Annotated in this window: 384 protein-coding genes, 1 tRNA gene and 1 riboswitch (2 of these 386 only partly in view); of the genes, 204 read left to right on the top strand and 181 right to left on the bottom strand. The window is 64.3% G+C overall.

Going from position 1 to position 461,373, the window contains the following annotated elements; genetic code table 11:
- From H6718_04390 to H6718_04400, 3 genes are all read left to right on the top strand, one after another.
- Positions 1-622, top strand: partial view of a hypothetical protein gene (locus H6718_04390; protein MCB9584608.1) — the final stretch only. Its footprint begins 821 nt before the window's first position; 622 of the gene's 1,443 nt are visible here — the last part of the coding sequence; its start codon lies off the left edge, out of view; it ends in the stop codon at positions 620-622.
- Positions 622-2,124 (top strand): hypothetical protein, encoded by a 1,503-nt coding sequence (locus H6718_04395; protein MCB9584609.1) that lies wholly within the window; start codon positions 622-624, stop codon positions 2,122-2,124. Before H6718_04390 ends, H6718_04395 begins: the two co-directional genes overlap by 1 nt.
- 166 nt (positions 2,125-2,290) lie before the next feature.
- A complete protein-coding gene (locus tag H6718_04400) occupies positions 2,291-2,743 on the top strand; it encodes a hypothetical protein (protein ID MCB9584610.1) in 453 nt (150 codons plus the stop codon).
- 9 nt (positions 2,744-2,752) lie between these two features.
- Here the strand turns inward: H6718_04400 and H6718_04405 are convergent, their stop codons facing one another.
- On the bottom strand, positions 2,753-4,279 hold the full coding sequence (locus H6718_04405) for a L,D-transpeptidase (GenBank protein MCB9584611.1): 1,527 nt from the start codon (positions 4,277-4,279) through the stop codon (positions 2,753-2,755).
- Positions 4,280-4,550: 271 nt separating this feature from the next.
- On the opposite strand from H6718_04405, the gene H6718_04410 reads away from it, so the two are divergent.
- The 3 genes from H6718_04410 (at position 4,551) to H6718_04420 (ending at position 7,318) form a co-directional block, all read left to right on the top strand.
- Positions 4,551-5,480 carry a hypothetical protein gene (locus tag H6718_04410; GenBank protein MCB9584612.1) on the top strand — a complete coding sequence of 310 codons (930 nt, stop codon included), beginning with the start codon at positions 4,551-4,553 and terminating at the stop codon, positions 5,478-5,480.
- A 19-nt stretch (positions 5,481-5,499) separates the two neighbouring features.
- A complete protein-coding gene (gene ruvB / locus H6718_04415; GenBank protein MCB9584613.1) occupies positions 5,500-6,567 on the top strand; it encodes a Holliday junction branch migration DNA helicase RuvB in 1,068 nt (355 codons plus the stop codon).
- A gap of 112 nt (positions 6,568-6,679) precedes the next feature.
- Positions 6,680-7,318: a class II aldolase/adducin family protein gene (locus H6718_04420; protein MCB9584614.1), complete on the top strand. Its 639-nt coding sequence runs from the start codon at positions 6,680-6,682 to the stop codon at positions 7,316-7,318.
- A gap of 59 nt (positions 7,319-7,377) precedes the next feature.
- Here the strand turns inward: H6718_04420 and H6718_04425 are convergent, their stop codons facing one another.
- A complete protein-coding gene (locus tag H6718_04425; GenBank protein MCB9584615.1) occupies positions 7,378-8,286 on the bottom strand; it encodes a radical SAM protein in 909 nt (302 codons plus the stop codon).
- 140 nt (positions 8,287-8,426) lie between these two features.
- Here H6718_04425 and H6718_04430 point away from each other — a divergent pair, with 140 nt between their 5' ends.
- Positions 8,427-9,155: a helix-turn-helix transcriptional regulator gene (locus H6718_04430; GenBank protein MCB9584616.1), complete on the top strand. Its 729-nt coding sequence runs from the start codon at positions 8,427-8,429 to the stop codon at positions 9,153-9,155.
- A 46-nt stretch (positions 9,156-9,201) separates the two neighbouring features.
- Entirely contained in the window at positions 9,202-9,828 is a 627-nt protein-coding gene (locus H6718_04435; protein MCB9584617.1) for a sterol desaturase family protein, read from the top strand.
- 6 nt (positions 9,829-9,834) lie between these two features.
- Here H6718_04435 and H6718_04440 read toward each other — a convergent pair whose 3' ends face one another.
- Entirely contained in the window at positions 9,835-11,502 is a 1,668-nt protein-coding gene (locus tag H6718_04440) for a thioredoxin domain-containing protein (protein MCB9584618.1), read from the bottom strand.
- 57 nt (positions 11,503-11,559) lie between these two features.
- Between H6718_04440 and H6718_04445 the strand changes: the two genes are divergently transcribed.
- Both H6718_04445 and H6718_04450 read left to right on the top strand, forming a co-directional pair.
- Positions 11,560-13,086, top strand: a complete 1,527-nt coding sequence (locus tag H6718_04445; GenBank protein ID MCB9584619.1) for a DNA-3-methyladenine glycosylase 2 family protein — start codon at positions 11,560-11,562, stop codon at positions 13,084-13,086.
- A 13-nt stretch (positions 13,087-13,099) separates the two neighbouring features.
- Complete coding sequence (locus H6718_04450) at positions 13,100-13,567, top strand: methylated-DNA--[protein]-cysteine S-methyltransferase (GenBank protein ID MCB9584620.1); 468 nt, start codon at positions 13,100-13,102, stop codon at positions 13,565-13,567.
- A gap of 1 nt (position 13,568) precedes the next feature.
- Here the strand turns inward: H6718_04450 and H6718_04455 are convergent, their stop codons facing one another.
- Both H6718_04455 and amt read right to left on the bottom strand, forming a co-directional pair.
- Positions 13,569-14,078, bottom strand: coding sequence for a GNAT family N-acetyltransferase (locus tag H6718_04455; protein MCB9584621.1), 510 nt, complete (start codon positions 14,076-14,078; stop codon positions 13,569-13,571).
- Between the two features lie 97 nt (positions 14,079-14,175).
- Complete coding sequence (gene amt / locus H6718_04460) at positions 14,176-15,528, bottom strand: ammonium transporter (GenBank protein MCB9584622.1); 1,353 nt, start codon at positions 15,526-15,528, stop codon at positions 14,176-14,178.
- Between the two features lie 410 nt (positions 15,529-15,938).
- On the opposite strand from amt, the gene H6718_04465 reads away from it, so the two are divergent.
- Positions 15,939-17,681, top strand: coding sequence for a hypothetical protein (locus tag H6718_04465; protein ID MCB9584623.1), 1,743 nt, complete (start codon positions 15,939-15,941; stop codon positions 17,679-17,681).
- Between the two features lies 1 nt (position 17,682).
- Here H6718_04465 and H6718_04470 read toward each other — a convergent pair whose 3' ends face one another.
- The gene (locus tag H6718_04470) at positions 17,683-18,882 is read right to left on the bottom strand and encodes a hypothetical protein (GenBank protein ID MCB9584624.1); all 1,200 of its coding nucleotides are present in this window, start codon (positions 18,880-18,882) and stop codon (positions 17,683-17,685) included.
- Positions 18,883-19,197: 315 nt separating this feature from the next.
- Here H6718_04470 and H6718_04475 point away from each other — a divergent pair, with 315 nt between their 5' ends.
- Genes H6718_04475 through H6718_04485 form a run of 3 tightly spaced genes read left to right on the top strand, consistent with a single transcriptional unit; the run spans position 19,198 to position 24,193 of the window.
- On the top strand, positions 19,198-21,333 hold the full coding sequence (locus H6718_04475; protein MCB9584625.1) for a hypothetical protein: 2,136 nt from the start codon (positions 19,198-19,200) through the stop codon (positions 21,331-21,333).
- Positions 21,334-21,362: 29 nt separating this feature from the next.
- Complete coding sequence (locus tag H6718_04480) at positions 21,363-23,171, top strand: HEAT repeat domain-containing protein (GenBank protein ID MCB9584626.1); 1,809 nt, start codon at positions 21,363-21,365, stop codon at positions 23,169-23,171.
- Positions 23,168-24,193 (top strand): hypothetical protein, encoded by a 1,026-nt coding sequence (locus H6718_04485; GenBank protein ID MCB9584627.1) that lies wholly within the window; start codon positions 23,168-23,170, stop codon positions 24,191-24,193. Before H6718_04480 ends, H6718_04485 begins: the two co-directional genes overlap by 4 nt.
- Before the next feature lie 98 nt (positions 24,194-24,291).
- Here H6718_04485 and H6718_04490 read toward each other — a convergent pair whose 3' ends face one another.
- The gene (locus tag H6718_04490; GenBank protein MCB9584628.1) at positions 24,292-25,989 is read right to left on the bottom strand and encodes a L,D-transpeptidase; all 1,698 of its coding nucleotides are present in this window, start codon (positions 25,987-25,989) and stop codon (positions 24,292-24,294) included.
- A gap of 79 nt (positions 25,990-26,068) precedes the next feature.
- Here H6718_04490 and H6718_04495 point away from each other — a divergent pair, with 79 nt between their 5' ends.
- From H6718_04495 to H6718_04510, 4 genes are all read left to right on the top strand, one after another.
- Positions 26,069-26,536 (top strand): NUDIX hydrolase, encoded by a 468-nt coding sequence (locus H6718_04495; GenBank protein ID MCB9584629.1) that lies wholly within the window; start codon positions 26,069-26,071, stop codon positions 26,534-26,536.
- 2 nt (positions 26,537-26,538) lie between these two features.
- On the top strand, positions 26,539-27,708 hold the full coding sequence (locus H6718_04500; protein ID MCB9584630.1) for a VWA domain-containing protein: 1,170 nt from the start codon (positions 26,539-26,541) through the stop codon (positions 27,706-27,708).
- 3 nt (positions 27,709-27,711) lie between these two features.
- Positions 27,712-28,089, top strand: coding sequence for a hypothetical protein (locus H6718_04505; GenBank protein MCB9584631.1), 378 nt, complete (start codon positions 27,712-27,714; stop codon positions 28,087-28,089).
- A 123-nt stretch (positions 28,090-28,212) separates the two neighbouring features.
- On the top strand, positions 28,213-29,826 hold the full coding sequence (locus tag H6718_04510; GenBank protein ID MCB9584632.1) for a hypothetical protein: 1,614 nt from the start codon (positions 28,213-28,215) through the stop codon (positions 29,824-29,826).
- Between the two features lie 7 nt (positions 29,827-29,833).
- Here H6718_04510 and H6718_04515 read toward each other — a convergent pair whose 3' ends face one another.
- The 3 genes from H6718_04515 to H6718_04525 are packed head-to-tail and all read right to left on the bottom strand — an operon-like array spanning position 29,834 to position 32,591.
- Positions 29,834-30,793 (bottom strand): iron ABC transporter permease, encoded by a 960-nt coding sequence (locus H6718_04515; protein ID MCB9584633.1) that lies wholly within the window; start codon positions 30,791-30,793, stop codon positions 29,834-29,836.
- The gene (locus tag H6718_04520; GenBank protein ID MCB9584634.1) at positions 30,790-31,578 is read right to left on the bottom strand and encodes an ABC transporter ATP-binding protein; all 789 of its coding nucleotides are present in this window, start codon (positions 31,576-31,578) and stop codon (positions 30,790-30,792) included. Before H6718_04520 ends, H6718_04515 begins: the two co-directional genes overlap by 4 nt.
- Positions 31,575-32,591, bottom strand: a complete 1,017-nt coding sequence (locus H6718_04525) for an ABC transporter substrate-binding protein (protein ID MCB9584635.1) — start codon at positions 32,589-32,591, stop codon at positions 31,575-31,577. The genes H6718_04520 and H6718_04525 overlap by 4 nt, the downstream gene beginning before the upstream one ends.
- A 3,176-nt stretch (positions 32,592-35,767) precedes the next feature.
- Here H6718_04525 and H6718_04530 point away from each other — a divergent pair.
- From H6718_04530 to H6718_04540, 3 genes are all read left to right on the top strand, one after another.
- Positions 35,768-36,994: an EAL domain-containing protein gene (locus H6718_04530; GenBank protein MCB9584636.1), complete on the top strand. Its 1,227-nt coding sequence runs from the start codon at positions 35,768-35,770 to the stop codon at positions 36,992-36,994.
- Positions 36,991-37,986, top strand: a complete 996-nt coding sequence (locus H6718_04535) for a GGDEF domain-containing protein (GenBank protein ID MCB9584637.1) — start codon at positions 36,991-36,993, stop codon at positions 37,984-37,986. The genes H6718_04530 and H6718_04535 overlap by 4 nt, the downstream gene beginning before the upstream one ends.
- 76 nt (positions 37,987-38,062) lie before the next feature.
- Positions 38,063-38,269 carry a hypothetical protein gene (locus H6718_04540; GenBank protein ID MCB9584638.1) on the top strand — a complete coding sequence of 69 codons (207 nt, stop codon included), beginning with the start codon at positions 38,063-38,065 and terminating at the stop codon, positions 38,267-38,269.
- Between the two features lie 3 nt (positions 38,270-38,272).
- On the opposite strand, the gene H6718_04545 is transcribed toward H6718_04540, so the two are convergent.
- The 3 genes from H6718_04545 to H6718_04555 form a co-directional block, all read right to left on the bottom strand.
- The gene (locus tag H6718_04545) at positions 38,273-39,334 is read right to left on the bottom strand and encodes a bifunctional oligoribonuclease/PAP phosphatase NrnA (protein MCB9584639.1); all 1,062 of its coding nucleotides are present in this window, start codon (positions 39,332-39,334) and stop codon (positions 38,273-38,275) included.
- Between the two features lie 97 nt (positions 39,335-39,431).
- Positions 39,432-41,126, bottom strand: coding sequence for a mechanosensitive ion channel family protein (locus H6718_04550; protein ID MCB9584640.1), 1,695 nt, complete (start codon positions 41,124-41,126; stop codon positions 39,432-39,434).
- 49 nt (positions 41,127-41,175) lie between these two features.
- Positions 41,176-41,595 (bottom strand): EVE domain-containing protein, encoded by a 420-nt coding sequence (locus H6718_04555; GenBank protein ID MCB9584641.1) that lies wholly within the window; start codon positions 41,593-41,595, stop codon positions 41,176-41,178.
- Positions 41,596-41,783: 188 nt separating this feature from the next.
- Between H6718_04555 and H6718_04560 the strand changes: the two genes are divergently transcribed.
- Positions 41,784-42,905, top strand: a complete 1,122-nt coding sequence (locus tag H6718_04560; GenBank protein MCB9584642.1) for a M20/M25/M40 family metallo-hydrolase — start codon at positions 41,784-41,786, stop codon at positions 42,903-42,905.
- A 12-nt stretch (positions 42,906-42,917) separates the two neighbouring features.
- Here the strand turns inward: H6718_04560 and H6718_04565 are convergent, their stop codons facing one another.
- Positions 42,918-44,237, bottom strand: a complete 1,320-nt coding sequence (locus tag H6718_04565) for a hypothetical protein (GenBank protein ID MCB9584643.1) — start codon at positions 44,235-44,237, stop codon at positions 42,918-42,920.
- A 245-nt stretch (positions 44,238-44,482) separates the two neighbouring features.
- On the opposite strand from H6718_04565, the gene H6718_04570 reads away from it, so the two are divergent.
- From H6718_04570 to H6718_04585, 4 genes are all read left to right on the top strand, one after another.
- Positions 44,483-45,466, top strand: a complete 984-nt coding sequence (locus H6718_04570; GenBank protein MCB9584644.1) for a DUF368 domain-containing protein — start codon at positions 44,483-44,485, stop codon at positions 45,464-45,466.
- A gap of 76 nt (positions 45,467-45,542) precedes the next feature.
- On the top strand, positions 45,543-46,406 hold the full coding sequence (locus H6718_04575; protein ID MCB9584645.1) for an RNA polymerase subunit sigma: 864 nt from the start codon (positions 45,543-45,545) through the stop codon (positions 46,404-46,406).
- Entirely contained in the window at positions 46,403-47,413 is a 1,011-nt protein-coding gene (locus H6718_04580; GenBank protein MCB9584646.1) for an alpha/beta hydrolase, read from the top strand. Before H6718_04575 ends, H6718_04580 begins: the two co-directional genes overlap by 4 nt.
- The gene (locus H6718_04585; protein MCB9584647.1) at positions 47,406-49,523 is read left to right on the top strand and encodes an enoyl-CoA hydratase/isomerase family protein; all 2,118 of its coding nucleotides are present in this window, start codon (positions 47,406-47,408) and stop codon (positions 49,521-49,523) included. The genes H6718_04580 and H6718_04585 overlap by 8 nt, the downstream gene beginning before the upstream one ends.
- Before the next feature lie 12 nt (positions 49,524-49,535).
- Here the strand turns inward: H6718_04585 and H6718_04590 are convergent, their stop codons facing one another.
- Complete coding sequence (locus tag H6718_04590; GenBank protein ID MCB9584648.1) at positions 49,536-50,720, bottom strand: hypothetical protein; 1,185 nt, start codon at positions 50,718-50,720, stop codon at positions 49,536-49,538.
- Between the two features lie 68 nt (positions 50,721-50,788).
- Entirely contained in the window at positions 50,789-51,862 is a 1,074-nt protein-coding gene (locus H6718_04595) for a diguanylate cyclase (protein MCB9584649.1), read from the bottom strand.
- 188 nt (positions 51,863-52,050) lie between these two features.
- Between H6718_04595 and H6718_04600 the strand changes: the two genes are divergently transcribed.
- Both H6718_04600 and H6718_04605 read left to right on the top strand, forming a co-directional pair.
- Positions 52,051-53,265, top strand: a complete 1,215-nt coding sequence (locus tag H6718_04600) for a hypothetical protein (protein MCB9584650.1) — start codon at positions 52,051-52,053, stop codon at positions 53,263-53,265.
- Between the two features lie 162 nt (positions 53,266-53,427).
- Positions 53,428-54,816, top strand: a complete 1,389-nt coding sequence (locus H6718_04605) for a sulfatase (protein ID MCB9584651.1) — start codon at positions 53,428-53,430, stop codon at positions 54,814-54,816.
- A 104-nt stretch (positions 54,817-54,920) separates the two neighbouring features.
- Here H6718_04605 and H6718_04610 read toward each other — a convergent pair whose 3' ends face one another.
- Genes H6718_04610 through H6718_04625 form a run of 4 tightly spaced genes read right to left on the bottom strand, consistent with a single transcriptional unit; the run spans position 54,921 to position 59,963 of the window.
- Positions 54,921-56,294 carry a hypothetical protein gene (locus H6718_04610; protein ID MCB9584652.1) on the bottom strand — a complete coding sequence of 458 codons (1,374 nt, stop codon included), beginning with the start codon at positions 56,292-56,294 and terminating at the stop codon, positions 54,921-54,923.
- Entirely contained in the window at positions 56,294-57,505 is a 1,212-nt protein-coding gene (locus H6718_04615; protein MCB9584653.1) for a collagen-like protein, read from the bottom strand. The genes H6718_04610 and H6718_04615 overlap by 1 nt, the downstream gene beginning before the upstream one ends.
- Positions 57,506-57,545: 40 nt before the next feature.
- On the bottom strand, positions 57,546-58,007 hold the full coding sequence (locus H6718_04620; protein ID MCB9584654.1) for a universal stress protein: 462 nt from the start codon (positions 58,005-58,007) through the stop codon (positions 57,546-57,548).
- A 36-nt stretch (positions 58,008-58,043) separates the two neighbouring features.
- A complete protein-coding gene (locus tag H6718_04625; GenBank protein MCB9584655.1) occupies positions 58,044-59,963 on the bottom strand; it encodes an ATP-dependent metallopeptidase FtsH/Yme1/Tma family protein in 1,920 nt (639 codons plus the stop codon).
- A gap of 392 nt (positions 59,964-60,355) precedes the next feature.
- On the opposite strand from H6718_04625, the gene H6718_04630 reads away from it, so the two are divergent.
- Genes H6718_04630 through H6718_04640 form a run of 3 tightly spaced genes read left to right on the top strand, consistent with a single transcriptional unit; the run spans position 60,356 to position 65,456 of the window.
- Positions 60,356-63,553 (top strand): hypothetical protein, encoded by a 3,198-nt coding sequence (locus H6718_04630; GenBank protein MCB9584656.1) that lies wholly within the window; start codon positions 60,356-60,358, stop codon positions 63,551-63,553.
- 22 nt (positions 63,554-63,575) lie between these two features.
- Positions 63,576-64,370 (top strand): hypothetical protein, encoded by a 795-nt coding sequence (locus H6718_04635; GenBank protein MCB9584657.1) that lies wholly within the window; start codon positions 63,576-63,578, stop codon positions 64,368-64,370.
- A gap of 42 nt (positions 64,371-64,412) precedes the next feature.
- Positions 64,413-65,456 (top strand): hypothetical protein, encoded by a 1,044-nt coding sequence (locus H6718_04640; GenBank protein MCB9584658.1) that lies wholly within the window; start codon positions 64,413-64,415, stop codon positions 65,454-65,456.
- Between the two features lies 1 nt (position 65,457).
- Here H6718_04640 and H6718_04645 read toward each other — a convergent pair whose 3' ends face one another.
- On the bottom strand, positions 65,458-69,735 hold the full coding sequence (locus H6718_04645) for a hypothetical protein (GenBank protein MCB9584659.1): 4,278 nt from the start codon (positions 69,733-69,735) through the stop codon (positions 65,458-65,460).
- Between the two features lie 64 nt (positions 69,736-69,799).
- The gene (gene argS / locus H6718_04650) at positions 69,800-71,554 is read right to left on the bottom strand and encodes an arginine--tRNA ligase (protein MCB9584660.1); all 1,755 of its coding nucleotides are present in this window, start codon (positions 71,552-71,554) and stop codon (positions 69,800-69,802) included.
- 104 nt (positions 71,555-71,658) lie between these two features.
- Between argS and H6718_04655 the strand changes: the two genes are divergently transcribed.
- Positions 71,659-73,161, top strand: a complete 1,503-nt coding sequence (locus H6718_04655) for a deoxyribodipyrimidine photolyase (GenBank protein MCB9584661.1) — start codon at positions 71,659-71,661, stop codon at positions 73,159-73,161.
- A 131-nt stretch (positions 73,162-73,292) separates the two neighbouring features.
- Positions 73,293-75,056 carry a thiamine pyrophosphate-binding protein gene (locus H6718_04660; GenBank protein ID MCB9584662.1) on the top strand — a complete coding sequence of 588 codons (1,764 nt, stop codon included), beginning with the start codon at positions 73,293-73,295 and terminating at the stop codon, positions 75,054-75,056.
- 111 nt (positions 75,057-75,167) lie between these two features.
- Here H6718_04660 and H6718_04665 read toward each other — a convergent pair whose 3' ends face one another.
- The 3 genes from H6718_04665 to H6718_04675 all read right to left on the bottom strand — a co-directional run bounded on the left by H6718_04665 (position 75,168) and on the right by H6718_04675 (position 77,238).
- Positions 75,168-75,350 carry a hypothetical protein gene (locus H6718_04665; GenBank protein ID MCB9584663.1) on the bottom strand — a complete coding sequence of 61 codons (183 nt, stop codon included), beginning with the start codon at positions 75,348-75,350 and terminating at the stop codon, positions 75,168-75,170.
- Positions 75,351-75,535: 185 nt separating this feature from the next.
- Positions 75,536-75,889 (bottom strand): hypothetical protein, encoded by a 354-nt coding sequence (locus H6718_04670; protein MCB9584664.1) that lies wholly within the window; start codon positions 75,887-75,889, stop codon positions 75,536-75,538.
- 164 nt (positions 75,890-76,053) lie between these two features.
- Complete coding sequence (locus H6718_04675; GenBank protein MCB9584665.1) at positions 76,054-77,238, bottom strand: alpha/beta fold hydrolase; 1,185 nt, start codon at positions 77,236-77,238, stop codon at positions 76,054-76,056.
- A 44-nt stretch (positions 77,239-77,282) separates the two neighbouring features.
- Here H6718_04675 and H6718_04680 point away from each other — a divergent pair, with 44 nt between their 5' ends.
- From H6718_04680 to H6718_04695, 4 genes are read left to right on the top strand one after another with little or no spacing between them, the layout of a single operon-like run.
- Positions 77,283-78,227: an ABC transporter ATP-binding protein gene (locus tag H6718_04680; GenBank protein ID MCB9584666.1), complete on the top strand. Its 945-nt coding sequence runs from the start codon at positions 77,283-77,285 to the stop codon at positions 78,225-78,227.
- A complete protein-coding gene (locus H6718_04685) occupies positions 78,224-79,009 on the top strand; it encodes an ABC transporter permease subunit (GenBank protein ID MCB9584667.1) in 786 nt (261 codons plus the stop codon). Before H6718_04680 ends, H6718_04685 begins: the two co-directional genes overlap by 4 nt.
- The gene (locus H6718_04690) at positions 79,006-79,947 is read left to right on the top strand and encodes an ABC transporter ATP-binding protein (GenBank protein ID MCB9584668.1); all 942 of its coding nucleotides are present in this window, start codon (positions 79,006-79,008) and stop codon (positions 79,945-79,947) included. Before H6718_04685 ends, H6718_04690 begins: the two co-directional genes overlap by 4 nt.
- Complete coding sequence (locus tag H6718_04695; GenBank protein ID MCB9584669.1) at positions 79,944-80,714, top strand: ABC transporter permease; 771 nt, start codon at positions 79,944-79,946, stop codon at positions 80,712-80,714. Before H6718_04690 ends, H6718_04695 begins: the two co-directional genes overlap by 4 nt.
- Before the next feature lie 6 nt (positions 80,715-80,720).
- Here H6718_04695 and H6718_04700 read toward each other — a convergent pair whose 3' ends face one another.
- Positions 80,721-81,743 (bottom strand): hypothetical protein, encoded by a 1,023-nt coding sequence (locus tag H6718_04700; protein MCB9584670.1) that lies wholly within the window; start codon positions 81,741-81,743, stop codon positions 80,721-80,723.
- A 676-nt stretch (positions 81,744-82,419) separates the two neighbouring features.
- Here H6718_04700 and H6718_04705 point away from each other — a divergent pair.
- The 6 genes from H6718_04705 (at position 82,420) to H6718_04730 (ending at position 88,344) form a co-directional block, all read left to right on the top strand.
- Complete coding sequence (locus H6718_04705; GenBank protein ID MCB9584671.1) at positions 82,420-82,992, top strand: GNAT family N-acetyltransferase; 573 nt, start codon at positions 82,420-82,422, stop codon at positions 82,990-82,992.
- Positions 82,989-83,810, top strand: coding sequence for a 1-acyl-sn-glycerol-3-phosphate acyltransferase (locus H6718_04710; protein MCB9584672.1), 822 nt, complete (start codon positions 82,989-82,991; stop codon positions 83,808-83,810). Before H6718_04705 ends, H6718_04710 begins: the two co-directional genes overlap by 4 nt.
- A 35-nt stretch (positions 83,811-83,845) precedes the next feature.
- Entirely contained in the window at positions 83,846-84,796 is a 951-nt protein-coding gene (speB, locus tag H6718_04715) for an agmatinase (GenBank protein MCB9584673.1), read from the top strand.
- Positions 84,797-85,220: 424 nt separating this feature from the next.
- Positions 85,221-86,273 carry a flippase-like domain-containing protein gene (locus H6718_04720; GenBank protein MCB9584674.1) on the top strand — a complete coding sequence of 351 codons (1,053 nt, stop codon included), beginning with the start codon at positions 85,221-85,223 and terminating at the stop codon, positions 86,271-86,273.
- Between the two features lie 251 nt (positions 86,274-86,524).
- Positions 86,525-87,631 carry a thaumatin family protein gene (locus H6718_04725; GenBank protein ID MCB9584675.1) on the top strand — a complete coding sequence of 369 codons (1,107 nt, stop codon included), beginning with the start codon at positions 86,525-86,527 and terminating at the stop codon, positions 87,629-87,631.
- Positions 87,632-87,741: 110 nt separating this feature from the next.
- A complete protein-coding gene (locus H6718_04730; protein ID MCB9584676.1) occupies positions 87,742-88,344 on the top strand; it encodes a lysophospholipid acyltransferase family protein in 603 nt (200 codons plus the stop codon).
- 33 nt (positions 88,345-88,377) lie between these two features.
- On the opposite strand, the gene H6718_04735 is transcribed toward H6718_04730, so the two are convergent.
- Positions 88,378-89,613 (bottom strand): SGNH/GDSL hydrolase family protein, encoded by a 1,236-nt coding sequence (locus H6718_04735; GenBank protein ID MCB9584677.1) that lies wholly within the window; start codon positions 89,611-89,613, stop codon positions 88,378-88,380.
- Between the two features lie 86 nt (positions 89,614-89,699).
- On the opposite strand from H6718_04735, the gene H6718_04740 reads away from it, so the two are divergent.
- Positions 89,700-90,335, top strand: a complete 636-nt coding sequence (locus H6718_04740; GenBank protein MCB9584678.1) for a hypothetical protein — start codon at positions 89,700-89,702, stop codon at positions 90,333-90,335.
- A gap of 24 nt (positions 90,336-90,359) precedes the next feature.
- Here the strand turns inward: H6718_04740 and H6718_04745 are convergent, their stop codons facing one another.
- Complete coding sequence (locus H6718_04745; protein MCB9584679.1) at positions 90,360-92,207, bottom strand: hypothetical protein; 1,848 nt, start codon at positions 92,205-92,207, stop codon at positions 90,360-90,362.
- Positions 92,208-92,448: 241 nt separating this feature from the next.
- Here H6718_04745 and H6718_04750 point away from each other — a divergent pair, with 241 nt between their 5' ends.
- The 5 genes from H6718_04750 to H6718_04770 all read left to right on the top strand — a co-directional run bounded on the left by H6718_04750 (position 92,449) and on the right by H6718_04770 (position 97,222).
- Positions 92,449-93,333 carry an HDOD domain-containing protein gene (locus tag H6718_04750; protein ID MCB9584680.1) on the top strand — a complete coding sequence of 295 codons (885 nt, stop codon included), beginning with the start codon at positions 92,449-92,451 and terminating at the stop codon, positions 93,331-93,333.
- Complete coding sequence (gene sthA, locus H6718_04755) at positions 93,330-94,772, top strand: Si-specific NAD(P)(+) transhydrogenase (protein MCB9584681.1); 1,443 nt, start codon at positions 93,330-93,332, stop codon at positions 94,770-94,772. The genes H6718_04750 and sthA overlap by 4 nt, the downstream gene beginning before the upstream one ends.
- Positions 94,759-95,271, top strand: a complete 513-nt coding sequence (locus H6718_04760; GenBank protein ID MCB9584682.1) for a DUF1993 domain-containing protein — start codon at positions 94,759-94,761, stop codon at positions 95,269-95,271. Before sthA ends, H6718_04760 begins: the two co-directional genes overlap by 14 nt.
- 75 nt (positions 95,272-95,346) lie before the next feature.
- Positions 95,347-96,039, top strand: coding sequence for a hypothetical protein (locus H6718_04765; protein MCB9584683.1), 693 nt, complete (start codon positions 95,347-95,349; stop codon positions 96,037-96,039).
- A 127-nt stretch (positions 96,040-96,166) separates the two neighbouring features.
- On the top strand, positions 96,167-97,222 hold the full coding sequence (locus H6718_04770; protein MCB9584684.1) for a discoidin domain-containing protein: 1,056 nt from the start codon (positions 96,167-96,169) through the stop codon (positions 97,220-97,222).
- 42 nt (positions 97,223-97,264) lie between these two features.
- On the opposite strand, the gene H6718_04775 is transcribed toward H6718_04770, so the two are convergent.
- From H6718_04775 to H6718_04785, 3 genes are read right to left on the bottom strand one after another with little or no spacing between them, the layout of a single operon-like run.
- Entirely contained in the window at positions 97,265-98,959 is a 1,695-nt protein-coding gene (locus H6718_04775) for a hypothetical protein (protein MCB9584685.1), read from the bottom strand.
- A 3-nt stretch (positions 98,960-98,962) separates the two neighbouring features.
- Entirely contained in the window at positions 98,963-101,413 is a 2,451-nt protein-coding gene (locus tag H6718_04780; protein MCB9584686.1) for a hypothetical protein, read from the bottom strand.
- A 29-nt stretch (positions 101,414-101,442) separates the two neighbouring features.
- Complete coding sequence (locus H6718_04785) at positions 101,443-102,420, bottom strand: NAD-dependent epimerase/dehydratase family protein (GenBank protein MCB9584687.1); 978 nt, start codon at positions 102,418-102,420, stop codon at positions 101,443-101,445.
- 240 nt (positions 102,421-102,660) lie between these two features.
- Between H6718_04785 and H6718_04790 the strand changes: the two genes are divergently transcribed.
- On the top strand, positions 102,661-104,868 hold the full coding sequence (locus H6718_04790; protein ID MCB9584688.1) for a glycosyltransferase: 2,208 nt from the start codon (positions 102,661-102,663) through the stop codon (positions 104,866-104,868).
- Between the two features lie 91 nt (positions 104,869-104,959).
- Here the strand turns inward: H6718_04790 and H6718_04795 are convergent, their stop codons facing one another.
- Positions 104,960-105,697, bottom strand: coding sequence for a class I SAM-dependent methyltransferase (locus H6718_04795; protein ID MCB9584689.1), 738 nt, complete (start codon positions 105,695-105,697; stop codon positions 104,960-104,962).
- 105 nt (positions 105,698-105,802) lie between these two features.
- On the opposite strand from H6718_04795, the gene H6718_04800 reads away from it, so the two are divergent.
- Positions 105,803-106,855 (top strand): aldo/keto reductase, encoded by a 1,053-nt coding sequence (locus H6718_04800; GenBank protein ID MCB9584690.1) that lies wholly within the window; start codon positions 105,803-105,805, stop codon positions 106,853-106,855.
- Between the two features lie 21 nt (positions 106,856-106,876).
- On the opposite strand, the gene H6718_04805 is transcribed toward H6718_04800, so the two are convergent.
- The gene (locus tag H6718_04805) at positions 106,877-107,611 is read right to left on the bottom strand and encodes an alpha/beta hydrolase (protein ID MCB9584691.1); all 735 of its coding nucleotides are present in this window, start codon (positions 107,609-107,611) and stop codon (positions 106,877-106,879) included.
- A gap of 177 nt (positions 107,612-107,788) precedes the next feature.
- Between H6718_04805 and H6718_04810 the strand changes: the two genes are divergently transcribed.
- Positions 107,789-108,553 carry a hypothetical protein gene (locus H6718_04810; GenBank protein ID MCB9584692.1) on the top strand — a complete coding sequence of 255 codons (765 nt, stop codon included), beginning with the start codon at positions 107,789-107,791 and terminating at the stop codon, positions 108,551-108,553.
- On the opposite strand, the gene H6718_04815 is transcribed toward H6718_04810, so the two are convergent.
- Positions 108,550-109,485: a hypothetical protein gene (locus tag H6718_04815; protein ID MCB9584693.1), complete on the bottom strand. Its 936-nt coding sequence runs from the start codon at positions 109,483-109,485 to the stop codon at positions 108,550-108,552. The two genes, H6718_04810 and H6718_04815, sit on opposite strands and share 4 nt — an antisense overlap.
- 147 nt (positions 109,486-109,632) lie before the next feature.
- Here H6718_04815 and H6718_04820 point away from each other — a divergent pair, with 147 nt between their 5' ends.
- The 6 genes from H6718_04820 to H6718_04845 all read left to right on the top strand — a co-directional run bounded on the left by H6718_04820 (position 109,633) and on the right by H6718_04845 (position 116,781).
- A complete protein-coding gene (locus H6718_04820) occupies positions 109,633-111,261 on the top strand; it encodes an FMN-binding glutamate synthase family protein (GenBank protein ID MCB9584694.1) in 1,629 nt (542 codons plus the stop codon).
- A gap of 198 nt (positions 111,262-111,459) precedes the next feature.
- Positions 111,460-112,287, top strand: coding sequence for a hypothetical protein (locus H6718_04825; protein ID MCB9584695.1), 828 nt, complete (start codon positions 111,460-111,462; stop codon positions 112,285-112,287).
- Positions 112,288-112,302: 15 nt separating this feature from the next.
- Complete coding sequence (locus H6718_04830; GenBank protein ID MCB9584696.1) at positions 112,303-112,944, top strand: RNA polymerase sigma factor; 642 nt, start codon at positions 112,303-112,305, stop codon at positions 112,942-112,944.
- Entirely contained in the window at positions 112,941-113,204 is a 264-nt protein-coding gene (locus H6718_04835) for a hypothetical protein (protein ID MCB9584697.1), read from the top strand. The genes H6718_04830 and H6718_04835 overlap by 4 nt, the downstream gene beginning before the upstream one ends.
- A 73-nt stretch (positions 113,205-113,277) precedes the next feature.
- Complete coding sequence (locus H6718_04840) at positions 113,278-114,114, top strand: 2-oxo acid dehydrogenase subunit E2 (GenBank protein ID MCB9584698.1); 837 nt, start codon at positions 113,278-113,280, stop codon at positions 114,112-114,114.
- A 6-nt stretch (positions 114,115-114,120) separates the two neighbouring features.
- Complete coding sequence (locus H6718_04845; protein ID MCB9584699.1) at positions 114,121-116,781, top strand: DUF1566 domain-containing protein; 2,661 nt, start codon at positions 114,121-114,123, stop codon at positions 116,779-116,781.
- A gap of 35 nt (positions 116,782-116,816) precedes the next feature.
- On the opposite strand, the gene H6718_04850 is transcribed toward H6718_04845, so the two are convergent.
- A complete protein-coding gene (locus H6718_04850) occupies positions 116,817-117,431 on the bottom strand; it encodes a hypothetical protein (GenBank protein ID MCB9584700.1) in 615 nt (204 codons plus the stop codon).
- Between the two features lie 90 nt (positions 117,432-117,521).
- On the opposite strand from H6718_04850, the gene H6718_04855 reads away from it, so the two are divergent.
- Complete coding sequence (locus tag H6718_04855) at positions 117,522-118,979, top strand: sigma-54-dependent Fis family transcriptional regulator (protein ID MCB9584701.1); 1,458 nt, start codon at positions 117,522-117,524, stop codon at positions 118,977-118,979.
- On the opposite strand, the gene H6718_04860 is transcribed toward H6718_04855, so the two are convergent.
- Entirely contained in the window at positions 118,921-122,616 is a 3,696-nt protein-coding gene (locus H6718_04860) for a protein kinase (GenBank protein ID MCB9584702.1), read from the bottom strand. The two genes, H6718_04855 and H6718_04860, sit on opposite strands and share 59 nt — an antisense overlap.
- Positions 122,617-122,654: 38 nt before the next feature.
- Positions 122,655-123,710: a hypothetical protein gene (locus H6718_04865; protein MCB9584703.1), complete on the bottom strand. Its 1,056-nt coding sequence runs from the start codon at positions 123,708-123,710 to the stop codon at positions 122,655-122,657.
- 251 nt (positions 123,711-123,961) lie between these two features.
- Between H6718_04865 and H6718_04870 the strand changes: the two genes are divergently transcribed.
- The 3 genes from H6718_04870 to H6718_04880 are packed head-to-tail and all read left to right on the top strand — an operon-like array spanning position 123,962 to position 125,960.
- The gene (locus H6718_04870; protein MCB9584704.1) at positions 123,962-124,723 is read left to right on the top strand and encodes a hypothetical protein; all 762 of its coding nucleotides are present in this window, start codon (positions 123,962-123,964) and stop codon (positions 124,721-124,723) included.
- A complete protein-coding gene (locus tag H6718_04875) occupies positions 124,723-125,370 on the top strand; it encodes a hypothetical protein (protein ID MCB9584705.1) in 648 nt (215 codons plus the stop codon). Before H6718_04870 ends, H6718_04875 begins: the two co-directional genes overlap by 1 nt.
- Positions 125,367-125,960 carry a hypothetical protein gene (locus tag H6718_04880; GenBank protein MCB9584706.1) on the top strand — a complete coding sequence of 198 codons (594 nt, stop codon included), beginning with the start codon at positions 125,367-125,369 and terminating at the stop codon, positions 125,958-125,960. Before H6718_04875 ends, H6718_04880 begins: the two co-directional genes overlap by 4 nt.
- Positions 125,961-126,039: 79 nt before the next feature.
- Here the strand turns inward: H6718_04880 and H6718_04885 are convergent, their stop codons facing one another.
- Positions 126,040-127,269, bottom strand: coding sequence for an aspartate aminotransferase family protein (locus H6718_04885; protein ID MCB9584707.1), 1,230 nt, complete (start codon positions 127,267-127,269; stop codon positions 126,040-126,042).
- A 1,382-nt stretch (positions 127,270-128,651) separates the two neighbouring features.
- Between H6718_04885 and H6718_04890 the strand changes: the two genes are divergently transcribed.
- A complete protein-coding gene (locus tag H6718_04890; protein MCB9584708.1) occupies positions 128,652-128,822 on the top strand; it encodes a hypothetical protein in 171 nt (56 codons plus the stop codon).
- A 15-nt stretch (positions 128,823-128,837) separates the two neighbouring features.
- Here the strand turns inward: H6718_04890 and H6718_04895 are convergent, their stop codons facing one another.
- The 3 genes from H6718_04895 to H6718_04905 all read right to left on the bottom strand — a co-directional run bounded on the left by H6718_04895 (position 128,838) and on the right by H6718_04905 (position 130,575).
- Positions 128,838-129,695 (bottom strand): nucleotidyl transferase AbiEii/AbiGii toxin family protein, encoded by an 858-nt coding sequence (locus H6718_04895; protein ID MCB9584709.1) that lies wholly within the window; start codon positions 129,693-129,695, stop codon positions 128,838-128,840.
- A gap of 28 nt (positions 129,696-129,723) precedes the next feature.
- On the bottom strand, positions 129,724-130,296 hold the full coding sequence (locus H6718_04900; protein ID MCB9584710.1) for a type IV toxin-antitoxin system AbiEi family antitoxin domain-containing protein: 573 nt from the start codon (positions 130,294-130,296) through the stop codon (positions 129,724-129,726).
- A gap of 206 nt (positions 130,297-130,502) precedes the next feature.
- A tRNA-Arg gene (locus H6718_04905) sits at positions 130,503-130,575 on the bottom strand.
- Positions 130,576-130,757: 182 nt separating this feature from the next.
- Here H6718_04905 and H6718_04910 point away from each other — a divergent pair.
- Together H6718_04910 and H6718_04915 are read left to right on the top strand one after the other, a co-directional pair.
- Complete coding sequence (locus tag H6718_04910) at positions 130,758-131,315, top strand: pyridoxamine 5'-phosphate oxidase family protein (protein MCB9584711.1); 558 nt, start codon at positions 130,758-130,760, stop codon at positions 131,313-131,315.
- 3 nt (positions 131,316-131,318) lie between these two features.
- Positions 131,319-131,768, top strand: a complete 450-nt coding sequence (locus H6718_04915) for a GNAT family N-acetyltransferase (GenBank protein MCB9584712.1) — start codon at positions 131,319-131,321, stop codon at positions 131,766-131,768.
- Here H6718_04915 and H6718_04920 read toward each other — a convergent pair.
- The 3 genes from H6718_04920 to H6718_04930 form a co-directional block, all read right to left on the bottom strand.
- The gene (locus tag H6718_04920; protein ID MCB9584713.1) at positions 131,765-132,988 is read right to left on the bottom strand and encodes a hypothetical protein; all 1,224 of its coding nucleotides are present in this window, start codon (positions 132,986-132,988) and stop codon (positions 131,765-131,767) included. The two genes, H6718_04915 and H6718_04920, sit on opposite strands and share 4 nt — an antisense overlap.
- Before the next feature lie 19 nt (positions 132,989-133,007).
- On the bottom strand, positions 133,008-133,394 hold the full coding sequence (locus H6718_04925) for a nuclear transport factor 2 family protein (GenBank protein MCB9584714.1): 387 nt from the start codon (positions 133,392-133,394) through the stop codon (positions 133,008-133,010).
- A gap of 242 nt (positions 133,395-133,636) precedes the next feature.
- A complete protein-coding gene (locus H6718_04930; GenBank protein ID MCB9584715.1) occupies positions 133,637-134,722 on the bottom strand; it encodes a slipin family protein in 1,086 nt (361 codons plus the stop codon).
- A 1,087-nt stretch (positions 134,723-135,809) separates the two neighbouring features.
- On the opposite strand from H6718_04930, the gene H6718_04935 reads away from it, so the two are divergent.
- From H6718_04935 to H6718_04945, 3 genes are all read left to right on the top strand, one after another.
- Entirely contained in the window at positions 135,810-136,796 is a 987-nt protein-coding gene (locus H6718_04935) for a hypothetical protein (protein ID MCB9584716.1), read from the top strand.
- Positions 136,797-136,903: 107 nt separating this feature from the next.
- Complete coding sequence (locus H6718_04940) at positions 136,904-137,866, top strand: class I SAM-dependent methyltransferase (protein MCB9584717.1); 963 nt, start codon at positions 136,904-136,906, stop codon at positions 137,864-137,866.
- Complete coding sequence (locus H6718_04945) at positions 137,863-138,408, top strand: hypothetical protein (GenBank protein ID MCB9584718.1); 546 nt, start codon at positions 137,863-137,865, stop codon at positions 138,406-138,408. Before H6718_04940 ends, H6718_04945 begins: the two co-directional genes overlap by 4 nt.
- Before the next feature lie 110 nt (positions 138,409-138,518).
- Here the strand turns inward: H6718_04945 and H6718_04950 are convergent, their stop codons facing one another.
- The 4 genes from H6718_04950 to H6718_04965 all read right to left on the bottom strand — a co-directional run bounded on the left by H6718_04950 (position 138,519) and on the right by H6718_04965 (position 143,420).
- Positions 138,519-139,481 (bottom strand): flippase-like domain-containing protein, encoded by a 963-nt coding sequence (locus H6718_04950; GenBank protein MCB9584719.1) that lies wholly within the window; start codon positions 139,479-139,481, stop codon positions 138,519-138,521.
- A gap of 64 nt (positions 139,482-139,545) precedes the next feature.
- Positions 139,546-141,756, bottom strand: a complete 2,211-nt coding sequence (locus H6718_04955; GenBank protein ID MCB9584720.1) for a DUF2079 domain-containing protein — start codon at positions 141,754-141,756, stop codon at positions 139,546-139,548.
- A 13-nt stretch (positions 141,757-141,769) separates the two neighbouring features.
- Entirely contained in the window at positions 141,770-142,378 is a 609-nt protein-coding gene (locus tag H6718_04960) for a class I SAM-dependent methyltransferase (GenBank protein MCB9584721.1), read from the bottom strand.
- Complete coding sequence (locus H6718_04965; GenBank protein MCB9584722.1) at positions 142,353-143,420, bottom strand: glycosyltransferase family 2 protein; 1,068 nt, start codon at positions 143,418-143,420, stop codon at positions 142,353-142,355. Before H6718_04965 ends, H6718_04960 begins: the two co-directional genes overlap by 26 nt.
- Before the next feature lie 214 nt (positions 143,421-143,634).
- On the opposite strand from H6718_04965, the gene H6718_04970 reads away from it, so the two are divergent.
- Positions 143,635-144,429, top strand: coding sequence for a class I SAM-dependent methyltransferase (locus H6718_04970; protein ID MCB9584723.1), 795 nt, complete (start codon positions 143,635-143,637; stop codon positions 144,427-144,429).
- A 7-nt stretch (positions 144,430-144,436) separates the two neighbouring features.
- Here H6718_04970 and H6718_04975 read toward each other — a convergent pair whose 3' ends face one another.
- Entirely contained in the window at positions 144,437-145,411 is a 975-nt protein-coding gene (locus tag H6718_04975; protein ID MCB9584724.1) for a GDP-mannose 4,6-dehydratase, read from the bottom strand.
- Between the two features lie 141 nt (positions 145,412-145,552).
- Here H6718_04975 and H6718_04980 point away from each other — a divergent pair, with 141 nt between their 5' ends.
- Positions 145,553-146,656, top strand: coding sequence for a hypothetical protein (locus tag H6718_04980; protein ID MCB9584725.1), 1,104 nt, complete (start codon positions 145,553-145,555; stop codon positions 146,654-146,656).
- 9 nt (positions 146,657-146,665) lie between these two features.
- Here H6718_04980 and H6718_04985 read toward each other — a convergent pair whose 3' ends face one another.
- The gene (locus tag H6718_04985; GenBank protein MCB9584726.1) at positions 146,666-147,079 is read right to left on the bottom strand and encodes a hypothetical protein; all 414 of its coding nucleotides are present in this window, start codon (positions 147,077-147,079) and stop codon (positions 146,666-146,668) included.
- Positions 147,080-147,191: 112 nt separating this feature from the next.
- Here H6718_04985 and H6718_04990 point away from each other — a divergent pair, with 112 nt between their 5' ends.
- A complete protein-coding gene (locus tag H6718_04990; protein ID MCB9584727.1) occupies positions 147,192-148,103 on the top strand; it encodes a class I SAM-dependent methyltransferase in 912 nt (303 codons plus the stop codon).
- A gap of 2 nt (positions 148,104-148,105) precedes the next feature.
- Here the strand turns inward: H6718_04990 and H6718_04995 are convergent, their stop codons facing one another.
- Entirely contained in the window at positions 148,106-150,058 is a 1,953-nt protein-coding gene (locus H6718_04995) for a serine/threonine protein kinase (protein MCB9584728.1), read from the bottom strand.
- A gap of 309 nt (positions 150,059-150,367) precedes the next feature.
- Between H6718_04995 and H6718_05000 the strand changes: the two genes are divergently transcribed.
- Positions 150,368-152,710, top strand: coding sequence for a PAS domain S-box protein (locus H6718_05000; GenBank protein ID MCB9584729.1), 2,343 nt, complete (start codon positions 150,368-150,370; stop codon positions 152,708-152,710).
- Positions 152,711-152,730: 20 nt separating this feature from the next.
- Here the strand turns inward: H6718_05000 and H6718_05005 are convergent, their stop codons facing one another.
- From H6718_05005 to H6718_05015, 3 genes are read right to left on the bottom strand one after another with little or no spacing between them, the layout of a single operon-like run.
- Positions 152,731-153,540, bottom strand: a complete 810-nt coding sequence (locus H6718_05005) for a queuosine precursor transporter (protein MCB9584730.1) — start codon at positions 153,538-153,540, stop codon at positions 152,731-152,733.
- Between the two features lie 56 nt (positions 153,541-153,596).
- Positions 153,597-155,666, bottom strand: a complete 2,070-nt coding sequence (locus H6718_05010) for a hypothetical protein (protein ID MCB9584731.1) — start codon at positions 155,664-155,666, stop codon at positions 153,597-153,599.
- Between the two features lie 14 nt (positions 155,667-155,680).
- Entirely contained in the window at positions 155,681-156,784 is a 1,104-nt protein-coding gene (locus H6718_05015) for a COX15/CtaA family protein (GenBank protein MCB9584732.1), read from the bottom strand.
- Positions 156,785-157,023: 239 nt separating this feature from the next.
- Between H6718_05015 and H6718_05020 the strand changes: the two genes are divergently transcribed.
- Positions 157,024-158,253 carry a hypothetical protein gene (locus H6718_05020; protein ID MCB9584733.1) on the top strand — a complete coding sequence of 410 codons (1,230 nt, stop codon included), beginning with the start codon at positions 157,024-157,026 and terminating at the stop codon, positions 158,251-158,253.
- 4 nt (positions 158,254-158,257) lie between these two features.
- Here the strand turns inward: H6718_05020 and H6718_05025 are convergent, their stop codons facing one another.
- The 3 genes from H6718_05025 to H6718_05035 all read right to left on the bottom strand — a co-directional run bounded on the left by H6718_05025 (position 158,258) and on the right by H6718_05035 (position 164,191).
- Positions 158,258-159,136 carry a hypothetical protein gene (locus H6718_05025; GenBank protein ID MCB9584734.1) on the bottom strand — a complete coding sequence of 293 codons (879 nt, stop codon included), beginning with the start codon at positions 159,134-159,136 and terminating at the stop codon, positions 158,258-158,260.
- A gap of 14 nt (positions 159,137-159,150) precedes the next feature.
- Entirely contained in the window at positions 159,151-160,926 is a 1,776-nt protein-coding gene (locus H6718_05030) for a serine/threonine protein kinase (protein MCB9584735.1), read from the bottom strand.
- Positions 160,927-161,662: 736 nt separating this feature from the next.
- A complete protein-coding gene (locus H6718_05035; GenBank protein MCB9584736.1) occupies positions 161,663-164,191 on the bottom strand; it encodes a glycoside hydrolase family 31 protein in 2,529 nt (842 codons plus the stop codon).
- Between the two features lie 263 nt (positions 164,192-164,454).
- On the opposite strand from H6718_05035, the gene H6718_05040 reads away from it, so the two are divergent.
- The gene (locus H6718_05040) at positions 164,455-165,738 is read left to right on the top strand and encodes a DUF1552 domain-containing protein (protein ID MCB9584737.1); all 1,284 of its coding nucleotides are present in this window, start codon (positions 164,455-164,457) and stop codon (positions 165,736-165,738) included.
- A complete protein-coding gene (locus H6718_05045; protein ID MCB9584738.1) occupies positions 165,738-168,167 on the top strand; it encodes a DUF1592 domain-containing protein in 2,430 nt (809 codons plus the stop codon). The genes H6718_05040 and H6718_05045 overlap by 1 nt, the downstream gene beginning before the upstream one ends.
- A gap of 73 nt (positions 168,168-168,240) precedes the next feature.
- Here the strand turns inward: H6718_05045 and H6718_05050 are convergent, their stop codons facing one another.
- Together H6718_05050 and H6718_05055 are read right to left on the bottom strand one after the other, a co-directional pair.
- A complete protein-coding gene (locus tag H6718_05050) occupies positions 168,241-169,104 on the bottom strand; it encodes a hypothetical protein (protein MCB9584739.1) in 864 nt (287 codons plus the stop codon).
- A gap of 334 nt (positions 169,105-169,438) precedes the next feature.
- Positions 169,439-169,804 (bottom strand): hypothetical protein, encoded by a 366-nt coding sequence (locus H6718_05055; protein ID MCB9584740.1) that lies wholly within the window; start codon positions 169,802-169,804, stop codon positions 169,439-169,441.
- Positions 169,805-170,061: 257 nt separating this feature from the next.
- On the opposite strand from H6718_05055, the gene H6718_05060 reads away from it, so the two are divergent.
- Complete coding sequence (locus H6718_05060) at positions 170,062-171,111, top strand: CoA ester lyase (protein ID MCB9584741.1); 1,050 nt, start codon at positions 170,062-170,064, stop codon at positions 171,109-171,111.
- Positions 171,112-171,126: 15 nt separating this feature from the next.
- Here the strand turns inward: H6718_05060 and H6718_05065 are convergent, their stop codons facing one another.
- Complete coding sequence (locus H6718_05065; GenBank protein MCB9584742.1) at positions 171,127-171,627, bottom strand: hypothetical protein; 501 nt, start codon at positions 171,625-171,627, stop codon at positions 171,127-171,129.
- A gap of 205 nt (positions 171,628-171,832) precedes the next feature.
- Here H6718_05065 and H6718_05070 point away from each other — a divergent pair, with 205 nt between their 5' ends.
- Both H6718_05070 and H6718_05075 read left to right on the top strand, forming a co-directional pair.
- A complete protein-coding gene (locus tag H6718_05070; protein MCB9584743.1) occupies positions 171,833-173,731 on the top strand; it encodes a protein kinase in 1,899 nt (632 codons plus the stop codon).
- A gap of 157 nt (positions 173,732-173,888) precedes the next feature.
- Positions 173,889-176,216 (top strand): hypothetical protein, encoded by a 2,328-nt coding sequence (locus H6718_05075; GenBank protein MCB9584744.1) that lies wholly within the window; start codon positions 173,889-173,891, stop codon positions 176,214-176,216.
- Here the strand turns inward: H6718_05075 and H6718_05080 are convergent.
- From H6718_05080 to H6718_05090, 3 genes are all read right to left on the bottom strand, one after another.
- Complete coding sequence (locus tag H6718_05080; protein MCB9584745.1) at positions 176,210-177,607, bottom strand: HEAT repeat domain-containing protein; 1,398 nt, start codon at positions 177,605-177,607, stop codon at positions 176,210-176,212. The genes H6718_05075 and H6718_05080 overlap by 7 nt on opposite strands.
- 84 nt (positions 177,608-177,691) lie before the next feature.
- Positions 177,692-177,952, bottom strand: coding sequence for a hypothetical protein (locus H6718_05085; protein ID MCB9584746.1), 261 nt, complete (start codon positions 177,950-177,952; stop codon positions 177,692-177,694).
- Between the two features lie 231 nt (positions 177,953-178,183).
- Entirely contained in the window at positions 178,184-178,360 is a 177-nt protein-coding gene (locus H6718_05090) for a hypothetical protein (GenBank protein ID MCB9584747.1), read from the bottom strand.
- 193 nt (positions 178,361-178,553) lie between these two features.
- Between H6718_05090 and H6718_05095 the strand changes: the two genes are divergently transcribed.
- Positions 178,554-178,985 carry an SRPBCC domain-containing protein gene (locus tag H6718_05095; GenBank protein MCB9584748.1) on the top strand — a complete coding sequence of 144 codons (432 nt, stop codon included), beginning with the start codon at positions 178,554-178,556 and terminating at the stop codon, positions 178,983-178,985.
- A 13-nt stretch (positions 178,986-178,998) separates the two neighbouring features.
- On the opposite strand, the gene H6718_05100 is transcribed toward H6718_05095, so the two are convergent.
- Entirely contained in the window at positions 178,999-181,086 is a 2,088-nt protein-coding gene (locus tag H6718_05100; protein MCB9584749.1) for a sulfatase, read from the bottom strand.
- Positions 181,087-181,548: 462 nt separating this feature from the next.
- On the opposite strand from H6718_05100, the gene H6718_05105 reads away from it, so the two are divergent.
- The 13 genes from H6718_05105 to H6718_05165 all read left to right on the top strand — a co-directional run bounded on the left by H6718_05105 (position 181,549) and on the right by H6718_05165 (position 195,085).
- Positions 181,549-182,553 carry a retinol dehydrogenase gene (locus tag H6718_05105; protein MCB9584750.1) on the top strand — a complete coding sequence of 335 codons (1,005 nt, stop codon included), beginning with the start codon at positions 181,549-181,551 and terminating at the stop codon, positions 182,551-182,553.
- Positions 182,554-182,620: 67 nt separating this feature from the next.
- A complete protein-coding gene (locus tag H6718_05110; GenBank protein ID MCB9584751.1) occupies positions 182,621-183,847 on the top strand; it encodes a 4Fe-4S dicluster domain-containing protein in 1,227 nt (408 codons plus the stop codon).
- Entirely contained in the window at positions 183,848-184,321 is a 474-nt protein-coding gene (locus tag H6718_05115) for a cyclic nucleotide-binding domain-containing protein (GenBank protein MCB9584752.1), read from the top strand.
- Positions 184,318-185,202: an FAD/NAD(P)-binding protein gene (locus H6718_05120; protein ID MCB9584753.1), complete on the top strand. Its 885-nt coding sequence runs from the start codon at positions 184,318-184,320 to the stop codon at positions 185,200-185,202. Before H6718_05115 ends, H6718_05120 begins: the two co-directional genes overlap by 4 nt.
- A gap of 38 nt (positions 185,203-185,240) precedes the next feature.
- Positions 185,241-186,062: an oxidoreductase gene (locus H6718_05125; GenBank protein MCB9584754.1), complete on the top strand. Its 822-nt coding sequence runs from the start codon at positions 185,241-185,243 to the stop codon at positions 186,060-186,062.
- Complete coding sequence (locus H6718_05130; protein ID MCB9584755.1) at positions 186,055-187,365, top strand: nickel-dependent hydrogenase large subunit; 1,311 nt, start codon at positions 186,055-186,057, stop codon at positions 187,363-187,365. The genes H6718_05125 and H6718_05130 overlap by 8 nt, the downstream gene beginning before the upstream one ends.
- A complete protein-coding gene (locus tag H6718_05135) occupies positions 187,362-187,841 on the top strand; it encodes a hydrogenase maturation protease (protein ID MCB9584756.1) in 480 nt (159 codons plus the stop codon). Before H6718_05130 ends, H6718_05135 begins: the two co-directional genes overlap by 4 nt.
- On the top strand, positions 187,834-188,214 hold the full coding sequence (locus tag H6718_05140; GenBank protein ID MCB9584757.1) for a hydrogenase maturation nickel metallochaperone HypA: 381 nt from the start codon (positions 187,834-187,836) through the stop codon (positions 188,212-188,214). Before H6718_05135 ends, H6718_05140 begins: the two co-directional genes overlap by 8 nt.
- Before the next feature lie 4 nt (positions 188,215-188,218).
- Positions 188,219-190,648, top strand: a complete 2,430-nt coding sequence (gene hypF, locus H6718_05145) for a carbamoyltransferase HypF (protein MCB9584758.1) — start codon at positions 188,219-188,221, stop codon at positions 190,646-190,648.
- Positions 190,639-190,884, top strand: a complete 246-nt coding sequence (locus H6718_05150) for a HypC/HybG/HupF family hydrogenase formation chaperone (protein MCB9584759.1) — start codon at positions 190,639-190,641, stop codon at positions 190,882-190,884. The genes hypF and H6718_05150 overlap by 10 nt, the downstream gene beginning before the upstream one ends.
- Positions 190,881-192,017, top strand: a complete 1,137-nt coding sequence (gene hypD, locus H6718_05155; protein MCB9584760.1) for a hydrogenase formation protein HypD — start codon at positions 190,881-190,883, stop codon at positions 192,015-192,017. The genes H6718_05150 and hypD overlap by 4 nt, the downstream gene beginning before the upstream one ends.
- Positions 192,014-193,075: a hydrogenase expression/formation protein HypE gene (gene hypE / locus H6718_05160; GenBank protein MCB9584761.1), complete on the top strand. Its 1,062-nt coding sequence runs from the start codon at positions 192,014-192,016 to the stop codon at positions 193,073-193,075. The genes hypD and hypE overlap by 4 nt, the downstream gene beginning before the upstream one ends.
- A 30-nt stretch (positions 193,076-193,105) precedes the next feature.
- Positions 193,106-195,085, top strand: a complete 1,980-nt coding sequence (locus tag H6718_05165; GenBank protein ID MCB9584762.1) for a serine/threonine protein kinase — start codon at positions 193,106-193,108, stop codon at positions 195,083-195,085.
- Positions 195,086-195,107: 22 nt separating this feature from the next.
- Here the strand turns inward: H6718_05165 and H6718_05170 are convergent, their stop codons facing one another.
- Positions 195,108-196,610, bottom strand: coding sequence for a GMC family oxidoreductase (locus H6718_05170; protein MCB9584763.1), 1,503 nt, complete (start codon positions 196,608-196,610; stop codon positions 195,108-195,110).
- A gap of 341 nt (positions 196,611-196,951) precedes the next feature.
- On the opposite strand from H6718_05170, the gene H6718_05175 reads away from it, so the two are divergent.
- Positions 196,952-198,772, top strand: coding sequence for a long-chain-acyl-CoA synthetase (locus tag H6718_05175; GenBank protein MCB9584764.1), 1,821 nt, complete (start codon positions 196,952-196,954; stop codon positions 198,770-198,772).
- 46 nt (positions 198,773-198,818) lie between these two features.
- Here H6718_05175 and H6718_05180 read toward each other — a convergent pair whose 3' ends face one another.
- Genes H6718_05180 through H6718_05190 form a run of 3 tightly spaced genes read right to left on the bottom strand, consistent with a single transcriptional unit; the run spans position 198,819 to position 200,814 of the window.
- Positions 198,819-199,262: an acyl-CoA thioesterase gene (locus H6718_05180; protein ID MCB9584765.1), complete on the bottom strand. Its 444-nt coding sequence runs from the start codon at positions 199,260-199,262 to the stop codon at positions 198,819-198,821.
- A 51-nt stretch (positions 199,263-199,313) separates the two neighbouring features.
- On the bottom strand, positions 199,314-199,700 hold the full coding sequence (gene crcB / locus H6718_05185; protein ID MCB9584766.1) for a fluoride efflux transporter CrcB: 387 nt from the start codon (positions 199,698-199,700) through the stop codon (positions 199,314-199,316).
- A 25-nt stretch (positions 199,701-199,725) separates the two neighbouring features.
- Positions 199,726-200,814 carry a formamidopyrimidine-DNA glycosylase gene (locus H6718_05190; GenBank protein ID MCB9584767.1) on the bottom strand — a complete coding sequence of 363 codons (1,089 nt, stop codon included), beginning with the start codon at positions 200,812-200,814 and terminating at the stop codon, positions 199,726-199,728.
- A 280-nt stretch (positions 200,815-201,094) separates the two neighbouring features.
- Between H6718_05190 and H6718_05195 the strand changes: the two genes are divergently transcribed.
- From H6718_05195 to H6718_05250, 12 genes are all read left to right on the top strand, one after another.
- A complete protein-coding gene (locus H6718_05195; GenBank protein MCB9584768.1) occupies positions 201,095-201,667 on the top strand; it encodes a sigma-70 family RNA polymerase sigma factor in 573 nt (190 codons plus the stop codon).
- A 7-nt stretch (positions 201,668-201,674) separates the two neighbouring features.
- On the top strand, positions 201,675-206,312 hold the full coding sequence (locus tag H6718_05200) for a FecR domain-containing protein (GenBank protein ID MCB9584769.1): 4,638 nt from the start codon (positions 201,675-201,677) through the stop codon (positions 206,310-206,312).
- Positions 206,313-206,507: 195 nt separating this feature from the next.
- Positions 206,508-207,905 carry a hypothetical protein gene (locus H6718_05205; GenBank protein MCB9584770.1) on the top strand — a complete coding sequence of 466 codons (1,398 nt, stop codon included), beginning with the start codon at positions 206,508-206,510 and terminating at the stop codon, positions 207,903-207,905.
- A gap of 117 nt (positions 207,906-208,022) precedes the next feature.
- Positions 208,023-209,297: a poly-gamma-glutamate synthase PgsB gene (gene pgsB, locus H6718_05210; GenBank protein MCB9584771.1), complete on the top strand. Its 1,275-nt coding sequence runs from the start codon at positions 208,023-208,025 to the stop codon at positions 209,295-209,297.
- A gap of 51 nt (positions 209,298-209,348) precedes the next feature.
- Positions 209,349-209,798, top strand: a complete 450-nt coding sequence (gene pgsC, locus H6718_05215; protein MCB9584772.1) for a poly-gamma-glutamate biosynthesis protein PgsC — start codon at positions 209,349-209,351, stop codon at positions 209,796-209,798.
- Entirely contained in the window at positions 209,795-210,937 is a 1,143-nt protein-coding gene (gene pgsW, locus H6718_05220; protein MCB9584773.1) for a poly-gamma-glutamate system protein, read from the top strand. The genes pgsC and pgsW overlap by 4 nt, the downstream gene beginning before the upstream one ends.
- A 120-nt stretch (positions 210,938-211,057) precedes the next feature.
- The gene (locus tag H6718_05225) at positions 211,058-212,425 is read left to right on the top strand and encodes an FAD-dependent oxidoreductase (GenBank protein MCB9584774.1); all 1,368 of its coding nucleotides are present in this window, start codon (positions 211,058-211,060) and stop codon (positions 212,423-212,425) included.
- Positions 212,416-213,360 carry a sigma-70 family RNA polymerase sigma factor gene (locus H6718_05230; protein ID MCB9584775.1) on the top strand — a complete coding sequence of 315 codons (945 nt, stop codon included), beginning with the start codon at positions 212,416-212,418 and terminating at the stop codon, positions 213,358-213,360. Before H6718_05225 ends, H6718_05230 begins: the two co-directional genes overlap by 10 nt.
- 188 nt (positions 213,361-213,548) lie before the next feature.
- On the top strand, positions 213,549-214,466 hold the full coding sequence (locus tag H6718_05235; GenBank protein ID MCB9584776.1) for a TerC family protein: 918 nt from the start codon (positions 213,549-213,551) through the stop codon (positions 214,464-214,466).
- A 111-nt stretch (positions 214,467-214,577) separates the two neighbouring features.
- The gene (gene malQ / locus H6718_05240) at positions 214,578-216,086 is read left to right on the top strand and encodes a 4-alpha-glucanotransferase (GenBank protein MCB9584777.1); all 1,509 of its coding nucleotides are present in this window, start codon (positions 214,578-214,580) and stop codon (positions 216,084-216,086) included.
- Positions 216,083-217,999, top strand: a complete 1,917-nt coding sequence (locus tag H6718_05245) for a malto-oligosyltrehalose trehalohydrolase (GenBank protein MCB9584778.1) — start codon at positions 216,083-216,085, stop codon at positions 217,997-217,999. The genes malQ and H6718_05245 overlap by 4 nt, the downstream gene beginning before the upstream one ends.
- 365 nt (positions 218,000-218,364) lie before the next feature.
- On the top strand, positions 218,365-218,778 hold the full coding sequence (locus H6718_05250; GenBank protein ID MCB9584779.1) for a hypothetical protein: 414 nt from the start codon (positions 218,365-218,367) through the stop codon (positions 218,776-218,778).
- A 143-nt stretch (positions 218,779-218,921) separates the two neighbouring features.
- On the opposite strand, the gene H6718_05255 is transcribed toward H6718_05250, so the two are convergent.
- Together H6718_05255 and H6718_05260 are read right to left on the bottom strand one after the other, a co-directional pair.
- On the bottom strand, positions 218,922-220,019 hold the full coding sequence (locus H6718_05255) for a serine/threonine protein kinase (GenBank protein ID MCB9584780.1): 1,098 nt from the start codon (positions 220,017-220,019) through the stop codon (positions 218,922-218,924).
- Positions 220,019-220,834, bottom strand: a complete 816-nt coding sequence (locus H6718_05260; GenBank protein MCB9584781.1) for an SDR family NAD(P)-dependent oxidoreductase — start codon at positions 220,832-220,834, stop codon at positions 220,019-220,021. The genes H6718_05255 and H6718_05260 overlap by 1 nt, the downstream gene beginning before the upstream one ends.
- Positions 220,835-221,070: 236 nt before the next feature.
- Between H6718_05260 and H6718_05265 the strand changes: the two genes are divergently transcribed.
- The 4 genes from H6718_05265 (at position 221,071) to H6718_05280 (ending at position 226,280) form a co-directional block, all read left to right on the top strand.
- On the top strand, positions 221,071-223,035 hold the full coding sequence (locus tag H6718_05265; protein ID MCB9584782.1) for a hypothetical protein: 1,965 nt from the start codon (positions 221,071-221,073) through the stop codon (positions 223,033-223,035).
- A gap of 181 nt (positions 223,036-223,216) precedes the next feature.
- On the top strand, positions 223,217-224,914 hold the full coding sequence (locus H6718_05270) for a BamA/TamA family outer membrane protein (protein ID MCB9584783.1): 1,698 nt from the start codon (positions 223,217-223,219) through the stop codon (positions 224,912-224,914).
- 77 nt (positions 224,915-224,991) lie between these two features.
- A complete protein-coding gene (locus H6718_05275; protein MCB9584784.1) occupies positions 224,992-225,663 on the top strand; it encodes a DUF4390 domain-containing protein in 672 nt (223 codons plus the stop codon).
- Positions 225,660-226,280 carry a hypothetical protein gene (locus H6718_05280; GenBank protein MCB9584785.1) on the top strand — a complete coding sequence of 207 codons (621 nt, stop codon included), beginning with the start codon at positions 225,660-225,662 and terminating at the stop codon, positions 226,278-226,280. Before H6718_05275 ends, H6718_05280 begins: the two co-directional genes overlap by 4 nt.
- Here H6718_05280 and H6718_05285 read toward each other — a convergent pair.
- Positions 226,235-226,909: a hypothetical protein gene (locus H6718_05285; GenBank protein MCB9584786.1), complete on the bottom strand. Its 675-nt coding sequence runs from the start codon at positions 226,907-226,909 to the stop codon at positions 226,235-226,237. The genes H6718_05280 and H6718_05285 overlap by 46 nt on opposite strands.
- Before the next feature lie 151 nt (positions 226,910-227,060).
- Positions 227,061-228,752 carry a protein kinase gene (locus H6718_05290; protein ID MCB9584787.1) on the bottom strand — a complete coding sequence of 564 codons (1,692 nt, stop codon included), beginning with the start codon at positions 228,750-228,752 and terminating at the stop codon, positions 227,061-227,063.
- 480 nt (positions 228,753-229,232) lie between these two features.
- Positions 229,233-229,424: riboswitch (cobalamin riboswitch) on the top strand.
- Between the two features lie 196 nt (positions 229,425-229,620).
- Here H6718_05290 and H6718_05295 point away from each other — a divergent pair.
- The gene (locus tag H6718_05295) at positions 229,621-231,015 is read left to right on the top strand and encodes a hypothetical protein (protein ID MCB9584788.1); all 1,395 of its coding nucleotides are present in this window, start codon (positions 229,621-229,623) and stop codon (positions 231,013-231,015) included.
- 144 nt (positions 231,016-231,159) lie between these two features.
- On the opposite strand, the gene sppA is transcribed toward H6718_05295, so the two are convergent.
- From sppA to H6718_05310, 3 genes are all read right to left on the bottom strand, one after another.
- The gene (gene sppA, locus H6718_05300) at positions 231,160-232,929 is read right to left on the bottom strand and encodes a signal peptide peptidase SppA (protein MCB9584789.1); all 1,770 of its coding nucleotides are present in this window, start codon (positions 232,927-232,929) and stop codon (positions 231,160-231,162) included.
- A gap of 78 nt (positions 232,930-233,007) precedes the next feature.
- Positions 233,008-234,045 carry an NAD-binding protein gene (locus H6718_05305; protein ID MCB9584790.1) on the bottom strand — a complete coding sequence of 346 codons (1,038 nt, stop codon included), beginning with the start codon at positions 234,043-234,045 and terminating at the stop codon, positions 233,008-233,010.
- Positions 234,042-234,617: a thermonuclease family protein gene (locus H6718_05310; protein ID MCB9584791.1), complete on the bottom strand. Its 576-nt coding sequence runs from the start codon at positions 234,615-234,617 to the stop codon at positions 234,042-234,044. Before H6718_05310 ends, H6718_05305 begins: the two co-directional genes overlap by 4 nt.
- Before the next feature lie 1,068 nt (positions 234,618-235,685).
- Here H6718_05310 and H6718_05315 point away from each other — a divergent pair.
- The 4 genes from H6718_05315 (at position 235,686) to H6718_05330 (ending at position 240,681) form a co-directional block, all read left to right on the top strand.
- Positions 235,686-235,919: a hypothetical protein gene (locus H6718_05315; protein MCB9584792.1), complete on the top strand. Its 234-nt coding sequence runs from the start codon at positions 235,686-235,688 to the stop codon at positions 235,917-235,919.
- Between the two features lie 253 nt (positions 235,920-236,172).
- Entirely contained in the window at positions 236,173-237,921 is a 1,749-nt protein-coding gene (locus H6718_05320; GenBank protein ID MCB9584793.1) for a protein kinase, read from the top strand.
- A gap of 220 nt (positions 237,922-238,141) precedes the next feature.
- Positions 238,142-239,146, top strand: coding sequence for a hypothetical protein (locus tag H6718_05325; protein MCB9584794.1), 1,005 nt, complete (start codon positions 238,142-238,144; stop codon positions 239,144-239,146).
- A complete protein-coding gene (locus H6718_05330; GenBank protein ID MCB9584795.1) occupies positions 239,146-240,681 on the top strand; it encodes a hypothetical protein in 1,536 nt (511 codons plus the stop codon). Before H6718_05325 ends, H6718_05330 begins: the two co-directional genes overlap by 1 nt.
- A 94-nt stretch (positions 240,682-240,775) precedes the next feature.
- On the opposite strand, the gene H6718_05335 is transcribed toward H6718_05330, so the two are convergent.
- Both H6718_05335 and H6718_05340 read right to left on the bottom strand, forming a co-directional pair.
- On the bottom strand, positions 240,776-241,870 hold the full coding sequence (locus tag H6718_05335) for a hypothetical protein (GenBank protein ID MCB9584796.1): 1,095 nt from the start codon (positions 241,868-241,870) through the stop codon (positions 240,776-240,778).
- Positions 241,870-244,689, bottom strand: coding sequence for a TonB-dependent receptor (locus tag H6718_05340; protein ID MCB9584797.1), 2,820 nt, complete (start codon positions 244,687-244,689; stop codon positions 241,870-241,872). Before H6718_05340 ends, H6718_05335 begins: the two co-directional genes overlap by 1 nt.
- Before the next feature lie 462 nt (positions 244,690-245,151).
- Between H6718_05340 and xth the strand changes: the two genes are divergently transcribed.
- Positions 245,152-245,931: an exodeoxyribonuclease III gene (gene xth, locus H6718_05345; protein MCB9584798.1), complete on the top strand. Its 780-nt coding sequence runs from the start codon at positions 245,152-245,154 to the stop codon at positions 245,929-245,931.
- Positions 245,932-245,935: 4 nt separating this feature from the next.
- On the opposite strand, the gene H6718_05350 is transcribed toward xth, so the two are convergent.
- Together H6718_05350 and H6718_05355 are read right to left on the bottom strand one after the other, a co-directional pair.
- Positions 245,936-247,081: a DUF1704 domain-containing protein gene (locus H6718_05350; protein MCB9584799.1), complete on the bottom strand. Its 1,146-nt coding sequence runs from the start codon at positions 247,079-247,081 to the stop codon at positions 245,936-245,938.
- Positions 247,078-248,397, bottom strand: coding sequence for a PhoH family protein (locus H6718_05355; GenBank protein MCB9584800.1), 1,320 nt, complete (start codon positions 248,395-248,397; stop codon positions 247,078-247,080). The genes H6718_05350 and H6718_05355 overlap by 4 nt, the downstream gene beginning before the upstream one ends.
- 402 nt (positions 248,398-248,799) lie before the next feature.
- Here H6718_05355 and H6718_05360 point away from each other — a divergent pair, with 402 nt between their 5' ends.
- The 5 genes from H6718_05360 to H6718_05380 all read left to right on the top strand — a co-directional run bounded on the left by H6718_05360 (position 248,800) and on the right by H6718_05380 (position 258,274).
- On the top strand, positions 248,800-250,008 hold the full coding sequence (locus H6718_05360; protein MCB9584801.1) for a cupin domain-containing protein: 1,209 nt from the start codon (positions 248,800-248,802) through the stop codon (positions 250,006-250,008).
- A gap of 69 nt (positions 250,009-250,077) precedes the next feature.
- Positions 250,078-252,483 carry a hypothetical protein gene (locus H6718_05365; GenBank protein ID MCB9584802.1) on the top strand — a complete coding sequence of 802 codons (2,406 nt, stop codon included), beginning with the start codon at positions 250,078-250,080 and terminating at the stop codon, positions 252,481-252,483.
- Positions 252,484-252,528: 45 nt separating this feature from the next.
- A complete protein-coding gene (locus tag H6718_05370) occupies positions 252,529-252,957 on the top strand; it encodes a hypothetical protein (protein MCB9584803.1) in 429 nt (142 codons plus the stop codon).
- A 122-nt stretch (positions 252,958-253,079) separates the two neighbouring features.
- Positions 253,080-254,243, top strand: coding sequence for a hypothetical protein (locus H6718_05375; GenBank protein MCB9584804.1), 1,164 nt, complete (start codon positions 253,080-253,082; stop codon positions 254,241-254,243).
- Between the two features lie 158 nt (positions 254,244-254,401).
- Positions 254,402-258,274 carry a protein kinase gene (locus tag H6718_05380; GenBank protein MCB9584805.1) on the top strand — a complete coding sequence of 1,291 codons (3,873 nt, stop codon included), beginning with the start codon at positions 254,402-254,404 and terminating at the stop codon, positions 258,272-258,274.
- Between the two features lie 25 nt (positions 258,275-258,299).
- Here the strand turns inward: H6718_05380 and H6718_05385 are convergent, their stop codons facing one another.
- Together H6718_05385 and H6718_05390 are read right to left on the bottom strand one after the other, a co-directional pair.
- Positions 258,300-259,322 carry a chromosome partitioning protein ParB gene (locus H6718_05385; GenBank protein ID MCB9584806.1) on the bottom strand — a complete coding sequence of 341 codons (1,023 nt, stop codon included), beginning with the start codon at positions 259,320-259,322 and terminating at the stop codon, positions 258,300-258,302.
- Positions 259,323-259,553: 231 nt separating this feature from the next.
- Entirely contained in the window at positions 259,554-260,777 is a 1,224-nt protein-coding gene (locus H6718_05390; GenBank protein ID MCB9584807.1) for an aminotransferase class I/II-fold pyridoxal phosphate-dependent enzyme, read from the bottom strand.
- Positions 260,778-260,964: 187 nt separating this feature from the next.
- Here H6718_05390 and H6718_05395 point away from each other — a divergent pair, with 187 nt between their 5' ends.
- Positions 260,965-261,711 (top strand): hypothetical protein, encoded by a 747-nt coding sequence (locus H6718_05395; protein ID MCB9584808.1) that lies wholly within the window; start codon positions 260,965-260,967, stop codon positions 261,709-261,711.
- Positions 261,712-261,826: 115 nt separating this feature from the next.
- On the opposite strand, the gene H6718_05400 is transcribed toward H6718_05395, so the two are convergent.
- Positions 261,827-262,675: a MoxR family ATPase gene (locus tag H6718_05400; GenBank protein MCB9584809.1), complete on the bottom strand. Its 849-nt coding sequence runs from the start codon at positions 262,673-262,675 to the stop codon at positions 261,827-261,829.
- A gap of 248 nt (positions 262,676-262,923) precedes the next feature.
- On the opposite strand from H6718_05400, the gene H6718_05405 reads away from it, so the two are divergent.
- Positions 262,924-263,964, top strand: a complete 1,041-nt coding sequence (locus tag H6718_05405; GenBank protein ID MCB9584810.1) for an arginine N-succinyltransferase — start codon at positions 262,924-262,926, stop codon at positions 263,962-263,964.
- 310 nt (positions 263,965-264,274) lie between these two features.
- Entirely contained in the window at positions 264,275-265,705 is a 1,431-nt protein-coding gene (locus H6718_05410) for a hypothetical protein (GenBank protein MCB9584811.1), read from the top strand.
- A gap of 24 nt (positions 265,706-265,729) precedes the next feature.
- Here the strand turns inward: H6718_05410 and H6718_05415 are convergent, their stop codons facing one another.
- From H6718_05415 to H6718_05460, 10 genes are all read right to left on the bottom strand, one after another.
- Positions 265,730-266,644, bottom strand: a complete 915-nt coding sequence (locus tag H6718_05415) for a glycoside hydrolase family 5 protein (GenBank protein MCB9584812.1) — start codon at positions 266,642-266,644, stop codon at positions 265,730-265,732.
- A gap of 411 nt (positions 266,645-267,055) precedes the next feature.
- A complete protein-coding gene (locus tag H6718_05420; GenBank protein ID MCB9584813.1) occupies positions 267,056-267,829 on the bottom strand; it encodes an ABC transporter ATP-binding protein in 774 nt (257 codons plus the stop codon).
- Positions 267,830-267,902: 73 nt separating this feature from the next.
- Complete coding sequence (locus tag H6718_05425) at positions 267,903-269,456, bottom strand: ABC transporter permease (GenBank protein MCB9584814.1); 1,554 nt, start codon at positions 269,454-269,456, stop codon at positions 267,903-267,905.
- A 263-nt stretch (positions 269,457-269,719) separates the two neighbouring features.
- Entirely contained in the window at positions 269,720-271,450 is a 1,731-nt protein-coding gene (locus tag H6718_05430; protein MCB9584815.1) for a lysine--tRNA ligase, read from the bottom strand.
- A protein-coding gene (gene prfB / locus H6718_05435) for a peptide chain release factor 2 (GenBank protein ID MCB9584816.1) occupies positions 271,447-272,566 on the bottom strand; the annotation gives its coding sequence in 2 pieces (ribosomal slippage) (positions 271,447-272,496 and positions 272,498-272,566; 1,119 coding nt in all). The genes H6718_05430 and prfB overlap by 4 nt, the downstream gene beginning before the upstream one ends.
- Positions 272,567-272,673: 107 nt before the next feature.
- Positions 272,674-273,513 (bottom strand): hypothetical protein, encoded by an 840-nt coding sequence (locus H6718_05440; GenBank protein MCB9584817.1) that lies wholly within the window; start codon positions 273,511-273,513, stop codon positions 272,674-272,676.
- 93 nt (positions 273,514-273,606) lie between these two features.
- Positions 273,607-274,047 (bottom strand): hypothetical protein, encoded by a 441-nt coding sequence (locus H6718_05445; protein MCB9584818.1) that lies wholly within the window; start codon positions 274,045-274,047, stop codon positions 273,607-273,609.
- 151 nt (positions 274,048-274,198) lie between these two features.
- A complete protein-coding gene (locus H6718_05450) occupies positions 274,199-275,590 on the bottom strand; it encodes a hypothetical protein (GenBank protein ID MCB9584819.1) in 1,392 nt (463 codons plus the stop codon).
- 60 nt (positions 275,591-275,650) lie between these two features.
- On the bottom strand, positions 275,651-276,601 hold the full coding sequence (locus tag H6718_05455) for a bifunctional riboflavin kinase/FAD synthetase (GenBank protein MCB9584820.1): 951 nt from the start codon (positions 276,599-276,601) through the stop codon (positions 275,651-275,653).
- A 156-nt stretch (positions 276,602-276,757) separates the two neighbouring features.
- Positions 276,758-277,540, bottom strand: coding sequence for an acyl-CoA desaturase (locus H6718_05460; GenBank protein MCB9584821.1), 783 nt, complete (start codon positions 277,538-277,540; stop codon positions 276,758-276,760).
- A gap of 122 nt (positions 277,541-277,662) precedes the next feature.
- On the opposite strand from H6718_05460, the gene H6718_05465 reads away from it, so the two are divergent.
- The 3 genes from H6718_05465 (at position 277,663) to ribA (ending at position 280,362) form a co-directional block, all read left to right on the top strand.
- Entirely contained in the window at positions 277,663-278,268 is a 606-nt protein-coding gene (locus tag H6718_05465) for a TetR/AcrR family transcriptional regulator (GenBank protein MCB9584822.1), read from the top strand.
- Positions 278,269-278,291: 23 nt separating this feature from the next.
- Positions 278,292-279,320: a DNA polymerase III subunit delta gene (holA, locus tag H6718_05470; GenBank protein MCB9584823.1), complete on the top strand. Its 1,029-nt coding sequence runs from the start codon at positions 278,292-278,294 to the stop codon at positions 279,318-279,320.
- Positions 279,321-279,669: 349 nt separating this feature from the next.
- Positions 279,670-280,362 (top strand): GTP cyclohydrolase II, encoded by a 693-nt coding sequence (gene ribA / locus H6718_05475; protein MCB9584824.1) that lies wholly within the window; start codon positions 279,670-279,672, stop codon positions 280,360-280,362.
- 181 nt (positions 280,363-280,543) lie between these two features.
- Here the strand turns inward: ribA and H6718_05480 are convergent, their stop codons facing one another.
- A complete protein-coding gene (locus tag H6718_05480) occupies positions 280,544-281,164 on the bottom strand; it encodes a DUF4230 domain-containing protein (protein ID MCB9584825.1) in 621 nt (206 codons plus the stop codon).
- Positions 281,165-281,299: 135 nt separating this feature from the next.
- Entirely contained in the window at positions 281,300-281,626 is a 327-nt protein-coding gene (locus H6718_05485; protein ID MCB9584826.1) for a hypothetical protein, read from the bottom strand.
- A gap of 377 nt (positions 281,627-282,003) precedes the next feature.
- On the opposite strand from H6718_05485, the gene H6718_05490 reads away from it, so the two are divergent.
- From H6718_05490 to H6718_05510, 5 genes are all read left to right on the top strand, one after another.
- The gene (locus H6718_05490; protein ID MCB9584827.1) at positions 282,004-282,366 is read left to right on the top strand and encodes a DUF4398 domain-containing protein; all 363 of its coding nucleotides are present in this window, start codon (positions 282,004-282,006) and stop codon (positions 282,364-282,366) included.
- On the top strand, positions 282,366-283,334 hold the full coding sequence (locus tag H6718_05495) for an OmpA family protein (protein ID MCB9584828.1): 969 nt from the start codon (positions 282,366-282,368) through the stop codon (positions 283,332-283,334). Before H6718_05490 ends, H6718_05495 begins: the two co-directional genes overlap by 1 nt.
- A 50-nt stretch (positions 283,335-283,384) precedes the next feature.
- Positions 283,385-283,597, top strand: a complete 213-nt coding sequence (locus tag H6718_05500; GenBank protein ID MCB9584829.1) for a YtxH domain-containing protein — start codon at positions 283,385-283,387, stop codon at positions 283,595-283,597.
- 189 nt (positions 283,598-283,786) lie between these two features.
- Entirely contained in the window at positions 283,787-286,429 is a 2,643-nt protein-coding gene (locus tag H6718_05505) for a hypothetical protein (protein ID MCB9584830.1), read from the top strand.
- Positions 286,416-287,264: a Crp/Fnr family transcriptional regulator gene (locus H6718_05510; GenBank protein ID MCB9584831.1), complete on the top strand. Its 849-nt coding sequence runs from the start codon at positions 286,416-286,418 to the stop codon at positions 287,262-287,264. Before H6718_05505 ends, H6718_05510 begins: the two co-directional genes overlap by 14 nt.
- A gap of 70 nt (positions 287,265-287,334) precedes the next feature.
- On the opposite strand, the gene H6718_05515 is transcribed toward H6718_05510, so the two are convergent.
- From H6718_05515 to H6718_05530, 4 genes are all read right to left on the bottom strand, one after another.
- Positions 287,335-288,192, bottom strand: a complete 858-nt coding sequence (locus H6718_05515) for a mechanosensitive ion channel family protein (protein ID MCB9584832.1) — start codon at positions 288,190-288,192, stop codon at positions 287,335-287,337.
- On the bottom strand, positions 288,189-288,839 hold the full coding sequence (locus H6718_05520) for a universal stress protein (protein ID MCB9584833.1): 651 nt from the start codon (positions 288,837-288,839) through the stop codon (positions 288,189-288,191). The genes H6718_05515 and H6718_05520 overlap by 4 nt, the downstream gene beginning before the upstream one ends.
- A gap of 140 nt (positions 288,840-288,979) precedes the next feature.
- Positions 288,980-289,489, bottom strand: coding sequence for a universal stress protein (locus H6718_05525; protein ID MCB9584834.1), 510 nt, complete (start codon positions 289,487-289,489; stop codon positions 288,980-288,982).
- A 167-nt stretch (positions 289,490-289,656) separates the two neighbouring features.
- The gene (locus tag H6718_05530) at positions 289,657-289,935 is read right to left on the bottom strand and encodes a hypothetical protein (GenBank protein MCB9584835.1); all 279 of its coding nucleotides are present in this window, start codon (positions 289,933-289,935) and stop codon (positions 289,657-289,659) included.
- Positions 289,936-290,023: 88 nt separating this feature from the next.
- Here H6718_05530 and H6718_05535 point away from each other — a divergent pair, with 88 nt between their 5' ends.
- A complete protein-coding gene (locus H6718_05535) occupies positions 290,024-290,191 on the top strand; it encodes a hypothetical protein (protein ID MCB9584836.1) in 168 nt (55 codons plus the stop codon).
- Positions 290,192-290,349: 158 nt separating this feature from the next.
- Here H6718_05535 and H6718_05540 read toward each other — a convergent pair whose 3' ends face one another.
- Positions 290,350-290,730 (bottom strand): response regulator, encoded by a 381-nt coding sequence (locus H6718_05540; GenBank protein ID MCB9584837.1) that lies wholly within the window; start codon positions 290,728-290,730, stop codon positions 290,350-290,352.
- A gap of 9 nt (positions 290,731-290,739) precedes the next feature.
- A complete protein-coding gene (locus H6718_05545) occupies positions 290,740-292,287 on the bottom strand; it encodes a sigma-54-dependent Fis family transcriptional regulator (protein ID MCB9584838.1) in 1,548 nt (515 codons plus the stop codon).
- Positions 292,288-292,608: 321 nt separating this feature from the next.
- Between H6718_05545 and H6718_05550 the strand changes: the two genes are divergently transcribed.
- From H6718_05550 to H6718_05580, 7 genes are all read left to right on the top strand, one after another.
- Complete coding sequence (locus H6718_05550; protein ID MCB9584839.1) at positions 292,609-293,118, top strand: hypothetical protein; 510 nt, start codon at positions 292,609-292,611, stop codon at positions 293,116-293,118.
- Between the two features lie 36 nt (positions 293,119-293,154).
- Positions 293,155-293,544: a ferritin gene (locus tag H6718_05555; GenBank protein MCB9584840.1), complete on the top strand. Its 390-nt coding sequence runs from the start codon at positions 293,155-293,157 to the stop codon at positions 293,542-293,544.
- 515 nt (positions 293,545-294,059) lie between these two features.
- The gene (locus tag H6718_05560; protein ID MCB9584841.1) at positions 294,060-295,313 is read left to right on the top strand and encodes a hypothetical protein; all 1,254 of its coding nucleotides are present in this window, start codon (positions 294,060-294,062) and stop codon (positions 295,311-295,313) included.
- Between the two features lie 138 nt (positions 295,314-295,451).
- Positions 295,452-296,006, top strand: a complete 555-nt coding sequence (locus H6718_05565; protein MCB9584842.1) for an OmpA family protein — start codon at positions 295,452-295,454, stop codon at positions 296,004-296,006.
- Positions 296,007-296,050: 44 nt separating this feature from the next.
- Positions 296,051-296,491, top strand: coding sequence for a response regulator (locus tag H6718_05570; GenBank protein MCB9584843.1), 441 nt, complete (start codon positions 296,051-296,053; stop codon positions 296,489-296,491).
- A gap of 72 nt (positions 296,492-296,563) precedes the next feature.
- Positions 296,564-296,761 (top strand): CsbD family protein, encoded by a 198-nt coding sequence (locus H6718_05575; GenBank protein ID MCB9584844.1) that lies wholly within the window; start codon positions 296,564-296,566, stop codon positions 296,759-296,761.
- A gap of 175 nt (positions 296,762-296,936) precedes the next feature.
- Entirely contained in the window at positions 296,937-297,656 is a 720-nt protein-coding gene (locus H6718_05580) for a hypothetical protein (GenBank protein ID MCB9584845.1), read from the top strand.
- A gap of 32 nt (positions 297,657-297,688) precedes the next feature.
- On the opposite strand, the gene H6718_05585 is transcribed toward H6718_05580, so the two are convergent.
- Together H6718_05585 and H6718_05590 are read right to left on the bottom strand one after the other, a co-directional pair.
- Positions 297,689-298,093 (bottom strand): response regulator, encoded by a 405-nt coding sequence (locus tag H6718_05585; protein MCB9584846.1) that lies wholly within the window; start codon positions 298,091-298,093, stop codon positions 297,689-297,691.
- Between the two features lie 83 nt (positions 298,094-298,176).
- Positions 298,177-299,700 carry a CHASE3 domain-containing protein gene (locus tag H6718_05590; protein ID MCB9584847.1) on the bottom strand — a complete coding sequence of 508 codons (1,524 nt, stop codon included), beginning with the start codon at positions 299,698-299,700 and terminating at the stop codon, positions 298,177-298,179.
- Positions 299,701-300,017: 317 nt separating this feature from the next.
- On the opposite strand from H6718_05590, the gene H6718_05595 reads away from it, so the two are divergent.
- Positions 300,018-300,449 carry a response regulator gene (locus tag H6718_05595; protein ID MCB9584848.1) on the top strand — a complete coding sequence of 144 codons (432 nt, stop codon included), beginning with the start codon at positions 300,018-300,020 and terminating at the stop codon, positions 300,447-300,449.
- Positions 300,450-300,501: 52 nt separating this feature from the next.
- Here H6718_05595 and H6718_05600 read toward each other — a convergent pair whose 3' ends face one another.
- The 6 genes from H6718_05600 to glmU form a co-directional block, all read right to left on the bottom strand.
- Complete coding sequence (locus tag H6718_05600; GenBank protein ID MCB9584849.1) at positions 300,502-302,490, bottom strand: response regulator; 1,989 nt, start codon at positions 302,488-302,490, stop codon at positions 300,502-300,504.
- A gap of 217 nt (positions 302,491-302,707) precedes the next feature.
- Entirely contained in the window at positions 302,708-303,169 is a 462-nt protein-coding gene (locus tag H6718_05605) for a BON domain-containing protein (GenBank protein MCB9584850.1), read from the bottom strand.
- Positions 303,156-303,674 (bottom strand): universal stress protein, encoded by a 519-nt coding sequence (locus tag H6718_05610; GenBank protein ID MCB9584851.1) that lies wholly within the window; start codon positions 303,672-303,674, stop codon positions 303,156-303,158. Before H6718_05610 ends, H6718_05605 begins: the two co-directional genes overlap by 14 nt.
- 9 nt (positions 303,675-303,683) lie before the next feature.
- A complete protein-coding gene (locus H6718_05615) occupies positions 303,684-304,475 on the bottom strand; it encodes a bacteriocin family protein (GenBank protein ID MCB9584852.1) in 792 nt (263 codons plus the stop codon).
- A 32-nt stretch (positions 304,476-304,507) separates the two neighbouring features.
- Positions 304,508-305,107 carry an OmpA family protein gene (locus H6718_05620; GenBank protein MCB9584853.1) on the bottom strand — a complete coding sequence of 200 codons (600 nt, stop codon included), beginning with the start codon at positions 305,105-305,107 and terminating at the stop codon, positions 304,508-304,510.
- Between the two features lie 198 nt (positions 305,108-305,305).
- A complete protein-coding gene (gene glmU, locus H6718_05625; GenBank protein MCB9584854.1) occupies positions 305,306-306,742 on the bottom strand; it encodes a bifunctional UDP-N-acetylglucosamine diphosphorylase/glucosamine-1-phosphate N-acetyltransferase GlmU in 1,437 nt (478 codons plus the stop codon).
- Between the two features lie 629 nt (positions 306,743-307,371).
- On the opposite strand from glmU, the gene H6718_05630 reads away from it, so the two are divergent.
- Together H6718_05630 and H6718_05635 are read left to right on the top strand one after the other, a co-directional pair.
- Positions 307,372-311,184, top strand: coding sequence for a hypothetical protein (locus tag H6718_05630; protein ID MCB9584855.1), 3,813 nt, complete (start codon positions 307,372-307,374; stop codon positions 311,182-311,184).
- 106 nt (positions 311,185-311,290) lie between these two features.
- Positions 311,291-312,949 (top strand): outer membrane protein transport protein, encoded by a 1,659-nt coding sequence (locus tag H6718_05635; protein MCB9584856.1) that lies wholly within the window; start codon positions 311,291-311,293, stop codon positions 312,947-312,949.
- Positions 312,950-313,006: 57 nt separating this feature from the next.
- On the opposite strand, the gene H6718_05640 is transcribed toward H6718_05635, so the two are convergent.
- The gene (locus H6718_05640) at positions 313,007-315,292 is read right to left on the bottom strand and encodes a transglycosylase SLT domain-containing protein (GenBank protein ID MCB9584857.1); all 2,286 of its coding nucleotides are present in this window, start codon (positions 315,290-315,292) and stop codon (positions 313,007-313,009) included.
- Between the two features lie 261 nt (positions 315,293-315,553).
- On the opposite strand from H6718_05640, the gene fumC reads away from it, so the two are divergent.
- Positions 315,554-316,945, top strand: a complete 1,392-nt coding sequence (gene fumC / locus H6718_05645; protein ID MCB9584858.1) for a class II fumarate hydratase — start codon at positions 315,554-315,556, stop codon at positions 316,943-316,945.
- Positions 316,946-317,011: 66 nt separating this feature from the next.
- On the opposite strand, the gene H6718_05650 is transcribed toward fumC, so the two are convergent.
- The 14 genes from H6718_05650 to H6718_05715 all read right to left on the bottom strand — a co-directional run bounded on the left by H6718_05650 (position 317,012) and on the right by H6718_05715 (position 332,273).
- Positions 317,012-318,577, bottom strand: a complete 1,566-nt coding sequence (locus H6718_05650) for a DegQ family serine endoprotease (protein ID MCB9584859.1) — start codon at positions 318,575-318,577, stop codon at positions 317,012-317,014.
- A 169-nt stretch (positions 318,578-318,746) separates the two neighbouring features.
- Positions 318,747-319,808, bottom strand: a complete 1,062-nt coding sequence (cheB, locus tag H6718_05655; GenBank protein ID MCB9584860.1) for a chemotaxis-specific protein-glutamate methyltransferase CheB — start codon at positions 319,806-319,808, stop codon at positions 318,747-318,749.
- Positions 319,808-320,665, bottom strand: a complete 858-nt coding sequence (locus H6718_05660; protein MCB9584861.1) for a protein-glutamate O-methyltransferase CheR — start codon at positions 320,663-320,665, stop codon at positions 319,808-319,810. The genes cheB and H6718_05660 overlap by 1 nt, the downstream gene beginning before the upstream one ends.
- Before the next feature lie 35 nt (positions 320,666-320,700).
- Entirely contained in the window at positions 320,701-322,854 is a 2,154-nt protein-coding gene (locus H6718_05665) for a HEAT repeat domain-containing protein (GenBank protein ID MCB9584862.1), read from the bottom strand.
- Positions 322,851-323,315 (bottom strand): chemotaxis protein CheW, encoded by a 465-nt coding sequence (locus tag H6718_05670; GenBank protein MCB9584863.1) that lies wholly within the window; start codon positions 323,313-323,315, stop codon positions 322,851-322,853. The genes H6718_05665 and H6718_05670 overlap by 4 nt, the downstream gene beginning before the upstream one ends.
- A 96-nt stretch (positions 323,316-323,411) precedes the next feature.
- On the bottom strand, positions 323,412-323,915 hold the full coding sequence (locus tag H6718_05675) for a purine-binding chemotaxis protein CheW (GenBank protein MCB9584864.1): 504 nt from the start codon (positions 323,913-323,915) through the stop codon (positions 323,412-323,414).
- The gene (locus tag H6718_05680; protein ID MCB9584865.1) at positions 323,908-326,013 is read right to left on the bottom strand and encodes a chemotaxis protein CheA; all 2,106 of its coding nucleotides are present in this window, start codon (positions 326,011-326,013) and stop codon (positions 323,908-323,910) included. Before H6718_05680 ends, H6718_05675 begins: the two co-directional genes overlap by 8 nt.
- Entirely contained in the window at positions 326,006-326,413 is a 408-nt protein-coding gene (locus tag H6718_05685) for a response regulator (GenBank protein MCB9584866.1), read from the bottom strand. The genes H6718_05680 and H6718_05685 overlap by 8 nt, the downstream gene beginning before the upstream one ends.
- Entirely contained in the window at positions 326,410-327,339 is a 930-nt protein-coding gene (locus H6718_05690; GenBank protein ID MCB9584867.1) for an alpha/beta fold hydrolase, read from the bottom strand. Before H6718_05690 ends, H6718_05685 begins: the two co-directional genes overlap by 4 nt.
- Before the next feature lie 12 nt (positions 327,340-327,351).
- Positions 327,352-328,701 carry a HAMP domain-containing histidine kinase gene (locus tag H6718_05695; GenBank protein MCB9584868.1) on the bottom strand — a complete coding sequence of 450 codons (1,350 nt, stop codon included), beginning with the start codon at positions 328,699-328,701 and terminating at the stop codon, positions 327,352-327,354.
- A 90-nt stretch (positions 328,702-328,791) separates the two neighbouring features.
- Positions 328,792-329,472: a response regulator transcription factor gene (locus H6718_05700; GenBank protein MCB9584869.1), complete on the bottom strand. Its 681-nt coding sequence runs from the start codon at positions 329,470-329,472 to the stop codon at positions 328,792-328,794.
- Between the two features lie 138 nt (positions 329,473-329,610).
- Positions 329,611-329,919, bottom strand: coding sequence for a hypothetical protein (locus H6718_05705; GenBank protein ID MCB9584870.1), 309 nt, complete (start codon positions 329,917-329,919; stop codon positions 329,611-329,613).
- Complete coding sequence (locus H6718_05710; GenBank protein MCB9584871.1) at positions 329,919-330,452, bottom strand: periplasmic heavy metal sensor; 534 nt, start codon at positions 330,450-330,452, stop codon at positions 329,919-329,921. The genes H6718_05705 and H6718_05710 overlap by 1 nt, the downstream gene beginning before the upstream one ends.
- A gap of 336 nt (positions 330,453-330,788) precedes the next feature.
- Positions 330,789-332,273, bottom strand: coding sequence for a serine/threonine protein kinase (locus H6718_05715; protein ID MCB9584872.1), 1,485 nt, complete (start codon positions 332,271-332,273; stop codon positions 330,789-330,791).
- A gap of 892 nt (positions 332,274-333,165) precedes the next feature.
- Here H6718_05715 and H6718_05720 point away from each other — a divergent pair.
- A complete protein-coding gene (locus H6718_05720; protein ID MCB9584873.1) occupies positions 333,166-335,430 on the top strand; it encodes a hypothetical protein in 2,265 nt (754 codons plus the stop codon).
- Positions 335,431-335,434: 4 nt separating this feature from the next.
- Here H6718_05720 and H6718_05725 read toward each other — a convergent pair whose 3' ends face one another.
- A complete protein-coding gene (locus H6718_05725) occupies positions 335,435-337,261 on the bottom strand; it encodes a hypothetical protein (GenBank protein ID MCB9584874.1) in 1,827 nt (608 codons plus the stop codon).
- 242 nt (positions 337,262-337,503) lie between these two features.
- Here H6718_05725 and H6718_05730 point away from each other — a divergent pair, with 242 nt between their 5' ends.
- The 9 genes from H6718_05730 (at position 337,504) to H6718_05770 (ending at position 348,590) form a co-directional block, all read left to right on the top strand.
- Positions 337,504-339,570: a protein kinase gene (locus tag H6718_05730; protein ID MCB9584875.1), complete on the top strand. Its 2,067-nt coding sequence runs from the start codon at positions 337,504-337,506 to the stop codon at positions 339,568-339,570.
- 79 nt (positions 339,571-339,649) lie between these two features.
- Positions 339,650-340,720, top strand: a complete 1,071-nt coding sequence (locus H6718_05735; protein MCB9584876.1) for an alpha/beta hydrolase — start codon at positions 339,650-339,652, stop codon at positions 340,718-340,720.
- Between the two features lie 245 nt (positions 340,721-340,965).
- The gene (locus tag H6718_05740; GenBank protein MCB9584877.1) at positions 340,966-342,588 is read left to right on the top strand and encodes a hypothetical protein; all 1,623 of its coding nucleotides are present in this window, start codon (positions 340,966-340,968) and stop codon (positions 342,586-342,588) included.
- A 176-nt stretch (positions 342,589-342,764) separates the two neighbouring features.
- Positions 342,765-343,583: a hypothetical protein gene (locus tag H6718_05745; GenBank protein MCB9584878.1), complete on the top strand. Its 819-nt coding sequence runs from the start codon at positions 342,765-342,767 to the stop codon at positions 343,581-343,583.
- A 9-nt stretch (positions 343,584-343,592) separates the two neighbouring features.
- Positions 343,593-344,021: a hypothetical protein gene (locus H6718_05750; protein ID MCB9584879.1), complete on the top strand. Its 429-nt coding sequence runs from the start codon at positions 343,593-343,595 to the stop codon at positions 344,019-344,021.
- Between the two features lies 1 nt (position 344,022).
- The gene (locus tag H6718_05755) at positions 344,023-344,688 is read left to right on the top strand and encodes a redoxin domain-containing protein (protein ID MCB9584880.1); all 666 of its coding nucleotides are present in this window, start codon (positions 344,023-344,025) and stop codon (positions 344,686-344,688) included.
- 43 nt (positions 344,689-344,731) lie between these two features.
- A complete protein-coding gene (locus tag H6718_05760; GenBank protein ID MCB9584881.1) occupies positions 344,732-346,450 on the top strand; it encodes a peptidase M14 in 1,719 nt (572 codons plus the stop codon).
- Positions 346,451-346,538: 88 nt separating this feature from the next.
- Positions 346,539-347,717: a tRNA dihydrouridine synthase DusB gene (gene dusB, locus H6718_05765; protein MCB9584882.1), complete on the top strand. Its 1,179-nt coding sequence runs from the start codon at positions 346,539-346,541 to the stop codon at positions 347,715-347,717.
- Positions 347,718-347,966: 249 nt separating this feature from the next.
- Positions 347,967-348,590, top strand: a complete 624-nt coding sequence (locus tag H6718_05770; GenBank protein MCB9584883.1) for a hypothetical protein — start codon at positions 347,967-347,969, stop codon at positions 348,588-348,590.
- A gap of 90 nt (positions 348,591-348,680) precedes the next feature.
- Here the strand turns inward: H6718_05770 and H6718_05775 are convergent, their stop codons facing one another.
- From H6718_05775 to H6718_05810, 8 genes are all read right to left on the bottom strand, one after another.
- Complete coding sequence (locus tag H6718_05775) at positions 348,681-349,229, bottom strand: hypothetical protein (protein MCB9584884.1); 549 nt, start codon at positions 349,227-349,229, stop codon at positions 348,681-348,683.
- Complete coding sequence (locus H6718_05780; protein MCB9584885.1) at positions 349,230-349,988, bottom strand: FprA family A-type flavoprotein; 759 nt, start codon at positions 349,986-349,988, stop codon at positions 349,230-349,232.
- 12 nt (positions 349,989-350,000) lie between these two features.
- On the bottom strand, positions 350,001-350,540 hold the full coding sequence (locus H6718_05785) for a hypothetical protein (protein ID MCB9584886.1): 540 nt from the start codon (positions 350,538-350,540) through the stop codon (positions 350,001-350,003).
- Positions 350,509-351,324 carry an AAA family ATPase gene (locus H6718_05790; protein ID MCB9584887.1) on the bottom strand — a complete coding sequence of 272 codons (816 nt, stop codon included), beginning with the start codon at positions 351,322-351,324 and terminating at the stop codon, positions 350,509-350,511. The genes H6718_05785 and H6718_05790 overlap by 32 nt, the downstream gene beginning before the upstream one ends.
- Before the next feature lie 111 nt (positions 351,325-351,435).
- Entirely contained in the window at positions 351,436-352,410 is a 975-nt protein-coding gene (locus H6718_05795; protein ID MCB9584888.1) for a response regulator, read from the bottom strand.
- A 56-nt stretch (positions 352,411-352,466) separates the two neighbouring features.
- The gene (locus H6718_05800) at positions 352,467-352,832 is read right to left on the bottom strand and encodes a roadblock/LC7 domain-containing protein (protein MCB9584889.1); all 366 of its coding nucleotides are present in this window, start codon (positions 352,830-352,832) and stop codon (positions 352,467-352,469) included.
- Between the two features lie 124 nt (positions 352,833-352,956).
- Positions 352,957-354,060, bottom strand: coding sequence for a PAS domain-containing protein (locus H6718_05805; protein MCB9584890.1), 1,104 nt, complete (start codon positions 354,058-354,060; stop codon positions 352,957-352,959).
- A gap of 391 nt (positions 354,061-354,451) precedes the next feature.
- Entirely contained in the window at positions 354,452-354,826 is a 375-nt protein-coding gene (locus H6718_05810; GenBank protein MCB9584891.1) for an RNA-binding S4 domain-containing protein, read from the bottom strand.
- Positions 354,827-355,016: 190 nt separating this feature from the next.
- Here H6718_05810 and H6718_05815 point away from each other — a divergent pair, with 190 nt between their 5' ends.
- Positions 355,017-356,660 carry an acyl-CoA carboxylase subunit beta gene (locus tag H6718_05815; GenBank protein MCB9584892.1) on the top strand — a complete coding sequence of 548 codons (1,644 nt, stop codon included), beginning with the start codon at positions 355,017-355,019 and terminating at the stop codon, positions 356,658-356,660.
- On the opposite strand, the gene H6718_05820 is transcribed toward H6718_05815, so the two are convergent.
- Positions 356,661-357,116, bottom strand: a complete 456-nt coding sequence (locus tag H6718_05820; protein MCB9584893.1) for a hypothetical protein — start codon at positions 357,114-357,116, stop codon at positions 356,661-356,663.
- A gap of 122 nt (positions 357,117-357,238) precedes the next feature.
- On the opposite strand from H6718_05820, the gene H6718_05825 reads away from it, so the two are divergent.
- Positions 357,239-357,676, top strand: a complete 438-nt coding sequence (locus tag H6718_05825) for a DoxX family protein (GenBank protein MCB9584894.1) — start codon at positions 357,239-357,241, stop codon at positions 357,674-357,676.
- A gap of 55 nt (positions 357,677-357,731) precedes the next feature.
- On the opposite strand, the gene H6718_05830 is transcribed toward H6718_05825, so the two are convergent.
- Together H6718_05830 and H6718_05835 are read right to left on the bottom strand one after the other, a co-directional pair.
- On the bottom strand, positions 357,732-358,991 hold the full coding sequence (locus tag H6718_05830) for a hypothetical protein (GenBank protein MCB9584895.1): 1,260 nt from the start codon (positions 358,989-358,991) through the stop codon (positions 357,732-357,734).
- Positions 358,992-359,266: 275 nt separating this feature from the next.
- Entirely contained in the window at positions 359,267-360,574 is a 1,308-nt protein-coding gene (locus H6718_05835; protein MCB9584896.1) for a hypothetical protein, read from the bottom strand.
- 105 nt (positions 360,575-360,679) lie between these two features.
- Between H6718_05835 and H6718_05840 the strand changes: the two genes are divergently transcribed.
- From H6718_05840 to H6718_05870, 7 genes are all read left to right on the top strand, one after another.
- Complete coding sequence (locus tag H6718_05840; GenBank protein MCB9584897.1) at positions 360,680-361,513, top strand: glycerophosphodiester phosphodiesterase; 834 nt, start codon at positions 360,680-360,682, stop codon at positions 361,511-361,513.
- A 39-nt stretch (positions 361,514-361,552) separates the two neighbouring features.
- Positions 361,553-362,242: a hypothetical protein gene (locus H6718_05845; protein MCB9584898.1), complete on the top strand. Its 690-nt coding sequence runs from the start codon at positions 361,553-361,555 to the stop codon at positions 362,240-362,242.
- A 104-nt stretch (positions 362,243-362,346) separates the two neighbouring features.
- Positions 362,347-364,344 carry an acetyl-CoA carboxylase biotin carboxylase subunit gene (locus H6718_05850; protein ID MCB9584899.1) on the top strand — a complete coding sequence of 666 codons (1,998 nt, stop codon included), beginning with the start codon at positions 362,347-362,349 and terminating at the stop codon, positions 364,342-364,344.
- Between the two features lie 10 nt (positions 364,345-364,354).
- Positions 364,355-366,139: a hypothetical protein gene (locus H6718_05855; protein MCB9584900.1), complete on the top strand. Its 1,785-nt coding sequence runs from the start codon at positions 364,355-364,357 to the stop codon at positions 366,137-366,139.
- A 73-nt stretch (positions 366,140-366,212) separates the two neighbouring features.
- The gene (locus tag H6718_05860; GenBank protein ID MCB9584901.1) at positions 366,213-367,163 is read left to right on the top strand and encodes a hypothetical protein; all 951 of its coding nucleotides are present in this window, start codon (positions 366,213-366,215) and stop codon (positions 367,161-367,163) included.
- Between the two features lie 122 nt (positions 367,164-367,285).
- Positions 367,286-367,918, top strand: coding sequence for a thioredoxin domain-containing protein (locus H6718_05865; protein ID MCB9584902.1), 633 nt, complete (start codon positions 367,286-367,288; stop codon positions 367,916-367,918).
- 74 nt (positions 367,919-367,992) lie between these two features.
- The gene (locus H6718_05870) at positions 367,993-368,655 is read left to right on the top strand and encodes a Fe2+-dependent dioxygenase (protein MCB9584903.1); all 663 of its coding nucleotides are present in this window, start codon (positions 367,993-367,995) and stop codon (positions 368,653-368,655) included.
- On the opposite strand, the gene H6718_05875 is transcribed toward H6718_05870, so the two are convergent.
- The 4 genes from H6718_05875 to H6718_05890 all read right to left on the bottom strand — a co-directional run bounded on the left by H6718_05875 (position 368,656) and on the right by H6718_05890 (position 374,063).
- Positions 368,656-370,653 (bottom strand): hypothetical protein, encoded by a 1,998-nt coding sequence (locus tag H6718_05875; protein ID MCB9584904.1) that lies wholly within the window; start codon positions 370,651-370,653, stop codon positions 368,656-368,658.
- 106 nt (positions 370,654-370,759) lie between these two features.
- On the bottom strand, positions 370,760-371,653 hold the full coding sequence (gene mutM, locus H6718_05880; protein ID MCB9584905.1) for a bifunctional DNA-formamidopyrimidine glycosylase/DNA-(apurinic or apyrimidinic site) lyase: 894 nt from the start codon (positions 371,651-371,653) through the stop codon (positions 370,760-370,762).
- Between the two features lies 1 nt (position 371,654).
- Entirely contained in the window at positions 371,655-373,349 is a 1,695-nt protein-coding gene (locus H6718_05885) for an alkaline phosphatase D family protein (GenBank protein ID MCB9584906.1), read from the bottom strand.
- 54 nt (positions 373,350-373,403) lie between these two features.
- Positions 373,404-374,063 carry a hypothetical protein gene (locus H6718_05890; GenBank protein ID MCB9584907.1) on the bottom strand — a complete coding sequence of 220 codons (660 nt, stop codon included), beginning with the start codon at positions 374,061-374,063 and terminating at the stop codon, positions 373,404-373,406.
- 449 nt (positions 374,064-374,512) lie between these two features.
- On the opposite strand from H6718_05890, the gene H6718_05895 reads away from it, so the two are divergent.
- Positions 374,513-376,639, top strand: coding sequence for a hypothetical protein (locus H6718_05895; GenBank protein MCB9584908.1), 2,127 nt, complete (start codon positions 374,513-374,515; stop codon positions 376,637-376,639).
- A 221-nt stretch (positions 376,640-376,860) separates the two neighbouring features.
- Positions 376,861-377,736, top strand: coding sequence for a serine/threonine protein kinase (locus tag H6718_05900; GenBank protein MCB9584909.1), 876 nt, complete (start codon positions 376,861-376,863; stop codon positions 377,734-377,736).
- On the opposite strand, the gene H6718_05905 is transcribed toward H6718_05900, so the two are convergent.
- Positions 377,680-378,831, bottom strand: a complete 1,152-nt coding sequence (locus H6718_05905) for a hypothetical protein (protein MCB9584910.1) — start codon at positions 378,829-378,831, stop codon at positions 377,680-377,682. The two genes, H6718_05900 and H6718_05905, sit on opposite strands and share 57 nt — an antisense overlap.
- Here H6718_05905 and H6718_05910 point away from each other — a divergent pair.
- Positions 378,830-379,744, top strand: a complete 915-nt coding sequence (locus tag H6718_05910) for an FHA domain-containing protein (GenBank protein MCB9584911.1) — start codon at positions 378,830-378,832, stop codon at positions 379,742-379,744. The two genes, H6718_05905 and H6718_05910, sit on opposite strands and share 2 nt — an antisense overlap.
- Before the next feature lie 46 nt (positions 379,745-379,790).
- The gene (locus H6718_05915; protein MCB9584912.1) at positions 379,791-380,153 is read left to right on the top strand and encodes a hypothetical protein; all 363 of its coding nucleotides are present in this window, start codon (positions 379,791-379,793) and stop codon (positions 380,151-380,153) included.
- Positions 380,154-380,259: 106 nt separating this feature from the next.
- Here the strand turns inward: H6718_05915 and H6718_05920 are convergent, their stop codons facing one another.
- Positions 380,260-381,309 (bottom strand): hypothetical protein, encoded by a 1,050-nt coding sequence (locus H6718_05920; GenBank protein ID MCB9584913.1) that lies wholly within the window; start codon positions 381,307-381,309, stop codon positions 380,260-380,262.
- Between the two features lie 178 nt (positions 381,310-381,487).
- Here H6718_05920 and H6718_05925 point away from each other — a divergent pair, with 178 nt between their 5' ends.
- The 6 genes from H6718_05925 (at position 381,488) to H6718_05950 (ending at position 387,823) form a co-directional block, all read left to right on the top strand.
- Positions 381,488-382,132: a hypothetical protein gene (locus H6718_05925; GenBank protein MCB9584914.1), complete on the top strand. Its 645-nt coding sequence runs from the start codon at positions 381,488-381,490 to the stop codon at positions 382,130-382,132.
- Positions 382,133-382,203: 71 nt separating this feature from the next.
- Entirely contained in the window at positions 382,204-383,301 is a 1,098-nt protein-coding gene (locus H6718_05930) for a tryptophan 2,3-dioxygenase (protein ID MCB9584915.1), read from the top strand.
- Between the two features lie 593 nt (positions 383,302-383,894).
- Entirely contained in the window at positions 383,895-384,671 is a 777-nt protein-coding gene (locus tag H6718_05935; protein ID MCB9584916.1) for a FadR family transcriptional regulator, read from the top strand.
- Entirely contained in the window at positions 384,668-385,234 is a 567-nt protein-coding gene (locus H6718_05940; GenBank protein ID MCB9584917.1) for a hypothetical protein, read from the top strand. The genes H6718_05935 and H6718_05940 overlap by 4 nt, the downstream gene beginning before the upstream one ends.
- Before the next feature lie 11 nt (positions 385,235-385,245).
- Entirely contained in the window at positions 385,246-386,763 is a 1,518-nt protein-coding gene (locus tag H6718_05945; GenBank protein MCB9584918.1) for a GMC family oxidoreductase N-terminal domain-containing protein, read from the top strand.
- A 178-nt stretch (positions 386,764-386,941) separates the two neighbouring features.
- On the top strand, positions 386,942-387,823 hold the full coding sequence (locus H6718_05950; GenBank protein ID MCB9584919.1) for an NAD-dependent epimerase/dehydratase family protein: 882 nt from the start codon (positions 386,942-386,944) through the stop codon (positions 387,821-387,823).
- Between the two features lie 72 nt (positions 387,824-387,895).
- Here the strand turns inward: H6718_05950 and H6718_05955 are convergent, their stop codons facing one another.
- On the bottom strand, positions 387,896-388,573 hold the full coding sequence (locus tag H6718_05955) for a hypothetical protein (protein ID MCB9584920.1): 678 nt from the start codon (positions 388,571-388,573) through the stop codon (positions 387,896-387,898).
- A 529-nt stretch (positions 388,574-389,102) separates the two neighbouring features.
- Between H6718_05955 and H6718_05960 the strand changes: the two genes are divergently transcribed.
- Positions 389,103-390,821: an ATP-dependent DNA helicase RecQ gene (locus H6718_05960; GenBank protein ID MCB9584921.1), complete on the top strand. Its 1,719-nt coding sequence runs from the start codon at positions 389,103-389,105 to the stop codon at positions 390,819-390,821.
- A 74-nt stretch (positions 390,822-390,895) separates the two neighbouring features.
- Here H6718_05960 and H6718_05965 read toward each other — a convergent pair whose 3' ends face one another.
- Complete coding sequence (locus H6718_05965; protein ID MCB9584922.1) at positions 390,896-391,873, bottom strand: DUF2236 domain-containing protein; 978 nt, start codon at positions 391,871-391,873, stop codon at positions 390,896-390,898.
- Between the two features lie 345 nt (positions 391,874-392,218).
- Positions 392,219-393,250 carry an isocitrate/isopropylmalate dehydrogenase family protein gene (locus H6718_05970; protein MCB9584923.1) on the bottom strand — a complete coding sequence of 344 codons (1,032 nt, stop codon included), beginning with the start codon at positions 393,248-393,250 and terminating at the stop codon, positions 392,219-392,221.
- A gap of 298 nt (positions 393,251-393,548) precedes the next feature.
- Here H6718_05970 and H6718_05975 point away from each other — a divergent pair, with 298 nt between their 5' ends.
- Positions 393,549-394,688: an MFS transporter gene (locus H6718_05975; protein MCB9584924.1), complete on the top strand. Its 1,140-nt coding sequence runs from the start codon at positions 393,549-393,551 to the stop codon at positions 394,686-394,688.
- Here the strand turns inward: H6718_05975 and H6718_05980 are convergent.
- Positions 394,685-395,386, bottom strand: a complete 702-nt coding sequence (locus tag H6718_05980; protein ID MCB9584925.1) for a hypothetical protein — start codon at positions 395,384-395,386, stop codon at positions 394,685-394,687. The genes H6718_05975 and H6718_05980 overlap by 4 nt on opposite strands.
- A gap of 403 nt (positions 395,387-395,789) precedes the next feature.
- On the opposite strand from H6718_05980, the gene H6718_05985 reads away from it, so the two are divergent.
- From H6718_05985 to H6718_06010, 6 genes are all read left to right on the top strand, one after another.
- Complete coding sequence (locus tag H6718_05985; protein ID MCB9584926.1) at positions 395,790-397,352, top strand: GNAT family N-acetyltransferase; 1,563 nt, start codon at positions 395,790-395,792, stop codon at positions 397,350-397,352.
- 2 nt (positions 397,353-397,354) lie between these two features.
- Positions 397,355-397,900, top strand: coding sequence for an SET domain-containing protein (locus H6718_05990; protein ID MCB9584927.1), 546 nt, complete (start codon positions 397,355-397,357; stop codon positions 397,898-397,900).
- Between the two features lie 120 nt (positions 397,901-398,020).
- Positions 398,021-398,683 (top strand): RNA polymerase sigma factor, encoded by a 663-nt coding sequence (locus tag H6718_05995; GenBank protein MCB9584928.1) that lies wholly within the window; start codon positions 398,021-398,023, stop codon positions 398,681-398,683.
- Entirely contained in the window at positions 398,680-399,420 is a 741-nt protein-coding gene (locus tag H6718_06000) for a hypothetical protein (GenBank protein ID MCB9584929.1), read from the top strand. Before H6718_05995 ends, H6718_06000 begins: the two co-directional genes overlap by 4 nt.
- Positions 399,417-400,037: a hypothetical protein gene (locus H6718_06005; protein MCB9584930.1), complete on the top strand. Its 621-nt coding sequence runs from the start codon at positions 399,417-399,419 to the stop codon at positions 400,035-400,037. The genes H6718_06000 and H6718_06005 overlap by 4 nt, the downstream gene beginning before the upstream one ends.
- Positions 400,038-400,170: 133 nt before the next feature.
- Positions 400,171-401,049, top strand: a complete 879-nt coding sequence (locus H6718_06010) for a hypothetical protein (protein MCB9584931.1) — start codon at positions 400,171-400,173, stop codon at positions 401,047-401,049.
- Here the strand turns inward: H6718_06010 and H6718_06015 are convergent, their stop codons facing one another.
- Positions 401,050-402,180, bottom strand: a complete 1,131-nt coding sequence (locus H6718_06015; protein MCB9584932.1) for a hypothetical protein — start codon at positions 402,178-402,180, stop codon at positions 401,050-401,052.
- Between the two features lie 135 nt (positions 402,181-402,315).
- Here H6718_06015 and H6718_06020 point away from each other — a divergent pair, with 135 nt between their 5' ends.
- The 3 genes from H6718_06020 (at position 402,316) to H6718_06030 (ending at position 405,563) form a co-directional block, all read left to right on the top strand.
- Positions 402,316-403,707, top strand: a complete 1,392-nt coding sequence (locus tag H6718_06020; GenBank protein MCB9584933.1) for a hypothetical protein — start codon at positions 402,316-402,318, stop codon at positions 403,705-403,707.
- A gap of 89 nt (positions 403,708-403,796) precedes the next feature.
- Positions 403,797-404,282 (top strand): NADAR family protein, encoded by a 486-nt coding sequence (locus tag H6718_06025; GenBank protein MCB9584934.1) that lies wholly within the window; start codon positions 403,797-403,799, stop codon positions 404,280-404,282.
- 15 nt (positions 404,283-404,297) lie between these two features.
- A complete protein-coding gene (locus H6718_06030) occupies positions 404,298-405,563 on the top strand; it encodes a DUF1444 family protein (GenBank protein MCB9584935.1) in 1,266 nt (421 codons plus the stop codon).
- A gap of 26 nt (positions 405,564-405,589) precedes the next feature.
- Here the strand turns inward: H6718_06030 and H6718_06035 are convergent, their stop codons facing one another.
- Both H6718_06035 and H6718_06040 read right to left on the bottom strand, forming a co-directional pair.
- A complete protein-coding gene (locus H6718_06035; protein ID MCB9584936.1) occupies positions 405,590-406,543 on the bottom strand; it encodes a Ricin and poly(3-hydroxybutyrate) depolymerase fusion in 954 nt (317 codons plus the stop codon).
- Between the two features lie 104 nt (positions 406,544-406,647).
- Positions 406,648-407,526, bottom strand: coding sequence for a GTPase domain-containing protein (locus tag H6718_06040; GenBank protein ID MCB9584937.1), 879 nt, complete (start codon positions 407,524-407,526; stop codon positions 406,648-406,650).
- 188 nt (positions 407,527-407,714) lie between these two features.
- Here H6718_06040 and H6718_06045 point away from each other — a divergent pair, with 188 nt between their 5' ends.
- The gene (locus tag H6718_06045) at positions 407,715-408,791 is read left to right on the top strand and encodes an RluA family pseudouridine synthase (GenBank protein ID MCB9584938.1); all 1,077 of its coding nucleotides are present in this window, start codon (positions 407,715-407,717) and stop codon (positions 408,789-408,791) included.
- Here the strand turns inward: H6718_06045 and H6718_06050 are convergent.
- From H6718_06050 to H6718_06110, 13 genes are all read right to left on the bottom strand, one after another.
- The gene (locus tag H6718_06050; protein ID MCB9584939.1) at positions 408,769-409,215 is read right to left on the bottom strand and encodes an arsenate reductase ArsC; all 447 of its coding nucleotides are present in this window, start codon (positions 409,213-409,215) and stop codon (positions 408,769-408,771) included. The genes H6718_06045 and H6718_06050 overlap by 23 nt on opposite strands.
- Positions 409,212-410,309, bottom strand: coding sequence for an ACR3 family arsenite efflux transporter (gene arsB, locus H6718_06055; GenBank protein ID MCB9584940.1), 1,098 nt, complete (start codon positions 410,307-410,309; stop codon positions 409,212-409,214). Before arsB ends, H6718_06050 begins: the two co-directional genes overlap by 4 nt.
- Positions 410,310-410,406: 97 nt before the next feature.
- Positions 410,407-410,691 carry a helix-turn-helix transcriptional regulator gene (locus H6718_06060; protein ID MCB9584941.1) on the bottom strand — a complete coding sequence of 95 codons (285 nt, stop codon included), beginning with the start codon at positions 410,689-410,691 and terminating at the stop codon, positions 410,407-410,409.
- A 90-nt stretch (positions 410,692-410,781) separates the two neighbouring features.
- Positions 410,782-411,441 carry a response regulator transcription factor gene (locus tag H6718_06065; protein ID MCB9584942.1) on the bottom strand — a complete coding sequence of 220 codons (660 nt, stop codon included), beginning with the start codon at positions 411,439-411,441 and terminating at the stop codon, positions 410,782-410,784.
- On the bottom strand, positions 411,434-413,323 hold the full coding sequence (locus H6718_06070; GenBank protein ID MCB9584943.1) for a response regulator: 1,890 nt from the start codon (positions 413,321-413,323) through the stop codon (positions 411,434-411,436). The genes H6718_06065 and H6718_06070 overlap by 8 nt, the downstream gene beginning before the upstream one ends.
- A 41-nt stretch (positions 413,324-413,364) precedes the next feature.
- Positions 413,365-414,336, bottom strand: coding sequence for a general secretion pathway protein GspC (locus tag H6718_06075; protein MCB9584944.1), 972 nt, complete (start codon positions 414,334-414,336; stop codon positions 413,365-413,367).
- 229 nt (positions 414,337-414,565) lie between these two features.
- Positions 414,566-414,913 (bottom strand): hypothetical protein, encoded by a 348-nt coding sequence (locus H6718_06080; protein ID MCB9584945.1) that lies wholly within the window; start codon positions 414,911-414,913, stop codon positions 414,566-414,568.
- A gap of 199 nt (positions 414,914-415,112) precedes the next feature.
- Positions 415,113-415,394 (bottom strand): hypothetical protein, encoded by a 282-nt coding sequence (locus H6718_06085; protein MCB9584946.1) that lies wholly within the window; start codon positions 415,392-415,394, stop codon positions 415,113-415,115.
- Between the two features lie 24 nt (positions 415,395-415,418).
- Positions 415,419-415,808, bottom strand: coding sequence for a hypothetical protein (locus H6718_06090; GenBank protein MCB9584947.1), 390 nt, complete (start codon positions 415,806-415,808; stop codon positions 415,419-415,421).
- Positions 415,805-416,317: a DUF2247 family protein gene (locus H6718_06095; protein ID MCB9584948.1), complete on the bottom strand. Its 513-nt coding sequence runs from the start codon at positions 416,315-416,317 to the stop codon at positions 415,805-415,807. The genes H6718_06090 and H6718_06095 overlap by 4 nt, the downstream gene beginning before the upstream one ends.
- Positions 416,314-416,721 carry a hypothetical protein gene (locus H6718_06100; GenBank protein ID MCB9584949.1) on the bottom strand — a complete coding sequence of 136 codons (408 nt, stop codon included), beginning with the start codon at positions 416,719-416,721 and terminating at the stop codon, positions 416,314-416,316. The genes H6718_06095 and H6718_06100 overlap by 4 nt, the downstream gene beginning before the upstream one ends.
- Complete coding sequence (locus tag H6718_06105) at positions 416,718-417,494, bottom strand: hypothetical protein (protein MCB9584950.1); 777 nt, start codon at positions 417,492-417,494, stop codon at positions 416,718-416,720. Before H6718_06105 ends, H6718_06100 begins: the two co-directional genes overlap by 4 nt.
- Positions 417,482-418,288 carry a hypothetical protein gene (locus H6718_06110; GenBank protein MCB9584951.1) on the bottom strand — a complete coding sequence of 269 codons (807 nt, stop codon included), beginning with the start codon at positions 418,286-418,288 and terminating at the stop codon, positions 417,482-417,484. The genes H6718_06105 and H6718_06110 overlap by 13 nt, the downstream gene beginning before the upstream one ends.
- Positions 418,289-418,436: 148 nt before the next feature.
- Between H6718_06110 and H6718_06115 the strand changes: the two genes are divergently transcribed.
- On the top strand, positions 418,437-419,084 hold the full coding sequence (locus H6718_06115; protein ID MCB9584952.1) for a protein phosphatase 2C family protein: 648 nt from the start codon (positions 418,437-418,439) through the stop codon (positions 419,082-419,084).
- Between the two features lie 4 nt (positions 419,085-419,088).
- Here H6718_06115 and H6718_06120 read toward each other — a convergent pair whose 3' ends face one another.
- From H6718_06120 to H6718_06140, 5 genes are all read right to left on the bottom strand, one after another.
- Positions 419,089-419,643: a hypothetical protein gene (locus tag H6718_06120; protein ID MCB9584953.1), complete on the bottom strand. Its 555-nt coding sequence runs from the start codon at positions 419,641-419,643 to the stop codon at positions 419,089-419,091.
- A gap of 107 nt (positions 419,644-419,750) precedes the next feature.
- Complete coding sequence (locus tag H6718_06125) at positions 419,751-420,629, bottom strand: hypothetical protein (GenBank protein MCB9584954.1); 879 nt, start codon at positions 420,627-420,629, stop codon at positions 419,751-419,753.
- A 57-nt stretch (positions 420,630-420,686) separates the two neighbouring features.
- Positions 420,687-421,313 carry a response regulator transcription factor gene (locus H6718_06130; GenBank protein MCB9584955.1) on the bottom strand — a complete coding sequence of 209 codons (627 nt, stop codon included), beginning with the start codon at positions 421,311-421,313 and terminating at the stop codon, positions 420,687-420,689.
- Positions 421,314-421,324: 11 nt separating this feature from the next.
- Positions 421,325-423,103, bottom strand: a complete 1,779-nt coding sequence (locus H6718_06135; protein ID MCB9584956.1) for a hypothetical protein — start codon at positions 423,101-423,103, stop codon at positions 421,325-421,327.
- A gap of 167 nt (positions 423,104-423,270) precedes the next feature.
- Positions 423,271-423,942 carry a glutathione S-transferase N-terminal domain-containing protein gene (locus tag H6718_06140; GenBank protein ID MCB9584957.1) on the bottom strand — a complete coding sequence of 224 codons (672 nt, stop codon included), beginning with the start codon at positions 423,940-423,942 and terminating at the stop codon, positions 423,271-423,273.
- A 151-nt stretch (positions 423,943-424,093) separates the two neighbouring features.
- On the opposite strand from H6718_06140, the gene H6718_06145 reads away from it, so the two are divergent.
- The 4 genes from H6718_06145 to H6718_06160 all read left to right on the top strand — a co-directional run bounded on the left by H6718_06145 (position 424,094) and on the right by H6718_06160 (position 429,911).
- Complete coding sequence (locus tag H6718_06145; GenBank protein MCB9584958.1) at positions 424,094-425,044, top strand: LysR family transcriptional regulator; 951 nt, start codon at positions 424,094-424,096, stop codon at positions 425,042-425,044.
- Positions 425,045-425,325: 281 nt separating this feature from the next.
- A complete protein-coding gene (locus tag H6718_06150; protein MCB9584959.1) occupies positions 425,326-427,389 on the top strand; it encodes a glycogen debranching enzyme family protein in 2,064 nt (687 codons plus the stop codon).
- Between the two features lie 9 nt (positions 427,390-427,398).
- A complete protein-coding gene (locus H6718_06155) occupies positions 427,399-428,682 on the top strand; it encodes a glycosyltransferase family 4 protein (protein MCB9584960.1) in 1,284 nt (427 codons plus the stop codon).
- A complete protein-coding gene (locus H6718_06160) occupies positions 428,679-429,911 on the top strand; it encodes a polysaccharide deacetylase family protein (GenBank protein ID MCB9584961.1) in 1,233 nt (410 codons plus the stop codon). The genes H6718_06155 and H6718_06160 overlap by 4 nt, the downstream gene beginning before the upstream one ends.
- A gap of 19 nt (positions 429,912-429,930) precedes the next feature.
- On the opposite strand, the gene H6718_06165 is transcribed toward H6718_06160, so the two are convergent.
- From H6718_06165 to H6718_06185, 5 genes are all read right to left on the bottom strand, one after another.
- Positions 429,931-431,538, bottom strand: coding sequence for a hypothetical protein (locus tag H6718_06165; GenBank protein MCB9584962.1), 1,608 nt, complete (start codon positions 431,536-431,538; stop codon positions 429,931-429,933).
- Between the two features lie 6 nt (positions 431,539-431,544).
- On the bottom strand, positions 431,545-434,109 hold the full coding sequence (gene glgP / locus H6718_06170; GenBank protein MCB9584963.1) for an alpha-glucan family phosphorylase: 2,565 nt from the start codon (positions 434,107-434,109) through the stop codon (positions 431,545-431,547).
- A 306-nt stretch (positions 434,110-434,415) separates the two neighbouring features.
- The gene (locus H6718_06175) at positions 434,416-436,407 is read right to left on the bottom strand and encodes a CDGSH iron-sulfur domain-containing protein (GenBank protein MCB9584964.1); all 1,992 of its coding nucleotides are present in this window, start codon (positions 436,405-436,407) and stop codon (positions 434,416-434,418) included.
- Between the two features lie 21 nt (positions 436,408-436,428).
- Positions 436,429-436,593: a hypothetical protein gene (locus H6718_06180; protein ID MCB9584965.1), complete on the bottom strand. Its 165-nt coding sequence runs from the start codon at positions 436,591-436,593 to the stop codon at positions 436,429-436,431.
- Positions 436,590-437,030 (bottom strand): hypothetical protein, encoded by a 441-nt coding sequence (locus H6718_06185; GenBank protein ID MCB9584966.1) that lies wholly within the window; start codon positions 437,028-437,030, stop codon positions 436,590-436,592. The genes H6718_06180 and H6718_06185 overlap by 4 nt, the downstream gene beginning before the upstream one ends.
- Between H6718_06185 and H6718_06190 the strand changes: the two genes are divergently transcribed.
- The 4 genes from H6718_06190 (at position 437,016) to H6718_06205 (ending at position 441,893) form a co-directional block, all read left to right on the top strand.
- On the top strand, positions 437,016-437,930 hold the full coding sequence (locus H6718_06190) for a hypothetical protein (protein MCB9584967.1): 915 nt from the start codon (positions 437,016-437,018) through the stop codon (positions 437,928-437,930). The genes H6718_06185 and H6718_06190 overlap by 15 nt on opposite strands.
- A gap of 55 nt (positions 437,931-437,985) precedes the next feature.
- Positions 437,986-439,533, top strand: a complete 1,548-nt coding sequence (locus H6718_06195; GenBank protein ID MCB9584968.1) for a hypothetical protein — start codon at positions 437,986-437,988, stop codon at positions 439,531-439,533.
- Positions 439,530-441,146 carry a hypothetical protein gene (locus tag H6718_06200; GenBank protein MCB9584969.1) on the top strand — a complete coding sequence of 539 codons (1,617 nt, stop codon included), beginning with the start codon at positions 439,530-439,532 and terminating at the stop codon, positions 441,144-441,146. Before H6718_06195 ends, H6718_06200 begins: the two co-directional genes overlap by 4 nt.
- Positions 441,147-441,344: 198 nt before the next feature.
- Complete coding sequence (locus H6718_06205) at positions 441,345-441,893, top strand: hypothetical protein (GenBank protein ID MCB9584970.1); 549 nt, start codon at positions 441,345-441,347, stop codon at positions 441,891-441,893.
- A gap of 18 nt (positions 441,894-441,911) precedes the next feature.
- Here the strand turns inward: H6718_06205 and H6718_06210 are convergent, their stop codons facing one another.
- Genes H6718_06210 through H6718_06220 form a run of 3 tightly spaced genes read right to left on the bottom strand, consistent with a single transcriptional unit; the run spans position 441,912 to position 444,043 of the window.
- Positions 441,912-442,916 carry an AraC family transcriptional regulator gene (locus tag H6718_06210; protein MCB9584971.1) on the bottom strand — a complete coding sequence of 335 codons (1,005 nt, stop codon included), beginning with the start codon at positions 442,914-442,916 and terminating at the stop codon, positions 441,912-441,914.
- Positions 442,917-442,931: 15 nt separating this feature from the next.
- Complete coding sequence (locus H6718_06215) at positions 442,932-443,447, bottom strand: SRPBCC family protein (GenBank protein ID MCB9584972.1); 516 nt, start codon at positions 443,445-443,447, stop codon at positions 442,932-442,934.
- A gap of 2 nt (positions 443,448-443,449) precedes the next feature.
- Positions 443,450-444,043 (bottom strand): TetR/AcrR family transcriptional regulator, encoded by a 594-nt coding sequence (locus tag H6718_06220; GenBank protein MCB9584973.1) that lies wholly within the window; start codon positions 444,041-444,043, stop codon positions 443,450-443,452.
- Positions 444,044-444,181: 138 nt separating this feature from the next.
- Between H6718_06220 and H6718_06225 the strand changes: the two genes are divergently transcribed.
- Positions 444,182-445,210: an aldo/keto reductase gene (locus H6718_06225; protein MCB9584974.1), complete on the top strand. Its 1,029-nt coding sequence runs from the start codon at positions 444,182-444,184 to the stop codon at positions 445,208-445,210.
- 95 nt (positions 445,211-445,305) lie between these two features.
- A complete protein-coding gene (locus tag H6718_06230; GenBank protein ID MCB9584975.1) occupies positions 445,306-446,199 on the top strand; it encodes a LysR family transcriptional regulator in 894 nt (297 codons plus the stop codon).
- Here H6718_06230 and H6718_06235 read toward each other — a convergent pair.
- Entirely contained in the window at positions 446,173-447,015 is an 843-nt protein-coding gene (locus H6718_06235) for a class I SAM-dependent methyltransferase (protein MCB9584976.1), read from the bottom strand. The genes H6718_06230 and H6718_06235 overlap by 27 nt on opposite strands.
- A 99-nt stretch (positions 447,016-447,114) precedes the next feature.
- Here H6718_06235 and H6718_06240 point away from each other — a divergent pair, with 99 nt between their 5' ends.
- Positions 447,115-448,389, top strand: coding sequence for an MFS transporter (locus H6718_06240; protein ID MCB9584977.1), 1,275 nt, complete (start codon positions 447,115-447,117; stop codon positions 448,387-448,389).
- Here H6718_06240 and recA read toward each other — a convergent pair.
- The 3 genes from recA to H6718_06255 all read right to left on the bottom strand — a co-directional run bounded on the left by recA (position 448,367) and on the right by H6718_06255 (position 452,345).
- The gene (gene recA, locus H6718_06245; protein MCB9584978.1) at positions 448,367-449,335 is read right to left on the bottom strand and encodes a recombinase RecA; all 969 of its coding nucleotides are present in this window, start codon (positions 449,333-449,335) and stop codon (positions 448,367-448,369) included. The two genes, H6718_06240 and recA, sit on opposite strands and share 23 nt — an antisense overlap.
- Positions 449,336-449,641: 306 nt before the next feature.
- Positions 449,642-451,222 carry a YifB family Mg chelatase-like AAA ATPase gene (locus H6718_06250; GenBank protein MCB9584979.1) on the bottom strand — a complete coding sequence of 527 codons (1,581 nt, stop codon included), beginning with the start codon at positions 451,220-451,222 and terminating at the stop codon, positions 449,642-449,644.
- Positions 451,223-451,436: 214 nt separating this feature from the next.
- The gene (locus H6718_06255; protein MCB9584980.1) at positions 451,437-452,345 is read right to left on the bottom strand and encodes a nuclear transport factor 2 family protein; all 909 of its coding nucleotides are present in this window, start codon (positions 452,343-452,345) and stop codon (positions 451,437-451,439) included.
- Between the two features lie 121 nt (positions 452,346-452,466).
- On the opposite strand from H6718_06255, the gene H6718_06260 reads away from it, so the two are divergent.
- The 6 genes from H6718_06260 to H6718_06285 all read left to right on the top strand — a co-directional run bounded on the left by H6718_06260 (position 452,467) and on the right by H6718_06285 (position 457,829).
- Positions 452,467-453,114 (top strand): TetR/AcrR family transcriptional regulator, encoded by a 648-nt coding sequence (locus H6718_06260; GenBank protein ID MCB9584981.1) that lies wholly within the window; start codon positions 452,467-452,469, stop codon positions 453,112-453,114.
- A 110-nt stretch (positions 453,115-453,224) separates the two neighbouring features.
- Positions 453,225-454,859, top strand: a complete 1,635-nt coding sequence (locus tag H6718_06265) for a Rieske 2Fe-2S domain-containing protein (GenBank protein MCB9584982.1) — start codon at positions 453,225-453,227, stop codon at positions 454,857-454,859.
- 238 nt (positions 454,860-455,097) lie between these two features.
- Positions 455,098-455,817 (top strand): hypothetical protein, encoded by a 720-nt coding sequence (locus H6718_06270; GenBank protein MCB9584983.1) that lies wholly within the window; start codon positions 455,098-455,100, stop codon positions 455,815-455,817.
- 131 nt (positions 455,818-455,948) lie between these two features.
- Positions 455,949-457,139: an alpha/beta hydrolase gene (locus H6718_06275; GenBank protein ID MCB9584984.1), complete on the top strand. Its 1,191-nt coding sequence runs from the start codon at positions 455,949-455,951 to the stop codon at positions 457,137-457,139.
- Between the two features lie 91 nt (positions 457,140-457,230).
- A complete protein-coding gene (locus tag H6718_06280; GenBank protein ID MCB9584985.1) occupies positions 457,231-457,590 on the top strand; it encodes a hypothetical protein in 360 nt (119 codons plus the stop codon).
- Entirely contained in the window at positions 457,569-457,829 is a 261-nt protein-coding gene (locus tag H6718_06285) for a hypothetical protein (protein ID MCB9584986.1), read from the top strand. The genes H6718_06280 and H6718_06285 overlap by 22 nt, the downstream gene beginning before the upstream one ends.
- Positions 457,830-457,832: 3 nt before the next feature.
- Here H6718_06285 and H6718_06290 read toward each other — a convergent pair whose 3' ends face one another.
- Positions 457,833-458,192 (bottom strand): GFA family protein, encoded by a 360-nt coding sequence (locus tag H6718_06290; GenBank protein MCB9584987.1) that lies wholly within the window; start codon positions 458,190-458,192, stop codon positions 457,833-457,835.
- Between the two features lie 159 nt (positions 458,193-458,351).
- On the opposite strand from H6718_06290, the gene H6718_06295 reads away from it, so the two are divergent.
- Positions 458,352-458,753: a DoxX family protein gene (locus H6718_06295; GenBank protein MCB9584988.1), complete on the top strand. Its 402-nt coding sequence runs from the start codon at positions 458,352-458,354 to the stop codon at positions 458,751-458,753.
- Here the strand turns inward: H6718_06295 and H6718_06300 are convergent.
- Positions 458,740-459,687: a hypothetical protein gene (locus tag H6718_06300; GenBank protein MCB9584989.1), complete on the bottom strand. Its 948-nt coding sequence runs from the start codon at positions 459,685-459,687 to the stop codon at positions 458,740-458,742. The two genes, H6718_06295 and H6718_06300, sit on opposite strands and share 14 nt — an antisense overlap.
- Positions 459,688-459,942: 255 nt before the next feature.
- On the opposite strand from H6718_06300, the gene H6718_06305 reads away from it, so the two are divergent.
- Positions 459,943-461,286 carry a hypothetical protein gene (locus H6718_06305; GenBank protein MCB9584990.1) on the top strand — a complete coding sequence of 448 codons (1,344 nt, stop codon included), beginning with the start codon at positions 459,943-459,945 and terminating at the stop codon, positions 461,284-461,286.
- Between the two features lie 83 nt (positions 461,287-461,369).
- Here H6718_06305 and H6718_06310 read toward each other — a convergent pair whose 3' ends face one another.
- A protein-coding gene (locus tag H6718_06310; protein MCB9584991.1) for a cellulose binding domain-containing protein crosses the window boundary here: on the bottom strand, positions 461,370-461,373 show its final stretch. Its footprint extends 1,508 nt past the window's final position; only the last 4 of its 1,512 coding nucleotides appear in the window; the start codon falls outside the window, past its right edge; it ends in the stop codon at positions 461,370-461,372.

Raw genomic sequence — 461,373 nt, forward strand, 5'->3', positions numbered from 1 at the left:
CCGCGTGTCGCGGGTCTTCGATTTGGACAGCCTCCCCGGCGGCCTCGGTGTGCGCCGCATCACCTACAATGAGGCCGGCCTGCGATTGGATACACGCAAGGGTCGCAACGGGGCCTTTCCTGGGATTCAGGTCGAGACTTATGTCGGACACGCGCTGGGGATCCCGCCAACGGACACCAGCTTCCTGCGCACCGGAGGCCGCGTAGCGACCTTCTTCGAGGTCTACAAGCGTTCGAACATCCTCTCACCGAGGCTGGTGCTCGATACGATGCGCCCGCTGGATAATGCTACTATACCCTTCAATGAGCTCACGCGGCAGCCTGACTTCCGTGGTTTCGACTCCAGGCGAGATTTCAGCTCACTCGTCGCCTCCCTCGACTATCGGTGGACCGTAATGCGTTACCTCGCGGCAAGGCTCTTCGCAGACGCCGCGGTGGTCGCGCCGGACCTGCCGAGTCTGAGGCACCAAACACCGCGCTTCGCCGCAGGCAGCGGACTCGACTTCTTCACGCGCTCCGGCAGCCTCGGCTCCGTCACCACCGTGTTCAGCCCCGAAGGCTTCAAGCTGACGCTCAGCTTCGGCGTCGCGGGCGGCTTCGGAGATAGGCAGCACCGCGATTGATGCGCGCTGCGCTGCTTTGCTGTGTGCTGGCGCTGAGCAGCGGTTGTTCGCTGTACCTGCCCACGCGTTTTGCTGACCGCCCCCCCGCAACCAGCGTGGCGGACGACGCTCCGATCCCGCTCCCAAGGCACCGAGAGCTGCTCGAGACGGTACGCTGGTCCGACATCTACCTCCGACGCCCGTTGGTTCGCGCCCTCGACCCTGAGCGTCCCCCGCGCGCCGGAGACGTCAACTCCGTCGACGAGGTGCCGAAGTCGAGCTGGTTCGAACCGCTCGACGGCGAAGCGCTCTCGGACGCCTGGTGGGGGGAGGGTCCGCCGGAGCCACCCGTAGAGCCCATTGGGGGCAAGCCGGATGTCGTCTCTGGCGCGATCCGCGTCAAGGACAGCCGCGGGATCATCTACGAACTCGAGGGCGACCCCTCAGCCGCTCCAGATACTCGCACCGCGGCAGGACCGATCACCGCGCGGTTGATTCGCGCAATTGGTTACCGTACGGCACCGGCCCACCGCATCGCGATCTCTCGCGACGAAATCATTGGCGGTGATCCGAAGAACAAACTCTTGCCCGCAGGCGTGGACCGACGGGTCATGATGGCAACCCAGTGGCCGCTCGGGACAGACATCGGCGTGACGCCGCCTCGCGGGCTGCGCGAAGACGACGCCAACGACTACGTGCCCCACGAGCATCGACGGACGCTCCGCGCGCTACTCCCAATCGCGAGCTGGCTGGACATCAGCGGGATCAGCGCACACTGCCTACGGGATGTGTACGTCGGCGCGCCTGGGGACGGCTACGTGCAGCACTTCTACGTGCGCTCCAGTCCTGGTCTCGGATCCGGTCGCCTGACCCAGGGCCAACCGTTCCAGTCAGCGGCGGGCGTGGTTGCGGGAACTCCACTCTTGAACCTGTTCACCCTCGGCCTCAGCTCCCGCGGCATCAACAGCAAGCCACCGAGCGACCTTCGACTGCTCGCCGCGTCCCCAGCTGTTGAAGAGTTCATCGCGAGCACACCCTATGAACCGTTCGATGAATTGCGACCGGATGACCTGTATTGGGCGCTGAAGCGCGTCGCAAGCATCAGCGATGAATCCCTGGTGCGTGCGATTCAGGCCGGCGGCCAGCCGATGGCCGAGCAGCAGCGCATCAACGCCACACTCAAGCAACGGGTGCTCGACCTGGTGGCGATGGCGCTCACCCTGGTCACCCCGATCGAGTTCGAGGGGATCGATCAGGATCGCTTGATCCTCCAGGATTTCGCCGCCTATCGCTTCGGTAACCAGCCTGCGCCTCATGACGTGTGGCTCTACGACGCGCGCGGCCACTTGTTGTCGCGCTCACTCCTGCCGCCTGGTCCACGTGCCGCGCTGGCAATCCCGAGAGTGATCGGCCTCGACTACTTGGTCGTGCGTGTACGGGCGCGGCGCACTCCCATGCCACGCGCCGCGGAGCTCCATGTGCGCCTACACCCAAGCCCGCATTTGGTTGGGATCCTCCACTGAACACCCGACGTCACGCGGCGGCTGCTGGCGGGTAGGTTGGAACTGAGCCAACCTAGAGTCTCGAAAGCTCGACTCGAGTTCTGAGTTCGGGCTAGAACGTCGAACGCTTAGCGTGTCCTCCCCCACTCCGATGCCCGTCTCTTCGCCTCGAGCGTCCCGCGCGCCCGTGAGTGAAGCCTTTCCCCGACGTGAAACGAAGGGGCGCGCCAGGCTCTGGAGTTGGTTCTTGAGCGTCGGTGCGGGTGGTGTGCTCACGCTGACCATTGCAACGATCGCCATCGTGGTCTTGGCTCGCTATCCGCAGGGCAGCGACTCCATGCCCCAGTGGGTGCCTGTGTACCCCGGTGTTTCAGTCCAGGACACCAAGCTGAACAAAGACGGCGTCTCGGGACACTATCGTTTCCTCGCGGGAACGGACACAGACTCCATCCTCAACTGGTATCGCGAGCAACTCGAGACCCGCGGGTTCACCAGCGAGGACTACTCTGGCCAGGGCCAGAGTGAGGGTGATGGTCAAGCGCTTCGCTTCATCTCCGAACGCGATCAGCTCGAGGTCGTGGTGACGCTACGGGCGGACCCGAAGGGCGAGCAGGCAGATGTCGTCTTCGGCCGGCTATAAGCCCTGAGGTCAGCGTTCAATCACCACGAACGTGCCCTTGCCGTTCGCTCCCCCCGCCGCCGCGCCGTTCCAGTCCGCTGGCACCGCGGGCTCTGTAAAGCCGAACAGGCGCTTCCCATCACGGGGCGACAGGTTCACACAGCCGGCGCTCATGCCCTTACCGAACGTGTCGTGCCAGTAAGCGACATGCAGCGCGAAGGGAGCGTTGAAGTACTGAGTGTAGGGTACGTCAGCAATCCAGAAGCTTCGATCTTCACCCTGCTCCGGACTCATCGTCGCAGCTCGATGCTTGTAGGTGATGCGGTAGATCCCCATGGGAGTCGTTGAGTATTTGACCGGATCTCGCCCCTTCACGGGCACGCCCCCAACGCCTGGGCTCACCAGCGTCGAGAAGACCGGTCGCTCCCCCTCGTAGGCAACCAGGGTGCCTCGGGAGATGCTCATCCACAGCCACTTGTCCTGATCCGTGATTCCCCACGGTAACTTTTCACGCGCGTCGACGCGGACCACGTCGGCTTCCCTCACCCACAACCTGCCCTGCTTACCCGTAGACAGCGTCGGCAAGAAGTTCTCGCCACCTTGAGACACCGGCTGGGCGCTGGGGTCGACACCCACGTGGTCCAGGCGCTGCCACGCGCCGTCGGTCTTGACCAGCTTGTCGCCGTCCAGCCGATACTGGGGAGCGGGGCCTTCGCGAAACCAACCCAGCGGGAGCTGCACTTTGCCTGCGAGTTCCACGCCTTCGAAGCTCGACTCCTTGAACGGGCGAGTGCGGTCTGCGGGCACCACGGTGCCGTCCGCGCTGACCAGCCAACGCCGTCCCTCGTGCTCGAACACCCGCACATAGGCCAACATCGAACCTAGAGGGATTTGCCTGCGGACGAGCCCCATTGGTTTCGAGCTGCCAGCGGATCCACCGTTTGCAAAGAACCAGGGGAGCTCTCCGTCCACCTCGGGCAAGCTGTCCAGCGCCAGCACCTCGTGCCCTTTGTTCCCCCAGCTCAACGGCGCATGGGTTCCCGGAGCCCCAAGGAAACGCTCCTCCTTCAGCCACTCATCTCGGGTGGGGAGACGCCGATACATCGGTGTGCCGTTGGAAAGCGCGAAGTGATAGGGCGAGGCGTCTGTCGACGGCACTAGCCCACTCATCGCGCTGGTGTAGCGCCCGGTCGGGTCGAGCGTCGCGCTGCGATCGAGGCACACGTATCCGCGCGGTTCCACTGCGTAGAACCCTCCGGCGCACCCCGGTCCGACCTCAGGCTTGCTGCCCGCCCGGATCCGCACGTGGTGCCCCACCCGGATGTATCCGATCTGGGTCGTGCTCTTGGAGGGCTTTGGGTAGACGAAGGTCGCGTACCCCTTGGAGTAGATGTGTGTGGCCGCGAGACCGCTCTGACCCTGGGCGAGCAAGCGAGACTCCAGCGGCGACACCTTGGGCTCCTCGGCCGCTGCAACGGCGGTCCAGCACCCCAGGGCCAACACGGCGTACAAGCCACGCCGAAGGCTCCGTTTGGAAGGCGCGCAGAGCGGAATCATCTGCTCTCAGTACCCGCGTCTCGACGCCGCGCCAATCCCACCGCGTGCAGGTTCCGCATCCTGGTGAAATCACGCTACTTGCAAGTGGCAGCCAGAACCGCGAGCGCCCGCCCGTCGGCGCTCACGGATTGCGCCGCGCCGCTTTCTTCCACCGCTTGGTTGGACGCTTTGAGACGACTCACGGCGAAGCCACCGCTCGGTAAGAAAACCGCGCCCCAACGCGCACCCTCAGTGTTGACGCTCCAGAACCTGACCCGCAATCATGCGGGCCATGGCTTCCCCGCGCTTCTTTCGCCTAACGGCGCCTCACCATCACCCTTCAGCACTCGCCGTCTCGCTACTCGCCTTAGCGCTAGTGGCGGGCTGCGGCAGCGCCAAGGACATCACATTCGACGAGGGCAGCGCAGGGTCGAATCCTGGCGGAAATGGTGGCAATCAAAACGGCGGCTCCACTGCTTCGGGCGGAACAGACTCAGTCGGTGGCAGCAGCTCGGTTGGGGGCAGCAACTCCGTCGGAGGCAGCGGCGCTGGCGGCTCAGGTACGAGTGGCGGTAGCGCTGGCTCCCCGGCGGGTGGGGCCGGAGCAGACGGCGGCACCGGTGCGGGCGGCTCAGGTGCGAACGGTGGCACGGCCGGCGCAGGCGCTGACGGCGGCAGCAGCTCGGTTGGTGGCAGCAGTACAGGCGGCGCGGGCGCTCAGGGCGGGAGTTCCTCCGTTGGTGGCAGCGCCGGGGCAGGGACAGGCGGTTCCGCGGGGAATGGAGGGAGCGGCGGCGGCCCAGTCACCGTAGACTGCCTCTCCGCGACCTGTACCCTGGACGGCAATCCCACAACCGCGTGCTGCTTCCAAAAAGCGACGGACGGCCAATCCGCCAAGAGCGCTTGCGTCTCCGGTCCGCCGGAGAACGATGGCTGCATCACCTCGGACACGGGCCAGCAGACGCGCATCGAGTGCCAAACGAACGCGGACTGCCCCGGTCAGGTCTGCTGTGGGTACCGCCGCGAGGTAAACCAGACGGCTTTCTACACGGACCTCGCTTGCGCGGACTCCTGCCAGAACTACGGCCCGGAGATCCCGATCTGCGATCCTGCACACGGAAACAGCGAGTGCCCGATGCTCAACACGCAGAATGGCCCGGTGCAGCTGAATTGCGTGCAAAGCCAGCTGTTGCCCAGCGGCTATTTCGTTTGCGGCCAGTGAGCGCTACATCAAGGGCCTGATGGCCGCAAAGCGCAAGAAGACCGATCCCAGCGACGAGGAGCAGCGCCTCATCGAAAGCGAGAGCATGCCCGAAGACGATCGCTTCGATCGGCTGTTCCGCCCCCAGAGCCTGGACGACTTCGTCGGCCAGAGCCGCCACAAGGAGAACCTGCGCGTCTACGTCAAGGCGGCCAAGCAGCGCGGCGAGCCTCTCGATCACATCCTGCTCTGCGGGCCGCCTGGCCTCGGCAAGACCACCCTCGCAAACATCCTCGCGAACGAGATGGGCGTGCAGCTGTTCACGACCAGCGGGCCAGCCGTCGAGCACAAGGGCGTGCTCACCGGGCTCGTCACTCGCCTGGGGCGAGGCGATGTGCTGTTCATCGATGAAATCCACCGCCTCAGCGCGCCAGTGGAAGAGGCGCTCTACCCCGCCATCGAAGATTTCCGCATAGATATCATGACGGGTGACGGTCCTTACGCCGAGAGCATCGCAGTGGACGTCAAACCCTTCACGCTGATCGGGGCCACGACGCGTACCGGCTTGCTCACCAAGCCCCTGCAAGAGCGCTTTGGTGTCACCCTACGCCTCGACTTCTACCCCGTCGCAGATCTGCAGCAGATCGTGCTGCGCTCCGCGCGCCTGCTCGGCGTCCCGTGTGATCAAGCCGGCGCCCTCGAGCTAGCACGTCGCTCGCGGGGCACACCTCGCGTCGCGAACCGCCTGCTCCGCCGGGTGCGCGACTTCGCCGAGGTCGAAGGCGACGGCAGCATCGACCAAGCCATCGTCAAGCAAACCTGCGAGCGCCTGGAGATCGATCGCGGCGGCCTCGACGAGATGGATCGTCGCCTGCTCACCATCATCATCGATCACTACGACGGCGGCCCCGTCGGCGTGGAGACCATCGCCGCAGCGATGGCTGAACCGCGAGACACCATCGAGGACGTCTACGAGCCCTACTTGCTCCAACAAGGCTTCCTCGGTCGCACCCCGCGGGGACGTATCGCCACGAAAAAGGCCTACGACCACCTCGGGGTGCCCTTCGGCGAGACCACCGCAGGCGCCAAGCAGGGCAAGCTGTTCTAGGCATCCACGTTTCAGCTGCAACGCAGCCTGCAACGCCTGAAACCTCTCGACCCCCAGTCAGGCACGTTTCCGTGCATAAACGGCTGGCACGATCGGTGCTAGCTAGCCGCCCATGCTCACAGCAATCGGCGACGTCATGCGTCGGCTCTACGAACGCGGTTGGATCACGACGCGGGACGGTAACTGCAGCCTGCGCCGCACGAACTCGCGCATGCTCTACGTGACGCCTTCCGGCTGGCGCAAAACCATCCTGCATCCCGAACACCTGGTGAAGCTCGCCTTCGGCGCGAACCAAGAGCTCGTGGTGCCTGAAGGCGCGAACCCATCGGGTGAGCTTCACATGCACTGGCTACTGCAGAAGGACGCGACCAGCGTGCGCGCGGTGGTGCACGCCCATCCAACCCACGTCGTTGCGGCGATCTATCGCGGCTTCAAGCTGCCCGACGTCGCCGCCGAGTTCCCGGAAATCTTCCGCTACACCCGCGTCGGCCCCTCCGTCACGGCGATCCCCGCCATCACCCGCGACCTCGGAGACGCCACCGCTGTCGCCTTCGGCCTGAAGGACGGCCAGCTCGACTTCGACATCGTTGGGCAAGCCAACCACGGTGTGTGCGCCGTCGCCGGCGATCCGTGGAGCGCCTACGAACACATCGAGCGCCTCAACCACGTTTGCGAAATCGTGCTCGCCAGCGGCGTCCGCCCCGAAGACATCCCCGAAGGCTCAATACGCATGAAGTCGCACGGCGCATGAATCACACAGCGCATGGGTTTTCTTTGGGGGGGAGGTGCAGGGCACAGCGCCGCGAGCCCCTAGACACTCAACTGCACAGGCAGGCCCATCGCTTCAATCCGCGCGGCAATGTCTTGCATCCGTTCCGCCGAGAGCGCGATCAGCCGCGCGGCTTCGGGCTGCTCCGAAGGCCGTGCCAGGCCATACAGCAACACACCATTCAGCTTTAGGGGGAGGCGCAGCTTTTGCTGCGCGAGCTCGCTGAACACATCCAGTAGCGCGCTGAGCTCGGCGTCGCTTGGACCGCGCTCGTTGGTGGCAGCGAGCTCGGGCGCGCCCGCTGCTTCAAGTGACTGCTGCCCAAACACGCACGTCTGGATCCACGTCGGGCAAATCGCACTCACCGCAGTGAGTCGCTCCACCTGGCGCGCCCCCTCCCCCGCCACGGAGTTGACTGCCTGCATGCCTTCACGGGTCACCCGATCGAGCTTGAACCACACCACGCCGCCGCACGTCGCGAAGCGCTCCAGCGCCTGAAGCACGTGAGGCTTGTTCGCCATCGAGCCGTTGGTGATCAGCGTGCACGGCAGCTCACCGCGCAAGCCGCGCTCCGTCAGCACGCGCTCGAGGAGCGCGATGACTTCGGCAAACTGCGGGCTCGTGGTGGGCTCGCCGTTGCCACTCAGGGCGATGTCCTTGAGTACGCGCGCGCCCTCGGGCACCCGGCGCTGCATGAAGTCGCCGTGCTGGATGTCGTCCAAGAGGCCGTTCAGCTCGCCCTCTAGCTGTTCGAGATCGAGCTGCGGACCATTTCCGCGCGTCAAATTCGGCACCTGGCAGTACACGCAGCGCCAGTTGCAGGCGTTGTTCGGGTTCAGGTTGATCCCGACGGACACGCCCCCGGCGCGTCGAGACACCACGGGATAGACGTAGGTCAGCCCGGCCGCGTCGCGGTCATGGTTCACCACACTGAGCTGCCGCTCGGACATTGCGCTGGGGACGCTAGCACCGCCGAGGCGCCAGACCTAACCCCCTGAAATTTAGGCACTTTTAGCCACACCAAAAGAATGACCGAGGCAGTCGCAAAATTTCCCTTGCGCGTTTCGTGAATAGCATTCATTTTTTGAACGTGGTTCACGAAACGGGAACGACGAGTCGCGCGTCGCGCAAGCGGGAGGCGAAGCAGGCGCAGATCCTCGAGATCGCCGAGCGGCTGATCGCCGAGCAAGGCATCGAGGCGTTCAGCCTGCACGCGGTGGCCCGGGAGCTGGATGTCGTCACCGGCACGCTCTATCGCTACTTCCCCAACAAGGACGCGCTGGTGGCCGCGCTGCATCGCCGCGCCATCGCCGACTTGCACGAGCGCTTCGGCGCTCATGCCGCCCGCCTGAGCGCCGCCCTCGAGCGCGTCGAGCTGCGTCCCAAAGAGCGCGTCCTCACCGAGCTGTGCGCCGCGTCGCGCTTCTACCTCGAGCTGCCTGAGCAGCTGCCGAATCGCTTCCGCTTCGTGTGGTTGATGCTCGGTGATCCGCGCTCGCTGATCCGTCCGGAAGACGTACCGAAGTCCGCGGTGCCGCTGTTGGCCTTCTTGGGCGACGTGCGGGCGCTGTTCGAGCGCGCCACCCAGCTCGGAGCGCTTTCCGACGGAAACGCGTTGGACCGTACATTGGTGTTCTGGTCCGCCCAGCAAGGCGTGGTGCAGCTGCAGAAGCTCCAGCGCTACGAAGCCAAGCTCTTCGACTATCGCCGACTTGGCGCACAGCTCGCCCGTCCGCTGCTGGTTGGCTGGGGCGCGTCTCAAACCGCGCTCGAGCGCGCCGAGCAAGTGCTCGATCAAATCAACCTGACCAGCTCCTGATTGTTCGCGCGTCAACGAACGCGCTGTAAGCCACGAGGGAAATCATATGTTGTTCTTTTCGCCTACCGCATTCGCTGCCGGCGCCGCCGGCTGGACCTTCGCTGAGTATGCCCTCCACCGCTGGCTCGGCCACGCGAAGCAGCCCAAGAAGACTTCCTCGGGGAAAGGCTCACTGCTGAGCGGGGACTTCGGCCCCGAGCACCGCACGCACCACGCGGACACGACGTACTTCGCACCCACCTCGCGCAAGCTCAAAGCTGCCGCGATGCTGGTGCCAGCGCTCGGAGCTGGCGCGAGCTTGCTCGTCGGTCCGCGCCGCGGGCTCTCCTTCGCGCTCGGCTTCGCGAGTTGCTACGCGGGCTACGAGGTCGTGCACCGACGCATCCATACCCACGCCCCGCGTGGACCGTACAGCCGCTGGACGAGGCGCCATCACCTGTCCCATCACTTCAACGCAAAGATCAATCACGGCGTTACCACCCCCATCTGGGACGTGGTGTTCAACACCTATCAACCGCCAGGCAAAGTGCGCGTGCCCTCTCGCATCGTGCAACACTGGATGATCGACAGCGAAGGCAAGCTGAAGCCAGAGTTCGCTGACGACTACGAGCTGGTGGGCAAGGCGCGCCCCGAGCCGAACAGTCCTGTCGAGACGGCGAGCGCGCCCGCCTAAGCGCACTCAGTCACGCTTCAAGTAGCCGGCCTCGTCGAGCGCCATCAGATAGCCACCTAGCCAGCGGCCCTGCTCGTCCAGCGCTGCTGGGGTGGAGATCGCAGCCAGCACCGCGCGTCCCCGCGCGGCCCAGTCCCGCTCTGCGTCAGCGCCGAGCCGCAACAAGAACCGCGCGGTGAGCACGTTCGCGCCGAAGGGATGCCGCCGCTTCGCGAACACGCCCGCCGCGTCCTTGTCGGGGCTGACCGCCCAGTAGGCGTTGAGCTGTTCGTCCCACAGCGCGTCGAGCGCCGTCGCGATGCGCAACGCGGCGCTGTTCAGTTCACTGGCTGCCGCGGCGTCTGTGTCGCGCAGCGCCGCGGCCAAGCGCACATAGGCAAAGCCGAGGCTCGCGGCGTCCGCCAAGTGATAGCGACCGCTGCCCTTCGCCGCGTGCTTCACCCGGCCGTCTGGCAGCACGTGGCTCTTCATGAGGTTCCGCGCGGTAGGCAACGCTCGCTCCAGAGCAGAGCGCTCGCCAGCCTGTCCTAGCGCCGCGAGGGCACTAAGCCAGAGGCCGCTCTCTTCGGCGTACACGTGGGTGTCGACGCGAGGTACACCGAGCTTCAGTCGCTCGGCCTCGGACTTCGCGTAGTAGATCTTCCCGTCGACGAAGCGACTCCCGCGATCATGCGCGCCGACATCGGCGTCTTGGCTGACGTAGTAGCCGGCGCTGTTCGGTGCTGCCAGAAAGCGGTCGACGTAGCGCGCGATCGCCGCAGCCCATTTCAAGAAGCGTGGGTCACGGGTCAACCTGTAGGCTTCGGCGTACGCCGCCAGGTTCGCCGCTTGAAACGTCATCAATTTCTCGTAGTGGGGTGCTTTCCACGTGCTGCCGTCGGAGTACTGGTAGATGCCGCCCCACACCGGGTCGATCAGCGCCGCTTGCTGACGGAGGCTGAACAGCGCTCGTTGCCGCGCGGCATTGTCTCTCGCGCCGCGCAACACCTCGAACTCCGCATTCTCTCCGAGTGGCGCCTTCTGGCGCATGCCCCAGCCGCCCTGCTCAGCATCGTAGTAGGAGTCGAAGTCTCTGAGCGCACGCTGTGCGACCCAAGGCATCGCGTCCAGCGTGGCGGAGGCGACGCCAGGCTCCAGTGACTCCTCATCCGGGCGGGTGGCGCTGTTCGCACGCTGCAGGATCTCCAGGAGCTCGTCCGGCTCGAGGTAGCCGCGGTACTTCCCAAGCTCCTCGGCGTCGGGGCTCAGCAGAATCGTGGCAGGCCAGCCCCACTCGGAGTAGCGCTCTTCGATGTCGGGGCGCGAGTCGACATCCACGCGGATCACGACGAAGCGATCCCGCAGTAGCTTGCCAACCCGCGGGTCGCGATACGTCGTCTCTTCCATCACGTGGCACCAGTGGCACCACACTGCAGCCCCGTGGAGCAGGATGAAGCGGCGCTCCTTGCGCGCCCGCTCGAACGTCGCGCTCGACCAAGATGCGAACGCGAAGGCTTGTTCGCCGCCGCGCTCCCGCGCGAGCGCGATGTTCACCCTATCGGGCGTGCCCTCACGCACCAGGTGCGGTGCTGCCGCGGGCTCGCCACGGCTCGCGCATCCCGCAAGTGCCAGTAAAACCAGCGCGCTCAGCGCGCCGTGCCGCCGGGGAGCCCAACGCCGTGTACTCGCGGCCATGCAGCGAGTTACGCCTCAGCAGGGCCGCCGGATCGGATCGGCTGCGAAGTTCTAGTGATGTCCGAAAATGGCCAGTTTGGGTCCGGCCCCGGGTGTACCACTATTGACGTGACCAACGACGACCAACGCTATCGGGCCCTGGGCGCTAGGGACCATCGCTTCGATGGGGTGTTCTTCGTGGCGGTCAGCAGCACGGGGATCTACTGCCGCCCCATCTGTCCGGCGCGCCTGCCGGTGCGGAAGAACTGCACGTTCTATGACACCGCCGCCGAGGCGGAACGCGCTGGTTACCGCGCGTGCTTTCGCTGCCGCCCAGAGCTCTCCCCCGGGTCGGCTCCGACGGATCGCAAGCGTGTGCTCGCGGATCGCGCCTACCAGCGTATCCGCGCGGGAGCGCTCAACGATGGCAACGCGGTGGAGCTAGCCCAGGAGTTGGGGGTGAGCGAACGGCACCTGCGACGCGCCGTGCAGGAGCGCTTCGGGATCTCCCCGGTGGAGCTCGCGCAAACGGCGCGACTCGGCCTCGCGAAGCAGCTACTCCACGATACCCAGCTGCCGCTCAGCCAGATCTGTCACGCGAGCGGCTTCGGCAGCGTGCGTCGCTTCAACGCGCTGTTCAAGGCGCGCATGGGTCGCTCGCCGTCGGAGCTACGCAAGGGGCTCGACGTGGAGAATCCGGGAGCACAACTCACGCTGCGCCTCGACTACCGCCCGCCGCTCGCGTTTTCTGAGCTGCTCGCCTTCCTCAGGCAGCGCGCCATCCCTGGAGTCGAGCAGGTGGATGATGTCTCCTACGCTCGGCTGGCCCGCATCGACGGACACACGGGATGGCTTGAGGTGCGCGCCGATGGGAGGCGCGAAGCCCTGCGGCTGAGCCTCTCGCACACGTTGGTCCCCTGCTTGATGCAGGTGCTGAGCGCGACGCGCCAGCTGTTCGACCTCGACGCGCACCCCGAAGCGATGTCGAAGAGCCTTGGCGCCGACCCGTTGCTCGGGCGCGCCGCCAAACAGAACCCAGGACTACGCGTGCCAGGCGCATTCGACGGCTTCGAGGTCGCGGTGAGGGCGCTGCTTGGGCAGCAAGTAACGGTCAAGGCCGCAACAACGCTCGCGGGTCGCCTGGTGGAACGCTTCGGAGAAACGCTGCCGGAAGACACCCGCCTGGGAGGGCCAAGTACGCTGTCGCGACTATTCCCCACGGCAAAAGCTTTGAGCGACGCGGGCGCAGATGCGATCGCAAAGGTCGGACTCCCCGGGCGGCGCGCCGAGTCGATTCGTGCGCTTGCCGGCGCGGTGGCGCGCGGCGAGCTGAGGCTGACCCCAGGTGCGGATCCCGAAGCAGTCGAGGCCGCGCTCGTCGCGCTGCCCGGCGTGGGTCCCTGGACCGCCGGATACATCGCCATGCGCGCGCTACACGACCCAGATGCGTTGCCCCACGGAGACTTGGTCCTGCGCCAGGCGCTGGGTTCGAAAGCGGCGCCGGTCAGCAACCGAGCCCTGGAAGCGCACGCCGAAGCGTGGAGTCCCTGGCGTGCCTACGCCACGCTCCTGCTCTGGCAGAGCTCCTCACCCCCACCCCCTTGAGAAAGGTATGAAAATGAAGACGGAAGAACGCGTGTCACTCGACACGCCCGTGGGACGCCTGCAAATCGTGCTCGAGTCGGGCGCGCTGACTCGCATCCTGTGGGCGAACGAGCCACAAGGGACGGATACCCTCGGGCCAAGCCGAGCGGCGAAGCGGGCCCAGAAGCAGCTGAGCGAGTACTTCGCTGGCAGGCGCCAGAAGTTCGAGCTCGAGCTCGATCCCCGAGGAACCGAGTTTCAATGTCGCGTATGGCACGAGCTCGGCCAGATCCCGTTCGGAGAAACCCGAAGCTATGGAGACGTCGCGAAGACCTTGGGCAAACCCACGGCCTCGCGAGCAGTGGGAGCAGCGAACGGCAAGAACCCCATCCCGATCATCTTGGCCTGCCACCGCGTGATCGGCGCCTCGGGGGCGCTGACCGGCTTTGCAGGTGGCCTCGACACGAAGCGCTGGCTCTTGGACCACGAATCGGCTTCCTGACTCAGAGCACGCGGTCGAGCCAGATCCGATCGCGCAACGGGATGCCTTCCTCCAGCAACCCGTCGGCGTAGCCTCTTTCCGCACAGAACCAATCCCGCTCGATGCGCAGGAAGCGAAAGCCCAGGCGCTGGTAGAAGCGCAGCTGGCGGGTCCCTGCTGTCGCGGTGGCCAAGTACACCTGTCGCACCTGCTGAATCGCCAACGCCTCCAGCACTTGGTTGAGCATCCAGCCGCCCAAGCCTCGAGCGCGCAGCTCCGGCACGACGGCGATGTTCTTGATCTCGAGCGCACTAGCCGAAGCCCAAGCCTCCTCGATGGGAGTGCACAAGGTGACTCCGAGCGGCTGCTCTTCCTTGAGCAGCACGAAGGCTTGCCCGAGAGAGTGATAGGCGGCGATGGCAGGCTCGGAGTCGTCCGCCAAGCGCAAGAGCGGTAGCAACCCGCTGCGCTCACCGATCACTCGCGCGAGCCCATGGCCCTCAGGGTGTCGAGCGATGGGCTCCGTGTGCATGCAGAGACTCTAGCCGACAAGCGCCAAAACGGCGCCCGTGGGGCGCCGTTTTCGCTGAGCTCCAGTTAGAAGCTCACTGCCGGCTTGGGTCGGCTTCTCACTCTGCCGGCATGGGCTCGGCCTCGTGCACCGGCGCGTGGTGACGTGCGCTGATGCCCGTGCCCATGTCGTAGGCGTGCATGTCGTGCTCGCCAGCGTCGAGGCCCTCGAGCTCTTCTTCCTCGCTGACGCGCAAGCCCATCGTGACCTTCAAGAGGCCGAACAGGAGCGCGCTCACGACCAGGGTGAAGCCGGCGTACACACCGATACCGTAGAGCTGTGCGACGACGCTCTTGCCCTCACCGAAGATCCCCGCGGCAAGGGTGCCCCAGACGCCGCACACGAGGTGCACGCTGGTCGCGCCGACCGGGTCATCGATCTTGATCTTGTCGAAGAAGATCACCGCTCCAACCACCAGTCCGCCGGAGATGGCGCCGATGATGATGGCTTCGATTGGCGTCACGACGTCCGCGCCGGCAGTGACACCCACCAGGCCCGCGAGGATACCGTTGAGGGCCATCGAGAGGTCTGGCTTTCGCGAGACGAAGTTGTAGGCGAAGATCGCTCCGACGCCACCTGCCGCTGCCGCGAGGCAAGTGGTGACGAGCACCAGGGACGTCGCCTCGGGGTTCGCGCTCAAGACCGAGCCGCCGTTGAAGCCGAACCAGCCGAGCCACAGCAGGAAGACGCCGATGGTCGCCAGGGGCATGTTGCTGCCGGGGATCGGCGTGACGCTGCCGTCCTTGCCGTACTTCCCACGGCGTGGCCCGAGGAACAGGATCCCAACGAGCGCTGCCCAACCACCGACGGAGTGCACCAGCGTCGACCCGGCGAAGTCGTAGAAGCCAGCTTGCTTCAGGAAACCGCCGCCCCAGTGCCAGGCGCCCGCGATCGGGTACGCCAGGGCGACGAACAGCGTGGCGAAGACCATGAAGCTATTCAGCTTGATCCGCTCGGCAACGGCGCCCGAGACGATCGTGGCGCAAGTCGCGGCGAACATGCCCTGGAACAGGAAGTCCGTGTAGTAGGTGTAGCCGCCGCTGGCGTAGGCCGTCGTCATGCCTTCAGGCGTCGGGTGCAAACCCCACCCCGCAAAGCCGATGTAGCCGTTGAACGTGCCCGGGTACATCAGGCCGAAGCCGATCACGTAGTAAGTCAGCAGGCCGATGCACACGATGAACGTGTTCTTGAACAGGATGTTGACCGTGTTCTTCGCCCGCGTGAGGCCGGTCTCCAGCGTGGCGAACCCGAGGTGCATGATGAACACCAAGCCGGTGCACACCATCATCCAGGTGTTGTTCGCGACGAACTCCCCTTTGGAGACGACGGGCGCGGCTTCGTCTGCCAACGCGATGCTGGGAGCGAGCAGCGCGGCTCCCAGGGCAAGCAACCCAAACAGCTTTTTGGACATAGAAACTCCTTGAGCCCTCGATCACGGAAACGCTTTGGGGGAAGGCTCGGGCTAGGTCCGAGTCGTGGCTGACGCGGACAGCGTGAGTTCGCACTCGCGGCCCCGGTGGTTCGAGGTGGAGCACGGCCGGCGCTTTGGGTGGTGGTCGCCCTCGGCGCGGGGTGGTTGCTTGCAGGTGTAAAAGGCGCGGGTTTCGTACGCGTTTCCTAGAGTTTCCGGGTCATGACACGATGCAAAAATTGCGTTATTTCAGCGGGTTAGGCGCGCTCGGAACAGTCACAAAAGACGAAAAGAGCGAAACATAGCGAAGCGTTCGAGGCAAAACGGCGCGCTCCGCGCGCGGCCTGAACGTGGGCACAGCGGCCGCTAGATTCGCCCACGCACGACTCACGGAGTAGGCTCGCCCGCCCATGAAACTGCGTGCAATTGCCCGAGCCACGGATCGCAGCAACGCGATCGGCGCCGTCGAGCTTTTGTGCGCGCCCCAGGGCTTGCTGCTCACCTACCTGGGCACCGCGAGCTGGGGTGAAGGCTACGCGCCGGGTGCGTTGACTCACGGTACGTTGATCACCGTCCCCTACATGGCGCTGCTCGATGCGCGCATCGACGGCGATCAAGTCTATCTTTCGATCGACCCGGAGCTCACACCCCTGAACCGCCTGGTGCTCACGGATTTTTCCGCAGGGAACTCGGTTCACCCTCGGGAGAAGCTCAAGCGCGATCGCATGATCTGGATCGCGAGCCTGGTGGGCGCCGTGGTGATCTCCATCCTTGGCGCCCTCACCTTGCCCAAGCTCGCGCCCCGAGTCAGTGCAGGTGCGACGGTACTCGCCGCTTGTTTGGGGGGGGGAGTGGTGCTCCTCCTCGGCTTCATCACGAGCCGTCTCTTCGATCGCAGCCCCAGCTCCGAGTTCTTGCGGGACGCCTTCGCCAGTGAGCTGTCGCGCTACGTCCCCAAGCTGCAAAAGACAGACACCGTGCCCGCACCGAAGCCGAAGCCAGAGCTGATCCCAAGCTTTGGTGTGCTCATCCCGCGCACCACGGCAGGCATCGTGATCACGCTCTCCGCCTGTGCCCTGGGCGCGGTACTCACTGGAAGCTACGTGCTGAAGAGCGAGCGCAACGCCAATGCGCTGCCTCCGGTCGCCGCAGCGCCGACGCCGCCACCCAGGGAGACGCTGGCGGAGTCACAGATCGTCGACGACTCGGTGCCGGTGGAGCCCGCCGCTTCCGCTCCGCCGCCTCCAGAGCCAGCGGAGCCCAGCGCCGAGGAAGCCAAGCAAGCCGCCGTTGGCAGCCTGCGCAGCGGCTCGAGCTGCAGCTGCGCACGCAGCGACTCACTGCTGTGGAGCGAGGCCATCCCGAAGCTCAGCCTGATCGCGTTCAATCGCCGCACGGTAACGCGGGGCAATCGCGACCTCACCCAGCTCGACGTCGCTGCAATCAACAACTCCGACGAAGAGCTGAAGGAGCTGAGCCTCAATCTGCAGTTCTACAAGCTCAGCAGCGACGGAAAAAAGAGCCTCGGCGACCACCGCGCGGTCTACTACCAAGGGCCCCTCGGCCCTGGAGAGGCGATCAAGTGGGCGATCGAAGCCGAAGGCACGGTGTTCGAGCTCTTGAATCCCGTCGAGGGCAGTGTCTCCCCGAATGGTGAAGGCGCGGCGCCAGCAAACGCCGTCGCCGAGCTCCTGAAGGCCAACAACCGCCCCGTGCGCCTGCACGGCGCGATGCTCCTCGCGTACCTCGGCGACTCCCGCGCTCACAAGGCCGCCAGCGACCTCCGAGAGGCGCTACGCGAAGACGAAGCGCCGTACTTGGATCGCCTGTTGAAGGCGACCTCGGAGCTGCGCGTGTGTCAGCTCCAGGTGGTAGGCGGCGGCTCACCCCGTGAGGTGCAAGCGTGCGTGTACAACGCCTCCAGGGAGCTGAAGGAAAATGTCGGCGTGAAGCTCCGCGCCCTGAGCGCCAGCGTCCACCCGGAGAACCCCGTGGCGCCGCCACCGCTCATTGACACCGAGCGTGTATACGGCGTCGACAAGAGTCTCCCCCCGGAAACGGGCGTCGTGCTACGCGGCTCGATGCCTGTAGAGGACGCCTCGAAGCCCCTCGCCTTCGAGGCTTGGGCCGATCGCATCGATCTGTTGCGCTGAGTTACTTGACCAGGGAATCAAGCCACTTCTGAACGTCCTGCTTGTCAGGCGCCCATACCAAGATGGTGGTCTTCCCCGCGGAACCGGATAGGTACTGAGGACAGCGCGTCTTCTTTGGCTTCTCGAAGCTCTTGGAAGCGACCTCTTTCCCGCTGTGGTCGTAGACCTTGACGTCGAAGCCCATCACGAACCCGGTGTTGCGCACGCCGCCCACTCCGGAGATCGTCCTGTACCCGGTGCACGCACCTCGTTTCGTGACGTCGCTTGGGGTCGCTACGGCGAACCAATCGAGCTCATTGGCCTTGTGATCTTCACCTGCGACGAGAACTCGAGAGAAGGAGGACGCGCGGACTGTCTGCTCCTTTCCGTCGACCTTCACAGGATGAGCCTTTGCGGCGAAGACCACGCCGCGCGGCTTGCCGTCGTGTGCTGAGCGAGGCCAGCTCGCGGCCTTGCCGGCGTCCAGCTCGAGCACCGCCTGGAACAGCGACTTGCGGATGGCCTCCAACTTCAGCTCGACCTCCAGCGGGAAGTCGACGCTACCGCCCCCCCGCGCGCTCGTCGCTTGCAGCTTGAGCGGGAACTCGCCGGAGACGCTGGAGTCTCCGACGCCGCGCAAGCTGAGCTTCTCGAGCACGCTGGTGAGCGGGACGGAGCCCGTCCCCTTGCCGTCGGCGCCGATCGTCGCCGTCGCACCACCCAAGGTCACTTCCGCGTCGGAGTTGGCCTCGAGCCTCAGCTCGAGAGCGCCTGCAGACGTGACGCTGCAGCGCTTCTCCGCACCCGCGAAGTTCGCTTTGCTCGTGAGCTTGGCGGAGCCGTGCTCCATGTCGATCGTGCAGCCCATGATGCGTAGGAACGGCGCCACCGCGGAAGCTGGGACGTCGACGCTCAGCTTCTTGGTCTTGTGCTTGTCGCCGCGGATGAGCTCGACGCTCAGCTCGTGCTTCCCCTGGCCAACCTTGTCGGCGGGGATCTCGATCGTCGCGTAGCCAGAGGCGCTGACCGTCGCTGTCGCTCCTTCGATGCCTTGAACGCTGACTTGGTCTCCTGCCTTCGCGCGTTTCACGAACACGCTCACCTTCGAGTCGCGGACGTCACTGCTCACATCAAAGCGAGGTCCGCATGCAGAAAGCGCCAGCAGAGCGGCCAAACAAGCAGCTGTGCGCGCGGATCCCTGGGCCGTGCGAGGAGAACTCATGGGGCCTTGTACGGGAACGAGCACGAGATCTACCCACACGGACGGCAGAACGGTCACTCACCCCACCGCCCACGGGGGCCGTTTAATATCCCCATGGCAATTAGATAACCAGACCCGATTCGGAGCTGGCGACGCGGCGCGGTCTTGCGTGGTCGCGGATCTTTGCGCTGACGCGGCGCGGTTGGACGGCGTCCCCCGTCGCCAGCGGCGACTGACCGCGGGCGTTTTACCCCGATTTACTCGCCGATTTCGAGGTCGAGCCCAAAGATGGGTTGGCTTGAAAGGCATGAACCCTCCCCCCAAAAAGGAGTCCGCGTGAGTCACTTTCCCTTCTCTCGATCCCTCGTATCCTGGCTGTCCGTTCCACTCCTGTCCGTCCTGGTAGGTTGCTCCAGTGACGCAACGGAGGACAAGAGCCCGTGCAGCGGAGATGCGTGTGGTCAAACGACCTCCGAGCTCCGCAACGTCCACCTGAGCCATCTCGGCGTAAAATACGACCTCTCGCAGCCAGTCTTCATCAACAACCGCATCCCAGTGAGCTTCGGCGTCACCGCGGACAGCGTCGACCCCGCGTCGCCAGCAACGCAGATCGTGGCGGTGAGCTTTCTGTTCGTCGAGGCGAACCCGGCGGACCCCGCGAACCCGCGTAGCTGCGGTTCCAGCGCCGCGGTCGTCGAGCTAACCGGAGACGGTAAGGAGCAGCTCGTCGACGGCTTCATTTGGCCCAGCAACGACTGTGAAGAGCTGGCTGGCGCGCAGGTGAACCTCGGCGTGATGTTCGACGCAGGCGCTGACGGCGAAGAAATCTACGACGGCGTGGACGCGCCCACCGTGATCTTCTCCGCGGAGAACGCCAAAGCGGACGCGAATCAAGCGTGCCGCTCGGCTCTGGAGAGCGATGCGGCGGACCCCGGCCGCGGCTGCGTGTACCAGCTGGACCTTCAACCCACCCCGACGGACGCGAACGGCGCCTTGATCGACGTGCGCTACCTGCTGTCCAGCAAGTCGTCGGTCGCGCTGGTTCCCTTCACCCAGACGGAAAACATCGGTCCCAATGGACCGCCCGATCTGGAACCCAGCCTGGTGGTGGAGTCGAGCTTCGTAGTGAACGGACGCGACCCGTACATCTCACCACTCACCGAGGGCGAGGTGATCCCTGCGGATCTGATCGCGGCGGAGCCCGGCATTCAAGAAGATCTGAAGTTCGGCTTGAGCGAAGCGGCGCTCGCGGCCCTCGGGCAACTGCCGGGCAGCGCGACGGTGCACTACACCTTGCGTACCGCCGCTGACGAAAACACCACGCTACCGCTCACCGTCAATGATCCTGAGAGCACCGGCGCAGGCACTCGGGTGGCTGAAGTCAGCGTAAAGAAGGTCGTTCCGGGGACCGCACGCACGGTGGTCCACGAGCTGTTCATCGAAGGCGAAACCCTCGCGGCGGTATCCGCTGGTGGGGTTTGGGAGAACGAAACGGACTTCGTCGTCACCGGTTGCTTCGATGGCGACTTCCCGCAACAGGGAAACCAAGGCGACGCAGGGCTCGCGGACTGCAAGGACATCCCGATTCAGCTGGTGCGGGAAACCTCGCCGGCGTCCGCCGCGAGCGCGATCACCTTCGCCAAGGGCTTCGGGCAGAAGCTCGGCAGCGACCGCATCGGGATCGAAGCGTCGATGTCGACCGACAGCAAGCTCGACCGCACGGGAGCATCGAGCAACAACGAAGGCAGCGTCGTGCTCAAGGGCAAGCTCGGAAAGAGCTTCGAGCTGGTGATCGCCCACGCAGAAGCCAACGCAAAGCTCGACGTCGACCCCACGAAGAACTTCTACGATGTCAGCGTCGACGCCTTCGGACAGAACCTCTACAGCGACTCGCACTCCTCCGAGCCGACGATCGTTCTGACGGATGACTTCAGCGCGGCCAAGTCCACCAACATCGGCGGTCTCGGCTTCGGCTTCGGGCCAGTGAAAGTTGGCTTTCAAATCAGCGCTGGTGGCGAAATTGGACTCGACCTCGAAGACACACTGCAAGGCCTCACTGGCGAAGAGGCTTGTGGAGAGCTGCTCAATACAGAGGATTCGGTTCCGGTGTGCGGGAGCATGTCCCGTACCGCGACGCCTCACTTCGCGCTGACTGGAAAGCTGTTCGGCGGGATCAACCTGCGCCTCGTCAAAGCCGGCGTGGAAGCCGACTTGAAGTTCGTCAACACGAGCTTCCCACTCACCGCTGGGCTCGGCTTCGGTGTTACCGACGGTGGTCAGTTCCTGGTGCGAGGCGACGCGAGCTGGGACATGGAGATCAAGCTGATCGAGGGCGACGTGGCCATCGTTGGTTCCGTAGGGATTCGTCGCTGGCGCAAGCGCCTGAAGGTGAACCTGTTCAGCTTCAGTTCGCCAACTCGCAGCATGAATCTGATGAGCCAATCGATGGCCAATTTCGAGACTCTGGACTGACCTAGGCGAACGAAGCAGCGGAGGCACCGATGAACATCAGCAAGACCAGCATGGTATCGAGCGCGGCTGTATTGCCCCTGATCGTACTCGCGTACGGCGTGTTCGGTGGGAATGGAGCCGCCGCCACGGCCGCTCCCCAGAGCGGCCCAGCAATCAGCGATGAAGCACAGCTCGGGTGTCACTTCGAGCCAGGTCAGCACGGCGCGTTCCGCCTCGAGTCATCGGTGCACGACACCCGAGACCCCGCCACTCAGGACGCCTTCAAAGGCGTCCTGAGCTGGGAGGTGGCGGAGTCGGTCTCCGCCACCAGCTGGCGGCTTCGCGCCGCTTTGAGCCACGTCGAACACGGCCAGTCGCTGACGCTGCCTGAAGAACGCGTGTCTGGCCCTCTGGATGCGCCCTTCTTCATCGACGTCGACGCATCTTGCCGCTTCGTCGGGTTCGGCTTCGACAAGAGCTGGACGCCGCGCAAGCGCCAGCTGGTCCAGACGACGATGACCACCTGGGAGCACGTGCTCCCAGGTGACGCCGGCGCGAAGCACTGGCGAGTCGAGCAGACCGACGGCGTGGGCTCTTACGAAGCGACCTATCTGCGCCTGCCTGGCCAAGGCGTGGGCGTGCGGCGCGACAAGGCGGCGTACAAGGACAAGGACACCGCGCGCTCGCTTGGCCTGACACTGCAGTTGCTCGGCTCGACCTCCACAGCGCGTTTCGAAGCAGGGTGGCTCCTGCGAGCCGCCGGTCGTGAGCGCCTTCGCATCGAGACGTCCGGAACGCTTCAGGCGGACCTCGTGCAAAAATTCTCCGTCGTAAAGGACGACGATCGCTTCTCACCGGTACCTTCGCTGAAGGTCGCCGACGCTGACTTCAGCGATGCCTTCGCGCTGGCCGTCGACCACACTCAAGCAGTCGATCCGGGCCTCGTGAAGGTGCCCTTCGACAGGGCATTGGCGGACTTCCTCGGGATGTTCAAGCAACCCGACGCGAGCTTCGCTGCCGCACGGCAATTGGCGGCGTGGCTACGCGCAAACCCTGAGAAGGCGAAGCTCTTGCTGAGCGCGCTGCGCGCGCAGCGCGTCCCGGAGAAGGCACGCCCCGCCCTCTTCCTGGCGTTGGAGCTGTCAGGCCAAGCCGAGAGCCGCGCCGTGCTCTCCAGCGTGCTCGATGACAGCGCATTCAGTCCGCTGGATCGCGCTCGCGCGGCGTCCGCGCTGTCGGACATCGGCGAGCCTACCCAGGCCTCGGCGGAGCAGCTCCGCGCAAGGAGCAGCGATGAAGGCATGGTCGGCAACGTCAGCCTGCTCGGACTCGGCAACCTGGGTAGCCGCTCGCAGGACTCGGAGTTGCGGGATTACGTCCAGAGCGAGCTCTCGGCGGAGCTCGACTCCGCCGGCCCGGGGCACAAGAACGTGGTGCTCGACGCCATCGGCAACAGCCGCGACTCACGCTTCGCGGATCGCGTGAGCGAGGAGCTCGACTCCGATGACGCGGTGACTCGCCGCCACGCCGCCAAGGCACTAGGCCGCCTGGATCCCGCCGCCTCCTCGCCCACCCTCTTGGCTCGACTGGAGGAGGAGCAAGATCCAGACACCCGGGTGGCTATCGTCAACGCGCTCAAGAGCGCCAAGGCGACGCCTGAAACGATCGCCAAGCTCAGCTCTCAGCTCGCGGAGAGCGGGTCGACCAAGGAACGCCGAGCGCTGATTGAGTGGCTAGGCGCCGCCGCTCGGACCATGCCCGCCGCCCGCGACGCCCTGGCCGCTCAATTTCGCACGGAAACAGATGCGCGGCTCAAGCAGCTCATCGGCAACTACCTGCCCGCCTCGGCGCTGCGATGAGAAGCGCCCTCGGTCTCCTCCTGCTTGGCTGCCTGAGCGCTTGCTCCGGGCAGGCACCTTCGGAGACTTCGCTCAGCAACCGGCAGCACTCCAACTGGCAACCCCTGGCTCAAGTCCGCTTCGAGTCCGACGGCGAGACACCTTGGGTGAGACTGCCAACATCGACCGAGGGCGTGGCGCTGCGGGTCACCGCCGAACCGGGCGTGTGCTTCGAACTCAGCGGAGCGGAGAGCCAAGCCGGCGAGGTGCTCGCTCAGCGCTTCGCCGGTCAGGAGTGTTCAGACTGCGCGGCGCGCACGTCGGTCGCCGCAGAAGCTGGCGTCTTCATCCTGCCCGAGGCAGCTCAGGTGCGCTTCGGTGTGGTGGACTGTGAGACGCTGAACCCACGTGGGATTGCCGCAGGTGGGCTCGACGTCGACATGCAGCCGCTCGCGGAGCCAGCAAGCCGCGAGTTGCCGCTTCGACTCTACCTGGCGTCGGACTCCGAGCTGACCAGCGACACCGACCGCGAGCGCATGCTCGCTGCCGTTGACGCCGAGCTCGTCGGCAGCGGGCTGACGTCGCGGGTCACCGGAGTCGAGCGCTTGACTGCGCCTGGGGCGCCGCTCCGCTTTCATGCAGGTGATGCGTCGGAGCTGGCTCTACTGCTGGCAGAAGCACCCCAGCACGAGCGCGAGATCCGCGTCGTGATCGCTGGCTGCCTCGAGTACGCAGACCCCCTGTTTGGTCCCCCGGTCGCACTAGATGGCTACACCCCGCGGGTGCTCGGCGGCGCGGGCGCCGCTGACGGGGTGTTCTTGCCGGACGTCGACTGCACCAGCTCACGACCGCTGTCGCTCACGCCGGAGGCGCGGGGCCGAGTGCTCGCCCATGAGCTTGGACACTACTTGGGTCTATTCCACACGGATCCAGCATCGGACGACGCCGACAACCTCATGCACCCGAAGCCGGCCCTCGCGACCGCCCATGGGCTCACGCCGACTCAGGTGGAGGTGTTGCTTCGGCATCCGGTCTTGCGCTAGCAGGGTGTTTGAAAAACACACTGCCAATCAAAAACGACCGTGCGGCGCACGCACGACGCCGGTCGGTGCTCCCTCACCCCCAAACCCGTCGAAGAACCTCAGGGGTGGATATACACCACGGTGCCGCGGTCCATGTTGAGCACACCGTGCCAGCCCTTGGGCACCGGCGGATCGGTCCACTCGAAGAGCCACGCCGAGTCGATTGGAGACAGGTTCACGCAACCGTGGCTGCGTACCTTGCCGAACTCGTCGTGCCAGTAGGTGCCGTGAAGCGCGTAACCTTTGTGAAAATACTGCACGAAGGGTACGTCACGCAGGTTGAAGCTGTCGCTCTTGTCCTCGTCGCCATCCATCGTCGTGGTGACGTGCTTGGCGTGGACCATGAAGGTGCCGCGCACCGTAGCGAAGACCTTCTCCGGGTCGCCGAGTCCACCGCGCCCAGTGCTCACTAGCGTCGCGTACACGGGGTGGCGCCCTTCGTAGGCCACCAGCGTCTGGTACTTGATGCTGATGTCGATCCATTTGCGCCCGCCCTTGGCGAAGCTCGGGAACTCGGTTCTGCGCGGAATCAAACGTGCGCCATCGCTGGGCATCCAACCGCCGTCGCTCGTCTCGTAGAAGGCCAGGCCCCCTGCGCCTTCTTGTTTGCCGGTGAGCTTGATGGCGTCACGGAAGTTGAAGTTGCCGTCCGTGACCATGGGGCCGGACTCAGGCTTCTTGTAGCGCTGGACGTAGTGACGCTCGATGAACGCGGCCGGCAAATCGTCCTTCGGGCCCAGCTCGACGCCGTGAAACACACTGGGCTTGACCAGCTTCAGTCGATCGAGGGCGATGATGTCGAGCTCCGTGGTCAGGCCGAATGCGCGGCCCTCGTGCTCGAAGGTGCGTGCGATAGCGAACCCGCTATCCGGCGTCGCCTTACCCGCATGCACGGAGTAGTGAAGCGGCATCGTCACGCCGTAGGGCTTCGTGAGCTCGATGCCGTTGAGCCACGAGGGCGGCGCCGACAGCGGCCCAACCAGCGCTGCGTTGCCGTTGACTTGGGCCATCTGGGTCCATGCCAGTGCGCGACCCTTCACGCCGTCGCCTTCAACGTTCTCCATCTGCGCGAGTGTCGGCAGCTTGAAGTAGAGCAGCGGCGGGATCTCGCCGCTCATGGCGTAGAGGTACGGAAAGCCCTGTCCGCGCACCGGGCGCGTCTCGCTCGCGACCACCACTGGATCTTTCTCGACGTCCAGCGTGGCGCCCTTACCCACGCAGACGAATCCGCGCGGATTGATGCGATACCACCCACCATCGCAGCCTTCGTTGGGGCCGATACCAGGCTCGCGCGCGTCAACCACGGCGCCCGCGCGCAAGTAGCCAAAGCGCGTGCGCTTCGGACCGGTGTCCGTGTACACCCACGTGCGCCACGCAATGCTCGCGATGCGTTTGCCCGTCGGCTCGAAGGGGAGGTTGTCTTCGATGGTCCCACGCACTTTTTCGGAGACCGGGCCGTGAGTCGTTCCGTCAGAGTCAACGCGCGCGCTCGCCGCTGTCTCCACCAATACCGGGCGCGCGCTGGGCGTGGGTTCCGCGCCTGGCGGCTCCGCCTGGGAACACCCGCTCAAAAGGCCAAGCAGCGTCCATCCAGCCAAGGCTAGCCGGGCTGGTGTTCGACGGAGTGAGCTTGGCTCGCTGAGTGCTGCGTGACGACGCATCGGCGGTCCCGCGTAGCACAAAACGGCCGCATCGGGGCAAGCCAGCGAGCGCTGGGTGAGTCCCCCTGGTCCGAGCGCCGAGGTCAGGGCTTGCATCGACTGAGGCTCGGGGCATGCTGCGCCGCCACCACGCGGAGCGCCAAGCTCCAGCGCGGTGTCGCTGAAAGGATCCTTGATGTTGCGAGTCCCGCTGGGAGTTTGGGGAGTGGTGAAAGAAGCGGCGCGCCACATTCTGCGGCGACCGGTGGTGGGCATCGCTGCGGCCGCTCGCACCGCCGACGGGCGCTGGGTCCTGGTACGACGTACCGATACCGGAGAGTGGGCCTTACCGGGCGGCACACTGGAGTGGGGCGAAGAGCTGCGTGTGGCGATTGGCCGCGAACTCGAGGAGGAAGCGGGCGTCCACGTCCAAGAGCTCGGAGGGGTTGCGGGTGTGTACTCTCGACCCAATCGAGATCTGCGCTTTCACGCCGTGACCGTGGTGGTCCACGCGCGTGTCAGCGAGCCACAACATCCTCCCGTGAATCCGGCGGAAATCGCCGAGGTGAAACTGTTCCGCACCTCCGAGCTTCCTTCTCACCTGGCCCACGGAATGACGGATATGCTCGCCAATGCGCGTGGCGCGGAGGTCGTATGGGAATGAGCGTGCAGAAGTTGAACGAGCTTGGACGACGAGCGCTGTGGTGCCTGGGCTGGCTGGCTTTCGTCTGTGTGTTGCCGGGCTGCGCCTTCTTCAATCGCCTCGAGGTAGAGAGCGTCGCCACCGGCCAAGCGCCACCAAGTCAGGTCGCTGCATACTTCACCGTTGACCAGGGGGGTGAAGCGGTCCAGGGCCTGAGCGAGAAGAACTTCCGCGTGTTCGAGGACGATCAGGACGTCACGGGGAGCTCGAACCTGACGCTGATCGAGCGCTCGAAGGTCGCGTACCACTACACCGTGGTGTTAGTGGACGTCGGGAGCTCCGCCGAGAACGTGCAGATGAGCGGCCCGCTGAGCGAGCTTGTAAGCCGTCTACGACAGACCCGTGATGTCGCCCTGTTTGGCTTCGACGGCGCAGAGGACCTCATTCCCCTGGGTCAGTTCCGCATGGAAAGCACCACGGAGATCAAGCTCGACAAGATGAACCGCCTCGAGCCGCGAGATCCATCGCGCAACCTCAACGGTGCGCTGGTCAAGGGTATCGAGCAGCTCGAGTCCAAGCTCATGCAGGTTCAGCGCCCTGTGCGCCGCGGCAGCCTGCTGGTCATCACGCGCGGGCCAGATTTGGCGCGCCGGGTCACGGAAGATCGCCTCGCGGAAACGCTCGACGGCACCCAGCACAACACGTTCGCGGTGGTGCTAGGCAAGCAAGAGAATTTGCATGCCGACGACTTGGGGCGCACGGACGCCGTAGAAACCGAGACCACGAGCGAGCTTCCGACCGCGCTGAGTCGCGTGGCGCGCCTGATGGAGTCACGGGTTCAGGCCGAATACGTGGTCAGCTATTGCTCCCCCGCGCGCGCGGGTAAGCGCTTCGTGCGCATCGAGACCACGACGCTCAAGGACGAGACGGAGTTCAAGGGCAGCGTCGAGTTCGAGATCGACGCGAGTGGGTTCGCGGCAGGCTGCGACTCGAAGCGCACTCCAAGCTTCCTCAGCGTGACCGCAACGACGAGCACCGCACCAGCGCCCGCAGAGCCAGCTCCACCCGTGGACGACGGCAAAGCAGCCCCTCCCGCCGGTACTCCGCCGCCGCAGGCGCCACCCGCGGGCACGAGCGATCCTGACGGCATCGTGCCGCCGCCGGATTCTCCGACGTACGAGCCTACCGAGTAGTCCGTGACCACACCCGCTACTCCTTCTCTCGAGTGGGTCGAAGTCAGCCAATTCGAAGCGATCACCGCGCGCGGGACTCGAGAGGTGACTTGGTTCTGGCGCGCGGCCAAGGGAGATGGCTGGGTCAACGTGGCGGAGCTGCCGGGAGCGGAACGTGAACGTCTCGAGCCGGGGCGTGGCATGGTGTGGGAGACGCGGATCCGTGCGCAAATGGCCTACGGCTCTTGGCTGATGCGGGTCGAGTCACGCCCGGGGCGCCCCGAGCGCCTGGATGCCCTGGAGTACCTGAAGCGAGACCGACGTCAGGTAGCCCGTCAGGTGCTACGGCAACATTTCCGCGTGGGTCGACGCGGCGGGTTGGTGCGCGTCCAGGACACCTAGCTTCAGTGGTCAAAGCCTAAAGCAAACGCCCGTTTCGTAGTTGACCCGAGCGCGCCCCGTCTGGTTTCCTGCTGCGGGAAAGGCTGCTGACGGATGCGCAAATCGAGGGGAAGTCTGCTGGCGATGGCGAGCCTTTTGGGCGCGCTGCTTGGTTTGGAGGGGGTGAGTTACGCCTCCACGGCGATTGAGTACCCCGACAACGGCGTTGCTCAGTTCAGTCGCGGCGGCGCGTGGCTCGCGACGGCAACGGACCCGCTGGCGGCGTTCTACAACCCCGCTGCGCTCGCCACTCAACCCACTTCCCTGGGGATCGGCTTCAACCTGCCGATGCAGAAGATCTGCTACCAGCGCAAAGGCCCCGGCGGCACGGACGCCTACGCAGACGACTCCCTCGAACCCGATCAAACGAACGCCGACCCTTACGACGAGGTCTGCAACGAGCACAGCAACTTCCCGCGCTTCATCCCGAACCTCGCCTTCAACTGGCGGGTGAGTGAGAGCTTGGCGATCGGCATCGCCGTCAACCCGCCAGCGTCCTACGGCACCCTGGAGTGGCCGCTGTTTGGCAAGACGACCAGCCGCAGGCCAGTGACCGCCGAGCGAGACGTCCCCTCCTCACAGCGCTACCTCTCGACCAAGGTCGAAGGCACCATCCTCATGCCGACGTTGAGCTTTGGCTACGCGCTGACGGACAGCCTACGCATCGGCGCTGGCTTCATCAGCGGTATCGCCATCCTCGACCTCAACGCCGTATCCTTGAGCACCGTCGCGGAGTCTCGTCCCTACGACGAGTTCAACTTCGACAACCTGAGCGAACTCCACGTCAAGGACCTGTTCATCCCCGGCTTCGTCGTCTCGACTCACTACTCGGCGACGGACAATTTCGAGCTGGCGGGGTGGTTCAAGTGGCTCGATCGCATCAAGGCGAAGGGCGACGCGGATATCACGGCGGTGCTCAACCGCAACGGCGCCCCGACTCGCATCTGCAGTCAGCAGGAGGTCGACGCGGCAGTTGCGGCCGCAGAGGCCGCCGGTGAAGAGGTGCCCAGGCTCAGCTGCTCCGTCACAACGCACAGCCAAGACGTCGTTAGCAAAGACAGCGTCCACGTGAACATCACGGTGCCCATGGAGGCGCGACTCGGCCTGCGCTACCACGAACCCGCGCCACCACCGACCGCACTCGAACAGGAGCATTTCCGCAAGGATGATGTCAGCGTTCGCGACCCGCTACGCGATGACGTGTACGACATCGAGCTCGACCTGACGTGGGCGAACAACTCCGCTGCAGACGCGATCGAAGTGCGCTTCACGGAACAGTTCCAGCCGGTCGGGGTGCCAGGCCTCACCCCGGCGAACGCCGACCGCCCCACGGGCTGGAGAGACACCTTTGGCGCCCGCCTAGGCGGCCAGTACAACGTCTTGCGCAATCGCCTGGGGCTACGGGCTGGTACCTGGGTCGAAACGTCAGCCGTCGACGCGGAGTACTTGAACGTGACCGGCGTGCCCGCGCTCCGCGGTGGCTTCGGAGGCGGCTTCGTCGCGCGCTTTGGACACATCGACGTCGAGGCGGGGTACCAGCACATCTGGAACGCAGGACTCGACAACGGAGGCGACGGGAAGATCCCTGCCATCGCAGGCTCGGGTAGCACCGACAACCGAAGCTTCCACGCGGTCAACGGCGGCAGCATCACCCAACACGCCAACGTGTTCAGCATTGGTGGCGTCGCGCGCTTTTGAGCGCGCGCTAGGCGCGGCGCTTCCGTGCGACAACGACAATCAGCGCCGGCGCGCCGAGCGCCGCGGTGACCACGCCAACGGGCAGCTCACCGCGTGGCCACACCAGGCGCGCTAGCAAGTCGCACCAAACGAGCAGGGTCGCCCCGTAGATCCACGAGAGCGGCAGCAAGCGCCGGTAGCTCACCACGCCCAAACCGCGAACCAAGTGCGGCACAAGGAGACCCACAAAGGCGATCGGGCCGCACCACGCGACGCAAGCCGCGACACCGAGCGCTCCTCCACCCAGCGCGAGGGCACGCACGCGCGCGACGTTTACGCCCTGGGTGGCCGCTACCTCCTCGCCTGACACTAGCGACTGCAGGGGGCGCGCGAGCACCAACAGCACCAGGGACGAACACCCGCAGAATGGCACCAACCAGAGCACCGCTCGGTACCCAACCTGAGGCAGGCTACCGAGCGACCACTGGGCGGCCGCGAACAACGCGCGGCTGTCAGCGGTGTACTGTAACCCCGTGGACAACGCACTCGCGGCCAGCGTGACAGCGATCCCCGCGAGCAACACGTCACCCATCGACGCCCGTTGCCGAGCGGCAACGAGCAACACCAGGCCGCTCAGCCCGAGCCCACCGACGAAAGCCGCCAGCGCCACCGCCGGTAGCCCAAGCGCGCTGCCGCCACCAAGCACGAGCACCGCGAGCGCGCCAAGGGTCGCTCCGGCGAGCGTCCCGACAGTGCTCGGCGTGGCGAGCCCGTTACGAAACAGCGCCTGATAGACCGCACCGCTCAGGCCGAGCGTGCCCCCGACGATCGCCCCGACCAGCAACCGCGGAACCCGCAGCTGCCACAAGATGAAGTCGCCGCTCGGGACGTTCAGGCTGGGCCCGATGAACGGCACGACGCCCAGCAGCGCGAGGCACACCAGCGCGTGCAACAGCAAGGCAGAGCCCCTCGGTAGGCCGAGGCTCATCCCTCCCCCCCCGCTCGAACGTAAAAGTGCCGTACGGAATCATCGCGAAACTCAGCGTAGCGCGCACCGTAAAGCTCGCTGAGGCCGCTCGCGAGTCCGACATCGGCGTAGTTCGTCTCGAGCTCCAAGCGGCCCTCACGCAAGCCCACCACACGGATGTTCTCGGGCTCACCAACATGGGCCAGGAGGTTGATGTCGTGAGTCACGCAGAGCACGCCGGCGCCACCACGCCAAAGCTCACCCAGCAAGCGATAAGTCGCGATTTGATGCTGCGGATCCAGGTGGTTCGCGGGTTCATCGAAGAACAGCAACGGAGCTTCTTGAGCGACCACACAGCCGAGCAGCACCCGCTGCAGCTCCCCCCCGGAGAGCTCGTCAATCGCGCGTTCAGCGAGTTCCTCGGCGCCAACGCGACCCAAGGCGGCAGTCGCTGCGCGGGCAGCGACGGCGAACGGCTCACTCAGGCGATAGCGAGCTGCGGCAACGACCTCGAGCACCGGCAGTGGCTCGCTCGGCTCCCAGCGCTGAGGCAGCCACGCGAGGCTCGCGGCGCGCTGTTTGGGCGGCACCTGAGCCAGACTTTGCTCACCAAGCAGCACCCGTCCATTTCCCGGCGGATTAATTCCCAAACACAGCTTGATTAGGCTGGTCTTGCCGGAACCGTTGGGGCCGACCAGAGCGATGAAATCGCCTTGCGCAAAGCTGAGATCGACGTCCGAGAGGATCTGCCGGCCATTCAACTGGAGGGCGACGGCCTCAAGGCGCAGCTTGGCGGGGGCGCTCACTTGCCTCCGCTTGGCGTGGTGCTTGGAGGCGTGTTCGAGGCGGAAGGCGCACTCGGCTTCAACAGGCGGAGCTCGCGCGCGAGCTTCTGACGCAGCTCGAGGATGCTTGGTCCGTTGCCAAAGGCCTCAGGCGCCTCGAGCACGGCGACGCGCCCGTCCTTGACGGCTTTCAAGGGCTCAAGTTTTTTCCACACGGCAAGAATCGCCGGTTCCTCGCTGCGCTTCGCCTGCACCAAGACGATGATCACGTCGGGGTCGAGCTCAAGTAGCTGCGGAACGGTGAGCCTGGGCAAGCCCTCAACGTCTCGGTCGACCACGTTGCGGCCGCCAGCCGACGCGAGCGCCGCGCCGTGCAAGCTGTTCCGACGAATGAACCACACCTCGTCGATGTTCGGCTTCGCAGCGTACCCCAGCACCAGCAGCACCCTGGGTGCGTCCACCGGGGGCGGCTTGCTGAGTTCGTCCGTCATGCGCTGGGCGATCTCATTGGCCTTCGGAGAGTGACCCGTCGCCTCACCTAGCTTGCGAATGCTGCCAGTGATCTCCGGGAGCGTGAGCCAAGGCAGCTCCAAGGTTTGCCCGAGCTGCTTGAGCTGATCGCCCTTCGCGCTCTTGTTAGTTTCCGTAAGGATTAGTGTTGGTTGGAGCCGAGCGATCGCCTCGTAGTTGGGGGTGAGGGCGGTCCCCACGCGCGGCAATCGCCTGGCTTCGGGGGGACGCTCGCAATACTGACTGACCGCGACGACCTGTTCTCCGGCTCCAATCGCAAACAACGTCTCGGTGATGGCGGGAGCAAGCGAGACGAAGCGCGGGTCCTTCGACTTCGGCTCTGCCTGACGTTCGCAACCGGCCCCGGTAAGAACAGCGCCCAACAGCAATACTGGGAGCAGCAGCAACGCCGCCAAGGTCCCGAGCGGGTGTCGTCCGGCCTCCCCGCGCGAATGGGCGGTACCATCTGACACCCGGCTGGCCTTCGCAGCCCGGCGCAGGCAAGTTTCAGGGCTGCGCTGCATCGGCGGGCGAGCGAAGCACACGAACTCTGGCCTCGCAATGCCGAGTCTTGTCAGGAGGCGAAAGCGGGCGTGACGCCGCGTACCTCACGGCTTTCCGTGCTGAGGGCACAGCCCTACGGGCGTCGGGAGGCGGCCAGCTGTCCCAAGGAGAACGAAGCAAGCACGGCAAGTTGCTAGAGACAAAAAAACGAAAGGCAACCAGGTCACCCTGGTTGCCTCCGGGAAGCGTCGCTTGCCGATGGTGAGCACTTAAGCCCCCGCGCCGCGCTTGGCGGCTCATCAGCCCCACGCACACGCTTGCGGCGTGACGTGACATCTTCGACTCAATACAGGTTCTCTCGTCAGGCCCGCGCAGTTCGCGCCGGCAGGGCCTGAGTTGGGTGAGCAAGGAATTATCTTACTCAGCTTTGGCGGAGGCTTGTGTGATGCGCCCAGCGAGGCTGGTAGCTGAACTTCCGAACCGGCTATTGCCGCGCTTCCCTCACCCTACCCCATCCACCGGAGCACGAGTCTCCGTTGGGTGGAACAGTCCACCTCGAAGGTGGAGGCGAAGCAAACGGCCGGCTAATCCCTCGCGGGAGAAACCGACGAACCTCGGACGCTGGCTTTCCGCGCAGCCGCGCGTCCGCTGATCCATCGAGAGTGACGAACACGTCTCGATCGACCGAAGCGAAACCACGTAACCGCGAGCGACTGACCCTTCGCGTTCTGTCCTGAATGACGCCTTGGACGTTTCACTCGTTCGAGTGAACGATCCGACGCTTCATCTCGCTTGTTAGGCGAGCGAACCTTGCTCGATGATCGCAACGTCTGACATCGCTGCCGTGCGAAGCAATCGCGCCCATTGGGCGCGCACAGAAACTGTGCACCGTGGTTCGTGGCGAGAACTGGGAGAGCCGTGATCACGAAACCCCTTCCGCTGATGTACTCTGTCGCGCCTCGGACACCCGTCCTTCCTGCGTCTAGACAGGAGGAACCGGCTGACCTGCTGGGTGCGAGCCGATACTGACATCGCTGCCAATATCTCGGCACGGGCTCAAGAGCCCATGCAACCTCGTCACTGTTCGTTGGCTTTCGCCCCCGCCCAAGAACAACCTCAAAATCGCCTGTTTCCGCAAAGAAACCAGCGAATCTCAGCCGCTCCACCAACGAGGCTTCACCCGAGGAGCCAGGAGCAAGGCACCACTACTCCGGTTTAGAGAGTTGGACGCCCATGCTCCAGTACATCTAGTACCGTATCGAAATCCTAGGAACTCCCATTCCAAGGCCGACGCTAAAGCGCACTGTTCTGTGAACCTCAGCTTCGCACACCCGTTTGGCTTTCTCTTAGCTCGCGGTTCCTTACGTTCAACGGGAAGCGCGATCCTCGCTCAAGCCTAGACATGCCGTTGATCGCCCCCTGACCGTGCCCGAGAGCACGCGAGACAACGACCGACACCAGCACACCAGAGATGTGTCCGACCGATACTTGCAACCTGCATTTCAAAGACGAGCACCCAAGTTCGCCTCCAAGTCGCCGCAGACGGCACCAACGACGAGTCGCTGGATGAGCCTGTCGGCTGAGGCTCCGTTCACGCGGAACCCCTGCTTCCACACTGGCTACCCACCCCGCGAGTCCCCTTTTCGGAGACTCAGCGCCGTGCGGTAACGAGTGCTTGCTGACGCCTACTGTCACTGTGGACGAAGCCGACCAACGCTTTTCCGTCAGTCGTCCTCCCTCCCCCACAACCAAAACCGCGAGCGGCTCTAGCGAAGGAGCGGACCCCTCGATTGAAGAGAGGAACCACAGCCAAGGAACAGCGCGATCTACAGGTAACGTGAACCTGAAGACGCTGAACCTCGGCGTCTTGCAGTGAAGAACTCCGACGCCACCTTTTGAGTCCGTCGGCAGATTTCCTCAGCCAACACCGCCAAAGCGACGTTGACCGATGAGCTGGCCCCGGCAACACCCGAAGCGTCGAAACGACACTCCAACTCGCCTCCGGCTCTCTCTTACGGGAGAGCAGAAGCGTGAAAGGACACGCTCATCACTGCGTTTGCGACTTTTCAAATCCGAACTCGGGCACGACCTGGGACGTTCGACCACCGCCTAGGAGGAACTCTCGCGCCTCCCGTTGGCCAAACCTCAACGCGTTTGGTTGAAGCTCAGCGCTGCGGCCTTCTTGGGCAATCTCGCTCTCCAGAAGAAAGCCAGTCGAGCGACTCCGAAGAGTCTCTCCCGCCCTCGAAGGTCGGTGGAACCGAGTTAGCATTTTCCCTGCGAGAAAATGCGCCAACTCCGACTCCACTCGGAGATCCGTCTGTCGCTGGTCACCTGGGCTCGACGCTAGAAGACGCCGAACCCAAGCAGCTAGCCAAGGCCTCGCTTTGACCGACCCCTCGCGAAAGGAATCGACGCCCACACCGAGGTGTAAGCAGACAAATGACACGAAGCCGGGACCCCTTCGATCACCAGGGAACCGGTTCTCACCAGCCCGAGCCATGCCTGACGCGGCAGCCATGGCCTCGACGCCTTTTCGACCGACATTCGAGTGTGGTGTTGAACGCACCAGTCACCCTCCAGTCGGCTCGGACTCATCCGTGGATGACTCCGTAGCGCCCCTCGTAACCTCTACGATCGATACGTCCGCGGTGTTGATGTGCCGCGAACTTCCAGAACCGTTTATGCCGGAACGGTGCAATCAAATCAACAAGAAAACGGCGAGCAAAGACACTTTCCTAGTCCACAGGGTTGTCCACAGCTTATGTGCACCTTGTACATCCGGCGTCCCCAGCTCACGCACATCGCCACTCCTGGTCACACCTTTCCTAGTGAGAAAGCTCCTCCCACGATCTCCCATCGCCAGCGCCGAAGGCTGACCTTGCTCCCTCGAGATGCTCAAGAATTTTCGGCAATTTTCGATATTTCGCGGGCTTGGCGGAGCGGCAACGGTGCGACTTCGAGGCGGGTTGAGTTGGGCACCTAGCCGCGCAACGTCGGATTCCCGTGGGTGAATACGAGCGTGAATCGTGGCGAGCGGGAGAAACACCATTTGATTTATTCAATTGATTATATCCATTGAAGGTTCAAAAATTCCTCAACTGAGAGGCAGCCCTAAATTGCGATTGTTTGGGCGCCCACGCCGTGGCTCAGAAAGCGGCTAAGGGAATGCAGCAGGCATCCGTTCCTGAGCGTCATGAGCGTTCCCCTTGCCGCAGTGCGGTGCCCCTCCCTGGATACTCCAGTCCCCGAACGTGGCTCGGAGGCCAGCGGCGTTTGGTCCGCCGCAACCAAGGGACGGATCTTGGTAGTCGACGACGAGCCCGCGCTGGTGCGGGCGTTTCGCAGGAGCCTGGCCTTGCGGGGTTTCCTTGTGGATACCGCCCCTGGAGGGGAGCAAGCCATCGCTCAACTGAACCAGCACGAGTACGACGCGATCCTCAGCGACATCGCGATGCCCGGGATGGACGGCATTCAGCTACTGAGAGAAGTCCGCGAACACGACCTGGATGTGCCGGTCATCCTCGTCACGGGCGAGCCGGCGGTTAGCACCGCGGTCAAGGCCTTGGAGTATGGGGCCTTTCACTACCTCACCAAACCAGTCACCAACGACAACCTGGAGGAGGTCCTGGACAAGGCCGTGCGCCTGCATCGCATGGCCCGGGTGCGCCGGGAGGCGGCGGAGCTCGTCGGTGGAACCGCTGGTGCGGGAGACCGCGCCGGACTCGAGGCGAGTTTCGCGGGGGCGCTCGCGACCCTGTGGATGGCTTACCAGCCCATCGTGCGCACGAACGGCAAGCCGTACGGATACGAGGCACTGTTGCGTTGCAAGGAGCCAAGCCTGCCTCACCCTGGCGCCGTCATCGAAGCCGCGCTCAAGCTGGGTCGGGTGGATGAACTCAGTCGCACGATCCGCGCGCGCGCCGTTTCCGCCATGACGCCCGACTCGGGCCTCCTGTTCGTGAACCTACACACGACGGATCTGTTGGACTCCGAGCTCTATGAGCCCGATGCCCCGCTCTCGCGCATCGCGGATCGAGTCGTATTGGAGATCACCGAGCGATCGAGCCTGGACGAAGTGAAAGACGTCAAGCGTCGGGTCGCGGTGCTGCGCGAGATGGGCTTTCGCATCGCAGTAGACGATCTCGGAGCCGGCTACGCGGGTCTCACGAGCTTCGCCTTGCTGGAGCCGGACATCGTGAAGCTCGATATGTCGTTGATTCGCGACGTTCACCAGACGCCCACCAAGCAGAAGCTGATTCGCTCGATCGCTCAGCTGTGCGCGGACATGGGCATGCTGGTCGTCGGCGAGGGGGTGGAGACGCGGGAAGAGCGAGACGCGCTGGTCGACTTGGGCTGCGATCTGCTTCAGGGCTACTTCATAGCGAAGCCTGGCCCAGCCTTCCCGGAGCTGAACTGGTGACCCCGCCAGCTCGGCCCATCGACTCGGACCTCGCTCCTCGAACCGCAGGCGCGTCGAAGGAGACAATCCTCGAGCCGTTCTCCGACCTTCACCGGTACTGGGAAGAAGAGGACGAGACAACCAGCATCTCCTTCGTCAAAACCAGCGTGCAGTGCGCTGGGGAGCGCGACCGTGGTGTCCTGGTACGCCTCGACGCCGCGGCCGCTGGGCGTCCGCTAGCCGTCACGCAGGCAGCGTGCAAGCTTGGGCGCCACGCGAACGCGGACTACCGCGTCGACGACGATGGCATCAGTCGTTTCCACGCGAAACTATTCTCCGCTCACGGAGCCAACTGGATCGAAGATCTGGGCTCTCGCAATGGCACGTACGTGAACGGCGAACGCGTGAAGCTCAGGGCACTGGTGGATGGCGACACCATCCAGCTCGGCGCCCGCATCGCGTTTCGCTACTCGCAGGTCGATGCCGCCCAAGAGCGCGCGATGCACCAGCTCTACGAGTCGAGCATTCGCGATCCGCTGACCGGGGCCTACAACAAGAGCTACTTCGAAGAGCGTCTGGCGTCGGAGTTCTCATACGCGCGACGCCACCGTACCCACCTCTCACTCGTGTTGCTCGACGTGGATCATTTCAAGGTGGTCAACGATCGCTTTGGTCACCAAGTGGGTGACTTGGTGCTTCTGCGCCTGAGCGAGACCGTGCAGCGCATGCTCCGCTCCGAGGACGTCTTCTCGAGGTTTGGGGGGGAGGAGTTCCTGGTGCTGCTGCGAGGCATCGACCACCAGAACGCGGTCCAGGTTGCAGAACGCATTCGCGACGTGCTCGCGCAGCCGCCTGAGGACGGCGGAACGACCCCGAGTATCACCGTGAGCGCCGGCGTCGCGTCGCTGACGTGCGTGGACTCGGCGAGCGCGGGCGCGCTGATCGGCGCCGCGGACCGTCGGCTCTACCTCGCAAAGCGTCGCGGCAGAAACCAGGTCGTCGCCCGAGACTGAGCTCTCGCAGCCGAACAGCACGCGAATCACGCGCGGCTTTACTCGAGGCAGGACGGTTGGTATCTGCTGACTCGGTATGGAAGAGAAACGCCTGACCATCAGCGTCGAAACCCTCAAGGCCGAGCGTGACGAGCTCAAGGACTCGCTGAAGGAGATCGAAGCCGAGCAGCGGAAGCTGGAGACTCAGCTCAAGGCGTTGCGCCAGAAGGAGATCCGGGCCAAGCGCCAGGTCGAGGCGCTCAACACCCTGCTCGAGATCAACGACGAACCTGTCGAGGGCTGAACGTCAGCTCCGACCGTTCGTATCACCGAGCAACTCGGGGATGACGGTGCCAATGCGGCGACGCACGGTCTGCCGCACCAGACGCCAGAGAGAGTCGTCGTCATCCGCCTCACACAGGATCCCCAAGGGGATCTGGAAGCCCCCCTTGTCGGCTCGACCACCGCCGTAGGGTTGGCCGTTTGCGTCTTTGCCAAACGCTTCCTCGAGGAAGTGGGTGGGGTCGACGCTTGGGCTGTTGGTGCGCATGGACCCATCGATGCGGTTGCCCACCAAGCCGTAGACGATCACCGTATCGAGATCCTCTCGGCGCACGATGAAGTCCGCAGCGGTGGCAATCGCATCGCGGTTGCTCGGGGAGACACGCCCCACTCCAACCAGAGCAAAGTCTCGCACCACGTCCATATCGCCGAGCCCCCGGGCGAGCGCTTCCATGCTCTCCGCAGCGATCACCTTCTGCCCAATGCGTTGTAGAAGCTGCAGATCACAGTAGGGCTTGAGATAGGCGGCGGCGTGAAAATCTGCCGGCTCCGCCCGCGCGAAGTCGTCCGTATCCGTCCGGATACCGAAAAGCAGAGCGGTCGCCATATGGACCTGTTCGCGCTCACTACCTGTGAGCGGAGCGAGCCCAGCCTTGAGGTATTCGGCGTAGATGCTGCAAGTGGCACCGAAGCCGGTTCGCACGTCGACGAACTCGGCCTCCACGGGCTTGGTGGAGCGGTGGTGGTCCACCACGGTGAGCACCTTGAGCTCGTCGGGCAGTTTGATGCTGGACTCAGGGCTGGAGGTGTCCACTAGAGACAGATGCTTGTACGGCTCCAAATCCTTGGTGGTCGCCACCTGGATCATGTTCACGTTCAGGAGCTTCACCAGCGCTCGGTTCTCCGGGCGGCTCACTGGCATGACGTGGGCGATGGTCGCCGGGATCTCCAAGGCCTCGCAAATGTGCTGATGCGCGAGCGCACTCCCGATCGCATCAGGGTCCGGGTGCCCGCTGATCAGAATCAGCAATGGCTCTCCCCGGGCGGTCTCCAGCGTGCGCTGAAAGTCCAGGTGTTTCGCAGTCATGCACTGGGCAGCCTACACCCGTTTGGACGTCGGTTGGATTGCCAATCAGCGGCGTGGCGTGGCCAATCAGGACACAAAAGCGCAAACGTTGGGCCGGTCAGCCCTCGTCCGTCGCCCCACGACTGCGAAATGAGGGGTCAGCCACCGCGAGGTAGCCGTCGGTGAGCCTGGGTCCCGCCGGCCGCGCGCGTGCTCCGTCGGGACCGAAAGCGTGAATCACCTCGGCCAGCTGCTCCGAGCTTCGCGCCTCCGGGAGCGCGCGCGGCGCACCAGGCGCGCTGACGTATTCGAGGTGCAAGCTCTGAGTCGGGAAGGCAAAGCTCAGGTCCAGATCGTGCGCCAGACGCATGATCTCGAGGTAGACGTTGTGACGCTCGCGGAGCTCCGCTGTCCAAGTATCCACTCGGAAAAAGAAGTACACCATCACATCCAGGCTGCTCGCGCCAAACGCCGACATGTGGACTTCGTAGGTGTCCTTGCGGGTGTACTCGTTGGCCTGGATGATGGCGCGGATCCCCTCGACGAACGCCTGCATCTGTTCAGGACTGGTGTCGTAGGTGATCCCAAGCGTGAAGAAGCAGCGACGGTATTCGCGCATCCCCATGTTGTCGATCTTGGCTTCGGTGAACTTGGCGTTTGGGACCGTGATCACCGAGTTGTAGAAGGTGCGGATCCGGGTCGAGCGGAAGCCCACCTCCTCGACCGTTCCCTCCGCACCGTCGACGCGAATCCAGTCTCCGATTTGGAACGGGCGATCGATGAAGATCATCAAGCTACCGAAGAAGTTCGCGACGGTGTCCTTCGCAGCCAACGCGATCGCGACACCACCAACGCCGAGGGTCGCCAGCAGCGCGCCCACGTTGACGTTGAGGTTTTGCAGGATGACCAGCACCCCGGCGATCACCGTGAACACCTTGAGAGACTTACGGATCAGCGGGACGAGCTGATCGTCGAGCTTGGTGTCCGTGGCTTCTGCCTTCGCCGCCATGCGCTCCGAGAGCACATCGACCAGGCGATAGGCCGCCCAGACCACGGAGAAGATCATCAGCACCTGAACCGCAAGGCCCAGGAACGCCCCGAACCATAGCGGCAGGCTGAGCCACGGGTAGGTGACGCCAAGTAGCAACGCTGAGACGAACGTCGCCCCGGGGGACGCAAACACGCCGATCAGGTTCGACGCCCACTTCTGCCCCATGCGATCGACTAGCTGTCGAACACGGTTCTGCACCATGAACTCGATCAGCTTACGCACCACGAGGCCCACTACGAGCACCAGCAGCAACGCGAGGATTTGCCAGACTTTCAGGTCACCGACGCCAGCTTTCATCCAGTCGGGCAGCTGCGAGACCCAGGGGCCAGCCATGTTCTGGCGATAGATCTCCTCTAGGTTTTCGAGGCTGGTCGCGGTCCACACCCAGCGACCATCAGGTTGCCTCGCGACCTGTACCTTGGGGAAACGCGGACTGACGACCACCGGCGAGCTTGCGTCTGGATCGGTGGGTAAGGCGTCGAGATCGATGGTTGCCCGCCCACTGAAAACAGCGCGAATGCGTTCGACCAGCTCGACCTGAAGCGCATACGCGCGGCCACCCCCAAGGCAGCGCACTTGGTCCGCCTGCTCCGGAGCAAATACAGACTCCACCGCCAGGCGAGGCGTCTTGCACTTGTCCACCGCGATCTCGCGGGCCGCTTGAGCCTTCTCGCTGTCGTCCGCCCAAACCGGGCGCACGAAGGCAAAGAGCAGAAAGGCGGCGAGCAACGCTAGGAGTACTCGCGAGGTCGTTTGTGTCATGCCACACCTCGTGGAGTTGGGGACTTGGCGCCACAGCGCCAGCGGTCGGTCAGAGCTTGGTCTTGCCGAGCTTCAATATCGCGCGGAAATGCTCAGCGCTGACGGGGACGACGCTGAGCCTCGAGCGACGGATCAAGAGCAGGTCCGCGAAATTTGGGTCAGCCTTCAATGTGGTCAGGTTGACTGGCGCGGTGAACGGCTTCACCGGCTCGACATCGACCATGGACCAATCTCCGCCTTCAGCGGTGTGATCCGGATAAGCCTCTTTGACGATCTTCATCACACCCACCACGTCGCGCTCTTTTACCGAGTGGTAAAACAGGGCTAGATCTCCGACCTTCATGGCGCGCATGTTGTTGCGCGCCTCGAAGTTCCGCACACCATCCCAACTCCCGCGCTTTTCTCGCACGAGATCTGCGTAGGAGTAGGTCTCCGGTTCGCTCTTCATCAGCCAGTACTGCTTCGCCATCCGCGCTCCTCGGATCTCTGGGCGCGCAGCCGCTCACAGTCGAACGAGCACCGCGCCGAGACGCAACAGAGCGATACACGATTCGAGTTCTGCGCGTAACCCGGGAGGGCGCGGCGCTTCCCTCCCCCCCAAACGCACAGCGACAAACACCGGTGGCCGGCGGGGAGAAAGAGTGGTTCGATGAGCCGATGGACGCGCTCGAACTACTGCGGGACTACATCGCCATCCCGAGTGTGAACTCCATGGGGCGGGATGATCTCCCTGAGTCGATCACTGGGGAAGCGCGTTATGCCCAGCGCGTCGCTCAGGATTTTTCGCGGCTTGGGCTGGACCATCAGCTGATCGGAAGCGAGGGGCGCCTCAGCGTGTTCGCCGAAGCACGCTGCGCCGAGGCGACGGACACCGTGCTCATCGCATCCCATCTGGACACTGTGCCGGTCGACACCATGACCATCGACCCGTTCGATCCAGAAGTGAAAGCGGGCGTGGTGTATGGGCGCGGAGCCACCGACACCAAGGGTGGACTCGCCGCTGCGGTGGCTGCGCTCGCACAGGTCCTCTCGCGCGGGAAGCTGAAGCGCAACGTGATCTTGGCGGGTCAGGCCGACGAAGAAAGTGGGAGCATCGGGGCGTACGACATCATTCGGGCCCTGAGCGACAAGCGTCCACTGTGGGGTATCGCCACCGAGCCGACTGAGCTGCGAGTCGTGAACCAACACAAGGGCGTTGCGCGAGTCACCGTGACCGCTCAGGGTGTAGCAGCTCACAGCTCCGACCCGAGTCAGGGCGACAACGCCATCATTCACCTGTGTCACGGGCTGCTCAAGCTTCAGGCACTCGGAGGGAGCCTCGCAGAGCGCCGAGATCCAGTGCTGGGCCCGCCGACCCTCAGCGTAGGCGTGGTGCGTGGTGGTCACGCTCCGAACATCGTACCTGACCGGGCTACGGCGCTCGTCGATCGCCGGATGATCCCGGGGGAAACGCACGAGAGCTTGACCGCCGAGTTCGCGCAGGCGCTCGCAGGCTCACCCCTCACCTTCGACTGCCACGTCGAGAAACCGCCCCTCGGCGTTCCCCAGGATTCACCAGCCGTGGTGGCTTGCGGCGAGGCGCTGAGGGCGCTGGGGCTCGAGAGCGCCCCCACGCCCGTTGCCTTTGGCACGGACGCAGGGCTCTTCGATGAAGCGGGCATGCCATGCATCGTGTGGGGACCGGGATCCATCCTGCAGGCTCACACTAAGGACGAATACCTGAAGCTCGAACAGCTGGAGGCGGCGACGCGCTTCTTTGTCAGGCTGTTCGGCGGCTAAATAGCCACGACTTCAGAGCGCGCTGGGCGTGCCGCCCATGGGGCACTCCATGAGCGCTGACACATCCACCGCGGGCCCGGGAGTGGCCTGCCGCGCTGTAAACGCGATACCGACGCTCATCGAGTCGCAGTCCGCGTTTGGATTCACCTCACCCGTCGACATCACGTCCATGTTGACGCGCAAGTAGTCGATCAGCAGGTTCGCGTCGGCCGCTGCGACCTTACCCGTTCCGTCGGGCAAGTCGCCTCCTTCGCAGAAGCCGATCTGGTTGAACGCAGTGAGCATGTCTCCCTGACGCACGCGACCTGCGAGCAAACCGTCGTACGCGGTCCACAGCCCGTCGTTGCCCAGCTCGGGCCGCGCCACGAAGATCCCCTTGTAGAACTTGAGGGGGAAACCAGCGGCGTTGGCGTTGTCGCCGATGAAGCGCATCTCAGCGCCATCCGGCAAATCGCCCACCAAGTAGCCGTCCCGCACGTAGGCGTCGGGATCGGCCAAGGTGGAGTTCGGCAAGTCGCTACCCGTGGCGGTGCCTTGAAGCATCGCCTTGTCCACCTTCCACGGAAAGCTTGCAAGCCAGGGCGCACGCTGGTCCCAGCCCTGCTCCGGACACTCCCAGCTCTGATCGCGATCCACGCCCGGCGACATGTAAAAATCCAGGCGGATATTATCGTCGTTGGGTTGACCGTTGTAGCCCGTGACTTTGATCAGGATGGTGAAGCTGCCCCGGTGGAGCTCACAGTTGAAGGAGTCCTCGCTGATCCCGAACGGCTCGCCGAGCGTGGGCTGATCCGCCGCGACCGGCTCGAGGCGGGCAAACATATTGTCGCGACAGCCGATGCCGTCCGGGGGAACGCCAATTCCCGCGCGGCAGCTCACGACGTTCTTCTCCCCGGCGGGACAATCGGGCGAGTTCGTGCAGACCCCGTCGAGGTCGAGACCGAAATACTGCCAAGGCTCGGCCCCGCTCGGATAGTCCCCTGGCGCGGTCTGCCCGAGCCAGAGGTGATCGATGGCTAAGTAGAACGTTGGCAAGTCGTTCCCCCCGCTGCTGGCGGGTCGGTCATTCACACTGGGCGCCCGATGGTCCGCGCAGCCTTCTGCTGTCTCCGTTGACCACCAGCACTTGCCGGCAACGCAGTCCGAACCGCCAGAGGTGCCTCCAACGCCACCGCTACCGGCGTTGCCACCACTCCCACCCGACGCCGCAATGCCGCCGTCATAGCGAGGATCCGGGTCGAGCAACTTCTCGTTGTAAATGTTGCACGCGCCGGACGACGCGAGTCCCAGCCCGACGAGTAAGAAGAAGCCAACTGACCACCGAGTAGCCACGAACGCGGAGTGTAGTCGCGGTCGCACGTCCGACTCCACTGACGGCGCCGACTGCGCGACACAGTTCCGAAACCAGGATGACAATTCCACTGTGACTGAAAAAGCGCGCCCGGGGGGCGGCAGAAGCGCCTGGTGGGCTGGAGGTGAGCGGCGACTCTCGACAACTGAAGGCGAGTTCCAGCGGCGCCCTCAGAGGGGCTGATGCGCCTCGCAAAGACCAGGGGATGTACTAGGCTCCGCCGCCCATGACCGCAGGACAGGACGCGAACACCGCCGAAGAGAGCCCTCCGAAGGACGCCGCTCTGGCGGACGACTTGGGTGACATCAACTGGAGTGACGCGCCTTACATCATTGGTAGCGGCATGTGCATGGGCACCGCGGACGTGGTGCCTGGTGTTTCCGGCGGCACCATGGCTGTTGCCCTGGGGATCTATCAGAGGCTGCTGGCAGCGATCACTTCGGTCAACGTCGACGCGGTGAAGGCGCTGCTCAAGTTTGACATCAAGCGCGTGATGTCCCTGCTGCACTGGCGCTTCATGGCCTGCCTTGGCATGGGTATCGCGCTGGCGTTCGCGATCATGATCAAGATCGTGAAGCTGCCGCACCTGCTCGAGACGCACCCGAAGCAGGTCTACGCCATCTTCTTCGGCCTGGTGCTCGCCAGCGCGATGATCCTTGGCAAACGCCTGCCTCACTGGTCCGCGCCACGTATCGTCTCGTTCGTGGTCGGGATGGGCGTTGGCTGGGGGGTGGTGAACCTGGTCCCGGTCGAGACTCCAGAGAACCCCGCGTTCATCTTTCTGTGCGGATTCGTTGCGATCAGCGCGATGTTGCTGCCCGGCATCAGCGGCTCGTTCATCCTGCTGATCTTGGGCAAGTACGCCTACATCTTCGGCAACCTGACGAAGCCGGGAGTGGTGCTGCCCTTCGCGCTCGGCTGCGGCGCCGGCCTGGTTGTCTTCTCCCGCTTCCTCAAGTGGTTGCTCCACCGCTGGCACGACACCGTAGTGGCGGGCCTGGTGGGGCTCTTGATCGGCAGCTTGTGGCGCATCTGGCCCTACCAGCACGAGAAGACGATCATTGTGCGCGAGAAGCCGCGGGTGATCGAGTCGCACCCCTACCTCCCCGACCACCTCGAGGTCGGAGTGATCGCGCTCTTCGTGGTGGGCCTGATCCTCGTGTTCGCGGTGGAGTACCTGGCGTCGCGGCGCGAAGCCCGCAAAGCCTGACGTTCACGAGCAGCGGCACCTCAGTTGTCTTCGCTAGCGCGTGCAAAGCACGCGCGGCGCTCGCTATGCTGCCCCCATGGTTGCGACCCAGGAGGGACTCAGCAAGCTACTCGAGCGCGCCGCGACGTTCTCGGGTCCGGTCGTCTTCCTCACCGGCGCCGGGATTTCTCAGGAGAGCGGCATTCCTACCTTCCGGGGTGCCGAGGGTTACTGGCGTGTCGGCTCCAAGAACTACCACCCGATGGAGCTCGCGACCTTCGCCGCGTACTCAGAGCTGAGAGAGGAGATCTGGGGCTGGTACTTGTATCGACGCGCGGTGTGCGCTCACGCCGAGCCGAACCTCGCACACCGTGCGATCGCGGCGCTCGAGCAGCATCTAGGCGACGGCTTATTACTGATCACCCAAAACGTCGATGGGCTCCACCTACGCGCTGGGAGCAGTCGGGCGCGGACCTTCGAGATCCACGGCGACATCAACCGCATGCGCTGCGAGGCCGCGTGCAGCGACGAGACCTTCGAGATCTCATCCCGGCTGATTCGAGATCCGGCGCTGGAGAAGCAGGCCGAGAGCTACGCACCGAGCGGCGAGGAGCTCCAGCTGCTGCGCTGCCCACGCTGCGGCGGTAACGCGCGCCCGCACGTGTTGTGGTTCGACGAGTACTACAACGAGGAGCACTTTCGCTTCGAGTCATCGATGCGCGCCGCCGCAAGCGCGCGCCTGCTGGTTGTGATTGGCACTACCGGTGCGACCAACCTGCCCATTCAGATCGGCCGGCTGGTGGCGGCACGGGGCGCTCCGCTCTTGGTGTTGAACCCGGAGCCCAACCCTTTTAGCGACTTCGCCGAACAGTGCGAGGGCGTGTTTCTCCAGGGCACCGCCGGTGCTTTGGTTCCTGATGTGTGCACGGCAATCGCCGAGTCTCTGGGAGGACGAAGATGAACCCCATGCGAGCAGCTCTGGTCGGTATCTATCGCGGGATCGTGCTCAAGCGCAAACTGCGCGGACCCGCCTTCCCCAGCTGGAGCCCTGAGTTCGAGACGCTGGCGACTCTGATGCACAACTACAGCAAAGTGAGCACCTTGCTTCCACTCGCGGTGCAGCGTCAGGCGGCGACCAGTCTGCTTCGGCCGACCAAGGCTACCTCGGCGACCCAATACGAGCCGGAGCGGGTCGGTAGCATTCGTTGTGAATGGTTCCGCAAGGCAACATCTTCCAGAGACCGCGTGTTCCTGTACCTGCACGGGGGCGGCTACAGCATCGGGTCCATCGACACCCACCGGGACCTGGTCGCGCGTATCGTCGCGGCGAGCGGGATGCAGGCGTTCGTCCCCGACTACCGGCTCGCCCCCGAGCACCGCTTCCCAGCCCAGCTCGAGGACGCCCTCGAGTGCTACCGTTGGCTGCTGAAGCAAGGCTTCATGGGCTCGCAAATCGTGGTGGGCGGAGACTCTGCCGGCGGCGGCCTGACGCTGTCATTGCTCCTGGCGCTGCGCGACGCCGGCGACCCCCTCCCCGCAGCAGCCGTGGTGCTGTCACCGTGGGCCGATCTCGAGGCAACTGGAGGCAGCATGCGGAGCAACGCACCGTACGACTACGTGGGCCGCGCGACACTGCTCACCTACGCGAGTCGCTTCGTCACGGCCAAGGATCGCAAGAACCCCCTCGCCGCCCCACTCTACGGTGACTACCGCGGCCTGCCGCCGATTCTGATTCAGGTAGGCGCCGTGGAGACACTGCTAGATGACGCGATCCGCGTCACCAGCCGCGCGCGACGCGCCGGCGTCGACGTGCGCTTGGAGATCGAACCCGAGATGATCCATGTCTGGCAGGCGTTCGGGAACCTGAGCAGCAACGCCGAGCACGCCGTGGCCCGCATTGGCGAGTACGCACGACAAGCCGTTGGCCTAGGCCCAGCCGAGACGAAAGCTGCGGCGACATATGGCTGAAGTTCATTTCCGCATGGATGGAAGAACAGCCATCCTCACGCTCGACAACGCACCCCTGAACCCTCTCGCGGAGGAGCTCGTCAGTCAGCTCTGGGCTGCGGTCGATCGTGTGGCGGCCGAGCCGGAAGTAACGAGCGCGGTATTGATCGGCGCTCGCGACACCTTCGTAGCTGGAGCGGATATTCGCCGGCTGCAGCGCTTGGCAAAGGGTGAGCCTGTGCAAGGCGACGAGGCCCGCTCCCTCAGCGCGCTGATCTCCCGCCTCGAGAGCAGCGAAAAGCCGTTCGTCGCAGCCATCGATGGCTTCGCCCTCGGGGGTGGACTCGAGCTCGCCATGGGGTGCCATGGGCGCATCGCCAGCGAAGGCGCGAAGCTCGGCCTGCCCGAGCTGAACCTCGGCTTGATCCCTGGAGCCGGAGGCACGCAGCGGTTACCCCGCCTGATCGGGCTCTCTCAAGCGCTCGACTGCATGCTCAGCTCGAAGCAACTCTCCGCCGTAGAAGCCTTGGAGCTAGGACTGGTCTCTGAGGTTGTCCCACGCTCGGCGCTGCTCGAGCGAGCGCTCGCCCTAGCGACTGCGCTCACCGGCTCCCCCCTCCAGAGGAGCAGCGAGCGGGAAGACAAACTGCCAAAACTGGATGAAGCGCTAAGGACTCTGGAATCCGCGAGGCAACAACACTCCAAGCGCTTCCGCAACGTTGAGTATCCGGAACTGTGCCTGGAAGCCGTAATGCGCGGGCTCGAGGAGGGCGCGCCAGCTGGCCTGCTTCACGAACGTGAGTGCTTCCGCCAGTGTCTGGAGCGAGAGGCTGCCCAGAGTTTGATCCATTTGTTCTTCGCCGAACGCAGCGCGAGCAAAGTCGCTGGGATCACCGACCAAGGCTTTGCGCGCCGAGAGTTCAGGCGCCTTGGGGTGATCGGTGGCGGGACGATGGGCTCCGGCATCGCCACGGCTGCACTCCAGCGCGGCTTGACGGTGGTGCTGACGGAGCAGAACGAGGCTGCAGCGGATGCGGCGAAAGCGCGGGTAGCGGGCTTTCTCGAGCACGCGAAGAAGCGCGGGCGACTCAGCGAAACCGGCTTCGCTCAGGCCATGGCGCGGCTCTCGTGCAGCGCGGAGCTCGCCGGAGTCAGCGACTGCGACGTGGTGATCGAAGCGGCCACGGAGGACCTGGAGCTGAAGCGGGGCCTATTCGCCCGGCTCCTCGATCTTTGCCCCGCGGATACGATCCTGGCGACCAACACCTCCACGTTGCCTCTGGAGCGAATCGCCCAGAACCTCGAACAAGGCCATCGCATCCTCGGGGCGCACTTCTTCAGTCCGGCACACGTGATGCGGCTGGTAGAGGTGGTGCGCACTCCCGCGTCAGAACCTGAACAGGTCAACGCGTTGATCGGACTGGTGAAGCTCCTCAAGAAGACACCCGTGGTGGTGGGCAGCTCCGTTGGCTTCCTGGTCAATCGAGTGATGATGCCCTACGGACAGGCAGCAGGACTGCTCATCGACCGCGGGGTCGACCCGTATCGCCTGGACCGAGTGATGACCGACTTCGGCATGCCCATGGGCCCTTGCCGAGTGAGCGACCTCGCCGGAGTGGACGTAGGGGTCTACGCAGGCTCGATCCTGGATGCTGCCTATCCGGATCGGGCCTATCGCTCCCCGTTGCGCAAGCGCTTGGTAGAGGCGGGACGCCTCGGCGAGAAGCGGGGGCTTGGACACTACCGCTACGTTGCAGGTCAGGCCGAGGAGGATCCCGAGCTGATACGCTTCGTCGAGCGTTGCCGCGAGGAACTAGGATCTCCGTCAGCGCTGGAGTTCACTGACTCGGACATCGTCGAGTGCTTGCTGTTCTTGGTCGTGAACGAGGCGTGTCGGGTGCTCGAAGAGGGCCACGCGGAGCGCCCGAGCGACGTGGATCTGGCGCTGCAGCTCGGGATGGGATTTCCAGGGTATCGCGGGGGACCCATGGCTTGGGCCGATCGCCGAGGGAGCGACTACGTCGCCGAGCGCCTCGCGGAGTGGCACTCTCAGACCGGCCTTGGAATCTTCAAACCCAGCGCACGGCTCGCACGTTTGGCAAGTGCCCGCGCGTCTCTGCTTGCAGACTAGCCAGCACGACGTTCATTCGAAGACGATCACCGCCTCGAAGCGCAGCCCGCTCTCCAGCTCGAAGTAGCCGGACCCCACGCGCTTGCCGTTGCGAGGAGGCGGCTCGAATCCGAGGCTGCGCGTGGCGGTCGGTTCGTCAGTGTCGGGTGTTGGCTCGGTTTGCTTCAGCTCGACGCGCACCCTGACTTTTTGGGTGCCGCTCAGGTCCTGGCCCGGGTCATCTTTCAGCGCAAACTGGCCCTTGCTGAGGAAGCGCAACGTGCGCTCGATCAACGCCTTGAGCCGGGCGTCAGGACTCTCGGCATACTCTACTCGCTCAATCTTCCCCGCGGAATCCAGATGCAAGGTGAAGCGGATCTCGCCCAGCTCACCCACGGCGTGCTTCAAGATCTTCGCATCACCAACCGCCGCTCGCGGCAAGACCCGGGTGAATGCCATTGGCAGAGGGCGCACCCCCACGGGTAGCCCGGCGGCGCCCATGCTCCCCGTGCCGCTCTTGTCGTTACCCTCGCCACCACGCTCTCCCTCAGCGCCCTCGGCGCGGCGCTCTCCTTCACTGCGTTCTCTGTCAGTACTGCGTTCTCCGTCCGTGCTGCGTTCTCCCTCTGAACGGCGCTCTCCGTCGCTAGCGTGCTCCGCCTCGGGTTTCGGCTTCAAGGGCTTGAGGGTTCTCTCAGCGGGTTGCTTCGGACGCTCCGCATGTTTCCTCATGGATTTGCGGTGTGCCCGACGGCGACGCTGTTCGCGCTTGCGCTGGGCCTCCGTTTTCGCTCGCGCAGTCTTGGCGCGCTCCGCCTCGGCTTTCGCGGCGGCTTCTTCGGTGGTGATCGAGGGGCTCTCCCCGGCTTCCGCTGGCGCGGCTTCGGCGGCTAGCAAGCCGGAAGCCTCCGTCGCTTGTGTTGCCTCTTGGGGCTGCGCTGGTGCGCCCTCACCCCCACCCGCGGCAGCGTTGGCCAAGGGCTCTCCGGCCATCGCGACTTCGAAGGTCTCGCCCGACCAGGCGTCGTAGGGAGCCTTTGCTTCCGCGCGGGGCAAGAACGAGATCAACACGAGTGGCACTGCCAGCAGCCCGTGCACCAGCAAGGAACCGGCGAGGGGCACGATCGACTTCAGCCAGCCAGGCGTGCTGTCTTGGGAAGCAATCGAGCGCGGCACGGGGAACTGGGACAGCCAGTCACCGCCGTTAGTTCCCCGCATCTCGAGACCCATAGCACTTGCAGCTCGAATGCGCTCAATCGCCGCGGCTTTCCCCGGCGAGAGGCGGCTCAGGCGGCGCGAACCCGACCGCTGGCGAGGCGATTTCCCCCAGCCTGCTTGGCCACGTAGGCGAGCTCGTCGGCGCGCGCGATCAGCTCTCGAGGCGTGTCCGCTGACTTCGCCACCCCGACGCCCACGCTGGCGGTCACCGGCTCGTCCAAGCGAGCCGCACCACCCACCGCAGCGATCGCATCGACCACGCGATCGGCGACGGCGGTTGCGGCCTTCTCCTCCGTGTCTGGCAAGAGGACGACAAACTCGTCACCACCGTAACGCACGACCAAGTCGACGGAACGCACACTGGAGATCACCGCCGCTGCGATGTTCTGCAAGAGCTCGTCTCCCGCCAGGTGGCCCCGCGTGTCATTCACCTTCTTGAAGCCATCCAAGTCGAGCATCAAGAGCGCCAGCGGATGTCCACGCTCGACGCGAGAGAGCTCGCGCTCGAGGACCTCGTACAGGGTTCGGCGGTTGAAGAGTCCGGTCAGCGGATCACGCTGGCTCTGCTCGTTCAACGCCCGATTCGCGGCGATCAGCTGCTCCTCACGCTCCCCCAATTTGTCCGCGACGCGAGCGACGATCCAAGTCGTGGTGCCCATGATCACTGTGAAGTAAAGACCGGTAGTCATTACCGCACGGATAGCTGGTTCTGCCCCGGGCGCCCACTCAGGCGCCTCCGGGCCGTAAGGCAAGATACGCAAATGCTCCAACGCGAGCAGGCCATCGTAGAACAACACCGCGACCACCCCGAGGCCTCGCGCGACCCGACCGCCAGCGACGATCGCTTCCAGAATACCGACGACCAAGTACAGGCACACCAGCACGCTGGTCATGCTGCCCGTGAGGTGCACGAGGTAAGTGACGATGCCGAGGTCGACGACGCCTCCCCAAAACGCGCGCTGACGACCGCCGATCTTTCGCCCGATCAGCAGCTGGAGCACCAACGCGATGACGATGTAGCCGCCAAGGACGGGCCAATAGGCGTTGAGATTGGGCAACAACCAGGGCGTGAGCAAGCTGGCGAACGCGGCCAATATGACCCGCGCCCAGCCCGCCACTGGGTTCTGCTCGATCCGCTCCATCCCCCGAAGGGCTAGGCTATCACCAGGAGCGGCGCGAGGCAGCGCTCCGGCCGCAGAATATTTGGCGTGGAAAGTCGACGCGCGGCGGCAAACACGGATGTGTCGAAGGTCGGTACCACTTCCGGGAGCGCGGAATGTAACTCGCCAACGCGACGTTTTTTCACTGCTTCCCACAGCAACCAAAGCCTATGTCCAGCATCTCCCACCGCTTGTCGCTTTTCCTGTGCGGCGCCCTGCTCCCGAGCGTCGCCCTGCTCGCGTCTGCTTGCAGTCGCACCCACGAGTCGCCCCCCGCGAGCATCGCGGATGCCTCGACCGTCAGCTCGGCGCACGACCCCGCGCCCCCCGCGCCGGTTGCCCCGACCGAGGCCGAAGACGGCCGGGCCGAGGCGCTCGCTCCGCCGAGCCCAAGGCAATTCACCGAGCAATTCAGCACGTTTTCCGAAGGAGATCGCTACTTCTTCAGCGACAACTACATCTCCAATGAGACCTCCTATCTGCAAATCGCCGACGATCTCGAGCCCCGCGGTGGCGCGTACATCGGCGTAGGTCCGGAACAGAACTTCACCTACATCGCGCGCACCCGACCCGAGGTCGCCTACATCGTCGATATCCGGCGCGGAAATGCCTTGCTGCACCTGATGTACAAGGCGGTGTTCCACCAGGCTCGCAACCGCAGCGAATTCGTGGCTCGCTTGATTGGACGCGAAGCCGCCATCGAGGAGCCCAAAGGGGCCTCGCTAGGCCAGGTACTCCAATCCGGGGCAGGCGCGAAGCCGAGCCCGGAAGAGTTCGAGCGAGTTCACGCCGCGCTCCTGAAATATATCCAGGGGGATTTGGGGGTGAGCCTCTCCTCCAAGGACCTCGAGACGCTGCGCGACACGCACGGCGCGTTCGCAAAGCAAGGCCTCGATCTGCGCTTCGAGCTCCACCAAAAGAACGGGCGGCACTATCCCAGCCTGCGCGAGCTCCTGGAGGCGAAATCCGAGGGCGGTACTGGGAGCTTCCTCGGCAGCGCCGATGAGTTCGCCTTCTTGCGCGACATGCAGGAGCAGCACCGCATCGTGCCCATCGTGGGCGACTTCGCCGGAGACCAAGCGCTCGCCAAGATCGCCGAGGAGCTCGAGCGTCGCAAGCTCACGGTGAGCGTCTTCTACACCTCGAACGTCGAGCAGTACTTGATGGAGCCCGAGACCTGGAAGCGCTGGGTCCGCAACATCCAAGCACTGCCGAGCAGCGACCACAGTCAGTTCATTCGTTGCTACCTGGACCAGGGACGTCACCACCCAAAGCAACTCAAGGGACACCGCACGGCAACGGTGCTGCAGCCGTTCTCACGCTTCAAGGCGGAGCAGAGTAAGCACGGGTACAAGAGCTTCTGGCAGCTTGTAACCGATGGCTGAGTGCGGCGTAAGTTGGCGTTGAGCCGCGACTGCTGCGCCGCGGTGCTTTCCGGACGGACGGGGAGCCTGGAGCTGGGACCAGTCCGCCACAAAGTGACCGAGGAGCGACCAAGCGGAGCGCTGTTCTCTCGAGCGGTGAGCGGTTTGTGCTATGGCCAGCCCGTGTTTTCCGCCCTCAAACACCGCCTCAGTAGAGCTCGTTCTGGCCGCGGCGCCGCTGCCATGTTCGTCGGCGCTGCTTGCTCGCTGACCTTTGGCTGTTCCGAGCAGTCGTCGACTGGCTCGGGGGCTGCGCCAAGCGCGAGCGTCGCGGTGACGCCGCCCAGCGTGTCCGCTGAACCGCCGCCGCCGCCCAAGCCCGAACCCAAGCGGCCGTACAATGTGCTGTTCCTGATGATCGACAGCTTGCGAGCGGACATGCCGTGGGCAGGCTACGAGCGCGACATCGCTCCGTGGCTGACGAAGTTCGCCAAGCGCTCGACGTTGTACCCGCGCAGCTACTCCATCTCGAGCTACACCGCGAAGTCCGTCGCCCCGACCTTGACCGGCAAGTACGGCACCGAGATGGCTCGCGACGGCTACTTCTTTACGAAGTGGCTACCATCGAATCTGTTCATCAGCGAGCGCGCCCAAGCCGAAGGGCATCGCACCCTCGCCGGCAATGCCCATGGATATTTCCTCCCGGTAATGGGCCTCAATCAGGGCTTCGATGACTACCGGCTCGTGCCAGGAACCATCCTGGATACGACCGGCGTCAACAACATCACCAGCGAGGCGCTCAACAAGCTCGCCAAGGAGATGCTGAGCGGGGACAACATCAAGCAGGAGAATGGCAAGCGCTTCTTCGCCTATTTCCATTTCCTGGACCCCCACTACACCTACTTCAAGCACGACGGGCACCCCGACTACGGCAACAAGCGCCGTGACCTCTACGACAATGAAGTGCACTACTCGGACCAGTGGGTCGGTGACTTGATCGACTGGGTCTACAAGCAGCCCTGGGGCAAGGACACGGCGGTGATCATCACCGCAGACCACGGTGAGGGCTTTGGAGAGCACGGTCACTACCGCCACGCCTATGAGATCTGGGAAGGGCTCGTGCGGGTGCCGCTCTTCATCCACGTGCCCGGCGCGGATCCGCGGCGCATCGAAGAGCCGCGCGGCGCCATCGATTTGGCCCCCACCATGGCCGACCTGATGGGCCTCAAGAACGACCCGCCGTTTCGAGGCAAGAGCCTGTTGCCTGAGGTCTTCGGCGCCAAGGTGGAGCCTCGCCCAGTCCTCGTCGACCTGCCGCGCTGTGACCTGATGGACAAGCGCCGGGCGCTGATCCTCGACAACTACAAGCTGATCAGCTTTGGCGACGATCAGAGCTTCATGCTCTACGATGTGGTGAAGGACCCCAAAGAAGAGCACGAGCTCAAGACGGAGATGCCCGAGGTCTTCGAGCGCATGAAGAAGGCGTATCTGGAAGAGTGGGCAAAGGTGCCCAACGTTCCAGTGGTCGGCGGCGTCCCCTTGAAGGGTGATCGCCTGCAGCAGCGCTACTAGCGACGCGCGGCGGCGGCGCTGGAGGCGTTGGCGTCGCTGGGTCGCGCGGACCACCGAAATTTCCCTGCGGCAATTTTCAACTGAGAGCGCGAGTGAACAATGAATCACTCCGGCGCGGGTGCCACGGGTACCTCTGGGGGTGGCCCGCGTAGCGCATCCAGGGACTCGAGCTGCTGCTGAGCCTCGTCGAGCTCGGTCTGATCGCGCAAGTATACGAGCTGCCGGTCGAGGCGCTCACGGGCGTACTGGCTACCGGTGTTCAGCAGCATCCCGCCCACGTCGAGCTCTCCCCGAGCCAGCCTCTCCCTTACGTCGCGCACGTCGCCGACCATCCGCACGGCCTTGCGGTACGTCTCGCGGTACTCTTGAGTGCGCTCGACGGCCGTCTTGACCACCTGCATCGCCTGGGAGCCCCCCGGCAGCAGCGAAACCGCAGACGCCAGGTAGTCGAGGTAGTCGGCGTCCCCGCGCCACAGGCGCATCACCTGGCGGTAGATCGCGGAGGTTGGCAGGCCCGTGACGGTATCGAGGATAACCAGCAAACGTCCGAGCTGATCTTCCGCCTCTCGCTGAGCGGCAAGCCAGAGCTTGAACTCTTCGCCGTCCTGGATCTCCCGAACCAGCGCCTTACCGGCTTGGAGATCTGCAGCAAGTGCTTCTCCCTGGGGATATACGCCACTACGGCGATCCATGGCCTCGGCGTCTCGAGTCACGGCGAGCAGCGCGAGGGTCAGGTTCTGCGCGAGACTACCGCTACCAGCGTCCGTCGCACGCGCCGTAAGCCCAACGGTGACCATTGAAGCCTCGAGGGCGGCGGTCCGTTGCCGGTCTTGCTCGAGGCGGAGAACCAGCAGCTCGAGCACTTGGATGTAGTCTGCCTTGGTGACCTGATAAGGCAGCTCGAACGGCAGCTCGCCACCCTGGCTGAGCTCCAGGTGCTGGCGGCAGATGCGGTACTGCTCAATGCGCCCTTCGTCTCCAGCGATACGCAGCGCTTGCACCTGGGACAGTAGGTTGCCGAGAGCGAAGTCCAGGTGGCGGACCTCGATGTAGTCCTGGTGGATATGATCCCGTGCGAGCTTCCAGTGCTCCGTGGCGCGGTCGCGCTCGGCCTGGCTCATCCCCGCGCGAAAGGTCAGCCGCTCCGGGACGTCTCTTTCCACGCGAAAACTTTGCTCATCCTGAGCCACGCGGATGTGAAAGGGAACCTCGCGAGCCTGGAGGTTCGTGAGCGAAGTCACACCGCGCTGGGAAAGCAGCTTGTAGGAGTCCGTGCTGTGTTGGCGCGCACGGCCTTCGACCTCGATGTACACGTCGGCATAGTGCTGATAGGCGCCGTGCACCCAGTCTTTGCCGTAGAGGTGCGCCAGAGGTGTCTCTGGCTCGCGCGTGCCGCAGCCCCCGAGCAGCGACAGGCCGCCCAGGGGCGTGACGGTGCTGATGAGTGCGCCGAGCTGCAGGAACGCCCGTCGCTGCATTACAAAACGCTCACGCCGTTCAGGCCGCTGAACTGGGCACCCAATGGCTCGAGGCGTACGTCGAAGTTCCCGGCGGGCCCCGCGTTGCCAGGCGAGCCAGCCGAGCCTTGAGGCCCCTGGGCGCCGCGCGCGCCTTCGGTTCCCTGGGGCGTGGTGCCGTCTGGACCGCTGCTAACGCGAACGGAGCCAGCATCTCCCCCCTCACCGCCGCTGCCGGCGCCTCCGCCAGGGCCCCCCGCGCCGCCGGACACATCCACACGGAAATGATTGCGGAGCTCAGGGAAGCGCTCGTCCAGATGGAGCACCACGACGCCACCAGCTCCGCCGTTACCACCAACTCCACCGCGTCCGCCGGGGCCGCCTCTCCCCCCAGAGCCGGACGGATTACCGTCGCCGCCGCGACCGCCACGGCCGCCCATGCCTCCGATCCCACCGGGCCCGCCGGAGCCCCCTGCCGCGAACACCGTGAACTGGTTCTCCGGGTGGAAAAGCAAGACGTCGCTTGATCCGCCCTCGACCACCACCGCGACGAGCTTCTCGTAGAACGCAGTCTTCACGTAAGTGGCGTAGGCTTCGACGCGCGGCCCGTCCCCTCCGTTGCCACCGGGCCCGGCGTCACCTCCCGCTTGACCGTCTCCGCCGTCGCCGCCCGGTGCGTCACTGTTGGACTGCCCGGATTCTCCCTGGTTGCCGCCGTTGCCGGAAACTCCCGCAGAGCCGAACTGACCATCTGCCCCGGCGCTGCTGATGCACGAGTAGTCGGGCTTGTACGTCGTGTCGAAACTGAACTGATCCGGGCGCTTGCGATACACCGTCTTGAGCTGGAACTCCTGGCTCGCGGTCAGCGTCAAGTCGGGGTTGGGGGTGAACCAACCCTCGGCGTCGAAAGAGCCTTGTTCACTGTGGAAGGCGAACCAGTTGAACTCGAGCTTGTGGTTGCGCCCCTCGTTCCCCTTGAAGGTCTCGAACTGCGCGACCTGATCTTCACCCTCGAGCTTTGCTTCGACGAACACGGCCATCTGCACACGTTCCCGTGGGCAAATCGTTTTCTGCGTCTTGCGGATGTCGACCGACATCGAACGCACATCCGCCTGCTCGAGATCGACGACGTTGCGGCCGACCAGGTTCTTCAGGAAGCCGCAGCCGGTGCCGAGGCCCAGCACCGAGGCGATCAATAGGAGCTGCGCGCGGCGCTCGTACGCTGTCTTCATCTTTCCCGCCCCTAATACGCACCCCGACTCGCGCGCCTTCCTAGGCGTTCGAGTCGTCTTTCCAGTGCTTTTCCCGCACAACCAGCACCGAGCAGCGTGCGATCTTCAAGATCTCGGCGGCGACGCTCCCTAGCATCAAGCGCTCCACGCCTTTCCTGCCGTGAGTGCCAACCACGATCACGTCCGCATCGTGATGTGAAGCGACCCGCGCGATCTCCTTGGCTGGCGGCCCAGCTAGCACGTGGGGGACCAGGGTGGGCAATCCCGGACGGCTCGTGCTGAGCGCTGTGAGGCGGGCGTCGAGCTCTGCACGCTCCTTGCTCAGATCCAGGGCTCCACGATCCGCTGCGTACTCCAGGCGGCCCATGGGGTCGTAGCCGTCCACGACGCTGACCACGTGAATCGTCGCCGAAGAGTGTTGCTCACACAGCTGAGCGCCCTGCTCCAACGCCAGCTCACTGAGCCGCGAGCCATCCATCCCCACGACCACGACAAAACTCATGGGGCAAGCCTACTCCGTTTTCAGTCGAACGTGGATTCAGTGCACGGCAGCTGGGATCTCTTCGGGTTCCCCCGACCGACCCGGGCCGAGCAACTCGATGATCTCGGCGCGCTCCACGGTTTCGTGCTCGAGCAGCGACTGCACCAGCGCGTCGAAGCCAGCACGATTCTCCTCGATCAACGATTCCGCCTGGGACTGAGCCGCGCTGACGAGGGTACGGATCTCCTGTTCGATCACGTGCACCGTTGCGTCGCTGGTGCCGCTCTCCGTGGCGATGCGCTGGCCCAGGAACGGATGGTCCGACTTGTGGTCGTGATACACCGGGCCGAGCCGGTCGCTCATGCCGTAGTTCGCGACCATCTTGTAGGCCGTATCCGTCGCGCGCTGCAGATCGTTCGATGCACCGCTAGACACTTCCCCCAGCACGACGTGCTCCGCTGCGTACCCGCCAAGCAGCATGCGCAGTTGCGTCTCGAGCTCCGAACGCAGCACGAGATGCTTGTCGGGCTGGGGCGTGCTCTGGGTCACTCCAAGCGCCATTCCGCGCGGAATAATTGTAACGCGATGCAGCGGGTCGGAACCCTCGCTGAAGTGCGCCACCACCGCGTGGCCAGCTTCGTGAATGGCCACTCGGCGCTTTTCTTGAGGCCGGAGCACCGTCTCTCGAGGCGCACCGAGCATGATCTTGTCCTGCGCCTCCAGGAAGTCTTCCATGTTGATCTCGTTGGCCCCTCGCCGTGCGGCCGCGAGCGCGGCCTCGTTGCACAGGTTGGCCAGATCAGCGCCGGAGAAGCCGGGCGTGTTCTTCGCGATCAGCGAAAGGTCGACGTCCTTACCGAGGGGCTTGTTCTTCGTGTGCACGCCGAGAATGGCGACGCGCGCGCGAAGCTCCGGTCGATCCACCACCACCCGCCGGTCGAAACGCCCAGGGCGCAGCAGCGCCGGATCCAAGACATCGGGTCGGTTGGTGGCGGCGATCACGATCGTGAGGTCGTTGCGCGAGAACCCATCCATCTCGCTGAGCAACTGGTTCAACGTCTGCTCACGCTCGTCGTGACCACCCCCAAGACCGGCCCCTCGAGCGCGTCCCACCGCATCGATCTCGTCAATGAAGATGATCGCGGGAGAGACCTTCTTGGACTCCTCGAATAGCTCGCGCACTCGCGCAGCACCGACGCCCACGAACATCTCGATGAACTCCGAGCCGTTGATCGAGAAGAAAGGCACACCGGCCTCACCCGCCACGGCTCGTGCGATGAGCGTCTTGCCTGTGCCAGGCGGGCCAACCAGCAAAACACCGCGCGGCACCTTGCCGCCGAGGCGCTGAAAGCGCGTGGGGTCCTTCAGGAACTCGACCACCTCTTGCAGGTCCTGCTTGGCTGCGCTCGAGCCCGCCACGTCGGAGAAGGTGATCTTGACGTCGGTCTCTTGATTGAAGCGCTTGCTGCGTCCCTTGATCAGGCCACCAAACGGTCCGCCTTGGGACATCATCTTGGAGGTGCGCCGTCCCATCCAGATGAAGATGCCGATGAGCAACGCGAACGGCAGCAGCTGGCTGATCCACACCATCGCCCCGGCCTCCGGGGACACCACCTCGACCGTAACCTTGTTGTTGCGCAGCGTCGGCAGCAGGTCTTTGTCGTCCTGGAGCGGAAGCACCGTGGTGAAGCGCTTACCCTTCTCTCCCTCGGAGCCGGGCTTGTACTTTCCCGTGACTTGATCCCCACGGATTTCGACCTGCTCGATCTTGCCTTCCCCAACCTGCTGGTAGAACTCGGTGTAGGGAATGCTGGTCGCGTGCCCGCCCATCGACGACAAGTTCTGGTAGCCCCAGAACGCTGCGAACAAGAGCGCCATCAAGACCATCAGGCCCCACGGCTGGGGGCGCTGAGATTCGGGGCTCGGCGGCGGCCCGCCGGGCAGGCTTGGGCGCGGAGGTGGATTGGTTTGCGGCATGGGAATCGATGGACGTCGCTTCAGCTGGGTTTGGGGGTGAGGGGGGCGCGGTGAGAGGTGCTGGAGAGGGAAATGCGCTCAAAGTGAGAGCGCGGCGGGTGGCGGTAGGGTTCAGGCATCTACCAACGAGAGCGTTTGGAATACGTCAGACTCTGCAACATGCGAACCCATTGAGTAATTGCAAGGCAAGGCGGCCTCCGCCGGGGCGCTGGAACCAGTGTACGAGTGAACGTTGAGGCGCTGTGCTGTGATGAGGTGACTAGCGTAAGCAGAATCACCTCGACTGTGACCAAAGGCCGCGCTCGCCCACGATGCCTGTGTGAGGAAGAGATGCGAGCCAGACGCCGCGCAATTGCTCCGCTACTGATTCAACTTTCCGGTATCATAAAACGATGCGGGTGTTGCGTCAGGGGCTAACGAGCGGGCTGGTTGGAGTCATTGGGATCGGAATGCTGGTGGCGTGTGGAGACGCCGAGGTCGCCACTCCACCGAACAACTTGAACAACGGAGGCTCGGCCGGAACCGAAAATACCGGAGGCACGCTGAACGGCGGCACCGGAGGCATCATCGACACCGACGGCGGTGGAGCCGGCGGCACCGCGGGGGACGCTGGCACCGATCCCTGTGTGGGCGTCGACTGCGGCTCCGAGCAGCACTGCGTGGCGAATGGCACGACATCGACCTGCGAACCGAATACCTGCGAGCAGCTCGCCTGCTCGGGCAACACGGTGTGCATCGAGACGACAGAGGGCGCGCACTGCGAAGAGAAGTGCAGTGACCACGTCCAGTGTCTGCCCGCAGAGTATTGCGATTTTTCCACAGGAAAATGCGAGCTCGACAACTGCACCCCCGGGGAGTCGCGCTGTCAGGGCAACGCGCTCGTAGAGTGCACGCAGATCGGCGACGAAGAGGTCACCAAGTATTCCTGCGATAGTCCGAACCCCTACTACACCAGCACCTGTACCGACGACGGCGCAGGGCAAGCGAAGTGTCCGTGTGAAGACGACTGGGACTGCCCAGCAAACACCGTTTGCGAGGTGGACGGCTGTACCGGCACGGGAGTCGCACCGACTTGTACGCTCCCACCCGTTGCCTTCAGCAGTGTGCCGCCTGTGAACGAGATCCAGTGGGGCGGCGTAGGGATCGGGAACACGAGTGCTGTCGGCTCACCCTTCGCGACGTCTGCGCAGGTGGTCCTCACCCCCTTGGTCGCGAACCTCGATGACGACAATGCCGACGGCAAGATCGATGAACGGGACTTCCCTGAAATCATCTTCATGACCTTCCCGAACTCGACGTACACGTCGAACGGCACGCTGCGAGCCATTCACGGTGGCGGTGTGAACAAGGGCAAGGACTACTTCGCCAACTGCGGCAGCACGACTTGGCTCGAAGGCGACGCCATCGGCGTGGCGTGCGGCTCGGCAACGATGCTCGACCCGACCAGCGTGCCTGCGGTGGGCGACCTGGACTACGACGGCGTGCCCGAGATCGTCGCGCTCACCCAGAGCGACGGCATCCGCATCTTCGACAACCAGGGTCGGACGCTCTCCACCAGCGCGAACCAGAACTTCAATGGCGCGAACCCTGGCGTGACGATCGCCAACCTAGACAACGAGGGCTTCGCCGAGCTGATCATCGGTCGCGACGTCTACACGTTGGAGCACGACGGCAGCGGCGTGCTTCAGGTGCTCGATCACTTTGAAGGCAGCGGGGATGTGGGCACGAACGGCCAGGGTCCGGTGTCTTGCGTCGCGAACATCGCCGGCGACAGCTACCAGGAGATCGTCGCTGGAACCACCGCCTATCGTTTCCCCAAGAAACCGGCCGGCGCCACCAAGCGCGCTGACTGCAGCGGCTCGGAGACGGATCCCGACGAAGTCGCGTGGTGCGCTGGGCAACTGCCAACGCTGTGGGATGCGACCGGAAGTAACGGCTTCTGCGCCATCGCCGACGTGTGGGGCGCCTCCGGGCTCGCATCCGAGCCGCCTTCTCCAGCCTTCCCACTGGATGGCAAGCCGGAGGTCGTGCTCATTCGCTCGGGCAACGTGGACGTGATCGACGGCGCTACGGGAACGCGCATCATCAGCCAATCCTTCGGCTCCGGAAGCGCCGGCGGCCCCCCCAACATCGACGACTTCGACGGTGACGGTTTCCCCGAAGTGGGCACTGCGGGTTCCACCGCCTACGTGCTCACGGATTTCCAGCCGGCAACCGCTGCCTGCCCCGCGTGGGGCAGCACCAACAGCCCCAGCGCGAGCGAGACGCGGACGCCTCCGAGTTCATCCTGTATGCAGGACAGCGACTGCGGCGATACCGCTCAGTTCGGCTGCAACACGACCACGAACGAGTGCGTGTGTCTACACAACGGCTGGCGCCGAGCGACCCAAGACGACTCGAGCCAGGTCACCGGGTCTAGCGTGTTCGACTTCAACGGCGACGGTGCTGCCGAGGTCGTCTACAACGATGAGTGCTACTTCCGCGTCTACGATGGCCTCAACGGTTCGGAGCTCGCCAAGTTCGCCTCGGAGAGCCGCACCCGCATCGAGTACCCCATCGTTGCGGACGCTGACAACGACGGCAACGCGGAGATCATCTTTGGCACCAGCAACGAATCGGGCTTCTGCAACGGCGCCGACCGCATGGCGTCGGAGTACAACAACGGTCTCGAGATGTGGGGTGACTCGAACGACCTCTGGGTTTCCGCGCGGCGCATCTGGAACCAGCACGCCTACCACGTCACGAACGTGACCGAGGGGGGTAGCATCCCGCGCTTCGAGCCAGAGTCGTGGAAGCCCTACAACGGCCGTCTCTACAACACCTACCGCAGCAACCCGCGTTCGTTTGGCGTGGCACCAAACCTCGTCGTGCAGGCGATCCAGATCACCTCCCCCGGCGCTGCCTGCGGCCAGCTAAACGACCAAATCGAAATCACGGTGCAGATCTCCAACATCGGTGACCTGCGCGTCGGACCCGGTGTGACCGTGGCGTTCTACGGTGACTGGGGCGGCGGCACGACGCCGCCGCTGTCGGATGGCGCAGGTCAACCGTTGACGACCACCATCACCGGCAGCCTCGAGCCCGGCGACGTGATCTTCCTCACGGTGTCTTACAACGCCGCCAACGACACTCCCGGCGTGCTGCCGAACGACGTGCTCGTGCGCGTCGACGACCTCGACGTCGAACGCGAGTGCCACGAGGACGACAACGAGCTGACTCAGCCCGTCAACGCCGGCTCACAGCTCGCGGACCTGCGGATCCAGCTGGATGTCCCAGCGAAGAACTGCCCGATGGTCGACGTCCCCACCACGGTCTTCAACGACGGGTCTCTCGCCGCGAGCAACGTCGTGGTTCGCTACTACGCAGGCGATCCAAGCGCTGGTGGAACGGTGATCCATGAGCTCACGCGTTCAGGGCCGATCCCGGCTGGCGGCAGCGATAGCTTCACGGCGACCATCCCGAACTTTCCCAAGAACGCCAACATCTTGATCTACGGCGTCGTCGATCCCGACAATGTGATCCAAGAGTGCAATGACGGGAACAACCGGGATGACGCGGACGAGCGAGTCCGCTGCGGTTCGATCAACTGAGCCCAGATCAACTGGGCCGCAGATGGAGCGAGCGCTGCGTAGTCGGGTCTGCGCGGCGCTTGCAGGCGCGTGCTTGCTCATCGCCGCGTCACAAAGCGCCTGCGCAAGCTCGGAGACCCTCAACAAGGGACCCTATCGGCCCGATGCCGGCGGTGCCAGCGGATCGAATCCCGGAGGAAACGGCGGCTCGGCGGCTGGAGGGAGCACCTCGTTCGGGGGCGCAGGCGGAGACCCAGGCGTCGGCGGAAGTTCCGGTAACGGGTCGGGCGGTTCCGCAGGCTCCTCACAGGCAGGCAGCGCCGGAAGCTCGGGCGCTGGAGGCGGAGGCAGCGGCGGTGGAGGCGGCAGCAACGGCGGCAGTGCTGGTGCGAGTAGTGGCGGGAGTACGGCGAGTGGGGGAAGCGCTGGCACCGGCGGCTGCGCAAGCGTGAGCGCCACCAACGCTGCCAACAGTTGCAACGGTCAAGCACTGCCAAGCGGCTACAGCTGCTGGAACGTGAGCGGCGTGAATGGGGCGACGGGCAACGACTCGAACCCAGCGTGTGGCGGTGGCGGGCTCTCTGGACAGGACCTGGTCTTCAGCTTCGTCGCGCCCCAGTCTGGGCAAGTCCAGCTGTCACTGAGCGGCCCCTTCGAGAAGGCGATCTACGTGATGCTCGGCAGCTGCACGAACCAACCCATCCAGTGCGTGCGGCGCACGGACTTTTCGACAGCAAGCACCAGCTTCACGGCAACCAGCGGCGACACCTTCTACGTCTTCGTAGATTCAACCAGCGACGGCGAGTGGGGCGCCTTCGATCTGAGTATCAGCTACTGACGGAGCTTGGTGGGTCGAAGCGCCTGACGTTACCCTGAGTTCATGCGTCTGCTTCTCCACGCAGCTCCCGTCGGCCTCTTGTTCTGTGCGTTCCTCGCTGCCGCCTGCAGCCCGGAAAAGGACCTGATGGCGGACGCCAAGCGCCAGCAAGACCAAGGCGAGACCGACGGCGCCATCGCCACCCTCGAAGTGCTGAAGACGAAGCACCCGGACAGCGAAGCCGCGAAGCAAGTCCCGACCCTCGCAGAGACCTGGCTCCTGGAGGCAGCAGACGCGAGCCGTGACCCGAACGTCAAGCGCCCGCGCCTGCAAGCCGCCCTCAAGTGGAACCCGGAGAGCGGCAAGGCGCAGCTCAGGCTGTGTCAGCTGCTCGTGGACGAAAAGAAAATAGAGGAAGCCAAGAGCTGCCTCGACAAGGACCTGCAAGGCAAGGCGCCAGAGCCCGAGCTGGAGAAGCGTATCCGCACGGCACTAGCCGAGGTAGAAAACGCTGCGACTCTCGGGGAGCGCGAGCGCCTGGCAAAGAGCAACCGCCCGCAGCACTGGAAGGCGCTGATCGAGCGCTTTCCGCAGAGCGATCAAGCTAAAGAGGCAAAAGCAAAGCTCAAGCGCCTGGAGTCGCTGTGCGACGACCTACCGCGTTTCGGAGATGAGGCACGAGCTGAGTTCAAGCGCCAGCAAACCGACTTCAAGAAAGACATCGACAAGGCCCTTGCTGAGAAAGTCGAAGGCCTGCGCGTCGACCTCTTGGAAGGGCTCGGTCGCGCAGCAGCCCGACGTGCCTCCGAGCTGAAGGAGCTCGCGGGGCAGGTCGCCGACCATCGGCTGAAGCCAGGCGAAGAGAAGGCGCAGCAAATCCTGCGCAAGGCGCTGCTGCTCCAGAGCGACTCCTTGGCGGATCTCGCAGACGCCCTCGAGCGCGACGCGATTGAAAACCTCGACTCCTACCAGCGGGGCGCAGAGGGTGTGCTCAAGCGCTGGCTCGGAGGCATCGAGCGGGAAACCAAGAGCGTGGAGAAGCTGCTCGAGGACAGCAAGACCGCGTGTGCTCCCGAGGATAGCTCCCCGACGGACGCGAAACCGTAGCTCACTCGCCGAGGCTACCCCAGCACCAGGCTTGGCCACTCTGGTCGACCGCACAGGTGGCGCCACGCGTCGCGATGATCTTGGAGATCTTCGGCAGGCCTTTCACGACCGCTCCAAACGACCGGCTCAAGCGACCTCGACCAAGCTCGCCTTCTGCGTTCGAACCCCAACAGCTCACCTCGCCGCTCTGGAGCAACGCGCAGCCGTGTTGTGAACTCAGGCTCAACGTCTTCACGCCGGTTAGGGACTCGGGCGCTGGATCGAAACTCTCAGCGTAGCGCGCCACACGGCACTGCACCTTGCCCCCGCTCAGCACGGCGCAAACTTCGTTGTCGGCCGCGACGAGATCCACGGCGTCGGTCACCCAGGTGCTTGGAGCAGCTGGCTTGCGCTCGTCGTCGTCTAACTCCAAAGCACCCCAGCACACGACCTCTTGCTGCTGGGTCAGAGCACACAGCTCATGATCACCACCTGCTGCGACCTGCGTAGCACCGCTGATCCCCTGCACGACCGTGACCTTGTGTGAGTCCTTCTCATCATGGATGCGGTCCCAGCAAGCCACGCGCCCATCTTCCAACGCCGCGCACGACTCCTGGTACCCCACGGCAACGCTAACCGCGTGCTCGACCCCGGGCACGCGCCGCCACTTTATGGGATAACCAACTTCGCACGTCACGTGGCCGCTCGCTTCAACCAGGCACTTGCCGCTGCTCGAGGCGTCTCCGGTCTTGAAGGTCTTCGGCTCGGCGCCTCGATGCTGCAGAGACCCGCTGAACAGCGTCTCGAAGTCGGTGTCGTAGCCTTGACAGCGCACCTCCCCCCCGATCCCTGAGGAAACAGCACCAGGCACTGGAACCAATGCACAGACTCCGCTGAAGGTGGTGAAGAAGGAGCTCGCTCCGTCGAACAACGGCTGCCTTGTGGGCGCTGGAGGCGGAAGCAAGGAGTTGCCCCAAATTTCGCTGACTTTTGGGGGCGCCGGAGGCTTGTAGCCTCCACCACCGTAGCCGCCACTCAAGCCGAGTCCCATCAGGGGCTTGGGCTCTTCGTCCCAGACCCATTTCCGCGCGATAAGTCCCCAGCAGCTCAGGGTTCCGTCCGCCACTGCACAGGTGCGGTCGCCTTGCGTTGCAACTTGAGTCACGCCGCTGAGTCCGGACACGAGCACCGGCTGGGCGCTGGACTTTCCGCTGCCGTCACCGAGCTGGCCCTTTTCACCATCGCCCCAGCACGCGAGTCGACCATCAGCGAAGCGCGCGCAGCTGCGATCCCCACCCGCGTAGATCGCCTTCACCGCCTTGGCTTTGCTCAGGCGACGCAGGTCCACCGCTTGCGGCCTCGCGCTGTCTTCCTTCTTGCCGCTGCCGAGCTGGCCATGTTTGCCCTCGCCCCAGCACTGCACGCGGCCCTTGGAGAGCGCGCACACGTGGTCGTCTCCGGCGGCGATCGAATCCGCACGGGAGATCCCAGCGACCTCGATGGGGACACTGCTAGACTCCGCCCCCACGCCACGCCCCCAACAGCTCACTTCACCGTTGCCCACGATGGCGCAGGTGCCGTTGCCAGTGAGCGCCATGTCCTCGACGTCCTTGAGGCCGCAGACAGCGACTGGGGTATCGCTGTTTTGGTGCTTCGCGTTGCCGAGCTGGCCCCCGCTTCCCTCACCCCAGCACCACACACTACCGTCTTCTAAGGCCGCGCAGGCGTGGCTGGGCCCCGCTGCGAGCAGCTTGGCTTTGCCTGGCAGGGGCATCTTTATTGATTCCGCACGGATAAGTTCGCCGCTGAGATCCCGGCGATCGTCTCCTCCCCAGCACCGGACCTCGCCGTTCTCGACCCTCGCGCAGGCAAAGCGCTCTCCAGCCACTAGCTGCTTTGCGCCACCGACGCCCAGCACCGCGAGATCGTTCGGTCCCCAGTGCTGCTTGTCCTTACCGTTACCGCCGCCAAAGCCATCACTGCACAGCACCAGGCCGCCCTTGGTGAGCCCACAACGGAAGCTTTCTCCTAGAGCTAGCCCCTCCCAAGAAACCTTGCGCACTTTCCTCGGGGATAATGGTTGGTCGTTTTCGTAGTGCCCTTTGCCCCCACCATAGCCACCCAAACCGCCGAGCCCGATGCCGCCACTCCCAAAGCCGCCGCTCCACTGGCTGGAACCGAGCGCACCTAGAATCCCCGCACTGCTGCCATACAGCCCGCCGCCCTTGGCGGGACTCTTCTTCGCCTCCCGGAGCGCCTCCAGCCGTGCATACTCCCGCTCACAAGCCTGGTCCGCATCCTTCACCGCCTTCTGTGGGGGTGAGGGTTCGTCTACAGGCTCCGGAACGCGCTGCACGACCAGGGTGCGGTCCTCTGCAGCGCTCAACAGGCGGGCGCTATCGTGGGTGAAGGCGACGCTCGTGAGGTTGCCGCCGCGTTCCTCCGCCAGCAACGCGAGCCCCGTCGCTAGGTCCCAGACTCGCAGCTCGTCGCGCGAGGCAGTCGCCAGATAGCGACCGTTGGGCGAAACGACGAACTCCGTCAGGTCTACGTAGTGCGCGCCAAACGAGCGCAACAGCTCACCGCTCTCCCGCTGCCACATGCGCACGCTGCCGTCGGCCGAAGCCAGCACCCAGCCGAGCTTCGACGCCGCCACGCGCTGCACGTCGCGCGTCACGAAGTCCGCCGCAAAAGTTCGCGCGCCTCCACCGAGCGGTAGAATCAGCGCGCTCCCCCCCGACATACTCAGCACCGAGAACGCATCAACGAAACCTTCGGGGTCGTGAATACTGTCCGCTTTGCGTGAGAGCGTCGGCAAACTGAAGATGCCGACCCCCGGTACCCCAACCAGCGTAGCATCGGCGCTCACACTGAGACGTTGGCCCTTGGCGGCCGCTCTGGGCAGTTTGATCTGCTCGAGCGCCTTGGGCCGGTTCAAGTCGGAGGTCGCTAGCCGCGACAGCTGGCTGCCTTGGAGTACCACGATGGACTCCCCACCGGGCGGCACGACGAAGTCGTCCACGTCCGCGTCGAGACGCCAGCTGCCCTTGGCCGCTCCATCCTTCGCGTCCCAGAACTGGACCAACTTGCCGCTTGCGGAGACGATCAGCCCCTTCTCTGGTAGCGTCCCGAGCGCCTTCACGGGAGATTCGAAGGCCAGTTTCCGCGCGGGTTCGAGGCTCCCGGAGGCGGCATCCACACGTAGTAGCTGCCCGCCTCCCAAAGTGAACAATGTCATGCCGTCGCTCGAGTAGGCCACTGGGCGCTCATCAGCTGATTCCGGAAGCGTCACCTCATGCTGCACCTCGAGCTTGTCAGCGCTGAGCAGCTTGACCTGCTTCTCGCTACCGAGGGCGACCTGCTTGGCGTCCGGCGAGAGCGCTACGGCGTCCGCGCTGAGCTTTGCTTCGCGCAGCTTCTTCAGGCTGCGGGCGTCATACAGCTCGAGTTGCCCCTTGTTGAGCATCGCGATCGTCTTGCCCTGAGCGTCGGCGGCGATCGAGTACTGCGGGACGCTGGGAGACTTCGCCGTGGCGACTCGCTTCCCGCTCTTGAGATCCCACACGTGGCTCCCACGAGCATCGATGGTGAGTAGGCGACTAGTCCCGACAAATGCGCTGCAGGCGTCTAACGATACGCTGCGCTGAGGTTTCAATGGGCGGTAGGCGAGGCCCCCGATGCTGCCAATCGCTCCACCTCCGCCTCCACCGTAGCCTCGACCCGTTCCGAGCCCCCCAAGGCCATAGCCCGTACCGCCACCTCCACCTTTGCTGCGGCCCGCGCTGCGCCTCGGCTTTGGACGTGGCTTGGGCTTCGGCGGCGGTGGGCGGGGTGACTCGAAGCTGCCCAGGAGCCGCCCCGTGGTGGTCTCGTAAACGCGCGTGGGTAAACAACCGATTGCGATGCGCGAGCCGTTCGCGTCCCAGGCGGGCGAACGGTTTCCGCGCGACAACGCCATGACCCGGGCACCCTGGGTGAGGTCCCAGATCTCGAGGCGCTTCTGCTCGGTGTCCTGAGGTGCCAGCAAGAGCAGCGGGCGCCCTGCGTGGGCGAGCCAGGTGTCTCCTGGCGCTGGCACGCGCTCGACGAAGTCGCCAATCACGAGCTGAGTGTTTGGTCCCGGAGGCAGCGTCGGGAACTTTGGTGCCTCTGGTTGAGGCTCCACGCTCGGCACGGTGGAAGCCACTGGTTTTGCCGCTCCAGGCTTGGGCGCAGTGGGAGGCTTCCCAGCGCACGCACTCAAGAGTCCCAGCGCGCTCAGCGCGCTACCCCACGTCAGCCCCGTCGTTCGTCGTCCCATGCGTCACTCTCGCGCCGCATGCGCGGCGCCCCCCTCATACGTCTGGGGGCGCCGGAGTGTACCCTCACATCTGCTGAACGGTCTGAATGCCAAGCAATCCGAGGCCTTGGCGCAGCACTCGAGCGGTGAGCTCGCACAAGACGAGACGGCTCGCGCGCACTTCGGGTGCGACGTCGCCCTTGATCACGGGACACTTTTCGAAGAACGGGTGGAACGCGGAGGCAACGTCGTAGAGATATCCGCACAAGCGGTGGGGCTCGAGGCTCGCTGCGACAGACTCCACCGCGGCGGCGTAGCGCACCAGCTGCAAGAGCAGTGCGCGCTCTGCCTCCTCTTTCACGTCAAGCGCCGAGAGGTCGAGTGACGCTGGGTCAATATTAGCCTTGCGGAAAATTGACTGGGTACGCACGTAGGCATTGATCAGGTATGGCGCGGTGTTGCCGTTGAACGCCAGCATGCGGTCCCAGTCGAAGACATAGTCCTTCACGCGGTCGCTCGAGAGATCCGCGTACTTCAACGCTCCGATACCGATGGCACGCGCGATCTCCTGAGTGCGCTCCGCGTCCAGATCCGGGTTCTTTTCCTTGACCGCCGCCGCAGCCTTCTCCTCCGCCTCATCCAGGAGGTCCTTGAGCTTGACGGTGCCGGAGCCGCCCGAACGCGTGCGCAGGAGCTTGCCATCGGTACCGAGCACCGAGCCAAAGCCAACGTACTGCATGGTCACGTCGGAGCTGATCCAGCCGTAGTCGGTCACGACCTTCTTGAGCATGTCGACGTGCTGGAACTGCGGCAGGCCGATCACGTAGATCAACCAGGTGGCCCCGAGGGTCTGGGTGCGGTGGAGCACCGCCGCCAGGTCGGTGGTGGCGTAGAGGTAGCCGCCGTCGCTCTTCTGCACGATCATCGGCAGCGGCTCACCCTGCTTGTTCTTGAATCCTTCGGGAAACACGCACTGGGCGCCGTCGTTCTCCACCAGGTGGCCTTCGGCCTTGAGGCGCTCCACCACGCCGGGGAGCATGGAGTTGTAGAAGCTCTCCCCGCAAACGTCGCTCGGCTCGAGCAAGACGCCCATGCGCTTGTACTCGCCGTCGAGGTACTGCACCGTCTGCTCCACCAGCTGACGCCACACCGCCAGGGTCTCTTCATCGCCGCCTTGGAGCTTCACCACCCGCTGCTTGGCGCGCTCCTGGAACTCCGGCTCGGCGTCGAAGCGCTTCTTTGCCGCTTGGTAGATGGCCGTCAGCTCACGCACGCTTCCAAGATCCGTCTGCTGCTCGAGCAGGTTCTCGATCAGCATGCCGAACTGGGTGCCCCAGTCGCCCAAATGATTCTGACGGATCACGGTGTGACCCTTGGCGCTCAAGACGCGCCCCACGGCGTCACCGATGATGGTGGAGCGCAGGTGCCCGACGTGCATCTCCTTCGCCACGTTGGGGCTCGAGTAGTCGACCACCACCTTCTGGGGTTTTTCCGCACGGCTTACCAGCAAGCGCTCGTCGCCGAGCATCGCCTTGCCGGTCTCGTTCAACGCGTCGAGGGTCAGCGTGAGGTTGATGAAGCCGGGACCGGCGATTTCCACCTTCTCGAACAAGTCGCCGCCGGGCACGGTGGGCAACGCATCCGCGATTTTTTGGGCGAGGTCCCGCGGCTTCTGCCCGAGCTGCTTCGCCAGGCCCATGGCCAAGTTGGCCTGGTAGTCCCCAAAGCGCGCGTTCTGAGCCGGACGCAGCATCGGATCGGCCTCGCGCTGCGCCTCGCCCAGGGCGGCGACGACGGCTTCTTTCAGGGCTTGCTCAATCCGATTTTCTAGCTGGGACATGACTCATTTCCGAGGTTTGGAAGTTCGAGTCAGCCGGATTAGCAACATTCGGCCGGGGCTGCCACTGGCGGTCTGGATGCCTTTGGTCTTACGGCCCTCTGGAGATGGCAGTTCCTGAGCTTCGCATCACCCCCGTGCCTCGCGGCGACGGGCAAGGCCCCGCCCCGGAGCGCCCCGAGCGCGACTTCGTCCTCTACTGGATGATCGCCAACCGGCGCGCGCACTACAACTTCGCCCTGGACCGCGCCATCGACCATGCGCGCCGGCTCAAGCAGCCGCTGGTGGTGCTCGAAGCGCTGCGCGTCGGCTACCGCTGGGCAAGCGATCGCCTCCACGCGTTCGTGATCCAGGGCATGGGGGACAACCAGCGGAGCTTCGCGGGCTCGGCGGCTACGTATCTGCCGTACGTGGAGCCCGAGACCGGCGCTGGCAGCGGGCTCTTGCAGGCGCTTGCCGCGCGAGCCTCGATCGTGGTGACCGATGAGTTCCCCTGCTTTTTCCTCCCGGATATGGTGAAGGCTGCGGCAAACAAGCTCGACGTTCGCCTCGAGATGGTGGACAGCAACGGGGTCTTGCCGATGCGGGCGAGTAACAAAGCCTTCGAGCGCGCGTTCGACTTTCGGCGGCACTTGCAGAAGGAGCTGTTGCCTCACCTCGAACACTTCCCGCGGCGCGAGCCCTTGAAGGGCCTCGAGCTACCCCCGGCAAAGCTGCCGAAGGACTTGCTCGGCCGCTGGCCGGCGCCTCCCAAGGCCTGGCTCGAAGAGGGCGCTGAGCTCGACCTCGCGAGCTTGCCCATCGACCATGAGGTGTCTCAGGTCAGCTACCAGGGTGGCAGCCGTGCGGCGCGCAAGGGGCTGCGGGGGTTTGTGGAGGATCGACTCGCCTATTACGCCGAGAAGCGCAGTGACGCCGTGGACGACAACTCGAGCGGCCTCTCGCCGTATCTGCATTTCGGGCACCTGTCGGCCCATGAGGTGTTCCGTGCGGTGGTCGGCAAGGACTTTGACCCCCTCACCCCCCAATCCCGATCCGCCCGGGGACAGAAAGAAGGCTGGTGGGGCCTTGAACCGTGCGTGGAGAGCTTCCTCGACGAGGTCGTGACGTGGCGCGAAGTGGGCTACAACAACTGTCTTTTCCGCAAGGATTATGACAAGTACCGCTCGCTCCCCGACTGGGCCAAGCAGAGCCTCGCCGAGCACGCGAAGGATCCTCGGGATTACACCTACGACTTGCGCACCCTGGAAGCGGGCATGACCCACGATGAGCTGTGGAACGCCGCGCAGTGGCAGCTCAAGCAGGACGGGCGGATCCACAACTACCTGCGCATGCTCTGGGGCAAGAAGGTGCTCGAGTGGAGCAAGACCCCTCAGCAGGCCCTCGAGACGTTGATCGAGCTGAACAACAAGTACGCCGTGGACGGTCGCAACCCGAACTCTTACAGCGGGATCTTCTGGTGCTTTGGCCGCTTCGACCGCGCCTGGGGCCCTGAGCGGCCGATTTACGGGAAGATCCGCTACATGAGTAGCGACAACACGCGGCGCAAGATGAAGGTCGACGCCTACCTCGAGCGTTGGCTGCCGAGCCAAGGCCGCCGGCTGTTCTGACCGCGCCAAGCTCTCGACCTCGCAAGGCGGTTGACGCGGCGAGCAATATCGCCGACTTGCAACGGGCAAGGCTGCTCGATCCCGTCGCGAGCTTTCGGGGCGAGAACAGCCGGAGAGCTACGGAGAGCGGCATGACTGAGACGAACGGCGGCGCGATCATTGGTGAGGTCCTGGCTTCCCGCGGGGTCGAGTACCTCTTCACCCTGTGCGGTGGGCACATCTCGCCCATCCTGGTCGGAGCCAAGCAAAAGGGGATCCGCGTCGTTGACGTGCGCGACGAGAAGAACGCCGTGTTTGCGGCCGACGCCGTGGCGCGCATGACGGGTGTGCCCGGAGTCGCAGCAGTCACCGCCGGCCCCGGCGTCACCAACACCGTCACGGCGGTGAAGAACGCACAGATGGCCCAGACCCCGCTCATCATCTTTGGCGGCGCCACGGCGACGCTGCTCAAGGGCCGCGGCTCGCTGCAAGACATCGACCAGCTGAGCTTGATGAAGCCCATCACCAAGTGGGCGACCACCTGCAAGACCGTTTCCGCGTTGAAACCGACGGTGGAGAAGGCGTTCGAGATCGCCACGAGCGGCGTGCCGGGCCCGGTGTTCGTCGAAGTGCCCGTCGACTTGCTCTACCCAGAGTCGATGGTGCGCGAGATCTTCATGAAGGAAGCCGGCCTCAAGGGCGCCAAGAATATCGGTGCCAAGGCCCTCGAGCTGGTGATCAAGGGCTACCTGTTCCGCCAGTTCCACCAGCCGCACGTGAGCCTCGAGTTGCCGTTCAGCGGCGATGCGACGCCTCCCTTGAGCGGCGACCAGCTGAACCAAGTCGCTGAGCTCGTGGAGCAAGCCGAGCGCCCCGTGCTGGTGATCGGTAGCCAGACGATGGTCAGTGTGCGCGACGCCGACAAGCTCGCCCGCGCGGTGAAGCAGCTCGGGATCCCGACCTACCTCGGCGGCATGTCGCGCGGGCTCTTGGGTCGCAAGAGCGACATCCAGTTCCGCCACAAGCGCGGCAACGCGCTCAAAGAGGCGGACCTGGTGCTGGTCGCAGGCTTCCCCTTCGACTTCCGCTTGAGCTACGGCCGCGCCATCGGCGGCAAGGCGACGGTGGTTGCAATCAACTTGAGCCCCACGGAGCTCAAGAAGAATCGGCGCCCGGAAGTCGCCATTCAGACTCACGCCGGGCAGTTCCTCGAGGCACTGGCGGAGCGCGTCGGCGGCCCGAAGGATCGCTGGAACGACTGGTTCAGCACGCTGCGAGCACGTGAAGACGCGCGAGACGCGCAGATCCAGGACCAAGGGATCCCGTTCGACCCGAGCGGGCCGAACGCCGGCTACGTGAACCCGTTGCACTTCTTCTTGCGACTCGAAGAGAAGATGAGCGACGAGGCAGTGCTGGTCGTCGACGGTGGCGACTTCGTCGCGACTGCGAGCTACATCGTGCGCCCGCGGTCACCCCTTTCGTGGCTCGACCCCGGCGCGTTCGGCACCTTGGGCGTTGGCGGTGGCTTCGCGGTGGGCGCGTCGCTGGTGCGCCCCAAGGGTGAGGTGTGGCTGATCTACGGCGACGGCTCGTCCGCGTACTCGCTGGCAGAGTTCGACACCTGCGTGCGGCATGGCCTGGCGCCCATCGCACTCATCGGCACGGACGCCGTGTGGGCGCAGATCGCCCGCGAGCAAGGAGAGATGCTGGGAGACGACGTCGGCACCGTGTTGCGGCGCACGGACTACCACGGCGTCGCTCAGGGCTACGGCGGCGTGGGCCTCTTGCTGGATGATCCGGCGAAGATCGACGAGACGTTGGACGAGGCCAAGCGGCTAAGCGCCAGCGGCAAGCCGGTGTGTGTCAACGTTCAGATCGCCGCCACGGACTTCCGCAAGGGCAGCATCTCGATGTGAGCAGCGCCTACTAGGCGTTGAGAGCGCGCCTAGCTGGGCACTGAAACGAGCAGGGGCGCCGACTTCGCGATCGGCGCCCCGCTCAGGCTTTCCTTGAGGAAAGAGCAGAAGTCAGGACTTCTTCTTCTTCTTTTCCTCGTCGTCTTCATCACCGCAGCTGGGTCCGGAGTCGTCCTGGGACTGGTAGCTAGAGGTGTGGCTGGTCGGGATGGGCTTGGCCGCGGCCAGTGAGCTCAGCGCGAGCGCGCCGAGACCGATTCCCACCGCCAGGGTGTGGATCATAGGGTTCTTCATCGGGTTCCTCCTCTCCCGCCTAGAAAGGCGGGTGTGCTCGCACCACGAGGGTGCTGACGGTCACGTAACGATCGTATGGGACCGACAGCGCAAGTCGCCAGGCCGTTAGCGCGCTGAACCGAGTGTTCCGCGACGCTTACCAATCAGCTTGCCATTCGCGCCGACCGGCACGATTTCCCCGGCATTCAATCTTCCCAACCGTCTTCGAGCTCCTCTAGCTCGTCGAGATCGCTCACCACGGGCAACCGTGGGGGCTTGGGGAACTGGGGGGAGGTCAGCTGACGTACGGAGAGCGCCACCGACTCTCCTGGCTTGAGGTCGCGCGCCACGCTGTCCGGGCCCAGGGTCTGGGCTCCCTTGAATCCAGGCAACGGCACCGCGGTGCTCGCGGGGCTTGGCTGCGAGGCCCCCTCCGGCGCTGGGCGGGTGGTGCGGTTCGAGTCCGGAGGGCTCGTCGCCGTTCGGTGGCGAGCGGACTCGTTGCGCTCCGCCTTTGCGGGCACCAGGGGTGTCGGCAAATCGCTGTCTGGCTGTTCCAACGTCGCAATGCGGTAGCATGGACGCCACACGGCATAAACTGGGTAGCGGGCTCGTCACCGGAAACAGCCCTTACATTGTACGGAAACGCGCCGAGCTACATCTCGCAGGGTGTGTGCTTGGTGTTTCCCGAAGCACACCTCCAGCCACCGCGTTGGCCGCCTAGCTAAGGTCCAAGCTTGACCGAGCTGAAGAAAGCTCGCATCGCCTCGAGCACCTGCGAATCGAATACGGGCCGGTTTGTAGGTGCATCGTGGTCGTTCAGCAGATGACCCGTGCCCCGGATCAGGTGCACTTCGGCGTCCCTTGAGGCGAGCCGTTGCGCGAGCTCATTGGCGACACGGGGGTGTACGTTGCGATCCAACGTACCCTGCAGGACGAGCCCGGGGCACGAGAGCTGCGTCCAGGTTTCCACGGTCGTATCCGCGAGGATTTTCTCTTCGGCCAAGGCTTGCAGCGTCACCCCTCCCCCCATGCACTGGTCGCCCGGATCGTGAGGACCCGACAGGCGGGAAAAACAGTCTCGGTAGCGGCTTGCTTGGAGGTCGAGCGTCCAAGCCCCATACAAGTCGAACTGATGACGCCGGATGGCGGCCATTCCGTGCAGCTGCTCCACGAGGCCATCCATCAGGTTGCGCGTGGGGCCAGCAAGAGACACCACCGCGGCAACCCGCGAGTCGCCTTGGGCCACGTGGGGCGCCAGCATTCCACCTTGACTGTGCCCGATCACGACCAGGCGCTGCGCGTCGACTTCAGGCCGAGACGCGAGGTAGTCGAGCGCATCCCGCGCGTCGTCGGTGAAGTCACTGAAACGGAACTGCGTGAAGTCCGCGTGACGCTGCTTGAACGCTGCCTTGTAACAGCTGACGCAGCTGCGCTTGTCGTAGCGCAACACGACGAAGCCTTGTTCCCCAAGGAACTGGGCTAGCTGCTTGAACACGGGGAACGGCGCATCGAGAACCGGTCTCGTGATCTCTCCGGACGCGACTTCATCACGCGTCTGCGGCCCACTGCCATGAATCAGCACGACCGCCGGGCGGCGCCCAGGAATGCCGACAGGCAGCGTGAGCGTGCCCTGGAGCTTTGACAGATACTTCTGCTTCAGCCGCGATTCGAAGCTCACCTCCTCCTCCGCGGTGGTCGTATGTATCGACTCGCAGCCGTTGGTGATCGCGCGCTGATTGAGTCCGCAGCCACTCCGAGACTTGCGGCCGTCGCGCATCACGAACGGGCTGGGAGACGGCTCGAGCGAGCTCTGTCGCGTGGGTAGCTCCGCCAGGACCGCAAGGCCGAGCGCCGCTGCGGTGAACAAACCGTAGCTGAGCAGACTGAGCTTGAGCCAACGCGGCACGCTTCAGGGTCGCACGTCTGCTCAGATCCTGAAACACTCGCGGCTTGATTCGCGCTCGGGGGCTTGGTCGACGTTTCGGCGATCGCGTTGCGGTCGAAGACCTCGATTTGCGCGTGGAACGTGGCGAAGTCCTCGCGCTGTTGGGCCCCAACGGTGCAGGCAAGACGACCACCGTGCGCCTGTTGTCCGCGTTGATCGCTCCGAGCGCGGGCTCCGCGCATGTCAACGGCCACTCCGTGGTCGACGAAGCCGAGGCGGTGCGCCGCTCCACCGGCATCCTCACGGAAACTCCAGGCCTCTACGACAAACACACCGCGGTGGAGAACCTGCGGCTCTTTGCCCGGCTGTATGGCGTGGAGCAGCGCGACGGGGCGATCCAACGGGAACTCGAGCGGGTTGGGTTGTGGGAGCGTCGCTCAGAGCCCGTCGGGCAATACTCCAAGGGGATGAAACAGCGCCTGGCGTTCGCGCGTGCGTTGCTCCCGGCGCCTCCGGTACTCTTTCTGGACGAGCCGACCTCCGGCTTGGACCCCGAGAACGCGCGCAACGTCCGACGCATCATCGGTGAGCTCCGGGCAAGCGGCACCACCATCATCCTCTGCACACACAACCTGGACGAAGCCGAGCGCCTCGCGACGCGCATCGCGATCCTCGAGCGCACGCTGGTCACTTCGGGCACCGCAAGAGAGCTGCGCGCATCCGGGCGCGAGAACGTCGTGCAACTCCAGCTGGCGACGATCCCGGAGGGTCTCTCCCAGGAGCTACAGACCCAAGCGTACGTTTCGGGAGTCGAGTGCGTCGATGACCGACACATCAACGTGCAGCTCACGGATCCTGGAAACGACAAGCCAGCGCTCGTGCGTCACCTCGTGGGTTTGGGGGTGAGAGTGCAGCTGATGCGCGATTTCCAGCCCTCGCTTGAAGACGTCTACTTGCGCGTCGTCGAAGGCGCGCCCTCCCCCCAAACCAACGCGCAGGCCGAGCCGTGAACTACGAACGGGTCGCGGCCATCGCCGCACACGAGTGGATTGGCCTGAAGCGCAATCGTCAGGTGCTGTGGGGGCTCGCCGTGCTGCCGATCCTACTCACGTTGTTCGTGATCGGCTTCAGCGTGTTGGGCAGCAACGCCAACCCGGGTTCGATGAATGGCGGCAGCGCCCCCAGCGTGCTGACGGGGGCACCGGCCAGCGTGCAGCTGGTGATCCAGCTCAACGAGATGTTCGAGTTCTTCTTCTTGGTGATGCCTGCGAGCTATCCGTTGATCATCGCAGCGACGAGCATCGTTCAAGAGAAGAAGGCGAAGAGTCTCGAGCCGCTTTTGGCGAGCCCGATCACCACCACAGAGCTCTTGGTTGGCAAGAGCGTCGCCGCCGTGTTGCCGAGCTTGTTCATGTGTTGGAGCGGCGTCGCCGTGTGCGCGGTCGGGCTCTACTTTCTGGCACCCCCGCTAGTTCTTGCCTTCTTCATTCGACCCACGTGGGTGGTCGCGATGTGCTTGCTCACTCCGCTCCTGGCGAGCCTTGCGGGGCTGCTTGGTGTGAGCGTCTCGAGCCGGGCCGCGGATGAAAAGGCGGCGGGCCTGTGGGCGACGCTGCTGATGACGCTGGTGTTCTTGTTGCCGTGCGGATTGTTGATCAGCGGAAAGCTATTGAGCTTGTGGGCGCTGCTCGCCGGTTCCCTCAGCGTGGCGGTCCTGAACGCTATCGTGCTGCGCGTCGCGGTGCGCGTCTTCCAGCGGGAAGAGATCCTCACCCGGGGGGCGAACACGTGATCGAAGCCCGGGGGCTTGGGCGGAAGTTCGGGGATCAGGTCGCGGTGGAAGATCTGAACCTGCGCATCGAAGCCGGGGAGGTGTTCGGCTTGCTGGGACCGAACGGCGCCGGAAAGAGCACCAGTGTTCGTTTGCTGTGCGGGCTGATCGCTCCAACCTCGGGCACAGCCGAACTCGCGGGGGTTGACGTCGTACGCGCCCCCGAGCAAGTGCGCTCCAAGATCGGGATCCTGACGGAAACGCCAGGTCTCTACGAGAAGCTGAACGCCGTCGAGAATCTGCGCTTCTTTGCTGAGCTGTACGAAATTCCTAGCGCGAGCATCCAGGCCCGGGTGCAACAGGTGCTCGAGCTCGTTCAGCTGTGGGAGCGCCGGGCGGAACCCGTAGGCGGTTTCTCCAAGGGCATGCGTCAGCGGGTCGCGATCGCCAGAGCGCTCTTGCCGTCCCCGCCAGTGCTCTTCCTCGATGAGCCAACGTCCGGGCTAGATCCAGTGACGGCTCGCTTGGTGCGGGCACTGATCGCAGACCTGAAGAGCGAGGGGCGCACGATCGTGCTCTGCACCCACAACCTCGATGAAGCAGAACGCCTATGCGACCGCGTTGGGGTGCTGAACCGCCGGCTGCTGCGCGTGGATACACCCGAGCGACTGAGACGGGAACTCTATGCGCAAGTCACGCGAGTGGAACTCGCGGAACTCACGCCACAACTCCTGGAGCGGGTACGCGGGCTACCGTTCGTCGACAGCGCACGCGCAGAAGGCAATCAGCTCTTCGCGATGATCGCCGACTACGAGCTCCACAACCCCGATCTGGTGCAGGAGCTGGTCCAAGCAGGCGCGTCGATCCTCAGCATCGAGCGGGAGCCGCAATCCCTGGAGCAGGTGTATTTCGATCTGCTAGCGAAGGACCAAGCGGCCCCCGTCGGAGGCGATTCGTGAATCGTCGCCACGTGCGGGCGGTGTTGAGGCGCGAGTGGCTCGAGCTGTCGAAGAGCCGGGCCGCCAAGATCACGGCGTGGCTCTTGCCCCTTGGAGTAGTCGCCGCGGTCGCTGGGACGCAGCGCTGGTTCGTGGGGCTCGCTCCACAAACGCTCGCTGAAGCAGCCAAAGAGCTCGGAGGCAGCTCGGGTGACGCGCCGGTGGTCGCCTTGCTCGACTTCGTCAACCTGCAGTGGCTCGCGCTGATGTTGGCGTTGCCGGCGGTGCTCCCCCAGATGATCAGCGTCTATAGCATCGTCACCGAGAAAGAATCGAAGAGCCTCGAAGCGGTGCTCGCGACACCTATTTCCACACTGGATTTGCTACTGGGAAAGACGTTGGTTGCCGTGCTGCCAGCGATAGGATTGACGTGGGCCTGCTACGTCGGGAGCGCCCTGGCGGCCGCAGTGATCGCTCCGGCGCCTGTGGGAGCGCACTTCTTTCGGGCGCACTACGCCCTGGGGTTCTCCGTGTTGGTCCCCTTGGTGGCTTTTCTGGCTGGAATTTCTGGCGTGATCGTCTCAGCCTACGCCAGGGACGTGCGGGGTGCGCAGTCGCTCTCTGGCTTCGTGGTGCTACCGCTGATGGGCGTGGCGCTGGTGCCGCTCGTAGATAGCCTCTGGTTGCTCGCCGCGACCTGCTGCTTGCTTGCGTTGCTCGGCTTTTGGTTGAGCCGACTCGCCGCCCGGCTCTTTCAGCGTGGTGAAATCCTGACGCGCTGGCGCTGACCGGCGCTACTCCGCGGCTTCAGCGAGGGCGTGCGGCTGCAGCGGTAGGTCGATCAGCGTGCCGAGCCGACGCTCCTCGATGAGGGCCTGTGCCATGCCTAGAACACCGGGCACTACCTCAGAAACTGCGTGCTCGACCTGGAGCGGGTTCATCCACCAAAACGGATTCAAGCCAAGCTTCGGACGCAACAGCCGCGCGCTGAGATCACTCACCTCGACGGTGTAGGCCAGCGTGCCCAGCTCATGGTCCAGCCAGTCGTCTAGATCGCCATGAGTGGGGTAGAAACCAAAGGCCTGCTTGGCCTGAAAGGGACGCGGCTGGGCCGCGACGAAGCGCGCCGCCAGGTCACGGTACTCGACGTCTCGCGGGTGGAGCGCCCTGGTATGTCCCCACGGATACAGGAGCAAGCGCCCAAAGCTGTGAAACCCCAGCGCGAGCTCTGGGCGCTGAGCGCGCGCCAGATCCGCGAGCCAACGGCTCTCCGCCTCACTGAAGGGCTCAGGGCCCGAGTAGTGGGGCGCCCAGCGCTGCTTGGAGCCGCTGAAGGGGTGCAGATGCGGATCGCTTCCCACCACACCGAAGTTGCGGTTCAGATCCACTCCCCGGGCATTGCAGCGCCGCCACGCGAGGTGACCGCGGGCCAGCCGCTCGGTGTTGTGAGCCAGGGCGTCCGGGTTGACCACCGGAGCAATCAACAGATCGAGCTCACGGTGCAACCCGGAGTCGACCAACGCCTCCACCGCCGCGAGGAGCGCAAGGCTGCCGATCAGCTCGACTCCATGCACCAACCCAGTCAGCAGCACGCGCGGCGTCCCGGGAGTACCGATCCGGTAGCTTACCAGCGGACGTCCCTCGGAGCTGATTCCCCGTGGCAATTCCCTCGCCCCCAGCTCCGACATGCGACTGGCCCACAGCTGGTCCACCCCACCCGCATCCAAATAGCGTCGGCGCGCGCTCGCCAATCCCTGGCCTTCAGCCAGGAAGCGTTGAGCCGCGTCGAGCACGGATCGAGGGAGTGACGCAGCCATGAACGTCTCAACGTAGTGAAGTCCGTGTGACATTCAAGTGGCAGGACGAGCGACCTGGAGGGACGGGGCTCACACCGCACGAAAAGCGCTCTTCGAGCGGCGCTCGTTTCTCGCCTGACACGCGGTGCGCTCAGCAAGCGCCCTCGCTCCGCGCGGAGGCGCACCGGGCCGCCAAGTGACACGCGTCACAGAGTAGCGTTTGACACACGTTGGGGCGACCCGCGTCAACGGAACGCCGCGCGCGCCTCGCGAGCCATTGTTTAAATCCATACGGATTCAATCGAGCCAGCGCTTCCCCCCTTGGGGCGGAGCCCTATGCGCACTCGCGCTCAGTGTTCAATGCCACGCGGATACCCCGTTCTCGCCATCTGGCCGCCACGAGGTTCACGCCGCGGACACGCTGCCCGTCTAACGCCGCCCCCCTGAGCGCATGACAACTGCACAGATGTCGCGTCAAGTTTTCCAAGGCGAAAAGAGCCTGCCACAGCAGCCCTCGAGTGTAGCGACCAAGTAACGCTCAACAATACCGCACGGATTCGTGCCGGGAGGCGCGAACAGAACTCAGCGCGCCCCGACAGGCGCGAGCAAGCAACCAACGCGCGCGCTGTTCTCCCCACGCTGCGCCCAGTAAAGACGCAAGCAGCGGAAGACGCGAAGCAAGAAGGAGGGATGACCGATGGCCAGCTACGAGATCCGACCGCTACAGAGTGATGACTTTGAAGACATCATGCGACTGGAAGAGGAGATCTTCGGAGGCGATGGCGAGCCCCTCCTCGGTCCGTACTACGTGCGTCTCTGCTGTGACTTCATGCAACACACCTGCTTCATCGCGCGCGTCGATGGGCGCGCCGCGGGCTACCTGTTGTCCTTCGTGCGAGATCGCGAGGCCTACTGCACCACGCTCGCGGTGGTGAAGGAGTTCCAAGGCACCCGCGTCGTGCACAAGCTGGTGCAAGCCTTCATGCGGGCAATCGTGGACGAGGTCGACGCCTGTTGGTTCACCGTCAAGGAGGACAACTTGCCGGCGCGAGCAATCCACGCCTGGCTGGGCGCTGAGAACGTCGACGTGCGCCACGACTTTTACGGTCCCGGCGACGAGCGAATCGTCTCCCGCATCAACCGCGATGTGTTGGCGCGCTTCAAGCAGCGCTACCAGCGCATGGGCTTGCTGAGCGAAGGTGACCGCGCCCTGCCGCCGCCCCCGAGCGCCTTCGGACGTCGCGTCCAGACCAGTGGAGCCAGCGCATGAACCTGCGCCATTTCGCGCACCAACCGGAGTTCGCCGTCGCCGCCTATCCGAGGCACATGGACTACTCCCCCGCGCCGAACGCGGGCACCCTGGAACATGCGCGGACCGCTGGCCGCACCTTGCGCCGCGGAGCTGACCTATTGCGCGTCGTGCGCGACACCAGTCAGAGCCTGCCTCCCCACGGCGCGGCGTTCAACGAGCGAGCCTACGCGCTCCACTACACCGCGCGTCAGGTCGCGAAGTCGCAGGGGATCCGCATCGAAGCCCACGGGCAGATGGTGCCCGAGCGCTGCGTGTTGGTCGCCAATCACCTGAGCTACGTGGACCCCCTCGCCATCACGCGGCTCTTTCCAGCGCTGGCGATCGCCAAGGCTGAGGTCGCAGAGTGGCCCGTGATCGGTGGGGTAATGGGGCGCCTCGGCGTGCTCTTCGTTCAGCGTCAGTGCGCACACAGCGGCGCGCGGGTGTTGAAGGCCGCCTTGAGGGCTCTACGGAGTGGCACTCGCGTACTCACGTTTCCGAAGGGCACTACCTCGGACGGCAGCAAGCTCTTGCCGTTCAAGCTCGGCGCCTTTGCGCTGGCTCGGCTCGCCGGTGTGCCTGTGGTGCCCATCGCGGTGCGCCTACCCAAGCCGGTGTGCTGGCACGGGGACGCCGCGTTTCTTCCCCACTACCTGCGCAGCATCGCGCGTCACGACGTCCCGGTCGAACTGGAGGTGGGTCGTGCGCTGCATCCCGCTCCTGGTCTGAGCGACGAAGAACTCGCAGCGCTCATCCGCGCGGATCTCAGCGCGATGCTCAAGCGCGACGACCAGTGAAACTCCAAAAGTAACCAAAGAAACAGGACCTCAACATGAGTCAGCAATCCGCTCTCGAATATATTCGGCACGGCCAGACGCCGTTCTTTCGCCTACCGATGGTGAAGCCAGGCATCGGCAGCGCTGACGTGTACCGCGGCTACCACGCGGCGGTGCTCGGCGTACCGACCGACGCAGGCACGACGTACCAACCTGGTGCTCGGATGGCGCCGTATCATTTGCGTCGCACCAGCGCTCTGCTCGGTCCCTTCCACCCGACGCATCGCATCGACGTCTTCGAGCGCTTGAACGCCGTCGACGGTGGAAACGTAGCCGCCCCACCCTTCAGCCTGGAGTCGATCCGACAGCTGACCCAGCTCGAGGTGGGCGCGGTCGTGGAAGCCGGTGCCACGCCTTTCTTGGTGGGGGGAGATCACTCCATTGCGCTGCCGGCGCTGCGCGCCGTGGCACAGAAGCACGGAGAGCTCGCCGTGGTGCACGTGGACGCGCACTTCGACACCAGCGGCCCTGAGACGTGGGGTGAAGCGTTCCACCACGGAACGTGTATGAAGCACGCGCTGGAGGAGGGGCTCATCGCCCGCGGACAGCTACACCAAGTTGGGATCCGCGTGACCTGGAAGGGCGATGACGAACGCGATGTCTCGGACGCCCACGACGCCAAGATCTACGACATGCAGCTGATCGAAAGCGAAGGCATTCGCCGCGTCGCGAGTCAGATCCGCGAGCAAGTGGGAGACCGACCGACCTACATCAGCTTTGATATCGACGGTGTGGACCCGGCTTATGCGCCGGGAACCGGCACGCCTGTTCCAGGCGGAATGACCTCCCGCGAAGCCATCTTGCTGCTGCGCATGCTGAGCGGCGTTCGCCTGGTTGGGATGGATCTGGTGGAGATCGCCCCGGCCCTCGATCACGCTGACATCACTTGCCACCTGGGAGCTCAGCTTCTGTACGAAGGGCTGGCGCTGCGGGCTCTACTTCAGTAGCCGCAGCTGCTTCAATAGGCGCGGCGGCACCTTCCCCAGCGGCTGGCGGCTCTGAACGCCGCCAGCCAAAGGCGTAGAGGTGCTGCCCCCACCAAGACATGGGATAGCTCGGGTCGCCGAGTCCGTATCCGCGCGGCTTAGACTTCGGACGAAAGCGTTCGAGTTTCCTTTGCTTGGCGTTTCCGTGGACCCTCAGCGACGGCTGAGTGAAACACCTCCCAGCGGCGCACCGCTTCAGAGTGCAGAAGGCACCGGCTTCGCCTCCCCCCGCAACTCGCCAATGCGAACGTTGGTCACCACAGCTTCACGCAAGTGTGGCGCAGCGTGGCCGTATGGATTGGTACACGTCACCTCGGACACGGGAAAACACCCCAACAGGGGTTGCATCGACCCATCGCCGGTCCGACGTATCGTGGACGATCCAATGCAGCAGGTCTTGAGCAGCTCGGCGGCGCCAGAGGCGCTGCTTCCGCCGACGCGCCGCGCAGGACGCTGGTTCGAGCGCGCTTGGGCGCGGGTGCTCTTCAGCGCCCTGGGGCTCGGTTTCGTCGCTTTCCTACTGAGCCGTGTCGACTTGCGTCTGGTGTGGGGCGAGCTCACACGGCTCCTGCCGTTTGTGCCGCTGATGATCCTGCTGGAGTCCGGCAGAATCGCCGGAGAGTATTTTTCCACGAGACAATTGAGCGGTGCTTCGTCGGAAGAATTGCCGCGGCGCACGATGCTCCAGGCGCACCTGATGTCCTACGCGCTGAGCATTGGGCTACCCATCGGGCGCCTGTTCGCGGAGGGTGCCAAGGCCACGCTCCTCGCGCGGCACATCGGGGGGCCGCGGGCCGCTGCGGTGGCGACCTCCAGCCACGTGCTGTGCCTGATCAGCGATGCGACGTTTCTGGTGACGTTGAGCGCGCTGGTGTGGTTTCTCTCCGGGGAGTCTCTGCTTACCTACGCGGTCGTCGCTCAAGCAGCGCTCAGCTGTTTGCTCGCCGCGGCGCTGTGGGTGCTGCGGCGCGCAAGCTGGCCCGCAAAGGCGCTCAGGCGCGTGCCGAAGGCCGCAGCCTGGGCGACGCAAATGCGCGCGGCTCAGCTTCCGCTTGGACGCGAGGTCGGTCGCGCCATGCTGGGACTCTTGTTTGGCCGCACCTGTCAGGTCGCCTGCTTCTTGGTCGCCCTGGCAGTCACCCGAGACGGCCAGGGCAACGTCGCTTCGTTGATCAGCGCCAGCGCGGGGGCACAGGCATTGAACCAACTCGCGGGCGCGGTGGGCGACTTGATGCCCGCGCAGCTCGGAGTGACCGACGCTTTGTTCAAGGGTAGCGCGCCGCTCTTGGGAGTCAGCGTGGAGACAGCGTTGGCTGTCGCGGTCGCCTTCCACCTGGTGCAGTTGTTCTGGATCGGTGTCGGGCTGGCTTCGCCGTATTGGTTCCGCGTGGCATCAACATCGAGAAAGGTCACCGACCTCGAGAGTGTGATCCGCTGAGGCGCGGCCAGAGGTACAAAACACCTCGAATAGCTGGCTAAAAACCCACGGTGTGACCTTCTGCGCTCGCGTAGGTCTCGGTGGCTTTTTGTGTCACGGCTGCGCAGAGCGACGGCAACTGAAGCGTGACAGCCCAGCGCGCTCTCGCGATCTTTGTATCGGCTTGGCGCGCGTTCTCTAGCTCAAGAGGCAAAACGATGCGCAGTTCCCACGTCCCCTTGCGTTCTCATACTCAAAAGGCGCACCCCCGCATGAGCACGGTCGCCCAGTCGGCGATCCTCTCCCCCAAAAATCCCCAATCGAATGGCGGATTCAACAACACCCCGAGCTGGCTCGCCGCGTTGCTCTGCGTTGGGCTGCTCTCCGGTTGCGATTCCGGCACGGACAGCGGTGGAGACCCAAGTGGCGGCGCTGGTGGAACGGCTCAGGGTGGATCCGCAGGGATAGGCGGATCTCAGGCAGGCGGAAGCTCGAGTTTTGGGGGTGAGGGCGGCACCGCAGCAGGCGGCTTCGGCGGCGATGGCGGCACTGGAGCGAGCGCTGGCGCAGGAAGTGGTGGCACAGCAAGTGGCGGCGCAGCAAGCGGTGGCGCTTCGACTGGCGGTGCAGCGAGCGGCGGGGCGTCGAGCGGAGGCAGCGGCGGTACATCAAGCCCAGACGGAGTGCGACAGATCCGCTTCGTGAATCAGTGCAGTCAGACGATCTGGGTTGGCGCTCTGAATGCCGCCCCGGAGTACGAGTTGCCTGAAGGGGGCGGCTTCGAGTTGTCAGCCGGCAGCGATCACAGCCTTGTGTTGCCCGAGCACTGGGGCGGACGCTTCTGGGGTCGCACGGGCTGTCAGTTCGATGCCAGCGGGAACGGTCACTGCGACAGCGGCGATTGTGGAAACCGCATGGCATGCAGCGGCGCAGGGGGCCAAACCCCGGCGACCCTCGCAGAGTTCACCTTCGCCGGACACGCGGGGCTCGACTTCTACGACATCAGTCTGGTGGACGGTTACAACCTGCCCCTCACCATCCGACCGGTGGCCGGCACCTTCAACCCACGCGGCGAGGGCGACCCTTACGACTGTGGTTCCCCTGGCTGCACCAGCGACCTGAATCAGACCTGCCCAGCGGAACTGCAGAAGAAGAACGCCCAAGGCGGTGTGGTGGGCTGCGCAAGCGCCTGCGAGATCTTCCAGACCGACGAATACTGCTGTCGTGGCGCCCACAACACGCCACAGACCTGCCCGCCATTCAGCTATTCGGAGCTGTTCAAGTCGGCCTGTCCCACGGCGTACAGCTACGCCTACGACGATCAAACCAGCACCTACACCTGCTTTGGTGAAGACTACGACATCGTCTTTTGCCCGTAGAAAAGCCCGCGTCAGCACGCGACTTCGGGTTGGTCATAATCTCGTCAGCAGTCCCGCGGGGCGTTGACGGATACCGCCGGTTCGGTTGAGCTGACGCGGTGGATAACCCCCTGCAAGCGCTTCCACCGCAGAGTGCCCCGTGGACCCATAGTGCCGCTTCGAGCTACCTGAAGCTCGTTGGCTGGAAGACCACGGGAACACTCCCGGACAGCCCGAAAGGCGTGCTGATTGCCGCGCCGCACTCGAGCAACTGGGACCTGCCCTTCATGCTCGCGGTCGCGGGCGTGTTCCGGCTGAAAATCAACTGGCTCGGAAAGCACACGCTGTTCGAGGGGCCGATGGGTCCGATGATGCGTGCGCTCGGCGGTATCCCCGTGGATAGACGCGCCCGTCACGGCTTGGTGGAGCAAGTGGTGCAGCGCTTCAACGAGTCGGAGTCGATGTACCTCGCGGTAGCGCCCTCTGGCACGCGCTCAGGGAACACCCACTGGAAGAGCGGCTTCTATCACATCGCCCGTGCTGCAAACGTGCCCATCGTGTGTGCCTTCCTCGACTACAAACGCAAGCTCGGGGGTGTGGGACCGGCGATCGTGCCGAGCGGCGACATCAAGGCCGACATGGACCGCATCCGCGAGTTCTACGCCGACATCGTCGGGTTCGACGGGAGGAAGACGGTCGGTGTGCAGCTATCCGAAGAGCTGCCCAAAGAGTGAGCTTCAGCGGGCGACAGTAGCTCGCACGCCAGCCTACCAGCCGAGTTCAGCTCTGAGCAGCGTGACGAGGCGCTCGCTCATCGCCTGATGGGTTGCGAGGCTGGGGTGCCAATCACAGCCGAAGCCGGTGGAGGTCGTCGAGATATCCACCTGTTTCACCCGGGAATCGCCCGCGGTGTTGCGCTGAGCGACCGCGCTTGCGATGTACGTCTCTGCTTGAACCTGATCGTTGCCGAAGAGCTTAGGCGCCACGGTGCACAAGATGAGCGTATTCGGGTAGTCGCTACGCAAGGCCTCGAGGAGCTTGACGTACTCACCGACAAACAGGCTCTCGCTCGGGTCGCCGTCGGTGCTGAAGTCGTTGGTGCCGAGGTTGATGAGGACTACGTCTGGTTGCCAGGTTGCGAAGTCCCAAACACTGCTCGCTTGAGTTGGCAGTGCGCGACGGTGGATCTCTGGCAGAGGCTGATCGGTGTTAGTGCCGTAGTTGTAGACGACACCTTTACCCGACCAGGCGATGGTCGATAGTTCCGCGCCGAGCTCGCGCGCAGCGATTGCTTCGTAGGTGAGGTAGTGGTTCTCAGTATCCGCAGAGAAATTGCAGTACTGGTCGGGTCCCTCGTTACCGTAGCCACAGGTGATCGAATCTCCGAGCACCTCGATGCGGCGGCTCACCGGTGGAGGCGCGAGCAGCTCACCGTCGATCTCCACGCCCATGAAGTGCGTGGACCCGTAGGAACCTTCAGTCCGCCGATACAGCTCGACGACGTGCTCCGTATCTGGCAGTCCCTCGGCCAACGTGTACTGCTGAGCGCCTGACGACGTCGCAAGCCGGGGACCGACTTGCCCATCCACGACCACGGTGTAGTAGTGCGCGGGATCATCCAAGGTGACACGGATAGCCGTCCCCTTGAAGCGGGCCACCAGTCCGCTCCCGGACCAACCGAAGCGCACGCTGTCGTCCGTTTCCACGACATGACGACCCACGAAATGCAAGCTCGGCTCTGCCACGCCCCCGCTTCCACCGACGCCGCCGGTAGGGCTACCCGCGGTGCCACCTGACGCAGCACCACCGCTGCCGCCGAAACCTGCGTCCCCGCCAGAAGCACCAGCGCCAGAGCTGCCGCCTGCACCCGCCGTTCCCCCGGATGCTACCCCACCAGACCCGGCGCCGCCTGACCCCGCGCTGCCGCCTCCCGAATCACTCGAGCTACAGCCCGCCAGAACCAGAAAGCCCGCGATCCCAACGCCTACCAGAGACCAACGCATGCGCACCCCTTCGAAGCGCCGAGCTTAGCACTGGATATCCACGAGTGATATCGGCCCGCAGCCAAAATGAGCTAGCTTCAAAGGCAATGACCCGTGGATCCCTCTCGCGCCGACGACATGCCCTCGAGACCAGCGGGCTGATTTTGGCTCTGGTGGCGAGCCTGCTCGCTTGCAAAGACAAGAAAGATGGCAGCTGTAGCGAGAACTCCGATTGCCCGGCAAACTCCTTTTGCAATAACGGCACCTGCCAGGTGCCGGCCCAGGCGCCCCAAGGCCTCCCGCCGAATCCGGGAGGAAATGGCGTAGCGCCGGGTGTCGCGACCGACCCTCCTGCCGCGGCGGCGCCGGCACCGGCCCCAGCCGGGCAAACCGTCACCGCCGGTGGCCTCGAGGTAGGCAAGCACGGCTGCACGATGCTCGACGGCACAGGCTCGTACAACCGGGTCTGCACGGTGAGCACCCTCGCCGATGGCTCCCTGTCGGTGAAAGCACCCGGCACCTCATTGAACCCAACCATCGGCTTCGAGTTCACTGGGACGGGCGGGCCCGACAGCTATGCCATCCAAGGCAAGATGACCGCGTTCGACGCGTGCTCGAGCAACTTCAGCTCGACCGCCAAGGTGGAAAACCTGGGTGGCACCCCGTGGTTCATCGCGAAGTTCGCACCAGGCGGCTCGGGAAGCGAACGCTGCAAGATCATGATCCGCAAAAACAAGCTCTGAAGCGCGAGCATCACTCAACGCGCCTCACCGGCGCCGCGCAGCGTGGCGCGCTCGGCGACGACGCCAAGCGAGCCACACCAGCCCGAAGATCGACCACGTTGGCGTTGGCGTTCTCGGTACCGTACGGCAACCACAGCCAGCGTCGTCCGAGCCCGCGTCCCCAGCCGTCGCGCCGCCTGAACCGACTGCGCCGCCTGAACCGACTGCGCCGCTGCCAGCGCTCGCGCCGCTACCGCCGCTATTCGAGGCTCCTCCAACGCCAAGGCTACCTGCGCTACCGCCCTCAGCTCCAGCGCCACCCGCAGCCGCCGTTCCTCCAACACCTGCGGTGCCCCCGACTCCCGTCGGCCCTAGGCGCTTTTCGCGCTGAGCGAGCCAGAGATTGGGTGGGTCGAGGTCCTCGGGCGCCATGCCTTCGAACCACCAGTCGTAGGGTGAGGTCACTTCGGTCGCAGCCGTGCGGAAGCCGACGAAGTTCATGCGCGGCCCGTAGTCGTCTGGTGGAAGGTCCATGTCAGCGTCGGCCGTGAGGTTCCACAACGTGTCGTAGGCGGCCGTGTGGGGCCCACGGTTCGCGGAACCACCGCTGGTGAACGGCCGCTTGCCTTGCCCCGTATCGATTTCCGTCCAGAGGGTCGCGTAAGGCGCCGCGCGGTGGTGATCCATCGCCAAGTCCAGACCGCGCCCTTGTGTGAACACCACACCGGTCGCGTACCACTCGTTGGTTAGGTCGTGGACGAAGCGCTTGTTCACGTCGAAGCCGATGAACAGGTTGTCTCCGCCGTGGCCGTTGTTCAGACCGTGGTGGCCGACGCTGGTACCGCGGTCAGCCGTGGTGTCGAGCACGACGTCTTGCACCGTGGTGAAGAAGCAGCTCGTGATGTTGACGCCATAGTCGGCGTTGTAGATCGCTACGTCTCGCACCCAGCTGTGGGCGAGCCCCGAGAAGTGCACGGCGTTGTACCCGAGCTCGAGGAAGTGCCCCGGATACGTGGTCTCAGGGAAGCGGATATTCAGGTGTTCAAGGCCCACTTCGCTGGTGCGTGGCTGAAACTCAAGGACTTGGGGTGTCCAGCGCGTCTCCACGTCGAGAGGCAAATCGCGTTCGAGGGTGATACTCCCTGCATCGACCGCTGAGACCCGAGAGTGAAACTCCATACCCCGGTCGCCAACGTTGTCGTCCCCCGCGGTCATCAGGTCAGCGTGCAGACGGTTCATGAGACTGCGGTCGCCATCGGTCTGAATCACTCGCACCCATTGCCCCACGGATATATTTGACGTGTCGCTGAGCGACAGCGTCCGCGTCCCCCGCAAGGCGTCGTTGGTTACGTCTCCAAGGAGCTTGCCCGCGTCGCTGCCTTTAGCCTCGATGAATGCGCCGCCGAAGGACCACTTGCGGTCCCCGGCGCCGTAGACATCGCTGAGGTTGACGGGGATCTCGAGCTGAGTCCTGTCTCGACCAGCCCCTTGAAGCACGACACCGGACGTCAAGGTCACCCGTGCACGAATCACGAAGCGGCCCTCCGGCACGCTCACCACACCCCCGGCGCTCAGGCTCTGGATGGCCTGATTGAATGCATCGGTGTCGTCCGTGTCGTCGTCAGGTAGCGCACCAAAGTCCGTGACGCTGACGTTAGGAGGCAGCTCGGGCAACGGGCTCTCACCCGCGCGATAGCCGGCGTAGGACCAGTCCATGATGCGTCCGTCGGGCACGAAGAGTTCGCCGGACTCCCCCCAGAGATCCGAAGTCACGCTGGGCAGCGCTTGGGCGCTGGTGCCGACGTACTCGCTGCTGGCGGAGCTGCAGCCAGCGAGGATGGAGACGCTCCCCACACCCAGGGCGGATACAAGACGATGGGCCGAACCGATCATGCACTCAGTGTACGCCAGCAATCGCGAACCCTTGCGGCCTGGCTTCGCTCCCGCGCGCTCCCACGCGGCATTTCCAAGCGAAAACCTCCCTCAGATCGGAGAGTGAAAGCGGGCTCATGGCTTCAACCCACCCGCTCCATGTTCAGTTCCTATCCGCCCCGCCGATCGGTGCGCCGCTCGGGGTTCCGCGGCTCAGACTTTAGGTTTGCATGATGCGGCCGTAGTCGAAGGGGAGATGCTCTTGGCCGCAACCGATAAAGCCGCGCCCTCGCTCTCGGCGGACTCAATCGAGGCGCAGATGGGGCGCGAGCTCGAGCGGGAACTGCTCGAGGGCAGGCTCGAGCTCCCCGTGCTGCCGTTGGCGGCCCAGGAGGTCGTACGCGCCGCCGGCGACCCCCGGGTGGACGCGGAGCAACTCGCCGAGCTGATCGAGGAAGACCCGAGCCTCAGCGCCCACTTGCTCCGCCTCGCAAATTCATCGTGGTTTCGTGCGCGCTCGGAGATCGGCAGCCTCGGACAGGCGGTGGTGCGCATGGGCAGCGCAAGAGTTCGCGAGGCAGCCCTGGTGATCGGCTGTCAAACGGCCGTGTTCGCGGCACCAGGCTTCGAGAGTGAGGTGCGGCGCATCTTCCGTCGCTCGTTCGCGTGCGCCTTGTTCAGTCAGGAAATCGCTCGGCATCGTCGAGACAACGTGGATGACGCGTTCACCGCGGGCTTGTTGCTAGACGTCGGCTACCCCGCCTTGCTGAGCGCGGGGCGTCTGATTGCCCAGCGACTCAAGTGCCGCAACCGCCCCGCGCTGATTCGAAGCGCCGAACAACTCCACCCAAAGGCCGCGGCGACGATCTTTCGAGCTTGGAACTTCCCAGAACGCCTCGCGCTCGTTGCAGAGTTCCATCACGCAGACTCACCACCCGAGGACGTCGCGACGCTGGTTCACCAAGCGCACTTGGCGTGCTGCCTCACGGAAATAGTCCTCGCTCGACAGTCCAGCGCTGAGCGTCGAGACTGGAGCGCCGCGTTCGAGCACGCTAGCCTGCTCCCTCTCGAGCTGTACCCAGACGACGTCGAGGAAATCATCAAGCAAGCACCGCGCGTCTTGGACAGCCTCGGAGGAGTCGTTTGAAGTTCGACCTGCTGGTGATTGGCGCCGGCCCCGGGGGACAAAAGGCGGCGATCCAGGCTGCAAAGAGCGGCGCGCGAGTCGCACTGATCGACCCCGCAGCGCGAGGCGGCGGTGCGTGTGTGCGCCACGGCACCATCCCGAGCAAGACGCTACGCGAGACCGCACTCGTCATGGCGCGCGCCCGTGAAAAGAGCGGCGGCTTAGCCGATTTGCGGATCCCTTCGGAACTGCAACTGCAGAGTTGCATGCTGCGCAAGCGCGAGGTGATCGACGCCCACGAAACGTTCATCGACGCACAGCTCGACCGCAATGGGGTGGAGCGCCTGCAAGGCAAAGCGCGCTTCGTTTCTCCAAGCGAGCTCGAAGTGATGCGCATCGGCCAGCCGCCGATCCACGTATTCGGTAGCAAGGTGATCATCGCCACCGGGTCGCGGCCTGCATCGCCAGCGCACATCCCCGTCGACCACGAGCACATCTTCGATAGCGACTCGATCCTGAGCATGGGCTACCTGCCGCGCTCCTTGCTGGTTCTTGGCGGCGGCGTGATCGCGACGGAGTACGCCTCGGTGTTTGCCCAGCTCGGCGTGCGCGTGACGCTGGTGCACGGCTATCGCGCACCCCTGGGCTTCCTCGACCCCGAGCTAGTGGATCACTTCGTGGGTCAGTTCGAGCTCAGCGGCGGGACCCATCTACCTCTCGCAAAGGTCGCGCACTGCGCTCGGATGGGTCTGGACGGCGTGTCTACCCAGCTCGTGGACGGCGCGAGCGTCGTGAGCGAGAAAGTGCTCGTCGCGTCGGGTCGGGTCGCCAACGTCGATCGCATCGGGCTCGAGCGCCTGGGCATTGAGCTGAGCAAGCGAGGCCACATCCCCGTGAACGGCGAGTTTGAGACGAGCTGCAGAGGGGTATACGCGGTCGGCGATGCGATCGGCCCACCTGCGCTGGCGTCGGCCTCCATGGAGCAAGGTCGCAGGGCGGCATGCCATGCGCTCAGCCTGCCATTTCCGCACGAAACCGACCACATCCCGATTGGAGTCTTCACCCTACCGGAGCTGGCGTCCGTCGGAGAAACGCAGCAGAGCGCCCAGGAGAAAGGCACGGCTTGCGTGGTCGGCAGAGCGCAGTTCGCCGAAGTCGCTCGGGGACACATCGCCGCGTCGCCTTCTGGGTTCTTGAAGCTCGTCGTCGGGTACGATGGTCGGGTGCTCGGTGTGCAGATCGCCGGCGAAGGCGCGGCGGAGCTGCTCAGCGTGGGCCAGCTAGCGGTCCGCTACGGAGCCCAAGCCTGCGACTTGGTGGACAGCGTCTTCAACTTTCCTACCCTGGCAGAGGCCTATCGCATTGCCGGACTGAGCGCCGTCGCAGCGCTGGAATCTGCACGAGAGACCGTTGACGCTCCTGCCTCGGAGCGCCATGCACCGCCGCATGCCGCTGTATGACGCTACGGTCCCTCAAACCCTGAAGATGCTGAAGAACCTGAGCCAGTGGCTCGACAAGGCGGCGACGCACGCGGAAGCCAAGAGCTTCGACGTCAGCGTGCTGCTGAGCGCGCGCCTCGCCCCGGATCAGTATCCGCTGCTCAAACAAATTCAGGGCGCCTGCGACGCGGCGAAGTTCGCTGCAGCTCGTATCGCGGGCAAGGAGCCGCCCAAGCACCCCGACACGGAGCAGACCTGGGAGGAGATCCGGGGACGCATCAACAACGTCATTGGCTACCTCGAAGGCTTTCAGCCGGAAGACTTCGCTGGCGCTGACGAGCGCATCGTCCCCATCACTTTTCTGCCCGGAAAAGGCGCAAAGGCTGGCGTGTACCTCAACGGGATGGCGCTTCCGAACTTCTATTTTCACATTGTGACGGCGTACGCGATCTTGCGTCACAACGGCGTCGATATCGGCAAGCGCGACTTCATCGGCGGCTTCGAGCTCGTCGACCTGTAGCGTCGATCCAGCACAAAAAGCGCATCGCAACAGTCAGCCTTTCGACTGAGACTGCTTTGGGTCTAAACTACCCCGATGTCGCGGGTTTGGGGGTTAGGGTGCGCCGCAGCGCTCACGGGGGCGCTGCTCTGCTGGGGCTGCGCCGAGTCTGAGACACTGAAGCACTACGATGCTCCTCAGGGGGGCGCCTCCGGCAGCGCTGGCGCCGCAGGGAGCAGTCAGCAGGGCGGTAGCTCCGGAAACGGCGGTTCCAGCAGCGGTGGCGGTGCAAACGGTGGCAGCTCCGGAGCGGCTCAAGGTGGAAGCGCCGGTCAGGGCGCCGCCAGCAACGGCGGCAGCGCGAACGGCGGCTCCAGCGGTAGCGCAAACGGGGGGTCTGCGAACGGCGGGTCTGCGAACGGCGGCTCGGCCAACGGCGGCTCGGCCAACGGCGGCTCCGCAGGCCAACCGAGCGGAATGGATCCGGCTCTCGGGCTTCCCGACGGAAACGGTGACCCGTGTTCGAACGTCGGCGGCTCGTGCACCGCGGCCGACGGCCCAGGCGTGTGTCGGATCTACAGCCAGACCGAGGGTCGCTGCGAGAGCTGCACGACCTGCAACAACCTCAATCAGTTCTGCACCCAGAGCTCTGACTGCGACATCCTGTTCCAGTGCTACCAGGGCCAGTGTCTCAACCTCTGCGATTTGAGCATTGGGTGCAGCGGCGTCACTGACTGGTGTGTCAACGTCGGGAACAGCCAGTACGGCGTCTGCGTGTATCCAAACTGAGGTGCTCGCTTTCGCTTGAATAGTGGCCGATTTCGCCGCAAGCGCGGCCCGGAGCGATCCACGACCAAGACTATCGAGGCGTTGGAGCCTGGCTCGATCTCGCCACGCGTGTTACCCGAAGTCCAGGATGAGCGAAGCCGTCGAGACATCTGCGCAAGCTAGCCAGGAACACGACTCGGTAGAGTCGACCGAATTGGCAGCCCCGGCACCAGAGGTTCAATCCGAGGCAAAACCCAGCCCAAAAGTCCAAAAGCGACCACTACGCAGGTTCGTACAGTGGTTCACCCGCAGCGATGCCCTCGCCCAGGCTCAGGTGACGCTCAGGGAGGAAGGGCCCGCCAGGGAATACAAGCGCCGCGCCGCCGCTGCGCTCGAAGTCGGTGAGCGCATTCTGCGTCCGATCGAGCCGCTCCAAGGAGGAGCCGAGCTGTTGGCGTTGGAGGCGTTCTCGCAGGCTGTCTTCTGGTCGGTTTCCGCCATCCACCGCAGTGCACCGGCTTCCCGCGCGGAAGCATGGGCGTTGCTACCCGAGACAGCCCGCGCAGCGTTGAAAGCGCCTGATGCCGTTGGGGAAGTCTTCGCCGCGGATGACACCGCTCGCGGCGAGCTTAGCGACGCAGCAGTACGGGAACATCTGGGCCAGTTCGCCACGCTCGCACGCGAGCTCGTGTCTCGAGTGCATGGCCCCGATCAGCACCTAGAGGCACTGCGTGCGCAGCGCGCCCTGCGGAGCGGCGTGATCGCCGTGATGGTCACCGTGGCCGGTGCCTATGGAATCTACGTCGCGAGCCGCGGCCCCAATCTGGCGACCACGGCGAGCTGGAAGGCGAGCTCAACCCTGGACAACTGCACCCCGGAACAGCACAAGTGCAGAGGCAAAGCCTTCAAGCCCTTCTTCCACACCCAGGAAGAAGCCTCGCCGTGGCTCGAGTACGACTTCGGCGCCCGCCGAAGGGTCTCCAAGGTCGTGGTTGAGAACCGAAAGGACTGCTGCAAAGGCAGGGCGGCGCCGCTGCTTGTTGAGATCAGCGACGACCGCAAGACATGGACCAAGGTGGCGGAGCACCGGGATACTTTCGACGACGTCACGCTGACATTTGCACCGACGTCGGGCCGCTATCTGCGCCTTCGGGTGCCGAAGAAGACTGCGCTCCACTTCGAGTCGGTGAAAATCTACCGCTGACCCCCGAGCTAGTGCCGCACGAAAACGGCTCCGGGGACGCGGCTAGGGAATCGCGATCTCGTACAGCAGTTGGTCCGGCCTGCGCACGATCTTCTGCCCGTCGTAGAAGACGCGCTGACGGTGGACCTCGACGGTCTTCAACGGCTTCTTGAAATCGTAAAACTCCCCCGGAGCCTGCATCCAGATGTGATCTGGGCGACCGATGTGCGCTAGCCATCGGTGGCGCCGCCCGCCGTAGCGGTTGGTGTTGGAGAAGTATCGAGCGATCAGCTGATCGAACTTTTGCTTGCTCTTCGCGCGGTACTTCGAACGGCCGTACTTCTGCTCGATCTCGACCAGCTCCGCGTCGCTCGTGATGTTGTTCAGACGCGTCATCATGCGGTAGTCGGCCGTCGTTCCCATGGTGCGGGAGAGCGTCTTTTCACGGGTCACGTAGCCGAAATCCCCTTGGATGAAGCGCGTATCGAATGGTGTGATTGTGAGCGGATCGATGACGTGCTTCTCCCCGTCTCGATCCACACCAACCAAGGTGTAGTGCTCCAGGACTCGTGAGTCGTACCAAGCGACACCGATCTGCGGCCAAAAATAGACTCGGTCCAGCGAGAACCAAAGCAAGGCTACACCAAATAGGAGGCCGAGCTTGTGCGCCCAAATCTGCTTGTGGATCTCCAGACCGCCTCCGCGGAGAAAGAAGAAGATCGCAACGTCAGTAACGATCCACTTCCAAAAGAAGATCCCGGAGAACGCGAAGATCCCAACGTGTAGCAGGGCAGCCGCAAGCCAGTAGTAACGCGAGATCCTCGGCGGGAGAAACATCAGCACAATCACGCCGAGTTCCACCACGAAGAGCGTATACCCGGCGTTGATCACGTTCATGTGACTCGCGGCCTGGACGATCTTGATGAACGTGCCTTCGCTGATGAACCCAAGCCACCCGAGAGAGTGATTGGTCATTGCGAGGTTCGACAGCTGGTTTTCTAGGAGCCAGCTGTGCTCTGGACCGTACTCCCACTTAGCGACACCAGCGGCGAAGTAGTAGGACCCCAAGGAGCACAGCGATAGGAACACGACGTGCTTGGTGCGTACCCAGCGAAACACCGAGAACCAGACGCTGATCGACATAATGATCAACATCTCGAACATCGGTCGATAGTCGAAGTCGTCGTGCCCCAGCGGAACGAAGCATTCCCGCATGAGAACAACGGAGAGCAGCGTGAACCATGGAAGCGCCAACGGCGTACGCCAGGTCCAGATGGCGAGCAGCACCAGGAGCGCCCGGTCCACGAAGTGACCGCGATCGAGGTACATGTTGTAGTCGAAGGTGGCACCGGCCCAGGCCATGATGAACACCATCACTAGGATCAAGTTGCGGAAGGCCTTCCCGCACTCCCATCGGCCCCAGCTAACATCCCGCTTGCTCCACAGCACGACCAGCGTCGGCAAGACCAGAAACAAAAGGCTCGGAACCTGGGGTGAATTCCGCTTGGCCCCCAAAACGATGCTGGCGCAATCGCGCTCGATTAGAGTCCAGACGATGACGGGCCCCTGAAAGACGGACTCGGGAATCGCCGCAAAGAACAGGGGCCGTAGCAGGGTGACTGCGGCTAGCAGAATGCAACAGACGCCGATGAACCGGATGCTTGGCTGGTCAGAGACACGCCCCGTGGCGGCCTTCCAGTAAGACTCAAGCGTGCCAAACATCTCACTCGCACGCTCTTTGAAGGACACTAAACTCACGCCTTACTCTCGCTTGGACCAATAGTCATACGCTGGGAACTTGCCGGACGCTTGCGTCCGCCCTGTGAGGATGAAGAGCTTGCGGATGGCCTCGACTCGATCGCTGCCGCAACCCGCATCTGTAACAACGTACTCCACGCTCCCCAAGCGATCGACGAGCGCATCGGCTTGCAGACTCACGCGCGGCTTCGGGAGCTCGTCCTCTTCGGGCGCGAAACGCAGCACCGACACGTCCTCCAAGTCATAGATCCCCGTCGCGTAGCCCTTGGATCCACAGCGCACGAGCAATAGCTTGGTATTCCGCGCGGCGCTCGGGGGCTCACTGGGCATCTCACCAAGCGTTCCGCTTCGGACCTTGCGCTGGTTGGTGGTCCGCGTCGCAAATCCCAAGAAAACAGCCTCGCCGGCAACGCTATCCCAGTAGCGTTGCTGCCCAGCCGGCCAGAAGACGTGGGTAGCTCCGAGGTCTTTGAGCGCTTGATACACCTGCGGGCGATCCTTCAACAGCGCGTAGTTCAGTCCAAACTGCCACGGCCGTGCGTCACGGATCGAAGCATGCGCGATCCCCAGGGTCATCACTTGGTCGTGCATCACCACGCGTGCGCCTGGCGGGAGCAACTTGCCTTCCGCCTCGAACGAACTCTTCTTTGGCCCCAATCGGGAGGCGTACTTCCCCGCGTGGCCAGCTTCGAGGAGCTTCAGCGTGGCCCGTTGGGGAGACTTGATCATCGAGTGCGTGGGCAAGAAGGGCACATCTCCCCCCCAAACCACCTGGAAAGCCACGAGCGCGCCGCTCGCGACTTTCAGCAGCGTCGACCGCTGCTGCCAGATCATGCAGAGCACCGCCGCCACGACCGCGGCCATCAATGGGGTGATGCTCTGCAGATAGCGATCCTGATGGCTGATCCAATACCAGCAGAAGACACCGAGCTGGATCCAGGCAACCACTGCCCACGTGCGCAAGGAACGGCGCAGGAACAACAAAGCCGGGAACAGCAGAGTGTAGAGCGACCCGAAGACTGCCCGATGCCCGTGAAAGCGTGGCCAGTCATTGGGCACGAACGAGAAGTCGAGCGTGGCCCAAAAGCTTTGCTTCACCCCCGACCAATCGTGCTCGGCGGCCCAGAGCTGAGTCTCTTCGAAGCGTACCCACATCTCGCTGGAGCCCGGCAGCCAAGGGCGGCTGGAGAATACTCCGCGCAGCATCGGATACGCTGGGTCCCCGTAGTGGATCCAGTTCTTTAGCCAGTGCGGAGCTCCGACCGTCAGACCTGCCAGGGCAAAGGCGACGAAACCCCAGAGCCAGCCCCAGCGGCGAGCGCTCTTATCCGCACGGATATTCTTTACCAGCAAGAACACTCCCCGCGCCGTGAGGGCAAGCCCCAAGAACGGGAGAGTCATGATGCCCATCGTGTACTTGGTCATCACGGCCCCGGCCACCAGCACCCCAAGCAGCGCAGCGAACTTGACCTCCAGGCGAGGCCAGGCCAGCAACAGCGCGAGATATATCAGCGGACCGTACATCGCGGCCAGGTGGTCAGCCCCACCGCTCAGGCTCGAGTCGTAGAGCATTACCCCAGGGAACAAAAACCTGGCGACCCACACGACCCGGGGGTCAGAGCCCGGAACAAGCCGACGCACAACGGCTGGGACCGCCAGCAATGTGGTCCCGAGAAACACCATGAACTCCAGGTGTTGAGCCAGCTCCATTTGGTCATGGAGCTTCGAGCCGGGTATCAGGAACGCCCAAACGTACAGGAAGCTGCCGAAGTGCGGCGCACCAGCGAACACCCACCCTTCGTCGAACCGGCGGATGCCATGAGAAGCGACGTAGTCCTCGGCCACGCCCATGTGCATGGCCCTGGAATCGAACGATACGTTGTCGGGCGTCAGTAGGTTGAAGTAGACGAGGCCAAGGCACAACACGCCGAAGACCAGGATCACCCACTGCAACGGGCTCAGGGGCTCGTGGGAGTAGCGATGCTTCGTCGCCACGAGAAACCGCCGAAGGGAAGGCGCACCGAGCAGGCAGATCACCGGTGGCACAAAGAAGAACCAGCCGTAGTAGAGCTTTAGAGCGCCCCCGAGCACTACGAGGAGCTGGAACTCCATCACACCGACGCCGAAGGCGAGCGCGACGTGTTCGAGGGGCGGAAGTTCCCCTCGCGTGACGCCCTTGAGCGTTATGTGCCCCGCGGAAACGGATGCTGCAACGAAGACCAGGCTGCACAACCAGTAACCCAGGATCCGCCAGGCGAGCCAGTCATGGATCCGATAGTAGTCGTCGGCGTATCCGTGAGCGATGACGAGTCCGACGAGGCACACCAACAAGACGCCCAGATGACGCAGGCGCCCGCTCCACCCGGTTCGCTCTACGCCGTCGCGCATCCCGTCTTCGCCTCCCGGCGTAGGCTCCCCGGGGCGCGGCTTGAAGAGCCTCTCCCAGAACTTCACGGCACTCGTCTCATGAGTCGACTCACGCCTCAGGAAGCGCTTTGGATCCAGTCCCAGGTCCGCATGAGCCCGTCCTCGAGGCTGGTAGTCGCGCGCCACCCGAGCACGGCTGCTGCCTTCGAGGGGTCCCCGAAACGCCGACTGCCTGCGGTCCAATCTGCGGGCCCCGTCTGCTTCGGGAGAGCCTTCCCACTGACCGCGATCATCGTGTCGAGCAACTGATTCACGCTGGTCGGGACGCCGGAAGCGATGTTCAGCACCTCCCCCGATGCCTCGACCAGCGCCGCTCGGAGAGTGGCCTCGACTACGTCATCGACGAAGACGTAGTCCAAGCTCTGTTCCCCATCGCCGAACACGATCGGCGCCTCACCGCGGCTCAAGCGCTCGAAGTTCTTCACGATCACAGACTTGTAGCCCATGCCGGCGAACTGTCTTGGCCCGTAGACGAACAGGTAACGGAGCGCGAGATACGGAACCCCACGTTGGACCGAAAGGTAGTGCAGGAGGTGCTCGCCGGTCAGCTTCGACACACCGTACACCGTCTGCGGACGAGGCAGTTCCGTCTCGACGAACGCGTCGCCTTGCATACGCCCGTAGGCGTAGAGCGAGGAGCTGAACACGATCTTTTTCACGCCCTTGTCAGCCGCCAGCTCGTAGAGCGCGAGTGTGCCCTCGATGTTAGCGCGGGCGACACGCGTGGGTTCGTCTTTAGATTGGTTGTGTTTCTCTGCGGCAAGGTGAAACAGGAAGTCGCACCCCTCCATCGCTTCCGCGAGATGTTCGATTGGATCGCTGCCGAGGGTGTGGCGAACCAGCTGCACCCGATCCGAATACTCGGCGAGGTTAGCCAAATCGCCGTAGCGCAGGCTATCCACCACCCAGACGCGCTGAGCGCCCAGGTCCAGCAGGCGCTTGACCAAATGTGAGCCGATGAAGCCCGCTCCACCGGTCACGACTACTCGCCTTTGCGACAGGTCTGGCTGGGCGCCAGCAGCGACTTCCGACATGGGGCGACTGATAACTCATTCCGCACACGCTCGCCAGCTCGCAAACCTCGTGGGACGCCCCACGCAAACCACGGCAAATTTGCGCGATCGTGGCTTCACTGGGGCTACGCCATGCAGACCCATATGCGAGCGGAGGCGGCACGTACGTCCCACCAGGCTTATCGAAAGCCGGTAAACCCCGCTTCCGCGCAGCCCAGGGACACTGGAAGTAGGAGTCGGTCGCGCTATGCTGCTCCGCCTATGACTGAGCCGCTTGAGCTTGAGCTTTCCGTAATTGCCCCCTGCTACAACGAAGAGTTGAACGTGCGCGAGCTCGCGCGCCGCGTGGTCTCGGTTTTTCAGCGTGGCAATCTTCGAGGTGAGCTTGTCCTGGTGAACGACGGCAGCCGAGACAACACGAAGACCGTGATCGAAGAGATGGAGGCCGCGTATCCCGGCGTCGTCGTTGGGCAGCACCACGGGGTGAACCAGGGAATTACGGGCGCGTGGAAGACAGGAGCGAGGGCGGCGCGAGCGCCAGCAGTCGCGATCATCGACGCCGACCTGCAGTATCAACCCGAAGACCTCCTCCGCCTCTACCGTACGCTACTCGAGTCCAACGTCGACATCGTTCAGGGCTGGCGCTCTGCCGTCGGTCGCGAACGCGGGACGCGGTACCACCTGAGTCGTGGCCTGAACACGATCCTGAACGCGACCTTTGGGATGAAGTTGCAGGACAACAAGAGCGGTTTCCTCGTCACCTCCAAGGAGATCCTCGAGGATCTACTGACGTACGACGGCAGCTACTACTATTGGCAGAGCTTCATCATGGTCGCGGCCCACGCCAAGGGCTACTCCTACAAGCAGATCGAGACGCTGTTCGAGAACCGGCGCGCGGGCACCAGTTTCCTCGATGGCAACGCTTACCGCGCGGCAGTGCGTTCGCTCGTGGACGTGGGTCGAGCCACCTGGGAGTACCGGGTCACCAACCGTCCCCCGGACACTGCGCGCCAGTTCCTGCGCCGGAACCCACCTCGGTTCGAGCCAAAGCCGCGCTCACCCGCAAAGCAGGCGCACTGGAAAGGCTACATGAAGGCCTTCAACGCCACGCACTGGATGATCACGAAGGACGTCGAGGACTACTACGAGAGCCTCAACCGCAGCCAGTGGCTCACCCGCTCGCAGCTTCGAGAACTCCAAGACGAGAAGCTGCGCCGTCTCGTCCGGCACGCGTACCGCAACGTGCCTTACTACCGGGAGCGAATGCGAGAGCGCGGCCTCACGCCGCAGGACATTCGAGGCCAGGCGGACCTTCACAAGCTGCCGTTTCTCACTAAGAAAGACATTCGAGAGCACCTCTTCTTCGACATCCTGAGTGAGAACCACGACAAGAATCAGGTGCTGAAGATCAGCACGAGCGGCTCTACTGGGGAGCCCTTCGTTTGCTACGCGGATCGCGCTCAGCTCGAGTTTCGCTGGGCAGCAACCCTGCGCTCTCAGGAGTGGACGGGGTACGAATTCGGCGATCCGTGCGTGCGCCTCTGGCACCAAACCCTGGGCATGTCCAAGTCACAAGCGGCGCGGGAAATCGCGGACGCGAAGCTGTGCCGCCGCAAGTTCATCCCGATCTTCGAGATGTCCGACGCAAAGCTCCAGGCCATGGTGCGGGAAATCGCCGAGTGGCAGCCAGTCCTCATGGACGGCTATGCAGAGGCGCTCGATTTCCTCGCCCATTACCTCAAGGAAGTCGGAAACGTCGACGTGCGGCCCACCGCGTTGATGAGCAGCGCGCAGACACTGCCGGATCAGAGTCGCAAACTCATCGAAGAGGCGTTCGGCTGCAAGGTCTTCGACAAGTACGGATCTCGCGAATTCTCGGGGCTCGCCTACGAGTGCAGCGCCCACACGGGTCATCACATCGTTGGGGAAGGCTACATAGTCGAGGTGTTGAAGGAGGGGCGCCCGGTGGCACCCGGCGAAGTTGGGGAAGTCGTGATCACCGACCTCAACAACTACTGTCTTCCGTTCATCCGCTATCGGATTGGCGATTTGGCCGAGGCCATGGATCCCGACTTCGACTGCCCGTGCGGACGTGGGCTCCCCCTCGTCGGGAAGATTGAAGGGCGCGTGCAATCAATCATTCAAGGCACGGACAAGCGCTACTTGCCGGGAACCTTCTTCGCTCACTACCTGAAAGAGTTCGACCACGCGATCAGGCGCTTCCAGGTAGTGCAGGAGCGCCCCAACGCTATGATTTTCCGCGTGGTTAAGGGTGAGCGCTACTCAGATGATTCACTGCAAGAGATCCTCGCAACCTTCCGCCACTACCTGGGCGAGGACATGCGCATCGACGTCGACTTCGTCGAGAACATCGAGCTCGTGCGCACGGGGAAGCGCCTGGCGGCGGTTTCCCGTCTGAACGTCGACTTTCAGGGCGACGCACCCGAGATCAACTCCGAGCTCAATTAGCAGCGCTCAGCCAGCAGAGCGCGCAACCAGCAGAGCGCAACCAGCAGAGCGCAACCAGCAGGGCGCGCAACCAGCAGAGCGGAGCGCGGGTTCAGGACTCGCGCTTTCGCGCCACGCACAACAGCGACACACCAAAAGGCAACTTGCGCTTGGGCACGAGGAAAGACTCTGCGGAAAAGATCGCCTTGAGCGTCCGGTTCACCGGGCTCGGGGGGACGGAGTAGGTATCGTCGCCCTGGCGCTTGAGCAGCTTCTCCGTTGCGCGACCAGCCAAGATCAGACCGAACAAGAAGGTGTTGAAGTAGGTCAGGTGTTCGACCTCGAACATCGAGCCGATCACCTGCTTCAGCTCGGGAGCGGTGTAGCGCCGCCGGTGATGGGCGAAGTCATCGGCAGGACTCCACAGGAACATGAAGGCTGGCACGGTGACGATCAGCGCACCACCAGGCGCGAGCGCAGCGCGCGCGGCTTCCAGGCACGGACGTTCGTCGTCGAGGTGCTCGATCACGTCGGCGAGCAAGACGACAGACGCCGACTCCGGGGGCACCCCTTCCAAGTGATCGAGGTCAGCGCGGGTAACGTTGTCGATCCCCTGCAGCCTGCAGAACTCCACCGCCTCGGGCGACATGTCTACCCCATGGGCTTTGCCGTACTTCTCCAGCACGGGCAGGTTCGAACCGGTTCCGCAACCCAGGTCGAGGAGCGTGCCCTTTGGAAGGCCCGCAGCGTGGACCTGGCCAAGGACACGATCGAGGATTGTGCGCCGCGCGGCGTACCACCAGTGGTCCCGTTGCGCCTCGTTGATGGCGGCGTAGCTTCTGACGTCCATGAGTCGTCGGTACATACCCCAAGGTCGCCAGCGGTCAAAGTGCGCCTCACGAAGCGAGCCCTGCACAACGCCAAGTGGTGTAAACACTCGAGCGAGGAGCAATACATGATCGGCTATCGACTACTGGGTAAATCGGGGCTGCGCGTCTCGGAGATCTGTCTCGGCACCATGAGCTTCGGCGACGCTTGGGGCTTCGGTGCCGACGAAGCCACGAGCCACCAGGTGCTGGATGCCTATGCCGCCGCCGGCGGGAACTTCCTCGACACCGCGAACAAGTATCACGGCGGTCAGACGGAAGAGATCTGCGGCCGTTGGCTGCAAGGCAAGCGAGACCGCTTCGTGCTCGCCACGAAGTACACGCTCTGCATGGATCACGACGATCCCAACTCCGGTGGCAGCCACCGCAAGAACCTGGTGCGCTCAGTCGAGGCCAGCCTCAAGCGTCTCAACACGGACTACATCGACCTGCTGTGGATCCACGCCTGGGACGAGCTGACGCCGATGGACGAAACGCTGCGTGCGCTGGACGATCTCGTGCGCGCGGGCAAGCTCCTGCATTTGGGGGTGAGCGATACACCGGCGTGGGTCGTTTCCGCGTCGAACGTCCTCGCCGAGCTCCGTGGCTGGACGCCCTTCGTGGGCCTGCAGATCGAGTACAGCTTGCTCGAGCGCAGCGTGGAGCACGAGCTGTTACGCATGGCGGAGTACTTCGAGCTGTCAGTGCTTGCCTGGGCACCCCTAGCCGGCGGCGTTTTGACTGGGAAGTATACCCGCGGCAACGGGGACATCGACTCCCTGCGGAAAGGCGGCAACGACTCGAGCGGACGCACGAGCGAGCAGAAGCTAGCCATCGCCAGGGAAGTCGATCGCATCGCAGACGAGCTCGGGGTGTCGTCTAGCCAGGTGGCCACCGCGTGGGTCATGAACCAGAGCGATCTGTGCATCCCGATCGTCGGGGCCCGCAAAGTCTCGCAGATTGAAGACACCCTCGGCGCGGCTCTGGTGAAGCTCAGCGCGGACCACTTGAAGAGCCTGGACAAGCTCAGTCGCTACCCGATGCCGTTCCCGCAGCAGTTCCTTTCAGGGAAATACATCAAGAACGTGATCTACGGAGAGAACGTGCACGAGCGCATCAGCTGGCGCAAGGCACGGGTGTGACCACCGCGCCAAGCAGCCAACTCAGTCGGCTGCGGCCGTGAGGAACTCACCGATTTGTTTTACCGCGACGGGAGTGGAGTCGGGTTGCTTCCACTCCTCGATCAAGCTCGCGTTTCGCGCGAGGCGTACGACCTCTCGCGAAGTCGACTCCGGGTGGTAGAGGTCATTACCCTTGGCCACCAAGATCGGCGTCGTCCACGCTCGCACCTCGTCGCGGGAAGCGTTGAACAGAAACTGCTGGCGCGGCTCGGTGCTATCCGGCGATCCAAACATCGCGAACTTGTAGGCCTCGAAGTCGGCTTGGGGGTGCTTGCTCTTTGCCTCCACCGCCCAGTTGTCGAACATTTGATGGAACGCGTCCCGATTGTTCTCGAGGCCGATGGGCTGCAGCAGGACTGCTCCCATGACGCGCTCCTTTGCCGCACGGATCAGCCCGGCGATGTAGGCGCCTCCGATGCACATGCCCATGACCAAGAAGCGCTGAATGCCCAGCTCGTCGAGCAACGCGAGCTGGTCCTGAGTGTGCTGGTCCCAGCCCATACCAGGCTCGATGGGGCCGTGGGACTGTCCGGCGTTGCGCTGATCCATCGCAACGGTGCGGAAGCCAGCGGCGAATTCCCGCAGCGGATTAAACGGCGCCTTTTCCCACACGCCGACATGGGATCGCATGCCTCCCGGCGCGATCAGCAGCAGCGCTGGTCCGCTGCCTGAGTCTTCGTAGTGAATCGTCGTGTTGTTGCGCACGAAGCTCGCCATGCTGAGCAAATATCAGGTCTGAGCTCGCCTGGCACTGCTGTTGCTCTAACGCTACCCGGGGCGGACACGCCTTGCAGAAGCGCCGAAAACTGCCAGCCTCTGCCGCGCCGTTTGAGTGTGGCGTTGCGCAGGGGGTGGGTAGCGCGCCACGCAGGTCGCTTGAGTGTAGGAGAGCCAATGACGCGAGAATTGAACTGGGTGCTGGGAGCTATCGCCATGCTGACGCTAGGCAGCGCGTCGGCGTGCTCCGACAACAAGGGCAACACCTGCGCCTCCAGCGGTCAGCAAGCCATGCCCCTCGAGGTCGGTTGCCACGGTAGTGCGAAGTCCTGCTACGCGATCAGTATCTCGTCGGACAGCGGGAAGGATGCCTGTGCGCATCAGGACGGCTGCGAGCTTTCCTATGAGTACAACGAGTGCCGCGGCAGCGCGACGCGCTGCAACGAGCTCAGCGAAACCTACTGTATTGATCAGCTTGGCTGCACTTGGGAAGACGGCACCGGTAGCTCGATGGGTGGTTCCGCGGGGCAACCCGGCACGGTTCCCGGGCAGCCGGGGCAAAGTGCCGGTGATCCTTGTGCCAGTAGTAGTGGTGGGAACGGCGCTGCTGGCGGAGGCTCGGGCGGCGGGGTTCAAACCGGAGGCATGGGACCAGGCACTGGCGGAGGTTCCAATCCCGGAACAGGCGGCTCAGGCTTCGGCGGCGGGGTTCAAACCGGAGGCATGGGGCCAGGCACTGGCGGAGGTTCCAATCCGGGAACAGGCGGCTCAGGCTTCGGCGGCGGGGTTCAAACCGGAGGCATGGGACCAGGTACTGGCGGAGGTTCCAATCCGGGAACAGGCGGCTCAGGCTTCGGCGGCGGCCAAACCGGAGGCATGGGACCAGGCACTGGCGGTAGCGGCACCCCCGGGACCGGAGGCGCTGCCCCGCCAAGTCCCTAGCTCGCGGCGTTCCAGCTCTTCCGTCGGCGCTTGAGCCACCACATGAGGCCTCCAAGTCCGGCTACACCAACCACCGCGGACTCCGCCCAGCTCACGGGCCCCAAGGCGCCGGGTTCGCAAACCGGGTCGTGCCCGGGACCGGCCCGCCAAACGGGCACCGCCGCCAAGGCGACCTCACACTCTTCACCCTTCCCAGCCACATGGGACCGTGTGATCCTCGCGGATAAGAAGATCGGCGCCGCAGCGAGCAACGTGATCACACACAACGCAACCGCGAGCGTATCGACCCGCCGCGATCCACTGCGCCCCGCCCAGAGCAAACCCACCAACGCAAACAAGCAGAGCGCTGCGCACGGACCTGCGTAGTGTTCAGCCGGCTCATGCCGCAAACCATCGAGCAAGAGCCAGCACAGCGGGGGTGCCATCAGCACGACGTGGCCAGCTAGCTGACTCGTGAAGCAGCGCCAGCTCGTGAGGCGAAGACCGCGACGTGTCAGCGCTACCCCGGCGCTCAGCGACACCAACGAGAGCCCCAAGAACAGCTGCCACGGGAAGTCCCTCGGCGTGCGATCGACGACTTGAAGCAGCCCGTACATCTGCGCGACGGCAAACAGCACGAACACCCCTGCCGGGATGCCCCTCAAGACGCGGCGGTGACTCACTGGTGCGTCCGCCGGCCGCCCCGCTGCGCGACGGGCGACCAGCGTGAGGCCGACACAGCCGAAGCCAAGAACCAGCGCGTCGAAGACACTCGGCAGGGTGAAATACGACTCGCTAGGAACCCGCGAGTAGCTCGAGCGCCTGAGTAGCTCGGCGAAGGGGCCGAGCAGTCCAAACAAGGCGATACCCAGCAGCGGGAGGACTGCCGTGCGTATCACCCGTCCGCGCCGGCCAGAGAACGTCGACTCGCGATCGCTCTCAGGCCCGGGCATAGCGATGACTCTGCGGCCCCACGCCCTTGGCGTCAACGGCGCGCTGCGTCGCACAACAGATCCTCAAGTCCTACAGGCCGCGCCCGATCACAAGACTCGGAGGTGGCAGATCTCTGCCGCCAGCTCTGGAGCCAAACGAGTCGAGATATGTCAGCCCGCAGCGTATTCCTCAGCCTAAGTGTGTTCATCAGCCTGTCGTTGATTGGGCTCGCGCAGCTCTGGCCAGGCGCCTACCTCGGCTTTGCGGTGGTTGCCCCGTTGATCGCTCTAGGCGTCCTGGACATCTTGCAAGAGCCTCAGGCGATCCGCCGAAACTTCCCCATCATCGGCCACGGGCGGTACCTCCTCGAAAAAATCCGCCCAGAAATCAATCAGTACTTCATCGAGTCGAACACCGACGGGACACCGTTCAGCCGTGAGCAACGGTCGTTGGTCTATCAGCGTGCCAAGAACACCACCGACACGTTGCCCTTCGGCACTCAGCGCGACGTCTACGCAGAGGGCTACGAGTGGATCAACCACTCGCTGATGGCGCGCGTGCTACCCGCGGTTCCCCACCGCGTCACGATTGGTTCGAACGCTTGCACGCAGCCCTATTCTTCAGCCCTGCTGAACGTCGGCGCCATGAGCTATGGAGCGCTGAGCGACGCCGCAGTGCGCGCGCTGAACCGAGGGGCGAAGCTCGGTGGCTTCGCCCACAACACCGGCGAGGGCGGCATCAGTCCTTACCACCTCGAAGGCGGCGGCGACTTGATCTGGCAAATCGGTACTGGGTACTTCGGTGCTCGGGACGCACAGGGCGCGTTCAGTGCGGAGCGTTTCCGTGCGAGTGCTCAGCTCCCCAACGTGAAGATGATCGAGATCAAGCTGAGCCAAGGTGCCAAACCGGGTCATGGTGGCATCCTCCCGGCGAGCAAGCTCACACGTAAGATCGCTGATATCCGTGGGGTACCAATGGGCCAGGATGTCCTCTCCCCCCCATCCCACTCCGCGTTCCGCACACCAGTCGAGCTCCTGCGCTTCGTGGCGCAGCTGAGAGAGCTCAGCGGCGGTAAGCCCGTCGGTTTCAAGCTGTGCGTGGGGCGGCCGGTGGAGTTCTTCGCGATCGCGAAGGCGATGCTACAAACGGGCATCGTTCCGGACTTCATCACCGTAGACGGAGCCGAAGGCGGAACCGGCGCCGCTCCCTTGGAGTTCTCGAACGTGGTGGGCACGCCGCTGACCGACGGGCTCATCCTGGTGCACAACACCCTCACTGGTATCGGGGTGCGCCATCAGGTGAAGCTACTTGCTTCGGGTCGGATCATCAGCGGCTTCGATATCGCGCACAAGCTCGCGCTCGGTGCTGACGCGGTCTACTCCGCCCGCGGGATGATGTTCGCGCTTGGGTGCATCCAAGCTCGACGTTGCAACAGCAACGATTGCCCGACGGGTATCGCAACTCAGGACGAGAAGCTGATTCGGGGTTTGGTGGTGAGCGACAAGGCGCAGCGCGTCGCGCACTATCAGCAGAACACCCTGCATGCGTTCCAGGAGCTTTTGGGGGCTACCGGCCTCGAACATCCGGCAGAGCTTCGCCCCTGGCACATTCAACGCCGCGTCACGCCCACGCGAGCGGCGAGCTACGACGAGATCTTCGAGTTTTGCCCCCCGGGCGCGTTCCTGCGAGGCGAGTTTCCGGATGGTTACGAACGCGCTTGGAATGCGGCTTGCGCTGAAAGCTTCGAGCGGCGTCCGAGTCTGTCACCGCCCCGCATGTCCCTCGTGGCGAGCTGAGACGCGTCTAGCCGCCGGCGACCAATACCGGCGAGGTTAAGCGTCTCTGGCGAAAAGACCGAACGTTCGTCCCGAGAGAACCGCAAATCCGAAAAATCGTGTCACGCGACTCCTTAGACGCGGGTTGTCCCTGCAAACCCCAATCAAACGGGGCGAGCGGTACCGACCGCCTCTCACCCGACGTACAAGGAGCTAGTCATGAACACCCCCAGGGAAAACCGCATCTGGACCATCGTCCGCCAAGCCTACGAAACCGCGAAGACCCAGCGTCAGCTCTGGTTGTTTGGCTTGTTCGCGGCCGGGGCCGGCGGGGTGAACCTCAAGACTCCGGGCGGCACAGCGCCGGACTGGGTGATCTACGCGGTGATCGCCGCCAGCATCGTCGGCGTGCTTGCGTTGCTGCTCCACCTCATCAGTGAAGGCGCCCTCATCCACGGCACCGCCCACAGCAGGGACGGTGGTCGCACTTCCCTCGGCGTTGGTTTCCGCACGGGATTGAAGTTCGCCCCCAGAGTAGCTGGCATCAAGCTCTTGACCTGGCTTGCCACGTTGCTCAGCGTCGTGGTGATCGCGGCCCCCCTCGGCATCGCCGCCTTGGCTGGTGCGTCACTGCTCGCAGGGGGTGTTGCTAGCGTGGTACTTGCCGTCGCCAGCGTCCCGCTTCTGCTCACGATCCATCTGCTGGGCACATACGCGCTGCGGGCCGCGGTACTCGAGGGCAGCGGGGTCGCCCAGTCCCTGCGCACTGCGCGTCAGTTCTTGGTTGGGCGGATCGTGCCCTCGCTGTGGTTGCTCATCGCGCAGGCGCTGGGCTCCAGCGTGGCCAGCCTCGCCTCGTTGGTGATCGTACTGCCCATCCTCGCTCTTGGCTTTGCGCTGTACTTCGCCATCGGCCTGGTCCCGGCGGTGATCATTGGAGCCATCTTGATGATCCCCGTCGCCATCAGCGTCTCGGGCGCGGTCGGCACCTACCGCTCGAGCCTGTGGACCCACCTGTACCTCTCCGAGCGCATCGAGCGCGCATAACCTCACGGAATCAACGTGTACGCGCTATTCGCCCTATTGTCGGCTCCCGCTGCGGGCTTTCCCGCGGCGGGAGCCAGCGCGCCAAGTGACGAAGCCCAGATCCAGCGGCTCGTGGTCGCCGCCCAGCAGGGTGACGCCAAGGCCCAAGGAGAACTCTACAGCCACCTCGCACCGAGTGTGTTTCGGGTGCTGCGCGGGTTGACCCAATCGGAGGCTGACGCCGAAGAGCTGCTGCAAGACACCTTCGTGCGCGCTTTCAAGAACCTGAGCGGCTACCAATCGCGGGATGGAGCCCGTTTCGTCTCGTGGCTGATGACGATCGCGCGCAACGCCTTCTTCAACCGCCGCCGCAAGCTGGGCCGCCTAACCCCCCTCGAACCCGAGCTGCTCGAGAACGCCGCGGAACAGTGGGTGAGCGGGTCCGCGGGAGGGTCGACGCTCGACCTGCGAAGCGCCCTATTGTTGGTGCTCGCGGAGCTACCGGAGCGCGACCGCTGGATCGTCACCTTGCGCTACGGGGGTGAGCTGACGGCAGACGAAGTCGCCGAGGAGTGCGGCGTCACCTCAGCGAATATCCGCAAGGTAACACAACGACAGCGTGAGTACCTGAAGTCGAGGCTCCAGAGCCTGGGGTACAGCGAGGAGGACCTAGCATGATCAACGAAGAGCACGCAGCAACTTGGTTTCGCACCCTCTCCCCCAACCCCGAACGCCTGAGAGAGCTCGAGAGCGACATCCAGGCTCGCCTCGCCACTCCAAGCGTCGAAGGCGACATCCCATCATTGAGCGCGGAGTGGGCGCTGCTGCTCCGCGAACGTCCGGTGGCGAACACGCTGCTCATGGCAGCGGCGGCAGCGGTGCTCGTGGCGTCTGTCCCGCTCGGGGTAATCGCGGCGACGGCGAAGCTCTTCGCGTGATTCGAAAGTCAGACGAAGCACTTTGGAAGCTCGTGTTGCCTTGAGCCACGTGGGAGGGATACCCTCGTGGAAAGTGCCGAACCTCTCGCTGAAGCGCAAACCGAGCCTCTCTTCCTTTCGCCGCATCGCCATCGGGACCTGGAGGGACGCCCACGACCCTAGCGTGTATGGCACCCTCGAGATCCGTGCGGAGAAGATCATCCGCTACGTTGAGGCGTTTCGTGAGCGCACCGGAAAGCACCTCACCCTCTCCCATGTCATGGCCAAGGCCGTCGCCATCACGCTCTCGGAGATGCCCGATGCCAACGCCATCCTACGCTTCAACCACATCTACCTGCGAGACGAGATCGGCGTCTTCTTTCAGGTTGCGCTGGAGGATCCCGACTCGGGAGAGGTCGACCTCAGCGGAGCCACCGTGTTCGACGCTCACAAGAAGAGCCTGCTCGAGATCGTAGAGGAGTTCGAGCAGAAGGTCTCGAAAGTGAAGAAGCACGAAGACAAGAACCTCGAAGGCTCTCGTCAGCTGTTCAAGCAGATCCCCGCGTTCTTGCTGAACCCCGCGCTCGACCTGATCGGCTGGCTCTCGTTCGCGGCCAACCTGGATCTGCGCTGGGCGGGGATCCCAAGAGACCCGTTTGGCTCGGCGATGGTGACCAACATCGGCAGCCTCGGCCTGAAAGAGGCTTACGTACCGCTGGTGCCCTACAGCCGCGTGCCCCTGTTGATCGCTCTCGGAGCGATTTCAGATGAGCCGGTGGTGGAAGACGGCGAGATCGTGCCAGGGAAGGTGCTGCGTGCGTTCGCGACCTTTGACCATCGCGTGCTCGACGGGATGCACGCGGCGCGTATGAGCAAGACCGTACGCCGCGTGTTCGAAGATCCCGAAGTCGAGCTGGGCGCGCTACCCTGACGCCGCATGAAGTCGGTTTGGGCCCGTAGCCAGCTTGCCCTGTTGCTCAGCATCGCTTTGTGCGCTTGCAAGGGCACGACGCCGCCCGCCGTCTTGCCGGCCGCACCGGATGCCGCGCCCGAGGAAGAGGCGGAGCCGAAGGAGTCCCTCGAAGCACCCTCACCCCCCGATCCCAAACTTTCGCCGACGCAGGTTTCGCTGAAAGGCGCGCCCAAGGCCAGCGCGGCTCAGGAGCCAACAGCTCACTCCGGTGTCGTGGGCGTCTTGATCGGCATTCGAGAGCGACAAACCGACTGCTTTCGAGTCGAGGAGTTACGCATCATCAATGAAGTCTTCCTGAGCGGTACGTCTCCCCAGGGAAGTACTGAGGTGGCGGAACACGAGACACGGGCGCTGTTGCTGTTACCGAAGGACCACGCCTCCAAGGGCTGCCCGCCACTTTCGAAGCAGTTCGGGGTCGCGCGGCTCCGCGTGGGAGATCGGATCGCGGTTTCTTTGGCTGCATCGCCGTTCGTTGCAAGCGCCCACGTCCAAGAGCTTTACCAGTGGCAGCGCGCTTCCCGCGTGCTTGCGCTCGCTGACGTGCACCACTTGCCCACGCTCATGGCCACCTTGCCCCCGATCCGCTACGACAGCGACGGCGAGCAGACCGAGCTGCTCTCCACGCTTCCGGTACCTGGCACCCCTGAATCCATACGGCAACAGGGCTCAAGGCCACGCTTCGAAACCCGCGGGGACGAGATCATCGACCACGCTCAGGGCATCGCCTGGCAGCGCACAGCGTATCAAAAGCCGCTACATCTGTTCGAGGCGGGCTGGGCCTGCGAAGCCGCGCGTACAGCCGGACACGACGACTGGCGACTCCCCACTGCCCGCGAGCTTCAGGCGATGTTCATCGACGCGGGCAAGCCGGCGCAGCCGGGCCCCCGCTGGCTCGAGCCGACGCTGTTTGGTGGCGGAGCGGACTCCCTGTGGTGGACGCGCACTGACGATGATGGCTACTACGTGGGGATCGCGGGTGAAGGTGCGGTGGTGTCGACCCACTACGACGACCCGCATCCTTACGGTCCGTACAGCGTGCGCTGTGTCCGCGACAACTCCGCGCGACGCAGCTTGCCCATCAATCAGTTCCGCAAGGATGTAAACACCCTGAGCGACCCCATCTCGGGGCTGGAGTGGCAGCTCCCAGCAAAGCCGAGGCAGCGCAGCCAGACCGCAGCCAAGCAACGCTGCGAGGCTGGAACGTTCGCAGGGCACGACGACTGGCGGCTTCCCAATCAAGCCGAAGCGCTGTCGCTGATGAGTCGTTGCCCACCAGCGCTCTTTGACTGGTCCGAAGAGAGCGACGTGCGAAACGTATGGGTCGACGCGAAGAGCCCTGACGGAAAGTATGGCCTCGCCACTCGCCTCTGCGGCTACGCCCCAAGCGCAGTGGGCGTGTTCGATTCCGAGGACTCCAAGGCTTACTCCTTGTGTGTCCGCACTGAACTCGCACCGCGGCCCAACCCGAACGTGGTGTGCCCCGCAGGCAGTAGCGAACGGCGTGACGCGCGGCAAGTCGAGTGCGTGAAGAGCGGGCTGCGGGAAGGCAGCTTCGTCCGCTTCTATCCAAGTGGCGCGGTCTTCGAGATCAGCAACTACAAGCAGGGCAAGCTCGAAGGGGCGTTCACGCTCTATCACGAACAGGGCAGCGTTTGGCTCACGGGAAACCACACCAATGGCAGGCTCGACGGCGAGCTGATCGCTCGCTCCCCCAGCGGCGAGCGCCGCACCACTCAGCGCTTCACCGAAGGCACGCCGAGCGGGACCTGGCACTTCTATGGTCCGGTGCAGCGCGAGGTGGAGTGGGTGGAGATGAAGCGCGGTGAGCCCCAGCGAGGTGAACTGAGCGAGCTGTTCGAGGGCGGCGACAGCAGCCGCGCACCGACCGCTCGAGGCTTGCCACACGGAATCGAAGAGTTTCGCACCTTCGAGTCCGACTACACTCGACGCAGCGTGGTGGTACTGGGGCAGCCGGACGGTGACTACGAGGTGGTCCAAGGAGGTCAAGTGACCCAGCGCGGTACACTGCTCGAAGGGCTGCAGCACGGGCTCTACATTCGAAGCCTCGCAGAGGGCGAAGAGCGAGTGATGTACGAGCGAGGTCGCCTGAACGGCCCGTACGTCACCCTCGATGCGCTAGGCAAGGTGGTTGCACGACAGGAGTACGCTCATGGTCGACCTGTCGGCAAATGGGTGGAGAAGGACCAAGCGGGAAAGATCACCCAACGTTGCGAGGTCGACAAACACGGAAACGGTTTAGTCACTTCGTACGACGGTGACGGCCAGAAAAGCCGCGAAGAGCCCTATCGAGACGGTGAGCTCTCGGGAACCGTGCGCACCTACAACGGCGGCAAGCTCTCCTCCGAGGAGAGCTACAAGCAAGGCAAGCTCGACGGGCGCAGCGTTCACTACGGGTCCAACGGAAAGCCGAGCAGCATCGAGAACTATCGAGCAGGGCGGCGAGAGGGCCGGAGCGAAGACTTCTACAGCAACGGCGAGGTGCGAGCTCGGGGTCGCTACCGCGCAGGCAAGCGCGAGGGGACCTGGCAGTTCGTGCTCGCGACAGGAGCGAAGTTCGAAGTCACCTTTGCCGCAGGGAAACCAACCCACGGCGCGTGGGAGTAGCGCTTTGGGGGTACTGCGGCTGAGGAGTACTCCGCCTAGGGATTGCTGCCGAACAGCTGGATGCAGTTGGCGCGACAGTCCACATACTGCACGCAGTCGAGCTCGCCCTTGCAGCTGTCGTGGGAACCCGCGTAGCAGGCGCCGCCAGGCACGAGTTCGGGGAAGATGCACGCGTAACACTCCGGACTTCCCGCATCGCCGCCGCAGTAGTTCGGGCATTCCAGACTGCAGAGCTCTGGCCCAGCGCACACGCACTGCCGCGTGACCGGCGCGACGGCTTCCCAGGCCGCGTGAGCTTCACCGCAGCAGGCCAAGCACTCGCTGGTGCCACCGACCGCCTCGCAAGCGATGTCGTCGGGACCGAGATTCAGAGTGGCTCCACCGCCCGCGGTTCCGCCCGCCCCCGCGCTGCTCCCACCCGTGCCCGTGCCGCCGCTGTTGTTCCCGGCACTGCCACCGCTGGCCACGCTGCCGCCGTTCCCAGCACTGCCGCCATTCTCAGCACTGCCGCCATTCTCAGCACTGCCGCCATTCTCAGCACTGCCACCGCTGCCAGCAGCACCTGCGCTGCCTCCGGTTCCGCCCCCCCCGCTGCCACTCGAACCGCAGCCAACGAGCACCAGCACGCACGCCAAGCCAAGCCCCCGCATCGGAGTCAGCGTATCGAATGCACAGCGCAACCGCCACGCTTCGCTGACGGCGGATTGGAAAAGCGGCGAGCGGCTGGTAGGCTGCTTTGCGTGCCAGGCCCACCGTCTTCGCGTCGTGAGGATGCGACCACGGTCACCAACGTTGGACCGGAGTCAACCGCAACAGCTGATGCCGCGGTCCCCGCGCTCGTCCTGTGTTGGTCGCGCAGCGAGCCCCACCGGGTGGGTGAAGTGGGCTTCCCGGAGAGCGAAGGCGAGACCAGCTTCTTCGGCAGAGGCACTGGAAACGCAGGTGATCGCCGCCTGCTATTCGCGCCTCAGCATCCCAACGCGCCCAGCGAAGCCCTGACGTTGCAAGGCAAGGGCATTTCCCGAGATCAGCTGCGCGTGACCCGAGAGGGAGATCGGCTGCGCATCGAGAACATCGGGCGCTGCGCTGCACAGCGCAACGGGGTTGACTTCCGCGCGGCACACTTCTCCATCGGCGACACGTTGCACCTCGACCGCCAGGTGCTGCTCTTGTGCGTGTCACGTGCGCCGGTCAGGCTGCGGCCACGCTTTTTTCCCGAGCGTGCTCTGGGTGAGTTTGGTCGGGGCGATGGCGTGGGTTTGATCGGGGAGAGTAGCGCCGTATGGGCGCTGAGAGACCGCGTCGCCTTCTGCGCGCTCGCGGATGAACACGTGCTAGTTCACGGCTCGAGCGGCACCGGTAAGGAGCTGGTCGCCTCCGCGGTGCACGAGCTATCTGAACGCCGGCGCGCACGCCTGGTGTCCCGCAACGCAGCGACGATTCCTAGCGGAATCGCAGCGGCAGAGCTCTTCGGCAACCGCAAAGACTACCCCAACGCGGGAGTGCCTGAGCGCGCCGGCTTGGTGGGTGAAGCGGATGGCTCGAGCTTGTTTCTGGATGAGCTGGGTGAGCTGCCGCCAGAGCTCCAGAGCCAGCTCTTGCGCTTTCTTGACTCGGGTGAATACACACGGCTCGGAGAAGATCGCGCGCGGCGCGCCGACGTGCGCCTCGTGGCCGCGACGAATCGCGACCCCAGCGAGCTCAAGCACGATTTGTTCGCGCGCCTGAAGCTATCCATCGAGACCCCGGATCTGAACCAGCATCGCGAAGACATCCCGCTTCTAGCGCGAGACTTGGTGGCGCGGGCCGCCAAGCGCTCTCCCATGCTGGTGCAGCGCTTCGTCCGCGACACCAGCCGGGGACCCGAGTTCTACGTCAGTCCGCGCTTGATGGAGCGTCTGTTGCGTCACTCCTATCAGCTCCACGTGCGCGAGCTGGACGCGTTGCTCTGGCAAGCCATGGCAGACGCGAGCGGTGACGAGCTCGATCTCTCAGAGGGCGTCGAGCAGCGTCTGAGCGGCGAAGGCGAAGGTGGCGCAGCAGGCGAGGTCGGGAGCGAAGACATCGACGCCGAGCGACTGCGGGAGGTGCTGAGCGCCGTGCGGGGCAACAAGACCGAAGCGGCGAAGCAGCTGGGGCTCACGAGCCGCTTCGCGCTGTATCGCTTGATGAAGCGCTTGAACGTAGACGCCCAGTAGCCGCCCGTTCGATCAGCGCGCAGTGTTCAGTCACCTGGGTCAGGAAGCGTTTCCTCGCGGGTTCAGAGGCGATGGCTCGTGCACGCTGTTCGAGTTCGCTCGCGGCGTGCGCCGCCAGCGCCAAGGCTTTCTCAGTGTATCCAAGCGCTTCGCACAGCTCGCAGCACACGAGCTGCAGCAACGCACGCCCCTCTTCGAACTCGGTACCTGCCTCGAACAACTCGGCGGCGCGTCGCTCGACGTCAACCATCGTCGCGCTGTCGGAGCGCGCGAGCGCGGCACGCCCCAGCGCCGCAAGCGCCAGACCGAAGAGCGGCGGAAAGGGCTCGAGCAGCGACTCGGCGCGCTCTGCGGCAGCGTGGGCCTCCTTGATTTCGCCGGCCTTGAGATGAAGCTGCGCCAAGTACGCCCAGCACGCCCCACTGAGTCGCGGATCGTCAGCAAAGGCAGCAAGCGCTGCCTGCTCCACTTCGATGCCGCGACGCAGCTCCCCAAGCTCACCAAGCACCGGCCCCCAGATGCACAGGAGCCAGGCGCGCACGTGGGTGTAGCCACGTTGCTCCGCCTCCCGATGGGCGGCCTCGATGCTCGCGTTGGCGATCGCAAAGTCGCCGAGCAACGACTGACAAAAGCCGATCTCGCCGCGCGTCGCACAAGCCGCGTGGCGCATTCCAAGCTGCTCGTACACCGCGAGCGCCACCTGCCAGTACCCGAGCTGTTCCGAATAGTCCCCCGCGTTGAGCGCGAGCACCGCCTGCAGACTTGCAAGCTCACCGCGAACGTCGAGTTCCAGCGCGGACGGCTCAGGGAGCTCGCTGATGGCGCGCGTAGCCTCGACCGACTCCCCCAGGCGCACGAACTCCCGCGCCAGCTGACACGCAAGCCAGGGGTCACCACGACACTCGGTGCGGAGCTGACGTAGTTGCTCCGCGTCTGCCAAGCGCCCCGCAGACTGTACCAATAAAGCGAGAGCACGCCGGCGCTGGGCGTCGGAGAGCTGTTCCGCGCGGAGCGCACGGCTCGCGGCTTCTCGCGCGGCCCCCATGTGGCCCCCCCAGAGTTCGAGTTCTGCTTCGAGCCACGCAGCGCGTCCAATGTCTTCGAAAGCGGGATCCCCGGCGCGCTCAAGCTGAACCCGCGCGCTCGTGAGGTCGCTAGCTAGCACCGCGGCTTCTGCCGCGTGAATCCACCAGTGACTCGCACGGCGCTCCTCCCCCCCAAATTCGAAGTGTTGAGCCAGCACGCCAGGAGGCGCACCGTTTGTTTCCTCAAGGAATAGGCCTGCGAGGCGATGTCCTCGCTCACGGTTCGGAGCGGTGAACGACGCGTATGCTGCCTCCCGCCAAAGGTCGTGGCGAAACTCCAGAGCGCCTGCGCCTCGCTGCTGAGAAGGCGCGATCACTCCTCGCTCTTGCAAGTGGGACAGCCGCTCGTCCAAGCGCACACCGGCGATCTGCGTGCCGAGCAAGGGAGGCAACGCCCGGCGCTCGAAATCGCGGCCATAGACCGAGGCGGCACGTAGGATCTGACGGTCGAGCTCGATCAGGCTTCCGAAGCGCGCTTGCAACATCGCGAGCACCGTCGGTGCAGCACCTTGCTCGGCTCCCTCGGCGCGTGCCCGCGCGAGTTCCTCGAGGAACAGCGGATTGCCCTCCGCCTGCTGCACCAAGCCAGCGATCTCCGCAGGTGATCCGCTGACCATCGAGCCCACGAGCTCCTGCGCCGCGCCGTCCTCGAGCGGCGGAACATCGAGCGCGCTGAGATGCTGCTCGAGCGCCGAGCCCGGTCGGGCGAGCCACACCAAGCGCAGCTCTCGAGGTGTTGGAGCCTGGAGTAGCCGGAGCGATACGGGGTCGCACCACTGCGCATCATCCAAGAACAGCGCGAGCGGCTGCACGCGCTGCTCCGCATCGAGCCAGGCGTGCCACGCATCGGTCAAAGCCTCCTCGAAGAGCGCCGGTTCCCGCTCCACAGCGCGCGGAACGGTGTGGACACTTGGGGCGCGCAGGGCGTGGCAGAGCAACGCGGTGTAGGCGTGTGCCGTCTCTTGAGGAATTAAATCCTCAAGGAAACGCGCTTGCAGTAGCGCCTCGACATCCGCGGGCTCAGTAGCGAGCGCCTCGAGCATCAGTCGACCAAACGCGGCATAGGGCACGCCTCGAGACAGCTCCGAGGCGCGCGCCAGCGCCACCCGCCAGCCCTGGTTTTGCCAGCGCAACGCCAGCGCCCGGGCGAGGTGGGACTTGCCAATCCCAGCAGGCCCACGCAGGAGCAACGGTGAGCCGTCGTGGAGCTGCGCTTCGCAGCGGGAGAGCAACGGCGCGCGCCCGAAACTCTTTTCCGCAGGGTTTACTGGATCGCCCAAGGACAGCAGGCGCCGCCCGTCAGCGGTCAATGCGGCTCCACCTCGCAACAGACGGGCGCTCAACTCATCCACCAACGGCGCTCCGCCGACCTGCCCCTCGAGCTGCGCGACGGCGACGTCGACGGCGCCGCCTACCGGCCGGCGTTTGGACACGTCTGCGGAACCCGTGGCGAGGGAGATCGCCAAATCAGGCTCCAGCGCATGGAGCGCCAGGGCGCACTCCGCGGCGCGGCGCACGCAATCCGATGCCTCCCCCACCCCAGCTAGGCACAAGAGCTGAGTGCCGTCGGCCAAGATTTCGAGGTCTGCTCCCGCCCGATCCGCAAGCTGCTCCAGGGTGCGTGGGTCGCTGTCGAGTTGAGTGACGGTCTCGCTGTCACCCGTGGTCGCGACGACGATCACGCTGACGAGCTGGAGCTCGCCTGCTTCAAGGCGCGTATCCTCACGGATTCTAACGGGAGCGGGGCGCGGCAGCGCTTGTCCCTCGAGGACACGCAGTAGCGCGGCCGCGCTCTCGGGTCGCTCAGCGGGCCGCTTCTGCAAGAGCTGTGCGATGGCCTCGTCGAGCGCCTCGGGAACATCTGGGCGGAACTCTCGGGCGCGCGGCACGTCGTCGAGCACGACGCGAGCCAGGGTCGCCACGCGATGTAGGCCAGCGAATGCGGCGCGCCCCGTCGCGGCCTCGAACAGCACACAGCCGAGAGCGAACAAGTCTGCACGCGCGTCGACGGGAGCACCGCGCGCCTGCTCAGGCGCCATGTAACCAGGAGTCCCCGCGGGCCCACGCAGTTGTTCAGCCCCCGCCGCACCGACAATGCCAAAGTCGATGAGCACCAGCCGCCCATCGGGCTCCCGCAGCACGTTGCTCGGCTTCAAGTCGCGGTGCACGAGCCCGGCTGCGTGAACCGCGACCAACGCGCGCGCGAGCTGCCGGCCCCACTCGAGAGCATCTCGCGGGGAGCTACCGCGCTCACGCAGGTGGCGCGCGAGATCGACCCCCTCGAGCCACTCGAGCGCAAGCCAGCCTACGTCATCCTGAGCGCCGTGAGCCAACAGCCGCACGACGCCGGAGTGCTGCACGGCCTGCAGCGCGCTTGCTTCCGCGCGAAACCGCTCGTGAGCAGCCAGGCCGGCGAGCGCGACGACCTTGAGCGCGACCGCTTCGCCCCCTGGCGCCAGGGCGCGGTACACGGCGCCCATGCCCCCTGCGCCGGCGACCCGCTCGATGCAATAGCCCTCAAGCTCGTCACCAGGGGCGAGATCCGGGGGCATCCAGCTAGCCTACAGGCTAGCCGGAGCCCCGCGAAGGCTCAGTACTTCCACATGATTCGATAGTTGTTTTCGGCGGTCGCGGAGTTCACCCCGGGGACCTTACAGAGCTTGTCGTTTTCACGCACGTAGCCGATCTTGCTTTGGTTCGCGAACTGCTTGCACATATAGACGCGCTGATAAGGCTCACTGCCGTCGGACACACGCAGGCCCCGCGACCACAACTGACTGCTGCCCGGTTGCCAGTTCGCCGACCAGCGCGGCCCAGGAGTCTTGGGCGCGTAGAAGAGGTCGAACGTCGTGAAGCCCTTTAGACCATTGAGCGTCGGTGCGCGACACACGTAGAGTCCGTTCGTACGCTCGAGGATACCCGCGAAGGAGGAGCTGCCGTCCTTCACGCGGCAGAGTTCGTGGTACCCCACCTCACCGAATACGTACATCGGAAGCTCGCTGGTCGACGGGGTGATGCTCCCCGGCGACCACCAGGCGTTGGCGTTCGGCAGGTTTGGGTTGTGCTTGAACTTGAACACACCCCAGTTCGTCACGCCCACGGTGCTGCCCATCACTTTGATGAAGCACTTGTCAGGCATCTGCCCGGCGGGAGTTGGAGTCATTACACCGGGCACTTGCTGGCCATCGCCGAGGATGGCGTAGCAGAGCGCTCGGCGATTCAGGCCCTGCTTGAAGCGCAACGTGAGCGCCGAGATTTGCCCACGCTGGGCGGCGTAAGCTTTCGTTTCCGTGGTGTAATACGTCGGGTTGTTGATCACCGAACCGTTCGCAGGGCACTTCACGCGCCACTTGCTGTTCGCGTACTCGGGATAGCCCGTGTAGATCACGTCATCGGTGCCCTTGCAGATCGGGTTCAGGGTGTATCCACCATTCGCCTTCGGCGTACGGATCCCAAGGAACGGCGCGTTGTCTTTCAGCCTCCCATTCAGAACGTAGGAGGGCGAGACGATCGGGTCCTTCACCCAGCTCAGAGGCTTCAGCGGACCCGCGGCGGCGACTCCCGAAATCGTCAGCGCCGCCGAGGCAGCGAGCCCGGCGAGGGCGAAGGTCTTCAGAGGCCTGGCGGATCGGGTCAGTCGCTTCATCTAAGTTTGCTCCAGTCAGAGGTCGGGGGTTCCTCTCCCGGGTCCAAGCGACCGGGGAGAGGGTGATGCCTTGACTAGAGCAAGCGATGTGCCGCTCACGTTGTCGCGAAATCGAGCTAAATTCAGCTTCAACTTGCGACTGTGCGGCGTGCGGCGTGCGCACGACCCGTGCGAACGCACGCGCGGGAAAACAGCGCAAACAGTCTCCGCAGCAGCGTGGAGTGAGCTAGCGTGTTTGGGGGTGAGGCGCCTTGCTTAGATACATCGTCCGTCGCTACCTGCCGTTTTTGCTGCTCCCGGCACTCCACGGCTGCGTCCCCGTTTTCGGCACGCCGCTCTCTCTCCCCCCCAAGCTCGAAGCGCAGAGAGACAGCTACGAAGCCGATCTGAACCTCGCGTTTGCGAGCGTGAACCGCTTCGCGGCGAAGTACGACTGGGGCATCAAGGCGGAAGATCTGGTCGTCGATTGGGAGGTGTTCGAGACCCAAGGCGCGCTGTGGCGGCGCATCTTGGAGATCGAGGGACTGCCGGCGAACACACCGCTGCCGACGACCGGGCTATCGGCGACGCTTGAAGAGGGGCACCTCTTGGCAGTGTCTCCGACGGAATACCAGCGGCTGCACCCGGAGTACGAGCACGGCGACTCGGCCTGGCCGGAGCTCTTGGCTCACGAGCTGGTGCACGGGCTGCACGTCGCGGTTCTTCACGGAAACGCTGACGCGATGGGACCGACCTGGTTCTTCGAAGGCTTGGCGGTGGTCGGGTCGGGACAGCCGTTTGGGCAAGGGCGGAGCTTCGACTCGAATCGCGCAGCCCTTGCGGCCCTGAAAGAACCCTCCGATCCGCGCGCAGGGAGCTACGCCACGTACGCCGCCGTCGTACGCTATTTCATGACCAAAGTGCCCCTACCAGAGCTAATTGAGCGGGCAAAGGACGCGAATTTCGAGCAGTGGCTGACTACTCGTCAGGTGGCCTTGTTAAGTCCCGAGCGCTCCCATAAATTGACACGCTGATGCTTCGCTTTGCGGTCTCCGCCGTCCTCATCGCACTCGCCCTCGGCTGTTCTTCATCGTCGACGACGACTGGCGACTGCACCAGCGGGGAGACCCGTCAGTGCGCCTGCGGTGGCGCCCAGGTCGGAGTCCAGACCTGTGGGGACAACGGCAAGTACGGCAGCTGCGAACAATGCGTGGATCCCAGCGGCGGAGGTAGCGGCGGTACTGGAAACAGCGGCGGTACCGGAAACAGCGGCGGCTCGAGTGGCGGCGGCGGCAATGGTGGTCTGGGTGCGGGCAACCCCAATGACTGCCCCGGCCAGGCGCTGATCTTGAGCGGCAGCCCAGCGACGGTCAGCATCACCGGCGATTTCGCGAACCACGCGGACATCGTGCAGCCCTACTGCCAGTTCAGCGAAGGCATGCGAACCGCCGTGTACAGCCTCACGCCCTCCTCCCCTGGTGGAATGACGATCCGCCTCGATCCCGAGAGCGACGCGCGACTCACCGTCAGCGTCCGCCAAGGCGACTGCGAAGATGAGAACGCCGAGTTCGCCTGCGAGATCGGACGCGACCTGAACGTCTCGGTGAAGGCGAACACCGAGTACTTCATCATCGTGTCTGGGGACCGCGTCCCCTACACCCTGACCGTCACGTTGCCGTGAGGATCTATCTTCAGTTTGGGCGTTGGAGCGCGTACGTCGTGCTGGCCCCCCTATTGATGGCTTGCTCGAAAGAGCCAGCACATCCCGACGCTCCCGCCGGTTCGGTGATCGCCGCGACCTCCAGCATGCCGGCACCTTCGGTGTCCGCGGCTGCCTCCGCAAGCGGCGGCGGAGCTGCATCTGGCGATGCCGCGGGGAATTGTCACCCGACGGACCCCAAGCTCGCGAAGTTCTGGAAGCCGCTGACCGCGACCGAGCTGAACGACTTGCTGAAAGGGCACGTGGATGGTGCGGCGCGCCCGCGAGCGGGTTGTGCGCTTGGCGCCTTCATGTCCACGACCAACATCCTGAGCTTCGAGGCGTCGGCGCCGCCCAAGCTCCTGCCGCTGGAGGCGCGCTGGAAGGGCGGTGACAAGGGAAAGAAAGCACCGCCCTTGGTGCCGAACCTAGCGGGAGTGCTGCCGAAGCTGGATTCCGCGACGCCCCTCGTCGAGGAGGACTTCGAGGACGGCGAAGGGAATTTCTTCACGCGCCGCGTATATCGAGCGAGCGACGGCAGCTACTTCTTGGTGCTCGACTACGCGGGCTAACAGTACCTCACGGAAGCACGCCGGGCGAGGAACAGTTGGGTCGAACTGCCGTGAGCCAAGAGCTTGCTAGGACGTTCAGCTAGCGAACAGCACGTAGGTCGTCGAGTAAGGCCGCGACGTGTGTGCGCTCCACGTGGGGCATCAAAACCACCTTCCACCACGCCGGCTCAGCGTCGTGAGAGTCGGGTACCAGGCGGTACTTTGCCGCAATCGACCTGGGCACGCCGGCAGCGTCGAGTGTGACGACATTCATCGAAGGGGCACGGAAGTGCTCGATACCCAGTGACTCGAGGCCATCACACAGTCGCTGCGCGCGCTCGATCAACTCACGGCAGAAGACGCGTCCGCCTTCGCTGCCCCAGGAACGCAGGATCATCCAGACGGCAATGGCGTTCGTTCCCGAGCGGCTCCCGCTCAACGTGCTGTCTCCTCCCGGAACATAGCGCGCCGCCGAAGTATGGGCTTCTGCGATGAAGGGGCGGCGGATCAGGTGGATGCCCGTGCCGTAGGGCGCTTGGAGCATCTTGTGGGCGTCGAGGGTGATGGACTCGACACGGGGATCGGCGAAGCTGAGCGCATTGTGCTCCGCTGTGAGGGGGTGGATGAAGCCACCAAAGGCTCCATCCACATGCGTGTGGTGGGGCAACCCTGACTTCGCGAGCGGTGCGAGCAGATCCTCCACCTCATCGACGGATCCGAACATGGTCGTCCCCATGTTCAGCCACGCGATGACACCTCGGACACCCGACGCCTGTGGATCTCGCAGCGCCCGCTCCACATCGGCGGGACGCATGCGACGGGTCTTTGCATCGACAGGGACCTCAATCGCGCGAAGCCCAAGCAAGTCCGCGGCCTTCCAAACCGAGTAGTGCGTATCCGCGGAGAAAAGAATCGCAATCTCGCTCGACTGGAGGCCGAACCGGCGGCGCAACGCGTTGCGGAAGCACCAGCAAGCTTGAATATTGGACTCGGTACCACCCGCGGCCACATAGCCATCCCAGGAGTCTGGCTCGGCGTCGAGCAGCCGCTCTGCACAAATCTGAAGCGCTTCACGTTCCAGCGCCTGAGTCCCTGCGAACGCCCCTTCGGATTGCCCCAGCGTATGCACACCGATGTGGTTTGGATTCGCGAAGAACGTGGAGAGAAAGGGCGAAGCGTCGACGAAGGGCAGCTTGGGAAAGACACGCGTATCGAGGTGCGACCCCGGCACTCCGAGCTGCAGATCGCGCGTGTAGAGTAGATTCTGCTCCAGCGCCCCGCGCACTCGTTCGGCGATGGCGATCTCTTCAAGGCGGTCCCAGGGCTTCATGGCGGCAGCTCCTTCTCGCTCACCTGACCGAATCGCGCTACCCATAAGCGCGTCCTGCGCAGGCTGAACACGCCACTGGTCCCGCGACGTAACGCTGGGTTTGATGAAGACAGCAAGACAAAGCATCGACCTCGATCGTGGGACTTGGCTGACTCCAACGCGGTTTGCTGAAGTCGGCAGCCCCACGGGCTTGTTTCGCGATCCTCAGGCGCGCTGGGTTGCGCTGGCGAGCGACTTCGACGCCTACGCGTGGCCTGGACGCGTGTTGTCTGGAGGGCAGCTCTTGCGGCGCAGGCTGAGCCTGTGCTCGGCGGACTTGGCGGCGCGCCTCGCGGTGTTCGGGGAGGCGCGCTTCCCGGTCAACGCGGTCGCGTTTCATCCTTCGGAGCCTGTGCTCGCCATCGGAACCGGGAGGTACGACGGTGGGCACTTCTTCGAAGGTGAGCTGTTTTACTGGAACTGGGAGACCGGCGAAGTTCGTCGCCTGCTCGGCGAGAGTCGGGAGATCGTGGCTTGTCGCTTCGACGAGCGCGGCGGGCTCGCGGTGCTGATGCGTCCACGAGATGAGGAGGAATTCCCCGGCGCACACGCGCGCAACGCGTATGTCACCACCACGCTGCTGGACACCCGGGACGTCGCCGAACGCTTACCGGTCGGGGGCACAGACCCGCTGCTAGCAGAGCTCGAACCGGTGTCCGCGGAGAAGGCAGGCTTCGAGGCTCCTGAGCACATCAGCGCTCAGGCTAGGACCGCGGCGCGGCACTTCGAACAGATCGCTGGATTTCGGCCACGCCGCCGCGTTGGAGATCTCGCGTGGACGGACGACGGCGAGCTGGCCGCAGTGCACGACACCTGCTTGGTCGAGCTGTGGAGCGCGGGGGGTGAGTTACTGCGGGAGGTCAGCGATGAAGCGCGCGGTGTGCAGCTGCTACGCTGGGGCGACGAACTCGTGGTCAACGCGTTGCCTCGCGGCACCACTGAGACACCGCCGAATTCCCGCCTCCATTCGCTAGACGGCGCGCTAATTCGGGAGTTTGACAGGTTCTATCTATTCTCCTCCGACAGTGGCGGGCGGCTCCTGTGCAGGGACGTCAGCCGCCCCTCGCCGCCTGCAGCGCGTCAGGACCTGGCCTTGGACCGCAACGAGAACACGCTGCTACGCGCCGACCTCGGACATTACGACGCCTATAATCACTACCTGCGAATCGACGGGGACGAAGCGCTCTGGTTCTTGCGCGGCCGTCCGCCGACGAGCCACCAACACAAGCTGCTGTGTCGGATCGGGGCAGACGAGCAGATCGAGGTCGCGATGCCCTGGGATACGGCGGGAGACCACCTCCGCGCGGCAACGGCGCTGCTCGTGCGAGGCACCCTCGTACGCCTTGGCCGATGGCAGCTTCGGACTCCTCGACCTGGAGCGCGGAGCAGTCATCCACGAAACCAAAGCAACCTATCAGGGCCTCCCGACCGTGGTTCAGTGCCTGAGCGTCGGTGCGGCGGGGCTCGCCGTGGGCACGCTGTGCGGCAACATCTGTGTGCTGCCGTGGGGATGAGGGGGCGGATGGTGCTCAGGACCACCCCCACATCTTCGGGTTCCACTCCCCGGTTGCTCCCACGAGCACCGGGTCAAGAAACCCCCGCACGGCGTCGAGAAGGTCGGCGATCACCCTCCAAGGAAGGTCGTTGTCCGCTGCCATACGAGCGTACACCGGTCCCCAACTCAGGGGAGGCGGCGGAACACTCGGCGGAAGCGCATGAGTCTTGCGAAACGCGAAGGTCGCATCGAGCGCATCGCGAAGCTCTGCGGCGTCCAGACCTCCCAACGAAGCGAGTAGGGCGAGGTCCGGCAGGTCCTTGACCCGGGTGTTCTCGCGCGCTCTAGGGATGGTGTAGGCATGAAGCTTCTCCGCGATGTGAGTGACCCGTGGGTAAATCCGCATGGTCGCGGGTTCGATTCCTGCGAAACGCAGAAACGGGCTGCCTTCGATCTGGTCTGGCGCGACGGTTAGGGCGTCAGCGAACCCAACGTCGACTCCGAAGCGCCCTGCATAGAGCTTGCCTCCTAGTCGAGCCTCGCAGCGAAAGCGTTGGCCATCATAGACAACGCCCTCCCCCTGGATCACCGGATGGTGCTTGTCTGGTTCGATGACGAACGAAAGGAAGTCGCCCAGCTCGAGTTGCCCCAACAGCTGCAGACGGTGCAGTGTCGAGGCCGCATCGCCCTTCATCCAAAGATCGACATCTTTGGTGGCGCGCGCTCTTTCGAGGCGCAACTCAAGCGTAACCCCACCCTTCACGATCACGTCGGCCCCGAGATGACCGCACACTCTGGCGAGAAAGCGGTCGAAAACCAGCACCTGGCGAAGCCTAGCAAGGTCGCGCCCGCGGCTGCGAGCTTCAGTGCGCAAGCGCTGCTCCAGTGCCATGCGGAAAGCCTCTGGGGTAGCGTACCCTCTACTCACGACGCGCCTTCAATTCGTGCCGAACGAGAGCGCGAGTGAACGCTCCGCGCCGGACACCCTGGTTGATCGCTTGCGTCACGAGGTTCGGCTCGACTGCATCCAGCAAGCAGTCGACGACCGTGCGAAGCGGCGTGGTGACTTTGATCGCGCCTTTCCATTCGACGTCTTCGTCTCTGAGGTCGGCGTAGTTGAGCACTAACCCTTTCGGGACTCGGAGTCGCCGCACGGCCCATGAAAATGGGACGGTCATATGGCGAGTGCCCGGCAGCGCATCGGAAAGATCGTGAAGCAGCAGCGCGGTCTCGTGACTAAAAGCGCCTTTACTGTCTGCCCATAGCCAGAGCGGCATGAGATCCTCATGGTCGCCGGGAGGGAATCGTGTGAGTCGAAATACTCCTCGGCCCGCGCGCTCGAGCTTGCCCGACTTCAAGTGATACTGGAGCAGCGGGCGCGAGAAGCCCGCCACATCCGCCTGAGCAACGGTGAAGTACCCCATCTGCGCGGCGGCGATCTCCCACAGCTCGTCCCAGCTCGGCGCTGAACCATCTGCGGCGGTTCGAGGCATGCACAAACGTTAAATTGATTTTAACTCTTGTGCAAGTTGGGCTCGAAGCTGCGAGTGATCACACGCCGCCGCTCCATTCGCTGCGTCCCCGAGAGGAGGCGACCCTCAGACCAACGGTTTAGGAGAGCTCTAGGGTGAGTTCTGCGCCCCCGACACGAGTCGAACCCCTGACCAACGATTTAAGGAGAACTCTAGGGTGAGTTCTGCGCCCCCGACACGAGTCGAACGTGTGACCAACGGTTTAGGAAACCGCTGCTCTATCCTCTGAGCTACGGGGGCCCCGGCACGGCCGAGCGCTTTTCAGCGGGCGCAGGGTATATCAGTCGGCGGGGAGCGTTGCCAGTCCACTGCCATGAGGCGCCATGAGGCGCGCCTCTCCCCCGAACCCGTGGCGTGAATTGCAGGCATTTCCTGGGGCTTTGTCCCATGCGGCCGCGCGATGGGTCCCCTACGCTCGGGGCATGGGCAAGATCTTCGAGGAGCTCGATGAGGGCCTCTGCGAGTTCATCCGCGCGCAGCATCTGTTCTTCATCGCGACGGCGCCACTCGCTGCGGACGGCCACGTGAACCTCTCACCCAAAGGCCACGACAGCTTGCGCATCTTGAGCCCAACGCGCCTCGCGTACTTGGATTTGGTGGGCAGCGGCGTGGAGACCATCGCGCACCTGCGAGAGAACGGCCGCGTGTGCTTGATGTGGTGCGCCTTCGAAGGCAAGCCGCGCATCGTGCGCGTGCATGGTCGCGGACGCGCTGTGTTTCCCCACGAAACTGAGTTCGAAGAACTCGCCAGCGCCTTCCCAAGCTACCCCAACCAGCGCTCGATCATCCTGATCGACGCCCTGCGCATCGCGGATAGCTGCGGCTTCAGCGTACCGCTAATGAACTTCGTCGCGGACCGTGACCAACTCAGCAAGTGGGCGGACCGCAAAGGCCCCGATGGAATTCGGGACTACCTCGAGGAAAAGAACCTCGAGAGCTTGGATGGCTTGCCCGGCTTCGTCCGGCCGGAAGAGGCTTGAAGCGTGCCACGCATCGCGACGCTTGGAGACATCGACGGCTTGCTCCGCCTGATGGAGCCCTTCAACGCGGGGGAAGCGATCCCGTGGCACCCGGAGCGCACCCGCGAGGCGCTCACCAGGCTCTTCAGCACGCCCGAGCTCGGTTTCGTCGTGTTGACGGAGGACCTCACCCCCAATCCCAAGCCCATTGGGTACGCGGTCGTCACCTACAACTTCGATCTGGAGTTCGGCGGGCTCGACTGCATCCTCACCGAGATCTACGTGAGCCCGGGTTTTAGGGGGAGAGGGCTCGCCCGGGAGCTCCTGCAGCACGCACAAGCCAGCGCAAAGGCCGCTGGAGCCGCTGCAATGTCGCTGGCTGTCCGCCCGAGCAACACTTCCGCGCGGCAACTCTACACAGCTCTCGGCTTCGAGGACACCGAGCGCATCGTGCTGAGCAAGTTACTCGACTAGCTCAGCGTGCGAGCCACGACTTGGTTCAGCTCCTGCACCAAGCGATTCAGCGCGTCACGTTCAGGGATGTTCGCAAATGCCAGGAACAGGTGCTGCGGCTCCAGGGCATCGCTGAACGGATTGAAGCGCACCACACCGGGGCTCCCCGACTCCGTCCACGTACCGTCTAGGTAGCTCGCGCCCGTGTAGAGCAAGTTGCCGTTCATGAAGTACCTGGGCAGCTCGGGCGTCGCGGGCACCAAGCCGAGTGCCGCTGCTCTTGGCTCCAAGAAGGCCTCGAAAGCAGCCGTGAGCCGCGGCAAGAGCGTCGCCATCTCCCCTGCGCTGTGTTCCCAACGGCTATGATGGGCGCTGTGAGCCGGATTCAAGAACGCACTCACCCGCGCCTGCAGGCTGAAGAGCGCGCGCTCCACGAAGAGAGCCTCTCCACTCATTCCTCGCGGCAATGAGAGCAGCACATCACGATTCGAAAGGGACCCGAACAGGCTGAGCTGCTGCGCTTTGGCCCCGCCATCAATCACACCTTTGGCACGCTCCTCGTCCACGACCTCGCCGAGGCGCTTCTCCGAACCGAACCAGTCGAGTTGAGGCGCGAGAGCCGCCGGCGGCTGCACGACCAGCAGATGATCGAAGTCCGCCGTTTCCGGGAGGTGCTCGTCGTGGACGTGCAGCGTCGGAAAGAAGATGGCGTCGGCGTCCCGGTAGGGAAAGCTGAACGCCATCGGGTGGATGCGCTCCGGAGCCGGGTTGAACAACCCGAGCGTCTTGGGTTTTGGCTTGAGCTTGAACACCGCGAAGCCCCAGTCGGCGTAGCGCGTGAGCCGCTCGACGACCCCTGGCGGCAACTGAAAGCGCGGATCCAGGCGCGAGAAATCACTCATGCTCGGCACGAAGGACGCCTCGAAGCGCCCAACGCCAATCACCTTGAGCGGCTCCGCGTTGCCGCCCAGGCTGCGAGGTTGAGGGCCAAACGCAGCCGGCGCCATCACGGCTGGGAACGCTTGGCGCAAATCGCCGAAGAACTCCGGGTAGTCACTGAGGTCGATGAACTCGACCGCGTCCTCCGCGCTTCCGGGAGGCACTGGGAGCGGCAGCACCATGGCGAGTTCTTCCGCCGCGGCAAACTGCATCGAATACACCAGCACCTGCCGCACGCCGTCACGCCGCGCGAAGATGTGGGTCTGCGAGACATGGCTCACCGCCTTCGTGAACAGGCACATCGCCGCCGCTCCCCGGTCTTCAACCCTCGAGCAGCGGATTGATCGTCGCGCTGTCCACGTACTGTTCGAAGGTCTTGATCTTGCCGTCGACGAGGCCAATCACATGCACCACGCCCGCACGCACTGACTTGCCGTTCTTGCCCTTGGCCGCGTAGTGGCCCTGCATCACGACGGTGTCCCCGGCGTCGATCAAGCGGGTGATCTCCACGGCGAACGACTCGAAGGACCCTGCGGTCGGCCCGAGCACGCCCTCGAGCACCGCCTGGGGCCCGTTGTAGACGCCGCCAAATTTGTAGCCAGCGCTCTCGACCCACTGGATCTCAGGGTGCAAGCCCCCAAGCACCTTCGGTACGTCGCCTGCGGCGAACGCGTCGTATACTCCCTGCACGATTTCCACGTTGGTCACGTCGCACTCCCTCCTATTGGAGAGAAAAGTGTCAGTGAGCAGCAAAGGGGATGCAACACTCGCGCACGGTTTCAGCATGACAACGGTCAAGTCGTCATCGTGACCTGGGGCGCGCTCGTGTTCGGCGGCGTCCAGTTCTTCAGAGGCAGGCGACAGCTCAAACGGAGCTAGCCCCCTGGTGTTCTTTTGGGGGTTTGGGGGTGAGGACCAACGTACCTCACCCCCTACCCTTCGCTTGGCGTTCAAGGACCTAGCTTCGGCATCAGCTTGGCGATCTGCTCAGCGCCGACCACCAGGCGCACCTGGTCGATTTGCTGTGCGATCTCCTTGAGCGCGTCCAGCTCCTTCAGGCGCAGCAGCACCGGGTTGTCCGCCATCACCTTCGCGGTGTTGGCGAGCGCCCGAGTCGCTGCCGTCTCCTCGCGGCGCAGGATCACGTTCGCTTGAGCCTCCTTCTCGGCCTCGATCACTCGGTTCATCAGGACCTGCATCGCGCCAGGCAGGATGAAGTCCTTCACACCGATGCGTCGCAGCTCGACGCCCAGCGCGCTGGCCGTCGGAGCCACTTGCTCCGCGAGGAACTGAGTGAGCTGTTGACGCGCCTCGAGCAGCTCGTCCAGGGTCATGCCCGCAACGAACTCGCGCAGCGCGAGCTGCACACCGAGGTGCAGGCTGTCCGTGAAGGCCGTCGCGCGCGTCACCGCGATCACGGGGTCCACCACGGCGAACTCCAGCGTCACGCTCACGCGCAGGCCCACCTTGTCCTTGGTGAGCAGCTCTTGACCGACCACCGGCAGCTGTTGCTGCCGTAGATCGACCAGCTTCACCTGAACGCTGCGCTCAGGCGTTGCCCACAGCGCGAACTGGCCCGGCTCGAGCACTCGCACGAGACGACCCTGAACGAACAGCAGTCCAGCCTGATGCTCCTCGACGCGACCCCAGGCGATCTCCTCGTCGGGGATCAACGCGAGCAGCTCCTTGGTGAGACCGACCAGCGGCTCGCGCACGTCGAAACGCACAAGGGCAACACTGGGGTCCACACTCCAGAAGCGATGCACGCCTGGGCGCAGGAAGATCTTTGGCACGCCGTCACGGGTGATCACCGCGCGCTCGTGGTCCTGAAGCGTTACCTCCTGGAACCAAGCTGGGTCGAGCACTGCACGCAGCTCGGGCGCTAGCCAGAACTCCAGTGCCTCGACGTTGAGCGTGACGTCACTGAGGCCGAAGCCCCAGATGACGTGACGGCCTGGGCCAAGCGCGAAGCGCGGCACGCCGTGGCGTTGCACGATGACGCGCTGGTTCATAGGAACATGGATAATCTTGAACATGACACGACCTCCTCATGCGCCGGGAAAGGCCCGGCGAGGGGAATGAAAGTGCATCCACGGCGCCGGCGGGCTTCCGGCGACCAAGCGCAAGGCTGCTCTCACAGCCAACGCTTCGCGCGCTCCACCACGTACGGCTCGCGAACTCGAGGCGCCCTGCGTGAGGTGCAGCGAGGGACCGAAGTTGCTCGCTACGCGTCATCGAGGACGGCTCTAGCCCGCGGCGCGCACCGTTTCCGCGAGGTCATGCACCAGGTGCACGACCACACGAACCGCCCGCGCCGCTTCTGCTTGGGATTAGGATTTACAGTCCTAGTTTTTGAAGCTGATTGGAAGTCAGTTGCGTCTACCATTCCGCCACTCATGCAAGGTTTTGGCGCATGAGGAGGGACTCGAAACCGAGTGAAGTGCGCCAAGGCAAAGCCTTGGCGCTCACGAGGTCCGAAGGAACCCTCAAGTTCAAGGACGTTGGTTAAGCGTCCTGAGCACCGATGGAATACGACCCGGAAACACGCAAACGCGAAACGCGGACGCGTCCAGTCGCACCACCCCCGGAACCAAAAAGGAACCGAGGAGTGCCCCCTACACCGGCGGTGAAAAGCCGCCGGAGAATCGAATGGGATGTGGGCCGGCGCCTGAAAGGCGCGAAAATCGGCCCAGAAATGCCGAAAGCCGCCAAGCGGTTTCGCTGGCGGCTCCAAGACGACGTCGAACGTCTCAACGTGACGAACGTATCAGAGCCACCTGCTGCGACCGATTGGGCGCAACCCGGCGATATCGCAGGTGCGATACAAAGCTTTGCCGTTGGAGCTTGAGCACGCGCCCAGTCCTTGCGGAAAAGCTTTGAGGTGGTTGGCTAGGTGAGTCATCGAGCGGCGAAGGGTAAGGATCGCGACCGCAAAGTCAAAGACAAAGCGCTCTTTTTCCGGGAAAGCGGTCGGAGCGTTAGCGCTCCGTGAGGACGTGCTGAGTAAGGGTACTCACGCCCGCTGAGTAACCTGCCTACGCCTCACAGCACGGTCTCCCCAGGTCGGGGGATAGTGGGAACTCTTCAACGCGCCGATCCTCAGAGCAACATCTGGAGGTCTTCGTGAAGAACCGTGTCGCTACTCAGTCCATGTCGAGCCACAACGCAGGAGAGCCTGCCGACGGAGCGCAAATCCGCGCAGCAATCTCTAGGAGCCGTTCCGGCCGTAGCCTGTGGCCAAACCTACTGCTCCTTGGTGCTCTGGCTCCCACCCTGGGCGGCTGCATGTTCCTCGAGCTGAACGGCGGCTACTATCCGATCACGAGCTACGACGCGCCGTCTGGCGCCCCAGCCGGCGCGCCCGAGCTGTCCAGCAAGTTCGGCTTTGGCATTTCCCTGGGGACATACATCGAGTTCTCACAGACGGTGCGCATCGCCGCCGGCGGTGAGTTTGGGCGGGTGCTGATCGAAGACAGCGATGGTGGCGAGGGCCACATCAACCGCGCAGCACCGGGGGCCCGTGCCGACGTCAGCGTGATGGAGCTGAGCGAGGATACGAAGGTGCGCGCTACGGCCGAAGCGCTCTTCGGCGGCTCCACCTTGGTCTACACCCCCAAGGACGGCAGCGAGCAGAGCTTCGAAGACGGCAAGAACTTCAGCCTGTTCATCGGCGCCACCTACGCTTGGTTCGAGAACGACACGGACACACTGATGGCGAGCGTTGGTCCTCACTATATCAAGTCGAGCAACGACGAAGCCGGCAGCGTGTCGGCCACAGGCGTCGGACTCAAGCTGACCATCAGCGCCAACCTCTTCGGCGGGGGTGGCGGGGGTAGTAGTGACACTCCATCACAGGGTGGCGAAGGCATCGTGGCGATCACGATGACCCTCGCCAACGAATCTTCGATCATCGGTCAGTTCGCGAACGCCGCTCGCAGCCACGGCTGCAGCGTCGACGAGAAGAGCAACCAAGTGATCGCTCGCTGCTCCGAGGGCAACATCGTCTACCTGCAGAACGGCAAGAAGGCGATCGCGCTCTGCCAAAAGGGCATGAGCGAGGGTGCATGCAACCAGCTGCACCAGAAGCTCAAGTCGTACACGCCCTACTGATGCTCAAGTGATGAGTCGCAAGGGCCCGGCTCGCGAGGGCGCGCGACCAAGCGCTCTCTGGCGTGCTGGTACGCACGCGGCGCGGCGCCCCTGCTAGGGTGCGGGGGATGCAGGGCGGCGCCAGTCAGGACGAACCCGAGGCCGACGAGCGCTACGGCCCGGAGGTCACGGATTTGATCATCCAGTACGACCCAGACACCCTGGAGCGCGGCCGAGTGCGTCGCGACGTCGTAGTCGACTTCTTCGAGCAGACGGGCAACCCCCAGGCGGCGCGCATCGCCGGGTCACTGCGCGTTGATTCCGCGGGGTACTACAACGAAGCAGCCATTGATGAGCTCTTCGTGGAGGTCCACACCGAGCTGCAGCGCCTGCACGAGGAGTTCCTCCACGGCGAGCGGCTGCTGAACGTGTTGCGGCCGCTGGTGGACACGCTGCTCGAGAGCGGCCTGGAGAAGCTGCGGATCGTCGATGTGGGTTGCGGAACCGGTTTCGTGGTGCGCTGGCTGGCAGCCTGTGCGGGCTTCGACGAACGGGTCGAGCTCACCGGCTGCGACTACAACCGCGCACTAATCACGGCGGCGAACGACGCGAAACGCGCCGAAGGCCTGAACTGTGACTTCGTGATCGGCAACGCCTTTCGCCTGCGAGAGCCTGCACACATCTACCTCTCGATGGGCGTGGTGCATCACTTCCGCGGTCCAGATCTGGATCAGTTCTTCGAGCAACAGTGTGGAAGCGACACGCTCGGCTTCGTGCACTTCGATATCGCACCGACTTGGCTCGCCCCCCTCGGTGCCTGGCTTTTCCACGTCGCTCGTATGCGCACCGCCATCGCGCGCCACGACGGCGTGCTCTCCACCCTGCGGGCGCACCCGGACGACGTGTTGCTGGGAGCCGCCCGGCGAGCGGGAGGACCAAGTGGTCTCGAGACGGCGCTCTACGGGGTGCCCTGGCGCTGGTTGCCCATCACGCGCATCATCCGTCCCGTCGTCGGAATCCGCACGGAACATAAAGACGCATGGGTCAGCCGCATGGGCGAGCGGGCGCGCCTGTTCGGAGAGTTCGGGTGAGCCTGACAGCAGCTTGGCCGGCGCTGTTGCTCTACTCCATGGCGACGCTGGATAGCTTCTTGGTGGGCTTTCGCGTCGCCGCCGGGCGCAACTTGGCCATCAAGAAGCGCGCGTACTTCCTGGCGGCGATGCGCCGTAGCTTCTGGCTGGGGCAGGCGCTCTTGGCCCTGAGCGCGCTGGTGGCGACGCTGGTTCTTCAGCTGACCCCGGACCCTGGGGAAACCTGGCGCCACTTCTTGATTGCCGCACAGAATTTGCTGTGGGCCTACGCCCCGTACTCCGTGCTGGTCCTCGTGGCGCTCGGCTTCTATCTGATCCCAAAACACGACAGCCGGGCTATCGCGACGGTGGTCATTCTGGGCCCTTTCACCTTGCTCAGGCCCTACGTGTTCTTGTTTGGCCTGGCCATCTGCTGGTGGCAGACGCGTGAGGTCGTGCCCTGCATGATCGCAAGCTTCGGGGTCGCGCTTCAATTGGGCCTCGAGCCGGTTCTGGAGATGCGGCGGAAGCGCAGGAAGAGCGGCGATAGCGTGCGCGCCTGAGCAGTCGGCGGCAGCTCGGGAGGCTCGGGTCGCGGATCCACCGCGCCGTAAGCGATGAGACCGCTAGCCACGACCGATCTCACGCCGCACCGGGCGCACGAGCGGTTTGGCTAGGGCTCAACTTCGCGCACAGTTGGTCCTCGCGGAACCAACGCCATCACGCCGGATAGCAGGATCGAGCCGATGAGCGCGGTCGAGTGCCAAACCAGCGCAGTGCTGACACCTAGCTCGAAGGGGTGCCCAAGCTGCTTGATCGCGAGTGCCCACGCGGCCTGCGCTGGGCCGAGCCCAACCACACCGTTCACGGGCAGCGCGAATGCGACGGCCGCGGTGGAGTTTGCCAAGACGATCTCCGCAACCCGAAATTCGCCCAACGCCGCGCCTGCGCAGTACGACAGCCCAAACTGCACGAGCCAGATCGCAGTGGTGGTCAGCAAGAAGTACGCTTGTTTCTCCAAGGGGCGCAGCGCAGTGACACCTTGGAGAAGCCGGTCGAGCGTCCGCGTTACCCCAGGGAAGCGAGAGAAGAGTCGACCAGCCCATGCGTGAAAGGCCCTGGCGACTGTGGGAAACACCAGTATGGCCGTGCCCGACAGCAGCAGCAACGCCCAAAGCGTACCGCGGCCTAGCCCTTGCCACTCTGGTAGGAGTGCCAGCGCGCAACCGGCGGCGACCCCCATCACGCACAGCATATCCACGACTCGGCTGACCAGGAGCACTCCCGCCGCATGCCCGATGCTGGTACCGAAACGCTTGTTCATCAGCCAGGGAAAGCTCAGTTCCCCTGTCTTGAACGGAAGCACGTAGTTGAGCATCACCAGGTAGACGCCGATTCGAAACAGCTCGAGCGGGGGGCGTTTCAACTCACCTTCCAACAACAGCTGGAAGCGCCATGCGCGTAGCCACTGAAGCGGTGGCAACAGCAGAACACCAAGCACGATGTAGCCCCACCGAGCGTTCTTGAGGGCAGGACCGAGGCTCGCCAGGGTCTGCGCGTCGAGCATCCACCACAGCAACCCGCTAGTGACCGCGATGGCCACGAAGAACCACAGCACGCGTGCGCGGCGGCTCATGTCGCAACCTCATCAACCGGATGGGGCTTGATGCACACCATGACTCACACCGCACACCGACTGACTAACGCTTCGGTTTGGACTTGAGCTTGAGCTCGCGGATGAGCGCTTGATTCTTGGACGGGTCCGCGCCGCGACGCAGGAGGATGAACTCACCGTCACGCGCCATGAGCCCGTGGCTCCCGGAGTTCAAGATTTCCTCTAGGCGCTCTTCTGTCCGTTCAAGCTTGAGTTCGCGCTTGGAGATCAACACGTATTCGCCCATCTGCTTTCCCCAGCGGAGGCGAATCGAGTACATCTTCACGCGGGAAGAAACGTGTGGTCCCACAATTTCCGTTGAGGAAACCTCAGCATCCGGGGGGATCATGCGCACGAGGCCCATCAGCTGCTGATAGCGAGCATGATCGTTCGCGCTGTAATCGAAATCGATGCGGGTGAATCCGGCGACCAGACGGTCGTGGGTGAACGCGCCCCACTGGAACGAGGTAATTGCGCTGAGCGCGAGCATCGCCAGCGCTGCAGAGACGGCACGCGCCTTGCCCGCACGGTTGCGAATCGAGCGCAATACGAAGGGCGTGGCCAGAAATAGCAGCGCCGTCCAGTGCATCACGTAGTGGAAGCTATACGTGATGGTTGGCTTGTATCCCGTCGTGAGCAGCGAGAACAGCAGCCCAGGGATGAAGACCACCCAGACAAAAGCGCGACGAGCAGGCAGAAACGCCAGCGGCACGAACAGGTGCAGGAAGTAGTAGATCTTGGGCTCGGTCACCACATTCTTGAACGTGAAGACCGGGTTGGTGATGAGGGTCTTTGCGACCGGTCCGAAGCCCTTCTCTCCCGGAGGAAACAGGTCGTCGTACATGCTGGGGAACCACCAGTCCCCCTTATCGCCCATGATGATGAAGCGCAGGACGAAGAACCATAGGCTGGCGGTTGCCGCCATGAAGAATCCGTACTTTGGGCGGTGACCGCTGAAAGCAAACACCGCTCCCATCACTGCCATCGTCACCGGCAGGTCGTCCCGCATCAGCATCGAAGCGAAGAACGTAAGCGTTGCCCAAATCCAGCGCCGTGTATCCACGAGGTAGGCGGTCAGGATCACGTGAACCACCGCGAACTCGATCAGCTTCAGCTCGAAGAAAGCCGCCGAGTGCATCGGGTAATACGCGAGGTAGCAAAGTGCCACGACCGCCGCCAGCCACTGAGCGATGTAACGCCGCGCGAGCAAGTACAGCGGAATCGCCGCAAGTCCCGTGGAGAAGGCTTGGATTACAAACAGCGTCTCCGGTCGAGGCCGCAGCGCGTAGATTGGCGCGTAGACATACAGACCAAACTTCGCGTGCGCCGCGAGGTACTTCTGCGCCTGATCACCGAGCGTTACTGGGCTCTCGTTGAAGCGCCCGCTCAGCATGCCATAGACCAGGTTGTTATTGATCCCGGTGTCGAAGTTGTGGGTCTTCAGGCTGAAGTGGGAGAGGACGGTGTAGTACGCAATGAAGGCGGTGAAACTGAGGCTCGCCAGGACGACAACCCAAGTCCAGCCGTTGCGTGCGAAAAACCTGGGAGTGGCGGCCAGCAGCCAATCGCGACCGCGCAACAGCATCGCGGGAGTGTGGGAGAAGGCGCGAGCGAGCGTCCCTTCGAGCAGGATCCCGAAGGCGGCGAGCAGCGGCAACAGTGCATCGCCTCGCCCCGCCCACGGTGCCGTGCGGAAAAACATCGGCAATGCGGGTAACAACGCGAGCGGCGACAGGAACCACAGCCAGCGCTCGACGTTCTCGAGAGAGCGACCGCGCATGCGCTGAATCAGCGCAATGACCGCGACGGCCAGGCCGCCAACGCCGATCCCGGCGACCATCGTCTTGATCATACGAGAGCGCTGGACGCGCTCGAAAGTGTTCGACTTGACAAACGCCGGCAGCCAGGACTCGCCTTTGAGCAACCAGACGAAGACCACGGCGCCGCAGCAGATCATGGCGGCGAGCGCCAAGCTGCGCAGCAACGTACTCAGCTTTGCTTGTGCCTCGGGCTTCGCGACGGGCGCCTGGGAGTGAAGCGCTTCGCCAGGCTGAGCGTTCGTGGACACTGGCGGGTGACTCGGTTCAGGTTGCTCGTCCGTGGGCGCGGCGTCGCCAGAACTCACCGGTAGCGCGCTCGCCCCTGGCTCTAGCGACACCCGCGGCTCGGGGGCGGCTTCGTCCTGCGGTTGATGATCGGTGAGCGATGCTTCACTCGGCGGCCCAGCTGGGTCGCCACTGTCGCCTGCGTTGGTCATGAGTTGCCCGTCGTCACGCTTTGCGGATGTGCATCACGAAGGTGGGGGACAGGTGGCCGATGGCCTTGCGGATGGTCTTCTTGACGATCATGTACGGAAAATAACCGTACAGCTGAGCATCAGGCGCGAGACGCTCGATGTCCGACAGATCGAAGAAGTGAAGGTGATCCGCGCGCTGGATCCGCTGAGGCGTCAAACCCACGAGGGAGAGCAAGCGAAACAGCAACGCATAGCTGTTGGGCGTGGTCAGGATCATGTCCCCCCCAGGCTTGGTGACCCTGCGCAGCTCGCCCAACGCGAACTCGGGGTCCTCCAGGTGCTCGATGACTTCGGAGCACCAGATCAGATCGAAGTGATCATCGGGGAACGGCAGCCCGTCGTTCACGTTAACCACCTTGCAGTCAGCGAATCCAGGCTCGACGTCGATCGACTCTACTTCGTAGCCACGGCTTCTCAGCCAACGCGTCTGGTCGCCCTCACGCGCTCCAACGTCGAGCGCGCGACGGCCCTTGCCGTCAGGAACGAGCTCGAGGGCAATGAGCTTGCCCTTGGTCGTACGGCGGAGATTGCCTTGTCCAAGGTCAAGCGGAACGCGCTTAAGGAGTTGAATTAGCTGTTGCACCGTCAATTTCCGTATGGTTTTCCACCGAGGCGGGGTCCATTGCTGCGACCTCGACTGGATCAGTCTCGACCGCCGCAGCACCGGCCGCGGGTAAGTGTCCAGCGCCCGCGATCACCGTTCTGACGTGATAGGGCGGCCGGCCCTGGGACTCGAAGTAGGTCCGAGCGAGCACGTCAGCGATCAAACCGAGCGACAAGAGCTGGATCCCCACCACGATCAGCAGCACGCCAAGGAGCAGCAACGGACGCTCCGCGAGCGGCGCGTGATACGCCAAGCGCATGAACGCGAGGTAGCAGCACACCGCCGTGCCAAGCCCGAAGGAGAGCATCCCACCCAGGCCGAACACCTGCATTGGCCGCACCAAGTACGACTGCATGAAGCGCACGGTGATCAGGTCGAGCACCACGCGCAGGGTGCGACCAATCCCGTATTTGGAGACGCCGAACTGCCGGGCGCGGTGGTTCACCTTCACCTCTAGCACCTCGACGCCCATATTGGCGGCAATGGCGGGGATGAATCGATGCATCTCGCCGTAGAGCTTCAGCTCTTTGGCGACCTCACCACGCATCGCCTTGAGGGTGCAGCCGTAGTCGTGAAGGTGGACCCCTGTCGTGCGACTGATGATGCCGTTGGCGATCATTGAGGGCAGTCTGCGGTTCAGGAATGGGTCCTTACGATGAGCGCGCCAGCCCGCGACTAGATCATACCCTTCGTGGATCTTCTCCAACATCATCGGGATGTCTTTGGGGTCGTTCTGCAGATCCGCGTCCATCAGCACCACGACCTCACCACGGGCGTGGTCCAGGCCGGCCTGGAGCGCGGCGGTCTGACCGAAGTTGCGCCGGAACCGGATCACGACGAGGCTCGGATCCTCCTCCGCCGCAGCCTTGAGCAGCGCGAAACTGCGGTCGCGCGAACCGTCGTCCACGAGCACGATCTCGTAGGAGAACCCCGCGGGCTTGAGGGCGCCGTGGACCTCCTCCAGCAACCGAGGAATGCTCTCCTCCTCGTTATAAATAGGCAATACGACGGACAGGTCCATAAGCGGCGGTACCACTATCACGGGTCGCCGGATTGGTCGACTCAGGTTACGTCCGCCCAATCCGGAGCCAAACCGCCGGAAAAAAACCCTGCGGCGGTCGGCCTCAGGGGGTGCGCGGGCTGCCCGGCAGCAGCCGGAACCAGCGCCGGAGCGGACGCGAATGCTTCGCCTCGTTGGCGGCGGGTCCGGTCCGCGCTATCTCGACCTCGCAATGATGAAGCAACTTATTGGTTGGTCGACGCGATACGTCCCGCGACATCACCTGCATCGACTCAGCCATTTGTTCCTGACCTTGATTTCGCCGCTGTATCGCGGCGACGAGGTCGAGGACCCAATCAGCGGCAAGTCCTATCGGAAATTCCTCCCCTACGGCCGGCTCCAGACCCGAGAAAACGCGCTGAGCCTGTCCCTATCTCTGGAGCGGCATCGCTTGATGTGGCTCTACCTGAAACTCCGCACGGATTTCTTCAGCAAGCGCGCTCGCGTTCTCCACATTGCCCCCGAGTACTGCTTCATCCGCCCTTTCCGCGCGATGAAGAACCTCGACTACGTGACCGCCGACTTGAACTCCCCCTGGGCCGACGTACACATGGACGCTCACGAGATGCCGTTCGCGGATGACAGCTTCGACGTCATCTTTTGCAACCACGTCCTAGAGCACGTCGCGGATGACAAGAAGGTGCTCGCGGAGCTGTTCAGGGTGATGCGACCCGGCGGATGGGGCCTCTTCCAGGTGCCCATCGACACGAACCTGGAGCGCAGCCACGGCGACCCCAGCATCACCAACCCACGGGAACGCGAGCGGCTGTACGGTCAATCGGACCACGTGCGGCAGTACGGCCTCGACTTCGAAGAAATCGTGCGCAGCGTGGGCTTCGACGTAGAGGTCGACGCCCTGGTGAACGAGCTTCCGCCGGAAGACGTCCAGCGTTACGCGCTGCCAGCGGGCGAGATGCTCTACATCGCCCGCAAGCCGGCTGAAAAGCAATCCACTGCGACCAGCAACTAGCCAGCTGCTAGCCCTGCCGTGGCGACTCGTCGCTGGTTCGATACCAGTGCGCCCAGGCTTTGATGCCTTCCTCCAGACTGATCCGCGGGGAATAGCCGAAGGCAGCCTGGGCGCGAGCGGTGTTCGCCGAAGTGACCTTGCTCTCGCTCGGCTCGAGTTCGCCCAGCTCGATCTTGGCTTCGACGCCGAGCTCTGCCGCCAAGAGTTCGATCAGACGACGTACGCGAACGGGCTCAGAGCGCCCAAGGTTGAACGTGCCGAAGCCGCGGTTTTCGGAGATCCAGCGGCCGGCACCTAGGACGCCCGCAGCGATGTCCTCGACGAACGTGAAGTCTCGTTCTGTCTCCTCGCCGTGCATGCGAATCGTCTGCCCGCTCAACAAGAGCTCGGTGAACTTGGCCACAGCCATGTCCGGTCGGCCCCGCGGACCGTACACAGTGAAGAACCGCAACACCGCGACCGGGAGCTTGTGCAGGTAGTTGAAGGTGTAGGCCATCAGCTCGCTCGCGCGCTTGGATGCGGCGTACGGCGACAGCGGACAGACGGCGCTGGCCTCCTCATCGAACGGTGGCTGCGTGGAATTGCCATATACGGATGAGGTGGAGGCCAAGCACAGCGGAACGTTTCCGTGCCGCACGCACGCGTCGAGCACGTTCAGCCCGCCGAGCTCGTTCGTGCGCAGATAGGCATGAGGATCCGCAACACTTGAGCGCACACCCGCCTTAGCCGCCAGATGAATCACCAGATCCGGGCGACGTCGGGCGAATACTCGATCGACCTCGTGCGCCTCGGCAACGTCTGCCTCCACCAACTCGTAGCGGGGGTTGGCCTGCGCGGCGCGAATGTTCCGGCGTTTTTGCGCGGGATCGTAGTAGGGGTCGAAGTTATCGAGTGCCGTCACATCGGCGCCCGCGGCGAGCAGCTGATCTGCCACCGTGGACGCAATGAAACCCGCACCGCCCGTCACCAAGACATAGTTCACGCTTGGGACTCTAGCGCTGTCAGAACCAGCCGCTCAAGTCGCGATGAACGCACGCGAGCGTCGGCGCACCTGACGCGGGTGGCCGCGTCCACCGCTACGCAACCGGAACGCCGACGTCAGCTGACTGCGTTGGTTTGTGCAGTGCTGCTGCATGGCGCCACGCTGTTGTCCTTCTTCGCGCTCTCCCCCCCAAAAAACCAGGATGCGCTGCCAGCGTCACCCCCGGCAGAGCTCGAGATCGAGCTGCGACCGTTGAGTTCGGCTTCGCCGGCGAAGGCTGACTCCGCAGTCGAAGCCCCCCTTCAAACCAAGCTCGCGAAGCTAGGGCCCGGAAAGGGGTCTCTCAAGCCATCAGCTCAGGACGACGGCTCGGACGCAGACGACGAGGAGGATGGGGATTGGGGGGAGGATGAGGCGGACGTCGATCCCGAAGACACCGAGACTCAACCGGAGGAGCGGCACCTCAGCCTGGCGGAACTCGGCGTAGGGGACTCGAGCGCGCACTGGAACATCCCCAAAGGCGACCAGCGGTCGCGCAGATCAATTGCCGCAAGGAAACGCAAGCGAAAGCGGCAGCTCCAGGCGCGCATCGAGCTCGAGATGGCTCAAAAGGCACTCGAGCGTGACGTGAAGCGCGGCATCGGCCCTGGGGGTCCCGTGCTAACCGCACTCGAAGGCGTAGCGCGTGTCTCCAGCGCGCCAATCCGCGGCTATGCGGTGTTCCAGGTCACCACCGACGCGGCAGGCAACGTACTGGGCGTTCAGCTGATGGAGTCGAACGGGGGGAGCGCGCAGTGGACGGCGGTGGGGCACCACGTGCGGCGGCGCCTGGCCGGACAACGCCTGCGAGTCGGCGGCAAGCCGACCCGCCTGCTTGTGCGCATCGAGTCCACGGAGTCCCTACCGAGCGGGGCAGACCCAGGCTTTGGCATCGACGCATTCGGTATCCCGATCAAGAAGGGCGAAGGCAAGAAGTCGTCGAAACTCTCGATCCTCACGCCGCCAGACTTCGTCGAAGTCGAGATCCCCGATCCGGGCAACCCCAAGAAGAACCTCAAGATGCCGATGTTCGTTCCTCCAAGCCTGATCAGCGGCGGAGGCGACTTGTCGGACATCGGCAGCAAGCGCCGGCGCATGGTGCACTCACGCATCCTGCGCGCGGAAGCGCTGGCCCCACCCCGTAGCGGCTCCGCACGGAAAACCGAAGGGCGGCAGGATCCACCCGCCGCCCCACGAGAAGACTGAGCCGCTGGTTCAGGCGGCGACGACGCCGACGCGAATCGGTGCGACGGTTGCCCCTGCGAGCGGCCGACTCGACCGCGCGCCGCTACCCGCTCCGAGTAGCTCGGAGACGAGGGCACGGAGCTCGGCGGCAATGTTTCCGCGGCGTGCCGGTTCGAGGCTCCCGCCATCAAACTCGGCCAAGGTCAGGCGATGCAGGTCAAAGCTATCTTCCGCGGCGCGCTCCCAGCGAACCAGCTGGACTCGCAGCTGAAACAATCGGGACAGCACCGCATCCCGAAGCCGCTCAGCGCAAAGCGGATCCCGCAGCCCCAGCTCCAAGTGAGAAACCACCCGCCCGCCTCGCACGAAACGCACGCCGACCTGTGCTTGCTCTTCAATCCAGGTCGCGGGGCGCGGTTTCCAAGCGCGAGTGTTCGAGTCCATGCCCCTAGTCTGACGATCCGCGGTGGATGGGTGGTATCCATCAAGTTTCAAGTCGGTTAAAACGCTCCTGGCAGTTCAAGACGCTGAGCCCTTTGGGCCCGCGCGAAACATCATGAGCCAAGGCATCACCCCCAAGAACCTGCTTGGTGACACCGCGGAACGCGACGTCCGAGTCGGTCCAACCGCGCACTACACGGCGTACGCGTGGTTCCGCCTGGGAATGCCCTATGCCGAGTGGTTCAAGACGGAAACGGGCGCGCGGCTGTTCTGGTCCCTGCGCGTTGGCCTCGAATGGTTAACGAGCGTTACCCAGAACACGCCTCGTTTGATCGACTACCTGGAGCTGCGGCACCGGTCCATCGACCACACGCTGACCCGACTTGCGCCGGATCGGGTCGTGGAGCTCGGCGCGGGCCTCTCGCGCCGGGGAGTGACCTGGGCGCTCGATCACGGGGTCGACTACGTCGAGGTCGACCTACCGCATATGGTGGACGCCAAGAAGAAGCTCCTTCTGCGTTTCCCCAAGGCAATCCGCTCAACCCTCGAGGAACGCCTCAGCTTGGTCAGTGCAGACGTGCTTGCCCCGGACTTCGAGGGTTGGCTCGCTGAGCGCCTCGAAGGTAGCCGTCGCCCTGTGATTATCGCGGAGGGCTTGCTGGGCTACTTCGATACAGGGGAGCGGCGACGCCTGGCCAGCGCGATTGCAGGCGCCCTTCGCCGCACCCAGCACGTCCCACGCTACTCGGCGAGCTTCCTGTGTGACTTGCGTGTGCGCAGCGCGACCTCGAAGACTCGTGTGGCGGTGCGTGCGATGCGCGCAGCGATCCGCGTGGTGACCCGAGGCCGCGGGGCGCGTGAGGATTTCGACTCAGAGGACGCTATCTATCGCCTGTTCACCGGCGCCGGGTTCGATGCCGCGCGGCCCATCGATCCGGCGCAGGTCCCCGACCTGAACGCTGACCTGCTGGGTCAAATCCCGATGCGCGTCTGGCACTTCACGCTGACCCCGTCGGGTTCGAGCTGACTTCAACCAATCAACGCGACCGGGGAGCGCTCGCTCGGGCGTGAGTCGAGGGTCGGCATATTGGGCAGATCATCCTGGTCCGGGATCAGCTGTCGCAGCTGCCAGGCGTGCAGCAACAGATTTCGCTCGACCCTCGCATAGGCGTCCATGGTGCGGGACAGCGCGCCGAAGACCATCAAGAGCACGATGGTGTGAAACAGCACCACACCGACGGTGGTGGGGATCAACGCAAGATCCGCGAGCCAAGATCGCAGCACTAGCTCTCCTGCTGCGAAGCTTGCCACTTGCGGGAACAGACCGAGCCACTCGAGCACCAAGGGCAGCAGCATGGCGCCAAACGCGCCGATCAACATGCGGGTGTGATTCGCGCCCCTCACCCGGGTGTGCAGCATGTGCATCGTCAACACAGCGAGCGCCAAGAGCGGCACCAGCACCCACGATCCAAGCACTGCCGAGACAGCCGCGACCCCCAAGTAGTCCGCGCAGCAGAGCGCCGTAGAAACGTTGCGGCTCACATGCTTCGTTCTCGAAACCAGCAGGTTGGCTGCGCTGAGACACACGGCAAGCCCGAGCATGATGGCGAGAAATAGATAGCTTCGTACCCCTCGAGTGAAGAGCAGCGGCACCAGCATCAACCAGCCGAGGTGTCCCAGCCCCAAGGAGCGCAGGCGGTGTTTCAAGTCTGACTGCTCCACGGCCTCCACCTCGTGTTGTGCGTCTGGTGGGAGCTGCTTGGGCGGCACAGCGAGCAGATTGACCAACGTGCTGGTTGCACCTTGATGGGACGGATCGAGCGCGAGCGCCGTGGTCACCTCGCGCATTGCACGTGCGCGATGCTTCGCGGCCTCGTCTGGATTATTTTCCAGGTGGCTATGTGCCAACGCTACCTGTGCCATCGCGGCGCGCTCCGCCGCCAGTCCCTGACGCGCCTCCGTATCTCGTGAGCCGTCCAGCAAGCGCTCGATGGCTTCGTGCACGGCGCGAGCCGTAGGTCGCTGCGCGGGATCGCTAGCGCTCGCAGTCAGACAAAGCTCGTCCAGCTCTGGCGGCACGTTGCGGTGCGGCGCGCGCGCGCTGGGTCGGCCCTGGGTACCCATCAGCGTGGATGTGAAGATGTCATCGACGGTCTCGCCGCTGTGCATCGGTTCGAGCGAGGCGATCTCGAACAGGATCGAACCCAGAGCGTAGATGTCAGCCTTGGCGTCGACTCGCTCTGCCCCGCGGATCTGCTCCGGAGGCATATAGCCAGGCGTGCCCAGAACGCTGCCTGCGCGCGTCGTGAGCCCATGCAGATCCGGCAGGCTCACCCGCTGGCTCGCGGGAGTGGCGTCCTCGATGCCAGGCAGCTTCGCCAATCCCCAGTCGAGCACGATGACCTCGCCGAAGTCGCCCAGCATGATATTCGCGGGCTTCAGGTCGCGGTGCACCACGCCGCGAGAGTGCGCATAGGCAATGGTCAGACAAACGTTGCTGAACGCCGTGAGCAAGCGACGCCGGGAGTAGCGCCGTGTGATCTCCTTGTCGCCGTTCTGCAGCCCGAACAGCACAGCCTCTAGGGTGAGGCCCTTTACCCGACGCATCGTGAAGTACGCCTCACCGTTCGGTCCTTCACCGATATCGTACACGGGGACGATGCTGGGGTGCTCTAGCTGCCCCTGAACTCTTGCCTCGCGGATAAAACGCTCGCGCATCTGCGCGCTCGTACCGAACTCAGCACGCACCAGCTTCATGGCCACATCACGACCCACGCGGCGGTCGTGACACAGCTGTACCGTGCCCATTCCGCCCTCGCCCAAGCTGTCTCGAGCCTCGTAACGAACCGCGAACTCGCCGCTCAGCGTCCCTCCGTGGGGATCGACGTGACCGACGTTGGAGACCACCGTCGGGTCGTCGAAGGTCGGTCGGTAAGGCGCGACGCGGCGCGTGATCGGAGTCCCAGACGGATCACCAGGCATAGCGCCGGCATGTTACGCTACGGATACGAACCGGTGCATGAAACGCCCGACGAATGCTTCGGGTTTCAAGTAGTGCGGAAATGTTAGCCGGCGCGGGTTCGGACTTCTGCCTCTCCCACCGCTGTGGAGGCGACTCGAGGGGCCTGCCCTCGAGCCAGGTCGAGCGCAGGGCTTCACGCCGGGAGGTGCGAACAAGCAGCAATTCCGCGGGACTGGTCGGCGAGTGAGCGTTTCAGGCGCCTTTGCCGCGAGTTCGCGCGCCTGAGACGCGAATTCTCACGGGTAGCGACGCACCTACATGGAGCAGGTATGCTGGGCCCGATGGATGCGTCGATGGAGACGTCTGCTCCCGGCCTCGATGAGGTGCTGCGGGACGTGCTCGATTCCGTCGAGGACGCTGCGCTCCTGGTGAGCGAAGCGGGAGACATCTATTACGGAAACTTCGCGGCCACCGAGCTCCTGAAGCTGCGCTCGAGCGATCTGCTCTCACGCAAAGTATGGCAACTCTCCGTGAGCCCATGGCGAGACTCACGGACTTGGGGAGTCGCGACCGCCGAGCTTCGAGACGGTCGAGTACGCCGCGGCAGCGGCCTCCTTCGCCGGCCGGCGGGCGAGACGTTGGAGGTCGATCTCAGCCTGCGCCTCGCAAAGAGCGGCTGGATCATCCTCACCGCTAGAGACGCAACGCCTCGCGTCGAAGGCACCAAGCGCGTCCAGGCCGCAGAGAAGCAACTGGAGAGCATCCTCGACAGCATCGCCGACGCGGTGATCATCACCGATCTCGGCGGCCGCGTGCAGAAGATGAACCGCGTGGCCGAGCAGCTCACGGGTTACCCTCGAGAGACCGCCTTTGGGCACCGTCTCAAGAGCATCGTGCGGATCTTCGAGGACGAGAAGCCCGCCAACATCGTGCGCGCGGTGGTGGACAGCGGCGTCGTCGTGGTGTTTGGAGACCGTGCACGCCTCCAAACACGAGATGAGCGCCATGTGTCCGTGGAGGGCGTCGCGGGCCCCATCCGCGACGAAGGCGGCTCCACCACGGGGGTCGCGGTCGTGTTCCGCGACTGGACTCACGAACGCCGCGCCCAAGACGCGCTCAAGCGTTCCGAAGCGAGCTTCCGCAGTCTCAGCGAAGGACTTCCGGTTGCGCTGTGGGTGACGCGTGACGAACGCGTCGTCTACGCCAACCCAGCGGCGCTCGCCCTGAACCAAGTGGACGCGCTCGAAGCCATCCAAGGCAGCCGCCTCGTACACCTGATCCACGAAGCGGATCAGGCTGCCTTCCTGCAGCACCTGCGTGACGAGACGCCTGACTTCCGTGAGACGCGTGTCCTGAGGCGCGACGACAGCATCGCCTACGCAGAGCTCGCGTCGATGCCGCTTATCTTCAATGGCAAGCCCGGTGTCGTGACCATTGGACGTGACCTCACGGAACGCCGAGCGCTGGAGGCACAGCTACGCGTTTCCGAGCGGATGGTGAGCGTCGGCACGCTCGCCGCCGGCGTCGCCCACGAAATCAACAATCCTCTCGCCTATGTGCTGGCGAACCTGGAGCAAGCGCAGCAGTCGCTGGACGGCTTGAGCGGTCGGGTCGAGACAAGCCTCTTGGAAGAGCTGCGTGATCTAGTCGGCGAAGGCTTTCAGGGCGCGGATCGGGTGAGGCGCATCGTACGGGACCTCGGAACCTTCTCTCGCTCCGATGACGACATCGTGACCCTCGTGGACGTGACCCAAGCGCTGGAGAGCGCGATCGCGATGGCGCAGAACGAGATCCGCCACCGCGCGAGGCTCACTCGAGACTTTGCCACTGACCTGCCCATGGTCAGCGCGAATGAAGCGCGCCTGGCTCAGGTGTTTCTGAACTTGCTCATGAACGCTGCTCAAGCTCTCGACGATGGCCGCGCGGCAACCAACGAGATCCGCGTGCGCACACGCCACCGCGGCGACGAGATCATCGTCGAGGTCAGCGATACGGGGCCCGGCATTCCAAGTGAGCTTCGCCAACGGATCTTCGATCCGTTCTTCACCACCAAACCCGTGGGCGAAGGCGTAGGGCTCGGACTCTCGATCTGTCACTCCATCGTGAACGCCTACGCCGGGCACGTTTCAATCGTGGACGAGGGTGAGGGTGAAGCCGCGCGACGCTGGGGATCGACCTTTCGTGTTCACCTGCCTGCGTCTCAAGCGCTGCCCAAGCCAGCGGAGCTACCCCCACCGAGTCTATCGAAGACCCGCGCAGCGAGAGTGTTGATCGTCGACGACGAGCCCGTCGTGCTGAAGGCCTTGAAGCGCATCCTCAAGCAACACGAAGTCGAGCTTGCTCACAGCGGAAAGCAAGCGCTCGAGCGCTTGCTGGACAAGCAGGAGCTGTTCGACGTGATCGTGTGCGACATGATGATGCCCGAGGTGAGCGGCCTCGAAGTCTATCAACGCCTAGACGCCGAAGCTCCGGACCTTGCCCTGCGCATGGTGTTCATGACGGGCGGCGCCTTCACGCCAGCGGCCCGCGAGTTCTTGGCGGAGCACAAGGATCGCTGGCTCGAGAAGCCGTTCGACCGTCAGCGTGTGCTGGAGTTGATCCAAGAAGTGCTGTTCGAGACCGCCGAGGAAGACACCTCCCGCCGCCACGAAGAGATCAGTCCTCCAGGTTGAACGCTGGCTCGCTCTGCACTTCAGAGCGAAGAGCCGTCGATTTCGGCGTTGTCCGGCAGCTCCAAGTAGCGCCGAAGCCACCGGACCAAGACGTAGAACGGGAGCGTGTCGAGCAGGGCGGCGACCATCTTGAACAGGTAGTTCGATACCAAGAGGCCAAGCAGCGTCTTGAGCGCCATGTCGCCGCGGAGGAAAGCCGCGCCGAAGGTAACGCCTATGACCATCGTGGCGTCCACGAGTTGGCTCACCAACGTCGAGCCGTTGTTGCGCAGCCACAGGTGCCGGCCCCGCGTCAGCTTCTTCCAGAAATGAAACAAGTAAACATCACAGAACTGTGCAGCCATGTAGGCCAGCATCGAAGCGAAGACCGCACCACTCGTACACGAGTAGATCAACGTGTAGAGTTCGACACTGCCCTCCGCCTTGTTTCCGTCCGGTAAGAAAACCGGCTGCGAGAGCTGAAGCGTTTGCCAAGGCGCCTGGACGTCTGGAGGCACCGAAGCCGCCTGGTGCCCGAGCCACATCACGCCAATCACCAGTACGTTCACCCCAAGACCAACCCACACGACCCAGTTCGCGCGACGTTGACCGTAGAGTTCGCTGATCAAATCCGTACACAGGAACGTCAACGGGTACGGCAGAACACCGACCGCCAGCGCCAATGGTCCGAGCTGGATGAAGCGAGTGATGCTGATGATGTTCAGCATCGCCATCGCCCCGAGGAACACCCCGGCGAGGATCAGAAACACGCGCTCCCGACGCGTCCAGCGCTCGATCAGGTGTTGCGGGACGTCGTGAACTTCACTCTCGATGCCTTCGCCGACTGCCATGCTCGCCGGAGCATAGTGTCAGCTCGCCTAGCGCGCCGAAAAACGTGCGCGATCGCTCACTGACAGGGGCTGTCGATGGTCTCTGGAGCGCGCACCGTGGCCGTGCCGGTCTTCAGGTAGGTCTCGAAAAAGCAGCCGTATTGGTGCTTCACGGCATCGAGCTGTCCATAGATGGCGTGAGGGTCGTAGATGCCATCACCCTCGTACTGCACCACGACGCCCGTATAGGGCGTACCGTCCTCACTCACGCGATTGCCGGTCACGGGGTAGTCGGCGAAACCCTCGAAACCTCCGACAGCGAGAGACGTCTGCATCTCCGGCCAGATCGTATCCCCGGCTTGTTGGTTTCCGTAGGCCAGGCTGAAGGCGTCGTATATCTTTGTGGAAAAGTAACTATCGCCCTTACCTGCGGGTTCGTAGATCGATCGCACTGGATGGCCGTCGAGGTGACGTCGAGCCAGACGTGGCGTGTAGACCATGGGCTCCACCGCCTCCCAACCGGTCTGAAGGATTTGCAGGGTGGGATGCAAGTGATCGAGCACCTCGGAAGAACCCAGAAGGACGCCCGCTAGCCGATCTAGGTCCTTCACCAGATCCGTTTCCTCGATGAACAGGCTCCAGAAGCCACCGGCGCCGGTTGGCACTACCGCCTCGATCCGTGGCTCCACGGCGCCGATCATGTTTGTGTACATGCCGCCCATCGACTGCCCCATTGCGAGGACGGGCTTGGTGGCAAAGTGGTAGCTCGCCTCTCCGCTGGGCAGGCTCAGGCCGGTGCAGCCGGCGACCAGATCGGGGGTGATCTCGAGCTTGCTCAGCGCCTCGAGATAGAGGCGCTGCTCGATCACCCCCTGGCGGAAGGTGTCCCGCATCGCGGCCAGGTTCTTGAAGTTCAGGTACTCGATGTCGCTCGCCCCTGGCAGACGATCGGGACTCAGTGGATGCGACGAACCCACGGTGGCGAAGCCATGGGGAGCAAGCACGAACGCAGGCCCTTCTCCCTTGGTCGTCTCGCCTCCGATCTCAGTGACCTTGCCGCGGTCGACGACTTGCCCGGCAATGCCACCCGAGCCGTGGAAGTACATCACCAGGGGATAACCCCCAGCAGGCATCGGCTGCTTCGGCAACGTGATGACGATCTTGGCTGTTTCCTTGCGCTGCTCGACAGGCATCCCGTCAGCACCAAACTCGAACAGGCCTTCGGTATCGAATGGCGGGGTGCCCTGTTGGAACTGCGGAAAGTCGACGGTGCCGATGATCTCGCAGAAGCGATCGTGGCTAGCCCCATCATCGGGATCGACCTCGAGATTCTCCAGCGTGACGTCGTACTTCTCGAGCACGCGCTCGCTCAAGTCGAAGGTCTCCTTCACCACGTCGCCGGTGGTGAACACCGTTGCGGCAGCCACGGCACCCTTGTCCACCCCGAGCGTCTTCAAGGTGTCCCAGAGGGGCGCGTACTGCGCGGCTAGACCCTCCATCCCCTCGGGATCCTCTCCAAACTTCAGCTTCTCGAATTCGAGGGGCGAGCCCAGGGGCGCGCCGGTCGCGTCCCCCAGTCCACGCATCACCACAAACGCGTAGCTGCGCTCTGGATTGAGCACCACTCCAGGAAAGCTAGCCACGGCGAGCAAGTTCTCCGGAACGTAGATATCCGGATTCGGCAGCTTCGCGATGGTTGGGAACAGCTTGCCCCGCTCCGGAGAGGCCGGGTCGATGTCGACGAGCAGGATACTTGAAGACGTATCCGCAGGGATCACATCTTGTACCCGAGGCGCCGTGATGGGCGCGTCGAAGTGGAAGTAGGCTACGGGGACAGTGGGAAACCCCGGGTGTTCCCCAGCGATCTTCACCAAGCTCGACAGGATCCCCTTTTCAGCGGGGTTCGGAAAGTTGGCGATATCGGGCGAACCATTGGGTCCGAGCCGCGCATCCGCCGGATAAGGAAAGTCATAGAAGGCCTCTCCGTGAGATGCTTGAAGATCAAACCTCACGGAAACACCTGGCACAGCCTTGGCCTTCGGAGCCTCGGCTTCATCATCCGAGGAGCAGCCACCAGCGGTAGCCATCAGAGCACACACCAGCACCGAGCCGAACAGGCTCTGACGAGTCCAGCGACGCAACTTCATACTGTTTCGTAGTCCTAAGCCGTGGTTCTTGCCTGCTCGCTTCTGAGAGCCGTGTTGTGGCTAGCGAACAGGAGCACCAAGCATACCCACAAGACGGTGCCCACGGCGAGGTGTGTCACCTGCATGTAGCCGGGCGCTGACAGCGCGATGTTGACCACCCCAACACAGACCTGGAGCGCAAGCAGCGCTTTGACGCGACGTGCCCAGGTAGCCGATTGAACGTGGAAGCGCGCGCTGGTCCGACCCGCGCTGCCAGAGCCGCCAGCACTAACAGCCTGGGGGCGGTCGCCGTCGCCTCGAGCAGCTTCCCTGCCCGCTATCGCTGACTGACCCCCCTGCTCGTGCCCGTCCCCTGCGTCTTGAAAGCGACCCATGAGCCACCAAATGGCCGCTGCCAGCAGCACGGCGCTGATCGGGTGAGCAATCCGCAACCGCTCCAGGAAGTGATTGCCTTGCAAGCGCTCCGCCAGCGCCGCGCCCTCCTGAACGGGATACAGCGTGTCGCCGAGCGCCGTGACAGCTCCCAGCATCGAAACCAGCACCACACCCAACATGAGCATGAGCAGCCGCCGTCCATCGGAATCCACCGCACGGATCCGCAGCTCTCTCGTGGCGGCGCTCCCCGCCGTCCAAGCGGTAAGGGCCATCGCTCCCATGAGCAAGCTGGTGCTGATGAGGTGCACCGCCATGAACCCAGCGCGGGACACCGATGCGTTGGCACCCACCAACTCGAGGAGCACCAAGCTCGCCCCAACCAGCGCCTCCACCACCATCAACAGCACGCTCAGCGCTGCGTATCGACGCGTGGCATGGCCGCGCTCGAAGCGCACGACGGCCCACACCCAAAGCGAGATCACGATGGGCAAGCACAACCCCGAGGTGATGCGATGAGTGAACTCGATCAGCGTCTCGACGCTCTTGGGCATGTGGGCGATCTCGCCGTGACAGGTGGGCCAATGCTGACCACAACCCGCGCCCGAACCGGTGATGCGCACCACCGCGCCAAACAACACGACGAACAACGTGTACACCACGCCTGCCCAGGCGACCTTGGCGAAGCGCCCGCTCGGGGTCGTCGGAGCGACAGCAGGCGTCGCTTGCATCGGCAGCGTGGTCATTGCGAAAGCCGATCTAGCGCCGTCCGCTGACAAACTCCAACGCGGCCGCGGTTTTCGTCCCCCGACACCACTGTATGCGACGACACGTCGCGGAGCCGGCTCCCCCAACCGCTCTGGCGTCGCGCGCGGCTTGCACTGGGTGCGCGCTCCAGCTCATGCTTGAGCTGGTGCTTGGTGAGCTTGGAAGATCGCGCCAAAGGCGGCGCCGTGGGTCGCGCGCTGCCCGCGCCCTGAGCGTGATGGCTGCGGCAGGCTGCTCAGTCAGCTGTCTCTTGAGCTTCGACGGGCTCACCGGAGGCGAAGCGGGGAGCAGCGGGTCGGCTGGCGCAGGTGGCAACGGCGGCGCCAGCGGGAACGCGGGCGCAGGGAACGCAGGCGGCAGCACAGGCGCCACTGCCGGAACCGGCGCGGGCGGTTCCGCAGGGAATGCATCCGGAGGAAACAGCAGCGCCGGCAGCGGTGGAGACGCGGGCAGCGCCGGGAGTGCGACCGGAGGCAGCAGCGGTGCGTGTAGTACTCCGACCTGCAAATGCTGCGGAGACGGCGGCGCCGCGGTGTGCACGGACCCGGTCGAGACCTTGCTAGGCACCAGCGTGGGCAAAGCGCGTGGTCGCGTCGCTGCACTCGGTGAGGTGGTCTACTGGACCCGTCAACCGGACGCGCTCATGCGTCGACTCCCCGGTGGCAAGCCTGAGGAGCTGGTGAGTGCAAACTATCCAGAGGCGGTGGTAGCCGAGAACAACTGGCTAGCCTGGAGCGACTCCGCCGGCCTCTATCGTTGCCGCGCGGATAATTGCCAAAGCACAGCAACGCGGTTCATCAGCGCCTTGGACGTCAACGAGCGCCAGGTGCTGGCGCTCCAGAATGGAATGCTGTACTGGCTCGTCGGCACGGGCGACCTCGGGCGCCGACTGGTGCACTGCGATCTAGCAAGCTGCTCGAGCGGAAACGAACAGACCGTCAGCAATGGTCGGGACTCCGTGCGTGGCATCGCGGCCAACTCCACCCATGTGTTTTGGACGGAAGAAGGCGGAGCAATCTTCCGCCTGCCCCTCGGCACCTCGAATGACGCCCCCGCACCGTTCTTGGACAGCAGAGATCATCCATCCAGCATCGTCGTCAGCGAGACGCAGCTGTTTTGGACGGAAGAAGGCGACCCGGGCAGCCTCTACTACTGCGACATCGCGAGTTGCACACCCACTCCCATCGCGCCGAACACCACGCTCCAGCACCCAATCCGCGCTCCCGCCGGTCTTGCGAGCGACGGTCAGCGCATCTACTGGACCAACCTGCTCAGCGACAGCGTGATGAGCTGCCCGCTGCCCGGGTGTTCCAGCGCAGAAACACCCGAGCTCGTCGCCACCGGTCAGATCACGCCGAACGGCGTCGCCGTGGGGAGCACCTGTGCCATCTGGCACGCCGTGGAGAACGGCGACGGCGCCGTCTGGGTGAAGCCCAAACGCCCTTGAGCCTTCAAAACGCCGTGGAGAACACACCCACCGCCCCGCCAGGAGTCGGGGTGAGCCCTGCACGGCTCGTCGGTGCTCGGTCGGCGCTTGGACGATCCAAACCAATCCAAACCGCCGCGCCGATCGCTACCACGGCAACTCCAAACGAGACGTTGGAGATGAGCCATTTGGAGCGAGCACTATCCACGTCGGACTCAGTACAAGAGGGTTTGCAGCCATCGAGGTCATCTCGCTCCGACTTCGCCTGAAAGCCGAAGTAGGCGTAGCTGCCGAGCGCGAGCACGCCAACCCCGCCCAGCACCCACGTCAGGGTCGGTACGCCCGCGTCCCCGTCCTCGAGGCCGACACCACGTGGAGGAGTTCCGCCGGGCTCGGCGAGTGGCTGGAGCACCACGTCGACCAAGCGCGCCTGCTCACCCTCGCGTACGACGATCTCCAGGGATTGGGACTCGAAGCCTGCGCGCTCGAAATGAAAGACGCGCTTTCCCGGGTCCATCACTACCGCATTTCCGTCCAGCGTTTGCCCTGCTCTAGCTTCATCCAGGCGCAGCTGAACCTCCCCAACATCGTTTCCCTCGGGATCGCGGACGCGCAGCACCACGCTGGGTAGACGGTGCTGCACATCACTCAGCCACGCCACGCAGTCCTTCTGCACGAGGGCAGGACAAGCTTGGTTGGAGCAGGTGACGAAACTCTCGCGGGCGGACTTCAGCTCTCCGGAGTCCCGCTCGCGTTGGCCCCGCTCAGAAGCGTCGAGGCACTGGTCCACGCTGACGCCGGCGCCGCGCGCCCAATCACAAGTCAGAGCGAGCACAGCCACAACGCCAAAGTTCAGAGCCGCTCGCTGAGCCTCAAGCCGCGGCACCTTGGACCGACGCCCCATGTTCCGAGGATGCGCTAGAAGCACTCGCGCTTGTAAACTTTGTGACCCTGAGCGTCGATCACGAAGGGCTGGGCGCACGAATTCGCCACCGGTGACTTAGCCGCCTTGGCCTTCGGTCTCACCCAGCGACGCTTGGCGGTGCCCCGCTTTGTCTTCTCTAGCTTCAGGTCGCTAACGTCCAGCGTTGCTTCCGTGTCCTCGTCGGAACCACGGACGATCACGGGCGCGACGTTGACGGGGGAACTCGCCACTGGCTGTTCTGTTTTCCCTGCGGCAAGATCGAGTTCCGCCGCGGCGACGTCGAATTGCGCCGCAGTCGCGCCCTCGGGGCCCGCCGCACCGGCAGCGGGTGGTGCATTCGTAGTGAAGCGTTGTGCCGCGCCCGCGCCAATGCCGACCAATAGCATCACCGCGGCAGCGGCGACCCACCACGCGGGACGCTTTGTTGAGCGCCCAAGCTCATGGATCTCCGTAGACCCCGCCCACTCACCGCTTTGGCTCGCTGACGCGAAGCCCTGGGGGTGGCTGGCGGGCAAACCGCCCGAGAGCTGCGCACTGGCTGCTGGGGCCGTCAGCGGAGCGACCGAACTTACGGGAGCGCTCACGCGACTCTCGGCCGCGTCCTGAGGCAAGAGTTCCGTAGCGCCAGGCCCCGTGTAGCGTCGCGGCGGCATATGCGGCGCGGACAACGTCGGCCCAAGGCCCATGCGTGTCGAGTCGCGCTCGATGGGGAGCGCCTGCCCCGACTTCACCTGCGCGATCAGCTCCGGGTTGGTGCCGTCGACGTCCCACAGGCTACTCCGGCCATCGCTGCGCTCGATCGCGAGGATCTCCAAAGAACGCTTCTCCAGCGTTTCACGCGCCAGCGACTGCATCCACTCGGAAACGACGCTAGTGGCGGCAGGTGGCGCAGCGCGTTCAACGGCGCGGGCGAACTCCAGCGCATCGCAGAAGCGGTCGGAAGGATCTTCCTCCAGCGCCATCAACACCACGCGGTCTAGCGCCCGCAGGCGATCCAGATCGGAAGACGAACCCTCTGCTCGGCTCACCCTCGCGCTTGGCGCGTCGCTAACCGGGTCGACGGATTTCAAGATCGCTGGGGAGTCTTCACCAGCGAACAGTCGCTCCCCGGTCAGCAGCTCCCAAAGCACGACCCCCGCCGCATACACGTCAGCGCGGCGATCCAGCCGCTCACCGTATAGCTGCTCCGGGGGCATGTAGGCGATCTTGCCTTTGATGTAGCCGTCCTGGGTGCAATGGCTGCGGCCAACGGCCTTCGCGATCCCGAAGTCCAGTACGCGGGGCACACCGTCCATCCCCACGATGATGTTGTGGGGTGAGATGTCACGATGCACCAACTTCAGCGGCACCCCGCGAGCATCCGTCGCCTCATGGGCCGCGTGGAGTCCTTGGAGCGTGCCGATCATGATCGCCGAGGCGATCGCCGGGGGCACTCGCCGCTGGACCACGCTGTTGCGCGCGTTGCGGTGCAGGATGAGCCGATCCAGGGTCTCGCCATGGATGTACTCGAGCACCAGAAAGAGCTCACCGTCGCTTTGCACGACGTCCAGCGTGGACACCACGTTCGGGTGTTGAATCCGGGAGGCAACGCGAGCTTCGTCTGTGAACATGTCGACGAAGCTCGGGTCCATGGCGTACTGCGGGTGCAACCGCTTGATGGCCACGGTGCGCTCGAACCCAACGGCACCCTTCAACCGCCCAAGATGGACGGTCGCCATCCCGCCGTGCGCGATGTTGCCGTAGATTGAGTAACGCCCGAGCTCGCTCATGGATCCCAGCTGTGCGGTCCGCCGCTGTGGGCGGGGCTCACCAGGGTCGAGTTCACGTCCTTGTGAACTCCGACCGCTTCCTCGTCAGCCAACCGTCCTGACCTAGAAGCTCCTCGAATATAGGGGATTTTGAAAGGTCAGTCACATTCGGCCGAGGCCCAAACCACGAGATCCGTCCTACATCGGCGCCATGACCAGGCGTCCTCCCCCTCCCTCTGGCGAGCATTTCCACACCCATTGGGGGAGGGCGACGCGCTTTCACAACTGAAACGAAATCGACAACGCCAAAGAGCGAAAACGTCGCGCAGGGTTAGACACGCGTTCCGGATCCAGAAGCCGCGACAAACGGCATGCGTCACCGCGAGACCTGCAGCGAACGCGCGTTTGGTGAACGCTTCCACCAGCTCGCAGCCTTCGGCGGAGTCGACGCTCAGTGCCTCCCAACCGACGACAAACATCCGTTCGGACTGTTAGGCCCGTGCGCCGGAGGCAACGCTCGCGCGTACCTCTCGGGGCGTACCCCGGTCCCACTCACCCGTCCTCTTGCCAGATCCTGGACGCCGCGGCCCAGGGCCGGATCAGCGCAAGCAGCTCAAGAGCAGCACCTCAAGAGCGCAGCAGGTCAGCTCGAGTTTTGGGTTTGGGGGGAGGGAGCGCTGGGGCGCGCCGGCTAGCCGATAGGTGTTTCCGCGCGACAATCACTGCGAAGTCGCCGGACGCGCGGCACGGCCAGTGCTCAGCGTGAGATCTGCACGCGGTGACTGCCGGGAGCAAGCTTCACGTGCAACGTACCGCCGACCGCGGAGTCGAAAAACCAACCCGACGCGGAGCTCTCGAGCTCTTCGAGGCTCGAGAGCGCCGCGAGCGCGGAGCCATCGGCGACCACCCCGCTTGGCACAGCGCCAAACGCGATCAGCTCGAAGAGCGTCCCCAGCTTGAACTCCGCACCGTCGCTCGTCGTCAGCTCCACCGCCCCGTCGTCTTGCTCAGCTACGCCAAGCTCCGCCCCGTCGAAGACGGCAAAGGTGGTTGCTTCACCGGCGACGACGCGCGCGTACAGCACACCCGGCGTGGTTGCGTACGAGTCCACCTCCGCTGGCAACGTGGTGGGCGCCATGGTGTCGATGGTGGGGCGCAACATCGGCACCACACCGCCCTCGCGGACGTACACGGGGATCTGTCCCAGAGGCGCGTCCACGCTGACCGTTGTTCCTCCTTCCTGCACGGCTCCCGTCCACCAGTTCACCCAGCGTCCCGCAGGGAATGTGACCTCTCGCGAGCGCGCGTCGCGATCCACGACGGGAGCCACCAAGATTGAATCCCCGAGGAGATAGATGTCGTTGGGATGGCGGGCGAGCTCGGGGTAAGCCAGGCCTAGTGGGCGAGCGATGGGGCGCCCACTAACCTTGAGGTCCTGCGCGTAGGTCCAGAGATAAGGGAACAGCCGCAGGTGGATGCGAGTGTAGACGCGATACCAATCGAGCATCTCCTGGTCGAAACCCGGACCGCCGTTGGGATCCCAAGCGACCGAGTTCGTGCTGGTGCCGATCTGCATCACCGGTGAGAACGCGGTTTGCTCGAACCAGCGCGTGAACAGTTCCTTGTCCGGCGGTGAGTGCTTATAGCCACCGGTATCCGACGCAAAGAAGGGAAAGCCGGACGCGCCCAGGCTGAGCCCAGCGACGATGCTCGCGGGTAGCCCGCCGACGCCCCTCACGGTCGTGCCGTTGTCGTCGAAGGGCTCCGCGTGTTTGTGGAACGTGGCGTCGAGATCCCCCGGCCAGATCACATTGACGTTCACTTGATCGCCGGCGGTGCCACCACGACAGATCAAGAAGCCGCCATCTTCGGGGAGCGTCTCCGCGTAGACGCGATGATAGAAACGCTGATAGCCGGCGTGCATCGTGCGCTCATCACTGCCATCAGCGAAGACCCACTCGTTGCGCGCGTTGGTCAAGCCGGGCACGATGTCTTCGGCGTAGTCGAGCTTGTAGCCCTCGATCCCCATCGCCTTGTACTTGCCGATTTGTTGTTGCCACCAGGCATAGGCATCGGGGTTCGTGAAGTCGATGGGACGGCCCCACTTGTTCAGCAACAAGCCGGATTTCACCGGATAGTAGCCACCAGCATCCGCCTCAGCGCGTAGCGCCGCTGTCTCCGCGGCGCCGTCTTTCTCATCTAGGTAGGGCGTATGCCACAGTGCCATACGGAAACCGAGCGCGTGCGCCTCGTCGATCATCGCTTGGGCATCCGGGAACTGCGAAGGCAAGAAGTCGAAAGTGTTGACCGCCGTGGCATAGGGCCGGTCTATCCACATCCCGCTGGTCGCCAGGTCGAGGTCACGAATCGTCTGAGCGTCCGCGAGGAACTCCGCTTGGTCCTTGTTTTCGTCGCGCCAAACCCAAGGGCCCAGTGCCCAGCGAGCAGGCACCGACGGGTACCCGGTGACGTCGTAATAGAACTTGGTGACATCGAGCGGGTGCCGCGCCCCAAAGAGATGGAACCTGAGCCCCTCGGCTGAGCCGAAGCCGGTGCCAAAGGCAGCCTCCACCAGATCAGGCTCTGCTGCGTCGGCCGCGACCGCGAAAGCACCCGGGCGATCGGACTCGACGTACAGGCCCCAGCCACTGGTGCCCGTCAAGAAAGGCACGGGAACATGGGCCTCGTAGTACCCGCTCTCGATGCTCGCATCGACTTCGATCTGCATCGGGCGGACCTTGCCGCGGTGATTGACGTCATCGAAGTACTCTCCCAAACCGTAGAAGCCTTCTTCGGCATTTCCCCGCGGACGCAGGCGAAAGAAGGCAATAGGCGACCCGGGGTCCTCTGGCTTCCACAACGCCGAGAAGCGACCAGGCGCCGGCGCCTCGATCACCAGACTGCCCCGCTTGCCTTCTGGGTAGCTGAGCTCCAGCGTCAGACTGTTTTCGTCCTGGGCCGACACGCGCATTTCCTCGGGGGAAATCCAAGTCGTATCCGCCGGGGCATACAGCGCGTGTGGGACGTAGAATCGATAGGGATCGTAGTTGAAGTCTTCGAGCGCGGAGACCATGCCCCACTGAAAGGCGTCCTTGGGCAGACGCAGCAAGCGCGTGCCTCCGTCAGACAACTCGAGCTCGTCGCCGGTGAACGTGATGCTCAGATCACCGGAGTCGAGCTCTGGATCCCTGGGCGAGTCGCTCGCCGGCTCATCCGAACCGCAGCCCACCAGAGCGACCGCCCAGATCGCGCCCATCACACCCAAAGCAAAGCTACGCTGGCTCATGAGATCCCCGGAATGGCTGCGCTTTTGCAGCCGAACAACCATTCGTTTACCACACAGCTGCGGCGCGCGGAGGTCCCGCTGGATCCGCCGGATCCGACTTGAAGCCGCTTCAGCGGATCCAGGGGATCCCAAAGCCCGCATGACGCGGCGAGCCGAAAACCGCGAGCACGCTAAAGGCGCCGCTTTCTCGAGGGAAATCGATCATCGGCGTGGCGCAGCGCGATCGCCAGCGTTTGGCATATCCCGTGCTGAAAGGGGAACCCATGCAAACCCTCTCCCGACGTCGATTGCTCGCAGGAGCAGGCGCATCGCTGATTGCAGCCCCGTTCGTCAGCATGCTCAGCGGCTCCGCTCGCGCGGACACAAGTAAGACCGCCAAGCGCCTCGCCATCTTCTTCTCTCCGAATGGAACCGTGCTCAAGCACTGGCGCCCGACCGGCAGCGGCAAGAACTTCGACTTCGCCAGTGGCTCCATCCTAGAGCCGCTCCAGAGCCTGAAGCAGAAGCTGGTGATCTGCGACGGCATCGACTTCAAGAACGCCAGCAATCACGAAGGCGGTATGGCAGCGATGCTGACCGGCGGAGGCGACGCAAGCTCTCAAAGCAAGGGCATGAGCGTCGATCAGTACGTCGCGCAGGCAATCGGCAAAGACAGCCGCTTCGCTTCGCTCGAGCTCGGCGTACAAACGTCGGCTTGGGGTGGCAACGTACAGACCCGCATGAGCTACAGCGGGCCCGGCCAGTTCGTTCCTCCCGACGACAGCCCCACGAGCACATTCTCGAGACTCTTCGGAGACGTCAGCGCCACTCCATCGGACCTCGATCGAGTCCAGAAGCGACGCCAGAGCGTGCTGGACCTGGTGCGTGGAGAGCTCGGCGATTTGCGCAAACGCGTGGGCGGCATCGAAGCCCAGAAGCTCGACGCACACCTCGAGGCATTGCGCTCCGTGGAGAAGGGTGTTCAAGGACCTGGGAGCTGCACGCCGAGCTCCACACCCGAAGCCTTGGATCCGTACGGAGGCGCCGACTTCCCGGCGCTCGCGAAGCAACAGATGGACCTGCTGGTCACCGCCTTCTCCTGCGGCATGACGAACGTCGGCAGCATCCAGATGTCCCACACCGTTGGGCCGCCGGTGTTCAGCTGGCTGGGGCTCTCGGAGGGGCACCACTCGCTCTCCCACATGGACGACAGCAACACCCAAGGCGTCGCTGACTTCGTGACGGCGGAGCGCTGGTTCGCCGAGCAATTTGCCTACTTCTTGAGTGCTCTCGATAACCTCCCGGAACCAACGGGCGACGGAACGCTGCTCGACAACACACTGGTCGTCTGGGCGAAGGAGCTCGGCGACAGCCGACTCCACGAGTGCGTGAACGTGCCCTTCATCTTGGCGGGCGGTGGCGGGCGCTTCGAGCTTGGCCGCTACCTCAAGTTCGACTCTGAGCCCCACACGAAGCTCCTGGTGAGCATCTGTCAGGCGCTCGGGCTGGACAACCAAACCTTCGGCGACGCCTCGAGCGGCACCGGTCCACTGGAGGGCCTGGCGTGATGGCGCAGCATTCGAAGCACCGCCGTGCCAGTCGTCGCCTGCTGTGGCTACTCGCGAGCATTGGGCTCGTGCTTGCCGCTGCGTGTAGCAAGGAAGAGCCCCTCGGGAGCTTGCCTGGCTCCGGCGCTGGATGCCCGGGAGATCTCGAGTACTTCGAGCAGAACGTCTGGAATCCGATCCTCAGCGTGAAGTGCATCGGCTGTCACAACAGCGATGGCATCGCCAACAAGACGCGGATGGTGCTCGACCCCCCAGAGGTCGAAGGCTACCTCGAACATAATTTCCGCACAGTTAAAGCGCTCGCGGAGGTAACCAAGGGCGGCACGCCGGTGCTCCTGCTGCGCCCCACCGGGAAGTACCCCTCTGGGCACTCCGGTGGCACGCTGTTCAGCGACGAGAGCACCTACTACAAGGACCTCCAGACCTTCATCTCCCGCGTCACCCTGGGAGAGAAGTGCGATCAGGGATCATCGAAGGTACAATGCGCCGATAAGCAGCCGTCGCCCGGGCGACGCCAGCTGCGACGGCTCACCCGCAAGGAGTACGACGCGAGCGTCCGCGACTTGCTCGGCATCGAGTCGACCTTCGGCGAAAAGTTCGCACCGGATGTGGTCGTGGACGGCTTCGACAACAACGCCGGCGCGCTCAGTGTAAGCGCGCTACTGGCAGACCAGCTGCGGGACGCCGCCGAACAGCTCGCGGCCACGGCCATGCAGAGCGCCGCTTTGGATCGCTACTCCGACCCGAGCTGCGATCCGAAGCGCAGCGCGCCGTTGTGTGCCCAAGCCGTGATCGAAGACTTCGGTCTGCACGCGTTCAGGCGCCCGCTGACCGACAGCGAAGTCACGCGCTACATCTCGCTCTTCGACGCGGGCTACGCAGACCCCGAGCCAGAGGCCGACGCATACGACAGCGGGCTCGAGCTGGTGCTAACCGCAATGCTGCAGTCACCCGGCTTCTTGTATCGCTTGGAGTTGGGGAGCGAGGGCGCCGATGGACTGTTCGAGCTCGACGGCTACGAAGTCGCAACGGAGCTGGCCTACTTGATCTGGGGAACGACTCCGGACGACGAGTTGCTCACCCAAGCAGCAAGCGGGGCCTTGGATACGCCGGAAGGCATCAAGCTCCAGGCAACGCGCCTCCTGAGCGATGAACGCGCGTTGACAGGCTACACGCGCTTCGTCGACCAATGGCTCGGCCTCACTCAGCTCGACACGGTCCAGAAGGACCCAGCGACCTACCCGGAGCTGGATGCCAATATCCGCGCGGCACTCGCTGAAGAGACCCGAGAGTTCATTCGCTACGTACTCGAAGAGAAGGACGGGCGCCTGGATGAGCTGCTCACGGCGCCGTATAGCTTCCTCTCCCCGGAGCTAGCGACCTACTACGGCGTGTCGGCAACGGGCGGCGCTGGCTTCAGCCAAGTGGACTTCGCCGACGGTCAGCACGCGGGACTACTCACTCAGGGCAGCGTGCTCGTGACGCACTCGATGGCCAACAGCTCATCGCCCATCCATCGGGGCAAGCTCGTGCGTGAGCGCCTGCTGTGTCAGAAACTCTCCCCCCCACCCCCGAACATCGTGGTGGAAGTCCCTCCGGTGGATCCCAACGCCTCGAACCGCGAGCGCTTCAGCGTCCACTCGGCGAACGAACCGTGCAAGAGCTGTCACCGCCTGATCGATCCGATCGGCTTCGGCTTCGAGCATTTCGATGGTATCGGACGCTTCCAAGCGGACGACCGCGGTTTCCCTATCGACACGAAGGGCGAAATCCTGGCGACGGATAACACGGACACGACCTTCGAGGGGGTGCCGGAGCTTGGAGCCATCCTCGCGGATAGTCCCGATGTGCAGAGCTGTGTCGCGCTGCAGTGGTATCGCTGGGGCTATGCCCAGGAGGAGACCGACGAGACCACGTGCACCGCGGAGGCGTTCGCTGATCGCTTCGCCGCGAATGAACTGCGACTGCCCGAGCTGATCCTCGCGCTGGTCGAGGCGACGCATTTCCGCACGCGAACTCTGGAGGCTGGCGTGGATGAGCCAGTGGATCCTGGAAACGGGAGTGGAGGCAGCGGTAACATCGGCACCGGCGGCTCTGGGTCCGGAGGCTCCGGCAACGCCGGGACCGGTGGCGCTGCCAGCGGTGGCTCAGGCTCTGGAGGCTCTAGCCCAGTGAGCAGCGACGTGAGCATCGAGGACAAGCTCGACAGCCAGTGGGAGAGCGGGAGTTGCCACACGGTAAATGTCACGAACACCGGCAGCGCCGACGTCACCTGGACCATCGAGATCGACGTCGCCGGCACGCTGGACAACTACTGGAACGCAGTCGCCACGCCGAGCGGGAGCAAGACCCGATTCAGTGGTGTCGACTACAACCGCACGCTGGCACCTGGGGAAGTCGCGAGCTTCGGCTACTGCAAGACGAACTAAGCGCCCATCCTCGCAAAGCAAAGGCCCCGCACTCAGAAGAGTGCGGGGCTTCGTTTCATGAGCTGAAGCGGGCTCAGTTGCAACGCCAGCTGTCGTTCAGGCAAATGCAGCCGCCACCCATGTACCCGCAGAACGTGTTCGCAGGCACAGCACTGCAGTCGTCGTTGTTCATCGGGCGATCCGTGGGGCAATCGCTGGAGTTCGTCCCACCACCGCAGGTCCAGATGTTGTTGCCAGGGCCAGGCGGGTTGATGCAGCTGCAACGGGTACTCGAGAAGTCGCAGGCGAGACCAACGGTGTCGCACTGATCGCCGTTCGACGGTTGAGTCCCTGGGCAGCTGCCGCAAGACCACTCCGCCATCTGCTGTCCGCCGCCGCCACCCGTGCGCTGACACGAGCACTGATTCCCTCCGTAGCTGCAGCTGATGCCTTGATCGGTGCAACTGTCGCCATCGCTAGGCTCCGTGCCGGGACACATCGCGCAGTTCCAGGTCAGGCCGTTCGGGCCACCCCCTGCACAAGCACAGCTGTTCTGACCGTAGTTGCACGTCAGGTTGAACTGCATGCACGTATCGCCGTCGCTGGGCTCCGCCGTGGGGCAGTTCGTCGGGTTCCCGCCGGAGCCACCGGTTCCGCCTGTCGCGCCTCCACTGCCGCCGGTCGCTGCGCCGGCGCTACCCGCTGTTCCGCTGCCACCCGTCGCGCCCGCGCCCGCTGAGCCACCGCTCGTCCCGCCGCTACCGGCGCTGCTGCCGCCACTGCCTGCGTTGCCCGCGCTGCTGCCGCCCGTGCCACCGCTAGCTGCGTTGCCGCCCGTGCCACCGCTGCCGTTGTTCTCACGGCCTGCAGTATCGGTTTCGCTGTCGCCGCCACACGCGGTCATCAATCCAACGCTGGCGCCCAATGCGACCACACCCAACCAAGTCAAGCTCCTCATTACCCATCCTCCTTTGTGCGCGACGCTCGCGCGCCCGGCAGGTTACGTCTGCGTGAGTGGGGGTGTCAGCTGCGGGTTATGCACTTGTCCGTGCGGATTTCGCCGCACGAGAGTCGTGCTATTTTTCCCGATAATTCACGCTGACGCCGGCGCGGGTGAGCGTCGCATCTACACGTTGAACGTTAGTTTCCAGCCCTGGCGAATCCTGCTTGGCTTGGCCTTTGTTGGCTGAGTCGGACGCGATCTCTCGAGGCCGTATTGCAGCCCACCCAAGCATGAACTTCTTCAGCGTGATCGTCGGCGCGCTAGTCGGGTGACGCCCGTCAGGTGAGCATCACTGGTTGCTCGCAAGCCCCGAATCACGCAGCTCGTCCGAGCTGTACCAGCGCTGGTCCCGCACGCGGTATTCGAAGTACTCGTCGCCGCGCACGTGGTACCCCACGGCACAGTTCTCTCGATCGTAGTAGAGGCAGACCTTGGAAGTGGGGCACAGCTGACGCTCCGCGATGGTCTCGAGCTCCTCGTGGGTGGGACAGTAGCCGCTGGTGCGTTCGATCGCTGTGACCTCAGCGATGAAGCGAGCCGCGTAACGATCGTCGGCGCGGTTGCGCAGCGGCTTACGGAGGAAGATCACGAGTCCTGACGAGAACAGCCCGAGCACCAGGACGCCAACCAAACCGAACAGCACCCGCCCCGCCATCCGCACCTAGACAAGAGCTGCGCTCGAGGGTTCCTTGCGGGGCGCGTTTACACCCAACGAGCCGCGTGTAAACGTGCCGAACGAGGGAAATCCCAGCAAATCGTCGTGGGTTTGTCCCAGCAAGCCAAGCGTTTCGGCTGCTCGCGACACATCGCGTCAGAAGTGGTAACACTCCGCCGGCAGCCTGCTGCCCTGTTTCGGCCGCGAAGTGCTCTGTGCATGACCCGCGGCAGCCCGAGTCCGAGGAGATTTTCCACATGAGAAGTGCCAAAGATTTCTTCCAGCCGTTGGCCATCGGAGCTCCCCAGCCCCTGCGGGAGGTGCCGTTTCGCCCGTCGCGAATGATCCACTTCTTCGACCCAAGCAACCCGAAGATGGCCGCGAAGGTTCCGGACATCGCGCCCCAGGTCGACGTGCTGCTCGGCAACCTGGAGGACGCCGTCTCCGCGGATCGCAAGGAGGCCGCTCGCGAAGGTCTGATCGAGATCGCGAAGAAGACCGACTTCGGTGACACCCAGCTGTGGACACGCATCAACAGCTTGGACAGCCCTTGGTGTCTTGATGACCTGCTGCGCTTGGTTGGGGAAATCGGCGACAAGCTGGACGTGATCATGGTGCCCAAGGTCCAGGGCCCCTGGGACATCTACTACGTCGATCAGCTCCTCGCGCAGCTCGAGGCCAAACACGGCCTGAAGGAGCCGCTGCTCATCCACGCGATCCTCGAGACGGCGACGGGCGTGAACCACGTCGAGGAAATCGCTGCCGCCAGCCCGCGCATGCAAGGCCTCAGCCTCGGTCCCGCGGACCTCGCCGCTTCTCGCCGCATGAAGACCACCCGCGTCGGCGGTGGGCACCCCGGGTACCTTGTCCGCGCGGATCCAAACGCCGAGAATCCTGACGCACCTCGCGCGACGGCCCAGCAAGACCTGTGGCACTACACGATGGCGCGCATGGTCGACGCGTGCGCGGCCAACGGCATCCTCCCCTACTACGGCCCATTCGGCGACATCGCTGACGTGGTCGCCTGCGAAGACCAGTTCCGCAACGCGTTCCTCATGGGCTGTGTTGGCGCCTGGTCGCTGCACCCGAAGCAGATCGCCATCGCGCGCAACGTCTTCAGCCCCCCGGCGGACGAGGTGCTCTGGGCACGCAAGGTGATCGACGCCATGGGCGACGGCACCGGCGCAGTGATGATCGACGGCAAGATGCAAGACGACGCCACCGTGAAGCAGTGCAAGGTGATGGTCGAGCTAGCCAAGCTCATCGCCACCCGCGATCCGGAGATGAAGGCCGCCTACGGCTTCTAGTCCAACTGCAGATCGCTACTCAGAGCCTCGGCGTGGACTTCCGCGTCGGGGCTCTTCTGCATCGAGCTGCAGTGGCTTGTCTGCGTAAAACCGCACGGAAACAGCACAGTCAGCAGCGTCGTCCACACTCAGCACCAGCGACTCCCCAGCGTCGTCTTCGGACATCGCCTCGACGGGTGCTGCAGTCCCAGCACACACGAAGAAGCCTTCGACAATCACCCTTCCAGCGACGCGGTACGCGTAGTAGCGCCGCTTGTAGCCGCCAATTTTGGGGGTGAGGCGCGCCAGGTGCCGCTGCGTCATCCGCTCCCCCAACCGCAGCTCAAACGCCTGGACCGCAGCGCGAGGCACCTCGACGAAGTCTTTGCAGAGCGCATCCGGGTCGAGATCGCAATACGCTCGCATCTGATCTGGGGGCAACAGCTCGACCTGGTTGGGGAGCTCCGGCGCGGTTGCAGGCCGCGTACAACCCAAGACGAGCAGCAAGATCGGTGGCCAAACCTGCTTCACGCGCATCAGACACCCGAGGCTCGAGCGACTTTGGCTGAGGCTCGGCACAGCCGCCGCTTCGCCTCCGCAATGTCGCGGAAACTCTCGCTTCAGCGCAACTCGCGTCGCCACGGGAAGCTGACTTGCTTCCCTTCGGGGCGCGTGAGATCTTGGTCGCGGGGAGAGCGCGCTGACGCGCAGGGAGGCGACGCCTCACGCAGCCGGGATAGCCATGAGCTCTAGATCCGACGACCTAGCGACCGCGAACACCATCGCGAGCCTGCCGCTCTCCCAGCGCAAGAGCGAGTTCGACGATGTCGTCCCGGACATCCCCGGCTACACCATCCTCGAGGAACTAGGCCGCGGCGGCATGGGCGTCGTGTATCGCGCCAGACAGGATGCCTTGGGCCGAGAAGTCGCGCTGAAGATGGTCCTCGAGTCCCACGCTCAAGGCGAGAGCCGCGTACGATTCCTTGCGGAAGCTGAGGCCGTGGCGCGTTTCCATCACCCCAACATCGTACAGATTTACGAGATCGGCGAGGTGCAGGGGCGACCCTTCTTTTCGCTGGAGTACGTCGCTGGCGGCAACCTGGAGGAGCAACTCGCGGAGCGACCCACGGAGTGGAAAGAAGCCGCGGAGATGCTCGTCCTGCTGGCCAAGGCGGTTCACGCCGCTCACCAGAACGGCATCGTGCATCGCGATCTGAAGCCCGCGAATGTGTTGCTGGAGAAGAACAGGAACCCGAAGATCACCGACTTCGGAATCGCCCGCCGACTCGATGCGGACCGCCAAACCAAGACCGGCAACATCCTGGGTACGCCGAGCTACATGGCTCCCGAGCAGGCCCTGGGAAAGAACGACGAGATCGGCCCTGCTGCGGACATCTACTCCCTGGGCGCGATGCTCTACGACATGCTCACTGGGCGACCGCCCTTTGAGGCCGCCACGACGCTGGATACGCTGATGCAAGCGGTGACCCGCGATCCGATCCCGCCTCGCATGCTCCAGCCGTCGATCCCCCTAGACATCGACGTCATCTGCCTGAAGTGCCTAGAAAAGAAGCCAGAGCGGCGCTACGCGTCGGCCGAGGCGCTGGCGGACGATCTGCAGCGCCTGCTCCGCGGGGAACCAATCCACGCGCGGCCCATCGGTCGCCTGGAGCGTGCCCTGCGTTGGTCGAAGCGCAAGCCCGCCCTCGCAACACTGATGGCGGTCAGTGTGGTTGCGCTCGTCGCACTGATCACGACTGGAGGCTGGTTTACGCGCAAGCTGCAAGTCGAGCTCAAGGCCACCGAGGCAGCGCGAGCCGATGCCGCAGCCGCGCGAAACCAGCTTCAAATGCGGCTCGTGCGCACCAAGGCAGACAGCATAAACAGTGATCTGCTGCAGCTCTCGGGGGTCCCAAAGACGCTGGCGGCCGTGCTGTCGACACGCGACGGCTGGACGGAAACTCAGATCAACGACCTGCTGACCAAGAGCCTGAAGCAAGAAGCCCACATCTTCGGCATGGCGGTCGCGTTCGAGCCTGAGCAATTCGCCAAAGAGACCCCGGACTTTTGCGCCTACGTCTTTCGCGACGACGACCAGCTCAAGCTGAAGCAGCTGCTTCCGCCGGAGTACACGCCCATTTACCGCGAGTGGGACTGGTACAAGAACGCCAAGTCCGGCGGGAGCTGGAGCAAGCCGTACGTCGACGAGGGCGGCGGCAACATTCCGATGGTGACCTTCTCCGTCCCCATCGAGCGGACAGGCAAACGGATTGGCGTCGTGACCGCCGACCTGTCGCTGGACTACTTTCGCGCACTCAACGAATCGCTGAAAGAGTCGGACTTGGGCGGCACCTCCTACGCGATGGTTGTGACCTCCGACGGCACCATCGTGAGTCACCCCAAAGACAAGTGGCGTTTCCCCTCGGAATCGTCCACCAACGCTCGCCCCAAGGACGATGCAGTACTCGTCGCTTGGGAGCGTGCGCTGAGTGGTGAGGAAGGCCGGGCCCTCGGCAGCGACCTCACCAACGGCGAGCCGGCGGAGCTGCTCTTCGCGCCGGTACGCTCAGCCAACTGGTCCTGTGTCGCGGTCGTGCCGCAACAAGCGCCCATGCTGCAACCCGCTGCTGCAGAGCGCTAGGTGCCGCGCGCCGAGCGGTCGCGTTGCCGCGCGGGTCCCAGCCGCGGAGCAGCGGCGCTCCTCTCCCCCAAACGAAGATTGGGCTACGAACTGGCACGGCGCAGCTTGGCACATCCAACGCACCGGAGTTTCCAGCTGTTTTGAAGGCGATTCGACCTTGAGAAGCTGGAACGCTGCTTGCACGCTGAACACGTTGATGCGCTGCTTGAAGCCCCTGCCCTGGTTCGGCTTGCTGGTTCTGTTCGTGGGTTGCAACGGCCCCACCCCGACGACACCGGGCTCCACCGTTCTGCCTTTGAGCACCTCTGAGGCGGTTCCGCTGGACGCGACGGAGGTGATTGGCCCCGCCTACGCGGCAACCGGGATCATCGCTGGCGCGAACTCCCCGAGCGGCTACTTGCTCAGCTGGTGCCAGGACAACCAGCGCGTTGCCGCTCGCTACTCCCGCGACGGATCTCAGCTCGACGCTCCACCACAGCTGGTGTTCGAGACCTGCAGCTGGTCGCAGGTCGCGTTCGGAGACTCCGGCTACCTGATCGCTCAAGATGACGGCAGCGTACTTCAGGCGCGACCGATGAGCACCGATGGGAGCCTGGGCAATGCACAATCCGTCGCCTTCGACTTCAAGACGGAGTTTCAGCTAGTCTCAGGAACCGCTGGCTTCTTGCTCGGCTACACCACGTTGAGCGATCGCTTTGCGGTGCGGCGCCTCGCGAGCGACGGTTTGCCGCTCGATCGAACGCTCGTCGGCGACGATGACCGCGCCTGGCTGGCGAGCAATGGCAGCGACTATCTGGTGGCCTGGCGCTCGGGAGATCAACTCGTGGCAAAACGTTGCCCTGCGGATCAAGAGCTGGATCTAGCCGCCGCGACCGAGCTCGGCCCCTGGGTGGCGCCTATCCCGAAGCCGCAGATCGCCCTAGCGTTCATCGGCGACCGCCTGGTACTGAGCCGCGCCGGATATCGGGTCGAGCTGTTCGACTCCAGTCTCAGTCCGCTCGGCCCGATCGAGGAACTCACAGGAGTGATCCCGGCAGAGCACGCGGAGTACGATCCGTTCGGTGTCAATGACACGCGTGCAACCGTTCAAACGATCACCGCGCTTGGTGATCGCGCGCTCCTGGCCTGGGCTGACGCTGACTCCAGCTTGAAGGCCGTGATCTTCGATCCGGTACTGGGCAAGTCCGTGGGCGCTCCCATCACCGTGACCGAATCCAGGGGCTTCAGCTGGAGGGTCAACTGGACTGTCACGAGCGCTGACGAACAGAGTCTGATCGTGTGGGATGGCTGGTCCGGCGAGAAGGCTCGAGTGTGGACGACCGGCATTGATTCCTCGGGGCAACTTGACGAGGCGCAGCCGCTGCTCGAGGGTCCCAACCAGCAGTTCATTCAGGCAGCGGTGGCCACGAACCGAGGCGCACTCGCGACCTGGATGGAGTGGCGAGACGGCTCGTACCAGGCGTTCGCGCGTGGCGTATCTCCAGCGGGCGAGCCTCAAGGCGAGAGCCACGAGGTGTTCGCCAGCACCACCGGCAAGGAAGAGCCGTTCATGGCGTGGTCGGGCACCCAGGCTCTTGCCGTCTGGAGCAAAGCTGGTGTCGGAACGAGCTGGCTGCTGCTCGAGGCGAGTGGTCAGCCCGTGGGTGAGCTGTTCTCGTCCACTGGGCGCTTTGCCAAGGGCGTCGCGAGCACTGGAGCGAGCTTCGTCATCGCCGAGATGGATCCGCTCGACTTGAACCTGCGACTCGTCCTCTTGGGGCTGGATGGGCGCGTGGAGAAGCGGGTGCTGGCTGGGGCACATGCTTCAGCGAACTGCGGGCTTGGAGCGGACGACCAGTACCTCTTGGTGTGCCTGGAGTGGGACGAGCTGAATGTGCTGCGCTTCGATGACGACCTGGGGGTCGTGGGGTCGTCGGTCTCGAAGTTGCCCGATGAGCTTCGCTACACAACGGCGGATCGTGTCCGGCTCACACGGGGCGGCAGGGGCTACCTGCTGACGTTCAATATCTTCGACTTCACCTATGCGGCTCTGCTGAACTTGGACGGCACCTTGATCGGCGAACCCTTGGAGCTGGGGCAGCCTAGCTCAGTCAACGCCGCGTTCGATGGTTCCAGCTGGGTGCTCGCGCTCGGGAATCAGCTCGTGCGTCTCGATGGGAGCGACGAGCCCGAGCTGTTCGCCGTCGAGGACGCCGCGGGCGACACACCGGTGCTACTGACTCCGACCTGCAGCGGGAACGCACAGCTCTTCTATCAAACGGGAGACGACGTGAGCCGCGTCGTGACCAGTCGACTCAGCACTGGCGAGGCCCACGGCAGCTGCACGTCGGACGAGTACGCCCTCGGCGGCGGGGGCTGCAGCGTGCTCCCTCCTGGGAGCTCCGGGCGGGGCGTAGCCTGGCTCGCCCTGGGGGCGCTGGCCATCGCTCTCGGCAGGCGCAAGCGCCGCGCCTCCGCGCGGCGCCCCGCGCCCGCGGCTTACTGAGGCGGCGCGTGAGGATTCGCTGGTGCGTGGGGATTTGGGCGGGCGTGTGGGTTTCCGCGAGGATTCGGCCCATCGGGCGCCGGGTCGTCGGCGTGGGGGCCTCGCGTTCCCGGAGGCATCCGACCGTCGGGCGGCGGTCCGCCTGGGCGCCCCACCCAGTGTCCGGCCTTGTCGTCCACCGGCGACTGCATGCGGCGTAGGATCTCCTGGATCTTGCGCTTCACGTGGACGTCGTCGTTCTCGGCCTTCTCGTACTTCTTCTCCAGCGCCTCGAACTTCTTTTGATCGACTCCCAGATCGCGCATGACGTCCAGAGCCGCGGTGCGTGTCATCCAGTACGCTTCGCGGTCGACGGCGATGCTGTCCAGGGCCTTGAGCAAGCGGTCCACCTTGTACCAAGGCTTCACCTTCTCCAGCCAGGCCTGGCTCGTCTTGTCTCGCTCCGGAAAGTCCGCCTTTGCCGCGCGGAGATTACGGAAGCTGGTCCACGGCGGCGAGGTGCGGGTACGAGGCTTCTTCTCGAGCACCTTCAGCGTCAGCTCGTAGGCCTTCTTGCTGGGATTTTCAGGCTTTGGGAAGCCCGTCCAGGCGCTGATTACGCCTTGCCAGCAGCCCTCGTAGAGCTTCGGGTCGGTCTCCTTCTCGTTCAAGTACTTCTCAAAAACGGGGACAGCACGCTCATCTTCGCTGCCGTATAGGCGCCCGCAGAGGAAGCGACGCACGTTCATCGACTTGTCGTTCTCAACGTGCTCCAGCACCTTCTCGAACGTGCCCTCGACGCCCTTGCCGAACGGCGTCAGAAACCAGCTCATCGCCTCCTGGCGAACGTGCTCGGAGTCATGATCCGCGAGCTTGAGCAGCAGCTCCTTGATCTTCGCGTTGTCCCGATGTTGTGACCCAACGACTCGCACCAGGGAGATCAGCACCGCGGGCTCCTTCTCCTTTTCTGCGGCCTTCAGCACCAGCTCCTGCACTGCCGGCGTGCTGCCAAACACAGACTTCAGGAGCTGCGCGGCTTGCCAACGCACCGCGGGGCTCTCGTGGGTGATGAGCTTCTTGCCCACCGCAGCGTTCAGGCCCGCGATATCCTTGAGCGAGGTATTCCGACTGCGCGCCTTCTTGAGGTCACGATAGGCCTCGCAGCGCGGGTCGATTCCGCGTTCGTTCAGCTCACACTTGGAGAGGTCCAGCACAAACTGCTCATAGACATCCGCCGTGAGAGGCTTGGACTCATCAGCCAGCCAAGCCTGAACGCCGGTGAGCGCCACCGCGCTCGCGCTCGCGCTAGGTGCGGCGTCAGTCGACTTCGACTCGTTGCAGCCGAACGCAAGCAGGAACACTGCGATCGACGAACCGCTAGCGATGCTTCGAAGAAACCCGATGCGAGACATGCTGGGGTCGTAGCACCCTCTCCACCGCCGTTGAAGGGCCTACGCGGCTGAGCACCGCGCGGTCGGGATTCGCGTTTCTGCGGGTCAGCCCGCGATCTCGTGACCGCGGAAGCTGCTCACGATGCCGCTACCCTCGAGCCGCATGTGAACGAAGCGTGCCTCCCGGTCGTCGCACATCACCAAGCGCAGCTCCCCCGGGTGTTCTGCAGGCTTGAAGCCGCTCAAACCAGACTGCTCCGCTTGCGCCAGGGTCATCACCTTGGCGCCGGTCTCGTCCAGAGTCTCTTGGGTAAACAGCTCGTCGGCGTTGGCGCCCGGTGTGAGATAGACCTCGAAAAGGACCATGCCCCATCATGCATCAGAACACCGATTGGGCGGGCGCAAACCCGCAGCGCGCGGGTGTTTTGTGTCGCGCGCTCCCGGCAAACTGCAGTTGGCGCTGATGGCGGCGCGTGTGCGCGCTGGCGGACGGCTATTTCCGCTCGGATCCGATGGAGACTCCCACGCGGTTAGACCTAGCTGCGCTGTAGCGCCGCCTCAACGCTGTAGCGCTGCCTCAACGCTGTAGTCTCAACGCTATGCGGCCGCGTCGTCGCGGGGCGGGGCAAGCGAAGTCGTACTCGACCCGAAGCGGTTCTCCACTTCGACCTGCCACAGCGCCCCAACGAGCACGTTGAGCATCCGCTCTTCGGGCGTGAGGTGCTCCGCAACTTGCGGCAGTGCCTCACTTTTTTTGCCTCGCTCAGGCTGCATGCCCAGAGGAACGGTTCGCCTGCCAGATGTTTGAGCCACTTCTGGTGCACGGGTCAGCCTTCCGGCCCCACGGCCGGCACCACCCACTCCAGGTGCGCCTTTTGACGGGATTTTTGGGGGAGAGGCGCGCCACTGCGGCCTTGGACTATGATGTCGAGGAACCTTGAGCTCGAGAGGCTGTCCAGTGCCGACCATGGACCTGAAGACCGAAATCGAAATCGACGCGACCCCCGAGTGCGTCTGGAAGGTGCTCACCGACTTCAAGGAGTATCCCAACTGGAACCCGCTGATCACGAGCATCTGGGGGCCGTTGGTGGTCGGTTCCAAGCTCACGCTCGCCGTTGCACAGCCTGGTGGTCGCGAGATGACCTGGCACCCGACGGTGACGCGTATCGACGAGGGCGTGGAGCTGAGATGGCTCGGCCGCTTCCTCTTCCGTGGGCTCTTCGATGGCGAGCAGTTCTTCCGACTCGAGCCGCTCGACGGAGGCCGCACGCGACTGATCCACGGTGAGCACTTCAGCGGCCTCTTGACGGAGCGCTTCTCGCGTCGCATGCCCAACACAGCCCGTGGATTCGCGGCGATGAACCAAGCGCTGCGTCGCCGCGCGGAAAGACTGAACTAGCTCTGACGCCCAGTCACTGAGCCAGCTCGGCGCGGCGCACGCCGGGCAGCTCTGGGCATGCGAGCAAGCGCGGCTGATAGTGCGTCTTGCGCACGTTGCTCTTGCGCTTGTGGTAGCGACTCTGAGCGGTCATCTGGGTCTCGAGGGCGCTGGCGAGCTGCGTCGCGATACGCGAGTCCTGAATCACCCGGTTGGACTGCTCCCCCGGATCATTCTCCAGGTTGAAGAGCATCACCTGCTGACCGCTGCGTTCGAGCACCAGCTTCCAAGGCCAACACACCAGGCCATCCGCGTTGCGGATCCCTTGGATATTGACGAACACGCCCCGGCGCCCCGTGTCGTCACTCGAGATGACCGGATCCACCGCGGGCTGCATCAAGCTCGCCATGCTGCGGCCTTGGTGAGACGGGTGCGCCGGCACGTCCACCAAGTCGAGCAGCGTCGGCAGGATGTCCAAGTGGCTGGTCGGCTCGTCGATATCGCGCGGCTTCACGTGGCCGGGCCAGTGGAACAGGAGGGGGACCCGCGCCTCTTCGTCGTACAGTGTCTTGCCGTGGGTGACCCCGCCGTGCTGGTAGAACGCTTCGCCGTGGTCGCTCGTGATCACCCACAGCGTGTCCTCAAGCTGGCCGCTCTCCTCGAGCGCGCGCTCCAACACTCCGATTTGCTGGTCGACGTAGTGTAGAGCGTTGTCGTAGCGGTTCTTCACCCGCTCGAGGTCTTCTTCGCCGTAGTAGAGGTAGTTGAAGGTTCCCTGGGGATCCGACGGCTGGTACGGCTTCTTCGCCCCCTCTGGCAGCACGTACGGGAAGTGGGTCATCTGGAAGTTGACGTACAACGACCAGCGCTCGGCTTGATGTTCGCGAATGTAGTCGCTCACGCGCAGCGCGGTGGCGTGGTCGGGGACCACATGTTCGCTGCCGGTGTAGACGTGGGGGCCCTTGTAGTCTTTGGCGTGCCAGTAGCTGACGGGGGTATCCGTCGTCTGGAAGCGCAACATGCCCTGCCAGGTCTCGTCTTGGGAGCTGATGGTCACCGGTTGGTAGCCCAAGCGGTAGAATACATCGTGGTAGAGCATGCGCGGGTAATCGAGGCGCGCGTACATGTCGAGCGCCGACCCACGACGGGGAAACAGCGACGATAGCGCAGCGGGCTGCGCGTAGTTGGAGTGCGTCGCGGTTGTCCAAACCTTGCGGAAACGCGCGCTGCGGGCGGCGATGCGATCGAGGTTGGGCGTCGCACCCCGGGTGTATCCGTTGTAGCCCAAGTGGTCGATACCCACCGACTCGAGCATCAGGAACAGCACCTTTGGGCGCGCGGCGCCGTCGTCGCGAATGCGCTTGACGGCTTGCTCCCAGAGTCTACCGCTGGTCTGCGGTAGCCCCGGCTCGACATCCAGTTTCGCAGCCTGGGGATCTGCGGCTTTGGGCAGCGTCCAGCGCGGATCCAGCGAGCCGATCAAGGCAAGCTCCGGGGTGGTACGCCAGACCCCACGCATGCTGTCACCGACTCCAGCAAACAGCACGGCCGCCGCGAGACTGACGACGACGACGCCCTCCGGAAGCACCTGGCGGAAGGCCGAACCGGCGCCTTGCGCTGGACGGCGGAGGTAAAGCGCCAGGCTCACCCCCAAACCCAACGCGGCGATGAACAACGGATAGGTGTAGCGCGCGTAGCCTACGAACGCGGCATCCGCGAAGTGGCTCACGCTACCCATCACGAACTCGAGGCCACCGAGGGTGACGAACGAACCGCTCATCAAGCGCACGACGAGGCCCACGATGTGAGCAGCGACGAACACGGTGGCGATGCTGCTACTCAGGCTGATCGCCAGAATCCGCGTCGCCCGCCAGCGCAATCCGAGCACGCTCAGGGTCGCCAGCAGCAGCGCGAGCACCACGCTCATCCCCACCGTCAGCGCCGCGCCCAGGATCCGCAGCCGCCAAGTGAGAGGCCCCACCGCGCCGAGCTCTGGCACGCCAACCCACGGCACGAGGATCAAGTCCGCAAGCGCCAGCACGCAGCCAAGGGCGCAGCCCAGGCGGACATGGCGCAGGAGCCACGCGCGGACGCTCAAGACTGGGGGACGAGGGTCAGGCACGTTTTCAAACCGGCCACTCCAGAACGGGAGTGGAGCAGAAGTAAGGACGGCAGCTCGAGCCAGCCAAAAAAGGCCAGCTCGCTACCGCTCTGCGCTGGACGCAGAGCCTGGAATCAAAAGCTTAGGTGGAGGGGCCACCCAACAGAAAGTTCTCGGGTTACTTGAAACCGACGAGGGAGGGGAGACCTTTGTTGTGACATTGTTGCAGGAACGCCATCGCCCCGCCTCTGGTTCCTTCGCTCCAAACCTCCAGAAGCCGTGCGCCTGCGCGCTTTTGTGGAGCGGATCGCGTATGTTCCCCGCGCCCTGGCCGGACCCCGTTTTCCAGCAAGAGTGAAAGCCCCGGCGCTGCCTCAAGCTCGAAGGCTATCGCGTGTCCTTCGGCTGATCCCTCCCCCTCCACCCAAACGCGGTGCCTCGCCCTCGCCCCCGACCTTCGGCGCGTTGGCTGAATGTTTCCAGATGAAGATTGGCATCCTCCTCAACCCCAACTCCCGCAAGAACCGTCGCCAGAGCGAAGCGGCAGCCGAGCGTCTCCAAAACCTGAAGTCCCGCGTGGGCGATTTAGGTCACGTTGTCGAGACGCAGTCGACCGATGAGCTGCGAGTCGCGATCGAAGAGCTGGTCGCCGATGGGGTGGAGTACCTCGTGAGCGACGGAGGTGACGGCGCGCTGCACTGGGCGCTGAACGAAGTGCGACGCTTGCGCGGCGACGCCGGGCTGATCCCAATCGTGCCCACCTGCGGTGGGACCATCGACTTCGTCGCCCGCAAGGTGGGGGTGGAAGGCACCCAAGACGAGATCGTGGAGCGGCTGATCCAGCGCGCCGAGCGCAAGCAGGCGCCGAGGGTCATTCATCTGGATAGCCTGAGACTGTCCGGGACGGGCGAGCAAAACGCCGAGTTCGATCGCCTTGGATTCGCGCTGGCGGCCGGTGGTGTTGGCCAGCGCTTCTTCGATCACTACTACTCGTCTGCGGATCCCAGCCCCGCGACGATCGTCGCCATCGTGCTGCGCACCGTCGCGTCCTACGCGCTCGGGGCGCTTCGAGTGCCCCGCACGGAAACGCTCCAGGGCTACGCCGAACAGCTGTTCCGGCCGACTCTCGCGGAGGTCGATCTCGACGGCGAACGTTTGCGCACGACCGAACAAGGTGCGCTCCACGCGGGCGCATTCGACGTCTCGCTGGGCGGCGTGTTCCGAGTGTTTCCGTTGGCCGCGGAACCAGGCCAACTGCACTTCCAAGCGGGCGCCATCACGCCGCTCGAGATCATCGCGGCGCTGCCGGATCTAGTGCGCGGAGGCGCCATTCGGAGCGCCAACCTGCGGGAGATCGCCGGCACAGAAATGAACATTCGCGCACTCGGCGACGAGCTGCTCGCACCGATCATCGACGGCGAGCAGTTCACGGGTTTGCGTAGCCTGAGCGTCACACCGGGGCCCCAAGTGCCCATCGCCATCGTTTGAGAAGGCGGCAAATCACGCAAAACCAGCGCAGGAAGCCCAGTCGCGTTTGGGGCATACTCGCGACGCGATGGCTCCCTCGACCCCCGACTCTCGCGAGGTGGACTCACCACGGCTGTTAGACGAAGCCGCGCTTGGTGAGCTGCTCGAAGCGCTGCGTGGCGACGGCTACCAACTGCTCGGCCCGCGTCGCGTCGGCCAAGTGATCGACTACGCGCCGCTAGAGCGGGCCGATGAATTGCCACAGGGAATTGGAGCAGAGCAGAGTCCGGGTCGCTATCGTCTACTGGAGCACACAGGGTCCGATGCTCACGCGCGTTTTGCGTACGCCGCGCCAGCGAGCTCTTTCAAGCGTCACTTCTTTGCACCGAAGCTGGTTTTGCTACGCGCCAAGCGCAGCGAAGACAGCGAGAGCTTTCGCGTGCTCTCCGCGCAAACGGACGCGCCCCCGAAGCTCGCACTGATCGGCGCGCGCGCCTGCGATTTGCACGCAATCGTGATGCAAGATCACATCTTGGGCGGTGCCAGCGGTCGCGGCCCCGCAGACACGGACTACGTAGCCCGGCGGTCGGATGTGTTCGTCGTGGCGGTCAACTGTGGCCACCCGGCCAGCACTTGCTTCTGCACGTCGACCGGCACCGGCCCGCGGGCGAAGGAGTATTTCGATGTCGCGCTCAGCGAGCTCACGAACGTCACAGGGGTTCGCTATCTGGCGCGCGCGGGCAGCGACCGCGGCGCGGCGCTCCTCGAGAGGCTGACCACGACGCTCCCAGGCGCAGAGGAGCTGACGCAGGAAGCAGACCTGCTGCAACGCGCAGAGGCAAGCATCGAACGTGCACTGCCGCTTGAAGGTCTGGCCGCGGCGCTGCAGCAGAACCTCGAGAGTCCTATCTGGACGCAGATCGCCGAGCGCTGCCTGAGCTGCAGCAACTGCACCCTCGCCTGCCCGACCTGTTTCTGTTCCAGCGTCGAAGACTCGAGCAGCTTTGACGGACAAAGCGCCGAGCGCTCTCGGCGCTGGGACTCGTGCTTCACGGCAGACCACTCGTACGTGCACGGAGGCAGCGTCCGGTCGCAGACTAGCTCCCGCTACCGCCAGTGGCTCACTCACAAGCTCGCCACGTGGCGTGAACAGCTGGGGGCGGAGGCTTCGGTTCCCCACGAAAGCGCCGACGCCAGTGGGTGCGTGGGTTGTGGGCGGTGCATCACCTGGTGTCCGGCAGGTATCGACATCACCCGCGAGGCGAGGCGACTGAGGGACCCAGACGGGCAGTCCACGGAAGGCACACGAGGCTGAATGGAAAACCTGGAACGAGTTGTCAAAGCACACCCCTTCGCCGCAGACCTGCCCCAGGAGCACTTGTCGGTGCTGGCCTGCTGCGCGCGCAACGTAAGGCGGCCGACGGGTGAGTTCCTATTCAAAGAAGGCAATGAAGCCGGGCGTTTCTATTTGATCCGCAAGGGCAGAGTTGCCCTCGAGGTGCACGTCCCAGGTCGCGGCGCGATTCAAGTGGAGAGCGTAGGCGCGGGTGGCGTGTTGGGCTTCTCCTGGCTATTCCCCGAACACCGCTGGACCCTGGACGCACGCGCGATGGAGAGCGTCGTCGCCCTGGAGTTCGACGCGACCTGTTTGCTCCCAAAGATGGATCAGGACCCGGCACTCGGCTACGCGTTGATCAAGCCGCTCACGCGCGAGCTCTACAAGCGCCTGAGCCGCGTGCGGTTGAGTCGACTCGACGTGTACGGTGACGGGAAGGCAGGTGCACCGTGAGCCTCCCGAGACTTGTTTCCCCAGGGCAACTCAAATCGGACCCGTGGCAACCGACCGCAGTACGCATTTCGCGTGCTTGGCGAGAGCTCGCGGATGTGGTGACCTTGGAGCTCGAATCGCCTCCAGGGTTCGCCTTCGAGCCTGGCCAGTTCAACATGCTCTACGCGTTCGGCGTGGGGGAGATCCCGGTGTCCATCAGCTCGCACCCGGCGACCCCTGAACGGTTGCTCCACACGATTCGTGACGTCGGCGCGGTGAGCCATGCGCTCTGCGAGTTGCCAGCGGGGACTCAGCTGGGGCTGCGCGGACCGTTCGGCTCTGGATGGCCCATCAGCGAGCTCGAAGGACGGGACGTGGTGGTGATCTCTGGTGGCCTCGGGCTTGCGCCCCTGCGCCCCGCGCTGCTCGGACTGCTGAAGAACCGCGAGCGCTATGGGCGAGTGTGCTTGCTCGTCGGCGCTCGGAGTCCTGCGGATGTCTTGTTCCCCACGGATCTAGCGGAGTGGCAGGCGAGCGGTGCCCTTGAGGTGCTGCTCACGGTAGACCACGCCCCGAGCGGCTGGAGTGGCCTAGCGGGCGTCCAAAGCCAGGTCGGCGTCGTGACCCAGCTGCTACACGATCCGAGCTTCTTGGAAGGGTTCGACGCAGCCAAGACAGCGGTCCTGTCCTGTGGACCGGACGTGATGTTTCGCTTCGCGGGACGCGAGCTGGACCTCCTCGGCGTGGCCCGTAGCGCACAGTACGTGTCCCTGGAGCGCAGCATGAAGTGCGCCCTCGGCTTTTGCGGACACTGCCAGTACGGCTCGCTGCTCGTCTGCAAGCAAGGGCCAGTCGTGCCGGTCTCGCGCATCGAACGCTGGCAAGGAGTGCGTGAGGCGTGACTTCCCTCCCCCCCAAACCCGGAGTAGCTCCGAGCAGCGTGCGAGCCACGCGCACTCGACCACGACTCGCGGTCTGGAAGTTCGCATCCTGTGATGGCTGTCAGTTGTCGCTGCTCGACTGTGAAGACGAGCTCTTGGCGATCACCGAGCAGGTGGAGATCGCCTACTTTCTCGAGGCGAGCCGCAACACCTCGCCTGGGCCCTATGACGTATCGCTGGTCGAAGGCTCCATCACGACGCATGAGGACGAGCGGCGCATCCAGCACGTCCGCGAACAGTCGAAGTGGGTCGTGACGCTCGGCGCATGCGCGACCGCCGGCGGTATCCAGGCGCTGAGAAACGGGCGAGACCTTCAGGAGTTCGCCTCGTTGGTGTACGCCCACCCGGAGTACCTGGATAGCTTGGCGACGTCGACGCCCATCGCCGAACATATCCGCGTGGATTTCGAGCTACGGGGCTGCCCCATCGACAAGCAGCAGCTGCTCGAGGTGCTGAGCGCGCTGCTCATCGGCCGCAAGCCGAACATCGCTGCGCACAGCGTCTGCGTCGAGTGCAAGCTCGCGGGCAACGTCTGTGTCCTCGTGAGTAGCGGTGAGCCGTGCCTCGGTCCCATCACCCACGCCGGATGTGGCGCGTTGTGCCCAAGCTACGATCGAGCCTGCTACGGCTGCTTCGGCCCAGCTGAAGCAGCCAACCCGAGCGCGCTGAGCCGTCGGCTATTGGGCGAGGCACCGCCCACAGACCAGCGCGTTGATGTCCCCAGAGACGCACTGGTGAAAACGGCCCGGCTGAGGCGCCTGCTGCAAACCTTCAACACCCTGGCACCGGAGTTCCGGAAGGAGAGCCTACGTCATGGCTAGCCGCACGCTGGAAGTCGACTTTCTGACGCGGGTCGAAGGCGAAGGCGCGCTCCGCATCGAGCTAGACGGCGCGGAGCCCAAACGCATCGAGCTCCGCATCTTCGAACCGCCGCGCTTCTTCGAATCGCTGCTTCGGGGCCGCGACCAACACGAAGCTCCCGACATCACCTCGCGCATCTGCGGTATTTGCCCCGTCGCCTACATCACGAGCGCCTGTGCGGCGCTCGAACAAGCCCACGGGATCCAACTCCGCGCGGAACACGTCGCGCTCAGGCGCTTGCTCTACACCGGGGAGTGGATCGAGAGCCACGGCCTGCATGTATTCATGCTGCACCTCCCAGACTTTCTCGGGTTGCCCGATGCGATGACTCTGGCAAAGCAAGAGCCAACGCTGGTCAAAAACGCGCTGCGCATCAAGAAGGTCGGCAACAGCTTGGTGCGCGTGCTCGGAGGGCGCGAGATTCATCCGATCAACACTCGAGTCGGCGGCTTCTACAAGGCACCCGAGGCCGCCGCACTCGCTGAGCTGCTGAGCGAGCTTGCGTGGGCAGAACAGGCGACCCTCGAGGCTCTAGAGCGCCTGGCCGAGCTCGAGTTCCCGAGCCTCGAGCGCGACTACGAGCTCGTCGCCCTACACGCCCCGGATCGCTACGCGATCGAATCCGGGAGGATCCGTTCGAGCAGCGGCCTTGATATCGACGTGTCTGACTACACCCAGCACTTCCACGAGCTACAGCGGCCCCACTCGACGGCGCTGCACTCGTTGATGAGGCTCACCCCACAGAGCGAGCCACGGGAGTACCTGTGCGGGCCGCTGGCGCGCTTCGTCTTGAACCACTCCGAGCTTCCTGAAGATCTATTCGAGCTTGCCGGGCGCGCCGGGCTCGAGCCGACTTGCCGAAATCCGTTCAAGAGCATCCTGGCGCGCACGATCGAGATCGCCTTCGCCTGCCGGGAAGCCGCGCGCATCATCCGTGCCTACGAGCCCCCGAGTGAACCCAGCGTCCCGCTCCCTCCAGCAGCGGACGCAGTCGAGGGACATGGCGCCAGCGAGGCCCCACGCGGGCTGCTCTACCATCGTTACCGCGTGGATACAGACGGCCTGATCACGGAAGCGCAAATCGTGCCTCCTACCTCACAGAACCAGGGGAGCATCGAGCGCGACCTGTGGGACCTGGCGCCAGAACTTGGACGCCTGCCCCTGGAGGAAGCCACGCTGCTCGCCGAGCGGGCAATCCGCAATCATGACCCGTGTATTTCGTGCGCGACGCACTTCTTGAACCTGGAGATCCGGCGCGCATGAAGGTGACCATCGTGGGGCTCGGAAACGCAGCGCGCGGAGACGACGGCGTTGGCCCGCGGGTGATCGACGCGCTCACTTCCGCAGCGTTGCCGAAGGACACGTTCCTAGCTCGAGCAGCTGATGGTGCCGCGCTGCTCGAGCTACTCGAACCGAATCGAGCCTATGTGCTCGTCGACGCGGTCGCCGCCCCGGAGCAAGTGGGCGCGCTGCACTGCTTCGAGCCCCACGAGCTCAGGCCTGGCGCCGGCCCGCTGAGTCGTAGCAGCACATCCAGCCACGCACTGGGCGTCGCCGAGAGCCTCGGTATCGCCACGGCGCTCGAGCAAGTGAACCCGCAGCGCGTGCGGCTCCTGGGAATCGCCATCGACCCGCGGCAAGTGATGCTCGGGGCGGCTCTCAGCCCTGAGCTCGAGCGCGTCATTCCCCATGCGGGCGCCGAGGCCCTGACCATTGCCGCGAGGTTACGCGATGCATGAGGCGAGCTTGTCCAAAGCGCTGCTGGAGGCCGTGCTGAAGAGCGCCGCCGAGGCCGGAGCGAAGCGCGTGCGTCACGTGCGCGGTTTCGTTGCCGAGACGGAGACATTGAACGCGGAGAGCCTGAAGCTCCACTTCGTGGCCCTGGCCCAAGGCACCGCCGCTGAAGCCGCGGCGCTTGACCTCAGCGTGACTCACGTGCGGGCCCGCTGCGAGCAATGCGCTACCGTGTACCTGCCCGAGGCTCACGTGTTGATGTGTCCGCGTTGCGACTCGACCAACGCAAGCCTACTCGACCAAGTCGGCGTCGGGGTGACCAGCATCGACATCGATGACGACAGCTCGGCGTCGGAGCCGACGCGGAGCCCAGGGTGATTTCATGAGCCCTGGGAGCGCGGCCACGGAGCACTGCGCTAGTCTGAGCGCGCAGCAGAACACGATCAGAGTCCGTCTGCTGCTCAAAGGTGCGGTGCAGGGCGTTGGGCTGAGGCCGGCGCTCGTGCGCGCCGCGCGGCGGCGGCAGCTCGCTGGCTGGGTGAAGAACCTGAGCGGCGCCGTCGAAGTCGAGCTCCAAGGCGCGCCGCAGCGCGTGAACGATTTCCTTGCCTCATTCCGCGAGGAATTACCCGTTGCGGTCCTGCTGGAGAGCGTGGAGCACGTGCGAATCGCCACGCAAACCGGTGAGATTGCGTTCGAGGTGCTCGAGAGCGAACAGCGCGGGGAGAGTACACCCCCGCTCACTCCCGACCGGGTGATCTGCGAGGCTTGCTGGCGCGAGCTGACGACGCCCGGCGATCGACGCCACGGCTATGCTCTGAATAGCTGCGCCGACTGCGGGCCCCGCTACGCCATGACGCGGTCGGCGCCATACGACCGCGCCCGGACCAGCCTGTGTGAATTCCCGCTCTGCGCCGATTGCCAAGCGGAGTACTCAAACGTCGACGACCGACGCTTTCACACCGAAGGCATCGCCTGCCCCAACTGCGGGCCACAGCTGCGCTGGCTCCCGGTAGCGAGTCGGGGCGCACCCAATGGCAATGAACAGTCACCGATCGCCGCTGCCGTCGAGGCACTGCGCGCTGGTCAAGTCGTCGCGCTGAAAGGCGTTAGTGGATATCAACTGTTGGTTGATGCGACGAATCACAGCGCCGTGGAGCGCCTCCGCGCGCGCAAACACCGTCCAACGAAGCCCTTCGCGCTGCTGTTTCGCGACCTAGAACAGCTGCAACGCTACGCAACCTTGAGCCGCACGGAAATAGACGCATTGACATCGCCCGATGGGCCAATCGTGCTGTGCACCGCGCGCACTCCCCAGGCAGACGTCGTGTCCCTCTCCCCCGCCGTCTGCGCCCTACCAAGCTCCGAAGGTAGCGCATGGGCGGGCGCCGTCCGACCCTGGCTCGGCGCGCTGCTCCCGACGAGCGGGATACACCGCTTGCTGGCGACGGAGTACGGCGCACCACTCGTGTGCACCAGCGCTAACCGGAGTGGTGAACCGTTGTGTAGCGATCTCGAGCAGCTAGAAGGCGCGCTGCCAGGCGTCTTCGACGGTGTGCTCGATCACTCGCGACGCATCGTGCGGCGCCTCGATGACTCCGTGGTGCATGTCAGTGGGAGCGGGAGCCTACGGGTCGTGCGCCGTGGCCGCGGCCTCGTCCCTCACCCGATCCAAATCCGCAGTCCTGAGACAGCGACTAGCGCGTCGATGCCAGTGGTGCTCGCCCTCGGCGGACAGCTCAAGACGGCGGTGTGTTGGCTTGGGGGGCAGTACGCGGAGCTGAGTGAGCACCTCGGAGACCTGCACAGCGCGGCGTCGCTCCGCGCTTACGAAGCGGTGGTCGAAGAGCTACTCGAGCGGCGCGGAGTGCCTGACGTGATCGCGTGTGATGCACACCCAGACTACGCTTCGTCTCGCGTCGCCGAAGCGCTGGCCGCCCGGCTTTCGCGCCCTTTGCTCGCCGTCCCTCACCACCGCGCTCACATCGCCGCAGTGACCGCCGAGCACGTTGCGCACGGCCGCTGCCTGGCGTTTGCGTGGGATGGCCTCGGTCTCGGCGAAGACGGAACCCTTTGGGGCGGCGAAGTGTTCCTTTTCCGTGGAGCTAAAGGCCCGAGCGCCGCTCGGCGCGTAGCCTCCCTGCGTCCGTTCAGCTTGCTCGGGGGAGAACAGGCGCTGCGCGAGCCGCGGCGCGTGGCGAAGGGTCTGCTACTCCAGGCGCAGTTGACTCACGCACCGCTGGACGCGGAGTTCCAAGCTGGTGAGCGACGGGTGCTCGAGCAGCTTTCCCAGTTGACCCCGAAGAACTGCAGCAGCGTGGGCAGGTTGTTCGACGCGGTCGCGAGCCTGCTCGGAGTGTGCCAGCGAAACACCTACGAGGCCCACGCCGCGAGCTGGCTCGAGCTGTGTGCGCGCAGCGCTTCGACGCCGCTACCCTTGAGACTCCATTGGTCGAAGCAGGCTGACTTTTGGACCCTGGATTGGGTCCCGCTGCTTCAGGACCTGTGCGCCGCTTTGGCAAACGGCGTCGACGTGAGTCGCCTGGCGCTCGGCTTTCACCACGCGCTCGCGGACGCCGTGTGTGAGATCTCCAAGAACTTCCGCACGGATACTATCGTGCTCAGCGGCGGGTGCTTTCAAAACTCACTCTTGCTCGAGCTGGTCAGCACGCGAGCGAAGACGCTAGGCATGAACTGCATCTGCTCGAGCGCGGTCCCTGCCGGGGATGGAGGCCTCGCGCTGGGTCAAGCCGTGTTGGCGCGTGCACTCGTCCGCAAGCAATCCCTGGAGCAAGACCCAATATGTGTTTAGCGATCCCAGGCTGTATCGTGGAGCTCGCGGCGGACCCGCTCGGGCAGGGCAAGGTGCGCTTCGGCGAGGTGCTGCGTCCGGTGTGCTTGGCGTGTGTCCCCGAAGCCCAGGTGGGTGACTACGTGATCGTCCACGCGGGCTTCGCGATCAGCGTGCTGGACGGCGCCGAGGCGGAGCGCACGCTGGCGCTCCTCGACGCCGCGCGCGATGCAGGTGCGGCGGGCGGTGAAGCATGAAGTACCTCGCAGAGTTTCGCGATCCTGAACGCGTTCGCCACTCGGTGGCGGAGCTCGCGCGCGTCACCACGCAGCAGTGGACGGTGATGGAGATCTGCGGGGGTCAGACCCACGCCATCGTTCGCTACGGGCTCGACCAGTTGTTACCCCAGGGCATCGAGCTGGTTCACGGCCCGGGCTGCCCCGTTTGCGTGACTCCGATTGAGGAGATTGATCAGGCTATCGCCGTTGCGTTGCTGCCAGGAGTGACCCTGTGCTCCTTTGGCGACATGCTGCGGGTGCCTGGGACCGACACCGATCTACTCCAGGCGCGCGCTCAGGGTGCCGACGTGCGCGTGGTGTATTCGCCCCTCGACGCCGTGGAGCTCGCGCTTGCAGAGCCCGAGCGGGACGTCGTGTTCTTCGCCGTGGGGTTCGAGACCACCACACCAGCCAGTGCGGCGGCCGCTCTGCGCGCGAAGCAGCTCGGCATCGCGAACTTCAGCCTGCTCTCAAGCCACGTGCGGGTGCCGCCAGCGATGTCAGCGATCCTCAGCTCGGACGAGTGCCGCGTGGACGGCTTCTTGGCGGCAGGGCACGTGTGCAGCGTGATGGGTAGCGCCGAGTACGAACCTCTGTGTGACCGCTACCAGGTGCCCATCGTGATCACGGGCTTCGAGCCGCTCGACATCCTCCAGGGTCTGCTCGCCTGCGTGAAGCAACTCGAAGCACGCGCGGCCACGGGCGCGGCTGTTCACGTAGAGAACCAATACACGCGCGCGGTGCGGGAGTCAGGAAACGTCCACGCGCAGGCCTTGGTGAACGAGGTGTTTGAGCGAGCACCCCGCAACTGGCGTGGCCTCGGAAGCATTGAACAGAGCGGCTTCGAGCTGCGTGAAGGCTACGCTCAACTCGACGCTCGGCGACGCCTCCAACTCGAGATGCCATCGCTGGATCCGCAGGGCAAAGCAGCAGCCAGCCCGTGCATCGCTGGAAGGGTCTTGCGAGGGCTGGAAAAGCCAGCTGATTGTCCGTGTTTTGCCCGTGAGTGCACCCCGGAGACGCCGCTCGGCGCGCCCATGGTCTCGAGCGAAGGGGCGTGCGCGGCGTACTTCCAACATCGCGGGCGATCCAGTCAGGAAGCTGCGCGATGAGCGGGGTGAAGCCCTCGCCGCTTGTGTGTGGCGTACCTCACGGCAGCGACACCATCCAGCTCGCGCATGGTGGCGGCGGTCGGCGCATGAGTCAGTTGATCGAGCAGCTGATCCGGCCAGCGTTCGACCGGAGCGTGGAAGCGGCGCCGTGGGTCAGGGACACCCGGCACGACAGCGCGGCCCTGGACCTCGCGAGCGGTCGCCTCGCGCTGACCAGCGACAGCTACGTCGTCAACCCGCTGTTCTTTCCTGGCGGAGACATTGGGCGCCTCGCGGTCTACGGAACCCTCAACGACCTCGCAATGGCCGGCGCGTGCCCCAAGGGCCTCACCCTGAGTCTGATCTTGGAAGAGGGGTTGCCCCTTCAAACTCTACGCCGGGTGCTCGAGTCCGCAGGCCGGGCGGCGCTGGATGCTGGCGTGCCCATCATCAGCGGTGACACCAAGGTGGTGGAGCGAGGCAAGGCGGACGGACTCTTCATCAACACCAGTGGCGTTGGTGAGCGAAGCAGTCAGTGGATTCATCCGAGCGCCATCCAACCCGGCGACGCTGTGATGCTGCTGGGCGATGTCGGGCGTCACGGCATCGCCATCCTGTGTGCCCGCCAGGAGCTACACCTCGAGAGCGAGGTCGAGAGTGACTGTCGCAATCTCTGGCCTGCCATCGAGGCGCTGTTGTCCGCGGGAGTCGAGCTCCACTGCTTGAGAGACTGCACCCGCGGAGGCCTCGCCAGCGCATGCCTCGAGCTGGCAGCGCAGAGCAGCTCGAGCTTTTGCCTCGAGGAATCAAACATCCCCGTGCAGCCTGCGGTGCAGAACGCGGCAGAACTACTCGGCTTCGACCCGCTCTACATCGCGAGCGAAGGAGCCTGCGTGGTGATCCTGCCAGCGGACGCGACGGACGCCGCAAAGGGTCTACTCGGCGACGCCCTCACCCACATCGGCTCAGTGACTACGGGCGGGACCGAACGACCGGGAGAAGTCAGCGTGAGGAGCCCTTTCGGCTCTTCTAGGCTGCTGACGCTGCTGTCGGGAGAGCAGCTCCCACGCATCTGTTGAACCGTTGGCTTTTCCGCTAGTCTTTCTGCCGTGACCGCGGAATCCGCAGCCACCGACGGCCGAGTGATCCCTTCGGAGCTCGTCCCCGGTGTCAGCTACCTGCTCGAGCGCCAACTCGGCGAAGGCGGGATGGCGGTGGCTTACCTGGCGCGGCGCCAGTCCCCTTCAGGCTCGACGCCGGTAGTGCTCAAGGTGACCCGGCCAGAGACCATGCTGCGCGAAGGGCAGATGGCCCTCATGGCTTTCCGTAAGGAAGCGGTTGCGCTCGGGCGTCTCAATGAGCAGGTGCCACCGAACCCCTGCGTGGTGCGCCTGGTGGACACTGGGGAGCTCGTGCAGCAGATAGGCAAGCAACGCATCGAGGTGCCGTGGCTGGCCCTCGAGTACGTCCACGGCGGCGCCGAGGGCACCACGCTCTTCCAACGCATGAACTTCAGCCTCTCGGAGACCAACGCAGCCTTCGATGCCGGGCGCGCCGCGCGAGCCATTCAGTGTATCGCGAGCGGGCTCTCGGCGATTCACGAAGTCGGCGTCGTGCACCGTGACCTCAGCCCGAGCAACGTGCTCTGCTGCGGCTTCGGTGAGGCAGAGCTGTTCAAGATCGCCGACTTCGGCATCGCCCGCGCCGAGGGCGTGACGGCGACCTTCGGTGACATCGCGTTTGGTACTCCCGGCTACTCCGCTCCGGAGCAGACCTTCGAGGATCCGCTTGGCATCGGGCCCTGGAGCGACGTGTTCAGCTTGGGCTCCATCGCCTTCTACATCCTCACCGGTGAAGACTACTTCCCCGTGAAGAGCGCGACGGACTGCTTGCTCCTGGCGCGGGGTACGGACACTCGCAAGAAGCTGCAGGATTGCCCCGGCCTCTGCGAGGAGCTGAAGAGCGACCCCAAGACCTGCCAGGCCATTGATGAGTTGATCCGCGAGGCAACGCAGGTGCGCGGCAACCTGCGCCCCCAACGCGCAGCGGCGTTCGCGACGATGCTCGTGCCCTGGCTCAGCGCACGTGCTCTCAGCTCACGCAGCCACGTCAAGCGCGTGGAGAGCGTGATGAGCTTGCGCAGCCGTCTCTCTCCGCGTCACTGGGCGTGGTCGATGCGCCACCCCACGGGGGACAACCGCGTGATCCGCAGCGCAGCTTGGGCCGGCGACGGGCAGTGCCTCGTCTCCACCTCCGCAGGCCTTGAGTTCTGGAACGGCGAAGCGTGGGTGGGCGCCCCGGGTACGCTGGAAGTCAGCGCTCCCAATGCGCGCTTGGTGCATCGCTTGGGCCCTGGTGAGTGGCTGCTCGCCGACGATCACTCGCGGCTCGCCGTGTACTCGTCCCTCGAGCGTCCGCGTCCCATCGCCTCCCCCCGTGTCCCGTGTGAGCCCATTGCCGGCAGCGGTGATCCCGATGACTTGTTCGTGCTCGTCGGCTTGACGCAAGAAGGTCCAGTGCTCCAGGCCTGCTCCGCCGGCCGCTGGCTGAAGCCGATTCAGGTGCCGGCGCGCTATGTCGCTTCTTGCTCCCGCGTGAGCGATGAGGAGTGGCTGGTCGCGGGTCGCTCCCACGCGGGCTCGCCTTATTTGGGAGTGTTTCGTCCCCTGCTCTGGGAACTCGAGAACATCGACACACCCCCGGGCCGTGCCCTGGTTTGCCTGACCGGCTCCCAAGAGCGGAATATCGGCGTTGCCGCAGGGAGCACGGGCCTGATCATGACGCACCGACCGGGTCGCCGCGCGGAAGTGACGACGCTGCCCGGTGCGCCGGATATCTCGAGCGTCGCCCTCGACGTCCTGGGTCGCGAGTGGGCGGCTTCCCTCGGGCGACTCTGGGTGCGCGATCTGGCGGACTCGGCGACGGGGGATCAGGATCCGTTCGAAGTCGGTTGGGAAGACGCGAACCTAGGGTCGCCATTCGTGAGCCTCTACGCTGACGCCGGCATGTTGATGGCGCTGACCGTCGACGGCGCCATCGTGGAAGGGCGCTCCTTCAGCACGGCGGTGACCAAACGTTCTTCTGGCTGAGCGTTTGTTGGGGTGAGGCGCGCTAGATCACACCTTCCCTCAACCACTCACCAAAGCGTTCCCCGATCATCAACGTAGGGAAATTCGTGTTGGATGAAGGCACCGTGGGCATCAAGCTAGCGTCCGCGACGAACACCCCGTCCACCCCTCGCAAGCGCCCGTATTGATCCGTAGCCGCGGAAGCGTCCCCTTCACGGCCCATCGGGACGGTTCCGCACGGATGATAGCCACTACCGGTGCTGATCGGCAGCCAGTCGGAGAGCTTCTGCGGATCCCGTAGCACGCGTTCCGAGGGCCAGAAGTAGTGGATCATGTCCTTCATCGGCGAGCCGGAGACCACCATCCACCCGAGCTGAAGCGCTTCCACAGCGCGCTTGCGATCTTCGCCGTCCTCCAGCAGCTTGGAGTCGATGCGCGGCTTCTCCAGCGGATCCGTGCTCGAGAAGATCAAGCGCCCGCTGCCTCGGGGCTTGCCGATGCACGTCATCATCGTCACCACCGGTGCGCTGAAAGCGGGAAACGGAATGAAGCTCCCGGGCTGCAGCTGCATGTCGTTGGGGCACGGGCTGCCCTTCGACGTGAAGCGCATCGTGGTCTGAATCAGCGGGTGCTGGATGCTCGAGAAGTCGTAACGCGGTGCGAACACCAGCGCAGCGCCTGGATGGTCCAGGAGCCGTTTGTTGACCCCTGGCACTCGGCTCACCTCAGCTACCCCGAGGCGCGCCAGCTGGTCTTCCGGCCCGACCCCGGAGCGCAGCAAGATCGCCGGAGTGAGCAGCGAGCCGGCGCACAGCAGCACCTGCTTACAGCGGACCACATGCGTTTCCCCGTGGTACTGCACTTCCACTCCGGTCAGGCGCTTGTTCTCGAACTGCAAGCGCAACACCAGCGCGTCGCCGCAAACCGTCAGGTTCGGCCGCGCCCGCACCTCTCGGGTGAGGTAACAGGTCGCGGCGTTCTGGCGCACCCCGTCGATCTTGTTCATGACGTGGGGTCCGTAGCCGGTAGAGAGCGGACTGTTGTGATCTTCGCAGCGAGGAAAGCCGAGCTCCGCGCAGCACTCCATGAACGCGGCCTGCCACGGCACCAGCTCGGCCTCGGTATGGCGACGCACCTTGATCGGCCCGCTCTGCCCGTGCCACTCGTCATCGATGTCGAGGTCGGTCTCGATGCGCTTGAAGGCGGGCAGGCAGCGCTCGAAGCTCCACTCCGGCAGGCCGAAGCTCGCCCACTCGTCGTAGTCATAGGGTTGGCCCCTGAGCGCGATGCAAGTATTCACCGCGCTCGATCCCCCGACCACTTTGCCTCGAGGAAACGGGAACGTGCGTTGCCCCTTGAGCGGCAGGTGACGATAGCCCCAGTCGTGGTCGTGTATCGAGTTTTCTAGACCGTTCGCCAGATCCGCGGGCAGCGCTTCCGGCTCAGGCCCGTAGTCCGGGCCAGCCTCGAGCAACAACACCTGGCGCGCGGTGTTCTCCGTCGCGCGCGCCGCAATCACCGCTCCCGCGGACCCCGCGCCGATCACCACGATGTCCGCCGTGCTGGGTAAGGCGGCGCTCATCGAGCCACCCCTTGCCCGCGCCGATTCAGCTTCTTCACTCGGGCTTTATAAGAACCGCACCTCCCACGCCGCAACTCCACAAACGGCGGGCACCATTCCCGGCAGTAAACGCCGCGGCTACCGCGCACACAGCGCACGTCCGAACTGAATGGCGCGTTCAGAGCAAAGCCGGACGGAACGCTGTGTCAGTTGTTGAGAAGCCCGGCGCCGACATGCCGCGAGCGCCACCGGAGCGCTCCTCTCCCCCCGATCCTTCGCCCGAACCGCAGAGAAACAGCTGGTTTCCGCTGTGTACCGCGGTTGTCATGAGGAAGTTTCACGCCTATCCTCGGCGGGCTCACGCTGGAGGATTGATGGGACTGAAGCAGCGCCTGCGCTCGACCTGGATCGACTTGGAAGCCACCGGCCGACTCGTGCCGCACCTCTACCGGGTGCTGCCCGGAAGCCACTGGCACATCGCGCGCATCATCGCGAAGAACGCCGAGCGCATCGGCAACCACACGGCGCTGCGTTACCTCGACGAGAGCTACACCTGGCAAGAGTTCGAAGATCGCGTGGCTCGCTACGCGGGCTACTTGCGCCGCAAGGGCATCAAGCAGGGCGACGTCGTCACCTTGATGATGGACAACCGACCTGACTTTCTCTTCATCGAGGGAGCCGTGTGTCGCCTCGGCGCCATTTCCGCGCTGATCAACACGAACCTAACGGACCACGCGCTGGTGCACGCCGTGAACATCGGCAAGCCGAAGCTGGTGATTGCGGGCAGTGAACACGCGGACAAGCTGCGCGCGGTGGTGGATGAGCTGTGTGTCCTCGAGAGCGAGGTCATCTTGCAGCTCGAGCACGAGTCGGATGATCCCCACGGATTCAAGTCGCTGAACGCCGATCTGAAGAAGTCGATTCAGGTACGCGACAACGCCAAGACCAAGCCCGATGACGGCATGTGCTACATCTACACCTCCGGCACGACGGGCCTGCCGAAGGCCGCAATCGTCACGCACAAGCGCTTCTTGCTGGCGGCGCACCTATTCGGTCGCTCGATCCACGACGCAGCGCCAGACGACGTGATCTACGCCACGCTGCCGCTCTACCACTCGAACGCGCAGTGGGCTGGTTTCGGGGCGAGTGTGGCCTCAGGCGGAACCCTCGCGCTGCGTCGCAAGTTCAGCGCGAGCCATTTCTGGGAAGACGTGCGGAAGTACGGCGCTACCCACTTCATCTACATCGGTGAGCTCTGCCGCTACCTCCTCAATCAGCCGCCGTCGAATCGCGATCGGGATCACCAGCTGCGCGGCGGAACCGGAAACGGCCTGCGTCCCGACATCTGGGACGAGTTCTGCGGCCGCTTTGGTGTGCCCCTGATGCGCGAGTTCTACGGTGCCACCGAAGGCAACGCGCCGATGTTCAACATCGAAGGGCGCGCCGGCATGGTGGGGAGGCTCCGCCCGGGGCAAATCATCGTGAAGTGTGATCTGTCGACGGGCGACGTGATCCGCAACGCCCAGGGGCTCTGCGACGAGGTGAAGCCAGGAGGCACTGGGCTCTTCCTCGGCAAGATCAACGCCGTCACCCGCTTCGATGGCTACGTGGACAGCAGCGCCACCCAGAAGAAGGTGATCGAAAACGTGGTGAAGCAAGGCGACACCTACTTCAACTCCGGTGATTTGCTCACCCTGCACGAAGACGGCTGGGTCGCGTTCGCGGATCGCGTGGGCGATACCTTCCGCTGGAAGGGTGAAAACGTCTCGACCAACGAAGTGGCCGAGGTGCTCAACGGCGCGCCTGGTGTGCTCGAAAGTAATGTGTACGGCGTGCAGGTTGCGGGTACGGACGGTCGCGCGGGCATGGCCAGCTTGAACACCGACGGGCAGTTCGACCTCAGCGCGTTCGCTGAGTTCGTGATCGATAAACTTCCCGGCTATCAGCGCCCGTACTTCATCCGCGTCCAAGACGGCATGCGCATCACGGGTACCTTCAAGCACCAGAAGGTGGACTACCGCAAGGAGGGCTACGACCCCTCCAAGGTGAACGGCGACGCGCTCTACTACCTCGACGGTGAGCGCTACGTGCCCATCGACGACAGCCTACACCAGAAGCTACTGAGCGGCGAAGTCACCCCGCGCTGAGCTTGCCACGAAACACGTCCCGACGAGAGCTGTTTCCCCGAGGCAATCAAGCTTGGGGGACGGTCTCTGGAGCGAGCAGCACCTCCAGCACGTTCGGAGGCAGGCGCCGCGGGCGATGAGTGTCGTCGACGCAGGCGAGCACTGTCTCTCCAGTGCAAACCAACTCCTCAGCGTTGAAAATGCGGTAGCCGAAGCCAACCTTCACACGCGTGATGAGGGAGACACGCGCCTCGACGACTAGCTCATCATCGAAGTGTGCCGTGCGCTTGTAGTCGAGGTGGGCCGAAATCACCGGCAGGTGTACGCCTTCGCGCTCTGCCCACTGGGCGTAGCTGACGCCTCGGCGACGCAGGTACTCGACGCGCGCCGCCTCGAAGTACACGAGGTAGTTCGCGTGGTGCACGATCGCCATCAGATCCGTTTCGCAGAAGCGGACGCGCAGCGGATAGCGAGAGACGGCGTGCTCAGGAATGTCGACTAGGTTGGGCACGGCGGGAGCATGTCAGAAGCGCGCGCCCCGGGGCAGCGAAAGCAGGCGACCTCAAGCTCCTGCGACCCAACGCCCGAGGCCGAGACCAGCCACGATAGCTACGAAGCCGACGCCGTTCTGCAGCAACATCGAGAACAGTCCGCCACCAAACTGACCATCACGCAGCATCTGCACCGTCTCGAACGCATAGGTGGAGAAGGTCGTGAACGCGCCCATGAAGCCGGTGAGCAGGATCAGGCGCGCCGCAGCGGAGCCCGGCATGCGTGGCTCGGTCACCGCCCACACGACACCGAAGAGCAACGACCCAAGCACGTTCACGCTGATGGTAGCCCAGGGCAGCCGCGTTCCGAACCAGTGACTCACGACCAGCCCCAGGGACCAGCGGGCTAGCGCGCCCAAGCTCCCGCCCAGCGCAACCAGAGCCACGTTTTTCAACATGCGACGCTGCGGTCATACCACAAACTCACGCGGGGCCAGGCTTCTGCGCGGCTTTCTTGGCAGGTCGCGTCGTGGCCTTCTTCGCTACTTTTTTCGGCACCTTGGTCGATCCGCCCGCCGCAGCTTGGGTCCGCGAAGACGCGCGCGCTCTGGTCTTCGGCGACGCTGGCTTCGGCGGCGGTGGCTTCGGCGGCGCTGGCTCGCGCTGCTTGGCGATCTCTTCCTGACGATCTTCCAGCTCGTCGATACTGCGGGGCCAGTCGGCCTTGAGCAGCCGTGAGAGGCTGCGATCCGCCAGGAGCTTTCCAGCAGTCTGACAGCGCGGGCAGTAGTTCACCTCGTTGTCGGCGTGGCGGATGCGTTGCACCGCCGTACCGCAGACCGGACACGGCTCCTTGTAGCGCCCGTGCACAGCCATTTCCTTACGGAATGCAGTCACCTTTTCAGGGAAGCCGTCCCCGACCTCATCGCGCAAGCGCTGGGTCCAGAGCTCCAGAGTGGAGCGAACCGCCCCGTACAGCTCTTCAATCTGCTCGGGCTTGAGCAGCCCGGTGCGCTGCACGGGGGATAGCTGAGCGTGAAACAGGATCTCATCGGAGTAGGCGTTGCCGATGCCGCTGAAGATCCGTGGGTCAGTCAACGCTCGCTTCAGGGTTCGATTCTCTCTGGTTAGTGCCTCGCGGAACTGGTCGAGGCTGATTTCCAGGGGTTCGACACCTCCACGATCGTGGGCCCTCAGCGCCTCCTCGCCGCGCACGACGTGCAGGCTCGCGCGCTTCTTGGTCCCTGCTTCTGTCAGCGTCAGCGTGCCGTGTTCGAAGTCGAACGCCGCGAGCCCAAGCTTCTTTTGGATCGGAGCTCCTCGGGGGCCCCAGCGCAGTCGACCTGCGATCATCAGGTGCAACACGAGCCACAGATCGCCTTCGAACTGCCACACGATGCGCTTGCCAAGCCGTCGAAACCCGACCACCCGCTTCCCGACGAGCTCCCGGGTGGGTGGGTCGAAGGTGCGCACCAAGAAGGGACTCGGGCAGCGAAATCCCTTCAGCTCTCGCCCCGTCAGGAGCGCACTCATCCGCTCGATGTAGACCGATACGTCGGGCAGTTCGGGCACCCCTGCAGGGTCAGGAAAAACCCGCGCGTAATCAACTCCATAGCCCAGCACATCGGGCGCAAACTCCCGACTTTGTGAGAGATCCTCTCGGCGCTTGCCGCGTACCATGCAGCAACGGGTTTGGGGGAGAGGCGCCCTGGTCGGGCGGCGTCAGGCGCCCGCCGAGGTTCCTCCAAGTTTTTTGGTCACGAATCGGGGACACGCGGCCACCTGAAGATTGCTGGATTGGTTTGCGCTCCTGGGCGCGAAGCACGCAGCGCCGCGCGGTGAAGGACGACACATGACTTTAGAGGCACCAGTGCTGAGACCGGAGGCGACAGGCGTCGATGCCGAAATCGAGAGCCACGTCCGGACAGGTCAACACCGACAGGCCCTACTGATGTGCACCAGGCACTACGCGCCAAGCATTGGCCGGCTGTGCATGGCGCTCCTGGGCTCCCAGAGCGAAGCCGAAGACGCAACTCAGGAGATCCTGATGGAGGCGCACTCGAGCTTCGGAACCTGGCGTGCGGAAGGCAGCCTCAAGGGCTGGCTCTTCACGATCGCGCGCCGGCGCTGCGCGAAGACGCTCGAGCGTCGCGGTCGCCGCGAAAATCGCTTGAGGTTGGTGCAGTCAGCCCCCGGCACCGAGCACGCAGAAGACTGGATGCTGCGACGTGAGCGCGCACAGCGCGCTCGTAGCGCCATCGACACCATCCGCCCGAGTGAGCGCGAGGCGTTGCTTCTGCGCTTCGCGGGTGAACTGAGTTTCCGCGAGGTTGGAGAAGCCTGCGGCATCGACGAAGCGGCTGCCAGAAAGCGCGTCTCACGCGCCCTGGCACGCCTACGCACCGTTATCGAAAGCAACGAGTGAGGCAGACATGAGCCACGACGACGACACTCGATCCTATCGCTTCGGCGACCCCAATCAGCTCCGGGTGGAAGACCACCTGGTGGATCTCATGGAAGGCACCGCCAGCGACGAAGTGCTGGACCTGGTAGCCGGCTCCGACGCCTACCGCGACGCGCGCTTCGAGGCGGAGCAAGCCGCACGCGTCGCAGAAGCCTCGGGCGCTGACTTTCAGCTTCCGAGCGACTTCGAAGCCCGGGTGATGGCGCTCCACGACGAACGTTTCCCTGAGGCAAATACCTCGGCCGATAGCGTAGCGCTCGAGCCGCCGCCGCCCGCGCCACAAACGGCACCTCTGTGGTCCACAGAGAGCGACGATGTAGCTCCGAGCGACGCAGAGCTTGTGCGGGAAACCCTACCTCCCATGACGCAGCCTCCGATCACCCAGCCTCTGGGTGGGGCCGGACTGGACGGCGAAGCACCGCAGTCCGGAGAGACTGCGGTCCGCTCAGGCCAAACCCAACCGGAGTTCGCCCCCCTGGAGCAGCGTAGCTCCGGCATCACCGCGGTGCGCTCAGGGCAAACGGAAATTGACGCCCCGGCCCTGGCGGAGCACCGCGCCGCGCGTGTTGAGACCGCGCAAACCGAAGCAACCCTGCAGAGCGCACAACGGGTGGGCCACACCGAGTTCGCAGACTCCTCAGACCTCGCCGAGGCCGAAGGGTCCGCGTCCAGCACGGTCGAGTCCAGTGCGGTAGCACGCGCTTCTCATCCCGTGTCCAACCGGGATGCTGATCCGCGCGGCAGTGATGCCCGTACCGGGCACCCCAACTCGAGCGGGCAAGCACCGGTCGCAAGCTCAATTCCTGCCAACAAGGCGCGGGGCTCAGAGCTACGGGCTGAAGCGAAGGCGAAGCCCCGCGGCTCGCGCCGTGGCCTCTTCATTGCTGGAGGTAGTGTGTTGGCGCTCGCAGCGGCGGCTGCGGTCACACTGGTGCAGCTCAACAAGGGTGGCGGCACGGATGAAGATCCGGTGGCGGGTTGGCACGGCAACGTGTCCGAAACCGTCGGCAGTGGCCTCTCGGTGTGTGATGCAGAGGGAGCCAACTGCAGCGCCGCCCAAGATGAGAGCGAGGTCGGCGCTGGGCGTGTGCTGCGCACGGATCCGAACACCCAGGCCAAGCTGAAGCTATCGGACGGCAGCTGGTTGACGCTGGATCGCTCGACCGAGGTTGCCCTGGTCGCCGGGGAAGCGCGCCACGCAAAGCTGGTCAGCGGTCGGGTGGCGGCAGACGTCGCCAAGGTGGAAGGCAAGCTTGCCCACATCACGTTACCGCAGGGCAAGATTGAGGTGCTGGGTACCAAGTTCGCCGTCACGGCTTTGGGAAGCTCGACCAGCGTCGATGTGAGCCGGGGCGCCGTGAAGCTGATGGACACCCGAGGCCGTGAGGTCGTGGTGCGCGCCGGCGAGGAGGGCCGTCTCGACGAGGGGATCCCCCCGTACGCGGCAAGCGCTCCAACGCTCGGAGAGGCGCTCGCTTGGAGCGACCTGCAAAACCCAAACGAAAAAGAGCAGCACGACGTTCGCGGCCTGGGTGAGCTGCGCGCCAAGAAACCAGGCGAGAAGGACGAACGCAAAGGCGCCGTGCGCTTGACCTCTCACGAGGTGAAGGTGCGCATGGTCGGCCAGCTCGCTCGCACCGAGGTCGAAGAGGTCTTCAGCAATGAGACCGACGAGGTGCTGGAAGGGATCTTCCGTTTCCCAATCCCCCCGGATGCCAAGATCGAGCGTCTGGCCCTCGAAGTCGACGGCAAGCTCGAAGAAGGCGCCTTCGTGGACCGGGAGCGCGCCGCTGCTATTTGGCGCGGCAGCATCGTCAACGCGGCACCGCAGGCCCGGAAGCTGATCCGAGACGAGATCATCTGGGTGCCCGGGCCTTGGCGCGATCCGGCACTCCTCGAGTGGCAGCGGGGCGGCCGCTTTGAGCTGCGCATCTTCCCGATCCCGAAGCGCGGCTCGCGGCGCGTGGTGCTGGCGTACAGCCAGGTGCTCAAGCCGACCGGCGGCGTCCGCCGCTACACCTATCCCCTCGCTCACGATCCGAGCGGGAGCACCGAGGTAGACCGCTTCGGTATCGACCTTCAGGTCAAGGGCAACGACCCGTCCTTTGGCGTGCGCACCATCGGCTACGAGCTGAACTCGGGCACGTCGCCTTCTGATTCCACTCGGAAAACCTTCGACGCCACGAAGTTCCGCCCAGCGGGCGACCTGGTGGTTGAGTACGCGCTGCCCAATCGCGACCAGGAACTCACGGCTTGGGCGTACAAACCGACAGCGGAGGACCTGAAGGGCACCGCCGATAAGGATCCATCGGGCACCCCGAACGACGCCGCCTACGTGGCCCTCGCGCTGCGACCCAAGTTGCCGCGCAGCGTGGAGGGCGCGCAGCGTGACTTCGCCATCGTGGTGGACTCCAGTCGCTCGATGTTCGGTGAGCGCTACGAGCGCGCCGCCGCCCTCACCTCGCGCGTGATTCGTGAGCTCGACGGACAGGACCGAGTCACCGTGCTGGCCTGTGACCAGAGCTGTCGCACCATGGCAGGTGGCCTGCTCCCCCCAGGAGCAGAGACGGCAGTCGCCGCCAAGAAGTTCCTGGAGGCAGAGGCGCCTGAGGGTGGCTCAGACGTGTGTGCCGCGGTCGATGCCGCACGGCAAGCAGTGCCGCGAGACGCTCAGCGTAGCTTGCGCGTGGTCTACATCGGCGACGGCACGCCCACGGTGGGTGCCATCAAGCCGGCGTATATCGAGCAGTGGGTCAAGCGCACCGTGCCTTCCGGCGAAGGCACCGTGACCACGGTCGCCATCGGCACCGACTCAGACCTGGACACCCTGGGCGCGTTGTCTCGAGCTGGTGGTGGCGTGGTGCTGCCGTTCGTTCCTGGTCAGCGGCTGTCCGAGGCTGCGTTTGGTGTGCTCGGGGCGACCTACGGCAGCTCGCTGTCGGACGTGCGCGTGGAGCTCCCGCCGGGACTCAGTGAGGTTGCGCCGAACCAGCTCGATAGCATCGTCGCTGGTGGCGAAGAGCTGGTCGTCGCGCGCATGGCGGGCGACTCCGTCTCCGGTTCGGTGGTGTTGCGCGGCAAGGTCGGAGGCAAGGACTTCGAGCAGCGCTATCCGCTGCAGCTCACGGCGCGCAGCGAGCGCGGAAACACCTTCGTGCCGCGGCTGTTCGCCGCCGCCAAGATCGCCGACCTCGAACGCGAGACCGGGGCTGAGGCCCGCAAGCAAGCGGTGGAGCTCTCTCAGCGCTTCGACGTCGCGAGCCGCTTCACGTCCCTGTTGGTCTTGGAGAGCCCTGCGATGTTCAAGGCCTTCGGTCTCGACAACAGCCGCGCGCTGCCCGACTGGAGCGGCGAAGAAGACGTGAGCGCGGTCAGCGCGAAGGGCGACCTCGACGTGGCCGACGACGAGGCGCCTCAGAGCGAAGCCGAGCTCGCGGACAACGGCGCCGAGGGAGGCTTCGGGCTGGGGTCTGCGGGAGGCAGCGTGCCGAAAAGCGCGGCCAACATGCCGCCGATGCCGGCCGCCACGAGTAGGCCTGAAGCAGCGCCGCGCACTTCGAAGCCGAAGCCCGCGCCGAAGATGGACCGTGCAGATCCTTGGGGAAGCAGCACCCCCTTCGAGGAGAAGCCCGTGGAGCGCTGGCGCCCGCCGCCGCGCCGCATGATCCCCATGCGCCGCGTCTTCGAGCGCACCGGGACGGTAGTTACGGATCGCCTGGTGCCGAAGGCGGCCACCCCAGAGAAGATCGCCGAAGCGGATCGCGACGTACAGGCTGACGGCAACCGCCGCCAAGCAGTCAAGCAGCTCTACACCTTGCTCGCGCTCAGCGGAAACCTCGACCGCGCCCGTGGTGTTGCGGACCAGTGGTCCGACAAGGACCCCCTCGACCCCGAGGCGCTCACCGCTCGCGCTGACTTGCTCGCGGAGGACGGCCAGCGTGACCGCGCCGTGCGCCTGCTCGGTAGCGTGATCGACGTTCGCCCCGATGACGTCGCTGGCCAGAAGCGACTGGCTCGCCTCTTCCGCTGGTCTGGGCGTCCGGAGCAAGGCTGTCGCTTCAGCCTGGCGATCGCGCAAATCAAGAACACGGATCCGAAGCTCCTCGCGGAGGCGGTGAGCTGCGCGCGCCAAACCGGTGTCAGCTGGATGGCCGAGCGCATGCTCGAATCGGTCGACGCGCGCACCAAGGTGGGCGCCGAGGCGCTGGCGAAGAAGATCGACAACGCCGACAAGCTCTCCGGCGACTTCCGCGTGGAAGCAAGCTGGAGCGGCGGCAACACGGATCTGGACCTCGCCCTGTTGCACCCCGACGGCCACCGCGTGTCTTGGCTAGGAGCCCCGACGCGCTCGATCATCACCGCAACGGATGTCACGAGCACGAGCCGCGAGGGGCTTGCCCTGCGTGGCGCCAAGGCGGGTGAATACGTGGTGGAGGTGGTGCGCGCCAGTGGCTCTGGCCCGGTCAGCGGCACGGTCACCGTCAGCGTTGCGGGAACCAAGAAGCAGATCCCGTTCACCTTGGATGGTCAGCGCCGAACCCTCGGCGTCGTGACCATCGGCTTCAAGTCGAAGCTCGTGCCGGTTCGCGGCTGGGGTTGGCGCTAGCGAGCCGGATTCCTCTACAGAAAAACAAACCGTTGACGACGCGAACGCCCACTCTGAGAAGTGGGCGTTCGCGCATTTCGCGCCGAGGCGCGGACAAGCAACAATCGTGAAGACGAAGCGCTTCCGCAAGTTTGAGGGGCGGGAAGCTGTAAGCCGTGGGGTCGCTGATGCGTTCTCGCGCGTATGGAGACTGCGATGAAGAAATCAAGCACCAAGAGCTCGTTGACGTTGGCTTGGCTCGTGGGCCTTGGGCTGCTCGGCGCCTGCGCGTCGAACCCCACTCCGCCCCCTGCGAACGGTCCACAACCCGTAGCGAGCGGTTCCGCGAACACGCTCACAGTGGCCCAGGGGGAAGATCCTGAAAAGGACCCTGAAGAGTGGGGCATTGTCGGCGCCCCGAACGACCCTCAGTACACCGAGGTCGTGAACAAGGTCGTGAACATGGTGAGCGACTCGAGGGTGCAACAGATGACCCAGCGCCGCGGCCTGAGCTTGTTGGACGTGACGTGGGAGGACACCGGTCGCGCCCAAGGCTCAGCACTCGGGCCAAACATCAGCGACGTCACGCTGCAGGTTCGCTATGTTCCCGCGGGGCAACAGCGAGACACGACGGCGCTGATGCCCGTGATCCGCTTCCCGAACTTCAGTGACCGTACGGGCGACGTGCGCGCTGACAAGTTCCTGCTGCGCATGGGTAACCACAAGCACCCAGGCAAACTGAAGAGCGTTCCGCTGACCAAGGTACTGAAGAACCTCCGCGGCTTCCTCTCCGAGCCGAGCAGCGTGCTCGGTAGCGGCGACCTGAGCGCCGGACGCGACAGTCACTACCTAATGAGCGCCCAAGCCGTATTCCTGCCGATCCCCAAGAAGGGCAAGGCGGAATTCAACCCCGTGGTCTTCAACTACCAATCGGCGCCCGGCTCCCCCGCGGTGCTGACCATCCTCGCAACTCGTCAGGGCACGAGCATTTCCGTCGTGGAAAATCGCCCAGAGGACGGCACCATTCGAGGCTGGGGGCAGGAACTCTATTTCAACGACGAGGGCCAGCGCGCTCCCTTCACCGCCGAGCGCAAGAGCGACGTGGAGAAGCGCATAGCAGCCCAAGGCGGGCCCAAGTCGGAAGACGACCGCTCCGCACTGCAGAAGGGCGCGGATGTGCTGTTCCTGATCCAGGTTCCGCTCAAGCACCGAAATCGGGGCCGCCTCGGAGGCGCGTTACCCGCTCCCGCCCCAATGGCGGAGGCGGCGCCAGCTTCGGGTGGTGCGATGAAGTCTGCGGCCGACATGGACGCCGAAGATGAGAGTGACGTCGAGCAAGCAGTGCTTGGCCACGGCGCAAAGAAGGGCCCGTTCGTCGAAGGCAACGGCTTGCGCCTCGAGCGGGATCCCAACTTCCCCGTCCGCATCACCGTGCAGCTCTACAAGGCGACCAGCAACGGCGTCGTCGCGGAGAAGGACCTGGACGCCATCGCAAAGACCATCGGTGGTGTCTACGAGCACGCGGATTTCGTCGGCTCCCTGGTGATCCCGGACAACGATCCCGCACGCCCCACCGCGTGGCAGAAGGTGCCGGGCCAGTGGTTCCCCTGGTGAACGAGAGCCGTGTGATAGGGACCTGGACCTAGCTCTCACCAGCTAGGGACTGGGTCCGAAGCAGGGCGCGAGCCGGTGTCTACCGTGCTCGCGCTTCTGCGTGTATGGTCGCAAACAATGGGCGGCCGAGAGCTGTTACTAGCCGTAACCCTGCTTCTAGTGGGGCTCGGAGTGATCGAGCTTTGGTGGCATCGGCGTAACCTCAGTCGCATCCCGATCCGCGTGCATGTGAACGGCACACGGGGCAAATCGAGCGTCGTGCGACTGATCGCAGCAGGGCTCCGCGCCGGCGGCGTGCGCACCTGCGCAAAGACCACGGGCACCCTCGCGCGGATGATTCTACCCGACGGGCGGGAGGTGCCCATCTACCGTCCCTCGGGCGCAAACATCATCGAGCAGAAGCGCATCGTCGCGACAGCAGCCTACGCAGGTGCCGAAGCACTGGTGATTGAGTGCATGGCGCTCCAACCGGCGCTGCAGAGCCTATGCGAATCCAAGCTCGTGCGGGCGACCCACGCGGTGATCACCAACGCGCGCCCCGATCACCTAGACGTCATGGGTCCCGGGGCCAAAGAGGTGGCCCGGGCGCTCGCGGGCATGACCCCGCTGAAGGGCAAGCTGTACACCGCGGAAAAGCAGCACGTCGCGGAGCTCGCCGAAGCGGCGAAGGATCGCGGCACGGAGCTGCTCGAGCTGAGCGACGCAGAGCTCGCCGAAGTCACCAAGGCGGATCTCGCGGGCTTCAAGTACACCGAACACCCGGACAACGTCGCCCTCGCCCTGAAGGTGTGTATCGCCCTCGGCGTCGAACGCGACGTGGCGCTACGCGGGATGTGGGAGGCCAGTCCAGACCCTGGTGCGATGACCGAACACGAGTTGAACTTCTTCGGAAGGCAGATCGCGTTCGTCAATGGATTCGCAGCCAACGATCCGGTCAGCACCGAGCAAATCTGGCGCTCCACCTGCAACAAGTACCAAGATCGCTCCCTGCGTATCGCGATCTTCAATTGCCGTGCGGATCGACCGGATCGGTCCCGAGAGCTAGCGAAGAGCTTCGTCAGTTGGCCACACGCGGACTACGTGGTGCTCATGGGCAGCGGCACCTATCTGTTCGCGCGAGAAGCCGCGCGGCTCGGCTACGACTCGACGAAGCTCGTTTTCGCCGAAGGGCTCTCGACGGACGAGCTCTTCGAACGCGTGATCGACCTCATCCCAGGGTCGGCGTTGGTGATGGGCATGGGTAACGTCGGCGGCCAGGGCCTAGGCCTCGTGCGGTACTTTCACAACCGGTCCTTCGTCTCTCCGCGCGGAGACGGGCCACCTCCTTCTAAGGCGAGCTGGGACGAACTCGAATCCGTGCGCCGCATCGATCGTCGCAATGTGCTTGACTAGGTTAACTGACGCGCGGGCTTGGAACCTCGCCTTGGAGCTAAGATCTTGAACCTGGAACTCCTACCACTCTCTGTCGGAATCGGGCTCGCCGTGAGTCTGCTCTTCACGGAAGCGTTCGGGATCGCCGCGGGCGGAATGATCGTGCCGGGCTACCTCGCCCTCGCGTTGGCACGTCCGATGGACGTCGTGGCCACGGTCGCCGCCGGCTTCATCACCTTCATCATCGTCCACGCCATCAGCGCGTTCGTGGTGGTGTATGGGCGTCGCCGCACGGTGCTGATGATTCTGTTTGGTTACCTCACGGGGATGCTGCTGCGCACACTGCCCGGCGTCGCGATCGACACCCCGGAGATCCACGTCATCGGCTACATCATTCCGGGCCTGATCGCGATCTGGCTGGATCGCCAGGGCGTCGTGGAGACCCTGGCCGCGATGACGACGGCGTCGATCGTCGTGCGCTTGGTGTTGGTTGCAGTGGTGGGCGCGGAGCTCGGCTCATGAAGAAGCTGTACTGGCGCCCGCAGGGCGTCTCGCGAGCAGCCCTGCTCCTGATCACGCTAGTAGCGGTGTTGGCATTTTCGGCGGTCCGCTTGTTTCCGCAAGTAAAGAAGCAGCCCTGGTACAACGAAAAGCTCGCGGCGGCACGCCTCTCCCGCGACTGCATGTCGGCTATCAAGCAGGAGAAGATCAAGCGCGCCATCGTGATCGACAAGCGCATGGATCCCGCAGAGACAGGCATGATTGGCGCTAGCATCACGCCCGTTACTTCCAACACCGGCTACATCGACGCAAAGCTCACCAGCACGAACCCGAATTTTGCGGCGGTGCTCGTGCACTTGCTGAAGAAGGCGGGTGTTGAGAAGGGCGATGTGGTCGCCGTGGGTGTCTCCGGCTCGTTCCCTGCACTCAACACCTCAGCGTTCGCCGCAATCCAGACTCTCGGCGCCAACCCGATCATCGTCGCCAGCGCCGCGTCCAGCGAGTTTGGCGCGAACAACGTCGGCTACGTCTGGCTCGACATGGAGGCCACGCTCAAAGAAAAGAAGCTCGTCAGCTTTCATAGCAGCGCGGCGAGCCTAGGAGGAATCGACGACCGCGGCGTCGGGATGAGCGACACCGGCCGTGCGCTGCTGGAAGAAGCGATCTCGCGCAACGGCGTCCAACACCTGGAATCGAACAGCTTGGTGGAGTCCATCGACAAGCGCATGGAGGTCTACGATCGCGTCGCTGGCGATCGCCCGATCCGCGCCTACATCAACGTCGGCGGCGGCTCGGCTTCCGTCGGCACCCATGTCGGCAAGAAGCAGTTCAAGCCCGGCCTCAACCTGCGTCCCCCGCGGGGAGAAGACCTCGAAGACTCCGTGATGCTGCGCTTCTCCAAGCGCGAGATCCCGGTGATCCATCTGTCCCGCATCAAGCTCCTCGCCGAGAAGTTTGGCCTCCCAGTCGAGCAGCAGGGCGAGGTGCCCGTCGGGCAAGGTGAAGTCTACGAGCGCGCAGAGCCGAACCGCTGGCTAGCTGGAGCAGGTGTGCTCGCGATCCTGCTCGCCATGTTTGCTTTTATCCGCATGGATTTTGGCGTGAGGGTGCTGCGCGCGGCTCCTCGCAAGGCCGGCGGACACCCGGAGCAGATGGTCTGACGCCCAGCGCTCCTCCCCCCCAAAAAACTCGCGACGGGCGCGTAACCTTTCCAAGGCCCCCTGCGTGTGCTCCTCAACCACCGCGCCGCTCATCTCTATGGCGCGACAAAGGAGCGACAAATGCCCACGAATCCTCGAGAAATTGAGGTTGCAGTCATTGGAGGCGGCCTCGCCGGCCTGAGCGCGGCGGTGAGCCTGGCGAGCAGCGGAGTCGAAGTCGAACTATTCGAGCGCTCGAGCCAGCTCGGCGGGCGCGCGGCGAGCCGTTTGGTGGGCGACTACGTCCTGGACCTGGGTCCTCACGCGCTCTACGCCAACGGCGCGGCGCGGAAGGGCCTGGAGAACCTCGGCGTAGCCATCCGAGGTCATGCGCCCAGCCCCCGCGCGGCCGCGAAGCTCGCCGGCAGGTACTATCAGTTGCCCATGGGCCCAGCGTCGCTCTTGACCACGCGCTTGCTCGGTGTGGCTGACAAGCTGCGACTCGGCAAGCTCCTGAGCGAGCTACAGAGCCCGAAGTTCGCTTCCCGCGCTGCTGCCTTGCCACCGGAGCTGACGGTGTCGCGCTGGATTACAGGGGAACTACCTCCTGGCAACGGTCGTATCCTCCTGGAAACATTGATTCGCCTGAGCTGCTACTCCGGTCACCCAGCTCAGCGGGCCAGCGTCGCCCTGGGGCAGCTACATCTCGCGGTGACCGGCGGGGTGCTCTACCTCGACGGCGGCTGGCGCAGCCTGGTCGAACCGTTGGAGCAAAAGCTCGCCGCCACGGGTCGCATCAAGCATGGGAACAAGGTCACCGAGCTGCGACCCCTGGATGACGCCCCGCAGAGCCGCTGGGCAGTCGCCTTCGCCAATGGGCAACGCGTCTGCGCGCGCCACGTCGTGCTGGCCGTCGCACCGAACATCGCAAGGAAGCTGCTCGAGCGGGGTGGCACCGGCACTCTGAAGGCGCTCGCAGCGCTCGCGAAGGTATCGCAAGCCGACGCGAGCCATGCCTCGTGTTTGCAGGTGGCACTAGATCCAGTTGCCTCCGGGAAATACGACTTCATCCTCGGATTGGACGAGCCCGTGTACTTTTCGGCGTTCTCCGCAACGGCCCAGGTAGGGCCGAACGGCGCCGAGGTGATTCACCTGATGCGCTACCTCGACCAATCCGAGCCCCGCGAAGGCACCCGTGGGGAGCTCGAGTCCCTGCTCGACTTTGCGCGGCCCGGCTGGCGAGAGCGCGTGACTGAAGCGCGCTATCAACCGCACCTCTGCGTCACGAACTGGATAGAGACTAGCCAGTGCCCTCGCCCACGCAGCGAACTCGCGCCTGGCTTGTTCGCGGCGGGTGACTGGATCGCCGCCGATGGGATCTTGGCGGATGCCGCGGTGGGTTCCGCGATGGACGCCGCGTCCCGCATCCTCCAGCAACGGGCAACGGCGCAGCCGCACCCTGCATCGATGTTCGCGACGACGCGGGGAGCGAGTGAGCTATGGTCCTGAGCGTGCAACACGACGTCGCGCCAGAGTTCGAGGCGAACCGTCGCTATCTGTGGTCGATCTGCTACCGCATGACGGGCAGCGCCGCGGACGCCGACGACCTCGTACAGGAGACGTTCGCGCGCGCTCTAGAGCACCCGCCGCCAGACACCAGCACGCCCTGGCGACCCTGGCTCACCCGCATCGCGGTCAACCTGGCCCGCGATAACCTCCGGCGACGCAAAGTGCGCGGATACACCGGGCAGTGGCTGCCAGAGCCCGTGGAGCTCGATGGCTCGACCCTGGACGCTGCGGGCCCGGAGCGCGACGCGGAAACGCGCTACGGAACCTTCGAGAGTCTCTCGTTCGCGTTCCTGACCGCGCTCGAGGCGCTGACACCCACCCAGCGCGCCGTACTGCTCTTGCGGGACGCGCTTGATTATTCCGTACGGGAAACAGCGGACGCCCTCGAGATCTCCGAAGCCAACGTGAAGACCACGCTGCACCGCGCCCGCACGGCGATGAGCAACTACGAGACGACCCGTGTGCAGCCCTCCCCCGAGACTCAAGCTCACGTCGCCGAGGTGCTCTACAAGATACTCGGGGCAATGGCGACCGGCGACGTCAACACCTTCGAGTCGTTGCTCGCGACCGATGTCGTGGCGATCAGCGACGGCGGCGGACATACCTTCGCGGCGAAGAACCCGGTGGTGGGCGCGAACAAGATTGCGCGGATGTACGCGAAGCTGGCCGCGGGAGCCTCGGCAGCTGGCAAGCTCGAAGTACGTGAGCTGAACGGCGCGCCAGCTGTGGTGGTCGACGACCCCGGAGTCAAGCCGCCGGCGGCGGTTCGGGCGGTGCTGCGCATCGAGCTCAACGCGGAGGGCAAGATCGCCAGCATCCATAGCGTCTTGAACCCAGAAAAGCTGCGGCGTTTGTTCCTGAATCACCCCCTCTAGACCGTGCGCGGGGGGCCTCTGAGGCTTGCGAACGAGCAACGCCCAGGAGGCGCGAACAAGCAACAAACGGCCCCCTTTGGGCGCCGTCGGCTGCACGTGCACTCCTCCTGGCGACGTGATAGCACCGGCGGTTCGTGAGCGTCGTCCACACCACCGACTGGATTCTCTTCGCCGTAAGCGTCCTGGGCATGATGGCCCTGGACTTGCTGATCTTCGGCCGTCACTCGCACCACGTCTCGTTCCGCGAGTCCGCCATACGCAGCGTTGCCTGGATTGGTGTGTCGCTGGCGTTCAACGCCTACCTCTACGTCCGTCATGGCAGCAACATGGCGGTGCCCTTCTTCTTGGCGTACGTCGTCGAGAAGTCGCTGTCCGTCGATAACCTGTTCGTCTTCCTTGCGGTCTTTAGCTACTTCAAGGTGCCAGATCAGCACCAGCAGCGCGTGCTGTTCTGGGGGGTGTTCGGCGCGGTTGTCATGCGCGCCGTGTTCATCCTGCTTGGCGCAGCGCTGCTCGCGAAGTTCAGCTGGACCATGTACTTGTTCGGCGGCTTCCTGATCTACACCGGGGTGAAGCTCGCGATCTCTGGGGACGACGACGACATCGATCCCTCGAATAGCCCAGCGCTGCGCTTCGCAAAGCGATTCCTGCGAACCACTCCCGAGCTCGATGGCGAGCGCTTCTTCACCGTGAAGAACGGCGTGCGCTACGCCACGCCGCTGTTCCTCGTGCTGATCGTGATCGAGTTCACGGACCTGCTGTTTGCGGTGGATTCAGTGCCCGCGGTGCTCGCGATCTCCGACGATCTGTTCATCGTGTACGCCTCGAACATCTTCGCGATCATGGGTCTGCGCTCGCTGTACTTCATGCTGTCCGGCATGATGGGGCGCTTCCACTACCTGTCCTATGGGCTCGCTGGCGTCCTGACGTTCATCGGCCTGAAGATGGTCGCGCACAGCTACATTCACATCGGCAACTGGGTCTCCCTGGGGGTCATCGGCAGCTTGCTCACGCTGAGCGTCGTGGCCTCGCTGCTGCGCAAGCCTGGGCACGGTTCGGACACTGGGGACGCGCTCCCACCAAAGGACAGCGCGACCGAGGAGTAGCGACGGGTACTTTGGGGGCTTGATTCGAGGCACGGGCACTGCTCTGCTCGCGTCAGGTCGAGTGCCGGGGCGTTCCCCGGGGGCACCACTCGCGCGAGCTTCGGAGTTCCAATGTCCGTTTTCGATCGCCGCCAATGCGGCGTTTTGTGCCACCCCACGAGCCTGCACCACCTCGGACGAGGTCCGGAACACTACTTCGGCGGTGATTTGGGCCCCGCTGCGCGCTCATTCGTCGACTGGCTCGCGCGCGCAGGTCAGTCGTGGTGGCAGATGCTCCCTGTGGTTCCTCCCGGTAACGGGAGCTCACCCTACGACAGCTCTTCAGCCTTTGCCGGTGCCAGCGACCTACTCTCCCCAGACGACCTATTCAGCGCTGGTCTGCTCACACGGGAGGAACTCGAGTCAGCCCGAGGGCAGGCCCGACGCTCACGTGCTTCCCTGGTCGCCGCTGCATACTCGCGCTTCAAAGGCGCGCGCGGCAGCCAAAGGCGCCTCGACAGCTTTCGAGCGCGCCACATTTCGTGGCTAGAGGACTTCGCCCTGTTCGCTGCCATTCGCGCTGAACAAGCAGGCGCGCCTTGGTGGCAGTGGCCACGCGAACTGCGCGAACGCAAGCCCAGGGCGCTCGTTGCCGCACGGGAACGACTCCAGGATGAGGTCGACTACCAGGCATTCGTCCAGCTGTGCTTCGACCAACAGCTATCCGCGCTGCGGCGCTACGCCGAAGAGCGAGGTATTCAGTTGATGGGCGACGTACCGATGTACGTCGCCCGCGACAGCGCGGATGTTTGGCAACACCCCGAGCTCTTCAAACTCGACAAGGGTGGCACCCCGCGTGTGGTCGCAGGCGTCCCTGCGGACGCCTTCAACGCCGACGGCCAGCTATGGGGCAATCCGATCTACGACTGGAAGCGCCACGCAGCCACGGGCTTCGCCTGGTGGCTCGCGAGGTTTGCGCGCTGCCTAGAGTACTTCCACGCCCTGAGAATCGACCACTTCATCGGTCTGGCTCGCTGCTGGGAAGTCCCCTTCTCTGCCGCCTCGGCCCTCGACGGCCGTTTCCGCAGGGTTCCGGGCAGAGCACTCCTCGAAGCGGCGGAGGCCGAGCTCGGCGCCGAGCCGGGCGGTTTGCCGTTCATCGCGGAGGATCTCGGCATCTTGACCCCGGAGGTCGAACGACTACGCGACGACTTCGGGCTGCTCGGCATGCGGGTTCTCCAGTTCGGCTTCGGCGAGGACAGCCAGCACCTGCCTCACCTCTATCCCGAGCGCTCGCTCGCCGTTACCGGAACCCACGACACGAACACGCTGATCGGCTGGTACAAAGATCTTCAGGCCAGCGTCACGACGCAAGGGCAAGCCGAGCGCGCCAAGCTTCAGCAATACCTCGGGGAACTGACCCCGAGCAAAGCTCATCACGCATTGCTGCGCGCCTGCCTTGGCTCCGTGAGCCAGCTGGCGATTCTTCCACTACAGGATGTGCTTGGGTTGGGGGGGAGGGCGCGCATGAACGTGCCGGGCACCACTGAAGGCAACTGGGCGTGGCAGCTGCGACCCGGCGCGCTCAAAGACACCGACGCGGCGTGGCTCGCTGAAACCTGCGCCGCCTTCGACAGATGAGCCGAACGTCGCGTACTCCGCACCCCACGGACCTCCCCGTGGGCGCGTTCCCGAGCAGCAACGGGACCACCCGATTCCGCGTCTGGGCTCCCCGCGCGCAGCACGTCCAAGTCGAGCTACTGGACACGCATCGCGCGTCGAGTGGGGCGCTCGATTCGCTACGCGTTCACCGTCGTGCGACGTTGGATCCGATCGGCTTTGGGCTCTTCGAGGGGGAGCTCACTTGCGACCCCGAAAGCGACTATGCGTTCCGCCTCGACAAGTCGCTGCGTCGCGCAGACCCCGCATCCCGTTGGCAACCGTTCGGCGTCCATGGCCCCTCACGTGTCTTCGATAGCAGTCAACTCGAGCTGGGCAGCGCTACTTGGAGGCGGCCCACTCGGGAACGCTTGGTGCTTTACCAGGTGCATGTCGGCACGTACTCCCCAACCGGAGACTTCGCGGGCGTTGCTTCGGACATCCCGCGACTCGCTGACCTGGGCATCAATGCCCTGCAGCTGATGCCCATCGCCGAGTTCCCGGGACGCAGGAACTGGGGCTACGACGGTGTGTTTCCGTACGCGGTTCAATCGAGCTATGGCGGCCCAAAGGGCCTAGCGACCTTGGTCGCAGCGTGTCACCGCGCAGGCGTCGCGCTGTACCTCGACCTCGTGTTCAATCACCTTGGTCCGGAAGGCAACAACACCTCTGACTTCGGCCCGTACTCGAACTCCAGAATCAACACTCCGTGGGGCCACGCGCTGAACTTCGATGAGGCCGGAGCCGCGTGTGTGCGGCGTTTCTTCATCGACAATACCCTGTACTGGAGTCGAGAGTTTCGCATCGATGGGTTTCGTTTCGACGCGATTGCGCAAATCTTCGATAGCTCCCCGACTCATATTCTCCAGGAGATCAACCAGGCGCTGCCCGACGCCCCCCTGCATCTGAACGTCGCGGAGAGTGAACTGAACGCGAATCGCGTGCTCACCCAAGCTCCGTGCGGCCTTGGCTTCGACGCCCAGTGGAACGACGACTTTCATCACGCATTGATCGCAAGGCTGACGGGAAATCGCAGCGCTTTCCTCTGCGATTTTGCGGACCGGTCGGCGCTGCCCAAAGTGCTTGAGCAGGGGTGGTCTCTGAATGGCGAATGGAGTGACTTCCGGCAACGCTTTCACGGCGAGCCGTGTCGCGCCCGCGCGGATCAGCTAGTCGTCTTCTCTCAAAACCATGACCAAGTCGCTGGTATCGGCGGTGGTATACGCGCCGGAAGCGCGGATTTGCCGACTCAAGAAGTGCTGATGGTGGTGACGCTGTTGAGCGGATTCGTGCCAATGCTCTTCCAAGGCCAAGACTTTGGTGCCACGACTCCGTTTCACTATTTCATCGATCACAGCGATCCTGGACTGGTGCGCCGGGTGGTCGCTGGTCGACGCCATGAGCAGGCATCACTTTCGCATTCCGCGCGGTATCTGTCGCCAGCCGCACCGCGGACGTGGTCCGTGAGCAGAATCGACTGGCGCGAGGAACGCAGTCCCAGCGGCCGCTACCTTCAGGGAGCAGTGCGGCAACTCACGAAGTTGCGCGCACACAACGCTTGCTTTCAGGCCAGAGCAGACCGCGATGTTCGCGTGCTGTGGGACGGCGATTTACTCGCGATTTCCTCGATCAGTGGCGGTAGTCGAGGCCTCTTGGTCGCACACCTGCCGGACGAGAGCGCGGATTCCAGTGCTAAGCGTGAGCTGCCGCAGACCTTGCTCGAGCGCTGGCTGTTTCGCGGACGCCAGGGTCTAAGGACCCAGAGTGGGAGCGAGATGACCATCGCATACCAAACCGAACGCGTCTCCGAGTCTGCTTCGAAATTTGCCTTCACCAAAACGAGCGCGCTTGTCGTGATCAGCAGTGGTGAAGCGCCTCAACTCGAAGTCGACTAGCAGGTGTTGATTTGTCCGGCTCCCAAGCACGGTGTTGAGGACGCCCTGCTAGTCAGCCTGCAATGCGGAGTTCCCCTTGGTGTTTCCCCAGCAGGGTTGTTGTTGATCGGCAGGGTGTTTTTCAACACCCTGCTCGTCAGGCGAATCTGTGATTCGCTGAACAAGTCAACACAGCGTTTCCTCGTCTCAAAAGTAGTGCGAAGGCGCAAAACTCGTCCGCCCACACCTCAGGGGGCGGCGAGTTTTACAGCGAACTACGGAGGCAGGACACCAGGGGGATAAGCCACGAGGCATGGCGCGACTCTCTATTCGCAGGCCATCATGGGAGTTGACACGCGGATACGACGATTGCGAAAGTGCGCGCAATGGCTGACACCAACGACATGATCCGCGCGCGAGTGGAAACGTTCGTCGCGGACCTAACGGATTTGATCCATCAGGCAATTCTAGAAAACGTGCAGGCCGCCCTCGGTCAAGCACTTCCCAGCGCGCCCCGTCGCCCGGGTCGGCCAAAGGGAAGCGCTTCGACAGCCGCTCCCGCCGCCAGGCGCGCGAAGAAGCGCGGTGGAAAGCGCACCGCCGCAGAGCTCGCCGACATGGCGGACAAGCTGGTGGGCTTCGTGGAGAAGAACCCAGGCTCAAGCATCGAGGAAATCGGTCGCGGAATCGCCATCCCCACCAAGGAACTGGCACTCCCCGTGAAGAAGCTCCTCCGCGAAGGACGCCTGAAGAAGAAGGGCCAGAAACGCGCGACGCGCTACAGCGCCGGTCGTCGTTAAGCTCATCAGCGCACCTGCCTCCGTGCTTGCACCTAAGAGTGGTGCAGGACCGCTGAGTTCCGGAGCGCGCCCGCGAGGTTGATCCTCGCCGGTGCGCTTCTCTCATTTTGGCTCGAAGCGGCAACTCTGGTTCGCCAGCGAACTCAGGGTTTGCGCTTGCGTGGCGGCGGCGGCGGGCGCTTCTTGGACGAGGGCGATAGCTTCACACCTGGGGACTTAGGCTTCCCCGGACGTGGCGGCGAAGGGTTGCCTCCGCGATCAGTTCCCGAAGGAAATGGTGGGGGCGGAACCGAAGAGTCACGCACCAACTCGAGGGTGGGCTTCTTGCTTTTTGAAACCAGAGGCAACGGAGGCACGGTTCCCTGTCTTGCAGTGGGCCCTGGGCTCGGTGCGCTGGAAGGCCTTAAGTATGCGGAAAGCGCGTTGCGCAGTGCGCGCGCCGACGGCGGGCGATCCTGAGGATCCTTGGCGAGCGTCTTCTTCACGAGCTCTTCGATCCCGACAGGCAGGTCTACAGCGTATTTGCCAAGCGGCTCCGGGGGCCGGGTCAGCACGTCCGCGAGGACCAAAGAGGGCATTTTTCCGTCAAACGGCGGACGCCCAGCCAAGAGCTCGTACAGGATTGCGCCAGCGGCATAGATATCCGCACGGTGATCGACATGGTCGCCCGCTGCCTGCTCGGGCGCCATGTAGTGAGGAGTCCCGAATACATCTTGCTCCTCCGGATCCTGACCATCGGGATGCACGCCCTTGGCGATACCGAAATCGAGCACCTTTGCGTGGGGCTGGTCCGGAGCCGGATGCATCACCATCACGTTCGCAGGCTTCAGATCTCGATGCACGATACCCAGCGCGTGAGCTGACTCCAGTGCGGTGCACACCTGCATCAAAAGTTCGCAAGCGTACGCGGCCCCCATCGCTCCGCGTTGTTCGATGATCGAACTCAGCGTTTCCCCCTCACAAAGCTCCATGACCATGAAGGGCGTGGCGTCGGGCGTCTCGCCCAAGTCGAACACGTCGACCACGTGCGGGTTCGCGATCCGCGCGGAGGCCCGCGCTTCCGCCAAGAAACGCGCACGGATTTCTTCGTGTCCGGCGAGATGGGAATGCAGGATCTTCAGCGCCACGCGCTTGCCAACGAGAGTGTTCTCCGCCTCCCACACGCTCCCAGCCGAACCGGTGCCGAGCAGACGGAGCAAGCGATACTTGTCGGTCAGTAGCGCGTCGACGGACCAGCTCACTACTCAACCCCCTCGCGCTCCGAACCCGCCGTGGCGTCAAGGAGTTCAGGGGCCCGCGCGGTCTCGGTTGCCGTGACCTGAGCGGTCGGCATGATCAACAGGGTCTGAATCGAGACATGGGGTGGCCGCGTTACCGCGAAGTAGACGGCATCGGCAACGTCCTGCGGCGTGAGCGGCTGGACTCCGCGATACACCTGCTTCGCCCGTTCCGTATCCCCATGAAAACGCACTTCGCTGAACTCTGTCTCAACCATTCCTGGTTGGATCACAAGCTGGCGAAGGCCGGTGCCGAGGAGCTCCCGGCGAAGCGCAAAGCTGAAGGCGTCCACCGCAGCCTTCGTCGCGCAATAAGCGGCACCCTTGGGATACGGCTGAACACCGGCCACGGAGCTAACCTGCACGAGGTCACCCTGCCCTCGCTCAATCATCCCCGGGAGGAACCCCTGAGTGATGCGCATCAGGCCCATCACGTTCGCTTCGACCATCTCCCGCCAGTCGGTCTCGTCTCCATCGACCACAGTCGCCAGCCCACGAGCGAGCCCGGCATTGTTGACGAGGATGTCCGGCGTGCCGCACTGCGTGAGACTCGCGTTCACGAATGCCGCGCAGCTCCCGCGGTCACTTACGTCCAGTGGCAGCGGTACGACTCGCTCGCCAAGCTCCTCGGCCAGCGCTTCGAGGCGTGATGTGCGACGGGCGCCCACCACCACGGTCGCTCCCCCACGCCACAGTTGGCGAGTGATCTCCAGACCGATTCCAGCAGAAGCTCCGGTGATTACGGCAACTTTGCCGCTGAGTGGGGCTGCCAAAGACATAGGGCTCTTAAGCGACGTCAGAGAAAACCGACGTTGGTGATGCCTACCACGACGAGCAGGTGCAGCTCCACCAGGATGCACGGTTCATGCGAGCACGACGTTTCGGCCCTGTGTACGCATGAGCTAGACTCGTGAAGTCCACGCCCCCTCAACGTGGGCTTGGCTTGACTGTGTCCGCCCGCGGAATCCTGCGAGCGGTTTCAGCCGCCCTGTGTGGCGGAGGTTGGGGCTTATTCATGAAAGCGACGGCTAGCAGCTTCTCTCTCCTCGGTGGTGCCTGCGTCTTGGCGCTGCTCGCAGCCCACGGCTGCAGCGGCGCAGATGAAAACCCGGGGACGAACGTCGGTGGGAAGGACGGCGGCACAGGCGGCGGACCTGCCGATTCCGGTTTCATCGACGCGAACATCGACCCGGATCCCGAGTGCCTCGACCCGGAGGATAGTGACGGTGACACGATAGCGGATGACATCGAGGGTGAAGGAGACACCGATGGAGATGGCACTCCCGACAAGCTGGACCTGGACAGCGACAACGACGGCATAAGCGACGAAGACGAAGCAACCAATCCTAATTTGCCGACCGGAAAAGGCGGCAAGCGCTCCGATCCGTGTTCACCGGTGGCCAACTCTGACGACGACGAGGACGGGCCAGATTTCCAAGACAACGACTCTGACGGTGACGGCGTCCCAGACGACGATGAGGTCAAGGGCTGTGCAACGGACTGCAGAGTCGCAGGTGATTGTGACGAAGACGACGTGATCGACCTGGTCGAGAGCGCCGCGGGCAGCGACCCCTGCGACGCAACCAGCTTGCCCACCGATGCGTCCCTCTACTTCATCGTGCCTTGGAACACCGGCCCCAAGAAGCAGCGGTTTAGCTTTTCCACAGGGATTAAGGATGCCGACATCTACTTCATGATCGACACGACCGCGAGTATGCAGGCGGCGATCGACAACGTGAAGGCATCCCTCGATACCAAAATCATCCCTACCGTCCTCAACGGAAACCCGAGCGCCAATCCTCCAATCCCCGCAATTCCAGGGGCATTCGTCGGCGCGGGCTCGTTCCGCGACGTCCCGTGGCCTCCTTACGGCCAGTCGAATGCTGGCGGCAACACCCCGGACGAGACCTTCCAGAACCACTTCTGCATCGGCGGTGATCCGGCCAACGGTTGCGCAGGAGGGAGCTACGTAGACGGCAGCTTGACCGCACCTGTAGACAACGCAGGCTCTTTCGTCGCGCCAGACAATGTGAGGACAGTGCTCAACAACCTCACAGCAGCAGGCGGTGGGGACGGGCCTGAAGCGGCCACTCAGGCAATGTTCATGGCCGTGGACGCCTCCCCGTTCGCATTCACGGGCGGCCCGCCAACGCAGAACAACGGCGTATGGAGCCCGGCCAACGCGAACTGCGCGCCCGGGCTGCTCGGTCGGGTGTGCTTCCGCCCGGGCAAGCTGCCGATCTTCGTCCTGATCAGCGACGCCCAGTTCCACAACGGCCCGACCGCATCGAACGACTACGATTCTCAGGTCGCAGGGGGCAGCAAGACGTACACCGATGTCGTTTCCGCGATGAACGGCATCGGCGCCAAGATCGTCGGTGTACCAGTCCAGACGGGCGGAGGTGGCTCGGCCGCAGGCACGCGCACCGACATGATCGACCTCGCGAAGAAGACTGGAAGCCTCTACTTCGACCCGTCCTTCGGTGGGCGAGAAGAACCCCTCGTGAACGACCCAACGCCGAACGGCAGCGTGGCAGATGAGGTCGTGCGACTAATCGGGTTGCTCGCTGGTCAAGGTCTCAACAACGTGACCACCAACACCACCAGCTACGACTGCCCCGGCAACATCGACTGCGACGGCAACGGCACTCCGGACCCTGAGTTTCACAACGTGGTCGATGACATGACGAGCATGCCATTCGACGCCACGAAGCTCATCCAGAGCGTGTCACCGGTGCCCAGCACGGACTCGCCGTTGCCCTACTCGACGATCGACGCCACGACGTTCTACGGCGTTCGCGGAGACAAGACTGTCGAGTTCGAGGTTACTGCGGAGAACAAAGTGCTCAAGCCCAAGGTGCTCACCGTGCTGCGAGCGCTCTTGAGGGTGCAGACACCAGGCGGCCAAGCCCTGGGCGGAACCGACGGCATCAAGGTCATCTACCTCGTCGTTCCACGCTACGTGGACCGGGTGAACTAAGGAGATGCTGTTGGTTGGCAGGGCGTTTTCCGAACACCCTGCTAGTCACTCCTTCGAAAGCTTGCGGGGCCGGTCTCCTGGGCGGATCTCCACTCGTTCACCAATCGAGGCGGCCCTGCAGCGCCAGCGAGTGGAGACACGATTGGTCCCAATCGGTAGAGCTTCTATGCTCTCATGCGTCGTGTTCTGGGTTCGAGGCCACACTGGATCCGCCGTTGGGCTCGACCGCCACATGAACTCCAGGGCGGCGCTCGTCGCGGCTTGTTTCGCGCTTTTGGCCTGCCTTTGGGTCGATCGAGCGAGCGCGCAAACGCCCAATGAAGACGCGCCTTCCACCTGGGGGTCCGGACGCCCTGAAGACACAACAGCCGACCCGCCGAAGGCGGACGACGACGACGACTCAGAGGAGGATCGAGACGACGAGGACGATCAGCTCGACGACACCGAATCACCACCAGGAGGCGCAGGACGCAAGAGCGAGCCGCGCAGCGACTTCGAAGATCAGTCCCTGCGCTACACACTCGAGGCTGTGGAGATCCGCGGGAATACCCGCACTCGGGATCGCGTGGTGCTGCGCTATGTCCCCTTTCACGTCGGGGACGTACTGGACGTCGAAGACCCTGCGATCGAGCTCACACGCTATCGCCTCTTGGGCACCGGCTTCTTCCGCGACGTTCAGTTTTCCCTCAGGAAAGGCAACGCCGGCGGCAAGGTCATCCTCGTCATAGAGGTCGTTGAGCGCAACACGTTCGTCGTGAATGACCTCTGGATGGGGCTTTCGAAGGACGCAGACAACGACGGCACGCCAAAGCCCCTCACCCCGTACGCTGGGCTGGACGCGGCGGAGACCAACCTCGCTGGTACCGGTATCTTGCTCGGTGGCGCCGTGGGACTCGCAAGCAGTCAGCTCGCGCTGCGAGTGCGCTTCTTGGATCCAGCGTTTCTCGGCTCCACCTGGATGACCGGCGGCGAACTGCTTTTCAACGACGCCCGCGACTTCTTCGGGAACTCCGACGTGCGTTATGTCGCGCCGGCGCAAGATACGGAGCGAGTCACCGAACACGCGACGGTGCAGTACAAGCGCTTTGGTGGTGCACTGGGCGTCGGTCGGGATCTTTCGATCTCTACACAGCTCTGGCTCCACTACCGGCTGGAGTCCATCGACGCCACACCTCCTGACGCCGCCTCTCATGTCCGGGGAGAGACCCGCGAACCGATCGACTTCGACATCATTCGAGGACCGAGTGTGCTGTCGACGTTGCGGGCCTCACTCGAACATGACACCCGCGACCAACCGGTGCTGCCTTCCCACGGGTGGTTCCTTCAGGCAATGACGGAGGTGAGCCTCACGCCCGCGGGGAGTGACTACCCTTATGAGCGTGTGGAACTCAAGCTCTCCAAGTGGTGGGAGCTACCTTGGGATCATGTGATCTCGCTGTCGCTCTTCGGCGGCGCGATCAGCGGCGACGCGCCGTTCTTCGAGCAGTACTACGTCGGTGACTTCAGCGACTTCCTCCCAGCGCGCGTACTCGGACTGAACTTCGATCGCAGACCCCCACCCAACCTGCTGGGTACGGCGATTCAAGAGGTTCGGTACGGGCGCTACGCGGGCCGCATCGGCACCGAGTACCGCATCCCGCTCTACCGCGGTTCGCGCTCCGTCTACGGCATCGACTTCTTCGCCAGCGCGGGCGTATACGCCGTAGCGAACCCCGTCGATTTCGAGCGTCCAGCATCAGGCTACTCGGGCCTGGCACGCGCGCCGATCGATGTAACCGGCAACTTGGGTTTCCGCATTGATACGAGCGCTGGCGGATTCGCGTTTGCGTTCTCCAACGCGCTCGGGTTCATCCCACCGATTCAAGGTGAGAACCCATGAGGCGGCCCGAGGCTGCGCGGGTCGCTCTGCCTCGAACGGTTCGGAGCGCTCTTTCGAGGTTGCGCTTCTGGTTGGTCATGTTGCTGACCTTCATGACCTTGAGTGGTGTCTCACCGCGGCCCGCTCATGCCCAGGATAAGGACAAGGACGAAGCGAAAGAGCAACGGCGGCGTGCTCGCTTCCACTGGGACGCCGACAAGAAGGGTCTGTACATGTCGGTGTCGTTCACCGACATCGTCGACGACGAGATCCAGAAGAAGCTCAAGCGCGGTCTTCCCACGACCATCGTCTTCACGGGTACGATCTATCGCCCTGGAGTCAAGGAGCCGATCTCCACCACGGTTCAGACCTGCAAGATCACCTGGCACGTCTGGAAAGAAGCTTACCGCGTGGAAATTACGCAGCCTGGTTCACGGCAGCGGCGCTGGGTCGCGGCGCTGAGCGGCGTGCTGCGACGATGTGGTAAAGCGCGGTCATTGCTCGTCGCCGACCGTTCTCAGGCGTCACCGGGACAAGCCGTATACGCCGTGACGAAGGTGCAGGTGAATCCTGTGTCGGACGAAGTGCTCAAGCAGCTCAAGCGCTGGGTCTCGCGGCCTTCAGGTACGGGTACCGCCGCCCCCGGCGACGCGCTCTTCAGCACTTTCACCGGTCTCTTTCTTCAGCGCATCGGCAAAGCAGAGAAGGAACTCAACTTCAGCACTCCGGCGGTCGTGCCTCGAGAGAAGAAGAAAAAGAAGAAGAAATGAGCGTGTTCCCCGTAGGTCTAAAGCTCACTGGGCGACTGTGCATCGTGTTCGGAAGCGGAGCAGAACAGGCGCAGAGAGCAAAGGCGTGGCTGGACCAAGGCGCGCGAGTGCGCATCGTGGCTTCAACGCTGAGCCCGGATCTAGAGGGCGCACGAGCGCGCAGCGAGCTGGAGCATATTCCGCGCGGCTATGAGCAAGGCGATCTGCGCGAGGCGTGGTTGGCTGTGCTCGTGGACACGGACGAGGAGCTGGCGACGAGGATCTTCCAAGAGTCAGAGGAGCATCGAGTGTTCTTTTGTGCCGTCGACCAGCCTCAAGCGAGCTATTCCCACCTCGCTCAAGCCAAGGCCGGCGATCTGACGATCGCGATCTCCACCAATGGCCGCGCGCCGGCTCTGGGCCGTCGACTACGCCAGGAACTCGAGACGCTATTCGCCCGTAGCGACACCGCATCCCACGTCGCACGACTCGCCGCGCTGCGTGATGTGACACCGCCAAGTCGACGCCGGGAGGTGCTTGGGGCCGCCGTGAGCGAGGTACGTCTGACGGGTAACCTCAGCTTCGGCGCGGATCACTCGAAGGTGGGTGGCCCCTCGGATGGCGGTGGAACCGGGTAGGTCGCAAGGATTGCGAACAGGTAGTAGCGATACTGGTGCTGGATCGTGTCCCACTGCGCGGGCGGTAGGGATCGACTCACGCATTGGGTCGTACGCTTGGCCTGAGGGCCACGCCAGTCTCCACTTTGACCAGGAAAGACGCTGATTCGCTTCTTGTCGAAGTCGATCGACATCGCGAAGTTGATGCTCCCCTCCTTACCGGTCTTCGGCGCGCAGTCCACGTTGTCTTTGACCGCTTTGGCGAGGGCTTCTTCGAAGAAGGGGAGCTTGTCGCAGAGCGCTCCTTCTTGGCCCTTGGCCGCGGGAGAAGCGGAGCACTTCACTCGCTGCACAGGTCCGAGGCGCACTCGCTCCTCTTGAGTGCCCGCGTCGATCGCAAAGATCGGCAAGCTCGACGGAGCCAACGCTGCGGAAGCACTAGCGCTAGCGTTCGCAAGCGTGTGACCGCTTGGCCTTCTGAGGAAATAGAGCGGCAACGCGATAACGACGAGCGCGATGCAAACCGCCACGACGAGCTGCGCGCGCAGCGGGCGATCACCACCACCACTCCCGCCACTGCTACCGCCAACGCCGAGACGGCGGAGGCTGGGTTCACTGGGAACAGGAAAAGAGGGGCGGGTTCCAGGCATGCCTAAGTCGATCGACTTGGTTCGAGGCACCCAGCTGCTGGGTGACTATCCGCACGCTGCGGAGCTAGTGGTCTCGCGCTGGCTCGACCAGTGAAAAGGTTCGGGTCGGCGACGGACACTGCCCGCACGCCGCCCCGGCGCTAGCACAATCTCAGCTGTCGAGCAGCGAGTGCACCGGTTGTCCGGGTTCGGCTTTGACGATTGTCGCGGCCAAGTCAAGCGCCTCGGGCATTAGACCCTGCACCTGAGACACGACCTGTTCGACCACGTGTCGCGCTTCATCGATGCTAGGTCCGCTCATTGAAACAGCGAACTTGAGCGGGCTGATGCGTCCCGCGGTCGCCGGAGTAAGGCTCAACAGGAGCATCTCTGTAAGCTCCACGACTCGTTGCGCCGCACGACGCAGCGCCAGCATTTCCAAGATCGTGGGTCTTTCGCTTACCAGACGATTCGGACCCCGAACCTCATAGCGCGCGACGCTCAAGGGCACATCATTCCACTCGGAAAACTGCAGCTCATCTTGGAGGCTACGAATCAACTGATCGCGCTGTAGCAGTCCGGTGAGGCCATCGCGACGCCGCAGGTAGGCTTTCGCTCGTTCGTGCTGCGGCGAACCATTCTGAAAACTCACCAGCTTCACTCGGCATTCCCCGAGTTGAATCTCGTTGCCGTGAAGCAGGGTCACCGTCTTCTTACGGTCGAAGCTGTGGTCGGCATACGTGCCGTTCGTGCTCCCCAGATCTTCGAAAATCCACGATCCGGAGTGCCAACGCGCAACCGCGTGTTGGCCAGACACGGTCGCCTCCGGCACCGTCAGATCCTGATTGCTGCGCCGGCCGATCGTGATCTGGGGCTTGTCCAAAGCGCACAGCGTCCCCGCAACCTCGGGAGCGTTCGTCGCGAAGGTCACGAGCAGCGCTTGGGTCCCTGGAGTGAAGGCCTCGGTCACCGAACGACCGAGCGGGGGCCCAGGTGATAGCCTTTCCCTGGGGATCTGAACCTGGCTGGTGGTCAGCGCGGAAGGATTGAAGAAGCGCAAGTGGCGCGCCTCGACGCGCATACTTGGGTCTTCGCTCAAGCAGCGGAAAATCTGCTTGATTTCGTCGACGCTCAGCCCTGCGGGAACGTCGAACATGATCTGCGAGCGCATCGGCTTGGAGCGTGGACGGTAGCCGGGCTCCGGCACACGGCAGGTCCACATCTCCCAAAGGGTCAAGCCCAGCGCGTAGACATCGTCCTCCGAGCTCGCGCCGCCGGACCGCAGGCGCTCGGGCGCCATGTAGTTCGGGGTTCCACCATCTGGAGGCGCACCAGGTCGACGAGCGCTCAAACGCGCGCGCTCCTGCGCGAAGCCGAAATCCAGGATCACCGCCTTGTCAGCCGTGACCATCACGTTGCCCGGCTTCAAGTCTCCGTGCACCAGGCCCTGAGCATGGATGGCTGCCAGCCCCGCGGTCGTCTCGCTTGCGATCTTGCGAAACTCATCGGAGGTGTAACCGCCCTGAGCCTTGCGCCGCCGGATATGGGTGTGGAGCGTTTGGCCGGGAATGTGCTCCATCACCAAGATCGGGCCCCAAGGACTGGGGGCCAAATCATGAACGCGACACACGTTCGGATGACTCACGCTGCGAGCGAGCAGCAGCTCTTGGCGGAGCGCCTCGTCGTCGCCAGGCATGCGGCTCTCTTCACGCACGATCTTGAGAGCAACGGTTTGTTGCGTGCTCCGATCGTACGCGAGGAACACCTCGCCCATGCCACCCTTGCCGAGGCTCTGTCGGATCTCGTAGCGGTCGTTGACGATTGTCCCGTGACCGAGAGGGGGAAGGTTGCGTGCGCCAGCCATGCCGGAAAGAGCTTACCTGTAGTGCTGCCTTGTCGTGCCCTCGAACCGACCGAGTCCTCATCCCCCCGAAGAAGGTTGGAGCCGCGTCAGCTTTGATGGCGATAAGTACGTGTCACCTCGCACCTTTAGCGGCGCGTAGTGGAGGTTCGTAGACTCGTCGATCTGTGACTGTTCTGCAATCGAAAGGGGGTTTGGGGGTGAGGAGCGCCCCAAGGACGCTTTCTGCCAGTATCTGGGCCCAGTGTGCGCCTGATGGTTGGGACGGCGGACAGCCGGGCTGCTCCGCGTCTGCCAGTGCGGCGCATCAGCGAGGTTTTGGAGTCAGGCGCGGGTTTTCAGGTCAAGTGCAGCTGTCGAGTCAAGCGAGGACAGAGGGGCGCCAAGGGTTTTTGAGCCCGAGGTTGCAGGTTCCCTGGACGGTGCGCCGGGCAAGCGTGCTATGCGGGCCCCGTGTCGCTAGGCGGCACTCCTCAAAGGCAAGGGAAGCTGGTGCAAAGCCAGCACGGCCCCCGCCACTGTATCCGGTACGAAGGTGATCGTCGGTGCTGCACGCAGATCGACGAAACGCCACTAGAAACCCCTGAATCGTTGGGGGTGCACGTTGAAGCGCACCCCTCACGACCGGGGGCCTGGGAAGGCTCACCCGAGGCAAGAGCCGGGAGTCAGGAGACCGAGCCCAACGAGGATCTCGCGGTAACCCAAAAGGGTTATCCAACCATCCAATTGCTCTGCGGGGTGTCAGAGTCGGGTGTTGCTGAGGCCGGTCTACACCCCGCTCGGGGCGCCGCCGCCTTCTGGAAGCTTCGCCTACCTTCGCTGCCCCAATAGAGCCCTACGTCGCGGGCGGCGACGAAAAAAGTAGGTACAAATGAAGCATAAAACCCTGATTTCCTTAGCCTTCTTGGTCCTTACCAGCGGCTGCGGAGACGACGAGCCCATCATCGGCGGCGCTGGCGGTAGCGCTGGTCAATCGACAGGAGGCGCTGCCGGATCCGCTGGCACCAGCGGCAACGGCGCGAGCTCTGGGAGCGGGGCAACCGGGGGCTCCGCTGGGACCGCTGGGGTCGGAGGGAACAGCGGCGGAGCGGCCGGAAGCAGCGGAGCGGCCGGAAGCAGCGGAGCGGCCGGAAGCAGCGGAGCGGCCGGAAGCGCGGGTTCCGCGGGTGCTGGAGGAGTCACGAGCGAACCTCGGTTGTTCGTCTCGGTCACCGACTTCGCCACGGCAACGGAGATCGTGGCCCTCAAGCTGGACGGGACGAAGACGGCAGGCCTCGAACTCAGCGATCCCGATAGCGTCGTCTCCGTCTCGGGCAACCGTGCCTTCGCCATCGAGCGCACCACGGCGCTCGTGCATCCCCTCGACGACGACGGAAAGTCCACTGGCACCATCGACCTCAGCGGGGCGGTCGCCAACGCATCGAGCCAGAACCCCCACGACGTCGTGATCGCCCAAGGCACGAGCCCGCTGAAGGCTTATGTCCCGCTGTACGACAGCGGACACCTTGCGGTGCTCGACTTGGAAGGTGGCACGCTGGTCAAGACCATCGATCTGACGGGCTATGCAGACGCGCTCGACACCGACGGCGGCGTTGAGCCCGACTACGCCTGGTTTGATTCCTCGAGGAATCGCATTTGGTTTACGCTTGCGCGTATCGACCTGGGCACAATCGTGGCGCCCGACTACCAGCTTGCTTGCACGAGCAAGAGCCTACTCATGGCCATCGACGTGAGCGACGATAGCATCGTCGATCTCAACGGGTCCGCCGCCGGCGAGGGCCTCGAGCTACTTCACGTTGGTCCGACATCGGTTCACTACTCCGCCACGGACGACACCCTTTACGTGTTGAGTTCAGGTTGCTTCACGAGCGGAGCGAGTGAACGCAGCGCGCTCGGCGTCAACGCGATCCAACTCAGCGACTTGAGCCAAACGGAAGCACTCAAGCCAGCGGGAGATGCCTTCTACTCGACGCTGCTGTGGAACCCAGACGCAGCACTCATTCAGAGCTTCGTCGGCTTCACCGAAGAATGGCACAGCTGGAAGCCCGCCGAGACGACCCTGGGCGCCCTGGTAGCGTTCGTCCCCGGCTCGACGACCACCGACGGCAACGGCACGCTGTACGGCGTCGACAGCGTGTCCGACGGCTCAACGACCACGTTCGAGGTCGTCAGTGTGGACGCGACGAACGGCACACGCAGCGTGGTCACACAGAACCCATTCGCGACCTCCTTGGCCTACACGAGCGGGTCGACGTATCGGCCCTGACGATCGTCCGCGCATCGCTGGCAGGTGTTTCCCAACGCCCTGCCAGCGAGCAATTCCGTGCGGACATGTTTCTAGCTCGCCGCCCTTCCTCTGCAGCTAGACTTCGCGCCGTTGGCCAGGCTGGTGAGACCAGCAGCTAACGGTTCAATCCCAGGGTCCCTGGGCGTCACACCAGAGCAACAACTCCGGGAACTCTGGGCGTGCGTCGGGAAGACCTCGGGACATCAGGCCGAGGCCAAGCAAGACCACCTGACGCTCGACCTCCGGAGCCAGTCGCTCGAGCAACCTGGACCGGAACGCGGAGTGAGCGCCCCCCATGGCCAGCGTGAGCGGAGACGGAATGTGCACTGGTGCAACCGCAAGCACCTCAGCCCGCCCAGCCTTCGGCCCAACACGTTGCCGCACAGATTCGATGGCACGATCGAGCCCCCCAAGCGTGTCAACCAGTCCCCGTTCCTTGGCAGCCGTTGCGCTCCACACGCGCCCCCTGGCGATGGCTTCGGTCTCATCGAAAGCCTTACCTCGCGCTTCCGCGACGGAGCCGACGAAGCGCCGATAGCCCGCATCGATCAGGCTCTCGAAGCGCGCGCGCTCGCTCTCGCTGAAAGGACGAAACGGGGACAGCATGCCAGCGTGTGCGCCGCGGGACTCCCGCTGCAAACTCACCCCGAGACGGGACGCCAAGCGCTCGACGATCAAGCGTGCCGCGACCACACCAATCGAGCCGGTGATCGTCGATGGCTGAGCGATGACTTCCTGGCCGCCGAGGGCGATCATGTAGCCACCACTGGCGGCGATGTTGCCCATGTAAGCCACCACCGGTTTGCCAACACCAAGCTTCCTCACTGCCCTGAGAATGCGATCTGAAGCGAGCGCGCTGCCACCTCGTGAGTCGATGTGCACAACGACTCCGAGCGCCTTAGGGTCATCGCCCACTTCCTCGAGGATCTCTCGGAAGTCATCATCAACAACGAACTCACCGAGTTGAGGTGCCCCAGGACTCTTGCCCACGATAGCTCCTCGCATCTCCACGACTGCGATGTAGGGCCGGCGCAAGAAAGGTCGAAACGCCAGGCGCCGCCGCCTCGCGTAGCCCGCGACGGAAGTCAGGCGCGCGTTGCCCGCGTCGGAACCCGATGGAAGCTCTAGGGTTTCGCTCGCGAGAATCTTCAGTAGCGCGTCGTCATCGACCACCCCATCCACCAGCCCGACGCGCGCGGCGTCGTCCGCGTCATATGGCGCTCCGTCAACCCACTCACGGGCCCGGTCTGTGTCAACTCCCCTCCCTTTCGCCAGGGCGTCGATGAGCCGCTCGTAGGCGTCGTCGAGCAGAGCACCGAGTTGCTCCCGTTGGGGCTCACTCATCTCGCTGCGGGTGACGAACTCCATGGCTGTCTTGTACTCCCGCCGCGAGTACACATCGGGCTCGACCCCGATGCGATCGAGCGTCGACTTGAGGTAGGGCGAGTCGACTGAAAATCCGAGCGGTAATACCCATGTTTCGTGCCCGAGGAAGACTCGATCCGCCACGGAGGCGACGTACAGCTCGCGGTTACCCGCTCCCAGAGGCAGGTAGGCGATCAGGAGCTTCCCACTCGTGCGCCACGCCTGCAGCACATCGCGCAAGCTCGTGGCGACCGCGGCGCCGAGGGCAGCGTGACGGAAGCTGAGCACCAACCCGCGCACCCGAGGATCCCGCGCGGCAACCTCCAACGCCTCGCGTAGCGCGTGAACGGAAACCACCCGTGGACCGCGCTGCCAGAAGCGACGACGAGCGGCGATCTCGACGACGCCACCGTCCAGCTTCAGCGCGAGATAGCCGCCCCGCGGCGAAGCTGAGCGCGCACGCAGGGCGCGCAGGGGCCACCAAAACAGGAGCCAAAGGTTGACGACACAAGACCAAAGGAAGCGCACGCGCGAAACCTTCGCCTTTCGCCTTGCGCCGTCAATCGGCAACCAGCGCAGTCCTGATTGGTTCGGCGAATCTGCCGGCTAGAGACTCAGTCGCGTCGGGCCAATGCTGATCAGTGCGTCGCCCGGCTCCACGGGAAACTCCTGCCCCGGATTGAGCAAGGTCTCCCCTTTTCGAAGCAGGCCCACAGGGAGGTGCCCCTGTTTGACGCAACGCTCGCTCAATGTCGAGAATCGCCCCTCCCCCTTTGCAGGCGTCAGATAAAGCTGCTGCCCGTGGGAGTTGCTGGTCAGCTCGTGGAGCAGCTCCTGCACCCCAGGGTTCAGGAGTTCGTGAGAGATGAAGTGGGCGTCGAAGCGTGAGGTGCACACGATCGAGTCGCACCCCGCCTTACGCAGCAGCTCTTGCGTCGCAAAATCGACGCATTCGACCACGGTGTGGACTCCGGCGGTGCGCGCCTCGACCGCCAGTGTGATCGCGACGCTCAGGTTGTCCGAGTGTGGATCTCCGGGGTTCTTCGCCAAGATGATGGCGTAGTGCGCCTCGTCGAGACTCGCGCGAGACAGTGTCTCGTCTCGAGTTGGATTTCCGCGTACGAAATGCACGTGGCGCTCCACGAGCTCGACTGGCAGTTCCGGAAGCTCTTCGTCGACGAGCACCACCTCGCGCAACGCACCGAACTTGGTGTCAGCGCGCAGCTCGGAGAGCAGCCGCTCGAACTTCGCGAGCCCGGGAAAGTTGAAGACAACCAGATGGTCTTGCAGCTTGTGAGAGCTCATTCCTCGCACCTCCTTGGTCTTCGCCTCGACGAGCGCGCTTGCCGCTAGAGACAGCACATAGCCGAGCAGGCCAATGCCGAAGAACATCAGCGGTACCGCGACGAAGAACCTCCCCTCCCAAGTGGAGGGATAGTAATCGCCGTAGCCAACAGTGGTTACGGTCACGAACGAGTACCAGAACGCGTCGCCCCAACCGAGGTCGGGCTTGTTTGGCAACTCGAAAAATAGGAAGCCCGTTGCGCCGTAGAGCAGCACGGCGACGATCAAGACCCCCACACGAAAGGGCGCAGGCGGCGTTCTCAATAACCGCCGGGAAAAAAATCGGAGCAGGATGGTCATTTCGACTGCCGGCTCCACTCCCGGCTAAGTAGCTCAGCCCGCTTGGCCACGCTCGGCTCGGACCACAAGCCAATACGATCCGCCTTCGCCTTCGCTTGCTCCTGCAAGTACATGCTCATCGAGCCGAAAGGGTACACGGTGTACACGAGGACCAGACCTCGCCTGACCATGTCGAGCGCGACGTCCTGGTCGTCTACGAAGAGTTCAGCCAGGGTGCGCCCGTGGGCATCGGTCGGTGGATCGTGGAGCAGAACTCGAATCGGTTTGTCCTGCAACAGCCGGGAGAGCTCACTCACGGCCTCACGACCGAAACGCGAAGTCTCGCCGGGGTCGTTCTTGGGATCGAACGCCTTGATGCCGATGAGTCGCACCGCGACTCGTTGTCCACCCTTGTCAACGACGAGCGAATCTCCGTCCACGACCTCGACGAGCCCGACAACGTCCCCCGTTGTGAGACTCGACTCACTGGTCTGTACCTGACGACGGCGCCCTTCCGCCCCGAAACCAAAGGCAACGGATGCAGCAAGGAGGACCACCACTAGCAGCCAAAACGACCGCGTGCCTCGATCCACGGCGGCACGCTAACACACCACAAACGACGAACGCGAGCGCCTGCACCCTGCGCAGAGCGGGCTCGACGGCGAAAACGCTCGAGCAGCGCCCAGGGACCTCGAAACGCCGGACCAGGATCCAGCGGAGTCCATCTGCGGTAGCGCCGGTGGATATGTTTCCGGGGCTACGGGGCTCGCTCGGCTACGGAGCTAGGCGCCAGCGCGATCACACGACGGCCACCCCGTTCACCCAACGGTCGAGCCAAGGCCGCGCTTCGACTTGGCCGTCGGAAGTCGCAGCGCCGTCCGATTCAGCGGACACCCAACGCCGGCGTCTCACGGCGCAACCGCAATCCGGCGCAACCGCAATCCGGCGCAGCTCAGAGTCGGAGCACCTCCCCCCAAACCCCGCCCAACTCGCTCACCTCAGATCATAGATCCGCACGGTACCAATCGATGCGCCCGCTCCGGCGACTTGGGACACCGCAGCCTCTGGGACGCCGCAGCCTCTGGGACGCCGCAGCCTCTGGGACGCCGCAGCCTCTGGGACGCCGCAGCCTCTGGGACACGGTAAGGCACGGCAACTTGGGAAACGCTGCGGGCCAAGACGTCAAGCCGCGTCGAGTTCGCTCACCGTTGAGGCTGACGCCCCAACGAACCCGCGCGCGGATCCGCTGACGCAACGCACGCATTGCGAGTTCGCGTCGCGCCTGGCGTGCGAAACCTGAAGCGTGCATCCACCGCGGCCTGGGGCGCGAACGAACAAGACCTCGAAAACGCCACACCAGTGAACAACGCCCTGCCGGCAGCCTCCCTCAGCTCGCCTATTTTCACGCGCAAAATCACACCGACCCGCAGCGGACGCGGGCACGCGTCGCGGCCCAATACGTGCATTCGCCTTCACGGCGCGTGTGGTCCTCACGGCGCCTAATGAAACACGGCGCCTACCAACGCAGCGAGTCTCAATGCAGTGCTCGCGAGTGCCGTATGGAAAGCTGGGAGCGTGCATGAAAGAGGAGATGAGCTATGCTTGACGAGATGCGGTGTATCACTCGAACGAGTGCGACCCGCCCGCCCAACACTTCCAGCATGCTGACGTCCCTCGCGTTCTTGCGCGGCGGAGCGTTGGTCGTGTTCGCTTTGTGTTTGGGCAGCGGTTGCGCAAGCTCTCAGCCCCCCCTACCCAAAGAGCCGCCGCGAGCGATCCAACCTCGTACGGAGAACCAGCCGCCACGTCGGGTGCCGGAGCACCTCGCTCCGCCGCCAGCGTACGGAAACAAAGTCGTGATGGCGCGTAGCGCTCCCGTCAACGAGACCTACTGAGGCGTTGGCCAGAGTCAGACCGAGCGGCAACGCGTTCCCGCGCGAAAACTGATCTCAAGGTCAACTTTTCCCAGAAAACCGAGCGGTTTGGCTGAAACCGTGAACGTCGGAGTCAGCGTGCGACCTTCATTCCCCTACACGTCGCGAAGCTGTCACTGAGTGATAAGAAAAACGAACGCTCAATCGTAAAACGACCCCTTGGAGGGCGCTCTCGGGCGTGCGTTCGGGGCAAGCTTGATATAATGAGCAGTTCGTGATCGGTAGTGCGCCAGGCCGCGGCTTCGGAGAGGTTCATCCGGGAGATCGCCTCGGTCGCTACGAGATTCTTCTCGCAGTGGCTCAGGGTGGGATGGCACGCGTCTGGGCTGCGAAGCAACACGGTCAGCGCGGGTTCAGCAAAGTCGTTGCCATCAAGACCATTTTGCCGAACCTGGCAGAGGACGAAACGTTCGAGCGCATGTTCCTCGACGAGGCGCGCGTGGCGGCGGGAGTACATCACCCCAACGTCTGCGAGATCTTCGACCTCGGTGAAGAAGACGGCGTGCTCTACCTGGCCATGGAGTGGGTCGAGGGAGAGAGCCTCGCGCGGCTGCTCAAGCCAGGCAGCGGCGTTGAGGGCGCACTTCCCCAGCGCTTGAACGCGCGCCTGGCAGCGAAGATCATCGCTGAGGCCTGTGGCGGCCTGCATGCCGCGCACGAGCTGACCGACGATCACGGTCAGCGGCTCGACGTCGTGCACCGGGACGTTTCCCCGCAGAATATCCTCGTGGGGTCCAACGGCTCAGTGAAGGTGATGGACTTCGGCGTCGCCAAGGCGCTGGGCATGAGCACCGAGACGACGAGCGCCGGTCAAATCAAGGGCAAGGCGCCCTACATGAGCCCCGAGCAAGCGGGCGGTCAAAAGATCGACCGACGTAGCGACGTGTTCGCGCTCGGCATCTGCCTGTACGAAGCCACCACCGGCAAGCGCCCATTCAGCGCTCCAGGCGGAAACCAGATCCACATCATCAAGCAGATCCTCAGCGGGCAGTTCGAGCCGCCCAGTGCGCATGTGCCTGGTTATCCTCAGGAGCTCGAACAGATCATCCTGAAAGCGATGGCGATGGACCCGTTCCACCGCTTCGCGACTGCGGATCGGATGAAGACGGCGCTCGAAGAATGGCTCGCCCGTTCGGGGCCCGTGATCACGCAGACCCACATCGGCGCGGAACTCCAAGCGCGGGTCGGTCACATCGTGAGCGAGCGCCAGGAGCACATCAAGCACCTGATGCGCCAGAGCCTGGCGAGGGTAGCTTCGTCTCCCCGCGACAGCTTCCAGAGCGTCGGCGATCAGTCGGCCTCTGTCCCGAGCTTCATCCGCAATGTGGCGCCGACGTCGACGTCCGGCGCGGAGATCAGCCAGAGCGCCATCTCTACCCCACGGAAACGTCCGAGCGCGATGGGCACCGTGTTCATGGGTGTGGGGATCGGTCTAGGTGCCTTCCTACTGATCGGCGGCTTGGGTTTTGGCGGGTGGTATCTGCTCGGCGGCTCCAAAGGCTCCCCAGAGCCTGTGGCGGCGGCCACGGTTGCGCCACCCCCGGTGACTGCTCAGCCTGCCGCCAGCCCAAACCCCGAACCGGCGCCGCTAAAGGCCAACATCGAGTACATCACGGTCCGCACCGTGCCAGCAGAAGGCGTATCGCTCGAGTTCGAAGGCTCGGTGCTCAAAGTCGGCGTGAACCGTGTGCCCCGGCCGCTTCCCGGCAGCACTCGCAAGCTCATCGCACGCGCCGACGGCTACGAGGAGCAGACGCTGAACCTCGACTCCGAGACACCGTCCACCGTCGATCTAGTGCTCAGCGCCAAAGCCGCGCCGGCCAAGACCGAAGAGCGTGCCCCGGCCAAGACTGAAGAGCCGGCCGCGCCCCGTGAGGAGCCGAAGCCTGCGGCTAAGCCGGAAAAGCCAGCTGAGAAGCCGAAACCGGCGCCAGTCGACATCCCGGACAACCCATTCGACTGAACTCCGGCTCCTGGCGGGAGCTGGGTGACAAAGGTCGCGTCGAACGGCCGGGGTCAATGGGGACAAAAGCGCTCTGGGGCGGTGCCGACACGGGCCGCGCTCGCGCCGACGGGCGGCTACGAACGCTACGTCATTGCTGCAATCTTGAAGAACGACGCGTAGTAAGACGATGATTGAGGAGTTACGCCACACCGGCGTGAGCAGGAAGTAGGACAAGCGGATGACGAAGTGTTCTTCGATCGCGGCCATGGGCGCGCGAAGCTGGCGTCGAACGATCGCGAGCGGCCTGATCTGGACCACGCTCGGACTGGGAACCGGGCTCTTCAGTCCCTCCGTGTGCGCTCAGGAGATGAGCGAGTCGGAGACCAAGGCAGAGGCCGCTCGTCTCTACAACGAGGCCAAGAAAGCGCTGAGTGAGGAGCGCTATCGCGACGCAGCGACGAACTTCGAGGCTGCCAGCCGTCTGCGACCCCACGCGGTTGCGCTCTACACGGCCGCGCAAGCCTGGGAGCTAGCGGGCGAGAAGGCGCGCGCAGCCGATGCGTTTGCCTTAGCCCTCGCGACGCCGAAGTTGAACGAGTCTCAGGCCGCGCGCGCCAGGGAGCGACTCGACGCGCTCGAGCAGGAGCTCGGCGTCGTATCCGTCCTGGGAGAGGACACCACGCGCGTCCAACTCGACGATCACTCGGAGTTCAAGGCACCCGCCAGGCTCCACGCGAGCAACGGCTCCCACGTCTTGCTGATCCTGCGCGGCGACGGCTCAGTCGAGCGGCGCAACTTGGAGGTGAAAGCGGGCGAAGTGCTGGAGGTCGACGCGGAGGCAAAGGCAGAAGAGCAGCCGACGGAGGCGCCCAAGCCGAAGGAACTCGCTGAACCCCAGCTGAAACCGGTGCAAGTAGAACCGGCGCCCAAAGAATCCCCGTGGAAAACTGTCGGGTTCATCACGGCGGGCGCCGGCATCGCATCCCTGCTCGGCGGCGTACTCCTCGGGCTCTCTGCCAATGACGCCGAGACGGCCTACAAGGCAGGTCCAACGCGAGAGAGCTTCGATCACGCAAAGGGACTCGAGTCCAAGACGAACATCATGTTGATCGCCGGCGGTGTGTTGACCGCTGCGGGCGTCACGCTGATCGTTTGGCAGCCGGGCGCTTCCGAGGGGGGCGCCGAGGGCAAGATGAGCGTGGGCGTTGGGCCAGCTCAACTATGGGCGAAGGGGAATTTCTGATGCGCCGCTCGACGTCACTTCCACTGATTTGCGCGGCACTGGCCAGCGCTGCCTTCGCCGCTTGCAGCCTGGACCTAAACGAGAGCTTGATCGGCACGGGCCCCGGGCAAGACGGAGGCACCGATAGCTCCGTTGGCGGGAACGCCGGAGCGGCAGGGGCCAGTGGGGGCTCCGGTGGTTCCTCAGGGAATCAATCCGGAGGGACGAGCGGTAGCGGAGGCTCCGCCGGAGCGACCGGTGGCTCCGGTGGCGGGCTACCCGATGCTGGCACCTGCACCGGGAACGGGAGTGAGTGCTCCGCAGCAGCCGATCCTTGCCTCGAACCGACGTGTACCGCCGGTGAGTGCGTCTACGAGGTGTGTCCACCGGTGGGGTGTACTGGACGCGTCTGCGGCGGCTCGGCGACGTGCGAGATGAGCGCCACGACCTACGGCTTTCAGGCCCATCAGTTCTCCCTCGGGGACGACATCGGTTGCGGCGGCAACGCGCAGTTCTGCATCGCGACGTTGGACAACTTGCTGTTCATCGGCACGGCCACCAAGGGCATCGTGGGCTGGGACATGACCAACCCCGTGTCACCTGTGGCTCTGGACGTCGATCAACCGCCGTTTGCCGTGACGCGCTTGGCGTCGACCGCTGGCCGCATCTTGCTGCAGGGTCCGATCGCTGGCGGGAGGTTGTCACTCGCGTGGATCGATCGCCCCACCGCGAAGTCGACTCACGCCGTTACGCAAACCGCGGGCGTGAGCTTCAGCAGCGCGATTAGCTCGATCTACCCGAGCTCTGAGCACGGGTTCTTTCTGGTGCTGAACAACGCTGGCGAGTTCTATCCTGCGGCTCGGGTGCTGCCGCCGTTGATGAACACGGACACGGTGACGATGCAGACCTCTGCCGGCATTCCATCTGGTGCACGCGTCATCGGCTCGAGCGGTACGCGTCTGATCACATTCCGCACGGAGACGGGCACCGGCAACTTCGAGCCCTACTTCAGCTTCGAGCGCTCGGCGGGGACGCCACAAGCCCAGAACGACGGTGAGGTGAACCTCTACGGTCAGACGGGGGAGGTGCCCACGAGCACGAACAGCCACAACTTCGCGACGGGCAACGACGGGTCGCTGGTGTGGAGCACGAACATCGTGATTCGCGACGACGCGGGGAGTCCTGTGGCGACTGGCGTCACGCTGCGTTGGCCGCTGATTGATGAGACCGGCACCAGCCTGGACGGTACCCAGCGGGTGGACCTCGAGACGTACGCCGATCAGCCCTACAACACCGCACTTAGCGGCCCGATAGCCGTGCTGAACTCGACGACGGTGATCGCTACGCTGGTCGATCCAGCGAACATGAACCAGACGTCCGTGCGCATCGTGACACGCGCGTCAACCCTGATGCTGGACCCCGCTCGCTTCGTGATCCCCTACTCGACGACGCAGCTTGGCGTGGCTGGGGGAACTCGCTTTGGGTACGTCCTAGCGCCGCCGCTAAGCGCTGGGACCAACGCGACCATCTACGTATTCGCACCAGGCTGCAGCTGATCGGAGGCTTGTTCTGGGGGAGAGGAGCGCTTCAGTGCGCCTCCCCCCCAACGAACTCAAGCCTCGCCCAACGCTCTGCTTCTGACTCCGGGAATCACTGGACGCGCACCGTGATGCGCACCCACTCGGTGCCACCGCGGTTGTCGTGGGCGACCGCCCAGAGCTTGATGTCCCCTGGCTGCTTCGGGGCGTAGAAGCTCGTGCCGTAGTCGGTGTTGAAGCCCTTCTGAGCGTCAGCCAGCAGACGGACCGCGGACTTGAAGTCGCCTTTTTCCGCGTAGTAATTGATCCACATCTGCTCCGTCACGTTGCGCCCCTCGGCGGCCGCCGCGACATCATCGGTCTCCGCAACGTCGCTCGAGATCAGCGGACGCAGCTTGATCTCGGGGCAGTCTTGCGGGTCGCCATCTGCTTCGCAGGCAGGAACACATGCCAAGCCCTCACCGCAGACGTCGCTTGGCGGTGGTGGATCCGTGAGGCATGCGTCCCCGATGCAGTCCGGGAAAACCACTTGGTCGTTGAACTCGAAGCCAGTGATCACCGGGTTGGTATTCGTGAAATCGTCGTAGACGTAGGCGCCGGTGTAACCCGCGACGAAGCCTTCACTGGCGACTTGCTTACCGGTCGCGTCGAAGCACGCAAGGGGAAAACCCTGGCCTTCGGGTGCAGGACCAAGCTCTCCTGCGCACGCCGCGAAGAACACATACGCCAATCCATACGGAATCAAATCCGGGTCTTTGGACTTCGGCCGCGACGAGATGATGTCGTCAGGGATGCTGAAGGTAAACTGGTTGCCGGTCCCGACACCAAAACCGGGTGGAGGTGTCTGCCCAGAGCCCACGGCGGCCAGGCTCTGCGCGAGGGACTCGTAGCAGCCGTAGTAGAAGTCACCTGGCGGGTTGTAGCAGCCGCTGAACCAAGCGACCTGCACCGGTCGCGGGGCCTTATCGCTGCCGTCATACCAAAGCATGCTCACCGAGACGTCGTCGCCCGGCTTGGGATACGGCTTGTCCTTCTGCACGGCGAGCACCCGCAGACTGTTGATTTCGCTCGGCGGATCGAACTCGGCACCGCAACCGATGCTGAATCCGGCGGCCGTGATGGCGGCGAGCAGGCCAAGCGAGGTAGTGCGCGGAGCGATCACACGCCTGAGCTCTCTCGAAGCTACGAAAAGTCGTTCGGCAGACATCAGAACTCACCTCGCATGCCGATGCTCGGGATCAAGGGTAGCCCCTGTTGGTAGCTACGGCGACTGAAGTTGTAGTTGTACAAGATCGCCTCTCGCGCGGCATTGTTGTAGACGTTTTGCACGTCAAGGTAGGCAGAGAGCTGCCAGTCTCGGAACTGCCACCGCTTATCCACGCGGATATCAAGCTGGTGAAATAGCGGCAGGCGTTCGCTGAACGGGGCCGCCTGAATGGGCGTGTAGGCTCCCGCGTCAGCGGCGTACAACGCCGTGAGCGCCGGTTCGCTGAGGGCGGGCGTATCCAGTGAGCCAGAGATCACGCGGAAACGCGCGCCGAACTCCCAGCCACGACCCAGGCGGTAGCTCCCCAGCATCGTGAGGTTGTGCGTCTGGTCGTACTGGAAGAGATACTCCTCCTCCTCGGGGCTCTCCTGACGCACGCTTCGGCTCAGTGTGTACGCGACCCAGCCGAAGAAGTGCTTGTCCGGCTTGTACTTGAGCAGGGTCTCGAGGCCCATCGTGTAGCCGGTGCCAGCGTTCCCATAGTCGAAGCCGCCATCGTCCGCGGCCTGGCGACTGACCAGGTTCGTTAGATCCTTGTAGAAGCCTTCAACCCCAAGCTCGATGTGGCGCGAGAACTCCTGCTCGACGCCCACCGTGTAGTGAATCGCCTGATTGGACTCGAGCCCGGGCGTGCCGAACACGTCGTCCGTCTCCTGGAACTGCGGGGGCTGACGGAACACACCAACGCCACCCTTGATGGTGGTGCGGAGCGCTAGCTTGCCTGCGTCTTCGTCGCCATCGAGGGTCGGGTTGACGATGTCGTAGCGAGCATTGATGCGCGGCGCGAGATCCGAGTGACCAGAGTCACGCGCGAAGTCGAGGCGGACGCCTGGCACGACGCGCAGTCGAGGAGTCGGTGTCACCTCCGCCTCGGCGTACCATGCAGGACGGTAGCCCGTGCCCTTCTGACGCTGCTCGAGGGGCGGCTTGGTGACGAAGGGACCGGGATCGGGCTCACCCGGGCGCGGGGGTTGAGGCGCGCGCACCACCACCTCGAAGGGCACGATCTGGATGTCGGTGCCGACGTTCAGCTTGGCGCCCTTGGTTAGCGTCCAGCCGAACTCACTGCGCGTCTCGATTGGAACCAAGCTGAGGTCGAACAAGAAGCTCGAGACGGAGAAACCGAGCTTGGTCTCGCCAACCGAGATCATGCTGTTGAGCTCTAGATCCTTCGTGAGCTTGGTCTCGTAGAGCATCTGGGCGCGCCAGAAGCTGGTGGAGAACGAGAGGTTGCCGCCAAACGCTGGATCCTGCGCCGCCGGATCCTTGATCAAGATCTCCAGTTCGTCGTGGGAGCCATAAAAGCGCATCGATAGCCGCGAGTTCTCGTCCGGCTTGTTGTCCACGATGAACTGGTAGTCGTCGTAGACGGGCGCGCTGGTTACACCAGCGCCAGCCTCTTCGAGGACAGGCTTGAGCCAGACGTCGAACCAGCTGCGTCGACCCGCCGCTGCAAAGCTCCAGCCCTTGAGCGGACCGAGGGGGCCTTGGGCCATCACGCGCGCGTCGATCAAGTCGACTTGCGCCATGCCGTGGTAGCAGCCCTTCTTTTCGGAGGCCTTTCCGTACGGACCCGTGCAGCTGATGTCTGGCTCGCGCAACGCGACGTCGACGATGCCACCCATCACCCGGCCGTAGCGGGCGCTGAAGTTGCCTGGGTAGAAATCGATACGGTCGAGGAGCTCCGTTGGTACCACGCTGGACAGACCGCCAAAGTGATAGATGAGCGGCACTTCGGAGCCGTCGACGAAGGTGGCGGTGTCCTGAGGCGCGGAGCCTCGGACGATGAGCAGACCAGCGAGCCCGGGCGGGCGCGCAACGCCAGGCAACGACTGAAGAGATCGCAGTGCATCGCCGCTGGTGCCGGGGATACGGTTGATTTCGCGGCGCTCGACGGTACGGCGAGTCACTTCGCGCGGTGGCCGCACGCCCTGTACGGTGACTTCCTCGCCTTCCACCTCGGGCGGCAGCGCGTACTCGAACTCGTACTCTTTGCCCGTCTCGATCTCGAAAGGGAACTTGCCGGTGGTGAAACCTGGCGACGAGATCTCAACGTCGTATTTTCCGGGTGGTAATCCTTCAATCTTCCACTTCCCCTGAGCGTCGGTCGTCGTCCCGGTCTGAATACCAGCGTTGCTGGTGATCAGGATCTGCGCGCCAGCAAGCGGACCCTTGGTTCCGGCGATGCGTAGACTGCCACCGATGTTCCCAGTGGTGGGTGCCTCCGGCTTCTTCGGAGTTTCACCTGGAGCTGGCTTCTCGGGCTCAGCGGGGGTTAGCGTGAAGGAATACTTGTAGCGAATCTTCGCCGGAATCGGCTTGCCGTCTTTGGTCGCCGGTTCGAACACGAACTCGAGCGCCGCTGCCTCCGCTGCTTCATCGAAGCCGTTCCCAACGGGCTCCACGGCTTTTGCGGCGGTGACCTTACCGTCCTTGTCGATGGTGAGCTCGAGAATGACGTCCGCTTGGATGCCCTTCTTTTGTGCCTCCTCTGGGTACGGCGCAGAAGCGAACTTGACGAGCTTGGGTGGAACCAGGACCGGCTTCTTCGCCGTCTTGGGATCGTCCTTCGCAGGTTTGACGACGGCGCCCGAACTCCCACTGGGCACCGCGCCGCTGCCCTCGTCCTGCGCTGCCGCGGCGGTAGGTGTCAGCGCCAGTGCGGCGAGCACACCGAGGGAGACCGTTCGGCTGAGCTTGATCGGTGCAAGCGGAGAAAGAGAGCGACGACTGGACAACGTCAATTTTCGAGTCCTCATGATGCGTGCAGACGAGACCAAGCAACCCGGCGACTTTGGCGCCGCGAAGGGCGAGCTTCGCGCGAGCCCCCAGCGAGCCAGGCCAGGCGCGAGCGGCGCCTGGAGTCTGAAGCAAGCCCTGCGGGATCACTACAGAAAACGGCCCCGGTTGACGACCCTCTTTGCGACGCCTCGTTCACACCTCGGGGAAGCGTTCGAGGAAAGACGCAGCGCCCCAGGTCGCGGTCGGTGTCATCACGACGCCAACCGGTGGAAGCGGGAACAAGGTGCAAAAACCAAAGCGTCACAACCCGGCGCTTTGTGGGACCCGTTTCGGCCATCGACCACTGCCAAACACGCGCAGCGGACGCTTTGTCGCGACTCGGAGGCCGATTCGCGGCGTTTTGGCGGCGCTCTGGCCACGCGCGGACGTGCGGTGTATGCGGGCCGGCAGCGTGGGGAGCCCCCAGGCGCAAGAAATAGATGAAAATCGTAACTTGGAATGTGAACTCCATTCGTGCCCGTCTCGGGCAGGTTCTGGAGTGGATGGATCGCACGCAGCCCGACGTGGTCTGCATGCAAGAGACGAAGGTTGAAGACGCTGACTTCCCGACGGAGGAGTTCCAGCGCATCGGCTACGGGGTCGCGATCAGCGGCCAGAAGACCTACAACGGAGTCGCCATCGCGACCTCTCGAGTGTTGATGGACGTTCAGGCCGGCCTCCTTGACGCAGCTCCAGAGGACGACAAGCGGTTGCTCGCCGTGACCATCAAAGGCGTGCGCATCTACTCCGCGTACGTACCGAACGGGAAGGGCGTCGAGCACCCGGATTTCGAGAAGAAGAAGCGCTGGCTCGCTGACTTCAAGCGAACCGTGGCCAAGGACATCGAGGACGGGCGCGCGAAGAAGGGCGTCGTGTTATGCGGCGACTACAACATCGCCCCGGATGAGCGTGACGTCTACGACGTCGAGGCCATGCGCGGTCAGCTCCACTTCCACCCGGAAGAGCACGCCGCGCTTCAGGACTTGATGAGTCTCGGTCTCGTAGACGCCTTCCGCCTTCACAACGAAGAGGGCGGCCTGTACAGCTGGTGGGATTACCGCGCGGGAATGTTTCGACGCAACCTTGGGCTGCGGATTGACCTAGTCCTGCTGAGCGAGCAGCTCAAGGAGCGTTGCACTGCCGCCCACATCGACAAGACAGTACGCAAGCAAGCGAAGCCATCGGATCACGCTCCGGTGGTGATCGAGCTCGATCTCTAGTCGCTCAAGCCGCAAGCCGATGAGGAGCGGGGCCGAGTTCAGCGAGCGCACGAGCCGCCTCGATGCTCACCCGACCGCGTCGCAGCCAGGTTTCGAGTTCCGGAGTCGTGGCGAACGCGCTCTCCACACGGTGAAGCGCTGCCAGGTACACCAACTCCCGCCCGAGTCCGCCGCCACGGCGCGCTCGCTCGGCGATGCGCAAGCCCATGTCTAGATCCGCGCCAAGCGCCATCGACAGCTCCACCAGCTCCACGAAGTCCGCGCCGGCGCGTGCCTGACGCGCCGCCTCGTGGCGCAGCGCTAGCTCGAAGCGCCGCTCGGGGTCGAGCAACCCGTGACGCTTCTCGAGCAACAGCGCACGCCCTTCTTCGTCGTCCGAGCCGCCTTGACTGCCGACCAAGAACAAACCGCCGTGGGCGTGTCGAGCTGCTTCACGCGGCAGGACGTGACCGTGAACCTCATGCAAGACGAGGCGCCTAGCGGTGCGCTCGGTGAGCCACTGTGCGGGCTTCAAGTAGATGATCCCCTGCCCCACAGCCGCTCGCGACTGCAGATCAGGCTCCAGCTGGATGCGCACCTCCAGCTCATGCTCGCGAAGTTCGCCCTCGAGCTGACGAATCAAGCTCTGCGGTGCACCCAAGTCGTCACTGCGAAAGGTAGGCTCGCTCTCGTTGGCCTCGGGCGGCTCCAACCAGGCGCGCGCCCAGACTTGCGCCTGCCGACCGGCCGCCCCATTTTCCACAGGAAATCGCTCTTCTGCGAGCCGAAGCAGGTCTGGGGAGCCCATCGCATCGACGATCGCTGCTTCGAGGGTCAGCTCTTGGACGCGCGCCGCGTAGAGCTGCCCCCACGGTCCGGCGGACATCAGGCGCTGAGCGAGCTTCTCGAGTAGACCACGCAAGTCGCCGAATCCTGGAGACTCGATGCGCGGGTGCTCGGGTGCCCTGGGCTGCCCAGCGAGAAAGCTCTTCCTTACCTCTGCGAGGCTCCGAGCCGCATTCGGGGGTCGAACGCGATCGAGCAGTCGAACTTCGCTCTCGACGCGCAACAAGAACGCGTCGAGGGCGCAGAGCTCGAAAGTTTCCGGTTCCTGATTGCTTCCTAGCGGAGATGAAGCCTGAGGCGGGGAGACGACGAAGCGTCTGGTCATAGTTTGCTGGCGGCGATGTTGGCGAGTTCGCTGCGCTCGCCCTTTTGTAGCAGAATGTGCCCGGTGATCTGCTCGCCTCGCAGCCGGTCCGCGCTAACGCTGAGACCGTTGGTCGCGCTGTCGACGTAAGGATTGTCGATCTGGAAAGGGTCCCCCGTGAGCACAATCTTGGTGCCCTCTCCGCAGCGCGTAATGACCGTCTTCACCTCATGGGGGGTGAGGTTTTGCGCCTCGTCCACGATCACGTATTGCTGCGGCAGACTACGGCCGCGAATGTAGGTCAGCGGCTCGACCTCGATCTGGCCGTTTTGAACCAGCTCGTCGATGCCTCGAATGTTGCGTCGTTTGCCGCCGCTCGCGACTAGCAGAAACTCAAGGTTATCGAAGATCGGCTGCATCCAGGGACCGAGCTTCTCGTTGATGTCTCCGGGCAAGAAGCCCAGATCCCGGCCCATCGGCATCACGGGGCGGCTGACAAGGAGCCGCGCGTAGACGCCATCTTCCACCGTGCGCTTCAGGCCAGCGGCGAGCGCGAGCATCGTCTTGCCCGTGCCAGCCATGCCGACGAGTGTGACCAAGCGAATGGAATCATCGAGGAGCAGATCGAGCGCGAACGACTGCTCGCGATTGCGCGGCCGGATCCCCATCAAGCCATCGCGGGGGGTGAGCAGCGCACGTACGGTGCCCTTGTCGGCATGATAGCGCCCGAGCGCGGTGCGTGAGCGCGGGCTGTCGTCGCGTAGCATCACGCAAACGTTCGGGTACAGGTGCAGGTCCTCTTTCGGACGGATTTCACCCGTCTCGAAGTAGCGGTCGAAGTCGTTGGCCGAGAGCGCGATTTCCACGACTCCGTTATCCAGTTGCTCTGGCTCGACCGCCTGATTTTCGTACACCTCGGTGCGCAACCCGAGAGTATCCGCACGGATTCTCAGGTTGACGTCCATCGTGATGAAGATGGTCGGTTGAGTGGGATTGTGATCCCGCAGTTCCAGGGCGGTCTGGAGGATCGCGTGGTCGCCAGAATCGGGATTCAGCGCAATCGCGAGGATTGGCCGCTTAGTGGGGACGTGAACTCGCAACGTCCCCTCATCCCCCAGCTTCACCCCCTCAGACAGGGAGCCGTTTCGCTCACGCAATCCGTCAAGCAAGCGCGAGATGGTCCTCGCATTCCGTCCGCGCTCCGACGTGTCCCGTTTGAACTGATCGATCTCTTCGATCACGTAGATCGGCAGGACTAGGTCGTTGTCCTCGAACTTGAAGATCGCGTGTGGGTCGTGGAGCAGAACGTTGGTGTCGAGGATGTAGGTTTTCTTCATCAGAGATCTCGTTCAAAGCCCGATCGCGCCTGAGCGCGAACATCGCAACCGCGCGGTGGTTCCGCGCATCGAGCTGCCTTTCAAATAGGTCGGCCTAGTGTGCTTCGAGGCGACCGCCGCGGATAGCTCCACTCGCTGGCGTCCGCAACGCGCACCCGCGCGAAGGCGCTCGACAGCTCGAGTAGCGCATGGCCACACCTACTGAACATATCGGAATTACATGGTTTACCGACGAGACCGATTTCCATTCAGCGCCTCGGTGTCGCGCTCCACGACGCCGGTCTCGCACCCCCAGCAGGCCGTGTGAGCGCGGCCCCATGCCTCGAGGCACGCTCGTTCGGCCGCAGGATGCTGCTCTAGCCAACGAGATTTCGATCCGAGAGACTACCCCTCATGTTTCGCATGGCCTCTATTGTCAGCGCCGTCGCAGTGACCCGCTTGAGTTCCTTGTGTCTTGGCGCTGGGCTTCTCTTCGGGTGCAGCGCCACCGCGCCAGAGTCGCAATACCCTCCGGCGGGCCCGAGCGGCGGGCTGCCCTATATCCCGTTTCCGGAAGTGAACGACCTGGACGACGAGGAAATCGATGACGACGACGAAGCTAGCGGCGGCTCCGAGGCGGGTGCCCCGAACCCAGGTAGCCAAGCCTCCGTTTCGGCTGAGCTGCCAAGTAGCATTCCGCTGCTCGGAGCGGTCAGCGAGTGCAAGGCGAAAACCTGCCTACTCAAGGATTGGATCCCAGATCCCAGCTGGGCAAATCTGCCTGGAAAAGCTCCTGCGGGCGCCGAGTCAAGAGTCGACACTCCCGCGATGGGCCCGCTAGACAGCCCTGCGTTGTTGTGGAGCGAGAAGCTTCCGAAGGGAAACACCCTAGTACTGCCGCGACACCAGCACCTCGAGTATTACCTGCTTGGAAGCAGCGGCAAGGCGCTAGTGACTGGAGATGATGGTGGAGCACCCAAAGCGCTTGGGAGCTGGACGCTGGCGCGCATTCCGGGAGGCGGCGCAAGCGTTCGCGCGACGGAGGACAGCGTCATCCTCATCGCCGCTCTCACCCCAAAAGAAAGCATCAAGGAAGCCATCGAGGCGGCCCGAGCCAAGCCTTGGGAGGTGCGTTGGAAGAAGCGCTCCGCGGCGATCGAGACCAGCCAGTTGAACGAGCTTTCAGCGGTGCCCAACCAGGGTGGTTCGCTGCAGGTTCGCCTGACCCTACCAAGCAGCGCTCGCCGGGTTGGGGCTCTGCAGATCTTGGTCGGCGGCCCGGACATGCGGGTACCCGAGCACAAGCACGCCACGGAATGGGAGCACGTCGCGATCCTCCAGGGCGCGGGAGAGATGCCCTTCGGCAAAGCTTCAGAGGGCAAAGCGATGACGCTCAAGGCGGGTGACGTAGTCCGCCTGAGCCCAGGCGACTTGCACAGCTTCCGAGGTACCGGCGCGAAGCCCGTGGTCGCTCTGCAGATCTACTCGCCGCCAGGGCCGGAGGCGCGCTTTGCCGCAAAGCCGGCATCGGACCAGCCTCCTCCAGCGGGAGACTCGAAGAAGCCCAGTGACAAGCCGACGGAGAAGGCGAAGGCAGCCCCCGCACCAGCGCCTTCGGCCGCGAAGAAGTAGGGGTTTTCGCTCAACCGTCAGGCTGCGGGTGCGTTGGCCCCGGTGGCGGACGTCGGCTATGTTGCGACCGTGCTCGCTCGCTGGCGCCCGCTGTTTCTGCCCGTAGGCTCGCTGCTCTACGTGGGCTCGGCCGCCGCGCTGGCGAAGGACAACTGGAGCGCATGGGCGGCGCTCGTGCTGATTCCTCTCTTTCTGGTGTTGAGCTGGCGCCGCACTGAGGCGCCGGTTCAAGGTCAGGACGACATCGACCCAAGCGCGCGCCGTGCCCTACGCGCCGTGATTTGGGGCGGCTCGATGTGGGCGATGGCGCGCACCGGTCCCGCCGGGCGAGCCGAGCTCGACGCTGCCGCGAACCTGGGGGTGGGTGTCGCAGCCGTCGCCGCATTGGTCGCCCTAGCGAGGATTTCCGCGTCCGGCCGCCTGTTGGCCCCCGCAGAGCGCATCGCGCCGGTGAAGGGGCTTCTCTCCCCCCCACCCTCAACACGCTCCCTCGACGCCGCCGGTCTGGTCACGTTTCTCTGGGGAATCGCAATTGCATTGCCCCTCAGCCGCGCGCTGACCTCCAGCGGAGCAAGTCGCCTCGCCCCGCTGGCGAGTGACTACGCGACAACTACCGCCGGCATTGGGAGCTTGCTCGTGCTGGTTGCCGCAGCGTGGCGCTTGCGTGTGTTGCGGCGCTTGGAGCTCGGTGTCGCCGATCGCGCGGCAGGCGCCCTCGCCTTGGCGACCACTGCGTTTTTGGTTGCCGTGCCCGCGGCGCTGCTCGACGTTGCCCCCCCAGACAGGGTGCTGCCCATCGCTCTATTGATGGCTGCGTTCGCCACCACCTGGACGGCGACGACAAGCGAACCGACGAGCGTCAGCAAGGGCCTTAGAGGCGTCCTCGCCGTCATGCTCATGGGTTCCCCAGTGACCCTTCTCGCAGGCGTTGCCGCGAGGCAAGCACCGCAATACGCTGGCACCATCGTGCTCGGGAGCTGCGTGTTGAGCATCGCGGTGGGCCTCCTAGCCCGCGCTGTGGCTCGCCCGTTTGGTCCGGAACAGTCGCGCTGGCTGGACGCGATAGAACGAGCCACGGAGCGCGCCCTCGAACCAGAGCCCCAAACCGCGATCCAACGCACATTGGAGGCTCTGAGCAAGACCAGCTCCATGCCCGGGAATCGGCCAGAGCTTTGGCAAATCGATCCCCCAGAAGCGATCAGCGTGGACATCGCAGGCTACCTGCACAGCGCTCGAGCCGAGGCACCAGCGTCCCTCTTCGAGTTGGCGAGCGCCGAGCCTGAGCGCACCCTGCGCGCAGAAACGCTGCGTCTGGTTCAAATCCGCAAGCCAGAGGTACGCCCGTTGCTCGACTGGTTCGACAGCCGCAACGCCTTCAGCGCCACGCTGATCAGCGAGGAAGAGGGCCCAACTGGCTTCATCCTTTTGCCTCGCGGCAACAGGACAGCACCGATGAGCCTCGAAGAGGCCCGTGCGGTTCGCAACCTAGCCGATCGCATCAGCGCGTTGATGGGTGTAGCCGCGGCACTCAGCCGCTCCCAACAACGCGAGCTCGCAGCGCGCGCGGAGATGGGAGAGCTCGAGGCGAAGCGGGCCGAGCTCGAGCGTGCACTGGACGCTGAGGGTGATGTGAACCGCCGCGCCACAGAGCTTCTGGCGCAGGCGCTGACAGGTGTTGGTTACAGTCCCGCGAGCCGGGTGGCGCTGGACGAGCTCGCCCGCCTCGCGCGACGTACCGGAGAGCTCACCGCAGGCGCGCTGTTGATCCAGCACCCCCGAGGAGTCGACCCGGTACCGTGGGCGGCTCGCTTGCACCTGGATGGTCCACGCAGCGGAACACGCTTCGTGGTGATCGACGCCGCGCGGAGTGAGTTTCACTCCCCGGCTACCTGGAGCTCCGACACTTCGCCTTGTGTGCTTGCGTTGCGCGGCACGTTGATGGTGCTCGATGCGGCCGCACTACCGAGCAGCATCCAAGAAGACCTCGCCCTCCGCGCGCGCAGCGGAGAGTTCCTACTCGTGCTTTCCCGCGGAACAGAGCGAGAGAATAACCCGTTGTCGCCACGCCTAAACAGAGCTGTCGAGCAAGCGCAAGTTACCTTGCCGTGCCTAGCCGAACGCGCCGAGGAGCTGCGCCCGATGCTAATCGAGCGGCTCGCGCGTGAAGGCTTGCGGCAGCGCGGCGAACCGCTCGGCGTGGAACCGCGTGTCGTCGCGCTCCTGATCGAGCACTCCTGGCCAGGAAATGAGCGCGAACTGGATGCGCTGGTTGAGGCGCTCGTCCAGCGGGCCGCGGGGAGCGTGGTGACCGCCGCAGATCTCGCTGCCCTTGATTTCCGCCCGGATAGCCTGACCGTAGCCAGTGGCTTCTCGCCCGACCAACGCGCAGCCCCGGATTTGGGGGTGAGCGGAGAGCTGGGAACGCCGCTGCCGCTACCGACGCGGCGGCGTCCAGGTCCACGCAGAAGGCGCTGAGCGACTTTGGACACAACTGAGCTAATGCTCAGCCGAAGCTGGCCCATGAGTGACTCTGTGCGCCAAGCAACTTCACGCCACTACGACTACGAACGCGGCCTCTGCCAGGAAGACCCACCTCGCTCCGACGCTCAACCTGAGAGAGCGGCAGCCGCAACACCTGCCAGCACCCAGTCCAGCCAAAGCGGAGACGCTTCGCAGATTCGGAAGACCAGCGGCACCGGGGACGGTGCGCCTCAGAGCGTCTCGAGCCAACTTGCCGCGGGCGTTTCCGCAAAGCAACCGAAGGATCCGGGCCTCTGTGAGCGCCGCTTGAGAACCAACGACTTGCTCTGCAAGGTGCTTGGTGGGGCCGTGGCTCTGCGAGCTCCTGGAGCTTCTAAGGTATTTTCCGGGGCGATCGCCGGCGAATGCGTCCATGTCTGGGAGTGGCTCGAGCGCAACGCTCCCGGCGGAGCGTGCGGCGACGAGTAGCGACTGGTCGCGGACACCGCAGGGACGAGCGACGTCTGGATGTATTCAGATCGAACGACGCAGCCCCCGAAGCGCCTGGGCTTGCTGGCCTCGCCTAGGCTTCCATGTGACACTCCGACGCCATGCCTGCGATCGGAGCCGCTTCATCGAGACTCGCCCGTCGCGCCAGCTCAGTCGCACTGCTGCTCTCAGCAGTGGTCTCTGCCGGCGCCGCTCACGCTGACGACGCCCCCGAGCCGTCGATCAAGGATCAGGGCAAGGCGTTCGTGAAGGAGCTGCGGGAGCTGAGCGACAGCTGCGGGATCCGGCGTACTCCCAAGCCCAAGGCGAGCGCGCCGACCAGCTTCTCATTGATCTTGGTCGCCTCTCCGTTCGAGCTCGCCTTCTACGGTGATGACGGCGACCTCTACGCACCCCTCCCAACGCAGAGCGCGTGGAACTACGGCGGGGCAAAGTTCAAGTTCCCAGACCTCTACAAGGGCCTCTCGCTCCCGAAAGGCAAGGGCTGGGGCAAGCACAAGCCGACGAAAAACTCGAACGAGTACTTCGCGCGCTACCTCGAGCTCGGCGACAAAGCCGCGAAGCTCCCTCTCGATTTGGTGCGCAAAATGGAGGTCGTTCGCTACACCCTCGACGAGAACGGTGACGGCAAGACCGATACAGATGACCGCAGTGGCACCGAGTCGAGCAAGAGCGACGCGAGCGATGACAACACGCTCATCAAGCACACCTACGGCACCCGCCTGAAGGATGATGGCAGCACGGAATCGGTTCACGACAGCGAGGTGCTCGTGCGCGGCGTTCGGGTCGCGTTGGATGCGGGGGACGACTTCGACAAGCGACCGAAGCCGCTGTTCGTGTATACGCTGAGCGAACGCTTCGCCGAGTTTGACCTGAACGGCGACGGGGACTCCGAGGATGAACTCATCTTCGGAGACAGCGACGGAGATGGTTCGCTGAGCAGTGGCGAGCTGGACGCTCTGTACGCGACCGGCACCGGTGCGGAAGCCAGCTTGGTTGGCAACCTTGAAACGGACGAACGCTTCAAAGCCCACGGCGAGGGAGACGCCGCCGTTGCTGGCGTGCTCGAGCGGGTCAAGCAGGCGAACCCAGGCTTCGACAACCGAGCAGCAAAGCAGTTCGTGCTCAACGCGGTGGTGCGCGCGGAACTCAACCTCTACGTCGAATACGACGACCCCGTCCGCCACGCACGGGTGCGGCAGCACTTCGGAGGGGCGGCGGCCTTCAGAAACGCAATCATGCGCATCAGAGGCATGACCAAGTAGCCGCATCCCGCTCACACCAGCCGACCCTCCGAAGCAAGCAAACACAGTGGAGGGGCGGCGGCCTTCAGAAACGCAATCATGCGCATCAGAGGCATGACCAAGTAGTCGTTTAGGCCGTTGGAGAATCGGCCCCGCGAAAGTACGCTGCCCGGGTGTCAATGGAGGGTCAGTGCCTTGGCGGGCGCTTCGAGGTCGAGCGTGAGGTAGGTCGCGGCGGCGTCGGTGTGGTGTACCGCGCGCGTGACTTGGAGACTGGCCGCACCGTGGCGCTCAAGGTCGTCGCTGCAGAGGCTGGAATGGCGCCCGAGGAGGAGGAGCGCTTGATGAGCGAGGGCCGCGTGCTTCAGGACCTCGATCATCCAGGGATCGTCAAGGTGATCAGCAGCGGCGTCCTTCCCGACACCAGCCAACCCTACCTGGCCATGGAGTGGCTCGAAGGCGAAGACCTTGCCGCACGACAATCGCGCGAGCCGTTGACACTGGGTGAGTCCGTTGAGTTGACGATGCACGTCGCGCGCGCGCTCGGCGCAGCACACGCAGCCGGTGTGATCCATCGTGACATCAAGCCCGGAAACATCTTCCTAGTCGCTGCCAACGGCGAGTCACAGACCACCTTCGGTGCCCAACCCAAGTTGGTCGACTTCGGGGTCGCAAAGAGCGACGACATGCGGGTTACCCAGACGGGAGACATCGTGGGAACGCCAGCGTACATGTCGCCCGAGCAGGCACGTGGCGATGCCGCGGTCGACGCCCGCAGCGACATCTACTCCCTCGGCGCAACGCTCTTCGAACTGATCACGCGTCGCCCTCCGCATGTAGGCCCCAGCCACATCGCCACCTTGGCCCGCTTGGTCACCACTGCGGCGCCTCGCCTGAGCGAAATCCGCCCGGAAATTCCGCCGATACTAGACGACCTCGTCTACCATATGCTGGCCACCAGCCCCAGCGAACGCCCCGAGAACGCGCAGCAACTGAGCAAGCAGCTCGAGGAGTCCCTGGCAGACGCCCAACGCGTAAGCATCCCTCCGGGTTCCACGGACCTTTCACTTTCGCAGCGGCTTGGCTCCAGCGCTTCGCGCCTGGTCACCAGCATCGTCGCGATCAACTTCAGCAAAGGCTCGAGTCGCGAGCGCGCTCTCGAGCTGTTGCGCTCGCGGGGCGCGGACGCCGTCCCCCTGGGTCAGGATGCCATCGTTGCGCACCTCGGGGCCCGCCGCGCCGTGGGCACTGAAGCCAGCGCTGCGCTCGACTTGGGCAGGCGTCTGGCACGCGCCGGGGCACGCGTGGGTGTCGCGAGCGGGCGAGCTCGGGTCAACGTCAACCAAGACTCCGGCGCGGTGAAGCCCGTGGGAGAAGTGGTGGACCGAGCGTCGTCCCTCGCGCGGGAGGCGGAGCTCGGGCAAGTGCTGGCAGATGCCACCACCGCGGAGCTTGGTCGAGGACGCTACGAGTTTCGCAGCCGGGACGATGGCTCCTCGGTGGTCGGGGAGATCCTCAAGGGCGGTCAACGGGTTGGCGGAGCGCCCTTCGTCGGACGCGATCGGGAGCTGAACAAGATCCTGACGACATTCGAGCGTTCCCGAGAGGACCACACGCCTGTAGTCGTTAGCGTCACAGGTCCGCCGGGTATCGGCAAAAGCCGCTTGCGACGTGAAGTGCTGGCACGCCTGAGCGGCAACACACGGGTCATTCTCCAGCGCAGTGACGCCTACGGTCAGGGGCACGCCCTTGGCGCAGCCGCGGACGTGGTGCGAGGGATCATCGGTCTCTCGAAGGGCACCACGACGGAAGAGGCACGCGCCGCCTTGGACGCCCGCCTACTTAACCGCACGGAAATCGACGACGGTGCGCGCGACCTGATCGCGCGCATGCTCGCAAACCAGCCGCTGCCCGAAGGGATCGACCCCCGCGGTGCCCGCGACCTCTTGTGGCTCGCGATGACTGAGTTGGTGATGGGCGTGGTGCGCGCAGAGGCCACGATCGTGGTGCTCGAGGACACGCAGTGGGCTGACCCTGAGTCCGTCGAGTTCATCGATCACTTGCTGGGACGTGCGAATGGACAACCATTGATGGTGTTGTTGCTCGTGCGCCCAGAGTTCTGGGAGCACAGCGATCGCCTGGCCGGCCGCGACCACACGCGCCTCGAGCTGCGCCCCCTATCGAGACAGGCAGCGGAGGCCATCGCCCGCGCGCTGCTGGGCGAACGGGCGGACGAGCTGATGCTTGAGCGGATCGCGCAGCAGTCTGCGGGACTCCCGCTGTTCGCCGAGGAGCTCTCGCGGCTCGCCGCGGCGGGTCGCGACACCACCCACGCTCCAACGATCGAAGCGGCGATTCAGGTATCCATGGACTCCTTGAGTGAGGAGTGTCGTGATGCCTTGGGTCGCCTCAGCGTATTCGGTACGAGTTGCTGGGACGCTGGACTCGAGGCGATGAACGTCAGCGATGCGGAGTCTCTGATGCGAGAGTTGGCTGGCGCGGAGGTGCTGGTCGAACAAGCGTCCAGTCGCTTCGCAGACGCCCGGGAGTGGGTGTTCAAGCACGCCTTGGTGCGTGAAGTCGCCTACGAGTCCCTCTCAGACGAAGCCCGCAAGGAGCTGCATGCCTTGGCGGCGGACTGGCTCGCCAGCATGGGAGAGGACGCAGCGACCGTCGCCGGCCACTACGATCGCGGTGGTCAGCACGAGAAAGCCGCGTCGCACTGGGAGCGCGCGGCGCAACGCGCGCTCGCTACCAATGCGTTGACGGACGCCCTGCAAATGGCTGAGCGCGCGCTAGCCTTTGCGGACGACCGCCAGCAAGGTTTCCGCCGGGCAATGTACCTGGACGAGGCCTGGGCGCGCCTCGACCCCCGAGCAAGCGACCGGGAAACGAGCGTGAGCGAGCTGGAAGCAAACGTCTACGACGAGGCGAGCCAGGTGCGCGCGGAAGGTGCTAGGGCCCGCTTCGACGCGGCGCGAGGCGCCGGGATGGACATCACGGAGCGCTTGCTGGACACGCGCGATCGCGCCGCGTCGCTCGGCTTGCATGATGAAGAGGCGCGTTGCTCCGCCGCCGCAGCTTCGCGCCTGGCATTCGCAGGCAGCTTCGCGCCTGCAGAAGAGGAAGCCTCGCGCCTGCTCTCTCTCGCCAACGACAAGGGAATTCTCTCTGCTGCTGTCGACGCCTGGCAAACACTGGCAATCCTACGCCAGACGCTCGGACAACTGAGCGCCGCCCTGGATGCGCGCCGCAACGCGGTGCGGGCCGCTCAACGCGCTGGACTCAAAGAGCGCGAGGCCATGCTGACCACGAACCTCGGCTTCGCCTTGACCACGATAGGCGCTCGCAAGGAGGCGCGCACCTCGTTGGAAGCAGGGCTGGCCTTGGCCGACGCGATTGGTAGCCGCGGCGCCGTACGCCATGCGCAGATGAACCTGCTCGGCTTCGCCGCAACTTTTGGCGGAGACAAGCGCCTAGATGCTTACCTCGCGGAACCACGAACCGACGCGGATGCAGACGCCACAGGTGTCTGGACTTCGCCAGACCGGAGCAATCTCGGCGTGCTCTTCTACCGTGGCTGGGAGCTGATCCGGAACACCGGCGACACCTCTTGCGGTCGCGCTCGTTCGCTCCTGCAGCTCGCGGCAGAGGGCTATCAGGCGTCCGACAACCGCGACGTGCTGCCCGTTGCTCTCGGGGTCTGGGGCGAGGCGGAGCGGCGCTGCGGGAACCGAGAGCGAGCCCTGGAACTCACCAAGCGAGCGGCGGAGCTCCTCGAGAGCGGCGCGCATAGCCTGCTGAATGAAAGTACCGTCTACCTCGCCCTCCACGACGTGTGCGCCGAGAGCGGTGATGAAGAGGGAGCGCGAGACGCCGTAAGGCGCGGCCTCCCGCACCTCGAGCGGCGCCTCAAGGGTCTCCAGCGGACCTCCTACGCCAACCTCTTCCTGAGCGAGCTCCCAGACAACGCGGGTCTGCTCGGCGCAGCCGAGTCCTATGGTCTCGTGCCCGACAGCATTCAGCGTGTGCTCGAACGCGGCGTCAGTTAGGCCGAGCGCCAGCTCGGTAGTCCCCTCAGTCCTCCGCGGGGCCGCCGCCAGACTTGGCAAGGTCTTCCGCACGGATCTTCGAGGCGTCGAGCTTCTCCGCGCGCTTCGTCATCGTCTGAATGAGGTCATCGAAGCTCGGCGGCTCACCCTTGATGAAGCGTAGCGGGTTGATCCGAGCAACCACGAAGTTCTTTAGATAAGGGCTAGTAAGGCCAGCGGCTTTGAAGCGCGCAACGGCACCAGCCACCGCATCGTCGAGCGCAAGCAAGGCATCCGCCTTGCGCTCCCGTTCGCTGATGCCCGCAGGCAAAAGCTCATCGACCCAACCGTCCACCTTCCGCAGCACCGGGTTGTACGCACCCCCGGAAAGTCGACCACGCTTTTCATACGCGAACCCCAGCGTGACCAAGGCGGGCTCCTCGAACTCGAGCGTCAGGTCCGTTTCCCTCTGCCCCGACCAACCCGCCAAGTCTCGGTACATCCGCACGACCTCGAGCGCGCGCTCCCGGAGGTTGTGCGCCTTCTCGATGTTGAGCGCGAGGATTTGGTAGGCCACCTCCCGCTCGGGCACGAGCAACGCGATCACTGCGTTCGAGCCCAGCTCCTTCAGCGCGGTCAGGCGATGATTGCCATTCGGAGTCAGGTAGAGTGGCCCCGCCTCCGCAGCGTCGCTGCCACTCAGCGTCGACGCGCGAACCACAATCAGGGGGTCTAGAAACCGCCGCGTCTTGTCCATCGCCAGCGTGAGCTTGCGAACGTGGGCATCCGACACGTCGCGCTGGAAGGGTGTTGGACCAACGAGCGCCGTTGGCAAACTCACAAGCAGCAGCTGTCGACCGCCAAGTGGCTCACGGTACGCAGCCAACACTGCTCCTCCGTCAGCGCAAACTTGCTCGGCGAGCGCGGTGAGTGACTCCGGAAGCTCTGGGACCGCAGCGTTGAGGGACAGGTCCTGAGCGCCAAGGCAGGTGGGCTCCAAGGTCACCCCACGGCGCTTGCGCGTGCCCGCCTTCTTCACGGCCTTCTTCCCAGTCTTCTTCGTAGCCATCTCGCCCCCGCTTTCGCACCTGTCGCCGCTTTCGCAGCAGTCAGCCCAACCGCCAATTCGCCGTCGCCGACCTCATGGACGCTACCCGCGAACGCGAGTCAGTTCAGCTCCATCTTCATGGACGGACCGAAAATGTCCGACCGACATGCAAGTAAATCACCGAGGCGGCACCAACGCCCGGAAGGCGACTGTGGAGCCAGAACATTTCCCTGCAGATATTAAATCGACAGCCTACTTCGCTTCGCTCAGGACCTTCGCAATGCGCTGACAGGCTTCAGCGATGCGCGGCGGATCCTCGATCAACGCGAAGCGCACGAAGCCCTCGCCGCCGGGCCCGAAGCCAGTACCAGGGGACACCGCGACATGCGCCTTCTCGATCAGCAGCTGCGTCACTTCCGAGGCCGTCTTGTCGGCCCAAACCTTGGGCAAGGGCGCCCAAACGAACATGGTGCCGCTGGGTTCGGCCACGTTGTCCCAGCCCGCTTCGCGGAGGCCGTTGACGAGCGTCGTCGCGCGGCCTCGGTAGAGCTCACGCATCTCGTCTACCAGGTGATCGCCATGCTCAAGCGCCCAAGCGGCCGCGTACTGCAGCGGCATGAAGGTGCCGTAGTCCATGTACGTCTTCAGGTGCGAAAGCGAGCGAATCATGCGCTCGTTGCCCACCATGTAGGCGATACGCCAGCCCGGCATGTGATAGCTCTTCGACATCGAGAAGACTTCGACGGCGAAGGCCTTCACTTCTTCCGCGGGGATACCGCAATCAAAGATGCTCGGCGCGTAGCGGTTCGCGAAGTCGATGTCGGCGTACGCAAGGTCATGGAGCAAGTAGGCGCCTGCCTGCTGCACGACCCGAACCAGGGCCGCGAGCTGCTCCCTGGAGACCACCACGCCCGTGGGGTTCTGGGGGTAGTTGGCGATAACCAGCTTGGTCTCCCCCCCCTGGGCCCGAACCTCGGCGAGCGCCTTGGCAACCGCGTCAGCGGGTTCATGTCCTGGACCTGAGGCGTAGCCAATTGCCGTCGCACCAGCGATCCCAGGCGCACCCTGATGAATGGGGTAGCAAGGGTCGGGCGCGACGACGAAGTCCCCCTTGTCGAGCATGGCCAAGCAGAGATGGCTGATTCCCTCCTTGGCACCCATGGTCACGATGACCTCTTTTTCCACATCGAAACTAACCGAGTATCGACGCTGATACCAATCGACGATGGCGCGTCGCAGCCCGAGCAAGCCACGCCCCGGGTGATAGCGATGGTTCTTCCCGATATCCGCGGCGGTGTGGAGCTGATCCACGATCGCCTGGGGTGTCGGACGATCCGGATTGCCCAGGCCGAGGTCGATCAGGTCGGCGCCGCCGGCGAGGACCTTGGCCTTCAAGGCATCCAACGCCACGAAAGCGTAGGTGGGGAGCGCCTCAGCGCGGGGAAACGGCCAGTGCTTTTCCGGATTGGTGGTCACGAGCGCGGCTTATCACGAAGGCGAACCCACTCCAATCCGGCGTCCGCGTCTCGCCCCAGCTGATTCTAGGTCAGGCAAGCCGGCAAATATTCAGCGTCGCTGTACGGGCGACTGGATCGATCGGCCGGCCTGCAAACAGCCTGGAAGTAACGGGACGGTGCCACGTGGTAAACTAACCGTTCGGTCGATGGGAGGGAGAGACGCACTTCGTCTGGCGCTAGCTTGCAGCCTGCTTGGGGGTTGCACGCTCGAGCGCAGCGGCACTGGGGACATCGATCTAGTGGGCGCAGGGGGTGCAACCGACGCAGGACAAGACGTCCTGGAACCCGACGCCAGCTTCGGCGGGACCATCAACGCCGGGGGTGAAGGTGGAACAGGCGCGGTTTCCGCAGGGGGCGCGGGCGGCTCTTCCTCTGCCTGTGGCAACGGTGTCCGCGAAGGGTCCGAGCAGTGCGACGACAACAACACCGCATCCGGCGACGGCTGCTCGGAGAAATGTGAGGTGGAGTGCCCACCGAACGCCTCGGTTGGCCCCAACTCACACTGCTACTGGTTCGTCCGGGACCGCAAGAACTGGGGCGATGCACGCAACGACTGCGTGGCTCAGGGCGGATACTTGGTCACCCTCACCAGCGACAGCGAGAACAGTTTCCTCGCGGCATTAATCGTGGAGACGATCTGGATAGGCGCAACCGACGGTCGCCAAGCGAAGGAAAGCGGCGCAGGGAAATACGCCTGGGTTACTGGCGAAGATTTCGGCTACCAGCACTGGGGCCAAGGGGAACCCAACGCAGCGGACAAGGGCTGTGGCTTCTTCGAGAGGTGCTACGAGCACTGCGCCACGATGCGGGATGACGGCATGTGGAACGACTCGTATTGCGAAGACGACGAGTACGCCTACGTCTGCGAGCGGATTCCTCCCGGAATCAACTAGGCCCGAGAGGCTGGACTCGCCTCAGCTAGCCCAGCTCAAGAGCCCGAGAGTCAGCACCTCGAAAGGTCGCTCATGGCCCTTCTCGAGGCTTCTATTCTTTTTTTGGGGGGGAGGGTCACCAGCGCCGTGAGCGACCGCCACGAGATTCTGCAACCGCTTGGGCGTCCTGCTCTTTCTTCAGCAACACGCCCGAGAAGGGCAGCTCACTCTTGATGCGGTCGGCGCCAACGCCTGCCCGCGCGAGCACGGCGATCCAATCCACCAGCTCACTCGTGCTCGGACGCTTGCGGATACGCGGCACGGCGCGCACATCGTAGAACGCAGCGATCGCTTGATCGACGATGGCCTCATCGACGGCGGGGTGATGCACCCGGACGATGCGCTTCATCAATTCCGGCTCAGGGAAGTCGATGAAGTGGAACACGCAGCGACGCAGAAACGCGTCGGGGAGTTCTTTCTCGTTGTTGCTGGTGATGATCACGATGGGCCGCTGCTTGGCGACGATCTCGTCGCCGGTTTCCAGCACCAGGAACCGCATGCGGTCGAGCTCATGCAAGAGGTCGTTCGGAAACTCGAGGTCCGCTTTGTCGACCTCGTCGATCAAGAGCACCATGCGTTCGTCGGTGGCGAGAGCGCGGCCTAGCGGCCCGTGCTTGATGTAGCGCCGAATGTCCTTCACGCCTTCGGGGCCGGCGTCCCCGAAACGCGCGTCGTAGAGGCGCTGCACCGTGTCGTACACGTACAGACCGTCCTGCGCGCGGGTAGTGCTCTTCACAGCCCAATGGATCATCTTGTGCCCAAGCGCCTCAGCGACGGCGCTCGCGAGCAGCGTCTTGCCGGTCCCTGGTTCGCCCTTGATGAGCAAGGGACGCTCAAGGACGATTGCGGCGTTGACCGCTGACTCCAGCGCAGGGTCGGTGAGATAGCTCTGGGTTCCAGTGAATTGCTTTAGCGGCTCAGACACGAGTGCGGTGTTAGCACGTTCCGCGACAGGTCGGCTCGCCGTTGGGTCACCCAGGGACAGCTTTTCTGGCGACACGAAACGCGGAAACTCCCGGTTTTCCTAGGGCCTCGTCTCACCGGGAAGCGCGCGTTCCCATTTTCGCAGACCCGAGCTGCGTTCTTGCCGTCAGCCTCTTCTCCAACCGGGAATCGTGGTGACGGCACAAGAATTCGTGGGCTTTTCCTCCGTTTCGTGGAGACATCCCCGGCATGACCACCCGCTACGAGATTCGGGGCGCCCGACTCGAAGACGAAGAGCCACTCCTCGAGCTCGCCCAGTTCTTGAACACCATCAACCTGCCGAACGATCGCGAGTCCATCCACGCCTTGCTTGAGCACGCACATCGTAGCTTCACGGGGGAAATCGGCAGCCCGGCAGACCGGCGCTTCGTCTTCGTTCTGTGGGATCTCGAGACGCAGCGGGCCGTTGGAACGTCGATGATCGTGGCGCAACACGGACGCCGAGAGGCGCCGTACATCTACTTCGATGTGATCCCCGAGGAGAAGTACTCGCGGGCGGTGGACCGCCATTTCCATCATCAGTTGCTGCGGATTGGCTTCTCCTACGATGGCCCAACCGAGATTGGCGGACTGGTCGTCCACCCGGAGTACCGGAAGGTGCCGGAGCGTCTTGGACTCTTGATATCCTACGTTCGCTTCCTGTACATCGCCGCCCACCGCACTCTGTTTCGTGATGAGCTGATCGCCGAGCTGCTTCCCCCGTTGGAGGCGGATGGGACCAGCCATCTCTGGGAGGCTCTCGGCAGGCACTTCACGGGCATGAGCTATGCGGAAGCTGACTTCCTCTCTAGTCGCGACAAGGCCTTCATTCGCGATCTATTTCCAGGCGGAATGATCTACGCAAGCGTGCTCAGCGAGCAGGCGCAGCGGGTGATCGGCGAGGTTGGGTCTCAAACCAAAGGCGTGGAGAAGATGCTGCGCCGCATTGGGTTCAGCTACGCGGAGCGAGTGGACCCCTTCGATGGCGGACCCCATTTCATCGCGGAAACAGATCAGGTCACGCTCGTGCAGCAAACAAGGCGTCTCGAGGTTGGTACGCCGGAACCCAATACCCTGGAGTGGGGACTTCTCGCGAAGAACGAAGAGGGACCGCCCTTCTTCCGCGCCGTACGCGCACAGGGGGAAGTAAGCGAGGAATACTTGCTTTTGCCTACAGAAACGCGAGAAGCGTTCGGCTTGAAGCCGGGTGACCCCGTGTACTTCCTGCCGCTCGGCCGTCCAAACTCGTGAAGACGCCAGGTGGCGTTCCTAACCTTGAGAAACGTCGCAACTCGTTGAAATACGTTCGAAAAGCTGCTGCGGACTGAGTGCGTCGACAGCGCTGTCGCGCCATCGAACGGTGTACCGCCGCGGTCGCATGTCCGACTCCTAGTCGCCACGTTTCGCACCCTCACGAGTTCTCTTTCTGAACCGCCTGGCGGAGCAAACCGCGACTTTCCAATCGCCAGAGCTTGCGTGCTACGCTTCGACTTCAAGGGACGAAGCGCAGCGCTGCGACGGTAGCTCTGGCGAGGTGGCGAGTGGAGAACGAGGCCTTTTCGTGAACGACCAGAGAAGGGGAACACATCCCTACGTTTCGCCAGGCTCGGCTCAACCCGCTGAGGGTGCGGAATACGAACAAACCGAGGTCTTCACCGAGAGTGAGTTGATGGGCGGCCCCGAGACGGCGCGCTACCCAGATCAGGCACACTCGGGACCACCACCCCAGACGGGTGTGCAACGGCGCAGCTCCGCAGACAACCTGCCAGCGCAGCCAGCACCGGTCACGTCACCCCACGGCTCGGGACAGTACACCGCGGTTGCGCAGCCCCCTTACGCAACCCCCAGCTATCCACCCTCGGCAAGCTATCCTGCCGCTCCGCCGCCAGCTCCCGCGTACTCCGCTCCGCCGCAGTACCCCAGCGCGCCACCAGCCCAAGGCGCCCCCAGCGCGCCCTCGGGCTACGCCGTCGCGCCAGCGGGGTACGGATCGAGCTACCCGGCGCCAGCGGGCTACACCGCAACTTCAGGCAACCCCGCAGCTCCAGGCTACCCCGCAGCTCCAGGCCACGATCCCCACGGCTACGGCTATCCAACACACTCCCCCGAGCCGCCGCCGGTACAGCCACCTGCGCCAGTCGCGCAACCCGAGGCCAGCTACCCGCCTCCAGCTGCGCGCAGCTACACACCACCACCAGGCAGCATGCCCGCGCCCAGCAGCATGCCTGCGCCCAGCAGCATGCCCGCGCCCAGCCTGCCGCAGTCACGCATGGCGCCCCCAGTGGCACCGCCACCTAGTTCCCGCACGGAAACGAATAACCACGAGCTACACGGCGTGCCGACTCAGCGGCGTAGCTCCCCTCCCCCTTCGAGCCTGGACAAGACCATCGCTCCGGGAGACCTGGGGCGTCGCACCGTCTCTTTGACCAGCCCGATGGGGAGGACGCAGGTCATCCACCCCGAAGCGGAGCTGATTCCCGACTCCGGCGCGCGTTTGATTGCGTCAGGCGCGGCGACCCAGCCCGTGCAGGGAGCGGAGCTCCACCCGCAGGCTCCGGAATGGATGCGCATGGGGCGCCTGCTAGCGCTGCAGATCGAAGACGCCATCGCGCAGAACCAGGGAGACGCGTCCACTCAGGCGGCCATCGTGCGCGCTTGGGCGGCTTGGCAGCTCGGCGGCTACACCCGACGTCAGATCAAAGACGTCTCGAGCAACCTGATGCGCGCCTACAAGATGACGATGCAAGCGAGCTCTGAGCACCGCGACGCGGTGCTCAACGACTGCGCGGGGGTCGTCTACAGCACGCTACCGACGTTCCTCCGCAAGTCCTGTGACCGCAACCGCGTGATCGTCGCGCTGCAGTTGATGAGCGAATTCGAGAACGAAGAGACCGCGCGCTTCGAAGGACTTGCGGTGGTGTTGCGCTGGTCGGACCAAGCACGAATCCTCGGCAAGCAGGCAGTCGCCTGCTTACTCGGAGAAATCGAGTAGGCGCTTCCCCTAGCGAAGTAGCGCTCAAAGGAACGGCGTGAGCCACGCCTCTTGGGGTTTGGGGGTGCCGTCTCCAGCCGGCGCGAGGCTAAACATATAGTCGCCCCACCACGGCCCTGCTGCCCACCAGCTAAAGCCAAACCACACGTCTTGGTTCGCTCGCATGTAGGTCAACATGTCCGCGATCGCGGCGGCGCAAGTTGCGGTGTTCGCCCCGGCCCCTTCCCCGAGGAAACCCTTCTTGCCCTTCTCGCGGAGCCAGCCGGTCACGGCCTTGAGTCGTTCGCTCCCGATGGTCGTTGAGACGCACTCACCGTTCTCCTTGGTGCCCGACGAGTCGCTATCCAAGTACTGGTGAAGCTCATACGCGTAGTGGTCCAGTGGGTCGACGACGCCTCCCATCACCGCGGCGTTTGAGCCGCTATCCCCAGAGTACCAGGAGTGGGCGCCTGTCCAGCGCACCCCCGGCACCAGGACCAGGTTCTGCGCGCCGCTGGCGCGAATGCCTGCAATCGCGGCATTCGCCGCGGCTAACCACTGAGTGGCAGCAACCCCATTGGGCTCGTTCATTAAGCCAAACCACACGTGGTCATCTCCCTTGAACTCACCCGCTAGGCGACTCCAGAAGTCAGCGAAGGCTGTGTTCGGAACCGAAGAGGAACCAATCAGCTCGCCCGCCCAGCGCGCGTAGTCGTGAGGATCCAAGAGCGCGTAGCCGCCGCGCCCAGTGATGTGACTTACGAGCCCACGTAGGCGGTTGAGTTCGTCCGCGTCGAACTCAGCGTTTAGGTCGTGCTGCAGGCGCGGCCAGAGAAATGGCACGCGGAACACCTTCATCCCGGCGTCCAGGAAGTGATCAGCGTGAGCGTTCGAGGCGTAGATGTAGTCTGTCGCGTACTTGCCCGGCAGCTTGCTCGAACCGAACTCAGCGCTCGACAGGTTCACGCCCAGCACCCACGTGGGGCCGCTGCCAGCTGCGCCGCCGCTGCCAGCAGAGCCCCCGCTGCCCCCCTGACCACCGGCGCTGCTCCCGCCAGCTCCGCTGCCCCCCGTCGCCGTTCCTCCAGCGCTAGCACCACCCGAGGCAGTGCCCCCAGTGCCGCCAACCCCGGCGGCGCCTCCAGCTTGTTTCCCCGCGGTACCTGCCGTCCCACCACCTGCGGAGTCATCGCTCCCGCAAGCAACCAGGGAGAAACATACCAACAGTAGGCAAGGGCTGCGCATACCTTATCTATACGCAAAATCGGTGCTAGACGCAGCGGTCTGCTGCACGCGAGCGCGCCTGTAGCGAAACGCTGCACCCGACCGAGCGTCGGGGAGGTGCGCCTCCCCGCGCAATGCAGCGCGGGCTCAGCCGCCGCTAGGCGGCACTAGGGCGCTATCGACCGGTTCGTCCACCGCGCAGTCCGACTCAGGATGGGTCTCAGCGCTGGCCGCCGCAAGGGGCACGAACTCCGGCTGGCTCTTCATGCGCTCAGCGTGACGCTCGCCTTGATTGTCCTGCACCACCTTACCATCACGCATACGCACCACGCGGGGCATGCTCTCGGCGAACGCCGGGTTATGCGTAACGACGACGACCGTCGTGTTGTGCTGCTGGTTGATCGAGAAGAACAGATCGTGGATCGCGCTCCCGGTCGATGTGTCCAGGTTGCCCGTCGGTTCGTCCGCCAAGAGCAGCGCGGGCTCGAGCACCAAAGCCCGCGCGACCGCCACACGCTGCTGCTCACCGCCGGAGAGTTCTCCGGGACGATGATCGGCGCGCTCACGTAGGCCCACCTCATCCAGTAGCGCCACTGCGCGCTTCTCCATCTCCTTGCGCGAGCGGTTCTGGATCAAGCCCGGCATCATCACGTTCTCGAGCGCGTTGAACTCCGGCAACAGGTGATGAAACTGGAACACGAAACCGATCTTTTGATTCCGCACGGCAGCAAGACGACCAGGCGACATCGTCGTGAGTTCTTCACCCCCCAGACGGATAGAGCCTGAGGTCGGCAGATCCAGGGTGCCGATGCAGTGTAGGAGCGTGCTCTTGCCAGCGCCGGACTGACCTACGATGGACAGGATTTGGCCGGCCTCGATGGTCAGGTCGATGCCTTTGAGCACATCGAGGGTTCGCCCCATGTGCTGGAAGGATTTGGTCAGGTTCGAAATGGAAACCAGCGGTTCAGCCACGTTGATACTCCCTAAAGCCGCGTCACTCGTAGCGGATACCGTCCACCGGGCGCAGCCTGCTGGCTGCCAAGGCGGGATAGATGGTCGCGAGCGTCGTCACCAGCATCGCGCACAAAGCGATCAGCAGATAGTCGGTGAGGTTGACGCTGATTGGTAGGCGATCGACGTAGTAGACGTCGGGGTCGAGGCGGGTGCCGGAGAGCTTGAGTCCGACGCAAGTCACCGCTCCGGTGATCACGCCGAAAGTCGTACCGATCGCGCCAATGATCACGCCCTCGCTCATGAAGATTCGGAGGATCGAGCGGTCAGACGCGCCGATTGCCTTGAGGATGGCGATCTCCTTGCTCTTCTCCGTGACCATCAAGAGCAGCGTGCAGACGATGCAGAAGCTCGCGACGATGCACGCTAGGAACAGCACGATGAAGACCACGATCTTCTCCAGCTTCAGCGCCGCGAAGAGGTTCTTGTTGAGTTCTTCCCAGTCTCGAACTCGCAAGTCATCTCGCCCAAGCTTGCTGACGATTGCAGGACGCACCTTGCCCACGTCCTGCTCTCGCTCGACCTTCACCTCGATGCTGGTGATGTTCTTGTCCAGGTCGAGGAAGCGCTGGGCCACGTCGAGCTTCACGTAGGCGAAGCTCGCATCATACTCGTACATGCCGGAGTAGAAGATCGCAGCCACGCGGAAACGCCGCGTGCGAGGCATCACGCCCATCGGCCCCAGCTCGCCGAGTGGCCCGACGAGCGTGATCTCGTCGCCGACCAGGGCGTTCAGCGTCTTCGAGAGCTCGCGCCCGATGATGATTCCCGGCAGTTCCTCTTCTTCGGGTGGCCCGTCGAGCAGCGCCACCTTCTGCTTCCACTCCGCGAGGGGACCCTTGTAGTACGGGCGTCCGCCGGGGCCGTAGCCGATGACTTCATCTGGCGGCAGGTTCGCTAGGCGTTTCGTATCCGTGAGGTACTCGAACTTGCCGGCTTCGATGTTGCCCAGCAGGTCGATCACATTGCCGATGCTCTGGGTGTCGACGCCCTTGAGCAATACGCCGCCCGTGTTGGAGCTGCTGGAGGCCATGGCCTCGCCAGCGGCCATCGGCGTCGCGGCAACGACGCCCGGCATCTTGTCAAGCTCACTGACGGCGCCTTCCCAGTTTCCGAAGCCGCCGACGTCGGTGCTGTCGATGTGGATATGCGCGTTGTTGCCGAGGATCTTGCGCTTCAGGTCCTGCCCGAAGCCACCCATGATGCTGATCACCGCACACAGCGCGAAGGTGCTCACAGCCACGCCGGCAATGGAAAGCACGCTGATCACGGTCAAGAAACCGCTCTTTCCAGAGCGCACGTGCCGCGCGGCAATGTACCCGAGGAAACCGGAGCGCTCGACGCCGTCGAGGACGCGCGGGACCAGCAGGCCCAACCCCCCCAAACAAAAGAAGGTCAGCCCGACGGCCGCGGCGCCACGCACCAGTTGGTGCCACCAAACGAAGAAGCGTCCCTGCTCTTCGGGTAGAAATAGAGTAACGGCGCCGAGGCCCGCCGCACAGATGAACCCGCCAACGCTCATCGCGATCAGCAGCATCCGACGCCCACGGCTCGACAGCCGCTTGACGCCGATCACGGTCAAGTAGCCGATGAAGACTACCAGGACGAGCACTACGGCAAGGCGTCCAGCCAGGCCGATGAAATTCCAGATGTCGCTGAGGACGTTGGTCGACGGCTTTTCCTGCTCAAGGACCCCGGATGACGGCCCAAACGCCAACACGCTGGAGCGCAGCACTCCGTCGACCGCAGCCGCACCACGGCTGACAGCCAGACCCAGGCTCGCTCCAAATCCGTTCACGCTCAGCCTCTCGCCGCCGGTGCTTCGGGGCGCATCAGCGGGAACGCGATCACGTCGCGGATCGAACTCATGCCGGTGAGCAGCATGGTGAAGCGATCGACGCCCATGCCGAAGCCAGCGGCTGGCGGCATGCCGTGCTCCAGCGCGCGGATGTAGTCCTCGTCGAAGTCCATCGTCTCGTCCGCACCGCGGCTCTTCTTCGCGACTTGATCGCGGAAACGCGACGCTTGATCGTCGGGATCGTTGAGCTCGCTGAAGGCGTTGCAGATCTCGCGCCCCTCAGCGAACAACTCGAAGCGATCCGTGAGGGCCGGGTCAGAGTCCTTGCGGCGCGCCAGCGGAGACACCTCGAAGGGGTAGTCGATGATGAACACGGGCAGGCTCTTGCTGCCGTCTTGAGAGCGGTAGTCTTGAGGCAAGAACGGCTCCGCGAGGTATTCGTAGGCGGCAAACAGGCGCTCGCCGTCGCTCTCGCAAACCGAGAGGCCCTTACGTAGGTTCTTCCAGTCGATGCTGCCGGCGCGCTCGCTGCGCTTCGCGTAGTCGCGGATCAGCTCGTCTCCCTTGGCCCGAGCGTCGGCGGACAGGTCGTCGCTGACGGCGATCTCCTGCAGCTGCCCCATCAGCTCGGCGGGGATCTGGGCGGCTTCGCAAGCACGGCTCACGGCTTGTTTCATCGGCACGCGCGCAAACGGCTCGCTGAGGGAGAACTTACGCTCGGCCACCCATTTTTCGTAGTGAGAGCCCAAACCAAGCTTTTCGAGGCCCTGCTTCAGGTACGCATCGACATGCCGGAACATGTCTTGCGTCATCTGCATCAGCGTCTCGTAGGTCGCGTAAGCCCGGTAGAACTCGAGCATCGTGAACTCAGGGTTGTGCCGCGTGGAAATGCCTTCGTTGCGGAAGCAGCGCGCCAGCTCGTACACCCGCTCGAAGCCACCACACAGAAGCCGCTTCAGGTACAGCTCCGGCGCGATGCGCATGAAGAGCTGCATATCGAGGGCGTTGTGGTGCGTCTCGAAGGGACGCGCCGCCGCCCCGCCGATCAGCGGATGCAGCGTGGGCGTCTCGACCTCCATGAAGCCTAGGCCATCCAGGTAGTCCCGCAGCCCCTGCACGATCAGCGTGCGCGCGCGCATCACCACCGCGACGTCGGGGTTCGCCACCAAGTCGACGTAGCGACGGCGGTAGCGCAGGTCGACGTCGGAGAGGCCGTGCCATTTGTCTGGCAGCGGACGCAGCGCCTTGGTGAGCACACGCAGGTGCTGGGCTTCCACGCTGAGCTCGCCCGTCTTGGTCACCATCACGCGACCAATCACTTCGAGGTGATCGGCGATATCGATTTGCGAGAGCACGGGGAACTCGTCGCCCAGCACATCTTGCTTGGCGAAGATCTGAATCGTGCCGCTGCCGTCGCGCAGCTCCATGAAGGCGACCTTACCGAACCCGCGGCGCGCCATCAGGCGACCAAGCACCGTCACCTCAGGTTTCCCTGCGGCAAGCTCATCGACCTTGGCCGCGTCGTAGCGCAGCTCCGCGCTGTCGGTCAGTGCGGCGGCGTACTCTTCTCGCAGCGCCTTGACGAAGCTCCGCGCTTCTCCGGACACGTCATTCGCGAACGGGTTCTTGCCCTCGCCGCGCAGCTCGGCGGCCTTGCCACGACGGATCTCGATCAGCGCCTCTTCGCCCACTTCTTTGGGCTGTTCGCCGGCCTTTTGCTTGTCTTTGCTCATGCCTGGGCCTGGTTCTCGCCTTCACTCTGCTTCATCAGGTAGGCCTCGATGAAGCCGTCCAAGTCTCCGTTGAGCACGCCCTCGACGTCGCTCGACTCGTGATCCGTGCGCAGGTCTTTCACCATCTGGTAGGGCTGCAAGACGTAGCTGCGGATCTGGCTACCGAAGTCGATCTTGCCCTTGGCCGCCTCGTAGCGCTCCTTCTCGCCCAAGCGCTTGGCCTCTTCCATCTCGTAGAGGCGGGCCTTGAGCATCTTGAGCGCCATGCGGCGGTTCTGATGCTGCGAGCGCTCCATACGACACACGACCATGATTCCCGTGGGGAGATGGCGCATGCGCACCGCGGTCTCGACCTTGTTGACGTTCTGGCCGCCTTTGCCGCCAGCGCGCATGGTCGTGATCTCGAGCTCGGAGTCGGCGACTTCGATGTTGATCTCGTCTTCGATGTCTGGAGTCACCTCGACGGCAGCAAAGCTCGTCTGGCGCTTCGCAGCAGCATCGAAGGGACTGATGCGCACCAAGCGGTGCACGCCGCGCTCGGCGCGCAGGTAGCCGTAGGCGTTGGGCCCGGTGACGGTGAAGCTCGCGGCGTTGATACCGGCTTCTTGCCCGGCGTCCTCGTCGATGATCTCCGTCTTGAAGCCCTTCATCTCGCACCAACGCAGGTACATGCGGAGCAACATCTCCGCCCAGTCCTTCGCGTCGGTGCCGCCCGCGCCGCTGTTGATGCTGACGATGGCGTTGGCGTGATCGGTCTCGCCGCTCAGCATGCGCTGGAGCTCCGCCTTGCGCAGACGTCCGTCGATGGCTTCCACCATCTCCGCCACCTCTTTCAAGGTGGACTCGTCGTCTTCGGCTTCGGCGAGCTCGAGATACTCACTGGCCTCGGTCACCTCTTTGTCGAGGCGCTCGACCAGTTCGATCTTCTCTTGGGCTGCGCTGCGTTTGCGTAGGAGCGCTTGAGCCTTCTCCTGGTTGTCCCAGAAGCCGCTAGCGCTGGCTATGTCATCGAGCTCTTCGACGTTTCGCTTCAGTTGAGCGACGTCAAAGATGCCCCCTTAGCGCCTCGAGGCGCCTTTGAAGGTCGGAAATTGCGCTACGCGTCTCTGCAAGCATGGTGCGCGGGTTCTACACCTCAGGCCCCAGCGGCGCCAGCTTGAAACACTTGCGTCAGGGAGCGGCGCTCCTCACCCCCAACCAAGCCCACGTCAAAGACGATTCGCCTATTTTTCTTGGGGATCGGGTGAGGGCACGAGTCGCCCAAAGAGGCCGCCAGTGAGCACATCCAGGCGCAAGCGCGCCTGCACCGCCAAGAGCTGGAAGCGCAGCTGGTCTTCGACGGTCAAGTTGGGATCGACGGCGCGCAGCTCCGCGAGCTGCCACGCAAACAGCGCCTCGAGCACGCGCTCCACGACTTGATCGCGGCGTGCCTGCTCTGACTGCCGCAGGCGAGCCAGCCCGACCTCCTCACGCTGAAATACGACGCCGTTCAGCTTCCAGCTGAGCTTCACCTCACCGTACAGGTCGCTGCCATCCGACTGGGTGTAGCGATACGGATCCGAAGAAGTCGGAGTCAGCCGCAGAGACCGGTCGGTGCTGCGGCCCGCGCGCAAAGACAGCTCGGGCAACCAAGCTGAAGACTTCGAACGCGACGCAAGGGACGCCAAGCGCCGCGCGCGTGCCCTTGCCCCATCCACCGCAAGCGCCCGCCGCACCAGCCGCTTCACCAACGTCGGGGAGACATTCAGCTCCTCAGGCAAGCTCGCCCGCTCTGGCGCTGGTTGCTCCGCCTGGGGAGCGTCCGCGGGTGGCTCCGCTGACGCATCTGCTGGGGGCTCCGCCAAGCTCTGCCGCGCGCGTGGCCCCGCGCCGAAGTCCCCGAGCGGCAACGAGAGCTGGGCGACGACCCAGGTCTCCCGCGAGTCTTCCCGCTGACGCAGCCCGCCGGTGAGCTGCAGCTCAGCCTGCCCCGACTGCGCCGCAGCGGGACATTGCCACGCGGCAATTAAGGCAATGACCAAGAGAGCGACGAAATGCGACGAACGCCAACGAGAGGGTGCCATATTGCCTGACTCGGGCGCCCACGGACTCAGTTGCCAACGAGGCTATTCCAGGACCGCATTTGGCGGGCGCCGCCGCACGCCACCGACCGCCAGCTACTGGCAGGCTTCGCCTTCGGGCGCCCCGGCCCGCGTCCACGCGATGAGCACGTCGCGGTCCGTGTCGGAGATGTCCTGCACCGGAGGCTCTACCTTGAGCGTGACAGGTGGCATGAAGTCTTCCTCGAGGGCGTCCAACATGCGGCGATAGAGTGGCTCCCCGCCTCGCACGCGATGGATTTCGTCCAGAGAAATGAAGGAGTAGGGCGCGCCGTATTGCTTCTCTTCCCCGTGGCAACGCAGGCAGTTGCGCTCCAGCACCTGCTGCACTTCACACGGAATGGGTCGCGAGACGGTCTCCTCTTCAGGCTCAGCGCCGCCCGAGCAGCCGAGCAGGCACCCGGACACACCGAAGTAGGCGATGCGAAAGGCGCGGCGCTTTCGCAGGGCGAGTGCGAAGAAGAGTGAGGAGTGGCTAAGCCAGGGAAGATGCGGCATCAGAGCGAGGCCCGTCGCAGGGCGCGCTCGGGCAGCGTGAACCATGAGACCAAGAACGTCAGCGCGCCAGTGCCTAAAGGGATCGAGCTGCTGAGGGATCGAGCTCTTGAGGGATCGAGCTGCTGAGGACCGAGCTGTGAGCGTGGATGCGTCAGGCGTAGCGGCCAGCGACCGCAGCTGCAGCATCCGCACGCTCCGCAGACGCAGGCGGCGCGGCGGCGTGGGGGCGATACAAGAGCGCGACTGGGTCGAGCGCGCAAATCACCGCTGTGGCCATCACCAGGAACTCGCCAGACTCACGCCGCCACCCGAGGGCGCCCCGCAGGATCGCGTGGGGCGAGTAGCCCGTGGGCTCGACGAGCAGCTCGCCCGCCGCCTGAGTGACCGCCACGTCCAATGAGTGACGCGAGGCAGGCAGCCCAGGCGCCCACCAGGCGAGGCGCACGACTGGAGCACCGTCGGGTTGCTCGCTGAGGTGCCGAGCGAAGCTGGCTTGCGCAACACACCAGCTGACAACGATGCGTTGGGCGCGCACGAACAGCACGCAGCTATCGGGGGACTCGAGATCCCCACCGGCGTCCCGCTCCGTGGACGCTTCGGCAACGATCGCCACGGCCGCGGCAACAATTTCCTTAGGGATACTCTCCAAAGTCGGTTCCTCGACGGCCTGCTCCGAGGCGTTTGGCGAGGTATCCTGCTCTGGCTCTGCGTCCTCCGGCTCTGCGTCCACCAGCTCCGCGTCCACCGGCGAGGCGGCAGCGGCGGTGTCGGCGCGGGAGTCTACCGGCTCGGTCGCATCGTTGGCAGCGACAGGTTCCGAAGGGGGAAGCTCGTCGCTCAGCTGCGTCGTGCGCAGCGTGGGCGCCTCGAGCTCGACTTCTGCCTTCGCTGACGGTTCCACGCTGGTTGCCACGATAGCCGGGACGGAATCCGAATCGACGTAGGACACTAGCGGCGTGACGACATCAGGGCTGGGTGCGTCGACGGCGTCGTGACCTGAGTCGACGTCTAGAGGTTCCCCGGACCGTGATTCGATCGCAGCAGGAGACTCGGCGGGAGTCGCCGGTGCCGCGTCGGACCACGCAAATGATTCCTCAGGGAAATCGTCATCCCCGCCAAGCTTGCGCGCCTCGAGATCTGAGAGAAGCCGGCTCGCGACCTCGTGCTCTGGCTCTTTCTCGAGCACCTCCTGGAGCACCGCAATCCCACGCCCCAGGTGACCCTGCGCTGCGTAGATCTCCGCTAGCGTCACGGTGGCAAGTGGACGGCGGCCCGACGAAACGCTTCCGGGACCGTCTCCACGGATCACCTTCGCCGCGTCAGGCAGGTGGAGCCCTTGCTCCACCAGGCCTGCGAGCAAATCGCGTGCGACCCCAAACCAACCGCGCACGCTCTTGACCTCGGTCGGATCTGCGAAGCTCAGCCGCAGAATCTCGTCGATCAGTTCATCCCGAGTCATCACCTCGGGACGCTCAATGCCCCGCGAGCGAGCAAGCTCGATGAGCTCTTGGCGTTGCAGTCGGTCGAGTGAGGAGCGGTCCACCGCTGAAAGCTAGATGAGACCGCCGCGTTCGTGAAGTCCCAACGGCGTCGCAGCGAGGAATCAAACCCAGGCGACGGACGCCGGTTCGCGTTTCTTGAGCGCCTCACGTGCCTGCTCCGCATCCGCTTTGATCTGCGCGACGAGGCTGGGCAAGCCCTCAAACTTGCGTTCCTCTCTGAGGCGCGCGACGAAGTGCACTCGAAGACGACGTCCGTAGAGATCGCCGCTGAACGCCCCCTGCTGGCTCGAGCCGGGCGCGTGGTCTAACAGATGCGCTTCCACGCTGAGAGCGCCTTGCTCCTTGACTGTCGGGCGCACCCCCAGGTTGGTGACCGCAGTGCCTAGCGCGCGGCCGGCGCCACCATCGCTGATGTCGTCCACCAAGCAGGCGTAGACACCAAACGGCGGCAACATCTCGACAGCACCAGAGATATTTGCCGTAGGGAAACCGATTGTGCGGCCACGTTGATCGCCTTGCACCACGACACCGCTCACCGAGTGCGGCCGCCCCAGCAGCCGGGCCGCCTCGATCACCTCGCCGCTGCGCAACAGCTCGCGGATCCGAGAGCTCGAAATCGGTCGCTCTGCGTCTGCCAAAAGGGGCTCCGCCTGTGCGTCGAAGCCATAGCGCTCCCCGAGCTGTTGAAGCGTCCCGAGGTCGCCAGCGCGTCCCTGTCCAAAGCGAAAGTTCGCGCCTACGATGACGTGCGCCGCGCGCAGCTTGTCTCGCAGGAAATCCCGAGCGAACTGCTCCGGGGTGTTGGCCGCCAGCTCTCGCGTGAACGGCTCCACGACCAGAGCTAGCTCCGGACTCACCCGAGCCATCAGCTGCGCCTTACGCTCCTCGTCGGTCAGCCGATCGAGGTGCATCCCCGCGAGCACCTCGAGGGGATGTGGGTCGAAGGTCAGCACGAGAGGGACCAACGCGCGGGCTCGCGCCCGCTCAGCGGCAGCCGTCAAGACCGCCTGGTGCCCGCGGTGCACCCCATCGAAGTTGCCGATGGCAACCAGGCTAGGCGCGTCCGACTGGAGGGCGTCCAAGCCGCGGATCAGCGGGCTGCGAGGGGCGTGGGGCACGGGCAGGCCTTTACTACAGGCACCCCGGCTTGGCCACGCTCCAGCCGTGCAGGAGCACCCTGCACGGCCTGTGATGTGAGAGCGAGGCCGTCAGGACCCGGTGGCCATCGAGCGAGAACTGTCCGCACTGGGTATCAAATGCTCCGCGTCAACCTGCAGCAGACCTAGCGCCTGCAGCACCCGACAAGCGAAGTAGCCGGCGTCCGGCTCCCAAGCGCGAAAGCTGAACTTGGCCGAGCGTGGATAGGCGTGGTGGTTGTTTTGCAGTCCCTCGCCAGCCACGCAGAGCGCCACCGTCAGGTTGTTCCTGCTGTCATCGCCGGTCTCGAAGTTCCTGCCGCCAACAGCATGCCCGAAGGCGTTGACCAGGCCGCCCTGCACGGGGTGGCTCATCATCCCGAGGTAGTAGGCGGCAGCCAGAAGCCAGCCACCGCCCAGCGCGCCTATCCCCAGGGCAACGAGGAGATGAACGGTGTATGGGATCCACCACACCCGTTTACGGTTCATCCAGCTGATCTCGAAGTCGAGCCCTTGGGTGAAGGCGTTTAGTCGCGGGTCCTTACGAGCAAGGCCCACCAGGGTACGCTCGTAGCTCCTGAGCTGTTCGAGGGGGATCCCAAGCAGCCCGACGTTGGTCGGACTGTGCGGGTCCTGCGGCGTGTCTGAGTAGGCGTGGTGACGTCGATGCATCACCACCCAGGCCTTGGGATCCAGCCCCGTGACCCAAACTCCATAGCGGATCACGAAGCGCCGCAAACGGGGGCCCAGCGTCACGGCGCCATGCGCTAAACCGCGGTGATAACCGACCGTAATCATTAATACATTCAGCGTATAGGCAGCCAGGAAGACTGCTGCGCAGAGCACGAAATACATCTCTCACCTCACCGTCGCTCGGGGTTACGACCCAGTAGGTTACGGATAGGTAAGTTACGCTATCGTAGGCTACGGTCAAGCAACTTTCGCGCGCGTAGTCGTTCTGAAGTACGACGCGATCAATGACCAAGCGCATGACCCACGCCGAGCGCCGCGCCCAGCTGATCCAAGTCGGCCGCGCGGTGTTCGCCAAGCACGGCTACGAATCGACGTCGGTCGAGGAGATCGCGCGCGAAGCCAAGGTGTCGAAGCCGATCGTGTACGAACACTTCGGCGGCAAAGAAGGACTCTACGCGATCATCGTCGATCGCGAGATGGACTCCCTCTACGAGCGCATCAGCGATGCCATCGCGCAGGGCTCCGCGCGCACGCGCTTCGAGCAGGCAGTGCTGGCGTTTCTCAGCTATGTCGAGGACGAGCCAGATGGCTTCGCGGTGCTCACTCGAGACGCGCCGATGCAGATGCGCGGGCGAGGTATGCCGTCTGTCATCAGCGATCTGGGCACGCGTGTGCGCGACATCTTCAACGAGCAGTTCAAGACGCTTGGATACGACGCGAAGGTCGCGCCCATCTACGCCCACGCGCTGATCGGGATGGTGACTCTGGTTGGTCAGTGGTGGGGCAGCGATCCGCGCCGCTTCAAGAAAGAGGTGGTCGCGAGCCACCTCGCCGCGATCGGCTGGATGGGCCTGCGTCACCTTCCGCAGAAACCCCAACGCATCCAGTAAGCCCGAGCGTATCCTCCCCCTCGATGACTCCCGACCAAGCGCTGGAAGAAGCCAAGGCCGGCACGCTGCGCCCGGTGTACCTGGTGTGGGGGAGCGAGCGCTTCCTGCACGACTCTGTGCTCAAGGCGCTGCGCGATGCGGCGACCCAAGGGGGCATCCCCGGCCTCAACGATGATCAGCTGGTCGCCGGCGAGCACTCCGCCGACGCTGCGATCGCCGCCGCACGCACCCTGCCGATGATGGGCGATCGGCGCCTAGTGTTGGTGCGACACATCGACCGCTGGGAGAAGTCCGCCAAGAGCGGCAAAGGCGGCAACGATCTCGACCGCATGCTCGACTATGCGTCAAACCCCGCGGATACAACAGTGATGGTGCTGTCGAGCGCCAGCTTGGACAAGCGCCGAAAGCTCTTCACGCAAGCCAAGAAGGAAGGTTGGCTGGTCGAGTGTGAGCCACCCAAGACCCACGAGTTGCCAGGCTGGGTGATGCGGGCGGTGAAGGAACGCGGAAACAAAATCTCGGGAGCGGTGGCAGAGTTCATCGCGGCCATCGGCGGGACAGATTTGGCGCAGCTCGACGACGCAGTGGAACGCGTGTGCCTCTACGTGGGTCCCGGAAACGAAGTCACGGAAGCAGCTGTGGGCGAGTGCGTCGTGCGCCTAAGCTCCACCAGCGCCTTCGAGCTGGTAGACGCTGTTGCTCGGCGTGACATCTCCGCCTGCATGAAGACGCTGGCCGCCGTCTACGATCCCGATGATCGCGGCCTACGCCTGGTCGGTCTGCTCTCATGGTCTGCCCGTCAGTTGCTCGGGTTTGCTGCCGCGAGGCGCCAGGGACAGTCACCAGCAGACGCGGCGAAGACCGCCGGTGCGCCGCCCTTCAAGGCCAAGGATCTGGACGCTCAGGTCCGACGCATTCGCCCCCGCGACCTGGAGGCCTGGCTCGGTACCCTCGCTGAGGTGGATCGCGCTCTCAAAGGCGGCTCAGCGCGGCCCCCGCGCGCCGTGCTGGAAGAGGCGATCATCGGCATGTGCACCTCTCACAGCGCCTGAAAAAGCGGCGCTTACGGGCAATCCCCAGCGCGGCCATCAAACAAAAGCAGCGCGGCCATCCAACAAAAGCAGCGCGGCCATCAAACAAAAGCAAATAGCGTAGGTGTCTGAAATCCGGGCGTTTTGTCGGCCCCGTTGGGCGCCGGAGCCTTGACCATTTCTCGGCCGGGTACCATTCTCCTGGCTAACTCCGCATTGAAGTCGCTCGTAAGAGCGGGCATGGCCCAGCGCCAGGCACGTTTTCACCAGCGATGTGGTTGCCAACTAGAGGTCGATCCCAGACAGCGCATGTTGCGCTCACCTGGAGTGAAGCTGAACGCTGCCGCCCCTTGCCGAGTTTGACGCTCAGATGACCAATGAGAAGCATCCAGGCCTAGAGGCGCTCGCCAAGGCGACCGTCCCTACCCGTTTCGGCGTATTCGACTTCCATGTCTTCCACTGGCATGGCCCGAAGCCGCACCCCGCGCTCAGCGACGAGCACCTCGCATTGGTGGTGGGTGATGTGCGCGGCAAGCGCGACGTGCCCTTACGCATCCACTCCGAGTGCCTGACCAGCGAGGTGTTCAGCTCGCTGAAGTGCGATTGCAAGGAGCAACTCGAAGGGGCTCAGCGCTACGTCTCCAACATGGGTGAAGGCGTGGTGCTCTACTTGCGCCAAGAAGGTCGTGGCATCGGGCTCGCGAACAAGATCAAGGCGTACGCGCTGCAGTCTGAAGGCGCGGACACCATCGAAGCCAACCAGCTGCTCCACCTCCCGGTGGACGCTCGCACGTACGACGTCGCCGCAGCGATGATCGAGCACCTGGGCATCGGGTCGATTCAGCTCATCACCAACAACCCGGAGAAGGTTGCGGGCCTGAGGGAGCTCGGCGTCGAAGTCAGCAACCGCATCCCGATGGTGATCCAGCCGAATCCGTTCTCCGAGGGCTATCTCGACGTGAAGCGGCGCCGCATGGCCCACTATCTCCCCACCTACGCTGGCCGATCGGTGACGGAGTTCGACAGCTTATTCCTCACGGCTGAAGACGCCAGCGCCGAATAGCGCGATTTAGTTCCCCACGGAATTCATGCGCAACACAGAGCCCAGCAATTAACACAGAGCCCAGCAACTGCTGGGCTCTGTCACATTTGTGGCCCAAGTCCGTAGACACACGCGACGCTGTGCTTGCGCTCGCTTGTTTTTTTGGGGGGAGAGGAGCGCTGTGCAGCAGACCAGATGGGGCTCACGGTCTCACTGGTGCGAACTCGATCTCTATCTGCTCGTAGCCGAGGGACTTGAGCAGGCTCTCGAGCGTGCGCTCAGCGCCGCTCTGCGCGCGTTTCAAGATGCCCGCCTTCTTGGCCGCCTCCTCCAGGTCTTCGACCGCGAGCCGCCGAGCCTGCCCCTCCAAGTCGAGTTTGCGCTTCGCTAGGAGGTCGGTGGTGCGTGAGTGCACATAGGTGTGTTCCTCATCCAGACTGACGCCAAAGATGCTCGGCGCGGGTAACTTGAGCTTCACCCGGCGCGCCTCTCGGTCGACTTCGATGTCTTCTGCCTTCAGGCTCTTGAGATCGACTCCCGCGCTCACATCGGCGGCGGCGACGAGGAGGATAGCGTCCTCAGCCTTGAGTAGTCCGAACGCGGGACGCTGTTCGTCCTTCAGCTCGACCACTCTTTCCATGTGAAAAGACACTGTCTCGAGGCGAGAAAGCTCGCGAACGCTCTCCAGCACAGGCGCCCCGACTCGCACCTCGACGATGCGCTCCTTGGGAGGCTCCGTGAGCGCCCGTGCGATCGCGAAGCCGCCGCCGAGGGCACCCAGGAGCGCGATGAACAGCACCAGGAAGAAGAGCCAGCGAGGCATCTCATTGCCTGAGTCGGGTTCGCCTAGCGGTGGCCGAGAACTGGCTCGCTCAGTATCCGACTTCGGGCCCACGCCTCGCTCGATCTCGCCCACTCCTGGGTTTTGGCCGGGCTGGTTCACGTCGTCAAGCGAGGGTCAGTCTTCCTTGCGGATCTCCTTGGCAACCTGCTTGTCGACCTCGTCGACCTTCTTCTCTGCATCGTCTGCGGCCTGCTTGAGGTCCTGCTTGGTCTCCGCCATGTCTTGCTTGGCCTCTTGCTTCTGCTCCGCGACGTCCTGCTTGAGGTCCGCCTTGGCCTTCTGCAGGTCCTTCTCCGCTTGGTCAGTTGCCTTGTCTATCTCCTTGGCTTCTTCCTTGGCCTCCTCTTTGACCGCCGAAGCGGTGTCGTCGCAAGCGACGCTGAGCATGGACACGCCAAGTGCTGAAACCAGCAGGCCGAGCTTGATGAGTTGAGTCTTCATGTCTTTCTCCTGTGCGTGCGCGCACGTCGCGCGCTTGTGCGAGGCAAGCACTACAAAGCACGTGCCAAGCGCACGGGGGAGCAGAGCGCCGTGAGTACGCACTCTAGCGGACCATGTCGGCCACACCCCCTCGCGCTTCGGGGCACAGCGTCTCGCTCGATGTTGGGCGGCAGGGCACACCGCACGGTAGCGCTGGGTCAATTTGGTTCTGCCACGCATTGACCCACGGAAAACCTCCCGGTTCGTTTCAAGCGCGCGGAAGCCAAGGATTTGCCCGCCAAGGGCCCATTTGACGGCGTCACTCCCTCACCCCCGACCCTGCCGAATCCGATGTCGGCACGCCCCTCGCAATGGGCCCTCAACGAAAGGAGCCCGATATGCAACTTAGGCAAGTCGGCGTTTTACTGGCGAGTATTTGGGGTGTGGCACTACTCCCCGCCTGCGCTGGTAGTCAGCCACCCACAAACGACCTAACCCAAGCCAAAGCGACCATCCGTGCCGCGGAGGAAGTCGGCGCCGACGGAGCCCCACAAGCGTCCGTCTATCTCAAGCTCGCCCGCGACGGTGCTAGCCGCGCGGAAAGGCTGATGGCCGAGGATGAAAACGACAAGGCCCGCACGGTCTTGGAGCGCGCCGAGATGGACGCGCAGGTTGCCCTGGAGCTGGCGCGCACGTCGAACGAGCGCGTCGCCGCACAGGACGCCTGGAAGAAGGTTGAAGAGCTCAAGGAGGACAACTGATGGCCCACCGCACACTAGCGTTTACTGGCATCGCAGCCCTGCTCGTCGCATGCGGCTCGACTGGTCCCTCTGAGCAGCTGGTCAAGGCCCGCTCGGCATACGACCACTCCGCGAACGGCGCAGCCGCCCGCTACTCACCCGCTCGCGTGCTGGACGCAAAGCAAGCCCTCACGGCTGCGGAACGCGCGGACGACAACTCCCCGGAGGAGAAGCACCTAGCGTACATCGCCACGCGCAAAGCAGCGCTGGCGGACGCCGAAGCGGATTTCAAGATTCAGAAGGAGAGCGCCGCTGAGGCCGATACCGAATATCAGCGCCTGCTCAAGCAGCAACGTCAAGCTGCCAAGGCCGACCTGGAGCGCACCCGTGAAGCACTGCACGACACCGTAGATGCCCTGGGAACGATCCGCGAGGATCTGAAGAAGAAGGACGCCAAGGTCGACGAGCTGAACGAAAAGCGCGAAGCCTTGGAAGCACGTAAGGCCGAGCTCGAGAAGACTCAAGCTGCCCTAGAGGGTGATCTCACCGCGAGTGAGAAGGCTCGAAAGGAAGCAGAGGCACGCGCAGCTGCGGCGCTAGCCAGCCTCGACAAGCTCGCCAACATCAAGGAAGAGGCGCGCGAGACCGTGATCACGCTCTCGGGCTCCGTGCTCTTCGAGACTGGTAAGTCCGCGCTGCTCCCCATTGCCAAGGAGCGACTCAACAAGGTCGCTGACGCACTGAAGGAGATGGACAGCAGCCGGAAGATCGTCATCGAGGGTCACACCGACTCACGTGGCGCAGACAAGATGAACTACAAGCTCTCCCTAGACCGCGCCGCCGCCGTGCGTGAGTACCTCGTCAGTCAGGGCGTGGACCCGCAACAGGTGCAGGCCGAAGGCAAGGGTGAATCAGCGCCGATTGCAGACAACGGCACCCCAGAGGGCCGCGCAAACAATCGCCGCGTGGAAATTCATATCAAGAAGTAGACAGGAGGATTACCTTGAAGACGAAGACTGCAAAGCTGACGACGCTCGCGATGTTCACGGCGCTGGCCATGAACGTCGCTTGCTCGAGCGATCAGAAACACGCCGAGGAGCCGAATGACGGCCCGATGGAACGCGCCGGAGAGACCGTTGATGACACCGCCGAAGACGTCGAACAGGGCGCCGAGGACGCGGTAGAGGCGACCGGCGAGGCCGCTGAGAGCGCCGGCGACTCGATTGGCGACGCAACCAAGGACGAAGAATAGCCACAGTTGGCTTCGAGCAGCTCACCGCCTCGACGTCGCAAGAGATGCCCTCCCCCCGGCTCCGCGCGACGTCAGCGGTGAGCGCTCCTAGCAGGATGTTGTTGATTGGCAGGGTGTCTACAACACGCTGCTTGCTTGACGTGGTGCATCCAAGCCAAGCGATTGATGCCTTCGAGGCATCGTGCCCTCATGAGCTCAAACATCACCCCCTCCAGTCCGTCTACGCTTGGACTCACCAACCGTGGCTGGCTGAGCACGGGATTCGTGGTGTTGATGTTGGCCATGAGCGCTCACGCGATGCTGGAGACGGCGCGCGACGCGCTCTTCTTGAGCCGCCTCAGCGCGGACCGCCTACCCCTGATGTACCTGCTGATGGGCGGGCTGGTGATTGGGGCTTCGTTCGTTCACGAACGTTGGTTCGCGAAGCTTCCGCGACGCGCGATGTTGATCGGCCTATGTCTGGTCGGCGCCGCTGGCAGCAGCGTGCTGTGGCTGCTTGCAGCCGCGAGAGACGTGTGGTTGCTCGGGGTGCTGTACGTCTGGACGGGGACGCTCGCGACGCTGCTACTGCTCCAGTTCTGGTTGCTGGCGTCGGAACACTTCGATGTGCTCGACGCAAAGAAGAGCTACGCTCGACTCGCCGCGGGTGGTGTCGTGGGCGCGGTGCTCGGTGCGGCGCTTGCGCGCACGGCGCTCGCGTGGCTCCCGACCCGGCATCTAATTCTAGGCTCGGCGGCGCAGCTCGTACTCGCCGCCGGGCTGTTGGTGCATCGGAAGTCGGGGACATCAGCAGCCGAGTCTATTTCTGCGCGGGAATCTGTAGACAGCGACGCAGAGGGAGAACCTGAGCAAGATGGCTACGCGTGGCGGGTGATTGGGCTCGTCGCGGCCCTCACGGTGGCGGCGACATTTGCTGACTTTCAGTTCAAGAGCGCCATCCAGACATCGCTTCCGAAGCACGAGCTCGCACCATTCTTGGCTTCCTTCGGTCTCGTAGTGAACCTCTTGGCGCTGGCATTCCAGCTGCTGATCGCGCCCTTCCTACTGCGCCGTGTCGGCGTTGGACGCAGCCTACGCGTGCTGCCAGGTGCGCTGTTGCTTGGCGGCTTGGGCTCGATGCTCGTGCCGGGCCTATCCGGCACCGTCTTGCTCAAAGGCGCCGACGGCAGTCTGCGCCATGGCTTGCATCAGGCGGCGACGGAGATCCTATTCCTGCCGCTCAGTGGTCAAGAACGCAGCCGCATCAAGACTTGGGTGGCGGCGCTTGGCAGGCGGGCGGCCCAGGCAGCGGGCTCGGTGCTCCTCTTGGCGCTGATTCCGCTGGCCAACGCTGAAATGACGGCGCGCGTCGGTTGCGTCGCTCTTAGCGCCTTTGCGCTCTGGGTGAGCTTCGGTCTGCAAGGCAAGTACGTCGAGCGGTTCCGCAATCGGATCCGCACGGGAACGTTGTTTCAAACAGAGAACGCCCCTGAACCCGATAAGTATGCGTTGCTCATGCTCGTTGACGCCTTGAACTCGAAAGACTCCGAGGAGTCGATCGCTGCGCTTGGAATGCTGGCGCAGCTTGGGCGCACGGACCTCATCCCGGTCAACGCGCTGCAAGACTCGCGGCCCCGGGTGGTGCTCGAGGCCGTACGCTTGCTGCGCAACGACCCCCGCTCCGAGGTTCGGCAGGCGATCAGCGAGCTCGCGGAACACGCCTCACCAGAGGTTCGCGCCGCTTCGCTCCGTCACGCTCGAGCCACGCGCTTCATGACCCGCATCATTCAGCCGCACCTGGCTGACGCCCACGCGGAGGTGCGCGGCGCCGCCAAGGTGCTCAGTTTGGTGCGCAAAGCGGCTCGGGGCTCGACCCGCGCATTCCGCTCCCTCCAGCGCCTGGGCGAGCGCGGAACCCCAGCGGAGAGGCTAGCCCTGGCCGCGCGTATCTCCGAGGTGCGCCCCAGCGGCGAAATCGCGAAGCGCCTAGCGGAGGATGCTCAGCGAAAGATCCGGGTCGCACTAGCCGACGGGCTCCTCCAGTGCCCGCGCGAGGAACACCTCGCGGCCTTGGTTCTGCTGCTCCTCGATCGAAAGGCCAGGCCCAGCGCGCGACGCGCCATGGTGCTCATTGGAGAGGCTGCACGAGACACACTTGTGCGAGCCCTGCGCTCGACGGAGACGGATCCTCAGATCCGACTACACATACCCCGTAGCCTCAGCAAGTTCCCTGAGACATCCGTCGCCGACCTCTTGCTGGAGCAGCTGGCTCGGGAGACGGACGAAGCGGTCAGCTACAAGCTGTTGCGGGCCCTCGGCGCCGCACGGAATCAAAATCCGGAGCATCTCCTCGACAAGCAGACACTCGAAGCTTGTATCGAACATGAGCTCCAGCAGCTGCGCGAACATCGGATCGCGGCAAGTCGGCTGACGGCGCTGTTCGGCGCGGAACCTCGCGACGATGCAGCAGAGCTGCTGATCACGTTGATAGGTGAGAAGCGCGACCGAGCGTTGCTCCGCGTGTTCCGCGCCCTGCATATCTGGGGTCCAAACGAGCGGTTCGAGGAGCTGTACTTCGGTCTGACCCATGACGATTCCGGACTTCGCGCGGCGAGCCTCGAGGTGGCGTTGAACCTCTTGCCTGGCGAGTGGGGCGACGAAATCGCCCGCGGTATCGAGGGTCCGTTGGAGGAGCCTGAAGCTGTCGATCCGGAGAGCGTGCTCAGCTCGCTGAGCGAGGCGAGCGGCGTGCTTGGAGAATTCGCAAGGGAGCTGATGCGCCGGCTGCGGAGAGCGGAACAGGAGAGCGAGAGATACGAGGGAGAGCGAGACTTCGCCGATGTCGCAGAGTAAAAACAACGAACTAGTGAAGGCTCGTCTCGAGCGGAGCCTGGCGCTGAAGTCCTTTCCGCCCCTGGCCGAGCTCGACGAACGCGTCTTGATGGCGCTCGCTGGCCACGCCGAGCTTCGCCGCCTCAACGCGGGCGAGTACCTTCAGGGCGAGGCTCCAGGGCCTCGCGCGCTGCGTCTGGTGGTCTCTGGGAGCCTGGCCGACCGACAGGGGGGGGTCCGTTATCGAAAGCATCAACTCGTGGGTGGCCCTCAAGCGCTTGCGTTTGGGGAGCATCTCGGAGGCGCACTCGTTGCGGAGTCGGATGCGGTCCTGCTCGAGTTCGAAGATCGGGTGCTGGAAGCGCTGTTCGAGGACGAGTTCAGCGCCCTGGAGGCCATGCTCCGCGGGCTAGCGAGAGTACTGCGCAAGCAGAACGGCGCACACCAGCCGATCTCGAACTCGGTAGGAGATGGCGGAATGGGCCTCATCGAGCGCGTACAGCTACTCCACGCCTGTCCCGGGTTGGGGTCCCTGGGACTCGATATCCTCGCGGATCTCGGACTCGAGGGCGAGCTCTTGCAGCTCCGGTCGGGGCAAGCGTGGCAACCTCAGACGGGAAGCTACGCGGCGCTCCTGGCTGGAGAGTTGAAGCTGCACAGCTCCGGCAAGGCACGCGCACCGAGCCTCGTCGGGTGGCTGGATGCGCTGGCAGAAGCCACGAATCGCCCACGCTGGGTGGCTGCGGAACTCAGCACGCTGATGGTCTTCGACATAGAACGCCTGTGGGACCGGCTCGAGGATCATCCAGAGCAAGGTGTCGAGCTGGTGCGTTCTCTGTCGCGTCTGTTGGCCTGAGCGGACACAAAACAAGCCGGGGTGGCGAAGACACGCTCCGCCACCCCGAAAGGGAACCGGTCGATGGATGCTACTCGGCAGCTTCGGCTGACGCGTCGTTCTCCGCGTCGTCTGCGCGGTGGTAGACGACGGTTCGGGGAAACGGGATCTCCACGCCAGCATCGTCAAACGCTGCTTTGACCCGACGCCTGAGATCGCGTTCGACTTCGAACACCTTGCCACCACCCTCGTTCTGGATCTTGCAGAGCAACCTCACGCCTACGTCCGAAGCGTTCAAGCCAAGCACACCTTGCGCCTCCGGCGGCTCGAGGACGAGATCCGAGTGCTCTTCTGCCCACTCGCCCCCCACCTGTTCGAGCACCCGTAGCCCGCGCGCGACGTCTTGCTCGTAGCTCACGCCCACCTCCACGATGGCGCGCGCCCAGCCACGATTGTAGTTTGCCACCGTCTTGATCTCCCCATTCGGGACGTAGAACAGTCTGCCGTCGAAGCTTCGCACCTGGGTCATGCGTAGCCCAACCGACTCAACGGTGCCGCGAGAGCCATCAATCTCGACGAGGTCCCCCTGAGCGAGCACGCCATCGAGGATCAAGAAGAAGCCGCTCAAGCAGTCCTTGACCAGGGTTTGGGCGCCGAAACCAACCGCCAAGCCGAGTACCCCCGCACCAGCCAGCACAGTTCCGATCGGCACACCGACCTTGTCGAGCCCCGTGACGATAGCCACCCCAGCGAGCAAGACGAAGGTGAGCGTCTTGAGAATTGGCGCCAGCGTGACCGCGCGCGGATGACCTCGTCGATGCATGCTCCGAGCGACCATCCCCGCGGAAACCCGCGCGATCACCAAACCTACAGCGACAATCACGACAGCGTAGATGATCCTCAAGATCACCTCGCTATGGCGATTGAAGAATGCGACCGCTTCGTTCATCGCTGCGCCCCCATGGGAAAGACGAGCGGGTGATTCGGATGTTGCCGTACGTTGCGCCCGACGAAGTGATAGGCGTGAGGTCGATCATGGCGCTGATGGTTTGCACACCACAGCTTCTGAAACCCGGACGCTTGGCGAATGCTCAGGCAATCCGGACAAGCCGGCTCGATCTTCGGGACATCGGGAGCATTGTGCACGACGAGCACGGGAACGCTGCACGCACGTATCACGTGCTCCGCGACGGAGCCGAGCAGTAGGCGAGAGAGCCCTTTACGCCCGTGGGTACCCACGACGACGAGCTCCGCCTCCAGGTCTGCCTCGAGCTCCCGGATCACCTCCGTGGGCTCACCCACCATCACGTGCAGAGCACACGGAGGTATCGACTCCTCACTCGGCCAGGCCCCTCGTAGCCGTTCGATCTCCCCCTCGACCACCGAGCGTACCCGGCTGACGGCTTCTTCCCGATTTAGGGACTGCGAGCCTTCGGGGAGATCGAGAATCACCCCATCCATGTGCCCGCGAGCGACGTGGACCAGGTGCGCTGCCAAACCGTAACGCTGCGCGGCGCGCAGCCCTTCGGACAGCACTCTGGGCATCAGTTCTTTGAGATCAATGGCGACCAGCGCCGTGCGAATTGGTTGGGTCATGGTTTCCTCCTCGCGCACCCGTGAGGGCCGCGCAGGTCATCAGCGGAGCTGACGCCACGCGTCGCGCATTGTTGAATTGTTGCTTGTTCGCGCCTCCCCGGCGCGAATCGTTCTGTGTTCGCGCCTGCGCGCGAATCGGCTTACTCGCCTGACGCGCGAGCGCCTTCGGGCGCGATGCGGACTAGTTCGCGAACCGGTTCGCGACGTGGCACCAAGATGACGCCGCAACTGCACAGGCGCGCCAGGCTTTGCGCCAGTGCACCAGTCTCCGACTCGGCGTCGTCGCCGACACCGACCACGATCTTCTCGATCTCTTCCGTGCGGATCATGGTGCACAGCTGACGTTCGTCGCCGGTAAAGACCTGACCGTGGATCAGGGCGTGGCGCTGCTCCCCGAAGCGCCCGAGAAAGCGCAGCAAGTCCGCGGCATCGCCGTCGCCAGCCTCACGCCAGAGCACCACCCGCAGCGTCTTGGTCGCCTTACCCGGTTGTTTCAACACCCAGCGCACGGCTCGCTCTGCAGCGTCGCTGAGATCGATGGGGATCAGAACCTTCGTCAGACTTCCCGACGGCTCCTTCGAGAGCAACTCCACTGGCGCGGCCGCCACTTCCGACGATCGGTCGCCTACTGAGGACTTTCGCTGCGTCATGCTTCTACAGATGCAGGCTCCGGGCCAAGGAGCACCTCGGTCGTTGACTAATCGTTGCGAAGGGAATCAGCGCAGTTGTCCTCAGGATCGTCGACTTTTCCACATGACAAACTTTCGAGCTCGCGAAGCGCGCCGATTGCCCGTGGCGAAGTGTGGCGTTTTTCCCCCTACGTGACAGGGTGACCGACCACCCAGCGCGCGTTCGGCTCGAATCCGGCCGTCGTAGGATCGCCTTCGAAGCGCAACGCGCCCGCCGCAGTCAACGCCTCAACGGCGTCCTCCGCCTGAGCCATCGACATGCCGAGTTCACGGCAAATCAAGTCGCGAATTGCAGTCTTTCCGCGCACGTAGCCGCAAGCGTCGATGCTCCCGATGTGCTGACTCAACCAGCGCGCGAGTTCGTGAACTCTGGGGGGGCTTGAAACGATTGGATGAAACTGATTCATACCTGCGATCGATGCAGCATGCGTGCCGTTGGAACGATGTGTGCAGTTCCCTCCTCGAGTTTTCCGCAAAGAAAGGAACCCAGGCACCATGCAGGACAATGACAAGATGATCCCACCGACGGATCTGCCGAAACGCACCGAGCCGCAACCCAATGAGAACCCAGGACGGGAGCCTGTCCCGTCTCCCAAGCCGAAGGTCGCCCCGACGAAACCCCCGGGCGCGCCGGTGCCGATGCGAGACGAAGTACCTCGCTAGCCCGCAACTCGGAAACAACCAAGCGCGAGTCACGAGAATGCGCAAACGCCGGCCCGGAAATTCCGGGTCGGCGTTTGTTTTGTAGGGCCCCGCGTTGCAAAGGGGGCGGTGTAGGGGCGGTATTCTTGGGCGAGGTCGCTGCGTGGAGGCAGCGACCTTCAGCCAGTAGCGGAGAGGCTTACCAATCGCGCGAGCTCGGCGAACAGCAGCCGCGGACGCAGCGGCTTCGGGAGCACCGCGGCGGCGCCTTTCCGCAGGATTAGATCATGGTTCAGCTTCGGATGAAGCGCTGAGACGACTACTGCAGGGATCCCCTGCTGCAGAAGGGCAGGCAAGGCATCGAGTCCACTCAGGCGAGGCATGTCAAGGTCGGTCACCACCACGTCCGGGCGCGGGTCAAACTGGATTCGTTCAACCAGCGCCTGGCCGTCGACCACGCTTTCCACGCGGAACCCCCGACGCTCAAGAGCGCGTCGCAGGAGTGTCCGCGTGTCCTCGTCGTCGTCAGCGATGAGTACTAGCGGTCCTACTTCGCTCATGTTCAATCGCTATGCTTGGGTTGACTCCGCGCTCTTCGCAGCCTTGTCGCGAGCTTCGTAGCGATCCAGCTTGCGATAGAGCGTCCGGCGATCGAGGCCGAGAATCTTCGCTGCCTGCGTCTTGTTGCCTTGGACCGCCTTCAGCACACGGCGGATGTAGCGTTCCTCCAGCGCGTCCAGGGTGAGCATTTGCTCCGGGTTCTCGCCACCCATGACGACCTGATCCGAGCGGAACGTCTTGATCTTCTCCGGTAGGTCCTCGACGGTGATCTTGTCGAAGCGAGCCATCGCCACCGCGCGTTCGACCACGTTCTCCAGCTCACGCACGTTGCCCGGCCAGTCATACTCGAGGAAGCGCGCCGCAACGGCAGGCGCAAACCCCGTGACCTGGCGACCGCTGCGATCAGCGACACGTCTAAGGACGTGCTCCGCCAACAGGAGGATGTCGTTGCCTCGTGTTCTCAGTGGCGGCGGACGTAGGCGAATCACGTTGATCCGGTAGTAAAGATCTTCACGGAAACGGCCCTGCTTCACCTCGGTCTCGATGTCGCGATTGGTCGCGGCGACGATCCGCGTGTCGAAGTCGAGCTCCTTCGTTCCGCCCACTGGGCGCACCTTGCGCTCCTGCAGCGCACGCAGCAGCTTGACCTGCATCTCGAGAGACATCTCGCCCACCTCATCGAGGAAGAGCGTTCCGCCGTTCGCTTCGCGCATCAGGCCGTCGCGCGAGAGCTTCGCGTCAGTGAACGCTCCTCGAACGTGGCCGAAGAGTTCGCTCTCCAGCAAGTTCGACGGCAGCGCCGCGCAGTTGATCGCGACGAAGGGGCCGTGCCGACGAGGGCTGCGGGCGTGAATTGCGCGCGCCACAAGCTCCTTTCCGGTGCCGCTCTCGCCCGTGATCAGCACGCTTGCTTCGCTGCCAGCTACGCGATTGATCACCTCACCTAGCTCACGCATCGGCTCGCTCTGACCAATCAGACCCTCGAGCGACGCGGCGCCCCCAGCGCCCTCACGCAGGCGAGCCAACTCGCGATGAAGCTCCGAGTGCTGAGCAGCGCGACGCACGGCGTGGGCCAGCAGCTCAGCGTCGATCGGCTTGCTGATGAAATCGTGGGCGCCTGCGCGGATCGCACCGACTGCGGTCTCCATGCTGCCAAACGCGGTGATGACTACCACTGGAGTGTTGGGGCGGTTCTCGACGACCCATCGACACAGGTCGAGGCCGCTCTCCCCTCCCAGCTGAACGTCACACACGACCACCTCGAAGTCGTGCTGGTTCAGGGCGGCGAAGGCCTCCTCGGAGTTGGTCGCGGTCTGTGCTCGAAAGCCTGCTCGCTCGAGTTGCTTGAGCACGAGCTTGCCCATCTCGACGTCGTCATCGACGAACAGCACGGCGCTGCGTGTTTCCTTACGGATTTCCTGAATGTCGCTCTGCTTGGGTTCAGGAGCAACAGGTTCCTTGTTCAAGACCGACGATGCGGGCTGAGGTTCTTCGATCGCATCACGCGAGTTATTGGTGTCCGGTTCGTCATTGGGCGTTGTGGCATCCAGCAGCATGGTGAGGCGCTCTCGCAAAGGCCGTGCCGCACCGCAGAGTGGGACTCACAAACGGAACTACTTGAAATCAAACAGTTCTGAATTCAACTCCAGGCAGCCGCGGCCGGCTGCGCACGATGCGTTTTGCCACACTGTAGCAGCTTGCCTCGAAACTGCTCAGCCAGCCGGCCGTCTTTTCGGCGTCCGCCCCCCGTGCGCCTCAGCGTCGCCCCCTGCGCCGCAGTTTGGCCCCAGGTGTGCCATCCCGCAACGAATGTCCCGCACATTTCCCCAGGATCTCGCCTCGCCACATCTGGCATCCGCCATGCACCAGGAGACGGCATGGCAACTCTATTCGCTGTCTATCGAGACCACGCACACGCGGAACGCGCGGTAGCTGAACTAATGCGCCTCGGTGTCGACCAGAGGCGCCTGAGCCTATTCCTCACGGAAGAGGTTTCAGGACTCATTCCCAAGGTGAGACCGGCAGTTCCTGAGGGAGCCGTCGCGGGCGGCGCCTTGGGCGCTCTACTCGCTGGCATCGGTGGCATTGCAACGCTGGCGCTGCCCGGACTCGGTCTCGTAGTCGCTGGTCCGCTCGCCGTAGCGCTTGAGAGCGCCGTGGTCGGCGCCGTCGGTGGCGGCTTCGCAGGGGCGCTGATCGGTATCGGCGTGCCTGAGAACCAAGCCAAGCGCTACGCAGAGAGCCTGTTGGAGCACGGAGTGATCGTGGCCGCTAGCCCCGCGACCCCAGACGAAGCCCAGCTGATTGAAGCGGTGTTCGAGGACACCCGGGGAGTCGACCTCGTGCGTGCGCAGCATCCTGGACAGTCCGTTAGCGTCAGCCTGTAAAGCGACAGCCACCCCAGCCACCACGGAGCAACCAGAGTGAGTGAATATCACGAACCCGTAGATGAACTTTCCAGTACCGCACGGAATTACCACCGAGCCCTAACGAGCCTAAAAGAGGAGATCGAGGCGGTGGATTGGTACAATCAGCGTGTCGAGGCTTGCGACGACCCCGAGCTGCGGCGCATCCTCGAACACAACCGCGACGAGGAGATCGAACACGCGGTGATGACCCTCGAGTGGTTGCGTCGGAATATGCCGGCGTGGGGTGAGCAGCTCGACGAACATCTCTACAAGGAAGGTCCCATCGTCGTGCCTCACGGCCCCGCTAGCGCCGCGAAGCCGACGTCCCCCGAAGAGCAGCGGGGCCCGCGCTCTCTGGGCATCGGCAGCCTGCGCGCCGCCAAAGAAGCCGCGGTCAGCGGCTGAGCGGATCGCGACTACGGCAATCATCGCGGGCCTCGAAAGTCAGGACCAATGGACCCCGAACGACCACTGAAACGCGCCATCGTCACGTTCTTTGCGCTCATGTCTACCTACGTGGCGCTATGGGCAGTCGTACACGTCGCATTCGAGCGACTGCAGTAGCTACCCTCCCCCAAAAAACCGCCAGCAAGCACCGGCTGACTGCCCCCTGAGTATTGGAGTGAAAGCCGGCCATGGTGTATATCCTCGAGGATATGAAAGACCGGCTTCGCCGTTTGCTTCGTTGGGCCTCCGCTTGCGGTGCGAGTTGTGCGTTCTTAGCTCTCTCGTCGCCAGCATCCGCGCAGGCCAACTTCCATTCGTCCCCACTCGCCGGACGCTCCAGCTTGCTTGGTGGTAGCGGTGTTGCGCTTGGGGTCGACGGAGCGGCTCCGTTTCTGAACCCAGCCAATTTGAGCCGAATCGGGGACCGGTCACTGGCGTTCTCTTCTCGCCTCTTCCGCTACTCGTGGTCGACTATGCGGAGCCTGCATCAGCCCACGACAGCTGACGGCTCATTCACCGGGGCTACCGTCGACGATCCGAACCTCTCGCGCACCCAGCTGAGCGCGTTGCCGGACACCACCTGTTACTTCTTCGGCCCGAGCGGGGGTGAGGAGCGCGCCAAGCTACGCGTCGGTCTGTGCTTGGCAAAGACAGAGGAGCTCGACCTCGGCATGGAGGCCGTCAACTCCAGCTTCGACACGCCCGCGGGTACGCTCAAGCAGACTCGCGCGTTGTCAATCGACTGGAGTAACCGCGCCTTCGGACCGAGCGTCGGGTTTCCCTTGTCGGAGAAGGTGTCTCTGGGGGTCAGCCTGAACGTACTCAGGGCACGGCTGAAAGAAGATTCGAGCGTTAGCTCACTACTGGACTCGGGCTCGGGCGTGATTACCTCGGGGAACTACTCGAGCTACGGCCATTCCTGGGACCTAGCAGCGCAAGTGGGCATCACCTATTACGTCGACCCCCATTGGACCCTGGGGTTCAGCATGCGAAGCCCGACGCTGCACCTGTTCGATAGCTACAACTCGGGTTTCGGCTCCACGAATAGCGGCGGAGACGGTGTGCTCGAGACCCGTGAAGGGAGCTTCGTCGTCAAGCCGCCGATGCGCTTCAACGCTGGCGTGGGATTCGAGCTCGGTTGGCTGCGGGCAGAGCTCGATGTGTTCGTGCATCCGGCGCGCTCGAGCTATCTGGAGATCGACGCCCAGGGGACTCGGAACGAGGTGAGCGGCGGGCTGGCGAGCTCGAGCAACTTCGCCGACCGACGCCGCGAAGACTCGAGCACGATGGTGAACGCCGCCGTGGGTGTCGAGACATTCATCGACCGCGATTTCAGCTTGCTGTTTGGCTTCGCGACGGACCGCTCAGCGGTGCCCCAGATCACGGCGTCGAACGTGGACCAACGGATTTTCCACAGCAGCATGGACTACCTCCGAGCCTCTGCTGGCATCGCGAGCTACACGGGGTACGGCGACTTGGTCTTCGGTCTGCGTTACGATCACGGCTCGGGCTCGCTGGCCGTGCTGAGCGGCAACCAAGATGTGTCGCGCTGGGGTGTCTCGGAGTGGCAAGACGACGCGGTCGTGCTGGTGTTCGCAGGTCGAGTGGATCTGCACACCATCCGCTCCACCGCGGACAAGATCGCAGACACGGTCGAAGGTGGGGCGAAACCACCGCCGCCCGCATCGAAGCCGCAGGAACCGCTACGCAAGCCAGAGAGCGAGTAGCACCGGAGGTGCGCGTGTCATCCACGAGCGAGCGGTCGCTTTACGCCTCACGAGCTCTCGTGGGCGGTGGGAAAACCCCGACGATTCAGGCCCATTCGCAGAGCAGGAGTCGGCACGCGGCTTGCGATAGCGGTGGGCATGTCACATCGAAAGTTCATCGCGGTCGCTCCCCTGGCGTTGATCGCTCTGGGTTGTGCGAGCGACCCGGCGCGCAAGCCGGTGGCAGTTGGCCCCGGGTATACCAACGTTGTCGCTTCCCGCGACCAGACCCCAGAGCCTGAGCCTGAGCCTGAACCTCTGCGCAACACGGGTTCCCTGCACTTCTCCAAGAGCGTGCAAAACTTGTGCGGGATCTCCGCGGAAGCCGACCCGAACTTCCGCTACGACTCGGCAAGCCTGAGATCTCAGGATCAGCCCGAGCTCAAGCAGCTCGCAGACTGCATGCGCGATGGCGCAATGGTCAACTACGAGCTACTGCTCGTGGGGCATGCTGATCCGCGCGGTAGCGAGGACTACAATCTCGCGCTCGGTGGCTATCGCGCTGCCAGTGTTCGCCAGTTCCTGATCGAGCACGGTGTGGATGAATCACGGATCACCACCTCCTCGCGCGGCGAGTTGGACGCAGATGGCTACTCGCCCTCGACCTATCTAGAAGACCGCCGAGTGGACCTCATGCTACCTGGAGAGCGGTAGCTCAAGCAGTCCCAAACCGTCACCGCTGTGGGAGGAGAGAGATCATGTCCAAGGATACAGCACAACACCCGCTCGTGTTCGTCGCTGACGACGACCCAGAACTGCGCCAGATGCTCTCTGCTGTACTACGCGCAGCGGGTTTCCAAACGGAAACTTTTGAAAACGGGAAACTCCTGCAGCAGCGCGCGCTCAGCGATGCGACACCACCCGACGTGATCGTGACGGACATCGATATGCCCCGCATGGACGGCTTGACGGCCATTGCGGAAATCCGCAAGCAGTATCCCGAGCTACCAATCGTCGTGCTGAGCGCCATCGCGGAGGCTCCCCGAGTCGCCCCGACGGCCGAGGCGTGCGGCGCCAGTCTCGTCGTGAGCAAGCCGGTCGGCTTGGTCGAGCTGCGCGAAAACGTCGAGGCGCTGCTTGCGAGGGCAGAGCGACCGCGCTCGCCGATCGATTCGAACGAAAGTACCGCCGCCTGCTAGGCGGAAGAACGTAAACCGCCGCACAGCGTCTATAGAAATTTTTCCGTGCGGCTTTAAACAAAGGAAACGCATATGAACATGGAACATCTCAAGGGCAACTGGAAGCAACTCAAGGGCAAGGTGCGCAGCCAGTGGGGCAAGCTCACTGACGACGACGTCGAACAGATCGCCGGAAAGAAGGACGAGCTCGTAGGTCGCCTCCAGGCTCGCTACGGCACTGCGCGCGACGAGGCGGAGCGTGAGGTCGACAGCTGGCTGAGTAAGCTCTGATTGACGCAGAAACGCCGACGGACGTCGCCTGGTTGGGGGATCCTCCAGGCGACGTCCGTCGTTTGTCCTACCCCATCACTCGATCTTGCCAGCCGGACGACGGCCAGGCATGGTCGCGCTCAGAAGCCGCAAGCTCTCCACGACCGCTCTGCGGCTGATTCCTACCCTAACCAGAGTGTCACGAGTGACTGACGCATTTCCCCCGCTGGGCACGATCCAGCCGCGAGATCTCTTGCGCGCTGAACGCCACGCCGCCCTACGGCGCTTGGCGGCGTCACTCTCCCATGCGCTCGGGACGCCACTGAACGTAATCTCCGGAAGAGCCGAGCTGATCGAACTCGACGCCGAAGAACTACCGGAAATCCTCGACAGCGCGCAAACCATTCGGCGGCAGGCGCTGCGGATCTCCGACATGCTCAAGCAAGTGTTGGCCGAGCTTGATGGGCTGGACGACGAGAGCGAGGCTCACGATTTCGGCCGGCTGCTGGCGGCATTGAGGAGTCAACTCGCCAGCAATCAGCTGCATATCGATTCCGCCGTGGAAGGCAAGACCTTGCGGCGCGGAGAGCGCGCAGAGGCGTTTTTACTTCAAGCCGTCGGTTGGGCGAGAGACGTCGGCGCACTGGAGGGCCTGGACGTGGCGCCTTCCGAGCGCGGCATGGAGTTTCGCCTACGGCTACGGCCGATCGACGTTCTTGATATCCGTACGGCACTGGAACCGTGGATCCATCGCGAAGCGACCGAGAGCCGCCAAGGCGCGATCGAGTTGAAGCCTAGGGACGCCGTGCAGCTGGCGGTGGCCCTAGGACACGCGCGGGACGCTGGGGCGGAGCTCGAACTGCGCCACGCGATCGACGGCTCGCTATTGGTCGCGCGCTGGCCCCAACGGGGCTAGCTCCTCACGCGGCCTCGCCGCTAGCGAGGCGCTCAGTCGCGCCCGCGACGTTCTTCTGCGTCCACCAAGAGGCGGTCGAGTTCCTTACGCCGCAGCGGCTTGGTCACGAAGTCATTGCATCCAGCTTCCAGCGCCGCCGCCCGATCGGACTCCCGAGACTGACCGGTAACAGCGACCAGCGTGGCGCGTGTAACGCCGCTCGCGCGGAGCTTGCGGGCGAGCTCGAGTCCGCTGAAATCCGGTAGTCCGAAGTCGAGCAACACGAGGTCAGGCGCTTGGGTCTGGGCGGCTTCCAGCGCTGCTGTTGCGGTCTGCGCGCTGCGCACGTGGTGTCCCCTGCGCCGAATCAACAGCGCCATCATCTCCAGCGTGTCAGCGCTATCGTCTACAATCAGCACGTCAAGCATCCGCTGCGAGGTTAGCACGAAGTCGTTCATAGCAAAACCCCTATCAATTCCACATAGAAATTCGAAACAAGAGTTCCCGCCGAGCGCGGCGACGGCATCGTCGCCGGCTTGACCTACACGTTGGTCCTGTCGTCGGCGGACAAGCGCTGCAGGTCGACGTCTTCGGGCCGCACCGCGTGGAGTTCCGTCAGCGAAGCCCGGGGCCAAACGAAGTAAAAAGCAGCGCCCTGACCAAACTCGGATTCGACCCACACGCGACCGCCGCGCTCTTCGACGATCTTCTTCACGACAGCCAGCCCGATGCCGCTCCCCTCGACTTCGTCGCGGCTCTTGAGTCGCTCGAAGAAGCCGAAAATACGCTCGTGAAAGCGCTCCTCGATGCCCGGACCGTTGTCTGCGATGCGGAACTTCCAGCCCTCGGGCACCCGCTCCGCGCTCACGGCGACTTGGCATTGCTCCGGGTTGCCATGCTTGATGGCGTTGCCGACCAAGTTCAGCAGCACCTGCTGAAGCGGAACGCGCTCGGTGTGCAGGGAGGGCAACTCGGTGGTCGCCTTCACCTCGACATAGGCTTCGGGACTCAGTAGGTCGACCACCTCATCCAGGAGGGCCTTGACCGGCACGTCTTCCGGCGGCGTGCGTCGCCCCGCCCGAGAGTAGGTGAGGATCCCCTCGATCAACGACTCCATGCGCGAGACGCGTTGGTGGAGCAGCGCGAGGTTTTCACGGGTCTCGTCATCCAACGAGTCCTCAAGATCTTCTTCGATGAACGAGGCGAGGCTCGCGATGCCTCTGAGTGGCGCCTTCAAGTCGTGAGAGGTCACGTACGCGAATTGATCGAGATCGCGATTCGCGCGACCGAGGCTCTGGATCAAGCGTTCGCGGTGGCGGCCCTGCTCCGCGAGCTCGTCGGTTAGCTGATGCTGTTGTCTCAGGCGCTCGGCGAGCTCCGCTTCGTTGTTGCGGAGTTGATCCGCTTGGTCGCTGAGCAGCGCGGCCTGCTCACGCAGCGTGCGAGCTTGCTCGGCGCTCTCCGCCAAGTCGCGTCGCAGCACCAGCTGTGCGAGGAACGCAATCACGAACGCAATCAGTGCTCCGCCTCCGACAACGAGTTGGTTGCGTTGATAGGCTTCTCGCTCGGCGGTTAGCGCCGCTTCGCGCCGCTCCGACTCGCGGCTAGTGAGGCGAGCCAGCGCCGCGCGCACCAGGTCCATGGTGCGCTTTCCAGCGTCCTGCTTGACGAACTCGCCGGCACGCTGCTGCCCCGCAGAGTCGAATAGCTTTACCGTGTACGCGAGTTCGTCGAGGCGGGCATCGACCTGCTTCTCCAGTTCCTTCAACTCGGCAGCAGGCAGGTTCAGTTCTCGCACCTCTTTGCGCACTGCGCTGAGACGCCGGAGCGCGGCGCTGTATGGCTCCAGGTACTCCTTTTCCCCGGTGATCAAGTAGCCACGTTGCCCCGTTTCCGCGTCGAGCAACACCTGCAATAGGTTGTCCAGAGCCTGTAGGCGTTCGTGCGACTCTTGCACGATGAGTGAGCGCTCGCGGGCGTTCGACATGTTGATGGCGGTCACCCCACCAACCACCAAGACAACGACACTCGCTGCTACGGCCAGATTCGCACGCAGTCGCTTCACGCCACGCTCCATGAAGCTTGCTGTGGCGCGCGCGATCGCATGCTGGCCCGTTGGTTAGTCGATGCGGTCCGAACCGTGAGCCGCTTCCACCAGCGGCGCTTCGGGTGGCACGGCGGTCCTACCGCGACCCATCCAGCGCAACAAGTCAGAGTCGACAGCGGCATTCTGACACGCGCAAGAGACTCGCTCGCGAGGCTTGCGCGAACGCGTCCGAGTCCTTCATGCTTGGAACAACAAGCGCGACGCTCGCGCTGGACGAAGCCATCTACACGTCTCACGCGTTTCCGTTGAGACGGAGCCAGTCTGTGACATTCGGTATGACCAGCATCAATCGCGAAGACCCCGCCTATCACATCCTGCTCGTCGAGGACGACGCGGTGGACGTGAAGACGGTGCAGCGGGCCTTCAAAGAGAACAACATCTCGAACCCCTTGGCAGTCGCCACGAATGGCGAAGAAGCCCTGGAGATGCTGCAGAACGGCAGCGTCAACCCGTCGAGACTGCTGGTACTGCTGGACATCAACATGCCGCGCATGAACGGCATCGAGTTCCTTCGCCATATCCGTGCGGATGAAAACCTCAGACACCTGTCGGTCGTCGTCCTGACTACTTCCAACGACGATCGCGATCGCATTGAGGCCTACCGCTTGAACGTCGCCGGCTACATCCTGAAGCCGGTCACCTTCAATCGCTTCGTCAAAGCCATGGCCGCTCTGAACAAGTACTGGACGCTCGTCGAACTGCCCTGACCGAAACGGATGCCGTGGGCAGCAGGCGCTTCTGGCGTTCCGTCGCCGCACGCTAGGCATCCAAGCCTCGCTGAGCCATATCCGCGCGGCGCAGCGTGAACGAGAACCGCGACCCCTCACCGGGCTTCGAATCCACACGGATATCGCTCTGGTGTGCAAGCAAGACACCCCGCACGATTGCGAGGCCCAACCCCGAACCGGCGGACTTGCGATCGGCGCGCCAAAAGCGCTCGAACAGCAGCGGTTGATGTTCGCTGGAGATCCCGGGGCCCGAATCCTGAACGGCAAACGACACGCCATCCGGCACGACGTCGACCATGAGCCTCACGGAGCCGGCTTGAGTGAACTTCAATGCGTTGCCCAAGAGGTTACTCAGCACCTGAACCAGGCGATGGCGATCCGCCTCAACGGCGGGCAACTCGGCGGCGCGCTCGATCCTGAAATCGAGCCCCTTGGCGTCGGCCAATGGTTCGTGGATCTGCAGGATCTCCTCGATCACGCCGTCTAGCTCGCACGCCTCCGGGTTCACCGAGAAGCGCCCGCTGGCCATCGTTTCCGCGTCAAGCAGGTCCTGAATCAGGCGATTCATGCGCGAGATCGAGCGCTGCACGATCTCGCCGTAGTCTTCTGCGTCCTCGGACTCGCTCTCCTCCACCAAGTTGTCTGTCGCGAGTGCCAAGGCATTCAGCGGACTCCTCAAGTCGTGACTCACCACGGCTAGGGTCTCATCGCGAATGCGTACCGACTCTTCCAAGCGCCACACGAGGAGCGCGTTATCCAGCGCCAAGCCGACACGTTGTACGAAGTCGCGTGCGAGGCTCAACTCGTCCCGACGCCAGGGCACGGGCGACTCCAGGAGCAGCAAGCCAACGGAGAAGCGCGTCGTGAGCGGCAGCCACGCGGTGTACCTCACCCCCCACTCGGCCAGATCCGGCACCGCCTCGCTCGTATTGCCCGGTGGAATGACCAGTAACTCGCCCTTGCGCACGAGCGTCGCGATCGCCTCACCCCGGGTGGCGTCAGCGCCGTACAAGCGCTGTGCGAGCTCCGCGAGCTTTCCGTCACCGGGCTCCACGGCGTAGCTCCAGCCGCCCCCTTGGGGAGCGACGCCGAGAATGCAGCCGCGCGCCAGGCGCGGCACGGCGGCCCGCACCGCTGTCTCCAGGGTCCGGCGAAAGTCCAAGCCCCGCGCAAGATCGTTACCAACCGAGAGCAAGAACTCGAGGCGCTCCTCGTTGCGCCGCCGGTCAGTGATGTCGGTGAGCGTCAGCACGAGACCCGTGGGAGTCTGACGATCCGCCCCCATCATCAAGCTCACCCGCTCTTGTACGGTGATGCGCTCTCCTTCACGAGTACGCAAGACGAGCTCGGTCGGGCTTCCCAGCAGCCTGCGCGTCAGCGCGCTATCCATACGGTCGCGCTGCGCCGGTCGATCCTGATCTTCAACGTTCAGCACCGACCAGAGCTGCTTGCCAAGGCACTCCTCCGCTTCGAGCTGACAGTACCGCGCGGCAGCGGGATTGAGGTAAGTGACGTTGCCCGCACCATCCGTCGTGATGACGCCGTCGGCGACGCTTCGCAGGGTCGTTGCCAAGGACTCCCGGCTCGTCCGCAACGCGTCCTCGGCGCGCCGCGCCTTTTGCTCGCTGCGAAACACCCGCACTGCGTTGCGCAGCGCCGCCTCGATCCGATCGGGACTCGCGGTCTTGGTCAGGTAGTCCGCTGCTCCGCCCTTGAGCAGCTCCACCGCCAGCTCCTCGTGGCCCTGCCCCGTGAGCACGACAATGGGGCGGTCCACACCCGCCTGCTTCAAGCGACCAAGCACCTCGAGCGCATCACCGTCGGGCAAGCGATTGTCGAGCAAGATGCAGTCGATGGTCGGATCTGCAGCGCGCTCCAGCGCTTGCTCAGCAGTCTCCGCTTCGACCAGGTCGTAGTCCCGCTCACCACGGGTCAGGGCACGGCGAATGGACAGGCGATCGACTTCGTCATCGTCGATCACCAAAACGCGCAAGCTGCGACGTACTCGAGATGCAGTCATGTCGGATGGGAGTGGAGCCGTGGCACCTTCGCTTGGCACGTGGCCCCGACAGCAATTCCGATGCCAGTATCGGTGCGGGAGCAAGCCGCCCGCTACCAAGAGATGCGGCACTCCCACCCGAACCCCACTGGAGCGCAGAAACTAGGCGTGAAAAACCCGCTTCGCCTGGCTAGGGCTGAAGCGGGCTGGATTGTGGAACTCCGAGGGTGCCGCGGCACTATGCCCCGGGAGGGGCAGTCTGCGACTCGCGGTCAAAGGACTCCAAGGGAGGAGCGAAGGTCACGGTCGAGCGAATGTCGACAACGCCGGGGATACCGCTCAGCTGGTCTTCCAGCAGCTGTAGCGACCCCGAGTCGGGTTCGTCTCCCGTCAAGCTGACGACTCCATCGAACACATCGAGTCGCACCCGTGCGCATGCGCAGCCGGCGAGTACCGCTTGCGCGTCCTTGAGCACGTCGGTGTCGTCCCGGCGTGGTTCGATCTCCAACGCCGACGTCACGACGCTTCGAACGTCGTTGTGCTGCAGGAGTTCACGCTTCAGCAAGTGAGCGTGGCGCAGCGTGGGTACGCTGCCCGAGAGCACGACGGTGCTTGATGCGTAGCTGGCGGCAACACCCGGAAGCCCTTCCGCGCGGCACCACACATCCACCTGGTTCTGAACGAGTTCACTGGTCAGCATGCTTGTACCTCCCGACTGGCACCGGTGTTGGGAGCCCAGCGCTCTGAGGCACGACGATCACCGGACATTTCACGCTCCGCAGAACCGACTCGCTGACACTGCCAAGGACCAGGCGTTCCACACCGCTGCGCCCGTGGGTGCCAACGACCAAGAGCTCGGCTCCTAGCTTCTCGGACAGATCAACGATCGTCTTGACGATCTCACCGTCCACGACTTCGCACGTAACAGGGCTCCGGCAGCCTTGCACCAGGGTCTCCAAGGCTTGCCGCGCCTCCTCCCGCTGCTGCTCGTAGAGCCTCGGCTGCATCGCGGGGAGCATCCCCGGCTGCAGCGTAGGTACCGCGGTCAGTGGGGGCATCACGTGTACCACGTGGAGCCTCGCTGAAGAACCCAGCGCTCTCTCGTCCGCCCACAACAACGCGCGGCGGGAGCATTCCGCGAAGTCCACCGGAACCAAAAACAGCTGTCCACCTCCTGTTGGGGCCGACGTATCTGACTGAGTCATCTCATCACCTCACTCGAAACGGATGACAGCCTCTGGCCCGGTCATCCGGAACGTAAACGTTTCCGTAAGATAAAGGCGCAAGTGCGTCGCGGTATGCGCCTCGTAGCCAAGGCTGCAGTCTTGGCCGATCGTGGTCGTGAAGTCGCCGCCGCGCATGCTGAGTAGCATTGGCTTCGGCGCGTCCGGGGCGTGAATGATGTCACCCTCGAGGGTCCTGGCGAGGAGTTTCCGTGGGGGATAACTCTCTCCCGCTGCACTGAGTTCACGATAGCTCTTGGTATCCAGCACGAGCGCATAGGGGCCATCAACGCCCTGCTCGCGGAAGCGCGCGAGGCCAGAAGCGACGAGCTTGGGTAGCGCCTCGGGGTCCCGGTTCCAGCGAATCGCCTCGTGGTGTTTCGCCGAGTTCAAACCGGTGATCCCACCCTGAGCAAAGCCGTTGTAGACGGCTCGCTCTTCGAAAGTCGCGAGCTGGATCGCAGCGTCCACCGCGGGATCGAGATTCACGTCGTCGGCGCCGCGGGAGAGGTTATCTAGCTCCCACTGCTCGAGCTCGAACGGGACGCGCACCTCTACCAAGGGTTGCACTTGGCGCACACCGTACTGCACGCGCGCCTCTTGGCTCTCCGGTGTGCTCACGCGCCCGAGGTTGAGCGCGGAGAAGTCGAAACCCTTCGGACCGTCGACATCCACAACACGCCGCGTAGAGAGGCGGGTGCGGAGCACACCCGCTACCTCCGCCTCCACCGCGGCCCATGCGGCGCCGCTGATGGGCGCCAAGCGCTGTCTCAAAAAATCCATGTCATCCTTTCAGCCGATGGCGTCGGCTCTTCTCAGTAGGGGCGCTTGATCTCGAGCTGCACGACATCTACGCGGCGGTCGTATCCCTGGGCGATGAGCGGGTCGTTGCCTGCTCGCGCCTGGCTCTCACCGGCCGATTTGAGTTCGATGCGGTCGGGGGAAATGCCGTACGCAACCAGCACATCCTTCACGGTCTGCGCACGTTCGAGACCGAGGCGCTGGTTGTACGCGGTGCTGCCGCGCGTATCCGTGTGACCGATCAGCAGGATCTTGGCGTCACGATGATTCGGGTCGTTCAAGCACTCCGCCAATCCGGAGAGCTCGAGGTGGTCTTGGGGCCGCGCCTTCGCCTTGTCAAAGTCGAAGAACGGGATTTCCGTGGGGCAGCCAGCCTCCGCGGGCCCCACGTCGATCTGGACGTAGCGGGCGCTATACTTCGCGGGCTCCCCCAGTGAGGGGTTGTATTCGTTATCCGCGCCCGCCGGCGGCAGGTTGGGGTCGGTGTTCTCTTGCACCGGGGCAGCACACGCCACCGCGCAGAAAAGCGCGCCGAGCGTCGCGCCCAGCATAAATCCGCGTGGATACTTAGGGCGTGGCGACCCGGCGCGACGATTGTCGTCCTGTCTATTCATCACTCCTCCTTTTGAGGACGTGAGTTGCAGACCGCGTGCCAAAGACTGCGAGCTTCGAGGCCAGCTCAGCAGGGAAAAAACCCGCCAGAACGCGGCGCAATGTTCGAGCGAGACCCGCCTGTGTGCGTGGCGCGTTGCCCCGCAAGACGCGCGGCAGCCCCACGCCCAGCGCGGCAGGGCTAGCGCAAGTGCCGTGCGCTACTTCTTGCCTTCGACGCGAAGCTTCTCCGAGTCGCGTCGGGCGGCAGCCTGAAGGCGCGCCTTGAGGCGCCCGGCGTATCCGAGCTTGTTCTCCTGCTTCAGCCGAGCAATTGCCAGCGCGTCGTCGGGAACGTCCTGCGTCACCGTGGTGCCAGTCGCCACGTACGCTCCTGCCCCGATGTTGACCGGTGCCACGAGCTGACTGTCGCTGCCGATGAATGCGCCCGCGCCGATCACGGTGCGGTGCTTCTTGAAGCCGTCGTAGTTGCAGAAGATGGTTCCAGCGCCGATATTCGCGTTCTCACCGACATCCCCGTCGCCAAGATAGGCAAGGTGATTGGCCTTCGCGCCCTTGCGCAAGCGGGTCTTCTTGATCTCCACGAAGTTCCCAACGCGCGCCTTCTCCTCAACCAAGCTCTCGGGGCGCAGATGCGCAAAAGGGCCAATCTCGGCCCACTCTCCAACACTGCTGCCGATCACCACCGAGTAAGGCTTGAGCATCGCGTTCTTGCCGATGCGTGAGTCCGTGATCACGCAACCGACATCGATCGTCGCGCCTTCCTCGACCTGCGTGCTGCCTCGCAGGCACACGCCGTCTTGAATCGTCGCGTCAACGCCGACTTCCACGGAGTCGTCGATGCGAGCGTTGCCGCGGATGTTCGCGCCTCGGCGACCGTGCGCGACAGCGATCCGTCGAAACAGGATCGCCTCTGCTTCTGCGAGCTGAGCACGATCGTTGACGCCGAGCATGGCCTCTTCCTCTCCAACGATGCCTAGCGCTCCACCCGCCCCAGTAGCGCGAGCGACCACGTCGGTGAGATAGAACTCGCCCTGAGCGTTGTTGCTGTCGAGACTCGCTAGCGCGTCGCGCAGAAACGCAGTGCGCGCCACGTACACACCTGCGTTGATCTCCTGCACCGCGCGCTCTTCGTCGCTGCGCAGGTCCTTGAACTCACGGATCTCCTGAACCTTGCCCTCGGCGTCACGTAAGATCCGTCCGTAAGAACCCGGTTCCTCGAGGATACACGTCAAGAAGGCTACAGGTGATGCGGGTTGCTCCTCCAGCGCTTTGGTCAGCCGGGCCAGATCCTCGCTGCGCAAGAGGGGTGTATCGCCGCAAAGGATCATCACTCGCTCTGCATCCTGCAACGGTTCGAGACCGACACGCGCCGCGTCCCCGGTGCCGCGAGGGGGGTCTTGCGTCGCGAAAGCGACTCGCTCGCGCCCGAACGCCGCTTCGATGTAGCTCTGAATGGCGTCCCGGTTCTCCGGGTTGACCACGATCACCACGCGCTCCGCACCAGCCTCAAACGCTGCTCGCACTGGAAAGTGCACCAAGGGTCGCCCAGCGACGGGGTGCAACACCTTGTTGAGCGCGCTCTTCATGCGCGTGCCTTTGCCTGCCGCCAAGATGATCGCCACGAGCTCTGACATGGGGCGAGGTTTTGCCACTCTGCGAGGCATCTGACCATGGCCAGCCTGCGGCTCGTCGAAACCCCTTGTTTAGAGCGGTGAGCGTCCACCCAGCTCACCGAACGGTGAAGCAAGCAGGGCGCGGCGCGCATCGGTTCTGGTGTTCGGACGCTTGCCCTACGCCGCCAAAAAGGAACTGACGCCGCCCCTCAGCCCATCCGGGCTCCCCAGCACGAGCCTCGCAGGTCACGCAAGCAACGCGAGCGAACGACTCCTCAGGGAAGTGTCCAGCGGTCAATAGGACGCGCGCCTGAATACCAGAGGCACGCAGCGGTTTTGCGGCACCCCGCCGCAAAACCCGAAACGCGACTCAATTGCGCCAACGGTCACGCGAACGCCTCACGCGCCGATCCCGCTCCCCTTCGCGCGCCTAGCCGCAGAAATCGCGGCCAAATCGCGAGCGCCGATCCGGGCCCAGTCGCTGCGTCGCGTTACACGCCCGCAGGATTCGCGATTCACGCCTGCCTTCGAGGCGATACACTCGGGAAATCATGGCTATTGCTTTGCGGGGCGGTAACGGTCGGCACTCCAGGCGCGATGCGGGGCGCAAACTGCAAGAGCAGCGTCCTCGGCGGACACTCAGGCGCGCCGTGTTGGGCAGCGCTTGCGTTGCGCTGAGTGTGCTGGCGTGTTCGAGCGATTTCGATACGACGCGACGCGCGCCACCTCCCTCGACCTTGGGAGACGACATGTACTCCGCGCTCTGCGATCGCTTGGGAGCGAGCGTGCTGACGGAGGACCTGGAGGGGGCGTCCTACCGTGGGATCTGCCATATCGATGCCTCGGGGAAATATGCCGACACGGTGGACACCAAGCCCCTCGGCACCCTGCAAGGTGAAGCGGCCCTCACGCGCCAGTTCGCCATCAGCAAGCTAGAGGCGATGGCGCGGCGTCGGAGCCAGCTGATCGATGCCTTCAACGCCACCTTCCCCGACGACGAGATCAGCGACCCTTGGAGTGACAAGAACGAGTCGGTGCGCGGCCATGTGGCGCTGAGCCGTTTCATGAAAGGCATCGTGCCGCTCTACGAGTCCAACCCAGTAGAGCCTCAGGGCATGGAAGATACGCTGCCCTCCGTCACGCGCTCTACGGGCCGGTTGTTCTCCGGTCTGGCGGGACCGCCGAAGGACGACGAGTTCACGAGCGGTCTCGACCCGGCACAGGCAGAGGCGTTGGCCAGAGCGGCGCAAGACTCACTGGCTGGCCTTTCCGGGAGGCAAGGCTATCGCCCGCTCCGAGTGACGCTCGGCGCGTTGCGTCCGGCGCTGGCCTACCCGGAGCTACGCAGCCTCGCCCAGACGCTCACGCCGCATTTCGAGCCCAACGCGGATATGTACGATGCGCTGCAGGACGTACTTGGTATGACCCAAGGAGAACTCACGACATCGACCCCGAGCGCTCTGCCGGAGCCGCTCGAGGTGGTTGACGCGAGCACCCTGCAGCTCAACCGGCCGCGCACCAAGCTAGAAGTCGCGGCCGCGATGATGCTGAGCCAGGACCCGGTGTTTGCCGGCCCAGGCTCTGAACCGCGCTATCTGGTGCAGCGAGATCAGCGCGGCGTAGCCATCCCGAGCGCCGCGGTGATGGGCTCGCTCATCGTCGACAGCGACGGCGACGGGCTAGCCGACGTTGATTCCGCGGGGAGATTCGTCGGTCCCAATGGTTTGGCGCAGGTGGACCCGCCGTTCGTGGTCCCAGCCTTCCAGCGCGTTCAGGCCCCGGACTTCTATGGACGAGCTTTGACTTCAGGGGGGGAGGAAGTCTACGAGTACATCGACACCTCCCAGACGCTGACGGCGGCGCTGGTGCGCGACTTGGAGCCGCTGCTGAATCCGGATGCATCGGCTCCAGGCGGAGAGACCGTGCTCAACTTGCTGTCCGGTGCCTACCTGCTCTACGGCTCGCCGAAGGAGGTCCCCGCTGACTGGGCCAACGGCGGTAGCTACCCGAGCTTCGACAGCGCCACCTCCCCGCTGCTCGACTTGATCCACGCCGTGGGCCAGGTGTTCGCACACCCGGAGAGCGACAGCTGGCTCCTGATGGCCAAGCAGCTGATGCAGAACAACGAAGGCGACCTGGCGCGGCTGATCGGAGCCGCCCTGCGCGCCCGAGAGATCGGCAACCAGTTCCCCAACGTGAAGCTCGACATCAAGAGCACGTTCTGGGACGAGCTGATGCCGGTCGTTGTGAAGGTGCTGCAGAACGAAGGCCTATTCCGCAGGGTAATGGCAACCTTCAAGAACCCGAAGGTGCAAAACGAGCTGATGGAGGCGCTCTCCAAGTTCAACACCTACGCGGATCGCGCGACGTACGACCCCCGGGACCTGAACAGCCCCACGCTTCAGAACTTGTCCACCGGCGACACCAAGGAGCCCGTCCAGGTAGCCGTCGACTACTCCAAGCCGGACGTGGTGGGCAACCAGAGCCAGTGGTTCCAGGCGCTGCAGCTGATCCACGACATGAATCACGTGAACTCCTGCAACAAGCAGGGCGCCAAAGTTCGCGTGAAGATGTTCAACATCGATTTGAGCTGGCCGCTGATCGGGAGCTACGACGAGTGTGAGCTCTTGCGCATCCACGACATGGGCCTGCTCTACCTGGACGCGCTGATCGATCACTACGGTGAGCCACGCACCCCCGAGGGCATCATGGAGATCGAGGATGGCCTGCTGAACGGCATCCTCAACCTCTCGAGCAACATCGTGAGCATCGATCAAGTGTTCGAGGATTCCAGCCACATCACGGGCATGAGCCTCAACCCCACCCCCGAGGCGTTCAACCGCTTGGTGTTCTTCGGCACAGATAGCGACAAGTTTGGACCGGCTTTCGGTGGAACGATGCCCGACCAGGACAACTTCATCCCGCCCAACGGGAACGACGCGCGAGCTATCGAGACCAACGACTTCATCACTGGCCTGATCGAACCCCTCTCTACCAGCGTGTGCCCCACCCGCTTCAACTCGGCACACAACATCGAGCTAGCGGACTGCGCTCTGAGCAACTCGAACGATCTGCTTCGCCTTCGCGACCACGGAGCCATTTTCACGTGGGAAAAGCACAACTTCTACGCAGGCATCGCACCGGTGGTGCAGGCCTTCGACGATCCTGAAGAGAACGGGCAGCTCTTCCTCGAGCTGATCGAGGTCTTGTATCGCCATTGGCCAAGCGCCGGCCACGGCGACGAGTGCAGCAAGACCGGCACTTGGGAGCCAGGCGTCGCGAACTACAACCCGAAGTACTGCTCCGAGAGCGGCCTCAGGTACTACGAGCCGATCTTGGCGCAGATCTTCAAGACGGATCTCATCCCCGCGCTGGGGCGCATGACCGAGGTGCTCGAAGGCACGACCATCAACGACACCCGCAATGGGCGGCAGGTGGACGGCGTCGAGATGATCCGCCAGATCGGCCTCGCGCTCCTCGACCCGACCTACAGCCAGTCGGTGAACATGAAGGACCGCAAGGGCAAGTCGGTCACCACCTGGAGCGACGGCACCCACGGCACGACCCCCATCACGCCCTACGAGTTGTTCGCCAAGGCGATGCAGAACTTCGACACGGCCATGGCGGGTAGCTCACGGCTCCCGGGCTGGCGCAGCGCGCGTTCGAACCTGGTGGACACCTTCCTGCAAGTCGACGGCAGCGGCGCTGGCGCCAAGTTCCACAATCCCTCGACCCCCAAGGCCACGCCCATCCTGGTCGATGTGCTGCGGGAACAAATCAACGCCAACTGCCCGAAGCGCGAAACCTCCGGCACGCCCTGCGAGTGGGCCACCACCACGATGACCCAGAAGGCGGGGGAAACCTTCGAAGGCCCGAGCTTCAGCACCGTGATCGCGCTCTTGGACCTGCTGAACCAGGATCCCGAGACCCGCGTCGCGGTGAGCAACCTGCTGCGCTACCTGCTGCAGAAGGCGAGCGACCACGACGCGCTGAACTCCACGCTGACCTCGCTGAACGATCTGATGCAGCTCTTGGGGGACGATCAGCACATGCCGCCGATCTACAACGCAGTCGCGCTCGCAGCGGCTCCGGAAGGCAACACGGCCGACGGCAAGCCCCGTCCAGGCGCGGCGGATCGCGTGATCAAGCTGACCCAGGCACTCACGCAGGAACCGGCGGACGGCACGGGTAACCCTTACGACCGCTATCGCATGCTGGATCGCATCCTGCTGAATCTGGTGAGCCCCATCGACCCGAACAGCGACACGAGTCCGACACCCCTCGAGGTGTTCCTCGATACCGTCGCCGAGGTCAATCGCATCGACTCGAGCAAAGGACAGGATGAACCGCTGACCGCAGAAGATTTCCAGGCGGTATTTGCTACGGTGCGCGACTTCATGCTGAGCAAGAATCGCGGCATGGAGCAATTCTACGAAATCGTTCGCGGGCGCAACGGCAACTAGCCGCGCGCCCGCGTCAGCTCGCGGGCGTCACCGACTCTGCCCTATCAAGCGCGCGAACTCCGCTCCCCTCTCCTGTTTCTCCATTGCCTGAAGCGACACCAGCAGCATGAACCACAAGATCCGTACGGCAATCCTCAGCGCAGTCACGCTTAGCGCCGGGCTCTGCCTCCTGCCAAGCACCGCCCGAGCTGCGGGCCTCTACTTCTCGGACCGCGGGGTGCGCGGGCTCGGTCGCGGCGGTGCTTTGGTCGCCGGCTCAGACGACGCCGGGTCCATCTACTATAACCCCGCCGGCCTGGCGTTCACCGGCCATCAGTTCTTGTTTGATGCGTCCTGGCTCAACTACAGCGGCACCTATCAGCGCCAAGCCCGCGTCGAGCAAACGGATCCCAACACCGGAGAGCCCACCGGGCAATCGTTCACACGAACCTTCGCCAAGGTCGAAGGTACGAGCCCGGTGCTCCCCATCCCAACCCTGGTGTACGCGAATCCGCTCGGAACCAAGGATTTCAACTTCGCCCTCGGGCTTTGGGCGCCCTACGCGGCGATCACGAGCTATCCGGAGACCGTCGGAGGCAGCCCGGCGCCTCAACGGTACTCTCTGATCTCCCTGGATGGCTCAGCACTCGCCGTCGTTGGAGCCTACGCGTCCTGGCGCCCGGTGGACGAGCTAGCCCTCGGAGCTGGCATCGAGATGTTGACGGGCTTCTTCGAGACCAGCGTTGCGTTCAGCGCCTGCGTCCCCGATCGCTTCATCTGCGCGCCAGAACAGCCGGATTACGACGCGGTCAGCAAGCTCAAGGTGGGGACGATCTTTGCGCCGAGCGGTGTCCTGGGCGCCACCGTGGTGCCTCACGACGACGTGCGCCTGGGCATCGCCTACCACCTGCCCTTCTCCATCAACTCCGGCGCAACCGTCGACGTCCGCCTGCCAAGCGCGCCCGTCTTCGAAAACGCCAGCCAGGCCGGCAACGACGCAAACGTAAAGTTCACGTTGCCCGGCGTCCTGCGCACCGGAGTCGAGTATCGGGGGATCCCCGATACGCGGATCGAGCTCGCCTATGTCTGGGAGAACTGGGCGGTGCACGACAAGATCACCATCGAGCCACAGAACATCTCGTTGAAGGGCGTGGAGGCCTTCCCCGACGAATACAAGGTGAGCGACATCACCCTCGAGCGTAACTTCCAGAACACCTGGAGCTTGCGCTTTGGCGGCGAGCACACACTGGATATCGGCGACTACCCTTTCGATATCCGCGCGGGAATTAGCTACGAAAAGAGCGCCATCCCGAATCCCTACCTCAGCGCCACCACGGTAGACGTAGACAAGATCACTGTTGGCCTGGGCGGCGGTCTACACATCGGCAAGTGGCGCTTCGACGGCGTGATCGCCCGCGTTTTTGGCTCCCCCGTGAACGTCAGCGTGGACGAGGCGCGCATCGCCCAGGTGTTGCCCCTGAGAGCGAATCCTCCGGACCGCAAGAACTACATCAACGCGGGCCGCTACGAAGCAAGCGCGTTGGTGCTGGGGATCGGGCTCACCTATCAGTTCGACTCCACCAAAGAAGCGCCCAGCGAACCTCCCGAGGGTAGCGGCACGTTCCGGCTCAAGCCAAAGCCAGGCATTCAGCCCGACGCAGAGCCCGAGCCGAAGGCGAAGCGTGGGGATGGCGTGGAAGAGCTCGACGAGGAAGACGAAGAGATCCACCTCGACGACCAGGGCAACCCGATCGAGGAGCCGAGCAAGGGCAAAGGCAAGCGCTAGGCTGCGCTGCGCTGCTGTCCCGCCGCACCGCCGGGGCCGGCGCGAGGCACAGCCGCGCTACTTACCCGCGTCCGTTGTGGCCTTGGCGCCCCCCGGCAAGCTATCGGGCTCAGGCGGCTTCACGGCGGGCAACGGCTCGCGCTTGGCGTCACCCTCTTCCTTGTCGTCAGTCACCTTGTCTACGGCCTTCGCGTAGACAATGAGCGTATCGCCGACCTGCAACTGCTTGTTCCGGGAGATACGGTTGATGCGCTCCATCATGCCAACGCTCATTCCGTAGCGTTTTGCAATTTTCCACAGGGAATCCCCGGCGCGCACCGTGACTCGGATCCGCTTGCGACCATTCTTGGCTTCGAAGTGCTCGAAGAACTCCTCGCTGCCCGCAACGAGGACCTTCGGGTCGTCCACCAGACGCACGCGCCCAAGGTCGAACGCAGGCTTCACGAACAGCTGCAGCACCATGCCGCTCAACAACCGCGCGCTGGTGTCGAGGCCGTTCCAGGCGATGATCTCGGCGCGAGTGACCTCGAAGTGGGAAGCCACGGTTTCGACGCTATCCGACGACAGCGTGCGGTAAAACACCCGCTTCCGGCTCTTGTAGTTGAACGGCCGCGGGGGCACGACGGCGGTGTCGGGATCGCCCTTCGGCTTGGGGGGAGCAGCGCCTTTCTGCACCAGCAGCACCGTCCCAGCCTCGAGGCGCTCATTGCGTCCGATCGCGTTGGTCTTGCGCAGTGAGTACTCGCTGCCGGGGCGCTCCGCGGCGATGGCCTCGACGGTGTCCCCGAAGCGGACGACGTACGGTTCGAGCTTCGAGTCAATCTTGGCGACCTTCGCCAGACCCTGACGTGCTCGCACACCTTCTCCGCGCGGAACATGAACCTTCCAGCTGGAAGGCGCCTTCTCTCCACCGGGGGGTGGCACGCGGCCCGCAAGGTAGTGGGGGTTCAGCTCCTCCACTCGTTGCTTCGTGACCCCAGCGGCGGCGGCGACCTGGTCCAGACTCACACCCGCAGGCACGCTCACTGTGTCAAAGCTCTCCGCCGGGTCTGGCTTCACGTCTTCCAAACCAAAGACGCGCTTGTTGTTCATCACGATGGCGATGGCCGCGATCTTCGGGACGTAGAGCGTCGTCTCCCAGGGGATCCCGGCTTCGTAGCGTGAGAGCTCCCAGTAGTCGTTGGTATTGTATTTGCGAATCGCACGCGAGAGGCCGCCGTGCCCCATGTTGTAGGCAGCCATCGCGAGCTCCCAGTTGCCGAAGCGCGTGTGGAGATCTGACAGGTACTTGATGGCCGCGTCGGTGGCGCGCTGGGGGTCGAGACGCTCGTCGACCCAGCGATCGACAGTCAGGCCGTAGATCCGCCCGGAATCAGGAATGAACTGCCACAAGCCTGCGGCGCCCGCGCTGGAGTAGATGGTCGGGTTATGTCCGCTCTCGATCAAGGACAGCCACACCAAGTCAGTGGGCAACCCAGCCTTTGAGAGCTCAGCTTGAATCGCCGGCGCAAAGCGCCCGCTCTTCTTCGCCCACACGCGAGCGATGGCCTGACCTCGGGGGTTCGTCTTGTAGAACTCGAGGTACTTCACGACACGAGGGTCGAGGCGCACATCAAAATTCGGCATGCTGAGCTGTCGCAGCCAAGCTGCGCGCTTGGCGCCGTCATCCTTCTTCGGAGTCGCGAGCCCAGCTTGAGGAGGGAGCCCTGAGCCGCCGGTTCGCGGCGCGGTCTTTTGCGGCAAGCCCCAGGTCCAACCTGGCGTCGCGCCGACCAGCGGGCGCGGGAACAAGACGCGATCCGCGTCGACCAGCGCGCGGATCTCGTCGTCATCGATCTCCGCCTCTTGGTCGGCGACCGATCCTTCGGCGATCGCCCGGCGCACTGCGGGGTTCGCTTCGGAGCGCGGTGCGTCTTCGGGTAGCTTCGGGTTCGGCTTCCGCGGTGCTGGGCCGCGTTGGTGAGTCTTCGCGGCGCGGTCGGCCTCTGGCTTCGGCGCTTCCTTCGCCGCGGTCTTGGGGTCCTTTGCGTCGGGCTTTGCTTCAGGCTTTGCTGCGGGTTCGATGCGGCGCTGCCCAGCTCCCGCACCTGGGCCGGGCTCCTTGGCGTCTGGCTTGGCCTCGGCCTTGGAGTCGCTCTTGGCCTCCGACTTCTTGTCGGTGTCGCTCTTGGCTGGAGCTTCCGGTTGCTTGTCGTCAGCGGCCCACGCCTCACTCGCGAGCAAGCCGCACAGGAGACCGACCAAAGCCGTGAGGCTTCGCCGACGTAGTCGCGATCGGATCCCCGAGTCAGCGACTCCGGACGCGGAGATTTCGGACGCAGTGGTGGCGTGAACAGCGCGCATCGCGACCAGTCGTAACGGCCTCCGACGAATGGGTCAAACGAGCGCCGCGGAACTCCAACTTCTTGATCCACGCGGCGGATTTCTGGCAGGGGCCGCAATGCGTTCAGTAGAGGCCGCGGCACCTCGTGCGGGCACTCGGGCTGCACCTGGCGCGCCTCCCCCCCAAACCCGCGTGAAGCGTCCCAGCAGAACCCACGTAGGACGCCGAAGTTGACGGATCGGGTTGGGTAGCCGCAGCGCTTGGGGCATGCTCCCGCCGCCATGACCGTACGCATCGAAAAAGACACGATGGGCGACGTCGAGGTGCCCGCAGACAAGCTCTGGGGCGCGCAGACGCAACGCAGTTTGACCAACTTCAAGATCTCCGGCGAGCGCATGCCGATGGAGCTCGTGCGAGCGTTGGCTCAGGTAAAGAAGGCCGCCGCGCTGGTGAACCAAGACCTGGGCACCGTGGACGCGAAGCTCGCGGGCGCCATCGTCAGCGCTGCTGAAGAAGTCATCGCCGGCAAGCACGACGGGGAGTTTCCCCTCGTGGTGTGGCAGACCGGCAGCGGCACGCAGTCGAACATGAACATGAACGAGGTGCTGGCGAACCGCGGTAGCGAGATCCTCGGCGGGCAACGTGGGATGGAGCGCCTGATCCACCCGAACGACCACGTGAACCGCGGGCAGTCTTCGAATGACGTGTTCCCCTCCGCAATGGCGGTCGCAGCGACCGAAGCCGTGCGAAACCACGTGCTGCCGTCGCTCAAGCGCCTACGTGATTGCCTCGCGGAAAAGTCTGCGGCGTTCACCGACGTCGTGAAGATCGGACGCACGCATCTCCAGGACGCAACCCCTCTCACCTTGGGTCAGGAGATCAGCGGCTGGGTGGCGCAGCTCGACCACGGCATCAAGCACCTGGAGAGCAGCGTGCCCCACCTATGCGAGCTGGCGCTTGGTGGCACCGCGGTTGGCACCGGCTTGAACGCCCACCCGGAGTACGCGACGCGCGTGGCCGCAAAGCTCAGCGAGTTGACAGGACACCCCATCGTCACCGCGCCGAACAAGTTCGAGTCGCTGGCAGCGAACGACGCCCTGGTGTTCTCCCATGGCGCGCTGAAGACCCTCGCTGCGAGCCTGACCAAGATCGCCAACGACGTGCGCTGGTTGGCTTCCGGCCCGCGCTCAGGCATCGGTGAGATCTTGATCCCCGAGAACGAGCCGGGCAGCTCCATCATGCCAGGCAAGGTGAACCCCACTCAGTGTGAGGCGATGACCATGCTGTGCGCGCAGATCATGGGCAACGACGTCGCGATCAACATCGGTGGCCAGAGCGGCAACTTCGAGCTCAACGTGTTCAAGCCGGTGATCGCTCACAACTTCCTGATGAGCTGCCGCTTGATCGCCGATGGCTGCGACAGCTTCCGTGAAAACTGCGCCGTGGGCATCGAACCAAACCGTGAACGCATCAAGGAGCACGTGGGCAACTCGCTGATGCTGGTCACGGCGCTAAACCCTCACATCGGCTACGACAAGGCGGCGAAGATCGCGAAGACGGCCCACAAAGAGGGCAGCACCCTCAAGGCGGCTGCGGTCAAGCTGGGCTTCCTCACGGAAGAAGACTTCGACAAGTGGGTGCGCCCGGAAGACATGGTCGGCCCCAAGGGCTGAGCCCTCTGAGCATCTTAGAAACGCCCGGTTCCTTGAGGAAACCGGGCGTTTCCTGCTTTGTTGGGGCTACTTCTTGCCGACCTCGAGCAGCATGTACATCGCGCGGCCGCCTCGATAGACGAGGAGCAGCGCCTTGGTCCCTGGCTTGTGCTTGCCGAGCGCCTGCTCGAAATCGCTGACTGACTTGACCGCCCGCTTGTCGACGCTGGTCACGATGTCCCCGCGCTGGATCCCGGAGAGCTCCGCGGTGCTCCCGCTCTCCACGGACTTGACGATCACGCCACCGGGCACACTGTCCGGCAAGTGCAGGCGGCTCTTCAGCTCCGGAGTCAGCTCGTCCACCTTCACCCCGCCCCAGGACGAGGATGGTGCCGCTCGCGGTGACTTCGCGCGGCCCCCCTTGGCCTTCGCCTCTCCGAGCTTCACCTCCACGCTCAGCTGTTGCTTGCCGCGGAGCACACCAAGTTTCACGCTGTTGCCGGAACCGGCTGCGGCGATGGCGTTGCGGAGCTCACCCGTGGACTCCACCTCGGTGCCGTTCACGCTCAGGATGACATCGCCTTGCTGCAAGCCAGCTTTCGCGCCTGGCCCGCTCTTTTCCATATCGGAAACCACGACGCCGTGGGTCGCGGACACGCCGAGCGCCTGCCCAAGCTCCGCATCGAGATCCTGAATGACGACGCCAAGCCAACCGCGCCGCACCTCGCCAAACTCGATCAAGCTGTGCATGATCTTCGACGCCATCGCGCTTGGGATCGCGAAGCCGATGCCGACGTTGCCTCCGCCACGCGCGAGGATGGCGGTGTTGATGCCCACCAGGTTGCCCTCCATATCGATCAACGCGCCACCAGAGTTGCCCGGGTTGATGGCCGCGTCGGTCTGAATGAAGTCCTCGTAGTCTACAATGCCCATGTTGGAGCGCCCCTTGGCCGAGACGATACCCATGGTCACCGTCTGGCCGACTCCGAACGGGTTCCCCACGGCAAGAACGATGTCTCCCAAGCGCAGGCGTGCGGAGTTACCAAAGCTGAGCGGCACGAGGCTCTGCGTATTTCCTTCGAGCTTGAGCACGGCAAGGTCGCTCTGTGGATCACTTCCGAGCACCCGCGCCTTGAGCCGCTCTCCGGACGCCGTGCGCACCAGGATGCGGTCCGCGTCGGCGATCACGTGGTGGTTCGTGAGCACCAGCTTTTCCCCCGGCGCGCCGGGGTCCGTCACGATCACGCCTGAACCGAGCCCGTACTCGTTGCGTCGCCGCGGCGGCTCACCCTCCGGAAAGAACCGCTTGAAGAACGGCTCGCCAAACGGCGTCCCTTCGAAGTCCACCTTGCGTCCGATCTTCGTCGCGCTGATGTTCACCACGCTCGGCGTGACGTGCTCCGCGACATCCGCGATGCTCGACGGCGAACCCACGCGCGAGAGCGCGGGGTGGGGCAACACGGTGAGCGGCGCAGGTTGGCTGGTTGGCGCTGGTTGTTGTTGGGGGGGAGGTGCATCAGGTGCCTTTGCGACTGGCGCTCCCCCAGCGCAGCCCGCAAGCAACGCACTCAACAGCACCAGCGCAGGTGCGCTGCCGTGGAGCCGTGACGAAGGCCTCACAGTGCCCACCTGACGCAATCCGTAACCTGGCATGATCCCTCCGTCTCTGGATCGTCTGACGCAGTAGCTCAGCGATCATTGGGGCGGATCGAAACACCACCCCAATGACTCTACGCGCGAGGCAGAGGCTTGGTTTTCCTCCGCACTAGCGGTGGGAGAAGGAACGCCCGAAACCGCTGATTTATTCGACTGAGAGCAACGCTCAGCCACCGAGCTCGGCGAGCCAATCGGCGATGGCGGGCAGCGGCATCACCTCGTTCACGACGCCGGCTCGCACCGCGGATCCAGGCATTCCGTAGACGACCGCGGTCTCCTCGCTCTCAGCGATCACGCGACCGCCAGCGGCGCGGATCGCCTTTGCGCCTTCCACACCGTCATCGCCCATGCCCGTGAGGATGACTCCCACGCAGCGTGAACCCGCGACCTTCGCCGCGGAAGCGAGCAACCGATCCGCGCTGGGAACGTAGCGGTCGGTGCTGTCTGGAAAGCGCACCCGTAGACGCACGGAGCTCATCACGCCTTCGCTCTCCACTTGCATCACCTTGCGACCAGGACACACGAACGCCGTCTGCTCGCTGACGACGTCCAGGTCCGTGGCTTCCGTGACCTGCAAGTGGCAGCGGCGATTCAGCCTCTCAGCGAAGGTACGGGTGAACTTCTCCGGCATGTGTTGAGCCACCAGCACCGAGATGCTGCGCTTCGGCGGCAAGCGACCGAAGATTTCCATCAGTGCCGTGGGGCCGCCGGTTGACGACGCGATGGCGACCAGGTGGCGAGGTGGGATCTTCGGCGCTTCAGTGCGTTTGACGTCGATGCGGTGACTGGAGACAGTCTCCAGCATGCGGCGAGCAGCGAATGCCTCGGGACGCAGCGCGCGCACCATCAGCACCTTCTGCAACAGCAGATCGCGCACTCCCAACATCTCCACGTCCACGTGGCGGTCAGGCTTGGGAATGAAGTCGAGCGCGCCGAGCTCCAAGGCGCGGAATACATTTTCCTTCTGGGAATAGCTCGAGACGACGATCACCGGCGTCGGCATCTTGCTCATCAAGATGCGCAAGAACGTGAAGCCATCCATCTTGGGCATCTCGAGGTCCAAGGTGATGACGTTCGGCTTGAGCGCGCCCACGAGCCGTAGCGCTTCCTCTCCATCAGCCGCGGTCCCAACGACCTTCACCTCGGGTGTCCCCGCCAGCGCCTGGGCGATGCTTCGGCGATTGAACGCCGAGTCGTCCACAATCAAGACCTTGATCGGCTCCGCCATCAGCCGCGTCTCCCCCCAGCCCCTACGGGACGCCGGTACACCAGATCCTCCGTCAGGTGGACCAGCTCGAAGGCGGTCGACACGTTGAGCAGAGACTCCGAGTGGCCCAGCATCAAGTACCCCCCAGGGAACAGTCGATCGTACAGCATATCGATGACCCGGCGACGTGACTGGACGTCAAAGTAGATGAGTACGTTGCGACAGAAGATGGCATCCACACGTCCGACGATCGGTGCCGTACTCGTATCCAACAAATTCAACTGCCCAAAGTGGCATTTGCGCCGAATGACATCATTGGCTTGGTAGGCGCGCCCACCCCGCTCTCCGCCGGGTACTTCCGTGAAGAAGGCATCTCTCACGGCATCTGGCATCGCTCGGAACGACGCGCCGCGGTACACGCCAGCGCGAGCACGCGCGACGTTGCGCCGTGACAAATCACTGCCGATCACTCGCACGTCCCAGCCATCGAATAGTCCACTCTGCTCGATCAGAATCGCGATGGAGTAGACCTCTTCGCCTGTCGAACAGCCCGCGCTCCACACCGAGAGCCGCCGCTTGGTGCGGTTCGCTTCCCAGAGACGAGGCAACAACTCATCGCGAAACGCGCGAAGCTGATACTCTTGACGAAAGAGGTACGTCTCTTTCGTGGTGAGTAGCTCCACTGCTTCTTCGAGCTCCGAGCGCCCTCGCAGGTTGAATCGCAAATATTTGTAGTAGTCGTCGAAACCCGTCAGATCGAGCGCCTCCAAGCGCTCGCTGAGCCGACGCTCGAAGAGGTACGCTGCGTCGTCGTCGAAGTGCAGCCCGGCGTACTCGTTGAACGCGTCTCGGAGCAGCCGAAACTCGTCGGGGCGAATGCGCCAGGGGCTGCCGAAGTCGTCGCGGATCCGCTTCACGAGTCCTTCCGGGCGGCCATGATGCTGCCAGGCGGTGGCGTGGTCGTGCGACGACCAGACGCGGACTCCAGCGCCATCAGGGCACGCTGCACGGCTTCGCGAACCAGCGGCTCCGATTCCGACGTCAAGCGTGCCTTCAAGAGTTCCAGCGTGCTCGCACCACCGATGCGCCCCAACAAGTCCGCCGCGAGACGTCGAACATCCCACGCCTCGTGATCCAGGCAGGCGCCCAAGTGGGTGACAACTCGCGGGTCCCGCTGGTCAGCCAAGACTCGCACTGCTGATTTCACGACCTCGGAGTCGGGATGACTCAGCGAGTCGATCAAGGCTTCAATGGCGCGTCCCTCCTGACCGGAGCCGTGCAGGCTCAGGCGCCCCAGCGCCTCAACTGCAGACACCGCCGCCATCGCGGGCCCAGATCGGGCCAGTGGCTTGAGCACGTCGAGAGCCCGCGGGTCTGCCGTATCCCCGAGGGAATGAAGCGCCGCCGCCACCAGGATATCGTCGGTTGAGTTGTCGATCAGCTGGAGCAGCCGCTCCACGCCCGCCGGGCTCCCCTCGGGGCGCCGAATACGGCCCAGGCTCTTGACCGCGGCGAGCTGCACATCCCGCTCTTCGTCGGTAAGTGCGAACACCACGATCTCCACGCCGCGCTCGCTAGGGATACGGCTCAACGCCTCGACTGCAGCGCGTCGCACCGCGGTGGAGGAGTTGTTCAACGCGTCCGACAGGTAGTTCAAGTCGTCCTCGAGGCTACCCAGCACCTCGCCGCCAAGGCTTGCGATCAGAGTCGCCACGAGCAGGCCGCCGTCGGGCTCCGAAGCGTGCTGCCTTGCAAGTTTCCTTGCGGCAACGGGAAAGCTCACGGCGGAAGCGTTCAGGCTCTGCACCGCGGCCGCGCGAAGGCCCGGCGCCACATCGGTACGCAGCCAGCGAGACGCCGGCTCGAGCGCGCGCTCGTCATTGATCTCGGATAACGCTAGGAGCGCGGCTTTCACGACCGCAGGCTCGCCGGAGTTGAGCCCCTCCAGCACCACGTCCGTGCCCCGCCGGTTGTCGCTGCCTTTGGTGGTCGCCAAGAGACGCCCGAGCAGCGTGACTCCGGCAATACGCGAGGTGCGCGGACCGTCCGCAGCGAGCTTGATCAACGCAGGCACGGCGTCCGCACCGATCATCAAGAGCGCCTGCTCGGCTTCGCCGGCGGTCGCATCGTCCTCGAGTGAAGCGATGGCGGCGTCCGCTGCGTCGCGACCTCCCAGAGCGCCGCAAACCAGCAGCGCCATGCGGCGGCTCGCTTCGTCATCACCAGGTGTCGTCGCGAGGTGAAGCAGCTTCTTGCGCGCTCCAGCGCTAAGCCCTTCGAGCGCGCGGCGCACAGAACCCTCCGCGGAGACGCCGGTTGCGGCCAGGTCGCTCACGCTCTGCAACGCCGCATTCCAGGTGGCGCCACGCGCGGTGTTCAACGCGCTGACCAGTGGCAACGCCGCGCGAGGATCCTGGCAGCGCCCTGCCGCGATCAACGCTGAGCGCGCGAGCACGCGATCACTGAGCAAGGCTTCGACCTGCTCGAAGCGCAGCACGACCCCAAGACGGTTCAAGCCGTCGAGCGCTGCCAAGCGCATGAACTGATCCTCGGAAGCGAGGCATCCCTCGAGCAACGACACGGCGCGCTCGATGGAGGCCGTGCCGATACCTGCAATCGCCTCTACCGCGGCCGCGCGTACGTTCGGGTCCTCATCCTCGAGCAGCGCTTCCAATCCGACGAGCGCAGTTGCCGCGCCCGTCATCGCCAGCGCTTCGGCGGCCAACTTGCGACCGTCCGCATCAAGGCTGGACAGCGCCTGATTCAGCGCGGAAACGGCGGGCTCACCATAGCGACTGAGCGCCTCCACGGCTGCATTGCGCAGGCCTACGTTTTCTCCGGGTTGCAGGGCGGCGACCAGGGCGTTCAGTGACTCGGCATTGGGAGCAAGGCGCCCCGCCACTGCCACCGCCTCTTTGCGCACCCGCCAGTCCGAGTCGCCCAGCGCCTGCATCAAGAGCCGGACCCGATCCGACCCTCCATGGCTCACCAAGAGTGACGCAGCTTGTCGGCGTTGCTCTGGTTCGCTGGAGATCAGCGCCACCTCGAGGTCGGGAAAAGATATCACGTAGCGGCCTTGTTTCCTTGGGGAAGTTGCGCAGCCTGTTGCAGCTCGCCGGTATCGAGAGCCAAGGTCAGCTCATCAAAGCGGCCCACATCCAGGACGAAGGTGAGCACACCCTCGTGGCTTGTCACTCCGACGATACCGCGTACGTCGTCCCCGGAGCCCAAGCTCGGCGCAGGACGCAGCGCCTCCCCCGCGGTACCGAACACTTCGGTTACGCGATCGACGATCAACCCAACGGTGCGCCCTGCGCAGTCGACCAAGATCCACTTCTCCCGTCGGTCGTCGCGGGCCTCGTTCACACCGAAGCGTGCCCGCAGGTCAATCACGGGCAGCACCTCACCGCGATGATCCGCAACCCCCGCCACCACGAAGGGGGCATGGGGCAGTTCGGTCAGCCCAAGTGGATTGACGATTTCCCGCACGGAACTGATGGGCACCGCGTAGCTCACGTCTCCAACCACGAAGCCCACCAGACTCTTCGCGGAAACCGGACGGTACTTCTGGCTCACTGCAACCCCCGTTCAGGTGGCAGGTCCCGGTCGTAGAAAGCCAACTCCTCAGCCACGGTTGCCTCCGGAAACGATGCTTCCCAAGTTCAGTAACACGACGACACCGCTTGCCGGACGCGCAATCCCCATCACGTGCTCGGAGACGTCGCCGCCGAGCACCGTTTGCGCGATCTCGATCTCCGCTTCCGCAAGGCGGATCACTTGCTTGACCTCGTCCACCATCAAGCCGACCACTTCCCCGGAATTCGCGATAGCCAACAAGATGCGGCTACGTCGGGAGATCGGCGCCTCCTCGAGTCGCATGCGGCGCCGCAGGTCGACCACCGTGACCAACAGCCCGCGCACGCTGCACACACCGATCACGTCGCGGCCCGCTCGCGGGACTTCCGTGATCGGCGGGGGGCTGAGGATCTCGCGAATCCGCGTGAGCGCCACGGCGTAGACCTCACCGGCGAGGACGAAGGCAAGGTATTCGCGAATCACACCGCGATCCTCCGACACCTGCTGGGCGATCGCCTGCGGTGGCTTGTTGGTGCGTGTCAGCTCAGCCATTGCTCCTCATCAGCTCCCGCGGAGCGTCGATGCCTGCCAGCACCTCCTCGATCAACGCTGCCGCATCCAGCACTAGACCAACCTTCTGATCCTCCATCTCGGTGGCGCCGGCAAAGCCACGCACCGAGGCGAGGGTCTCACCTAGTGCCTTGATCACGATGTCTTGTTGGCCAACCAGGTGGTCAACCACCAGCCCGAGCCGCCGATTGCCGACCTCCGTCACCACGACGAAGCCTCGACCGTCCCGCGTGCCAGTCAGCTGGAACAGCTGACGGAGTCTGCACAGAGGAAGCGTGGTCCCGCGCAAGGTCATGACCTCGCGACCATCGACCACGCGGATACCACGCTCATCGAAGGCGATTGCCTCGCTCACACTGGAGAGCGGAATGGCGAACACCTGACTTGCTACGCGGATCACCAGGGCACTGACGATGGCCAAGGTGATCGGCAGCGTAATGGTCATCTTCGTGCCGATACCGCGCTCGGAGTGCACGTCGATGACACCGCCAAGCTTGGCGATGTTCGTCTTGACGACGTCCATGCCAACGCCCCGACCGCTGAAGTCACTCGCCTCATCGCGAGTGCTGACGCCGGGCAAGAAGATCAACGCCAAGATCTCTTCGCGAGTGAGGTCGCCCACGTCCTCGCGGTCGACCTTGCCGATGCGCACCGCTTTTTCCAGCAGCGCAGCTTCGTCGATACCGGCCCCGTCATCCTCGATCTCGATCATGACGTGGTTGCCTTTTTGATAGGCATTCAACGCGATCGTACCCGCCGGCGGTTTCCCTACGGATTCGCGCTGACGTGAACTCTCGATGCCATGGTCGATCGCGTTGCGGATCATGTGCATGAGCGGGTCGCTCAGCTCTTCCACGATCAGCTTGTCGATCTCCGTCTCGGCGCCGGTGATGACCAGGCGAATTTCCTTCTGCACCTCACGGCTGATCTGCCGCACGACACGCGCCAAGCGATCGAACACTTGGCCTAGCGGCACCATGCGAACCTCGAGGATGCCCGCCTGCATCTCGCTCAAGCGACGATCGAAGGTGCGGTGCAAGCGGTGCAGCTCCGAGGCCAGCTGGCGCATGCCTTCGCCGCGTAAGCGCTCCGCCGTGCGGGAGAGCGCGCCGCGCACAATCGCAAGCTCACCTACGATGTTCATCAGATGGTCGAGCTTGCGGATGTCGACGCGGACCGTCTGAGTGACGCTGCGCAGGCTGCCCTGCGCTTCCTGCGGGGCGATCTCGGAGTGGCGCGCGCGTGGAACGACGGACTCCGGCTTCGGAGGAACGACACTCGTGACCGGCCCTTGCCCAGTGAGCCCCGGCGGCGGAATGGTTGCGCTGGAGATGCGGCGGCGAGGCACCTCCTCGATCACGATGTTCTCCGCCCCCAGGGAGGCGCGAAGCGTCGCGAGGTCGTCGGAAGACGCCATCAACAGATCGAGTTCGATCGTGTCCGGACTCGTGGCTTCGCCCGTAGGCAAGTAGGTGATGATCTCGCCGTGCGCCTTGCCCCGTTGCTTGATGTCCTCGAGCGCTTTGTCGATGGTCGCGAGATCGAAATGCACCCGGAGCCGAAACAGGCCGAGGCCCTGTTCGACGTTCGAGCGCAGCCGGTGCTCTTCGTACTCGGTGAGCACGGCCATGATGCCCGGATCAAGGTCGTACTCCGCGATGGGGTGAGAGACGGAAGGCGCGGACTGCCCCATGCTCGCGATGCGCATGAGCAGCTCGTCCAGCTGGGGGATGGGCTCGTCGCTGTGCTCTCGCTCGGCGGTGAGCACGTGACCAAACAAGTCGACCGCCTCGAACAGCAAGTCTAGGACATTCGCGCTGAGGTTTATCCGACCGAGGCGCAGGTCATCAAGCACGTCTTCGAGTTCGTGAGACAGCTGCCCCATGCGGCTCGCGCCGAACAGCCCCGCTAACCCCTTGAGGGTATGTACCGCGCGGAAAGCCTCGTTGACCAAAGACGGATCGCTACGACCGCCCTTCTCTGCGGCGTCGAGACTCAGCAGGCTGCGGCTGAGCTGCTCGATGATCTCTTGGGCCTCGCTGAAGAACTCTTCGCGGGCCTTGTCGCCGATCTCAGCCACCGTCTTTACCTTGGTCGACCTTCGCCGCCTCCAGCTGCTTGACGACTTCCTGGCACAGTGCCTCAGGGCTGAATGGCTTGGCCAAGTACCCGGTGGCACCGAGCTTGAAACCGCGCTCCATGTCCTTTTCAGATTTCTGTGTAGAAATGAGCAGGACCGGCGTCGCGCGGTGGCGCTCGTTCTTGCGCATGAATTGCAGGAGTTCGAGCCCGTTGATGTCCGGCATGTTGATGTCGGTTATCACCAGGTCGTACGGCCCGCGGGGCAACAGACGCAGGGCGTCGAAGCCGCTGCCCGCCTCGACCACCTCCACCTCTTCGAGCTGCGGCTCCGACTCCAGCGCGCTGCGCACGAAGGAACGCATCGACAACGAGTCCTCGACCACCAACACGCGCATCATTTCTCTCCCTTGGGCTTCTCCGCCGTCGCATCGGCGGCTCCGGCGTCGGCAGGCGCGGGAGGTTCGAGCTCGTAGTTCTGCATCAACCAGTCTTCCAGGTCGCCCCACAGCTGAGGAGCATCCGCTCCGACATGCTGCGCGGAGTGCCGGGAGGTAGCGTACTCCTTCAGCGTGCTGTGGCGCGCCATCTTCACCAGAGATCCCAGTGGCGTACGCGAGACGTTGTCACCATTCCCGGAGGCGAAAAAGGTGGGGAGGCCGCGTACCTCGGCGTAAGCGTGATAGACGTCCTGGCCTTCAAGGCGCGCCCCAGGGCACACCAGGCCGAGAGCAGCGACTTTTGGCTGTCGCGCCGCAACCTTTGCGACCAACGTTGCGCCGAGGGAGCTTCCGATCAGCACGATGTGCTTGGGCTCAGCGCCTTGGAGGCCAAACTGAATCGCTGCCTCGATGTCCTTCTCCAGGTCTGGGATTTCCTTTTGGGTCATGGCACCCCAATCAAGAACCATCCCACCCGCCGCGGACTTGCTGTCACCGTGACCCCGTAAATCCACGTTGACCACGCGGTACTGCTTCGGCGCCGCCGCCAGCCGATCGAGCAAAGGAGCCCACTCGTGCCGATCGCCTCGAAAACGGTGGACCAGCACCAGTAGGGGCGCGGTCTTGGAATCCGCAGGCAACAGATCCGCCTTGAGCGGGACCGTATCCGCGGCGGCAAAGCTCACCACTTCGAGCTTGGCCGCTTTGGGCACATCGCCAGCACTCGCGGAACTGACCGCAGCGCTCTGGCTGGGTTTGGGGGGGAGGCGCTCCTCCTCGCAGCTGCAACCAGCGCCTAGCCCCAGCGAAGCCAGCACCAACGCCAGCGACGCCAAGCGACGTGAGGCCCTGCTCCTCGCCCCCGAGAGTTGGATAAACCTGCGCATTCGCAGGAGATGTTAGCCTGGAAGCGGCTCCGTCCCCAGCCTGGATTCAGAGCTCTTTGGCAGCTCCAAGCACACCTGGGCGCCCCCCGACGGACGATTCTCGGCCCACGCCTTGCCACCGTGAGCCTCTGCGATGCGCCTCACCAGGGCCAATCCGAGCCCGAGCCCGCCGCCGCGCCGTCGGTGAAACGCCTGAAACGCACGCTCGAGCTCGTCCTCGGGGAAGCCGGGGCCCACATCCAGCACTCGAACCAAGAGCGCCCCTTCGTCGGTCGACTCGAGCTCGATGCGCTCCACACCCCCGGCATGGCGGCGCGCGTTCTCCAGCAGGTTGGCCAGCGCTCGGGCGATCAGCGTTGGGTCGACGCGCACCTCCGCGCGGTCAGTCGAATCCGCGATCGGCACTTCGTCTAGTCCAGCGCGCTCTCGAGCGCGTTCAACCAAATCAGACAACGCCAAAGTGCGCGGGTCGAGCTGTTGAAAGTCGAGTCGGGAGCTTGCGATGAGTTCGCTCATCAAACGGTCGATCTCGAGTACCTCCTGTTCAACGTCGTCGAGCAGCGGGCTCTCCGGGTTCTCACGCAAGAGCTCCACGAGCACGCGCAGGCGTGCGAGGGGTGTGCGCACCTCGTGGCTCACGGCGGCAAGCAGCTCCTTGTGCTCTTGAAGCTGGCGCTCGATGCGCCCCGCCATGTGATCGATCGCCTCCGCGAGCACCCCCACCTCCCCGGCTTCGCGCGGCGTGAGGTGCGTACGGCTCGAGAGCTTGCCTTCGCCGATTTCACGAGCCGTATCGACGAGTCGACTGAGCGGCAACGTAAACCGCCGAGCGAAGAATCCTGCAGACATCCAGAGCACCATCGTCGCGATGCCCAAGGTGATGAAGAACGTGCGGACCGCGTGCGGGGGCGCGTGGCTCCGCATACACACGTTCACCACCCCCAACTGGCGACTGGCGTCGCGAACTGGGGCCACCATATCCGGATCCTCGCAGTGACCGCTGGCCTCGAGCACCTTCCCGCCCGCGTCGACCACCTTTATATCCACACGGAAATTTTTCACCATCGAACGCACCAATGCGTTACGCTCGACCGGTCGTTCCCAGACACTCGCGAAGCTCTCGCCCACAAACTTGGAGATGCCAGTCTTCTCGGCCTTCCAAGGCGCCGCGCCGCCTACCAAAAGGCGGCCCGCCGTCCCAGCGACGAACATCATGAGCAGTAGCGTCATCCCCAGCCAGAAGAACAGCCGGCGATGCAGTCGGGCTTTGAGCCAGAATCCCCAACGCCCACCATGATGCCAGTGGCCGTGGCCGTGCGCCCAGTGATGGCGCGCCCAGTGTTCGCGCTGGAAGCGCTGCATCCGCTCCAACCGCTCCCTGCGGCGTCGGTGTCTGCTCTCGCGGTCCCTCATACCCGCCACACTGGGTTGCACGCGCCCGGCCGAGCCACGTCAGCTGCCCACCGCGCCCGCCGCGAACACATAGCCTACACCTCTTACCGTGCGGATCCGTTCCTTGCCCAAAGCTCCGAGCTTCTTTCGCAAGTGGGAGACGTGCACATCTACCGTACGCTCACCAACTGCCACATCGCTACGACCTGCCTCATCGAGCAAGCGCCCCCGCGGAATGACCCGGCCGGGGCGGCGCATCAACGCGACCAACAGGTCCAGCTCGAGGCCGGTGAGCTCGAGCCATTCCCCATCCAGCTCTGCGCGGCGCTCGGCCGGGTAGACCACGAGGCCATCGATGCACAGGCGCTCGTCCCCCAGCTCGTTGCGAACACGCCTCAGCACCGCTCTCACGCGCGCCAGGAGCTCGCGAGGACTGAAGGGCTTAGGCAAATAGTCATCCGCTCCGAGCTCGAGGCCCACGACGCGATCGGTCTCATCGCCCTTCGCCGTGAGCATGATCACGGGGATGCTATTATCCTCGCGGATCCGCTTGAGCACCTCGAGGCCGTCCATGCCCGGCATCATCACATCGAGCAGCACCGCGTCGTAGGCGCCACGAGCCAACATGCTGAGTCCCGAGCGACCGTCGGCGGCGTGCTCGGAGACCACGCCGTTTTGGGTGAGAAATCCCTGCAAGAGCTCATAGAGTCGCTTGTCATCATCGACGATCAGTAGCTTCACGTAGGCTCCCAGCTCCTCAAGTAGCAGCCCGACCGTGGCGCCGCTAGGCAGCGCTCACGGCATCGCGCGGGGAGGCGCGAACAAACAGATTGCGGCGCTGCCATCACGGGGGTCATCGGTGTCGTAGGGAGAGCGAGATCAGGGACGTGCGGGCGGCGGAGGCGCTGGCGGCTGTCCGGGCGGCGGCGGGGCGGCCCAGTAGGGAGACTGCCATGGCCCGTAGCCCCATGCGTCGGGACGCGGTGGACGGTAGTCCGGCGTTGACTGAGCGCGCCGGCGATCTGCTGCGTCGAGGCATACGTCGGCCACGTGGCGCTCGAAGTAGCTCCGGCGCATGTCGTGATGACGATGCATACGAAACGCCATACTCGCGAAGCCACCGGCAAAACCAAAGAAGGCTCCGAGCACCAAGAGCAGCTTGAGCACACGGTATCTCATATGTCTCATCACCAGCGCTCCTCTCTCTGCCAACGACCGAAGGGCAGCTCTCCGCGCTCGATCCAGTCCGCAAGCTGCGCGCGCTGACGCTCATCTAGTGCTGCGTGGGTGCGACTCAGCGCACCGACGCCGGTCTTGCGGAACTCGCTCAAGAGGTCGTCGTGTTGCGCGAACAACTGACCAAGTCGCTCGACGTCGAGCTCCTCGGCCCGCAGCGCTGCAGATATTTCCTTGCGGCTATCCGCAAGCTGGCCACGTAGCTTACGGCCGCCATCCATCACTTCGCCAATCGCGGCCTGAAGCTCTCGCTCCTGACCCGGGCTGGTCTCGAGGCGCTCGAAGACACGGCGCATCGCCATATCCCTGAACCGGCCACCGAAGCCACCGCGGTGATGTCCAGGGTGATGGTGCCCTCCGCAAGCATGAGGCCCGCCCCAGCGCTCGCCTCCACCGTAGGCGAATGCCATGCGGTGCCAACGTTCACGGCGAATCACCGCGAACAAGCCTGCCAAGCAGGCCGCTCCAAATAGAAATCCAAACATCGAGGCTCCTTTCAGTGTTTGCTCGATGACTGGAGCTTGGTGCGAGCGGGTTAAGGCCAAAGCTCGGCGAGTGTTAAGAAGTGTGTCGGCACCAACGCAAAGAGCCAGTCCCTGATGGGCCTGGCTCTAGCAGGATGCTGAAAAACTCCGTTTTTCAGCATCCTGCGCGCTTATCCGCGCGGATCTCTGAACCACGCTCTCGCAAAACCCCATAGAAGTGAGGGTTTTGCGAGAGCGTGATCTGGCCGAGTTGTGCGCGGGCACGGTTGTTGTTGTTTGGCAGGGTGTTTTTCAACACCCTGCTAGATCGATTGCGGCGACGAGTGGCCGCGAAGCTCAGCGGTAGGGGTTGAACAGGGGATCCTCCTTGGGCGGAGGCGGGGTCGGCGGCTTCTCCTCGACGGGCTTTTCTTCCGGAGGCTTGTCCTTGGTCTTGGGCGGAGGCGCCCAGCGGTAGTATCCGCGCGGTTTCGCCTTGCTGTCCTCTTCGGGCTCAGCACTCGCGGAAGGCGCCGCGCTAGGCGCGGCGCTCGCGCTCGCGCTCGCTGTCGCCGTCTCCGCTGGCTTGGGCTCTGCTGGCGGAGCAACGGCGGGCGCCGTCTCCACCGGAGCCGAGGCGGTTGGCATTGCCGCCGCAACCTCGGGTTGGCCGCGGTTGCAGCTCCTCACCCCAAACAACACAGCGACCACACCCAAAGCAGCAACACCGATGAAAGCGAACATCCAGCGCCCACGCTCGGGCGCTTGCTCCGGAAGCTCACGTACCTCGAGGATATCGGACACATCCTCCAGGGACTCGGTGGAATCGGGTGCAGGCTCTAAGCTGCTGTCCCTGGTGAGCGCCTCGCGCACCAAAGCCTGTCGCCCCTCGAGCGAGTCCCCCAAGACTTGCTTGCAGTAGCTCGCAACCGTATCTCGCGAAGCCAGCGAGTCCAATTTCCGCGCGGTTTTTTCAAGGGACTCTGCGAAATCGGCACAAGTCGGGTAGCGATCATCAGGCTCTCGCTCGAGGGCCTTCATCACGGCAGCCTCGAGCTCTTCGGGCACCGAAGGTTCGATCTCGCGAATCGGCGGCACTCGGTCGTTCAGCAGTCGCGTGAGCGTGTCGACCTCGTTGCTGCCACGAAACAGCCGACGACCGGTGAGGGCCTCCCACAGGACGATTCCAGCAGCGAACACATCGGCGCGGCGGTCCACGTCCTTGCCAGTGGCCTGCTCGGGCGCCATGTACGCGAGCTTGCCCTTCATCTGCCCGACGCGTGTCGACGTCAGGCGTTGAGAGGCCCGCGCGATCCCGAAGTCGAGGATCATCGAGTTGCCGGACGTCCCAACCAGGATATTCTGCGGGGAAACATCTCGGTGCACCAACCCGCGCGGGTTGCCGTCGGCATCCGTCAGCTCATGAGCCGCATGCAGCCCTCCCAGCGCGTCGAGCACGATGCGAATTGCGATCCCCGCATCGACGCGACCGTTTTCCTCGTGCTGGGCAGCGAAAACCAAGAGGTTCGACATGGCGCCGCCCTCGACGTACTCCATCACCAAGCAGAGCCCCTGCGGTGTCTGGTCGATGTCGAGCGTGGGAACGACGTGGGGGTGCCTGATCTCCGCGACGAGGCGCGCCTCGTCGAGGAACATATTCACGAACTCTTTCTCTTCCGAGAGGTGCGGGTGCAGCCGCTTGATCGCAACCAAGCGCTGGAAGCCCCCCAACCCGCCAAGGTACGCGAGATAGACCGTGGCCATCCCACCTGACGCGAGTTCACAGATGACCTTGTACCGACCGATTCGCTCACCGGCTTCGATGCTTTGCTGCACGCTCATCGCGTTCCTTGGGCGCCCTCCCGGCGTGCGGAAAAATTCCGCTTCAAATAGTGTTTCTCAACCGCGTCACGCCCGCAAGCCCCGCTTTCGAGGCTAGCGAAGCTTTCCCCAAGGCGTTCCGCGCCTCAGCTTGATCTTCGCTGATCCTCCGACGCTGATCCTCTCACGCTGGCCTTTGATGCTGCTGTTCACCTCTGACTCTCGACGTTTGGCGGGACGTTCGACTCACTGACGTGTTTCACCCCAGATCGTGTTGGGGGGAGCGGCTCTTATTTTTTCCAAAGCCAGCACCTTCCACAACCTCTCCCGCCTTCAGGCGCCAGCGCCGCCGCTTTTTTCCCGACGAGCTGTTTCCCGAACCCCGCGCATGTACGCATCGCTCCCACCTGCACGTGGGTCGTTGCGGCTGGTGGAAGTGAGCGGGCCGCTCGCCCGGCATTCGCCCGGCGGCGTGCGGGAGCAGCTGGGTTCGCCCGCCTCCCCCTCCCCCCCTCACCACCTCCACACGCACGCGCCGAGTCACGCGAAGCCGCCCTGAGGATGAGTTTCTGAGCCGCGGCGAGAAAAATCCGCCTGCCGGTTCTCGCCGAGCTGGCCTGTGATTGAGTCAGCCTGAGACGGGCGTGTGCCACCTGGAGGTTTCCGCGACGACGGAAGATTGTGTCCCCGCGCTCCCCACGCGGAAATTCGTCGGCTCAAGGGGAGAATCGAACGGCATTCCGCAGCACAACGTTGCGTCCCCACGAAGCACTCGCGAGTTGTGCCATCTCGCTGCTGGAGGCAGCCGTCGAGAAAGCGTGTTAGTGGCGAGCACGCTCCGTACCCCTCTCGCTCGCGCCTCGGCGCGACGGCAATAGCTCGCGCCACCACCGGCGCTTCGGAAAGGACCCCCATGCGTCGCTCGATCGCCCTGCTCGCCTTGCTCGCCTGCTCCGTCCCCGGCCTGGATGCCGCGGCAGCCACCTGGCACAAACCGACGACCCATCAAGGCGTCGTGGCGACCCAAGGAACCAACCTTTCGAAGCTAGCGAGTCAGTACCTCGAATCCGCAAGGAAAGACTTGCGGCTCGGTAAAGCCACGCTCGTACTGCAGCGGGAGCTGAGCCTACACGGCAGCAACACCGTGCGCTTCGCTCAAACCCATCGCGGGTTGCCGGTTCTGGGGGCGGGCGTCGTCGTGCGCCTGGACGACTCCGGAACGATCTCACGCAGCGTGGTCGAGGTGGCGGAGAGCCTGAGCGTCGATGTCGCGCCGAAGCTGAGCCAGGGCGAAGCGCTGGAGCGCGCCGCGCAGTTCGGTGTCAATCGCAGCCTGGCGGCACCGCGCTTCTTGCTCGCGGTGCTCCCGTCCGCCCAGGGCGCGGGCTTCTTGGTGTGGCAAGTGGATGTGCCCAGCGCGAAGGGCGGCTTTCGCTACCTGATTGACGCACACGACGGCACGTTGCGCGGCGGCGGCCCCCTGGGTCGCTCGGTCATGGGACGGGTCTACGACAAGGATCCCGTCACCACGCCCACGCTGGTCGACAAGGAGCTTCTCGAGCTGGTGTCGGGTACGCCGCAGCACCTGAACGGCTGGAACGGCAATCTCACCGTAACCAACTACGTCAGCGGCGATCCGAATCAGGGTCAAGTGGTCGTCGAACAGGTGCTCGAGCCGAACTCGGGAGAGGACTTCCTCTATGACCCGCCCACGGATCCGAAGGACGCGAAGGACGCGTTCGCCCAGGTCAACCTCTACTACCACCTGACGCGAATGAAGGCGTTCTACGAGACCGACCTCAACATCGACATGAGCGCCTCCAGCTGGAAGTTGGTCGCGGTCGCGAACATGCAGGAGAGCGGCTCGCCCCTCGACAACGCGTTCTTCTCTCCGCAGGGAATCAACTCCAGCGGCTTCAATGCGCCAAACATGATTGGCATCGGCCAAGGCTCGAGCGTCGACTTCGCATTGGACAGCGATGTGTTCCTGCACGAGTTCACCCACTACGTGAGCGACAACGCCATCGGCTACAACGGCGGTCAGACCCAAACCAGCGAGTATGGTCTGTCACCTTGGGGCGGCGCGATCGACGAGGGCATCAGCGACTACTTCGCTTGCACGGAGAACGAGAGTGCCGTGCTAGGCGAGACGTCGCTCGGCGCGCTTGGCGCGGAGCGAAACCTCGAGGACACGTCCAAGAGCTGCCCGAGCGATCTGATCGGCGAGGTGCACGCCGATGGCGAAGTGATTGGTAGCCTGGGCTGGAGCCTCCGCAAGGAGTTTGGCAAGTCGGTTGCTGACCGCCTGGTATGGGGCGCCGCGAGCCTCTTGGTGAGCAGGTCGACGCTCGGCGACTTTGCCAGGGGCATCCAGCAGACCGCGGCCGAGCTCGAGACGGCCGGCGACCTCACCAGCGCTGACGTAACGAAGATCGACGACATGATCGCGGCGCGCGGGCTCGACGACTGCGACAACGAACTCACCCTCGAGGACGGCCAGCCGATCGCCACCAACATGCTGGGTCTAGACATCGTCGCCAGCTTGCTGGGCGGCAGCTGCCAGCAGGCGAAGCAGTACGTCAGTCTCAGCAGCCTGTTTCACTTCCAGGCCACCCCGCAGGCTGACGCGAAGGGGATTCGCTTCAACGTGAACTTGTTCCCGGAGCGCACCAACGGCCTCGACTGGGGGATTTACGTGCGGCGGGAGCAACACGTCGGCTTCAAGAACACCGGGTTCATCCCCGAGGTGAGCACTTACGACTACGCCGTGGAGAATCTCGACACGCGAACCGGCGAACTCGTGATCGACGAGAACAGCAACCCGCCCTTCGACCCCTCCGTCACTTACCACATGGTAATCGGGCACCAGAACTGTCCGCTGAGTTCCCCCGAAGTCAGCTTCGACAGCCTATCGGAGACGGGCAGCGGAGGCGCCGGCGGCACCGGCGGCGCAGCCACTGGCGGCACCGGTGGTAGCGTTGGCGGCAGCGGCGGCAGCGCTGGCGCCATCACGGCTGGCGGCACCGGTGGCACCGGCGGCACCGGTGAGGCAGAGCCCGCGGATGAGACCACGGGTTGCGGCTGCTCGGTCCCTGGCACGTCGTCCACGCCGGCAGGTTCTCTGCTCGGCCTGATGCTTGGGCTCGGCGCGCTGATCCGTCGGCGCCGCAAGAGCTGAACCGCTACGAAGCACGGGGGGAGCTAGCTCCCCCCGGCTCTCCTTCCGCGACCGACTCTCGCGGCAGCAGCTCTCGCAGAAGCCACGCTTGCGCAAACAGCGAGTTCTCGATCGCATTCAGACGCTCGACGCTGCGCCCCAGTAGCACCAGCGGCAAGCTGATGAACAACAGGTTCCCCACCGCAAGCAACATCAGAGTCGGACCGGCGCTGAGGGTGGCGAAGGTGGTCTTGATCCAAGCTGTGGTGTCTCCGCCGTATTGCGCGGGGAGCAGCCCCAGCCCCATCAGCACGCTTGGGATCAGCATGCTGCCGCACGCCAGCGCAACGTGTGCCGCGAGGAAACGCGGTTGAGGACGGCTGTTGGTCACCAGCACGACGCTCACCGCCAGGCTAAACCCGGGAACGTAGATCCAAGGCCCAAGTAAGCAAGAGAACGCGCCAGTGATCAGCGCCAACAACGTGCCGTTGACCAAGAAGTGCTTCGGTTTGGTCCAGCCGAAGAAGCCCATCATCGCCACCCAAGCCGCGCCCACCAGGCCGAACACCAAGAGCAACGCGAGCTGTGCGCCGGAGACCCCTGGGAACGCCAGCAGGAGCGCGCCTTGGACCAGCAAAGCCAGCCCGAAAGACAGCGCGCCGAGACGCGACGCCCGGGCGCGCTCCGCCGCTCTCAGCCTGGCATACTCCCCGCCCGCAGGTCCCGCGAACACCTCCTCGGCTCGCTCGAAGAGCATTCCGATCAGTCGTAGAGCGGCGTGATCCTGAGGGTCGAGCGCCAAAGCCCTACTGAGCTCTTGCACCGCACGGGTTCGGGAACGGCTCGCGCCATCGGGCGATAGCAACGCATCAGCAAGCGCGAGTTCAGCGGCGACACGGTGCGCCCTCGCCCTCAACCGATCACGTTGCTCGACAACGTGTCCGCGAAGCAGCGCTTCGAGGCGCTCTGAAAGCTCACGCGGACTCGCGACGCGTGCTGCAGGGTCCTCCGCACAAGCCTCCGAGGACAGTAGGCGAAGGTCGCGCTCGAGCGTGCTGCCGCTGAGCCGAGCTTGCGGCCCAGCCGGGCTCAGCCAGGCATCGACCAGCTGGTTCAAGATACGACCAAGCCCCCAAACGTCCGAGGCCGCGGTTGGCGTTTCCCCACGGCTCAGCTCTGGGGCGCGCCGCTCGCCGTCTAGCCACGCCTGGGCGACGGGTACTTCGCCGGAAAGCAACGGGGCAAACAAGGGGAGCTCTGCGGCACGCCTCAAGTCGATGCGCGCGCCCCCGGTCGTTTCCCGCGGTGGCTCGGCGGCCCACCAGTCAGTCACGTAGACATCACCAAAGTTGCCAAGTAGCAACGCCTCCGACTGGAGGTTGGTGTGCAGCATGTCGCGACGATGCGCAGACTCGATCACAAGACAGGCGTGGGAGAAGTCGCTGAGCAGACGCTCGAGAGGATACTGGGTGACAACGTCTGGTGCGCCAGCGGCGATCCCATTGAGCACCTCCGCCAGGCTTTGCCCGTCGTTGTACGCGAGTACGAGATACGGGGGATCTTCACACGCGGTGTGGATCGCGAAAACGCCTGGATGCTGTAGCCAGGTCAAGGCAAACGCGGTGCGCACGAAGCACGCATGTGCGCATCCTGCATCCACATCCGTACGCGGGCGCCTCAGCACGACGAAACGCTGAAGCACGCCGTCGTATCCGCGATAGCTTTCGCTCCACTCATCACGTCGAATCAGCTCTCCAACGCTGAAACGACCGCCGGGCAGCAGCTCCATCTGGGCGACGTCCATGGCTTCGCTGGCGCGAATCCCCGCCGCCTCCGCTTCCTGCCCCCGCACGATTCCGCAGTGTAACGCTCCCTGCCTCAGACGCCCAGCTCTGAAGCCATCGCCCGCGCCCCGGAATCGATCAGGGACCCACTCGATCACGACCGGCCCGGACCGCTCCGCGAAGTCATACAAAGGTGAGCGCGACGAATCTGCGGTTAGACTGGTTTCCGCGGCGGTGGGCCGCTGCTACGCTGAGTTCGTCGCTGGCCGGCAGGCGGGGACCGATTGGGTGGGGAACGAGGTTTATCGGAATGAGTCGCGACGCGACCAGAAGGCCCTCGGCGCCTCCTGAAGAGCTTGCGTCAGGCGTGCGAGTGGAAACCTTGCACCCCAACGGCGAGGCTCCGGTGCCCAAGGCGCCCTCGGCTTCGAGCAGCTTGGCGGCTGACGAAACCCTGGCTGCAACCAACACGCGCACAGCACTCGGGATAGCGCTGCAGAGCCGTCCCACGCGCTTCGATCCCATTGGGCACCTCGACGAGGGCGGCATGGGCGAGGTGTTGCTGGCGGTCGATAAGCCGCTTAGCCGTCTGGTGGCGGTGAAGCGCTTACACGCGCGCTTGGAACACAACCTCGAGCAGCGCGCGCGCTTCACCCGGGAAGTCCGCATTCAGAGTCGGTTGAATCACCCGGGCGTCGTGCCCCTGTTCGAGGCCGGTTCGAATCAGGGCCTGCCCTACTTCGCGATGAAGCGGGTGCACGGACGCGTGCTGAGTGAGATCTTGGCATCGAGCCGACTTGGTGACGAAGCGACGCTTCAGCGCTTCGATCAGCATCGCCTGCTCCAAGACTTCGCGCGCCTGGCCTGGACAGTCGCATTCGCGCATAGCCAGGGCGTAGTGCACCGAGACATCAAACCCTCCAACGTGATGCTCGGAGAGTATGGCGAGGTGTACCTCCTCGACTGGGGTGTCGCGAGCCAACCTCGAAGCGACGCGTCGGTGGTGACTCCCCTCGGCAACGCCCCCGCTGACCTCACGGACCCGACCCAGGCCCTCGGCACCCCGGCATATATGTCGCCGGAGCACGCGCGGGGGGGAGGTGAGGTCGAGCCGAGCAGCGACGTGTTCGCCCTCGGGGCGATCCTGTTCGAGGTCTTGACGCACAAGCGCCTAAACCCCGGCTCGGGAGCCAACGAGGCAATGCAGCTCGCGGCAACGCCTACCGAACGGCGTGCGCTGGAGCTGATGACCACAGCCGGAACGCCGCCGCCGCTGCAAGACCTCGTGCTTCGAACCATCGCGTTCGAAGCCAACGAACGCCCGAGCGCGCGAGAACTGGCGACCAGCGTGGAACGTTTCCTCGCGGAACGCATCGACTTCGAGGACCGTCGGCAACGCGCTGAGGCGGAGCGGGAACAGGCAGTGCGCTTGCTCGCCAACTCCGAGCAAGGCCACGTATTGGATGCGCTGAGAGCCCTGAATCGTGCAAGCGCGCTGAGCCCGAACGAAAGTGACGCGCCCAGCTTGCTCGCTCGCTTGTTGCTGCGTGCCGACGCTCTCGACCCTCGCTACCTGATAGACCTGGACTCGCGCCTGCAGGCTCATCGCACCGACGCCGCGCGCTGGTCCTTGCGAGCGATGCTACCTGTCGGTGTCTTCGCGGCGATGCTGATCTGGCTGGCCGGTGGTCTGAGGCTCGCGATCCTGCCCGCAATGGTCTCGTTCATGTTACTAGCTGCGTGGCTGACCAGGGCGAGCCGACAGTCTCGGCTGCCTGACTGGCACTACTACGTCAGTGGACCGCTTGGAGCGCTGGCCGCGTCGAGCTTGGCAGTGGTCGCAGGCCCATTCGCACTCCCACCGCTAGGTGTGCTCGCGCACTTTCCCCTGCTGTTCATGAACTCTCGCGCGGGGCGCAAGATGCGGGCAATCCAGATAGCGGTCGCGCTCGCGGCGATCTACGTGCCGTTCGCGCTTCAGCTCGCTGGTGTCCTACCAAGTACTTACCACGTAGAAAATGGCGTCTTGATCATCACCCCCATGGGAATGGAGGTGACAAGCACCAAGCTTTGGCTCTTCGTTGCAGGCGGAAGCCTGGTGCTCACGACGGCAGCTTTGGTCTTCCTTGGGCGGCTCTCTCAGCAAATGGAGCGAGCCCAGCGCCAGCTGTTTGCGCAGCGCTGGGTTCTGGCGCGCATGGTGCCCCAGCTCGCTCAGTCGATGGACTCACCGGCTGCGAGCCAATCCACGCAAACGCACGACTCGAAGACCGCCAAGGGGAGGCCTAGCACCGGGTCTGCTGGGGTGGGACAAGCGCCCGAGCAGGCCGGTGATGCGAAGAAAGCTGCTGCCAAGTTGGTGAAGGGCGATCGATAGCAGCCGCTACGTCTACACGGCCAGGGTTCGCCTGTGGCCCCCTCCCCCACGGAGCATTAGACCGGCTATGCTTCGCCGGATGTCCGTGCTCCAGGAAGTCTTGCTCCAGACCTCACCGTTGCAATCGGCGCTGCTGCGTAAGTTGGTTCGACTCCCCGCCCCGATTCAACGCAAGCTAGCGGGCGGACCAGCTCCAGAGGTCGACGGCAATCGCCTCGCCCCAGAGGTCGAGCTGCTGCTCGCCGCGCTCAACGCCGTTGGTGAATCCACACCCAGCGGAGAATCCGTCGAGCGCGCCCGGCGAGAGGTAGCGATCACATGGCCTCTGCTCGGTCCGAAGTCGCCGCCCATGCATACGGTGGAAGATACGTTCATCGCCAACGCTGCGGGCAACCCGATGCGGTTGCGGAGCTATATTCCGCAAGGAATCACGGAACCCTCTCCGGCGCTCGTGTACTTTCATGGGGGTGGCTGGGTGTTGGGTGACATCGATACGCATGACCCCGTTACGCGTTGCCTCGCGAGCGACTTGGGCATGCCCGTGTTCTCCGTCGACTATCGCCTCGCGCCGGAACATCCCTTTCCAGCGGGCCTCGAGGACGCGCAGCTTGCATTTTCGTGGGTACGCAAGCACGCGCCACGCTACGGCGTGGACCCGGGGCGAATCGCCGTAGGGGGAGACAGCGCAGGAGGGAACTTCGCTGCGGTGACCTGTCAGCAGCTGCTGCTGCGCGGAGAAGCAACACCCGCGGCCCAGCTGCTACTTTACCCTGGCACCGACTTCCGCCTACAGACGCGAAGCATGCAGGTCTTCGCCAAGGGCTATGTGCTCGAACGAGCGAATATCGACTGGTATCGAGAGCGCTACTTTGGCGATCAGGATCCAACCTTGGACCCCCGGGGCTCGCCAGTGCTGGCACCCAGTCTCGCCGGGCTCCCTCCGGCGGTGATCGTCACCGCGGGCTTCGATGTCCTGCGAGACGAAGGTGAAGCCTACGCGGAAGCGTTGAGTCGCGCGGGTGTTTCCGTGGAGTACAGCTGCGCCCGGGACCAGATTCATGGTTTTGCGAACATGGCCGGTGCCGTGCCAACGGCTCGCCAGGCACTGCGGGACGCGGCTGCGCGGCTTTCCCGCTTCTTGGTTGCCTAGCGTGCCGACGGCTCGCCTACGCGCAGCCGATCGGCCAGCGCGCCCAGCTCGCTGACGCTGGAGTGTTGCCATGCGGGATCCGCAGCCGAACGCCAATCACTGCGCCGGAAACACCACCCGTTGACACGCCTGTGGTGGCACTCGTTGGCGCGCGCGGTGTCCCCACAATAGTTGGGGAATCCCGCGCACTTCCGATGCGCGCACCAGCCCGTAGGCGCACACTCTCCCCTTGCCCTGGCTGAGCTGTGCTTTACTGTCTCGAGTTCGTGGACTCGAAGCCCCATAGCGCAGACGCACTACGGCCCCCGCGACCAGCTTCGACCGAGGCGGATGGTGAAGACCCCGCTCGTCCCGCGCCTCACGTGGCACCCGCGTCACACATCGCCCCGCGCCCCAAGAAGCCTGGCCTGAGCCCCAGCGAGCAGCGCAGCAACTCGCTGGCGCGGCTGCGTGCGGCGGCGATGGATTTGGAGAAGGAGATTTCCCATAAGGAAATTGAGCAGGAGCGCCTCTCCAAAGAGATGACCGAGGTGCGCACGTTGCTGGTGCAGCAACACCGGGCGCTCGAGGCGCTGAAGGATCAGCTCTCGACGGAGCGAGAGCACGCCTCCGAGCAGCTACAAGCAGCGCAACACGCTAGCGAGCACCTGCAAGAAGAGCAGGATGCCTTCCTCGCCCTGCTTCTCGACGAGCACGAACAAGAGCTCGCCCGGCTTCGCAGGGAGCGCGACGAGGCATTGGCGCAGAGCGCCATGGCGGAACACACCCGGCGCCGAGTCTCTGTCGAGCAAGACTTGGCAGCACGCATCGACTGGCTGCGCGGCGAATGCGACGAGGCGCGCCGCAGCGCGGATGAAGCGCAGCGGACCACAGAAGCCGCCGAGCAGCGAGCAGACACCGCCGAGCACCGCCTCGGAGAGGCGGAAGGCGCGCTGAAGCAGGCCCGTGGTGAGCTAGACGAGGTACGGCGTGAGCTCGCTGCCATGAAGCGCGAACTCACCGAGGCGCGCCTCGGCGTCGCAGAAGCCAAGTCAGAAGCTCAAGATGCGCGCAGGGAGCGCGATCGCTCCCATGAGCAACGCAATCGCGCCGTCGAGGAGATCGAGCGCCTGCGCAACCTGATTTCAGGCACTGATCTACGACAGCGCCCGACAGATCCGGCACTTCAAGCAGCCAAGGTCGACACTGCGGGCGCTGTGCCCAACGTGCCTCAGGGAACCGTCGCGAGCCGAGAGACACCGCGCGTGGCGCCGGAAGTGGGAAAGCGCGACACGTCGACGGCACCTGCCGTGCCCCGGCCGGAGCCGTCGTCCGAGTCGAAGATCGCGCTCGGCCGAGTGGAACTGAAGAGCAGCTCTTCCAAGCTGAGGCCCGCGGCGCCTGTGGAGGCCACTCCGGTCGCAGCTGACAGCGATGGTTCCGTACGGCAAACGAAGCCCACGACGCCGAGCATGCCGGCGATGCGTGCTCAGCCGTTTCTCCCTCCCGCCGCATCCCCCGTAGCGACACCTGTCGCGGTCCCTCGCGCGTCCCACGAGCTTGAAACGATGCCGCCGCCTGCTGGTGCGAGCGACGAGCCAGAATTCGAGGTCGGGTACGCTTCCGCAGAAGATCTCCTCATTCCCCTCGAGGAAGAACAGCTCGAGGCAGCGGCCCTCGACATGACGAGGGACCTCGCTTGGGAAGGCGTGGACGACGAACCGGAGCCAAACGAGCGCCGCTCATCTCGCCCCGTGGGTCCAGCAGAGCGCCCGCCAGTCATGCGTCAAAAACCGATGCTCGAGCGTTCACCCGGTGGCTACTCAATGCCACCGGACGCGTCGGGGACCATCGAAGTGCTGCATCCCCTGGGCCCCAACAAGCGCTGAGCCCCAACAAGCGCTGAGCCCCAACAAGTGCTGAGCCCCAACGAGCGCTGAGCGTCAGGGCGATCCCGACGCTCCTCCTTTGGTCCTTGCGGGCGCTTGCGCTGGTCGTTGCGACATCTTGTCCTGCCAAAGGGAGTGGGTTTGCCCCGACGAGGCGAGTTGGGTAAGCCCCCTCGGTGAGTTCCCCTGCGCCCCGTTCCACCGTCTACCGCACGCTTGGGGTGCTCGCGCTCGCGCTGTTCAGCATTTGGGCGCACATGATCGCGCTGTTCGTCGTGGTGATCGTGATCATCAGCACCGCAGCGCTGCCCAAGCTCGACGCCAAATCAAAGCGGCTGCTCCACGGACTCCACGCGCTTGCTTTGATCGCGAGCCTGGTCGGCTTGGTGCGCTTCGTGATTCGCGATGCGGTTCCTGGAGTGGTCGAGGCCGGCGATCGGGCAGCCAGCAAGCAAGCAGTCTCCAAGCTGCGCGGGCTCTTGGTCGCGGAGGACGTTCTGAGGCGCCTGCATCGTGTCGATCCGGACGGAGACGGAGTTGGGTCAGCCGCGCTGATCCCCGAGCTCGGGGGCGACGTGCCGCTGCGCGACCAACCGGCGCTCACGGCACCGCTGCTCAACCGCGAGCTGTCGCGACTGGTGGACACGCCGCTAGGTCCCGCGGCCCACGGTGGCGCCTACCTGTACATCATCTGCCTACCGCGGGTTGGCGGCGGCTGGACGGCCCGCCCAGGGGACCCCATCGACGACGAGCAGGCAGAGCGGCGCTGGGTCGGCTACGCTTGGCCATCGGCAGAAACCCACGGCCTGTATCAAACGTACTTCATCGACGAGCACGAGCGCATCCTCGAGTTCGCCAACAACGCCCCCAAAGAGCCGCGCTATCTCGGACCTGACAAGCCACCCGGCTGCGACGCCGCGCTGGACGGAAAAGAGTCGTGGACAGCGTGGCATGGCAAGAAGCCACGCGACCACCTACCGGGGGACAAGCCATAACCAAGCAGCATGAGCCACTCGGACGAAGACGATATCCAGATCGTAGAGCGCGAAGATACCAAGCGCGATGATCTGATGGAGAAACCAGGCGACCCGCCCGTCGTAGCCCGCATGGTGATTGAGATTCGCTCCGATGGCTCGCGCACGATCGCACGAGGTGCGTTGGAAGAAGTGGTCAGCGGGGAGAAGGTCGCAATCGAAGCCCACGGCACGACGCCGATGGCGCTTGCGGCGAACCTCACGAAGAGCTTGCTAAGCGCGCCGCTCATGGCGGCTCAGCTCTTTGCCAAGGCGGGACCCGACGGAGGCCCACCTCGGCTGTTTGCCCCCAAGGAGCGCCCCAGCAGTGACTCGGGTGGCCTGAGAGGTGCCGTGAAAGACACGGCCAAACGCGCCGTGAAGCGCTTGCTGAGGCGCGATACGCCCGAAGACGAGTGAGATGAGCCACGATTCACTCAGCAAGGCGTCCGATCCGAGCACGAACACAGAGCCGTCGGACGCGTCAGACGTCGAGCCGTCAGATGCAGAGCCGTCAGATGCAGAGCCGTCGGAGTCCGCGCCCGTGGACGCTTCCGCAGGGCAAGAGCCGCGCGGCCACCGCCGCAAATGGCTGAGCTGGGTACTGCAAGCCGGCGTAGTCATCCTGATCTACTTCGCAGCGAGCACCTGGCGCACGCACTCTCTGTTGCCCACGGACGGCACAGTCCAGGCACCACCACTCGAGTTACAAACGGTGGATGGTCAGCGCTTCGGGCTCGAAGAGCTAAAAGGCAAACGCGTCCAGGTTCACTTCTGGGCCACCTGGTGCACCGTGTGTCGTCAGGAGTTTGGAGCGCTGAACTCAGTCTACGAAAACTTGGGCTCCGACGAGGCGATGGTGTCCATCGTGGCTGACTCCGAAGATCCCGCAGCCATCGCCCAGTTCGTGCGTGAACACGGCATCAAGTACCCGGTGCTGATGGGCAACGCGGAAGCGCTGCGCGCGTACCACATCGAGGCTTTCCCCACGAATTACTACCTGGACTCCCAAGGGCGGATCCGCGGCACGGACGTCGGGATGAGTACGCGCTGGGGCATGTCGAAACGCATCGGCTGCGCGCGCTAGCAAGCGGGCCCGCAGAGACCCGCGCTTGGTGTACAACCGGCGCATGTCGACGCCGCTCAGCAACCTCAGCCACGGTTTCCGTCAGAAGTACCTCAACTACGCCGAGCTGACGGATCAGCTGCGCGCCTGGGCTGATGCGTTCCCTGGGCTCGTCCGCCTCGAGAGCATCGGACGGTCTGGCGAGGGGCGCGACCTTTGGTTGCTGGTGATCGGTCCCGAGCCTGAGCGCAGCCGACCCGCGGTGTGGGTCGACGGGAACATGCACGCCTCGGAAGTAATGGGCTCCAGCGCGGCGCTGGGGATCGCTGAAGACGTCTTGCGGCTCCATCTGGAGCCCGACGCTGAGCTGCATGGCTTGCCCGAGCATGTGCGGAAACGCTTGAAGGAAGTGCTGTTCTACGTGCTGCCCCGCATCTCCCCGGATGGTGCGGAGGAGGTACTGAAGACTGGCCGTTGGCTGCGTTCGGTTCCGCGCGATAACAGACCGGACGGGGGACAACCGCACTGGAAGCTCGAAGACGTAGATGGCGACGGCCGCGCACTCTTGATGCGCAAGCAAGCCGCATGCGGTGATTTCGTCGCCACGCCGGATGGCCGCATGCGTCGCAGGCGGCTGGAAGACGCAGGACCGTACTACCTGGTGTACCCCGAGGGCGTGATCGAGCACTTCGATGGAGTGCACGTGCCAACGCCGACCATGCTCAGTGATCATGCTCCGGACTTGAACCGGAATTTCCCCTACGCCTGGGCTCCAGAGCACGAGCAGCTCGGCGCGGGTGACTACCCGGGGAGCGAACCGGAGTCACGCGCGGTGCTGGAGTACACCACACGCCTCACGTCGCTGTTCGCCTGGCTGAACTTCCACACCTTCGGTGGTGTCTTCATCCGCCCGCGCGGTGACGTCGCTGACAACAAGATGGACCAAGGCGACTTGGCGATCTTCAAGCAGCTCGAGGCGTGGGCGACGGAGTTCACCGGCTATCCCGTCGTGAGCGGCTACGAGGAGTTCACGTACGAACCGGACAAGCCGCTACGCGGCGACATGAGCGACTACGGCTATCACCAGCGAGGCGCGATGGCCTACGTGGTTGAGCTGTGGGACTTCTTCAAGCAAATCGGCATGGAGCGCAAACACCCCTTCGTGCACGCCTACAGCCATGCATCCGAGAGCGACCACGAGCGCGCGGTCGAGTGGGACAAGCAACACAACCACGGACGCATCTTCCAACCCTGGAAGGCGTTCTCTCACCCCCAACTCGGGGAAGTCGAAGTGGGTGGGCTGTTGCCCCTCGTAGGGATCTGGAACCCGCCCTATGAGCGCATCGACGACGTCTGCAATGCGCAGAGCGCTTGTTTCCTCCGGGTAGCAGCTTTGTGCCCACACCTCGAACTCACGATCGAGCAACATCGGCTAGGGGACGACACCTACCGCATCGACTGCCGCCTCGAGAACGTCGGCTACCTCGCCACGTACGGCATCCCCTCCGCAAAAAAGCTCGACTGGAACACAGCGCCGATCGTGGAAATCGAGCTGCCCCCCAGCGCGGAGCTAGTCAGCCCGAGTGGCCGTATCCAATCCTTGGATCACCTCGAGGGTTGGGGGAGAGGCTACTACGCCTCCGCCATTCACTACCCGCGCAGCTCCAGTGGGAGCGTCGCCGTGAGGAGCTTCGTGGTGCGCGGGCAAGGTGAGCTGGAAGTGCGCGCGGGCTGTCCCCGCACAGGCTATTCACACGAGCGTGTGACCCTCGCGCGTAGCTAAACCAGCCCTATTTACCGGGTTCTGTGTGCCACGGCGCAGCAGCTGGCGCATGCTCTAACCCGCGCTAAGTACGCGCGGCAATTCAGCAATGGACGCGATCTACCAAAACGAAGTCAACAGCGAGGTCAAGCCGGCGAAGAGCGGTGAGTTTCAGCCGCTGCAGCTTGGTGACCTCCAGGTGTGGCCCCCCGTCGTGCTCGCGCCGATGGCGGGAGTCACGAACTATCCGTTTCGCGCGATCTGCCGCGAGTTTGGCGCCGGGCTCTATGTCAGCGAGATGATCACGGCGAGACCGCTGGTAGAAGGCCGTGACAAGACCCTGAAGCTTGCAGACTTTGGACCGGACGAGACGCCGCGCAGCCTGCAGCTCTACGGTGTGGATCCCCACTATGTGGGCGAAGCGGTCAAGCGCCTGATCGGTGAAGGGCGCGTCGATCACATCGACATGAACTTCGGTTGCCCCGTGCGCAAGGTGACGCGTAAAGGCGGCGGCGCCGCGATCCCCGTCAAGCCGCGCTTGCTTCGCAACATCGTACGCGCCGCGGTGAGCAACGCGGAGCGCATCCCGGTTACGATCAAATTCCGCATAGGAATTAACGAGGAGCACCACACGTTTCTGGACACGGGCCGAATCGCGCAAGATGAAGGCTGCGCTGCGGTCGGCCTGCACGCCCGCACCGCAGCTCAGCTCTACGACGGTGAAGCACGCTGGGACGCAATCGGCACACTGAAGAGCGAACTCAGCATTCCCGTGCTGGGCAACGGCGACATCTGGGAGGCTGAAGACGCCCTACGCATGATGCGTATGACCGGATGCGACGGGGTGATCGTCGGGCGTGGGTGCCTGGGACGCCCCTGGTTGTTCCGCGACCTGGCGCAGATCTTCGAAGGCAAGCGCCCAGAGAATCCCCCGAACTTGGGTCAAGTGATGGCGATCATGCTGCGCCACGCCGAGCTCTTGGCGTCTTGGTTCGGCGAACGCATGGCGGTGCGCTCCTTTCGCAAGCACACCACTTGGTACACCAAGGGCTTTCGAGGTAGCGCTGCCCTGCGCGGCAGCTTCATGAAGATCGAGAGCATCGAGGATCTGCGGCGCATCGCGAGTGGCGTCGACGGGGACCAGGTCTTCCCACCGAGCGCGATGCGGGTTCCGCGCGGCAAGAGTTCGGGTACTCAGCAGGTCGCGCTCCCCGACGGATATCTGGACGACCTAGAGGACGACACGCCGCCCGGGGCGGAGGCTGAGGACGCGACCAGCGGCGGCTGATCGGTCCGATGCCCGAGGCTCGATTCCCCCCGGCAGAGCCAAAGCCCCCCACCCCACCGCGAAAAGCGAGTCCTGCGCCGCCCGGATCCGCCACGCCTCTGTCAGACTGTCGCGAGCGAACAGCCATGATTTCAGCCGCTTTCGCGGCGCCGTGTGGGGTCGCTGACAAACCGGCAGCCATGACGGCTGAGCGGGCGAAAAGCTACGTTGGCTGAGGCACCCGGCCCGGCTAGACTTCACGCGACTGTCATGCAGGGCATCAAGGTTAGCGGCACTGAGCGCGGGTCACTCCTGGAGTGGCGCTGGACGCCATTTTTCGCGCTACTCACCCTAGCGCTGGTCGTCAGCTTGCTCACCGCTCTGGTCGTCCCCGCGACCCCCGCGCAGCTCTTCGGCACCGCCGAGGCGACGCGCGGCCTCGGTCCGCGCTCAGGGATCCCCACCCAAAGCGGACTGAGTGGCGCCGTTGCTGCTGATGAGCTGAGCGGGTCGGACAGTGACTCGAACGGGAGCGTCAGCGCGAGTGGTGGCACCCGGCGCGGAAGCCTACAGCGGCTCAGCGACAGGAATCGCGCGCTCAGCGCGCGACCCGCACCGGCGCCCCGACGCACCGCCGAGCCCATCCGTCGCGAGATCCCTCCGCCGCCCGAGCCAGAGGTGTCCAACGACCACAACGAGCCGGAACAGGTCCAAGACCAGGCGGAAGACGAGCCAGAAGAAGACGAGCCGGAGGCGCCGCAGAGCGCCGGCGCGGGTGGCGCTGGCGCCGATCAGGACAGCGAGCAGGACGAGGAAGGCCCGCCTGCTCCCCTCGAGCGCCCGAAGCTCTTGAACCCTGGCGTGCTGCGCACGATCCCCGGCCTGCAGCGCTAGACGAACTGCAGCGCTAGACGAACTGTAGCGCTAGACGAACTGCAGCGCTAGACGAACTGCAGCGCTGGACGAACTGCAGCGCTGGACGACCTAGCTCGCCTTGCGCGGGATGCTGATGATGTTCTCGATCAGCACGCGCTTCATGCCTGTGAACTCGCTGAGCCGATCGAGGCGGTCTTCACCGTACGAGAGGTTGATGATCGCGAGGTCTAGATCGCAGATCCGCGCGAGGCTCGCGGCCTTGTTCGCGAGCTGCGTTGGATCGCTGATCTCCTGAGCCATGGCCTTGAGTCCTTCCGACCGGATCACACTCATCACGGCTTCGACCCAATACGCCGAGAGGCCGATGCGGACGTGTGCCAAGCCGATCCGCATACGGGACTCAAAGTACGCCTCCGCGTAGTCGCCGGCGAATAGCTCCCCCATCCACTGACGATGGGTCCGCTTCAGCTGGTCGACTCGCCCCTCGAGGAACTTCGCGGTGTCCGCGTTGCGGCCCAAGGTTTCGTAGAAGGCATCGGTGATGGCCGGTCCCAGTCGCTCGAAGATCGGGGCTAGGCTCTTCAGGTTCTCAGCGTCTTGCTCAGCGAAGCCCAAGAACTGCTTGAGAGCCTGAAAGGTCGCGTAGGTTGCGCTCATTTAGTTTCCCCCTGGAATTGATATCGTCTTCGCCATGAGGTCCACGCCACACCTGAGCTCTTCTGCCCAGGCGACGAAGCGACCGACCAGCTCTTTGCCCGGGAACCGAGCGCCGTGTTGTGGCGCGATCATCTCAATGTCGAGCCCCTTGACCATATTCGCCCAGAGTCGCATGGCAGCGTTGCAGGCCATGTAGCGCTCGTGGAAGCCCTGCATGAACTCGAGGTGAGCATCGAAGTTGGTCACCACATCGTAGTCCTGTCCCAGGGACGCGCCGAGGTCGCCCGTGTACAGGATCTTCGAGACTGGATCGTAGAGTTGAATGTTTCCGCAAGAATGCAGGAAGTGCGCAGGTAGGATCAACAGCTCCTGGCCACCGAGCTCGAAGCGCATGCCACCATCCGGGACCCCCGTCAGTCGGTCGATCACCAGACGGTCGAGGCCAAAGTGCGGAATGAAGCGCTTCCACACCGAGGGCGTGAAAGCGGTCGCGTCCGTCGTCATCAGCCACCCGTTCGTCGCGGCCACGATGTCGGGGTCCTGATGAGAGAGCAGGATGTACTTCAACTCCGCGCCCTTGAGCACCGACGTGGTGTCGGAGAGTACGCGGGAGTAAACCTTGTGGCCGCCTGGATCGAGGATCATCCCCTCCTTACCGTGAACCACCACATGTTGGTTCGCGGGCACCGCTTCGCCTTGATCGAACACTGGCAGTAGGACGTTCTTGTGTCCTTCGCTCTCGAATAAGACCGTACTCATTTTCCCGCCTCCTCAGTCCCCAACCGCGTTGGTCGCAGCGATCAACTCTTCCAGTGCCTCGCGGATATCCTTGGGCAGCGGTAGCTCCGCGGTGACCCCCAGGGTGAGCTGAGTGTCTCCAACGCTCAGCCGCACACCGGTAAGCCAACGCCCGTCGAACTCCACGCACACCGTGTGCGACTTGCCCGTCGACATCTGCGCGGCCTGCTCCAGCGCCAGCATCAATCGCGCTCCGATGCCTTCGGCAACGTCGGCTGTGAGCTTGCCTCGGGCGGCGACGACCAAGCCCTGCGGCTCCATCAGGAACGCGGAGTCAGCCTGCGCGATCCCGATACAGCCATCGAGCAACTGGTTCCACGCCTCGGCGCCGAACGCACGGCTCTTGCGCTGGCCTAGCTCAACGCCGCCGGGCAAGAAGCGCCGCGCGTCGAAGCGCACGTAGCGCGGTCGAGGGTCGAGGCGTGACGTGTTGTGGCTGTCCTCGCGCAGGCGACGCGACAGCTGTACTGCGAACTCCAAATCAGAGGAGGGCACGCTCTGGTCGTACGACATCTTGCTTCTCCATTGGGGTGAGCTGGTCCATCAGGCTTTCCACTTCGGAAGCCAACACTTCGAAGCGACGGGCTTCGGGTGAAACGGGTCCCGACAGGAACCCGACCGGTAGTCCACGCAAGCTCGCATCGGCGAACACGTTTGCGCGCGGAATAGTGGTGTCAGTGACAGCTTCGAAGCTGCTCCAGATATCCATCATCACAGCGTGGGAGGCGTCATTGTCGCGCTCGACCATCGTGGGCAAGATCCCCAGGAGCTGAAGCTTGGGGTTCTCACCGCCGCGTACGCGGTCGATCACTCTCAACACCTGAGACGTCGAGCGGAGCGCTAGGGGTTGCGCTTGAAACGGGATGAGCGCGAAATCGGCGAGCGTGAGCGCAGCGCGCGTGATCAGACCTAGCCCAGACGGGTTGTCTAGGATGGTTATCTCGAATCCCTGCTCGACCTTCGCCAATGTCGAGTCAAGTACACCGGTTGACGCGAGTGCTAGCTCGAAGTCACAGACATCCGTCGGGTCGAGTCTACCTCGCGGAAACAGCGAAAGGCGAGGCACTTTGGTCGGCAAGATCGCCTCTTCTGGCTGAATTTGCCCCATCAGGAGGTCCGCCAGACCGACGAGCTCCGTATCGCCTCGAGACAGCGCGTGACCAATACCTCCTTGCGGGTCCAGGTCCACGAGCAGTGTGCGACGTCCACGCTCAGCCAGCGCGAGCGCCAGGTTTAGGGCGACGGTCGTCTTTCCAACGCCGCCCTTCTGACTGACTATTGAGATTCTACGTGACATGATTTCCACCCAGCAATCTGTTGTTCGCGTCTCACTTCGGTCACGCCGCAGGCGCGATCCTGACAATTGATTCCACGCGGCTTCAACACGCCGCCAAAGTCCATCTGCAGCTCAGTCTGCAGGTGGCTCCACGATCCCCATGTCGCTCAAGCGCTTCAGGTTGGCCCGCACCTTTGGGTCCTCCGGGTTCAACTCCCCGGCCTCTTGAAAAGCCAACAGAGCGACCGTGTAGCGCTTCGCAAGCAAGGCCTCGATACCTCGGTCCCAAGCCTCGTTGAAGGCTTGCTCTACCGGGCTGAGCTCTGGCTCCACGGGGACCTCTGCTTCGAACGCCTGCGGCTCCAGAGAGTCCAGTTCGTCCACCGGGGTCCCGGCACGGAGCACCCCAGAGTGCTGCTCGGGTTGCCATTCATCAGCGGTCTCTCCGAGCTCATCCGCCTGACGCGCGGCCTCCATGAGCAGCCACTCCCAGTTTCCTTCGAGGTTCTGCTCCGTCGGACGTTCGAGCAACGTTCGGCAACGCACGCCACTGCCTTTCATGAAAGCCAGCCGGCGTAGCGCTGCGTCACCCACCCCTGAATCATCCCTCGCGGAAACGACGTCTCCCTTCCAAACGACGATCTCTCCCAGGCGTTGCCCGGCGCGCTCCACGTCCACGACCACCGAGTGCCGCCCCATGCAGGCCAGTTGGAGGTAGTCAGGAACGGAGAAGGGAGCGATCTCCATCGAGCTTCGGCTCTGGCTCAGCCGCCGCTCGATCGCCGAACGCAGCTCCTCCAAGCTCACGGGCTTCTCCATCACGTCAACGTCAGCGTGTTGAGGGATCTGTGAGCGGTAAGCGGTGAGGTAGCCCGAAGCGTAGATCACGGGGATCTGCAGGCGGCGCTGGCCCAGCTCCCCGAGTAGCTCGAGCCCACTCCTCCTCGGGAGGTCGATATCGGAAACGATGACGTCCGGTGGGCAACGGTCGATGAGCGTTAGCGCCTCTTCCAGCGACCCGGCGTCGTCCACTTCGACACCGGACAGCTTGGCGATTCCGCGCGACATCGAAGAGCGCAGCATCTCCTCGTCCTCGATTAGTAACACCAGGGCCATCTCCTACCTCGACCTCCGAAACTCGTCTGACAGCGTAAGTCGGCAGTTCAGAGCACCTTGCGGATCTCTTTGACCGCTCGACTCATGTCCAAGAAGATGAGCCCGAGCTTCGCCTCCGCGGTGGTCAGCGTGAGCAGCATCGTGCCTTCAGACGCCGTGACCATCACCGCGAACCCGTTGTCACCACGGATCAGCACCTGTTGCAGGCCTCCGCGTTCGAGCTCGCTCGACGCGCGAGTACCAAGGCTAAGCAACGTCGAGCTCATGCCGGCGACGCGCACCTCGTCCAAGTGTTGCGGGAGCGCACTCGCGATCATCAGGCCATCATCAGAGATGAGCGCGCTGGCTTCTATCTCAGGGGTACCCGACTGTAGTGATCGCAGGATGCGGTTGAGTTCCTCGGTCCTTGCCATGCTCCTCGTTCTCCTTCGTTCTTGGCGCGTCAGTCGCGACGCGCACCAACTCCCAGCGAGGCCTGCTCGCGGCCACGCTCAAAATCCCCACGGATATACGCCCAGAACACAGGCGACTTAATACTCAGCCGCGCTTTGCGCGGCGTGGTCCGCGAGGAGCAACACGCTCCGGGACCATCAGCCGAATCTCCACAACGGTCCCCTTGTCCAGTTCCGAGCGGATACTAAATTCGCCCCCAGCGGAGCGCACCGCGCCGCTACAAAGCGCGAGCCCGATGCCCGTTCCTTTGCTCTTGGTCGTATAGAAGAGCTCCGTGCAGCGCTCGAGCACCTCGGGCTTCATGCCCTGCCCCGTGTCCTCCACGCTCAGCGTGAAAAGCTTGGTCTTGGGGTCGAAATGCGCTCCAACTTTGATCTCGTTGCCCGCGTCGCAGGCGTGGACAGCGTTGGTGATCAGATTGAACGCGATCGCCCGCACCACCGAGATATCCATGGGCAAGAGCGGCATGTCCGTGATTGCACTCACGACGTCGATGCGCCGCGACCGAGCCTGTGCCCCGAGCACACGCACGGCGTCGCGCAGCGCGTGATCGACGGCGGTATTTCGAGTGCCGAGCAGCGATCGCCCGACGGAGCCGAGCCCCTCCAGGGTGAGCTTCATTCGCCGCATTTCGGTGAGCACGGCGTGCAAGTCTTCCTGGGTCGTACCTTCTGGAAGTTCCTCGAGCATCAGCTCGACCGAAGTGCTGATCGCGGCCAACGGGTTCTTCAACTCGTGCAAAACCGACGGCAGGATGTCGCTGACCGCCGCCAAGCGCAGCAGCCTGTCCCGCTCGTCGCGCAGCTGCTGGAAGCCAGTGATGTCGCGAAACACCACCGCGTACTCGGCGCTCCCGGGTTGATTTGCATCGAGGCGCGTCACATCGAAGCCAAAGACGCGACCGCTGTCTTCTGCGGCGTGCCCGGTTGCGCGCGCGTCATACGCGTCCCCCGCTGCCCGACGGATCTCGTCCATCGAAACCAGCACGTCCTCTACGTGTGTTCCGATGAGTTGTTCGGATCGGCGGCCCAGCACCCGCACCGCGCTCTCGTTGGCCAACACGATGATGCCCGTCGCGTCGAGGCCAATCACGGCTGCGGGCAATGCGCCCAGGATTCGTGCGTGCTCCTGAGCGGTCATTTCGTGCAGCGCATTTTCTGTGCGAATCAGCTTGAGCGCGACGGTCATGCACCTTTGATGTGCAACCAGTGGGCCAGCTCGCGTACGCGCTGACTTTCAGCCGTTTCCGTACGTAACCGACAGACGCGTCGATGGACGCGTCGGTATCCGCCAGTCGGAGATGGCCAGGCGTCAGGATCGGTCAGTGTCAACTGACGATTTTGCGCCTGTTTCGACGTTAGCGGCGTTTCAGCACGAACAGGTTGCGCGAATCGTGCCATGGTACGTTTCCGCGTGGCGACTCGCGCAAGCTTGGGCGCACCGAGCCACCTCCAAACGCAAGGTGTGCGGGCTTTGGGTGGTTCTCGGGGGTCTGCGCTGGTGGTCCTCCCCCCCACACCCAACTCGGCTTGGCGGTGAGGGAGCCGCTTTCACGAACTCCAAATGCTGGAGAGTGCGACTACTCGTCGATCCAGCGGCGCAAGCGCTCCATCGCGCGGCGGTCGGCCTTGGTCGGTCGCCCCGCGCCGCGATCACGGATCGGGATCTCCTGCATGCGCTGTTCGCGGGGCGGCGGCGGAGGTGAGTGGTCGACGTACAGTTCACGCGCCGGAGCAGGCGCGAGGCGCTTCTCAGCGAGCTGCGCGACCTCCAAGATGACTAGCCCTCTCGGCGCTTGGGCTCGCACCTGATCTCCGACCTTCAGCTTGGCTGCCGGCTTGGCTGCGGTGTCGTTCAGCTTCACCAGGCCGCCCGTACAGGCGGCTGCCGCGGCCGTACGCGTCTTGTAGAGGCGCGCGGCCCATAGCCAGCGATCGAGTCGAACGGACTCCATCGGCAAGCTATAGCACTCGCCCCGGGCGTTGGTCGGAAAGCCGTGACTCGGCAGAGCACCTGGGGTGAACTCCGGGTGTGGATGAAGACGCGATACCTAGTAACTCGATTCCAGGCAGCAACTTCCCTGCCTCCGGCGACGCGATGAGCGAGGCTTAGCGGAGCGTGCGCCTCGTAGTAGCCTGCGCCCGATGATCACAGCCAGCCAGCGCTCGACCGCCAGCAACGTGCAGGAGTTCCCCGTCCTGCCGACCAAGGTTCAAGCCAAAGACGAGACGTTCGTCAGCAACCGCGCCGCGAACCTAGAGGTGCTGGGCAAGGTCGACGAGCTGCTCGCCAAGGCGCGCGCCGGCGGCGGCCCCAAGTACGTCGAGCGCCACAAGAACGCAGGCAAGCTCCTGCCCCGAGAGCGCGTGGAGCTGCTGCTCGACCGCGACTCCCACTTCCTCGAGCTCTGCCCGCTGGCCGGCTACGACGTCAGCGGCAACTCCCCCGGCGCCGGCAACATCGGCGGCATCGGGGTGGTCAGCGGTGTTGAGTGCTTGATCACCGCGACCGAAGCCACGCTGAAGGGCGGCGCGGTGAGCGAGTACGGCGTGCTCAAGAGTCATCGCCTCGCGGAAATAGCCGAACAGAATCGCCTGCCCGCCATGCACCTGGTGGAGAGCGCCGGCGCTGACTTGCCAAACCAAAGCAAGATCTTCGTGCCCGGCGGTCGCACCTTCCGAGACCTCACGCGGCGCTCTGAACAGTGTGTGCCCACGGTCTGCTTGGTGTTCGGCAGCTCAACCGCCGGCGGCGCCTACATCCCCGGCATGAGCGACTACACCGTGATGGTGAAGCAACAGGCGCAGGTCTACTTGGCGGGCCCGCCTCTGGTGAAGATGGCCACCGGCGAGGAGACGGATCACGAGGAGCTCGGTGGCGCGGAGATGCACTCGAAAGTTTCGGGGGTGAGCGACTACCTGGCAGAAGACGAAGCCGACGCCATTCGCCTGGGTCGCGAGATCATGGCGCACCTGAACTGGCGCAAGCACGGCCCGACGCCGCGTCGTGAAGTGGAGGCGCCGCTCTACTCTTCAGAGGATCTGCTCGGCATCGCATCAGCGGACCTACGTGTGCCCTTCGACGCGCGTGAAGTGATCGCGCGCATCGTAGACGGCTCGCGCTTCAGCGAGTTCAAGCCGCTGTACGGTACTACCCTGGTGTGCGGCTGGGCGTTTCTTCACGGATACCCCGTTGGCATCCTGGCGAATAACGGCGTGCTGTTCAGCGAGAGCGCCAACAAGGGCGCGCAGTTCATTCAGCTGTGTAACCAAAACGACGTGCCGCTGATCTTCTTGCAGAACATCAGCGGCTTCATGGTCGGAAAAAAGTACGAGCAAGAAGGCATCATCAAGAACGGCGCGAAGCTGATCAACGCCGTGAGCAACAGCACCGTCCCTGCCATCACCATCATGATGGGCATGAGCTACGGCGCGGGGAACTACGCGATGTGCGGCCGCGCCTATCAGCCTCGCTTCCTCTTCACCTGGCCGAGTCACCGCATCGCGGTGATGGGCGGCAAGCAGCTCGCCGGCGTGCTCGAGATCATCCAGCGCGGCGCCGCTGCGAAGAAGGGCACTGAGGTGGATGAACAGCAGCTCGAGATGATGAAGAAGATGCTCGAGATGCAGATCGACAACGACAGCAACCCGCTATTTTCGACGGCCCACTTGTGGGACGACGGGATCATCGACCCGCGCCACACTCGCGATGTGATCGCCATCAGCCTGTCAGCCGCGCTCAACGCCAAGGTCGAAGGCAGCACGAGCTGGGGGATCTTCCGCCACTGATCAGATAGCGGGTGGGTACGGCGCGTTGTGCTGGGGGAACGCCTCAGGTCGATTGAACGCGGCCTTCACGCTGGGGCGCAGCAGCACGACCAGCCCGAACACGCCCAGCGCCGTGCCTAGCGGCATGTTCAGCAGGATGAACGCGGAGCCGATGATGCACAGCACGTGGCGCTTGCGCTGCCCCAGGCTGCGTCCGGTGGCGATGGAGAGCGAGGCCAAGAGCCAGAGCCAGAGCGAGATGAAGATCCCGACGCCGATGAAGAACCACGGCACTGCCTCTGCAACCGGCGGCGTGCTGCTCTTGGAGAACGCCGGATCATTCAGCATCAAGCCGCCCATGAGCACGTAGATCCCGCCCGCAAAGCCGACTAGCACCTGAAATGCGCCGTAGACGTAGAACAGGATGCTGAGCACCTTGAGGTGTTCACGATCGGACTGAGTGAGCTGGGGCTCCATAACTGAAGACTCGTACGAAAGGCCTGAACGCGGCGTGCGGCTACTCATACTGCGAAGCCACCGATGAGTTCCCCCAAACCTGGCGGTCTATGTACTGAAACCCAGGAAAATTGGAGAAGCCCATGCAAAACCTCGCGCTCTCAGCTGCCGCCCCCAACTCGAACTCAAACGTCTCACCGTCGCGCGGGGCGAAAATCGGCGGCTACATCCTCAGCGGCCTGCCAGTCGCCTTCCTGCTGATGGACGCCACGATGAAGCTCGTCGCGAGCCAACCAGCGGTCGAGGGCACGCAGAAGCTCGGCTACGACCCAGCGGTGCTGCTCCCCTTGGGCGTCACCCAGCTGGTGTGCCTCATCACTTACCTGTTGCCACGCACCGCGGTGCTCGGCGCCATCCTATGGACCGGCTACCTCGGCGGCGCCGTTGCTACCCACGTGCGCATGGGCGACCCGTGGTTCAGCCACATCCTGTTCCCGGTCTACATCGGCGCGATGCTGTGGCTCGGTCTGTGGCTCAGGAGCCCCGCGCTGCGCGCGCTGGTTCCCCTGCGGCGTGGGTGAGACGATTTCGTGACGACCTGCGTTTCCCTGCGGTTTTTTCAAGCCGAGGGTGTAGTCAATTGGCCTCGGCAAGCGACGTCTCGATCGTCCGGTAAAAGTAATACAACGAGTACCTCAAGAGCTGCGCCCGCGTCCGACCCACCAAGTAGTTTCGCGCACGCAAGAAGGGATACCAAGCACGACCACCCACGACGACTGCCGTGTCGTCTGTCGTCAGCCCCGGAGCCCACTCGCCGCGAAATTGATCAACGATCAGGCAACCGAGGTAAGCCCCCAGCTGTACCTCAAGTCGCGGGTTAACGAATACGGCTTGGCGCCCGAAGGGGTAGACCCAGTTGTAGGCCTCGAAGCGCGGCAAGACCTCCGGCTCACCGAACCGCACTGCACGCGCCAGGGGCGACTTGGTGTTGCGTTTGCACTGCCTCAACATGAACTCACGAAAACTCTCGCTCCAGCGCACGTAGTCTGAAATCCGCTCGTCAGCAGCGCGGGACGGCGCCTCCAGCTCATCCAGCGGGCCTTGCTCGACGATAGGTGGAGGCCGGAAGTTCCGCAATCGGCTGAAGAGGCGCAGAGCCATGTGCCGCGGGTAATTGCGGGCGATGACGGCGGTGAGCAGCTCCTCCACCAAGGGATCCCAACGCGTCTCCGCTGGTGCCAGCAAGGACGCTCGGCGGCGTAGGCGCTCGCGTTCTTGATCGAGCGCAACGCTCTCACATAAATGCGAACGAATGCGCGCACGGGCCTCCACGCCCTCAGGCTCGAAGAGTCGATCCGGGTCTTCCAGAGCACATACCAGCATAGAGCCGTCCTTCAACTCTTCAACGCTGGCAGCCGGCGCGCTCAAGAAGCGCGCGCGGCCAAGCTGCTTCACTAGCTCTGTACTGAACGCACTCCACCAATACACCTCTTCTATTTCCGCAGGGACTGATGCTGAGATTCTCCTGGAATGTGGGAGCCAGCTGCGGCGGTTCCTGTCGCGGAGGATGAGCCCGCGGTCACTCTCTGGGTGCAGGTGGGCTTCGTCGATCCGGAGCGCGAGAGCATTTTCACGACACCAACGCAGCCAAATCGCGCGCACCGTTTCCGGCGAGTCATGCGCGGCCCAGGTCCCACGTAGCGAGAACTGGCGGTCCGAGGAGCAGTAAAAGTTCCGAATGAAATCGCCGTCGTCGGATTCGAGATAGAAGCTGAGAGAGTCGCCGGAGGGGAGTTCGGCTGCGGCGACGACTGGATCGAACTTCCGCCGCCGCGCCCCTTTGCGATACACCCTCATGTTGGATGCGAGGTTTGGGAAGTCGCCGAAGGCCGCCATGATGGCGCGCTCCCTTCCCGAAACCTCCCTAACGAAGTGGACCGAACTCTCCAAAGCGTCTCCAAGGGATTGCCTGGTGTGCGTCTTTCGTTGCGCCTGGACCATAGTCGAGACGGTACCACGCAAGGGAATACCCCACCGCACAGCTCCCAATCATTGACGTCCCGATTCCTCACGGTCTGGTCCCCCTCCAGCCGCGCGCGCGAGCGGAGCGAGTCGCGTCCGGCTAAGGAGGGGGCGTGCTGCCGCAGGCAGCGCGGGGGGAGGCAGCAAAACTACAGCGGCAACGTGAGGTACGCGCGCAGGCCCCAGAGGAAGTCCCAGTTGAGGGGCGGCGTCTCGCGCTCGCCTTCGGCTTGGAAGGTCTTGAAGTAGAAGAACGTCATGCCTCCCACCGTGGCTTCGATGCCGCCGAGCAGCGTGGGCGCGGTCTTCAAGAGCGGGTGCAGGTAGCCGAAGGTCAGGTCCCCCTGCACGTAGCCGATCAGCCAGTCGTCGGGCAGCGCGTCGTTCAGGCTGTAGTCATCGAGCAACAGCACCTCCCCCAAGCCGACTTGGCTCGAGAGGCTGCCGTAGAACTTCGTGGGCGTGCGGTTCGTGTCACCGCCAAACGCCAGCCCTGCCCCACGGAAACGCGCATCGAAGACCAGCTCATCCAATACGAAGTCGTCGACGCGAACCTGATAGGGCTTGGAGTAGCTCGTCAGCCCGAGGCCGAAGTAGATCTCGGGGAAGTCTCCCTTCGGCACCTGCACGATGCCCGTCGGGTCCTTGTCATGGTTGTATTTGACCCCCACGATGAACGACTCGAAGCCGCTGACCATGGTGAGTGGGCGGGTGGTCAACGGAAAGTCCGTGACCGGCTGGTTCGGACTCGCGGAGTGCGGGATCACACGCACCGCCTGCCTGGGCGTCACCGTGGTCTCGAACGCGCGCGTCTCATAGCGAAAGATGGGCTCCCAGATGAAACTCACCGCAGGGAAACCAATCACACCCAGGGCCTTGGTGAGCTTCGGCGCGAGGTTGCCCGCGCGGGCCGTGATCGCAGCCTCCGGCCGGCTCGGAGCTGCGGCGGAGTTCGACTCGAAGTAGCCGTGATGCAGCGTCACCCAGCCAAAGAAGCCCACGCCGACGTCCACGCTCCAGGTATAATAATTCTGCGTGGAAACATCCAAGGCAGGGTAACCTTGCGGGCGCCAGCCGCGGTACGCCCCACCAATGCCTGGATCGATACGCAAGCCGCCGCCAAGGATGCGGATCGGGTACTTGGTCTCCGGAGCCTTCGGCTGGGTGGCGGCGTTGGGATCCCCTGACCAGTAACCACGCTGCTCGGGTGTGCGACGGGGCGGCGCCTTCTTCGACGTCCTGGCCTTGGTCTTCTTCTTCTTTTTTGGGGGAGAGGAGCGCTGCTTGGACTTCAGCCCCTGATCGACGTGGTGTTCGACCTCGCCCCCAATGCTCTGGGCGGCCGCGGGCAGAGCGAGGCACAGCCCGAAGAGCGTCAGCGCGCCGCATCCAAGCCCGCGGTATCCAGACACGCGGTGGATGCGTGGAAACGCGGCAGCAAGCGGAGTTCGGGCCATGAAACACCAAGTCTACTGGGCAAGCCGCCCGAAGGTTAAGCGGAGGTATGCCAAGCGACGACCGCTCAGTATGCTCTCAGCATGCCGCACGCGAACGCAGGCTTCATGAGGCCGCCTCGGGCATTCCTGGAGAACCTCAACGGCGCCCACGACACTGCGGGGGCGTATCGTAGCCATCGCTTGTGTTTCGCGCACCGCGGCGGTTCGTTGATGTGGCCAGAGAACACCCTGGAGGCCTTCAGCGGCGCCCTGGATCTTGGTTGTTCGCATCTGGAGAGCGACGTGCACCGCACGCGAGATGGGCACCTGGTGCTCTTCCACGACTCTCGGGTCGAGCGCACGACCAACGGCTCGGGCCTCATCCGCGATTTCACGCTGAGCGAGCTGAAGCAGCTGGATGTGGGTTACCGCTTCTATCAAGACGGGCGCTACCCGTTTCGCGGTAAGGGGCTGACGATTCCGACTCTGGAGGAGGCCCTGGAGCGTTTCCCGGGAGTGCGTCTCAACTTGGAGCTGAAGCAGCGCGAGCCGGACATCGTACGCCCCATGTGGCAGCTGATCGAGCGCCGAGGTCTGCACGACCAGCTGTTGATCGCCGCGAGCTTCGACCCGCTCGTGCAGGATTTCCGTGAGGTATCGCGAGGGCAAGTGGCTACGTCGGCGGGCACCCGGGAGAGCCTGCGCTTCCTGATTGCCGCGCGGCTCGGACTCTGGCGCTGGGAGGAGCCCCCTTACGACGCACTCCAGCTGCCACTTAAGGTCGGGGTGTTGCCCGTGGTGACCCGACATTTGGTCGACGTAGCGCACCGCCAAGGGATTCAGGTGCATGTCTGGACTATCGACGAGGGGGAAGAAATGCGAGCGCTGTGGCGCCTCGGCGTCGACGGGATCATGTCGGATCGCCCAGATTTGCTGGTCAACAGCGCGCGAAACGGCTGATCTCTCAAGGTCCGGGCTCGAAGCCCGTTCAATCAGGGCGTGACCTACCGCACGCTCCGCCAGTCAGACCACCCGCAGACCCAGAGTGGGATCTTCCTGCGCGACGGGTCCCGTTCGGGGCAAGCACCCAACCTGCTCGACTTCGTGGACGAGGTGCGTTGGTTGACGACGCCCGCGGTCGCCGCGGCGGTGGTCGACCCGCTGCGCGGATCCCAGGGAGACGGCGTGATCGCCAGCAGCAGCGAAGTCACGACCCTCTTCGAGTCTCGCCTGCGCCTCTGGCTGAGCCACGTTGAGCGGACGTTGATCCTCGAAGTTCCGAGCTGGCTCTCCCCGACGCTCGGTTGCATGCAAGCGATCGCCGTCCCGATGTGGACTCCCTTGCGTCGAGTCGGGGTGCTCGCGCTGCCTGACCCCGCAGCGCGCCGCGGCGTGCTGCTCAGGGAAATCGAACGCCGCGCGACCGACTTCGCACTTCGCATCGAGAGCCACGATCGGCGCGTGCAGCTGAATGAGCTGCGGCGCGCGAGCTTGGCGTCTCGACCCAGCAGCATGCGCGGCGCGTGGCAGCGCCTCTCGTTGCCGGTCAGTGCCGTGCGTCACACGGACACGCCACGGCACCCGGTCGAATCGGTCCGCAATTCCATGACTCGCTTGCGCGCGCCGCGAGCAGCGGACATCAGCTTCAGCGAGGCACCCGAGAGCCGCGCTGTCGGCGAAGGGCGCTAGCGGGAGCCGGACTCCAAAGCAGGCAAACCGGCGCGTGAGCTGGAATCCAGTTTCAGCGCGCCCGGCGTACCCAAGGAGACGACCTTGAGTTAGCGTCCGTCTTCATGCATCGCGTCAGCCGCATCCTGGTCGCCAACCGTGGAGAAATCGCCGCCCGCATCATGCGTACGGCACATCAGATGGGCGTCGGCACCGTCGCCGTCTTCAGCGACGCCGACCGGGACCTGCCGTTCGTACGCCTGGCGGATCAAGCAGTAGCGCTCGGCGGCGCCGCTGCCAGCGAGAGCTATCTCCGCGTGGATAAGCTAATCGCAGCAGCCAAGCAGACTGGCGCCGACGCCGTGCACCCTGGCTTCGGCTTCTTGGCGGAGAACGCCGAGTTCGCCGAGGCGTGCGCCGCTGCGGGTCTGACGTTCATTGGCCCAAGCGCAGAAGCCATCCGCAAGATGGGCTCGAAGAAGGTGTCCAAAGGCCTGGTCGGAGCCGCGGGGGTACCGGTCATTCCGGGCTACGAAGGCGACGACCAGAGCACCGCCACGTTGGTCAAGGAGGCGCTGAAGATCGGCTTCCCGGTGCTGGTGAAGGCGAGTGCGGGCGGCGGCGGAAAGGGCATGCGCGTCGTGGAGCGCGAGGCCGACCTAGAGCCCGCTATCGAGGGAGCAAAGCGCGAGGCGAAGAGCTCTTTCGGCGACGACACCTTGCTGATCGAGAAGTACATCACCTCCCCTCGCCACGTGGAGATCCAAATCCTCGGGGATCAGCACGGAAAGCTCCTACACCTATTCGAGCGCGAGTGCTCGATCCAGCGTCGTCACCAGAAGATCATCGAGGAGACCCCCTCCCCCGCCCTGAACCCAGAACTGCGCGATCGCATGGGGAAGGCCGCAGTGGCGGTCGGTAAGGCGGTGAACTACTTCAACGCCGGCACGGTGGAGTTCATCCTGGATCCCCAGGGCAACTTCTACTTCCTGGAGGTCAACACGCGCCTCCAAGTCGAGCACCCAATCACCGAAGCCGTCACCGGCGTGGACATCGTGCGCGAACAGATCCGCGTAGCACGCGGCGCAGCCTTGGACCTCGAGCAAGACACGCTCAGCCTGAACGGCGCCGCGGTGGAGTGCCGCATCTACGCAGAAGACCCTACCAATGGCTTCTTGCCCACCACGGGCACGGTGGTCGACTTCTGGTTGCCCGCGGTGGATGGGCTGCGCATCGATGCTGGCATCGAGAGCGGCAGCGAGATCGGCATCCACTATGACCCGATGCTGGCCAAGGTGATCACCTGGGGACAGGACCGCCAGGAGGCGATCGCGCGCATGCAGCGCGCGCTATCACTCGGCAGCATCCATGGCCTCAAGACCAACACGGCCTTCTTGCTGCGAGTGCTGGGACACGAGGAGTTCCAGGCGGGCAACACCCACACCCATTTCATTCAGCAACACCTGAGCGACGCTGGCGGCGAGTCGGGCCCCAGCGCGGAGGCACTGGCCGTCGCCACGCTGGCGCTGCATGAAGCGCGACGTAGCGAGCAGCGGCCACTACCGGCCCTTGAACCGGGTTTCCGCAACAACCGCTTTCAACGTGAGTGGGTCGAGCTGGAGCACGCAGGCGACGTGACTCGGGTGGAGTACCAGAACCGAGGTGGCGGGGAACTGACCATCACCGTCGGCGATACCGAGTTGAGCTGCCGCGCGCTCGCCTGGAGCGCCGCAGAGCACCTGCTGCGCTACGAGTTCACGCTGGGAGAAAGCGCTCCCATGCGCCGCAGCGCCCGCGTGCGGATGCGTGGGGAACAGGTGTTCGTCGCCGGAGTCGCGGGCTCGGCGGCGTTCTCCGTGGTGCCCCGCTTCAAACGTGCGGAGGCCGAGGTGGAGGCCGGCGCCTGCATCGCGCCCATGCCCGGCAAGGTCGTGAAACTCCTTGCGGAAACAGGCAAGGTCGTGGAGGCGGGCCAGGTGCTGGTGATCCTCGAAGCGATGAAGATGGAGCATTCGGTCAAAGCTGCGGAGGCCGGCGTGGTCAAAGAAGTGCGTGTGGCCGAAGGCGATCAAGTCGAAGACGCGAGCGTGCTCGTGGTTGTTGGGCCCGCCGACGCCGATTAGCCTGGCGCGCATGCTTCGAAGCTCTGCGGCGTGCGCGACGCTAGGCCTTGCGCTGCTCGCGGCAGCATGTGCTCCTGGGACCCGAGCCGCAGCGGAGTGCCCTGCGTCTCCCACGGGTAGCAGCGTGCCCAGCGCCGCAAGCACCGCGGCTGTGGTCGCTTCGCCCGATCCGCTCGCTGAGGCCGACCTCGGTGTCGAGATCACACCCGTGTTCGAGCCACCCAGCTTCTTGGTACGGCTTCACGTCGGCTCCCGTGTGGACAGCCAGAGCTTCAGCATCCAGCACGTTAAGGAGAAAGACCTGCTCAAGCTCGAGCGCGTGTTCGCCGACGGCCACCGAGAGCCAGTTGCCCCGGTGGTTGTTGGCAGTGGATTGCGAGTGACACTACCCGCAAAGCAACCCCTGGAGCTCGAATACCGGGTGCGGGCGGCGGACTTCTCCGCAGACGCCATCGAGCTCAACGCCGTGAACCCGAATCGCGTGCGCGCCGGAGGTGAACGCCTCTTGCTGCTGCCCGACGAGCACCCGGACCAATCGCTAAAAGTTTCCATACGGATCCATTCGGATAACCTGGGCGTCCCTCAAGGCGCGGCCTCGAGCCTCGGCGTCGGCGAGCTCCGCAGCCTCGAGCTGAGTTCCCGCAGCTTGCGTCAAATCAGCCTGGTAGCCGGCCCCCTCGGCTCCGCGCGCTTCGCCGGCCCCGAAGGCCAGGACGAGACGGCGTGGGTCGGCTACACGAGCTTCGACCCTCGCTTGGTGAGTGCGCAAAATGCGGTGTTTCGCAGCGCAATTCGCGAGTACTTTGGCGACCTGCGGAGCACCCCGCTGACCCTGCTCATCGTGAGCGACGGCCGGCCCGTGGGAGACTACGACGTGGCGCGCCGCAGCTGGAGTGTGCTCATCCACGTTGCCACCGGACAACCTTGGGACGGGACACTGTCGCTCGCAGTCTCCCAAGCCATCGTCCGTGAGTGGCTGGGGGGCCGACTCTGGCTGGGCCCGAGCGAAGATGCGACGGGTCAGCTCTGGTTCAACGCCGGCTTCGCGCGCTACGTGGCGCGCGAGGTGGCGTTTCGCATGGGTCAGCTCGAACCCGAGGAGTACGCCGCCGAGGTCGAGAGCTTGACCGCGATCACGCGCACCGCACCGGAACGAGAAATGGACAACGCTGCGCTCGCCAAGGCGGCGCTCGCGGGCAAGCCGGGGGCGATCGCCCTGAGCATTGCCAGAGGCGCACTCTGGGCGAGCGACTTGCAGGCCCGACTCAGCGGGCTCCGACCCACCGGCTCGCAGGCCAAGCCGGTGCCGCTCCAAAAGATCCTCCGGGAAACGTACAATGCGGCGGTTGGGGATGACCGCACGCCGGGCAAGCCCCAAGGAGTCGAAGACTTGCTGGCTCGCCTCGAACCTCACCTACCCGACGTACGTGAGCGCTTCGATAAATGGATCACCAAGGGTGAGCCGGGCGACCTCGGGGCGCAGGCACTCGGGCCCTGCTTTCGTCAGGTGCCCCGTAGCTTTCCGTTGTTCGCGCTCGGGTTCGAACTCGACGAAGGCCGGAACATTGTGGGAGTCGACCCCAAAGGCCCCGCAGCCCGAGCTGGCTTGAAGGTTGGCGATCGCATCAGCGAGCTCCACTACGCCGCCGGAAACGCTCGCTTACCGGTACGCCTGCGCTTCCAGCGCGGCGAGGACGCACCGAAGCCGCTCTCCTACCTGCCCCAACAAGGCAGCGTGAAGGGGCGGGGTTGGGAAGTGATTTCAGGAGTGCCTCGCGAGCGCTGCGCGCGCTGATCAGCCGCGGCGACCACGCGCCCCGAACGCCACAAACTCGGCCGCAAGCTACCGACGATGGTAGCCGCAAGACATGCGGCCGAATCAGCTCAAGACCCGCTTATCTAAGCTCGCAGTCAGCGGAAGCATCCTGACGCTCGGGGGCCTCACGGGTTGCCGAGGGGAAGCACCACCGGGCGCCAAGGCGGAGCCAGCTGCGGTTCACCTCGAAGTGCGCGTCGAGAACAGCCAGGCGGCCATCGAGCGCCTGAGCGCCGCCGAAGCCGCTAAGCCACTGCCTCGCAAGCTGCAAAAAGCTGAAGCCGCCAAGTCCCCTGAGAAGAAGCCGCCGAAGCTCGCACAGCGCGATCCCTCCCCCCCAACTGAAAAGGCAGCCCCAACGGACGGGGACGAGAAGCAAGCGGTCGCAGCGCTCGAGGCCAGCAGAGGAACCGACGACAGCCCAGCCGCCGAGCACACGCAGAAGAGCCCACTGGTTCCCGTTGGCTTTTCCCTAGGGCAAGACAGTGACGGGAGCAACGCCCAGACTGACTCCGTCATCCCCCAGCTCCTGGATGCTCAGGGCGAGCTGTTGCCGCAGACGAAAGACTTGCCTGGCACGGACTCAGCCTTCTTCAAGCGGCTAGGGCCAACCCTGTTCAAGGCCATCGTCGACAACAATCCTGAGCTGGTGTTGCCGTACTTCATGCCCCTCGCGGTCTACGAGAAGCTGAAGGAGAGCAAGAACCCGCCTCGCGACTGGAAGTTCCGCCTGTTCGGACAGCTCAAGCGCGACATCGAGAAGTACCACCGCGCCCTCGGCAGGAACCGGGAACGCGCTCACTTCGTCGCCCTCGACGTGGTGCCCGAGGACGCGCTCTGGATGAAAGCTGGGCGGGAGTACAACAAGCTCGAGTACTACCGGCTCTTCGGCTCCAGCCTGCGCTACGTGGACCAGCGCGGCCGCGAACGGCGCTTCGACGTGTCAGCGCTCTTCTCCTGGCGTGGCGAGTGGTACATCGTCCACCTGCACGGCTTGAAGTAGTCAGCGCGAAACACGCAACCGCGTGCACAGCGAGACTGCGAACGTGCAACTCGACTGAACGCCGCGCGAATTGCAGAACCTTCGCTACCGACGCCTGATGAGCCTCGTGATAGCGAACCAGCATGTCCGTGTCGCGCCGTGACTTCGTTGGCCTGGGACTCAAGCTGGCTGCTGTCTCGCTGCTTGCCCCCATCGGCCTCGGCGGATGCTCGCGCCCTGAACTCAGCGTCCCCCCTCGCGCCCCGACCAAGGGGGCCAGCAACCCGAAGCTGGTGATTCAAGAACTCGGCGACTTCGAGTGCCCGTTCTGCGCTGAGGTGCAGCCGGTACTCGAGCAGGTGCTCGACCACTACGGCGATCGGGTGCGCATCGTCTGGCGCGACTATCCGTTGAGCCACATCCACCCCTACGCCATGCAGGCCGCGGAGGCCGCGCGCGAGGTACGCGCCCAGCTAGGGGAGGACGGCTTCTGGCGCTACCACCACCTGTTGTTCATGCGCCAAGACGCGCTGAATCGCCAGGGCCTGGAGAGCTTCGCGAAGAAGCTGGGAGGCGTGGACATGGCACGCTTCAACCAAGCGCTGGACAACCAGACCCATCAAGCAGCAATCCTCGCGGAAAAAGCTGAGGTGGACAACCTCGGCATCGATCGCCTGGGCACTCCGGGGTTCTTCGTGGGTGACGAGGTGATCATCGGCGCGCAGCCCTTCGAGGTCTTCCGCGACGCGATCGAAGAGCAGCTGGCGCAGGGCTAGACCCCACCCTTCGCAAATCAGCCTGCGAACGGCTTGAGTTTGGGGGTGAGGGCGCGCCGCGATACCCTTCGGCCATGCTGTCTTGGGTCCCCGAGTTGCTCGATGCTCACACCGTGGAAGCATTTCGTGAACGCATCGCCAAGCTACCCTTCAAAGATGGGCTGTCGACGCTCAAGCAGGGTAATCCAAACGCCAAGCACAACCAGCAGCTGGACAGCCAGAACCCGGAGGCCCAGGCACTCGGGAGGGAAATCATCGAGCGCTTGCTGGGGCACCCAGAGGTGCGCCGCATCGCCATCCCCCGTTCCGTGCGGCATCCACTGATCGCGCGTTACTCGGACGGCATGCACTACGCGCGGCACGTCGACCAGCCGGTGATGGGCGGTGTCAACCCAACCCGCACGGACTTCGCCTGCACGCTCTGGCTGACCGCCCCGGAGAGCTACGCGGGTGGCGAGCTAGTCATTCATCAGGGCGCCGAAACCCAGCGCCTGAAGGGCGAAGCTGGCAGCCTCTTGCTCTACCCGGCGTGCTCCTTGCACGAAGTCACACCGGTCACCAGCGGCACCCGCCTGGTCGCGGTGACTTGGCTGCAGAGCCTGGTGCGCGATCACGAAGCGCGGCGTATTCTGGCTGGGCTCGATGACGTGCAACGGGGGATGGATCCAGCCAGCGAAACCGCAGAGCGCCTCACGGCGCTCTACAATCAGCTACTGCGTTACCATGCGGAAGTGTGATCAGGGGTCGTATCGGTAGACCGTGATGTCGCGGGTCAAGGTGACGGCCATACGGAACATCCCTACCCCAGGCGCGATGAAACCGGCGTCAGACGCGTTCGGAGGTGTGCTCTGCGGACTCCAGGTCCACGCGGGCTCCGTGTAGAAGCCCTGAGCGTTCAGAGAGCCGCCGCGGAGGTGCTGCTCTTCGTAGTCGAAGTCATCCACGATCTGGAGCGAGGAAGTAGAGCTGTCAAAGCCGAACCGGCGCGACTCGCCGTACACGGGCCGCGAGAGCGGCACCGGGCTGACACTGGGAAGCACGCCATTGGCGCTCCCGGTCAGCGTGGGTAGACCGTGAATCATCAACTGATCCGACTCACCTACGATCCACACCTGGTTCGACCCGGGTGGGACCACGCCGCCGTATGCAAAGAACATCGAGCTTGGCCCAACGAAAGTGTCCGTCACCGTTCCCGTCGTGAGTTCGTGGGCGTTCAGGCGCAGAGACCCCGTGCCAATCTCGATGCTCCAGACTTGAATGTTGTTGAGCGGGTCTGTCGCTGACCAACCGGGAAGCGTCTGCACGAACGCTGGCCGCGGGAGGATGTTGTCGAACTCCACGTTCGAACCGATCTGCGCGCAGGTCGCCGCGTCGTACACGCTGAGCCGCTGCAAGCCCTGCACCGTGCTGAACATCAGCACCACGGAACCAGAGATCGCGGCCACCTGATTTAGGCTCCCCGGGTTCGTCACGTCTGCGAGGGGTGACGGGTTCAGATCGCAGCTCGAGATGTAGTTGTAGCGAGGAGCCGACGGTCCCTCGCGGAAACTCAGCGCGTTGAGGTTGTCGCTGTTTTGCAGGCCCAGGGCCACCTCGTCGACGAGCAACGTATTCGTGCCACTGCCATCGGAGCCGTAGATATCGCCCGGCACTTCGTCGAGCGCGGCCTGATCGGCAACCGCGCTGCCGCTCACACCCTGAGCGCCGGAAACCACACTGAACGCCACCGCTTGGGGCGCCCCCACACCAGACACGATCAGCGCGTCGATGTCGTCTCCGGCCGCCAGCCCCAGCTGCGCGCAGGTGTAGACAACCTCGTTGGTTCCGTCCAACGCGGAGCGATAGATCGTGCAGCCACGCTCATCCAAGGCTGTCCCCGCGACGGCGCTGCCACTGGCACCCTCTGCGTTCTCCTCAACGGAGAAGTAGACGGCCTGGGGCGTGCCGACTTCGAGCTCGAGCGCGTCCACGTCGTCGTACTCAGGCGGGTCCTCCGTGTACACGAGACCCAGGCTGTCCTTCAGGTAGTACGCAGCGTTGTAGCCAACGTCTTCGCCGCCTTCGGTGATGAAGGTGTGGCTACCAACGCCATCGGAGAAGTACACCTCCGGCCCAGTGCCTTCGAGAGGCGCGCGCTGCTCGAGCTGGGTGTTCGCTCCACCCTGCGCGCCTCTTTCGACGGAGAAGTAATACACCGGATGACTCGGCGGGGCGCGCAGCACGCTGAATGCATCCACATTGTCGGTGTCCAGGAGCCCGAGCTGGGTGGCCGTGATGGCGAGCGAATTGCTCCCTGTCCCAAGGCCAGGATTATCCGGATGGAAAAGCTGGCTCTGGGGGTCGTCGCTCAACTCCACGGCGGACCCCGACGTACCGAAGTGCTCACGACCGACGGAGAACAACGGGCTTGGCAGCGTGAGTCCGGCTCCGCCGGTACCTGCCGTGCCCCCGGTGCCGCCAGTGCCAGCCGTCCCTCCGGCAGCCCCGGTGCCGGCGGTTCCGCCCGTCGCGCCTACAGCGCCGGAGCCCCCCATCGCACCGGTCCCGCCCATGGATCCGCCGGCAGTCCCGGCGTTTCCTCCGGTGGTGACGCTTCCGTCAGCCCCCGCATCGGGAGATCCGCCCTTGTTCTTGGTGTTGTCCCCGTCATCACACGCGGTCGCCAGCAGCAACCCAGCCGGGATGCAAGCCAGTGCCCCGAGCCGCCCAAGTCTCCGAAAGGTCGTCGCGCCCATGATGCCTCCCTCGATCAAGAAAATCGCGGAAGCATAACCCGTTCTCTCACCGCTGACACTGCGCGAACGGCGTGGAAATAGCTGCTTCTGATTGCCCGCGCGGAATTCAACGCCGTTGGCAGCGGGGGCAGTAGTGGGTGCCCCGCTGGCCTACCAGCACTCGCACGATCGCCGTGCCGCACTCTCTACAAGGCTCCCCAGTGCGCGCGTAAACCCTACGCTCATCCTGGTAGGCGCCATCGCTGCCGTCCGGCTGCACGTAGTCGCTGATGCTGGAGCCACCAGTCTCGATGGAGCGTCGCATCACCCACTGCGCCGCGTCGAGCAGGCGCTTCCAGTCCGCCCTGCTGAGTCGCGCGGCAGGGCGCGTGGGACGGATCTTCGCCAGAAACAAGGCTTCGTCAGCGTAGATGTTGCCGACCCCGGCGAGCACCGCTTGATCTAGAAGCACCCCTTTCACCGCCGCGCGCCGCTTGCCGGCAGCGGCCTCTAGCTCGTCCGCCGTAATGAGCAAGGCGTCCGTACCAAGCTTCTCTACCCGCGCATCTGATTTCCCCGCGGGAATATACAGCACCTTGCCGAACTTGCGAACGTCGCGAAACAGCACGTCCGGCGCTCCGTCTTCGAAATGAAAGACCAGGTGCGTGTGCTGGTCGGGTCCCGTTCCAGCGGCGAGTCGCTCCGCTTGGGCTTCGGGCGTCAGGCTCGAACGGCTCGTCGAGCTGAGCAGCCGCAGGCTGGTGGCGCCAGCGCCGTAGAGCTGCCCAGTCATGCCGAGGTGAAGCATCACGCGATCACCCTCATCCAGCTCCGCAAACAGGTACTTGCCGTGGCGTCGGAGCTCGCTGACGCGACGCCCCTTTAGCCTGCGTTTCAACTCAGCGGGAGGGGTGAGGAAGAAGTAGCTCGGCTCGGTCGTGCTCAGGCGCGAGATCGTGCGACCCTCGAGCAGGGGTGCGATGCGCCGCCGCGTGACTTCGACTTCGGGCAACTCAGGCATGTCACCTCTTCGGGCCAGGAGCGGGCTGCTTCGCGGAGGCGCTGGGTGCTGGCGCAAGGTCCTCGGCGGCGGTGCCGGACAGAGCGTCTCCAACCCCCTCGAGCTCACTGCGGCTCTGCGCGGCGCCCATCAGCGCGCGGCCACCCGGTGTGAGTCGCGGCGCACGCCCCGGCTCCAACTCTAGCTCCTGAATCAGCCGCCCCTTCGCGTCCTTGTAGGTCACATTGATATTACCGCGAGGATCTACATCGACGACCGCGTAGTTGTACCAACCAAGCGCCTTGTCGAAATGCCCCGCAGGCTCCCCATCTAGCGGCGCGTGGATGAACAGTCGCTCGGCGCCGAAGCTGTCGTCGTAGACCAGCTTCGGAAACAGCCCTGCGCTTAGCGGTCCGCTCACCAACTCCAGGAAGCTGAACTGACTGCTCGCGCCCTCGGCCGCCACGCCCTCTTTCGCGAACGGCCGATACACATAGGCCGCAGCAAAGTGCACGTCTGTGGTGAGAAACACCACGTTCGCGGGCTTCAGCTCAGGCAGCACTGCCACCAGCCGCGAGAACTCGACCTCGTAACCCGTCGGCCCACCGAAGTTCGCCCAACCGTCTCGTGGTCCATCCGGCGGCCACCCGGTGGGGATGGCAATCGGTACGCTATTGACGATCAACTTCCAAGTCGCGTCGCTTTTCCTCAGGGATTCAATCAGCCACTCGAGCTGCTCCGGCCCCAACATCGATTTCTTGGGATCCGCGCCGGGCAACGAAGCGACCGAGCGGTACTGCCGGGTATCGAGGAAGAACAGCTCGACATGTTTGCCCCAACGGCGGGAGCGGTACAGCCGCTTGCCCGCCTGCTGAGCCGCGTCGAACGCGTGATAATCCAAGAACGCCGCTAGGCCCTCCGGCATCAGGTGTTGATCAACGCGGTACGGCGGGTTGCCGCGTTGGTCTCGCTGGGGCCCGAAGTCGTTGACCACCTCGTGGTCGTCCCACACGGCGTAGTAGCCCGTATTCTGGAGCAACTGCTGAAAGGCAGAGTCTCCCCGATTGTAGCGCCAAAAGCGCCAGTACTCCGCGCGCTTGGTCGCAAAGTCGATGTCACGGCGGACCTGGGCATTGCCGAAGCGCCCCGTTTCCCGACACACGCCGTCGCCGTAGATCATATCCCCGAGCCCGATGAAGAACTGCAGACGTTCATCGCTCAGCGCGTTGAAGATTGGATAACCCTCTTGTGCATCACGGCAGGCGTTCTGCCCACCGAGGTCACCGCTGAAGCCAAAACGCACCCGCTCACTGGCTGTGACCACGGGCGCCGTGCGAAACATCGCCAGCTTCGCGTTCGCCGGCGCGGCACCACCATCTTGCTCCACGCTCAGCCACGCCTTGTAGGTGTAGTCCGTGGACGCCTTCAATCCGGAAACTTGGATCCGCGCGGTAAAATCGCGTGCTTCCGCCAAGGGCGCGCGCAGGCGCTGGGCTTCCGCTCCGGTAAGCTCTACTTGCAACCAACCAGCACCTGTTCCCCGGCCCCAAACCACGGCGCTGTGGTCGTCCACCTCCCCGGTCATCAACCCCGTTGCGAGTTCGGGACCGGTGGGCGCGGCGCGCTTGCTGCACCCGTTGCACGCGGGAAGCCAAAGGCTGAGGAGCGCGCAGTAGAGCGCGCTCCGCAAGACCGACGTTCGCAACACAGAGCCCATGAACCTGAGGACGGTTTACCAGAATCGCATCCCGCTAGCCGCCGCAGATTCGCGTCAATTCGCAGACCATCTCGGGTCATCGGCGACCAACCACTCGAGCAGCTCCGCCACGTGCTCCCCGACCCGGCCGGCGTAGGTGTGGCCGGCACCCGGTGCGTACGCAAGGCGCACCTCAACCCCAGCCCGCGAGAGTGACTGCCGGCTCTTCTCGTAGGCCTGCGAGCAATGCAGCAGGCCACACGCAAGGCCCACGCGCTTACCGCCGCCAGCAAGCCAGCGCTGTGCGCCAGCCACGTTCCAGTCGTTCTGCTGCCCCTCGATGAGTAGCGCACGGGGAAAGCGGTCTGCTCGAGACATGAGCATCAGCGCACCCATCACTGCCCCTTGAGAGTAGCCCACATACACCGCCTGCTCGGCGTCTGCGGCGGTAGCGAAGCGCTGCTTGAACGCCAGTAGATTGGCGTCCACGGCGCGGCCGAGCCACAGGTGATCGGGGTAATAGTGTCGACTGGTGGCGAGCGGGGCACTGCGGTTCGTCTTCGCGCCGCGCACGCACAAAACGAAGGCGCGGTCACGGACCAGCTGACGCCAGCGCTCACAGTGCTCCTCGGGTCGCCCGCCAGCACCGTGGGTAGCCACCATCAGCGGTTTATAGACGTTTCCTCGAGGCACCCAAACGAGGGCCGGTAGGAACTCAGGCACATCGAGACTCACGAAGCTCCCACGCTCTGAGCCGATGGGGTCTTGCGGCGAATTCGGTCCAGATCCTGTGTTGCCCGAAGCGGGTCCTTCCGCTCCAGAGCCGCTGCCCCAGGCTGCGCGTGGGCTCTGCCCCTCGGCCCTTCGCGGTTTCTCGGGGGAGAGGTGTCGCTGTGCCTGCGCTTCTGCGGCTCCCGTGGGTCGCTGTACAGTTGGCGCGGCACCGCCCCGCTTCCCTGTGGCAACTCCCGCAGGAGCGCAACCTAGAGCTAGCGTTCCAGCCCAAACCACGGCTCGTAGGCGTCCGACCCACTGCGTGAATGGGTCCCGCTCACGCCACGGTTTCCGCACGCCAAAGCTCACAGGCGCCATTCTGAGGCGAGCGCCTTCAGGAGACAACTTCGCCGCGCTGCGGCATCGCTTTGGCTCTGGCGCCGGTCATGCGTTCGATCTAAGGCAGAATGATGGGGAGCTTGAAGCAGGGGTCGGTTCGCCGCGCAACCACGCGCGGTCAGAGCCACGGTGTCGTTGGATTCTCAAGTCGCGCGCGGCTCGGGATGGTGAGCCTCGGGTTGTGTGCGGCGGTGGTGCTTCCACTGCAGCTCACAGGCTGCGGTTCGGATGAGTCGAGCGGCGGCTCCGCAGGGACCGGCGGCAGCGGAAACGCCGGCAGCGGCGGCGTGGGTGGCGTGACGCCCGAGGTTGCGTGGCCTCACGTCACCTGCGATGCCCTCGTAGACGACTACTGCCGCTACCCATTCCCAAGCAACGTCCACACCATCGACGACAGTTCGACGCCCACCGGCCGGCGCGTGAAGTTCGAAGGTGACTTCCTCCTCACCTCCTTCCAGGGCCCGGTGCTCAAGGGAGACCCTTGGGACAAGAGCGACGGCTTCTCACCCGGTGTAGCAGCCCTCACTTATATCCCCGGGGCAACGATGGAGGGTCTGCCGACGAGCGCATCCATCGATGCGTCGCTGAGCGCCGACTCACCAACCATCATCCTCGACGCTGAAACGGGCGAGCGCGTCCCCCACTGGGCCGAGATCGATCTCTCCAACAAGGTGGATAGTCACCGATCGCTGATGCTGCGACCCGCGGTGCGGCTGAAGGACGCCACTCGCTACATCGTGGCGCTCCGCAACATCAAGACGGCGGACGGCTCCGCGGAGCCTACGGCGGCGTTCAAGGCCCTGCGGGACAACACAGCTTTCGACGGCGATGAGTCCATCAATCAAAGGCGGGGGCTCTACGCTGACATCTTCAAGCGTCTAGCTGACGCAGGCATCCCGAAAGACGACCTGCTGCTGGCGTGGGACTACACGACCGCCAGCCGCGAGAACAACACCAGCTGGATGCTGAAGATGCGCGACGAAGCGCTCGCCCAAGCTGGGGACAGCGGCCCCGAGTACACCATCACGAGCGTTGAGCCGGACATCGACAGCGACATCGCCTTCCGCATCTTCGGCACGTTCAAGGCGCCACTGTACGTAGACGACCCAGCTCCCGGTTCCAACCTGCTGTTCGGCACTGACGGCCTACCCAAGATCAACGACACCACCCCGACGTACGACGTCGAGTTCGAGCTCCTGATCCCGAAGAGCGCGGAGACAGCGCCGGCGAAGCTCGTGGGGTACGGCCACGGCTTGCTCGGCGAGAAGGAGCAAATCGAGTCCGGTCATTTCCGCACGTTCATGAACGAGTACAATTACGCGTTCTTTGCGGTGGACCTAAAGGGCATGGCCGCCGACGACGAGGATCACATCGCGGAAGTGCTCGGCAGCGGCGAGATCGAGCGCATGTCGACCATGTTCGACCGCATGCACCAGGGTGTCCTCAATAACCTGCTGGCGATGCGCATGATGAAGAATGCGTTCTCCAAGGACGCAACGTACGGCAAGTACGTTGACCCCAACTCCCGCTACTACCACGGCATCAGCCAGGGCGGGATCTTCGGCGGGGTGTACATGGGCCTCACCACCGACGTGGAGCGCGGCGTGCTGGGCGTGCCGGGCATGTCCTACAACCTGCTCCTGAATCGCTCGGTTGACTTCCAACCATTCTACGCCGTGATGCGCGTCACCTATCCCGACAGTCGCGATCAACAGATCGCACTCTCACTCCTACAAATGCTCTGGGATCGCGTCGAACCCACCGGTTACGCGCCCTACATTCGCGAGAACATGCTGCCGGGTACCCCCGCTCACGAGGTGCTGCTGAGAGCCGCCGTGGGCGACCACCAGGTGAGCACCCTGGGTGCGGCAATCATGGCTCGCGCCATCGGCGCTCAGCGCATAGACACCGGCGTGAGGGACGTTTGGAACTTGCCAGCTGCGTCGGGCGCGACCAGCGGCTCGAGCTTCTTCGAATACGACTTCGGCTTGCCGGCGGAACCAATGTGCAACCGCCCCATGAGCCTTTGTGGAGATCCTCACGGAAAACTCCGCAAGCTCGACGAAGCTCGCCAGCAGCTAGACCTGTTCTTGCGTACTGGTGAGTCGAAGAACTTCTGTGCGGGCGGTGTGTGCAAGTTCGCCGATCAGTCCGAGTGCACCGGCAACGAAGACCAGGTTGACCTCTGCGCCGAATGAGAGACCTGCGCCGAATGAGAGACCTGCGCCGAATGAGAGACCTGCGCTGAATAGAGACCTGCGCTGAATAGAGACCTGCGCTGAATAGCCCAGAGCCCCCAGAATCCAGTGCCGTCCGGCCTCAAAAGCCGCATTGGCGCCGGGCGGGCGGTGATGGGCCTTGCCATCGGAGCAAGTTCGGTAAACAAACTAGGTTGCCCCAATCTTCGGGCGGCCAGTCCATGAACTCGGAAGCAAAAGCTCAGGCCCGTGTCGGCTCCGTCGTAGACGGTCGCTATCAGCTCACGCGCCTGCTCGGTTCCGGCGCCTCTGGAGCCGTCTACGACGCGACCCACCGCTACACGGATCGACGGGTCGCGCTGAAGCTCTTGCACGAGGAGCTGAACGATTCCCGGGAACACGTCGGACGCTTCCTGCGGGAGGTGCGCGCCATGAGCGCGCTCACTCATCCCGGCGTCGCGGCGATTCTCGACGCTGGTCGCACCGAAGACGACGTGCCCTATCTGGTGACCGAGTTTCTCGAGGGCTCCGATATGGCGGAGCTCATGGACGATGGGCCACTAGCGCATGCCGAGGTGGTTGATATCGGAGTCCAGTTGCTGGACGCGTTGGCAGCGGCTCATGCGCTGAACATCGTGCATCGCGACGTGAAGCCGGACAACGTATTTTTGGTTCCGCGCGGCACGCAAACACCTCAAGTCAAGCTGCTCGACTTTGGCGTCGCCAAGCGTCTCAACACCAACTCGAGCGTGCATCTGACCGCCGCGGGCACCACCGTCGGCACGCCGCACTACATGAGCCCGGAGCAGGCGCGGGGCGACGCTGTCGACCATCGGTCGGATCTGTGGTCAGTCGGCGCGCTGCTCTTTCACGCGTTGAGCGGCGAGCCACCCTACGACGACCCGCGGACACACCGCCTGTTGGTGCGCATCGCCACGGAGGCGCCGCCGTGCCTCGGCGCGCTCTGTCCAAACGTTCCGATCGAGTTGATCAAGATCGTCGACAAAGCCCTGGAGACCGACGTGGAGCAGCGCTGGCAGTCAGCTGCGGAGATGGCCAATGCCTTGGCGCTGTCCGGCTACACCAGCTACCACTGACTCCACAAAAGCACGCGAAGCCAGCGCCGGGCGCATTACCCCGCGGATCATAGCTCGCGCGTCTTGACTCCCCTCGAGTTCAGCGCGCTCCAACCAACTCCAAAGCTGCGGTATGAGCCGCGCCTCAGGTCGGGCGGCAACCAGCCACTGGAGCGCCCGCCAGCCGAACAGGGAATGTCCAAGCTCTTCATCGGCGAGCGCCTGCATCTCCTCACGGAACTCAAGCGCCACCTCATGGGTACGGCTAGCCGCCTCGAGAGCAGCCAGGCCCTCCCCCAAGGCGGCGTCAATCAAGAGCTCACGCGCCAGACGCGTGACCCGCTCGTCGTGCGTCTCTCGCGAAAGGTCGAGGGGAATTGGCATCGCCCCCAGGCAGCCCGTCTGCCCTGAACTGGCCGCCAGCCGAAGTGCCAAGGCGGCGTGGCCGAGCTCTTCCCGTGCGGCAACAGAGGCTTGCCGCAGCAAGTACCGCGGCGCGCCCAGCACCATCAGGTCCAACCCGAGTCTCACGAAGCTCGCAGACGAAGCGTGCTCATGGCGCGCACTCGCGAGCCAATCGACCTCCCTGGCGGTCGCTCGCGAAGTCACACCGGAGGTCCTGAGATCCGGCAACAGGAGCGCGCCCCGCCAGCGCAACGGGCGCCCCTCGTAGATCATTGGGTAGTCGCGCCGGTAGCAACACGCTTCGAGGTCACCCTCCGCGCGCGCTCTGGCCGTCAGCGTCTCGTCGAAACGCAAATCGTCATCGTTGCTCAGCTGCGGTGGACGCGGCGTCTTCAGTCCGTCGTAGACGGCGGCTGACATGCGGTTGATGCGCTGAGGGCAGCCGTCGAACCGCGGATTCGAGAAGCCTTGAGGTACCTTGCGGGTTGGCGTGCAACCCGCCCCAGCTTCGGTCGGCTGCCACTCCGGGGAGTAGCCGTGAGTCCGCTTGGGCAACCGGCCGTCGTTGGTCGCGGAAGCCCCCTTCGAATCGCTGTCGGGTTCCGCTGGCTGGTCCACGCGAATCGTCGTGGGTTGCGTGGCAGGTGCCGAGTGACACGCTGTCGCTCCCAGCGCCAACAACACGCGTGCGAGAAGCTGCGAGCGATGCATGCCAACAGTATGCACGATCCACCCGGGGGGTGATGGCCGGACCCCTCCCGAATTCTTGACACTGGAGCCCGCTTCTCGCAGCTTGACGTGGGGAGAGGGCATGTCGACGGGCACGCAAAGCTATTGGCTTCTCGGCCACAATCGGGAGATCGCGTTGGGCGCGCACCCGACCATCGTTGGCCGCGACATCGGCTGCGACTTCGTGGTCGAGGACGATCCGCTGGTCTCCCGGCGTCACGCCTGTTTCTCGATCTCAGGAGGCGTCCCAAGCGTGGAGGACCTCGGTAGTCGAAACGGGGTGTATGTGGATGGCATCCGCATAGAAGCTCTGCGGAAACTCGAAGGCCGTGAAACCGTGCAAGTCGGTGGCATGCAGCTCAGGATCGAGGTGAGGAAGGCCGCCTGGAGCAGCGAAACCACACGGCAATCCCCCACACGCAAGTCATCCGAAACCGCGGAAACGCTTTCACGCGACGATGAGACTGGGCGCGCGAACGTATTCACGCTGCTCGGCGGAGTCGCAGAGAAGGCGCTGAAGCTAGGCAATTCGGCGGAGGCCGTGCGGGTGCTGCGACCACCGCTCGACATGGTCCTGGAAGAAGCCACGCACCGCGGACAACTCGACTTGGAGACGCGTGATATGGCCCTCCAGTTTGCCTGTCGGTTGGCGGAGGCCACGCAGCGGAGTGAATGGCTAGACTACGTATTCAAGCTACAAACCGCACTGAAAGCCCCGCCTCCCGCGAGCACCGTCGATGAACTGTATCGACTGGCACGCCGTGTCCGCATGAACGATCTCGAAACCCTGCGGCAACTCGTCGCGACCCTTGAAGCTCGACGCGCGCGCTTCGGGGCGAGTGAAAAGTTCCTGGTCTCTCGCCTTGAGGGCCTCATCCGAATCCTCCAGGGCTAGCGCTGCTGGTTGAACCAGCCTCCGGAAGATGCGATACCCGCATGCCATGAGCCGGGGAGCCGAGATCACACCGCCTCGCATCAGCGTGCCGAGCCTGCGCCGTAGCGGAACACGTGAGCTGCGCGGTGACGTGGGGGGATACGACGATCTCTTGGAGCCACGAGACACGGTTCCCGATGGACTCGAACCGTTCGAGGCTCAAGAGGATTGGGGAGAAAAGGCGGGGGACACCATTCCCGCACCGATGTCAGGCAGCCCTGACACCCAGCCCAACCCAAGCATTCCCAAAGCACCCAGCGTGCCCAACGTGTCGAGCTTTAGCGACTTGAACCAAGAGCTCGCTGCTACCGCCACTGGACAGCGTGTGCTCGGGAACGTGCTCCCTTCACGGCCGCGCGGAAAAGGCTGAGCCGCGCCGCTCCGTCTCTGCAAGTGCCGCGGCCCGTCTCCTCAAGGAAACGGGCCGTTCGCAATTTTGGGGTCTGCAGCTTGGCGTCGTGCTGCGCGCAAGCAGCCTAATCAACCAGGGCGCAGGAGTCGGGCCACCCCGTTAGGTCGAGGGTCGAGGCTTGCCCCACCTCATGCGCCTTGAAGAACTCGACAACGCGCGCCGCGCTGATCTGCGGGTGAGGCTGGTGACCATTGGTGTGCGCGCAGTCGAGCACCTCACGTCCGTTGGCACGCAGGAAGGGACGCGCGTCCTGGGCTGACGCCTCGAAATTGATCACTTGTGTGCCACCGCTTCCGAAGACGTCGTTGGCACCGCCGTGGCTGAGCAACACAGCACCCCCATCCGCGCTGTTCAAATCATTCCACTTCAGGGTGACCGGGAGCCCTAGCAGGTTCACACCGTCGACCTCCGGTTGGTCATTGAACCACGCGCCGCTAAAAGCCACGACGGCCGGCACGTACTGAGGGTAGCGGCTGTGCAGCATGTTCGCGGTGAGCGCACCAGCGCTGAAGCCGACCTGATAGATGCGTCCCAGGTTCACGTCTAGGTCTTGCTCGAGACAACCCACAACCTCTTCGAAGAGAGCCGCCTCGCGGTTCGCGTCACCGGGGGCGCTCTCGAACAAATCCCAGTCCAAGCCACGAGGAGTCGCGAACGGGGTCAACCCCGTGTCATCGGGGGTGATCACGACCAGGGGGAAGTCTGGGTCCGCGTCCGGGTTCGGTGCAAAGAACTTCTGCATGTTCTCGGCGCTGTCTCCGTAGCCGTGCCAGTTGAACACCACCGCCACGGGGACGGCTGGCGAGGCAGGTAGTGCCGCGTGGAAACGACGTGCCATGCCGCCCACCATGAAGCCTTCGTTCCAACCCGATGCGACGCTGCCCGCTGAGCAACTAAACGCGTTGCTTCCGCCTCCAGACCCAGCGTCTCCGCCGGTGCCGCCTGTTGCGCCCCCGCTGCCACCGACCGAACCGCCGCTGCCGCCAGTCGTCGCCCCCGCCGAGCCGCCGTTGGCTCCGCTGCCGCCGTTGCCGTTGCTTCCGCCGTCGTCGGATGACCCACAGCCAACAACCACAGCGCTTACTGCCACCAAGCCAATCAGGAATGCTCGCATGTCGGATTGCTTAGCTGCGGAGCTGCGTGTCACCAAGGCCACAAACGCATACCCCTGGAATCCACCTCCATCTGGTGACGCCGCCCGGTGCAACAGGGCCCCGGCAGTTTCACGCACGACGGAGTAATCCACACACGTTGCCCTGTGAGTGTCGGGGACCGCGCCCTATAACCGGAGGGTGAACTTCTTCGGTCACCTGGCCGTCGCCACTTGGTATTCGCAGGACGCGGCTCACCACTTGGGCGCCATGCTTCCCGATCTCGCAACGATGCTTGGGACCACAGCGCCCACCGCGGAGGGCGGCAGCATCGCAGCAGGCATCGAGCTGCATCATCGGACGGACGCCGTGTTTCACGGTTGCGAGCACTTTCGCGAGCTCAATTCGCAGGCCTTCGCGACTCTGGAGCGACAAGGTGTTCCGCGCGGAGCAGCGCGCGCAGTGGCCCACATCGGGACGGAAATCTTGCTCGACGGGGTACTCGCGGAGCACAGCGCAACGCGGACCGCGTTCCAAGCCGCGCTGGAACACGGGACCACCCGAGAGCGGGAGCTCGGCCTCGATTGGAGGCGGCCACCGCCAGAAGGTCGCTTGGCCCAGCTCTGCAGGGTGATCGCCGAGCGGGATATCCTCAAAGACAGCCAGCTCCCTGAGCGCGTCGCCTATCGTCTCGACCGCATCCTCGGACACCGGCCACGCCTGCGCATCCCTGCGTCTCACCTGCCCTTGGTGGAAGCCTGGGCAGAGCAAGCCAGAGAAGAAGTGCGGGCGCGCGCGGACGGCTTGCTCACCCAGATCGCTCAAGGCCTCGCAGAAGTCCAGTAATATACTGCAGCTCGCGCTCCGCCGAACTGCAGCATTGAGCGCTCCTCGGCGTCCCACTACGGTTCCACCAGATGGCGACGAACAACTACTGGGACTACCTCAAGCTAGACCAAATGCTGGCGTTGCAGGGCGGCATCGAGGGCGACGAGAGCGCGCTCATGCCCGATGAGCTGCACTTCATCATCGTCCACCAGGCGTTCGAGTTGTGGTTCAAGCTCAGCCTCCGAGAGCTTCGCCTCGCGCGCGATCACCTCGCGGAACCGCGTGTCCCCGAGGAAAAGATCCCCTACGTGGTCCATCACCTGCGCCGGGTAACCACGATCCTCGAGCTGGCGGTCGATCAGTTCAAGGTGATGGAGACGCTCACTCCTCAGGACTTTCTCGCCTTCCGCGACAAGCTGATCCCTGCCAGCGGCTTCCAGAGCTTTCAGATGCGAGAGCTCGAAATCTTACTCGGCCTCGAGGACTCCGCACGCTTGAACTACGGCGGAACGGATCCCCTCGCCCACATCCAAAAGCTCGCAGTGGACTCACCGGCGGGAAAGCTCGCGTGGCAGCGAATCACCGACGCCCGCAACGAGACCTCGCTCAAAGGCGCCCTGGAAGAGTGGCTCTATCGCACGCCGGTGCAAGGCTCCAGCCCGGACGATCCGCAGGACGAAGAGACCGTGGATCGTTTCCTTGAGGAATACTTTCAGCAGATGCAGCAGCTGAACCTCAGCAAGAAGCAGCGCATGTTGGAGGCCCTGGGCAAGATCACCGACGGCATCGAGCGACAGTTCGCGGACGGCGAGAGCTACGCACGACGCTTTCTCTTCGCCGAAGATGTGCCGGAAGCCGATCGCGCCCGGGCGAAGCGTGTGCGCGCCGGCGTGCTGTTCGTCGAATCCTATCGCGAGCTGCCGCTGCTCGCCTGGCCCCGCTTGCTCCTCGATACGGTGGTCGAGGCCGAAGAGCAGCTGGTCATCTGGCGGTCGCGTCACGCGCGCATGGTCGAACGCATCATCGGCCGTCGCATCGGCACCGGCGGGTCTAGCGGTGTGGACTACCTGGACAGCACGGCGCGCTACCGCATCTTCACCGACTTGTGGGCGGTGCGCACCATCCTGCTGCCCAAGGACGCGCTCCCAGAGCTACGTCAGTCGGAAGCCTACGGCTTCGCACGCTAGCTACGCCAAGACTCACCCGGCAATCATTTCCGCGGGGTATCAGGGGGTAGCTCCGCACGCGCTTGCTGTCGCGGTCCAGCAGCTGGCTTCCCCTGATTTGGGGGTGAGGTGCGCCGTCCGTCGCCTCACCCGACGCCCCGCTCCGGGAGCGTAATGCTTTGCGCAGTCCGCGAGCGGAGGTGGTGCACGCTTGGGTCTCCGAAGAGCGGTGAGGGACGTGGGCGCCCTTGCTTTTCGCGCCTCTCAGGCGGCAAATTTGTGCATAATTTCTTATATTTATGAGCGGACCCACCGGTCGCATGCGTATTTTGATTCACACCCCTTGATCTCGTGGTTGAACCAGTCATACTGGTTCAACCAATTGAGCCGAAGTCGCTCTGGGCGACCTACGGCGCCCGAGATCAATGACCGCTCTGGCCCAAATCCCGTCCGCCGCTGAAGCCGCAAGAGCAGCCCCGCGAGCTGCAAAAGCGGCGCTTTTGCGCGTTCGATCGGACGCGCCGGGGCAGCGCTCGGCGGGCACGGTCGAAGCGATGCGCAACGGTGGGCTGAACCGCGAGTCAATCCTCGCCGTTTTGCCTAGAGTCACGCCCATGGAAGAGCAGAACCAGAGCTCCAACATCGCGGACTCAATCTTTCGCGAGCTACGTCGCCAGATCTTGGTGGGCGAGCTCGCCGCTGGCGAGCGCTTGCAGGGCGAGCGTGACCTGGCGACCACCTACGGCACCAACCGCAACACGCTCCGGGAAGCCGTTCGCAAGCTCGAGCAGGCGCGGCTCGTGACGGTCCGCCATGGCCAGGGCGTCACGATCAGCGACTACAAGAAGACCGGTACGATGGAGCTGCTATCCCCGATGCTGGAGGCGGGCGGCTCCTTGATCGAGGTCGTGCATATCCTCGAGGATATTCTGCCGGCTCGTGAACAGGTGCTCGAGTTCGCGACGCGGCTCGCGGTGCGCCGCGCCGACAGCAGCGACATCGATCGCCTCACCGGTATCACGGAGCTGCTGATCACCGCGTTCGAGACCAAAGACGGCGCACTGGTTGGCAAAGGCTTTCACCGTTGGCTCGAGGCGCTGATCGACGCAGGCCACTCAACGGCCATCCGCTGGATCTCCAATCCATTCCTTGAAGCCTACCGGGACATCCTTGGACGCTACCCGGCTCTGTGGGTGCTCGAGTCGAGCTTTCCGAATTACCTCCGGGAAACGTTGAGCGCCCTGGCAGATGGCGACGAAGACCGCGCCATCGCAGCGAGCCGAGAGTACTACCAGCGCGTCGACCGTGAGTTCGTCGTGCTGCTCAAGACCGTCATCAAGCCGAATCTGACGGCCACCCCACCCCCACCCCCACCAGACGAGGAGCCATGACCCCCACGCCGAGCAAGCAGTCTTTGCCTGAACCCAAGCGCAAGCTACCTATGGCGTCACTGACGCCAGCGCTTGCTCGGCACCCCCAGGATGGTTGGACCTTCGCGGATCCATACCCGATGAGCGAGCGCTACGTGCGCATGTTCCACGCCATCATCACCATCCTCTGCCCGCCTCCGCCTGCTCCCCTCACGGAGGACATGGTCACGCGCATCGAACGTCACGTGCGTGGGTTCATGATGTACATGCATCCCCTCACAGGACGCGGGCTCTGGCTCTCGTTCATCCTGCTCGACTGGGCCCCGCGCTTCCTCTTCATGAGCACCAAGCGCTTGAGCCAGATGGAGCGCAGCCAAGCGGATCGGGTCATCAACCGCTTCACCACGTCGCGCTGGATGCCGGTGCGTCTGTTAGTGGTCGGGATCCGTGGCTCGGTGCTGAGCGCCTACTTCGACACCGACGAAGTCCACCAGCGCCTCAAGTACAAGCCGATTGCCTTCATGAAGGAGCGCATCGAGCTTCGCCACGATCTGATGTCGGAGACCGCCCTAGCGGCGCAGTGAGGAGCAGCCCCATGACCGTCCTCGCTCACGAAGACTACGCGAAAGATCAATCGTTCGAAGCCGACGTCGTGGTCGTTGGCACAGGCGCCGGTGGCGCCGCCGCAGGAGCCGCCCTGGCCGAGGCGGGCCACTACGTGTTGTTCGTCGAGGAGGGCAGCTATCACCCCACCTCCTCGTTCAACCCCTACACGACCCAGAGCGTGCCTCGACTCTACCGCGACGCGAGCGCGACGATGATCGTGGGACGTACTCCAATCCCGTACGTCGAAGGTCGTTGCGTTGGTGGGAGCACCGTCATCAACGGCGGGATGGCGTATCGCCCGCCGGAGCGCGTGCTCGCTGAGTGGGAGCGCATCACCGGCTCTACCGACATGGGCGTAGCGGGCCTCGACGAAGTCTTCGGCGAGGTCGAGGAGACCATCAGCGCGAACTATCAGTCCGATCTTTCCGTCGGCGAAGACAGTCGGCTGATGGAAGCCGGCGCGAAGAAGATGGGCTGGCACTACACCACGAACCGCCGCAATCAGAGCGCGTGCGTCGGTGCCAACAACTGCGCGCTTGGGTGCCCCACTGGCGCCAAGCAGTCCACGCTCGTCAGCTACTTACCGCGAGCGTTTGCGAAGGGCGCCGATTGCCTCACCGAGGTCCGAGTCGAGCAGCTGTGGATTGAAGGCGGACGCTGCGTGGGCATCATCGGCAAGTCGATCAATCCGCAAACCCGCAAAGCGGATCGCAAAGTCCGCGTGCGCGCGAAGGCGGTGATCGTCTCTTGTGGGGCCGTGCAGACTCCGCTCTTGTTGCAGAAGCACAAGCTCGCACGGCAGAGTGGGCAGCTCGGCAAGAACTTCCTCTGCCACCCCAACGCCAAGGTGCTCGCCGTCTATCCACAACAAGTGGACGGCTACAAGGGCGTCAGCCAGAACACGCAGATCCGCGAGTTCCACGAGGACGGGCTGCTGTTTGCGGAGAACTTCGTTGCCCCGGGGATCTTGGCAGCGTACCTGCCCTTCCACGGCTCCCGCGCCTGGGAGTTGATGAGCCGCTACGAGAACATGGTCATCAGCGGCGTGCTGGTCGAGGATTCCACCTCTGGAAGCGTCAGCCGCACGATGCTCGGGATGCCCCTCGTCCGCTACGACCTGACGAAGCTAGATCACGATCGCTTCAAGCGTGGCGTGAAACTCCTCGCGTCGATGCACTTCGAGATGGGCGCGGAGATGGTCGTGCTCCCGTTCACCAATCAGCACATCGCCTACACACGTGACGAGCTAGACAAGATCGACGAACTACAGACCGACGTGAACACGCTGGAGCTCTTTACCGTGCACTTGATGGGCACCGCGCGCATGGGCTCGAACCCGGCGTCCTCGGTCGTCAACCTGAACGGCGAAGTGTGGGACCTACCAGGCTGCTACGTGGCCGACGCGAGCCTGTTCCCCACGGCCATCGGCGTGAATCCCCAGGTCACCATCATGGCGCTGGCGACGCGCATCGGACGGCGTCTCGAGTTGAGCGCGCGCGCCGCCTGACGGCCGGCGCAACCTCACAGAACACGCAAGAGAGCCCCCCAACCCTGCGGACCAAAGTCAGGGCACGCGACCTTAGACCGCAGAGTTGGAGGGCTTTCTCGTCACTGAGTCATAGTAACTCAGACCTGAGTTACTATTCAGCAAGGCGGCCGACTTGGCAAGCAAAAAAGCAACCCCTATGACTCGCAGGGTGGAGCTCTTGGTCGTTGGAATGGGCTATTGCGGCGGAGCGCTGGCCGAGCAGGCGTTGCAAGCGCAGCACTCTGTATGGGGCGTGCGCCGGGGAGCGACGTTTCCGCGAGGCGTACGTGGCTTGTCTTTGGACCTGGGAGGCCCCGAGGCGGACCTCTCCCCCCTACCCAGCAAGCCGGACTGCGTGGTGTATGCCGTCGGTGCCGATGCCCACGATAGCGCAAGCTATGAACGCGCCTACGTGACGGGATTGCAGCGCGTCATCGGGCACTATCGAGCCGCCTGCCAGGCCGGGCAGACGCGTTTGCTGTTCACCTCGTCGACCGCGGTTTATGCGGAGAGCGCTGGGTGGCTGGACGAATCGAGCCCCGCCAACGCAGACACCTTCAGTGCTCAAGTGCTACGCCGCGCGGAACTGATGACCCAAGAGGTTGGAGGCAGTGTGTTGCGCCTGGGAGGGATCTACGGACCAGACCGCGCCTCGCTGATTGGCCGCATCCAGCGCGGCGAGATCAGCGCAGAGAGTGCGCCGACGCGCTTCACCAATCGCATTCACCGCGATGACGTCGCCGGCGCGCTGCTCCACCTCTGCGAGCTGCCGCGGGTTCAGCCGTTGTATGTGGGTGTGGACGAAGATCCAGCGCCTCTGGCGGACGTGGTACGCTGGTTGGAGACGCAACTCTCGATGCGCGGACAGCTCCGCGCGGAGCCAACCGCCCCACCGGTTGCGGCGAGTCGAGCGCGGCGAGTCGCGAGCAAGCGCTGTAGTTCCCAGCTGTTGCGGGCCGAAGGCTACAGCTTTCGCTTCCCTACATTTCGCGAGGGCTACGCGGCTTTGCTCCCATCCAGCTCAACCGATGGGGCTTGAACTAGGCTGAGCAGCTGAGCAGGACTATTCAGCTGCTCACTGTTTTTTCGTTCACATCCGCCGGACCCGATGCTAAGTGCATTGAGATCCCAGGCTCGTACGCGGGCCTGTGACCCGAGCACGAAAGAGCTGGTTTCGAGGTGATTCGCGATGGCGAGTCGCCCGGTTCCACGTTCCCAAAACCAGATCCAGACGCATCCCGTGGGCTGACAGGTGTTCAGCTTCAAGGGGATGGTTGGCGGCGCTGGCCGCATCGCGGGACTTCATGGCGCGACAAGCACCCAAAGCAGCCAAAACTCCGGGCGGAAAAGCCCGCGGAACCAAACCGACAATCCGCACGGCAAAGGGCAAGGCAAAGCCAGCTGCGAAAGCAAAGGCAAAGCCCGTCGCGAAGACGAAGGCGGCGGCCAAGGCGAAAGCAAAGGCAAAGCCCGTCGCGAAGACGAAGGCGGCGGCCAAGGCGAAAGCAAAGGCAAAGCCCGTCGCAAAGGCAAAGGCAAAGGCCGTCGCAAAGGCAAAGGCAAAGCCCGTCGCAAAGGCAAAGGCGGCGGCCAAAGCAAAGGCAAAGCCCGTCGCGAAGACGAAGGCGGCGGCCAAGGCGAAGGCAAAACCAGCCTCGAAGGCGAGCGCGCCAACCAAGGCAAGGGCCAAGCCCAGCGCCAGCGCGAAGCCCGCGACGAACGCGAAGCGGCCCGCTACGCGAGAGAAGGCGCTACCCAAGGTAAAAGCGAAGGCTGTTGTCAGCGCCAAGGCCAAGACCAAGCAACCGTCGCTAGCGCGGGTAGCCAAACCGAAGGCGGGCAAGCGTCAGACCGCGGTCGGCGGTGAAGCCAAAAGCAAACTCAAGGGCAGGCTGAAGCCAGCCGCTTCAAAGAGCACCAAGTCTAGGTCGGTCAAGCGCGCGCCTGTGGTCACCAACGCGAGCCGCGTCAGCCGGGTGCTCAAGGCAAAGCCCGCAGCAGGGGTGCGCGTCGCCGCTCGCGTGGCAAGCGCCCCTAAACGTGCACCGCAGCAGCAGCCGGCGGAGGCACCGCAAAGGCAGGCGCTACCCGAGGAACTACCCAAAGCACCCCGGGGTTTCCCCGAGGAATCGCCCGGCGCTCTCACGGAGCGGCCGGCACCGGCTGAGGTCTCGCTGGACGGCGCGACGCAGGAGTCCGCGGCTCTCACAGCAGGGGGCCGTCCGTTACCCGTGGGCGTGATCCGCCGGCGCTCTGAGGAACCGCGCGGGCTGGTTGTCTCTCGCAGCGGTGGTCAGCGACACGCTGGCGGAGCGCCCATGAGCCTGCTCGGGCGCCATGAGAGTAGCTTCGAAATCAAGAGCTTCGATCCTCCCGGAACCGCACGCGTAGGCTTCTCCCCAGCGCAACTCTGGCCCCACGCGGAGCGCGCGGCTGAGCGCCTGGGGCGCACACTCACTGGAGAGCAGCGGCGCCTGGTGCGTGCTGCCATCGACGGACGGGATGCATTGGCGCTGCTACCAGCCGGCTCGGGACAATCCACGGCGTTCCTGGTCGCAGCGCAGCTCCTGGAGCAACCAACGCTCGTCATCCATCCCCTGCCTTCCTGGCTGAAGTCGCAACAAGAGCAGCTCACCTCTCGGGGCGTTCCGTGCGTACGCGTAGACGCCGGAGTCTCGGGGGAGGAGCGCAGGCGAGCGCTCGAGCGGATCCGCTACTCGCGGAGCTTGGTCGTGTTGTCGACACCTGGCGCTCTGCAACGAGCAGAGGTGTGTCGAGCGCTTGGGCAGAGCGGCGTGGCGCTCGCAGTGCTGACGGACGCGCAACTCTTCAGCGAGTTTTCCCCAGAGTTCGGACCCAGCAGTGCCAGCCTCGACGAATTGCTAGAGAAGCTCGGGAGTCCCGTGGCCATGGTCTTCTCCGCGGTAGGCAGCGCCGCTCTACGTGCGGACCTGTTGGACGGCTTGAGGCTACGGGAGCCGACCCTGTTCGAGGCGCCGCTCGTGCGCTCGAACCTGAGCTTGGCGGCGCACTATGTCGATGCGGGCGAACGCCAGCGCTTGCTGATCAGTGAGCTGAATCGGTTGCCTCGGCCTGGAGTGGTGATCTGCCCTGGTCCCCGAGAAGTGGAAGCGGTTCACCGCGCTTTGGGGGCGCTTGGGGTTGCGAGCTATCGCTACCACCGGGAGCTGAGCGCTGGTGCCCGCGCGGCGGAGCAGCTGCATTTCGCAACGACCAACAAGCCTTCGGTGCTAGTCGCGGAGAGCGCTTTCACGGGACTGGAGTCCATCGCTAGTGAGTCGGGCGAATTGCCTCGGGGATACGGCAAGGGGATCTGCCGTATGGACCTGCGGTCGGTGCTCCACTTCCGCGCACCGCACTCACTCGAGCAGTACCTGCGCGATCTCGCGTTGGCGGGCCGCAACGGTCAGCCAGCGCAGGCCGTCGTGCTGGCTAGCCCGAGCGACTTCGCAGAAGGCACGTCGGCGAACGGGCATGAAGCCGTTCGCGTCGACTTGACGGCCTTGAACGTCGCGATCGAGGTGCTCGCAGGGCAAGGAGATACACCTCTCCCCCGATCCCAAATCGAGGAGTTGGCGAACGTGCCGCCAAAGGAGCTGCGGCGCGCACTGGACGCTCTGGTTGACGCTGGTCTGGCGCTGCGCGCCGGCGATTGGTATCGCGTTACCCTCGCAGCTGATGAGTTCGGAGCTCGCGCTGAGTTCCTACTCGAGCAGCTAGAGGTCGTGAGCGAACACGACGTGCTGAGGCGGGGGCAGGTGCAGGCGTACGTCGCAGACCCTGAGCCGACCTGCCTCGTCACCCGCATGAACAGACTGCTTTCACTACCCGCGGCGGCCCCATGCGGAAGTTGCTCCGCATGCAAACTTGCTGGTGTAGAGCGGCCGAAGGGCTCCGAGGCTCCGCCGCGCAGGCCCGCGCCGAGGCGCTTCAGCGTGGAAGTCGAGCACCAGCGCAAGACGGTTTCGGTACCAGCAAACGCTGAGTTGGACTTCGAACAGACCTCCGCCGGCTGACGCTGACCCTCGCAGCTGCAGAGATCGGCTAGGGCGCCCGCAACGCGTGCGTTTCCGCGGCGCCCGGGTTCCCGCTAGGCGTTCGCGGGTCGCCGCGGCCTACGCTTCGCTGGCGCCCTGCGCAGGGGAACCATCACGAGACGCTCCAAGAGCTGACCAACTCGATCCGGTCCCTGCTTGCCTGCGAGGCGCCGGCGCGCCTCAACGTAGGCAGGCAGGTAGCGCAAGCGCGCAGGCAGGCGCGGATAGCTCAGCTTGAGCCCGGAAACAGATGCGCGGAACCAACGTTGATCGGCGGTGGTCCAGGGCAGGTCGTATTCGTCCCGCAAGCGCTCAGGCATCAGCCCAGCGGTCATGGTCTCGAGCCAGCGAAACAGCGGACCGTATGCAGGCTTGGGTGTCGCAAACAGGAAACGCCTGAGTTCGAGCGCGGGCTTACCGACTTTGAGCGTGTCGGAGTCCCACATCGCACGGTTGTAGGCAGCGAAGCCGTCCCAGTCACGAGGCATCACGCGGTCCGGGATCCCAAACAGGTAAGCGAAGCGCCGAGTCTCCTGGTAGTAGCGGTCCTTTTCCTCGTAGCTCAGGGGCCGCAGGATCAACTCATAGACCTGCACCGCGGTCTCAATCAGCGTCGCGTGGACCCAGAACAACGCCTCCTCGTCATTCGCGAGGTAGCTACTTCCCGCAGGGAAACGCCCGACGTGCTCCTGAATCAGGCCGGTGATCTTGGTGTGGATGTTGTGGACCCGCCGAGCGGACTTGATGGCGCTCTCCAGGTCGCCAAACACCATCGCGAACACGTTGTCGAAGGTGCGTTGAAAACGCCCTAGCGGGTCCGTGCGGGTCGCCGAGTGTTGGTCGACTCCATGGGCAACGTAGGGATGGGCCGTCTGCAGCAACGCTGCGCGTCCGCCGCCGAGGAACAGAATGGCTTCTTTGCTGATCTTCCAGCTCTGGCTCTGGGGTCCGTAGATCCCAACTCGAGGGTCTTCCACCTCGGCTTCGAGCCTCGAGATGGTGGCTTCGAGATCTGCGCGACTGACGACCATGCTGCCCTCCCGTGCGCTACGCGCACCTGTTTGATCGTCCGCTGCCGGCGCAGCTCACGCAAGCGCCCACTCAGGACTGCATCAAAACTCCACACGGGAGGCCTCCCGTTCCTTGTACGGCCGCGCACATGGAGCGCGATTCCAGGCGGCAAAAAAAAGAGCCCGGTGGAAGACCACCGGGCTGACTTCTTCGTCGGCGCTGTCTCTCTGGCGCCTCGCGTGCGCGCGGCGCTGTCTCTTTGGCGCCTCGCGTGCGCGCGGCGCTGTCTCTTCGGCGCCTCGCGTGCGCGCGGCGCTGTCTGTTGCGCGCCTCGCGTGCGGCGCGGCGCAGGCTCCTGAGCCAAGCTAGGACTGCATGCGCTCGATGATGGCCTGCACGAAACCTTCGGTATTCAGCTCACCACCCAGGTCACGCGTCTTCTGTCCGTCTTCCAGCGCTTGGTTGTAAGCGCCCTTGATGCGCTCGGCAGCCTTCGCACAGTTTTCGTCACGTCGCGTATCCGCGAGGCGATTGAGCATCATCGCGCCGCTCATGATCAGTGCGAGCGGATTGGCGACGCCCTTACCAGCGATGTCCGGCGCCGAACCGTGGACGGCCTCGAAGACTGCATCCTCGTCACCGATGTTCGCTCCGGGAGTCACTCCCAGACCGCCTACCAAGCCGGCGCACAGGTCGCTCACGATGTCGCCGTAAAGATTCTCACAGAGGATGATGTCGAACTGCGTTGGATCCTGGACCAGCTTCATCTCCGCAGCGTCGATGATCACCTCTTCGTATTTGATGTTGGGGTAATCCTCTTCGTGCACCTTGCGAGCTTCATCGATGAACATGCCATCGGAGAGCTTCATGATGTTCGCCTTGTGGAAGACGGAGATCTTCTCGCGCTGGCGGTGCGTGGCGTACTTGAAGGTCCAGTGAGCAATGCGATGGCAAGCGACGCGCGTCGCGACCTTGAGGGAAGCAACGACGCCATCGGTGATCAGGTTCTCGATGCCTGAGTAGAGGCCCTCGGTGTTCTCGCGCACGATGATCAAGTCGACGTCTTCAAACCGCGTCTTCACCCCCGGCAAGCTGCGCACCGGGCGCACAGCGGCGTACAGGTTCAGCTTCTTGCGCAGCGCGACGTTGACAGAGCTGAACCCGGAGCCGATGGGCGTCGTGCACGGTCCCTTGAGCGCGATGTGGTGTTCGCGGATCGCGTCCACCGTATCCGCGGGGAGAAGGTCTTCTTTTCCGCGCTCGAGCGCCGCCACTCCCGCGTAGCGGGTGATGAACTTCACGGGCGCTTCAGCGGCCTCGAACACCTTCTTCACGGCGTCGCTGACTTCGGGCCCAATCCCGTCTCCAGGAATCAAAACTGCTGTGTGAGTCGTCATGGTTCTCCTGTTGCGTATCGCGTCGCACACGTCCGGCGATGTAGGTGTGTTCTGCGCGCAGCCGAGGCCGGTTCTAGGAAACGGAGGGCGAGCGTTCAACCGTTCCGGGCCCTGGGTGGAATCAAATCGGATTCTCCGCACTGCCCGCGGCGCGCCTCACTGCCGAAACACAGAATGGCCTCGACGTGACGCAGCGCATGCACCAGGTTTCGCGAGGCTCTCTCCCCCCGAGGCTTTGGTTTTGACAGCTCCCAGCTCCAGTCCGGTCGCCAGCGCGATACCGGTGGCTAGGCCACGGGTGCTCACGCGTCCGTTCATCTTGCTGCTCATCACGCAGGTGCTGTTTGGCCTCGCGTTTTCGCTGTTTTTCCTGCTTCCGAAGTTCATGACTCGGGTGCTCCACGCGAGCGCGAGCGACATCGGGTTGGCCGCCGGGATTGCCCCGGCAGCTGGTGTGCTCGCCATCCCGTTCGTCGCCTCAGCGGTCGATCGCTTCGGGCGCCGACGCTTGGTGGTTGCCGGTGCTGCGGTGATAGCCGCCACCGCCGTGGGCTTCATGTGGGTGGACCGCGTCGGCCCGCTGCTCTTCGTGTTGCGTGCGTTTCAAGGCTGCGCATTCGCCACAGCCTTCAACGCCGCGGCAACACTCGCCGCGGATCTCGCACCGAAGTCGCGTCTCTCCCAGGCGCTCGGCTGGTTTGGCGTGGCGTTCCTGGCCACCAACTCCGCTGCCCCACTGATCGCCGAGCCCCTCGCTGACGCGATGGGCTGGCCGCTGGTGTTCGGTCTCGCCGCCATCATGGGCTGTTGCGCGTCGGTGTTCGCCACTCGCTTGCCCGAGGGGAGCCAGCACGCCGCGAGAGCCGGCGCCTCGAGCTCGAGCTGGAGTGTGTTGCTGCAGCCGCGGGTGCTCGCGATGTATTTCGGAAGCCTCGTCGCCGGAGTCGGACTTGGCACCGCGTTCACGTTTCACCAGCCGTTTGCGCTGCAGCGTGGCGCGGAACGCGTGGGTGGCTTTTTCCTGGGCTACACAGCGGCAGCCGTTTTCGTGCGGATCTTTCTCGGTAGTCTGCCGGATCGCCTAGGTCGCCTGCGTGTGGGGCGTGTAGCCATCTTGGGCTATGCGGTCGTGGTCGCCTGCATGTCGCAGCTCACGCCGAGCTGGCTCGTGCCCTTTGGCCTCGCGTTCGGCTTCGTCCACGGGATGATGTACCCATCCCTGAACGCCGTCGCCGTGGAGAGCGCCAACGACGCGGAGCGCGGCAAGGTGATGAGCTTCTACAACGGGAGCTTCAACCTAGGTGTCGCGGGCGCTAGCTTCGGTCTGGGCCACGTCGCGGAGTCCAGCGGTTACCCGACGGTGTTTCTGATCACCGCAGGAGTGGTAGTGCTGGCGCTTCCTGTCCTGTTGCTGACCCGTGAGACGCCAGCCGGCTAGCGTTTCCTCGCGGAGAATTTCGCCGCCCGGGGCACTTCACCTGGCTGAGCTGAGCTGGGTTCGTCAGGAAGTTCATCCGGGTCGTCGTAGACTGGCGCGTCCTGCTCGTCGTAGTCACTGTCGCCAGCATCCCCCGGGCCATCGACGGGGACGAGACCGGTGACGTTGCCCTCGATGCTCCACCCCATCAACGCATCGTGTAGCGTCGGATCCACGAACCAGCTCTCCGCCGCTGTGCCGTCGCTGGGCTGCACCATCACCCAGTCGTGGTGGGCAAACGCCGGGTTCGGGAGCTTGATGCCGAACACCCGCGGAGCACTGCTGCGCACCGGACGCGCCCGTGCCTTGAGTTCTCGACCGTCGGCGATGCGATTGAAAATCGCCGTGAAGAGCTGGCTGTATTCCTGATCGTTGGCTTCCCGCTCACCCAAGTCGAATTGGTCACTCGGGCGGTGCTCACGCCCGTAGCGGAGATTCTGACTCGTGAGCTCGAGCGCTAGATCGATGGCCTTGCGGGGGCCATCGATGTTCCGTGAGGCCGCTAGCCGGTCGACCTTGCGCTCCAGGGAGGGAGCAAGCCCTGCAGTCGCCGGCAGCAATTGGTGAGGCCCGCCAAGCCGCAGGCCGTGCCAGCGCACCAAAACAGCACACAGTCCCGCGAAGAATACCGCCCACATCACGCGGCGACGCCAGGCCATGCTTCAGCTCGCTCCTTTCACAGACACGATTCGGCAGTTTGTCAGCGGGCCCCTGGTTCGGGCGAGAAAACAACACCTGGCGATCGAGAGACCGCCCGGCTCTCCGCTCACGTCGAGGTTCGCTCTGCTTACCCTGAGTTGGTCGTGCATGAGCGCGATGCACCAATCTCCGACGAGCTTCAGATGCATGTAGTCGCCGACGCCGACGTCGAACCGGTCACCTGCAACGCTTCAGGTTGCAAGCCAGGCGACGCGTAGGGCTCGAGTGTGCACACGCTGCACGCCTGTGTGCACGGCTTGCACCTTTCCCAGGAATGCAGGGAATCCGTGTGCCTTAGAATGCAATCGCCCCCTCAAACACCCCTTGCATGTGGGAGTGCTTGAGTGATCATTCGCACATCAGATGAGCCCCGGCACGAAAGTGCGCGTCCGCCCATGGCGCGCCGAAGACATTCCTGCGATTACCGAGTGTCATCGTGCGTGCTACGAGGACTACCCCGCCGGAGAGCTATACGATGAGCGGCTCTACCAGCTGCAGTTCGAAGCGTTTCCCGAGGGTCAGTTCCTTGCGGAAATTAATGGCAAGGTGGTGGGCTACGCCACCACGCTGATCGTTCAGCTGGACGGCCTCTCGGAGGACTACACCTATAACGAGCTGACCGGCGCCTCCACCTTCAGCACTCACGACCCCGCCGGCGACACGCTGTACGGGGCCGACATCGCTGTGCACCCGCAGTACCGCGGCCAAGGTATCGCGGCGAAGCTGTACGTGCCGCGTCGCAAGCTGATGAAGCGCTACAACCTGCGGCGCCTCTTGGCCTTCGGGCGCATCCCTGGCTACAGCGACGTCGCTGGCAAGCTCACCGCCGAGCAGTACGTGTCAGAGGTGATGAACGGCAAGCGCAAGGACCCAGCGCTGACCGCGCACCTCAAGGCGGGCTACAAGGTGTTGTCAGTTCGCCTGCGCTACATGTCGGATCCGGCCAGCGTGAACTACTCGACGCTGATCGAGATGGCGAACCCCGACTACGACGCCGCCAAGCGTCGCATCGCGGCGGCCCCCATCGCGCGCGCCTTCCGCAAGGCGCGGGTCTGTGCCGCCCAGTATTTGTTTCGCCGCATCACGAGCTGGGAGGAGTTCGAGACCAACGTCCGCTTCTTCGTGGATGTGGCCTCGGACTACCACTGCCACTTCCTGGTGCTGCCTGAGCTCTTCACGGCGCACCTCTTCGCCACCTTCCCGAAGGAGGTCACCTCCCAGCAGGCGATGTGGCGGGTGGCAGAGATGCATGACCGCTACGTGGAGCTCTTCACCAGCTTGGCCAAGCTGTACCAGCTCTACATCGTCGCCGGCTCCACGCCGGTGGCGCGCGACGGCTTGATGTACAACGTCGCTCACCTCTTCACGCCTTCAGGCAACCACTACACGCAGGACAAACTTCACATCACACCAGGGGAGCGAAAGTACTTCGACATCTCCCCCGGGGAAGGACTCAAGCTCTTTTCGACGCCCTTTGGGCGCATTGGTATTCAGATCTGCTACGACATCGAGTTCCCCGAGGTAACGAGGCTGCTCACCTTCGCAGGTGCCGAAGCCATCTTCGTGCCGTTCAGCACGGACGATCGCAAGGCATACAACAGGGTGCGCTACTCGGCCGCCGCTCGAGCCGTAGAGAACATGGTGTATGTGGCAATTGCGGGCAACGCCGGCAACTTGCCGAGTCAAAACTATTTGATCAACTACGCCCAGAGCGCCGTCCTCACTCCGAGCGACTACGGGTTCCCGCACAACGGTGTCGCAGCCGAAGCGGATCCCAATGTCGAAACGGTGGCGATTGCAGATCTGGACTTTGCCAATCTCGCCCAGGTGCGCGAGCTCGGCTCCGTCCGTCCATTGCATGACCGGAGACCCGATCTCTACGACCTCAAGCCGCGCATCCGGGTAGAGCTGACTCATGTGGAGTGAACATGACCCATGCAACTGCCCCCGTACTCGACGACGACGACCCAGCTAGTGGCTATGTCTCCGCCAAACTACGCGGAGATTGGATTGGCGGAGGCCAACGTGGCGTCTTCGCCGCGGAGGCCTTCGAGGCCGGTGAGCTAGTCGCCGTTTGGGGTGGCAAAATCATGCACCAGAGCCAGCTTGGCCGGCTCGGCTCGTGGCTCAACCGCAGCGTGCAAATCGAGGACGAGCTGTACCTCGTGAGCAACGTGGAGGGGCCCTCCGACTGGATCAACCACAGCTGTGACCCGAACACCTGGCTGTCGGGTCAAATCGCGCTCGTTGCCTCACGGAAAATCTACCCGGGCGAGCAGATTTGCTACGACTACGCCACCACGGACGGCTCGAACTACGACGAGTTCGACTGCCAGTGCGGGGCGGTGACTTGCCGGCACCACGTGAGCGGCGACGACTGGCGCCGCGCAGAACTCCAAGACCGCTACCGCGGGCACTTTTCGCCCTATCTCGAGCGCCGAATCGAAGCGATCAACCCGCGCCGTATGCTCTGAAAGCCGGCGGCCGCCACAAAAGCGATCCGAACCGATCACGGTTCTAGCAAGTACCGGTAACTAGTGTGAGGTGAATCTGATTCACCGAACCCCATGGCCCCCGGACATGAGGGGTGGCACGTGACTGCGACCCCCTCTTCCGGCACCCTTGAGGTGATGCCTTCCCTGAGCGCCCGCGCCGCCTTGGACTCACTGACAGGTGAGCAGCGGACGGGCCTCGGTTCGGGAGCCGACGCCGCATCCCCGAGCTTCGAGGAAATCTACGAGGGCCACGTCGACTACGTGTGGCGCTCGGCACGCCGCATGGGGGTGCGCCCGGCGTCGGTGGACGATGTGGTGCAAGAGGTGTTCTTGGTCGTCCATCGCCGGCTAGGCGAGTTCGAAGGCCGTGCCTCGTTCAAGACGTGGCTCAGCCGCATCTTGGTCAACGTGGTGCAAACCCATTTCCGCACCCGCAAGCGCAAGGCCAAGTACTTCGAAGGCGGCGACATCGATCCGGATGATCTTCACGGATCCATCGAGCGCACACCGGGCCTCGGCCCCGAGCTCCTCACCCAGCAGAAGCAAGCGAACCGCGTGCTCCACGAGCTCCTCGGGCAGCTCGACGAAGAGAAACGGATGGCGTTCGTGCTGGTCGAGCTAGAGGAGCTCTCGGTCGTGGAAGCGGCCGAGACCCTCGAGGTCAACGTCAACACGCTACATTCGCGGCTGCGCGCCGCGCGCAAGGCCTTCTCAGAGGCGGCGGCACGCTTTCGAGCGTCAGAGGGGTGGGCAAAGCCATGACCGAACTCGACTCATGGTCCAAGGACTTGATCCTCGCGGCAAAGGGTGCGGACGACCCGAGCGACGCTCAGCGTGCCCGGCTCAGGGCATCGCTCCTCGCCGCAACGGCGGGCGCCGGCATCGCGGGTGCGGGCATGGCGAGCGCCGGCGTGGCCGGAGGCAGCGCTGCTGGCGTCGCGACCACAACTGCCAAGACGGCGCTGTGGCTGAAGCTCCTGCTGAGCGTGGTGAGCGTGGGAGCAGTTACGGGCATCGGGTACAGCGTCTACAGCGCAGCAACCGCGAATCAGAGTCCACCGCCCGAGGCTCAGGCAACCACAGCGGCACCCGCCTTGCAGCCCGCGCCCAAACCACCTGAACCACCGGTGGAAGCGCTTGCTGCAACCAGCGAGGCGCCCAGCGAAACCGAGGAACCGCCCAAACCTGCAACTGCGGCGCCCAAAGCTGTCGCGCCTGCCAAGAGCGCCGGCAAGCCGGGTCTCGCTGAAGAAGTCGCGTTGATTTCTCGCACGCGGTCCGCCGTGCAGAGCGGCAACGCGGCTGATGCGCAGCGCCTCTTGGCGCAGCATCGGCGTGAGTTTCCTCGAGGATCTCTGAGTCTCGAACGGAGCGGCCTCGAGCTCATCTTGGCGTGTCGCTCAGGCGGCGGAAAGAGCCAAGCCAAGGCCTTCCTGAAGCGCTACGGTAAGACACCTATCGCCGGCTCGGTGCGCTCCGCGTGCGGTATCAGCGAGTGAGACAAAGCGCGCTCCCCTTCACGCTTGCGCTCTGCGCGGCGTGCTCTAGCGGCACCTACTCCATCGGCAGCGATCCCCAAGCGCTGAGCGACGCTGGTGCGGACGTAGCGATCGACGCCGCAAGCGACGCCAAGCCTGACGCGGGCCCCGACTGCGGCGTGGGCCTCCCGCCATGCGCCGCGGGCACCTACTGTGACTTCGCGGACGACGCTTGCGGCGGGATGGCGGCGAGCGGAACCACCCGGGGTGCGTGCCGCGCGGCCCGAGCCAGCTGTGACGCGACTTGCACCACGGTTTGTGGCTGCGACGGGGTCGAGTACTGTAACTCGTGTGTCGCAGAGCAAGCAGGGGTCGACGTCGCGCCCGCTGCCTGGTGCGCAGTCTCGGGCACTCGCTGCGGCGCTTGGCTCGGAAAGGACTGCGGCCCTGACGAGTTCTGCGACTTCGCAGCCATCGACTGCGGCGCGACGGATCCTGGCCGCTGCTTGGGCAGGCCGCTGCAAGAGGACTGCGCCACATCGCCCTGCGGACCGATTTGCGGCTGCGATGGCGTCCAGTACTGCGGCGAGTGCGACTCCCAGGTCGCCGGCTTCGACCGCATGCTCGCCTGCCCGTAGCCTGGGCCCCGCTCTCTGCCTCGCGCTGCTCGCCTGGGGGAGCGCTGCATCGGCCAAGCCGCGCCTCGAACTCAGCTGGCAGGCGCCGAGCAATTGCCCCACGGAAGCTCAAGTCTTGCAACGCGCGCGGCGCATGTTGCGGGGGAGCGAGGCCGACGTATCCGTGAGTGCCAAGGCGCAGGTGTCACGCTCCGGCACTCGCTACGTGGTCAAGCTCGAGACCCACGGCGACACCGGGGACGGTGAGCGCACCCTGTCTGCTGAGAGCTGCGATGCGGCGGCTAGTGCTACGGCGCTGATGCTGGCGCTGGCAGTGGACCCAAACGCACAGCTGAGCGAACCCGGGGAGGCACCTGATGCGCAGCCTGGTGGCGTTGACAAGCCAAAACCTCGGGGAAATGACTCACAAACAGCGCGCCTCCCCCCCAAATCCAAAGCACAGAGAAGATCGACGAAGGCGGGCAGCGACGACACGACGGACGCCAAGCGAGGCTCTGAAGCGTCCACCACACTGGCCGCACGGCTTTTGGTTGGGGGAGAGGCCAGCTGGGGCGTGCTCCCCAAGCTGACGCTCGCGCCGTCTCTAGGTCTAGGCTTAGGCGCTGGGCGATTCGCTCTCGACCTCCAGGGGGCCTATTTCCCTGGGAGTTCAGCGACGCTGAGCGACGGACGGCGGGGCGGCGACTTCTCGCGCTGGGCGCTGAGCGCACGTGGCTTCTACGGTCTCGGCGGCTCGAGCTTCCAAGTGGGCCCAGCGGCGCGTTTCATTGCCACACGGATTCGAGCCACAGGCACAAACGTCTCAAGACCTGGCAGCGCGGAAGCTTGGATCGCCGCCCTGGCGTTTGGCCCCCGCTGCGAGTGGCACCTGGGAAAGCTAGCGCTCGCGCTGGGTGTCGAGAGCGGTGCACCTTTCACCCGCCCGAGCTTCGCCCTGGATGACCTCGGCACCGTGCACACCCCGGCGCGCGTGTTCTTCGCGGCCAATCTCGAGGCGTTCTACACGTTTTAGCTACTGCACGTAGCCCAGACAGAAGCCGCGCAAGCTGCGGTCGAGCATCGCGGTTTGGCTCATCGAACCCAGGCTGCTGCCGCTGAACAAGCGGTCGTTGGATGAGCCGACGAGCACGCTGTCTGCCTGCAGCACGAGCTCCGGAATGTCGCCGTCATGGTGCGTCCAGTTCGTGCCGTCGGTGGTGGATTCGTAGCCGCTATCCGTCGGCACGATCAGCGCTCCATCCACCGCGCTTGGTCGCCCGATCAGGCTGATGTTGAACCCACAAGGCGTCCAGCTACTACCATCGGCGCTGCCGAAGCAGGAGATATCGAAGCCAGAGCCGTTCCAGTTCCTCCCGGTAACGACCCACGCACCAGCGGGGAGATAGGCCACGCCGGAGAGCCCCACGCCGGTCTGGGTGTGATCCGTCCAGCTCGTGCCATCGCTGGAGGTGGCGATCATGCCGCCGTCTCCCACCGCCACGAACTGCCCCCCACCGTAGGCGATGTCCCGGCCCGCCGACGGCAAGCGCTCGCTCGAGTCTTGCCAAACAGTGCCTCCATCATCGGAGTAGATCACGGTCCCCACGCCGCCGACGGCGACCCAGCGCCCACCGCCGTAGGCCACACCGCCCTTCCACTGGGTGCCCGAGGGGTGGAGATCTTCCTGCCAAGTCTTGCCGTCGGTGGAGCGCATCACCATCGAGTTTTGGTCGCCGCCGACGGCAACGAAAGCGCCCCCACCCCAAGCCACATCCCGCAGCAAATCTGGAGAGTGATCGGAACCCGTCTCAGGGTTCTGGGTGATGTCGGTCTGCACACCATCGCTCGTCGCTACTCGATAACCCCAGGAACCGACCCCGACGAACAGCGGAGTCCCGGTCGGCGCCCCCGCGCTCCCGCCGACCCCTTGCCCTGCGGAACCGGAGCCACCTGCTGCGCCTCCAGCTCCCACACCGGCGCTACCTGCGCTCGAAGTACCGCCTGTCGCTCCGGCGCCGCCTTGTCCCGCGCCAGCGCTGCCACCGCTGCCACTGTTACCGGCCGCTCCGCTACTCCCGGCGGATCCAGCAGATCCCCCTGAGGATTCGGAGTCGCTCCCGCAGGCCGTCAGGCTTGGGATCAAGCCGATCGCGACAATGGACATGAGGCTAAACGAATTGCGCAACGACCAAGCGACTCCAAGCGGCATGGCCTCAGCATACCTGACGTAAATCTGAACTTGTGTCACTCCGCGGGCCGATCCGCTCACGGTTCAACACACACTCGGCAACGGTGGGACATGCGCTCTGCCTTTCACACCTGGAAACTCAACTCGTCCTCAAGCGCCGCTTGGGTCGCCCCGAACCCACTTCGTCGATTCTCGTCGCCCGCGTGGCTGGTTTTGCTCGCAGCCACTTCCATCGTCGCGTGTTCGTCGGACACCTCCGGCGGCGGAGGCGCAGGCAGTGCGGGCAGCGGTGGTGAGAGCGCAGGAGGCTCAGCCGGGCTCGGCGGCAGCGCCCCTGGCGGCTCGAGTCAGGGCGGCTCAGCACAGGGCGGCTCGAGTCAGGGCGGCTCAGCACAGGGCGGCTCGAGTCAGGGCGGCAGCGCCGGGTCGGATCCCGGAGGAAGCAACGCAGGCGGTTCCGCCGGCGACCCGAGCGGCGGCGCGGGGGGCACCGGCAACGGCGGCTCCGGAGGTAACCCAGACACGGTGCCCAGTGGCCCGAGCATCGTCTGGGTGCAGGGCCGCCAGCTGCTCGTCAAACATCGCCAACCAAACGGCGACCTCGCCGGCGAAGCCGCGTGGGACATGAAGGGGATCAGCTACAACCCGGTGCCTAAGGGTGAGAATCACGACGGTCAAGGCCGCTACTTCGCGCAGCTGGCCGACCGCGACATCCCGCTGATGAAAGCTGCGGGCATCAACACCATCAAGACCTACGACCCGCCCGAGAAGAACGCCACGGGGTGGGAAGTGCTCGACAAGTACTACAAGGCTGGCATCAAGGTCGCGCTGACCGTGCTCCCGGGCTACGACTCGGACTACGTTTCCGCAGTGAACTACTTCAAGGACCACCCGGCCGTCTTGATGTGGATCGTCGGCAACGAGTGGAACTACAACGCGCTCTACTCGAGCCACTCACAAGCCGAAGTGATGGCGCGCCTGCAACAGGCATCCCAGGCAATCCACAGCCTGGATCCGAACCACCCCGTCGCCACCAATCACGGTGAGGTTCCCAGCGCAGAGACCCTCTCCACGGTGAGCGACCCCGATCTGTGGGCGCTGAACCTCTACCCGCATCTGTCGTTCAGCGATCGCTTCAGCCGCTGGGCGAGCCTCACGAACAAGCCCGTGTTCGTTGGCGAGTACGGTGCAGACGCCTGGAACCGCAACACCAACTCTGAAGATCAGCCCGCCCAGGCGTACGCCTTGGAAGTCCTGACCGATGAGATCCGCGGCCAGCTGAGCGCCCACGACGGCAACAAGGTGGTCATCGGCGGCTGCCCCTATGCGTTCAGCGACGAGTGGTGGAAATCAGGCAATCCCGGCGGGCACGACATGGGTGGCTTCGACAACGGCGGCGTCTACCCCGATGGTCACGCGACGGAGGAGTGGTGGGGCATCGTCGACATCGACGGCAACACTCGCCAAGCCTACGACAGCCTGAAGAACCGCTACACGCAGTGATCTTGGAGCTGCAGTGATCTTGAAGTCGCAGTGACTTTGAAGCCGCAGTGAGTCCTTGCGGGAGCGCAGCTTAGTGTCATGCTTACACGATGTCGCGCTTCACGTTCTTTTGGCAAGCTGAGTCGCCGTTCTCCCAGTGGCACCTCTCACGCTTCGAACTGGACGGTCACGTGTATGTCACCGCCGAGCAGTGGATGATGGCGAGCAAGGCACGCTTGTTCGGCGACGTGGATATCGAGCGCCGCATCCTCGGTACCCAGTCGCCCCGGGAGCAGAAGGCCCTCGGCCGCAAGGTGAGCGGCTTCGTGCCCGAAACGTGGGAAGCCGAGCGTGAAGGCATCGTGTATCGGGGCAACCATGCGAAGTTTACCCAGCATCCCAAGCTGCTCGAGGCGCTGCTCGCTACGCGCGGAACCACCCTCGTAGAAGCGAGCCCACTGGATCAAGTCTGGGGGATCGGCCTGGCCGCAGATCACCCCGATGCGGAAAATCCGGAGCAATGGTGTGGACTCAACTTACTGGGAAAAGTCCTGACGCAGCTCCGCGAGGATCTAATCGCTGAAGGTCGCGGATAGAGTTACCCTCCGTCGATGGGCTTCTTCGATCGCGCCAAACGCGCCTTTTTTGGGGGTGAGGGCACGACGCAAGCGCCCCCAGAAGCCGCAAAGTCACCGGAGCACGCCTTCGCGGAGGAAGTGCTGGGAGTGCTCCTCGCCGATGAACGGGTCGAACGAGCCGAGATAGACCCGGAGGCGATCTTCACCATCCACGTCTGGCTGGTTGGAGCGGCCGATCCGAGTCAGCTGTATCTGCACAACCTGCGCAAGGACAGCCTCGATTGGGATCCCGAACAGCGTCGAGCGACGATCCAGAGCTTCGTCTCTTCGATGACGGAGCACCGCGATTCCGACTGGGAGTCCGCCGACGGCAATCTCGTCCCTGTGCTTCGCACGGCAACATTCGTAGGCTTCGTCGACGCGAAGCTCCTGGCTCGTCCGTTCGCCGGACACGTACTCGAAGTGCTTGCCATCGACCGCCCCAACTCGCTGTCGCTCCTGACGGACGGTGCACTCGAAGACTGGCCGATCACGGTGAACGAGGCCTTTACTGCCGCACGGCAACACCTGGGCGAGTGCTCAATTGACGTCCCCTTGGAGCCCTGGGACGCATCTGCGGCCTACCCGATTTGGGCGGTAGCGACGGGTGACTCCTACGAATCCTCGCGCCTGGCAGCACCGGGTTGGCTCGCCGCACAAAAGGACAAGGTCGAAGGGGAGCCGCTCTGCATCGTTCCCCATCGCGACCTCCTGATCCTCACCGGAGACGCGCACCCAGACGCCGTGGTTCGGCTGTTCGAGACGGCGCTCACCGAATACCGCGCCGCGAGCCGCAGCATCTCCCCGATGGTCTATTGCGCCAATGGCCAGGGAAGAATCCTCGAGTACCTGCCGCGTGCGGATCACGCCGCCTATCCGCTCTTCGAACGCAATGCCGCGCTGTTCGACCTCGCAGAGTACGAAGAGCAGAAGCAAAACCTCGACCATCACTTCGAAGAGCAAGGCAACGACATCTTCGTCGCAAGCTTCAATGTGATGCACAAGAAGGACTCAGGCGCGTACTACTCCTATGCGGTGTGGGCAGAGGACGTCCTCACACTGCTACCCTTCGCAGACTACGTCGCCTTCATGCCACGAGACGACGAGCGGCACTTCTTGGTGCCGTTCGACGACGTTCAAGAGCTCGTGGGCGAGCTGATGGTCGAAGAGCCTGGGATGCTCCCCAGGCGCTGGCGCCTCGAGTCGTTTCCCGAAGGATCCGTACTCGAGGCGCTACGGGAAGCGGCCACAAGGCCGTGATGGCTCAAAGCTCCTGAAGCAGCGCCTTACATCGAGTCGAAGAAGTTCCGTACAGCTTGCCCTGCAAACTCAGGCACCGTGTGGCCGCCGTCGAAGGCACAAAACACCACTGGATCGCTGCAGCCCTCGTACTCGACGCAAGGGCTTGGATCGAAGTGCTTCGTCGTGGTGCCGCAAGCGTTCTCGCTCAGCCAGTGATCGCGGCTCTTCTCGCCGTCAGGGAACACCACCGTCATGTCGCTCTTCCCGTGCACCAGGAGCGCCGGGATGGCGCCGGTGCAGGCTGCTCCGAACCAAGGACCTGAGCCACCGATCGGCGCGATCGCACGCAGCTTGTCGATGCGCGCACAGGTCAAGTTGTTGGTGAACATCGCGCCGTGGCTGAAGCCCGTGCTGAAGATGCGCGACTCGTCGACGCAGTAGTTCGACTTGAGCTCGTCGACCAACGCATCGAAGAACTCGATGTCGCCCTCCCCTTCCTTCATCTGCCAGCCAGCGCTCGAGCTGCGAGAGCTGGGGTAGACGAAGATCGCTGGCTTGCCTGTCGCCTTCTCGAGGCGCAGGTAGTTGTGCGCCGCTTTGCCATCGGCGTTCAGGCCGTGGAAGCCGAAGATCACCGGGTAGGGAGAGTCCGCATCGTAGTCGTCGGGGACTGAGAGTACGAAGTCGCGGGTCTCACCCCCGACCTCAATCGTTGCATCTTCATTCACCCCGGTTGGGCTCTGCTTGCCGCAGCCAACGCTGCCGGAAGTTTGCCCCGCGGATCCGCCGCTCGCGCCGCTCCCTCCGCTAGCCCCGCCAGTGCTGCTGCCGCCGCTCGCGCTGCTGCCACCGCTTGCGCTGCTGCCGCCGCTTGCGCTGCTGCCGCCGCTTGCGCCGCTGCCCGCCGTTCCTCCGCCCGCTCCGTCAGAGTCCGAGCCGCACGCGACGAGCAAGAGACCACCCGCGACACCCAGCGCCCACCAGCCGTAGCTCCTCATGGCACTCAGTGTAAGCTGGAAGACATCTCATATGGAAACGGAGACTGCATTCGCGCCCCAGCAGGTGGGTGTACCTGCTACCGCGGGTTCCGTTTCCAACTGTTTCAACGCTCGCGGGTGCGGGATTTGCGCCGCTTGCGGCGCACCACGGCCGGCTCACCAGCGGGCGCTGGCGCTGGTTCGCTCTTCGGCGCCTTGCTGGCTGCACGCCGCGCCTTGGCTTCCAGGTCGTCCAGGGAGCGCGCGGCGAGGTGCATCTGCAGCGATGCGTCCTCGACGTCGACTTCTTCCGCGTGGATATATAGCTCCTCGACGTCCATCTGCTGTTCGTCGGGCGTGTCTTCGAAGGTGAGCACGTGATCGAACAGCGCGTCTGCGTTGGTGAGTTCCGCTGGGGCCATGCCTGGCTCGGCGGCCAGCGCTTGCAAGCCGATGCGCATGGCGCGCGCCAGGGTTTCCCTCACCCCCTCACCCTTATTGGCTTCCGCAGCGATGATCGGCACGTCGTCGGAGAGGCGCAGCTTCTTGCGCACCTGGTGAGGCTCCATGGCGCCTGGGGTGTCTTGCTTGTTGGCTTGCACGATCACCGGCACCGGCGTGCCGCGGCGTTTGATCGAGCCGCGCAGGCGGGCGAAGGTGCGCATGCTGTCTGGCAGAGAATCCGGCATGCAGTCACACACGAAGACGACCACGTCCGCCATCTCAACCAGCGGGCGCCGGCGATAGTTGCGCTCGATCTGCCCGGGCACCGTGATCAGGTGGAACTTCACCTCGACGGACGTGATGGGCGGCCCTTTGACCTCCATCCAGTCGAAGAACATCGTGCGCCCCTTGAGCTCGGCGGGCGTGTAGAGCTCGCTACGCTTGGTGGCAGGCAACAGCGCGCAGACTTGCTGCAAGTTCGTGGTCTTCCCGGCGAAGCCGGGGCCGTCATAGACGATACGAACGATGTGGCAGCCTTGCTCCGCGTCGAACGTGGGCATGTATTGCGGCTACCGCCAAAGCGAGTGGGTGTGAAGCGCTTACTTCGCCGCGTGAAGCTCTGGCGCAGAACACCGCAGCTTTGCACCCATCCTAGACTGGCACGCTTCGCGCTTGACACACGGAATGACCCGAACGCCAGCTCGCACGCGCCTATTGCCAAGCGCGCGGAATGTTGTAATGGGCCGCTGTGTCGTCGGCGTTCCATGACGTGCGTTTCGAAGTCGCGTTGCCCGCAGCGGTGAGCGGCGAAGCAGGTGCGCCTCCGCGTCGCCGCCAGACTCCCGGGGCCAAGGGCAAGCGGCGGCCGTATGTGCGGCCGGGTGAAGCGCCGCCGCCGCGCGAGTTACGCCTCGACCAGGCGGTCCGAGCCCATTTCCCCGAGGCAAGCTGGTCGAGTGTCCGTGAGCTGATCAAGACCGCAAAGGTGCGCGTGGATGACCACGTCGAGCTGGACCCAGGCCACCCGGTACGGCCGGGGCAAACGGTGGAGCTCAAGCTCAACGCGCCGCGCCCAAGCAAGGCGAAGTTGCCCGAATCGGCGCTGGTGTTCCTCGACAACGACCTGGTGGTGGTCGAAAAACCCGCCGGCATCGCCAGCGTGCCGTACGAAGGCGACGACGCGAAGCCGAACAAGAACGAGCCGAGCGCGCTCAATGAGCTGGTGAGGGACACCATCCTGCGCTCCAAGCAGGCTATTGCCCAGCGCGGCCCAAAGACGCCGCTTGGAGTGGTGCAGCGCCTCGACAAGGAGACGAGCGGCCTCATCGTGTTTGCGCGCAGCACTCGCGCGAAGAAGCACCTGCAGCAACAGCTGCGCGTACACAGCGTGCATCGTCGCTACCTCGCGCTGGTTCAAGGCGATGCGCCTTCTGGTACCCTGCACTCGCGCCTGGTGCAGAACCGCGGCGACGGCAAGCGCGGCTCGACTGAACGCGAAGACCTAGGGCGAGAGGCGATCACCCACGTGCGTGTGGTGGAGCGCTTCGGGGTCGCCACGCTGGTGGAGTGCCAGCTCGAGACGGGGCGCACGCACCAGATCCGCATCCACCTAGCCGAAGCGGGACACTCGCTACTCGGAGAGCGCGTGTACGCGCCACGGGACGAGCAGCTCCTGCCGGCACCTCGGGTGATGCTCCACGCGGCGGAGCTTGGCTTCGAGCACCCCGTCACGGGGAGGCAGCTGATGTTCGAGAGCCAGCTGCCCGAAGACTTCAATCAGCAACTGCGGGAGCTCCGGCGCATCACTCGTGAGTCGCGTCTTTGAGCCCGGCGCTCCACACCTCGAGCTTCTGCCAGATCTTGTCGCGAGCCGCGCGGAAACGGCTGAGCATCTGCTCCCGAGGTAACGCTTGGTCGGTCGCTGGGTCTTCGATAGGCCAGTGCAAGCGCTGAGCCTGGGTCAAGAACACCGGGCAAACCTCTTCAGCGCAGAGCGTGATCACGCTGTGCACTCCTTCGGGGTCGATGTCCTCGACCGACTTCGAGTACTGGTCGCTGATCGAGATCCCTAGCTCACCCATCACCTCGATGGCGTAGGGGTTCAGGCGTGATGGCGCGCTGCCTGCGCTCTGTACGGTGAAGCGACCGCGCAAGAGCTGGCGGGCCAGCCCTTCTGCCATCTGGCTCCGTGCGGAATTAGCAACACAGAGAAACAGAATCCTCTGATTTGAGTTCGTGGGTGAGGTCATACGCTCGCATCCTTGGGTCCGAGCGAGCCCCCCTCGCTCATGCTTGATTCCACCATAGCTCGCTCGGGGAAGAAACGCCGCTTGGCCCACAAAGCGACGTTCACGAGCCCAATCAAGACGGGCACTTCCACCAATGGACCAATCACCGCGGCAAACGCCGCGCCACTGTGAATGCCAAAGCTCGCGATGGCGACCGCGATGGCCAGTTCGAAGTTGTTGGAGGCCGCGGTGAACGAGAGCGTCGCTGCCTCTTCGTACGTCGCGCCGACCCGCCGACTCATGAAGAGGGAGATCCCGAACATCACGAGGAAGTAGATGAGCAGCGGCGCGGCGATGCGCAGCACGTCGAGGGGTAGCTGCACGATGGCTTCGCCCTTCAACGAGAACATCACCACGATCGTGAACAGCAACGAGACCAGCGTGATCGGACCAATCCGTGGCACGAAGTGTCCTTCGTACCAATCGCGTCCCTTCGCGCGCACCAAGAGCTTGCGCGTCACAAAGCCCGCAGCGAACGGCACGCCGAGGTAGATGGCAACGCTCTGCGCGATCTCGCCGATCGTGATGTTCACGACGGCGCTCTTCAGGCCGAGCCAACCTGGCAGCAACGTGGCGAAGAAGTAGGCGTAGATCGAGAAGAACAGCACCTGGAAGATCGAGTTGAACGCGACGAGCCCAGCGCAGTACTCGCGGTCGCCCTTCGCAAGGTCGTTCCACACGATCACCATCGCGATGCAGCGGGCGAGGCCGATCAAGATCAGCCCGAGCATGTACTCGGGCTTGTCCCGCAAGAAGACGATCGCCAGAGCGAACATCAAGAGCGGCCCGAGGACCCAGTTTTGAATCAACGACAGCCCGAGCACGCGCTTGTTCTTGAAGACGCGGCCAAGCTCCTCGTAGCGCACCTTCGCGAGGGGCGGATACATCATCAAGATCAGGCCGACAGCGATGGGGATCGACGTCGAGCCGATGCTCAAGCCATTCATTGCCGCGGTGAAACCCGGCACCCAAAAGCCGAGCGCGATACCGAGCCCCATCGCGAGGAAGATCCACAGCGTGAGGTAGCGATCGAGGAAGGAGAGTCTGCTGAGCATGTTATTTCCAAGAATCTCGAAATAGAAGACCTGACAAATCCTGCGAGGGCCGCGTGGCGCTCCCTCACCCCCCGATCAAGCAACGGCTAGCGCCGCATCAGCAGCACTTGCTCTTGCCGCCGCGACGGCAGCAGTCCTCCCACAAGTAGTCGGTGAGGCCGCGGAGTACGTCGTAGTCCGCCGTGTAGTAGAGAAAGGTGCCTTCGCTGCGAGCAAGCAGCAGCGATGCTTCCGACAGGCGCTTGAGGTGATGGCTCAAGGTGGAGGCGGGCAAGTCGACGTAGCCTTGGATGTCGCCGGCGGCGGCGCCTTCGACGCCAGCTTGCACCACGTAGCGCAGGATTTTCAGGCGCACTGGGTGGCCCAAGGCGCTGAGCTGCATCGCGTGTCGCTCGAGATCGTCCACGAGGCTATTTCTAATATTTTCGAAATAGCGGTGCAAGCAACAGCGCCGTGACGCTGCCGAGCCGGCTCAGTCGCCTTCGTCGCTGATCAGGCCTTGCTTCACCGCGAAGCGCACCAGCTCGGCGTTGGAAGCGACGTTGAGCTTACGCTTCAGGCTCTTCAGGTGAGAGCTCACCGTGGAGGGCGCGATGTTGAGCGAGGTGGCGATCTCCGTGGTGCGCTCCCCCGCGGCAAAGCGACGCAGCACCATCAGCTCACGCTCGGAGAGCTCTTGCAGCGGATCCAGGGAGCCATCGGGCCCCGCCTCGAGCAACAGCTGCGCCAGGGCGCCCGACATGTACTTGCCCTCTTTGGCGATGGTGCGCATCGCCATCAAGAGCTCATCCAAGGAGCGACTCTTGGTCACGTACCCGTCAGCGCCAGCCAGCAGCAGACGGATCGCGCCGGGGCCTTCGGGTTGCGCCGTGTAGATCAGCACTTTTCCCCGCGGATTCTTCTCACGCAGAGCCGAGAGCAGCTGCAGGTCATTCGCGCCCGAGAGAGCCAAGTCGAGCACCAGCAGGTCCCAGGCGCCGGGGGTGCATTGCTGCAATAGCTCCGAAGCGGTATCCGTCGCGCCAACCACCGCGAAGTCCGTCTGATGACCGAGGAGCGCTAGCAGGCCTTGGCGCACCACCGCGTGATCGTCCGCGACGTAAACCCTCAAGACTGGCGCCGACTCAGCCATGCGCCGGGTCTATACCAGAACCGGCGTCTTGAGCAGCCTCATCCTCCTTTTGGCCCGGGTCCGCGGCGTTCCTGGCGGTTTGGGCAAGTCGGGAGAGCAGGCGATCGACCTGAATTGGCTTGTGGATGATGGGCAAACCACGACGGTATGCGTCGAGGAGCACCGTCGGCGCGGTATCCCCGGTGACGATCAGCGCTTCGAGGTACTCCGTCGACTCCCCGTCGGGGTCGCGCACGCTGCGCAGCTTCTCCACCAGATCGATGCCATCCATTTCCCCAGGGAGTCGCAAGTCGCAGACCACCCAGTCCAGAGGCTGCTCAGCCAGCTTCAGCGCCTGCTCGGCGTCCGCGGCGACGTACACCTGGGCACCGTGGCTGGACAACAGCGCGTCCATGGCCTGCCGCGCGTGGACATCGTCGTCGACCACCAGCACCCGCAGTCCGTTCAGCTCCACCCGCGCCCTGGCGGTCGCCGTCTCGTGCGTGCGCTCAGCGCGAGCGCGCGGCACCTTCAGCCCGAAGTAAGAGCCCTTGCCGGGCACCGATTGCACTTCGAGCTCGTGGTGCAGGAGCCCGGCGAAGCGCTGCACGATGGCGAGCCCAAGGCCCAACCCGCGCTCGGGGTTGCGCTCCGGGTTACCGAGCTGATGGAACTCACGAAAGATCGCCTCGCGTTCGGACTCCGGGATCCCTGCCCCGGTGTCCCAAACTCCGACCCGCACGTACTGCCCATCCACGCGGCAACCGACGAGGATGCCGCCGTGCTGGGTGTAGCGGATCGCGTTCGAGATCAGGTTGCGCAAGATGGTCGTGAGCAGCTCCGGATCGCTCCTCACCCACAGCGCGCGTTCTTTCACGCGGAAACGCAAACCCTTCTGCTCAGCGACGGCGCGCCACTCGACATCCATGGTGTGGAGCAGGCGCTGCAAGTCGAGGGACGCAGGTCGCGCGCGGATCACCCCCGCGTCAGCCCGGGACAAATCGAGCAACGAGTCGAGCAGGCCGGCCAGAGAGTTCGTAGCCTCCTCGAGCTGACCGACGATGCGCGCTCGTTGAGCCTCGTCCGGCCCGGACTTGAGCGCCCCTAAAAACAAGCGAATGGCGTGGAGCGGCTGTCGCAAGTCGTGGCTCGCCGCAGCGATGAACTGCGTCTTGGCAGCGCCGGCCTCTTCCGCGATGCGCTTCTCAACCTTCACTCGCTCGAGCAACTGTTGGTTCTGAAAACGAATGGCGACGCTCTGGCGCAACATCGCGTGGTAGCGCCGGATGAAGCCGACCAGCGCCAGGATGTAGAGCAGCGCCGTCAACGCTTGGAGACGCAGCGCTGTGGGCCCTTCCCACAGGATGCGCCCGAACCAGGGGAGCGTGAGCGTCGCCACGAACGCAAACAGCGCCCTGGGGTAAGGCCCGAGCGCGAGGATGGCGCCGTTCACGGTCGCGCCAACCAGCAGCACCGCAACGTAGATCACGCGCGGGTCATCGAACTGCAAGAGCCCCGCGGAGGAGCCCCAAGCCAGGCCAAACGCCGCCGCCTGCCAGAGGAAGTACTGCCGAAACGGCGGAGCCTCACCGTGCTGAGCGCTCAGCTTCCAGCGGTTCCTTGCGGTAATGATCGGAATGCGACTCACCCCGACGAGCCACACGATACCGACCCAGAGCAGCGCTTCGACATGGCGGAAGGCCGCGAACACAGCACCGCCCAACACCAAACAGGCGCCCATGCTGGCCAGCACCATGCGCACGCCGTTGGCGAACAGGAGCTCCTCCAGCTCGGCTTGGATGACCGCCTCCGGGACGTCGCTGACCGACTCGCCGGGCCCTTTCTTCACAGGCTGCTCAGCTTGCCGCGCGTCTGCCGAATCAGCCCCGGTCGCTTCGCTCATGCTCCACGGAGCAAGCTCTCACGGGGCCACAGGCTTGGCAACTACTTGATTCGGATGTCGATGGTCACCGGAGAGCCACCGCGCTTCAGCTGCAGCTTGAGGCTGTCCGCGGTGCGCAGGCGAGCGTAAGCCTGCAGCGCAACCTCTGGGCTGCTCAGGTCGAAGCCGTTGATGCTCTCCAGTTGATCGCCGCTCTTCATCCCCAGAGTGCCGAGCAGCGTATCCGGACGGATACCGGTCATCTGGATGCCGGCGCCCTTGCCACCGCCCATCGGGGCGATGCGCACGGAGCCCATTAGCACACTCTGTTCGGCGATCACCTTATCGACCACGCTGCGGTCGACTTCGAACTCTGTCTCGGAAATCTTGCGGATCTCGTCAGCGATGTCTTTCGGCAGCGTCCCCTTACTGGGCCGCCCCAACTTCGGAGCCGCACTCTCCCGCGGCGCTGCAGCTGGCGCATCGGGCTGACCAAACAACGTGACCTGGCAGAGCGTGCTGCCGGAATCGAGCCACACCGCGGGAGTCTTCTTGAGTGGGTTCTGGCCGATGTACGCAATCGTCAGATCGCCCACGCGCTCGCCGACACGGCGCATCGCCGGCACCGGATCGCTTGCCTCGCGGATCGCCGCGAGGGACCACAACGGATCCGGCGACTCCGAGACGATGGACACCGTCAGCCCACTGCAAGCAGGCGCCTCGAGGGGACTGACCGGCCCCGCCGCACTATCCACGACCTCCGGCTCTTCCTCTCCCCCACCAAGCAACGGCCCCGTCACCGAGTCGAAGGCATTCCGCGCCAAGATGGGGTCCGCACTTGCCAACTTGGCATCGGCACCTTCATTCGCCTTGGCCGCGTTCGGAGGTAGCGCGCTCAGCGCCTGGGCATCGACCCCAAACAGCCAGCTGCCAATCAGCGCCGAGCCCCCAGCCGCTTGCAAGTACGCCGCGACGCTGAGCAAGCCGAGCACCACGCCCGTAAAGTACTTCTTCAGCCACTTGTCCGCGTTCATGCTGTGTATCCCTGGGGTAATCTGACGGCAGGTCTGTGAAGGCGGAGCGCAGGATCTAGCTGGAGACACAGCCTAGCACTCACATGCCCCTCGAGTGGCCTTCGTTACGCCGTGTGCCTCCTGGCGGTGCCTGCTTGCTCGCAACTGCGAGCGGCGTGCCAAGCCAGTGTGCGGCGGTTTTCGGCTTGTTTTTGGGGGAGGGAGCGCCCGGGAGGTGGCGCGTGGTTTGTCAGGTTGGCGAAGACGGCGAGCCACGACCTGGAAGAAGACAGTCGACCGCCGCTTCGACATCCACGTGGCGCCCTTCTGCTGAAAACCGGACGCCCTTCAAGGTCAGCAGCTCACGCCATCGGCAGCGTTCAGGCGGTGATTCCAATTTCGCCCATGGCGGCGGCGAAGCAGCGAGCTCGTACAGCTCGACGGGTTGGACCGTGGCGGAGTGGCCGAAGGTCCAATCAAAGGCGAACACGCCTTGCCTGGCAAAGTCTTCCCAGTCGCGCCCCGAGTTTTGCGCCGATGGGATGACCAGCTCATCCTCGCGGAATCGCAAGGGCAAACGAGAGACGATTTCGTGCACGGCGTCCTTCTGTGCTTCGGAAAGTCGCAACCACGGCACCGGAATGGGACCATATCCATTCGAAGTGAACGCTCCAATGGCTCCATCGACGTCGAAGGCATACCAAGTGACGTCGTCCGCGTAGGGATAGACAGGAACGGTGGGATGACTCACTCAACCTCGAAGACCACTTCTCACGCCTGACTGGCCCGACCATCGTTCACTCCACCTCGTCATCGACGAAGTGATAGTGGGGCATCGCACCCGAGCTGAAGCCCTGTATGAAGTGACCCGTTTGATGTTGGGGGCCCTTCACCCGAAACATCTCGTTCCGGATCGCCCAGTCGTACGCGCTCTCGTCAAGCGGGTACTGAGTCAGCGTGCCGCGTACTCCCGTGCGCTCGATCCACTCTCTGGCCTTCTCTTCGGTGCTGAAGATCGCCGCCGGGAACTGCGCTCGGACCCCGTTGAAGACCCACACGGTAGGCACATCGTATTCCATTTGCACATCCTGAGACCACTGAAGCTAGAGCCCCATGTCGAAGAGCCGCAAATCGCGCAGCTCCAGCTCGTACCAGCCGCGCAACGGCTGCCCCGCGGTCTTGTCATACTCGAGGGTCAGCGAGCCGTCCCCCAGCTTGAGATCAACGATCTCATTCTCGGGACTGACATTGATCAGCTCAGCTCTCACCAGATACCGTCCGTTGACTTCGAGCAGTCGAGGCGCTTCAACGGCCGCTCGCTTCGCGTCTGCGCGTAGCGGGACGACCGTCTCGGCATCCAGCTCGACGTAGCTCTCGTCGCCAGCCGCCGGCGCAGGTCCGTGCCACTCAGCCGAAGCACGTCCGCAGCAACAGCTGAACTCCACGATCGTGGGCTGGGTCGTCTGGCTGACGGAAAGGATGGTTACCTTCACGGCTCTAGCACTCCCGTCAATCTCCGTTCTTCTTCCTCGAGGAATCGAAGCCAGCGTGCGTATAGGTGCCGCGTGTTGCCCTCTCCGCCGAGATCGGGCGAGTCCGACGGCATATACCGAACGAAGCTCGAGATCGCAGCGGGGTAGTCAAAGTCTGCGTACACTTCGTCCACGACTTGGAGCGGATCGGCGAAGCGGGTTTGATTGTCGTAGACCCAGCGCAGCACCAGGTAGAGCCAAGGTTCGTCGACGGCGCCTGCCTCGGCCTGATCTCTAGCGAGACGGGTCACTAGCTGCTCCACCAGCGGATCGTCTATCGCACACCCCGCGAGCTCGACAACCTCGGCGGAAGCCGGCTCGCCCTGTGCCAGCAGTCGAGTCGCAGCCTGAATCGCCACGACGCGACCGATCAGTCCCTTTTGGAGTCCCCACGCGAGGCTCTGCCACGTCCACGGCACGCTCAGAACGAGTTCAGCGGGCAAGTCGAAACTGTGCTGCGTTGGGCTCATCGCCAACGCTCCAACTGGCCTCTCAGCCACTCATCGTAACCCGGACCATTGCCTTCGAGCTTCAAGACTTCAGGCGCCTCCTCGAGGAACCAGCGCTCGGGAGCTCGAGTCAGGTGTTCAGCCGAGCACGCGGGGCCGCCTTGAGCGAGCGCACCGAACATCTCCCGCAGCGGCGTCGCGATCACCGAACGCGAAGATGCCCGAGACGACCTCTCCAGCAACCCGAATCGGGAGACTACGAAGCGCGTTCGCGACGTGAGACTCCTTCGAGAGGGCGAGTAACGAATGAAGAGCGGAGGCTGGTCGTACTCCTCGAGTGCGCTCAGCCATGCGTGATCGTCGAGCCCGCTGGTAACCAGCAATCGCTCGAGCTCGGCTTCGATGGCTGGGTTCAGCAAACTCACGATTCGTATCCCTGAGGTATCACGTCGATCTCACGCAAGAACGGCAGCTGCTCCTCGGTAGCTTCGGGCGAGACCACGGCCCAGCGGTTGAATAGCAACACGACTCGCTCGCCGCGATCCATGATGGCGCGCGGTCCTTTCACTCCGTAGTCCCCCAGAAAGGTCGTCCACAGGTCGTCGAAGTCGGGCCGCCAATCCATCTTGAGTCGGCGCTTCGCGTAGTTGCTACTGCCAACGCGCCATGTATGGCCGAACAATCCCCGACGGATCTTCAAGAACAGCGCCTCGGCGATGTAGAAATCCTGACGGACCACCGCGGCGCGAAATCGTCGGCGCAGCACCAGCTGGGCGTCGCTTGGGTCCTTGGCCACGAGATGAGCTTGCAGGTCTGGCCCCTCGAACCTGAAGCCGCGCGGAAACTCCTGGAGCAGTCCATCCCGCAACTCGTATGCGCCTTCCGCAAACATCGTCTCCGCACCCGACACGCCAAAGTGAATCGTCGACAAGAAGCCGCGACAAGTCGCATCCAGGTCGATGAATCCGTCTTGTTGCACCACCTGGGTGAATTCCTCCACGGACACGTCGATCGCCTCGATGCCTTCAAGCTGACGATCCCAGCGCTCCACACCGGGTCCCTCCCCCCAAGCAACCCGGACCTGAAGCTTGCTGGTTCCGCCGCTGAGGCTGAGCACGCGACCGACCAAGCGCGCGAGCGGGATCTCACGTGCCGTCTCGGCGCGAATGCTGCGATGCAGCCCCTTCACTCGAACCACGACCTATTCGAGATCAGCTCGGAACAGCGCGCTTTGAACTCGGGGAAGTGTGCGCCTACCCGGCCCAACTTCCGAACCATTTCCCTACGGGAACCAAACGGGTAGAACCCATTGCTAAGGGCCAGCTCGATGTGGAGCGCGTCGCTAGCCTCACTCAGCCAGCGCTCAAGCGTTATCCGTTGCTCGGATCCGTTCGTGTTGCCGCTCCACACCGCAACGCCGAGAAGCCACTTCGCCTGCTCGAGCCTCAACACGTTGAAGCTAACTCCGCTGGCAATCAGCTCGCAGATGTCCTCGCTGTGGATCAGCTTGAAGAGGTCCTCCAGCACCGAGGAAGCACCGTCCAGGTCGAAATCCTCGCGCTCATCTGGAGCTTCGAACGCCGCCAGATGCTCGAGGCAGCGGTCAATCTCCTCCAGCAAGCTGGCGCGCTCGAGGCCAGGTCGAGAGCCGCAGCGGTTCGACACCTCCTGCTGTTCCGCCAGCCAATTGAGCAACTCGACGCTCGCCGCATTCGTCGCGACAGATGCGCGATCGAATGCAAGCCACGCGTCTGCACCCGCGAGCCGCACCTTGCGTGCGCCGCGCCACGTGTGCCCCGCATGGGTCTCGGCAAACCACTCGCCCACCGTCGGGCGCCACTCCATATCCACGCGCAGCCCACCAGGTGTCATGGATCGCCAAAACGTCGTCCCGCTCAGCGCGCCGAACGCTGCTGCGGCCCGCGCGAAGTCCTGCGCGGCGACCGCATCGCGAAACGCTGCTCGCTCGAGCGCAGGTGTATTCCCTGTCATTGTCTCATCACCCTTCGCCGGGGCGGGCGGAGCATAGCTCACCCCGCCATTTCGTCACGTTCTCAATGTTCACTGGGTCAAGACCGCACGGAATTGAGCACGGACTGGATCACCGGGAATTCGCGTCCGGCGCGCACGTTGCTCCTGCGTGACCTTCGAATATGCCATCCAGCGCGATTCGTTCCGCTCTACGGAGCGCTCGGAGGATCGTGTGTTCGCCAAGCGAGTGGGCGATGGACTGGTGGTCGCCGTGGCAGACGGCGCTGGAGGCACGCCGGGGAGAGCGGCAGCAGCGGAACACGCGATCACGAGCCTCGAGCGAGCGCTCGCGGAACCACACTTCGATCCATTTCAACTGCGCGGCTGGGTGGCGTTCATGCGCAGCTTGGATCAGGAGCTCGACGGACGCAGGTTGGGGGGAGAGACCACCTTGGTAGTCGTTGCGATCAACCCAAGCGGTGCGTGCTTCGGAGCCAGCGCAGGGGACTCTTCGGCGGCCATTTTAGACCACGGCGACCTGTTGCACCTGGCGGGTCCAACGCGCCACGCGTATCGCGCGCGGATCGGCAGCGGCCGCGCTCACCCAGCGGGCTTTGGGCTCGCCCATCTGGGTGGGCCGCTCATCGTCGCTAGCGATGGCTTGTTCCACTACGCGGCGTCCCAGGCGATCGCCGCGGCCATCGAATCTTTCCCTGAGGATATCGATCGGGCGATTCGCGGCGTGCTGGACACTGCGCGGTTGCCTTCAGGAGAACTACAGGACGACGTGGCCGTCGTCCTGGTGCGCCCCCACTGAGGCTCTACATGCCAATGTCCCAGTAAGCCAGGCCGTAGAACTCCAGCGTCGGTCCGAAGGCAAAGCGCCCGATCGTCTCTTGATCGCCTTCGGTCTCTTCGAGCAGCGCGGCTTCCATCAACGCGCCCACGGTCAGGTACTGATGCATGTACGACGAGTCGCTGCGCGTCAGGGTGTAGAGCGGCGCGAGCTGCGCGGCGCCACCGAGCAGGTTGGTCTGTTCGGAGCATGCGTAGCCGCCGCCCAGCACGTTCGTCTTGAAGCCTAGCTCCCCCGGATTGTCACCGAGGTTGGCGACGCCGAGCCCACCACTGAAGGGCATGCACAGGTGATCGCCTGGACGCAAACCGACGGATGCGGGGATCATCAGGACACCGGTGCGCCGCGGATACTCCATCTGCTTGGACCACGCGTTGGTGATCCCAGCGCCCGCCGTCACCCGCGCCTCGAAGCCAGCCTCACCGTTGTCATCCACAGTAGGCAGCGCGCTGACACCGATCATGTAGCTGCAGCCAGACAAGCCACTCACCAGCGCCATCACCAGCCAGGCTTTCCACATGCGATCTAGAGTAACGGCACTCGCGCCGGGTCCCCGCGTGTAGAAATCTGTGCACCGCGCCCGGCGTTGCGCAACTCCGTATGCGCCGCTAGGTGCGCGTAACTCCGTCAGAATTGAGTGCTAACGATTCCGCAGATATACCCCTCTTTGACCGTGACCACGGTTTGAGTCCCCACAGGCGGCCCCATGCGATCACTGAAGATGGCGGTAGCTGGTGAGCCCTCGCCGTCTACCTGGAGCGCCGTGTTTTCCTGGGTCTTGTCGAAGGACACCGTCATCTTGAACGGATACACGCCATCAGCGCCGGCCCAGTTCTTCTCGGCCAGCGTCATGTAGTTTGGATCCCTTAGTACCGCGCGGATTCGGCCCCCGTCGCTCGCCATGACCGAGTAGTTCAGGCTCGCGCGATAGCCATCGTTTTCGTACTGGAGGTCTTCGCCAAACCCATAAGCGGTCACGTCGCTAGTGGTACCTCCAACCGTGATGCCACCCTCGATCTGGAGCGTGGTCGTCGAGGCGGTAGCTGGTTCGTCGAGCACGATCTCACACCCGTTGGTGTCTGCAGTCAGGCACCCCTTGGCGTCGGTAGCGCAGTTCGTGGTGTGCGGCGGGAAGCCAGCGCTCGTTGCGCCGGTGCCACCGCTCCCGCTCGTGGCACCAGTGCCCCCCGCGCCTTCGCCACCAGCGCCTCCCTTTCCGCTGGTGCCGCCGGTTCCGGACGGAACACATTGGCAGCTCGGATTCCCACAAGTCTCGCCGGCGCTGCAGTCGGTGTCCCGCGAGCACGTAGCGCCGTTGACTCCCACCTCGCAGAAGCAAGTTCCAACGTTTGTGTCGCAAACCTGTGCACCGGGACACTTGCCGGTACAGTTCTTCTGGCCTTCGGTCCTCGTCTGATCCTCGTCACACCCGCCAAGCAGCAGACTAGCGACTGCAGCCAGGGAGAGAGCGAAGGTGCGGGCCCGAGTCCTTGTGCGCTTTTGCATGCCTCACGGTATCGACAATCCGTACCCGACTTCATCCCCCATGATCGGGGGGTCGGGTCAGACGAGGCCGCGACGCCTGGCTTCGATCAGCGCCTCTCGACGCCCCCGTGCGTGCAGCTTCTCGTACATGCTCTTCACGTAGCCGTGCACGGTATTTGGGCTCAATCCAAGCTGCTGGGCTATTTCCTTGTAGGAATATCCCTCGTCGATACCCGATAATACGTCGCGTTCTCGGGGGGTGAGGGAGCACTCGGGATCTGCCGCAACCTCCTCACGGAACTCGAGCACCACAGCGCGTGCGATACGAGGACTCATCGGCGCTCCACCTTGCGCCAAACTGCCGAGGGCTTCCAGAAGCTCCCGGGGGCTGGACCCCTTGAGCAGGTAGCCAGAGGCCCCCGCTTTCAGCGCAGCAAACACCGTGTCGCGATCCTCGAACACGGTGAACGCCATGATCTCGAGGCGCGGCAGCTCGCGCTTTGCCGCACGGATCAAGTCGACGCCGGAGCCGTCGGGCAATCCCAGATCGGTCAGCAAGATGTCGCTATTCGACTCCGGTAGCGCCGCCAGCGCCTCGGCGGTGGTGCTCACGCGACCGCTGACTTGCATCGTTGGCTCGCCATCCAACAGCACCGCTACGCTCTCGAGGAGGCGGCGATCATCCTCGACGATGAACACGCGCATAGAAAAAGAGCCTACTCTGCGACCGCTGGTCTCGGTAGACCTGCATCGGGGGGCGCGAGGGGAAACTCCAGGCGTACGGTCGTGCCGTTCGGGTTGCCACGAGTCAACGAAAGCGCCCCACCCAGGTCTCGCGCGCGGCCCTGCATATTGCGGATCCCAAAGCCCCCGACGCCTGACGGCGCATCCTCTCCCCCAACCCCGACTCCGTCGTCAGCGACGCTGAGTTCGAATGCCGTGGAGCGAACAGTCACGGAGACGTTCACGCGCTTCGCGTTGGCGTGTTTGAAGACGTTGTTGATGGCCTCCTGATAGGTTCGAAGAACGTTTGCGCAGACTCTGCTGGTCAACGCCGGCGATGCCGGGTGCACGTCGCTTTCCAGGGTGAGATCGATGCCATGGGGCTGGAGCAGCTGATTGCCGATATGGCGCAGTTGCTTGACGAGCTGAGGCCAGCTGAGGTCGCGCTCGTCCAGGCTGTTCAGCAGGCTGCGCATCTCCGCGAGGCCCTCCTTGGAGAGCTCGGCGATGTCAGAAATCGCGCGTCGCCGCTGCTCCTGAGATTCGCTGATGGCAGCTGACTCCGCAAGGAAACGGATATTGGTCGTGATACCGCCGATGCCGTCGTGGAGATCTCGGAGCAACTCGGAGCGCTCACGGGAGTTTGCGGCGACCGTTGCGCTGAGCTCCATCAGCATCGCCTCGCGCCGTCGCTGCACGATGGTGATGACCGCCGCGATAACGGTCAACGTCCCGACGAACGTGAAGGAGTCCCAAGCGAAATGCACGATGCCGAAGGACGCCAACACATCGTGCATGGTGAAGAACGTCGGCGCCAGGATCCCCGCACAGAAGATGCGCGCGTCTGTATCGCGTTCACGCGCCCGCTTCACCACCAGCACGAGCAACGCGATCACCTCCACGCCGATGAAGAGGCGTAGCACGACCTCCATCACGCCTTGAAAGGTGACCCACTGCAGCGCGACCGCCGAGCGATAGCCAAGCAAGTAGACGAAGGCAGTGAACGCAACGAACACCACCGCGTGCAGCCGCCAGAGCTTGCGCAGCAAGCCGCGCCATCCGGGACCGAACAGCTCACACACGAATGCGACCATGGAGATCACGCACACATGCGTGCCGATGCGATAGACGTCTTCCCAGAACAGCGGATGGTCGAAGAGCAGCGTGCGGAGCTTGGTGTAGTAGAGGGTGTACGACGCCGCGCCGATGGCATAGGCGCCCGCCAAGAACTGCAGGCGCCGCGCACCCACGGAAAACGCAGCGAGGACCAGCCCCGCAATGCCAACCAACAGCGCGATCCCCGCGGCAATGAAGCGCCCGATGTCGGCGTGCAGGATGGCTTGTCGATGTGCAGCCACCGAACCCACGAACGCCCCACCCTGGACACCGATCAACCAGTGCGTGGAGCGCACCCGAAGCATCAGCTCGTGCTCCCGTTGGTCCTCAGGCAGCGGCACGAGGCGCCAAGTCAGGCCATGCCAGATCGCGCGAGGCTCTTCCAGGTCTCCATGGCGATCGACGAGTTTGCCGTCGATGTAGCACTCGTACTGGGTCAGCAGTGGATCCAGCATCAGCGCTGGATCCCGAACCGCCGTTGCTGGGATGCGCGCCTTCATCCAGACGCGCTTGCTTTCTTTCGAGTTCCAATACAAGCGAGCGTCACTCGCGATAGGGCGCCAATCCGCTGCATCTCCCTCAGCAAGCCAGCTGAACTTGCCAGTGGCGGCGCGAGGCGAATCACCCGAGCGATAGCTCCACCCGCTCAATTCCACGCGGGATTCCGCTGCCCCCCCGGTACTTGGCTCGCTGCATCCAATGCAAAGGACGAACAGCGCGGCGAGCGCGAACACCAGGCGCATTCCCACGCCGAGCGTCCGCGCGTCACAGCGTCGCCAACCTCCCCGAACCACGTACGTGAGTATAGGGGGAAAGTCGCGCCCTAGGCGACCCCTAGCACCTGCGCCATCTGCGGGGTCAGCTCGTCATATTTCCGCAGATAATCGCCGTACAGCACACGCTCTTCGCCCATCGCCTTCGAAACGGACGGGCGCTGACGCAGCCTCGAGAAGTAAGCCTTGAGCGCTGGCCAGCGCCCCAGGTCGACGGGAGTTGCAGCAAACCAATTGAGCACCGTCACCAGGTAGGCATCAGCCACACTGAAGTCGCTCAACAGAAACTCACGCCCTTCCAGGTAACCAGCAAGGTAGTCGAGGCGAGACTCGGCTTTGCCGAGCGCATACGCCTTCACCTCGGGCGCTGCTTTGCGGTCGAAGAGCAGCGAGAACACGCCCTTGTGGAGCTCCGTGCTGACGAATGACAGCCACTGCTGGAGCTCGGCTTGAGCGTCGTCCCCAGTGGGAGCAAGGTGTTTGCCACTATCCAGACGCGCCACGCGTTGCAGCACCGCCATGTTCTCTTTGAGGAGACGCCCGTCGTCCTCTTCCAGCACAGGCACCAACCCCAGAGGATTCACCTGCAGGTAGTCCCCATCTTCCTTCAACGTGCGCTTGGCGCGCGCATCGACCTCAACGAACTCGGCTTCGACACCCGCCTCGTAGAGCGCGATGCGAGTCGCCATGGAACAAGCGAGCGGTGAGAAATACAGCTTCATGTCTCAGTCCTCCTTTGGGAGACCAATCTGGGGATCCCGGTCGCGTGCGTCCAACGCATACTTTTGCTAGTTTGTATGCGTGAAGCGCATAGCTGACTCTCACCCCACGCCAAACAACGTAGAGCGGCCGACCGCAGAGCGAACCAAGGTCGTGAACACCAAACCTCGCCTGGAGGTCCGCGATCTGGAGTTGGTGCTCGCTCTCGCGTCTACAGGCAGCACGGTCGCGGCGGCGGAGCGTCTGCACATCACGCAGTCGGCGGTCAGCCGAGCGCTTATCCTCGCGGAAGAGCGTATCGGCGTTCAGCTATTCGAACGCAAGCGTCGGGGCCTCCTGCCAACCCACGCAGGTGAGCGACTGATCGGAGGAGCCGGTCGCCTGCTGGAGCAATGGGTGGAGCTCGAGCGCCAGATCACGGCGCCGCCGATTGCTCCCCAACGCCTGAAGCTCGTGTGCCAGTGCTACACCGCTTACCGGTGGCTCCCGAGCACCCTGGCGCGCCTGCCGGAGTCGCTCTCGAACCTGGATGTGCAGCTCGCGGTGGAGCACACCGAGGACCCCCTCGCAGCGCTCAAAACGCGCAAAGTCGACATCGCCCTGCTCGCGTCTTCGAACGCCCCCGCTCCCCTCCGCGAGTTGCCGCTGTTTCACGATGAAATCGTGTTCCTGGTCGCTGACAACCACCCCCTGGCGAAGCAAAAGACCCTCACCAGCAAAGACTTACTGGGCCACACGCTGATTTCCTCGACTCAGACGCCCCAGGCCGAGGCCAGCTGGTTCATGCGCCAAGTGTTCGGAGCGCGCCAACCCAGACTCAAATACCTGCGCTTCCCGCTGACCGAGGCCGTGATCGACGCGACCCGAGCCGGTCTGGGGGTCGCGGCGCTGTCCGGCTGGATTGTGGAGCCCTACCTGGATGACGGCCTTTGCATACTGCGGCTACGGGGCAAGCCCCTGCGCCGCTCCTGGACCATGGCTTTCCCCGCGGAATATGAGAGCGCTGCTCGCGGGCTCGCGTCGGCGCTACTCGCGGCCGCGCCAGAGCCCCATCCGCGCAGGCTAAGCCGGGGAAGCCGCGCCTCGAAATCAGCCGTTGTGTAGCTGGACTGCATAGCGCACGCGTGTTGGCTGCACGGTAAAAGCTGCGCTGCGCTCAGACCCCGTCGCGAGGGTTGCGCGCTCTCGGATCACGCCCCGATCACGAGCGACGCAATGTGCAGGATTGGTGCTTGAAAGCAACCTCGCCGAAACATGCACCGTGTCCGAATCTCGATGGTCGGCGCAGGCTCCACCCTGCGGCGCCAAAAGTCTCGCACCTCCTCGGGCACGGATCCCGCAAGGGGCGCGACAACACCAACCCACGTCACTGCATGCGCTCGGTCATGTCAGCCATGGATACCTCCGAAGTCCTCACCACCTCCCTCTCCGCCTCTGGCGCCTGTCGCGAGGCGCTGCTCGCGCTGGAGTGGCTCGAGACCAACGGCCTCGGCGGCTTCGCCTCCTCCAGCGTCGCCGGCGCGAACACCCGCAAGTACCACGGGCTGCTGGTGAGTCGGACGCCTGAGCCACACCTCTTGCTCTCCAAGCTGGACCCCACGCTTATCTCCGCAGGGCAACGCATCGAGCTTGGCACCAATCTATTCCCCGGCGTGGTCCACCCCCGGGGCTTCGAGAGCGTCACGAGCTTCTCGGCTTCACCCTTCCCGCGCTGGCGCTACGCCCTGAAGCAAGGCACGTTCGAGCGCGCGGTGATGATGCCTCGGGGGGAAGACGCGGTCCTGCTGCGCTTCTCGCTCAGCGTGGACGCAGCGCCCTGCGAGCTCGAGCTGACTCCCCTGTTGGCTTTCCGCGGGCTGCATCGGCTCACCCAAGAGAACTTCGCGTTTCGAGCGCGTGTGTTCGCGGAAGGTCCCCGCCACAAGATCAGCCCCTACGAGGGCATGGTGGACCTGTACTTCGAGCACGCTGACGGCGAAGCGCTCGAGTTCTTCCCCGGGCCCCACTGGCACTACCGCTTCGAGTATCCCCGGGAGCAAGAGCGCGGCTATGATTTCCGCGAGGACTTGTTCTGCCCTGGGCTGTTCGAGATCAGCCTGAAGCCGGGTGAGAGCTTCACGTTGCGCGTCGGCACCCAGCCAAGCGAGCGCACCCCAAGCGAGGCGTGGCAGCAGGAGCTCGCGCGACGCGAAGCTCGCGACGCCCACTACTCGCGCCTGCCCGCTGGTTTCGCCGAGCTATCAGCGCGCAGTGAGGACTTCGTCGTCAACACTCCCTCAGGCTTGGCGATTCAAGCCGGTTACCCCTGGTTCGAGTGCTGGGGTCGCGACGCCATGATCGCGGTGCCTGGCTTGTGCTTCGAGACAGGACGCCTGAGCGAAGGCACCCAGGTGCTCCGCACCTTTGCCAGTCAGGCCCGCTCCGGCTTGATCCCCAACTTTCTGAATCCGCGCGGAGAACACGCCTACAACTCCGTCGATGCGTCTCTGTGGTTTGGCTGGGCGGTCGGTGAGTTGCTGCGCTTGGGAGAGCCGCAGCGCCTGGGGCACAGCGCGGAGGCGCGCGCCTTCCTGCCCGCGCTGGAACAGATCGTCGACGCCGTCCTGCGCAAGTCCACTCCAGGCCTCTGGCTTCAAGACTCTGGCCTGGTGTGGTCTGAAGCGCAGCTGACTTGGATGGACGCGAAGGTTCACGGTGTGCCCGTCACGCCCCGTCGAGGTCTCGCGGTCGAGATCAACGCGCTGTGGATCCACCTCCTCGACTTGGTGGTGCGCCTCAGCGACGAGCCGAACCCGCGCCTGGCTGAGCTAGTGGCATTGCGCGATCGCGCGCAGGCGACCTTCGCGCCCACGTTCTGGCTACCGGAGCTCGGTTACCTCGCGGATGTAGTCGAGCTGCATGATCAAGGCAGCACCCAAGACGTATCGCTTCGCCCGAACCAGCTGCTCGCGGTGTCGCTCGAGGGTCCCGCCCTGGTGAGTGACGAACAAGCTCGCTCGCTCGTCGCCCAGGTGCGCGAACACCTCGTCACGCCGTTCGGGCTCCGCACGTTGGCGCCTGAGAGCGCCGCCTACTGCCCACACTACGCTGGCCCTCAAGAAGAACGAGACGGCGCCTACCATCAGGGCACCGTGTGGCCGTGGCTCGTCGGGCACTTCGTCGCAGCAGCCTTGAAGAGCGCAGCAGAGCCTTCCGTCGTGGCCGCGGAGCTGAGTCAGACTTTCGCTCCGCTGATCGACAAGCATCTAAGCGAGTACGGCGTCGGAAGCATCGCGGAGATCTTCGACGGCTCAGCGCCGCACTCGCCGAATGGCTGCATTGCCCAAGCCTGGAGCGTTGGTGAGCTCATCCGAGCGCACGTCTGGCTTTCACGCAGCCTTCACCCTCACCCCCAAAATCAATCGCAATCCCATCGCAATCAACAAGGAGCGACAGCTGAGGCTGGTTGAAAGCCGACAATGAAGATCCTGATGTTTGGCTGGGAGTTCCCGCCAGCGATCAGTGGAGGCTTGGGCACGGCCTGCCACGGTCTGACCTTAGGAATGAGCCAACTGGGCGTCGATATCGCGTTCGTCTTGCCGCGAATCGACGACCCAAGTGAAGGCCAACACTTGGAACTGATCGGCGCCAATCAGGTGCCGATCCCCAAGGAACCAATCACGGAGACGCATAGCGTCTTCCGCACCATCGAGGTCCCGTCACCCTTGCGACCCTACGAAACGCCGGAGACTTACCGCGCCGCCTGGGAAGAGCGCTTCACCGTGGTGAATCAACCGCCAATGGATGATGAGCCGCGCGGATTGCTCGAGATGGGTGGGGACTACTCAAGCGATCTCTTCGGTGAGGTCCACCGCTACGCGATCATCGGCGGCCGTCTGGGCAAGCTCGAACCCCACGACGTGGTCCACGCTCACGACTGGATGACGTTCCCCGCCGGGATTGCCGCAGCGGACGCGAGCGGAAAGCCGCTCGTGGTTCACGTGCACGCGACGGAGTTCGACCGCAGCGGTGAGCACGTCAATCAAGGGATCTACGACATCGAGCGCCTGGGCGTGCAGCGCGCGGATCGAGTCATTGCGGTGAGCGAGCGCACCCGGCGCACGCTGATCGATCGCTATGGCGCCGACCCGAAGAAGGTGCGCGTGGTGCACAACGCCGTGACCAAGGACAAGCGCGTCGAGCGCAGCGACATCGAGCGCCCGCTCAAAGAGAAGGTCGTGCTGTTTCTCGGTCGCGTGACGATGCAAAAGGGCCCGGACTACTTCGTCGAAGCCGCCGCAAAGGTCCTCGAGCGCGTGCGCAACGTGCGCTTCGTGATGGCAGGCAACGGCGACATGTTGCCGCGCATGATCGAACGCGCGGCGGCGCTCCGCATCACGAACCACTTCCACTTCACGGGCTTCTTGAAGGGTGAGGAAGTGGACCGCATGTTCGCGCAGAGCGACCTGTACGTCTTCCCGTCGGTCTCCGAACCCTTTGGCATCACGCCGTTTGAGGCCATCAAGCACGACGTGCCGGTGATCTTGAGCAAGCAAACCGGCGTCGCGGAAACGCTACCCAACGCCGTGCAAGTCGACTTCTGGGATATCGACTGCCTGGTCGACGCAATCGTCGAGCTACTCACAGAGCAAGACAAAGCGCAGCAGCTGGTGGAGCAACACCGGCGCGACTTGGAATCCGTGGATTGGTCACGCGCCGCAGAGCGCGTGCTCGAAGTGTATGGGGAGGTAACTCAGTCATGATCTCGGTGTGCTTCTATTTTCAGGTCCATCAGCCGTTTCGCCTGCGGCCCGACTATCGCTACTTCAACATTGGTCGCGACCACGACTACGAAGACGACCGCGCCAACGCACAGATCATGCGGAAGGTGGCGGACAAGTGCTACCTGCCCACGAACCGCCTGATCCTCGACATGATCCGCAAGACGGATGGGCGTTTCCGTGCGAGTTACTCGATCACCGGCACGGCGATCGAGCAGTTTCGCATGTATTGCCCCGAGGTACTGGATAGCTTCCGTGAGCTGGTAGACACCGGCTGTGTCGAACTCATCGGCGAGACGTACTACCACTCCCTGGCCTTCTTGTTCTCGCGCCCGGAGTTCGCCGAACAAGTCGCGCTCCACCAGCGCACGCTGCAGCAAGAGTTCGGAGTGCGGGCGACGACGTTCCGCAACACCGAGCTGATTTACAACAACGAGCTCGCTCACGAAGTCGAACGCCTGGGTTTCGACGCCGTCATCGCGGAAGGCACTGAGCGCTCCTTGCAGTGGCGCAGTCCAAACTTCGTCTATCAGCCCGCTCCATGTCGCAAGACGAAGCTCCTGCTGAAGAACTATCGCCTCTCCGATGACCTGGCGTTCCGCTTCTCGGATCGCAACTGGGAAGGTTGGCCCCTCACCGCGCCCAAGTTCGCTTCGTGGCTGCATCAGGTCGCGGGCGGCGGCGAGACCATCAACCTGTTCATGGACTACGAGACCTTCGGTGAGCACCAGTGGGCCGAGACCGGCATCTTCGATTGCCTGCGTCACCTGCCCGAGGCCGTATTGCAACACCCCGACTTCCGTTTTCATACCCCCGCGGAAGTGGCGCGGCTCCACCCGCCGGTCGCGAAGCTCGATGTGCCGTTCGTCACCTCGTGGGCTGACGCCGAGCGCGACGTGACGGCTTGGCTTGGCAATCCACTGCAGGACGCCTCGGTGGAGGCCATCTACGCGCTAGAGCAGGCGGTGAAGAAGAGCGGTGACATCCAGCTGATCGGCACCTGGCGCCGCCTGCTGACGAGCGACCATTTCTACTACATGTGCACGAAGTTCTTCAGCGACGGCGACGTGCACAAGTACTTCAACCCCTACAAGACGCCCTACGACGCGTTCGTGATCTACAACAACGTGCTCGCCGATCTGCGGGTCGAGCTGGAGCGCCGCGGCCTGCTTCAGCTGTCCGCGGAGGAGCACGCGAAGATCGCCGTCTGAAGCGAGCCGCTGCCCGAACTCAGCCGCAGCGGTAGATACGCACCCCGGCGGGCTCCAGGCGGAGCTCGTCGGGAGCCGCAGCAATGTCCGGATGACCGCCAAACAGCGAACGGAGCGGCCTGCCGCGCCAGCTGTCCGGGAAGTGCAACGTCTGTTCGCGCCCCACGTCGAAGTTCGCGACGACTAGGTACTCGTTCTTCTGGGTTTGGGGGTGAGAGCGACAACCGGCGACCAGCGCTGGATGATCGCCGTCGATGAAGTGCAGATTTTTTGCCACTCGGAAAATCGAATCCGAAGCCTGCAGGTGATTGATGGCTCTGAGCGCCTCAGCGTAGCGTCCGTCGCCGAGCTGATGGAAGCCATCGGGCGCCCCGATGAACGGCACTCGAGTGTCCGTTCCATGCTCGACTCCCTGGACGACGCCCGTGGCCCCCAAGCCAAGCAGCGCCACCACGGCGTAGCGCGCGGGCGTTGCCGCGGCAGAGCCATACTCTTCTGCGACTGATCCGCTGTCCTGGGACAACACTGGGAGGTAGTGGTGCAATCGCGGCTCCGCGCGGTGCAAGTAGAGCAAGTATCGCCGAGTGTCGGCGGCGTACGGCGACTCCCACGCGGTGCCTAGCAGCATCTGCACGCCGCCGTGCCACAGCAGGCGCTCTGCTGCTTGCTCTGAATCGAAGAGCTCCGCCAGCACGGCGACGTGGGGATAACGCGCATTGAGCACGTTCAACATCTGCTCCAGGAAGCCGCGGTGAGTGCTGTGGGCATTGTCGAGGCGCACCACGCCACCCGTTTCCGCGGAGAACCGTGACCAGAACAGCGCATAGCGCGTCAGCTCGTCCCACAGCGCCTGACGCACATTGGGCTCGGGGTGCCCCGTGTTGAGCAGCACCACGTCGTCCCACTTCACCCAGTTCTTCCCCGCCCAGAAGCCTGCCCGCTTCAAGCCGTCGGCCTCGGTTGCGTCGGGGACGATCCACTCGGGATGGGAACGCGCGATGCTGCCCTCACGCGCGACGTGATTCACCACCAAGTCCATGCACAAGCCGATCCCCAGCCGCTTGGCCTCGGCGGTGAACGCCTCGAACTGTTCGATGGAGGAACTCACTGACGTCGGCTCGGCGTACGCCTGGGTGACGCGGAACCAATCGGAGATCGCGTACGGGCTCTCGGAGGGGCCCATCATGGTGATAGGCAACAAATGCACCGCGTTGAACCCCAGATCGTGAATGCGCTGGAGTTCCTGGCGCCACTGGGGAAAACGCCCGCTCACCCGCGGAATCAACGTGTACATCCGCAGGTCATTCACCAGCCGCGGCTCGACCTTGAGCCTACCGTGAGGGCGCGCCTCGCGCTCGAAGGAGGCACCGCCATCCCAGGAGGCGTGAAGCTGAAAATGGAAGACGCCGAGCTGATTGACCTCGAACTCCACCCGATAGCGATCTCCCGCAACACGGTGCAGCGGCAGATCGACGAAGGTACCCACGGGCCCTGGCAAATCCGTGCGCGCGATCACCAGCGACGGTTGCAACGGCACCTCCGCTTCGATCGCGAAGCGGCTCCCAAGCTCGGCGCGCAGGAAGTCGCCTTCCGCACACACACCAACCCGACGTGGACGTTTGATCACTCGGTCTCACTCACCCGGGCTGCCCGCGGGCTCCCAAACGACCAGGCCGGGAACGAACGACTGCGCGAGGTCTGGATGATCCGGAAGCACGCGCAAGGCGAAGCCATGCACGCCGGTTTGTTCAACGCTCAGCTCGCACACGTAGCGGTAGCGACCGCCCGTCAGCTCTTGCTCCAGGGTCAGGTCCACCGCCGCGATATTCGCTATTTCCCCACGGTTATCAATGGGACCAAAACAGGCCTGCACCTTCACCATCTGGGGCGTGATCGCCTCCGGGAGCGTGACCTGAGCGGCGACGCTCAGGGGGCGCTGGACGTGGATCGGGCTCTGGGTCTCCGCTTGAACCTCTTCGATGCGTACCGCCGGCCAATTCGCGCGCACGGTGTTCAAGTACTCGCACAGCGCGCGCCCCGCCTTGAATCCGTCGGCGGCGAGGCGCTGAGCGTGGAGGTGGGCCGGCACATAGTACTGATCGGAGTAGTCCTGGAGCATGCGGTGGGAGTTGAAGCGCGGCGCGAGCTCTCGGATGCTGTGCTTCATCATGCGCACCCACTCCTCAGGCACGTCGTTCTCGCGTTTGTAGAACGTTGGCACCACCTGGTGTTCGAGCACATCGTAGAGCCGCTCGCTCTCGATGCGATCCTGGTAGTCGCGATCCGAGTACTCCTCACCGTTACCGATGGTCCAGCCGACCGCTGCAGACGGGCGCTCGTCCCACCAGCCATCGGAGATCGAGCAGTTGAGCACGCCGTTGATAGCCGCCTTCATGCCGCTGGTGCCGGAAGCTTCCATCGGCCGGCGGGGCGTGTTGAGCCAGAGGTCGACACCCTGCACCAGGTGCCGCGCGACCTCCATATCGTAATTTTCCGCAAAGAAAACACGACGCTCGAGGCCGTTCTCCCGGGCGAACTGAATGATCTTCTGAATCAGCTCTTTGCCGGCGAGGTCTGCTGGGTGCGCCTTGCCAGCGAACACCAATTGCACGGGGCGCTCAGCGTCGCTCAGCAAGCGCTTCAAGCGCTCCGCGTTCGAGAACACCAGGTCGGCGCGCTTGTAGGTGGCGAAGCGCCGAGCGAAGCCGATGGTCAACGCGTTGGGGTCGAAGACTTCTTCTGGCGGCGGAGAATTGAGCGTCTCCCCGTTGCGCTTTACGCGGTCCTCGTACAGTCCCCTCAAGTAGCGGACGAGGCGATGACGGCGCGTGTCATGAACTCGCCACAGCTCTTCCTCGGGGATCTGCTCTACGCCGCTCCAGACTTCATGCTCCTCGGGGTGCGAGCGCCAGCGCGGCGGTAGGTAGCGGTCGAGTAGCTCCGCGAGGTCGACGCCGATCCAGCTCATCAAGTGCACGCCGTTGGTCACGTGACCAATCGGCACGTCTTGCACCGGGGTCTGCGGCCAGAGCTCGGACCACATCGCGCGACTCACGCGGCCATGCAGCCGCGCGACGCCGTTTGCGCGCTGGCTGGTGTGCAGCGCGAGCACCGCCATGGAGAACTCTTCGTGCGCGTCGTCAGGCTTCACGTGTCCGAGGCGCAGCAAGTCTTCGACCTCGACTCGCAGCCCCGGCGCGAGGGGCGCCAGGTACTCTCGCGCGAGCTCGTTCGGAAAGCGGTCAATACCTGCGGGAACCGGAGTGTGCGTGGTGAAGAGGTTCCCCGCAGCGTTGGCGACCAGCGCTTCTTGAAAGCTCAGGTCGTCTGCTTCAATCGACATGCGGATCTGCTCCAGCGCCTGGAACGCGGCGTGTCCTTCGTTCATGTGCCGGACGCTGGGGGTGATACCCAGGCGCGCCAGGGCACGACGTCCGCCAACCCCCAGGACGAGCTCCTGCTTGATGCGCGTGACTTGGTCACCGCCATAGAGCTGAGAGGTGATCTCGCGGTCTTCCTGGGAGTTCTCAGGCAGGTTCGCGTCGAGCAAGATCAGCCGCACGCGCCCCACCAAGAGTTCCCACAACCCGAGCTTCACCTCGCGACCAGGAAACTCGACACTGACGACAACCTGAGACTCGTCTTCCGCGATGATGCGTCGGAGCGGCAAGTTGTAGAGATCGAGATCGGGGCTGTAGTCCTGCTGAAAGCCCGACTTGTCGATCTCCTGCTGGGTATACCCGCGGCTATACAAAAGCCCCACGCCGGTCAGGGGAACCCCAAGCCCCGAGGAGCTCTTCAGGTGATCGCCGGCCAGGATCCCAAGGCCGCCAGAGTAGTTGCGAAAACACTCGGCCAAGCCAAATTCCGCACAGAAATATGCAATCGTGGCGTCGCTAGCGGAAGGATGGCGTGCTTCGAACCAACCCGGCGAGGGGTGATGTTCGGTCAGGTGACGCTGCACCGTCTGCAACAAGAACAAGTAGGACTCATCGGTCGCGAGCTGTTCCAGGCGCGTCTGTGAGCAGCGACGCAGCAACATCAGCGGGTTGTGCTTCGTCGCGTGCCACAGCTTGGGGTCGATACGCGCGAACAAATCTACCGACTCGTGATGCCAGCTCCAGCCAAGGTTGTTGGCGATTTCCAGTAACGGAACCAGCGGCTCAGGCAAGGCGGGGACGGACTCGAAACGGCGCACACGGATAGGAGTAAACGAGAACATATCTCACACGATTCGCAGGCCGCTGCCGACCACGAAGCCGAAGCGATAGTGCCCAAGGCAGCTTGCTCATCATGCCCGGGCCCCTAGGCAAGGCAAGCGAGATCCCTTCTGCAACCCGCCGCGCCCCGGAGGCCCACGTTTTTGGCCGCACAGCACCGCGCGATTGTTTCGCTTGTGTGTCACAGCGTTAGCCGCTCAGGAACGGGCCCGAAAGCGACTACTACCCAAGCCAGACAAGCGCAGGTTCGCCTCCCTCGGGCGCTTGCGCGACTTCGTCGAGGACTAAGATTCCGAGCGGAAACCAATGCGGCGATGGGTGCCATCGCAGAATGGCTTGTTCGCTGAGCCGCCACACCGGCAGAGCTTCGCCCGCGTGATCCGCGCGACGGTGCGCCCAGTGCCGGCGCAGATTTCCAGGTTGCCGCTCACCGAAAGTGGACCGTCATGCAGGGGCTCCACCGTCAAGCGACCGTCTCTCGCGGCGAGGCTGGTGGTGTCCCCGGTGGCGGGCTCGCCGCTCGCCGCGAAGCCCGCAGCGTTGTGGCTGCCGTCACAGTACGGCTTGTGCTTGGAGGCGCCACAACGACACAGTGTCGCGCGGAAACGCGGGTCTTGCCCTGACACGTGCAGGTCGGCGACCACGGCGTACGGCCCGTTCTCCCGGATGTGCAGCGTATTCACCTCCGGCGCTTGTTCGTCGAAGCCGCCGTCCTTGCGCGTGTAGGTGATCGCACCGGACGGACAGCGCCTGGCGATCGCCGCCAGCTCCTCAGCCGGCATTTGGTCTGGATAGATCCACTCTCCCGGGGTGTTCGCGAGGAAGACCCGTGGCGCGCCCAACACGCAAAAGCGGGCGTGGATGCAACGCTTGCTGTCGAAGCTCAGAGTCAGCGCTTGGCCTTCGACCACCTCCGCGGCAGGTTCGTCCGCTGCGGCTTCAGCGGGTGCCGCCGCCTGGGCTGCGGTGGGCTGAACTGCGGCGGGCTGAACTGCGGCAGGAGCTTCGGGGAGCACGTCGAGGCGCCTCCGCGGGCGCTCCGGCGCTTGTGCGCGGAGCCGGTCAGCGCTGCCAACCAGGTTGCTCGCGATGGCCTCAAACCTCGGGGAAACGTCCTTCAGCAACTCAGCGCCCCGCGCAAGCTCGTCAGTTCGCTCCGCGAGGAGCTGCATGGCAGAGGCCGCCCCTGGGACTCGCAGTTGGCGCGTCATCGCGAAGGAGATCCCAGCGCATTCTCCGCCTTCGGGTCGAGCGGGAAGTGCTGTCAACACGTCGCTGACATCCGGCAACGCGTGCATGATTGCAACGGCTTCATCCACCGCCGCACGTCGTTCGCCCGCGGACACGGGGGAGTACGCAACCGCAAGCAGTCGTAGCATTTGGTTGTAGATGGCGTTGCCAAAGTCGAGCACTCGCGCGGCGCTTGGTTCCTCCACCCAGGTCTTGCCCTCGGGGGCCGGAGGAAACCGCTGCACCGGATTCTTCGCGACGTCCCTCGCCGGGACGAAGCTCGGATCCGCCGCCTGGAGCTCACGATATTCGTCTTGGATCGCGCGAAAACGTCGATAGTGAGAGTCGGGCGACTCCTCGCTGTGGCCCTCGCCTTGCGCCACGACTTCGTCGATTGCTTGGTAGGCGGAAGCAGCATCCACGACCGCAACGACACCCTCGAGGTTCACCAGGTCAGGGCCAAGCTGTACCGCTGGGTCACCAACGAAGAGCGCTTCTTCCCCCAGGGTCGCCACCAACCGCTCGACGCCCGCGCGCACCTCACGATACATATGACCGACCGTGCCGTAGTCCTGAGCCGAGGGCAGCAGCATCTGCGAGCTGAACACGCGGCGATACCGCACGGAATGAGAGAAGCCGGCGCCATCTGGGTGGTCCACCCCCTCTGGCCGCTCCAGGAACACGAAGTGATCGATCGTGCTCTGATCGAAGGGGTGGAGCTCCACCACGATGTCCGCGGGGTGATAGCCCCGCGGGATCGGGAAGTTCGGACGCCTGAGGTGTGGCGGACCACCGATTGCCACGAGCAAGTTGTTCGCGTTGACGAGGTGCGCCATCTCGTCGATGGCGACATTGACGATGCTGTTTCGCCAACGCTCCACCGCGGTGAGCTGCGCGCCCTCCAAGCCGTCCTCCGCGGTCTTGAGAGACCATGCCGCGTACAGGTAGCAGCACATCAGGTTGTGCTCGATCTCGCACGCCTCCGTGAGCAACTCGGCGAGCTCTTCACGGGATTGGATGACGAGGGCGGCTTCGGGGTTCGACATAGAGGGGTTGCGTCGCTTCGTTCAGCCGAGCTCGCGTGCGATGGCGTCGGCGCTGGGGTCGATCAAAAACTCGAGTCCGGCTCCGGGGTAGCGGGCCTGCATCTTCTCACGGATTTGTTGCTTCGCGGAGTCAGGCAATGTGAGGGCTTGGCCCCGATGCTGTTGAACCTCACCAATGAACGTCAAGAGGTAGTCGCGTTGTGACCGTCGGCGACGTACGAGTGAGGCCCGTTGAAGACCAAGTCACTCAAGAACGCCGTCTTCACCGGCGCGTCGATGAACCACACGGAGTTCGCGTCAGAGTCACCGCCGGCGCCGAGGTCCTCGACACGATAGCTGACGCCGTCAATCTCAACGACTTGCCCTGAGGAAACATGTTTCGTGGGGTAGGTCCACGCCTTCACCCACTCGTCGCCGAACGTGGGCCCCCACTGTTCTCGTTTCGGCACCTCGAGGCTGTGCATCAGCTGATGCACCGGCTCGGTTGAGTAGATCGGTACGGCCAGGTCACGCGTCAGATTCGTGATGCCAGCAACGTGATCGGGGCCGCCAGACCTTGAGTCGCCGCGACGCTTGGCACGGGGAGCACCTAGACCTAGCCTCGAGTCATGGGGACGCTGCAACGCTTCAATCTGCGAGATGATCACGCTTCAGTTGCGTTTGACTGCCTCACACTGCGTCCAGAGGGCGATCATCCAGTGCCGCTGTGTCTGTTCTTGTTCGGCGGCGGAGGGCAAGTCGAAAACCTTTCGGACCTGCGCCCTTCAATCGAGTCGGCGTGGGCGGTAGGCGACCTCTTGCCGCTCTGCATCGCGTGCGTGGAGGTGCCGCCATTTTGCTTCTATCTGGACGACGCCGAGCGCGGCTGGCAGTTCGAGACCCGAATTGCGGTCGACGCCCCACGAGCCTTGCGCGACCACGTGGCGCTCTCGGATCGCCAAGGTCTGGTCGGGATCTCGATGGGCGGCTATGGCGCGCTGAAGATCGCGTTCTCGCGACCCAATACTTTCCACGCGGTTTCTGCTACCGCGCCGATGCTCGAGCCGTCGCTGGATGCCACAACGAGTCCCCTGCGTAACCGCTACTTCTACCCGCCCGAGGTGCCGGCACGACTCCTGGGAAAGGACCGGGATGCCACGCTCTTTGCAGCAGATCACCCGGCGCAGCGCGCTGAGCGCAACGCCTCGGAGCTGAGTCAGCTCGCCATACGCTTGGAAGCGGGTAGCGACGACGCGCTCAGCGCCCACGACGGCGCGGAGTTCCACCATCGCGTGCTCTGGGACCTAGACGTGCCTCACGAATACCACTTGTTGCGCCACGGAGATCACGTCGGTTCAAGCGTGGCCCCGCGCCTCATCGAGGCCTTTTCGTGGGTGGCCCGCGCACTTCATGAAGAAGCCGATCGACACGACCCAGTTGCGCAACAACTGCGGCAAATGCTCACGCCGGCGCGCAATGCCGCAGCCTCTGACGACTCGGAGCTCGAACGCGTCTACGGTCGGCTCCGGGGGTACTCCCGCTAGTCAGCGGGGCGCCGTATAGTGAATCCCGCGAAGCCGCTTGGCTGCGCGTGGAACCATGCATCGCTTCCGTCCCAAGAGACAGCTCCCTCTCGCTTTCGCGCTGCTGTTCAGCGAGCTGGCGACCGTACCCAGCGCCCAGGCGCAGCCCACGGATCCAGCTGCGGAACCGGCAGCGCCAGCGCCTGACGACGAAGAACCGGAGCCCCCTCCCCCCCAAAAACCGAAGCAAGATCCCGAGGGAAACACATTTCCACGCTCGGGTTCGCAACCGGGCACTCCACTCAGGAGCTACGACGAAAGCAAGCAAAGCCCAGCGACGCGTCCGGACGACGCCCACGGCTACACGGAGAAGCCCGGCTGGGAGAGCGAAGACTATGTGTTGCTGCCGGCCCGCGCGGTGCTGTTCCCGGCGAAGCTCCTGGTCGACATTGTGTTCACGCCCCTCGAGGTGCTCCTCACGGGCATCGATCGCTACGCCGTGGTGCCGCGGGTGATCGATCTGTTCTACTTCGACAAGGCGCACACCGCCGGCTTCTACCCAACCGTTGCATCGGAGACCGGCTACGGGCTGAGTTACGGCCTGAAGGTCTTCGACAACGACGTCGCAGGTCACGAAGAAGAGTTGTCCTTCGCCGGCAAGTTTGGCGGACGCTACGTGCAAGCCTACGAAACAGCCTTCGAGGGCGACCGGGTTGGCGGCTCACGCCTGTGGCTCGAGACGCGCACACGCTACGAAAGGGAACCTGGCATCCTCTTCTTCGGGTTTGGGGGTGAGGAGAAGTCGACGAGCGGCAGCGGACTCGGCCCTCGGGACACCAACATCGCCACGCGCTTCCAGCAAGAACGCGTCTTGGGCTTGGTGCGCGCTGGAGGGACCCTGGGCGAGCAAGGCAACCTCACGAAGCTTGGGCTGTTTGGCGTGTACAACCGGCGGCGCTTCGACCGCGAACAACGAGACTTCCCCGAGCCTTCCATCGAACAAGTCTATGATACCGCACGGATATCCGGTTTCGACGACGGGGTGAACTCCCTCGAGCTCGGGCTGACCGTGGTGCGTGATACTCGTGACCAGGAGTTCGCGTCGGAGGGCAGCTACTTCGAGCTGCTGGGCGGCGCCGTGGTCCCCGCCCAAGGCTTCCGCTATTGGCATTTTGGCGGGGAAATGACGAAGTTCATCGACCTCTATCGCCACACACGAGTGCTCGCGCTGCGGGCCGCGCTGGAGGGCGTGGTGGGCGATGAGGAGCGCATCCCCTTCGTCGAGTTACCGCGTCTGGGCGGTGTTCACGATCTCCGCGGTTACTTGTCAGATCGCTTCAGAGACAAGCTCTCCGCCGTCACCACGGCTGAGTACCGCTACCCCATCCACCAGCTGCTGAGCGGCAAGCTGTTCGTCGATGCGGGTAACGTGGGACGGGACTTCGACACCCTGGTGGGCTCATCAGCCTTCGAAGATTGGAAAGTCGGCGCCGGCGGCGGCTTCTTGATCCACACGGATGAAGACGTCGTCCTGAGCATCGACCTCGCCTATGGTGATCAGTTCACGTTCTTCGTGACCACTTCGCCCTTGGAGTTCTTCCACAAGAGGAACCGCCAGCTATGAAGCTCTCTCACCTCCACTTGGCCCCGCTCGTGCTCGCTCTGGTTGGCTGCGCCGGTTCCACCGAGCACTTCAAAGATCAGCCCATCGTGTGGCGTGTGAGCGACACCGCGAACATTGCGGAGCCCGAAGAGCGAGAGTTCTTCCCGCTGCCATTCGGCTCCGAGGTGATGGTGCACGGTCAGCTGACGCGGGTCTTGAGCCTGCCTGACAAGGAACCGGCGTGGAACACCAACGCGCTAGAAGAGGTCCCCGATAGCAGCTGGTTCACCAATCGCATCGGCGTGCGCCAGCTCACCCCAGAGGAGGCCGCGACCGGCACCTCCGATGCGGGGCCGCCGACCCTCCCGTTGACCATCACCTCAGCCAAAGCGGGCGGCGCGAACCCCGGCTTCTTCGCCAAAGACGCGAAGGGCCGGAAGTTCGTGATCAAGTTCGACACGAAGGAGAACCCAGAGCTCCAGACTTCGGTGAGCGTGATCGTCAACCGGGTGATTTGGGCCGCCGGGTACAACGTCCCGAACGACGACCTCTTCGTTTTCGCGCGGAACGAACTGAAGCTCGGGCCAGACGCCAAGCTCAAAGACGAGTTCGGCAAGAAGCGCAAGATGACGGTGGCGGACGTGGAGGAAGCCCTGGCCAAGGCCCCACGGCTCGCCGACGGTCGCTACCGCGCGTCTTCCAGCGAGTTTCTAGAAGGCGTGCCCAAAGGCGGGTTCCCGGCCAAGGGCCTGCGTGGCGACGACCCGAACGATCTGGTCCCCCACGAGCATCGCCGAGAAGTGCGTGGGATGCGCGTGATTGGCGCATGGCTCAACCACACCGACATGAAAGAGGACAACACCCTCGACTTGTACGTGGAGGAGAACGGGCGGCGCTTCTTGCGCCACTACTTCCTCGACTTTGGGGAGGCCATGGGCGGTCACCCCGCGGAAAAGAACCGCCACGAAGACGGCTTCGAGTACGCCTGGGACTGGGAGAACCAATCGCGCGCCCTGGTGTCTTTGGGCCTCTGGAAGCGACCTTGGGAGGACGTGAAGGAGACGCCTTGGCTCTCCGTCGGGCCGTTTGGTGCCTCTCCCTTCGACCCCCGCGAGTGGCGCGAGGCGTATCCGTACTGGCCATTCTACGAACTGGATGAAGTCGACGCCTTCTGGGCTGCCAAGCTGGTGATGCGCTTCGACCGTTCAATCCTCACGGAAATAGTAAAGCGGGGGCAGCTGAGCGACGCCGACGCCGCGAGCTATGTGGTCGATACCCTGCTCAAGCGCCAGCGCAAGGTGGGCAAGGCGTACCTCGAGGCGCTGTCCCCCCTGGACGACTTCCACTTCGAGCGTGACGCTCAGGGTACGCTCCAGCTGTGTGCCATCGATCTCGGCTTGGTGTACGGGCTCGCACGCTCGGGGGTCGTGGAGGTGCTCGATGCAGACGACCACGTGAAGAGCGAGCACACCGAACACAAAGACGGCCGGATCTGCGTCCCAGCGCGTGGAAAGGGCTACACCGTCAGCCGCCTGCGGGTGGTGCGCGGTCGTGATGTGAAGCCAGCGATGCAGGTGCACTTTCGCCTGGACGGTAAGCCGCGAGTGCTGGGCCTGATCCGCAAAGAGCACTGACTTCGGTTTGTCACCTTCGGCATGACGCCTGTCGCGAACGGCATGGCGGCCTGTGGGTTCCGAGCCGATATGGCCTGCCATGTCCTTTGCACGGCTCCTCACGCTGCTGGTCTGTTTGGTCTCCTTCTCTGGCTCACTGCTGATGAGCGGCAACGCTCACGCGCAGTCCGCAAACGCCGCTCAAACCCCCAGGCCGCGATGGACGAGTGGTACTCCGGCGAACGGCGCGATGCGTTCTTGTTCCTCGGAGTCGGCGTGCTCACCACTGGCGGCGGCGTCGTCCTGGCGACACGCGACGACGACCTAGCAAAGGGAGCTGGGTACACCACCATCGGCCTCGGTGTACTCACGAGTATCCTGGCAGTGACCTACAACCTCGCGTTGGATCCCAAGCACGACGAGCTGACCCGGGAACTCAAGACGGATCCGAGCGGATACAAGAAGCGCGAGACGGAGCGCCTGCAAGGCATCGCCGATCGCTTCGACCTCTACCGCTGGGCGGAAATCGGCGCGATGTTCGTCGGCGCAGGGCTCGCGAGCTACGGCACGCTGAGCGAAAAGGAAGCCTTCACCGGCGCCGGCATGGCTCTGGCCGGCGAGGCTCTGGTGCTGATCACGCTGGACTACTTCGCGAGCCGGCGAGTGCATCGCTACCTCGACGTCGTCCAGGACTTCAACCCGGGCACCTCGAGCAGTGCCCTTGGCGGCGGCAGCGGCTTCATGCTGCAGCACGCTGGCGTCTTCTAGCAGCTCTACCAACTGGCACTAGCAGCTGGCACGCTTGCGCCAGGCACTGGGCGAAGTACCCGTCCAGCGCTTGAAGGCCCGCGCGAAAGCGCTCGCGTCGTCGAAGCCTAGCTCGAGGGCGATGTCGGAAACACCGCGTGCAGTGTGCTCGAGCTGCTCCTCAGCGCGCTTTTTCAGCGTCTGGTCGAGGAACGCGCTGTAGGTCAGTCCGCGCTCCATCAGCCTCCGCTGCAAGGAGCGCGCGCCAAGACCCAGGCGCCGAGCCAGGACGTCGACCTTCGGCCTACCGCGCGGCAACGCTTCGAGGGTCAGGGCCGACAGCCGCGCCAGGAGCAAGTCCTCTTCTGGTAAGCGCTCGAGCGCGTCACGCGCCGCGCCTCTCAATACAGCAGCGAGCTCCGGAGCTCGACCGGAGAGCGGCAGCTCCAGTACCTCCCGCGGCAACTCCACGAAGTTGTGCTGCTGCCCAAACACGGCGCGAGCGCCAAGTGAAGCGGGGTACACCTCAGCGTACGTAGGCTTCGCGTGCATGACCCCAACGCGCTCGGCGGCGACGGGCGTACCGGTGACCCGCGCCGGAAGGGTTGCGTAAGTCGCCACCCAGCTGTCGCTCAACGCCGCGGGCCACGTCTGACCGTCGACGGACGCGATTTGGATGCGCGCGCGGCGCCCCAGCAGCAGCTCAATCTGGCTGCGCCGACTCACGAGGGCGTGGTACGCGACGATCTGCTCGAGGGCTTCGCCAATCGTCTCGGAGCTTGCGGCGAGAAAGCCCAGTAGGCCAAACGTCTCCGGCAGGGCATGCACGCGCCCCACCTCGAGCCCGATCTCCGGCACACCCGTCAGCCTCGGTAGGGCTTCCCACAGCGCCGCGTGCTGCCGCTCGGTGATTTGCGCCTTGGGATCGTCGAGCTGGGCTGCATCAATCCTCGCGGCAACGAGCAGCGCGTCCCTCACCCCGTGCGCTGTCGCTGCACGGAGCGCGGGACGCACCACATCGAGCGCCACGCTACTTCGAGCCATCGCCGACCGAGGCTATCACACCGCAGACGCCTCGGCAGGCACCCGATTCAGAGCGCGCATCCCCAGCCGGAGCGCCCTGACCCAGGGAGACCAGCGGGCGGGGCGCTTCACGTCACCGGTCAGCGCCCGCTCGGCGTTATCCAGAGCGTCCTCCACCAGCGCATCGTGCAAGAAGCGGATCGCCAGGCTCCAGTACAGGCTGCCAAAGAAGCCACTGCGAGCCTCCAGTCCGTGCCGCAACAGAATGCCCCCATCCCGGGGCACCACCTCGAACCAATGGCTGCCCTCGAAGCCCGTTTCCGGCAGGAACCGGAAGCTGATCTGGCGTCCAGGCTCGTACGCCTCGACGCGATAGCGGATCGGTCCATGTCCGCCGCGCGCCCCGACCTCGAGCGGTTGGGGAAAGCGAATCGCTGGCCAGCTCTGTTTGGGCCAGAGGCGATCTCCAGGACCGGCCAAGCTGTCCAGCAACTGGGCGGCTCGCCCAGCGTCCCCAGGCATCCAACGTTGATGAATATTGGCGAATTCCATGGCTATTTCTCCTTCGCGCTGGCGATGACCGCGTCCGCCGCGGCAGCCACCAGTCGCGCTAGATCCTCTGGGAAACGCTCGCTGCGCCCGAGCCTTCCCCTGACAGCGCCGTACGGAATTTCGAGTAGCGCAAGGCGCACGGCGTCTTCTGCGCGCTGGGAGACCCGGCCAAACCAGCGCCGACACAAGAGCCGCATCCACTCGTAGATCTCCGTCTGCAGGCGCTCGGCGCGGGCGCGCAGCTCTTCGGGAACGGCGCCTGATAGGAACTCGCTACGCCGATACAGCGCCAAGAGCTTTGCGTCTTCTGGATGGGCCACGACCCACTCGATGAAGTGCGCCGCGATGCCTCCAGGCGTCGCCTCGGGGCGGCTCGCGAACTCCAGGTAGGGCTCTTGAAACGCAGCCACGGCGTCCAGCAGCACATGGGCCAGGATCAGCTCGCGAGAGCGAAAGCGGTGGTAGACGGAGCCAACCGGCGCGCCCACCCGGCTGGCGATGGCGTTGACGGTGGCCGCGCCGGGGCCTCCCTCCAGGATGAGCTGACGAGCCGCCTCAATCAGCTGGTCGTCGCTGAACTTCGCAATGCGAGCCACTATTCTAGAATGGTAGCTCTAATTGGACTCGTCAAGCGCAGTGCTCGGCGCGGGCCAGCCATTCTGAAGTAATGCTTAATAGCTGCTTTCATATCTTGGCCGTTCACTTCGCAATCCGGCTGCCCCACAACCAGGGGTATGAAACAGCTCACCTTTGGAAACAGCGGTCTTCGCATCTCAGAGCTCTGCCTCGGGGCGATCACCTTCGGCGACCCTCGGAGCTTCGGCACCAGCGCGGAAGAAAGTCTGCGCATGTTGGGAGCCTTCGCGGACGCCGGGGGCACCTTCATCGACACCGCGCATCTGTACGCGGCCGGCGAGAGCGAACGCCTGGTGGGCGAGTTCATCTCGAGCGACCGCCACAACTACGTCGTCTCGACCAAGTACACCCCAGCGCGGGAAGGCGGCCCGCGGCGAGCGGGCAACGGTCGCAAGAACATGCTGCGCTCGATCGACGAGAGCCTGCGCCGGCTGAACACCGACTACATCGACGTGTACTGGCTGCATGCTCGGGACAACGAGACGCCGTGGCAGGAGATCCTGCGCGGGCTGGACGATTTGGTGCGCATGGGCAAGGTGCTGTACGTCGCGGTGTCAGACACGCCGGCCTGGGACATCGCCCGGGCCCACACTCTCAGTGAGCTGCGCGGCTGGTCCTCCTTCGTGGGTATCCAGGTGGAATTTAGTTTGGTCGAACGCAGCGCCGAGCGCGATCTCTTCCCCATGGCCGCGGCGCTGGGTTTGGGTGTCACCGCCTGGGCGCCTCTGGCTGCTGGCGTGCTCTCAGGCAAGTATGCCAAGCCCGGCAGTGAGCCGACGCGCCTCCAAGCAAATGGGATCCCCGAACGTTCCCTGCGCATCGCAAAGCTAGTCAGCGAGATCGCCGCACAGGTCGAAGCGACGCCGGCTCAGGTAGCCCTCGCCTGGATCCAGCACCAGCGCGTCGGTCAGAGCCGGGTGATTCCGATCCTGGGCGCCAGGACCCTCGAGCAGCTGCAACAGAACCTCGGCTGCCTCGACGTGAAGCTGACACCGGAGCAGTTGGCGCGCCTCGATGCAGAGACACGCCAGCCGCTGGGCTTTCCTCATGAGTTTCTGCAGAGCGAGATGATGCGGCGCTTCTTGAGCGGCGGCGAGCCCGACGCCCTGGAAGGTCGACACGCCTGAAGCTGGACGGCGCTTCCTGGGGGAGCGAGGATTGTTAAGTGAACCGTAGCAATCCGAAGCCAACCATGAAGCAGCCGGTGGTCATTCGGGGCGGCATGTTGGGGCGCCTGGCAAGCTTCCTCAGCGTGGCGGAGCTGCGGAGCTTCTCGAAAGCCGCTCGAGTGTTGGGCATGTCGCCCTCGGCGGTGAGCCAAGCCGTGTCTCAGCTGGAAGCTGAGCTCGACGTGGTGCTGCTCGTGCGCAGCACGCGCAGCGTGCGAGTGACCGATGTCGGAGCGCGGCTGGTGAGCGAGGCAGGCGGGTCTATCCGTGCGGCACAGAACGCGCTCAGCGCGATCGGAGCCGGTGACGAGCCGCCTTGGGGCAAGCTCCGCTTGAGCGTGCCCCGAGTCGCCGTCCGCTGTGGACTCGCCCCGGTGCTCTTGGAGTTTGCCAAGCGCTACCCCGACGTGACCGTAGATGTGACGGTGGATGACCGCACGGTAGACATCGTCGCCGACGGCTACGACGCGGGTGTACGCTCTCGGGAGTCCACGCAGAAAGACATGCTGACGGCTCGCCTCACCGCCCCCATCCGCTTCGTCGTCGTGGGTTCGCCGGAGTACTTCGCTTCCCACGGCGTACCGAAGCGGCCCGAAGACCTGCTCCAGCACACCTGCCTCGGCTGGCACTCCCTGGCCTCCGAGAACGAGTATCGCTGGGAGTTCCAACGCCGCGGCAAAGACCTGGAAATCGCGGTGACCGGCAACATCGTCTCGAATGATCACGACGTGCTCGTACAAGCCGCGTTGGATGGCCTCGGCTTGGCTTACACGACGCTACCCGAGGTGGCTCCGGAGCTGGAAGCGGGAAGCTTGAAGGCCGTGTTAGAGAGCTTCAGCGTCAGCGTCCCAGGGCTATTTCTCTACTACCCCGCTTCCTCGAGGAAGCTGCCCAAGCTGCGAGCCTTCGTGGACTGTGCGCTAGCTGTCTGCAACGGCAATCCGTAGGTGGGTCGCGAAGCGCGTGGCCTGGCCTACCGCCGCTGACAACGACCCACCGACCTCCGCCGCGCTCCGGTCTTCGCTCACTTGAAAGCCATAGCGCGCGAGCAACGCGCGCATCGCGCCCTCGGAGAAGGTGGAGCGAAACGGCTCACCCAGGCGCGACACGAAGAGGTTCACCAGCTTCAGCACCCACGCCGGGCGGTGGTAGACGATGATCAGGCGGCTCCCTTTGGCTGAGCGATCCCGGATCACGCTCAACGTGGCCTCGACCTGCTCCGGCGTGAGGTACATCACGACCCCCTCCCAAATCCACGTCGTTGGCAGCTCAGCGTCGTGACCTGAAGCAGCGAGCCGCTCCGCCAAGTCGTCGCGGGTGAAATCGACCGCAGCAAAGCGAACCTCCTTGGCGCACGGCGCGCGTTCTCCGAGCGCCGCTTGCTTGGCGCGCTGGGTGTCGGGGTGATCGACCTCGAACACCGTAGTCTCCTGAAGCTCAGGCATGCGCCAGGCGCGACCATCGAGCCCGGCGCCTAGGATCACGAGTTGCCGCGTGGATTTTCTGCGCACTGCATCATCGATGGCAACCGTGCGCACGGCTTGCACCAGGCCGTTGCGGATCAAATGGGTGCGCGTGAAACGGCTGCGCGGGCTGAGTAGGAGGCGACCTTCGAGGGTTGCGCGCACGTCCTCCGCGGCGTCCGCAGGCAGCAGATCCATCGCCGTCGGATCGCTGAAGCGCGGACAGTTGCCTGCTGCATGGGCCCAAGCGCGTCCCTGACACACCATCACCGCCGTCCGACTTGCTTGCCCTGCCTTCATGCTGGTGCCTCCGCGCTCCTACCGACTCGAAGAGCGGCGCACTATACCTCGAATGCGTCGCTGCTCTGTGACGGCTCCTGAAAGCGCACCGTGAGACCCTTGATCGCCACTTTCCGTTCCTTGAACGGCTTCAACTACCGCCTGTGGGCGGCGGGTGCGCTGGTGTCGAACATCGGTACCTGGATGCAGCGCACGGCGCAGGACTGGCTCGTACTGACGGGCCTCACGCATCACAACGCCACAGCGGTCGGCACCGTGATGGCGCTGCAGTTTGGCCCGCGCGTGGTGTTGCTACCGCTCACGGGCTACGCGGCGGATCGCTTCGAGCTGCGCAAGCTGCTGTACGTGACTCAAGCACTGCTGGCGCTCTTGGCGCTCGGCCTGGGCCTGATGACGCTGTCCGGTCACATCCAGCTCTGGCACGTCTACGGCTTTGCGTTTGGCCTGGGGTGCGTGACGGCGTTCGACGCGCCAGCTCGTCAGGCGTTCGTCTCAGAGCTGGTCGAGCCGAAGGATCTGCCGAACGCAGTCGGGCTGAACTCCACGTCGTTCAACGCCGCGCGCATGATCGGCCCCGCAGTGGCTGGTCTGCTGATCGCGGGTGTCGGCACCGGCTGGGTGTTCGTGCTCAACGCGGCGTCGTTCGTCGCGGTGCTGATTTCATTGACGCAGCTGCGCGGTGCGGAGCTGCAGACGCGGCGCGTTGGCCAGTCGCCGGGCAAGCTGTTCGATGGCTTCGTTTACGTGTGGCAACGCCGCGACCTACGAGGCGCGATGTTGATGTTCTGCATCATCGGCACGTTTGCGCTCAACTTGCCGATCTTCGTCTCGACGATGTCTGCCATCACGTTCGGCCGTGGCCCCGGCGAATATGGCCTCGCCACCTCCGTGATGGCGATCGGCTCGGTGACGGGTGCACTGTTCATCGCGAGCCAGAGCGCGCCGAGCTTCAAGCGCCTGCTCTTGAGCGCATCGGCGATGGCAGTCGCGTTTGCTCTGGCTGGGCTGGCGCCGAGCTACATCACCTTCTGCCTGGCGTTGGTCAGCGTCGGCGTCTCCGTACAGAGCTTCACGACCGGCGCGAACAGCTACATTCAGCTCAACACAGCGCCACACATGCGAGGCCGCGTGCTGGCGATCATGCTCGCAGTGGCGCTCGGCACCACACCCCTCGGCGCGCCGCTGGTCGGCTGGATTGCCGACCACTGGAGCCCGCGCTGGTCCCTCGCAGTCGGTTCGGTGGCTGGCTTGGTCGCGGCGGCGGTCGGATTCTATTTCCTCCGGGCAACCAACTCAGGACTAGGCACCGAGCAGCCCCCGAGTCCCGCTCGGAGGCCGCCCGATTTATCGCCTACGCCGCCACCGGGACGCTGAGCAGCGCCTCGCGGGTTGCCTTGTGCAGGCTGCCCATCAGCTGCGCGTCCGCCATCAACACCTCTCGCGCCTTTTCACGGCCTTGAGCGAAGCTCTTGCCGTCCCTCGCGTAGTGCGCGCCGTTCTTCGCGACCGCGCCAGTGACGACCGCGGCGTCGAGCAAGTCTGCAGCCGCGTCGATGCCGGTGCCCCAACGGATGTCGAACTCGGCCTCAGTGAACGGAGCGCCGACCTTGTTCTTCACCACCTTCACCCGCGTTCGGTTGCCCACCACGGCGTCTCCGGATTGCACCTTGCCGATGCGACGCACGTCGAGGCGCACGCTGGAGTAGAACTTGAGCGCGGTGCCGCCGGTGGTCGTCTCCGGATTGCCGAACACCACGCCGATCTTCTGGCGAAGCTGGTTGATGAACATCAGCGTGGTGCCCGTGCGCGACGCGGCGCCGTTCAGCTTGCGCAACGCTTGGCTCATCAACCTCGCTTGAAGACCCATGTGGGAGTCTCCCATATCGCCTTCGATCTCCGCACGCGGCACCAGCGCCGCCACTGAGTCGATCACGATCAAGTCCACGACACCGCTCTTCGTCAGCAGCTCCACGATATCCAGGGCCTGCTCGCCGTTGTCCGGCTGCGAGATCAGGAGCCCGCCCAGGTTCACGCCGATCCCCTTTGCGTAGCGCAGATCGAAGGCATGCTCCGCGTCGATGAACGCCGCGACTCCGCCCGCCGCCTGTAGCTCGGCGATGGCGTGCAGCGTCAGCGTGGTCTTCCCGCTGGATTCCGGCCCAAAAATCTCGATGACGCGCCCACGCGGATAACCACCGACACCCAGCGCTTTATCGAGAGCAAGTGATCCCGACGGAATCACCTCCACCGGCTCCACTGCGTGGTCATCTCCAAGGCGCATGATCGCGTTCTTGCCGAACTGCTTCTCGACAGCGCCCATTACCTCCCGCACCTCAGCGAGCTTCGCCGGCGCCGGCTCGACCTTGTTCTGCCTCTGAGTTTGGGGGGGAGGTACCACGGAAACCGCTATCCCCTCCCCAACCGCCCCGTCCGCCTTGGCCGCGCCGGATTTTGCCTCACCAGCTTTGGCTAGCTCTGGCTTGCTGGCCTTTACGTCCTTGCCCGTTTTGCTCTCTGCTCTGTCCTTCATTGCGCACTTCTCCTATTGCCGCACGGCATTCCCCGTGGACACGTTTGGTTCCCAAGAGCGACCGCGCTCGGTCGCACTGGCTTGTGAGGTGCCGGCCTAAATCGGTTCGCGATCGAGCAGGCGCCCCTGGACCGCTTCAATCACATGCGCCTTGCGCACCCGCGCGTCGCCCTCCAAGTCGGCGATGCTCCGGGCAACTCGCAGCACCCTCACGAATGCGCGCGCCGACAGCCCTAGTTGATTCACCGACCGCGTCAGCACCGTGGTCGCCTCCCGATCCGGCTTGGCCACTAGCTCGACTTCCTTGGCGGATAGCTGCGCGTTGTACGGGGCCCGCGTCTCCCCGGCCGCCTGACGCGCGATCTGGCGCTGGCGCGCGGCGATCACTCGCTCACGAACCACAGCCGACGTCTCCCCCGATCGCTTGCTAGTCAGCGCCTCGACGGCCACGGGTTGCACGGACACGTGCACGTCCAAGCGATCGAGCAGCGGACCCGAGAGCCGCGAGAGGTAGCGCTTGCGCTGCAGCTCGCCACAGCGGCAATGGCGGCGCGGATGACCATAATATCCGCACGGACATGGATTGACTGCGGCGACGACCATCGCTCGCGCAGGAAACACGGCGCGGGCTCGAGCGCGACTCACGAGCACGGTCCCATCTTCGAGCGGTTGGCGCAGGCTCTCCAGGGTGTTCCGCCGGAACTCCGCTAGTTCGTCGAGGAAGAGCACCCCGTGATGCGCCAGGCTCACTTCGCCAGGCCGCGGAAGCTCTCCGCCGCCGACCAACGCCGCATCACTGACTGAGTGATGGGGCGCACGAAACGGTCGCCGACTGACCACGCCACGCGCCGGTTCGATCAAACCGGCCACGCTGTGAATCGCCGTCGCCTCGATGGCCTCACTGAACGAGAGCGGTGGCAGGATGCTCGGCAAGAGCCGCGCGAGCAGCGTCTTGCCACCCCCCGGCGGACCGATCATCAGCAGGTTGTGGCCCCCCGCGGCGACCACTTCGAGAGCTCGCCGCGCGAGGGACTGACCGCGCACATCCGACAGGTCGAGCTCACGACTCGCCTGGGACTCTGGCTGGAAATCCGTGAGCGGTACCTCTGGCAAGCGTTCTTCGCCCAGCAGGTGCGCGTACACCGCCGCCAGATCTTCCGCGGCGAGCACCTGCATGCCTTCCACCAGGCCCGCCTCGCGCCTATTTCCACGCGGCACAATGGCGACCCGCAGACCGCGGGTGCGCGCGCCTTCGAGCTGGGGCAACACACCGCGCACCGGCTGTAGCTCTCCCCCCAAGGAAAGCTCCCCGAGGACGAGCACACCTTCTAGACGTTTGGGGTCGAGCTTGCCGATCGCACCCAGCACCCCAAGGGCCATGGCAACGTCCAGGCTCGCGCCAGTCTTTCTGAGATCGGCCGGAGCGAGGTTCACCGTCAGCGCATATTCGTCGACCAGAATACCCAGGCGTGCGAGGGAGCTCGTGATGCGAACCCGCGCCTCACGCACGGCAGCATCGGCGAGGCCAACCAGCTGAAACAGCGCAGGCCCACGGGTGCAGCACACTTCCACACGGATAGAGTGGGCTTCGAGACCTATCAGCGCGCTCGCCTCCACGCAGCACAGGCCAAGAGGCTTGCCCTGAATGGGCGCGTTGTGACTCGCTACGGCAACCATGGCCGCCGCTTAGGCAGGATGCGTGCCCGGTAAATATGCCCCGAAAACAGCGCCACGCGCCGTGGCCGCCGTGGCGAGCTGGCGGCGTCAGCTCACGCCAAGAGCTTCAAGATCGCATCGGTCGTATCGACCTCGCCGAGCCGCGGGAAGATCTTGCTGAGCACGAACGCTTCGCCAGCGGCGTCCAGGTCCGTTATCGCGTCGGAAGCGAAGGTCAGCGCCGACACGCGCGGGTAGGCGCGCTGGGCTTGGGACTCGAATGCACCAGCGCGAGCGGTGGCTCGAGCTCCGGTTCCTCTTGCTTCGCGGCAAACGGCTCGCGCCCGAGGGCCTCAGAGACACCCACCGCGTCCATGTAGTCCCGCGTGTGAACGATGTATCCGTCGCGCACCCGCAGCACCAAGAGGCCAGTTAGCCTCACCTGTTTCCCCGTGGCAATGATGGTCGCTTGGGCGCGCCACTGGGCAGTGACGAGCTCCGGGTCCGCGCCGTCGATCACGAACTCATTTTCGATGCGCTGGATCTCCAACGGGTGATTCGCCCAGCCGGCGCTGTAGGACTCCCGTACCGCCTCCCGTCCGAACAGCTTCTGTGGACGATTCGGGGTGGTGAAGCCAAACTCGTGCACGCCGTCTTCGGCGTACAAATCCGCTAGCGCGTCGGCGGACTTGAGCAGCATCGCCTGGTAGTAGTCGCTGAGCAGCGAGCGCGGCGAACCCACCGCATGGCGCTTCGCCTCCGCGAGGCCCTCCGGGTCGAGGTACTCACGGAAGCTCTGGATCTTGCCGTCCCGCGCTTCGAGCACGGCCACGCCGCTGACGCTGAACGGTCGCGCAACCGAGCCTGCGTTGCCTTGCACCTGGTACTCCGCGACCAAGCAGCCGTCGTCGTTCTGCTTGCAGCTGGTCACGCGAAAGCTCTGAGCGCGCAACGGCGAGCTATCCCAGGCCTGACTGGCGCGCTCGAAGATCGCCGACTTGCCGACGAATGAGAGCCCGGCAAACGGGAACTCCAGGCACGCGTCGTCGCTGAACAGCTCCGCAAACGCACGCGCATCTTTGCTGAGCGCGGCCTCCTGGAAGGCCTCGAACAATTCCTCGGGGGTTTTCGCTACGTCGCTCATGAGACCTCCCTGGTGACCGGCGCGGGCGCCGCCAGCGATGGCAGCTTAACGGAATCCCCATTCCGTTTAAATCCCAAATCGGAACCTCGACTCCGTTTAAGAGTTGGGCACAATGAAGGGGATGGCCAAAGCGGCTGCAGCAGCACCCACCAAGTCCGCGAAGAGCGGCGACAAATCCCCGCGTGGGGGTCGCCGTGCGGACGCTGTGCGCAACCGCCAGCACGTGCTCGAAGTGGCCCAAGCGGTGTTCGCCGAGCTGGGGCTCAGCGTGCCCATCGACGAAATCGCGAAGCGCGCGGGGGTCGGCGTTGGCACCGTGTACCGCCACTTCCCCACCAAGGAGGCGCTGTTTGGGGCGATCCTCCAGCACCACATGGAGCGCATTGCAGATCACGCCGAGGCGCTGATGGAGAAAGCGGACGCTGGCGCAGCGCTCTTCGAGTTGCTCCACACCATGGCGCGGGAGAGCCACAAGAAGAAGGACTTCATCCACGCTCTCGGCGGCTATCCGACGGGCGAGGTCAAGACCGCCAAGAAGCGCTTCGTCGCCGCCTTCGATGCCTTGGTCAAGCGCGCTCAGCGCGCCAAGGAGCTGCGCGCCGATGTCACCGCGGAGGATGTGATCATGCTCTCCAAGAGCGTGTTCAGCAGCGGCGAACAAGACGAAGCCACGCGCACCCGGCGCCTGGGCGTGTTGTTCGACGGCCTGCGAGCGACGGCTAGCGCGGTCAAAGCCGCGAAGCGCGCTGCCAAGACCCGCGGCTGTTGACGCGTCCACTGCGCTGCGGGTGACGCACAGGCGGCTGACTATTCGCCGCGCAACGCAGTGTCTCGCTACGGCGCCTTGTGTCGCAGTCCGGACCTCCGCACCCTCGGGCGATGTCCGAAGCTCTAGCCAAAGAACCCGTTCAAGTCGCGAAGTGGAGCGAGCTCGAAGATCGCAAGCCGGCGTACGCCCTGGTGGGTGACGTCGACCTCGTCGTGATCCGCTATGACGCCAGCGTCTCCGTGCTCTACGGCCGCTGCCTGCATCGCGGGGCCTTGCTAGCTGACGGATCCGTCGACGACCACGACAACCTGATCTGCGGCCTCCACGGTTGGGATTACCGCGTGGATACCGGCGTGAGTGCCTACAACAACCGTGAGGTGCTCACGAAATTCAGCGCCTGGGTAGAAGGCGATAGCGTCTTCGTGGATGGGGGTGAGGTAGCGGCGTTCACGCAGAAGCACCCGCAGCCCTACGATCGCAAGGTGTACCTCGGCCTGTATCAAGATCCTCACGGAACACCCCAAGAGCCGTATAACGGGCACATCCAGGAGCTAGCGCAGAACGGCTTGTCCAACGTCGGCCACCACGGCGAGACCAGCGCCATGGGCGTCGCGCTGACGGAGCTGCCGCGCTGGAAAGACATCCAGCTCTTGACGGCGCAGCTCTGGCGTCAGCCGTTGCTCGATGACGCGCCGGTGGGTACGCAGGTGGTGATCGGTCCCCGCGCAAAGAAGCCACTCGAGCTCAGCATGCCGCTCTTCGTCAGTGACATGAGCTTTGGTGCGCTGAGCGAAGAAGCCAAGACGGCGCTCGCGATGGGCGCCGAAGGCGCCGGCACCGGGATCTGCAGTGGCGAAGGCGGCATGCTCCCCGAGGAACAAGCCGCGAATAGCCGCTACTTGTACGAGCTGGCGAGCGCGAAGTTCGGCTGGTCCCTCGACAAGGTCAAGCAAGTGCAAGCCTTCCATTTCAAGGGCGGCCAAGGCGCCAAGACCGGCACCGGCGGGCACCTACCTGGGGTGAAGGTCAAAGGGAAGATCTCCGAGGTGCGCGGCATTCCCGAGGGAAACGCGGCGATCAGTCCCAGCACCTTCACGGATCTGCACACGGCCGAAGATTTCCGCCGCGTCGCCGATGAAGTGCGAGAAGCAAGCGGTGGCATTCCCATCGGCTTCAAGCTGAGCGCCCAGCACATCGAGCGCGACATCGACTTCGCGCTGAGCGCTAGCGCTGACTACATCATCCTCGATGGTCGTGGCGGCGCGACCGGTGCGGCGCCCGTGATCTTCAAGGAAAACATCTCCGTGCCCACCATGATCGCCCTGGCGCGCGCGAGGCGCCACCTCGATTCCATTGGCGCGAAGGACGTCACGCTCGTCATCACCGGCGGTCTCCGCACGGAAGGAGACTTCGTCAAGGCGCTCGCCTTGGGTGCTGACGCCATCGCCGTCGCAAACTCCGCGATTCAAGCCATCGGTTGCCTCGGTATGCGCGCCTGCCACACCAACAAGTGCCCCGTCGGTATCGCCACCCAAGATCCGAAGCTCCGCAGCCGGCTGAGCATCGAGCGCTCCGCCGCGCGCCTCACCAACTGGTTCAAGGCCACCACCGAGTTGATGCAGGTGCTCGCGCGCGCCTGCGGCCACGATCACCTCTCGAAGTTCGATCTCCACGATCTGACCACGTATGACCGTGATTTGGCGCACCTCACCGGAGTGCCGTACGCTGGCGTAACTCCGATTTAGGTGAGCTCGACGAGGCAGCGAATTGTGCCGCTTACATGGAGCGGGCGTATCAACGCGAGGACGCACCACCTCGCCTCGCACAAGCGCTACGGATGGCGCGAGAAGCCACACAGCGCTGAGACCCAACGCGCCGAAGTAGGCAGGCGCGCAGCTATTCGAGTGCAATGGGCCTCGAAACTCCCCGGACACACAACGAAAACCCCTAGCCTATCATTCCCGTGCGGAACTATTGCTCGAGATGATCCAAGCCGAGAGCAGCTACTTCCGAGCCACGCTTGACTCTCCCCCTGACTCTGACAAGCTGCCGGACGAACGCAGCGGAGGCTCCATCGAGGACCTTACCGCTGAGGGGGACACCGTGACGCAAGATTTTCTGGGACAACTCCAGGCAGCGCGGGCTTTTTCCGCACCGCGAGTGTTCCGCCGTATGCATGAGGAATCCGCACTCGACGGATTGCCTACGCTGGGTGACCGCGTGCAGTGGTGGTCGCTGAAGCGCATCGCCAAGTGGTTGCCTCCCACGAGCTGGAAAGCAGCGTCCGACGCCGTGCCCTTCGCTGAGACAGCGTCTGGAGAGCTGTGGTGCTGGTATCCGAGCTGGGCCACGGGCAACACTCCTCCCGTCGTGCTCGTGGCTCCCGGCGAGGAAACGCGGCTCTACGCGCCCACCTTCGAAGGCTTCCTGCTTCGTCAGCTGCTCGAGCTGCTCAGCAGCGCGACCAGCACGGAAAGCGACGCCGCGGAGTTCACCGCGCACGCCCGCAAGGCCGTGGACGCCGTGCGACCGTTCCTGCGCTCCAACTGGCTCGCTCTGCTCGCGGCCGTGCAAGAGCGTCCACCGCACCTCAACGAACGTACGGGTCACCTGCAGTTTCTGGAACCGGAAGAAGCGCGGGAGATCATCCAGCGGGAGCTGTCGTTCGAACGCATGAATCCCGGCCTCCTGCACGTGAGCTAGCGGCGCGAAGAGAGCGCTGCGCGCGTGCAGCGGGCGTGGCGCACACGCCTCGCCTGAGCGCTGAGAGCGGCGGCAATTCGTGCGTGATTTCGCGCCCGGGCCCTTGGTACGCAGCTTGCGAAGCAGGAGGTATGCAACGCCTCCTCACCAGCCTGGTCCTCGTTCCCCTGCTGGCGCTCAACGCCTGCTCGAGCAGTGACAGCTCGGGAACGAGCGCGGGAGGGATGGGTGGCAGCGCCGGCTCGGATAGCGGCGGCGCCGCGAGCGGTGGAGCTGCGGGAGCGAGCGGAAGTGCCGCGACGGGCGGCACTTCAAGCGCCGGCACCTCGAGCGGAGGCGCCTCGAGTGGAGGCACTTCAAATGGCGGCACCGGCGGTGTGGATCCCTACGCCGACCTCTACCTCGACGACCTCACGTTGCCTGCTGCTTCACCCGCTCCGTTCGACGTCCCGGACGGCACCGAGTTCTACTCGGACATTCCGTACGGCACCGACGCGCGCATGCGCTTTGATCTGTTCAAGCCTGCAGCAGCCGCCCCAACCCCGATCGTCGTCTTCATTCACGGTGGCGGATTCACCGGCGGCTCGAAGGACCAGTACGGCAACTCAGACGGCATCCGCAGCTTGCTCAACGCAGGCGTGGCCTACGCGAGTCTCGAGTACCGCGTGCTCGATGACGTCGACAGCGACGGTGTGATCAAGTGCTTGAGCGACAACCGTCGAGCTCTCAAGTTCATCCGCTACCACGCAAGCGAGCTCAACCTGAACGCCACCAAGGTCGTGTTACGGGGGGGCTCTGCGGGTGCCGGCACGAGCCTGTGGCTCGGCTTCCATGACGACATGGCGCGCCCCGACGCTGAGAGCCCGGTCGAGCATGAGAGCACGCGCGTACTGGGTGTGATCGCCAACAGCACCCAAGCGACCTACGACCTGCTGAAGTGGCAAACCGTGGTCTTCGCCCCGTACAACCTCGATCTGGTCCAAGTCACTGAAGACCTGGGCATGGAGCAGCGGTTGCTCTCCTTCTATGGCATGCAGACCATCGACGAGTTGCCCACGCCCGCCATCACTGCATACCGCGCGGAAGTAGACATGCTTGGCTTGATGTCCAGCGACGACCCGCCCTTTTGGGTGCACAACACCTTGCCCGAGAAGGTCCCGACCACGGTTGGGTCGCTCTACCACCACCCGTACCACGCACGGGCGTTGATGGATCGCGCGACCGAGGTGGGGGTCGAATCCGTTGGCTACATCGACGCACTCGGCGTCGCCGATGCGTCTGGCGAAACCGAGTGGCAGTTCGCGCTGCGCCGCCTGCAATAGCCCGGCAGTTTCCGCGTCGGATACCTTAATAGCTTCAACTCCAGGCGGGCTCACGTTGCGCCTGCGTCCCAGGTTCTGAGAACATGGGAACATGAGCGTGGGGTGGCCGAATCAACCGGGCGCGCCGGGTCAGCCGGGCGCACCGGGACAACCCGGGGGACCGCAGTGGGGCTACGCGCCGCCTCCACCGTTGGAGCCGCCGCGACCGAAGCAGGTCAAGGGCCCTCCACCGCCGCCACCGCGCCCCATTCGTTCAGGCGCGGTCGGCTGGAACGCAGGCTTCATGCTGATGTTCGGCACGATGTTCGGCGGGATCCCGATGATCATCTTCACGATCTTTGCCTTCACCATGCCCATGCCCTGGGAGGGCTGGATGCTTGATTACCGCGGGGTACCGGCGGTGGCCCAGGCGAAGAGTGCGCGCGGGACATGGCTTTTGCAGGGTTCTTGATCGCCCTTGGGCGCCGCCGCGTCTACAGGCACGGCACCGCAGCCCAAGCGCGAGTCCAAGAGGTGACCGCGTCCGCATCGAGTCAGAACGATCAGCGGGTGATGATCGCCCACTACTCCTTCCAAACCCCCCGGGGCGTATTCCGTGGGGAATGGAAGACAGTGAACCCGCCTGGGGTCGGTGAGGTGATCTGGGTGATCTACAACCCAAAGAACCCCAAGGCGAGCCTACCGGCTTAGCGATCAGTAGCTCTTGCCGTCGACCTGCTTGATCTTCAGCGCTCCAAGGTCGATATCGTCCAAGCAGCGCACGTTCACCGCCGCCATCACCTGGCCGCCAGGTCCGATTCCGCGCGCAAACGAGCGAATGCCGCAGTTCTTGCAGAACAGGTGATGGATCACGTTCTTGTTGAACTGATAGTCGCTGAGCGACTCCTCACCTTGCAACAGCTTGAACTGCGCTTCAGGGACGAACGCTAGCATCGTGCCCGTCTTGGAGCAGATGGAGCAGTTGCAGGTCATCACCTCGCCCAGCTCGAGCTGTACTTCGTACCGCACGTTGCCGCAGTGACAGCCACCTTGATACGTCTTCATGTCACTCATTCGTCGCTACCTCACCCCAACCCCAGGACCCTGCTTCGTCAACAATACGCGCCGCAGCTCACGGGTTTGGGGGTGAGGGTGTAACGCGGAACCCCTGCGCATCGATTGTAAAAGCGCGCCAAGCTTGCCACGCGCTGCGTGTGACCCTATGCGACGCGGATGCCGACACGTGCTCAGCTCGTCAGCGCCTACGTGATGGCGTTTTTCTACACCAGCGCCGGGGTGATGCACTTCGTGAACCCCAGCTTCTTCGTGCAGATCGTGCCGAGCATGCTCCCGTTCCCTCTGCTCATCGTCTATGTGAGCGGTGTGGCGGAGCTGACCTTGGGCGTCGGCTTGGCGCTCTCGAGGACGCGGCACTGGGCGGCGTGGGGCGTGGTGGCGCTGCTCGTCGCGGTGTATCCGGCGAACCTCTATCACTGGCTCGCCGGAGTGCAGGTGGATGGGATGCAGGTTCCCGGCTTCTATCATCCGCTGCGCGCGTTGATTCAGCTCTTGCTCATCGCCTGGGCGGCTTGGCTCGCCCGCAGCACGCGCCCAGTGAAGGTCACAAGCAGTTGAGCGTGACGTCCGGCTCTTTTCTGTGCGGATACACAAAGTGCGCCGCGTAGTCGAAGCTGCCCCCGCGCACCTCGAAGTCAATCTTTCCGTCCAGGGTGCCGCCACCACTCACCGTCTTGTACTCCATCGCCCAGTTGGTGACCGTCATCACCTGCCCGGTGGTGGACTGTGCGGCGACGTCAACTAGCTGCATGTCCATCGGACCATTGCTGAAGTAGACGCCCAGCTTGGTCGGCGGTGCGTAGAGCTGATAGCTCACCGTGCTGGCTTCCCGGGAGTCTCGCATCAGGATGCGCGTCTCAATCAGTACGTGCTCGCTCAGCGCGTTCGCGATTTCGTTCAGGTCGAGGTGTAGCTCACCGCTCGCGCCCCCTTCGAGACCGAGCAGCTCGGCGCCGTTCTGCGCGCCCTCGTAGGTCGCGTTCACCGTCGTCGTGGTCTCACCGCTGGTGTCGACGGACGCCTTGGCAGTGACGGTCGCCTTGGTGAAGTAGTTACCGAGCTGGAACACGTCGAAGTCGATCACGTCGCCGGCTTTGCCGAAGCTCGTATCCTTGCCGAGCGTCAGCGTGAGTTCCATCTGACTACCAGCGGCGTAGCGCCCCTCACCCACGTAGCGGAAGCCATCTGCCTCGGTGTCGTTGCCTGATGCCGAGTTGAACAGCACGCTCACCAAGGTGCTCACGAAGGCCATCGAGAGGCCTCCGCAGATCACCATCTCGTGGCAGCTGTCCTTGAAGTCGACCGCGAGCTGGAGTTCCGACTCGACCTGAGCGTTGGTGCACGACTCGAGGCCTGGGTGACTTGGATCATCCAGCGCGCTCACCGGCGCCGCGGGGTTCTCCGTGTCCTGCGGTCCCGTTGGGACGCACGCGCCCTGAGTCACCAAGCCGCACAGAACCAGCACCCCAAAACCAGTCTTCCAAAGTTTCATGTCGCCTCCAAAGTAAGCAAGTCGATCAGTCTACGACGCTGCCAAACGCGCTCTTCCCCGGTCAGGTTTGCCGAAGAGCGGCGCGCTACTACTGTGAATTTCAAGCCCGGTGTCCCTGACAGGGTTGTCATACCGTCTGGAAAAACAGCGCTTCATCCATGCCTCACTACGCCGCGCGGAAATGCTCTCCCCAGTCGCGTGAACGCAGCGTTTGTCGGCTTGCCAGCGGCACCGTCCCCCGCCTACATTCCCGCCATGAAAATCCCGCGCCGCTCCCTTACCCAGCTTTCGCGCTGCTCGATTGCCCCTGTCTTTGCAGCCCTCGTTCCATTCCTGTGTTTCGCCTGCGGCAGTGACGACGGCGGCTCAACAGGTTCCAAGGGCGCGGGCGCGGCAGGAGGCACCGGCGGCGCGGCTGGTTCGAGTGGCAGTGGCGGCGCGGGGGGAACCGGCGGAAGTAGCGGCGGTTCAGCCGGTAGCGGTGGGTCGACAGGCGGCAGCGGAGGCACGGCTGGCACCGGCGGCACCAGCTGTCACGCCACCGCGCCAGCAGATCACGCAGTGCTGCAGTTCGTCGTCTCGCATCCTTATGACGCAACCGGCGCACAAGCGCCGGTGTACGAACTGGTAGAGGTCGACGGTACGACGCTCACCCGCGGCTCGACCTTCGATCTCGGTCGAAATTTCCTTGGAGAAATTATCTTCACACCAGACGGTCAGATTGGCTTCGTGGCAGAGGACGACGGCAAGCTCGGCGTGTTCCGCCTCACGGCAAGTGGGGTGGAGGTGGTGCACGCGGCGTATGAAGGCGGGTTCTACGCAAGCGGCCTCGTGATGGCTCCAGACGGCTCATCGCTCTACATCCAGGACGGCAACTGGCGCGAGAACGGCGGCGGGATCTACGCCGTGGACATCGGCTGCGACGGCAGCCTGAGCAACGAGCGCAAGCTCGTGGACGCGAAGCTCCCCTACGGCTTCGCCTTCGCTCCGAACGATCCGAACACCGCCTACTCCTTCGCACGCGATCTCGGCGATTCGCCGACAGGAGAAGACTTCCACGTCCTCGCGTGGGGCAGCGCGCCGACGCGCACCGCTGGCACCACGGTCTTCAATGACGAAGAGGCCCAGGTGTCCACGCTGGTCGTGACCCACGACGGCAAGTTCGCGCTGATGGGCGACAACGCTGGCTTCAGCAGCGTCCCGAATCGTGTGGGCGTCGCCAAGCTCGGTGCGTCTCCCAGCATGGCCCAGGTGCTGAGCCCAATCGAAGACCCCATCGACATCGTGACCTCACCCTTCGACGACGCCGCGCTGGTAGTGTCAGGGTTCGGAGAAAAGCTCTGGATCTTGGACTACGACCCAACCGCCGCAGAACCCTTCAGCGTACGCGGTGAGGTAGCCTACAGCTCCGCTCCAGAGCTCCCCGCGTTCGCCGTGTCCATCGACGAAGGTCAGCACAAGGGTCGAGTCTTCGTCGCCGAGAATGGCGGGATCCGCATGCTGCGATTTGCTGCAGGCGGTCAGGTGACGGACGAAGGCGTGCTCGACTTCGGCGATGGCCTGACCAACGCCGTGGGCAGTATCGGCGTCGTCCCGTAGCTCCTCGTTTCCCATCCGGTTTTTTGGGGGTGAGGGTGAGACGCGGCGTCGGAGCACCGACGCCGCGTTTCTGTTGGACGCATTCAA

Source organism: Polyangiaceae bacterium, from assembly GCA_020633205.1.
Taxonomy (GTDB): domain Bacteria; phylum Myxococcota_A; class Polyangia; order Polyangiales; family Polyangiaceae; genus JAHBVY01.

Excerpts from the sequence above, each read along its gene's own strand:
- H6718_06020 (MCB9584933.1), top strand. The coding sequence starts at position 402,316 with ATGCGCTCTGCCTTTCACACCTGGAAACTCAACTCGTCCTCAAGCGCC.
- H6718_05760 (MCB9584881.1), top strand. The coding sequence starts at position 344,732 with ATGTCGACGCCGCTCAGCAACCTCAGCCACGGTTTCCGTCAGAAGTAC.
- H6718_05735 (MCB9584876.1), top strand. The coding sequence starts at position 339,650 with ATGTCCGTGCTCCAGGAAGTCTTGCTCCAGACCTCACCGTTGCAATCG.
- H6718_06015 (MCB9584932.1), bottom strand. The coding sequence starts at position 402,180 with ATGTCCATTGTCGCGATCGGCTTGATCCCAAGCCTGACGGCCTGCGGG.
- H6718_06130 (MCB9584955.1), bottom strand. The coding sequence starts at position 421,313 with ATGCGCGTGTTCATCGTCGAGGATGATCGCCGCCTCCTCGAGAGCGTA.
- H6718_04510 (MCB9584632.1), top strand. The coding sequence starts at position 28,213 with ATGGCGAGCCTTTTGGGCGCGCTGCTTGGTTTGGAGGGGGTGAGTTAC.
- H6718_06035 (MCB9584936.1), bottom strand. The coding sequence starts at position 406,543 with ATGAGGAGCTACGGCTGGTGGGCGCTGGGTGTCGCGGGTGGTCTCTTG.
- H6718_05850 (MCB9584899.1), top strand. The coding sequence starts at position 362,347 with ATGCATCGCGTCAGCCGCATCCTGGTCGCCAACCGTGGAGAAATCGCC.
- H6718_04710 (MCB9584672.1), top strand. The coding sequence starts at position 82,989 with ATGAACCTGCGCCATTTCGCGCACCAACCGGAGTTCGCCGTCGCCGCC.
- H6718_04470 (MCB9584624.1), bottom strand. The coding sequence starts at position 18,882 with ATGAGTTCTCCTCGCACGGCCCAGGGATCCGCGCGCACAGCTGCTTGT.
- H6718_05030 (MCB9584735.1), bottom strand. The coding sequence starts at position 160,926 with ATGAGCGAGCTCGGGCGTTACTCAATCTACGGCAACATCGCGCACGGC.
- H6718_04800 (MCB9584690.1), top strand. The coding sequence starts at position 105,803 with ATGATCGGCTATCGACTACTGGGTAAATCGGGGCTGCGCGTCTCGGAG.
- H6718_04555 (MCB9584641.1), bottom strand. The coding sequence starts at position 41,595 with ATGGCGAAGCAGTACTGGCTGATGAAGAGCGAACCGGAGACCTACTCC.
- H6718_04705 (MCB9584671.1), top strand. The coding sequence starts at position 82,420 with ATGGCCAGCTACGAGATCCGACCGCTACAGAGTGATGACTTTGAAGAC.
- H6718_04485 (MCB9584627.1), top strand. The coding sequence starts at position 23,168 with ATGAGAAGCGCCCTCGGTCTCCTCCTGCTTGGCTGCCTGAGCGCTTGC.
- H6718_05325 (MCB9584794.1), top strand. The coding sequence starts at position 238,142 with ATGACGAAGTGTTCTTCGATCGCGGCCATGGGCGCGCGAAGCTGGCGT.
- H6718_06085 (MCB9584946.1), bottom strand. The coding sequence starts at position 415,394 with ATGGAATACGATGTGCCTACCGTGTGGGTCTTCAACGGGGTCCGAGCG.
- H6718_05865 (MCB9584902.1), top strand. The coding sequence starts at position 367,286 with ATGTCCGTGTCGCGCCGTGACTTCGTTGGCCTGGGACTCAAGCTGGCT.
- H6718_05290 (MCB9584787.1), bottom strand. The coding sequence starts at position 228,752 with ATGGCTGGCGCACGCAACCTTCCCCCTCTCGGTCACGGGACAATCGTC.
- H6718_05545 (MCB9584838.1), bottom strand. The coding sequence starts at position 292,287 with ATGCTGCTGGATGCCACAACGCCCAATGACGAACCGGACACCAATAAC.
- H6718_05380 (MCB9584805.1), top strand. The coding sequence starts at position 254,402 with ATGGAGGGTCAGTGCCTTGGCGGGCGCTTCGAGGTCGAGCGTGAGGTA.
- hypE (MCB9584761.1), top strand. The coding sequence starts at position 192,014 with ATGAGCGGGGTGAAGCCCTCGCCGCTTGTGTGTGGCGTACCTCACGGC.
- pgsB (MCB9584771.1), top strand. The coding sequence starts at position 208,023 with ATGGGCGGCCGAGAGCTGTTACTAGCCGTAACCCTGCTTCTAGTGGGG.
- H6718_05805 (MCB9584890.1), bottom strand. The coding sequence starts at position 354,060 with ATGACCGTCGCGCTCAAGCTGATTCGCACAGAAAATGCGCTGCACGAA.
- H6718_05430 (MCB9584815.1), bottom strand. The coding sequence starts at position 271,450 with ATGAGCAAAGACAAGCAAAAGGCCGGCGAACAGCCCAAAGAAGTGGGC.
- H6718_04530 (MCB9584636.1), top strand. The coding sequence starts at position 35,768 with ATGAGCGTTCCCCTTGCCGCAGTGCGGTGCCCCTCCCTGGATACTCCA.
- malQ (MCB9584777.1), top strand. The coding sequence starts at position 214,578 with ATGTCCGTTTTCGATCGCCGCCAATGCGGCGTTTTGTGCCACCCCACG.
- H6718_05245 (MCB9584778.1), top strand. The coding sequence starts at position 216,083 with ATGAGCCGAACGTCGCGTACTCCGCACCCCACGGACCTCCCCGTGGGC.
- H6718_05550 (MCB9584839.1), top strand. The coding sequence starts at position 292,609 with ATGGCAACTCTATTCGCTGTCTATCGAGACCACGCACACGCGGAACGC.
- H6718_05465 (MCB9584822.1), top strand. The coding sequence starts at position 277,663 with ATGACCAAGCGCATGACCCACGCCGAGCGCCGCGCCCAGCTGATCCAA.
- H6718_06265 (MCB9584982.1), top strand. The coding sequence starts at position 453,225 with ATGTCCGAAGCTCTAGCCAAAGAACCCGTTCAAGTCGCGAAGTGGAGC.
- H6718_05750 (MCB9584879.1), top strand. The coding sequence starts at position 343,593 with ATGAGCCACTCGGACGAAGACGATATCCAGATCGTAGAGCGCGAAGAT.
- H6718_05265 (MCB9584782.1), top strand. The coding sequence starts at position 221,071 with ATGAAAGCGACGGCTAGCAGCTTCTCTCTCCTCGGTGGTGCCTGCGTC.
- H6718_04930 (MCB9584715.1), bottom strand. The coding sequence starts at position 134,722 with ATGTTCAAGATTATCCATGTTCCTATGAACCAGCGCGTCATCGTGCAA.
- hypF (MCB9584758.1), top strand. The coding sequence starts at position 188,219 with ATGAGCCCTGGGAGCGCGGCCACGGAGCACTGCGCTAGTCTGAGCGCG.
- H6718_04875 (MCB9584705.1), top strand. The coding sequence starts at position 124,723 with ATGCTTCGCTTTGCGGTCTCCGCCGTCCTCATCGCACTCGCCCTCGGC.
- H6718_06195 (MCB9584968.1), top strand. The coding sequence starts at position 437,986 with ATGCATCGCTTCCGTCCCAAGAGACAGCTCCCTCTCGCTTTCGCGCTG.
- H6718_05140 (MCB9584757.1), top strand. The coding sequence starts at position 187,834 with ATGCATGAGGCGAGCTTGTCCAAAGCGCTGCTGGAGGCCGTGCTGAAG.
- H6718_06030 (MCB9584935.1), top strand. The coding sequence starts at position 404,298 with ATGGGCTTCTTCGATCGCGCCAAACGCGCCTTTTTTGGGGGTGAGGGC.
- H6718_05600 (MCB9584849.1), bottom strand. The coding sequence starts at position 302,490 with ATGACTGCATCTCGAGTACGTCGCAGCTTGCGCGTTTTGGTGATCGAC.
- H6718_04720 (MCB9584674.1), top strand. The coding sequence starts at position 85,221 with ATGCAGCAGGTCTTGAGCAGCTCGGCGGCGCCAGAGGCGCTGCTTCCG.
- H6718_06210 (MCB9584971.1), bottom strand. The coding sequence starts at position 442,916 with ATGGCTCGAAGTAGCGTGGCGCTCGATGTGGTGCGTCCCGCGCTCCGT.
- H6718_04660 (MCB9584662.1), top strand. The coding sequence starts at position 73,293 with ATGACTGAGACGAACGGCGGCGCGATCATTGGTGAGGTCCTGGCTTCC.
- H6718_05985 (MCB9584926.1), top strand. The coding sequence starts at position 395,790 with ATGAGCCCCGGCACGAAAGTGCGCGTCCGCCCATGGCGCGCCGAAGAC.
- H6718_05395 (MCB9584808.1), top strand. The coding sequence starts at position 260,965 with ATGGGAGGGAGAGACGCACTTCGTCTGGCGCTAGCTTGCAGCCTGCTT.
- H6718_04835 (MCB9584697.1), top strand. The coding sequence starts at position 112,941 with ATGATCAACGAAGAGCACGCAGCAACTTGGTTTCGCACCCTCTCCCCC.
- H6718_05260 (MCB9584781.1), bottom strand. The coding sequence starts at position 220,834 with ATGTCTTTGGCAGCCCCACTCAGCGGCAAAGTTGCCGTAATCACCGGA.
- H6718_05900 (MCB9584909.1), top strand. The coding sequence starts at position 376,861 with ATGAACTCGGAAGCAAAAGCTCAGGCCCGTGTCGGCTCCGTCGTAGAC.
- dusB (MCB9584882.1), top strand. The coding sequence starts at position 346,539 with ATGGACGCGATCTACCAAAACGAAGTCAACAGCGAGGTCAAGCCGGCG.
- H6718_04600 (MCB9584650.1), top strand. The coding sequence starts at position 52,051 with ATGTCCAGCATCTCCCACCGCTTGTCGCTTTTCCTGTGCGGCGCCCTG.
- H6718_06205 (MCB9584970.1), top strand. The coding sequence starts at position 441,345 with ATGGACGAGTGGTACTCCGGCGAACGGCGCGATGCGTTCTTGTTCCTC.
- H6718_06260 (MCB9584981.1), top strand. The coding sequence starts at position 452,467 with ATGGCCAAAGCGGCTGCAGCAGCACCCACCAAGTCCGCGAAGAGCGGC.
- H6718_04985 (MCB9584726.1), bottom strand. The coding sequence starts at position 147,079 with ATGGACTCGAACACTCGCGCTTGGAAACCGCGCCCCGCGACCTGGATT.
- H6718_05775 (MCB9584884.1), bottom strand. The coding sequence starts at position 349,229 with ATGAGCGCAACCTACGCGACCTTTCAGGCTCTCAAGCAGTTCTTGGGC.
- H6718_05785 (MCB9584886.1), bottom strand. The coding sequence starts at position 350,540 with ATGTCGTACGACCAGAGCGTGCCCTCCTCTGATTTGGAGTTCGCAGTA.
- H6718_05500 (MCB9584829.1), top strand. The coding sequence starts at position 283,385 with ATGTTCACGGCGCTGGCCATGAACGTCGCTTGCTCGAGCGATCAGAAA.
- H6718_04815 (MCB9584693.1), bottom strand. The coding sequence starts at position 109,485 with ATGCCCGGGCCTGAGAGCGATCGCGAGTCGACGTTCTCTGGCCGGCGC.
- H6718_05115 (MCB9584752.1), top strand. The coding sequence starts at position 183,848 with ATGGAAAACCTGGAACGAGTTGTCAAAGCACACCCCTTCGCCGCAGAC.
- H6718_04610 (MCB9584652.1), bottom strand. The coding sequence starts at position 56,294 with ATGCAGCGACGGGCGTTCCTGCAGCTCGGCGCACTCATCAGCACCGTC.
- H6718_05965 (MCB9584922.1), bottom strand. The coding sequence starts at position 391,873 with ATGGTCGTCAGTCGCGCAGATCTCGAAGCCACCATCTCGAGGCTCGAA.
- H6718_04645 (MCB9584659.1), bottom strand. The coding sequence starts at position 69,735 with ATGGGACGACGAACGACGGGGCTGACGTGGGGTAGCGCGCTGAGCGCG.
- H6718_05860 (MCB9584901.1), top strand. The coding sequence starts at position 366,213 with ATGCGGCCGAATCAGCTCAAGACCCGCTTATCTAAGCTCGCAGTCAGC.
- H6718_05305 (MCB9584790.1), bottom strand. The coding sequence starts at position 234,045 with ATGACCATCCTGCTCCGATTTTTTTCCCGGCGGTTATTGAGAACGCCG.
- H6718_06150 (MCB9584959.1), top strand. The coding sequence starts at position 425,326 with ATGTCAGCCATGGATACCTCCGAAGTCCTCACCACCTCCCTCTCCGCC.
- H6718_05385 (MCB9584806.1), bottom strand. The coding sequence starts at position 259,322 with ATGGCTACGAAGAAGACTGGGAAGAAGGCCGTGAAGAAGGCGGGCACG.
- H6718_05275 (MCB9584784.1), top strand. The coding sequence starts at position 224,992 with ATGTTGCTGACCTTCATGACCTTGAGTGGTGTCTCACCGCGGCCCGCT.
- H6718_04440 (MCB9584618.1), bottom strand. The coding sequence starts at position 11,502 with ATGGCCGCGAGTACACGGCGTTGGGCTCCCCGGCGGCACGGCGCGCTG.
- H6718_05090 (MCB9584747.1), bottom strand. The coding sequence starts at position 178,360 with ATGCAGCCTGAGCGAGGCAAAAAAAGTGAGGCACTGCCGCAAGTTGCG.
- xth (MCB9584798.1), top strand. The coding sequence starts at position 245,152 with ATGAAAATCGTAACTTGGAATGTGAACTCCATTCGTGCCCGTCTCGGG.
- H6718_04630 (MCB9584656.1), top strand. The coding sequence starts at position 60,356 with ATGCGGGTGTTGCGTCAGGGGCTAACGAGCGGGCTGGTTGGAGTCATT.
- H6718_04895 (MCB9584709.1), bottom strand. The coding sequence starts at position 129,695 with ATGGCACTGGAGCAGCGCTTGCGCACTGAAGCTCGCAGCCGCGGGCGC.
- H6718_04445 (MCB9584619.1), top strand. The coding sequence starts at position 11,560 with ATGTCCGAAAATGGCCAGTTTGGGTCCGGCCCCGGGTGTACCACTATT.
- H6718_05920 (MCB9584913.1), bottom strand. The coding sequence starts at position 381,309 with ATGCGAGCATTCCTGATTGGCTTGGTGGCAGTAAGCGCTGTGGTTGTT.
- H6718_05445 (MCB9584818.1), bottom strand. The coding sequence starts at position 274,047 with ATGCCGCATCTTCCCTGGCTTAGCCACTCCTCACTCTTCTTCGCACTC.
- H6718_05285 (MCB9584786.1), bottom strand. The coding sequence starts at position 226,909 with ATGCCTGGAACCCGCCCCTCTTTTCCTGTTCCCAGTGAACCCAGCCTC.
- H6718_04655 (MCB9584661.1), top strand. The coding sequence starts at position 71,659 with ATGGCAGTTCCTGAGCTTCGCATCACCCCCGTGCCTCGCGGCGACGGG.
- H6718_05830 (MCB9584895.1), bottom strand. The coding sequence starts at position 358,991 with ATGGCGGCCTTCGGCGACTTCCCAAACCTCGCATCCAACATGAGGGTG.
- H6718_05495 (MCB9584828.1), top strand. The coding sequence starts at position 282,366 with ATGGCCCACCGCACACTAGCGTTTACTGGCATCGCAGCCCTGCTCGTC.
- H6718_05825 (MCB9584894.1), top strand. The coding sequence starts at position 357,239 with ATGCAAAACCTCGCGCTCTCAGCTGCCGCCCCCAACTCGAACTCAAAC.
- H6718_05835 (MCB9584896.1), bottom strand. The coding sequence starts at position 360,574 with ATGGCCCGAACTCCGCTTGCTGCCGCGTTTCCACGCATCCACCGCGTG.
- H6718_04435 (MCB9584617.1), top strand. The coding sequence starts at position 9,202 with ATGTTGTTCTTTTCGCCTACCGCATTCGCTGCCGGCGCCGCCGGCTGG.
- H6718_04625 (MCB9584655.1), bottom strand. The coding sequence starts at position 59,963 with ATGCCGCAAACCAATCCACCTCCGCGCCCAAGCCTGCCCGGCGGGCCG.
- H6718_05485 (MCB9584826.1), bottom strand. The coding sequence starts at position 281,626 with ATGAAGACTCAACTCATCAAGCTCGGCCTGCTGGTTTCAGCACTTGGC.
- H6718_06010 (MCB9584931.1), top strand. The coding sequence starts at position 400,171 with ATGTTGCGGGGGAGCGAGGCCGACGTATCCGTGAGTGCCAAGGCGCAG.
- H6718_06175 (MCB9584964.1), bottom strand. The coding sequence starts at position 436,407 with ATGTCGAACCCCGAAGCCGCCCTCGTCATCCAATCCCGTGAAGAGCTC.
- H6718_04420 (MCB9584614.1), top strand. The coding sequence starts at position 6,680 with ATGCTCACAGCAATCGGCGACGTCATGCGTCGGCTCTACGAACGCGGT.
- H6718_05405 (MCB9584810.1), top strand. The coding sequence starts at position 262,924 with ATGACCACCCGCTACGAGATTCGGGGCGCCCGACTCGAAGACGAAGAG.
- H6718_06120 (MCB9584953.1), bottom strand. The coding sequence starts at position 419,643 with ATGTGGAAAGCCTGGCTGGTGATGGCGCTGGTGAGTGGCTTGTCTGGC.
- H6718_04635 (MCB9584657.1), top strand. The coding sequence starts at position 63,576 with ATGGAGCGAGCGCTGCGTAGTCGGGTCTGCGCGGCGCTTGCAGGCGCG.
- H6718_05050 (MCB9584739.1), bottom strand. The coding sequence starts at position 169,104 with ATGAGGAGCTTGACTTGGTTGGGTGTGGTCGCATTGGGCGCCAGCGTT.
- H6718_05200 (MCB9584769.1), top strand. The coding sequence starts at position 201,675 with ATGAGCCACGACGACGACACTCGATCCTATCGCTTCGGCGACCCCAAT.
- H6718_05980 (MCB9584925.1), bottom strand. The coding sequence starts at position 395,386 with ATGGCCTGGCGTCGCCGCGTGATGTGGGCGGTATTCTTCGCGGGACTG.
- H6718_05870 (MCB9584903.1), top strand. The coding sequence starts at position 367,993 with ATGCTGTCTTGGGTCCCCGAGTTGCTCGATGCTCACACCGTGGAAGCA.
- H6718_04940 (MCB9584717.1), top strand. The coding sequence starts at position 136,904 with ATGCAGGGCGGCGCCAGTCAGGACGAACCCGAGGCCGACGAGCGCTAC.
- H6718_04910 (MCB9584711.1), top strand. The coding sequence starts at position 130,758 with ATGGGCAAGATCTTCGAGGAGCTCGATGAGGGCCTCTGCGAGTTCATC.
- H6718_04525 (MCB9584635.1), bottom strand. The coding sequence starts at position 32,591 with ATGCAGCGCAGCCCTGAAACTTGCCTGCGCCGGGCTGCGAAGGCCAGC.
- H6718_06290 (MCB9584987.1), bottom strand. The coding sequence starts at position 458,192 with ATGAGTGACATGAAGACGTATCAAGGTGGCTGTCACTGCGGCAACGTG.
- H6718_05675 (MCB9584864.1), bottom strand. The coding sequence starts at position 323,915 with ATGGCTGAGCTGACACGCACCAACAAGCCACCGCAGGCGATCGCCCAG.
- H6718_04495 (MCB9584629.1), top strand. The coding sequence starts at position 26,069 with ATGTTGCGAGTCCCGCTGGGAGTTTGGGGAGTGGTGAAAGAAGCGGCG.
- H6718_04990 (MCB9584727.1), top strand. The coding sequence starts at position 147,192 with ATGAGCCAAGGCATCACCCCCAAGAACCTGCTTGGTGACACCGCGGAA.
- H6718_05330 (MCB9584795.1), top strand. The coding sequence starts at position 239,146 with ATGCGCCGCTCGACGTCACTTCCACTGATTTGCGCGGCACTGGCCAGC.
- H6718_05235 (MCB9584776.1), top strand. The coding sequence starts at position 213,549 with ATGATGGCCCTGGACTTGCTGATCTTCGGCCGTCACTCGCACCACGTC.
- H6718_05110 (MCB9584751.1), top strand. The coding sequence starts at position 182,621 with ATGGCTCCCTCGACCCCCGACTCTCGCGAGGTGGACTCACCACGGCTG.
- H6718_05800 (MCB9584889.1), bottom strand. The coding sequence starts at position 352,832 with ATGGCAAGGACCGAGGAACTCAACCGCATCCTGCGATCACTACAGTCG.
- H6718_04760 (MCB9584682.1), top strand. The coding sequence starts at position 94,759 with ATGCCGCTGTATGACGCTACGGTCCCTCAAACCCTGAAGATGCTGAAG.
- H6718_04665 (MCB9584663.1), bottom strand. The coding sequence starts at position 75,350 with ATGAAGAACCCTATGATCCACACCCTGGCGGTGGGAATCGGTCTCGGC.
- mutM (MCB9584905.1), bottom strand. The coding sequence starts at position 371,653 with ATGCCTGAGTTGCCCGAAGTCGAAGTCACGCGGCGGCGCATCGCACCC.
- H6718_05045 (MCB9584738.1), top strand. The coding sequence starts at position 165,738 with ATGGCGCAGCATTCGAAGCACCGCCGTGCCAGTCGTCGCCTGCTGTGG.
- H6718_05520 (MCB9584833.1), bottom strand. The coding sequence starts at position 288,839 with ATGACCCAACCAATTCGCACGGCGCTGGTCGCCATTGATCTCAAAGAA.
- H6718_04580 (MCB9584646.1), top strand. The coding sequence starts at position 46,403 with ATGAACCCCATGCGAGCAGCTCTGGTCGGTATCTATCGCGGGATCGTG.
- H6718_05020 (MCB9584733.1), top strand. The coding sequence starts at position 157,024 with ATGGCTGCGGCAGGCTGCTCAGTCAGCTGTCTCTTGAGCTTCGACGGG.
- H6718_05250 (MCB9584779.1), top strand. The coding sequence starts at position 218,365 with ATGGCTGACACCAACGACATGATCCGCGCGCGAGTGGAAACGTTCGTC.
- H6718_05635 (MCB9584856.1), top strand. The coding sequence starts at position 311,291 with ATGAACCACAAGATCCGTACGGCAATCCTCAGCGCAGTCACGCTTAGC.
- H6718_06285 (MCB9584986.1), top strand. The coding sequence starts at position 457,569 with ATGGCTTTTGCAGGGTTCTTGATCGCCCTTGGGCGCCGCCGCGTCTAC.
- H6718_04845 (MCB9584699.1), top strand. The coding sequence starts at position 114,121 with ATGAAGTCGGTTTGGGCCCGTAGCCAGCTTGCCCTGTTGCTCAGCATC.
- H6718_04540 (MCB9584638.1), top strand. The coding sequence starts at position 38,063 with ATGGAAGAGAAACGCCTGACCATCAGCGTCGAAACCCTCAAGGCCGAG.
- ruvB (MCB9584613.1), top strand. The coding sequence starts at position 5,500 with ATGGCCGCAAAGCGCAAGAAGACCGATCCCAGCGACGAGGAGCAGCGC.
- H6718_05815 (MCB9584892.1), top strand. The coding sequence starts at position 355,017 with ATGATCACAGCCAGCCAGCGCTCGACCGCCAGCAACGTGCAGGAGTTC.
- H6718_05130 (MCB9584755.1), top strand. The coding sequence starts at position 186,055 with ATGGCTAGCCGCACGCTGGAAGTCGACTTTCTGACGCGGGTCGAAGGC.
- H6718_06050 (MCB9584939.1), bottom strand. The coding sequence starts at position 409,215 with ATGACCTCACCCACGAACTCAAATCAGAGGATTCTGTTTCTCTGTGTT.
- H6718_05605 (MCB9584850.1), bottom strand. The coding sequence starts at position 303,169 with ATGCTGACCAGTGAACTCGTTCAGAACCAGGTGGATGTGTGGTGCCGC.
- arsB (MCB9584940.1), bottom strand. The coding sequence starts at position 410,309 with ATGCTCAGCAGACTCTCCTTCCTCGATCGCTACCTCACGCTGTGGATC.
- H6718_05585 (MCB9584846.1), bottom strand. The coding sequence starts at position 298,093 with ATGAACGACTTCGTGCTAACCTCGCAGCGGATGCTTGACGTGCTGATT.
- H6718_05855 (MCB9584900.1), top strand. The coding sequence starts at position 364,355 with ATGCTTCGAAGCTCTGCGGCGTGCGCGACGCTAGGCCTTGCGCTGCTC.
- H6718_05940 (MCB9584917.1), top strand. The coding sequence starts at position 384,668 with ATGACCCCCACGCCGAGCAAGCAGTCTTTGCCTGAACCCAAGCGCAAG.
- H6718_06305 (MCB9584990.1), top strand. The coding sequence starts at position 459,943 with ATGAAAATCCCGCGCCGCTCCCTTACCCAGCTTTCGCGCTGCTCGATT.
- H6718_06110 (MCB9584951.1), bottom strand. The coding sequence starts at position 418,288 with ATGACAGGGAATACACCTGCGCTCGAGCGAGCAGCGTTTCGCGATGCG.
- ribA (MCB9584824.1), top strand. The coding sequence starts at position 279,670 with ATGACCAATGAGAAGCATCCAGGCCTAGAGGCGCTCGCCAAGGCGACC.
- H6718_05480 (MCB9584825.1), bottom strand. The coding sequence starts at position 281,164 with ATGCCTCGCTGGCTCTTCTTCCTGGTGCTGTTCATCGCGCTCCTGGGT.
- H6718_05095 (MCB9584748.1), top strand. The coding sequence starts at position 178,554 with ATGGACCTGAAGACCGAAATCGAAATCGACGCGACCCCCGAGTGCGTC.
- H6718_05650 (MCB9584859.1), bottom strand. The coding sequence starts at position 318,577 with ATGCCAGGTTACGGATTGCGTCAGGTGGGCACTGTGAGGCCTTCGTCA.
- H6718_04900 (MCB9584710.1), bottom strand. The coding sequence starts at position 130,296 with ATGCCTCGAACCGCCGCAGATGGTTCAGCGCCGAGCTGGGACGAGCTG.
- H6718_04745 (MCB9584679.1), bottom strand. The coding sequence starts at position 92,207 with ATGATCGGTTCGGCCCATCGTCTTGTATCCGCCCTGGGTGTGGGGAGC.
- H6718_04640 (MCB9584658.1), top strand. The coding sequence starts at position 64,413 with ATGCGTCTGCTTCTCCACGCAGCTCCCGTCGGCCTCTTGTTCTGTGCG.
- recA (MCB9584978.1), bottom strand. The coding sequence starts at position 449,335 with ATGGGCGCTGTCGAGAAGCAGTTCGGCAAGAACGCGATCATGCGCCTT.
- H6718_04560 (MCB9584642.1), top strand. The coding sequence starts at position 41,784 with ATGGACGCGCTCGAACTACTGCGGGACTACATCGCCATCCCGAGTGTG.
- H6718_05105 (MCB9584750.1), top strand. The coding sequence starts at position 181,549 with ATGAAGATTGGCATCCTCCTCAACCCCAACTCCCGCAAGAACCGTCGC.
- H6718_05370 (MCB9584803.1), top strand. The coding sequence starts at position 252,529 with ATGAGTGACTCTGTGCGCCAAGCAACTTCACGCCACTACGACTACGAA.
- H6718_05420 (MCB9584813.1), bottom strand. The coding sequence starts at position 267,829 with ATGGGGCGAACCCTCGATGTGCTCAAAGGCATCGACCTGACCATCGAG.
- H6718_05640 (MCB9584857.1), bottom strand. The coding sequence starts at position 315,292 with ATGCGCGCTGTTCACGCCACCACTGCGTCCGAAATCTCCGCGTCCGGA.
- H6718_04970 (MCB9584723.1), top strand. The coding sequence starts at position 143,635 with ATGAAGCAACTTATTGGTTGGTCGACGCGATACGTCCCGCGACATCAC.
- H6718_05790 (MCB9584887.1), bottom strand. The coding sequence starts at position 351,324 with ATGTCACGTAGAATCTCAATAGTCAGTCAGAAGGGCGGCGTTGGAAAG.
- H6718_05205 (MCB9584770.1), top strand. The coding sequence starts at position 206,508 with ATGAAGAAATCAAGCACCAAGAGCTCGTTGACGTTGGCTTGGCTCGTG.
- H6718_06225 (MCB9584974.1), top strand. The coding sequence starts at position 444,182 with ATGAAACAGCTCACCTTTGGAAACAGCGGTCTTCGCATCTCAGAGCTC.
- H6718_05970 (MCB9584923.1), bottom strand. The coding sequence starts at position 393,250 with ATGACGACTCACACAGCAGTTTTGATTCCTGGAGACGGGATTGGGCCC.
- H6718_05575 (MCB9584844.1), top strand. The coding sequence starts at position 296,564 with ATGAACATGGAACATCTCAAGGGCAACTGGAAGCAACTCAAGGGCAAG.
- H6718_04765 (MCB9584683.1), top strand. The coding sequence starts at position 95,347 with ATGTCGCGGGTTTGGGGGTTAGGGTGCGCCGCAGCGCTCACGGGGGCG.
- H6718_06270 (MCB9584983.1), top strand. The coding sequence starts at position 455,098 with ATGATCCAAGCCGAGAGCAGCTACTTCCGAGCCACGCTTGACTCTCCC.
- H6718_05490 (MCB9584827.1), top strand. The coding sequence starts at position 282,004 with ATGCAACTTAGGCAAGTCGGCGTTTTACTGGCGAGTATTTGGGGTGTG.
- H6718_05375 (MCB9584804.1), top strand. The coding sequence starts at position 253,080 with ATGCCTGCGATCGGAGCCGCTTCATCGAGACTCGCCCGTCGCGCCAGC.
- H6718_05960 (MCB9584921.1), top strand. The coding sequence starts at position 389,103 with ATGAGCCTGCTCGGGCGCCATGAGAGTAGCTTCGAAATCAAGAGCTTC.
- argS (MCB9584660.1), bottom strand. The coding sequence starts at position 71,554 with ATGTCCCAGCTAGAAAATCGGATTGAGCAAGCCCTGAAAGAAGCCGTC.
- H6718_04515 (MCB9584633.1), bottom strand. The coding sequence starts at position 30,793 with ATGAGCCTCGGCCTACCGAGGGGCTCTGCCTTGCTGTTGCACGCGCTG.
- H6718_04825 (MCB9584695.1), top strand. The coding sequence starts at position 111,460 with ATGAACACCCCCAGGGAAAACCGCATCTGGACCATCGTCCGCCAAGCC.
- H6718_05895 (MCB9584908.1), top strand. The coding sequence starts at position 374,513 with ATGGGGAGCTTGAAGCAGGGGTCGGTTCGCCGCGCAACCACGCGCGGT.
- H6718_04955 (MCB9584720.1), bottom strand. The coding sequence starts at position 141,756 with ATGACCAACGCAGGCGACAGTGGCGACCCAGCTGGGCCGCCGAGTGAA.
- H6718_06000 (MCB9584929.1), top strand. The coding sequence starts at position 398,680 with ATGACCGAACTCGACTCATGGTCCAAGGACTTGATCCTCGCGGCAAAG.
- H6718_05000 (MCB9584729.1), top strand. The coding sequence starts at position 150,368 with ATGCTGGGCCCGATGGATGCGTCGATGGAGACGTCTGCTCCCGGCCTC.
- H6718_04920 (MCB9584713.1), bottom strand. The coding sequence starts at position 132,988 with ATGTGCCTGTTCACGAAGGCGGTGAGCCATGTCTCGCAGACCCACATC.
- H6718_06230 (MCB9584975.1), top strand. The coding sequence starts at position 445,306 with ATGTTGGGGCGCCTGGCAAGCTTCCTCAGCGTGGCGGAGCTGCGGAGC.
- H6718_05905 (MCB9584910.1), bottom strand. The coding sequence starts at position 378,831 with ATGCATCGCTCGCAGCTTCTCGCACGCGTGTTGTTGGCGCTGGGAGCG.
- H6718_05060 (MCB9584741.1), top strand. The coding sequence starts at position 170,062 with ATGAGAAGTGCCAAAGATTTCTTCCAGCCGTTGGCCATCGGAGCTCCC.
- H6718_06125 (MCB9584954.1), bottom strand. The coding sequence starts at position 420,629 with ATGCAAAAGCGCACAAGGACTCGGGCCCGCACCTTCGCTCTCTCCCTG.
- H6718_05690 (MCB9584867.1), bottom strand. The coding sequence starts at position 327,339 with ATGCGCAGGTTTATCCAACTCTCGGGGGCGAGGAGCAGGGCCTCACGT.
- H6718_04995 (MCB9584728.1), bottom strand. The coding sequence starts at position 150,058 with ATGCCTGGTGATCCGTCTGGGACTCCGATCACGCGCCGCGTCGCGCCT.
- H6718_06040 (MCB9584937.1), bottom strand. The coding sequence starts at position 407,526 with ATGCCCACGTTCGACGCGGAGCAAGGCTGCCACATCGTTCGTATCGTC.
- H6718_06060 (MCB9584941.1), bottom strand. The coding sequence starts at position 410,691 with ATGCAGCTCAGCGCCTTGGGCCACCCAGTGCGCCTGAAAATCCTGCGC.
- H6718_05705 (MCB9584870.1), bottom strand. The coding sequence starts at position 329,919 with ATGAGACATATGAGATACCGTGTGCTCAAGCTGCTCTTGGTGCTCGGA.
- H6718_05295 (MCB9584788.1), top strand. The coding sequence starts at position 229,621 with ATGAAGCATAAAACCCTGATTTCCTTAGCCTTCTTGGTCCTTACCAGC.
- H6718_04405 (MCB9584611.1), bottom strand. The coding sequence starts at position 4,279 with ATGATTCCGCTCTGCGCGCCTTCCAAACGGAGCCTTCGGCGTGGCTTG.
- H6718_05510 (MCB9584831.1), top strand. The coding sequence starts at position 286,416 with ATGTCGCAGAGTAAAAACAACGAACTAGTGAAGGCTCGTCTCGAGCGG.
- H6718_05055 (MCB9584740.1), bottom strand. The coding sequence starts at position 169,804 with ATGGCGGGGCGGGTGCTGTTCGGTTTGGTTGGCGTCCTGGTGCTCGGG.
- H6718_04820 (MCB9584694.1), top strand. The coding sequence starts at position 109,633 with ATGTCAGCCCGCAGCGTATTCCTCAGCCTAAGTGTGTTCATCAGCCTG.
- H6718_05425 (MCB9584814.1), bottom strand. The coding sequence starts at position 269,456 with ATGCTGCTGATCGCGATGAGCGTTGGCGGGTTCATCTGTGCGGCGGGC.
- H6718_05540 (MCB9584837.1), bottom strand. The coding sequence starts at position 290,730 with ATGAGCGAAGTAGGACCGCTAGTACTCATCGCTGACGACGACGAGGAC.
- H6718_05990 (MCB9584927.1), top strand. The coding sequence starts at position 397,355 with ATGACCCATGCAACTGCCCCCGTACTCGACGACGACGACCCAGCTAGT.
- H6718_04965 (MCB9584722.1), bottom strand. The coding sequence starts at position 143,420 with ATGGACCTGTCCGTCGTATTGCCTATTTATAACGAGGAGGAGAGCATT.
- H6718_06295 (MCB9584988.1), top strand. The coding sequence starts at position 458,352 with ATGCCGACACGTGCTCAGCTCGTCAGCGCCTACGTGATGGCGTTTTTC.
- H6718_05035 (MCB9584736.1), bottom strand. The coding sequence starts at position 164,191 with ATGAGCCAGCGTAGCTTTGCTTTGGGTGTGATGGGCGCGATCTGGGCG.
- H6718_05315 (MCB9584792.1), top strand. The coding sequence starts at position 235,686 with ATGCTGACGTCCCTCGCGTTCTTGCGCGGCGGAGCGTTGGTCGTGTTC.
- H6718_05150 (MCB9584759.1), top strand. The coding sequence starts at position 190,639 with ATGTGTTTAGCGATCCCAGGCTGTATCGTGGAGCTCGCGGCGGACCCG.
- H6718_05950 (MCB9584919.1), top strand. The coding sequence starts at position 386,942 with ATGACTCGCAGGGTGGAGCTCTTGGTCGTTGGAATGGGCTATTGCGGC.
- H6718_04735 (MCB9584677.1), bottom strand. The coding sequence starts at position 89,613 with ATGCGTTGGTCTCTGGTAGGCGTTGGGATCGCGGGCTTTCTGGTTCTG.
- speB (MCB9584673.1), top strand. The coding sequence starts at position 83,846 with ATGAGTCAGCAATCCGCTCTCGAATATATTCGGCACGGCCAGACGCCG.
- H6718_05175 (MCB9584764.1), top strand. The coding sequence starts at position 196,952 with ATGAGGAAGTTTCACGCCTATCCTCGGCGGGCTCACGCTGGAGGATTG.
- H6718_05930 (MCB9584915.1), top strand. The coding sequence starts at position 382,204 with ATGGCGACGAACAACTACTGGGACTACCTCAAGCTAGACCAAATGCTG.
- H6718_04725 (MCB9584675.1), top strand. The coding sequence starts at position 86,525 with ATGAGCACGGTCGCCCAGTCGGCGATCCTCTCCCCCAAAAATCCCCAA.
- H6718_04595 (MCB9584649.1), bottom strand. The coding sequence starts at position 51,862 with ATGGAGCGGATCGAGCAGAACCCAGTGGCGGGCTGGGCGCGGGTCATA.
- H6718_06275 (MCB9584984.1), top strand. The coding sequence starts at position 455,949 with ATGCAACGCCTCCTCACCAGCCTGGTCCTCGTTCCCCTGCTGGCGCTC.
- H6718_05715 (MCB9584872.1), bottom strand. The coding sequence starts at position 332,273 with ATGAGCGTGCAGCAAAGCATCGAAGCCGGTGAGCGAATCGGTCGGTAC.
- H6718_04590 (MCB9584648.1), bottom strand. The coding sequence starts at position 50,720 with ATGCGGGGAACTAACGGCGGTGACTGGCTGTCCCAGTTCCCCGTGCCG.
- H6718_05440 (MCB9584817.1), bottom strand. The coding sequence starts at position 273,513 with ATGGCACCCTCTCGTTGGCGTTCGTCGCATTTCGTCGCTCTCTTGGTC.
- H6718_04620 (MCB9584654.1), bottom strand. The coding sequence starts at position 58,007 with ATGAGTTTTGTCGTGGTCGTGGGGATGGATGGCTCGCGGCTCAGTGAG.
- H6718_06300 (MCB9584989.1), bottom strand. The coding sequence starts at position 459,687 with ATGAAACTTTGGAAGACTGGTTTTGGGGTGCTGGTTCTGTGCGGCTTG.
- H6718_06280 (MCB9584985.1), top strand. The coding sequence starts at position 457,231 with ATGAGCGTGGGGTGGCCGAATCAACCGGGCGCGCCGGGTCAGCCGGGC.
- H6718_05340 (MCB9584797.1), bottom strand. The coding sequence starts at position 244,689 with ATGAGGACTCGAAAATTGACGTTGTCCAGTCGTCGCTCTCTTTCTCCG.
- H6718_05610 (MCB9584851.1), bottom strand. The coding sequence starts at position 303,674 with ATGACTCAGTCAGATACGTCGGCCCCAACAGGAGGTGGACAGCTGTTT.
- H6718_05615 (MCB9584852.1), bottom strand. The coding sequence starts at position 304,475 with ATGGATTTTTTGAGACAGCGCTTGGCGCCCATCAGCGGCGCCGCATGG.
- H6718_05015 (MCB9584732.1), bottom strand. The coding sequence starts at position 156,784 with ATGACCACGCTGCCGATGCAAGCGACGCCTGCTGTCGCTCCGACGACC.
- H6718_05780 (MCB9584885.1), bottom strand. The coding sequence starts at position 349,988 with ATGAGTACGGTCTTATTCGAGAGCGAAGGACACAAGAACGTCCTACTG.
- H6718_05225 (MCB9584774.1), top strand. The coding sequence starts at position 211,058 with ATGCCCACGAATCCTCGAGAAATTGAGGTTGCAGTCATTGGAGGCGGC.
- H6718_04550 (MCB9584640.1), bottom strand. The coding sequence starts at position 41,126 with ATGACACAAACGACCTCGCGAGTACTCCTAGCGTTGCTCGCCGCCTTT.
- H6718_05730 (MCB9584875.1), top strand. The coding sequence starts at position 337,504 with ATGAGTCGCGACGCGACCAGAAGGCCCTCGGCGCCTCCTGAAGAGCTT.
- H6718_04805 (MCB9584691.1), bottom strand. The coding sequence starts at position 107,611 with ATGGCGAGCTTCGTGCGCAACAACACGACGATTCACTACGAAGACTCA.
- H6718_05595 (MCB9584848.1), top strand. The coding sequence starts at position 300,018 with ATGACCAGCATCAATCGCGAAGACCCCGCCTATCACATCCTGCTCGTC.
- H6718_04490 (MCB9584628.1), bottom strand. The coding sequence starts at position 25,989 with ATGCAAGCCCTGACCTCGGCGCTCGGACCAGGGGGACTCACCCAGCGC.
- H6718_05535 (MCB9584836.1), top strand. The coding sequence starts at position 290,024 with ATGCAGGACAATGACAAGATGATCCCACCGACGGATCTGCCGAAACGC.
- H6718_05935 (MCB9584916.1), top strand. The coding sequence starts at position 383,895 with ATGGAAGAGCAGAACCAGAGCTCCAACATCGCGGACTCAATCTTTCGC.
- H6718_06200 (MCB9584969.1), top strand. The coding sequence starts at position 439,530 with ATGAAGCTCTCTCACCTCCACTTGGCCCCGCTCGTGCTCGCTCTGGTT.
- H6718_05515 (MCB9584832.1), bottom strand. The coding sequence starts at position 288,192 with ATGAACGAAGCGGTCGCATTCTTCAATCGCCATAGCGAGGTGATCTTG.
- fumC (MCB9584858.1), top strand. The coding sequence starts at position 315,554 with ATGACCGTACGCATCGAAAAAGACACGATGGGCGACGTCGAGGTGCCC.
- H6718_05565 (MCB9584842.1), top strand. The coding sequence starts at position 295,452 with ATGTCACATCGAAAGTTCATCGCGGTCGCTCCCCTGGCGTTGATCGCT.
- H6718_05460 (MCB9584821.1), bottom strand. The coding sequence starts at position 277,540 with ATGTATTTCGTGCTCTGCGCAGCAGTCTTCCTGGCTGCCTATACGCTG.
- H6718_05040 (MCB9584737.1), top strand. The coding sequence starts at position 164,455 with ATGCAAACCCTCTCCCGACGTCGATTGCTCGCAGGAGCAGGCGCATCG.
- H6718_04450 (MCB9584620.1), top strand. The coding sequence starts at position 13,100 with ATGAAGACGGAAGAACGCGTGTCACTCGACACGCCCGTGGGACGCCTG.
- H6718_05695 (MCB9584868.1), bottom strand. The coding sequence starts at position 328,701 with ATGCAGCGCTTCCAGCGCGAACACTGGGCGCGCCATCACTGGGCGCAC.
- pgsW (MCB9584773.1), top strand. The coding sequence starts at position 209,795 with ATGAAGAAGCTGTACTGGCGCCCGCAGGGCGTCTCGCGAGCAGCCCTG.
- H6718_04785 (MCB9584687.1), bottom strand. The coding sequence starts at position 102,420 with ATGTCGGAAGTCGCTGCTGGCGCCCAGCCAGACCTGTCGCAAAGGCGA.
- H6718_04795 (MCB9584689.1), bottom strand. The coding sequence starts at position 105,697 with ATGGACGTCAGAAGCTACGCCGCCATCAACGAGGCGCAACGGGACCAC.
- H6718_05620 (MCB9584853.1), bottom strand. The coding sequence starts at position 305,107 with ATGAATAGACAGGACGACAATCGTCGCGCCGGGTCGCCACGCCCTAAG.
- H6718_05335 (MCB9584796.1), bottom strand. The coding sequence starts at position 241,870 with ATGTCTGCCGAACGACTTTTCGTAGCTTCGAGAGAGCTCAGGCGTGTG.
- H6718_05820 (MCB9584893.1), bottom strand. The coding sequence starts at position 357,116 with ATGGAGCCCCAGCTCACTCAGTCCGATCGTGAACACCTCAAGGTGCTC.
- H6718_06140 (MCB9584957.1), bottom strand. The coding sequence starts at position 423,942 with ATGAAGCTGTATTTCTCACCGCTCGCTTGTTCCATGGCGACTCGCATC.
- H6718_04575 (MCB9584645.1), top strand. The coding sequence starts at position 45,543 with ATGGTTGCGACCCAGGAGGGACTCAGCAAGCTACTCGAGCGCGCCGCG.
- H6718_04770 (MCB9584684.1), top strand. The coding sequence starts at position 96,167 with ATGAGCGAAGCCGTCGAGACATCTGCGCAAGCTAGCCAGGAACACGAC.
- H6718_05010 (MCB9584731.1), bottom strand. The coding sequence starts at position 155,666 with ATGAAGTTGCGTCGCTGGACTCGTCAGAGCCTGTTCGGCTCGGTGCTG.
- H6718_04740 (MCB9584678.1), top strand. The coding sequence starts at position 89,700 with ATGACCCGTGGATCCCTCTCGCGCCGACGACATGCCCTCGAGACCAGC.
- H6718_04700 (MCB9584670.1), bottom strand. The coding sequence starts at position 81,743 with ATGGCTGCGTCACTCCCTCGATCCGTGCTCGACGCGGCTCAACGCTTC.
- glmU (MCB9584854.1), bottom strand. The coding sequence starts at position 306,742 with ATGTCAGAGCTCGTGGCGATCATCTTGGCGGCAGGCAAAGGCACGCGC.
- H6718_04425 (MCB9584615.1), bottom strand. The coding sequence starts at position 8,286 with ATGTCCGAGCGGCAGCTCAGTGTGGTGAACCATGACCGCGACGCGGCC.
- H6718_05885 (MCB9584906.1), bottom strand. The coding sequence starts at position 373,349 with ATGGGCTCTGTGTTGCGAACGTCGGTCTTGCGGAGCGCGCTCTACTGC.
- H6718_06070 (MCB9584943.1), bottom strand. The coding sequence starts at position 413,323 with ATGAGCGAAGCGACCGGGGCTGATTCGGCAGACGCGCGGCAAGCTGAG.
- H6718_05560 (MCB9584841.1), top strand. The coding sequence starts at position 294,060 with ATGCGGAGCCTGCATCAGCCCACGACAGCTGACGGCTCATTCACCGGG.
- holA (MCB9584823.1), top strand. The coding sequence starts at position 278,292 with ATGACTCCCGACCAAGCGCTGGAAGAAGCCAAGGCCGGCACGCTGCGC.
- H6718_06190 (MCB9584967.1), top strand. The coding sequence starts at position 437,016 with ATGGGGACGCTGCAACGCTTCAATCTGCGAGATGATCACGCTTCAGTT.
- H6718_05525 (MCB9584834.1), bottom strand. The coding sequence starts at position 289,489 with ATGACGCAGCGAAAGTCCTCAGTAGGCGACCGATCGTCGGAAGTGGCG.
- H6718_05945 (MCB9584918.1), top strand. The coding sequence starts at position 385,246 with ATGACCGTCCTCGCTCACGAAGACTACGCGAAAGATCAATCGTTCGAA.
- H6718_04850 (MCB9584700.1), bottom strand. The coding sequence starts at position 117,431 with ATGCGGGGGCTTGGCTTGGCGTGCGTGCTGGTGCTCGTTGGCTGCGGT.
- H6718_05025 (MCB9584734.1), bottom strand. The coding sequence starts at position 159,136 with ATGGGGCGTCGGTCCAAGGTGCCGCGGCTTGAGGCTCAGCGAGCGGCT.
- H6718_05360 (MCB9584801.1), top strand. The coding sequence starts at position 248,800 with ATGGCCTCTATTGTCAGCGCCGTCGCAGTGACCCGCTTGAGTTCCTTG.
- H6718_06065 (MCB9584942.1), bottom strand. The coding sequence starts at position 411,441 with ATGGCTGAGTCGGCGCCAGTCTTGAGGGTTTACGTCGCGGACGATCAC.
- H6718_06255 (MCB9584980.1), bottom strand. The coding sequence starts at position 452,345 with ATGAGCGACGTAGCGAAAACCCCCGAGGAATTGTTCGAGGCCTTCCAG.
- H6718_05070 (MCB9584743.1), top strand. The coding sequence starts at position 171,833 with ATGAGCTCTAGATCCGACGACCTAGCGACCGCGAACACCATCGCGAGC.
- cheB (MCB9584860.1), bottom strand. The coding sequence starts at position 319,808 with ATGGCGGAGCCGATCAAGGTCTTGATTGTGGACGACTCGGCGTTCAAT.
- H6718_05195 (MCB9584768.1), top strand. The coding sequence starts at position 201,095 with ATGACTTTAGAGGCACCAGTGCTGAGACCGGAGGCGACAGGCGTCGAT.
- H6718_04950 (MCB9584719.1), bottom strand. The coding sequence starts at position 139,481 with ATGAGCCGCCGCGCACGCGTGCTGTGGTTCTTCGTGGCCATCGCGGTC.
- H6718_05910 (MCB9584911.1), top strand. The coding sequence starts at position 378,830 with ATGCCAACAGTATGCACGATCCACCCGGGGGGTGATGGCCGGACCCCT.
- H6718_05085 (MCB9584746.1), bottom strand. The coding sequence starts at position 177,952 with ATGGTCCTTTTCGAGGTCTATCTCACACCGGGCGCCAACGCCGACGAG.
- H6718_04480 (MCB9584626.1), top strand. The coding sequence starts at position 21,363 with ATGAACATCAGCAAGACCAGCATGGTATCGAGCGCGGCTGTATTGCCC.
- H6718_06160 (MCB9584961.1), top strand. The coding sequence starts at position 428,679 with ATGATCTCGGTGTGCTTCTATTTTCAGGTCCATCAGCCGTTTCGCCTG.
- H6718_05840 (MCB9584897.1), top strand. The coding sequence starts at position 360,680 with ATGAGGCCGCCTCGGGCATTCCTGGAGAACCTCAACGGCGCCCACGAC.
- H6718_05005 (MCB9584730.1), bottom strand. The coding sequence starts at position 153,540 with ATGGCAGTCGGCGAAGGCATCGAGAGTGAAGTTCACGACGTCCCGCAA.
- H6718_05770 (MCB9584883.1), top strand. The coding sequence starts at position 347,967 with ATGCAGGGCATCAAGGTTAGCGGCACTGAGCGCGGGTCACTCCTGGAG.
- H6718_04865 (MCB9584703.1), bottom strand. The coding sequence starts at position 123,710 with ATGAAGCGACTGACCCGATCCGCCAGGCCTCTGAAGACCTTCGCCCTC.
- H6718_04790 (MCB9584688.1), top strand. The coding sequence starts at position 102,661 with ATGACTGAGCCGCTTGAGCTTGAGCTTTCCGTAATTGCCCCCTGCTAC.
- H6718_04455 (MCB9584621.1), bottom strand. The coding sequence starts at position 14,078 with ATGCACACGGAGCCCATCGCTCGACACCCTGAGGGCCATGGGCTCGCG.
- H6718_05720 (MCB9584873.1), top strand. The coding sequence starts at position 333,166 with ATGCGTCGCTCGATCGCCCTGCTCGCCTTGCTCGCCTGCTCCGTCCCC.
- H6718_05355 (MCB9584800.1), bottom strand. The coding sequence starts at position 248,397 with ATGAAGAAAACCTACATCCTCGACACCAACGTTCTGCTCCACGACCCA.
- H6718_05530 (MCB9584835.1), bottom strand. The coding sequence starts at position 289,935 with ATGAATCAGTTTCATCCAATCGTTTCAAGCCCCCCCAGAGTTCACGAA.
- H6718_04885 (MCB9584707.1), bottom strand. The coding sequence starts at position 127,269 with ATGAAGCCCTGGGACCGCCTTGAAGAGATCGCCATCGCCGAACGAGTG.
- H6718_06025 (MCB9584934.1), top strand. The coding sequence starts at position 403,797 with ATGTCGCGCTTCACGTTCTTTTGGCAAGCTGAGTCGCCGTTCTCCCAG.
- hypD (MCB9584760.1), top strand. The coding sequence starts at position 190,881 with ATGAAGTACCTCGCAGAGTTTCGCGATCCTGAACGCGTTCGCCACTCG.
- H6718_05685 (MCB9584866.1), bottom strand. The coding sequence starts at position 326,413 with ATGATGCGCGTGTTGGTGGTCGAGGACTCGTTGTCGATGCGTTCCTTC.
- H6718_06075 (MCB9584944.1), bottom strand. The coding sequence starts at position 414,336 with ATGAACGCGGACAAGTGGCTGAAGAAGTACTTTACGGGCGTGGTGCTC.
- H6718_04410 (MCB9584612.1), top strand. The coding sequence starts at position 4,551 with ATGGCTTCCCCGCGCTTCTTTCGCCTAACGGCGCCTCACCATCACCCT.
- H6718_05710 (MCB9584871.1), bottom strand. The coding sequence starts at position 330,452 with ATGTTTGGATTTCTATTTGGAGCGGCCTGCTTGGCAGGCTTGTTCGCG.
- H6718_05350 (MCB9584799.1), bottom strand. The coding sequence starts at position 247,081 with ATGACCAGACGCTTCGTCGTCTCCCCGCCTCAGGCTTCATCTCCGCTA.
- H6718_05135 (MCB9584756.1), top strand. The coding sequence starts at position 187,362 with ATGAAGGTGACCATCGTGGGGCTCGGAAACGCAGCGCGCGGAGACGAC.
- H6718_05505 (MCB9584830.1), top strand. The coding sequence starts at position 283,787 with ATGAGCTCAAACATCACCCCCTCCAGTCCGTCTACGCTTGGACTCACC.
- H6718_05915 (MCB9584912.1), top strand. The coding sequence starts at position 379,791 with ATGAGCCGGGGAGCCGAGATCACACCGCCTCGCATCAGCGTGCCGAGC.
- H6718_05230 (MCB9584775.1), top strand. The coding sequence starts at position 212,416 with ATGGTCCTGAGCGTGCAACACGACGTCGCGCCAGAGTTCGAGGCGAAC.
- H6718_04465 (MCB9584623.1), top strand. The coding sequence starts at position 15,939 with ATGAAACTGCGTGCAATTGCCCGAGCCACGGATCGCAGCAACGCGATC.
- H6718_05080 (MCB9584745.1), bottom strand. The coding sequence starts at position 177,607 with ATGTCTCGCATCGGGTTTCTTCGAAGCATCGCTAGCGGTTCGTCGATC.
- amt (MCB9584622.1), bottom strand. The coding sequence starts at position 15,528 with ATGTCCAAAAAGCTGTTTGGGTTGCTTGCCCTGGGAGCCGCGCTGCTC.
- H6718_06095 (MCB9584948.1), bottom strand. The coding sequence starts at position 416,317 with ATGAGCCCAACGCAGCACAGTTTCGACTTGCCCGCTGAACTCGTTCTG.
- H6718_04860 (MCB9584702.1), bottom strand. The coding sequence starts at position 122,616 with ATGCCCCCGGATCTCGCCCCTGGTGACGAGCTTGAGGGCTATTGCATC.
- H6718_04395 (MCB9584609.1), top strand. The coding sequence starts at position 622 with ATGCGCGCTGCGCTGCTTTGCTGTGTGCTGGCGCTGAGCAGCGGTTGT.
- H6718_06155 (MCB9584960.1), top strand. The coding sequence starts at position 427,399 with ATGAAGATCCTGATGTTTGGCTGGGAGTTCCCGCCAGCGATCAGTGGA.
- H6718_04585 (MCB9584647.1), top strand. The coding sequence starts at position 47,406 with ATGGCTGAAGTTCATTTCCGCATGGATGGAAGAACAGCCATCCTCACG.
- H6718_04545 (MCB9584639.1), bottom strand. The coding sequence starts at position 39,334 with ATGACTGCGAAACACCTGGACTTTCAGCGCACGCTGGAGACCGCCCGG.
- H6718_04615 (MCB9584653.1), bottom strand. The coding sequence starts at position 57,505 with ATGAAGACAGCGTACGAGCGCCGCGCGCAGCTCCTATTGATCGCCTCG.
- H6718_05065 (MCB9584742.1), bottom strand. The coding sequence starts at position 171,627 with ATGCGCGTGAAGCAGGTTTGGCCACCGATCTTGCTGCTCGTCTTGGGT.
- H6718_05755 (MCB9584880.1), top strand. The coding sequence starts at position 344,023 with ATGAGCCACGATTCACTCAGCAAGGCGTCCGATCCGAGCACGAACACA.
- H6718_06250 (MCB9584979.1), bottom strand. The coding sequence starts at position 451,222 with ATGGTTGCCGTAGCGAGTCACAACGCGCCCATTCAGGGCAAGCCTCTT.
- H6718_05810 (MCB9584891.1), bottom strand. The coding sequence starts at position 354,826 with ATGGAGTCCGTTCGACTCGATCGCTGGCTATGGGCCGCGCGCCTCTAC.
- H6718_04570 (MCB9584644.1), top strand. The coding sequence starts at position 44,483 with ATGACCGCAGGACAGGACGCGAACACCGCCGAAGAGAGCCCTCCGAAG.
- H6718_05875 (MCB9584904.1), bottom strand. The coding sequence starts at position 370,653 with ATGGGCGCGACGACCTTTCGGAGACTTGGGCGGCTCGGGGCACTGGCT.
- H6718_06235 (MCB9584976.1), bottom strand. The coding sequence starts at position 447,015 with ATGAAGGCAGGGCAAGCAAGTCGGACGGCGGTGATGGTGTGTCAGGGA.
- H6718_05570 (MCB9584843.1), top strand. The coding sequence starts at position 296,051 with ATGTCCAAGGATACAGCACAACACCCGCTCGTGTTCGTCGCTGACGAC.
- H6718_05280 (MCB9584785.1), top strand. The coding sequence starts at position 225,660 with ATGAGCGTGTTCCCCGTAGGTCTAAAGCTCACTGGGCGACTGTGCATC.
- H6718_04810 (MCB9584692.1), top strand. The coding sequence starts at position 107,789 with ATGACGCGAGAATTGAACTGGGTGCTGGGAGCTATCGCCATGCTGACG.
- crcB (MCB9584766.1), bottom strand. The coding sequence starts at position 199,700 with ATGTTGAAAAACGTGGCTCTGGTTGCGCTGGGCGGGAGCTTGGGCGCG.
- H6718_06215 (MCB9584972.1), bottom strand. The coding sequence starts at position 443,447 with ATGGAATTCGCCAATATTCATCAACGTTGGATGCCTGGGGACGCTGGG.